At 66.7% G+C, this 457,091-nt stretch carries 437 protein-coding genes, 2 tRNA genes, 1 other RNA gene and 8 pseudogenes (1 of these 448 cut by a window edge); 258 read left to right on the top strand and 190 right to left on the bottom strand.

What is annotated here, in order from left to right; genetic code table 11:
• Window positions 1-43 precede the first annotated feature (43 nt).
• A complete protein-coding gene (locus ABDC78_RS17400; protein WP_178359909.1) occupies window positions 44-382 on the top strand; it encodes a hypothetical protein in 339 nt (112 codons plus the stop codon).
• Between the two features lie 234 nt (window positions 383-616).
• Here ABDC78_RS17400 and ABDC78_RS17395 read toward each other — a convergent pair whose 3' ends face one another.
• Window positions 617-1,669, bottom strand: a complete 1,053-nt coding sequence (locus ABDC78_RS17395; RefSeq protein ID WP_347133118.1) for a hypothetical protein — start codon at window positions 1,667-1,669, stop codon at window positions 617-619.
• Window positions 1,670-2,100: 431 nt separating this feature from the next.
• On the opposite strand from ABDC78_RS17395, the gene ABDC78_RS17390 reads away from it, so the two are divergent.
• From ABDC78_RS17390 to ABDC78_RS17365, 6 genes are all read left to right on the top strand, one after another.
• Window positions 2,101-2,319: a hypothetical protein gene (locus tag ABDC78_RS17390; RefSeq protein WP_178359910.1), complete on the top strand. Its 219-nt coding sequence runs from the start codon at window positions 2,101-2,103 to the stop codon at window positions 2,317-2,319.
• A gap of 10 nt (window positions 2,320-2,329) precedes the next feature.
• Window positions 2,330-2,926 carry a hypothetical protein gene (locus ABDC78_RS17385; RefSeq protein ID WP_178359911.1) on the top strand — a complete coding sequence of 199 codons (597 nt, stop codon included), beginning with the start codon at window positions 2,330-2,332 and terminating at the stop codon, window positions 2,924-2,926.
• 118 nt (window positions 2,927-3,044) lie between these two features.
• Window positions 3,045-5,261, top strand: coding sequence for an AAA family ATPase (locus tag ABDC78_RS17380; RefSeq protein ID WP_178359912.1), 2,217 nt, complete (start codon window positions 3,045-3,047; stop codon window positions 5,259-5,261).
• Window positions 5,262-5,605: 344 nt separating this feature from the next.
• Window positions 5,606-6,583, top strand: coding sequence for a hypothetical protein (locus tag ABDC78_RS17375; RefSeq protein ID WP_178359913.1), 978 nt, complete (start codon window positions 5,606-5,608; stop codon window positions 6,581-6,583).
• Between the two features lie 131 nt (window positions 6,584-6,714).
• Complete coding sequence (locus tag ABDC78_RS17370; protein ID WP_178359914.1) at window positions 6,715-7,317, top strand: recombinase family protein; 603 nt, start codon at window positions 6,715-6,717, stop codon at window positions 7,315-7,317.
• Entirely contained in the window at window positions 7,317-8,642 is a 1,326-nt protein-coding gene (locus tag ABDC78_RS17365; RefSeq protein WP_178359915.1) for a site-specific integrase, read from the top strand. The genes ABDC78_RS17370 and ABDC78_RS17365 overlap by 1 nt, the downstream gene beginning before the upstream one ends.
• Window positions 8,643-8,669: 27 nt before the next feature.
• Here the strand turns inward: ABDC78_RS17365 and ABDC78_RS17360 are convergent, their stop codons facing one another.
• The 4 genes from ABDC78_RS17360 to ABDC78_RS17345 all read right to left on the bottom strand — a co-directional run bounded on the left by ABDC78_RS17360 (window position 8,670) and on the right by ABDC78_RS17345 (window position 12,791).
• The gene (locus ABDC78_RS17360) at window positions 8,670-9,368 is read right to left on the bottom strand and encodes a hypothetical protein (RefSeq protein WP_178359916.1); all 699 of its coding nucleotides are present in this window, start codon (window positions 9,366-9,368) and stop codon (window positions 8,670-8,672) included.
• 23 nt (window positions 9,369-9,391) lie between these two features.
• Window positions 9,392-10,576 carry a hypothetical protein gene (locus ABDC78_RS17355; RefSeq protein ID WP_178359917.1) on the bottom strand — a complete coding sequence of 395 codons (1,185 nt, stop codon included), beginning with the start codon at window positions 10,574-10,576 and terminating at the stop codon, window positions 9,392-9,394.
• 566 nt (window positions 10,577-11,142) lie between these two features.
• Window positions 11,143-11,574, bottom strand: a complete 432-nt coding sequence (locus ABDC78_RS17350) for a nuclear transport factor 2 family protein (RefSeq protein ID WP_178359918.1) — start codon at window positions 11,572-11,574, stop codon at window positions 11,143-11,145.
• The gene (locus tag ABDC78_RS17345; protein ID WP_178359919.1) at window positions 11,571-12,791 is read right to left on the bottom strand and encodes a cytochrome P450; all 1,221 of its coding nucleotides are present in this window, start codon (window positions 12,789-12,791) and stop codon (window positions 11,571-11,573) included. The genes ABDC78_RS17350 and ABDC78_RS17345 overlap by 4 nt, the downstream gene beginning before the upstream one ends.
• A gap of 186 nt (window positions 12,792-12,977) precedes the next feature.
• Here ABDC78_RS17345 and ABDC78_RS17340 point away from each other — a divergent pair, with 186 nt between their 5' ends.
• Window positions 12,978-13,526, top strand: coding sequence for a TetR/AcrR family transcriptional regulator (locus ABDC78_RS17340; RefSeq protein ID WP_178360298.1), 549 nt, complete (start codon window positions 12,978-12,980; stop codon window positions 13,524-13,526).
• Between the two features lie 55 nt (window positions 13,527-13,581).
• Here ABDC78_RS17340 and ABDC78_RS17335 read toward each other — a convergent pair.
• A pseudogene (locus ABDC78_RS17335) lies at window positions 13,582-14,713 on the bottom strand (IS3 family transposase).
• Window positions 14,714-14,796: 83 nt separating this feature from the next.
• Here ABDC78_RS17335 and ABDC78_RS17330 point away from each other — a divergent pair.
• Window positions 14,797-14,919 carry a hypothetical protein gene (locus tag ABDC78_RS17330; protein ID WP_256736175.1) on the top strand — a complete coding sequence of 41 codons (123 nt, stop codon included), beginning with the start codon at window positions 14,797-14,799 and terminating at the stop codon, window positions 14,917-14,919.
• Here the strand turns inward: ABDC78_RS17330 and ABDC78_RS17325 are convergent.
• Together ABDC78_RS17325 and ABDC78_RS17320 are read right to left on the bottom strand one after the other, a co-directional pair.
• A complete protein-coding gene (locus ABDC78_RS17325; RefSeq protein WP_178359920.1) occupies window positions 14,916-15,350 on the bottom strand; it encodes a PPOX class F420-dependent oxidoreductase in 435 nt (144 codons plus the stop codon). The two genes, ABDC78_RS17330 and ABDC78_RS17325, sit on opposite strands and share 4 nt — an antisense overlap.
• A 171-nt stretch (window positions 15,351-15,521) precedes the next feature.
• Entirely contained in the window at window positions 15,522-17,084 is a 1,563-nt protein-coding gene (locus tag ABDC78_RS17320) for an HNH endonuclease signature motif containing protein (protein ID WP_178359921.1), read from the bottom strand.
• A gap of 367 nt (window positions 17,085-17,451) precedes the next feature.
• Here ABDC78_RS17320 and ABDC78_RS17315 point away from each other — a divergent pair, with 367 nt between their 5' ends.
• Window positions 17,452-18,627: a geranylgeranyl reductase family protein gene (locus ABDC78_RS17315; protein ID WP_178359922.1), complete on the top strand. Its 1,176-nt coding sequence runs from the start codon at window positions 17,452-17,454 to the stop codon at window positions 18,625-18,627.
• A 26-nt stretch (window positions 18,628-18,653) separates the two neighbouring features.
• Here ABDC78_RS17315 and ABDC78_RS17310 read toward each other — a convergent pair whose 3' ends face one another.
• On the bottom strand, window positions 18,654-19,058 hold the full coding sequence (locus ABDC78_RS17310) for a hypothetical protein (RefSeq protein WP_178359923.1): 405 nt from the start codon (window positions 19,056-19,058) through the stop codon (window positions 18,654-18,656).
• A gap of 141 nt (window positions 19,059-19,199) precedes the next feature.
• Complete coding sequence (locus ABDC78_RS17305; protein ID WP_178359924.1) at window positions 19,200-20,402, bottom strand: hypothetical protein; 1,203 nt, start codon at window positions 20,400-20,402, stop codon at window positions 19,200-19,202.
• Window positions 20,403-21,213: 811 nt separating this feature from the next.
• Here ABDC78_RS17305 and ABDC78_RS17300 point away from each other — a divergent pair.
• The gene (locus ABDC78_RS17300; protein WP_178359925.1) at window positions 21,214-22,209 is read left to right on the top strand and encodes a hypothetical protein; all 996 of its coding nucleotides are present in this window, start codon (window positions 21,214-21,216) and stop codon (window positions 22,207-22,209) included.
• Window positions 22,210-22,247: 38 nt separating this feature from the next.
• Here the strand turns inward: ABDC78_RS17300 and ABDC78_RS17295 are convergent, their stop codons facing one another.
• From ABDC78_RS17295 to ABDC78_RS17270, 6 genes and pseudogenes are all read right to left on the bottom strand, one after another.
• A complete protein-coding gene (locus tag ABDC78_RS17295) occupies window positions 22,248-22,739 on the bottom strand; it encodes a DUF427 domain-containing protein (RefSeq protein ID WP_178359926.1) in 492 nt (163 codons plus the stop codon).
• A gap of 78 nt (window positions 22,740-22,817) precedes the next feature.
• Window positions 22,818-22,973, bottom strand: a complete 156-nt coding sequence (locus ABDC78_RS17290; RefSeq protein WP_178359927.1) for a hypothetical protein — start codon at window positions 22,971-22,973, stop codon at window positions 22,818-22,820.
• 116 nt (window positions 22,974-23,089) lie between these two features.
• Window positions 23,090-23,901: pseudogene (locus ABDC78_RS17285) on the bottom strand (adenylate/guanylate cyclase domain-containing protein).
• A gap of 45 nt (window positions 23,902-23,946) precedes the next feature.
• Window positions 23,947-24,477, bottom strand: a complete 531-nt coding sequence (locus ABDC78_RS17280; protein ID WP_306172930.1) for an EAL domain-containing protein — start codon at window positions 24,475-24,477, stop codon at window positions 23,947-23,949.
• Between the two features lie 17 nt (window positions 24,478-24,494).
• Window positions 24,495-25,397 (bottom strand): annotated as a pseudogene (locus tag ABDC78_RS17275) (bifunctional diguanylate cyclase/phosphodiesterase); the annotation flags it as partial.
• A 1,032-nt stretch (window positions 25,398-26,429) separates the two neighbouring features.
• Window positions 26,430-27,320, bottom strand: a complete 891-nt coding sequence (locus tag ABDC78_RS17270; RefSeq protein WP_178359928.1) for an alpha/beta fold hydrolase — start codon at window positions 27,318-27,320, stop codon at window positions 26,430-26,432.
• 198 nt (window positions 27,321-27,518) lie between these two features.
• On the opposite strand from ABDC78_RS17270, the gene ABDC78_RS17265 reads away from it, so the two are divergent.
• A complete protein-coding gene (locus ABDC78_RS17265) occupies window positions 27,519-28,967 on the top strand; it encodes an oligopeptide:H+ symporter (RefSeq protein ID WP_178359929.1) in 1,449 nt (482 codons plus the stop codon).
• A gap of 9 nt (window positions 28,968-28,976) precedes the next feature.
• Here ABDC78_RS17265 and ABDC78_RS17260 read toward each other — a convergent pair whose 3' ends face one another.
• Entirely contained in the window at window positions 28,977-29,771 is a 795-nt protein-coding gene (locus ABDC78_RS17260) for an SDR family NAD(P)-dependent oxidoreductase (RefSeq protein WP_178359930.1), read from the bottom strand.
• A 118-nt stretch (window positions 29,772-29,889) separates the two neighbouring features.
• Between ABDC78_RS17260 and ABDC78_RS17255 the strand changes: the two genes are divergently transcribed.
• Window positions 29,890-32,079, top strand: coding sequence for a molybdopterin-dependent oxidoreductase (locus tag ABDC78_RS17255; RefSeq protein WP_178359931.1), 2,190 nt, complete (start codon window positions 29,890-29,892; stop codon window positions 32,077-32,079).
• Here the strand turns inward: ABDC78_RS17255 and ABDC78_RS17250 are convergent.
• Entirely contained in the window at window positions 32,069-33,691 is a 1,623-nt protein-coding gene (locus ABDC78_RS17250; protein ID WP_347133115.1) for an alkaline phosphatase D family protein, read from the bottom strand. The two genes, ABDC78_RS17255 and ABDC78_RS17250, sit on opposite strands and share 11 nt — an antisense overlap.
• Window positions 33,692-33,841: 150 nt before the next feature.
• Between ABDC78_RS17250 and ABDC78_RS17245 the strand changes: the two genes are divergently transcribed.
• From ABDC78_RS17245 to ABDC78_RS17235, 3 genes and pseudogenes are all read left to right on the top strand, one after another.
• Window positions 33,842-36,589 carry a M4 family metallopeptidase gene (locus tag ABDC78_RS17245; protein WP_178359932.1) on the top strand — a complete coding sequence of 916 codons (2,748 nt, stop codon included), beginning with the start codon at window positions 33,842-33,844 and terminating at the stop codon, window positions 36,587-36,589.
• A gap of 98 nt (window positions 36,590-36,687) precedes the next feature.
• Window positions 36,688-37,389, top strand: a complete 702-nt coding sequence (locus tag ABDC78_RS17240) for an AzlC family ABC transporter permease (RefSeq protein ID WP_347133114.1) — start codon at window positions 36,688-36,690, stop codon at window positions 37,387-37,389.
• Window positions 37,382-37,707, top strand: a pseudogene (locus ABDC78_RS17235) (AzlD domain-containing protein). The gene ABDC78_RS17240 and the pseudogene ABDC78_RS17235 overlap by 8 nt, the downstream one beginning before the upstream one ends.
• Here ABDC78_RS17235 and ABDC78_RS17230 read toward each other — a convergent pair.
• Window positions 37,708-38,343 carry a TetR/AcrR family transcriptional regulator gene (locus ABDC78_RS17230; protein WP_178359933.1) on the bottom strand — a complete coding sequence of 212 codons (636 nt, stop codon included), beginning with the start codon at window positions 38,341-38,343 and terminating at the stop codon, window positions 37,708-37,710.
• Between the two features lie 93 nt (window positions 38,344-38,436).
• Here ABDC78_RS17230 and ABDC78_RS17225 point away from each other — a divergent pair, with 93 nt between their 5' ends.
• Window positions 38,437-39,471, top strand: a complete 1,035-nt coding sequence (locus ABDC78_RS17225) for a Rieske 2Fe-2S domain-containing protein (RefSeq protein WP_178359934.1) — start codon at window positions 38,437-38,439, stop codon at window positions 39,469-39,471.
• Window positions 39,472-39,492: 21 nt separating this feature from the next.
• Window positions 39,493-40,572, top strand: coding sequence for a dihydrodipicolinate reductase (locus ABDC78_RS17220; protein WP_178359935.1), 1,080 nt, complete (start codon window positions 39,493-39,495; stop codon window positions 40,570-40,572).
• A gap of 77 nt (window positions 40,573-40,649) precedes the next feature.
• Here ABDC78_RS17220 and ABDC78_RS17215 read toward each other — a convergent pair whose 3' ends face one another.
• The 7 genes from ABDC78_RS17215 to ABDC78_RS17185 form a co-directional block, all read right to left on the bottom strand.
• Complete coding sequence (locus ABDC78_RS17215) at window positions 40,650-42,254, bottom strand: FAD-dependent oxidoreductase (protein WP_178359936.1); 1,605 nt, start codon at window positions 42,252-42,254, stop codon at window positions 40,650-40,652.
• A complete protein-coding gene (locus ABDC78_RS17210) occupies window positions 42,251-43,105 on the bottom strand; it encodes an LLM class F420-dependent oxidoreductase (protein ID WP_178360301.1) in 855 nt (284 codons plus the stop codon). The genes ABDC78_RS17215 and ABDC78_RS17210 overlap by 4 nt, the downstream gene beginning before the upstream one ends.
• A 477-nt stretch (window positions 43,106-43,582) precedes the next feature.
• A complete protein-coding gene (locus tag ABDC78_RS17205; protein ID WP_178359937.1) occupies window positions 43,583-44,323 on the bottom strand; it encodes an SDR family oxidoreductase in 741 nt (246 codons plus the stop codon).
• A 31-nt stretch (window positions 44,324-44,354) separates the two neighbouring features.
• Window positions 44,355-45,977 carry an ABC transporter ATP-binding protein gene (locus ABDC78_RS17200; protein WP_178359938.1) on the bottom strand — a complete coding sequence of 541 codons (1,623 nt, stop codon included), beginning with the start codon at window positions 45,975-45,977 and terminating at the stop codon, window positions 44,355-44,357.
• A complete protein-coding gene (locus ABDC78_RS17195; protein WP_178359939.1) occupies window positions 45,974-46,858 on the bottom strand; it encodes an ABC transporter permease in 885 nt (294 codons plus the stop codon). The genes ABDC78_RS17200 and ABDC78_RS17195 overlap by 4 nt, the downstream gene beginning before the upstream one ends.
• On the bottom strand, window positions 46,855-47,847 hold the full coding sequence (locus tag ABDC78_RS17190; RefSeq protein WP_178359940.1) for an ABC transporter permease: 993 nt from the start codon (window positions 47,845-47,847) through the stop codon (window positions 46,855-46,857). Before ABDC78_RS17190 ends, ABDC78_RS17195 begins: the two co-directional genes overlap by 4 nt.
• 2 nt (window positions 47,848-47,849) lie before the next feature.
• Entirely contained in the window at window positions 47,850-49,397 is a 1,548-nt protein-coding gene (locus ABDC78_RS17185) for an ABC transporter substrate-binding protein (RefSeq protein ID WP_178359941.1), read from the bottom strand.
• Between the two features lie 102 nt (window positions 49,398-49,499).
• On the opposite strand from ABDC78_RS17185, the gene ABDC78_RS17180 reads away from it, so the two are divergent.
• On the top strand, window positions 49,500-50,021 hold the full coding sequence (locus tag ABDC78_RS17180; RefSeq protein ID WP_178359942.1) for a hypothetical protein: 522 nt from the start codon (window positions 49,500-49,502) through the stop codon (window positions 50,019-50,021).
• A gap of 54 nt (window positions 50,022-50,075) precedes the next feature.
• Entirely contained in the window at window positions 50,076-51,167 is a 1,092-nt protein-coding gene (locus tag ABDC78_RS17175; RefSeq protein WP_178359943.1) for a dihydrodipicolinate reductase, read from the top strand.
• On the opposite strand, the gene ABDC78_RS17170 is transcribed toward ABDC78_RS17175, so the two are convergent.
• The 3 genes from ABDC78_RS17170 to ABDC78_RS17160 all read right to left on the bottom strand — a co-directional run bounded on the left by ABDC78_RS17170 (window position 51,132) and on the right by ABDC78_RS17160 (window position 54,265).
• On the bottom strand, window positions 51,132-52,373 hold the full coding sequence (locus ABDC78_RS17170; RefSeq protein ID WP_178359944.1) for a sigma-70 family RNA polymerase sigma factor: 1,242 nt from the start codon (window positions 52,371-52,373) through the stop codon (window positions 51,132-51,134). The genes ABDC78_RS17175 and ABDC78_RS17170 overlap by 36 nt on opposite strands.
• Window positions 52,370-53,089, bottom strand: a complete 720-nt coding sequence (locus tag ABDC78_RS17165) for a YciI family protein (RefSeq protein ID WP_178359945.1) — start codon at window positions 53,087-53,089, stop codon at window positions 52,370-52,372. The genes ABDC78_RS17170 and ABDC78_RS17165 overlap by 4 nt, the downstream gene beginning before the upstream one ends.
• A 90-nt stretch (window positions 53,090-53,179) precedes the next feature.
• Window positions 53,180-54,265 (bottom strand): SAM-dependent methyltransferase, encoded by a 1,086-nt coding sequence (locus tag ABDC78_RS17160; protein ID WP_178359946.1) that lies wholly within the window; start codon window positions 54,263-54,265, stop codon window positions 53,180-53,182.
• A gap of 63 nt (window positions 54,266-54,328) precedes the next feature.
• Here ABDC78_RS17160 and ABDC78_RS17155 point away from each other — a divergent pair, with 63 nt between their 5' ends.
• Window positions 54,329-55,066, top strand: a complete 738-nt coding sequence (locus tag ABDC78_RS17155) for an SHOCT domain-containing protein (protein WP_178359947.1) — start codon at window positions 54,329-54,331, stop codon at window positions 55,064-55,066.
• Window positions 55,067-55,087: 21 nt separating this feature from the next.
• Here the strand turns inward: ABDC78_RS17155 and ABDC78_RS17150 are convergent, their stop codons facing one another.
• Together ABDC78_RS17150 and ABDC78_RS17145 are read right to left on the bottom strand one after the other, a co-directional pair.
• Complete coding sequence (locus ABDC78_RS17150) at window positions 55,088-55,714, bottom strand: MBL fold metallo-hydrolase (protein WP_178359948.1); 627 nt, start codon at window positions 55,712-55,714, stop codon at window positions 55,088-55,090.
• Window positions 55,711-56,796, bottom strand: coding sequence for an S-(hydroxymethyl)mycothiol dehydrogenase (locus ABDC78_RS17145; protein ID WP_178359949.1), 1,086 nt, complete (start codon window positions 56,794-56,796; stop codon window positions 55,711-55,713). The genes ABDC78_RS17150 and ABDC78_RS17145 overlap by 4 nt, the downstream gene beginning before the upstream one ends.
• 102 nt (window positions 56,797-56,898) lie before the next feature.
• Here ABDC78_RS17145 and ABDC78_RS17140 point away from each other — a divergent pair, with 102 nt between their 5' ends.
• The 4 genes from ABDC78_RS17140 to ABDC78_RS17125 all read left to right on the top strand — a co-directional run bounded on the left by ABDC78_RS17140 (window position 56,899) and on the right by ABDC78_RS17125 (window position 60,441).
• Window positions 56,899-57,984, top strand: coding sequence for a class I SAM-dependent methyltransferase (locus tag ABDC78_RS17140; RefSeq protein ID WP_178359950.1), 1,086 nt, complete (start codon window positions 56,899-56,901; stop codon window positions 57,982-57,984).
• Between the two features lie 48 nt (window positions 57,985-58,032).
• Window positions 58,033-58,974 (top strand): mechanosensitive ion channel family protein, encoded by a 942-nt coding sequence (locus ABDC78_RS17135; protein ID WP_178359951.1) that lies wholly within the window; start codon window positions 58,033-58,035, stop codon window positions 58,972-58,974.
• A gap of 10 nt (window positions 58,975-58,984) precedes the next feature.
• Window positions 58,985-59,809 (top strand): serine hydrolase domain-containing protein, encoded by an 825-nt coding sequence (locus ABDC78_RS17130; protein WP_178359952.1) that lies wholly within the window; start codon window positions 58,985-58,987, stop codon window positions 59,807-59,809.
• Between the two features lie 119 nt (window positions 59,810-59,928).
• Complete coding sequence (locus ABDC78_RS17125) at window positions 59,929-60,441, top strand: DUF3145 domain-containing protein (protein WP_178359953.1); 513 nt, start codon at window positions 59,929-59,931, stop codon at window positions 60,439-60,441.
• Between the two features lie 8 nt (window positions 60,442-60,449).
• Here ABDC78_RS17125 and ABDC78_RS17120 read toward each other — a convergent pair whose 3' ends face one another.
• Window positions 60,450-61,361 (bottom strand): diacylglycerol kinase, encoded by a 912-nt coding sequence (locus tag ABDC78_RS17120; protein WP_178359954.1) that lies wholly within the window; start codon window positions 61,359-61,361, stop codon window positions 60,450-60,452.
• Window positions 61,358-62,938, bottom strand: coding sequence for an FAD-binding oxidoreductase (locus ABDC78_RS17115; protein ID WP_178360302.1), 1,581 nt, complete (start codon window positions 62,936-62,938; stop codon window positions 61,358-61,360). The genes ABDC78_RS17120 and ABDC78_RS17115 overlap by 4 nt, the downstream gene beginning before the upstream one ends.
• Window positions 62,939-62,991: 53 nt before the next feature.
• On the opposite strand from ABDC78_RS17115, the gene ABDC78_RS17110 reads away from it, so the two are divergent.
• Window positions 62,992-63,570, top strand: coding sequence for a TetR/AcrR family transcriptional regulator (locus ABDC78_RS17110; protein ID WP_178360303.1), 579 nt, complete (start codon window positions 62,992-62,994; stop codon window positions 63,568-63,570).
• Window positions 63,567-65,126: a glycerol-3-phosphate dehydrogenase/oxidase gene (locus ABDC78_RS17105; protein ID WP_178359955.1), complete on the top strand. Its 1,560-nt coding sequence runs from the start codon at window positions 63,567-63,569 to the stop codon at window positions 65,124-65,126. Before ABDC78_RS17110 ends, ABDC78_RS17105 begins: the two co-directional genes overlap by 4 nt.
• Window positions 65,127-65,161: 35 nt before the next feature.
• On the opposite strand, the gene ABDC78_RS17100 is transcribed toward ABDC78_RS17105, so the two are convergent.
• The 7 genes from ABDC78_RS17100 to aceE all read right to left on the bottom strand — a co-directional run bounded on the left by ABDC78_RS17100 (window position 65,162) and on the right by aceE (window position 74,749).
• Complete coding sequence (locus ABDC78_RS17100; protein ID WP_178359956.1) at window positions 65,162-66,583, bottom strand: acyl-CoA carboxylase subunit beta; 1,422 nt, start codon at window positions 66,581-66,583, stop codon at window positions 65,162-65,164.
• A 16-nt stretch (window positions 66,584-66,599) separates the two neighbouring features.
• Window positions 66,600-67,853, bottom strand: a complete 1,254-nt coding sequence (kasB, locus tag ABDC78_RS17095; protein ID WP_178359957.1) for a 3-oxoacyl-ACP synthase KasB — start codon at window positions 67,851-67,853, stop codon at window positions 66,600-66,602.
• Window positions 67,854-67,944: 91 nt separating this feature from the next.
• Window positions 67,945-69,195: a 3-oxoacyl-ACP synthase KasA gene (gene kasA / locus ABDC78_RS17090; RefSeq protein ID WP_178359958.1), complete on the bottom strand. Its 1,251-nt coding sequence runs from the start codon at window positions 69,193-69,195 to the stop codon at window positions 67,945-67,947.
• Window positions 69,192-69,491 (bottom strand): meromycolate extension acyl carrier protein AcpM, encoded by a 300-nt coding sequence (acpM, locus tag ABDC78_RS17085; RefSeq protein WP_178359959.1) that lies wholly within the window; start codon window positions 69,489-69,491, stop codon window positions 69,192-69,194. The genes kasA and acpM overlap by 4 nt, the downstream gene beginning before the upstream one ends.
• A gap of 67 nt (window positions 69,492-69,558) precedes the next feature.
• Window positions 69,559-70,476, bottom strand: coding sequence for an ACP S-malonyltransferase (locus tag ABDC78_RS17080; protein WP_178360304.1), 918 nt, complete (start codon window positions 70,474-70,476; stop codon window positions 69,559-69,561).
• A 143-nt stretch (window positions 70,477-70,619) separates the two neighbouring features.
• A complete protein-coding gene (locus tag ABDC78_RS17075; RefSeq protein ID WP_178359960.1) occupies window positions 70,620-71,909 on the bottom strand; it encodes a PucR family transcriptional regulator in 1,290 nt (429 codons plus the stop codon).
• Window positions 71,910-71,959: 50 nt separating this feature from the next.
• Window positions 71,960-74,749, bottom strand: coding sequence for a pyruvate dehydrogenase (acetyl-transferring), homodimeric type (gene aceE, locus ABDC78_RS17070; RefSeq protein WP_178359961.1), 2,790 nt, complete (start codon window positions 74,747-74,749; stop codon window positions 71,960-71,962).
• 226 nt (window positions 74,750-74,975) lie between these two features.
• Here aceE and ABDC78_RS17065 point away from each other — a divergent pair, with 226 nt between their 5' ends.
• The 4 genes from ABDC78_RS17065 (at window position 74,976) to ABDC78_RS17050 (ending at window position 76,739) form a co-directional block, all read left to right on the top strand.
• Window positions 74,976-75,554 carry a hypothetical protein gene (locus ABDC78_RS17065; RefSeq protein ID WP_178359962.1) on the top strand — a complete coding sequence of 193 codons (579 nt, stop codon included), beginning with the start codon at window positions 74,976-74,978 and terminating at the stop codon, window positions 75,552-75,554.
• 103 nt (window positions 75,555-75,657) lie between these two features.
• On the top strand, window positions 75,658-76,086 hold the full coding sequence (locus ABDC78_RS17060) for a DUF3052 domain-containing protein (RefSeq protein WP_178359963.1): 429 nt from the start codon (window positions 75,658-75,660) through the stop codon (window positions 76,084-76,086).
• 69 nt (window positions 76,087-76,155) lie between these two features.
• On the top strand, window positions 76,156-76,620 hold the full coding sequence (locus ABDC78_RS17055; RefSeq protein ID WP_178360305.1) for a peroxiredoxin: 465 nt from the start codon (window positions 76,156-76,158) through the stop codon (window positions 76,618-76,620).
• A 47-nt stretch (window positions 76,621-76,667) separates the two neighbouring features.
• Window positions 76,668-76,739: transfer RNA gene (locus ABDC78_RS17050), tRNA-Val, on the top strand.
• Window positions 76,740-76,813: 74 nt separating this feature from the next.
• Here the strand turns inward: ABDC78_RS17050 and ABDC78_RS17045 are convergent.
• Both ABDC78_RS17045 and ABDC78_RS17040 read right to left on the bottom strand, forming a co-directional pair.
• A complete protein-coding gene (locus ABDC78_RS17045; protein WP_178359964.1) occupies window positions 76,814-78,199 on the bottom strand; it encodes a site-specific integrase in 1,386 nt (461 codons plus the stop codon).
• Complete coding sequence (locus ABDC78_RS17040) at window positions 78,196-78,891, bottom strand: hypothetical protein (RefSeq protein ID WP_178359965.1); 696 nt, start codon at window positions 78,889-78,891, stop codon at window positions 78,196-78,198. The genes ABDC78_RS17045 and ABDC78_RS17040 overlap by 4 nt, the downstream gene beginning before the upstream one ends.
• Window positions 78,892-78,997: 106 nt before the next feature.
• On the opposite strand from ABDC78_RS17040, the gene ABDC78_RS17035 reads away from it, so the two are divergent.
• The 4 genes from ABDC78_RS17035 (at window position 78,998) to ABDC78_RS17020 (ending at window position 83,132) form a co-directional block, all read left to right on the top strand.
• Entirely contained in the window at window positions 78,998-79,213 is a 216-nt protein-coding gene (locus ABDC78_RS17035; RefSeq protein WP_178359966.1) for a helix-turn-helix domain-containing protein, read from the top strand.
• A 126-nt stretch (window positions 79,214-79,339) separates the two neighbouring features.
• Window positions 79,340-81,937: a bifunctional DNA primase/polymerase gene (locus tag ABDC78_RS17030; RefSeq protein WP_178359967.1), complete on the top strand. Its 2,598-nt coding sequence runs from the start codon at window positions 79,340-79,342 to the stop codon at window positions 81,935-81,937.
• Window positions 81,938-82,251: 314 nt separating this feature from the next.
• The gene (locus tag ABDC78_RS17025; RefSeq protein ID WP_178359968.1) at window positions 82,252-82,746 is read left to right on the top strand and encodes a hypothetical protein; all 495 of its coding nucleotides are present in this window, start codon (window positions 82,252-82,254) and stop codon (window positions 82,744-82,746) included.
• Window positions 82,743-83,132 (top strand): flagellar hook-length control protein, encoded by a 390-nt coding sequence (locus ABDC78_RS17020; protein WP_178359969.1) that lies wholly within the window; start codon window positions 82,743-82,745, stop codon window positions 83,130-83,132. Before ABDC78_RS17025 ends, ABDC78_RS17020 begins: the two co-directional genes overlap by 4 nt.
• Before the next feature lie 68 nt (window positions 83,133-83,200).
• Here the strand turns inward: ABDC78_RS17020 and ABDC78_RS17015 are convergent, their stop codons facing one another.
• A complete protein-coding gene (locus ABDC78_RS17015; RefSeq protein ID WP_178359970.1) occupies window positions 83,201-83,488 on the bottom strand; it encodes a hypothetical protein in 288 nt (95 codons plus the stop codon).
• 154 nt (window positions 83,489-83,642) lie between these two features.
• Between ABDC78_RS17015 and ABDC78_RS17010 the strand changes: the two genes are divergently transcribed.
• Window positions 83,643-83,846, top strand: a complete 204-nt coding sequence (locus tag ABDC78_RS17010; RefSeq protein WP_178359971.1) for a hypothetical protein — start codon at window positions 83,643-83,645, stop codon at window positions 83,844-83,846.
• Window positions 83,843-85,453 carry a terminase family protein gene (locus tag ABDC78_RS17005; RefSeq protein WP_178359972.1) on the top strand — a complete coding sequence of 537 codons (1,611 nt, stop codon included), beginning with the start codon at window positions 83,843-83,845 and terminating at the stop codon, window positions 85,451-85,453. The genes ABDC78_RS17010 and ABDC78_RS17005 overlap by 4 nt, the downstream gene beginning before the upstream one ends.
• Window positions 85,454-85,599: 146 nt before the next feature.
• On the opposite strand, the gene ABDC78_RS17000 is transcribed toward ABDC78_RS17005, so the two are convergent.
• From ABDC78_RS17000 to ABDC78_RS16990, 3 genes are read right to left on the bottom strand one after another with little or no spacing between them, the layout of a single operon-like run.
• Window positions 85,600-86,313: a recombinase family protein gene (locus tag ABDC78_RS17000; RefSeq protein WP_178359973.1), complete on the bottom strand. Its 714-nt coding sequence runs from the start codon at window positions 86,311-86,313 to the stop codon at window positions 85,600-85,602.
• The gene (locus tag ABDC78_RS16995; protein ID WP_178359974.1) at window positions 86,310-86,588 is read right to left on the bottom strand and encodes a hypothetical protein; all 279 of its coding nucleotides are present in this window, start codon (window positions 86,586-86,588) and stop codon (window positions 86,310-86,312) included. Before ABDC78_RS16995 ends, ABDC78_RS17000 begins: the two co-directional genes overlap by 4 nt.
• A complete protein-coding gene (locus ABDC78_RS16990) occupies window positions 86,585-86,953 on the bottom strand; it encodes a hypothetical protein (RefSeq protein ID WP_218620968.1) in 369 nt (122 codons plus the stop codon). Before ABDC78_RS16990 ends, ABDC78_RS16995 begins: the two co-directional genes overlap by 4 nt.
• A 219-nt stretch (window positions 86,954-87,172) precedes the next feature.
• On the opposite strand from ABDC78_RS16990, the gene ABDC78_RS16985 reads away from it, so the two are divergent.
• From ABDC78_RS16985 to ABDC78_RS16970, 4 genes are all read left to right on the top strand, one after another.
• Window positions 87,173-87,400 carry a hypothetical protein gene (locus tag ABDC78_RS16985; protein ID WP_178359975.1) on the top strand — a complete coding sequence of 76 codons (228 nt, stop codon included), beginning with the start codon at window positions 87,173-87,175 and terminating at the stop codon, window positions 87,398-87,400.
• The gene (locus tag ABDC78_RS16980) at window positions 87,397-88,134 is read left to right on the top strand and encodes a hypothetical protein (RefSeq protein ID WP_178359976.1); all 738 of its coding nucleotides are present in this window, start codon (window positions 87,397-87,399) and stop codon (window positions 88,132-88,134) included. Before ABDC78_RS16985 ends, ABDC78_RS16980 begins: the two co-directional genes overlap by 4 nt.
• 2 nt (window positions 88,135-88,136) lie before the next feature.
• A complete protein-coding gene (locus ABDC78_RS16975; protein ID WP_178359977.1) occupies window positions 88,137-88,961 on the top strand; it encodes a hypothetical protein in 825 nt (274 codons plus the stop codon).
• A 181-nt stretch (window positions 88,962-89,142) separates the two neighbouring features.
• Window positions 89,143-89,706 (top strand): M50 family metallopeptidase, encoded by a 564-nt coding sequence (locus ABDC78_RS16970; protein ID WP_178359978.1) that lies wholly within the window; start codon window positions 89,143-89,145, stop codon window positions 89,704-89,706.
• Window positions 89,707-89,709: 3 nt separating this feature from the next.
• On the opposite strand, the gene ABDC78_RS16965 is transcribed toward ABDC78_RS16970, so the two are convergent.
• Window positions 89,710-90,423: a hypothetical protein gene (locus tag ABDC78_RS16965; protein WP_178359979.1), complete on the bottom strand. Its 714-nt coding sequence runs from the start codon at window positions 90,421-90,423 to the stop codon at window positions 89,710-89,712.
• Window positions 90,424-90,440: 17 nt separating this feature from the next.
• Window positions 90,441-91,439 (bottom strand): light-mediated development protein DET1, encoded by a 999-nt coding sequence (locus tag ABDC78_RS16960; protein ID WP_178359980.1) that lies wholly within the window; start codon window positions 91,437-91,439, stop codon window positions 90,441-90,443.
• A 286-nt stretch (window positions 91,440-91,725) separates the two neighbouring features.
• On the opposite strand from ABDC78_RS16960, the gene ABDC78_RS16955 reads away from it, so the two are divergent.
• Complete coding sequence (locus tag ABDC78_RS16955) at window positions 91,726-92,202, top strand: TspO/MBR family protein (protein WP_178359981.1); 477 nt, start codon at window positions 91,726-91,728, stop codon at window positions 92,200-92,202.
• A 17-nt stretch (window positions 92,203-92,219) separates the two neighbouring features.
• Here ABDC78_RS16955 and ABDC78_RS16950 read toward each other — a convergent pair whose 3' ends face one another.
• The gene (locus tag ABDC78_RS16950) at window positions 92,220-93,929 is read right to left on the bottom strand and encodes an amidohydrolase family protein (RefSeq protein ID WP_178359982.1); all 1,710 of its coding nucleotides are present in this window, start codon (window positions 93,927-93,929) and stop codon (window positions 92,220-92,222) included.
• A gap of 121 nt (window positions 93,930-94,050) precedes the next feature.
• Here ABDC78_RS16950 and ABDC78_RS16945 point away from each other — a divergent pair, with 121 nt between their 5' ends.
• Complete coding sequence (locus tag ABDC78_RS16945; protein WP_218621029.1) at window positions 94,051-94,956, top strand: cobalamin biosynthesis protein; 906 nt, start codon at window positions 94,051-94,053, stop codon at window positions 94,954-94,956.
• Here the strand turns inward: ABDC78_RS16945 and ABDC78_RS16940 are convergent.
• From ABDC78_RS16940 to ABDC78_RS16930, 3 genes are read right to left on the bottom strand one after another with little or no spacing between them, the layout of a single operon-like run.
• On the bottom strand, window positions 94,910-95,767 hold the full coding sequence (locus ABDC78_RS16940; protein WP_178359984.1) for an SURF1 family protein: 858 nt from the start codon (window positions 95,765-95,767) through the stop codon (window positions 94,910-94,912). The genes ABDC78_RS16945 and ABDC78_RS16940 overlap by 47 nt on opposite strands.
• Window positions 95,767-96,258 (bottom strand): low molecular weight protein-tyrosine-phosphatase, encoded by a 492-nt coding sequence (locus ABDC78_RS16935; RefSeq protein ID WP_178360307.1) that lies wholly within the window; start codon window positions 96,256-96,258, stop codon window positions 95,767-95,769. The genes ABDC78_RS16940 and ABDC78_RS16935 overlap by 1 nt, the downstream gene beginning before the upstream one ends.
• A gap of 52 nt (window positions 96,259-96,310) precedes the next feature.
• The gene (locus tag ABDC78_RS16930; protein WP_347133112.1) at window positions 96,311-97,000 is read right to left on the bottom strand and encodes an HAD hydrolase-like protein; all 690 of its coding nucleotides are present in this window, start codon (window positions 96,998-97,000) and stop codon (window positions 96,311-96,313) included.
• 76 nt (window positions 97,001-97,076) lie between these two features.
• Between ABDC78_RS16930 and ABDC78_RS16925 the strand changes: the two genes are divergently transcribed.
• Genes ABDC78_RS16925 through ABDC78_RS16915 form a run of 3 tightly spaced genes read left to right on the top strand, consistent with a single transcriptional unit; the run spans window position 97,077 to window position 100,047 of the window.
• A complete protein-coding gene (locus ABDC78_RS16925) occupies window positions 97,077-98,198 on the top strand; it encodes a Nif3-like dinuclear metal center hexameric protein (protein WP_178359986.1) in 1,122 nt (373 codons plus the stop codon).
• 2 nt (window positions 98,199-98,200) lie between these two features.
• Window positions 98,201-98,938, top strand: coding sequence for a C4-type zinc ribbon domain-containing protein (locus ABDC78_RS16920; protein ID WP_178359987.1), 738 nt, complete (start codon window positions 98,201-98,203; stop codon window positions 98,936-98,938).
• The gene (locus ABDC78_RS16915; protein WP_178359988.1) at window positions 98,935-100,047 is read left to right on the top strand and encodes a bifunctional RNase H/acid phosphatase; all 1,113 of its coding nucleotides are present in this window, start codon (window positions 98,935-98,937) and stop codon (window positions 100,045-100,047) included. The genes ABDC78_RS16920 and ABDC78_RS16915 overlap by 4 nt, the downstream gene beginning before the upstream one ends.
• On the opposite strand, the gene ABDC78_RS16910 is transcribed toward ABDC78_RS16915, so the two are convergent.
• Window positions 100,048-100,626: an XRE family transcriptional regulator gene (locus ABDC78_RS16910; protein ID WP_178359989.1), complete on the bottom strand. Its 579-nt coding sequence runs from the start codon at window positions 100,624-100,626 to the stop codon at window positions 100,048-100,050.
• A gap of 46 nt (window positions 100,627-100,672) precedes the next feature.
• Here ABDC78_RS16910 and ABDC78_RS16905 point away from each other — a divergent pair, with 46 nt between their 5' ends.
• From ABDC78_RS16905 to ABDC78_RS16895, 3 genes are read left to right on the top strand one after another with little or no spacing between them, the layout of a single operon-like run.
• Complete coding sequence (locus tag ABDC78_RS16905) at window positions 100,673-101,590, top strand: NAD(P)/FAD-dependent oxidoreductase (RefSeq protein ID WP_178359990.1); 918 nt, start codon at window positions 100,673-100,675, stop codon at window positions 101,588-101,590.
• Window positions 101,587-102,219, top strand: a complete 633-nt coding sequence (locus ABDC78_RS16900) for a class I SAM-dependent methyltransferase (RefSeq protein ID WP_178359991.1) — start codon at window positions 101,587-101,589, stop codon at window positions 102,217-102,219. The genes ABDC78_RS16905 and ABDC78_RS16900 overlap by 4 nt, the downstream gene beginning before the upstream one ends.
• 36 nt (window positions 102,220-102,255) lie before the next feature.
• A complete protein-coding gene (locus tag ABDC78_RS16895; RefSeq protein ID WP_178359992.1) occupies window positions 102,256-103,539 on the top strand; it encodes a DUF222 domain-containing protein in 1,284 nt (427 codons plus the stop codon).
• Here the strand turns inward: ABDC78_RS16895 and ABDC78_RS16890 are convergent.
• Window positions 103,536-103,973, bottom strand: a complete 438-nt coding sequence (locus ABDC78_RS16890) for a VOC family protein (RefSeq protein ID WP_178359993.1) — start codon at window positions 103,971-103,973, stop codon at window positions 103,536-103,538. The genes ABDC78_RS16895 and ABDC78_RS16890 overlap by 4 nt on opposite strands.
• A 10-nt stretch (window positions 103,974-103,983) precedes the next feature.
• A complete protein-coding gene (locus ABDC78_RS16885) occupies window positions 103,984-104,439 on the bottom strand; it encodes an AraC family transcriptional regulator (protein WP_178359994.1) in 456 nt (151 codons plus the stop codon).
• A 77-nt stretch (window positions 104,440-104,516) separates the two neighbouring features.
• On the opposite strand from ABDC78_RS16885, the gene rnpB reads away from it, so the two are divergent.
• An RNA gene (rnpB, locus tag ABDC78_RS16880) (RNase P RNA component class A) lies at window positions 104,517-104,913 on the top strand.
• Window positions 104,914-104,935: 22 nt separating this feature from the next.
• Here the strand turns inward: rnpB and ABDC78_RS16875 are convergent.
• Entirely contained in the window at window positions 104,936-106,414 is a 1,479-nt protein-coding gene (locus tag ABDC78_RS16875) for a CYTH and CHAD domain-containing protein (RefSeq protein ID WP_178359995.1), read from the bottom strand.
• Window positions 106,415-106,575: 161 nt separating this feature from the next.
• Between ABDC78_RS16875 and ABDC78_RS16870 the strand changes: the two genes are divergently transcribed.
• The gene (locus tag ABDC78_RS16870; protein WP_218620970.1) at window positions 106,576-108,387 is read left to right on the top strand and encodes a fatty acyl-AMP ligase; all 1,812 of its coding nucleotides are present in this window, start codon (window positions 106,576-106,578) and stop codon (window positions 108,385-108,387) included.
• Between the two features lie 49 nt (window positions 108,388-108,436).
• A complete protein-coding gene (locus tag ABDC78_RS16865) occupies window positions 108,437-109,216 on the top strand; it encodes an enoyl-CoA hydratase-related protein (RefSeq protein ID WP_178359996.1) in 780 nt (259 codons plus the stop codon).
• A 9-nt stretch (window positions 109,217-109,225) separates the two neighbouring features.
• Here ABDC78_RS16865 and panB read toward each other — a convergent pair whose 3' ends face one another.
• On the bottom strand, window positions 109,226-110,074 hold the full coding sequence (panB, locus tag ABDC78_RS16860) for a 3-methyl-2-oxobutanoate hydroxymethyltransferase (protein WP_178359997.1): 849 nt from the start codon (window positions 110,072-110,074) through the stop codon (window positions 109,226-109,228).
• A gap of 159 nt (window positions 110,075-110,233) precedes the next feature.
• Between panB and ABDC78_RS16855 the strand changes: the two genes are divergently transcribed.
• From ABDC78_RS16855 to ABDC78_RS16820, 8 genes are all read left to right on the top strand, one after another.
• Window positions 110,234-111,625 (top strand): wax ester/triacylglycerol synthase family O-acyltransferase, encoded by a 1,392-nt coding sequence (locus ABDC78_RS16855; protein ID WP_178359998.1) that lies wholly within the window; start codon window positions 110,234-110,236, stop codon window positions 111,623-111,625.
• A 65-nt stretch (window positions 111,626-111,690) separates the two neighbouring features.
• Window positions 111,691-113,223: an alpha/beta hydrolase gene (locus tag ABDC78_RS16850; RefSeq protein WP_178359999.1), complete on the top strand. Its 1,533-nt coding sequence runs from the start codon at window positions 111,691-111,693 to the stop codon at window positions 113,221-113,223.
• The gene (locus ABDC78_RS16845) at window positions 113,217-113,672 is read left to right on the top strand and encodes a GNAT family N-acetyltransferase (protein WP_347133111.1); all 456 of its coding nucleotides are present in this window, start codon (window positions 113,217-113,219) and stop codon (window positions 113,670-113,672) included. The genes ABDC78_RS16850 and ABDC78_RS16845 overlap by 7 nt, the downstream gene beginning before the upstream one ends.
• A gap of 68 nt (window positions 113,673-113,740) precedes the next feature.
• Window positions 113,741-115,258 (top strand): alpha/beta hydrolase, encoded by a 1,518-nt coding sequence (locus tag ABDC78_RS16840; RefSeq protein ID WP_178360000.1) that lies wholly within the window; start codon window positions 113,741-113,743, stop codon window positions 115,256-115,258.
• A 45-nt stretch (window positions 115,259-115,303) separates the two neighbouring features.
• On the top strand, window positions 115,304-116,644 hold the full coding sequence (gene glnA / locus ABDC78_RS16835; protein ID WP_178360001.1) for a type I glutamate--ammonia ligase: 1,341 nt from the start codon (window positions 115,304-115,306) through the stop codon (window positions 116,642-116,644).
• A 44-nt stretch (window positions 116,645-116,688) separates the two neighbouring features.
• Window positions 116,689-119,670: a bifunctional [glutamine synthetase] adenylyltransferase/[glutamine synthetase]-adenylyl-L-tyrosine phosphorylase gene (locus ABDC78_RS16830; protein WP_178360310.1), complete on the top strand. Its 2,982-nt coding sequence runs from the start codon at window positions 116,689-116,691 to the stop codon at window positions 119,668-119,670.
• Window positions 119,671-120,300 carry a PaaI family thioesterase gene (locus ABDC78_RS16825; protein ID WP_178360002.1) on the top strand — a complete coding sequence of 210 codons (630 nt, stop codon included), beginning with the start codon at window positions 119,671-119,673 and terminating at the stop codon, window positions 120,298-120,300.
• Window positions 120,297-121,157 carry a TIGR03619 family F420-dependent LLM class oxidoreductase gene (locus ABDC78_RS16820; protein ID WP_178360003.1) on the top strand — a complete coding sequence of 287 codons (861 nt, stop codon included), beginning with the start codon at window positions 120,297-120,299 and terminating at the stop codon, window positions 121,155-121,157. The genes ABDC78_RS16825 and ABDC78_RS16820 overlap by 4 nt, the downstream gene beginning before the upstream one ends.
• Window positions 121,158-121,160: 3 nt before the next feature.
• On the opposite strand, the gene ABDC78_RS16815 is transcribed toward ABDC78_RS16820, so the two are convergent.
• From ABDC78_RS16815 to ABDC78_RS16805, 3 genes are all read right to left on the bottom strand, one after another.
• The gene (locus ABDC78_RS16815; RefSeq protein ID WP_178360004.1) at window positions 121,161-124,709 is read right to left on the bottom strand and encodes an Ig-like domain-containing protein; all 3,549 of its coding nucleotides are present in this window, start codon (window positions 124,707-124,709) and stop codon (window positions 121,161-121,163) included.
• Window positions 124,710-124,873: 164 nt separating this feature from the next.
• Window positions 124,874-125,317 carry a DoxX family protein gene (locus ABDC78_RS16810; RefSeq protein ID WP_178360005.1) on the bottom strand — a complete coding sequence of 148 codons (444 nt, stop codon included), beginning with the start codon at window positions 125,315-125,317 and terminating at the stop codon, window positions 124,874-124,876.
• Between the two features lie 56 nt (window positions 125,318-125,373).
• Complete coding sequence (locus tag ABDC78_RS16805) at window positions 125,374-125,862, bottom strand: MarR family transcriptional regulator (protein WP_178360006.1); 489 nt, start codon at window positions 125,860-125,862, stop codon at window positions 125,374-125,376.
• Window positions 125,863-125,960: 98 nt separating this feature from the next.
• On the opposite strand from ABDC78_RS16805, the gene ABDC78_RS16800 reads away from it, so the two are divergent.
• The gene (locus tag ABDC78_RS16800) at window positions 125,961-127,163 is read left to right on the top strand and encodes an FAD-dependent monooxygenase (RefSeq protein WP_178360007.1); all 1,203 of its coding nucleotides are present in this window, start codon (window positions 125,961-125,963) and stop codon (window positions 127,161-127,163) included.
• Between the two features lie 113 nt (window positions 127,164-127,276).
• Here the strand turns inward: ABDC78_RS16800 and glnA (ABDC78_RS16795) are convergent, their stop codons facing one another.
• Entirely contained in the window at window positions 127,277-128,713 is a 1,437-nt protein-coding gene (gene glnA / locus ABDC78_RS16795; protein WP_178360008.1) for a type I glutamate--ammonia ligase, read from the bottom strand.
• Window positions 128,714-128,860: 147 nt separating this feature from the next.
• On the opposite strand from glnA (ABDC78_RS16795), the gene ABDC78_RS16790 reads away from it, so the two are divergent.
• Window positions 128,861-129,328: an RDD family protein gene (locus ABDC78_RS16790; protein ID WP_178360009.1), complete on the top strand. Its 468-nt coding sequence runs from the start codon at window positions 128,861-128,863 to the stop codon at window positions 129,326-129,328.
• A gap of 6 nt (window positions 129,329-129,334) precedes the next feature.
• On the opposite strand, the gene ABDC78_RS16785 is transcribed toward ABDC78_RS16790, so the two are convergent.
• Genes ABDC78_RS16785 through sucB form a run of 5 tightly spaced genes read right to left on the bottom strand, consistent with a single transcriptional unit; the run spans window position 129,335 to window position 134,416 of the window.
• Window positions 129,335-130,087 carry a DUF4191 domain-containing protein gene (locus ABDC78_RS16785; protein WP_178360010.1) on the bottom strand — a complete coding sequence of 251 codons (753 nt, stop codon included), beginning with the start codon at window positions 130,085-130,087 and terminating at the stop codon, window positions 129,335-129,337.
• Between the two features lie 4 nt (window positions 130,088-130,091).
• Window positions 130,092-131,024, bottom strand: a complete 933-nt coding sequence (gene lipA / locus ABDC78_RS16780; RefSeq protein ID WP_178360011.1) for a lipoyl synthase — start codon at window positions 131,022-131,024, stop codon at window positions 130,092-130,094.
• A complete protein-coding gene (gene lipB, locus ABDC78_RS16775; RefSeq protein ID WP_178360012.1) occupies window positions 131,021-131,719 on the bottom strand; it encodes a lipoyl(octanoyl) transferase LipB in 699 nt (232 codons plus the stop codon). Before lipB ends, lipA begins: the two co-directional genes overlap by 4 nt.
• A gap of 18 nt (window positions 131,720-131,737) precedes the next feature.
• Window positions 131,738-132,649, bottom strand: coding sequence for a TIGR01777 family oxidoreductase (locus ABDC78_RS16770; RefSeq protein ID WP_178360013.1), 912 nt, complete (start codon window positions 132,647-132,649; stop codon window positions 131,738-131,740).
• Window positions 132,650-132,661: 12 nt separating this feature from the next.
• The gene (sucB, locus tag ABDC78_RS16765; protein WP_178360014.1) at window positions 132,662-134,416 is read right to left on the bottom strand and encodes a 2-oxoglutarate dehydrogenase, E2 component, dihydrolipoamide succinyltransferase; all 1,755 of its coding nucleotides are present in this window, start codon (window positions 134,414-134,416) and stop codon (window positions 132,662-132,664) included.
• A gap of 168 nt (window positions 134,417-134,584) precedes the next feature.
• Here sucB and ABDC78_RS16760 point away from each other — a divergent pair, with 168 nt between their 5' ends.
• Together ABDC78_RS16760 and ABDC78_RS16755 are read left to right on the top strand one after the other, a co-directional pair.
• Entirely contained in the window at window positions 134,585-134,941 is a 357-nt protein-coding gene (locus ABDC78_RS16760) for an oxidoreductase (RefSeq protein ID WP_178360015.1), read from the top strand.
• A 23-nt stretch (window positions 134,942-134,964) separates the two neighbouring features.
• The gene (locus tag ABDC78_RS16755) at window positions 134,965-136,596 is read left to right on the top strand and encodes an SDR family oxidoreductase (protein WP_178360016.1); all 1,632 of its coding nucleotides are present in this window, start codon (window positions 134,965-134,967) and stop codon (window positions 136,594-136,596) included.
• Between the two features lie 59 nt (window positions 136,597-136,655).
• Here the strand turns inward: ABDC78_RS16755 and ABDC78_RS16750 are convergent, their stop codons facing one another.
• The 3 genes from ABDC78_RS16750 to ABDC78_RS16740 form a co-directional block, all read right to left on the bottom strand.
• Window positions 136,656-138,188, bottom strand: coding sequence for a leucyl aminopeptidase (locus ABDC78_RS16750; protein WP_178360017.1), 1,533 nt, complete (start codon window positions 138,186-138,188; stop codon window positions 136,656-136,658).
• A gap of 71 nt (window positions 138,189-138,259) precedes the next feature.
• Complete coding sequence (locus ABDC78_RS16745) at window positions 138,260-139,252, bottom strand: SGNH hydrolase domain-containing protein (protein ID WP_178360018.1); 993 nt, start codon at window positions 139,250-139,252, stop codon at window positions 138,260-138,262.
• Window positions 139,253-139,275: 23 nt separating this feature from the next.
• A complete protein-coding gene (locus ABDC78_RS16740) occupies window positions 139,276-140,523 on the bottom strand; it encodes an acyltransferase (RefSeq protein ID WP_178360019.1) in 1,248 nt (415 codons plus the stop codon).
• Window positions 140,524-140,688: 165 nt separating this feature from the next.
• Here ABDC78_RS16740 and gcvT point away from each other — a divergent pair, with 165 nt between their 5' ends.
• A complete protein-coding gene (gene gcvT, locus ABDC78_RS16735) occupies window positions 140,689-141,786 on the top strand; it encodes a glycine cleavage system aminomethyltransferase GcvT (RefSeq protein WP_178360020.1) in 1,098 nt (365 codons plus the stop codon).
• A 32-nt stretch (window positions 141,787-141,818) separates the two neighbouring features.
• Window positions 141,819-142,922 (top strand): branched-chain amino acid aminotransferase, encoded by a 1,104-nt coding sequence (locus tag ABDC78_RS16730; RefSeq protein WP_178360021.1) that lies wholly within the window; start codon window positions 141,819-141,821, stop codon window positions 142,920-142,922.
• Here ABDC78_RS16730 and ABDC78_RS16725 read toward each other — a convergent pair.
• The 3 genes from ABDC78_RS16725 to ABDC78_RS16715 are packed head-to-tail and all read right to left on the bottom strand — an operon-like array spanning window position 142,915 to window position 145,373.
• The gene (locus ABDC78_RS16725; RefSeq protein ID WP_178360022.1) at window positions 142,915-143,646 is read right to left on the bottom strand and encodes an adenosylcobinamide-GDP ribazoletransferase; all 732 of its coding nucleotides are present in this window, start codon (window positions 143,644-143,646) and stop codon (window positions 142,915-142,917) included. The two genes, ABDC78_RS16730 and ABDC78_RS16725, sit on opposite strands and share 8 nt — an antisense overlap.
• Window positions 143,643-144,683: a nicotinate-nucleotide--dimethylbenzimidazole phosphoribosyltransferase gene (gene cobT / locus ABDC78_RS16720; RefSeq protein WP_178360023.1), complete on the bottom strand. Its 1,041-nt coding sequence runs from the start codon at window positions 144,681-144,683 to the stop codon at window positions 143,643-143,645. Before cobT ends, ABDC78_RS16725 begins: the two co-directional genes overlap by 4 nt.
• A 6-nt stretch (window positions 144,684-144,689) precedes the next feature.
• On the bottom strand, window positions 144,690-145,373 hold the full coding sequence (locus ABDC78_RS16715; protein ID WP_178360024.1) for a DUF3043 domain-containing protein: 684 nt from the start codon (window positions 145,371-145,373) through the stop codon (window positions 144,690-144,692).
• An 84-nt stretch (window positions 145,374-145,457) separates the two neighbouring features.
• Here ABDC78_RS16715 and ABDC78_RS16710 point away from each other — a divergent pair, with 84 nt between their 5' ends.
• Both ABDC78_RS16710 and ABDC78_RS16705 read left to right on the top strand, forming a co-directional pair.
• Complete coding sequence (locus ABDC78_RS16710) at window positions 145,458-146,522, top strand: glycerate kinase (RefSeq protein WP_178360025.1); 1,065 nt, start codon at window positions 145,458-145,460, stop codon at window positions 146,520-146,522.
• Window positions 146,523-146,654: 132 nt separating this feature from the next.
• On the top strand, window positions 146,655-147,029 hold the full coding sequence (locus ABDC78_RS16705; RefSeq protein WP_178360026.1) for an iron-sulfur cluster assembly accessory protein: 375 nt from the start codon (window positions 146,655-146,657) through the stop codon (window positions 147,027-147,029).
• Between the two features lie 18 nt (window positions 147,030-147,047).
• On the opposite strand, the gene ABDC78_RS16700 is transcribed toward ABDC78_RS16705, so the two are convergent.
• Window positions 147,048-147,722, bottom strand: a complete 675-nt coding sequence (locus tag ABDC78_RS16700) for a hypothetical protein (RefSeq protein WP_178360027.1) — start codon at window positions 147,720-147,722, stop codon at window positions 147,048-147,050.
• A 221-nt stretch (window positions 147,723-147,943) separates the two neighbouring features.
• Between ABDC78_RS16700 and ABDC78_RS16695 the strand changes: the two genes are divergently transcribed.
• Entirely contained in the window at window positions 147,944-148,918 is a 975-nt protein-coding gene (locus ABDC78_RS16695; RefSeq protein ID WP_178360028.1) for a carbohydrate kinase family protein, read from the top strand.
• On the opposite strand, the gene asnB is transcribed toward ABDC78_RS16695, so the two are convergent.
• Window positions 148,915-150,837, bottom strand: a complete 1,923-nt coding sequence (asnB, locus tag ABDC78_RS16690; RefSeq protein ID WP_347133515.1) for an asparagine synthase (glutamine-hydrolyzing) — start codon at window positions 150,835-150,837, stop codon at window positions 148,915-148,917. The genes ABDC78_RS16695 and asnB overlap by 4 nt on opposite strands.
• 186 nt (window positions 150,838-151,023) lie before the next feature.
• Between asnB and ABDC78_RS16685 the strand changes: the two genes are divergently transcribed.
• From ABDC78_RS16685 to ABDC78_RS16665, 5 genes are all read left to right on the top strand, one after another.
• Window positions 151,024-152,088, top strand: a complete 1,065-nt coding sequence (locus tag ABDC78_RS16685) for a cytochrome c oxidase subunit II (RefSeq protein ID WP_178360030.1) — start codon at window positions 151,024-151,026, stop codon at window positions 152,086-152,088.
• Between the two features lie 7 nt (window positions 152,089-152,095).
• A complete protein-coding gene (locus tag ABDC78_RS16680) occupies window positions 152,096-152,515 on the top strand; it encodes a cytochrome c oxidase subunit 4 (RefSeq protein ID WP_178360031.1) in 420 nt (139 codons plus the stop codon).
• Window positions 152,516-152,689: 174 nt separating this feature from the next.
• Window positions 152,690-153,607, top strand: coding sequence for an MmpS family transport accessory protein (locus tag ABDC78_RS16675; RefSeq protein ID WP_178360032.1), 918 nt, complete (start codon window positions 152,690-152,692; stop codon window positions 153,605-153,607).
• Window positions 153,608-153,620: 13 nt separating this feature from the next.
• Window positions 153,621-154,286 (top strand): DUF2561 family protein, encoded by a 666-nt coding sequence (locus ABDC78_RS16670; protein WP_178360033.1) that lies wholly within the window; start codon window positions 153,621-153,623, stop codon window positions 154,284-154,286.
• 108 nt (window positions 154,287-154,394) lie between these two features.
• The gene (locus ABDC78_RS16665) at window positions 154,395-155,384 is read left to right on the top strand and encodes an IS481 family transposase (protein ID WP_178360034.1); all 990 of its coding nucleotides are present in this window, start codon (window positions 154,395-154,397) and stop codon (window positions 155,382-155,384) included.
• Between the two features lie 76 nt (window positions 155,385-155,460).
• Here ABDC78_RS16665 and ABDC78_RS16660 read toward each other — a convergent pair whose 3' ends face one another.
• Genes ABDC78_RS16660 through ABDC78_RS16645 form a run of 4 tightly spaced genes read right to left on the bottom strand, consistent with a single transcriptional unit; the run spans window position 155,461 to window position 159,849 of the window.
• Window positions 155,461-157,152: a ubiquinol-cytochrome c reductase cytochrome b subunit gene (locus tag ABDC78_RS16660; protein WP_178360035.1), complete on the bottom strand. Its 1,692-nt coding sequence runs from the start codon at window positions 157,150-157,152 to the stop codon at window positions 155,461-155,463.
• Entirely contained in the window at window positions 157,149-158,366 is a 1,218-nt protein-coding gene (locus tag ABDC78_RS16655; RefSeq protein WP_178360036.1) for a ubiquinol-cytochrome c reductase iron-sulfur subunit, read from the bottom strand. Before ABDC78_RS16655 ends, ABDC78_RS16660 begins: the two co-directional genes overlap by 4 nt.
• Window positions 158,363-159,199: a cytochrome c gene (locus ABDC78_RS16650; RefSeq protein ID WP_178360037.1), complete on the bottom strand. Its 837-nt coding sequence runs from the start codon at window positions 159,197-159,199 to the stop codon at window positions 158,363-158,365. The genes ABDC78_RS16655 and ABDC78_RS16650 overlap by 4 nt, the downstream gene beginning before the upstream one ends.
• A 38-nt stretch (window positions 159,200-159,237) precedes the next feature.
• The gene (locus ABDC78_RS16645; protein ID WP_178360038.1) at window positions 159,238-159,849 is read right to left on the bottom strand and encodes a heme-copper oxidase subunit III; all 612 of its coding nucleotides are present in this window, start codon (window positions 159,847-159,849) and stop codon (window positions 159,238-159,240) included.
• Between the two features lie 68 nt (window positions 159,850-159,917).
• On the opposite strand from ABDC78_RS16645, the gene trpD reads away from it, so the two are divergent.
• Window positions 159,918-161,012, top strand: a complete 1,095-nt coding sequence (gene trpD, locus ABDC78_RS16640; protein WP_347133110.1) for an anthranilate phosphoribosyltransferase — start codon at window positions 159,918-159,920, stop codon at window positions 161,010-161,012.
• Here the strand turns inward: trpD and ABDC78_RS16635 are convergent.
• A pseudogene (locus ABDC78_RS16635) lies at window positions 160,950-162,728 on the bottom strand (DEDD exonuclease domain-containing protein); the annotation flags it as partial. The gene trpD and the pseudogene ABDC78_RS16635 sit on opposite strands and share 63 nt — an antisense overlap.
• Window positions 162,729-162,839: 111 nt before the next feature.
• Here ABDC78_RS16635 and ABDC78_RS16630 point away from each other — a divergent pair.
• The 4 genes from ABDC78_RS16630 to ABDC78_RS16615 all read left to right on the top strand — a co-directional run bounded on the left by ABDC78_RS16630 (window position 162,840) and on the right by ABDC78_RS16615 (window position 166,342).
• Window positions 162,840-163,097, top strand: coding sequence for a hypothetical protein (locus ABDC78_RS16630; RefSeq protein WP_178360040.1), 258 nt, complete (start codon window positions 162,840-162,842; stop codon window positions 163,095-163,097).
• Between the two features lie 152 nt (window positions 163,098-163,249).
• The gene (gene ripC, locus ABDC78_RS16625; RefSeq protein ID WP_178360041.1) at window positions 163,250-164,389 is read left to right on the top strand and encodes a peptidoglycan hydrolase RipC; all 1,140 of its coding nucleotides are present in this window, start codon (window positions 163,250-163,252) and stop codon (window positions 164,387-164,389) included.
• On the top strand, window positions 164,358-165,203 hold the full coding sequence (locus ABDC78_RS16620; protein WP_178360042.1) for a DUF4157 domain-containing protein: 846 nt from the start codon (window positions 164,358-164,360) through the stop codon (window positions 165,201-165,203). Before ripC ends, ABDC78_RS16620 begins: the two co-directional genes overlap by 32 nt.
• Window positions 165,200-166,342 carry a glycosyltransferase family 4 protein gene (locus ABDC78_RS16615; RefSeq protein WP_178360311.1) on the top strand — a complete coding sequence of 381 codons (1,143 nt, stop codon included), beginning with the start codon at window positions 165,200-165,202 and terminating at the stop codon, window positions 166,340-166,342. Before ABDC78_RS16620 ends, ABDC78_RS16615 begins: the two co-directional genes overlap by 4 nt.
• Here the strand turns inward: ABDC78_RS16615 and ABDC78_RS16610 are convergent.
• Window positions 166,339-168,144 carry a long-chain fatty acid--CoA ligase gene (locus ABDC78_RS16610; RefSeq protein ID WP_178360043.1) on the bottom strand — a complete coding sequence of 602 codons (1,806 nt, stop codon included), beginning with the start codon at window positions 168,142-168,144 and terminating at the stop codon, window positions 166,339-166,341. The genes ABDC78_RS16615 and ABDC78_RS16610 overlap by 4 nt on opposite strands.
• Before the next feature lie 128 nt (window positions 168,145-168,272).
• On the opposite strand from ABDC78_RS16610, the gene ABDC78_RS16605 reads away from it, so the two are divergent.
• The 5 genes from ABDC78_RS16605 (at window position 168,273) to ABDC78_RS16585 (ending at window position 171,731) form a co-directional block, all read left to right on the top strand.
• Window positions 168,273-168,671, top strand: a complete 399-nt coding sequence (locus tag ABDC78_RS16605; RefSeq protein ID WP_178360044.1) for a polyketide cyclase / dehydrase and lipid transport — start codon at window positions 168,273-168,275, stop codon at window positions 168,669-168,671.
• Between the two features lie 104 nt (window positions 168,672-168,775).
• Window positions 168,776-169,213 (top strand): SRPBCC family protein, encoded by a 438-nt coding sequence (locus ABDC78_RS16600; RefSeq protein ID WP_178360045.1) that lies wholly within the window; start codon window positions 168,776-168,778, stop codon window positions 169,211-169,213.
• A gap of 73 nt (window positions 169,214-169,286) precedes the next feature.
• Window positions 169,287-170,492, top strand: a complete 1,206-nt coding sequence (locus tag ABDC78_RS16595; RefSeq protein ID WP_347133109.1) for an ArsA family ATPase — start codon at window positions 169,287-169,289, stop codon at window positions 170,490-170,492.
• Complete coding sequence (locus ABDC78_RS16590) at window positions 170,489-170,899, top strand: hypothetical protein (protein WP_178360046.1); 411 nt, start codon at window positions 170,489-170,491, stop codon at window positions 170,897-170,899. The genes ABDC78_RS16595 and ABDC78_RS16590 overlap by 4 nt, the downstream gene beginning before the upstream one ends.
• A gap of 106 nt (window positions 170,900-171,005) precedes the next feature.
• Window positions 171,006-171,731, top strand: coding sequence for a lysophospholipid acyltransferase family protein (locus ABDC78_RS16585; protein ID WP_178360047.1), 726 nt, complete (start codon window positions 171,006-171,008; stop codon window positions 171,729-171,731).
• A gap of 3 nt (window positions 171,732-171,734) precedes the next feature.
• Here the strand turns inward: ABDC78_RS16585 and ABDC78_RS16580 are convergent, their stop codons facing one another.
• Window positions 171,735-173,027 carry a glycosyltransferase 87 family protein gene (locus ABDC78_RS16580; protein ID WP_178360048.1) on the bottom strand — a complete coding sequence of 431 codons (1,293 nt, stop codon included), beginning with the start codon at window positions 173,025-173,027 and terminating at the stop codon, window positions 171,735-171,737.
• A gap of 85 nt (window positions 173,028-173,112) precedes the next feature.
• Between ABDC78_RS16580 and ABDC78_RS16575 the strand changes: the two genes are divergently transcribed.
• Genes ABDC78_RS16575 through ABDC78_RS16565 form a run of 3 tightly spaced genes read left to right on the top strand, consistent with a single transcriptional unit; the run spans window position 173,113 to window position 175,919 of the window.
• Window positions 173,113-173,997 carry a hypothetical protein gene (locus ABDC78_RS16575; RefSeq protein ID WP_178360049.1) on the top strand — a complete coding sequence of 295 codons (885 nt, stop codon included), beginning with the start codon at window positions 173,113-173,115 and terminating at the stop codon, window positions 173,995-173,997.
• A 2-nt stretch (window positions 173,998-173,999) separates the two neighbouring features.
• Window positions 174,000-174,497, top strand: a complete 498-nt coding sequence (locus tag ABDC78_RS16570) for a polyadenylate-specific 3'-exoribonuclease AS (RefSeq protein ID WP_178360050.1) — start codon at window positions 174,000-174,002, stop codon at window positions 174,495-174,497.
• 33 nt (window positions 174,498-174,530) lie between these two features.
• On the top strand, window positions 174,531-175,919 hold the full coding sequence (locus ABDC78_RS16565) for a 3-deoxy-7-phosphoheptulonate synthase class II (RefSeq protein WP_178360051.1): 1,389 nt from the start codon (window positions 174,531-174,533) through the stop codon (window positions 175,917-175,919).
• Between the two features lies 1 nt (window position 175,920).
• Here ABDC78_RS16565 and ABDC78_RS16560 read toward each other — a convergent pair whose 3' ends face one another.
• A complete protein-coding gene (locus tag ABDC78_RS16560; RefSeq protein WP_178360052.1) occupies window positions 175,921-177,144 on the bottom strand; it encodes a protein kinase in 1,224 nt (407 codons plus the stop codon).
• Between the two features lie 59 nt (window positions 177,145-177,203).
• Between ABDC78_RS16560 and ABDC78_RS16555 the strand changes: the two genes are divergently transcribed.
• Window positions 177,204-177,608, top strand: a complete 405-nt coding sequence (locus tag ABDC78_RS16555) for an Rv2175c family DNA-binding protein (protein WP_178360053.1) — start codon at window positions 177,204-177,206, stop codon at window positions 177,606-177,608.
• Here the strand turns inward: ABDC78_RS16555 and ABDC78_RS16550 are convergent.
• The 4 genes from ABDC78_RS16550 to ABDC78_RS16535 form a co-directional block, all read right to left on the bottom strand.
• Window positions 177,529-179,139 carry an alpha-(1->6)-mannopyranosyltransferase A gene (locus ABDC78_RS16550; protein WP_178360054.1) on the bottom strand — a complete coding sequence of 537 codons (1,611 nt, stop codon included), beginning with the start codon at window positions 179,137-179,139 and terminating at the stop codon, window positions 177,529-177,531. The two genes, ABDC78_RS16555 and ABDC78_RS16550, sit on opposite strands and share 80 nt — an antisense overlap.
• 4 nt (window positions 179,140-179,143) lie before the next feature.
• Window positions 179,144-180,223 carry a bifunctional (2E,6E)-farnesyl/geranyl diphosphate synthase gene (idsA2, locus tag ABDC78_RS16545; RefSeq protein WP_178360313.1) on the bottom strand — a complete coding sequence of 360 codons (1,080 nt, stop codon included), beginning with the start codon at window positions 180,221-180,223 and terminating at the stop codon, window positions 179,144-179,146.
• A gap of 81 nt (window positions 180,224-180,304) precedes the next feature.
• Entirely contained in the window at window positions 180,305-180,994 is a 690-nt protein-coding gene (locus ABDC78_RS16540; protein ID WP_178360055.1) for a DUF3153 domain-containing protein, read from the bottom strand.
• A gap of 24 nt (window positions 180,995-181,018) precedes the next feature.
• Entirely contained in the window at window positions 181,019-181,606 is a 588-nt protein-coding gene (locus tag ABDC78_RS16535; RefSeq protein ID WP_178360056.1) for an N-acetyltransferase, read from the bottom strand.
• Window positions 181,607-181,855: 249 nt separating this feature from the next.
• On the opposite strand from ABDC78_RS16535, the gene ABDC78_RS16530 reads away from it, so the two are divergent.
• From ABDC78_RS16530 to ABDC78_RS16435, 20 genes are all read left to right on the top strand, one after another.
• Entirely contained in the window at window positions 181,856-182,257 is a 402-nt protein-coding gene (locus tag ABDC78_RS16530) for a DUF3040 domain-containing protein (RefSeq protein ID WP_178360057.1), read from the top strand.
• A 291-nt stretch (window positions 182,258-182,548) separates the two neighbouring features.
• Window positions 182,549-182,983: a division/cell wall cluster transcriptional repressor MraZ gene (locus ABDC78_RS16525; protein WP_178360058.1), complete on the top strand. Its 435-nt coding sequence runs from the start codon at window positions 182,549-182,551 to the stop codon at window positions 182,981-182,983.
• Window positions 182,958-184,094 carry a 16S rRNA (cytosine(1402)-N(4))-methyltransferase RsmH gene (gene rsmH / locus ABDC78_RS16520; RefSeq protein ID WP_178360059.1) on the top strand — a complete coding sequence of 379 codons (1,137 nt, stop codon included), beginning with the start codon at window positions 182,958-182,960 and terminating at the stop codon, window positions 184,092-184,094. Before ABDC78_RS16525 ends, rsmH begins: the two co-directional genes overlap by 26 nt.
• 2 nt (window positions 184,095-184,096) lie before the next feature.
• Window positions 184,097-185,155, top strand: a complete 1,059-nt coding sequence (locus ABDC78_RS16515) for a hypothetical protein (protein WP_178360060.1) — start codon at window positions 184,097-184,099, stop codon at window positions 185,153-185,155.
• Entirely contained in the window at window positions 185,152-187,119 is a 1,968-nt protein-coding gene (locus ABDC78_RS16510; RefSeq protein WP_178360061.1) for a penicillin-binding protein 2, read from the top strand. Before ABDC78_RS16515 ends, ABDC78_RS16510 begins: the two co-directional genes overlap by 4 nt.
• 33 nt (window positions 187,120-187,152) lie before the next feature.
• Window positions 187,153-188,673, top strand: coding sequence for a UDP-N-acetylmuramoyl-L-alanyl-D-glutamate--2,6-diaminopimelate ligase (locus ABDC78_RS16505; protein WP_178360062.1), 1,521 nt, complete (start codon window positions 187,153-187,155; stop codon window positions 188,671-188,673).
• Window positions 188,670-190,190, top strand: coding sequence for a UDP-N-acetylmuramoyl-tripeptide--D-alanyl-D-alanine ligase (gene murF / locus ABDC78_RS16500; RefSeq protein ID WP_178360063.1), 1,521 nt, complete (start codon window positions 188,670-188,672; stop codon window positions 190,188-190,190). The genes ABDC78_RS16505 and murF overlap by 4 nt, the downstream gene beginning before the upstream one ends.
• Window positions 190,187-191,266 carry a phospho-N-acetylmuramoyl-pentapeptide-transferase gene (gene mraY, locus ABDC78_RS16495; RefSeq protein ID WP_178360064.1) on the top strand — a complete coding sequence of 360 codons (1,080 nt, stop codon included), beginning with the start codon at window positions 190,187-190,189 and terminating at the stop codon, window positions 191,264-191,266. The genes murF and mraY overlap by 4 nt, the downstream gene beginning before the upstream one ends.
• Window positions 191,259-192,743 carry a UDP-N-acetylmuramoyl-L-alanine--D-glutamate ligase gene (gene murD / locus ABDC78_RS16490; protein WP_178360065.1) on the top strand — a complete coding sequence of 495 codons (1,485 nt, stop codon included), beginning with the start codon at window positions 191,259-191,261 and terminating at the stop codon, window positions 192,741-192,743. The genes mraY and murD overlap by 8 nt, the downstream gene beginning before the upstream one ends.
• A gap of 3 nt (window positions 192,744-192,746) precedes the next feature.
• Complete coding sequence (ftsW, locus tag ABDC78_RS16485; protein ID WP_178360066.1) at window positions 192,747-194,288, top strand: putative lipid II flippase FtsW; 1,542 nt, start codon at window positions 192,747-192,749, stop codon at window positions 194,286-194,288.
• A gap of 56 nt (window positions 194,289-194,344) precedes the next feature.
• The gene (murG, locus tag ABDC78_RS16480; protein WP_347133514.1) at window positions 194,345-195,409 is read left to right on the top strand and encodes an undecaprenyldiphospho-muramoylpentapeptide beta-N-acetylglucosaminyltransferase; all 1,065 of its coding nucleotides are present in this window, start codon (window positions 194,345-194,347) and stop codon (window positions 195,407-195,409) included.
• Complete coding sequence (murC, locus tag ABDC78_RS16475) at window positions 195,406-196,833, top strand: UDP-N-acetylmuramate--L-alanine ligase (RefSeq protein WP_178360068.1); 1,428 nt, start codon at window positions 195,406-195,408, stop codon at window positions 196,831-196,833. Before murG ends, murC begins: the two co-directional genes overlap by 4 nt.
• A complete protein-coding gene (locus tag ABDC78_RS16470; RefSeq protein WP_178360069.1) occupies window positions 196,830-197,756 on the top strand; it encodes a cell division protein FtsQ/DivIB in 927 nt (308 codons plus the stop codon). The genes murC and ABDC78_RS16470 overlap by 4 nt, the downstream gene beginning before the upstream one ends.
• 207 nt (window positions 197,757-197,963) lie before the next feature.
• The gene (gene ftsZ / locus ABDC78_RS16465; protein ID WP_178360070.1) at window positions 197,964-199,121 is read left to right on the top strand and encodes a cell division protein FtsZ; all 1,158 of its coding nucleotides are present in this window, start codon (window positions 197,964-197,966) and stop codon (window positions 199,119-199,121) included.
• A gap of 19 nt (window positions 199,122-199,140) precedes the next feature.
• Window positions 199,141-199,854, top strand: a complete 714-nt coding sequence (pgeF, locus tag ABDC78_RS16460; RefSeq protein ID WP_178360071.1) for a peptidoglycan editing factor PgeF — start codon at window positions 199,141-199,143, stop codon at window positions 199,852-199,854.
• On the top strand, window positions 199,851-200,690 hold the full coding sequence (locus tag ABDC78_RS16455) for a YggS family pyridoxal phosphate-dependent enzyme (RefSeq protein WP_178360072.1): 840 nt from the start codon (window positions 199,851-199,853) through the stop codon (window positions 200,688-200,690). Before pgeF ends, ABDC78_RS16455 begins: the two co-directional genes overlap by 4 nt.
• Window positions 200,687-201,322: a cell division protein SepF gene (locus ABDC78_RS16450; RefSeq protein ID WP_178360073.1), complete on the top strand. Its 636-nt coding sequence runs from the start codon at window positions 200,687-200,689 to the stop codon at window positions 201,320-201,322. The genes ABDC78_RS16455 and ABDC78_RS16450 overlap by 4 nt, the downstream gene beginning before the upstream one ends.
• Window positions 201,323-201,460: 138 nt before the next feature.
• Window positions 201,461-201,751 carry a YggT family protein gene (locus ABDC78_RS16445; protein WP_178360074.1) on the top strand — a complete coding sequence of 97 codons (291 nt, stop codon included), beginning with the start codon at window positions 201,461-201,463 and terminating at the stop codon, window positions 201,749-201,751.
• A 213-nt stretch (window positions 201,752-201,964) separates the two neighbouring features.
• Window positions 201,965-202,777 carry a DivIVA domain-containing protein gene (locus ABDC78_RS16440; RefSeq protein ID WP_178360075.1) on the top strand — a complete coding sequence of 271 codons (813 nt, stop codon included), beginning with the start codon at window positions 201,965-201,967 and terminating at the stop codon, window positions 202,775-202,777.
• Window positions 202,778-202,816: 39 nt separating this feature from the next.
• Window positions 202,817-203,209: a DUF308 domain-containing protein gene (locus tag ABDC78_RS16435; protein WP_178360076.1), complete on the top strand. Its 393-nt coding sequence runs from the start codon at window positions 202,817-202,819 to the stop codon at window positions 203,207-203,209.
• A gap of 9 nt (window positions 203,210-203,218) precedes the next feature.
• On the opposite strand, the gene ABDC78_RS16430 is transcribed toward ABDC78_RS16435, so the two are convergent.
• The gene (locus ABDC78_RS16430; RefSeq protein ID WP_178360077.1) at window positions 203,219-203,893 is read right to left on the bottom strand and encodes a phosphoribosyltransferase; all 675 of its coding nucleotides are present in this window, start codon (window positions 203,891-203,893) and stop codon (window positions 203,219-203,221) included.
• 124 nt (window positions 203,894-204,017) lie between these two features.
• On the opposite strand from ABDC78_RS16430, the gene ABDC78_RS16425 reads away from it, so the two are divergent.
• A complete protein-coding gene (locus ABDC78_RS16425; protein ID WP_178360078.1) occupies window positions 204,018-205,367 on the top strand; it encodes a TIGR01777 family oxidoreductase in 1,350 nt (449 codons plus the stop codon).
• Here ABDC78_RS16425 and ABDC78_RS16420 read toward each other — a convergent pair.
• Complete coding sequence (locus tag ABDC78_RS16420; RefSeq protein ID WP_178360079.1) at window positions 205,349-206,080, bottom strand: type 1 glutamine amidotransferase; 732 nt, start codon at window positions 206,078-206,080, stop codon at window positions 205,349-205,351. The genes ABDC78_RS16425 and ABDC78_RS16420 overlap by 19 nt on opposite strands.
• A 111-nt stretch (window positions 206,081-206,191) precedes the next feature.
• Between ABDC78_RS16420 and ABDC78_RS16415 the strand changes: the two genes are divergently transcribed.
• The gene (locus tag ABDC78_RS16415; RefSeq protein ID WP_178360080.1) at window positions 206,192-206,587 is read left to right on the top strand and encodes a DUF2784 domain-containing protein; all 396 of its coding nucleotides are present in this window, start codon (window positions 206,192-206,194) and stop codon (window positions 206,585-206,587) included.
• Here the strand turns inward: ABDC78_RS16415 and ABDC78_RS16410 are convergent.
• Window positions 206,541-207,770, bottom strand: coding sequence for a cytochrome P450 (locus ABDC78_RS16410; RefSeq protein ID WP_178360081.1), 1,230 nt, complete (start codon window positions 207,768-207,770; stop codon window positions 206,541-206,543). The genes ABDC78_RS16415 and ABDC78_RS16410 overlap by 47 nt on opposite strands.
• 152 nt (window positions 207,771-207,922) lie before the next feature.
• Here ABDC78_RS16410 and ABDC78_RS16405 point away from each other — a divergent pair, with 152 nt between their 5' ends.
• Window positions 207,923-209,206, top strand: coding sequence for a DUF222 domain-containing protein (locus tag ABDC78_RS16405; RefSeq protein WP_178360082.1), 1,284 nt, complete (start codon window positions 207,923-207,925; stop codon window positions 209,204-209,206).
• 13 nt (window positions 209,207-209,219) lie between these two features.
• Here ABDC78_RS16405 and ABDC78_RS16400 read toward each other — a convergent pair whose 3' ends face one another.
• Complete coding sequence (locus ABDC78_RS16400; protein WP_178360083.1) at window positions 209,220-209,879, bottom strand: response regulator; 660 nt, start codon at window positions 209,877-209,879, stop codon at window positions 209,220-209,222.
• Window positions 209,872-211,428, bottom strand: coding sequence for an ATP-binding protein (locus ABDC78_RS16395; RefSeq protein ID WP_256736210.1), 1,557 nt, complete (start codon window positions 211,426-211,428; stop codon window positions 209,872-209,874). Before ABDC78_RS16395 ends, ABDC78_RS16400 begins: the two co-directional genes overlap by 8 nt.
• A gap of 222 nt (window positions 211,429-211,650) precedes the next feature.
• Between ABDC78_RS16395 and ABDC78_RS16390 the strand changes: the two genes are divergently transcribed.
• The 4 genes from ABDC78_RS16390 to ABDC78_RS16375 are packed head-to-tail and all read left to right on the top strand — an operon-like array spanning window position 211,651 to window position 215,047.
• Window positions 211,651-212,598 (top strand): tripartite tricarboxylate transporter substrate-binding protein, encoded by a 948-nt coding sequence (locus ABDC78_RS16390; RefSeq protein WP_178360085.1) that lies wholly within the window; start codon window positions 211,651-211,653, stop codon window positions 212,596-212,598.
• Window positions 212,595-213,116 carry a tripartite tricarboxylate transporter TctB family protein gene (locus tag ABDC78_RS16385; protein WP_178360086.1) on the top strand — a complete coding sequence of 174 codons (522 nt, stop codon included), beginning with the start codon at window positions 212,595-212,597 and terminating at the stop codon, window positions 213,114-213,116. Before ABDC78_RS16390 ends, ABDC78_RS16385 begins: the two co-directional genes overlap by 4 nt.
• Entirely contained in the window at window positions 213,117-214,658 is a 1,542-nt protein-coding gene (locus tag ABDC78_RS16380; RefSeq protein ID WP_178360087.1) for a tripartite tricarboxylate transporter permease, read from the top strand.
• A complete protein-coding gene (locus ABDC78_RS16375; RefSeq protein WP_178360088.1) occupies window positions 214,655-215,047 on the top strand; it encodes a universal stress protein in 393 nt (130 codons plus the stop codon). The genes ABDC78_RS16380 and ABDC78_RS16375 overlap by 4 nt, the downstream gene beginning before the upstream one ends.
• 18 nt (window positions 215,048-215,065) lie before the next feature.
• Here the strand turns inward: ABDC78_RS16375 and nirD are convergent, their stop codons facing one another.
• The 3 genes from nirD to ABDC78_RS16360 all read right to left on the bottom strand — a co-directional run bounded on the left by nirD (window position 215,066) and on the right by ABDC78_RS16360 (window position 218,290).
• The gene (gene nirD / locus ABDC78_RS16370) at window positions 215,066-215,371 is read right to left on the bottom strand and encodes a nitrite reductase small subunit NirD (protein WP_178360089.1); all 306 of its coding nucleotides are present in this window, start codon (window positions 215,369-215,371) and stop codon (window positions 215,066-215,068) included.
• Window positions 215,372-215,462: 91 nt separating this feature from the next.
• Window positions 215,463-217,937, bottom strand: a complete 2,475-nt coding sequence (gene nirB / locus ABDC78_RS16365) for a nitrite reductase large subunit NirB (RefSeq protein ID WP_178360090.1) — start codon at window positions 217,935-217,937, stop codon at window positions 215,463-215,465.
• Entirely contained in the window at window positions 217,937-218,290 is a 354-nt protein-coding gene (locus ABDC78_RS16360) for a molybdopterin oxidoreductase (RefSeq protein WP_178360091.1), read from the bottom strand. Before ABDC78_RS16360 ends, nirB begins: the two co-directional genes overlap by 1 nt.
• A 275-nt stretch (window positions 218,291-218,565) precedes the next feature.
• Here ABDC78_RS16360 and ABDC78_RS16355 point away from each other — a divergent pair, with 275 nt between their 5' ends.
• Both ABDC78_RS16355 and ABDC78_RS16350 read left to right on the top strand, forming a co-directional pair.
• Window positions 218,566-219,972, top strand: coding sequence for a nitrate/nitrite transporter (locus ABDC78_RS16355; RefSeq protein ID WP_178360092.1), 1,407 nt, complete (start codon window positions 218,566-218,568; stop codon window positions 219,970-219,972).
• 17 nt (window positions 219,973-219,989) lie between these two features.
• Window positions 219,990-223,991: a bifunctional nitrate reductase/sulfite reductase flavoprotein subunit alpha gene (locus ABDC78_RS16350; protein WP_178360093.1), complete on the top strand. Its 4,002-nt coding sequence runs from the start codon at window positions 219,990-219,992 to the stop codon at window positions 223,989-223,991.
• An 11-nt stretch (window positions 223,992-224,002) separates the two neighbouring features.
• Here the strand turns inward: ABDC78_RS16350 and ABDC78_RS16345 are convergent.
• Window positions 224,003-224,088 (bottom strand) — tRNA-Leu (locus ABDC78_RS16345).
• A gap of 81 nt (window positions 224,089-224,169) precedes the next feature.
• On the opposite strand from ABDC78_RS16345, the gene ABDC78_RS16340 reads away from it, so the two are divergent.
• A complete protein-coding gene (locus ABDC78_RS16340) occupies window positions 224,170-225,504 on the top strand; it encodes a M20/M25/M40 family metallo-hydrolase (RefSeq protein ID WP_178360094.1) in 1,335 nt (444 codons plus the stop codon).
• A 45-nt stretch (window positions 225,505-225,549) separates the two neighbouring features.
• On the top strand, window positions 225,550-226,086 hold the full coding sequence (locus ABDC78_RS16335) for a YbhB/YbcL family Raf kinase inhibitor-like protein (RefSeq protein WP_178360095.1): 537 nt from the start codon (window positions 225,550-225,552) through the stop codon (window positions 226,084-226,086).
• Window positions 226,087-226,095: 9 nt separating this feature from the next.
• Here the strand turns inward: ABDC78_RS16335 and ABDC78_RS16330 are convergent, their stop codons facing one another.
• Genes ABDC78_RS16330 through ABDC78_RS16315 form a run of 4 tightly spaced genes read right to left on the bottom strand, consistent with a single transcriptional unit; the run spans window position 226,096 to window position 229,317 of the window.
• Entirely contained in the window at window positions 226,096-226,989 is an 894-nt protein-coding gene (locus tag ABDC78_RS16330; RefSeq protein WP_178360096.1) for a PhzF family phenazine biosynthesis protein, read from the bottom strand.
• Between the two features lie 16 nt (window positions 226,990-227,005).
• A complete protein-coding gene (locus tag ABDC78_RS16325; RefSeq protein ID WP_178360097.1) occupies window positions 227,006-228,073 on the bottom strand; it encodes a quinone-dependent dihydroorotate dehydrogenase in 1,068 nt (355 codons plus the stop codon).
• Window positions 228,074-228,337: a DUF5703 family protein gene (locus ABDC78_RS16320; RefSeq protein WP_178360098.1), complete on the bottom strand. Its 264-nt coding sequence runs from the start codon at window positions 228,335-228,337 to the stop codon at window positions 228,074-228,076.
• Window positions 228,334-229,317 (bottom strand): hypothetical protein, encoded by a 984-nt coding sequence (locus tag ABDC78_RS16315; RefSeq protein WP_256736178.1) that lies wholly within the window; start codon window positions 229,315-229,317, stop codon window positions 228,334-228,336. Before ABDC78_RS16315 ends, ABDC78_RS16320 begins: the two co-directional genes overlap by 4 nt.
• A 181-nt stretch (window positions 229,318-229,498) precedes the next feature.
• Here ABDC78_RS16315 and ABDC78_RS16310 point away from each other — a divergent pair, with 181 nt between their 5' ends.
• The 9 genes from ABDC78_RS16310 to ABDC78_RS16270 all read left to right on the top strand — a co-directional run bounded on the left by ABDC78_RS16310 (window position 229,499) and on the right by ABDC78_RS16270 (window position 237,440).
• Entirely contained in the window at window positions 229,499-229,810 is a 312-nt protein-coding gene (locus ABDC78_RS16310; RefSeq protein ID WP_178360100.1) for a hypothetical protein, read from the top strand.
• Between the two features lie 44 nt (window positions 229,811-229,854).
• Window positions 229,855-230,685: an undecaprenyl-diphosphate phosphatase gene (locus ABDC78_RS16305; protein ID WP_178360314.1), complete on the top strand. Its 831-nt coding sequence runs from the start codon at window positions 229,855-229,857 to the stop codon at window positions 230,683-230,685.
• Window positions 230,682-231,386, top strand: a complete 705-nt coding sequence (locus tag ABDC78_RS16300) for a histidine phosphatase family protein (RefSeq protein WP_178360101.1) — start codon at window positions 230,682-230,684, stop codon at window positions 231,384-231,386. The genes ABDC78_RS16305 and ABDC78_RS16300 overlap by 4 nt, the downstream gene beginning before the upstream one ends.
• Window positions 231,387-231,442: 56 nt before the next feature.
• A complete protein-coding gene (locus ABDC78_RS16295) occupies window positions 231,443-232,030 on the top strand; it encodes a DUF3090 domain-containing protein (RefSeq protein ID WP_178360102.1) in 588 nt (195 codons plus the stop codon).
• Complete coding sequence (locus ABDC78_RS16290) at window positions 232,014-232,829, top strand: SCO1664 family protein (protein ID WP_178360103.1); 816 nt, start codon at window positions 232,014-232,016, stop codon at window positions 232,827-232,829. Before ABDC78_RS16295 ends, ABDC78_RS16290 begins: the two co-directional genes overlap by 17 nt.
• A 17-nt stretch (window positions 232,830-232,846) precedes the next feature.
• Window positions 232,847-233,617 carry a 3'(2'),5'-bisphosphate nucleotidase CysQ gene (locus ABDC78_RS16285; RefSeq protein WP_178360104.1) on the top strand — a complete coding sequence of 257 codons (771 nt, stop codon included), beginning with the start codon at window positions 232,847-232,849 and terminating at the stop codon, window positions 233,615-233,617.
• Between the two features lie 57 nt (window positions 233,618-233,674).
• A complete protein-coding gene (gene mshC / locus ABDC78_RS16280; protein ID WP_178360105.1) occupies window positions 233,675-234,913 on the top strand; it encodes a cysteine--1-D-myo-inosityl 2-amino-2-deoxy-alpha-D-glucopyranoside ligase in 1,239 nt (412 codons plus the stop codon).
• 80 nt (window positions 234,914-234,993) lie between these two features.
• Window positions 234,994-236,436 (top strand): DUF1254 domain-containing protein, encoded by a 1,443-nt coding sequence (locus tag ABDC78_RS16275; RefSeq protein ID WP_178360315.1) that lies wholly within the window; start codon window positions 234,994-234,996, stop codon window positions 236,434-236,436.
• 2 nt (window positions 236,437-236,438) lie between these two features.
• Window positions 236,439-237,440, top strand: coding sequence for a patatin-like phospholipase family protein (locus ABDC78_RS16270; protein WP_178360106.1), 1,002 nt, complete (start codon window positions 236,439-236,441; stop codon window positions 237,438-237,440).
• A 12-nt stretch (window positions 237,441-237,452) separates the two neighbouring features.
• On the opposite strand, the gene ABDC78_RS16265 is transcribed toward ABDC78_RS16270, so the two are convergent.
• Window positions 237,453-238,343 (bottom strand): PAC2 family protein, encoded by an 891-nt coding sequence (locus ABDC78_RS16265; protein WP_178360107.1) that lies wholly within the window; start codon window positions 238,341-238,343, stop codon window positions 237,453-237,455.
• Between the two features lie 352 nt (window positions 238,344-238,695).
• Here ABDC78_RS16265 and metH point away from each other — a divergent pair, with 352 nt between their 5' ends.
• Window positions 238,696-242,475, top strand: coding sequence for a methionine synthase (gene metH, locus ABDC78_RS16260; RefSeq protein WP_178360108.1), 3,780 nt, complete (start codon window positions 238,696-238,698; stop codon window positions 242,473-242,475).
• 83 nt (window positions 242,476-242,558) lie between these two features.
• Here the strand turns inward: metH and ABDC78_RS16255 are convergent, their stop codons facing one another.
• From ABDC78_RS16255 to ABDC78_RS16230, 6 genes are read right to left on the bottom strand one after another with little or no spacing between them, the layout of a single operon-like run.
• Entirely contained in the window at window positions 242,559-245,246 is a 2,688-nt protein-coding gene (locus ABDC78_RS16255) for a molybdopterin cofactor-binding domain-containing protein (RefSeq protein WP_178360109.1), read from the bottom strand.
• Complete coding sequence (locus tag ABDC78_RS16250) at window positions 245,243-246,076, bottom strand: FAD binding domain-containing protein (RefSeq protein WP_178360110.1); 834 nt, start codon at window positions 246,074-246,076, stop codon at window positions 245,243-245,245. The genes ABDC78_RS16255 and ABDC78_RS16250 overlap by 4 nt, the downstream gene beginning before the upstream one ends.
• A gap of 7 nt (window positions 246,077-246,083) precedes the next feature.
• Window positions 246,084-247,250, bottom strand: coding sequence for an FAD-dependent urate hydroxylase HpxO (gene hpxO, locus ABDC78_RS16245; RefSeq protein ID WP_178360111.1), 1,167 nt, complete (start codon window positions 247,248-247,250; stop codon window positions 246,084-246,086).
• 16 nt (window positions 247,251-247,266) lie between these two features.
• Complete coding sequence (gene uraH / locus ABDC78_RS16240; protein ID WP_178360112.1) at window positions 247,267-247,590, bottom strand: hydroxyisourate hydrolase; 324 nt, start codon at window positions 247,588-247,590, stop codon at window positions 247,267-247,269.
• The gene (uraD, locus tag ABDC78_RS16235) at window positions 247,587-248,105 is read right to left on the bottom strand and encodes a 2-oxo-4-hydroxy-4-carboxy-5-ureidoimidazoline decarboxylase (RefSeq protein WP_178360113.1); all 519 of its coding nucleotides are present in this window, start codon (window positions 248,103-248,105) and stop codon (window positions 247,587-247,589) included. The genes uraH and uraD overlap by 4 nt, the downstream gene beginning before the upstream one ends.
• Entirely contained in the window at window positions 248,106-250,010 is a 1,905-nt protein-coding gene (locus tag ABDC78_RS16230; RefSeq protein WP_178360114.1) for a solute carrier family 23 protein, read from the bottom strand.
• Between the two features lie 82 nt (window positions 250,011-250,092).
• On the opposite strand from ABDC78_RS16230, the gene ABDC78_RS16225 reads away from it, so the two are divergent.
• The 6 genes from ABDC78_RS16225 (at window position 250,093) to ABDC78_RS16200 (ending at window position 255,546) form a co-directional block, all read left to right on the top strand.
• Entirely contained in the window at window positions 250,093-250,776 is a 684-nt protein-coding gene (locus tag ABDC78_RS16225; protein ID WP_178360115.1) for an HAD family phosphatase, read from the top strand.
• A 165-nt stretch (window positions 250,777-250,941) separates the two neighbouring features.
• Entirely contained in the window at window positions 250,942-252,417 is a 1,476-nt protein-coding gene (locus ABDC78_RS16220; RefSeq protein WP_178360116.1) for a sugar porter family MFS transporter, read from the top strand.
• Window positions 252,418-252,444: 27 nt separating this feature from the next.
• Window positions 252,445-252,726: a phosphoribosyl-ATP diphosphatase gene (locus tag ABDC78_RS16215; RefSeq protein WP_178360117.1), complete on the top strand. Its 282-nt coding sequence runs from the start codon at window positions 252,445-252,447 to the stop codon at window positions 252,724-252,726.
• Between the two features lie 2 nt (window positions 252,727-252,728).
• Window positions 252,729-253,592, top strand: coding sequence for an ATP phosphoribosyltransferase (gene hisG / locus ABDC78_RS16210; RefSeq protein WP_178360118.1), 864 nt, complete (start codon window positions 252,729-252,731; stop codon window positions 253,590-253,592).
• A gap of 64 nt (window positions 253,593-253,656) precedes the next feature.
• Entirely contained in the window at window positions 253,657-254,139 is a 483-nt protein-coding gene (locus ABDC78_RS16205) for a DUF4126 family protein (RefSeq protein ID WP_178360119.1), read from the top strand.
• 9 nt (window positions 254,140-254,148) lie between these two features.
• Window positions 254,149-255,546 carry an FAD-containing oxidoreductase gene (locus ABDC78_RS16200; protein WP_178360120.1) on the top strand — a complete coding sequence of 466 codons (1,398 nt, stop codon included), beginning with the start codon at window positions 254,149-254,151 and terminating at the stop codon, window positions 255,544-255,546.
• Here the strand turns inward: ABDC78_RS16200 and ABDC78_RS16195 are convergent.
• From ABDC78_RS16195 to ABDC78_RS16170, 6 genes are read right to left on the bottom strand one after another with little or no spacing between them, the layout of a single operon-like run.
• The gene (locus ABDC78_RS16195; protein WP_178360121.1) at window positions 255,530-256,141 is read right to left on the bottom strand and encodes a flavodoxin family protein; all 612 of its coding nucleotides are present in this window, start codon (window positions 256,139-256,141) and stop codon (window positions 255,530-255,532) included. The genes ABDC78_RS16200 and ABDC78_RS16195 overlap by 17 nt on opposite strands.
• A complete protein-coding gene (locus ABDC78_RS16190) occupies window positions 256,138-256,644 on the bottom strand; it encodes an SRPBCC family protein (protein WP_178360122.1) in 507 nt (168 codons plus the stop codon). The genes ABDC78_RS16195 and ABDC78_RS16190 overlap by 4 nt, the downstream gene beginning before the upstream one ends.
• On the bottom strand, window positions 256,637-256,957 hold the full coding sequence (locus tag ABDC78_RS16185) for a metalloregulator ArsR/SmtB family transcription factor (protein ID WP_178360123.1): 321 nt from the start codon (window positions 256,955-256,957) through the stop codon (window positions 256,637-256,639). Before ABDC78_RS16185 ends, ABDC78_RS16190 begins: the two co-directional genes overlap by 8 nt.
• A 49-nt stretch (window positions 256,958-257,006) precedes the next feature.
• Complete coding sequence (locus ABDC78_RS16180) at window positions 257,007-257,519, bottom strand: DinB family protein (RefSeq protein WP_178360124.1); 513 nt, start codon at window positions 257,517-257,519, stop codon at window positions 257,007-257,009.
• Complete coding sequence (locus tag ABDC78_RS16175; RefSeq protein WP_178360125.1) at window positions 257,516-258,343, bottom strand: thioesterase family protein; 828 nt, start codon at window positions 258,341-258,343, stop codon at window positions 257,516-257,518. The genes ABDC78_RS16180 and ABDC78_RS16175 overlap by 4 nt, the downstream gene beginning before the upstream one ends.
• A complete protein-coding gene (locus tag ABDC78_RS16170) occupies window positions 258,340-259,218 on the bottom strand; it encodes a RecB family exonuclease (RefSeq protein ID WP_178360126.1) in 879 nt (292 codons plus the stop codon). The genes ABDC78_RS16175 and ABDC78_RS16170 overlap by 4 nt, the downstream gene beginning before the upstream one ends.
• 75 nt (window positions 259,219-259,293) lie before the next feature.
• Here ABDC78_RS16170 and ABDC78_RS16165 point away from each other — a divergent pair, with 75 nt between their 5' ends.
• Entirely contained in the window at window positions 259,294-260,163 is an 870-nt protein-coding gene (locus tag ABDC78_RS16165) for a tRNA (adenine-N1)-methyltransferase (protein ID WP_178360127.1), read from the top strand.
• On the opposite strand, the gene ABDC78_RS16160 is transcribed toward ABDC78_RS16165, so the two are convergent.
• Genes ABDC78_RS16160 through ABDC78_RS16150 form a run of 3 tightly spaced genes read right to left on the bottom strand, consistent with a single transcriptional unit; the run spans window position 260,125 to window position 261,525 of the window.
• A complete protein-coding gene (locus tag ABDC78_RS16160) occupies window positions 260,125-260,421 on the bottom strand; it encodes a DUF503 family protein (protein WP_178360128.1) in 297 nt (98 codons plus the stop codon). The genes ABDC78_RS16165 and ABDC78_RS16160 overlap by 39 nt on opposite strands.
• Complete coding sequence (locus ABDC78_RS16155; RefSeq protein WP_178360129.1) at window positions 260,422-261,030, bottom strand: hypothetical protein; 609 nt, start codon at window positions 261,028-261,030, stop codon at window positions 260,422-260,424.
• Between the two features lie 24 nt (window positions 261,031-261,054).
• Window positions 261,055-261,525, bottom strand: coding sequence for a hypothetical protein (locus ABDC78_RS16150; RefSeq protein WP_178360130.1), 471 nt, complete (start codon window positions 261,523-261,525; stop codon window positions 261,055-261,057).
• 145 nt (window positions 261,526-261,670) lie between these two features.
• On the opposite strand from ABDC78_RS16150, the gene arc reads away from it, so the two are divergent.
• The 3 genes from arc to ABDC78_RS16135 all read left to right on the top strand — a co-directional run bounded on the left by arc (window position 261,671) and on the right by ABDC78_RS16135 (window position 266,914).
• Window positions 261,671-263,512: a proteasome ATPase gene (gene arc, locus ABDC78_RS16145; RefSeq protein WP_178360131.1), complete on the top strand. Its 1,842-nt coding sequence runs from the start codon at window positions 261,671-261,673 to the stop codon at window positions 263,510-263,512.
• A gap of 145 nt (window positions 263,513-263,657) precedes the next feature.
• Complete coding sequence (locus ABDC78_RS16140; RefSeq protein ID WP_347133106.1) at window positions 263,658-264,191, top strand: DUF4333 domain-containing protein; 534 nt, start codon at window positions 263,658-263,660, stop codon at window positions 264,189-264,191.
• A gap of 41 nt (window positions 264,192-264,232) precedes the next feature.
• Window positions 264,233-266,914, top strand: a complete 2,682-nt coding sequence (locus ABDC78_RS16135) for a LuxR family transcriptional regulator (RefSeq protein WP_178360133.1) — start codon at window positions 264,233-264,235, stop codon at window positions 266,912-266,914.
• On the opposite strand, the gene ABDC78_RS16130 is transcribed toward ABDC78_RS16135, so the two are convergent.
• Together ABDC78_RS16130 and ABDC78_RS16125 are read right to left on the bottom strand one after the other, a co-directional pair.
• Window positions 266,890-268,050, bottom strand: coding sequence for a hypothetical protein (locus ABDC78_RS16130; RefSeq protein WP_178360134.1), 1,161 nt, complete (start codon window positions 268,048-268,050; stop codon window positions 266,890-266,892). The genes ABDC78_RS16135 and ABDC78_RS16130 overlap by 25 nt on opposite strands.
• The gene (locus ABDC78_RS16125; RefSeq protein WP_178360316.1) at window positions 268,037-269,191 is read right to left on the bottom strand and encodes a hypothetical protein; all 1,155 of its coding nucleotides are present in this window, start codon (window positions 269,189-269,191) and stop codon (window positions 268,037-268,039) included. Before ABDC78_RS16125 ends, ABDC78_RS16130 begins: the two co-directional genes overlap by 14 nt.
• Window positions 269,192-269,331: 140 nt before the next feature.
• Between ABDC78_RS16125 and dop the strand changes: the two genes are divergently transcribed.
• The 12 genes from dop (at window position 269,332) to ABDC78_RS16065 (ending at window position 284,937) form a co-directional block, all read left to right on the top strand.
• On the top strand, window positions 269,332-270,828 hold the full coding sequence (dop, locus tag ABDC78_RS16120; RefSeq protein WP_178360135.1) for a depupylase/deamidase Dop: 1,497 nt from the start codon (window positions 269,332-269,334) through the stop codon (window positions 270,826-270,828).
• A 103-nt stretch (window positions 270,829-270,931) separates the two neighbouring features.
• On the top strand, window positions 270,932-271,126 hold the full coding sequence (locus ABDC78_RS16115) for a ubiquitin-like protein Pup (RefSeq protein ID WP_178360136.1): 195 nt from the start codon (window positions 270,932-270,934) through the stop codon (window positions 271,124-271,126).
• Window positions 271,127-271,182: 56 nt separating this feature from the next.
• Window positions 271,183-272,022 carry a proteasome subunit beta gene (gene prcB, locus ABDC78_RS16110; RefSeq protein ID WP_218620980.1) on the top strand — a complete coding sequence of 280 codons (840 nt, stop codon included), beginning with the start codon at window positions 271,183-271,185 and terminating at the stop codon, window positions 272,020-272,022.
• Entirely contained in the window at window positions 272,019-272,771 is a 753-nt protein-coding gene (prcA, locus tag ABDC78_RS16105; RefSeq protein WP_178360138.1) for a proteasome subunit alpha, read from the top strand. The genes prcB and prcA overlap by 4 nt, the downstream gene beginning before the upstream one ends.
• Window positions 272,772-272,999: 228 nt before the next feature.
• Window positions 273,000-275,444 carry an FAD-dependent oxidoreductase gene (locus ABDC78_RS16100; RefSeq protein WP_178360139.1) on the top strand — a complete coding sequence of 815 codons (2,445 nt, stop codon included), beginning with the start codon at window positions 273,000-273,002 and terminating at the stop codon, window positions 275,442-275,444.
• An 8-nt stretch (window positions 275,445-275,452) separates the two neighbouring features.
• Window positions 275,453-276,586 carry an N-methyl-L-tryptophan oxidase gene (gene solA / locus ABDC78_RS16095; protein ID WP_178360317.1) on the top strand — a complete coding sequence of 378 codons (1,134 nt, stop codon included), beginning with the start codon at window positions 275,453-275,455 and terminating at the stop codon, window positions 276,584-276,586.
• A complete protein-coding gene (locus tag ABDC78_RS16090; RefSeq protein ID WP_178360140.1) occupies window positions 276,583-277,719 on the top strand; it encodes an aromatic ring-hydroxylating dioxygenase subunit alpha in 1,137 nt (378 codons plus the stop codon). The genes solA and ABDC78_RS16090 overlap by 4 nt, the downstream gene beginning before the upstream one ends.
• A 17-nt stretch (window positions 277,720-277,736) precedes the next feature.
• Window positions 277,737-279,242, top strand: coding sequence for an aldehyde dehydrogenase family protein (locus ABDC78_RS16085; RefSeq protein WP_178360141.1), 1,506 nt, complete (start codon window positions 277,737-277,739; stop codon window positions 279,240-279,242).
• A gap of 21 nt (window positions 279,243-279,263) precedes the next feature.
• Complete coding sequence (locus ABDC78_RS16080) at window positions 279,264-280,799, top strand: amino acid permease (RefSeq protein ID WP_178360142.1); 1,536 nt, start codon at window positions 279,264-279,266, stop codon at window positions 280,797-280,799.
• Entirely contained in the window at window positions 280,792-282,324 is a 1,533-nt protein-coding gene (locus ABDC78_RS16075; RefSeq protein WP_178360143.1) for a GMC oxidoreductase, read from the top strand. Before ABDC78_RS16080 ends, ABDC78_RS16075 begins: the two co-directional genes overlap by 8 nt.
• Window positions 282,299-284,149: a putative nucleotidyltransferase substrate binding domain-containing protein gene (locus tag ABDC78_RS16070; protein ID WP_178360144.1), complete on the top strand. Its 1,851-nt coding sequence runs from the start codon at window positions 282,299-282,301 to the stop codon at window positions 284,147-284,149. The genes ABDC78_RS16075 and ABDC78_RS16070 overlap by 26 nt, the downstream gene beginning before the upstream one ends.
• A gap of 11 nt (window positions 284,150-284,160) precedes the next feature.
• Window positions 284,161-284,937, top strand: coding sequence for an IclR family transcriptional regulator (locus ABDC78_RS16065; RefSeq protein ID WP_178360145.1), 777 nt, complete (start codon window positions 284,161-284,163; stop codon window positions 284,935-284,937).
• 27 nt (window positions 284,938-284,964) lie between these two features.
• On the opposite strand, the gene ABDC78_RS16060 is transcribed toward ABDC78_RS16065, so the two are convergent.
• Complete coding sequence (locus ABDC78_RS16060) at window positions 284,965-286,584, bottom strand: alpha/beta hydrolase (RefSeq protein WP_178360146.1); 1,620 nt, start codon at window positions 286,582-286,584, stop codon at window positions 284,965-284,967.
• Window positions 286,581-286,859, bottom strand: coding sequence for a hypothetical protein (locus ABDC78_RS16055; RefSeq protein WP_178360147.1), 279 nt, complete (start codon window positions 286,857-286,859; stop codon window positions 286,581-286,583). Before ABDC78_RS16055 ends, ABDC78_RS16060 begins: the two co-directional genes overlap by 4 nt.
• A 112-nt stretch (window positions 286,860-286,971) precedes the next feature.
• Between ABDC78_RS16055 and pafA the strand changes: the two genes are divergently transcribed.
• Window positions 286,972-288,330, top strand: a complete 1,359-nt coding sequence (gene pafA / locus ABDC78_RS16050) for a Pup--protein ligase (protein WP_178360148.1) — start codon at window positions 286,972-286,974, stop codon at window positions 288,328-288,330.
• Here pafA and ABDC78_RS16045 read toward each other — a convergent pair whose 3' ends face one another.
• A complete protein-coding gene (locus tag ABDC78_RS16045) occupies window positions 288,331-288,927 on the bottom strand; it encodes a class I SAM-dependent methyltransferase (RefSeq protein ID WP_178360149.1) in 597 nt (198 codons plus the stop codon). It lies immediately after the preceding gene.
• A 71-nt stretch (window positions 288,928-288,998) separates the two neighbouring features.
• Between ABDC78_RS16045 and ABDC78_RS16040 the strand changes: the two genes are divergently transcribed.
• The 6 genes from ABDC78_RS16040 to ABDC78_RS16015 all read left to right on the top strand — a co-directional run bounded on the left by ABDC78_RS16040 (window position 288,999) and on the right by ABDC78_RS16015 (window position 296,035).
• Window positions 288,999-290,003: a YafY family protein gene (locus ABDC78_RS16040; RefSeq protein ID WP_178360150.1), complete on the top strand. Its 1,005-nt coding sequence runs from the start codon at window positions 288,999-289,001 to the stop codon at window positions 290,001-290,003.
• Window positions 290,004-290,034: 31 nt separating this feature from the next.
• Window positions 290,035-291,021: a YafY family protein gene (locus ABDC78_RS16035; RefSeq protein WP_178360151.1), complete on the top strand. Its 987-nt coding sequence runs from the start codon at window positions 290,035-290,037 to the stop codon at window positions 291,019-291,021.
• A gap of 30 nt (window positions 291,022-291,051) precedes the next feature.
• Window positions 291,052-291,309, top strand: a complete 258-nt coding sequence (gene tatA, locus ABDC78_RS16030; protein WP_178360152.1) for a Sec-independent protein translocase subunit TatA — start codon at window positions 291,052-291,054, stop codon at window positions 291,307-291,309.
• 74 nt (window positions 291,310-291,383) lie between these two features.
• A complete protein-coding gene (gene tatC / locus ABDC78_RS16025) occupies window positions 291,384-292,334 on the top strand; it encodes a twin-arginine translocase subunit TatC (protein ID WP_178360153.1) in 951 nt (316 codons plus the stop codon).
• Window positions 292,318-295,170 (top strand): RNA helicase, encoded by a 2,853-nt coding sequence (locus tag ABDC78_RS16020; RefSeq protein WP_178360154.1) that lies wholly within the window; start codon window positions 292,318-292,320, stop codon window positions 295,168-295,170. Before tatC ends, ABDC78_RS16020 begins: the two co-directional genes overlap by 17 nt.
• 55 nt (window positions 295,171-295,225) lie before the next feature.
• Complete coding sequence (locus ABDC78_RS16015) at window positions 295,226-296,035, top strand: DUF4333 domain-containing protein (protein ID WP_178360155.1); 810 nt, start codon at window positions 295,226-295,228, stop codon at window positions 296,033-296,035.
• 4 nt (window positions 296,036-296,039) lie between these two features.
• On the opposite strand, the gene ABDC78_RS16010 is transcribed toward ABDC78_RS16015, so the two are convergent.
• Window positions 296,040-296,999 (bottom strand): 5'-3' exonuclease, encoded by a 960-nt coding sequence (locus ABDC78_RS16010; RefSeq protein ID WP_178360156.1) that lies wholly within the window; start codon window positions 296,997-296,999, stop codon window positions 296,040-296,042.
• 67 nt (window positions 297,000-297,066) lie between these two features.
• Between ABDC78_RS16010 and ABDC78_RS16005 the strand changes: the two genes are divergently transcribed.
• The gene (locus tag ABDC78_RS16005; RefSeq protein WP_178360157.1) at window positions 297,067-298,203 is read left to right on the top strand and encodes a Xaa-Pro peptidase family protein; all 1,137 of its coding nucleotides are present in this window, start codon (window positions 297,067-297,069) and stop codon (window positions 298,201-298,203) included.
• Window positions 298,204-298,208: 5 nt separating this feature from the next.
• Here ABDC78_RS16005 and ABDC78_RS16000 read toward each other — a convergent pair whose 3' ends face one another.
• Window positions 298,209-298,622: a F420-dependent biliverdin reductase gene (locus ABDC78_RS16000; RefSeq protein ID WP_178360158.1), complete on the bottom strand. Its 414-nt coding sequence runs from the start codon at window positions 298,620-298,622 to the stop codon at window positions 298,209-298,211.
• Between the two features lie 119 nt (window positions 298,623-298,741).
• Here ABDC78_RS16000 and ABDC78_RS15995 point away from each other — a divergent pair, with 119 nt between their 5' ends.
• Together ABDC78_RS15995 and cbiE are read left to right on the top strand one after the other, a co-directional pair.
• A complete protein-coding gene (locus ABDC78_RS15995; protein ID WP_347133513.1) occupies window positions 298,742-299,434 on the top strand; it encodes an SDR family NAD(P)-dependent oxidoreductase in 693 nt (230 codons plus the stop codon).
• A 28-nt stretch (window positions 299,435-299,462) separates the two neighbouring features.
• Entirely contained in the window at window positions 299,463-300,653 is a 1,191-nt protein-coding gene (cbiE, locus tag ABDC78_RS15990; protein WP_178360160.1) for a precorrin-6y C5,15-methyltransferase (decarboxylating) subunit CbiE, read from the top strand.
• Here cbiE and ABDC78_RS15985 read toward each other — a convergent pair.
• The 6 genes from ABDC78_RS15985 to ABDC78_RS15960 form a co-directional block, all read right to left on the bottom strand.
• Entirely contained in the window at window positions 300,631-301,698 is a 1,068-nt protein-coding gene (locus tag ABDC78_RS15985) for an aminoglycoside phosphotransferase family protein (RefSeq protein ID WP_178360161.1), read from the bottom strand. The genes cbiE and ABDC78_RS15985 overlap by 23 nt on opposite strands.
• On the bottom strand, window positions 301,695-302,351 hold the full coding sequence (locus tag ABDC78_RS15980; RefSeq protein ID WP_178360162.1) for a TetR/AcrR family transcriptional regulator: 657 nt from the start codon (window positions 302,349-302,351) through the stop codon (window positions 301,695-301,697). The genes ABDC78_RS15985 and ABDC78_RS15980 overlap by 4 nt, the downstream gene beginning before the upstream one ends.
• 284 nt (window positions 302,352-302,635) lie before the next feature.
• A complete protein-coding gene (locus tag ABDC78_RS15975; RefSeq protein WP_178360163.1) occupies window positions 302,636-304,120 on the bottom strand; it encodes a precorrin-2 C(20)-methyltransferase in 1,485 nt (494 codons plus the stop codon).
• Window positions 304,117-304,743: a precorrin-8X methylmutase gene (locus ABDC78_RS15970; protein ID WP_178360164.1), complete on the bottom strand. Its 627-nt coding sequence runs from the start codon at window positions 304,741-304,743 to the stop codon at window positions 304,117-304,119. The genes ABDC78_RS15975 and ABDC78_RS15970 overlap by 4 nt, the downstream gene beginning before the upstream one ends.
• Window positions 304,744-304,747: 4 nt before the next feature.
• Window positions 304,748-305,902: a precorrin-3B synthase gene (cobG, locus tag ABDC78_RS15965; RefSeq protein WP_178360165.1), complete on the bottom strand. Its 1,155-nt coding sequence runs from the start codon at window positions 305,900-305,902 to the stop codon at window positions 304,748-304,750.
• Window positions 305,903-305,946: 44 nt separating this feature from the next.
• Window positions 305,947-306,867 carry a TauD/TfdA family dioxygenase gene (locus ABDC78_RS15960; RefSeq protein WP_178360166.1) on the bottom strand — a complete coding sequence of 307 codons (921 nt, stop codon included), beginning with the start codon at window positions 306,865-306,867 and terminating at the stop codon, window positions 305,947-305,949.
• A gap of 155 nt (window positions 306,868-307,022) precedes the next feature.
• Between ABDC78_RS15960 and ABDC78_RS15955 the strand changes: the two genes are divergently transcribed.
• The 8 genes from ABDC78_RS15955 (at window position 307,023) to ABDC78_RS15920 (ending at window position 317,916) form a co-directional block, all read left to right on the top strand.
• The gene (locus tag ABDC78_RS15955) at window positions 307,023-308,510 is read left to right on the top strand and encodes an NAD(P)/FAD-dependent oxidoreductase (RefSeq protein WP_178360167.1); all 1,488 of its coding nucleotides are present in this window, start codon (window positions 307,023-307,025) and stop codon (window positions 308,508-308,510) included.
• 302 nt (window positions 308,511-308,812) lie between these two features.
• On the top strand, window positions 308,813-312,424 hold the full coding sequence (cobN, locus tag ABDC78_RS15950) for a cobaltochelatase subunit CobN (protein WP_178360168.1): 3,612 nt from the start codon (window positions 308,813-308,815) through the stop codon (window positions 312,422-312,424).
• Window positions 312,425-312,517: 93 nt separating this feature from the next.
• Window positions 312,518-312,901, top strand: coding sequence for a PPOX class F420-dependent oxidoreductase (locus ABDC78_RS15945; protein ID WP_178360169.1), 384 nt, complete (start codon window positions 312,518-312,520; stop codon window positions 312,899-312,901).
• A 3-nt stretch (window positions 312,902-312,904) separates the two neighbouring features.
• Window positions 312,905-313,306, top strand: coding sequence for a PPOX class F420-dependent oxidoreductase (locus ABDC78_RS15940; RefSeq protein WP_178360170.1), 402 nt, complete (start codon window positions 312,905-312,907; stop codon window positions 313,304-313,306).
• A gap of 33 nt (window positions 313,307-313,339) precedes the next feature.
• On the top strand, window positions 313,340-313,846 hold the full coding sequence (locus ABDC78_RS15935; protein WP_178360171.1) for an FxsA family protein: 507 nt from the start codon (window positions 313,340-313,342) through the stop codon (window positions 313,844-313,846).
• Between the two features lie 47 nt (window positions 313,847-313,893).
• On the top strand, window positions 313,894-315,429 hold the full coding sequence (locus ABDC78_RS15930) for an amidohydrolase family protein (RefSeq protein WP_178360318.1): 1,536 nt from the start codon (window positions 313,894-313,896) through the stop codon (window positions 315,427-315,429).
• Window positions 315,430-315,469: 40 nt separating this feature from the next.
• A complete protein-coding gene (gene lnt, locus ABDC78_RS15925) occupies window positions 315,470-317,113 on the top strand; it encodes an apolipoprotein N-acyltransferase (RefSeq protein WP_256736218.1) in 1,644 nt (547 codons plus the stop codon).
• Complete coding sequence (locus ABDC78_RS15920; protein ID WP_178360173.1) at window positions 317,110-317,916, top strand: polyprenol monophosphomannose synthase; 807 nt, start codon at window positions 317,110-317,112, stop codon at window positions 317,914-317,916. The genes lnt and ABDC78_RS15920 overlap by 4 nt, the downstream gene beginning before the upstream one ends.
• Before the next feature lie 18 nt (window positions 317,917-317,934).
• On the opposite strand, the gene ABDC78_RS15915 is transcribed toward ABDC78_RS15920, so the two are convergent.
• Window positions 317,935-318,273, bottom strand: a complete 339-nt coding sequence (locus tag ABDC78_RS15915) for an RNA polymerase-binding protein RbpA (protein WP_178360174.1) — start codon at window positions 318,271-318,273, stop codon at window positions 317,935-317,937.
• Window positions 318,274-318,429: 156 nt separating this feature from the next.
• On the opposite strand from ABDC78_RS15915, the gene ABDC78_RS15910 reads away from it, so the two are divergent.
• The 8 genes from ABDC78_RS15910 to ABDC78_RS15875 all read left to right on the top strand — a co-directional run bounded on the left by ABDC78_RS15910 (window position 318,430) and on the right by ABDC78_RS15875 (window position 325,233).
• Window positions 318,430-318,780: a hypothetical protein gene (locus ABDC78_RS15910; RefSeq protein ID WP_178360319.1), complete on the top strand. Its 351-nt coding sequence runs from the start codon at window positions 318,430-318,432 to the stop codon at window positions 318,778-318,780.
• 53 nt (window positions 318,781-318,833) lie between these two features.
• The gene (locus ABDC78_RS15905; RefSeq protein WP_178360175.1) at window positions 318,834-320,063 is read left to right on the top strand and encodes an alpha/beta fold hydrolase; all 1,230 of its coding nucleotides are present in this window, start codon (window positions 318,834-318,836) and stop codon (window positions 320,061-320,063) included.
• Between the two features lie 75 nt (window positions 320,064-320,138).
• Window positions 320,139-320,849, top strand: a complete 711-nt coding sequence (locus ABDC78_RS15900) for a hypothetical protein (RefSeq protein WP_178360176.1) — start codon at window positions 320,139-320,141, stop codon at window positions 320,847-320,849.
• Between the two features lie 94 nt (window positions 320,850-320,943).
• A complete protein-coding gene (locus ABDC78_RS15895; protein ID WP_218621065.1) occupies window positions 320,944-321,741 on the top strand; it encodes an ABC transporter permease in 798 nt (265 codons plus the stop codon).
• Window positions 321,742-321,786: 45 nt separating this feature from the next.
• A complete protein-coding gene (locus ABDC78_RS15890; protein ID WP_347133104.1) occupies window positions 321,787-322,482 on the top strand; it encodes an ABC transporter ATP-binding protein in 696 nt (231 codons plus the stop codon).
• A 27-nt stretch (window positions 322,483-322,509) separates the two neighbouring features.
• Entirely contained in the window at window positions 322,510-323,526 is a 1,017-nt protein-coding gene (locus ABDC78_RS15885) for an ABC transporter substrate-binding protein (protein WP_178360177.1), read from the top strand.
• Window positions 323,527-323,536: 10 nt separating this feature from the next.
• Entirely contained in the window at window positions 323,537-324,628 is a 1,092-nt protein-coding gene (locus tag ABDC78_RS15880) for an LLM class flavin-dependent oxidoreductase (RefSeq protein WP_178360178.1), read from the top strand.
• Window positions 324,629-324,654: 26 nt separating this feature from the next.
• Window positions 324,655-325,233 carry a hypothetical protein gene (locus ABDC78_RS15875; RefSeq protein ID WP_178360179.1) on the top strand — a complete coding sequence of 193 codons (579 nt, stop codon included), beginning with the start codon at window positions 324,655-324,657 and terminating at the stop codon, window positions 325,231-325,233.
• Between the two features lie 8 nt (window positions 325,234-325,241).
• On the opposite strand, the gene ABDC78_RS15870 is transcribed toward ABDC78_RS15875, so the two are convergent.
• Entirely contained in the window at window positions 325,242-325,946 is a 705-nt protein-coding gene (locus ABDC78_RS15870; RefSeq protein WP_178360180.1) for a hypothetical protein, read from the bottom strand.
• Window positions 325,947-326,018: 72 nt separating this feature from the next.
• Between ABDC78_RS15870 and ABDC78_RS15865 the strand changes: the two genes are divergently transcribed.
• From ABDC78_RS15865 to ABDC78_RS15855, 3 genes are all read left to right on the top strand, one after another.
• Window positions 326,019-327,527: a carboxylesterase/lipase family protein gene (locus tag ABDC78_RS15865; RefSeq protein ID WP_178360181.1), complete on the top strand. Its 1,509-nt coding sequence runs from the start codon at window positions 326,019-326,021 to the stop codon at window positions 327,525-327,527.
• A gap of 59 nt (window positions 327,528-327,586) precedes the next feature.
• Window positions 327,587-329,587, top strand: coding sequence for a primary-amine oxidase (locus tag ABDC78_RS15860; protein WP_178360182.1), 2,001 nt, complete (start codon window positions 327,587-327,589; stop codon window positions 329,585-329,587).
• An 80-nt stretch (window positions 329,588-329,667) separates the two neighbouring features.
• Window positions 329,668-329,994 carry a YnfA family protein gene (locus tag ABDC78_RS15855; RefSeq protein ID WP_178360183.1) on the top strand — a complete coding sequence of 109 codons (327 nt, stop codon included), beginning with the start codon at window positions 329,668-329,670 and terminating at the stop codon, window positions 329,992-329,994.
• Between the two features lie 3 nt (window positions 329,995-329,997).
• Here ABDC78_RS15855 and ABDC78_RS15850 read toward each other — a convergent pair whose 3' ends face one another.
• Window positions 329,998-330,882, bottom strand: coding sequence for a hypothetical protein (locus ABDC78_RS15850; RefSeq protein ID WP_178360184.1), 885 nt, complete (start codon window positions 330,880-330,882; stop codon window positions 329,998-330,000).
• A gap of 57 nt (window positions 330,883-330,939) precedes the next feature.
• The gene (locus ABDC78_RS15845; RefSeq protein WP_178360185.1) at window positions 330,940-331,653 is read right to left on the bottom strand and encodes an FCD domain-containing protein; all 714 of its coding nucleotides are present in this window, start codon (window positions 331,651-331,653) and stop codon (window positions 330,940-330,942) included.
• 123 nt (window positions 331,654-331,776) lie between these two features.
• On the opposite strand from ABDC78_RS15845, the gene ABDC78_RS15840 reads away from it, so the two are divergent.
• Window positions 331,777-332,262, top strand: coding sequence for a gluconokinase (locus tag ABDC78_RS15840; protein ID WP_178360186.1), 486 nt, complete (start codon window positions 331,777-331,779; stop codon window positions 332,260-332,262).
• Window positions 332,263-332,281: 19 nt separating this feature from the next.
• On the opposite strand, the gene ABDC78_RS15835 is transcribed toward ABDC78_RS15840, so the two are convergent.
• The 3 genes from ABDC78_RS15835 to ABDC78_RS15825 form a co-directional block, all read right to left on the bottom strand.
• Window positions 332,282-332,785, bottom strand: a complete 504-nt coding sequence (locus ABDC78_RS15835; protein ID WP_178360187.1) for an RDD family protein — start codon at window positions 332,783-332,785, stop codon at window positions 332,282-332,284.
• A gap of 106 nt (window positions 332,786-332,891) precedes the next feature.
• Window positions 332,892-333,797: a DoxX family membrane protein gene (locus ABDC78_RS15830; RefSeq protein WP_178360188.1), complete on the bottom strand. Its 906-nt coding sequence runs from the start codon at window positions 333,795-333,797 to the stop codon at window positions 332,892-332,894.
• 123 nt (window positions 333,798-333,920) lie between these two features.
• The gene (locus ABDC78_RS15825) at window positions 333,921-334,844 is read right to left on the bottom strand and encodes a LysR family transcriptional regulator (RefSeq protein ID WP_178360189.1); all 924 of its coding nucleotides are present in this window, start codon (window positions 334,842-334,844) and stop codon (window positions 333,921-333,923) included.
• A 40-nt stretch (window positions 334,845-334,884) separates the two neighbouring features.
• On the opposite strand from ABDC78_RS15825, the gene ABDC78_RS15820 reads away from it, so the two are divergent.
• From ABDC78_RS15820 to ABDC78_RS15810, 3 genes are all read left to right on the top strand, one after another.
• Window positions 334,885-335,709, top strand: coding sequence for an enoyl-CoA hydratase-related protein (locus ABDC78_RS15820; RefSeq protein ID WP_178360190.1), 825 nt, complete (start codon window positions 334,885-334,887; stop codon window positions 335,707-335,709).
• A gap of 107 nt (window positions 335,710-335,816) precedes the next feature.
• Entirely contained in the window at window positions 335,817-336,680 is an 864-nt protein-coding gene (locus ABDC78_RS15815; RefSeq protein ID WP_178360191.1) for an EamA family transporter, read from the top strand.
• Window positions 336,681-336,706: 26 nt separating this feature from the next.
• Window positions 336,707-337,057, top strand: coding sequence for a nitroreductase/quinone reductase family protein (locus tag ABDC78_RS15810; RefSeq protein ID WP_178360192.1), 351 nt, complete (start codon window positions 336,707-336,709; stop codon window positions 337,055-337,057).
• 8 nt (window positions 337,058-337,065) lie between these two features.
• On the opposite strand, the gene ABDC78_RS15805 is transcribed toward ABDC78_RS15810, so the two are convergent.
• The 4 genes from ABDC78_RS15805 to ABDC78_RS15790 form a co-directional block, all read right to left on the bottom strand.
• Window positions 337,066-337,923: an ABC transporter permease gene (locus ABDC78_RS15805; protein WP_178360193.1), complete on the bottom strand. Its 858-nt coding sequence runs from the start codon at window positions 337,921-337,923 to the stop codon at window positions 337,066-337,068.
• Window positions 337,920-338,795, bottom strand: coding sequence for an ABC transporter permease (locus ABDC78_RS15800; protein WP_178360194.1), 876 nt, complete (start codon window positions 338,793-338,795; stop codon window positions 337,920-337,922). Before ABDC78_RS15800 ends, ABDC78_RS15805 begins: the two co-directional genes overlap by 4 nt.
• Window positions 338,796-338,798: 3 nt before the next feature.
• Window positions 338,799-339,992, bottom strand: a complete 1,194-nt coding sequence (locus tag ABDC78_RS15795; RefSeq protein ID WP_178360195.1) for a spermidine/putrescine ABC transporter substrate-binding protein — start codon at window positions 339,990-339,992, stop codon at window positions 338,799-338,801.
• A gap of 62 nt (window positions 339,993-340,054) precedes the next feature.
• The gene (locus ABDC78_RS15790) at window positions 340,055-341,176 is read right to left on the bottom strand and encodes an ABC transporter ATP-binding protein (RefSeq protein ID WP_178360196.1); all 1,122 of its coding nucleotides are present in this window, start codon (window positions 341,174-341,176) and stop codon (window positions 340,055-340,057) included.
• 373 nt (window positions 341,177-341,549) lie between these two features.
• Between ABDC78_RS15790 and ABDC78_RS15785 the strand changes: the two genes are divergently transcribed.
• Window positions 341,550-341,987: an SRPBCC family protein gene (locus tag ABDC78_RS15785; RefSeq protein WP_178360197.1), complete on the top strand. Its 438-nt coding sequence runs from the start codon at window positions 341,550-341,552 to the stop codon at window positions 341,985-341,987.
• 4 nt (window positions 341,988-341,991) lie between these two features.
• Here ABDC78_RS15785 and ABDC78_RS15780 read toward each other — a convergent pair.
• Window positions 341,992-343,418: pseudogene (locus tag ABDC78_RS15780) on the bottom strand (MFS transporter).
• Between the two features lie 91 nt (window positions 343,419-343,509).
• Entirely contained in the window at window positions 343,510-344,688 is a 1,179-nt protein-coding gene (locus ABDC78_RS15775) for a P1 family peptidase (RefSeq protein ID WP_347133103.1), read from the bottom strand.
• Window positions 344,689-344,896: 208 nt separating this feature from the next.
• Here ABDC78_RS15775 and ABDC78_RS15770 point away from each other — a divergent pair, with 208 nt between their 5' ends.
• The 5 genes from ABDC78_RS15770 to ABDC78_RS15750 all read left to right on the top strand — a co-directional run bounded on the left by ABDC78_RS15770 (window position 344,897) and on the right by ABDC78_RS15750 (window position 348,130).
• A complete protein-coding gene (locus tag ABDC78_RS15770) occupies window positions 344,897-345,379 on the top strand; it encodes a TspO/MBR family protein (protein WP_178360198.1) in 483 nt (160 codons plus the stop codon).
• A complete protein-coding gene (locus ABDC78_RS15765; RefSeq protein WP_218620984.1) occupies window positions 345,376-345,906 on the top strand; it encodes a phosphate-starvation-inducible PsiE family protein in 531 nt (176 codons plus the stop codon). The genes ABDC78_RS15770 and ABDC78_RS15765 overlap by 4 nt, the downstream gene beginning before the upstream one ends.
• Before the next feature lie 86 nt (window positions 345,907-345,992).
• Entirely contained in the window at window positions 345,993-346,574 is a 582-nt protein-coding gene (locus ABDC78_RS15760; protein ID WP_178360199.1) for a TetR/AcrR family transcriptional regulator, read from the top strand.
• A 38-nt stretch (window positions 346,575-346,612) separates the two neighbouring features.
• On the top strand, window positions 346,613-347,314 hold the full coding sequence (locus tag ABDC78_RS15755; RefSeq protein WP_178360200.1) for an SDR family NAD(P)-dependent oxidoreductase: 702 nt from the start codon (window positions 346,613-346,615) through the stop codon (window positions 347,312-347,314).
• A 45-nt stretch (window positions 347,315-347,359) separates the two neighbouring features.
• Complete coding sequence (locus tag ABDC78_RS15750; RefSeq protein ID WP_178360324.1) at window positions 347,360-348,130, top strand: acyl-CoA thioesterase domain-containing protein; 771 nt, start codon at window positions 347,360-347,362, stop codon at window positions 348,128-348,130.
• An 8-nt stretch (window positions 348,131-348,138) separates the two neighbouring features.
• Here the strand turns inward: ABDC78_RS15750 and ABDC78_RS15745 are convergent, their stop codons facing one another.
• Window positions 348,139-348,444 carry a hypothetical protein gene (locus ABDC78_RS15745; protein ID WP_178360201.1) on the bottom strand — a complete coding sequence of 102 codons (306 nt, stop codon included), beginning with the start codon at window positions 348,442-348,444 and terminating at the stop codon, window positions 348,139-348,141.
• A 107-nt stretch (window positions 348,445-348,551) separates the two neighbouring features.
• Here ABDC78_RS15745 and ABDC78_RS15740 point away from each other — a divergent pair, with 107 nt between their 5' ends.
• Complete coding sequence (locus ABDC78_RS15740; protein ID WP_178360202.1) at window positions 348,552-349,796, top strand: ankyrin repeat domain-containing protein; 1,245 nt, start codon at window positions 348,552-348,554, stop codon at window positions 349,794-349,796.
• A 16-nt stretch (window positions 349,797-349,812) separates the two neighbouring features.
• Here the strand turns inward: ABDC78_RS15740 and ABDC78_RS15735 are convergent, their stop codons facing one another.
• From ABDC78_RS15735 to ABDC78_RS15720, 4 genes are all read right to left on the bottom strand, one after another.
• Window positions 349,813-350,787 (bottom strand): SIS domain-containing protein, encoded by a 975-nt coding sequence (locus tag ABDC78_RS15735; protein WP_178360203.1) that lies wholly within the window; start codon window positions 350,785-350,787, stop codon window positions 349,813-349,815.
• The gene (locus ABDC78_RS15730) at window positions 350,784-352,013 is read right to left on the bottom strand and encodes a glucosamine kinase (RefSeq protein ID WP_178360204.1); all 1,230 of its coding nucleotides are present in this window, start codon (window positions 352,011-352,013) and stop codon (window positions 350,784-350,786) included. Before ABDC78_RS15730 ends, ABDC78_RS15735 begins: the two co-directional genes overlap by 4 nt.
• Entirely contained in the window at window positions 351,979-353,298 is a 1,320-nt protein-coding gene (locus ABDC78_RS15725) for a nucleotide disphospho-sugar-binding domain-containing protein (protein WP_178360205.1), read from the bottom strand. Before ABDC78_RS15725 ends, ABDC78_RS15730 begins: the two co-directional genes overlap by 35 nt.
• Before the next feature lie 100 nt (window positions 353,299-353,398).
• Window positions 353,399-353,797 (bottom strand): nuclear transport factor 2 family protein, encoded by a 399-nt coding sequence (locus ABDC78_RS15720; RefSeq protein ID WP_178360206.1) that lies wholly within the window; start codon window positions 353,795-353,797, stop codon window positions 353,399-353,401.
• 439 nt (window positions 353,798-354,236) lie between these two features.
• Here ABDC78_RS15720 and ABDC78_RS15715 point away from each other — a divergent pair, with 439 nt between their 5' ends.
• The 4 genes from ABDC78_RS15715 (at window position 354,237) to ABDC78_RS15700 (ending at window position 360,289) form a co-directional block, all read left to right on the top strand.
• On the top strand, window positions 354,237-355,625 hold the full coding sequence (locus ABDC78_RS15715) for a hypothetical protein (RefSeq protein WP_178360207.1): 1,389 nt from the start codon (window positions 354,237-354,239) through the stop codon (window positions 355,623-355,625).
• A gap of 281 nt (window positions 355,626-355,906) precedes the next feature.
• A complete protein-coding gene (aqpZ, locus tag ABDC78_RS15710) occupies window positions 355,907-356,692 on the top strand; it encodes an aquaporin Z (protein ID WP_178360208.1) in 786 nt (261 codons plus the stop codon).
• A 43-nt stretch (window positions 356,693-356,735) separates the two neighbouring features.
• Complete coding sequence (locus ABDC78_RS15705; RefSeq protein ID WP_347133102.1) at window positions 356,736-358,883, top strand: adenylate/guanylate cyclase domain-containing protein; 2,148 nt, start codon at window positions 356,736-356,738, stop codon at window positions 358,881-358,883.
• A gap of 5 nt (window positions 358,884-358,888) precedes the next feature.
• Window positions 358,889-360,289, top strand: a complete 1,401-nt coding sequence (locus ABDC78_RS15700) for a mechanosensitive ion channel domain-containing protein (RefSeq protein ID WP_178360210.1) — start codon at window positions 358,889-358,891, stop codon at window positions 360,287-360,289.
• Window positions 360,290-360,316: 27 nt separating this feature from the next.
• Here ABDC78_RS15700 and ABDC78_RS15695 read toward each other — a convergent pair whose 3' ends face one another.
• Complete coding sequence (locus tag ABDC78_RS15695) at window positions 360,317-360,724, bottom strand: hypothetical protein (protein ID WP_178360211.1); 408 nt, start codon at window positions 360,722-360,724, stop codon at window positions 360,317-360,319.
• 73 nt (window positions 360,725-360,797) lie between these two features.
• Window positions 360,798-362,156, bottom strand: coding sequence for a magnesium transporter (gene mgtE, locus ABDC78_RS15690; protein ID WP_178360212.1), 1,359 nt, complete (start codon window positions 362,154-362,156; stop codon window positions 360,798-360,800).
• Between the two features lie 212 nt (window positions 362,157-362,368).
• On the opposite strand from mgtE, the gene ABDC78_RS15685 reads away from it, so the two are divergent.
• From ABDC78_RS15685 to ABDC78_RS15645, 9 genes are all read left to right on the top strand, one after another.
• Window positions 362,369-363,991 (top strand): cation:proton antiporter family protein, encoded by a 1,623-nt coding sequence (locus tag ABDC78_RS15685; protein WP_178360213.1) that lies wholly within the window; start codon window positions 362,369-362,371, stop codon window positions 363,989-363,991.
• 132 nt (window positions 363,992-364,123) lie between these two features.
• Window positions 364,124-364,600 (top strand): hypothetical protein, encoded by a 477-nt coding sequence (locus ABDC78_RS15680; RefSeq protein ID WP_256736184.1) that lies wholly within the window; start codon window positions 364,124-364,126, stop codon window positions 364,598-364,600.
• Window positions 364,601-364,747: 147 nt separating this feature from the next.
• Window positions 364,748-365,470 carry a FadR/GntR family transcriptional regulator gene (locus tag ABDC78_RS15675; RefSeq protein ID WP_178360215.1) on the top strand — a complete coding sequence of 241 codons (723 nt, stop codon included), beginning with the start codon at window positions 364,748-364,750 and terminating at the stop codon, window positions 365,468-365,470.
• On the top strand, window positions 365,470-366,240 hold the full coding sequence (locus ABDC78_RS15670; RefSeq protein ID WP_178360216.1) for an SDR family NAD(P)-dependent oxidoreductase: 771 nt from the start codon (window positions 365,470-365,472) through the stop codon (window positions 366,238-366,240). The genes ABDC78_RS15675 and ABDC78_RS15670 overlap by 1 nt, the downstream gene beginning before the upstream one ends.
• Before the next feature lie 139 nt (window positions 366,241-366,379).
• Window positions 366,380-367,729, top strand: a complete 1,350-nt coding sequence (locus ABDC78_RS15665; protein ID WP_178360217.1) for a four-carbon acid sugar kinase family protein — start codon at window positions 366,380-366,382, stop codon at window positions 367,727-367,729.
• Window positions 367,730-367,769: 40 nt separating this feature from the next.
• Window positions 367,770-368,657 carry an NAD(P)-dependent oxidoreductase gene (locus tag ABDC78_RS15660; protein WP_178360218.1) on the top strand — a complete coding sequence of 296 codons (888 nt, stop codon included), beginning with the start codon at window positions 367,770-367,772 and terminating at the stop codon, window positions 368,655-368,657.
• A gap of 1,231 nt (window positions 368,658-369,888) precedes the next feature.
• On the top strand, window positions 369,889-370,848 hold the full coding sequence (locus ABDC78_RS15655; RefSeq protein ID WP_256736185.1) for a site-specific integrase: 960 nt from the start codon (window positions 369,889-369,891) through the stop codon (window positions 370,846-370,848).
• A complete protein-coding gene (locus tag ABDC78_RS15650) occupies window positions 370,845-371,183 on the top strand; it encodes a helix-turn-helix transcriptional regulator (protein WP_178360219.1) in 339 nt (112 codons plus the stop codon). Before ABDC78_RS15655 ends, ABDC78_RS15650 begins: the two co-directional genes overlap by 4 nt.
• Before the next feature lie 301 nt (window positions 371,184-371,484).
• On the top strand, window positions 371,485-372,672 hold the full coding sequence (locus tag ABDC78_RS15645) for a hypothetical protein (RefSeq protein ID WP_178360220.1): 1,188 nt from the start codon (window positions 371,485-371,487) through the stop codon (window positions 372,670-372,672).
• Between the two features lie 166 nt (window positions 372,673-372,838).
• On the opposite strand, the gene ABDC78_RS15640 is transcribed toward ABDC78_RS15645, so the two are convergent.
• Window positions 372,839-373,495: a helix-turn-helix domain-containing protein gene (locus tag ABDC78_RS15640; RefSeq protein WP_178360221.1), complete on the bottom strand. Its 657-nt coding sequence runs from the start codon at window positions 373,493-373,495 to the stop codon at window positions 372,839-372,841.
• A 60-nt stretch (window positions 373,496-373,555) separates the two neighbouring features.
• Here ABDC78_RS15640 and ABDC78_RS15635 point away from each other — a divergent pair, with 60 nt between their 5' ends.
• Together ABDC78_RS15635 and ABDC78_RS15630 are read left to right on the top strand one after the other, a co-directional pair.
• Window positions 373,556-374,434 carry an alpha/beta fold hydrolase gene (locus ABDC78_RS15635; RefSeq protein ID WP_178360222.1) on the top strand — a complete coding sequence of 293 codons (879 nt, stop codon included), beginning with the start codon at window positions 373,556-373,558 and terminating at the stop codon, window positions 374,432-374,434.
• Between the two features lie 64 nt (window positions 374,435-374,498).
• Entirely contained in the window at window positions 374,499-376,130 is a 1,632-nt protein-coding gene (locus ABDC78_RS15630) for an MFS transporter (RefSeq protein ID WP_178360223.1), read from the top strand.
• Window positions 376,131-376,357: 227 nt separating this feature from the next.
• Here ABDC78_RS15630 and ABDC78_RS15625 read toward each other — a convergent pair whose 3' ends face one another.
• From ABDC78_RS15625 to ABDC78_RS15610, 4 genes are all read right to left on the bottom strand, one after another.
• Entirely contained in the window at window positions 376,358-376,780 is a 423-nt protein-coding gene (locus ABDC78_RS15625) for a PIN domain-containing protein (protein WP_178360224.1), read from the bottom strand.
• Entirely contained in the window at window positions 376,771-376,977 is a 207-nt protein-coding gene (locus ABDC78_RS15620; RefSeq protein WP_003932508.1) for a hypothetical protein, read from the bottom strand. Before ABDC78_RS15620 ends, ABDC78_RS15625 begins: the two co-directional genes overlap by 10 nt.
• A 189-nt stretch (window positions 376,978-377,166) precedes the next feature.
• A complete protein-coding gene (locus ABDC78_RS15615) occupies window positions 377,167-377,502 on the bottom strand; it encodes a type II toxin-antitoxin system PemK/MazF family toxin (protein WP_178360225.1) in 336 nt (111 codons plus the stop codon).
• Window positions 377,499-377,732 (bottom strand): hypothetical protein, encoded by a 234-nt coding sequence (locus tag ABDC78_RS15610; protein WP_178360226.1) that lies wholly within the window; start codon window positions 377,730-377,732, stop codon window positions 377,499-377,501. The genes ABDC78_RS15615 and ABDC78_RS15610 overlap by 4 nt, the downstream gene beginning before the upstream one ends.
• Before the next feature lie 143 nt (window positions 377,733-377,875).
• Here ABDC78_RS15610 and ABDC78_RS15605 point away from each other — a divergent pair, with 143 nt between their 5' ends.
• Window positions 377,876-378,097, top strand: coding sequence for a hypothetical protein (locus tag ABDC78_RS15605; protein WP_178359821.1), 222 nt, complete (start codon window positions 377,876-377,878; stop codon window positions 378,095-378,097).
• On the opposite strand, the gene ABDC78_RS15600 is transcribed toward ABDC78_RS15605, so the two are convergent.
• The 5 genes from ABDC78_RS15600 to ABDC78_RS15580 form a co-directional block, all read right to left on the bottom strand.
• Window positions 378,017-378,328 (bottom strand): type II toxin-antitoxin system PemK/MazF family toxin, encoded by a 312-nt coding sequence (locus ABDC78_RS15600; RefSeq protein ID WP_178360227.1) that lies wholly within the window; start codon window positions 378,326-378,328, stop codon window positions 378,017-378,019. The genes ABDC78_RS15605 and ABDC78_RS15600 overlap by 81 nt on opposite strands.
• The gene (locus ABDC78_RS15595; protein ID WP_178360228.1) at window positions 378,318-378,551 is read right to left on the bottom strand and encodes a hypothetical protein; all 234 of its coding nucleotides are present in this window, start codon (window positions 378,549-378,551) and stop codon (window positions 378,318-378,320) included. The genes ABDC78_RS15600 and ABDC78_RS15595 overlap by 11 nt, the downstream gene beginning before the upstream one ends.
• 334 nt (window positions 378,552-378,885) lie before the next feature.
• Complete coding sequence (locus ABDC78_RS15590) at window positions 378,886-379,050, bottom strand: hypothetical protein (protein ID WP_347133512.1); 165 nt, start codon at window positions 379,048-379,050, stop codon at window positions 378,886-378,888.
• Between the two features lie 679 nt (window positions 379,051-379,729).
• Entirely contained in the window at window positions 379,730-380,029 is a 300-nt protein-coding gene (locus ABDC78_RS15585) for a type II toxin-antitoxin system PemK/MazF family toxin (protein ID WP_178360230.1), read from the bottom strand.
• A complete protein-coding gene (locus ABDC78_RS15580) occupies window positions 380,026-380,262 on the bottom strand; it encodes a YlcI/YnfO family protein (protein WP_178360231.1) in 237 nt (78 codons plus the stop codon). Before ABDC78_RS15580 ends, ABDC78_RS15585 begins: the two co-directional genes overlap by 4 nt.
• A gap of 141 nt (window positions 380,263-380,403) precedes the next feature.
• On the opposite strand from ABDC78_RS15580, the gene ABDC78_RS15575 reads away from it, so the two are divergent.
• The 4 genes from ABDC78_RS15575 (at window position 380,404) to ABDC78_RS15560 (ending at window position 384,228) form a co-directional block, all read left to right on the top strand.
• Window positions 380,404-382,089: a GMC family oxidoreductase N-terminal domain-containing protein gene (locus tag ABDC78_RS15575; RefSeq protein ID WP_178360326.1), complete on the top strand. Its 1,686-nt coding sequence runs from the start codon at window positions 380,404-380,406 to the stop codon at window positions 382,087-382,089.
• A gap of 93 nt (window positions 382,090-382,182) precedes the next feature.
• On the top strand, window positions 382,183-382,992 hold the full coding sequence (locus ABDC78_RS15570; RefSeq protein WP_178360232.1) for an LLM class F420-dependent oxidoreductase: 810 nt from the start codon (window positions 382,183-382,185) through the stop codon (window positions 382,990-382,992).
• Window positions 382,993-383,098: 106 nt separating this feature from the next.
• Complete coding sequence (locus tag ABDC78_RS15565) at window positions 383,099-383,569, top strand: DUF4174 domain-containing protein (RefSeq protein ID WP_178360233.1); 471 nt, start codon at window positions 383,099-383,101, stop codon at window positions 383,567-383,569.
• Between the two features lie 137 nt (window positions 383,570-383,706).
• Complete coding sequence (locus ABDC78_RS15560) at window positions 383,707-384,228, top strand: CIA30 family protein (RefSeq protein ID WP_347133101.1); 522 nt, start codon at window positions 383,707-383,709, stop codon at window positions 384,226-384,228.
• A 44-nt stretch (window positions 384,229-384,272) separates the two neighbouring features.
• Here the strand turns inward: ABDC78_RS15560 and ABDC78_RS15555 are convergent, their stop codons facing one another.
• Window positions 384,273-384,737: an SRPBCC family protein gene (locus ABDC78_RS15555; protein ID WP_178360235.1), complete on the bottom strand. Its 465-nt coding sequence runs from the start codon at window positions 384,735-384,737 to the stop codon at window positions 384,273-384,275.
• A gap of 302 nt (window positions 384,738-385,039) precedes the next feature.
• Between ABDC78_RS15555 and ABDC78_RS15550 the strand changes: the two genes are divergently transcribed.
• From ABDC78_RS15550 to ABDC78_RS15535, 4 genes are all read left to right on the top strand, one after another.
• The gene (locus ABDC78_RS15550) at window positions 385,040-386,014 is read left to right on the top strand and encodes a helix-turn-helix transcriptional regulator (RefSeq protein WP_178360236.1); all 975 of its coding nucleotides are present in this window, start codon (window positions 385,040-385,042) and stop codon (window positions 386,012-386,014) included.
• Window positions 386,015-386,088: 74 nt separating this feature from the next.
• Window positions 386,089-386,955 carry an EamA family transporter gene (locus ABDC78_RS15545; protein WP_178360237.1) on the top strand — a complete coding sequence of 289 codons (867 nt, stop codon included), beginning with the start codon at window positions 386,089-386,091 and terminating at the stop codon, window positions 386,953-386,955.
• Between the two features lie 28 nt (window positions 386,956-386,983).
• Window positions 386,984-387,643 (top strand): FKBP-type peptidyl-prolyl cis-trans isomerase, encoded by a 660-nt coding sequence (locus tag ABDC78_RS15540; RefSeq protein ID WP_178360238.1) that lies wholly within the window; start codon window positions 386,984-386,986, stop codon window positions 387,641-387,643.
• A gap of 139 nt (window positions 387,644-387,782) precedes the next feature.
• Complete coding sequence (locus tag ABDC78_RS15535) at window positions 387,783-388,607, top strand: formate/nitrite transporter family protein (RefSeq protein WP_178360239.1); 825 nt, start codon at window positions 387,783-387,785, stop codon at window positions 388,605-388,607.
• Between the two features lie 53 nt (window positions 388,608-388,660).
• On the opposite strand, the gene ABDC78_RS15530 is transcribed toward ABDC78_RS15535, so the two are convergent.
• Window positions 388,661-389,917: a GGDEF domain-containing protein gene (locus tag ABDC78_RS15530; protein ID WP_178360240.1), complete on the bottom strand. Its 1,257-nt coding sequence runs from the start codon at window positions 389,915-389,917 to the stop codon at window positions 388,661-388,663.
• 227 nt (window positions 389,918-390,144) lie between these two features.
• Here ABDC78_RS15530 and ABDC78_RS15525 point away from each other — a divergent pair.
• A pseudogene (locus tag ABDC78_RS15525) lies at window positions 390,145-390,869 on the top strand (cutinase family protein).
• Between the two features lie 4 nt (window positions 390,870-390,873).
• Here ABDC78_RS15525 and ABDC78_RS15520 read toward each other — a convergent pair.
• The 3 genes and pseudogenes from ABDC78_RS15520 to ABDC78_RS15510 form a co-directional block, all read right to left on the bottom strand.
• Window positions 390,874-392,322: a GntP family permease gene (locus tag ABDC78_RS15520; RefSeq protein ID WP_178360241.1), complete on the bottom strand. Its 1,449-nt coding sequence runs from the start codon at window positions 392,320-392,322 to the stop codon at window positions 390,874-390,876.
• 295 nt (window positions 392,323-392,617) lie between these two features.
• Complete coding sequence (locus ABDC78_RS15515; protein ID WP_178360242.1) at window positions 392,618-393,004, bottom strand: VOC family protein; 387 nt, start codon at window positions 393,002-393,004, stop codon at window positions 392,618-392,620.
• 22 nt (window positions 393,005-393,026) lie between these two features.
• Window positions 393,027-393,287: pseudogene (locus ABDC78_RS15510) on the bottom strand (metalloregulator ArsR/SmtB family transcription factor); the annotation flags it as partial.
• A gap of 95 nt (window positions 393,288-393,382) precedes the next feature.
• Between ABDC78_RS15510 and ABDC78_RS15505 the strand changes: the two are divergent.
• Entirely contained in the window at window positions 393,383-393,748 is a 366-nt protein-coding gene (locus tag ABDC78_RS15505) for an RNA-binding S4 domain-containing protein (RefSeq protein WP_178360243.1), read from the top strand.
• A gap of 261 nt (window positions 393,749-394,009) precedes the next feature.
• Entirely contained in the window at window positions 394,010-394,969 is a 960-nt protein-coding gene (locus ABDC78_RS15500; protein WP_178360244.1) for an alpha/beta hydrolase family protein, read from the top strand.
• A gap of 71 nt (window positions 394,970-395,040) precedes the next feature.
• Here ABDC78_RS15500 and ABDC78_RS15495 read toward each other — a convergent pair whose 3' ends face one another.
• Entirely contained in the window at window positions 395,041-395,340 is a 300-nt protein-coding gene (locus ABDC78_RS15495; protein WP_178360245.1) for a hypothetical protein, read from the bottom strand.
• A 72-nt stretch (window positions 395,341-395,412) separates the two neighbouring features.
• Between ABDC78_RS15495 and ABDC78_RS15490 the strand changes: the two genes are divergently transcribed.
• Window positions 395,413-395,760 (top strand): DUF3253 domain-containing protein, encoded by a 348-nt coding sequence (locus ABDC78_RS15490; protein WP_178360246.1) that lies wholly within the window; start codon window positions 395,413-395,415, stop codon window positions 395,758-395,760.
• A 26-nt stretch (window positions 395,761-395,786) separates the two neighbouring features.
• Here ABDC78_RS15490 and ABDC78_RS15485 read toward each other — a convergent pair whose 3' ends face one another.
• Window positions 395,787-397,121, bottom strand: coding sequence for an NAD(P)/FAD-dependent oxidoreductase (locus ABDC78_RS15485; protein ID WP_178360247.1), 1,335 nt, complete (start codon window positions 397,119-397,121; stop codon window positions 395,787-395,789).
• A gap of 90 nt (window positions 397,122-397,211) precedes the next feature.
• Between ABDC78_RS15485 and ABDC78_RS15480 the strand changes: the two genes are divergently transcribed.
• The 3 genes from ABDC78_RS15480 to ABDC78_RS15470 are packed head-to-tail and all read left to right on the top strand — an operon-like array spanning window position 397,212 to window position 400,337.
• A complete protein-coding gene (locus ABDC78_RS15480) occupies window positions 397,212-398,162 on the top strand; it encodes a phosphotransferase (protein WP_178360248.1) in 951 nt (316 codons plus the stop codon).
• Between the two features lie 10 nt (window positions 398,163-398,172).
• Window positions 398,173-398,727 (top strand): class I SAM-dependent methyltransferase, encoded by a 555-nt coding sequence (locus ABDC78_RS15475; protein ID WP_178360249.1) that lies wholly within the window; start codon window positions 398,173-398,175, stop codon window positions 398,725-398,727.
• A 53-nt stretch (window positions 398,728-398,780) separates the two neighbouring features.
• Window positions 398,781-400,337, top strand: coding sequence for a class I adenylate-forming enzyme family protein (locus tag ABDC78_RS15470; RefSeq protein WP_178360250.1), 1,557 nt, complete (start codon window positions 398,781-398,783; stop codon window positions 400,335-400,337).
• Here the strand turns inward: ABDC78_RS15470 and ABDC78_RS15465 are convergent, their stop codons facing one another.
• Complete coding sequence (locus tag ABDC78_RS15465) at window positions 400,338-401,219, bottom strand: TIGR03854 family LLM class F420-dependent oxidoreductase (RefSeq protein ID WP_178360251.1); 882 nt, start codon at window positions 401,217-401,219, stop codon at window positions 400,338-400,340.
• A 109-nt stretch (window positions 401,220-401,328) separates the two neighbouring features.
• Here ABDC78_RS15465 and ABDC78_RS15460 point away from each other — a divergent pair, with 109 nt between their 5' ends.
• Window positions 401,329-402,081, top strand: coding sequence for an alpha/beta hydrolase (locus tag ABDC78_RS15460; RefSeq protein WP_178360252.1), 753 nt, complete (start codon window positions 401,329-401,331; stop codon window positions 402,079-402,081).
• Window positions 402,082-402,125: 44 nt separating this feature from the next.
• Here ABDC78_RS15460 and ABDC78_RS15455 read toward each other — a convergent pair whose 3' ends face one another.
• Entirely contained in the window at window positions 402,126-402,626 is a 501-nt protein-coding gene (locus ABDC78_RS15455; protein WP_178360327.1) for a hypothetical protein, read from the bottom strand.
• Between the two features lie 122 nt (window positions 402,627-402,748).
• Between ABDC78_RS15455 and ABDC78_RS15450 the strand changes: the two genes are divergently transcribed.
• Together ABDC78_RS15450 and ABDC78_RS15445 are read left to right on the top strand one after the other, a co-directional pair.
• Window positions 402,749-403,372: a YdcF family protein gene (locus ABDC78_RS15450; RefSeq protein ID WP_178360253.1), complete on the top strand. Its 624-nt coding sequence runs from the start codon at window positions 402,749-402,751 to the stop codon at window positions 403,370-403,372.
• 19 nt (window positions 403,373-403,391) lie between these two features.
• Window positions 403,392-404,099 (top strand): type II CAAX endopeptidase family protein, encoded by a 708-nt coding sequence (locus ABDC78_RS15445; RefSeq protein WP_178360254.1) that lies wholly within the window; start codon window positions 403,392-403,394, stop codon window positions 404,097-404,099.
• 2 nt (window positions 404,100-404,101) lie between these two features.
• On the opposite strand, the gene ABDC78_RS15440 is transcribed toward ABDC78_RS15445, so the two are convergent.
• The 5 genes from ABDC78_RS15440 to ABDC78_RS15420 all read right to left on the bottom strand — a co-directional run bounded on the left by ABDC78_RS15440 (window position 404,102) and on the right by ABDC78_RS15420 (window position 409,227).
• Entirely contained in the window at window positions 404,102-405,937 is a 1,836-nt protein-coding gene (locus ABDC78_RS15440) for a fatty acyl-AMP ligase (protein WP_178360255.1), read from the bottom strand.
• Between the two features lie 127 nt (window positions 405,938-406,064).
• On the bottom strand, window positions 406,065-406,823 hold the full coding sequence (locus tag ABDC78_RS15435; protein ID WP_178360256.1) for a PE-PPE domain-containing protein: 759 nt from the start codon (window positions 406,821-406,823) through the stop codon (window positions 406,065-406,067).
• Between the two features lie 356 nt (window positions 406,824-407,179).
• Window positions 407,180-407,779 (bottom strand): NlpC/P60 family peptidoglycan-binding protein RipD, encoded by a 600-nt coding sequence (gene ripD / locus ABDC78_RS15430; protein WP_178360257.1) that lies wholly within the window; start codon window positions 407,777-407,779, stop codon window positions 407,180-407,182.
• A gap of 198 nt (window positions 407,780-407,977) precedes the next feature.
• A complete protein-coding gene (tpx, locus tag ABDC78_RS15425; RefSeq protein WP_178360258.1) occupies window positions 407,978-408,475 on the bottom strand; it encodes a thiol peroxidase in 498 nt (165 codons plus the stop codon).
• 50 nt (window positions 408,476-408,525) lie between these two features.
• Entirely contained in the window at window positions 408,526-409,227 is a 702-nt protein-coding gene (locus tag ABDC78_RS15420; RefSeq protein ID WP_178360259.1) for a DUF899 family protein, read from the bottom strand.
• An 88-nt stretch (window positions 409,228-409,315) separates the two neighbouring features.
• On the opposite strand from ABDC78_RS15420, the gene tenA reads away from it, so the two are divergent.
• From tenA to aceA, 5 genes are all read left to right on the top strand, one after another.
• Entirely contained in the window at window positions 409,316-410,026 is a 711-nt protein-coding gene (tenA, locus tag ABDC78_RS15415; protein WP_178360260.1) for a thiaminase II, read from the top strand.
• 103 nt (window positions 410,027-410,129) lie between these two features.
• Complete coding sequence (locus ABDC78_RS15410) at window positions 410,130-411,404, top strand: GTP cyclohydrolase II (protein WP_178360261.1); 1,275 nt, start codon at window positions 410,130-410,132, stop codon at window positions 411,402-411,404.
• Window positions 411,401-412,663 carry a URC4/urg3 family protein gene (locus ABDC78_RS15405; protein ID WP_178360262.1) on the top strand — a complete coding sequence of 421 codons (1,263 nt, stop codon included), beginning with the start codon at window positions 411,401-411,403 and terminating at the stop codon, window positions 412,661-412,663. The genes ABDC78_RS15410 and ABDC78_RS15405 overlap by 4 nt, the downstream gene beginning before the upstream one ends.
• Before the next feature lie 18 nt (window positions 412,664-412,681).
• Entirely contained in the window at window positions 412,682-413,326 is a 645-nt protein-coding gene (gene upp / locus ABDC78_RS15400; RefSeq protein WP_178360263.1) for a uracil phosphoribosyltransferase, read from the top strand.
• 60 nt (window positions 413,327-413,386) lie between these two features.
• Window positions 413,387-415,675, top strand: coding sequence for an isocitrate lyase ICL2 (gene aceA, locus ABDC78_RS15395; RefSeq protein WP_178360264.1), 2,289 nt, complete (start codon window positions 413,387-413,389; stop codon window positions 415,673-415,675).
• Between the two features lie 83 nt (window positions 415,676-415,758).
• On the opposite strand, the gene ABDC78_RS15390 is transcribed toward aceA, so the two are convergent.
• The gene (locus ABDC78_RS15390; RefSeq protein WP_178360265.1) at window positions 415,759-416,643 is read right to left on the bottom strand and encodes an enolase C-terminal domain-like protein; all 885 of its coding nucleotides are present in this window, start codon (window positions 416,641-416,643) and stop codon (window positions 415,759-415,761) included.
• 44 nt (window positions 416,644-416,687) lie between these two features.
• Here ABDC78_RS15390 and ABDC78_RS15385 point away from each other — a divergent pair, with 44 nt between their 5' ends.
• Window positions 416,688-417,836: an ABC transporter permease gene (locus ABDC78_RS15385; RefSeq protein ID WP_178360328.1), complete on the top strand. Its 1,149-nt coding sequence runs from the start codon at window positions 416,688-416,690 to the stop codon at window positions 417,834-417,836.
• A 26-nt stretch (window positions 417,837-417,862) separates the two neighbouring features.
• Entirely contained in the window at window positions 417,863-418,606 is a 744-nt protein-coding gene (locus ABDC78_RS15380) for a glutamine amidotransferase (protein ID WP_178360266.1), read from the top strand.
• 21 nt (window positions 418,607-418,627) lie between these two features.
• Here ABDC78_RS15380 and ABDC78_RS15375 read toward each other — a convergent pair whose 3' ends face one another.
• Window positions 418,628-418,921: a Dabb family protein gene (locus ABDC78_RS15375; RefSeq protein ID WP_178360267.1), complete on the bottom strand. Its 294-nt coding sequence runs from the start codon at window positions 418,919-418,921 to the stop codon at window positions 418,628-418,630.
• An 81-nt stretch (window positions 418,922-419,002) separates the two neighbouring features.
• Between ABDC78_RS15375 and ABDC78_RS15370 the strand changes: the two genes are divergently transcribed.
• Both ABDC78_RS15370 and katG read left to right on the top strand, forming a co-directional pair.
• Window positions 419,003-419,452, top strand: a complete 450-nt coding sequence (locus ABDC78_RS15370) for a Fur family transcriptional regulator (protein ID WP_178360268.1) — start codon at window positions 419,003-419,005, stop codon at window positions 419,450-419,452.
• A gap of 36 nt (window positions 419,453-419,488) precedes the next feature.
• The gene (gene katG, locus ABDC78_RS15365) at window positions 419,489-421,720 is read left to right on the top strand and encodes a catalase/peroxidase HPI (RefSeq protein WP_178360269.1); all 2,232 of its coding nucleotides are present in this window, start codon (window positions 419,489-419,491) and stop codon (window positions 421,718-421,720) included.
• Window positions 421,721-421,876: 156 nt separating this feature from the next.
• On the opposite strand, the gene ABDC78_RS15360 is transcribed toward katG, so the two are convergent.
• Window positions 421,877-422,560, bottom strand: coding sequence for a GDSL lipase (locus ABDC78_RS15360; protein WP_178360270.1), 684 nt, complete (start codon window positions 422,558-422,560; stop codon window positions 421,877-421,879).
• Between the two features lie 60 nt (window positions 422,561-422,620).
• On the bottom strand, window positions 422,621-423,835 hold the full coding sequence (locus tag ABDC78_RS15355; RefSeq protein WP_178360271.1) for an acyltransferase: 1,215 nt from the start codon (window positions 423,833-423,835) through the stop codon (window positions 422,621-422,623).
• 233 nt (window positions 423,836-424,068) lie between these two features.
• Here ABDC78_RS15355 and ABDC78_RS15350 point away from each other — a divergent pair, with 233 nt between their 5' ends.
• The 6 genes from ABDC78_RS15350 to yaaA all read left to right on the top strand — a co-directional run bounded on the left by ABDC78_RS15350 (window position 424,069) and on the right by yaaA (window position 430,003).
• Window positions 424,069-425,241, top strand: coding sequence for a SpoIIE family protein phosphatase (locus ABDC78_RS15350; protein WP_178360272.1), 1,173 nt, complete (start codon window positions 424,069-424,071; stop codon window positions 425,239-425,241).
• Window positions 425,238-426,836: a CHASE3 domain-containing protein gene (locus ABDC78_RS15345; protein WP_178360273.1), complete on the top strand. Its 1,599-nt coding sequence runs from the start codon at window positions 425,238-425,240 to the stop codon at window positions 426,834-426,836. Before ABDC78_RS15350 ends, ABDC78_RS15345 begins: the two co-directional genes overlap by 4 nt.
• Entirely contained in the window at window positions 426,833-427,273 is a 441-nt protein-coding gene (locus ABDC78_RS15340; protein WP_178360274.1) for a response regulator, read from the top strand. The genes ABDC78_RS15345 and ABDC78_RS15340 overlap by 4 nt, the downstream gene beginning before the upstream one ends.
• A gap of 1 nt (window position 427,274) precedes the next feature.
• Window positions 427,275-428,414 carry an alkaline phosphatase family protein gene (locus tag ABDC78_RS15335; RefSeq protein ID WP_178360275.1) on the top strand — a complete coding sequence of 380 codons (1,140 nt, stop codon included), beginning with the start codon at window positions 427,275-427,277 and terminating at the stop codon, window positions 428,412-428,414.
• 268 nt (window positions 428,415-428,682) lie between these two features.
• Window positions 428,683-429,213 carry an NlpC/P60 family protein gene (locus tag ABDC78_RS15330; protein ID WP_178360276.1) on the top strand — a complete coding sequence of 177 codons (531 nt, stop codon included), beginning with the start codon at window positions 428,683-428,685 and terminating at the stop codon, window positions 429,211-429,213.
• A 43-nt stretch (window positions 429,214-429,256) separates the two neighbouring features.
• Window positions 429,257-430,003, top strand: coding sequence for a peroxide stress protein YaaA (gene yaaA / locus ABDC78_RS15325; RefSeq protein WP_178360277.1), 747 nt, complete (start codon window positions 429,257-429,259; stop codon window positions 430,001-430,003).
• A 29-nt stretch (window positions 430,004-430,032) separates the two neighbouring features.
• On the opposite strand, the gene ABDC78_RS15320 is transcribed toward yaaA, so the two are convergent.
• The gene (locus ABDC78_RS15320) at window positions 430,033-430,515 is read right to left on the bottom strand and encodes a hypothetical protein (RefSeq protein WP_256736187.1); all 483 of its coding nucleotides are present in this window, start codon (window positions 430,513-430,515) and stop codon (window positions 430,033-430,035) included.
• Between the two features lie 161 nt (window positions 430,516-430,676).
• Here ABDC78_RS15320 and ABDC78_RS15315 point away from each other — a divergent pair, with 161 nt between their 5' ends.
• The 3 genes from ABDC78_RS15315 (at window position 430,677) to ABDC78_RS15305 (ending at window position 433,466) form a co-directional block, all read left to right on the top strand.
• Window positions 430,677-430,916, top strand: a complete 240-nt coding sequence (locus tag ABDC78_RS15315) for a hypothetical protein (protein WP_178360279.1) — start codon at window positions 430,677-430,679, stop codon at window positions 430,914-430,916.
• An 82-nt stretch (window positions 430,917-430,998) separates the two neighbouring features.
• Window positions 430,999-432,465, top strand: a complete 1,467-nt coding sequence (locus ABDC78_RS15310) for an amidase (RefSeq protein WP_178360329.1) — start codon at window positions 430,999-431,001, stop codon at window positions 432,463-432,465.
• An 83-nt stretch (window positions 432,466-432,548) separates the two neighbouring features.
• Window positions 432,549-433,466 carry an alpha/beta hydrolase gene (locus tag ABDC78_RS15305; protein WP_178360280.1) on the top strand — a complete coding sequence of 306 codons (918 nt, stop codon included), beginning with the start codon at window positions 432,549-432,551 and terminating at the stop codon, window positions 433,464-433,466.
• 6 nt (window positions 433,467-433,472) lie between these two features.
• Here the strand turns inward: ABDC78_RS15305 and ABDC78_RS15300 are convergent, their stop codons facing one another.
• The 3 genes from ABDC78_RS15300 to ABDC78_RS15290 are packed head-to-tail and all read right to left on the bottom strand — an operon-like array spanning window position 433,473 to window position 435,802.
• Window positions 433,473-433,697 (bottom strand): hypothetical protein, encoded by a 225-nt coding sequence (locus tag ABDC78_RS15300; RefSeq protein WP_178360281.1) that lies wholly within the window; start codon window positions 433,695-433,697, stop codon window positions 433,473-433,475.
• Between the two features lie 26 nt (window positions 433,698-433,723).
• Window positions 433,724-435,001, bottom strand: coding sequence for a competence/damage-inducible protein A (locus ABDC78_RS15295; RefSeq protein ID WP_178360282.1), 1,278 nt, complete (start codon window positions 434,999-435,001; stop codon window positions 433,724-433,726).
• A 54-nt stretch (window positions 435,002-435,055) separates the two neighbouring features.
• Entirely contained in the window at window positions 435,056-435,802 is a 747-nt protein-coding gene (locus ABDC78_RS15290; protein WP_178360283.1) for a glucose 1-dehydrogenase, read from the bottom strand.
• Between the two features lie 79 nt (window positions 435,803-435,881).
• Here ABDC78_RS15290 and ABDC78_RS15285 point away from each other — a divergent pair, with 79 nt between their 5' ends.
• Window positions 435,882-436,970, top strand: coding sequence for a diacylglycerol kinase (locus ABDC78_RS15285; RefSeq protein WP_178360284.1), 1,089 nt, complete (start codon window positions 435,882-435,884; stop codon window positions 436,968-436,970).
• On the opposite strand, the gene ABDC78_RS15280 is transcribed toward ABDC78_RS15285, so the two are convergent.
• Together ABDC78_RS15280 and ABDC78_RS15275 are read right to left on the bottom strand one after the other, a co-directional pair.
• Window positions 436,971-437,417: an ATP-binding protein gene (locus ABDC78_RS15280; RefSeq protein WP_178360285.1), complete on the bottom strand. Its 447-nt coding sequence runs from the start codon at window positions 437,415-437,417 to the stop codon at window positions 436,971-436,973.
• Window positions 437,418-437,462: 45 nt separating this feature from the next.
• Window positions 437,463-437,858, bottom strand: coding sequence for an STAS domain-containing protein (locus ABDC78_RS15275; protein ID WP_178360286.1), 396 nt, complete (start codon window positions 437,856-437,858; stop codon window positions 437,463-437,465).
• A 193-nt stretch (window positions 437,859-438,051) separates the two neighbouring features.
• Here ABDC78_RS15275 and ABDC78_RS15270 point away from each other — a divergent pair, with 193 nt between their 5' ends.
• Window positions 438,052-438,816 carry an HAD-IB family hydrolase gene (locus ABDC78_RS15270; protein ID WP_178360287.1) on the top strand — a complete coding sequence of 255 codons (765 nt, stop codon included), beginning with the start codon at window positions 438,052-438,054 and terminating at the stop codon, window positions 438,814-438,816.
• Window positions 438,817-438,858: 42 nt separating this feature from the next.
• Window positions 438,859-439,992, top strand: a complete 1,134-nt coding sequence (locus ABDC78_RS15265; RefSeq protein WP_178360288.1) for a nitronate monooxygenase family protein — start codon at window positions 438,859-438,861, stop codon at window positions 439,990-439,992.
• Window positions 439,993-440,048: 56 nt separating this feature from the next.
• On the opposite strand, the gene ABDC78_RS15260 is transcribed toward ABDC78_RS15265, so the two are convergent.
• Window positions 440,049-440,963, bottom strand: a complete 915-nt coding sequence (locus ABDC78_RS15260; RefSeq protein WP_178360289.1) for an MBL fold metallo-hydrolase — start codon at window positions 440,961-440,963, stop codon at window positions 440,049-440,051.
• A 255-nt stretch (window positions 440,964-441,218) separates the two neighbouring features.
• On the opposite strand from ABDC78_RS15260, the gene ABDC78_RS15255 reads away from it, so the two are divergent.
• Both ABDC78_RS15255 and ABDC78_RS15250 read left to right on the top strand, forming a co-directional pair.
• Window positions 441,219-441,809 (top strand): TetR/AcrR family transcriptional regulator, encoded by a 591-nt coding sequence (locus ABDC78_RS15255; protein ID WP_178360290.1) that lies wholly within the window; start codon window positions 441,219-441,221, stop codon window positions 441,807-441,809.
• A gap of 4 nt (window positions 441,810-441,813) precedes the next feature.
• On the top strand, window positions 441,814-444,057 hold the full coding sequence (locus ABDC78_RS15250) for a molybdopterin-dependent oxidoreductase (RefSeq protein WP_178360291.1): 2,244 nt from the start codon (window positions 441,814-441,816) through the stop codon (window positions 444,055-444,057).
• On the opposite strand, the gene ABDC78_RS15245 is transcribed toward ABDC78_RS15250, so the two are convergent.
• The gene (locus ABDC78_RS15245; RefSeq protein ID WP_178360292.1) at window positions 444,054-444,551 is read right to left on the bottom strand and encodes a hypothetical protein; all 498 of its coding nucleotides are present in this window, start codon (window positions 444,549-444,551) and stop codon (window positions 444,054-444,056) included. The two genes, ABDC78_RS15250 and ABDC78_RS15245, sit on opposite strands and share 4 nt — an antisense overlap.
• A 184-nt stretch (window positions 444,552-444,735) precedes the next feature.
• Between ABDC78_RS15245 and ABDC78_RS15240 the strand changes: the two genes are divergently transcribed.
• Entirely contained in the window at window positions 444,736-445,995 is a 1,260-nt protein-coding gene (locus tag ABDC78_RS15240; RefSeq protein WP_347133099.1) for a cytochrome P450, read from the top strand.
• Here the strand turns inward: ABDC78_RS15240 and ABDC78_RS15235 are convergent.
• Window positions 445,940-446,293 carry a hypothetical protein gene (locus tag ABDC78_RS15235; protein WP_178356822.1) on the bottom strand — a complete coding sequence of 118 codons (354 nt, stop codon included), beginning with the start codon at window positions 446,291-446,293 and terminating at the stop codon, window positions 445,940-445,942. The genes ABDC78_RS15240 and ABDC78_RS15235 overlap by 56 nt on opposite strands.
• Window positions 446,294-446,401: 108 nt before the next feature.
• Between ABDC78_RS15235 and ABDC78_RS15230 the strand changes: the two genes are divergently transcribed.
• The gene (locus tag ABDC78_RS15230; RefSeq protein ID WP_178356823.1) at window positions 446,402-447,187 is read left to right on the top strand and encodes a helix-turn-helix domain-containing protein; all 786 of its coding nucleotides are present in this window, start codon (window positions 446,402-446,404) and stop codon (window positions 447,185-447,187) included.
• A gap of 101 nt (window positions 447,188-447,288) precedes the next feature.
• The gene (locus ABDC78_RS15225) at window positions 447,289-447,717 is read left to right on the top strand and encodes a lipoprotein LpqH (RefSeq protein WP_178356824.1); all 429 of its coding nucleotides are present in this window, start codon (window positions 447,289-447,291) and stop codon (window positions 447,715-447,717) included.
• Window positions 447,718-447,724: 7 nt separating this feature from the next.
• Here the strand turns inward: ABDC78_RS15225 and ABDC78_RS15220 are convergent, their stop codons facing one another.
• The 4 genes from ABDC78_RS15220 to ABDC78_RS15205 form a co-directional block, all read right to left on the bottom strand.
• Window positions 447,725-448,525: a L,D-transpeptidase gene (locus ABDC78_RS15220; RefSeq protein ID WP_347133098.1), complete on the bottom strand. Its 801-nt coding sequence runs from the start codon at window positions 448,523-448,525 to the stop codon at window positions 447,725-447,727.
• Between the two features lie 115 nt (window positions 448,526-448,640).
• Window positions 448,641-449,264: a Pr6Pr family membrane protein gene (locus ABDC78_RS15215; RefSeq protein WP_178356825.1), complete on the bottom strand. Its 624-nt coding sequence runs from the start codon at window positions 449,262-449,264 to the stop codon at window positions 448,641-448,643.
• A gap of 46 nt (window positions 449,265-449,310) precedes the next feature.
• A complete protein-coding gene (locus tag ABDC78_RS15210) occupies window positions 449,311-450,591 on the bottom strand; it encodes a hypothetical protein (RefSeq protein ID WP_178356826.1) in 1,281 nt (426 codons plus the stop codon).
• A gap of 100 nt (window positions 450,592-450,691) precedes the next feature.
• Window positions 450,692-451,654 carry a threonine/serine dehydratase gene (locus ABDC78_RS15205; protein WP_178356827.1) on the bottom strand — a complete coding sequence of 321 codons (963 nt, stop codon included), beginning with the start codon at window positions 451,652-451,654 and terminating at the stop codon, window positions 450,692-450,694.
• A gap of 62 nt (window positions 451,655-451,716) precedes the next feature.
• On the opposite strand from ABDC78_RS15205, the gene ABDC78_RS15200 reads away from it, so the two are divergent.
• Window positions 451,717-452,139 (top strand): thioesterase family protein, encoded by a 423-nt coding sequence (locus ABDC78_RS15200; RefSeq protein ID WP_178356828.1) that lies wholly within the window; start codon window positions 451,717-451,719, stop codon window positions 452,137-452,139.
• A gap of 43 nt (window positions 452,140-452,182) precedes the next feature.
• Complete coding sequence (gene speB / locus ABDC78_RS15195) at window positions 452,183-453,241, top strand: agmatinase (RefSeq protein WP_178356829.1); 1,059 nt, start codon at window positions 452,183-452,185, stop codon at window positions 453,239-453,241.
• An 8-nt stretch (window positions 453,242-453,249) separates the two neighbouring features.
• Here speB and ABDC78_RS15190 read toward each other — a convergent pair whose 3' ends face one another.
• Window positions 453,250-454,134: a cyclopropane mycolic acid synthase family methyltransferase gene (locus ABDC78_RS15190; protein WP_178356830.1), complete on the bottom strand. Its 885-nt coding sequence runs from the start codon at window positions 454,132-454,134 to the stop codon at window positions 453,250-453,252.
• A gap of 306 nt (window positions 454,135-454,440) precedes the next feature.
• On the opposite strand from ABDC78_RS15190, the gene ABDC78_RS15185 reads away from it, so the two are divergent.
• The 5 genes in view from ABDC78_RS15185 to ABDC78_RS15165 are tightly spaced (at most 36 nt apart) and all read left to right on the top strand, a layout consistent with a single transcriptional unit that may run on beyond the window.
• Entirely contained in the window at window positions 454,441-454,656 is a 216-nt protein-coding gene (locus tag ABDC78_RS15185; RefSeq protein WP_178356831.1) for a hypothetical protein, read from the top strand.
• 11 nt (window positions 454,657-454,667) lie between these two features.
• Complete coding sequence (locus ABDC78_RS15180) at window positions 454,668-455,837, top strand: serine hydrolase domain-containing protein (RefSeq protein WP_178356832.1); 1,170 nt, start codon at window positions 454,668-454,670, stop codon at window positions 455,835-455,837.
• Window positions 455,838-455,856: 19 nt separating this feature from the next.
• On the top strand, window positions 455,857-456,318 hold the full coding sequence (locus ABDC78_RS15175; RefSeq protein WP_178356833.1) for an SRPBCC family protein: 462 nt from the start codon (window positions 455,857-455,859) through the stop codon (window positions 456,316-456,318).
• Between the two features lie 36 nt (window positions 456,319-456,354).
• Entirely contained in the window at window positions 456,355-456,750 is a 396-nt protein-coding gene (locus ABDC78_RS15170) for a hypothetical protein (RefSeq protein ID WP_178356834.1), read from the top strand.
• A gap of 17 nt (window positions 456,751-456,767) precedes the next feature.
• Window positions 456,768-457,091 carry the beginning of a cytochrome P450 gene (locus tag ABDC78_RS15165; protein WP_178356835.1) on the top strand. 963 nt of this gene lie beyond the right edge of the window, so 324 of the gene's 1,287 nt are visible here — the first part of the coding sequence; it begins with the start codon at window positions 456,768-456,770; its stop codon lies off the right edge, out of view.

Below are 457,091 nucleotides of genomic sequence, written 5' to 3'. Positions count from 1 at the left end.
TTTGGGTTCGCAGTTCAATTCTGCGACTGGCACTCTTGCGTGCTTGAATAACCCCACCGCCCGGGCGATGCTGAGTCGAACAGCACTGCCGAATAATCAGGTAGAATTGAGTGCGAGCGGCGAAAGGGTGTCTGAAATGACTTCGTGGGATGAAATACCCGAGACCACGGAAGCGAAAGCAAGGGAACGCTTCAATTTCTCGTTGAAAAACGCTGTGGAACTTGGCGAATGGCCCAGACTTTCATTGATGCTGGCACCACAAGTATTTCAGGCGGTTAGCAAAGTTGCGGAATCTTATCCTGATGTTGATGCCGAATTAGTAAAGAAAGCTACGACAACCTTTGAGACGCAGCAAGATCGGGACCGCCAACTTTACGGTTGACAGGTATGCGTTAGTGACCGCCACAAATCTGGATTCTTGGCGGTTGCGGCGGTGAGACACCCTGATACATGCCGCCTTCGCTCGGTGGTGCGTTTTCTAGCCCTGGGGGTACTAGGCCGTTTCCCCAACTCAACTCGGTTGCGTCATTTTCTTCTGCTGCCAGCCGTTGTGCAGAACCGATGGGCGGTTCATAGCTCAGCCCAACACCGCCGTCGCCGGTTCGACTTCGCCGCTTCATGACGAGTAGATATCGGGAGTGTCGAACGATCCCGACGCCTTAATCTGCATCACTGCCGCCTGGCCTCTTCGCCGCACACCGACACCGAACGCCCTGGTGTAGAACGCTGAGGTAATCGGGTACGCAGGAACCGGGCCAGGGATCACGCGGAATCCTTGGTAGTTGGGGTTGATGTGCTGACGAACGCCGATGCAGTTGCCGGGGCTGTTGTTTCCATACGTGGCTACACACGCCATATAGCCTTCGGGCACATCATCGAGGGCGATTACCCACGCGGCTCCGAAAGAACCGGCAACGCGCAGTCCTTCGAACTTGGCCGGTGCGCGTTCGCCGACGATCTCGTTTGGTGTGTAGAAGGCCGGTGCGCCCTGACTCGGCACGAAATCGTGGTTCGCAAAAATGCCGGTGGCGTTTTCGATTCCCGCCCTGAAAGATGCGATGCGGTCCAGCTGTTCGGGGTTGACCAGCAGAATAAGTTGGCTGCCGGGTTCAGAGCCGAAACCGTGTTCGCTTACCGTTTTGATGAGTTGTTCAATATCTCCCGAATCGACCTCGGCGGCTCCGCTGACCAGATAGTGAGAGTGATTGGCCGCGAACGACTTTCCGAGATATGACGGCGGTCGGTGTCCATCGTTTCCTGTATAGAGGCCGTAGACAGGAGTTGCGTTTTCGTTGGCATCTTGGGCGGGATCAAACAATCGTTGCAGGATCGTTCCGTTAACGAGTCTATTATCGGATTCAAGGGCATAGTCCATCGTCGCGCGAACCTGTTGGGCGGTCATTTCGCGGATCGCCCGCCAAGACCAGCGTGAAGCGCGGTCGTAATCATCGAAGGTGTAGCCAAGTAGCAGGTACTCACTTGGGGGCCGCAATGATTCAGGCTCTCCCAGTTCCGTTGCCTTTTCGAAACGCTCAATCGTCGTGCTTTGCGGGATCGCGTCGGCTGAGTTGGTGTGCCAGAAGCTCAGCAGAGAAGACAGTGCGGAACGATGCGCGTTCCACGTTTGGACAACTTGGCGAACCTCACCCCAGATCCGATTGAGATCCACCCCGTCAACAGTGTGGGTAACTCTTGGTAAAGCGTCGGATTCAAGCTGAATACCACCGTCCGCACCAAACGGTAGAACAGGCCAGGCTCTAGAAAACGATGACATCGGTTGCCTTTCGCGAAGTTTCAAGGAAACCGTCTGTCCGCAAACGAACCGGCAGGAAAAGGCTAGTCAAACCCACCAATTCGTCTGCGCGACGGCGGTTCTCTCCGCGCTGGGCGGCTCTGACCTCGGAGGGCGTCTTACGCAAGCTCAGAGCGCTTCTCAGCGGCTCCTATTGCTGCTCCTATGTCCATTGTGCTCTCGCCGACCGCGTGTGGTCAAGTGGTGAAGTCGTCTGATGCCGTTGTGCGCCAACATAGTTCGAGGTACGCTGGCCTGATCAGGCCGGTTTAGGCCGAATCCCAAGCAATAAGAAGGGTTATTCAGTGATGCCAGAAGCAATCGCCGAAATCGATTCGCAGGCAGACATTTTGCTGCGAAAGAAGCAAGCCGCCGAGTACTGCCAGAAGCGGTTCCCTCACATTACCGTTGACACGATCACTCACCACGTCTACAAAAAGAAAACGTTGCGCCGTCCCATCGTTCGGGATCATAAGGCGTATTGGCCAATCTCTGTGCTGGATGCATGGCTCAATGAGAACTTCTGAAGGGCAAACGATGGAACACGATCCGTTCAAGCACCACAGCCCCTATCACGATATTCACCAACGTATCAATCAGGTCAATTCGGCAATCGGTGCGCCCGCAGTGCTGGACTGGACCGAAATCGATGCCATGTCAGAAGCTATGTCCAACAATCTGTTTGCACGAATTGGACCGCTAGATTCGCACCCCGACGCACAGAATCTCGCGCGCGATCTGATCGATAGTTACCGCACGTCGGTACGGCTGCCGCAGGTTGCCGGTGAAACGATCATCGCTGAGCATCTGGGGCCGCAGTACGGGCCGCGAACGATGACACGGCTGTATGCGTTGATGGCTATCGATCACCGGGGTTTGGTCCCGCTGTCCGAAGAGTTCACCTGGCAAGACGTGGCCAAAAAGTACATGACCAATCACCGGGTCTGTGATGTCGCACTGTGGTTTGGATGCGACAAGTACGCAGCCACTATCGATCTGCCGGTGAAACTTGGTGAATTCGTGTGCCTGTTCAAGTGCTGCGCGAAGTGCCGCGAGTGGTTCGATGAGCCGAAAGAACTCCGCGACGATTACCGCAGGCACTCCGGCTGGTCAGATGAGTTCGACCGGCGCTAAGGACGAACAAGCCCCCAAAGGCGGCAGATTCCTTTGGGGGCTTGAACGCTGGGGGATGAAATGAAAGTGATCGAATAATGAAGGGAGGCAGCGTGAATGCATCCGAACGGACCGATCAGTGACCAGTGTAGGAGCAGAGCAGACGGGTCCGCAAGGCATTACCGGGCAGGAGTTCGTGACGCGGGCTCTGGCGCACATCGAACGCGGATATGGAGTCTTACCGGCTGGCAGGCGCGATGAGCGGGGCCGCTTCAAATCGCCGTGGTTGAGTGAGCTACACGGCTACAACCACAGAACGGCATCGCGCGAAGAAATCAGCGCGTGGCCAGCCTCGGTAGAACAACGTATCGGTAACGGCACGGCGGGCATACTTTCCCTTGGTTTGGTACTGCCTGCCGATGTTGTGGGAATCGATGTTGACGCCTACGACGGCAAGCGTGGTCTAGAGACACTGCAACGGTGGGCAGACGATTGGGGGCCACTACCGCCGACGTACATAGTCACGGCGCGTTTCGATGGCTCAGGTATCCGGCTGTTCCGAAAGCCTGTTGATTGGGAACCGAACGAGCAACGCGGTTCCGGCATCGACTTCATTGACCACAATCACCGTTATGTGATCGCAGCGGGTTCCTGGCATCACACCGGCCAGCGGTATCGACTGGTGACCCCAGCGGCGAAGCTCCGAAAACATGGAATTTTGCCGTCGCCGGCTGATCTGCCCGAACTACCGCCGGCCTATATCGATGGGCTGAGAAGAACCGCCAAGGCGGTTCGGGGTTCGACAGCGACCACCGCAGAGATTGGCGAGTTCGCCGCCCAGCACACCGCTAATAAGGCACCGACCTATCTTGAGCCTGTTCTACGGGACTACCGCGCTGAGCTGGCAGAAAGTCTCGACAACACCCATAGCCCGACTTTCTCCGTGCTGTGCCGTATCGCGCGTGAATCGCGGGCCGGTGCCTATTCGTTCAAGCCAGCAGTGGCCACGGTTCGCAAGCTTGCCGAACAGCACTACCAACAGCGTGACCGCACGTTTGATCGGGCTGATTTCACCCGCCTGGTCGGTGATGCCGTAGCGGCGGCCAAGGCAGAGAATCTGGCGGACCTGCGAGCACGACTCTTTCGCGACTACGGAACCGATACCCGTAAGGCAGACCCGGTGACAGGCAGCACGAACGAAGCGAATTGGTGGGACGATCTCGATGATCAGCCGAGTAGCCAACCGTGGGAAAAATACCCGCTGACCTCACCGGCTGAACTTGCCAGCGCGATCACCCCGGCCCGGTGGTTGGTCAGCGGTGTGTGGATCGAAAAATCTGCCGGTGTCATCGCAGGCAAGAAAAAAGCTTTCAAAACCTGGCAGATGCACGCGCTCGGTATGTCTGTGGCGACCGGGTGCAAGTATCTGGATGAGTTCAGCGTGGTCACCCAAGGTCCGGTGATCTACCTGTCCGGTGAAGGCGGCGAAGTTGACTTCATGAGCCGTCATCAGGCCATCGCCAAACGCTACGATTCACTAGCCGATCTGGCCGACGTACCGTTTCACTCACTGCACAAAATCGCTCCGCTAGATGATGGCGAATACCTTGATGCACTCCGGCATCACCTAGACGCGGTGCAGCCGGTTCTTGTCGTCATCGATCCGCTGTATGCCTATCATCCGCAGGGAATCGATGTGGCCAACGTGTACTCGCGCGGGCAGATGCTCGCTCAAATCCGCTCCGAGATAGAGCCGTATGCAGCACTGGTCATCGGTGACCACATCAACAAATCCGCCGACAACTCGCGCCTCGATCTTGATGACATCGGTTTCTCGGGGGTGAGCCAATGGGCTGATTCGTGGAGTCTGCAACGTCATCGGGTGCCGTTTCACACCGTCGGCGCGGACAGCTTCGCCAAGTTGGAGGTTGAATTCGGCACGCGGCGTACAGGTTCTATGCGCCACGATATCGATTGGCATCTTGTTCGGGACCGCAGTGATCCGCACGTCGTCAAATGGGATAGCTGTGACTGGTCAGTCAATCAGCGCAGCAATAGTGAGGGCAGCGCCAATCCGCAGGTGCTCAATGGTGCCTTCGAAGCGATTGCCGCACTACAAGATCACGTAGATGTGCAGCCGTACACCAATAAGACGAACACGGTCAAAGCGATGGTAGCCGTCTACGAAGGTTTCTCGCGTGGGCAGTGGCGAGAGTTGTGGGACAAGGCGATAAAGGACGGCTATCTCGTCAGTGTGAAACGAACTGAGCAACAGCCGTACCGGGATTCATCCCGGCTCGTAGAGATTGAGGCATTCAAACGGGGCCGAGAAATCGGCAAGGGTGGTGCCCGATGACTCCAGAGACGCTGCCAGCAAACAGTTTTGGCCCGATTCCCGCAGGTCAGCCGCACTGCATCCCGCACCGCATCTTTGGGCGTTGCTGCCGTAGTCTGCGGGATAGAGTGCGGTCCGCACTGCATCTCTCAAAAATGCCGCACTACCTGCGAAAAGATGCAGTGCGGGTACGGCATTCCATCTTTTCGCCGCACATAGCTCCGCACGGCTGCATTGGCAGGCCTGCCATGCAGTGCGAGTGCCTAAGGCATCGCATCTCCGCACTGCATCTCGCGAGCAAACAGACAGACGCGAAAGTGGTGTTTCGGTATCTAAAATGATTGAGAGATAGAGAGATTGGGTTAATGAATACCAGACAGATCAAAAGGAAACGAAAGCTGTTGAGCAACAAAGCGGCAGCGCTGAAGGAACTACGCGAAATCGGGGATCTGACCGAAGAGCAGTACATGAGCCAGATTGCCGAGATACAGAAACAACGGCGCTGGTTGCGGACGGTCGAAAAATACGGCGATGATGCTAGGCCCAGTGAGCCATCAGGCGAAACACCTATGGCGAACGGTTCGGCCAATCTACCAGCGGTCATCCCTAAAGAGCCTGAAACAAATTCCGGTGCAACCCGTGTCACCCGATACAGCGAGGAATGGTGGAGCCGCGCCAAACCGTCTGTGCAACAGCACCGTTGCAAAGCTCACCGAAAGACAGGTGACCGCTGTAAGCAACCTGCGATTGCCGGGGCCACAGTTTGTCGGGTTCATGGTGGCGCGGCCAAACACGTCAAGATGGCAGCCAGAGCACGAATCGAGAACGCTGCCGACCGGATGGCAAAAGAACTGCTAGGCATGGCTATTGACCCCGATATGAGTCCGCAGGTCAAGTTGGCTGCGATCCGTGATGCTCTGGACCGGGGCGGCCTGAAGCCCACAACTTCAGTGGAGATCGGCCCAACCAAGGGATTCGAAGAGATACTAGGCGATCTCGAATTTTCAACCGCAACGCGCGAAGAGTCCCGCGCAGCACGCGGTTACATCGATCCGGCTGATTCTATTGGTGGGCAATCTTTCTCAGAGCTAGACACCACACACACAGCCCCGGCGACGGCCTACAGCCCCGACCTGAGCAGCGCCGATGACGATTGCGACCGCCCAACAGCGCCACAGAGCGACCAACAACGCCCGCGCAGACAATCACGCCCGACCGCGCGGCCAATCACCGGAGAAGACGCCATGCGGGTAGCTCACATGGTCAACGGCCTACTCAGCCCCGACGCCCTGATCGACCCCGACGCCTACGGCCTGCCACCGGGCAGATCAGCAGGTCGCTAGCTGTCGCAAATCTAAAGAATTGAGAGAGGGCAATGCACGGTGTCGCAGTTCAGCGTTGTGCCAGGTCGGAATTCTCAGAAGGCGTGTCAAATCAAAAGCTAGGGTGTGGGTTTTTTGATACACTCGCGAGCATGGCAGCGACTCAGACAAAAGGCCAGGTCATCGGCTATGCGCGGGTGTCTACAGGACATCAATCACTGGATGCCCAACTAGACGCGCTATCGGGTGCCGGGGTTGATACTGAGCGGGTTTATTCGGACAAGCTCAGTGGGACTGGAAAGCGAAGCGATAGGCCAGGATTCGTGTCCCTACTCGACTACGTGAGAACCGGCGATACGGTCATCGTGACTGGAATCGACCGTTTGGGCCGCGATGCAGCCGAAGTGATGACCACGGTTAAAGAGCTGTGGGACAAGGGAATTAATATCAGGTCGCTTCGCGAGGGAATCGATACTTCGAATGCAACGGGGCGAATGATTACCGGAGTGCTAGCCAGCCTTGCAGAACTTGAGCTAGAGCTACAGCGCGAACGTAAGGCAGCTAGCCGTGCTGCCCGAAAAGCTCGCGACCTCCCGACGGGCAGACCTAGAGCCTTGACCAAAGATCAGGCCGCTTTGGTTCGCCGTATGCGCGAGGCTGGTGAGCCGGTGCCGGTCATCGCCCAGGCCGTGAACGTCAGCCGCGCGACGGTCTACCGGGTGTTGAATGAGACGGCAGACAAGGCAGTGTCCTGATGGCCTACATACGAGAACTGCCTAACGGCAAGTACCGCGTTCTGTGGCGCGAGAACGCCACCGATGAGTTTGGTTCGCCGATCAAGGGCCAGTACCGCCAGCGCTGCGAAACGGTTGCCGACGCCAAAGCTGCTGAACGTCGCAGGATCGCGATAGAAGATCAGATTGAGCGCTCGGACTCACCGGCTAGCCAAAGGGCCAAGGCTGGCACACCGTTAGGTGAGTATGCCAAGCGCTATTTTGACGGTGCCGAGTCGCGCATCGGGTCTGTGACTCTCAATGGCTACCGCAACATCTATCGCCGCCATATCGCCGATCGGTTCGGTGGCCGCCCTGTTGGATCGATCCTGCCCAGTGACGTGTCTAGTTGGTTTTCTGATCTGTTGGCGGGGGAGTCCAACCGCTACACACCAGACAGCGACCCCGAAGCGCCTGAGTTCGCGAAGCGCGATCCAAAGACGGCTAAACAGGCTCTCGGTGTCCTGCGTCGGATTTGCAACGTCGCAGTTCTCGACAGCGCGATCACTGCTAACCCCGCCCTGGTGAAGCTCACCACGTCAAGCAAGCGCAATGGGCGACGGCGGTTCAAGCACTGCCCGTTGACACCGGCCCAAATCGCGACGTTGGCCGACTACATCGCTACCGAGCAGCACAACCCGATCTATGCCCTACTGGTCACGTTTACTGGGTTCACTGGTCTACGCGCCGCAGAGGTCGCAGGGTTAGAAATCGGCGATTTGGTGCTCTCAGAGATTCCCGGTACTGCGGGCAGCGTGCGAGTGGAGCGGACCAAGACCAAGACCCGCGACAAAACCGGCCAGATGGTCTGGCCTGCCGAACCGACCAAGACAGACGAGTCAGCCCGTGTTGTGCCGGTAGAAGCGTGGCTGGCCGATGATCTGCGCGATTACCTCCGTACCCACCCCAGCACCGGCGATGCGCGAGCACCGTTGTTTCCTGGTCGGATGACGTTGACCGAAGCTAAAGCGCAGGGGCGAAACGTCAAGGATTCGGCTGACCGCTTCGATTGGTCTAAGCCAGTTGACCTGAACAATTTCTACAAGCGGTTCATGCAACCCGCCTTGGTGGCCCTGAACTTGCCCGCAGCCCGGTTCCATGACCTCCGGCATAGCTTCGCGGTCAATCTGCTCTCTGCCAGCCCGCCGGTCGATTTCAAGCGGGTATCCAAGTGGCTAGGGCACTCCACGTTCACGCTGACGTTGGACGTTTACGGCGATTACATCAATGAGGACGTTTCCAAGCCCGCAGGGATGACACGCCCAGTCGCGGCTCCGGCAAGCAACGTAATCCGATTCGCGCGTTAGGCGATGAGATAAGCGGCGCTATTAATTTTATGATGCTTCATGTGCGCCAATGACTTGGAAGAACTGTAGGACAATATCGATTACTTGTTTGTAGTTCCTGCTGTTCAATTGCAGGTTGCCATCTTCGGACACTAATGCACCGCATCCGCCGTCAATCAGCTTTTTCTTATCACTGTCTGACAGTGATGGATGTGAGTGTGAGGCTTTATTTCGTAAGACAGAGAGGGCATCGAAGAATTTATTCCAGATCTTGCGCTGTGTGGGATCTTCGATCCTTGCTTTTGTGACTGCGCCTAGATAGTCCATGAATGCCGGATTGTCCCCACCCAAGCTACGAATATCTCTCTTCTGTTTCTCCGTAAGGGAATCGCAAAGCTCGGAGATTAGCGATTCGGCCTTTCTAGATCGCGTGCTCGATACGTCAATATTGTTATCTTTGCAGAAGTCTGTAAGAGATATCTCGACGGCACTGTGGATTGAGCTATAGAACGAGCGATGGATAGCCTGCATTGCAGAAATCCAATTATCGAAATCTGAAAAGGTTATGTTTCGACTTCCCTGATCGAGACTGTTCGCCGCAGCTGTCAATAGAACGAGGGTGTTTTCGACAATTGTGCCGACGTACTGATATTGAACCGAGGCTGGAGATGAAGTTATAACCGTGAGCGGATGGAGTTCCGCAATTGCCTCTTCGATCGTTTTTAGGTGGACATGTTCTGGTCGCATACTTGTCGTCCTTTAGTCCGAACCTACTCGTTTCCCTGCCGGTGACCCTTTGGCCGTCTGCGCAAACTTGCTTGGTATTTCTCAGCGGCCACCCGACGAAATTCCTTTTCAAAATCTTTCCGGCCTTCTTCTGTTGATAACGACCCGATCCACTCACTACTGGTGAGTTCTCTCTGAAGGTCCTTGGGGTTCGGCTCGGTCTGAGAGTATGGCCAGTATGTAATTTCAACGAGTCCGATGTAACGTTTCAAGTCGAGGATAAAAAGGTGGGCAGCATCGCGCTTTATGTGATATTCAGCTGCACGATCGGCAGTAAATATATTCCCTTCGTGCGCCAACCACTGACCGAGTTCAGCGGCATCCGTCCTTGTGTATGCCGATAGCGTGTCGAGGGCATTTGCCATTGTGTCGACGTTCAGGGACATGTTAGGGGTATATCTTCGTATCTCTATTGCGTCTAGAAGATCTTGCAGGGGATTGCTTTGCCGATTCGTCCATTTGCGTAGCCCGGCATCAGGCGTCTTGTCGAACCATTCAAGGCCCTGTTCAAGTCGCTGCAACCGAACGTATTGGTCGAGGACTCGCCATGCTCCGACTATCTGCGCCCACTCATCTTCCGTCTCGAAAAAGTTTATACCTTGCCTAACTGCATTTACTGCATTTCGAAATTTTGGCTCGATTTCCTTCAAGCGTTCCAAGTGGTTCACTAAATTTATGTCGTCATAGTCAGGCTCCGAGTGTAGCCATTCATGGATCATATACTCAATAAATTCGCCCAGAGCGCTGCTGGTTTCATCATAATATTTCCTAATATCCCGCGCCTGATCGACAACTAGTTCATATCTTTTGTCGGATGCAAATGCATTTACTTGATCGCGGAAGGTGTTCCAAGCGACAAGGGTTAGCCTATTGACGCGATCGATAGTTGCCTTTTCCTCACGTTCAGCGGTAAAAGTCGCTAGCACGACCAAGGCGACAGGTGCACCGAATAGAAAGCTGGTAAAGGCTGCCAATATATTTGGAGTATACGATTTGTCGTCCCACCAGGGGTCGCCGCCAATATCGGAAACTATGAAAAGGACGGTGAGGAAGAATCCGCAGGCGACAGCTAACACAATCACTATTTGCGTGAAGCGCTTGAAACCTAAGAAAGTGCGCGCCAGACCCCATTCGCGCCAGTTCCCGAGCTTTCCGCGTAGCCGCCCCATCACGCGGATGTTAGCCCAGCGCCCCGTCGAAGTTGTCGATTGATCCCCTGCTGTGTCTGGCGCCCGAGAACCCCGTGACGGGATTCAATCCCGCAATCCGGCCAGCTAACCCGCCCCAATTCCGACCGTTACGCAGTTCTTACGCAATCGATCCGCGTACCGTCTGACCTGGGCAGTTGTTTCAACAGGCAGTGAATATCGCTTCTAATCTTCTGATCATGTTGTCTCACAGGGGATTCAATGGCGTGGCTTGGATGTCGCGCCGATTCAATCTTGCCTCTAGTCGACATGCGAAACCGCCTGGACGGCACACTCATAATCCCTTGGTCGCGGGTTCGAGCCCCGCCCGCCCCACTTCAGCTCCACAGGATTCGAGACGCAGGTGCGGCCGTGGCGGTTCAATTACGGTCACCGCGTATTCTCCTGTTGACGGCCATCTGCGGCAACGGGCAGCGGAGTTGAGGGGGACCCAATTGATGGTCCAGTCGCTGTGCGGCTTGGGTTGATGGGTCGTTGTTTACCTTAGTTCGGAGTCGCTCGGCTGACTCGCGGTATTTCGGGGGGTTTCAGGCTGTGTTTTGTTGGACGTCGGTGATCAGGTGCGTCAGTCGCGACGAGGCGAGCTTCCATCCGTCTGCTTGGCGGACCCAGCATTCGGTGTAGTGCCCGTAGCCAGTGACCGATATTCCGCTGTCGAACACGGCCCGGTCTTGCACGGCCCAGATCACCTGCGCTTCGTCGTCGCCGAGGTCGATTTCAGGGATGTGGACCTGATGGACGGTCTTCGCCCCGGCCACCAACGATTGCAGCAGTGCCAGCGTCTCGTCGCGGCCCACCGTCATAGCTGGTTCGGAGACGCCGTCACTTATCCCGAACTCGACGTTTGGGGTCATCAACGCGGCTAGGGCGTTCCAGTCCCGGGTGTCGAGGGTGCGGCAGTATGCGGCCTTGGTCCGAGTGAGTTCGTAGTAGGCGATCAACTCCGCCTGCCCGGTCATGTGACTGCCAGTTCGAGATGATCGAGGCGACGCACCAGCAGGCTGGGCAACCAGGGCCCAGTCTGGGCAGCCTCGATGAGTGTCGTGCGTTCCAGCAGGTGACGGATCACGACGGTGGCTTCTAACCGGGCCAAGGCGGCACCCACGCAGAAGTGTGCTCCTTTGCCAAAGGTGAGGTGACTTTTCCCGGCGGACCGGCCGATCCGGAACTGGTCAGGGTCCTCGAAATGCGAGGGATCGCGATTGGCGGCACCCCACATCAGCAGCAGGCGTGAACCGGCCTGCAGCGCAACGCCACCCAGTTCGGTGTCGTTGACGACGTGGCGGTAGTGCCCTCTGAACGGCGGCTCAAAGCGCAGCACCTCCTCCAAGAACGCGCCCAGCAACTCTGGTTGCTCCCGGACCTGATGTTGGATCGTGGGGTGGGTCGCCAAGATCCATGCAGCCGAGCCGATGAGCGAGGCCGTGGACTCGCCGCCGGCGCTGAACAGGGTGATCATCATTGCCAGCGCAGTGAATTGGTCCAGTTCGCCCGTAGCGCATGCCGAGGCGAGGTCGCCGAGCAGGTTGTCTTCCGGGTGGGCCGTGGCGGCCTGAAACTGATCGTTGATGTAACCGCTGAGTTCCATCACCGCGATACCGGCTGCGGTGAGCTGGTCCTGGGTGACCAGTCCTTCCACGAACTGGGTGGCGGCATATCCCCACCGGATGAGCTTGTCGGTGTCCTCGTCGGGTACACCGATGATGCGCCCGACGATCATCATGGGCAATCGGTTGGCCATCGCGCCCATCCATTCGATGTGACCGCCCTGTACACGGGTCTCCCAGATGTGAGTCGAGGTGTCGGCGACGAAGGACTCGATGGCACGTATGCGCTTGGCCGCCAGTTGCGGTATCAGCGCCTTGCGGTGCACGGCATGGGCTGGATCATCGGCGGTGGCCAGCGCTTGGGTGGCGCCGCCGAGTTCACCCATCGGAAAGGTCCCCACCGTCCCATCGGTGTTACGCATCATGGTGGCGGTGAGGTTTGAGGAAAAGTCATCACACCGCGTCACGGCCTTGTTGACGGCCTCCCAACCGGTCACCGCGTAGAAGTCCGAATCACCGATTCGGTGAACCGGCCCCTCGGCATGCATGCGTTCATAGAGCGGATAGGGATCCTGGATGAACTGATCCTCGAAGAGCGCAAGCCCCAGAGTCCCTGCCCGTTGTGTCATCCCTTCACGCTGAGGGTCCCAACGAAAGCGGTCAACAGATCGCGACGAAGTCGATACCGCCGGTCACCATGGCCAGCGGTCAGCGTCTCAGCCGCGCCCGCTGAACTGGCCAAATAGGAAACACTCGGCATATTCATGTCTCAGATCTGAGAATATGGCTTGGCGGCGATGTAAGGAGTGCTGCGGGTGGCGCGACAGGATTGGGTGGTCGGTGGGGATCGCCGGGCCGTGGCGGCCGAACGCATCTACAGCGCCGCTACCGAGCTGATGCTCCGAAACGGACTGGACGCCTTCGATATCGACTCGTTAGCCGAGCAGGTGCACTGTTCGAGAGCAACGATCTACCGCTACGCCGGCGGCAAGGCACACATTCGGGACGCCGTCCTGCTGCGCATCGCCGCAAACATCACCGACACCGTTCGCACTGAGGTCAAGGGACTGACCGGCTCGCAGCGGGTCGTCACCGCGATCCGCGTGGCGCTGCAGCAGATCAGGTCCGACCCAATACGACGACTGATGATGACGTCGAGCAAGGCGCCTGCACTAAGCGACCTGCATTCCTCGCCTGTGCTTAGTGCCCTAGCCGCTGAACTCACCGGAATCACCGATGATGACCCAGCAGCAGCCTTGTGGATCGTTCACGTGGTGCTGTCGATGGCCTATTTGCCGCTCGGGGATGAACAGATCGAGGCCGAGATCCTGCACCGGTTCATATCCCCAGCGTTCGACCGCTAACCGGTCCGCACACCGATCAGTTGGGGCACACCCGACCCGTTTGGTGGTCCAGTCGCTATGCGGGTTGGTGGATCGTGGTCCACTGTAGAGCGAACTCGGTCGGGGTGAGTGCGCCGTGGGCGGAGTGAGGCCTGTTGGCGTTGTAGTCGGCCCGCCAGTCCTCGATGATGACGCGGGCTTCCAGTAGAGAGTCGAAGCGCCACGCGTTGAGCAGTTCATCACGGAGCCTGCCGTTGAAGGACTCGATCCAGGCGTTTTGCCACGGCGAGCCAGGATCAATGAAAAGCGAACCGGCACTGTTGAATCGGCACCAATCACTCACCGCGTGGGCCACGAACTCGGGACCGTTGTCAAAGCGCACGGGTGCGGCGCTCCATGGGTGAGGGCCAGGCTTTCCAAGGTATCGACGACGCCGTCGGCGTCGATGCCACGATCGACTTCAATCGCGATGGCTTCGCGGGTGAACTCGTCGATGACGTTCAACATCTTGAGGGTGCGACCATCGGCGGTCGTGTCGAACTGAAAGTCCATCGCCCAGATCACGTTCGGGCGAATCGGTGACATCGCACCCACGGCGACACCGATCCCGACCAACCGCTTCTTCCTGCGACGCTGCGGGACCCGCAGGCCCTCCTCACGCCACAACCGGCGGATGCGTTTGTTGTTGACGCACCAGCCGACCCTACGGGCCATCTTGGCCGCCCGTCGCCACCCCCAGCGAGGCCGGTCGGTGGAGAACCGGCGCAGCCAGGCACGAAGCTCGGCCTCTTCGGTAGTGATCGGCGATGGCGTCAGACGCATCGTGGACCGGTGCAGACCCACGACTGTGCAGGCGCGGCGCTCAGACACCCCGAACCGCTCACGCAGCACCGCAACGGCGCTGCGCTTGCGGTTCGGGGTCAGAAGTTTCCCGCCGAAATCTCCTTGAGCATGTCGATGTCAAGGGCCTGGTTGGCGACCAACTTCTTGAGCCGGGCGTTCTCAGCTTCGAGCTCTTTGAGCCGTTTGGCCTCGTTGGCCTTCATCCCGCCGTACTGGGCAAGCCAGCGATGCCATGTCGACTCGGCGATCTCCAGGTGGCGACACACCTCGGCCAGTTCCTGGCCGGCTCCGAGGAGTTTGTTGCCCTCGGCGAGCTTGCGGATGATCTGGTCCGGCGTATGCCGCCGGCGCTTGTTCGATGCCATGTCGTTGTTGATTCTTCCTTGCCCGCAGACCGGGCAACAGAGTCGCACAACGACTGGACCACTACGAGGGGCTCACCTCAGTCATGTACCGCCTCAGTTCGCTCGCCGGCGAAGGCGGCGGCGTGCTCGGCAGGCAGCGCGTGCGGCTGCTGCGGATCTATTTGGGCGCAACCACTTTTCTCTTCGCGGACGCCGCGCCGCACTAGCCGCCCTTCGACTCCACCTGCTGCGGGGAGATTCTCAGCGCGACCCGCGTTTTACGGCCCCGGGCCACGACCGCCTCGATCGTCGTGATGACGACGAACTCGAAGCCGTACTTGCGGCGAATCAGCTGCTCCACCTTCGCCACCGTCTCCGGGTCGTCCTCGACGACCGCGGTGCCGAGCAGGCACGGCTCGACGGGGTCGACTTTCCCGGTGCGACCCGAGCGGATCAGCACGACGCGCGGGTCGCGGCGCAACCGTTTGACCTTCCACGCATCCGCCGGCGTCCAGGCGACAAGGTCAGCCCCGTCGCGGGCGACCCACATGGGCGCCGCCACCGCGCCTCCGTCGCGCTTGTAGGTCACAAGGGACACGAACTTCGCCTCGCCGACGCGTCGCGCCAGCTCTTCGGTGGTGGGGGACTGGCCGGGCATCCCTGTCACTATGCACCTGATCTCGCTCTCCTGCCGCGTGCGCCCACGAATCGCTCACAGGCCGGCTGTGTCTGCGTTGGACCACAGCGCGCGGCTCAGCACCATGTGTTGGCGACAAGGGGACCCGTGCCCCCATGCCGCCGGTCGTAACCCGGTGGAGGAGCCCGGTGCTCAGGCTGCTTGGTTGTCGGGGGGTGCGGGTCCGCCGGGTTCGCTGGTGTGGTCGCTCGGTTGGGGGTCGATTTGTTCGGGGGTGATGGGTTCGGGGTCGCGCTTTTCAGGGGTGACTGATGCGGGGTCGGGCGAATCAGGTTCGGCCGACTCGAGGTCGCGCGATTCGGCGAACTCAGGTGCTTGGGGTTCTTCTGGTGGGCGGAGGAGGGCTTCGGGGCGGTGGTAGTAGTTGATTCGTGTTTGGCCGGTGTCCAGTCCCGGTGGTGGGATCCATTCGACTTCGTGGCGGTCGTTCATCCGGGTGGTCCAGCCGCCGTGGGTGTTGACGAGGCGGTTGTCGGGTCCACACGCGAGGCCGAGGTCGTCGATGTTGGTGTTGCCGCCGGCCGCCCAGTCAGCGGTGACGTGATGAACCTGGGTGCCGTAGGCGCCGACGGTGCAGCACGGTTTGGTGCAGCCGCCGTCTCGGGCGATGAGCATGAGTCGCTGGGCGGGGGAGGCGATGCGTTTGGTGCGGAACAGGTCCAGCGCGGATCCGGTGGCGCCGTCGAACACTGCGAGGCTGTGGTGGGCGTGGGCGCCGAGACGGATCACGTCTTTGATCGGGATGATGGTGCCGCCGCCGGTGACACCGACCCCGGCCCTGCTCTCGAGGTCTTGGAGGGTGGTGCGGATGATGATCGATACCGGGAGCCCGTTGAGGTCGCCCAGGCCGCTCATCAACGCGATCCGCCCGATGACCACCAGCGCATCATGTTGGCGTTGGGCCAGGCTGCGGTGGTCGTTGTCGATCTGGGCCTGACTCGGTGTTCCCGACGTGCACGGCTCAGGGTCATCAGGGTTGCACATCCCGGGGGCGGCGAACTTGGCGAAGATCGCCTCCAGAGTCGCCCACGCCTCAGGGGTCAACTCCCCTCGGACGGGGATGTTGCCGTTGCGCTGTTGTTTCCCTGCCGATAGCCCGCGGGTGCGGGCGCGTTCGGTGTCATCGGGTTCGGGGCCGTCCTGGTCGAGCAGGAACAACCTCAGCGCGGCGGTCTCCTTGAGTTCCTTCGGCCCCACTCCGACCGCGACGCGGACCAGGTCGACTTCGAACTGGGCGGCGGTGGCCGCGTCGACGAAACCCGGCAACTTTGTGACCGCGGCGCGGATCACCGCGACATGCTCGCTGGTGATCAGCCCGAGGTCTTGGGCGGCCGCGGTCGCCGGCAGTGCGGCGGGGAGGGGTTCGCCGGTGATGGTGCGTCGCGGCGCCAACACCGCGGCCTCGTTGAGGCGACGATTCGCCTCAGCAGCTGAGATGCGCCAGCGGACGGTCAGGACGTCTTTCCAGGACTTGGCACCCAGCTGCTGTGGAGTGGTCTCGGTCTGCAGCCGGGCCAGCAGCCGCTGACTCACGCTGGGGAGCTGACAGGTCAGGGTCTGCAGATCGTCGAGGGGCCCGATCAACTCCGCGCGGGTCAACAGGTCGATGTCGCAGGCGGCCACGGCGTCGAAGGCGGCCCGTAACGCGGTCACCGCCTCCTGCAAACCCGCCTCCGACATGCTTCGAACATACATTCGACCACCGACAAATCCGGGCAACGGTGTGACTGCTGAAACTGAAGTGACACAACGGATCCGAGTGACCATCGGGGCTTTCGAGGCGGCAGCCAGAACTGTGTGGGTAGGGGTCGTCCGCGGGCGCCAACCTCGGACCAGCTCACCACAACCGGCGCCGAAACTTACGGTGCCGCAAACACTTCCCATTGATGACGAAACAATTGCCTCGCTGTCCGGTCGGTGCTGTAGATCAGCGTCTGCGCGCATTCTGGGTCTGGCAGAGACAGTCAGGCAGCGGCTCCTCCGGCAACGAGCTACCCGACCAGTGACGCCGTGGCACCGAACCGACATCACGACTGCCGCGGAGACCAGAGAGAAGGACCGGATGACGCAGCGATACGACGTGGTGGTCGCGGGTGGTGGGCCCGCCGGTTCAGCGGCGGCGTGGCAGGCCGTGCAAACGGGGGCGCGGGTGGTGCTTCTCGACAAAGCCGAGTTCCCCCGTGACAAACCCTGCGGAGACGGCCTGACGCCACGTGCGGTCAGCTTCATGCAGAAGATGGGTTTGGCTGACGAGGTCGACAAGTTCCATCGCCTCAACCGGGCCACGATATTCAGTCCCCGCGAATGGGAGCTGTCATTTCCGCGCCGGCCCGGGATGCCCGACCACGGCCACGGTGTCTCTCGTCGCGAGCTCGACACCCTGCTGCTCAAGCATGCCGAGTCCGCTGGCGCCGAGGTGCGTCAATCCGCAGAGGTCGTCGGCGCGGTGCTCGACGGTGACGGCCGGGTGACCGGGGTCGAGCTCAAGAGCGGTGAGAAGATCCTGGCCGACGCGGTTATCGCCGCCGATGGTGCGTACTCGCCGGTGAAGCAGGCGCTTCACCTGGACTCCCCACACACCAGTTACACAGCGATCGCCATCCGAGCCGAGATGCCGGCCAACCGCCCGGACTCCGACAGCCTCGACATCCACCTGAAACTGACGTTCAACGGCGACCAGCTGCCCGGATACGGTTGGGTTTTCCCCGTCGGCGATGGCCGAGTCAACATCGGTCTGGGGTATGTCAACAGCTACAAGAACTGGCGCCAGATCAACTCCGCTCAGCTCCTCGGCGAGTTCATGGCCACCCTGCCCGCCGAATGGGAGCTGCCTCCCGTCGCCGAACTCCAGAAGTCGAAGGCACTCCAAGGTTGGCGCCTGCCCATGGGATTCAACGTCTGGCCACCGTGGCGCCCCGGAGTTCTGTTCGCCGGTGACGCGCTCGGTGCGGCGCGGCCGGTGTCGGGCGCAGGCATTTCCAAGGCGTTGCAGTCCGGACTGGCTGCCGGGGAGAGCGCCATCGCTGCCCTGACCAACAACGGTCCCGATGACTTCACCAACTACAGCCAGATCATCGAGGCGACCTGGGGCAGGGAATACCGCCGCGGGCGGTTCTTCCACAAACTGGTCGGTGTCCCCGCGCTCACCAACACCGGGCTGAAGGTGCTCGACAGGGCAAGCCATCCCGGGTTCCGGGCGCGCCTGTTGTTCTGGGAGGGGACGATGTCGGGCAGCTGAGATCCTGCGGCACAGAGTATTTCAGGTCAGAATCCGTTGGCGATCACCGGACCGCACGCGCGGCCCGTGGCCGCGTTCTGAGAGTCGAAGTTGCCGCCGAACGGGTTTGCGGGAGCGAGGCCCACCGCGAACAACCCGTCAGAACCGACCCACTCGGGGCCGGACTCCTCGATGATCTGGTTGGGAACGCCCTGCTCGAACGTACGCACCTGCGACGTGGCCAGCGTGCCCAGGTTCGGCACACAGACCTCACCGGCTTGGATGCGTGCCGCTGGTTCTGAGCGGATCTGTCCGTCGGCAGCCACCTCGGGTAGCGCCGGATCGTTCGGATCTGCGTTGGCGACGCCTGCGCCGGAGATCAGTGCTGCTGCGGCGACTGTGCAAGGGACAACCCACAGAGCCCGGACTCGTGTTGTGCGAAGTGCGGCCATCGGCATGAATCCTTCTTTCGGAGTGAGGGCGAGGGTGATCGCCCCGTGGCCCGCCTCCTTCTGAAGCTACGACCACGCTAGCAGCGAGACCACCGAGCGAATACGGCTCTGGCGGTTACCAATTGCTGACGTCGGCCGGTCTCAGTCCTGTGAACCCGACGTGCCCGCGTCGTCGCCGTCGTTGTCGTTGTCACCAGACTGCTCGTCGGAGTCGGTGTCCGGAGCGGGACCTTCGGTGCCCTCGGTATCGGACTGCTCTTCATCGCCGGAGCCGTCATCGGGCTCGTTTTCCTCGTCGGCGATACCGTCCGGCTGGTCGGGTGCCTCGCTGCCCGTGTTGTCGCCGGATTCATCGGTCTCGTCACCGAATTCGTCGGTGTCCTCGACTGTCCTGTCGGCCTGTTCAGGTTGTTCGTCGATCGCAGTTTCGGTCTCGACGCCGCCCTCGTCCTCGGTCCTCTTCTGCGCTGGGGCTTCCGTCTCGCCGGTGCTGTCCGAGTCGACGGCCTGCTCCCCGGGCGCACCTACGAGCGATTCGTCGGTGACGGACGCGGGAACGGACTCGGTCGACAGCGGTGCGGCCGCGGCAGTCGTCGACTCCGACGCGGGTCCCAGCAGAGGCAGATCGGGCAACGGCGGCAACGGAAACGGGAACCAGCCGAAATCCAGGACGTAGTCGATCTCGGCGACGATCCCGTTGACGACCCCGGTGACCGCCGTGTTGATGATGTCGCCGATTCCGTCGAGCCACACGGCCAGGTTCAGCGGATTGTTGACCACCGGGTCGAGAAAGTCGTAGACGAAGCTGTCGACGGTGGGCAGCACGAAGTTCGGGTACCAGATGTAGATCTGGTCAGAGATCAGGTATCCGAACGGAATCCAGTTGATCAGCCAGGGGCCCAGCTCCAACGAGACGTAGTTCGCCCAGTACCTGGTGAAGGAGTACACGCCGTCGATGAGGTCTGACGCAGCGTTGAGTACGACCGGTTCCTCGAGTGTGGTGATCGCCGCGCGGCCTAGTGATGATTGTTCGGCGAGCGCCGCGAGCACCCTGTGATTGGCGAAGGGGACCGCCGGTGCAGCGGCCGCTGAATCGACAACATGCACCGTCGGGGTGTCGACTCCCGGGCCGAGTTGCCCGATCAGCGTCAGCGCAGCCTTCACATCTTCCGCCGTCGACCGCTCCGCCGCCGCGCCCGGAGCGGTGTGCGCGGCGTAGTTCACCGGTCGGACGACCTCGAGGGTGGGCATCGTTGCCGGCAGTACCGACGGCGTGAACACCAGCGCGCCACCGGTCAGTGCGGCGACACCCGTCGCAACCAGCGCGCGCCCCGGACCCTTCATCGTGATTCCCCACCTCGTTCGACCCACCGCCCCCGGTCGAACTTACGCGGTCCCGGGCAGCTTTACAGGGTTTTTCTGCTGTAGAACCCGCACATGAGCAACTGAGCGATGGGTGACCGGGTTCAAGCGCCTTCGGCATGGGGACCAGGCGAGTGTGGTCGACCGGAGCGTTGCGGTGTGTTCAACCGCGCTCACCAGAATGTCGCAAATGCGCTGAGTCGCGAGTGGACTGCTACTTCGAGCGTCGCAGCTCATCCGTCTCCGGCGCCGTCGGTGCGCACTGCAGGTGGTAGTCGGGGCCTCAGCCGTACCGAATGCCCTGTGCTTCCTGCTTTCTGGGTGCTCTGCCGAACATTCAGCCGTCATTCTGTGTGTAATCCATTGTGAATGAACAGCTCCCGTGACTGCGGCAGGCCACCAGTGTGCAGATGTGTTGAGCGATATGTCCAAGCTGGCCGGAAGCCAGGGAGACTACTCAGAGATTTAACGGATTCGTCAACCGGGCCACGGCGGTCAGCAAATCTGGCTGAACGAGGCATCTCCTCGGCAGGGCGCGAGTCAGCAAACTATCGAGGTCCTTCCGTTGGGTGGCGCGGGGTGTTACCTTGGCGAACGGGACGGGGTGTCGACAAGGGGGAGAATCATGGGAATCATCGTTCGATCAGGCGCGGTCGCAGCGGTCGCAGCGGTCACCGGAGCCACGCTCTTGGCCACACCGGAGGAGCGGCCCGCGCCGTCATCCGGTGGTGTGAACAGTTGGTCGACGTCAGTGAATCTGACGGCGTCTACACGGGCTCTGCATCCTCTGGGGGTGGTGCTCGCGCCAAACAACGCCGCGGGTCGGACTGCGGCGTCGACGACGGGCGGCACAATCCTGGCGGAGCCGGGCGATCACACCCGTGACGCCCTGAGGGCGGCAGTCGCCGGTGTCATCGCCGACGAGGCCGGCATCACCACCGATGACGAAGGCGACCGCGCCGACAACGCGCCGACCGCTGCTGTAGCCGAAGACCCCGCCGTGGTCGCGGATCAGATCGACGACGAATTCATCGCGTTCCGCAGGGCGGTCCGCACCGATTTCCACGAGTTCGCCAATCAGTTCGGCTATCTCGGCAAGCAGGTATATATCGCGTTCAACTTCGGCGAGAGCATTCTGGCGAGTGCCATCTTCAACAGCACCGACGTGATGCGCGGCGAAGGGCTGTTCGAGAATCTCGGCGAGTTCGCCTACGACGTCGCACTTTCCGCGGTGTACGTCGTCGTCGATCAGCTCTATCTCGCCATTCCGGGGCTGCCGCCGATCGTCGCCCTGCCCAACCGGCCACCGCTGGACCGGCCGCTGGACTGGCGCCGCCCACTGCCTCCACAGCCGGGTCGGGACCTCGTCGTCCCGTTCGACCCGGTGCCGGAATCTGACCAAATGCCGGAAACCTCGCAGGCGATCGCTGCAGACGAACCTGCCGACCCCGCCGACGACTCGGTCCCCGACGAGGACGCCGGTTCCGAGGACTCGGCGACGGACCTGGGGCAGAGCAAGGCTGACGAGGATAGTGAAGTCGGCCAGGAGTCCGAGAGCCAAAAGGACGAGAGCCAAAAGGACGAGAGCCAAAAGGACGAGGACGCCGCAGAAGGTGACGATTCGGGGCCCCGTGGAAATCGGGGCGACCGCCTGAGCGGCTCAGAGAAGCGGGCGAAAGGTGAGGCGCGGCAAGCCGGCAGCTCCTCCGACGAGACAGGCTCAGCGCCGTCCAAGGACTCCGACTCCGACTCCGAGAAGCCCACGAGAAAGAGCGCGGCGGACGACTGAGAGTGCGTGTGGGTCAGCGGGGATGATGGCGGGGATCGTCACCAGCCCATGGAGCCGGGCACACCCTTGAACGGTCCTGCGAGCCAACTGTTTATCCAGCCGCCGTAGAAGCCGCCCGGCTGAGGTACGACCTCTTCGCCGTTGACGGTGCACCGGTCCACCAGAGAGGGCATGACGGCGAGGGCGCCGGCGATCGCGCCGAACGTCGGTGTCGGCTCCAGATAGGTCCATGCGGCACGGGAAGCGACGGCCGCCGGGGTCACCAGATCGAAATAGCTTGCCTGCCCTTTCCATTCACACCAGGAGGATCCGGCGGTAGGGCGAAGAACTCCGGTCGCGAAGGCTGCGCGAGGGAGGTAGTAGGTGGGCGGATGGCTGGTTTCCAGGACCCGCCAGGCCCGATCTGTGCGGGCGATGGTTTGTCCGCCCAGTTCGACGGTGATCGAACCGGCGAACTCCTGGAGCAGGGGAGGCCGCGGGTAGTCCCACACCGACTCTTGGCCGGGCCGCGGCTTTTCAGGTACAGGCATGTCACCGAGTCTAGGGACGCACCCGGCGGCGGGACACGGCCGAAACCGTGAAGAACCGCCGCCGGGTGTCCCTGACGTCTAGAACCAGACTTTTCGACCACCGACGGGCTTGCCGACTGCGCCGAGGATCCACAGAACGACACCGACCACCACGAGGATTGCGCCGATCGTGTAGAGGATTGAGAGGCTGGTGAAATAGCCGATCAGCAGGAGGATGACGCCGAGCACGATCATTCGTTAATCCGATCCGTTATGTGAAGCGTGTGTAATTGTCCCGTAAGGAATTGCCCGATCCGTCGATTTCAAACTCCCGTTCGCCTGGTCGCCCGTTCCCCAAGCAAAGCGCCAGGTCAGCGAAGGGTAGGAATGCTTACCGCGTGCACGGTCTGGGTGCCGCGTAGGCCCTTCAACTCCACTTCGAGCGGTGCGTCGAACTCGACGCCGTCCGCACCGTCGAGTGCGTCGCGCAGTTCCTGGCTGACCAGGATCTCGCCGCCGCCGGCCAGGTCTGCAATCCGTGCCGCCATCGCGACATCCTACCGAACAGGTCGTCACCGCGACGGACGGATGAGCCTGCATGCGCACCGATTCGGACACGGATGTCGTCGTATCGCTCGGGGTGCTGCAGCAGAGCCTGCTGGACGGAGACGCTGCAGCGCACCGCATCACCGGGGTCGGCGAAGGCGATCATGAAGCCGTCCCCCTGGTTCTTCACGACGTAGCCGTGGTGCTCGGCCACTCGCCGCTGGATCAGCGTGTTGTGCCGTTCGAGGACTTTCACCCATGCGCTGTCGCCCAACAATTCGTTTCGCTCGGTGGAACCCTCGATGTCGGAGAAGACCAGGACGACCTGGCCGTCGGAGGTGATGCTGGCGAGATCAGGCCGCTCGATGCGTGCCCAGCCGGCCAGATCCTCGATCGACGTGCGTACCGACCCGACGATGCCCTTCCGAATGAGCGAATCCGCGCTCGCCAGCGTGTGCACCACGGTCTTCACGGCGAGCGGCGCGACACCCAGTGGACGCCTGTTGCTCTGGCGGGCCTTAGGGGCGACAGCTTCGCGACGGCGGCGGAGTTCTCTGCGCGTGCCCGCCAACTGTCGGCGCGACACGACGAGCAGCACGCCGAGTGTGACCAACCCCGCGAGCTCGAGCACCACCATGACCACCAGCGCGATCTGCACTCGCTCAGTGTGCCCTTCGTGCGGTCACCGCAGGTGCGCGGCGAAACCGACCAGGTCCGGGACTCCGGCGGCGTCGATGGGCTTGCCGAGGTAATAGCCCTGGCCGACGTCGCAGTCGCGGTCACGCAGCCAGCTCGCCGTTGCGGCATCCTCGATGCCCTCGGCGACGACGGTGATCTGCAGGTCATGGGCGAGTTCGATGACCGCGCGAACGACGGCGGCGGCGCGGATGTTGCTGGTCACCGGCGCGATGAAGTTGCGGTCCAGTTTGATCTCGTCGATCGTCAGATCGCGGAGGTAGGACAGCGCCGAATAACCGCTGCCGAAGTCGTCGATCGCGACCCGGATTCCCTCGCTACGCAACCTTCGCAGCACCTCGGTAACCAGGCCGATGTCGGTGAGAACCAGGTCTTCGGTGATTTCCACCGTGAGGCACTCGGCGGGAAGTCCGCCGCGTTCCAATGCCCGACACAGTGTGTCGGGCAACCGGGTGTCACGCGGAACGGCGCGAACAGGTTCACCGCCACCGGTATCTGCGCGCCGCGCGCCATCCATCGATTGGCATCGTTGACGACTTTGTCGAGCACCATGTCGGTCACCGGCCGCATCAGCCCGTGTTCTCTCACCAGCGACATGTACGCATCCGGACGCAACATTCCCAACTCCGGGTGCGGCCACCGCAGCAGCGCCTCGACGCCGACGACACGACCGGTCTTCAGGTCGAACTTCGGTTGGTACACCACCTTGAAGACCCCGGCGTCGATGGCGCGCCGCAGCTCTCCGAGCAGCCGCACCTGGGCCGCGCCGTCGAAGGGAGCCTGACCGAGGTCGCCGGCCGCTGATCCCGTGGCATCCGGGTCGGTCACCATGTCCGCGCTGAAGGTGTGTACCCGCGACGAACGGGATCGTTTCGCCGCGTGCATCGCCATCTCAGAGCGTGTGATCAGTGCCTCCGGCGTCAGTTCCGGCTCGTCGGCGGGGGCCACCGCGACCCCGACGCTGGGATTCATCAAGATGTTGTGCCCGTCGACGTCGAACGGCTTGTTGAACGCTTCGATCACGCGTTGCGCAACCAGATGCGAATCGTCGACCTCGCTTTCCAGCAGCAGGGAGAACTCGTCCCCGCCGAGGCGGGCCACGGTGTCACCCGGGCGCGCGCAGTCGGCAACCCGCTGGCCTGCATGCACCAGCAGGCTGTCCGCGGTCGGATGTCCGAGGCTGTCGTTGACGAGCTTGAAGTCGTCGAGGTCCAGCGACACCACCGCCACCGAGCGGTCGTCGCGCAGCTTCAGCATCATCGCGTGCGCCAGCCGATCATGGAACAACGCCTGATTGGCCAGCCCGGTCAGCGGATCCCGAAGCGCTTGATCGGCCGCCGCCAGCAGTAGCCGCCGGTTCTCCCATGCCGCAACGGCCTGTCGCACGCAGACTGCGGTGGTGATGAAAGGCACGATGATCCGTTCCAGTCCTGTCATCACCAGCGCCGGTCCCACGGTGCCTGCCAGCAGGAGCGGAACGTAGGGGACCCACAGCGACGAGTTGGACGGGACGGTGACCGGCGGCGCGACGGGGGGCGGGGTGGTGCGACTCCGTACCGCCGCCGCGGTGAAGACGACGAGGGCGGCGGCCCAGCCGATGTCGATCAGGTTGCCGGTGGCGTAGCGGTCGCCGGCGACGAGGTAGGCGAATGCGCTGTCGGTGAGCGTCGTCAGGAGCAGCGCGAGGGTGAGCAAGGACAGAACGGCGCGCTGTCGGGCGGGTGCGCGGGCGAGGACCGCCACGGCGATCGACAGCCCCAGCACATCCGCCATCGGGTAGGCCAACGCCAAGCCGAGTGCCAGCCCGTCTTCGCGATACGCGTCGTAGACGTCCTGCAACCAGATGATCCACAGCAGCAGGAACACGCACAGCGCGACCGTCGCACCGTCGAGCACGATGCGTAGTCGCGACTGACGCAGCACGGCGGGAAACTGCGCCATCGCCAGGGCGGCCAGGAGAGGGAACAGCAGGTAGAACAGATCGGCGGGCGATGGGAACGGCGAGACGTGGAGGACGTTCTCGGTCACCAGCCAGATCAGGTCGCCGACGGCCCACGCGGCCAGCCCCGCCGCCATGAACGTCCATGCCGTACGTATTCGGCCCCGGGTGGCCCGGGCGGCCAGGCCGGAGCACACCGCGGCCCAGGTCGACAGCGCGAGGACGGCGAGATCGTCGACGACGCGCACGACTGCGCTGCCCTCGTCGAGGACGAGCACCACCGCCAGCAAGGCGGCAAGCCCTGCCGGGATGATGATCGACGGCCTCGCCCGAGGCCGGTGTCCGCCGATACCCACTGCGCTCCCATGCCCTGTGACTGCTCAGTGCGCTCCCGGCAGCACAGCAACAGTTCCGCCTCGAGCGACGGTTATTGACGCTAGCTCATGAACTGGCCGTGCGCCTGCTCATTCACCTGCATTGCCGGCACGGTGGCGACCCGGTGTCGGCAAACTTGCGCCGACGGGTCCCGGTCAGTCGGCGGGATGCTCCGTGAGCGGCGAGTCGACGGCTTCGGGGGGCGGGTTCGTCGTGTCGACGAAGTCGTCGATCAGGTCTGCGACGGCAAAGGGCCGTTCCACGTGGGGGAAGTGGCCGACGCCACCGAGGACTTCGAGCCGACACCCGGGTTGCGCGTCGCGGAGAGCGTATCCGTGCTCGATCGGAATGATCCGATCCTGGTCACCCCAGATGACCATCGTCGGCATATCGGAGGTCAGATACAGCCGGTTCAGGGCGCTCACCGATTGTCCGCGGTAGTCGACGACCGAACGCAGGGTCTTGAGGAAGGCCTGGCGGGTCTGCGAATCGGCGAGGGAGGTGTAGGCGCTCCACATCTCTGCGCCGCGCGGAGATTCGATGCCTCCCGCCGAGAGCCAGGAACGCACTTTGTTGCCCGCCGTCACCACGGGCGGGGGCGCGATGACCGGCAGTAACAGCTCGGCTCCCGGGGCGGACAGCAGGCGAAGCGTCCAGCCGACGTCCGGGCCGAGGCCACCGCTGCTGATCAGAACCAGTCGCCGACAGTAGGTGCGGTGCTGGTAGGCGAATTGCATCGCCACGCCGCCGCCGAGCGATTGGCCGACGACCGTGGCTCCTGAGATGCCCAACTCGTCGAGCAGGTCCCGCAGCAACACGGCGAACGCACCCAGCGAGTAGTCGCTGCGGGGTTTGGCGGACTGACCGTGTCCCAGCAGGTCGGGTGCGATCACCCGGTACTTCTTCGACAGTTGGGGGATCACCGCACGCCAGGTCTCGGAACTACCGGCCATGCCGTGGATCAGCAACAACGCCTCGTCGCCGCTACCGGCGTCCTGGTAGGCGACCCGATCGCCGTGCAGATCCAAAAACTTCATCTCGCTCATATGCGACATCTCCTCTGGACCGCTCATCCCATGGTTGCAGACAACGACGGTCTGACCGGGCGACAGTCGGCAGGGTCACGTCGCCGACTTCAGCCTCAGCGCGTCACACGACTGCACGGTACTCCCCACAGATCGAGGCCCCGCAGAATTCCGGGTAGCCGGGTCCCATTCCGGGCCTGAAGGGGGCAGGGTATCGGCATGGCTACTCGTGAGCAGGATCATCAGCGCACGCTCTTCGGTCATCCGATCGGATTGACCAACCTCTTCGGTGTCGAATTGTGGGAACGGTTCTCGTTCTACGGGATGCTCACCATCCTGGGGTATTACCTTTATTACTCGGCGACCGACGGTGGGCTCGGGCTGCCGCAGAGCACCGCGACCGGCATCGTCGGCGCCTACGGCGGACTCGTGTACCTCTCCACCGTGCTCGGTGCGTGGGTTGCCGACCGGCTTCTCGGCATGGAACGCACGGTCTTTTATGGCGGCGTCGTCGTCATGCTCGGCCACATCGCGCTGGCGGTATTGCCGGGACTGACCGGCGTCGGCGCGGGCCTCGTCTTGGTGGCGCTGGGTTCGGGTGCGTTGAAGGCCAACGCATCGTCGCTGCTGGGCACCCTCTACGACAAGGGTGATCCGCGCGCCGACGGCGGTTTCACGCTGTTCTATCTCGGCATCAACCTGGGGGCGTTCGTCGGTCCGCTGATCACCGGCCTGTTGCAGACCCACGTCGGCTTCCACTACGGGTTCGGCGCGGCCGCCATCGGGATGGCGCTGGGTCTGGCCCAGTACGTGGTGTTCCGCCGAAACCTGGGCGAACACGGCCGTCATGTCCCGAACCCGTTGCCGCGCAGCGCTATCGGCAAGACGGTCGGGGTGTTCGTCGTCGTGCTGACGGTGGTCGCGGTGGCGATCGCGCTGAAGCTGGTGACTCTGGCGAACCTGTCGCAGGTGACCACCGGTGTCATCGTCGTCGCCTCGATCGGTTACTTCGCGATCCTGCTGAACAGTGACAAGGTCACCGCCCCGGAGCGGGTGCGGGTGCGGGCCTTCATCCCGCTTTTTGTCGCGAACGCCATCTTCTGGTCGTTGTTCCAGCAGATCTTCACCGTGCTGGCGGTCTACTCCGACGAGCGGATGAACTGGTCCATCTTCGGATGGGTCGCGCCCTCGAGTTGGATCGGGTCGATCGAACCGGTGTGGATCATCGTGCTGTCACCGCTGTTCGCGCTGATGTGGACGAGGTTGGGCAACCGGGCACCCACCACGCCGCGCAAGTTCGCCTACGGCGTCATCGGCATGGGCCTGGCTTTTCTGTGCTTCATCCCGCTGGCGGCCATCAGCGCGGTACCGGCACTGCTGGTCATGCTGATCCTCGGGGTGTTCGCGGTGTCGGAACTGCTGCTCTCACCGATCGGACTGTCGGTCACCACCAAGCTGGCCCCGGACGCGTTCCGCGCGCAGATGATGGCCCTGTACTTCTTCTCGGTCGGCATCGGCACGTCGATGTCGGGGGTGCTGTCGACCTACTACGACGCGTCGCGCGAGGTCGGCTACTTCGGCATCCTGGGCGCGGTCGCTGTGGTGGCCGGTGTGGTGGTCTTCTTCATCGCGCCGTGGATCAGCAGCCAGATGGAGGGCGTGCACTGACCGATCCGGCTACCTCGCTTGGTGGGGGACCCCGGTGAGGACGATCTCCGTTGCCCGCCGGGGCATTTCGGACAGGATCGGGAAGGCGGCGGCACGCCGGGGGATCCGCACGTGTTTGCGGCCCTTGCGCACGGCCTCGACCACCTTCTCGGACACCGTCTCGCGGGGCACCTTGACCAACATGCGTGTCCGGTACAGCCGCTCAAAGGATTTGGCGGTCGGCTCGAACGCGTCGGCCTTGGCGAGCAGATCGGTGGGGATCGGGCCGAGTTCGACCAGGGTGGTGCCGATGGGCAACCCGCGCAGGTCGGCGCGCAGACCCGCCGTGAAGTGAGACAGTGCCGCCTTCGACGCGCAGTAGGTGGCAAGCCCGGGGAACACCGAGCACCCGGCCATCGACGACACGTTGACGATATGCCCGCCGCCCCGACGAAGCATGCGCGGGACGGCCTGGCGGCACAGTTCGGCGGGGGCGAGATAGTTCACCTCGGTGACCCGGCGCAGCTCATCGTCGGGCGCATCGACAAAGCCGGCCGTGCTCTCGATCCCGGCGTTGTTGACCAGCACATCCACCGGTCCGACTTCATCCTCGATGCGCGATATCAGGCCTGCGACCTGCGTCGGATCGGCCAGGTCGGCCGCGTGCGCGGAGCCGCCCAGTTCGGCCGCGAGCGCTTCTATGGCGGATTGGGTTCGGGCGACGAGCGCCACGTTGGCACCGGCGCCTGCAAAGCCGTGCGCGAGCGCCTCGCCGATCCCTCGCGATGCCCCGGTGATCAGGACTCTTTTTCCCCGCAGTTCCATCATCGGATAGTACGCACCCGGGTGCGCACCCGAAGCGTGCACAGTGAACACTTTCGCCGATTTGTCTAGCGTTCGGGCGACGAGGGTGCGACTCTAGGAGCTGACAGAAAGGGCCTTCATGGCTGTCGAGCAACACGTCACCTATTGCCGGATCTGCGAAGCGCTGTGCGGCATGATCGCCACCGTCGAGGACGGTCGTCTGCAGTCCCTGCGACCCGACCCCGACAATCCGCTGTCGCGGGGCAGGGCGTGCCCCAAAGGTATTGCGTTCTCCGAGATCCAGAACGATCCCGACCGGGTGCTCTCTCCACTTCGCCGTCGCCCGGACGGCACCTTCGACGAGGTCAGCTGGGATGAGGCCCTCGACGACATCGCGGGCCGTCTCACGCGCATCGTCGCCGAGCACGGCGGCAGCGCAGTCGGCCAGTACTTCGGCAACCCCATCGCCTTCGGCTACGCCACCGGTCTGTGGTCGGGCATCTTCCTCACCCGACTGGGTGGCCACCACCAGTACTCGTCGGGTTCCCAGGACATCAACTCGCGTTTCGTCGCGAGCAAGTTGCTCTACGGTGCGGCGAGCCAGATCCCGTTCCCGGACCTGCCGCGCACCGACTTCCTGTTCATGCTGGGCGCCAATCCGCTGGTCTCCCACGGAAGTGCCGTGCGCACGCCACGCATCAAGGACGACCTCGCTGCCATCACGCGCCGCGGCGGGCGCGTGGTGGTGGTCGATCCGCGGCGCACCGAGACGGCCCGCGTCTACGAGCACCTGCCGGTGCGCCCGGACTCCGACGCATGGCTGCTGTTGTCCATGCTCTGCGTGATCTTCGCCGAAGACCTCGCTGACACCACCGCACTGGCCGAGCAGACGACCGGGTGGCGGGCATTGCGCGAGATCGTGTTGCGCTACCCGCCTGAAGACACCCGCAACCGCACGGGCGTCGAGGCCGACGTGGTGCGCAGCCTGGCCCGGGATTTCGCCGCGGCACCCAGCGCGGTGGCCTACGGCCGCACCGGCGCCTGTCTGGGCAGGCACGGCACGCTGGTCAGCTTCCTGCTCGACGCCCTGAGCATCGTCACCGGCAATCTCGACCGAGCCGGCGGAATGTTGTTCTCCCAGGCGGTGATTCCGTTGGAGGACATGGGGGAGAAGGCAGGCAGATTGACCTATGACACCGCACGATCGCGCGTCGGCGACCTGCCCGAGGTGATCAGCACCTACCCGGCAGCGCTGATCGCCGAAGAGATCCTCACCCCGGGGGATGGCCAGTTGCGCGCACTGTTCGTCACCGCGGGCAACCCGGTGCTCACCGTGCCCAACGGCCCGATGCTGGAGAAGGCTCTCGACGAACTCGATCTGCTGGTCTCGCTGGATCTGTATGTCAACGAAACCAACCGTCGCGCCGACTACGTGCTTCCCGCCGCGACGTTCCTCGAGCGTTACGACGTTCCGTACAGCTTCGCCAACTGCTCCCCGACGGTGTTCATCCAGGCCGCCGAGCCGGTGCTCACGCCGTACGGGCAGGCGCGAAACGAATGGGAGGTCTTCGACGAGTTGGCCCGCCGGATGGGCCTGTCGTTGTTCGCCACGGGCGCGCTGGAACGCTTCAACGGCGTGCTCAGCTGGCTGGATCGACGTGGAATCGGGCGGCTCACACCTCGGCGTGTGGTCGAACTGCTGATGAGGATCGGGCCCTACGGCGATCGATTCGGGCTGCGGCGCAAGGGCATCAATCCTCGGCGTCTGCGGGACAACCCGCATGGCATCGTCCTGGCCGAACACGCCCGCACCGGCATCCGCGCCGACGTCGTCAGACAGCCCGACGGCTTGGTCGTGCTGGCGCCGAAGGAGATCCTGCAGGAAGTGGCCGGTCTCGGCGAGCGGCATCCCGACAATCCGGACTTCCCGCTGATGGCGATCGGCATGCGTGAGATGCGTTCGCAGAACTCGTGGATGCACAACAGCCCGACGCTGATGAAGGGCGATCGCCGTCACCGCGCCAGGGTCAATCCCATCGACGCGGCAGCTGCGAACCTGTCGGACGGTGCCGCCGTGCGGATCACGTCGCCGCACGGGGCGATCGAGACCGAGGTGCGGATCACCGACGAGATGGCACCGGGCACCGTGGCCATTCCGCACGGGTGGGGGCATCAGGGTGGCTGGCAGTTGGCGAACCGCTCCGGTGGTGCCAACGTCAACGAGTTGACGTCGAACGCGCCGGCCGACCTCGAGCGCCTCGCCGGGATGTCGGTGCTCAACGGAATCGCCGTGCGGATCGAAGCGATCGAGAACGTGGTCAGTCGGTGAGTGCAATCCTGACGGCGGTGGCCAGTTCGCCGTTGTCGCGTGGCTGCTCGAACACCACACTGGCATTGCGCCCCTTGGCATTCAGGCTCGCGATGGTATTGCCGAACAGCGGCCCGCTGAGGTTGCGCCACGACATGGGCAGCGCAGGGGAGCCGTGGCGACGGGCCCAGCGGCGGGTCATCCGAGCCACCCGGGGCGACCACCCGAGCTTGAATGCGGGTTTCACGTAGCTGGGAACGTAGTTGTGCACCGGCGAGCACACCAGCTGATACACGCGGGCGGTCGGCGTGCCGGGGAAGTCGGCGCGCGCGGCGTAGCTGTGGTGCACATCGCCGGACAGCACCGACACTGTTGCAGGCCCGCGCGTGGGTTGGGTGGCTGCTTTGACGATCAAGTTGCTCAGCCGCAGGAACGAGTTCATGAACGCCGGCCAGTGCTCCAGGTCGGCTGCCTGGCGGATCTTCTCGCCGATCTTGCCCCGTGCCCCGCCTCGGTTGGCGGAGATCTCGTTGACTGTCTGCAGATCGCCGAGGACGGGAGGTAGCAACCAGGGCAGCGATGAGCCGATGACGAGGTGGTCCAGTGACTCCAGATTGTCATTGACCTGGTCTTCCAGCCAGCGGAACTCGCGGTCGCCCAGCATCTTTCGATCACCGCTGTCGAGAATCCGGGCGTTGCGCGAGTCGACCACGATGAGACGGCTGCGGCCCAGATCCCAGCGGTAACTGAACCGCAGGCCCTTGTCGCCGTCGACCTCGGTGTCGGCGCGGTCAGCCAGCTCGATCAGATGTGGCCAGCAATCGCCGTCGGTGGCCAGCACCTTCTGGTAGTCCTCGTCCTCGGCGAGCTCGTCGGGGCTCAGATTGCCGAGGTGTTGGTACACCCAGTAGGAACCGAGTCCGGCCCGAATGCGATCCCGCCACCATGGTTTGGCGTTGACCTCGGCACGCCAGGCCGCGGAGGTGTTCCAGTCGTCGCGGATGTCGTGGTCGTCGAAGATCATCGCGGTGGGCAGAGTCGACAGGATCCAGCGGATCTCCGGGTCGCCCCAGGTGTGCCGGTAGAGACCCTCGTACTCGGTGAAGGTCACGACTTCGTCGGGCGGGCGTTTGCCGGAGGAGCGGCGCCCGGCGAGGTGGCGGCGTGCCTCGGGGGTCAGTTCGTCGGCGTACACCTGATCGCCGAGCAGCAGCAGGGCGTCCGGCCACTCTTCGGCAGGCATCGCGGTCAACCGGGTGGCGTAGCAGTCGAGGGCGTCGAGTCCGAGCTTGTCGTCGATCGCGGCGTCGCCGGTCTTCGGGTAGCGGCAGGACCCGAAGATGATCCTCAGTCGGTCGGCGGTGTCGGGGCCGCGGGTTCTGATCACACTCGGAGGGAACTGCGAATCGGGTTCGGGCCAGACCTGTGTGCCGTCGACGCGGACCTGGTATTCGATCGTCGAGTCCGGCGCGAGTCCCGTCACCGGTACCAGCGCGTAGTGGTGGCCCTGCACTTCGAAGGTCCTGGTGGCGCAGTTGAGCACCTCGACCTCGGCGGGGGCGTCCGTCTGTACCCACACCATCGCGGTCGTCTCACCGACGTGGCGCAGGATGGGGCCGAGAAGAAGAGGCACCGGCCCAGAGTAGAGGTTGTGTGTCCGGCAACGGATTTCAGGCTCGACCGAGCCTCCTGTTGATCGTATCCGTCGTAGAAGCCTCGGGAGTTTGCTACGGGGTGGTAAATTTCCGTGCTACGGCGGTCTGCTCGACGTGCCGCGATCCGAATGGATCAACCATGGGGGGTCGATGTGGCCACGCGCAGGCTCTACGCCGGTGTAGTCCTGATCGGCATCGCGGTGAGCCTGGCGGTCGGTCCGGGCGTCGCGGCCGCAACTCCGTCCGATTCGTCATCGTCTTCTGACTCCCCGACTTCTGACTCCCCGTCTTCTGAGTCGTCACCGTCTTCTGACTCATCTCAGCCCTCGGTCAGCCCCAAGAGGGACGGCGCAGGGGCCTCCGCCGGCGTCGCTGACACCGACGCCACACGCGAACCCGACGACGAGGCCGGCGAGACCGACGAGACCAGCGAGACCGGTGACGTCGACGAGATCGAGCAATCCGACGAGTCCGACACAGCCGCCGTCGCGACTCCCACCGACAGCGCGGGGGCCGGGTCGACCCGCGAACCGCGGAAATCCCCGGAGCCGGTGACGTCCGACGAGCAGCCGGCCGCCGAGGAGCCCAACGGCGCCGTCGAGCACACGTGGAGCGGTCCAGCTGCGACGGGCGAGTCCCACGAGGTGGTGCCGGCTGCCCCGACGCCGCAGCCGGTCATGAGGGAACTCGCGATGCCGGCACTTGCGGACAGTGCCCCGACGCTGCGCACCCTCGTCGCCGCGCGACCGGTGACCGTCGACACCATCGTGACCGATGTACTCACCTGGGTCGGGCTCGCGCGACTGGCCGACGGTTTGCCGGTGCCCGCGACGCCGGTGTCGGCGCTCGTGCAATCCCTCTGGCTCGCGGTCCGTCAGAGCCAGTACATCCTGAACAACCAGCGGCCCACCGCTGAGGCGACGACCTCCGGGCCGGGGCCCGACGGTGTGGTCACCGGCAGCCTCAACGCCGTCGACTACGACGACACCGCACTCACCTACACCGTCGCCGCGGCGCCGGAACACGGCACCGTGGTCGTCGACGCGTTCGGTCACTTCACCTACACCCCAGATGCCGAGACCGCCCTTCGCGGCGATCGATTCACGATCGTCATCGACGACTCCGTCGGCAACCCCTTCCACGTCCACGGATTGCTCGGCCTTCTCGGCGTCACCGGCCCCACCCGGGTGACCATCGTCGTCGACGCGCCGTCACCTTCTCGGATCGACGATCTGGCGACCCTCGACCTCGTCGAGGTGCTGTCGCGCGACGGTGTGGAGGTGACCACCGACTCCCGAGGTGGGGTGGCTGTCATCAGCGGACGCTTCACCGACCGGGTGGTGACCACGGCCGCCGACGCCGCAGCGGTGATGAACGCCGTCGCCCCCACGCTGGGCGCCGCCCTGGGTTTCGTCGACGCGGCGGCCATCACCGCCACCCGCGCGGGGGTCGGAAACAGCCTCGAGAAGTTCTACCGCTTCGGCGAAAGCATCGGCGGAATCCAGGTTCTCGGCAGCGATGTCGTCCTGGTGACCGACGCCGATGGCGCTGTCACCGGTCTGTTCAACAACTACCGCGGGCTGGCCGAGGGATTCGACGTGACCCCCGCCGACACGGTTGACGAAGATTCCGAGATCCGCCTCATCGCCGGTACCGCCTACCTCGGCTCGGGTGCTTACGGCGACACCCTTGAAACCTTGCTCACTCGAAGCACATTCACCAGCGAGCTCGTCGTCCACGCTCTCGACGACCTGGTAGCGCCCAGCTTGGCGTGGCGGGTGGTGCTGCAGCTTCCGGACACCGGGGACATGACGCCGTCCGGGACGACCTACCTGATCCACGCCGACGGGATCAACGCGGGCGACGTCATCGTCTCCCTCACGAACGGGCAGGACGCCGCTGTGGTCAGTGTGGCCACCGATTGGCTCGGTGAGCAGCGCAGCATCACCGTCGAATCCAACCGGGTGTTCTTCTTCACGAATCTCACGATGTCGGACAGCACCCGGAACATCACGACCTACCGGACGTCGTACTCGTTCTTCGGTCTCGGTGGACCGGTGCTGCCCGGGACGGCGGTCAAACGCAGCTGGTTCACCTGGGACAAAGGCGCGGTGTCCGCACATGCCAACACCGCGGTCGTCTACGACTACTTCGAGGACGTGCTCGGCCGGACATCGTTCGACGGTGCGGGTGCGCTCATCGAGGTCAGCATCCGCTACAACCCGCGCACGTCGGTGGGCGGCTACGCCAACGCGTTCTGGGATCCCACCCGCCAGCAGTTCGGCTACGGGGACAGTGGATACCTGCAGGCGGCGCTCGACGTGGTCGGACACGAGTTCACGCACGCAGTGGTGAGTTACGTTGTCGGCGACGGCGGATCGGTGCTCGACTACGGCGAGCCCGGCGCGCTCAACGAAGCGTATGCCGACATCCTCGGCGCCCTGATCGAAGGAAAGGCCGGTGCCGACCGGTGGCGCTTCGGTGAGGACTCCGACTACGGGGTCGTGCGCAATCTCGCCGACCCCAGGTCGGTGACCACCGCGTACGGGCCCTACCGCGACCACTACGCCACTCGCTACACCGGGTCGGGCGACGACGGCGGCGAACACGTCAACAGCACCATCTTCGGCCACGCGGCCTATCGGATGATGACGGCCGCTGCCACCAGCGGTGTCTCCGACGAAACCTGGGCCCGGGTGTTCTACCACTCCCTGTACCGGCTGAGCCCCGGCGCGGTGTTCACCGACGGTCGCGCCGCGGTGCTCAGCGCCGCGACGGCGCTCGGGTTCACCGGCCCGCAACTCGGCGCGATCGCCGACGCGTTCGATTCCGTCGGAATCCTCGGCGCTGCAGCCTCATTCGGTATCGCAGCCTGACTGATCCACCAGCACGGAGGCATCCGGCCGGTCGCCGAAGGGCTACGCTGAAGCCATTCGTCGACGATGTCCAGTCGTGAAAAGCTAGCCTGTCGCTCGTGCCGCCCATCCCCGATCCCGAGCATTCGATGCGCCGCGTGCTGGCGCTGTCCGCTCCGATCGGGATGGCGTTCATCCCGCTGGGAATGGCGCTGGGTTTTCTTGTCGTGCACGCGGGACTGGACTGGTGGTGGGCGCCGGTGTTCGCGGCGGTCATCTACGCCGGGTCGCTGGAGTTCCTGATGGTGCATCTCGCCGCGACGGCGGCCCCGGTGGCGGGAGTCGCGCTGACGACGTTTGTCGTCAACTCCCGGCACGTGTTCTATGCGCTGTCGTTTCCGTTGCAACGCGTCAAAGGCGTGGCGGCGAAGCTGTACAGCACCTACACACTGTCCGACGAGGCGTATGCCGTCGGTGTGAGCCCGGCGGCGGCCACCTGGACCACTCGTCCGATCCTGTTCATGCAACTGTGCTTTCACCTGCTGTGGGTCACCGGCGCCGGCTTGGGCGGGCTGGTCGGCGAGGCGCTGCCGATCGAACGGCTCGAGGGCCTGGATTTTGCGCTGACCGCGCTGTTCATCGTGTTGGCGATCGATGCCTACCGGCAGCGCCCGGACCGGCTCACCGCAGTGGTCGCGGCCCTGTGTGCCGTTGCAGCGTGGCTGTTGTTCCCCGGGCAGATGCTGGTGTGTGCGTTCGCCGGATTCGCCGCGGCGCTGATGCTGCGGCTGTGGGTGCAGCGCAGGGCTGAACATGCCTGACAACGGTTACATCCTGCTGCTCGTGGTGGTGAGCGCCGCGGTGACGTGGGCGCTGAGGGCGCTGCCGTTCGCCGCGCTGGCGCCGATGCGCGACAGTGCCGTCGTCAAGTACCTCAGCGTGCACATGCCCGTCGGGGTCATGCTGATCTTGGCGATCTACACGCTGCAGACGGTGGCGGGTGAGACGGCTCGGCAGATGTGGTGGCTGGCGATCGCCGTGGGGCTGACCGCGGGCCTACACCTGTGCGGGCCAATGCGTTGCTCAGCATCCTGATCGGTACCACGTGTTATGTGACGTTGATGTCCGTGTGGGGCTGATCAACACGGTGCCTGCAGATAGGCGACCAGCGCATTGGTCAGACCTCGCCGCGCGACTTCGAGATCGGCATAGGAACCGAGCTGCCGCTCGGACACGAGGCCGCGCATCGCGCCGGGGATGAGGGCGGCGACCTCACGGACCCGTTCGGGGTCGACGTCGAGGCCGGCAAATGCGTTGCGACAGGTCTGCAGCCACGACTGACCCCACGAATAGAGTTCGGCGGCGGTCTGGGGATACAACCGCTCCAGCTCGCCGTGATCGCGGGGGAGGGCGGCGCGCAGGTTCTCGATCGCGCGCGAATCCGGCTCTGCCAGGCCGTGATACAAGACATCGATGATTCCCGCGACGCGGTCGCGAAGAGGCGCGGACTCGTCGACCGTGGAGAAGATCTCGGCGCGGCGTTCCGCGGTGCGATGCAGCACCGCGGCCCAGAAGCCGTCGGCGTCCCCGAACTGGTACTGCACCGCGCCCCAGGTGGCGCCGATGTCCTTGGCGATCCGATTGGCCGACACCGATCCGGGGTCACCGGAGGCGAGCGAGCGCAGCGCTGCTTCGAGCATGTTCTCGCGGGTCGCCTGACCGCGCCGGTTGGTGCGGCGGGCGGGCATCCCGGTCGTCGCACGTACCTCGGTCATCCCGCGAGGATAGCTTGGTTTCGTAGAACCCACTATGCTTCTTTCATTGAAGGCTCTACTATTCGAAACCGAAGCGATGCGAAGGGATTGTTGATGGCCAAGCCGCCCCTGTCGATGAAGCCGACCGGATGGTTTCAGGTCGCCTGGTCCGACGAGGTCGCCGTCGGTGACGTCCACACGATGAAGTACTTCGGTCAGGAGATGATCGCCTGGCGCGCCGAGTCGGGTGAGCTCACGGTCATGAACGCCTACTGCGAACACCTCGGCGCCCACCTCGGTTACGGCGGCACCGTCAAGGGGGAGGTGCTGCAGTGCCCGTTCCACGGATGGCAGTGGAATCACCAGGGGCGCAATGTGTGCATCCCCTACGAGGACCGACCGAATCGCGGTCGGCGCATCAAGACCTATCCGGTCGTCGAGCGCAACGAGTCGGTGTACATCTGGCACGACATCGACAATCGAGAGCCGTTCTTCGAAGCACCTGACATCTTCACCGACTTCGGTGACGCCGGCACCGCCGCGGATTACTATCCGCAACAACGACTTTTCCGACAGGGTCTCGAGATGCACCCGCAGTACGTGTTGGAGAACGGCGTGGACTTCGCCCACTTCAAGTACGTCCACGACACTCCGATCGTGCCGGTGTTCACCCGCCACGACTTCGACGACCCGGTCTCCTACGTGGATTTCACGATCACCTTCGAGGGTGACGACGGGCAGAAGATCGAAGACGTCAACAGCGGTGTCGAAGCGATCAACGGCGGTCTGGGCATCGCGGTGACCAAGAGTTGGGGGATGATCGACAACCGCACCATCTCCGCGATCACCCCCGTCGACGATGCCACCTCCGATGTGCGGTTCATGGTCTACATCGGACGGCCGACAGGACCATCGGCCACCCGCGACCCGGTGCGCGCCGAGGCCAAGGCCACGGACTTCGGCGCGGAGGTCATCCGGCAGTTCAGCCAGGACATCCACATCTGGGCCCATCAGCGCTACTCCGACCCACCGGCGCTCGCCAGTTCCGAGTTGGAGGGATTCACCGCGATCCGCAAGTGGGCGATGAAGTTCTATCCCGACGGCAAGGGCGGAAGCGCCGCCGAACTCGCTGCAGCCGAAACCAATTGAACTTTCGAAGAAAGGCATTCCATGACCGACCACATCAAGGTATTCCAGGTGGCCACCGGCAACGTCGGCTCGGAGATGATCAAACGGATCGCCACCCAACCGGACCTCGAGCTCGTCGGCGTGCACTGCTACTCGCCGGACAAGGTCGGCAGGGACACCGGCGAACTGGTCGGATTGCCGGCCAACGGCGTCATTGCCACCGGCACGATCGACGAGATCATCGCGGCTCGACCTGACGTCGTGACCTTTCATGGTGTGTTCCCCGACGAGGACCTCTACGTGCGGGTCCTCGAGGCGGGGATCAACATCGTGACCACGGCAGACTGGATCACCGGCTGGCATCGCGACCGCAACCATCCGCACCACTCCGGCAAGCCCGTGACCCAGTTGCTTCAAGAGGCCTGTGAGAAGGGCGGTTCGACGTTCTACGGGACCGGGATGAACCCCGGCGTGAACCAGATTCTGGGAGTGGTGTGCTCCGCAGACGTCGCCGACATCGAGAACATCACCACGATCGAGTCGGTTGATGTCTCCTGCCACCACTCCAAGGACACCTGGATCGAGGTGGGTTACGGCCAGCCCGTGGATGATCCGGAGATTCCGGGCAAACTGGAGAAATACACCCGGGTGTTCGCCGACAGCGTGCTGATGATGGCCGACTGCTTCGACCTCGTGCTCGACGAGGTCAAGTTCAGCTACGAACTCGGCGCGTGCACCAAGGATGTCGACCTGGGCTGGTACAAGTTGCCGAAGGGCTCGCTGGGCGGCAATTACATCAAATACCAGGGCATCGTCGACGGTGTGCCGCGCGTCGAGACCCACCTCGAGTGGCAGATGACACCGCACACTGATCCCAGCTGGGATATCAAAGGCTGCTACATCACTCAGATCAAGGGTGACCCGAATATCTACAACAAGCACATGATCTTCCCGAAGCCGGGGGTTGATCTGTCCGATCCCGCCAGTTTCGCCTCGATCGGCATGACGGTCACCGGAATGCCGGCGCTGAACTCGATCAAGTCGGTCGTGGCGGCACGGCCAGGCCTGCTTACCAGCGCCGACCTGCCCCTCCGGGGATTCGCAGGACGCTTCAATCTCTAGCCGTCGTTGACACTAGCCGTCGTTGACACTGCCCCCACGGCGGCAACGTGCGAGTAGCCGTCGCCGTGGGTGCAGTCTCAGCGTTGCGCGGCGCTGAGAAGGTCCTCGACCGCAACAAACTTCACGCGGGGTCGTGACGATGCGGTGCCGCGGTCGCGCTCGGTGGTGTCGATGGCTCGCCAGCCGCTCCAATCCACCGGTGTGATCCCGCGCCCGGCCATCAACGCGCGCAGGGACTCTCGTCCAGCGACCGTCCGCTCGAGGAGGCCCTCGTCGAAATCGGCGAGCAGCTGGGCGACCGTCTCCTCGGCGCAGGATCGATTGGTGCCGATCACGCCCTGCGGACCGCGCTTGATCCACCCGGTGACGTACACCCCCGCGAGGTGTTGTCCGGCCGCATCGGTCACCCGGCCGCGGTCGTGGGGCACCGTACCCGTGGCGTGATCGAAGGGGAGATCGGGAAGCGGCACCGCGCGATAGCCGATGGAGCGCAGCACCAACGACGTCTCGATCACCTCGGTGTCCTCGCCGCGGCGCACCGCCAGCGCAGTCACCCGGTCGCTGCCCTCGACGGCCACCGGTGAACAGTGAAAGCGGAACACCACACGCTTGTTTCCCGGTGTCGGCTCCCGTTGTGCGTACTCACGGGCGATCTCCAACTTCGTGGCCGTCTCGAAGTCGTCGTCGGGATCCGGCTGCAGGTCCGCATCAGGAGCATCGATAATGACGTCGACGCCGGGCAGGTGACCCAGGGCCAGGAACTCCCCGACGGAGAACGCCGCGGCCCGTGGGCCCCGCCGGGCGAGGATCACGATCTCCTCGATCGAGCTGTGCGACAACACTTCCAGTGCGTGTTCGGCGATGTCGGTGCCTGCCAGTTCCTCAGGCGCCATCAGGAGCATCCGTGCTACGTCGAGTGCGACGTTTCCATTGCCGACGATCACCGCGCGGCGATCGGACAGGTCGAACCGGTGCTGGGCGTGGTCGGGGTGACCGTTGTACCAGCCGACGACGTCGGACGCCGGGTGGCTGCCCGGCAGGTCCTCACCGGGGATGCCGAGGTCGCGACTGGTCGACGAACCGACCGCGTAGATGACCGCATGGTGATGGTCCAGCAGATCCTGATGGCTCAGATGGGTGCCGATCTCGACGTTGAGATGGCATCCGAATCGCTTGTCGGCCAACGCGGAACTGAAGAGATTGACCACCGATTTGGTGTGTTGATGGTCGGGTGCGACGCCGGCACGGATCAGGCCGAACGGGGTGGGCAGTCGCTCGAACAGATCGACCTCCACGCCGTCGATGGCCACGAGTTCGGCTGCGGCGTAACACGCGGCCGGGCCCGCGCCGACGACGGCCACCCGCAGTGACCCACTCGCCACCGGGGCGTGCTGCTTGGTCGGCGGTGTCGAATCCGATTCCAGCGGATGGTGTTCGAAGTAGGCGGCGTTGAGTTCCCGGAACCGCTCCAGATGCGGCGGCAGATCCTCTTCGTAGTGGATTGCGTCAACAGGACATTCGTCCATGCAGGCGCCGCAGTCGATGCATGCCTCCGGGTCGATGTAGAGCATCTCGGTACCGCTGAACTCGCCGGGGCCGCCGGCCGGCCGAATGCAGTCCACCGGGCACACCGGCACACAACTGGCGTCCTTGCAACAGTTCTGGGTGATCACGTAGGTCATGACGTGCCCTCGCGGAGGCCCAGGCCGTCGAGTTTTCCTGCGAGTCGTTCGACGTAGCGGGCGACGTCGTCGGGGTTGCGGTCGGGTAGGCCGAAGAGGACTTCGGTGACGCCGAGGTCTTTCCAGCTGAGCAGTTTGTCGGGGTCGGGTTTGAAGTCGAGCGCGACGATGGTGGGGGTGCCGTCGCGGTCGGCGGCGGCCCAGGTGTCCTGCAGGAGTTTGACGGGTTCGTCGATGGTGATGTCGCGGGGGGTGGTGATCCAGCCGTCGGCGGATTTGGCGATCCACTTGAAGTTCTTTTCGGTGCCGGCGGCGCCGACGAGGACCGGGATGTGGGTCTGGATGGGTTTGGGCCAGGCCCAGGAGGGGCCGAAGTCGACGAACTCGCCGTGGTATTCGGCTTCTTCGTGGGTCCACAGGGCGCGCATGGCTTCGAGGTATTCGCGCAGCATGGTGCGCCGCCGGGCGGGGGGCACGTTGTGGTCGGCGAGTTCGTCGGTGTTCCAGCCGTAGCCCACGCCCAGTGAGACCCGTCCGCCGGAGAGGTGGTCGAGGGTGGCGATGGATTTGGCCAGGGTGATGGGGTCGTGTTCGACGGGCAGGGCCACCGCGGTGGACAGTCGCACGCGGGTGGTGACCGCGGCGGCGGTGCCCAGCGAGACCCAGGGGTCCAGGGTGCGCATGTAGCGGTCATCGGGCAGGGTCTCGTCGCCGGTGGTGGGGTGGGCGGCGTCGCGTTTGATGGGGATGTGGGTGTGTTCGGGGACGTAGAACGTGGTGAAGCCGTGCTCGTCGGCCAGTGTGGCCGCCGCGGCCGGGGTGATCCCACGATCAGAGGTGAACAACACCAAACCAAAGTCGAGGCCGACGTGTGCGCTGTCAGAGTGTGGGCTGTCAGAGCGTGGGCTGTCAGACGCAGCGGATTGACTGGACACTAGTCCAGTTTAGGCAGACCGGCCCCGATCAGGCAATCCGGCATTGAAAGCGGTTGCTGGGAAACACTATTGGGAGTTTGGTCGAGTAATTCGGATCGGATATTGCGCCATGCGGGTGTTTTCTGACGTTGAAAGCGGGTCAATATCAAGACACGTGTCCAGTTTGATCGCGAAGAGGAAGATTCGGCATTCGCGAGTGGACCAGCGCTGAGACGCCGGTTCGATAGGGCTACCACCACCCTCTTGCCGAGATCTACATGAAGGTTGTGGTTCGCACGTCGACAAGAAATTGAGCAGCCGTCGCGTCGATCTCGCGACGAGCAGTCCGAGCAGACTTTGATCCGACTGACATAGACCGTTCGGTGCCGGCCGCGACCCTCTGAGCAGGGAGGGTCAGCCCGCGCCCTTGCCGTTGTCCACCCGGTACACCGCGCCGTGGATCGCCGCAGCGTCGTCGCTGGCCAGGAACGCGATCGTCTTGGCCACATCGACGGTTTCCATGAACCCACGCGGTGAGGCGATGCGCATGATCAGGTCCCAGTCGGCGTTCTCCGGTGCCTGGAACTCCGTGGCCTGCGCGGTCGGCATGCCCCCGGGGCAGATCGCGTTGACTCGAAGCCGCTCCTTGGTGAACTCGACGGCCAGCGCGCGGGTCAAGCCGATCAGCCCGTGCTTAGCCGCGCAGTAGCCCGCCGAGTACACCTCACCCTCGACGCCTGCGATCGACGACACGTTGACGATGTTGCCGCCGGTCTCCAGGAGGTGCGGCAGGGCCGCGCGGCACAGGTAGAACGGTCCGTTGAGGTTCACCGCGAGGTCGGTTTCCCAGTCTTCGTCCGACGTCGTCACCGTGTGCCGCATCTGGTGGAAGCCTGCGACATTGGCAAGAACGTCGAGACGCCCGAAGTGCGCGACACAATCCGCGACGGCCTGCGCGCAGGCCTGCGGTGACGAGATGTCCACCGAGGCGAAGGCTCCGCCCGGAACGTCGGCGAACACCTCTGTCATGCGCGAGGCATCCCTGGCGATGCCGAAGACCTTCGCCCCCCGCTCGGCGAACAACCGGGCCGTCGCCGCGCCCAGACCTGCTGACGCACCGGTGACCAACGCGACTTTCCCGCTCAACTGAGTCATGTCCACGACCTTCTCACGGCCGTTGCAGCGGTCAGACAGCGGCGCGGGGCGCGACCGGGGGAACCGCCGCCAACAGGTCGCGCGTGTACTGCTGCTCGGGGGCGGCGAACAGGTCGTCGGCGGGCCGGTTCTCGACGACCGCACCGTCGCGCATCACCAGCACGTCATGGCTGAGGCGGCGGATCACCGCGAGATCATGACCGATGAGCAGATAGGTCAGCCCGAGTTCTCGCTGCAGGTGTGACAGTAGCTCGAGCACCCTCGCCTGCACCGACACGTCCAGCGATGCGGTCGCCTCGTCGAGGATGAGCAGATCGGGCTCGGCGGCCAGCGCGCGGGCGATGCTCACCCGCTGACGTTGTCCACCCGAGAGTTCGTGCGGGTACCGCTGGGCGAACTCGGTTGGCAGCCCGACGAGTTCGAGCAGTTCGGCGACGCGGGCGCGACGCGCCGCGGCGCCATCGACCAGTCCGTGCACCCGCAGCGGCTCCGAGACCGAGGTCTCCACTCGGGCACGAGGATTCAGCGATGAGAACGGGTCCTGGAACACCAGGCCGATGCGTCGGCGCAGCGCCCTGCCCGCCGACCCCTTCGCGTGCAGGATGTCGGTGCCGTCCAGGGTGGCACTTCCACCGTCGGGCTTCACCAGGCCGGTCAGTGCGGCGGCGACGGTGGACTTGCCCGAACCGGATTCGCCCACCAGCCCCAGCGTCGTCGCACGGCGAATCCGGAACGACACGTCCTTGACCGCATGCACCGTCGAGCGTCCCACCGGCGTCGACACGGCGAATCGCACATCGAGTCCGTCGACCTGCAGCAGCGTCTCGGCATCGGTCACCGCGGCCGGCCCGGAGCGGTCGAGAACCGGTCGCGCGGCGAGCAACTCGCGGGTGTACTCGTCGCGCGGGTGGTCGAAGACCTCCATGATCGGGGCCTGCTCGACGGCGGCACCGTTGCGCAGCACCGTCACGTCCCGGGCCACCTGGCCGATCACCCCCAGGTCGTGGCTGATCCACACCACCGCGGTCCCGAAATCGCGCTGGAGGGCCCGCACCAGTTCGATGATCTGGGCCTGCGTCGTGACGTCCAGTGCGGTCGTCGGCTCGTCGGCGATAAGCACTTCGGGGTCACACGCCAGCGCGATCGCGATCATCACCCGCTGGCGCTGGCCGCCGGAGAGTTGGTGCGGGTACGCGTGCAGACGCATCTGGGGGTCGGGCAGGCCGACCGCCTCGAGCAGCTCCAACGCGCGGGCGTTCGCTTCCCGACGCGTCATTCGGCGATGTGTCTCAAGGGATTCGGTGATCTGACGTCCGAGGGTCAGCAGGGGGTTCAGTGAGGTCCCGGGATCCTGGAAGACGAACCCGATGCGCGCTCCGTGCACGCGGCGCAGTGTCCGCGCAGGGGCGCCCACCAACTGGACCGGTTCGCCGGTCGGGTCGTCGAGGGTGCTGGTTCCCGACACCCGCGCGCCCGGGGCGTCGAGCAGGCCGGTCGCCGCCAGGACCGTCATCGACTTGCCCGAACCCGACTCACCCACGATGCCCAGGGTCTGCTCCCGGTGGACGTCGAACGACACACCGTCGACGAGCGTGCGCGACCCGATGCGCACACCGAGGTCGCGGACACTCAGCACTGGCGGGGAACTCGTCACTCGCGCCTCCGGGCCTCGATCATGGTGCGCTGCTTGGGATCGAGCACATCGCGCAACCCGTCGCCGAACAGGTTGAATGCGAGCACGATGACAAAGATCGCGGCACCCGGGAAGACGGCCATCCACCACGCCAGCGTCACGAAACCCTGGGAGTCGAAGATCATCCGGCCCAGCGACGGCTGCGGGGGCTGGATTCCCAGACCGAGGAACGACAGTGCGGCCTCGGACAGGATGGCGAAGGCCAGTGAGAGGGAGGTCTGCACGATCAACGGACCGGCGATGTTGGGCACGATGTGGCGGCGCAGGATGTACAGGTCGCCGGCGCCCATCGCCCGCGAGACCGCCACATACGGTTCGGTGCGCACTCCCAGAGTGCTGGCCCGCGCCACCCGCGCGAAGATCGGCGTGAACACGATGCCGATCGCCAGGATGGTGGTGGGCACCCCGGGTCCGAGGATGGCGACGATGGCCAGCGCCAGCAGCAGCACCGGGAACGCGAACATCACGTCGACAACACGCATCAGCACGGTGTCGAGCCAGCCGCCGCGATATCCGGCCAGGAGGCCGATGGTCAACCCGACCACCACGGCGAACGTCACGCTCACGACGGCGATCTGCATGGACGCCTGGATGGCGACCAGCACCCGGGACAACACGTCTCGGCCCAACTCGTCGGTGCCGAACCAGTGGTCGCCACTGGGTGGTTGCAGAGCGTTGGGAACATCGATGTCGTTGACACCGAAGGGCGCGATCCAGCTCGCGGCCACCGCGATGACGGCCACCGCGGCCAACGTCAGCGCGCTGACGAGAGTGATGGGATTCCGCGCGAGCAGCCGCCATGACGCCACTCGTGTCGAACCGGTGCTCTCCGTCGTCGTCATGCCAGCCGGATCCTCGGGTCGACCACCGCGTAGAGCACATCAACGAGCAGGTTGATCAGCAGGAACAGCGCGGCGATCAGAAGCACCGCGCCCTGGATCAACGGGTAGTCCCTGGCCGCCACGGCGTTGAACACCAGCCGTCCCAGCCCAGGCCAGGCGAACACCACCTCCACGACGATGACACCGCCGAGGATCGTCGCGAGCTGGATCCCGGTGATGGTGAGTATCGGGACCAGCGCGTTGCGGACGGTGTGGCGCAGCGTGACCACGCGCGGTGACAGGCCCTTGGACCGGGCGGTGCGCACGTAGCCCATCGCGGCTACCTCGAGCACAGCCGACCGGACATAGCGGGTCATGATCGCCGCCGCCACGACGCCGACGGTGAGGGCAGGCAGGATGATGTGGCGCAACCAGCCGCCTGGGTCGCCGAACAGCGGCCGGTACCCCGAAGTAGGCAGCCAGCCCAGCGTCGTCGAGAAGAGGGCGATCAGCAGGATGCCCAGCCAGAAATCCGGCACCGAGACGCCGAATTGGCTTGTGATGCGGACGATCCCGTCGCTGATCCGGCCTTCGCGCAGCGCCGAGTAGATGCCCGCCGGCAACGCGATCAGCAACGCGATCGCCATACCGGCGAATCCCAGCGACAGCGTCGCAGGCAGTCGCTCCAGCAGTGTCACGGTGACGGGGTCGCCATTGCGGAAGCTGACCCCGAGATCGCCGGTCAGCGCCGACCCGAGGTAGCCGAAGAACTGCGAGACGATCGGGCGGTCCATCCCGCTGGCGGCGCGCAACGCGTCGTAGGACTCCGGCGTGTAGCGGGTGCCCAGGGCGATCCGGACCGGGTCCCCGGGCACCAGATGCACCAGTGCAAAAACCAGCACCAGCACGCCGAACAGCACGACAGCCGAATACATCAGCCTGCGTGCGACGAAGCGGACGATCGGATGGGTCAGCAGGGACGTAGCGGAGGAAGTGGCCGTAGCGGACATGGCTAGGCATCACCGTCCGACGTCAGTGACGCATCGCGGAACCGGACCGCGCCGTCGCGGCGCGCCTCATAACCCGTCAGCGCCGGATTCCAGGCCTGGATCACCGACGGGTTGTACAGGTAGATGTAGCTGACCTGGTCGGCGATCAGGGTGGCGGCCCTCGCATAGGAGTCGGCCCGCACGGCGCGGTCGGTCTCGACCCGGCCCGCGTCGAGCAACCGGTCGACCTCGGGGTCGGAGAACTTCTGTGCGTTGCTGGTGCCGTCGGTGTGGTGTTGGGCGTAGTAGAAGTCGTCCGGATCGATGTTGCCCAGCCATCCCATCATCAACATGTCGAAGTTGCCGGAGTTCTGCTCGTCGAGCCAGGTGGCGAAGTCGACGGTGCGGATGTCGACGGTGATGCCCAGTGGCGCAAGGTTATCGGCGATGATCTGAGCCGACGTCACGGTCTCGGGATACTCGTTGGTGACCAGCATGTCCAGATTCGTCGGCGCCGCGCCGGCCTCCTGCAGTAGTTCCCGTGCCCTGTCGATGCCGCCGTCGCGATACCGGTCGTAGGGCGTGTACCAGGGATTGCCCTGCGGGATGGCGAGTTCGTTGAGCGCGGCGGTGCCGTAACTGGTCGCCTGGACGATCGCCTGCCGGTCGACTGCGTAGGCGATCGCCTGTCGCACCCGGACGTCGTTCCACGGCGCACGGGCCTCGTTGAGAGCGAGATACCAGTAGTCGTTGCTGGGCGTGACCGCCAGCTCGATGGAATCGTCCTCGCCGAGCTGTGCGACCCGTTGCGGCGGAACGGAGTCGGTCCAGTCGATCTCACCGGCCTGAAGAGCAGACAGCGCCGTGGACGGTTCGGAGATGAACCGGAACGTCACCCCGGTGATCTCCGGTGCCCCGTCCCAGTAGTCCGGATTGGCCGCCAGCGTGATGGAGTCACCGCTGCGCTGGTCGCGGAAGCTGAACGGGCCGGTTCCGATCGGCCGGGTGGCGATCTGTCCACTCTCGACGTTCTCGCGCGACACGATCGCCATGCCCTTGAACCCGCCGAGGTTGGTGAGCATGTTCGGGGTCGGACGATCCGTCCGGATCACCACCGTCAACGGGTCGGGGGCCTCGACGGCGGTGACCGCGCTGAACTTGTCGGAGTTGGTCAACTCCTCGTCGATGATCCGGCGGTACGAGAACACCACGTCATCGGCGGTCAGCGGGGTGCCGTCGTGGAAAACGACGCCGTCACGCAGGCGAAAGGTCCAGGTGAGTTCGTCGGGACTGACCTCCCACGACTCGGCCAGAGCAGGCTGCATCTCGAGGTTCTCGTCGGGTTCGACCAGCGTGTCGAACACGTTCTCGAGAACCTCGAACGAGAAGTAGGCGGAGGTCTTGTGCGGGTCCAGTTGGTCGGGCTCACCGGCGATGGCCGCCACCAGTCCGTCGGCGCCGGCGCCGAGGTCCACCCGTTGCCCCGTCGAACAGCCGGTCAGTGCCACGACAAGGGTCAAGGCGGCTGCGGCAACGCGGAGGACAGCGGTCGACACCGCCGTTCTCGACATATGCACCACCCTGGGATTCGAGTTCTGCCTCGACCTGACTACCCATCGGTCGTGAGGACAAACGCGTGACTTTGTCCACCCACGACTGAAATACTCGACGACGTGAAGCTCCTGCGCGGCCTGGTCGCCGCTGTCGTCGTCGTCGGGACCGCAGTAGTGCTCCCGGCCCCCGCCCACGCCGCGCAGGTCATGGAAGGTGTTTTCGACTACACGCCGGCCGAGGGTGCGGCCGGCACCTGGAGTATCTACCCGTCGTGTGTGCCGGTCGTCGGCGATCTCCGCGAACCGCTCTACCTGCCCGTCGGGTGCCGGCTGAAGGTCTCCGCGTCATCGGGCCTGCCCAGCGGTGACGCCAGGCTGGTCGGGGGACGGTGGAGCTTCAGCGTGCCCCAGAAGGAAGGTATCCAGTGCGCGGACGGCACCTGGGAGCCGACCGTCGAGGAGTTCACGTTCGACGACGCCACCATGTCGGGAACCCGTAGCGTCTCCCATTCGGGAGCGTGCGGCACCGCGCCTGCCCTCATCAACACGCCGTTCACGCTGGCGTTCAAGGAACCGCTGCCGATCCCGGTCGACCAGTACCCGTTGATCTGCGAGCCGGGCGGTCTGCGACGCTGCTTCTGACGCTGGTCTCCAGCTGCCCGATCAGGACAAGGCAGACCTACGACATGAGAGGCGGTGCGTGTGCGCGGATCCGACGTCAAGCGAGTGGTGATCTGGGGAACCGGATTCGTCGGCAAGATGGTGATCGCCGAGATCGTCAAACACCCGAACTTCGAACTGGTCGGCGTCGGAGTCAGCAACCCCGACAAGGTCGGTCGTGAGGTCGGAGAGCTCTGCGGGCTCGGTCGCACCCTCGGGCTGACCGCCACCGACGACGTCGAGGCGCTGATCGCGCTGCGCCCCGACGCACTCGTGCACTACGGCCCGACAGCGGCGCACGCCGAGGCCAACATCGAACTGATCACCCGCTTCCTGCGCGCCGGTATCGACGTCTGCTCGACGGCGATGACACCGTGGATCTGGCCGACGATGAACCTCAACCCGCCGAACTGGATCGAACCCATCACGGTGGCGTGCGAGCTGGGGGAGTCGTCGTGTTTCACCACCGGCATCGACCCCGGGTTCGCCAACGACCTGTTCCCGATGACACTGATGGGGCTGTGCTCGGAAGTGCGCCGGGTCCGGGCCTCCGAACTGCTGGACTACACCAACTACGAGGGCGACTACGACCGCGAGATGGGCATCGGCAGACCGCCCGAGTACCGGCCGATGCTGGAGAACCCCGACATCCTGGTGTTCGCCTGGGGGGCAACGGTTCCGATGATCGCCGACGCGGCGGGAATCATGCTCGACGACATCACCACCACGTGGGAGAAATGGGTGACACCCGAGGCGCGCAAGACCGCCAAAGGCGTCATCGAACCGGGCAACGTGGCCGCCGTTCGGTTCACCATCAACGGGGTGTACCGCGGTGAGACGCGCATCCAGCTCGAGCACGTCAACCGCATCGGCTACGACGCGGCACCCGACTGGCCTTCGGGCAACGAGAACGACGTCTACCGCGTCGACATCGAAGGAACCCCCAGCATCTTCCAGGAGACCGCGTTCCGGTTCACCGACGGGTCGGGGCGCGATGCCGCTGCCGCCGGCTGTCTGGCCACCGGGTTGCGCGCCCTCAATGCGGTGCCCGCCGTCAACGATCTGTCGCCGGGCTGGGTCACCGCTCTCGACCTACCGCTGATCCCGGGCGCCGGCACCATCCGCTAGCAACACCTCCTCGAGCCTGCGCTGCAGAAAACGCCGGGTCTGGGTGTTCCGTACCCGGGCGACGGCGAGTCGGTACTGATCGGCGGCCTCAGACGTTCGACCCAGCCGACGCAACAGGTCCGCACGTGCCGCCGCGAGTGTATGGCCTTGCGCGACCCGGGAATCGGTTCCGACGGCGTCGAGCTCGGCGAGTCCGACCCCAAACCCACGCAGAAACCCGACTGCCACAGCACGATTCAGGCGCACCGCGGGTGAGGCCGACCAGGCCGTCAGCTCGTCATAGGCCGCGACGATCACCCGCCAGTCGGTCGTCTCCCAACTCGGCGCGCTCGCGTGCGCCGCGGCGATTCCCGCCTGCGCCAGGTAGGGCCCACGGCCGAGCGACACCGCGCGTCGCAGGTGAGACATCCCGTCGGCGATCAACGCCGCATTCCATCTGCTGCGGTCCTGCTCCTCGAGGGGAACCAACTCACCGTCCGGGCCGACACGCTGAGCGCGCCGGCTGTCGTCGAGAACCATCAACGCCAGCAGCGCATGTGCTTCGGACTCGTCGGGCATCAGCTCACACAGCAGGCGTCCGAGTCGGACCGCCTCCGTGCACAGTTCGCCACGCACGACGTGGTCACCCTCGGTTGCGAAGTAGCCCTCCGCGAAGACGAGGTAGACGGCGGCGAGCACATCGGTGACCCGGTCCGACAGCAGGTGTCGGGGCGGCACCCGCAGCGGGATACCCGCAGTGCGAATCTTGGCCTTCGCTCTGGTGATCCGTTGCGCGATGGTCTTTTCCGGCTGCATGAAGGCTCGGGCGATCTCCACCGTGCGAAGTCCGCAGACCAGCCGCAGCGTCAACGCGACGCGCCCGTCCGGCGGGAGGGCCGGATGGCAGCAGGTGAACAGCAGCCGCAGTTGGTCATCGGGCACCGGGAACACCTCCCCGTCACCCGGAGGCGGGAGCAGCGTCGACGCGTCGGTCTCCTTCGTCGCGCGCAGCGACTCGCGGCGGAGTCGATCGATGGCCCGGTTGCGGGCAGCGGTGGTGATCCAGGCGCCGGCATTCTCGGGCGGCCCGCCGCGGGGCCATGTGCGCAGCGCATCGGCGAAAGCGTCCTGCACTGCGTCCTCGGCGAGCCCGATGTCGCCCACGAGGCGAGCGACCGTTGCCACTGCCCGGCCGAACTCCTCGCGGTAGACCCGGTCGATGTTCACCCGCCCATATCGACGACCCGACGCAGCTCGATACCGCCCTTGTCGCCGACCGGGATCTGCGCGGCCAGGGTCACGGCGCCGTCGCGATCGGCGGCAGCGAGGTAGTACAGACCGTTGACCACCTCGGCCGACTCCGCGAACGGGCCGTCGGTGACCACCATCTGCCCGTCACGGACCCGAACCGTCGTTGCGGCGACCGCCGGGTGGAGCGCGCCACCGCCACGGATCACCCCGCCATGCTTCTCGCCGAACACCACATGCTCTTCGACGCCGCGGTTCCATTCGGCGGACCCCGGATCGAGTGTCATGTCGCGTGGTTCGAAGAGCAACGCCAGCCACCAATCCGCCTGCGCGCCTTCATCCTGCCGGTAGTCCACCATGGGCCACAGCTCGACCGCGCCGCCGGCGTCGCCTGCCGCCGGGATCTGAGCGGCGAGTTCGAGCGCGTCGTCGAGGTTGTCGCGGTCGAGCACCATGATTCCCCCGATCACCTCCGCCGCCTCGACGAACGGTCCGTCGGTGACGATCGGATCCGTCGCGCCGTGGCGAACCGATACCGCTTCGCCGGCCGGGTACAGGGCGGCCCCGCCGACGATCGCCGCGCCCGCCACCTCGTCGAAAGCCGCATACCGTGCCACATCCTCTGCGAACTCCGCGGTCTCGGGGTCCGCCGTCACCGGATCTTCGCGCCAGTACAGCAGGGCCAAGTAGTACATGTTCATGGATCCTTCCTGGTAGTCGTGGGGTGCGAAACCCCCTTACCAAGACGACGAAGACACTCCCGCGATCTCTACACCCGCAGGCCGTCAGCTTTTCGGACGCTTGAACAGCACGACGTGCGCCAGCGGAATCTGCATCTGCTGCGGCGCGGCGGTCAGGCGTTGCGCGACACCGGCCTCGAGTCGGTCGAAGATCTCCGCCGCCCGCGGATCCGCGTTGCCGTCGGCGAGGGCGTTCGACAGCGTCGGAAACACCGATGCCCTGGCGAACCCCGCCCAGCGAGCACCGAAAGCCGCTGCATCACTGTCTATCCGGTAGCGGCCCCAGAATCGGTCCTCGGCGTCGAAGATCTCGAGGTGTTCGATCTCGAGCCGTTCGAAGCGTCCCGACGGTGCGAACGGTGCCGCGAAGTCGGCGGCCCGACGCCCGACCGTCGGCACGCACATCCGGGTCACCTCGTCGTCGGTGAGCAGCCCATCGGTCGCCAACTCGTTGAGCCCATCCATCATCGCCGACAGCAGTGGCCGGTAACCGAACTCACCGTCCTCGCCGATGGCCATCGTCGTCACGACCAGGCGGCCGCCGGGACACAGTTCCCGGCCCCGGAACGCGATGAACTCGTGCCAGTCGTGTGCGGCCTGTTTGGCGTACGCCACACGCACGGATTCGTCGGAGCAGTAAGCCACCTGGAGGTGGTCACCGATGACGGCGGGGACCCGGCTGAGCCACTGGATCGCCCAGGAGCTCCAGCCGAGGTTCACGCTGGCCGATGGCAGGATCTGTGAGTAGAACGACCGGCCGACCGCCGACGCGAACGTCGCGCGGTCCTTGCGCAGATAGGTGTCGGGGTCCTCCTCCAGCGTCCGGAACAGCGCAGTGAAATCGTTGTCCGGCTTGTCGGTGTGGACCACCAGCACGGAGTGTTCCGGACGGGTTCGCTTGCGGAGCACTGCGATCGCGGCGTTGACGGGAAGCAGCGAGTTGTAGCCGGTGGACGCGCCGTAGTCGGCGATCACGATCGGCTGCGGTGCCGACGGGATGGGCACCTCGGTGGCAGCCTGCTCGAAGACCGCGATGGCCGACTGGAGTCCGGCCGCCTGCAGGCGCGCAGCAGCGGTGTAGGAGCTGCTGTCGGCCGGCTCCGGCTGCACGACGATGCTGGACTCGGGCACTCCTTGGACGGTAGTCCTCACGCGGCGGGCGCGCCGCGGAAGCGTTCATGACACACTTTCGCGATGGCGGGACGGGTCGGTCCACGGATCGCGATCGTCAGCGCGATCCTGACGCTGGTTGTCGGCGGGGCCGGGTTCATCATCGCGATCGTGCTGAACGTCTTCGTGTTCGACGAGTTCGACGCCTACGGCGAGGTGCCGATTCCGGGTAGTGGCCGACTCCAGTTACCCGCCGGCGAAGTCACCGTCAGCTTTCACACCCTGGTGACGGGGGGCGTCAACGGCGGGTTCCCGGTGCCACCCCTCGGGCTCGGCATCGAACCGCCCGACGGCGTGCCCGAACCGATCGTGACCGAGACCATGGGGTCGACCACGTCGATCAACAGCGATGTCCGTGTCCGGATCTGGGTCGCGCAGATTCCGCAGGACGGCCTCTACGAGATCTCGACCGACGGCGATGTCGGCGGATACATCAATCCGCAGCTGGCGTTCGGTCGCGACACCTCGCCGGGGTGGCTGCTGTGGATGTTCGGTGGCCTCGCCGCGGCAGGGGCAGCCGGACTGATGATGGCGCTGAGCTGGCGAACACGCTCGGGCAGACGGCCGCAGCCGCTGCGGGCGCCGGTCAGCCTCGACGAGCCGAGCTGGCCTGGTCCGCTCCCGCCGCCGGTCGAGAGCTACGAGCCCACAGACCGGGGCGTGCGACTGGAGCAGCTCAAAACCCTGGCGGCGCTGCGTGATTCCGGAGCGCTGACCGACGCCGAGTTCGAGGCCGAGAAGCGCCGGATCCTGGGCAGCTAGCTGCTTCAGGCGACAGGCAGCTCAGCTGCCGCGGGCCACCCACTCGTCGTAGTGCACGATCTCGTCGCCGACTGTCGTCGTGTCGCCGTGGCCGGTGTAGACGACCGTCTCGCCGGGCAGCTTTCCGAGCCGACCCGAGATCGATTCCAGGATGGTGGGGAAGTCGGAGTACGAGCGGCCGGTGGCGCCGGGCCCACCCTGGAACAGGGTGTCGCCGCTGAACACCGCACCCAATTCGGGTGCGTGCCAGCACACCGAGCCGGGGGAGTGTCCCGGCGTGTGCAGTGCGCGCAGTTCGGTGCCGGCGACGCGCAGTGTCTCGCCGTCGGCGACCGGGCGGAAGTCACTGTCGGGGTGAGTCATTCGCCAGAGGACGTCGTCGGCAGGGTGCATCAGCACCGGCGCGTCGAGTGCGGCTCCGAGCTGCGGCGCGACGGTGACGTGATCGTTGTGACCGTGTGTGCACACCACTGCGATCACGTGCCTGCCGCCGACGGCGTCGATGATCGGTTGGGCGGTGTGGGCGGCGTCGAAGACCACCACTTCCTTGTCGTCGCCGACGAGCCAGATGTTGTTGTCGACATCCCAGCTGCCGCCGTCGAGTTCGAACGTGCCGCTGGTGACCAGTCGCTGGATCGGGCCGCTCACAGGACCACCACCGAGCGCAGAACCTCACCGGCGTGCATCTTGTGGAACGCGTCCTCGATGTCGCCGAGTCCGATGCGCTCGGAGACGAACTTGTCGAGTGGGAACCGGCCTTGCAGGTACAGGCTGATCAGTGTCGGGAAGTCACGTTCAGGCAGGCAGTCGCCGTACCACGAGGACTTCAGTGACCCGCCGCGGGAGAAGAAGTCGATCATCGGCATCTCCAGTGTCATGTCCGGCGTCGGGACCCCGACCAGGACCACGGTGCCCGCGAGATCGCGGGCGTAGAACGCCTGCTTCCAGGTCTCGGGCCGACCGACCGCGTCGATCACCACGTCGGCGCCGTTGCCGTCGGTCAGATCCTGGATCGTCTTCACCGGGTCCAGCTCGCGGGCGTTGACGGTGTGGGTGGCGCCGAACTCGCGCGCCCACTCCAACTTCCGGTTGTCCGTGTCGACCGCGATGATGCGTTTGGCGCCGACCAGCCGGGCACCGGCGATCGCGGCGTCCCCGACGCCGCCGCAGCCGATCACCGCCACGGTGTCGTCGCGGTTGATGGCCCCGGTGTTGATCGCCGCGCCGAGGCCTGCCATCACACCGCAGCCGAGCAGCCCGGCTGCGGCCGGGTCGGCGGCGGGATCGACCTTGGTGCACTGGCCTTCGTGCACCAGCGTCTTGTCGGCGAACGCGCCGATTCCCAGCGCCGGGGTCAGCGGCGTGCCGTCGGTCAGCGTCATCGGCTGGGCGGCGTTGAAGGTGTCGAAACACAGATGCGGTCGACCGCGCTTGCACGCCCGGCACTGCCCGCACACCGCCCGCCAGTTGAGGACCACGAAGTCTCCCGGCTCGACGTTGGTGACCCCGGCGCCGACTGTTTCGACGATGCCCGCGGCCTCATGGCCGAGCAGGAACGGGAACTCGTCGTTGATCCCGCCGTCGCGATAGGTCAGGTCGGTGTGGCACACCCCGCACGCTTGGATGTCGACGACGACCTCACCTGGTCCCGGGTCGGGGATGACGATATCCACCACCTCGACCGGCTGAGCTTTCGTCCGGGAGATCACACCTCGCACCGTCTGAGTCATGCCTACAACCTAATGGTTCGACTACGAAGTGGAACAACGTCCAAACGCATGTCCAGTGTGGACCCATACCCTCGCGCGCTTCGACGGCCTAGCGTCGTGGACATGACGACAGCGCACGAATCATCAGCGATCCCGACCGACACCGGAGAGGCGTTCGCCGAGCGCATCGTCGGAACCATCGATGCCGCCAGCGTGGCCATCCTGCTGTCGATCGGGCATCAGACCAAGCTCTTCGACACCCTCGCCGAGCTCCCGGCGGCCACCAGCACCCAGATCGCCGATGCCGCCGGGCTGAACGAACGGTATGTGCGGGAGTGGCTCGGTGGTGTGGTCGCCGGACAGATCGTCGATTACGACCCTGCGGCGCAGACGTATTCGCTGCCCGCGCATCGGGCCGCGGTGCTCACTCGGGCGGGCGGGCCCGACAACCTCGCGCGCGTCGCGCAGTTCATCCCGCTGTTGAGCGAGGTGGAGCAGAAGGTGATCGAGTGCTTCCACCACGGCGGCGGGTTGTCCTACAGCGAGTATCCGCGCTTTCACACGCTGATGGCCGAAGAGAGCGGGCAGGTGTTCGACGCCGCGCTGATCGACGGCATCCTGCCGATGGTCGACGGCCTGCCGGACCGGCTGCGGGCCGGCGCCGATGTCGCGGACTTCGGCTGCGGCAGCGGCCACGCCGTGAACCTGATGGCGCAGGCCTTCCCGAACAGCCGGTTCGTCGGTATCGATTTCTCCCAGGAGGGCCTCGCCGCGGGCGCCGCCGAGGCCCACCACCTCGGGCTGAAGAACGTCACCTTCGAGTCGGCCGACGTCGCCGAGGACCGCCGCACCGAGGCCTTCGACGTCGTCACCGCCTTCGACGCCATCCACGACCAGGCGCACCCCGCGCAGGTGCTGGCGAACATCCATCGCGCACTGCGACCCGGAGGGGTCTTCCTGATGGTGGACATCAAGGCGTCGAGCCGCCTGGAGGACAACATCGGGGTGCCGTTCGCCTCCTATCTGTACACCGTGTCGACGATGCACTGCATGAGCGTGTCGCTGGGTCTGGACGGCGACGGCCTCGGCACCTGCTGGGGCCGCGACGTGGCCACGTCGATGCTGGCGGACGCCGGATTCGACGATGTGCAGGTTCGTGAGATCGAGTCCGATCCGCTCAACTTCTACTACATCGCAGGCAAGTCCTAGCCGGGTCAGGTCCTCGACGGACAGGTAGACACCCGTACGGTCGAGGGCATGGATCTACACACACTGGCTTTCGAATGGACGGAGACAAGTCGCTACTGGCTCGGAGAAGTTCCGCTGCGAATCACGCTGTACATCGTGGCGGTCCTGATCGCCCGCTACATGCTGCACCGGATGATCGACCGGGCGACCGGCCGATCCCGCAAGAAGCTCCGCGTGGACGACAACACGCCGACGAAGCCGCCGTTGCTGCGAGGTCTGCGTGATCGGGTGCCGGCGACAGCGAGCAGCCAGCAGTTGTCCGAACGCCGGCTGCAGCGGGCGCAGACCATCGGGTCGGTCCTCAAGTCCACGGTGTCGATCGTGCTGTTGGTGTGGGTCATCCTCGCGATCCTCAATGTCCTCGGCGTCAACATCGCGCCCTTCATCGCCTCTGCCGGGGTGATCGGACTCGCCATCGGCTTCGGCGCCCAGAATCTGGTCCGTGACTTCGTCACCGGGGTGTTCATGCTGCTGGAGGACCAGTACGGGGTGGGTGACTTCGTCGACCTCGGCGAAGCGACCGGCGAGGTGCAGAGCGTCGGGTTGCGCATCACGACGGTCCGCGACATCGACGGCACCCTCTGGTACGTCCGCAACGGTGAGATCGCACGCGTGGGCAACATGAGCCAGGAGTACGCGGTTGCCCGCATCGAGGTTCCAGTGGCGTTGACCGCTGATGTGGACAGAGCCCAACAGGTGGCCGTCGAAGCGGCAGAAGCGGCGATCGCCGACGCCGCGGTGGCGGACAAGGTCCTCGGCCGGCCGGAGATGCTCGGTGTACAGGAGTTGTCGGCGGATCAGCTCACGCTGCGGATGACGCTCAAGACGCGCCCGAATGCGCAGTGGTCGGTGCAGCGCACCCTGCGGCGGGAGATCCTGCGCGCCTACGACGACAACGGTATCGACCTGCCGTACCCCCGCGGGCGCGTGCACGCCGTGGTCGGCGACTGAGGCGCCGGTGATGGCGGCACTCGACGCGCTCGCCGACTGGCCGGTGCCCACCGTCGCTGCGGCGGTGGTGGGGCCGTCCGGGGTGGTGGAAAGCTACGGCGACACCCGGCGTCGCTTCCCGCTGGCGTCGGTGACCAAGCCGTTGGTCGCCCGTGCCGCTCAGGTGGCCATCGAGGAGGGGGCTTTCGAACTCGACACCGAAGCCGGCCCGCCCGGATCTACGGTGCGTCACCTGCTCGCCCACACTGCCGGTTACGAGATGACGTCGGCCAAGGTGATCGCGCGACCGGGCACTCGGCGGATCTACTCGAACCACGGGTTCGCGGTGCTGGCCGAAGTGCTCGAACAGCAGTCCTCGATCGCGTTCGACACATATCTGGCCGAGGCGGTCCTCGAACCCCTCGGGATGGCCGACACGGTGCTCGGCGGTGGAGCGCAGGCCGCAGGCTACGGGGCTACGTCGTCGGTCGACGATCTCGTCAGGTTCGCCGGCGATCTGCTGACCCCGGTGACGGTGTCCGCACAGATGCATGAGGAGGCCACCAGCGTGCAGTTCCCCGGGCTCGACGGGGTGCTTCCCGGCTTCGGGGCGCAGCGCCCGAACGACTGGGGGTTGGGGTTCGAGATCCGCGACGGCAAATCACCGCACTGGACGGGTCAGGCGAACTCGGGTCGCACCTTCGGTCATTTCGGCCAGTCGGGAACGTTCCTGTGGGTCGATCCGGACGCCCGGCTGGCCCTGGTCGTGCTGACCGACCGCAAATTCGGGGAGTGGGCGCACACGGTGATGCCGGCACTGTCTGATGAAGTTCTGAGAGATTCAACACCGGACTAGCGCAACATCCGTCTCACAAGGCACAATGGACTCGCACAGCACAACTACATCTTCTGTCTCTCAAGTAATCCACCAGGTCGTTGGGGAAGACGTCCCTCGTGGAGCCGAAGGAGCAGTAGATGCGTGCAGCGAACCAATTCGCCGACGCGACGACGGGCGTGGTGTACATCCATGCCTCACCCGCGGCGGTGTGCCCTCACGTCGAGTGGGCGTTGTCGTCGACCCTCTCCGCGAGGGCGAATCTGAAGTGGACCCCGCAACCCGCCATGCCCGGGCAACTGCGTGCCGTCACCAACTGGGTCGGGCCGGTCGGCACCGGAGGGCAGTTGGCGAACGCGCTGCGTTCGTGGTCGGTGCTGCGTTTCGAGGTCACCGAGGATCCCAGTAGCGGCGTGGACGGCCACCGTTGGTGCCACACCCCGCAACTCGGACTGTGGAGCGGCGCGATGAGCGCCAACGGCGACGTGATGGTCGGGGAGATGCGGTTGCGCACCCTGATGGCCTCGGGTGCCGACATGTTGGCCGCCGAACTGGACTCCGTCCTGGGTACCGCGTGGGACGAAGCGCTCGAGGCCTACCGCGACGGCGGTAGAGGCGCCGAGGTCAGCTGGCTGAATCGGGGCGTCGGCTAGGTGCGATGTCAGCCGGGCCGCAGGATCTTCAACGCGGTCGGCACCGCCGACACTTCCACCGGCAGCGGGCAGACATATTCACCGTCGGCGTAGGCCGTAATTTCCGGATGCGCGGGGCAGCTGACCGAGATCGTGCGCGCCCGCCTGGTACGGACCTCGTCGAGTTCGATGTGCTTGCCCTTGAACACGGTCGGGAACAGCCGGATCAGCCGGGTGCGTGACGCCGACGCCACCATCGTGACGTCGAGTTGGCCGTCGTGCGGGTCGGCATCCGGGCAGATCAACATCCCGCCGCCGTAGCTGCGGGTGTTGCCGAACGCCGCCAGGGTGAGATCGGTGCGGATCTCCTCGTTGCCGTCGAATGTCAGCCGGAACGGCAGCAGTCGCAGCTTGGAGATCTCGGCCACCATCGCCAGGTTGTACCGCATCCGACCGTGCGGCCAGCGCATCCGATTAGTCCTGTCGGTGACCAACGAGTCGAAGCCCGCCGCCATCACGGTGCCGAACCACTTCGTGGTGCCGTCGGCACCCACGATCCGGCCGAGGTCCACGTCGTCGACGACACCGTCGACAACGACGTCGGCCGCGGCCTCGGGATCTCTGGTCGGGATCCGGAACTCGCGTGCATGGTCGTTGCCCGTACCCGCTGGGACGATCGCCAGCGGGATGTCGGTCTGCGCGAGCACCTGCAGCGCCAGCGAGATGATGCCGTCGCCGCCGACCACCACCAACGCGTCCATTCCGCGCTCGAGGGCGCCCTCGACGAGTTGTCGCGCGTGCGCGGCGTCGCGGCCTGCCACCGCGACGACGTCCACACCACGCCGGTGCAGTTGTGTGATGGCGCGCTCGGCGGCGTGCGGCGCGCTGCCGTGCCCCGACACCGGGTTGGTCAGCACCGTGACGCGAGCGCGCTGGTTCACGGAATCAGCTTGCCCGGGTTGAGGATTCCGGCGGGATCGAGCGACGCTTTGACCGCCCGCAGGATCTGCACACCGACGTCGCCGATCTCGTCCCGCATCCACGGCCGGTGATCGGAGCCGACGGCGTGATGGTGGGTGATGGTGGCGCCGACCCGGACCATCGCATCGGATGCGGCCGCCTTGGCTGTGCGCCACTGCTCGATCGGGTTGCCGCGTTGGGCCGCCACGACCGTGAAGTAGAGCGAGGCGCCGGTGGGATACACATGCGAGATGTGGCACAGCACCAGCGCCGGGGTGCCTGAATCGGCGAGTGCGCGGGTGAGCGCCTCGGTGACCGCGCTTTTCAGCGCCGGGACATTCGACCAGTTGGTCGCCGTCTCGAGCGTCTCGCACAGCGCACCCGCAGACAGCAGGGAGTCGCGCAGATAGGGCGCATTGAACCGGCCGTGCTCCCAGGCGCGTGCGGGACCGTCGCCCAAGGAGGTGCCGCCGTGGGCCGCCAGCAGCGCCCGCGTCTCGGCATGGCGGCTCTCGACGTGCGCTTCGGTGCCCTCGAACGCGGTGATGGCCAGGCAGCCGCCGGTTATCTGCTGCTCCCCGATGTTGTCGGCGGTCGCGAGGTTCACCCCGGTCTCGGCTTCGTCGGACAACCGGATGACCGTCGGCCCGGTACCGGTCTGGATGACCGCGCGCAGGGCGTCGGCGCCGGTGGCGAAGTCCGGAAACGACCACGCCTCGTAGCGGGTGGTCTCCGGGATCGGATGGATGCGCACCCGCACCCGGGTGATGATCCCGAAGGTTCCCTCCGAACCGATGAACAGCTGGCGCAGGTCGGGTCCGGCCGCGGACTCGGGCGCACGACCCAGGTCGAGGATGCCTGCAGGGGTGACGGCCCGCAGGCCGCGCACCATGTCGTTGAACCGGCCATAACCTGCGGAGTCCTGACCGGACGAGCGGGTGGCCGCGAATCCACCGATCGTGGCGAACAGATAGCTCTGCGGAAAGTGCCCAAGTGAGAATCCGCGCTCGCCGAGGAGTCGTTCCGCGTCCGGCCCGCTCAGGCCGGCACCGAGTTCGGCCTCCCAGGAGACCTCGTCGAGGTTGTGCAGTTCGTTCAACCTGCGCAGATCCAGCGACACTACTGCCTTGAAGTCGCCGCGCACCGGATCCAACCCACCGACCACGCTGGTGCCGCCCCCGAACGGGACGACGGCGATGCTGTGGTCGGCGCAGTAGGTGAGGATCGTGGCGATCTCTGCTTCGTCGGCGGGCAGCAACACCGCGTCCGGCGCGTCCTGGACACCGAAGTCTCGGCGTCGGAGAAGGTCGAGGGTCGACTTGCCGCCGGCCCGCAGGAGTCGGCTGCGATCGTCGACGGTGAGGTTCGCGGTGCCGACGATGGCGCTCAGGCCGTCACGGTCGCCCTGCGACAGCGCCGATGGCCGGAGCCGCACCTGGTCGGCGGTGGGTTCGTCGACACCGGTCCCATCGATCCCGAGTGCCTGGTCGAGAAGGGTCCGGATTCCGGAGGAGAGGGGTTTGGCCGCAGCGGGGTCACCCCACGCGTTCCACTGCATCGGTGGCTCGATTGGGTGGGCATCGGCGTGAGTCATGAGTTACAGTATTACAGATCATGTCAATCCGTAACTCAGATAGCAGTGTAGAGAAGCGAATCCTCGACGCCGCAGCGGAGTGCATCCTCGCCTACGGGGTCGAGCGGACCACCATGACCGAGATCGCGCGGCGCGCGCGGGTCAGTCGGCCCACAATCTATCGCCGCTGGCCCGATATCCGCTGGGTGATCGCCGAACTGCTGACCATCCGCATCGCCGGCGTGCTCGAGTCGGTACCCGACCGCGGCGTCGGCCGGGAGCAGATGGTCGCCCGCGTCGTCGCCGTCGCCGAGCATCTGCGCGGCGACGACATCGTGCAGTCGGTCATCCGCAACGCGCCGAACCTGGCGATGGTCTACATCGCCGAACGACTGGGCACCAGCCAGCAGATCATGGTCGACGCTCTGGCCGAGGCCATCAAGGCGGCGCAGGACGACGGCAGCGTGCGATCCGGCGACCCTCGTCAGATGGCGGCCATGTGCCTGCTCATCACCCAGTCGACCATCCAGTCCGCGCAGATGGTCGGGGAGATCATCGACAACGTGGCACTCAACGGCGAATTGGATCTCGCACTGAACGGATATCTGAAACCATGAGCAGCTCAACGGCTCTGAACGCGTCGCGGCGGGCGGGCGAGTTGTCCGAACTGGCCGACGGCGCCACCGTCGACCTGATCGTGATCGGCGGCGGCATCACCGGAGTCGGAATCGCGCTGGATGCGGCGACCCGCGGGCTGACCGTCGCGCTGGTGGAGAAGCACGATCTGGCGTTCGGGACCAGCAGGTGGAGTTCGAAGCTGGTCCACGGCGGCCTGCGCTACCTGGCCAGCGGCAACGTCGGCATCGCCCGGCGCAGCGCGGTCGAACGCGGCATCCTGATGACCCGCAATGCGCCCCACCTGGTGCGCGCGATGCCGCAGCTTGTCCCGCTGCTGCCCGAGATGACAAGCGCGTCAAGGACTCTGGTGCGATTCGGCTTCGCCGCCGGCGACGGACTGCGCAGGCTGGCGGGCACCCCGGCCGCCACGCTGCCCCGGTCCCGCCGGATCGACGCCGACCGTGCCGTCGCACTGGCGCCCACTGTGCGCCGCAACGGCCTCGACGGGGCACTGCTGGCCTACGACGGGCAACTCATCGACGATGCCCGCCTGGTCACCGCCGTGGCGCGCACCGCCGCACAGCACGGAGCCAGAATCCTCACCCGCGTCGCGGCCTCGAATGCGACGCGCACCTCCGTGACGTTGACCGACACCCTGACCGGCGAGTCGGTGGACGTCGCAGCGCGCGCGTTGGTCAACGCCGCCGGTGTGTGGGCGGGGGAGGTCGACGACTCGATCCGGTTGCGGCCAAGTCGTGGCACCCACCTGGTGTTCGACGCCGCGGCGTTCGGCAATCCCACTGCGGCGCTGACCGTTCCGATACCCGGCGAGCTCAACAGGTTCGTGTTCGCGATGCCCGAACAACTGGGCCGGGTGTACCTGGGTCTGACCGACGAGGACGCCCCCGGGCCGATTCCCGATGTGCCAGAGCCCACTTCGGCAGAGGTCACTTTTTTGCTCGACACCGTCAACACCGCGCTGGACACGGCGCTGGGTCCCGACGACGTCGTGGGTGCCTACGCCGGCTTGAGGCCGCTGATCGACAGCGGCGACGGAAGTACCGCGGATCTGTCACGCGATCACGCGGTCGTCGAATCGCGCAGTGGAGTGATCAGCATCGTGGGCGGCAAGCTCACGGAGTACCGATACATGGCCGAGGACGCGGTGGACCGGGCGGTGGCGCTGCGCGGCCTGACCGCCGGACCCTGCCGGACCCGCAACCTGCCGCTCGTCGGGGCGCCGGCCAATGCCGTGGCATCACTTCGGTCCTCAGCTGATCTACCGGGATCGCTGGAGGCGCGCTTCGGCGCCGAAGCGCCGAACGTGATCGCCCGTGCGCACTGCGATCGGCCGACCGATCAGGTCGCAGAAGGCATCGACGTCACGCGGGCGGAGTTCGAGTACGCCGTCACCCACGAGGGTGCGCTCACCGTCGACGACATCCTCGACCGGCGAACCCGCATCGGGCTGGTCGCCGGAGACCGGGCCCGAGCCGAGGAAGCCGCCGAGGAAATGCTCGCCGAAACTGTATTCCGCGAGCGCAATCCCGAGTAGGGACCGCGTGAAATACAGTTTCGGCGAACGGGGGATTACAGCGGGATGTTCTTGTGGCGGCCGCGGCGTGCCGGTGCCTCGGCCAGAGCCTGGGTGAGCACGCTGCGGGTGTGTGACGGGTCGATCTTGGCGTCGACGACGCCGATCTCGATCGCGGAATCGACGCCGCCGGCGATCCGCTCGTGCTCGACCGCCAGCTCTTCGTGCAGCGCCTCGCGATCCTCGGGGGCGGCGGCGGCCAGCTTCTTCTTGTGCAGGATGCCGACCGCGGCCTTGGCGCCCATGACAGCGACCTCGGCGTCCGGCCACGCGAACACCTTGGTGGCGTTGAGCGACCGCGAGTTCATCGCGATGTAGGCGCCGCCGTAGATCTTGCGGGTGACCAGCGTGACCCGCGGAACGGAGGACTCGCCGAAGGCGTGCAGCAGCTTGGCGCCGCGGCGGACCACGCCGCCCCACTCCTGGTCCACGCCGGGCAGGTAGCCGGGCACGTCGACGATGACGACCAGCGGGATACCGAAGGCATCACACAGCCGCACGAAACGTGCTGCCTTCTCCGCGCTTTCGGAGTTCAGGCAGCCGCCGAGGCGCAGTGGGTTGTTGGCCAGCACGCCGACCGTCCGTCCGGACAGCCGACCCATGCCGACGACCATCGACGGAGCCCACTTGGCCTGGAACTCCTCGAACGGTGCATCGCTGTCGAGCAGTGCCTCGACAAGCGGGTGCACGTCGTAGGCGCGCCGCGACGACTCGGGCAGCAGCGCCCGCAGATCGGTGTCGCCCGCTTCGGCCTTGCTGCGATCGAAATGTCCCTGCTGGCAGAAGTATCCGACGAGGCGACGGCCGCGGTCGTAGGCGTCGAGTTCGTCGGTGGCGACGATGTGGCACACACCGGACTTCTTGTGGTGGGTGTCCGGGCCGCCGAGCGACGCCATGTCGACGTCCTCACCGGTCACGCTGCGCACGACGTCGGGGCCGGTGACGAACACCCGACCCTCCGGCGCCATGATCACGACGTCGGTGAGCGCGGGGCCGTAGGCGGCCCCACCGGCGGCGAAGCCGACGACCACCGAGATCTGCGGGATGTATCCCGACGCCCGGATCATCGCCTCGAAGACCAGGCCGACCGCGTGCAGCGCCTTGACGCCCTCGGCCAGTCGCGCGCCACCGGAATGCCAGATCCCGACGATCGGGCTCTGCTCCTCGATCGCGACGTCGTAGGCGTTGACGATATGCGCGCAGCCCTCGACGCCCATGGCGCCGCCCATGACGGTGCCGTCGGTGCAGAAGGCGATCGTCCGCACACCGTTGACGGTGCCGGCCGCGGCCAGGATGCCGGAGCGGTCCCGCTCGTGCAGCAGTTCGACCGTGCCGTCGTCGAAGAAGGTGGAAAGGCGCAGTAGCGGATCACGCGGATCCAGTGATTCGTTCACCGTTTCTGGGGCCATCGTCGTCATGTGTTCTCCTGCCGTTTCAGTACTTACCGAAGGCGAGTGCGACATTGTGCCCGCCGAATCCGAACGAATTATTGATTGCATACCGGAAATCTCCGGTACGCGGTTCCCCGGCCACCACGTCGAGATCGATCTCGGGATCGAGATTCCTCAGGTTCCGTGTGGGCGGGATGACGCCGTCGCGCAACGCCATCAGGGTCAGGATCGACTCCACCGCGCCGACCGCGCCGACCGAGTGGCCCAGCGCGGACTTCGGGGCGAACACCGCCGGACGGTGCCCGCCCATCGCGGCGTTGATCGCGTGGCCTTCGGCGACGTCGCCGACGCTGGTGCCGGTGGCGTGCGCGTTCACGTGGTCGATGTCGGAGGGCTGCAGACCCGCCAACTGCATGGCGCGGGTCATGGCGAACGCCGCACGCTCGCCGTTGGGGTCCGGAGCCACCATGTGGAAGCCGTCGGAGGTGATGCTCGAGCCCATCAGTCGAGCCAGCGGCGTGGCGCCGCGGGCCTTGGCGTGCTCCTCGGTCTCGATGACCAGGAGCGCGCCTGCCTCACCGAAGACGAAGCCGTCGCGGTCCTTGTCGAACGGGCGGCAGGCACCGGCGGGGTCGTCGTTGTTGGTGGACATCACGATTCGCATCTGGGCGAACGCGGCGATCGGCACCGCCTCGATGCGTTGCTCGACGCCGCCGCAGATCGCGATGTCGGCTTCGCCGAGCACGATGTTGCGCCACGCCTGGGCGATGCCCTCCGAACCGGAGGCGCACGCAGAGATCGGCGTCACGACGCCGGCCTTGGCTCCTCGGTCCAGCCCGACCACAGCGGATGGTCCGTTGGGCATGTACATCTGGACGGACAGCGGGGACACGCTGCGAAGGCCGCGTTCCCGGAGGCCGTCGTAGGCGAACACCAGCGCTTCGGCCCCACCGAGTCCGGTCCCGATCGACACCAGCAGTCGGTTGGTGTCGACCTCGGGGGACCCGGCGTTCTCCCAGACCCGGCGCCCCAGCACCGCAGCCATCTTCTGCACATACGACATCCGCCGGTTCTCGACCTTGGTCAGTTCCGACTCGAAGTCCTCGAGCAGATGGCCGCCGATGGTGACGGGAAGCTGGAACTGCTCGATGAAGGGATCCTCGAGCGTGCGGATACCGCTCTGGCCGTCAAGCAGCGCCTTCCATGTCGACTCGGCATCGGTGGCCACACTCGTGGTCATTGCGATGCCGGTGACGACGACGTCCGGGAGTCCGCTACCTGTTGTCGGCGAAGCCATAAGTGAGCTGCGCGTCCTTTCTCCGGCCTGATGTCGGCCGAATGCCTCTGCGGTCTGGTGTCAGCCTCCGCGGTCTGATGTCGCCCGTGTTCTAGTAGCGACCGAACGCCAGAGCCACATTGTGGCCGCCGAAACCGAACGAGTTGTTGATGGCGTACTGGTAGTCGCCATATCGAGGCTCACCCGCGACGACATCGAGATCGATCTCGGGGTCAGGTGTCTCGAAGTTCAGTGTGGGCGGGATGACGCCGTCTCGCAACGAGAGCACCGTGAGGATCGACTCCAGAGCGCCCACCGCACCGATGGAGTGGCCCAGGGCCGACTTCGGCGCGTACACCGCGGCGTGCTCCACACCGGCGGCCCGGATGGCGTTGGCCTCGGCGAGGTCGCCGATCGAGGTCGACGTGGCGTGCGCGTTGACGTGCTGGATGTCCTTGGCGGACAACCCGGCGGTCTCCATCGCCCGCTTCATCGCGTGCGCGGCCCGTAGGCCGTCGGGCGCCGGCGCCACCATGTGGTACGCGTCGGAGGAGATGCCCGCGCCCAGCAGCCTGGCCAGCGGCTTGGCGCCACGTGCCTTGGCGTGCTCTTCGGTCTCGATGACCATGAGCGCGCCGGCCTCACCGAAGACGAAGCCGTCGCGGTTCTTGTCGAACGGCCGCGACGCGCCTTCCGGATCGTCGTTGCGGGTCGACATCGCGCGCATCATCGAGAACGCTGCGATGGGCAGTGCCTCGATGCCGCCCTCGACACCACCGCAGACGGCGATGTCCGCGTCACCCATGACGATCTGCCGCCATGCGTGGGCGATGCCCTCGGACCCGGACGAGCACGCCGAGACCGGGGTGATGACCCCGGCGCGGGCGCCCAGCTCCAGGCCGACGACCGCGGCCGCGCCGTTCGGCATGATCATCTGAACAGCCAGTGGCGACACCTTGCGGGGGCCACCCTCGTTCATCGCGTCGTAGGTCTCGACGATCTTCTCGCCGCCACCGAGACCGGTGCCGATCACGACCGAGAAACGGTCGGGATCGACCTCCGGACGCCCGATGCTGTCCCACAGCTGATTGCCGAGGTACTTCGACATCCGCTGGACGTACGACATGCGCCGCAGTTCCAGTCGGGTCATGAGGGGATCGAGGGGCTCCTTGAGGTGCCCCCCGATCTTCACCGCAAGATCCCACTTCGTGACGAAGTCGTCTTCGAGGACGCGGATGCCGCTTTCGCCTGCGAGCAGACCCTTCCACGTGCTCTCGATGTCCGGTGCGATCGACGTGGTCGCCGTGACGGCGGTCACGACGACGTTGGGGAAACCGCCGTTAGCAGTGGAAGGTCTGGTCACTTGTCACCGGTGATCTGTGCCCGGATGGCCGCGGCGGCCTCGGGGTTCTCCTGCTCGAGCTTCTGGATGTAGGCGACGACGTCACCGACGGTACGCAGGCCGGCGAGGTCCTCGTCGGGGATCTTCACGCCGTACTTGTCCTCGGTCTGAACGGCGATCTCCACCATCGACAGCGAGTCGATGTCCAGGTCGTCGACGAACGACTTCTCGGGAGTCACCTCGGAGGGCTCGATGCCGGTGACCTCTTCGATGATCTCGGCGAGTCCGGTGATGATTTCGTCCTGAGTGGCGGCCACTGTGGCTCCTTCTATCTATGTGTTGTTACTTGGGTTGGTACGTACAGATGGTGAAAATGTGGTCTGGTCAGGCGCGCAGGGACTCCGCGAGCGCGTCCAGGTCGGCGGGGGATTTGACGGGATGAGTGGGTGTTCCCTTGAGTTCCCGCTTGGCGATTCCGGTCAGCGTCCCCGCCGGTGGGAACTCGACGACCGCCGAGACTTCCCGATCCCGCAGCGTCGCCATGCACAGGTCCCAGCGGACCGGCCGGGTCAACTGTGCCACGAGCTTGGCCATCGCGTCGGCGGCCGAGGTCACCGGCGCGCCGTCGGCGTTCGACAGCAGTGTGACGGTCGGCTCGGACGGGGTGATCTTGTCGGCGACTTCGGCGTACGCGTCGAGCGCCGAGGCCATGTATCGGGTGTGGAATGCGCCCGCGGTGGCGAGTCGACGAACCCGGGCCCGTGCCGGCGGATCCTCGGCGAGCTTCTCGAGCGCCGACACCGCGCCGGCGGCGACGATCTGGCCGGCCGCGTTGCGGTTGGCGGGCACGAGGTCGAGCGCTTCCAGTCGGGCGAGCACCTCGGCTTCGTCGCCACCGAGCAGCGCCGACATCCCGGTGGGTTCGATCGCGCAGGCCTTCGCCATTTCGGCCCCCCGGGTCGCGGCGAGCGACACGGCTTCATCGGCGGTGATGACACCGGCGATGGCGTAGGCGGCGATCTCGCCGACCGAATGTCCGGCCGCGATGATCTGCTGCTCGTCGAGTAGGCCGCGCTTGGTGAGTTCTTCGTGTGCGATCAGCGTCGCTGCGACGACCAGAGGCTGGGTCACCGCGGTGTCGGTGATCTCCTCGGCGGTTGCTGTGGTGCCCAGACGGGCGAGATCGAGGCCACTGATGTCCGACCACGCCGCGATCCGCGAGGCGGCTCCAGGCAGCTCCAGCCACTCGGCGAGCATGCCGGGAGTCTGGGAACCCTGTCCGGGCGCGAGGAATGCAAGCACAGTCGTCTGAGGCACGTCTCTAAGGAAACATTGAGAAGACGGTTTTGCACGGTGTAAGAGATTATGAACCTTGTCTTATGTTTTTGTAGGTAGTCCACAAAACGGCATGTGAAGCGACACCATCGAGACCGGACCGAAATCTGTTACGTGCCCGTTTGGTCCACAAGTGTGACCGGGGGCACAGTGATGACCTGCCCGGAACCCCCGCCGGCAGAGGTGGACTGCTGAGCTTGGCGCGACAACCTGCCCACTGTCGAGGCCACCCGGAGCACATACGAGTCGCGGGGGATGGTGGGGTCGCGGCCTGTGAAATCGGCGATCCGTTTGAGCCGGTATCGCACGGTGTTTGGATGAACGAACAATTTGCGGGCGCACGCCTCGATGGCGCCGCCCGAGTCGAGGTAGGCATCCAGCGTCTCCATCAACGCCGGGCCGGCATCCGAGAGCGGCCGCATCACGTCCGCTTCCAGCGCCAGCGCGGCCGTGGCGTCGCCCAGCAGGGCCCGCTCGGGGAGCAGTTCCCGCGCCGACACCGGCCGCGGTGCCCCCGCCCAACCGGCCACGGCGTTCATCCCCGCGATCGCCTCGGTGGCACTGCGGTGCGCGCCTCCCAGCGTCGGTGCGGTCGGCCCGATCACCACCGGGCCGTCGTCGAACACGCTCATCAAATCGGCGAGGAACCTGTCCGTCGGCGACAGTCCACCTGAGACGATCGTGACCAGCCAGGTGCCGTGCACGTCGCACAGCGCGGCCCGCCCATTGCGGTTCGCGACGTCGTGCACGTCGTCACTGGCGATGTCCAGCCTGCCGGGACGGGGCATCCCGACCACAACGGTTGCCGGCGCGGTCGCATCCCAGTTCAGGGCGGCGGCCTGGGATTGCAGTTCCGGCCCGAGGTCGCCGCGGACTACGGCGTCGACCAGGTTGGCTTCCATCCGGGTGTCCCAGGCGCCCCGGGCCTCTGCTTGGTCGGCGTAGGCGCTGGCGGCGGCGAAGGCCAGGTCGCGGCTGTACCGCAGGATGCCCGCGGTCAACGCGGTCAGCTGCTCCTCCGACCGGGCCAGCAGCGGTACCACTTCTTCGAAGAACTCCATCGTGACGCGAACCATCTCGACGGACTGGCGCAGCGCGATCCGCCTGCGAAGATCCTGCGGCACCACCTCGAATGCCTGGGCGGTGTAGCTGACGTTGCTCTGCGGATTGCGCATCCACTCGACGAAGTTGACCACTGCGGTCTGCACCACGAGCTGGACGCTGGCCCGCTGGGACGCCTCCAGCTCGGCGAAGAACGGCAGCCGCTCCTCCATGGCGTGGACCGCCTGGGTGGCGAGTCGACCCGAGTACTGCTTGAGTCGGCGCAGCGCCGACTCGGGCACGTTCTCCAGCACTTCGACCGTGGATCGCGGCGGAATGAACCGATTGTTGTCGGGCATTCCTAAAATCTACGCCTGCTTTTGGCCAATTCCTCCAAGCGCTGCCAACGTCAAGCGACTCCGGGGTCGGACGTCTGCTCGGGCGCGGCCATCACGTCGTCGATCTCGTACTTACGGGCCGCTTCGACTGCCACCGACATGTCGATGTTCCCGTCCCGGGCCAGCCCTTCGAGCACCGCGACGACAACCGACTCGGCGTCGGTGTTGTAGTAGCGCCGGGCGGCGGGCCGGGTATCGGAGAACCCGAACCCGTCGGTGCCGAGCGTGATGTACGTCCCCGGCACCCACGGCCGGATCTGCTCGGGCACTGCCCGCATCCAGTCCGACACCGCCACCACCGGGCCGGTGGCATCGGAAAGCGCCTTGGTGATGTACGGCGTCGCGGCCGGCCGGTCGGGGTAGCGCAACTGTTCCTTCTCGATCGCCACACCGTCGCGGTTGAGCTCACCCCAGCTGGTCACCGACCACACGTCGGCGGCCACGTCCCACTCGTCGGCCAGCAGTTCCGCCGCCTTGAGCGCCGACGGCATGCCGACGCCTGAGGTCAGGATCTGCGCGGAGTTGGTCTTCTTCTCAGGGGCCTGCTGGTAGCGGTAGATGCCGCGCAGCAATCCGTCGACGTCGATGCCCTCCGGTTCGGCCGGCTGGACGTAGGGCTCGTTGTAGATCGTCATGTAGAAGTAGATGTTCTCCGGGTTCTCCCCGAACATCCGCTGCAGACCGCTTTCGATGATGTAGGCGATCTCGAAGGCGAACGCAGGGTCGTAGGCCACCACGGCCGGGTTGGTGGCGGCCAGCAGCAGTGAGTGCCCGTCGGCGTGCTGCAGACCTTCACCGACCAGCGTGGTGCGGCCTGCGGTGGCGCCGAGGACGAAGCCGCGAGCCATCTGGTCGGCCGCGGCCCACAACCCGTCGCCGGTGCGCTGGAACCCGAACATCGAGTAGAAGATGTAGATCGGGATCATCGGCTCGTTGTGGGTGGCGTAGGACGTGCCGACCGCGGTGAACGATGCCGTCGAGCCGGCCTCGTTGATCCCCTCGTGCAGGATCTGGCCGATCTCGCTCTCCTTGTAGGCCAGCATCAACTCGGCGTCCACAGCGGTGTACAGCTGGCCGTTGCGGTTGTAGATCTTCAGGCTCGGGAACCACGAGTCCATCCCGAACGTGCGGGCCTCGTCCGGGATGATGGGAACTATTCGATGGCCGATCTCCTTGTCGCGCAGCAGTTCCTTGAACGTGCGCACGGTGGCCATGGTGGTGGCCACCTCTTGCTTGCCCGACCCTTTCTTCAGCGCCTTGTAGGCATCGCGCCCCGGCAGCTTCAGGACCTTGGCCTTGGTCCGGCGCTCGGGCAGGAACCCGCCCAACGCGCGACGACGGTCGAGCATGTAGCGGATCTCGGGAGCTTCCGGCCCGGGGTGGTAGTACGGCGGCAGGTACGGGTTCTCCTCGAGCTTCTCGTCGCTGACCGGGATCCGCTGGCTGTCGCGGAAGTCCTTGAGGTCTTGCAGCGCAAGCTTTTTCATCTGGTGCGTGGCGTTACGGCCCTCGAAGTGCTTGCCGAGGGTGTAGCCCTTGATGGTCTTGGCCAGGATCACGGTGGGCTGGCCCTTGTGCTCCATCGCAGCGTGGTACGCCGCGTAGACCTTGCGGTAGTCGTGCCCGCCGCGCTTGAGGTTCCAGATCTCACGATCGGTCATCGGCTCCACCAGAGCCTTGGTCCGCGGGTCGCGACCGAAGAAGTGGTCGCGCACGTAGCTGCCGTCGTTGGCCTTGTAGGTCTGGTAGTCACCGTCAGGGGTGGTGTTCATCAGGTTGACCAGGGCACCGTCGCGGTCGGCGTGCAGCAGGGCATCCCACTCGCGGCCCCAGACCACCTTGATGACGTTCCAGCCGGCACCGCGGAAGAACGACTCCAGTTCCTGAATGATCTTGCCGTTGCCGCGGACGGGGCCGTCGAGGCGCTGCAGGTTGCAGTTGACGACGAAGGTCAGGTTGTCCAGGCCCTCGTTGGCGGCGACCTGGATGAGGCCGCGGCTCTCCGGTTCGTCCATCTCGCCGTCGCCCAGGAATGCCCACACATGCTGGGCGGAGGTGTCCTTGATGCCGCGGTCCTGCAGGTAGTGGTTGAACCTCGCCTGGTAGATGGCGTTCATCGGGCCCAGCCCCATCGAGACCGTCGGGAACTCCCAGAAATCGGGCATCAGGCGGGGATGCGGGTAGGACGGCAGCCCGCCACCGGCGTGGCTGTGTTCCTGGCGGAACCCGTCGAGTTGATCCGAGGACAGCCGGCCCTCCAGGAACGCGCGGGCGTAGATGCCGGGGGAGGCGTGCCCCTGGATGAAGATCTGGTCACCCCCGCCGGGATGCGACTTGCCCCTGAAGAAGTGGTTGAAGCCGACCTCGTACAGGGCGGCCGACGATGCGTAGGTCGAAATATGGCCACCTACACCGACTCCCGGACGCTGTGCCCGGTGCACCATGATCGCGGCGTTCCACCGGATCCACGCGCGGTAGCGCCGTTCGACGTCCTCGTCGCCGGGGAACCAGGGCTCCAGTTCGGTGGGGATCGTGTTCACGTAATCGGTCGAGGTCAAGGCGGGGATCGCCACCCGCTGCTCGCCGGCGCGTTCCAGGAGGCGCAACATCAGGTAGCGCGCACGCGCAGGTCCGGACCGTTCTACCAGTTGGTCGAAAGACTCCAACCATTCGGCGGTCTCGTCGGAGTCGATGTCGGGCAGGTACGACGCGACACCTTCCCGGATCACCCGCACACGATCGGGTTCGCTTGTGCTGCTGGAGTTTTGGGCCAGATCCTGGCGCACGAACTCGGTGGTCAACTTTCCGCTCCTTGTTAGGCGGTGTACATGCTGACGCAATCCGCGAAGTGGGTTTTCCTCGCGTCTCGCGTGCGATGTCCCTGTCCGCTCCTCATGTGAGCGGTGGGCTCCATCCTTGTCTAATCCTGCCCCATCCGCACTGCCGGGTGTGCCAGGTTGCATTTAGTGCGGCGGACTGGCCCGATCGGCACCATGGGCGGGCAGGTGAACCGGTAACGTCTGCACCGTGCTGACGGGTTGGCTGAGCGCGCCCCGCGCGCGGTGCGCCGCCTTCTTGACCGGCATCGTGGCCGTCCTCGCGATGATCGTCGTCGGCTGCACCAACGTCACCGACGGAGACGCCGCAGTGGCGGAGGGCGAGGCACCGCTGTACCGGGCATCGGTGACGGCGTCGATCGAGGAGTCTGCGGCGAGTTCGAGCGCGCGCGAGTCCGAACGCCAGGAATCGCTGAGCGCCGAGGCGGTCGAGGCAGCCTGCGAGGCGATGAGTTCGAGCAGCGCAGACGCCATCGGCGCGGTCAACGCCTACGTCGCCGCGTCCAACTCCAACCCTGCCGACATCGGGCGCACCGCGGGCCCGGCGGTGGACGCACTGAACCTCAGCGCGGACCTGGTCGCGGGCACCATCTCCGATCGCCTGGCTCCTGAACTGCGGGACTCGCTCAACGGCTGGGTGGATGCGGCGCGGGCGGTGGCGACCGCGATCGCGGGCAATTACGGGACCGAAGAATTCAACGCCGGGATCACCCTGTTGAACGATTCCAAGACCGCCGCGTTGGACCGATGCGACGCGGCATACCGGTGAACCTGCCATCACACGTTCGCGCTTGTAGCCCGGCGTGCGACGATAGGGCGAGAACATGGCACAGCACACAGTGAGTCGAAGGTTGGCTGAAGGAGGACCGAAGGTGGTCTCGGCGGGTGACCCCCCGAACTACGCCCAAAGGTTGGGCATCGAAAAAGATCAGATCGTGCAGGAGTTGGGCTGGGACGAGGACTCCGACGACGACATCCGGTTCGCCATCGAGGACGCTTCTGGCGCCGACCTGCTCGATGAGGACTCCGACGAAGTCATCGACGTGGTGTTGCTGTGGTGGCGTGACGGGGACGGCGACCTCGTCGACACCCTGATGGACGCCATCACCCCGCTTGCCGATGACGGTGTCATCTGGGTGGTCACTCCCAAGACCGGCCACCCCGGGCACGTACAACCCGCCGACATCGCGGAGTCGGCGCCGACCGCGGGTCTGATGCAGACGTCGTCGGCCAATCTGGGGGACTGGATCGCCAGTCGCCTGGTGCAGCCGAAGGCGAAGGCAATCACCAAGCAGCGATGAGCGCTTGCGCGAAGAGCAGAAGACGGCGATGAGCGCTTGCGCGAAGAGCAGACGGCAGCGGTAAAGGGCGTGCTGGCTGTCGGTGGCAGCGCACCGGACTTCACGCTCAAGGACCAGAACAACCAGCCGGTGACGCTGAGTTCGTTTTCTGGCGCCAAGAACGTGCTGCTGGTGTTCTTCCCCCTTGCGTTCACCAGCATCTGCGCCCGCGAACTCGACGACATCCGCGATCACCCGGGCGACTTCGTCAACGACGACACCGCAACGCTGGCCATCTCGGTGGGACCGTCACCGACCCACAAGGTGTGGGCCACCCAGCGTGGCTTCACCTTCCCGGTGCTGTCCGACTTCTGGCCGCACGGTGCTGTCAGTCAGGCCTATGGCGTGTTCAACGACGACACCGGGTTCGCCAATCGGGGGACCTTCGCTGTGGACCGCTCCGGGCTGATCCGGTTCGCCGAATGCAAGCAACCCGGCGAGGTCCGTGATCAGACGGTGTGGTCGCACGCGCTCGCGGCGTTGCGGTCGGGCTGAGATGGATTTCCGGTCGCAGGTCATCGGCAGGTAACCTGCCCGGGATCGGGCGCGTAGCTCAGTGGTAGAGCTCTGGTTTTACACACCAGCGGTCGGCGGTTCGATACCGTCCGCGCCCACCGAAATAATCGCAGCTCAGGATAGGTAACGGCCGGGATTGTCCGGAAAAGGAGAACCCCCGAGTTGCCAAGAACTAGCCAAGAGATTTCGGCGTAGCGCCAAACAGCACCGCTCCCGCCGACGCCAGCGAACTATCTTGCGGATGCGCGTAGACCCGTAACGTCATCGCCGGATCATGGCCGAGCCACTTCGCCGCGGTGGCGACGTCGGTGCCGCTGCCAAGCATCACGGTCGCGGCGGTGTGTCGAACGTCGTGCAGCCGGATCGCCGGAACTCCAGCGGCTTTCGCCAGCCGGGAGAAATCCCCCGAGTAGGTCTCTGGCCGGATGGGGGAGCCGTCCGCGTTGACCGCGACCAGACCGGTGTCCGCGTACCCCTCGCCGAAGGCCAGCCGTTCTGCGGCCTGGGATGCCTTGAGCCCGCGCAGCGCGGCCATGACGTCGGTGGGCATCGGCAGTATCCGTCGGGAGCGGTGAGACTTCGGGTCTCCGGTCATGGTGCCCTCGCCAGGGACCACGACGCGGCCCTGAGCGACGGTGATGGTGGCGGCGTCGAGACTGACGTCTGCCCATCGCAGCCCGAGCACCTCGGAGCGACGCAGACCGGCCAGCGTCAACAGCCAGCAGGCGTGCAGCCGGTCGGCGCGCACATACTTGCGGAACGTTGCGGCCTGTTCAAGTGTCCACGTCGCCATCTCTCGGCGTTCCAGCTTGGGCCGGTCGACGAGGCGTGCGACGTTGCGCACGACCAGGCCACGCTTGGCGGCGTCGTCGAGCGCCGAGGAGAACACGACCAGCATCGTGACGACGGTGCGTGCGCTGACCCCACCCGCGACTTTCGGGCGTGGTTCGTCGGCGGGCCGCGCCGCCACGTAGTGCCCGCGCTTCGGGCGAAGGACATCACCGGAGGCCACTAGACGATCGAGTGCCTTGATGCCGGCATTGCCAAACGTCGCGTACAGCTCGCCATACGTAGCACCGCCCTGCTGCGCCCGCAGGTGGTCGAGCACCTCGGCCGACCTCTTGCCGCGCTTGTCTCTCTGGGCGACGGGCTGACCATTCAGGCGTAGCGTCACCAGCTCATCGACGTGGCGAGTTTCGAGGTGCTGCAACGCGGTCGACCCGAGGTGCTCGACCACGGGCTTGAGTGCGTGTCGGTACCCGGCCAGTGTCACCGGCCGGATTTTGCGACGACTGTCGAGCCATTCGGTCAGGAACTCGGCGACGGTGACCCTGTGGCGGCGCACATAGGTGCCCGAAGCAACCTCGGTCGTGATGCGTCGATACTCGCGTTGCGCCTCGGCCTTGGTCCGATAGGTGAATCGCTGACGATCGCGACTCCCATCAGGGCGGGTGCCGGTGTCCACGACGAACCAGTAACTCTTGGTCCCGTTCGTTGCCTCGTGAAGAGTGATCGGCTCGGCACGCCGGGTGCGTTTGGCTTGCGGGTCAGCGGTCATCGGTCGGCCTCCTGGTCTTCGTCGGTGGTTTCGCCCCGCAGGGCCGCAATTTCGGCGAGCAGGTCGGGCGGTGGTTCTTCGTCGCGGTCGTTCTCGGAGAGCCAAAGCTCGGCCAGGTGGCGGGCGCGCAGTGTGTCGCGCTGCCGCGGTGATGGGCGTTTGGGTATCTCGACGCCGTCGAGCAGGCCGAGGGCACGGGCCTTGGCGATCATCCGGTCAACCGTGCGCTTGCCAACATGCAGGTCTTGGGCGATGGTTTCGCGAACCGGCAGACCTTCCATCACGGCCTGCTCGATGCGCCAGTGCAACTCAGTCAGTCTCGGGTCGGCGTTCTCCGGCTGAGCGGAGTCCCTGCGGTAGTCGTCTGGCATGGCGAACGTACCGCCAGCGCGGGCGATCCACTGCCGGGCGGAGTAGGCGAGGCGACGCGCAGGCACCGACCGCAGCGCCTTGTAATCGACCGGGTGGCTGTCCGGATGGTCGGCGACGATGGTCAGTTCGGCAAGCGTGGGTTCGGACCCCCTTGCGGTGGCGACCCGCACGAGAAAATCGTACGGATAGCCGTGCAGCCGGATCTTCACCCGCTCATCGGTTTTCGGTGTTCGCTGCTTGCGTCGGCTGCCCGCCGGAGGGTCGTCGGCAAAACCGACGAAAGCAACGTCGCCGCGCTGTGATTCCGGTGTGCTGCTCACGGCTCGCGGACCTCCTTAGATACTTCGCCACCTCGTGCACAGCCTGGCAGCGACGCGGCGGCTTTATAGGTTGAACATTCGCCACGTTAACAGGCACTCTCGAAACATGGATACACAGACCGCACACGAACCGCTGACGCTCGACGCACTGCGCAGCGGGCCGCCGACTGTCAGCGTCGAGCGTGCCGGTGAATACCTCGGAGTCTCTCGGACCTATGCGTATGCGATGGCGCGAGAAGACCGCTTGCCGACGATCAAGCTTGGCCCGCGCCGCGTACGGGTTCCGAGTGCTGCGCTGCTGCGGATGCTCACGGGGGAGTAGCACGCGAATCGCCATGCGCCGCAACATGACTGACTGAAAACCCACCAGAAAAAGCGCACCGGCTCGGAAGCCTCTGCCGAGCCGGTGCTGTCACCGCAACAACACATCCCCCGCGAAAGGAATGCCATGTCCAATGTAGGCGATAGCAGAGGCACTCGCCCAGAACAGCTCACGGCGGCGTTGCACGAGGCTCCCGACAACCGCGATCACGCCGCCGTGCGCGATTACCTGCACCGACTGAGCAACCTTGGTCTCGCGGTGCTGTTCGTCTATCCGGGGACAAAGAAGCCGGCCGACATGCGGACTGCCCGTCAGCGCAACGCCGACGACAAAGCCGCCCAGAGCGAGGCAAGAGAGGCTGGACGCCCGGACTGGAAGAAGGCCCGCAGCGACTCCGGATTCGCCTTGGCGACTGGCGACGTCAGCACGCTGGACCGCTATCTCGATGAGTACGTCAGGTTGTTCTCCACGTTCGACGACAACCAGATGACCGAGCCGGCCGCGGTGAACATCGGCATCGAGGTCGGTGCCAGCGGCCTGGTCGTCATCGACGCGGACACGCCGGCTGAGGTTTCCGCGGCTCTGGCCGATGGTGTCAGCGACGCTGCCACGGTCAGCACGCCGGGGGCGCGCAACGCGGCCGGCGAGATGGTGCACTGCGACGGCGGGCACTGGTATTTCGATGTGCCCGAGGACATCGAGCTGCCCACGACCCTTGGCGCGATGAAGTCGAGCCCCGATGACGGCTACAGCGTCCTCTGGAACCGGCGCTACGTGCTCGTCCCACCGTCGACTCGGAAAGAGGGCATCTACAAGGCCGTAGGTGCGGTCGCAGAGCTGCCGGACTGGCTGCGGGGCAGGATCGTCGAGCATGGCCGTGCTCATGCTGAGCGAGCCGCGCACAGCCAGGACAGGGCCGCACATGACGGGCCCGTGGCCGCGTGGGGGTCGACGATCACCTGGGACGAGATCCTGGCCGACACCGACTGGACCAACACCGGCAAGCCGGACAGCTGCGGGTGCGACGTCTGGACCGCGCCAGGGCCGCACAGCTCGCCAAGGTCGGCGACCGCTCACGGGCCGGGCTGCGCGGTGTTCTCCGACTCACCGGACCCACCGCTGCACTTGTGGACTGACCACGGCGTCGATCCGTTCGATTGCTGCCTGGAATCTCACGGTGGGACCGGCAATGTCACTCGCCTGCAAGCTGTCGCGGCGATCCACTACGAGAACAACCTAGGAGCCGCTATGAGCGCCCTGGACCTGCACGACGAGCCGCAGAAACTCGATGCCGACCAGTGCGATGACGACCCGACCGCCATCGGTGCGGCAACCGGGTCCGCTGTCACCTATCCGCCGGAGTTCTGGGAGTCTCGGGAGTCGTTGCGACACATCCGCGATGCGGCCCTGTCCCAACGCGCAGCACCCGACGCCGCGCTGGTTTGCGTGATGGCTCGGCTGTCGTCGCGCATCCCGCCCGGCGTGCGCGTCGACACCGGCATCATGCAGTCGCTCCCGCTCAATCTGTTCGCCGCGCTCGTTTCTCGAACCGGCAAGGGCAAGACTTCGGCGGTGAGCGGATCGACGGTCATCGCCTCGTTCGAGCTGGGTTGGCCGATGGACCCAAACGACGCAGCCAAGGACAACGACGACCGCAGCCCAGTGCGGTGGGCGCTCGGTGACGACTTTCCGAAAGAGGGCAAGGTGCGCACCGGGGAGGGCATCGCGGAGATGTATTACGGCAAGGTCCAGCAGACCAATCCCGTCACAGGCAAGCCCATCAAAGCACGGGCGAGGGTGCGGACCAACGCGCTGATGACCACCGACGAAGGCGCCGGATTGGTGAAGCACATTCTCGACTCCAAGAGCACGGTCGGCGAGACGATGCGCGAGGCATGGTCCGGCTCGGCCATAGGTCAGAGCAACGCTGACGAGGAGAAGTACCGTTTCGTGCCAGCCGGAACCTACGCGCTGGGCATGATCGTCGGTTTCCACCTGACGTCAATGGCTGACCTCCTGACCGCCGAACAGTTGGAGCTGGATACTCCGCAGCGGTTCCTGTGCGCCTGGTCGCGGCCCGATCATCGCGTCGCCACCGCCGAGCACATGACCGCCTTGATTGACCCCGGCCCGTTGCGCATTGCCGTGCCGAGTGTCGGACTGCGGTTGTGCGACACGCTGCGTGGTCGTATCGACGCCGAGCACATGAACGGGTGGCTGGCCGATGATGACGACGACGCTGACGATTCGATCCAATCGCAACGAGTCGCGATGGTGGCCCGTATCGCCGCGCTGCTTGCGGTACTCGACGGTCGTTCTGAGACTGACGAGACCGACCGGCTGATCGTTACCGAGGACGACTGGCAGTTGGCTGAAACCATGTACGACACTTCGTGCGCGATCACCCGGCTGGCTCAAGCCGACCGCCGCTCCCGGCAGGCCAAGGTCAAAAGTGCCGTTCGGGCAGCCGATTTGGCGCGGTCCATCGAGGACGACGAAGCGCGCGCCACTCCAGAGGGCCGCGCAGCGGCTCGCATCGTCGCCTATCTGATCGAGCGAGGACCGGGGCCGCATCGCTGGACCGGCAAGAAGGGCATCCGCGCGAAGTTCAATTCGGAGCAGACGGCTGACGCTGATGCCGGGCTGGCGCAGCTCGTGGCAACCGGTCGCGTGCGGCGAACAGAAGGTGACAGTGGTGCTGTGTTCGTCGAGCTGGTCGGGTAAGCACAACTGATGAACCGTCGGGCAGGGTCCGACAGGGAGTCCGACGGGTCCGACGGGTGTTGAGCGCCAAGGGTCCGACTCCGACTCCGACGAACACCCGTGTCCCCAAAAGAACCATTCTATTTTTGTTTATGCAGGTCAGAGACTCTGCCGTGGGAGACGGCATTGTCTGGTTGGACCGATTCCGGCCGTAAGACCGTCGGACCCGTCGGACCCGTCGGACCCCCCGGTCGGGTGGACGGGAGCTGCGGATCGGGTGCACGAAATGCGCGCGAGCGCCCTCGCTGCATCGCTCATGGGTATTAATTACGTACATGGCCCCCGTGATGCCGCATCGAGACAGTCGAGCCCGAGCCGAGCAAGCGTTCCGGCTGCGCTCGCTCGGCTACACCTGGCGAGCACTCGCCGACCACCTCGGGTACCGCAGCGCAGGAGCCGCGCAGTCGGCCGTGAATCGGTACCTGGACCGGACGCCACCCGAGACCGTCGAAGGCGCACGGAGGTCGGCGACCGAGCGTCTACAGATCTCGTCGCAGATCCTCGCCGAACGGATCTTCGAAGCACGCGCGAGCGGTGACGACGACCGACTCGTGCCGCTGATGCGGGAGCTGCGCAACACCACCTCGGAGATGGCGAAGCTGAACGGGCTCAATGTGCCCGTCGCCCAACAGGTCGACGTGACCGTGTCTGCCTCGGCCTCGGCGATCATCGACCGAATGGAATCGGAACTGTTGGCATTGGCTGCGCGGCAACCGCAGGCACAACCGGCGCTCGGCGCTGTGATTGAGGGGGAAGTGATCGAACCATGACGACCACCGAGGACGTGATCAAGTCGGCGGCAGCCGTCGCGCGCGACGCCGCCGAGGGCCGGCTGTCGCCGGCCGAGCTGGACCAGGCCGTCGCCGACGAGTGCAAGAACCTGTTCGGAACCGTGGTCGGCGACGGCGACCCACTCTGGGATCTCCACCGGGACATCACCCGGCAGTCCATTGCCCTCGGTGCCCTGTCGGCTGACGAACTCGGAGAGTGGCAGGCGGTGATTCGACGCCGGGAACAGCAGAACGGGGCTGTGGGCGCTGTGGAGCCCTCGGAGGCTGCCAGCGGTCCCGATGGGCCTACCGACGCCAGTTCGTCAGCGAGTGGGCCACACAGCCCCTCTTCCGGCTACTCTGACGCGGAGCTCACGGCCGATTAGCGGCGAAACCTGTTGGGACTCTGCAGAGTTCGTTAGGTAGAGTCGTCGGTCGGCGATGCAAGTATGACTTATGAACCGATGTGGTACTGCGGTGCCCACGGGTACCTATCGGGGCCGGGACCCGTCTGATAGCAGTTCGACCCGCCGATGTAGCCGACACCTTGATTCCACATCGGCTGGTTATCGAAGCACCGCTGCCATGACCCGTCTGCTTGAACTGGCCCGTCGCAGTAGGACACCATTGGGCGCTGCTCGCACCCCGGGGGCGGCGGCGTCGGCCACGCGCTGGCCGGTGCGGCGACACCGATACCGGTTGCAGCCATCGCGGCAATGACAACGGCCAGTCGGACCTTCACGATTGCCTCCCCGTATTCGACGACAGTGTGCCCACAGCAAACCATAAGGTCTGTTGCTCGTCCGCGTCTCCGTTTCGTAGTTCGTCGCCGGGTCAGTGCATGCCCATGTTGTTGGATCGGACCAACTGCTCGAACATCTGATGGGAGCGAAGACATGACCGGGACACAGTTGGGCCTCGCTGACTACTGCGCTGCATGTGCTGACCGATCCGGTCGCGCACGGACGGACACGCTCACCGATCCCGAGTCGATTCAGTGGGAGGGCGGACGGGCCGTCGTCGCCTCCTACCGCTGCGTGTGCGGTCACTGCTGGATCACCGCATGGGACGCGCTGCACGCGCTCGGTGGGGTGGCATGAAAACCACGGCGTTGTCTAAAGTCATCGGCGCTCGCGCGCTGGTTTCGGCGCGGTCCCGTCGTCGGCCGGCGTCCCCGGCCGAGCTGGCGAAGCGGATGATCCCGAACTACCGGATCACTCCGACCATTGCGCTGATTAGCGATGCCATCGCCGACGCCGTCGCCAACCCTGACCGGCGGTACATCATCTCGACGCCGCCAAGGACCGGAAAGAGTGTGCTGACGTCTCAGGTCGGGACGGTGTTCGCGCTGGCGTCGAACCCGGACGCGATGATCATTTTGCGTTCGTACTCGGACTCGCTCGCGGAAGAACATTCGAGAGCAGCCCGGCGTCTGATCGAGGATCACGGGGAGCTGTTGGGGATCTCGCTATCCACCGATAAGGCCAGCGTCGGCCGCTGGCAGCTCGCCAACGCACGCGGCGGTCTGCTCGCTGGCGGAATCCTCTCCGGCGCTACCGGGTTTGGTGCCGATCTGCTGATCATCGACGACCCGATTAAGAACTCGGTCGAAGCGGATTCGGCGGCGTATCGGCGTCGACTCAGCAACGAGTTCCGTGCCTCGCTGCTGTCCCGGCTCCATCCAGGAGCTTCGGTGTTGGTCGTGGCCACCCGCTGGGCAGAGCTGGACCTTTCTGGCGAGCTGATGGCCGAGGACGGTAGCCGCTGGCAGCACATCAACGTGCCAGCGATCTCGACGGCGGGCGTGCCCGACGCCCTGGACCGCGCGCCCGGCATCGGGATGACCACCGCGCTCGGTGAGCGCACGGTCGAGGACTTCCAAGAGATCCAGCGGGCGGTGGGATCACGGGCGTGGGCGGCGCTATACCTCGGTGTCCCGTCGACTCCCGCGGGCACATTGATCCGCGCGGATTGGTTGGAGAACTGGAGGATGCCGGCCGCCCCACCGCGTCCGATCAAGACGGTGGTCGGGGTCGATCCGTCCGACTCGGGGTCGGGTGATTCGTGCGGGATCGTGGCGGCGTCGATTGCCTCGGACGGCACCGTGGCGGTCATTGCCGACCAGTCCGCGCCGATGACGTCCGAGCAGTGGGCTACCGCGGCGGTGAGTCTGGCTGTCGACACGGGTGCCAGTGAGATTGCGGTCGAGGGATTCGCAGCGCGCGAGACCTACGTGCGCGTGGTCAAGGATGCGCTGAGCCGCTACAAGATCACGCGCCCGATCACAGTGTCCAGTTGGCCGCCGAAGGGTTCCGGTCGGGGCGGTGGTGACGCGCTGGCCAGAAGCGCCGCGTTGATCCAGGGCTTAGAGGTCGGGACCGCCCGGATCGCAGGTCACCTTCCCGATCTGGAGGACGCCGCCGTGGGTTGGCAAGCCGGGCAGCATCAGCCGGATCAGGTTGCCGCCCTGGTCGTCGCGCACGACGTGTTGGTGCACTCGCTCGCGGGTCGGGTCACGTTCACCAACCCAGCCGCTCACGGCGGCCTACGCGACCGTGCCGACACCCGATCACCAATCGAAGCGCGCCTGGGACGACGGCCGGGCCTGGCCCCGGTGACGCCGATCAACAGTCGGTTGACCCGGCGTATCTCTGACGGTGGTTACGACCCGCTCGGGTACCAGCGGACGACCCGTCGCGGCTTCTGATCGAGGCTGCGTGACGGGACCGACGTTGCGCTAATGACGCGCGCGATCGGTCCCGTCGCGAAAGAAGGCCTGCCCATGTCGGCGCCCGGTGCTGATCGCCGCTTTGGGGGCTCACTGTCCAGTTGTCTAAGGTGCAGCAAGAGAAGTCAGATGGCGGCGACAGCCTCGGCCCGAAGGTGCGCGGCGTCCTGCGAATGCAGCACCGCGCGAACGGTCGACGGGTGCCACTTGGCGCCGCCTTGTGCGGTAGGCACGCCTTCGGCGACCAGGCCGCGGGCGATGGCAGGCAACGACATGCCCGACTCGCGGGCGCCGATGATGCGCTCGACTACCTCACGGGGCAGCGATGACGGCCGACCGAGGCGCACCCCCTGTGCCTTCTTCACGGCCAACGCTGCCTTGGTGCGGTCGCTGATCAGTGCGCGTTCCAGCTCGGCAACGCTGCCCATGATCTGAGTCTGAAATCTCCCCGCAGCAGAGGACGTGTCGATCGTGCCGTCGACCGAGACCACCGCCCCATCGGCGCGTTCAACCCGGTCTATGACATCGAGCAGGGTCCGCAGTCCGCGGGCGACGCGGTCGGTCTTGGCGACCATCAGCACCGAGGCATGACCGGACTCGATCAGCTCGATTGCGTAGCCGAGGCCGGGGCGTTGGTGCACGTCCTTGGCGCCGCTGATGCCCTCATCGGAGTATGTGCCCACGATGGTCCAGCCACGGCGTGCGGCCTCGGCGGTGATCGCGGCGCGCTGGGCCACAAGGCCCGCACCGGACGCGGCCTGTTCGTCAGTCGAGACCCGCAGGTAGGCCACGACGGTCCCGGCCGGGGCGGTGCGGGGTCGGCGGCGCTGGGCGGTCATCGGGCCAGCCCCGATCCGATGCGCCGGTCGGCTCGGACGCTGACATATCCACCGGACACCGGGGAGCCCTGCCATTCTTGGCGAGTCAGCCCATCGGCCTCGCAGCACGCCAGCGACCAGCAGGTGACGGTCCGTGCGGCGGCGTCCCAGAACGCACGCTCGCCCGCGGCGATTGCCGCGCCGCAGACCTTGCAGGTTCCTGCATAGCGGACGTCCATCCATCGTGAACCGCGGTTGCCGGTGCGGGCGGCGTGGCGGTACCGAGGCGCGCTCATGCCACGGTCTCCAGCGCGTAAGCCGAGCCGCCGATGCACACCTGGTCACATGCTTCGCATTCCCAGTAGCCGGCCTTGCTGACTCGGCCGGCATCGCAGAGGTACCCGACCATCTCGACAAAGGCAGAGACCCTTTCGTAATCGGCGTCAGGGTCCTGATGCAGATCGAAGGCGGAATAGTCATCGTTGACGATGGCGGGGGCGCAGGTGTCATAGACGTGATAGACGACGGACATGGCGGTGGTTCCTCTCAGTTCAGGGCCATGGCAAACAGATTGTGCGGTGGTCATCGGGACCGCTGGCGCGGCGGGCACGAACGTAATAGGCAGTCCACTAACAGCATTCGAACGATTGGTGTAAGGCATGCCCTGAAAATACCGTTCGCCTCCAGCGCGGCAGAGCTAACAGGTACGGGAGGCCAACCGTGCCCAAAATTTTCCCATTTTCGGACTCCGAATCCCAGGACTCTGCCTACTGTTCTCTGCAAATACGTTGCACCACAATGCCTTCCGATGAGGCACTAAGGACACGCCCGAAGCCAGAATGCCGAGCATCCCTGCCGCTCAGCACAGTACAGTTGTCTCATGATCGACCCATCCGACATGTCACCCGCTCGATGGCAGGCCCGGCACGCGGGGCTCAAAGCTCACGGCGTGCCCGACGATGACGATCGGATCATCGAATGTCTCGCCGCCTTGGCGTGGTGGAGAGTCCGCCGGGTCGTGGACCGCGAACGAGAGCTGCTGGCGCCCCAGCATGTCGACGCGCTGGCCGACATGCTCAAGCATGCGCACCAGGCGGTGACCGCATGAGCACCAGAACCGAACGGCGGCCGACACCGCGGCTCTCGAAAGCCCGCGCCGCGGAGAAGACCATTGCGGCAAAAGGGGCAGCGGCACCGCCACCTCTGCCTCAGGCCGAGCTCCGCACCCGGCGCCGCGCGGGTCTGCCGGTGGTCTACAACGGGGAGTTCGACCTCGCCGCTGAGATCTCCGACATCTGCATGCCGTTGGCCCGCCGCGCTGCCCGGTGCAATGGGCTGCACATGGCGTTCCCCTCGCTCGTCCGCGATCTTGTCGACGCCGTCCACGGCGAACTGGTGTCCACCGTCGTGGGATGGTTGGCCGAGATCGACGCTGCAGAGCGGATCGCACGGGAGGTTGGGCACCTGGATTCGGCGAGCCAGAAGCAGGCGGTGCGCCATCTGGTGGACCTCGCACCGCGGCCGGCGGTCCCGCAGGTCGACGCCGACGAGATCAGGACCAGGACTTGGGCAACCGATCTGGTCGAGATGGCACAGCACTACAGCACGCCGCTGGCTGACCTGCTAGCCCGCTCCCGGCGACCCGGAGACCCTGATCTGCGGGGCGCGGTGTCGCGATCAGAGAGGCTGTGTGACCTCCTGCGTGAAGTCGACACCGCCGCAAGGCAACTGGAGATCCGTATCGAGAAAGCCGAACACGCCGCAGCCCGGCGCCCGCGGCCGGCGCAGACCCGCACCCAGGCCACGCGCGCCAGCCTCCGCAAACTCGGAATCGAGGCATAGAAATGACATCAGCACTGCTGCCCGTCGAGTTCACAGCTCCGCTGACCAGACCGGTCCACCCGCTCGGTCTGGACGCGGCCACCGCGTGGATCGAGACCACCACCCCCGATGAGGCACGGCGGTGGCTTCCCGAGGGCGTGCAGTTCCGGCTAACCTCCTCGCACCACGGCCCCACCTCGGCGTTCGGCGTTTGGGGCGCGCCGTGGTGCGTAGATCCTGACGACCTGGACCCCGAGGACGACCTCAAGACCGGGCCGGCGGTCGAGGACGACGACCCCGACCCGTTCGAAGCCCAAACGGTTTGGGCCTCGAATCGACTCCAGAACTGCGGAAACCTGAGCCCATTAGACCGAGCTCAGGCAATCGAGATAGCGCAACAGACCTTCGCCCTGCGCGAGCCGCTTGCCGTCGAGACGCAGTTCGCGACCCGACTGCTCGCCGATGCACCGACGCCGACCGCCGTCGATAACCTTGTGACTGCGGTGGCGCACCTGGAGGAAGCCTTCGCGGCCACTGGCACGGTCGGGCTCGTGCACGCCCGCGTCAGCATGCTGGCCGTCGCCGAGGACCGGCGGATGATCGTGCGCGACCCGGCCACGCCGGGCGTCCTGCGCACCCCGGCAGGTCATCGGTGGGTGTTCGGTGCGGGCTACGCGACCCCGTTGGGGGACACGCTGATCGGGACCAGCCAGACCTACGGCTGGCGCGACGAGATCAAGACCCGCGAAGCGATCCAGCACACGCTGAACCAGTTCGTGGTGATCGCCGAACGCTCGGTGATCGTCGGCTACGAAGCGGTCATGGGCGCCGCGGAGATCACCCCGTGAGCTCTCACGGCAACCGCACCGTCTGCGGGAGGCTGCGGCAATCAACGAGGCCGTCGCAGTCTCCCGCAGACGGTGACGGGAGCGGCGCCGTGGTGGCGGTGGGCAGGCCGTGGACCGCGCCGCCACCACGACGACCGCCTGCCTCCCTCGGCGGTACCCGGAAACAGAGGAGTGCTGGCAGATGGCCTATCAGCTGACCAAGGCCGAGCGAGACCGCCTTGGACTGGCGGTGCACGAGGCGACGCACGCCGTCGTCGGCGTCCTCAACGGCGGCACCGTCGAGCGAGCGCGCCTGACAGACAACGGCACTGACGGGATCTGCGAGTTCACCGACACCAGTTTCGAACAGGACCGCAGCCGCTATCGCCGTGCTCTGGTCGCCGCAGCGGGACCGGCAGCGGCGGCGATCTTCGGTCACGGCGACATACCCACCGCGCGCCAGCTCGAGCGATACCTCGGCAACAGCGACCGCGAGGAACTGCGACTGGCCGCGCTGCACTCGCACGCCTCGGCCGACGAACAGCTCTGGGAGGCGCTCCCGGTCGTGCGGCGACGCTGGCGCCCGATTGGGACGCTGGCCGCGAAGATCTTCGCCGGTCACGAGATCGGTCACGACGACGTCCTAGCCGCACTCGGCATCACTGATGACGACGGCGCAACCGCAGGCGCTAAGCTCGCGATGATTGCCAGCGGCGGGACCCCGAGGCCGCGACCGTTGAAGTCGAAAGCTATGGCTACGGTGTAACTCCTACTGCTGTTCCTGCTGCTCTTCGGGTGAGCTGGGCTTGGTCGGAAAATTCAACATGGCGCGCAGCTCGTCCTGGTCGAGCCTGATGCCTGCGGTCTGCGCCGGTAGGCCCGCATAGGCGCGCGCAGCGTTGACGAACTCGACCGACGCTGTCTCGTAGGCGGCGTTGGCGGCCTTCACCAGTTCCTTGGGTCCCGGGCCGACGACCTTGCGAGCCAGCGCCGCGTAGGTGAGTCTCACCGCCTTCTGGGCGGTGTCTTCATCGGCCACCAACTGCAGTTCGTTGAGGATCGTCATCAGTCGCGTGAGATCTTCTTCGAGCGTGCCGGACATTCGCAGTAGGTTGAGCAGGAGACCAGCCTTGCCGCCCGCGCCAATGCCTGACAACGACAGGGTGCTGAGCTTGGCCCTGATCTCCTCGGGAGGGCGCCCCTGCACCGCAGCCTCGAATACCTCCCTCAAACCGCCAGCCGTCTCTTTGAGGTTCTGGCTGCTGACCGCCAGTGCGTTGGCCTCGTTGAGCAGCCGAACCGCTATCTCGCGCACCTGTTCGCGGGCGTCCCGACGATCTTGGGCCTGCTGGTTGGTCTCGGCGGTGCGCTTCGCCGAACGAAACGAGATCAAGCCACCCAATCCGGTGCCCAAGATCGTGCTCGCGGGGACGCTCCACCACGGGGCGGTGGCGTTGGTCAGGAAGTCAGAAAGTGCGCTCATTTGGGGGAATCTAGCCTTTACAGCGTGATATCCGTCGTCACCGGCGGTAGTGCTTCGCCCGCGGCAGTCTTGAGGAACTGTCGGGTTGCCGCGATGATCTGCGGCACGTCTGTTGCGAGGTCAAGCCGATGTGAGCCATACGTGATCACGCCGTCTCGGACGACACTGTCGTGAGCGAAGATGGTCAGCGCGTCCCGGTGGGGATTGCCGTGCACCTTGCCCAGTGCACGCTCCTCGATGTGCTCGTAAGCGTGACGTATCGCGGTGACCGTCGCGAAGTGCGCTGAGATCGCTGAGGGGACGGTGGCAGTGGTTCCGAGCTCGGCGCCAGCCCTTCTGGACATGTCCACAGCACGGCTCAGCGAAACCACCGCCAGCTCAACGGCGCCGACCATCTCGAAAACGGCACGTCTGACTGCAGGCGCGCCCTCGGGGTCGCTCTGTCGCAGCTCCTCAACTCGTTGAAACAAGGACTGGGCGAGGTCCAACCGCCGCGCTGCGGCGAGTAGATAACGCCGCCGCTGATCGGTGTCCGACTGAGAAGCGGCAGCCAGCCACGTGAAGAGAACCGGTGTCACTGGCACGTAACCGATATTCCCCTGCGACTCGAACTCGTCGACCGCGTCGAGTTCAAGTGTGACCTGTACCTCGACAGAATCGCCAGGAGCGACGTGCACCCGGCTTCCGTCGTCGGGCTCACTGAATCGGAGCGTTCTGGCGACGACCTTGCCTGGTTCCCTTCGCACCAAAACGATCCGCAGCGGCATCATGTACCCGTGGGTGCCTGCAGCCGACATGTGGAGGCTCACGTGAGACAGGTGCACCATCACGCAAAGCTGGTCGCCGTCAAAGAGCGGCACAGGTGCCGGATCTTGGTCCGTATCGCACGGGTCGACACACCGGACATAGACGATGTTGCCGTCGCGTTCGTGAAGCATCACCCGTTCGGGAAGGTCAGCGTCCTTGCGCATCACAGCGTTGATGTGCTGGACCGGCTTCCGGTCGTCAGTATTCACAGGACATATCTGGCCTCCGTCGTCAGCAAACCTGTTCGATCAGACCCCCCGTATTGCCAAGAACTTGCCAAGACGCGGACCAACAGGCTGATACGCAAATGTACAGGTTGGACGTTTGCCACCCTTTGATCTGCACATATGGGCACAGAGCGTCACAACACGACACGCATAGAACGCGTGTTCGGGCATTTACACACCAGCGGTCGGCGGTTCGATACCGTCCGCGCCCACGAGGGAAACGTGCGAGCGTTAGGCTCTGCTGATTGTGAGAACGCGTCCTGCGGTCGTGAGCGGCGCAGTGACTGCGGCTGCTGCCGTGTTGGGCAATGCCTTCGTGGGCAAGGAGGCGATCACCTGGTTCCGCGGGTTGACGACGCCACGCTGGCAGTTGCCGATGCCGGGATTTGTTGCAGTCGCAGCGATCTACTACCTGGTCATGGGAGTGGTCCTAGCTCGTGGCATCGACCGGCGCAGCGCCGGCACGGTGGGATGGGCGGTGACGGTGTTGGTCGGGAACGAAGCGTGGAACGGGCTGCTTTTCGGGCGTCGGAGCACGCGTGCTGCCTTCGTCGGTCTACTGGCGTTCCTGCTGCCGATCGCCGGGTTGCAGCGATCGGTCTGGAGGGACCGGCGATCCCGGTGGATACTGCTGCCCTACACCGCGTACGTGGTCCTGTACGACGTTCCGTGGGCGTATCGGCTCTGGCGGCTCAACCCGTCGGGCGGCGGCGGCCGAACAGTGGCGTCGCAGGCCGGCTCATAACGGGCGACGCGACCGATTCAGCAGCAGCCCTTGGCTTTCCGCTCCGCGAGGTGCGCGTGCTCGCTGTTGTCGCCCCCGCCCACCGCGGTGAGGAACTCGTCGAGATCCACCCGGTGACCGCCCAGCCAGGTGCCCGCCACCCTGACCGCATCGATGATCGCCGACGGTTCCACCGTCCACGGGTCGGCGGTCAGCTCTACGAAGTCGGCGAGCTTGCCCGGGGCGATCGACCCGACGAGGTTCTCGCGATGCAGGGTGCGCGCGGCGTTGATGGTCTGGGCCCGCCAGGCCTGATCCAGCGAGATCGCCTGCTCGGGTCCGTGCACCGTGCCGTTGCGGGTAAGCCGGGTGACCGCGGTGGCAATGTTGATCACCGGTGTCGGTGGCGAGACCGATCCGTCGTTGTGCAGCGACACGCACGCGCCTGAGTTGACGGCGTCGGCGAAGGCCGCCCATCGGGCACCGTGCTCGGAGTCGAACATTGCGCCGTCGAGCAGTTCGCCCCAGTAGTAGTACTGGAACGGCGCCATCGACACGTGCACCCCCAGCCGCGCCGCCCGGTCGAAATGCGCGCGGGTCCCCGCGCCGCAGTGCTCCAGGCGCCAGCGGTGGTCGGTGCCCAGCAGGGAGTATCTGTTCAGCGCGTCCTCGTAGGCATCCAATGCCAGGTCCAGCGCGAGGTCGCCGTTGGCGTGGAAGGCCATCTGCCAACCCTTGGGGGCGGCGTGGTCGAGGATCTCGTCGAGCTGCGCGCGCGAGTAGTTCATAGAGTGGGCGCCGCCCGCGACGGCCGGGTCGATGCCTGCGGTGCGGGTGGCCTCGGTGTCCAGGTAGGGGAACGAGATCGCGATGTTGCCGACCCACGGTGAGCCGTCGGTCCACAGCTTGACGCCGGCCTTGGTCAGCCAGGATTCACCGGCGCCGAAAGTGGTTGGCTCGGAGTAGGTATCGGTGATCGACATCTCCCACATGCTGACCCGGAGCGGGCATGACGGTGCGGCGGCCAGCGCCTCGTAGCCGGCGGCGAACTTGGGGTCATAGGTCATGTCGGAAGTCGAGGTGTAACCGCCCCGCGACATCAGCGCGTAGTAGTGGGCGCCCGACAGCAGTGGGTCACCCATCTGCATGATCAGTGGCATGGTCACTGCGGTGACCACCGGCAACTCGAATCCCTGGCCGTTGAGCGAACCGTCGGCGTTGCGGCCGAAGTGGGAGGCGACCGGATCTTCCGGAGGGTCGGTGTCCCAGCCGTGGAGTTTGATGAGCGCAGTGTTGAAGTACACGCCGTGTCCGGAGTTGTCGGTGATCACCGTGACGCGGTCGCCGAAGATCTCGTCGAGTTCGTCGGCGTGTGGTGTCGGGTGGCCGTGCAGGAGCGCGTCGTAGCCGGCGAACCACAGTGGCGTGGCGGGATCGGTGCGGGCGATCGCATCGGCGAACACCTTCTGCACGTCGGCCCAGGTGGGGGCGTCCCACGGTGCGATCGACCGGGCCGGGGCCTGGGTGGCGACCCCACTGATCAGCGGATGACCATGTGGCTCAACAAATCCCGGTGCAAGCGCGGCGGCGCCGGTGTCGACGATTTCCGCGCCGGGAAGCGCCGCTCGGCAGTCCTCGAGGCTGCCCACTGCCACGATCGTGTCACCGGATACCGCCACCGCCCGGGCCCGTGGAACGTCGTCGTCCATGGTGATGATGGTGTTTGCGGTCAAGATCAGATCCCCCATGGGGGACAGTCTGACACCCGATCCACCTGCCATTCGGCGAATTGATCTGTGAGACGCTGCCGTGGTGTTTTCAGCAGGCGGCCGTGCGGTCGGAATCGTCGCCGGTGTCGTGGCCGACCTCATGTTCGGTGACCCCCGGCGTGCGCATCCGGTGGCACTGTTCGGCACCGGCGCGGCGGCCGTGGAACGCCACAGCTACTCCGACAGCCGGGCCGCCGGGGTGGCTCACACCACCGGACTGCTTGTCGCCGTGGCCGCCGTTGGTGCCCTCGCGGAGGGAGTCGGCGGCCGGCGCGGTGCGCTGCGTGAGGCGGCGACCGTTGCGGCGGCGACGTTCATCGCGTTGGGCGGAACGACACTGTGCCGGACCGGCGAACAGATGGCAGGCCTCCTCGAGTCCGGAGACATCAACGGCGCCCGCCGATTGCTGCCGTCGCTGTGCGGACGCGACCCGGCCGCTCTCGATGCCACCGGACTGACCCGCGCGGCGCTGGAATCGATCGCCGAGAACACCTCCGACGCGCAGGTCAGCCCCATCGTGTGGGCGGCGGTGGGCGGCACCCCCGCAGTGCTGGTCTACCGCGCCGCCAACACCTTGGACGCGATGATCGGCAACCGATCGCCGCGGTACGCCCGCTTCGGCTGGGCGGCAGCCCGTTTCGACGATCTGGCCAATCTCGCCGGCGCCCGGCTGACAGGTGTGCTGGTCGCCCTGTGCGCGCCCGTCGTCGGCGGATCGCCGGTGGCGGCACTGCGGGCATGGCGCCGCGACGCGCACAAACATCCCAGCCCGAACGCCGGAGTGGCGGAGGCGTCCTTCGCAGGCGCTCTGGGGGTGCGTCTGGGCGGGCCCACCCAGTACGCGCACGAGTTGGAGATCCGTCCGATGCTCGGCGACGGCCGGGTCCCCGAGGTCGCCGACCTCGCGCGCGCGGTGCGGTTGTCGCGGGCCGTTCAGCTGGCCGCGGTGGTGGTGGCTGTCAGCGTCGCCGGCCGTAGCGGTCGGCGAGTTTCTCCTCGGCGGTGAGCGGCGCCGCGGGTTCCCCGGCGGCGTCACGGGCCGAGGCGGCCTCGGTGGCGGCAGTGGCGGCCGCTTTCTCGCGGCGACGCACCTGCAGTTCGGAATACACGAAGTAGCCGACGCCGATCGGAGCGATGATGCCGAACGCGATCCACTGGATTCCGTAGGACAGGAACGGTCCGGCGTCGAGGCGAGGCAGGGGGATGGCACCCAGGCCGCCGGGCTGTCCGTCGACCAGCTGCAGGTAGGAGCCCGTCAACGGGATGCCGGTCAGGTTCGAGATCTGGTCGGTGTTGATCGAGTAGACCTGCTGGATGCCGTCCGCGGAGAACGGGTCCTTACCCGGGGGCACCGGTTCGGGATCGCGGAGTCGGGCCGTGATGGTGACGGTGCCGGCCGGTGGCGGCTCGATGGCCGGCACCTGCGAACCTGCGACGGGGCGCACGTACCCGCGGTTGACGAGCACCGTCGGTCCGTCCTCGACCGCGAACGGCACGAGCACCTCGAACGCCGGATCGGCCTCGATGACCCGCAGCCTGGCCAGCACCTGGCCTTCGGGAAGGAATCGCCCGGTGGCCGTCACCTGCTGCCATTGTTCTTCGGGGGCGGCGGAATCCTGCTGCGGCAGCGCCGTCGTCACCGGGACCGGGTCGGCCTCCAGCGAGCGCGCGATCTGGGCGTTCTCCCGTGAGGTCGAGGTGTTCTTGCCCAGCTGCCAGGGGGCCAGCACGGTGAAACAGAGATACGCGAACGCGATGACGACGACGTAGAGCGCCAGCCACTGCGGTCGCAGCAGAAAACCCCATCGACGCCACATCAGCCTGCCGCCCGTTCGCCCAACCGCTCGTCGACCCAGCCGTGCAGACCGGGAAGCGCTGCCTCGATCACGGCGAACACGTCCTCGAAGTCGTCGTGGGTGCCGTAGTACGGGTCGTCGACGTCGGGGATGTGCGCGCCCGAGCGCGGGTCGAACGACCGCAGCATCCGCAGCCGCTCGGGGGGCACACCCTCGTGCTGCAGCATCCGCAGGTGGTTGCGGCCCAGCGCCACTACCAGGTCCGCGGCCAGGTGGTCGCCGTCCATCTGGGCGGCGCGGTGCTCGGCCGGATAGCCGTGGGCGCGCAGCACCTGACCGGCACGGCGGTCCGCGGGCTCACCCTCGTGCCAGTGCCCGGTGCCGGCGCTGGTCACGCGCACGACGTCGGCGAGACCACGCTCACCTATCTGGTGGGCGAACATCTTCTCCGCCATCGGACTCCGGCAGATGTTGCCCGAGCAGATGAACGTGATGTGCAGCAGGTCAGGCACCGGAGCCGGTCCGCCGGCGACATCGGGCACGGAAGCCGGTCCGCCGGCGACATCAGGCACCGAGCACCTCCCGCAGGTCGTCGACGCTGGCGACATGGGCTGCGGCGCGGGGGCTGTCGGCGGCAGTGAAGTCGTCGCGTCCGTAGCCCCAGCCCACGACGATCGTGCCGATACCGTGCGCGGCGGCGCCCTCGACGTCGTGCGAACGGTCACCCACCATCACGACCCGCTGCGGCAGCGGCGCCAGCTGTGCCAGCGCGTGGGCCAACACGTCGGCCTTGGATGCGCGGGTGCCGTCGACACTGGCCCCTGCGATCACCTCGAAGCACTCGTCGAGATCGAAGTGGGCGAGAATCCGCCTCGCGGTGGGCTCCGCCTTCGAGGTGGCGACGGCCAGTCGGACGCTGGCGGCCCTCAGGTCGGCCAGCAGCGCGGGGATCCCGGTGAACGGCCGGTTCATCGACCAGCCGCGGGTGGTGTAGTCGGCGCGGTAGGCGGCGATCGCGGCGTCGGCGTGCTCCCCGAGACCCATCTCGAGCAGGGTGACGTGCATCGGGGGGCCGACGATCCGGCTGACGAGGTCGCCGTCGGGGACCGTCGCGCCGACGGCCTGCAGTGCGTGGCGGAAGCTGGCGACGATGCCCTCGGCCGAATCGGTCAACGTGCCGTCCAGATCGAAGATCACCAGATCGCCGCGGCCTGCCCGCGCGAAGTTCCTGGTGCCCTCCAGCGTGTCAGTCACCGGTCCATTGTCCCTGACGCCGGCGGTCGGTCGCACCGCACTACTGTCGTGGGGTGGCAAGTCTCGGGGTGATGCGATGACGGTCCGGCTCGCAGACATCGTCGACGTGCTCGATGCGGCCTACCCTCCCCGGCTCGCGCAGAGCTGGGACTCGGTCGGGCTGGTGTGCGGAGACCCGTCGGAAAGTGTCGAGACGGTGACCATCGCCGTCGACGCGACACCCGCCGTGGTGGCGCAGGTGCCCGACCGCGGCCTCCTGCTGGCACACCATCCGCTGCTGCTGCGCGGGGTGGACTCGGTGTCGGCCGACACGGCGAAAGGCTCCCTGATCCACTCGATGATCCGCACCGGTCGCGCGTTGTTCACCGCACACACCAATGCCGACAGTGCCGCGCCCGGGGTGTCGGACGCGCTGGCGCTGGCCATGGGTCTCGAGGTGACCGAGGTGCTCTCCCCGGTGCCCGCGGGTCCCGAGCTCGACAAGTGGGTGGTTTTTGCACCCACCGCGGACGCCGCGGCGGTGCGCGCCGCCATGTTCTCGGCCGGCGCGGGCCACATCGGGGACTACTCGCAGTGCAGCTGGACCGTCGCGGGTACCGGACAGTTCCTGCCGCACGAGGGCGCCTCGCCTGCGATCGGCACGGTGGGCGCCGTGGAGAAGGTCGCCGAAGATCGAATCGAGATGGTGGCGCCGGCCACGCTGCGGGCCGCGGTGCTCGCCGGCCTGCGCAGTGCCCATCCGTACGAGGAGCCCGCGTTCGACATCGTCGCCCTGCAGTCGGCACCCGGCGGCGTGGGCCTGGGCCGCATCGCGACGCTGCCGACGCCAGAACCGCTGTCGGCCTTCGTTTCCCGAGTTCGGGGCGCGCTGCCGGCCACGTCGTGGGGGGTGCGCGCCTCCGGTGAGCCGACTGCTCCGGTGTCGCGGGTGGCCGTGTGCGGAGGTGCGGGCGACTCGCTGCTCGACGACGTCGCGGCCGCCGAAGTGGACGCGTACGTCACCGCTGATCTGCGTCACCACCCCGCCGACGAGCACCGGCGGGTGTCGGAGGTGGCGCTCGTCGACGTCGCGCACTGGGCAAGCGAATACCCCTGGTGCGGTCAGGCGGCGCAATTGCTGCGCGACCACTTCGGCGACTCCCTGCCGGTGACAGTGTCCGACGTGCGAACCGACCCATGGAATGTCGAAGGAAGCTGAACATGAAAGCTGATGTGGCTCAACAACGGGCGTTGCTCGAGCTGGCAGAACTCGACGCCGAGATCAGCCGCAACGAGCACCGGACGAAGACGCTGGGCGAGCAGCAGGCGTTGGAGGCGGCGCAGGCCGCGCACCGGGAGGCCAACGATCGGCTGGCGACCGTGCAGCTCGCTCTGGGCGATATCGATGCGCAGGTAACGAAGTTCGAGTCCGAGATCGACAGCGTGCGCCAACGTGAGGATCGTGACCGTGGTCTGCTCGACGGTGGAACGGTCGACGCCAAGCAGATGACCGAACTGCAGCACGAACTCGACACCCTGCAGCGGCGCCAGACGAGCCTCGAGGATTCGCTGCTCGAGGTGATGGAACGCCGTGAAGAGCTTGCCGCCGAACAGGATCGCGAGCTGGCCCACATCGACGAGCTGCAGAGCTCGCTGAGCGACGCGCAGAAGGCGTGCGACGAAGCCCGCACCCACCTGGCGCAGCTTCGGCACCAGTCGATCTCGCACCGGGAAGACCTCGTCGCACACTTGGACGAGTCGCTGGTCGCGCTGTACGAACGCCAACGGGCGCGCGCGGGAGTGGGTGCCGGACTGTTGCAGGGGCGACGCTGCGGCGCGTGCCGGATCGAGATCGACAGGGGCGAGTTGGCGCGGATCGCCGCCGCCGCCGACGACGAGGTGCTGCGCTGCCCGGAATGCGCCGCGATCCTGTTGCGGGTCAAGGCGTCTCACGCATGAAGGTACGGGTCGAGGCAGACGGGGGGTCCCGCGGCAATCCCGGCCCCGCCGGCTATGGCGCGGTGGTCTGGTCGGCAGATCGGGGATCGGTGCTCGCCGAGGCCAAGTCGGCGATCGGCCGCGCCACCAACAACGTCGCCGAGTACCGCGGACTCATCGCCGGACTCCAGGAAGCGGCCGGTATCGGCGCCACCGAGGTCGACGCCTATCTGGATTCCAAACTGGTGGTGGAGCAGATGTCGGGTCGATGGCGGGTCAAGCATCCCGATCTCGCGCCGCTGCATCGGCAGGCCACTGACCTGGCGCGCGCATTCGATCGAGTCAGCTACACCTGGATCCCGCGCGAGAAGAACAGCGACGCCGACCGATTGGCCAACGAAGCCATGGACGCGGCCGCAGAGCTCGCCGAATCCGGTGAGGTACCCACGCCCGCGGTGGCGGTCACCCCGACGAAGACGGAGGTCGTCACGAATCCGGCCGGGTGGACAGGCGCCAAGGGAGCGCCGACGCGGTTGTTCCTGCTCCGGCACGGACAGACCGAACTTTCGGTGCAGCGGCGCTACTCCGGACACGGCAACCCCGCGCTGACCGACCTCGGAAGACGGCAGGCTGCCGCAGCGGCGGAATACCTCGGCAACAAGGGCGGGATCGCCGCGGTCGTGTCGTCACCGTTGCAGCGCGCCTATGACACCGCATCGGCCGCTGCCAAGGCACTGGGACTCGACGTCCTCGTCGACGATGAACTGATCGAAACCGATTTCGGCTCCTGGGAAGGGCTTTCGTTCAGCGAGGCGGCCGAACGCGATCCCGAGCTGCACACGACCTGGCTGCGTGACACGTCGGTGCCGCCCCCCGGCGGCGAGAGTTTCGACGCCGTCGCCGCCCGGGTGGGCAACGCGCAGAAGCGGATCATCGGCGAGCACGCGGGTCAGTCGGTGTTGGTGGTGTCGCACGTGACCCCGATCAAGACGCTGCTGCGGATGGCGCTCGACGCCGGACCGGCGATCCTGTACCGGCTGCACCTCGACCTCGCGTCACTGTCCATCGCCGAGTTCTATCCCGACGGAGCCGCGTCGGTGCGGTTGGTGAACCAGACCGCGTATCTGTGATCAGGGGGTGTGCAGGTGAGCCCGCTCGCCGTGCGCCCCGAACAGTGCTATCGCTTCAACTGGGCCGTCGACGACACCGAACCAGTGCGGTGTCCATGTCGAGAACTCCACCGCCTCACCGGGTTCGATGACAAAATCGCGCTCGGCCAGGATCAGCCGCATCCGACCCGACAAGACGTACACCCAGTCGTAGCCCTCGTGTACCGGTAGCTCCGGCGGAGGTTTGCGTCTGCGGGCGCTGATTCGGATCTTGAAGGCGTGCAGACCACCAGCCGGGCCCTGCCCGGTCAACGGCCAGAACGTGATCAGGTTGTGGGTCTGTGCACCACCGCGCACCCGGGGGTCGGGCGACTCGGGAGCTCGCAGCAGTTCGTCGGCAGTCACCGACAGCGCGGCGGCCAACCGCGGCAGGTGATCCAGGGCCAGACGGCGCTTGCCGGACTCCAATCTGCTCAGTGTCGAGACGTCGATGTTCGACCGGCTCGCGACGTCTTCGAGCGTCATACCCCGCTGCAGCCGCAGTTCCCGCAGTCTGCGTCGCACCCGTAGATCCACGCCCTGTTCGTCATTTGCCTGCATGGCAAGTCAGCTTGGCATTGATGTCGCGCGCGGGCAAGCTCGAGGCATGGACATGGAATGGGAATGCCTCGTCATCGGTGGCGGTGCCGCGGGATCGAGCGCCGCGCTGGTCTTGGGCCGGGCACGCAAGCGCACGCTGGTGATCGATGCCGGCCGTCAGAGCAACCGCGCGGCCCACGGGATCGGCGGGTTGCTCGGTCACGACGGTCGTCCGCCCGCAGAGTTGTACGAACTCGGTAGGAAAGAGCTGGAACAGTATCCGAGCGTCGAGGTGCGCAGTGGTGAAGTGCGGATCGCGAAGCGGTGCGGCACCGGCTTCCAGGTCGAACTCGCCGACGGCACCCGCGAGCGAGTGAAGAGGGTGTTGCTCGCGATGGGGATGGACTACCGTCCGCCGGAATTGCCGGGGCTGGAGGAAATCTGGGGGACTTCGGTGTTCCACTGCCCGTTCTGCCACGGCTGGGAGGTTCGTGATCAACCGCTGGCGGTGCTGGCGGAAGGGGAGCGGGCGGTCCACATGGCAACGTTGATGCGCGGGTGGAGCGACGACGTGGTGCTGCTGACCGGAGGTTCGGGTGGCCTGGACGCCGAACATCGGGCTGGGTTGAGTGGCGCGGGAGTGACGGTCGACGACCGGCAGGTCGCCGGGCTGGCTTCTGAGCGAGGCGAGCTGACCGCTGTCGTGTTCGCTGACGGGTCCCGGCTGCCCAGGCGCGGGCTGCTGGTGTCCACGACGCTGCATCAGCGTACCGACCTCGCTGCGCAGTTGGGCGTGAAATTTGCTGCGGCGGGACCGGTTTCAGTAGACGCGATCGAGGTGGACGCGATGTCGCGGACATCGGTCCCCGGCGTGTTCGCCGCGGGTGACGTCTGTGCGCAGATGCCACAGGTGGCGGCCGCGGTCTCAGCGGGCTCGTTGGCTGCGGTATCGGTGGTTCAGAGTTTGATGGAGGAGGCGCGATGACGGAATCAGAGGTCAAGCAGCACTGGGAAGACCGGTACGCCGAGCGGGAGCGGATCTGGAGTGGTCGGGTGAACCCGCATCTCGCGGAGATCGCATCGCCGCTGACGTCGGGCAGCGCACTGGACCTGGGTTGCGGTGAAGGCGGCGACACCCTCTGGCTGGCCGAACACGGTTGGCAGGTGACGGGAGTAGACATCGCCGATACCGCGTTGGGTCGCGCCGCTGCCGAAGCGAAGGCGCGAGGACTGAGCGAGCGTGTGCACTTCGTGCAGACGAATCTGTCGGAGACGTTTCCTGAGGGAACCTTCGACCTGGTGTCGGCACAGTTTCTGCAGTCGATGGTGCACCTCGACCGGGAGCGGATCTTCGCCGCTGCTGCCAGCGCCGTCGCTGCGGGCGGAGTCCTGATCATCGTTGACCACGGCGCCGCGCCGCCGTGGGCGCCGGCCCACATCCAGGACCACGTGTTTCCCACCGTCGAGGAGGTATTTGCCTCGATCGATCTCGGCGAGGGACGTTGGGATCGACTGCACGTAGGAACCGTGGAGCGTGACGCAGTCGGGCCGGACGGGCAGGCGGGTGTCCTGTTGGACAACGTGATAGTGCTGCGGCGGTCAGCGGGGGAGTAGGGGATTCCTGTCAGACCCGGGGGCTAGCCTGGTTTCATGTTCGAAAGTTTGTTCGACGTGGATCCCGGGGCGGGGGAGGCGCAGTTGCGGGTGCAGGTCGAGCAGTTGGAGCACTTGAAGTCGGCTGCTGCTGCGGCTCAGGCGCGGTTGACGGCGTTGTGGGCGCAGAAGCGCCGCGCTGCGGAGCAGGCGGCGGGGGTGGCGACGGCGAAGCGGGGTAAGGGGTTGGCCTCGGAGGTGGCGTTGGCGCGCCATGAGGCTCCGGTGAAAGGGAATCAGCATCTGGGTTTCGCGAATGCGCTGGTGCGCGAGATGCCGCACACGTTGGCGGCGTTGGAGGCCGGGGTGCTCTCGGAGTGGCGGGCCACCCTGATCGTGCGCGAATCGGCGTGTCTGAGTGTGGAGGATCGCCGCCAACTGGATGCCGAGTTGTGTGCGGATATGTCGCGGTTGGTGGGGTGGGGCAACAACCGGGTGGAGGCTGAGGCCAAGAAGATCGCGCTGCGTTTGGACGCGGCGGCGGTGGTCGCGCGGTCGGCGAAGGCAGCCAAGGATCGGTGTGTGACGATCCGGCCGGCGCCGGACACCATGACCTGGGTGTCTGTGCTGCTGCCGGTCGCTCAGGGGGTGGCGGTGTATGCGGCGTGCAAGCGCGCCGCGGACACGGCGTTCGACGGGCGCTCGCGGGGGCAGGTAATGGCCGACACCGTCTACGAAAGGGTCACCGGACGCCCCGCGGACAAGCCGGTGCCGGTGGCGTTGAATCTGGTGATGGCCGATTCCACGCTGGTCGGCGATGATCAGGAATCGGCGTGGCTGGAAGGGTACGGGCCGATCCCGGCGGGGTTCGCGTGCCGGCTGATCGGGGACGCGGTGGCCGACAAGGACATCAAAGCGACGTTGCGGCGGCTGTACCGCCACCCCACCAGTGGGCAGTTGGTGGCGATGGAGTCCCGGTCCCGGATTTTCCCGAAAGGGTTGGCGGCGTTCATCGGGTTGCGCGATCAGAGGTGCCGGACCCCGTATTGTGATGCCCCGATCCGCCACCGCGATCACGCCACCCCGGTTCGGGCGGGCGGTGAGACCAGCGCCCACAACGGGCTCGGGGACTGTGCAGCCTGCAATTACGCTAAGGACGCGCCCGGCTGGACCGTCACCACCAGCGAGGACAACGGCGCCCACGTCGCGCAGGTCAGCACCCCGACCGGGGCGACGTATCAGTCCACCGCCCCACCACTACCCGGGCCGCCGATCCGACGAACGCTGAGCCTGCTCGAAGGCCGCCTCAGCATCGACCTCATCACCTTCGACGCCGCCTAGCCGGAAGTAGCTGGTACGTCAGCCAACTGGGTGAGCCGCACGCTGTTGCCGGAGGGATCCCGGAATCCGCAGTCGATGCCGTAGGGCATCTCGTGGGGTTCCTCGGTGAACTCGACGCCGCGAGAGGTGAGTTCGGCGTATGTGGCGCGACAGTCTTCGGTCGTCAGGAAGACAGTGCCGGCGAAGCCCTTGGCTGTCAGATCGAGGACCAGCTTCCTCGTGGACTCGTCCATCACCGGCTCCCCGGGTACCGCCATCAGTACGATCGAGACATCGTTCTGGCCGGGAGGTCCGACCGTCAGCCAGCGGAAAATGCCGTCCACATCTGGAAGCGAAACATCTTGACGCACTTCCATTCCGACCTTCTCAGTCCAGAATTTCAACGCTACTTCTTGGTCATGGACCCACAGATGGGTGCTTGCGATCTTCATCATGGATCCGACGTTACGGTCGCGTGGTCGAGTCCGTCTTCTCCCCGTGTGCTGTCTTGACGGCGCGACTGTCCGCCCGCGGGCGCGTGTCCCGGGCGAGGATGCAGTTCGGAATCCGGGCGTGCACTACGGCCGGTGGTAGTGACGCCCGGTAGGCGGCCGGCGGCAGGCCGTAGGCGCGAGCGAAGCTGGTGGTGAAAGAGCCGACGCTCTGCAGCCCGACCATCACGCAGATGTCGGCCACCGACCGGTCGGTGTGGCGCAACAGCGCCGCGGCGCGTTCCAAACGCCGAGTCTGCAGATATGCCCGCGGAGACTCGCCGAAGGTCCGGGTGAACATCCGGCTGAAGTGTGCCCGCGACAATCCGGCCGCATCCGCAAGGTCGTCGATGGTGATCGGCTCGGAGTAGTGGGCGTCGACCAGATCCTTGGCCCGCATCAGGTAGCGGGCCGGGGGCGCCTGCGTCATGGTTCAAGTATGGCTCCACCCCGAGTGGGCCGCTGTTACCCGATTTGGCACACGAACCATTACGTTGTTAGAGCGGATGAGCTGGCTGGGCGGCCGCGGGACCCGGGGTGACCTGGGTGTCGAGGAAAGTCCGGACTTCACAGAGCAGGGTGATTGCTAACGGCAATCCGAGGTGACTCGCGGGAAAGTGCCACAGAAAACAGACCGCCACCCTCGCGGTGGTAAGGGTGAAACGGTGCGGTAAGAGCGCACCAGCGTTCCGGGTGACCGGAGCGGCTAGGCAAACCCCACCCGAAGCAAGGCCAAGAATGTCGCGCCGGGAGGTGCGGCAGCGCAGGCGTTCGAGGGCTGCTCGCCCGAGCCTGCGGGTAGGCCGCTCGAGGCACCCGGTGACGGTGTGTCCAGATGGATGGTCGCCGCCCCGCCGCCGATGGCAGCGGGGAACAGAATCCGGCTTACAGGCCAGCTCATCCGCCCTCCGGGGTCTCCCGGCGCATCAGGCCTTACGGACGGCCTTGTCCAACGCCTTGAGGGCGTCCTCGATCTGCTCTTCGCATCGCAGCGCGAGGTCGTTCTCCTGCTGGTAGAGCAGTCCGTAGGTGAAGGTGTCCTCGCCGGCGGCGTGCGCCAACTCGGCCTGCCGACTCAGGTGGGAACGGCTGACGACGCTGTCCTGGTGATCGCCCAGCAGGCTCTGGATCGTCTTGGCCCGGTCGGCCACCTTGGACGCGCCGGTCGCCGCTGCGGTGTAGCGGAGTTGCTTGGCGCGCTTCCGGATCCGGTGAAGCGCCTCGTCGCTGTCGACCTCGGGATCGTCGACCGCGGCGCGCGCAGCCTTGGCGGCCTTCCGGATCCGCTTGTAGGCCGAGTCGAGCGTCGTCTGCGCTGCGTCGTCGCCGGCCGGCGGTGGCGGAGGTTCAGCGGCCACCAGCCCCTCGAGTGCATCGAGCAACCGGAAGTACCGGGGTGAGCGCACCGCGGTCAGCGACCGCCGCCACCCGTTCTGGTAGCGCTTCTTGGCGCCTTCGACCAGGCGCTCCCGCACCGGGCCCCGGATGTTGGACTCCGGCAGGTTGTCGAGCGCGTTCTCGTAGCGCTCGGCGAGCACCTCGGCGTCTCGTGCCACGCCCAGTACGCCGGCGAGCTCGCGCAGTTCCGCCAGGATCCACTCGTCGTCGGTGATTCCGAACGACCCCTCCGCAGATTGCAGGAGGCTGCGGATCTTTCGGGTCGTCACCCGCATCTGATGGACCGAGTCGTAAACATCCGACCTCATGGCGCGGTCCCACTCGAGCAGTTCCCCGACCTGCTCGGCCACCGCGCGGTGCAGGGGATCGGCAGAGACCTCGGGGACGGCGGCGGCGGGTTCGCTCGATGCCAGAACCCGGGCGAGTTTCGACCCGTGCCCGGCCGGCAGCGCGCCGGCGTCCAGCAGACGATTGGTCAGCCGATCGAGAAGCCCGGTGTCGCCTCCCTCGACCAGCTCCAATTCCCATTCGCGCCAACTCTGCTCGTCGCCACCCTCCGCGCTGGCGGTGACCTGGTCGTCGCAGAACTCGGCGACGGCGGAGCCCTCCGGTCCGTAGAGCATCTCCACGGTCCTGGACGTGCTGATCCGCGCCACCGGGGCGAGTGGGTTGTCACGCACGATCGCGAGCACCACGTCGCGCAGGCTCTCCGGTACGTCGTCCTGCAACGGCGCGCGCACCTCGGTGCGGGTGTCGGGCCCGGCAGGCAGCTTCAGGTGCCACCCCTCGTCCGGTCCGCCGGTGCGCCGCCGCAACGTGATCCGGTGCCGCGCAAGATCGCGGCCCGGTGTGTCGAAGTAGACAGCGTCGAGCTGTTGTGACGGAGACCGCTCGGCGCGGGAGATGGACGACAGGCCGTCGAACGAGGGTGTCACGGTGGATTCGACCACCTCGAACTTGCGCTCGGTCTCCGTGTACCTGGAGGTTTCGGGCGTTTTGGCGGCCATGGTCCCCTTGTCTGGGCAGTGGAGCGATTGGCTGGGAAAGCCAAGAGTGCCATATCCACGTGAACCGGCAGTCGGGGTCGGGCCGGTCGGCTCGGAACACGTGAGGGCACCTCGCGGCGGGGCGTTCACGGTTTTGGGGCACATGCTCTTAAGATCGTCTTATGAACCGGGAAATGGGCCTGGTAGCCGATGGCCCGGCACGACTGAGGGTCGACGATTATCTCGACCGTGACGGCAACATCGCGATCCCTGCGGGCGTCACACTGACGTCGTTTCTGGACCGCAATGTCGCCGAGCTGGGTGACACCCCGGCCTACCGATATCTCGACTTCGATCGTGACAACACCATCGAGCTGTCCTGGCGGCAGTTGGGAGCACGGTTGCGTGCGGTCGGTGCCCGCTTGAAGCAGGTCACCCATGCCGGTGACCGCGTGGCGATCCTGGCTCCCCAGGGGGTCGATTACGTCGTCGGCTTCTTCGCCGCAATCCAGGCCGGCGCCATCGCGGTACCGCTGTTCGCGCCCGAACTACCCGGCCACAACGAGCGGCTGGAAGCAGTGCTGGCCGACGCCCGGCCCACGGTGGTCCTGACAACGACCGCCGCCGCCAAGTCTGTCGGCGACTTCCTGCGGACCCTTCCGCGGGATCGTCGCCCACGCATGATCGCCATCGACGCGGTGCCCGAGGCTGTCGGCACCGGCTTCGTTCCGGCACCGCTGCAGACCGATGCCATCGCCTACCTGCAGTACACCTCCGGGTCGACCCGTGCTCCCGCAGGCGTGGAGATCACTCACCGGTCGGCGTGCACCAACGTCGTTCAGATGATCCTGTCGGTCGGACTGGACCAGAACATCCGAAGCGTCAGCTGGTTGCCGTTGTTCCACGACATGGGCCTGCTGATGATCATGTTCCCGGCACTCGCGGGCGGATACATCACCCTGATGTCGCCGCTGGCCTTCGTGCGCCGCCCCAACCGGTGGATGCGCGAACTGGGGTCGTCCGATCTGCCGACGTTCGCCGCGGCACCCAACTTCGCGTTCGAACTCGCGGCCCAGCGCGGTCTGCCGCGCCCCGGTGAAGAGCTCGACCTGAGCAACGTCGCGGGTCTGATCAACGGTTCGGAGCCGGTGAGCATCTCCTCGATCGAGAAGTTCGCCACCGCCTTCGGGCCCTACGGGTTGAACCCCGCGGCCATCAAACCGTCCTACGGGATGGCCGAGGCGACACTGTTCATCTCCACCACCGCGCACGACACCCGCCCGACGGCGATCTATCTCGACCGCGACGAGCTCAGTGAGGGACGTGCGGTTCAGGTGGCCCCCGACCATCCGAACGCGGCGGCGCAGGTGTCCTGCGGCAAGGTCGCACGAAGCCAATGGGCCGTGATCGTCGACCCCGCCAGCGACAGCGAGCTCGCCGACGGCCGGGTCGGTGAGATCTGGTTGCATGGCGACAACGTCGGCCGCGGCTACTGGGGTCGCCCGCACGACACCGAGCTGACCTTCCGGAACAAGGTCCAGTCGCGTCTGCCGCGTGGCAGTCACGCCGAAGGCTGCGACGAGAGCGCGCTGTGGATGCGCACCGGTGACCTCGGCGTCTACCTCGATGACGAGCTGTACATCACCGGCAGGATCAAGGACCTCATCATCGTCGACGGCCGCAATCACTACCCGCAGGACGTGGAGGCGACCGTGGCCCGGGCGTCCCAGGCCGTGCGGACGGGTTTCGTCGCCGCATTCTCGGTTCCCGGCAAGGGGCGTGAGGAAGTGGCCATCGTCGCCGAACGCGCGGTCGGCGCGGGTCGCGCCGAGGCGGCCCCGATTCAGGAGGCCATCCGCGCCGCGGTGTCACGGGTCCACGCTCTGCCGGTGGCTGAGGTGAAACTTGTTGCCGCAGGGGTCATTCCCCGAACCACGAGCGGAAAGCTGGCGCGCGGGGCGTGCCGGACGAAGTATCTCGACGGCGCGCTCTGAACCCCGTCGGTCACTGCCGGCTCGGGTGACGCCGATACAGTCACCGACTGTGACCGAATACCAGACCATCACCTTCGAGCAGGCCGGTGCTGTCGCCCGGATCGTGCTGAACCGGCCCGACGCCGCAAACGGCATTAACGACACGATGACTCGGGAACTCGCCGACGCCGCGGCGCGCTGCGACACCGCAGCGATCAAGGTCGTGGTGCTCACCGGCGCCGGACGGTTCTTCTGTGCAGGCGGTGACCTCAAGGACTTCGCGGCGGCACCGCACCGGGGACGCCACCTCAAGGGGGTGGCCGACGATCTGCACCGCGCGATCTCGACGTTCGCGCGGATGGACGCCGTCGTGATCGCCGCGGTCAACGGCACCGCAGCCGGAGCGGGGTTCTCCCTTGCGGTCTCCGCCGACCTGATACTGGCCGCGCAGTCGGCGTCGTTCACGATGGCCTACACCCGGGTCGGACTCAGCCCCGACGGCAGCGCAACGTACTTCCTTCCCCGGTTGATCGGGATCGCCAAGACCAAGGAACTGATGCTGACCAACCGCGTCCTCTCCGCGGACGAAGCGTCGCGATGGGGGCTGGTCACCGAGGTCGTCGCCGACGATCAACTCGCCACGCGTGCCGACCAACTGGCCGCACAGATGGCTTCGACGTCCGGCGGGTCCAACGGCGGGGTGAAGGCACTCCTGCTGGGCACCTTCGCCAGCGGTCTGGAGGAGCAGATGGAGGCGGAGGGACGACTCATCGCCGCGCGCGCCGAAACCGACGACGGACGCGAAGGTGTCGACGCGTTCCTGGCCAAACGCAAGCCGGACTTCGCCTGACCGGAGTCGCTAGAAGGACTGCTCCTCGGCAGGGAAGGCGCCGGTGGCGACTTCCTGGGCGTACTGCGTCGCGGCGCGGTGCAGTTCTTCGCCTACGGCACCAAAACGCTTGACGAACTTCGCGGTCCTACCCGACGTGAGGCCGGCCATGTCCTGCCAGACGAGAACCTGCGCGTCGCAGTTCGGACCCGCCCCGATACCGACGGTGGGGATCGTCAGCTTGCCGGTGATCTGGGTGGCGAGTTCGGCGGGGACCATCTCCATCACCATCGCGAACGCGCCCGCTTCCTGAACCGCGATGGCGTCGTGGACAGTCTGCTCTGCGGCGTCGCCGCGGCCCTGAACGCGGAAGCCGCCGAGTCCGTTCACGCTCTGGGGGGTGAAGCCGATGTGCGCCATCACCGGGATGCCGGCCGCGCTGAGGACGGCGATCTGCTCGGCCACCCGTTCGCCACCCTCGAGCTTCACGGCATGTGCGCCGGCCTCCTTGAGGAAGCGCGTCGCGGAGGCGAGTGCCTGGGTCGGTCCGGCCTCGTAGCTGCCGAACGGCATGTCGGCGACGACCAGGGCATGCGGCGCGCCGCGCACTACGCCACGGACCAGCGGAATCAATTCGTCGATGGTCACCGGCACGGTGGTGTCGTAGCCGTACACCACGTTGGCGGCGGAATCGCCCACCAGGAGCACCGGGATCTCGGCCGCGTCGAACACCGCGGCGGTGGAGTAGTCGTAGGCCGTCAGCATGGCCCACTTGTGGCCCTCGGCCTTCCACTTGTGCAGATGGTGAGTGCGGACCTTCACACGCGGCTTGGCGGTCTCGGAATCGGCGACAGCACCATAAACGGTCTGCTCGGACATCATTGTCCCCTCATCGGGTGGGTCGGTTCGAATCCTCGAGGCCGAAAATGGTCCCCGGGTTTCGCTGACACGCCAAGTGTGCCACTCCGTCACCGGAAGTTGAACGCCGCGTTAAGTGGATTTGCTCACACCCGCGCTCACCACGCCTAACATCGGCTCATGCAAAGGCTCAGCGGTCTCGATGCCAGTTTCCTCTACCTCGAAACCGCCGCGCAGCCGCTGCACGTGTGCTCCATCCTGGAGCTCGACACCTCGACGATGCCCGGCGGCTACACCTTCGACAAGCTCCGTGACGGGCTGGGGCTGCGGATCAGGGCGATGCCCGAATTCCGGGAGAAGCTGGCCGACAACAGGTTCAACCTCGACCATCCGGTCTGGGTGGACGACCCGGACTTCGACGTCGACCGCCACCTACACCGCATCGGGTTGCCGTCACCGGGTGGGCGCAACGAACTGTCCGAGATCTGCGGACACCTCGCGTCCCTGCCGCTGGACCGCACCCGCCCGCTGTGGGAGATGTGGGTCATCGAGAACGTTGCCGGCACCGATGCCCACGACGGCGGCCGGATCGCGGTGATGACCAAGGTGCACCACGCCAGCGTCGACGGTGTGACCGGCGCGAACCTGATGTCGCAGTTGTGTTCGACCGAGCCCGACGCGCCGCCACCGGATCCGGTCGACGGGCCCGGAGGGGTGAACCACATGGAGATCGCGGTCGGTGGCGCGGTGAAGTTCGCCATGCGGCCGTTGAAGTTCGCCAATGTGCTGCCGATGACCGTCTCCACCGTCATCGACACTGCCAAGCGTGCCCGCAACGGGAACTCGATGGCGCCGCCGTTCGCCGCTCCGCAGACAGCTTTCAACGCCAACGTCACCGGCCGTCGCAACATCGCGTTCGCCCAACTCGACCTCGACGACATCAAGAAGGTGAAGAGCCACTTCGGGGTGAAGGTGAACGACGTCGTGATGGCGCTGGTCGCCGGGGTGCTGCGCAAGTTCCTGCTCGACCGGGGGGAACTGCCGGAGAACTCCCTTGTCGCCATGGTGCCGGTGTCGGTGCACGACAAGTCCGACCGGCCCGGCCGCAACCAGGTCTCGGGCATGTTCTCCCGGCTGGAGACCAGCATCGAGGATCCCGCTGAGCGGCTCAAAGCCATTGCGGATGCGAACTCTGTTGCCAAACAACATAGTTCGGCAATAGGCGCCACGCTGCTGCAGGACTGGACGCAGTTCGCCGCACCCGCGGTTTTCGGGGTGGCGATGCGGGTCTACGCGAGCAGCAGGCTCAGCGGCGCCCGACCCGTGCACAACCTGGTGCTGTCGAATGTCCCCGGCCCGCAGATGCCGCTGTACATGCTGGGCTGCGAGGTGGAGGCGATGTATCCGCTCGGGCCGATCTTCCACGGCTCCGGCCTGAACATCACCGTGATGTCGCTCAACGGCACCCTCGATGTAGGCATCGTGTCGTGCCCGGAGTTACTGCCTGATCTGTGGGACATGGCCGACGATTTCCAGCCGGCCCTCGACGAACTGCTGAGCGCGACGCGCTGACGGGAACAGGCTCGCGATAGCCGCCTCGCCAGCAACGATGCGGCCTCATGGCAGCATGTGGAGCCATGAAGCTCAACACGGGGGTCATGCGACCCGCCGTACTCCTCACGTCCGCGATGTTGTTGGTCTCCGGTTGTAGCAACGTGGTGGAGGGTCGGGCCCTGATCTCGGTGCCCCGGCCCGGTGCGCCCATCCAGTGGGTGTCCTGTGAGGGCGGGGCGTCGGAGCAGCCGCGGCCGCTCGCCGGCGCCGAATGCGGGATGCTGTCGGTGCCGGTGAATTGGGACAACGCCGACAGCCCGGACAGTGAAATCGCCCAGATCGCGATGATCCGGTTCAAGGCCACCGGCGACAAGATCGGCTCGCTCGTCATCAATCCCGGCGGACCGGGCGAGTCGGGGGTCCAGGCCGCCGCGTCGATGGCGACCACGCTGCCCGAATCGGTACGGCAGCGGTTCGATCTCGTCGGCTTCGACCCGCGCGGGGTGGCGAACTCGACGCCGACGCTGTGGTGCAACAGCGACGCGGACAACGACCGGCTGCGGGCCGACAACGTCGTGGAGTACACGCCCGAAGGTGTGGCCCACATCGAGAACCAGACCAAGGAGTTCGTCCAGCGCTGTGTGGACAAGATGGGCAAGGAGTTCCTGGCCAATATCGGAACCGCCAGTGTGGTCAAGGATCTCGACGCGATGCGCGTCGCACTCGGTGACGACAAGCTGACCTATCTCGGCTACTCCTACGGCACCCGTATCGGTACGAGCTACGCGGAGGCCTACCCCGAGCACGTCCGCGCGATGATCCTCGACGGGGCGATCGATCCCAACGCCGATCCGGTCGAGGCTGACGTCCGCCAGGCTGCCGCGTTCCAGCAGGCCTTCGACGACTATGCCGCCGACTGCGCCACCGACCCGAACTGTCCGCTGGGAACCGACCCGGACAAAGCCGTCGACGTGTACCGCTCGTTGGTGAACCCGCTGGTGGAGACGCCCCTGGAGACCAACGACCCACGCGGGCTGAGCTACAACGACGCGATCGTCGGAACGATCCTGCCGCTGTACTCGCCCAACCTGTGGCGCCACCTGACGCAGGCGCTCACCGAGATCACCGAGGGTTCGGGCGACACCATGCTCTCGCTCGCCGACCTGTACATGGGCCGCAACCCCGAAGGTCAGTACAACAACTCGACGGACGCGCGGGTCGCCATCAACTGCGTCGACAAGCCGCCGATCACCGACCGCGCGACGCTGGTCGAGCAGGACCGCCGCCTGCGTGAGGCCGCCCCGTTCATGAGTTACGGCGAGTTCACCGGATTCGCGCCGATGTCGACGTGCGGGTTCTGGCCGGTGCCCCCGACCAGCGGTCCCCGCGAGATCACGGCATCCGGGCTCCCGCCGGTACTGGTGATCTCGACGACCAACGACCCGGCCACGCCGTACCAGGCGGGCGTGGATCTGGCCCGCCAACTCGGCGGCACCCTGCTGACCTACGAGGGAACCCAGCACACCGTGGCCTTCAACGGCGATGCGTGCGTCGACGACATCGCCGCGCGGTACCTGATCGACGTGGAAGTCCCACCCCCGGGCACCCGGTGCTGAGCATCTCCGTGGTCGGAGAGGCCGACCTGACCGAGTTGATGCCGATGATGCGCAGCTACTGCGACTTCTATCGGGTGGACCCGTCCGACGAGAAACTCGCGGTCCTGTCGCGCGCGTTGATCGCGAACCCCGACGAGGGGCTTCAGTTGATCGCCCGGGACGACGAGGCAACCCCTGGTCGTCCGGTGGGATTCGCCACGATCTACTGGACCTGGCAGACGTTGTACGCGGCCCGCGTCGGCGTGCTCAACGACCTGTATGTGACCCCGGAGTCGCGGGGCAGCGGGGCCGGCCGTCACCTCATCGCGCGTTGTCTGCAGCTGTGTCACGACCGCGGCGCGGAGAAGTTGGTCTGGGAGACGGCGCCGGACAACGAGACGGCACAACGGCTTTACGACGGCATCGGTGCCGAGAAGTCGACCTGGATCACCTACGAACTCGACGCCTGATAACAGCCCGGTCACCTTTGGGTTCCCGGGGCAGACCCACGCCTGGGTCCCGTGCAACCATTGCAGCCATGCGGCGGCTGGGACGACTGGGTGCAGCACTGCTGTCGATTGCCACCCTCTCGACCACGCTGTGCTCCGTCGCGGCCGCGCAACCGCAGAACCCGGCGGACACGTACTCCACTGCGCCGGTGTGGAGTTCGTGCGCGGCCTTCGTCGACGACGTGTCGCGGTTGCCTACTGCGCAGTGCGGCACGGTGGCTGTGCCCGTCGACTACACGAAACCACAAGGCGCGCAAACGCAGTTGGCGATCATCAAGGTTCCCGCCACCGGCCCGCGAATCGGAGTGCTGATCGTCAACCCCGGCGGGCCGGGGGCATCGGGGGTCGACACCGTTGCCGGGATGGGAGCCGCGCTCGCCGGTACCGAGATCCTGAACCGTTTCGACCTGGTCGGCATCGACCCGCGCGGTGTCGGACACTCGACGCCGCAGCTCCGGTGCCGCACCGACGCCGAGTTCGACGCCTACCGCGCCGAGCCGTTGGCCGACTACAGCCCGGCGGGCGTCGCCCACATCGAGGAGCTGCAGCGTGAGTTCGCCGCGCAGTGCCTCGATCGGATGGGCGCCGACTTCCTGGCGAACATGGGGACCGCGGCAGCGGCCCGCGACATGGACGTGGTGCGGGCCGCGCTCGGTGAGGACCAGATCAACTACCTCGGCTTCTCCTACGGCACCCAGCTCGGCTCCGAGTACGCCGAGCGCTACCCCGAACGGGTGCGGGCCATGGTCCTCGACGGCGCGGTGAACCCGAGCCTCGATCCGATCACCGAGAGCATCAACCAGATCGAGGGATTCCAGCGGGCATTCGAGCGGTACGCCGCCGACTGTGCGCAGTCGCCGGACTGCCCGCTGGGCACCGACCCGGCGCAGTTCGTCAACCGCTACCACCAGCTCGTCGATCCGCTGGTCGCCCAACCCGCCGCGACGTCCGACCCGCGCGGGTTGAGCTATCAGGATGCGATCACCGGCACCGGCAGAGCGCTCTACTCGCCGCGCTACTGGACCTACCTGACCAGCGGCCTGTTGGGCCTGCAGCGTGGCACCGACCCCGTCGATCTGCTGCTGCTCGCCGACGACTACCAGCAGCGTGACAGCTCGGGACGGTACAAGAACCGCCAGGAGGCGTTCACTGCCATCCGGTGCCTCGACGCGGATTATCCGACCGACCCGGCGGTATGGGTCGAGGCCGACCGACGCGCGCGCGAGGTGGCGCCCTTCCAGGCCTACGGTGCGTTCACCGGGTACGCCCCGCGCAACGTCTGCGCCATGTGGCCGGTTCCGCCGACGCCCCTGACCGGTCCCGCGACGTCGCCGGGGCCGGGCAAGGTCGTCGTCGTCTCGACGACCGGAGATCCGGCGACGCCGTACCAGGCCGGTGTCGATCTGGCCCGACAGATGGACGCTTCGCTGATCACCTTCGAGGGCAGCCAGCACACCGTCGTCTTCAACGGGGACGCGTGCGTCGACACCACCGTCGTCGACTTCCTCGTCGACGGCGTCGTTCCCCCGGCCGGATTGCGCTGCTAGCAGCGCCGTAACACGGAATTAACACCCGGAACCTAGGCTTCCGGCATGGATCGGCAGAAGGAATTTGTGCTGCGCACGCTGGAAGAACGGGATATCCGCTTCGTCCGGCTGTGGTTCACCGACGTCCTCGGATACCTCAAGTCGGTGGCCATCGCGCCCGCCGAATTGGAAGGTGCATTCGAAGAGGGCATCGGCTTCGACGGATCTTCCATCGAGGGCTTTGCCCGAGTGTCGGAAGCCGACATGGTCGCGCGGCCCGATCCGTCGACGTTCCAGGTGCTGCCGTGGACGACCAGCGGCGGCGACCACCATTCGGCCCGGATGTTCTGTGACATCACGATGCCCGACGGCTCTCCGTCGTGGGCCGACTCGCGCCACGTGCTGCGCCGGCAACTCTCGAAGGCCAGCGATCTGGGCTTCTCCTGCTACGTCCATCCCGAGATCGAGTTCTTCCTGCTCAAGCCGGGCCCCTACGACGGGAGTGAGCCCGTCCCTGCTGACAACGGTGGCTACTTCGACCAGGCCGTGCACGACTCGGCGCCGAACTTCCGCCGCCACGCCATCGATGCGCTGGAGCAGATGGGCATCTCGGTGGAGTTCAGCCACCACGAAGGCGCACCAGGCCAGCAGGAGATCGACCTGCGTTACGCCGACGCCCTCTCCATGGCCGACAACGTGATGACGTTCCGCTACGTGGTCAAAGAGGTGGCACTCGGCGACGGGGTGCGCGCGTCGTTCATGCCGAAACCGTTCTCCGAGCATCCCGGCTCGGCGATGCACACCCACATGAGCCTGTTCGAGGGCGAGAACAACGCGTTCCACAGCGCAGACGACCCGCAGCAGCTCTCCGATGTCGGGAAGTCGTTCATCGCAGGCATTCTCGAGCACGCCACCGAGATCAGCGCCGTCACCAACCAGTGGGTCAACTCCTACAAGCGACTGGTGCACGGTGGCGAAGCGCCGACGGCGGCGTCCTGGGGTGCGGCCAACCGCTCGGCGCTGGTCCGGGTCCCGATGTACACGCCGCACAAGTCGTCGTCCCGGCGGGTGGAGGTGCGCAGCCCCGACTCGGCCTGCAACCCGTACCTGACGTTCGCGGTGCTGCTCGCCGCCGGCCTGCGCGGCATCGAGAAGGGCTACGTGCTCGGCCCGCAGGCAGAGGACAACGTGTGGAGCCTGACGCCGGAGGAACGACGCGCCATGGGCTACAAAGAGCTGCCCGGCAGTCTCGGCGTCGCACTGGGGGAGATGGAAGGTTCGGAGCTGGTCGCCGAAGCGCTCGGCGAGCACGTCTTCGACTTCTTCCTGCGCAACAAGCGCGCCGAATGGGAGAACTACCGCAGCCACGTCACCCCCTTCGAGCTGAAGACCTACCTGTCTCTGTGAGCAAGGGCCGCGATTCGGGCTGAGCCGGTGGCTGCACTACATTTCTGGATGTGGCCAAACCAGCGACGCAGCGTCCCAAGCTGCCCGGTGTGGGTCGGCTCGGACTGGTCGAACCGCAGGCGCACGCTGACCTGAACGGGCTCGGATGGAACACCGACGCCCATGTCGAGCTGTTGTGGTCGCTGTCGCGTGCACCCGACGCCGACACCGCCCTGCGCGCGATCGTGCGCCTCTCCGAAGCGCTGGGCGACGACTGGCACGAACTCGACCACGCTCTGCTCAAGGACCGCAGTCTGCGGGGCCGACTGTTCGCGGTACTGGGGTCGTCGCTCGCGCTCGGTGACCACCTGATCGCCAACCCGGACTCATGGCACCTACTGGCCGGCAACATCGTGTTGCCGTCGCCCGCGGAGCTGCAGACGATGTTCGCCGAGCGAACCGTCGACGTCGCGGGAGCGGCCGCCGCCGTTCCGGCACTGCGGACCCTGTACCGCGACCGTCTGCTGGTGCTGGGCGCACTCGATGTGGCCTCGACGGTCGAGAACGAGCCGGTGCTGCCGTTCACCGTTGTCGGTGAACATCTTTCCGACCTCGCCGACGCGGCCTTGGGCGCGGCGCTGGACGTGGTCTCGCGGTCGGTGTGCGGTGACGCCACGCCTCCCGCGCTGGCGGTGATCGCGATGGGCAAGTGCGGAGCCAGGGAACTCAACTACGTCAGCGACGTCGACGTCATCTTCGTCACCGACGACGGCTCGCACAGCAGCCTGGGTCTGGCCACCAGGATCGCCGGCGAGATGATGAGACTCGGCGCCGACGCGTTCTTCGAAGTCGACGCGGCGCTGCGGCCGGAAGGCAAGCAGGGCCAACTGGTCCGCACCCTGGATTCACATGTCGCGTACTACGAACGGTGGGCCAAGACGTGGGAGTTCCAGGCGCTGATGAAGGCGCGGCCGGCGGCCGGTGACATGGACCTGGGCCGCCGCTACATCGAGGCGCTGATGCCGATGGTGTGGACGGCCTGCGAGCGGGAGGACTTCGTTCCCGAGGTGCAGGCGATGCGCCGGCGGGTTGAGGAACTGGTGCCCGCCGGGGTTCGGACACGTGAGCTCAAGCTCGGCAGCGGAGGTCTGCGTGATGTCGAGTTCGCGGTTCAGCTCCTGCAATTGGTGCACGGCCGCAACGATGACGAACTGCACGTGGCGTCGACGGTCAACGCACTGGCGGCGCTGGGAACGGGCGGGTACGTCGGCCGGGACGACGCCGCGAACCTGACGGCGTCCTACGAGTTCCTGCGGCTGCTGGAGCACCGGCTGCAGATGCAGCGCCTCAAACGCACGCACATGCTGCCCGAAGCCGACGACGAGGAAGCGATGCGGTGGCTGGCCCGGGCAGCCCACATGCGTCCCGACGGTCGCCACGACGCGCTCGGAGTGCTGCGTGAGGAACTCAAACGGCACAGCCGTCGGGTGTCGCGGCTGCACGCAAAGCTGTTCTACCAACCGCTTCTGGAATCGGTCGCTCAAGCCTCGCTGGGACTTTCAGACGGCATGAGCGCCGAATCGGCCGAACGTCAGCTCGCCGCACTCGGTTACGAAGGACCGCAGAGCGCACTGACCCACCTGGCCGCGCTGACCGGCGGGACCGCGCGGCGCGGCCGTGTGCAGCAGGTGCTGCTGCCGACCCTGCTGGACTGGCTGTCGGACACCCCCGATCCGGACGCCGGCCTGCTGGCCTACCGCAGGCTGAGCGACGAGCTCTCCGACCAGCGATGGTTCCTGGCGACCCTGCGGGACGAGGGTGCTGTGGCCAAGCGGTTGATGCACGTGCTGGGCACTTCGGCCTACGTGCCCGAACTGCTGATGCGTGCCCCCGAGGTGATCCAGCTCTACGCTGACGGACCCAACGGGCCCAAGTTGTGTGACGTCGACACCGAAGGCGCGGCACGGTCTTTGGTGGCCTCGGCGGCCCGCCACACCGACCCACTGCGGGCGATCGCCGCGGCACGGTCGTTGCGCCGCAGGGAACTCGCCAGGATCGCCTCGGCCGACCTGCTCGGCATGCTCGAGGTCACCGACGTGTGCCGGCAGCTCACGTCGGTATGGGTGGCGGTCCTGCAGGCCGCGCTGGAAGCGGTGATCCGCGCGAACACCCCCGAGGCGGGACCACCGGCCCGCATCGCCGTCATCGGGATGGGCCGCCTCGGCGGAGGCGAACTCGGCTACGGCTCGGACGCCGATGTGATGTTCGTCTGCGAACCCCACGACGGTGTCGAGGAGTCCGTCGCGGTGAAGTGGGCGGGCACCGTGGCCGAACAGGTCCGGACACGACTGGGTACGCCCAGTGGTGATCCGCCCCTGGAGGTCGATGCGAACCTGCGGCCTGAGGGCCGCAGCGGCCCCCTGGTGCGGACACTGGCGTCGTATGCCGCCTACTACGAGCAGTGGTCCCAGTCGTGGGAGACCCAGGCGTTGCTGCGCGCACATCGGGTCGCCGGGGATCTCGAACTGGGCGAGCGCTTCCTGCTGATGGCGGACAAGACGCGCTACCCGGCGGGCGGCGTGTCGGCGGAGACCGTGCAGGAGATCCGCCGGATAAAAGCACGCATGGACGCCGAGCGACTGCCCCGCGGTGCCGATCCGAAAACCCACACCAAGCTGGGCCGCGGCGGGCTGGCCGACATCGAGTGGACCGTGCAGTTGTTGCAGTTGCGCTACGCGCACAAGATGCCCGCGCTGCACACCACCTCGACCTTGGACACGCTCAACGCCATCGGCGCGGCAGAGTTGATCGCCGAAGGCGACATCGAACTACTGCGTGACGCGTGGCTGACGGCGACACGTGCCCGCAACGCGCTGGTGCTGGTGCGTGGCAAGCCCACCGATCAGCTGCCCGGCCCGGGCCGGTTGCTCAATGCCGTGGCGGTGGCCGCCGGCTGGCGCGACGGGGACGGCGGCGAGTTCCTGGACAACTACCTCAGGATCACCCGACGGGCAAAAGCTGTGGTACTGCGAATTTTCGGAGGATAAGTGGAGTTCCCGTTCGACCTCATCAGTGCCGAGGATTACGCGCGGCAGCGGGCGAGTTATGTGCCGCTGACCGACGCGTTGCGCAAGCTCATCGATGTCGGGATCCACACGGCGGTCGACGAGGCCACGGTGCAGGAGGCGCTCGAGCACCTCGAGGCGGCATCGAAGCTGCTGGAAGGCGAGCAGCGGCACGCGACCTCGACACTGCGACATGCCGACACGGGCCGACCACTGGCATGGGCGAATCCCGCTGTGGGCCTGCGTAATGCGATAGCGCCGCCGATGATCATCGAACACGAGGCTGACGGAACCTGCTGGAGCGAGTTCACGCTGGGCCCGGCCTATGAAGGCCCGCCGGGATGGGTGCACGGCGGGATCTGCGCGCTGCTGCTCGACCACATCCTCGGCGAGGTGGCCAGCGAAGGGCTCAACCTGCCGAAGTTCACCGGCACCATCAGCGTGAAGTATCTGCGCGGAACACATCTGGGACCGGTGCGCGCGGAGGCATTTGTGGAGCGGTCCGAAGGATTCAAGACTTTCGCGCGAGGATATCTGCGCGACGCCGAGGGCATCACCGTGGAGGCCGAGGGCGTGTTCATCATGCCCGCGTGGGCACGTGACGCCGGATGAAGTTCTACGTCTCGACCGCCTTCCTCGACACCCGCGAAGCTGTGGAGATCGCCAAGGCGGCAGATGATCTCGGCTACCACGGCATGGCGATCCCCGACCACGTCATCAACCTCGAGACGCTGCAGACCCCGTATCCCTACACCAAGGACGGCAGCAGGCGGTGGGAGGCGTTCACCGACTGGCCGGACCCCTGGGTGATGATCGGGGCGATCGCGTTGGCGACCACGCGGCTGCGCTTCGTGACGACGGTGTACCTGCCGGCGATGCGTGATCCGTACTCGGCGGCGAAATCAATTGGTACGGCAGCAGTTCTGGCTGACGGCCGGTTGGAACTCGGCATCGGTGTCGGCTGGTGCCGCGAGGAATTCGAGTTACTCGGCCAGCAGTTCGAACGGCGAGGCAAGCGCACCGACGAGATGCTCGACTTGATGAAGGCGTTGTGGTCGCCGGGATGGACGGAGTTCTCCGGCGAGTTCTACACCGCCCCGCGCATGGAGATGGAGCCGACGCCGCCGCGCATCCCGGTCTACGTCGGCGGGTTGTCGGACATCGCGCTGCGCCGCGCCGCGCGCCACGACGGCTGGATCGGGGATCTCATCACGACCGACAAAGCGTTGGAGCGCATTTCCGTGTTGCGGGAGTTGCGGTCCGAAAAGGGGCTCTCCATGGACGGTTTCGAGGTCATCACCCCGCTGACCGATGCTTTCACCCCCGAGCACTACGCGCGGGCCGAGGCAGGCGGGATCACCGGCATCATCACGATGCCGTGGATGTTCTACAGCGGACCCGACGGATCCCTCGACGACAAGGTCGACGGGATGCGGCGGTTCCGCAAGGATCTGGGTTTGGAGGACTGAGCGCTACAGCCCGAGCCCTGCGCTCGCACCCACGACCGGCACGGTGACCGGGATCGCCAGAGTGCCGCCGTGACCGTCCTTGACGAAGACAGTGAAGTTGTCCTGCCTGTCCGCAAGGGGAGCGCCGAGGGCCGCGGCGGCCAGGCGGGCGGCCTCGGTCGGCGTGTACTCGAAGCCACCGTCGGTGTCGACGACGACGCTGCCCTTGGAGGTCGTGGTGCTGCCGGTGAAGGTCAGGGGGTCGTTGTTGGCGTCGGTCGCGGTCGCGCCGCCGATCACCACGCCGGTGACCAGGTTGGCCGCCGCAGTGTATGACCCATTGGTGGGCGGCCGGTTCAACGATGGCCCGATTTCGACGGTCACCGGCACGGCCAGCGCGCCGCCGTTTCCGTCGAGCACGGTGACGGTGAACTCGTCGACTTTGTCCGCCGGGGTCGCATCGTCGGCGTTCGCCCGGTGCCGGGCCGCATCGCTGGGTGTGTACACGAATGTGCCGAGGGCGTTGACGATCACACTGCCCTTGCTCGTCAGACCTGAACCTGTGTAGGTCAGCGGATCTCGCTCGGTGTCGATCGCGGTCACCACGCCTGTCACCTTACCGCTGGCCCACTGCGGTTGACTGGCAACAGAATTCCCATTGGTCGGCGCTTGATTCTGATGTCCCAGCGGTGCGATGTCGACCCGGACAGTCAGGGTTCTGATGCCCCCGTGACCGTCCTTGATGGTGACGCGGAAGCTGTCTGTCCTGTCCCACGGGGGCGCGAATCGCCTACTGGCCGCGGCCCTGGCGTCGTCGGTGGGGGTGTAGGCGAAGGTTCCGTCGCTGTCGATCGTGACCTGGCCCTTGTTTGTGACCGATGCGGTGTCATAACGCAATTCGTCGTCGTCGGCATCGGTCGTGGTGATCCTGCCGGTCACCAGACCGCTGTTCGGGTTGGTGAAAACATCGGTGACCGAGGCGCGCGCCGGAGCGGAGTTGACGGGCTTGACCTTCACGGTGACCGTGACGGTGGTGATGCCGCCGTGGCCGTCGTCGACGGTGACGTCGAATGTGTCCTGCGTGGCGTCCTCGGTGGCATCGTCCGCTGCGGCGGCGTGCCGGGCTGCTGCGGTCGGGGTGTAGGTGAATCGGCCGCGCGTACCTGCCACCACGGTTCCGCCCAGTGCGGTCGCCGACGCGGTGTAGGTCAGCGCATCCTTGTCGGTGTCCTTGCTCGTGACGGTGACAAAAACCTTGTCGCTGAACCACGATGAGCTGGCTCTTGCCGTCGCGGTGGGTGCCGCATTGCCGGGTTTGATCTGCACCGTCACCGTGAGGGGCGTAACGCCGCCGTGGCCGTCGTCGACAGTGACCACGAAGGTGTCCTGCTTGTCGGCCTCGGTGGCATTGCTGTTCGCCGCCGCATGCCGTGCGGCCGCGGTGGGGGTGTAGGTGAAGGTGCCTTTTCCGTTGGTCACCACGGTGCCGCCCTTGGCGGTGGTCGACGCGGTGTAGGTCAGCGCGTCCTTGTCGGCGTCTTTACCGGTGACGGTGACGATGACGTTGGCGCTGAACCACGATGAGAGGGCTCTGGCAGTGGCGGTCGGTGACGTGTTGGCAGGCGCGATCACCACGGTGACCGGCACCGTGACGACACCGCGGTAACCGTCGCTGACCGTCAGCGTGAAGGTGTCCTGTGTGGCGCCGTCCGGAGCGTTGGTCGCCGCGGCCGCGTGGCGTGCTGCGGCGGTGGGGGTGTAGGTGAACGAGAACACTCCGTTGCTCTGGGTGACGGTCACACTGCCCTTGCCCGGTGTACTCACGGTGTGTGTCAGCGGGTCGCCATCAGGATCGACCACCACCACCGATCCGGTGACCACACCGGAAGCGTCGGGGGCGTTGACCACCGGCGCTGCGGCGATCGGGTCGACGTTCGGCGCTATCAGTGAGATCACGTGGATGCGGTCGGAGCTGAAGTCCGTCCAATACAGCTGTGCCCCATCCGAACTCAAAGCGATTGCCGGAGGCCCCCCGATGAGGTAGGGATTCGCGACGATCGTCGTCAATTCGGCTCTGGTGGCGATGTCGTAGACCGACAGTTTCCCGTCGTCGCTCCTGGCGACGAACAACGTCGTACCGTCAGCGCTGACCGCCACGTCGTACGGCACGCCCACAGCGACCGGGATACTGTCGATGACCTGACGGGAGGTCGAGTCGATGATCCGGATGCTGCCCGTCGGGTCCGCCACGAAGACACGCGATCCGTCGGCGTTGAAGGCCAATCCCAGCGATCCGGGTGTGACGCCGGAGATGGTGCCCGCCGACAGTGAATACGGCGAGAAGTACGACACGTCGCCGGTGGCGTTGCTCGTGGTGTAGATCCTGGAGCCGTCGGCGCTGATCGCGATCGACGAGACCCCCGTGCCCACTCCGTAGACCGTGCCGACGATCCAGTTGAGTGCTGTGCTGATCTTCGACACCGTGCCGTCGCCGCTGTTGACGACGTAGACCCTGGTGCCGTCGGGATCGACCGCGATACCGGTGGGAGTGTCGCCGACATTGATGGTCCTGATCACCGAGAACGTGGCCGTGTCGATCACCGACACGGTGCCGGCCTCCGCACTGGTGGCGTAGACACGGTCCCCGTCGGGGGTGATCGCCAGCATGGTCGGCGCGGACTTCAGCGAAATCGTCTGCAGCACGGTGCCGTTGAGGGTGTCGAGGACGCTGATCGAATTGCTGCCGGAGTCGGCGACGTAGGCGCGGGTATCGGTGGCCACCACGTCGGTCGGGTTCTCGCCGACCACGATGTCGCCCGCTCGGGTGATGACCGCGGCCTGTTCTGGTGTCAGCAGCGCGGTCGTGACCGCACCCCCGGTCGGTGTGGTGAGCGTGGCGGGATCGGTCTGGCCGATCTGACGGCGGGCGGCAGCCATCAGGACCCACAGGGCAGGCGAGTCAACCGGCATCTCCGCCGGTCCGCCGGTGGCACCCAGTAGCGGCGCCACAACGGAGGGCAGGGCGACGGCGGCCGACGCTGCGCTGGGCGCTACGAGCGGAGCCTGGCCCGAGGCGGTCCCCGCAGGTTCGGCTGGTGGTGCGCTCACTTCCAGCGGAGCCGGGGCAGCCTTGGCGGGCGCTGGATTCTGCACGGGTGCTTCGGGTTCGGGCGCATCAACGGGCTCATCGTCGTCGTGCTGGGGTGTGGCCTCGGGTGAGAGGGCCGCTGACCGCTTTCTCCGTGGCCCGTCATGGTCGTCGTCCGACTGTGGCGGCTCCTGCGATTCGGCGACCTCGTCGACGGTGTCGGTGTCCTCGTCATCACCGGCAGTGGTGCCGTCCCCGGAGTCGTCGGAATCCGCGTCCGTCGTGTCCGTCGCGTTCTTTGTGTCCGCCGCGGGTGCACGCTTGGAAGTGGCCGCGGCACTCGGCGACGATTCTCCGGCCGACGAATCCGCAGCGCCCCCGGTGTCGTCGGCTAACGCAACCCCGGGCGCGGTTCCCAGGCCGAGTCCCACCCCCAAGGCGACCGCCAACGCACCGATCCGTCCGACATTTCGTGCATACCCCATGGCCAGCCCCCGATAATTATCCTCACGGTCAATTAAGGGGTCATCCTATGCAGGCTGCGAGCCACGGTACTGGTGCTTTGCCGATATTGGATCGCGGCCGGCCTGCAAACCCGGACGCCATCGGCAGCTCTCGAGCCGGGAGCATGCAGCAGCAAAATGCTATTTCAGAATCGGGTGGCTACCGACCCCCGACGCCGCCCGTCGACCGACCACGCGCCCGCCCCTGTTGTTGCCAGCAGCAGGAAGCCGAAGCAAAACAGGATGGCCGTCTCGCCGCCGTTGCCACCGTTGGGGAACGGCCAGAAGCTTGCCGGCTCGCCGCCGAGGATTGCCCAGTGCTGCCAGAAGTAGGCCACCGCCATCTGTCCGGCGGCGAGCAACGCGGCGATCCGGGTGAAGAACCCGACGGTGATCAGCACGCCGGTGACCAACTCGATCACGCCGGCCCACCAGTACGGCCAGGTGCCGACCGGGACGGCCTCGCCGAGCGGCCAGCCGAACAGCTTCATGGTGCCGTGCAGCGCGAACAACAACCCGAGCACGACGCGGAAGATGCTCAACACGGGGGAGGAGACGCCGGCCAGTCGAGCGTCCAGTTTCTGTGTCATGGCTGGGAGCCTACCGCTGCGGACCGCGGTCCGTATGTCCCTGCGGCGAAAGTTCTTCAGTCCGTCACGGCAGGGTTGGATTCGGTGGCGCTGCGTTCGACGACGGCGGTGATCTGGTCCAGAAAAAGGCAGACGGCCCGCTGTTGTGTCGGCGAGAGGCTGTGCCCGACATCGTCGATGGCACGCACGATCGGCGCCCAGGTGTCGAAGAGCAGATCGACCGCGTGTGGCAGGACGCGCACGCTGACACGTCGCCGGTCGTGATCGCTGCGGATGCGCTCGATGAATCCCTCCGCCGCAAGGCGATCCAGCAGCACCGTGACCGAAGCGGATCGCAGGTCCAGGCGGCGGGCCAACTCGCTGGGCCCCAACGGACCGTGGAGGTCGAGTAGTCGCAGGGCCTGCATGTCGGTGGCGTTGAGCCCCATCCGCCGTGCCTGCCGTCGCTGCAACTCGTCGTGGGCGGTGAGGAATCCCCGCATGGACAACATGGGGTCACTGAGTCCGGCCAGCCAGTGCCCGGACGCGTCGCGCGGGTGATCCACCGTGAACTCCCTGTGCAGATGTTTCGAATAACGTGTATTTCGGTAATCTAGTTAGACACTATAAATCAGACTCGAACTCCAGGACGGGATCAACCTTCGTGACTCGCCACGCCGTCATCTCCGGGGCCGGCATCGCCGGCCCCGCAGTGGCCCATCAACTCGCCGCCCGTGGATGGCGGACCACCGTCATCGAGCGCTTCCCTGAGCGACGTGATGAAGGACAGAACATCGATGTGCGCGGAGCGGCGCGGGAGGTCGCCCGCCGAATGGGCATCGAGGACGATCTCCTCGCAGCCAACACCGGGGAAGTGGGAATGCGCTTCCTGCGGGCAGACGGCTCGCCGGCAGCGTCGTTCCCCGTGAGTGCGCCCGGTGAAATCGACGGTCCCACAGCGGAAGTCGAGATCCTACGCGGAGAGCTGTCCCGCATCCTGATCGAGCACACTTGCAACAGCACCGAATATCGCTTCGACACCCAGATCGTCGATCTGACCGATCGGGGCGACGTGACAACGGTCACTGTGAGTGACGGCACGACGATCGACGCCGACCTCGTGGTCATCGCCGAGGGATTGCGTTCCCGGTCGCGCAGGTTCGTCACGTCGGCCGACGTCAACGACCTGGGCATGTACTTCGCCTACGTCACCCTGGCCCGCGACGACACCGACGGCCAGTGGTGGAACTGGCAGCACGCCACCGGTTCGCGCGCCGTGCACCTGCGACCGGACAACCTCGGCACCACCCGCGCGATCCTGACCTTCATCTCCGAGGTGCGCGGTCTCGAGGACCTGGAGTCGACCGACCAGATCGCCATCCTCAAACGAACCTTCGCCGATGTCGGCGGCGCGGCGCCGCGGGTGCTCGCCGAACTCGACGAAGGCGCCCCGATGTACTTCTCTGCGGTCGGCCAGGTGCGCGCCGGCGAATGGAGCAGGGGCCGCGTCACGCTGCTCGGCGACGCCGCGTTCTGCAACGCCACCTTCGGAGGGGGCGGCACCAGCCTGGCTCTCATCGGGGCCTACGTCCTGGCCGGAGAACTGGCCCGCACCGACGATCTGCGCGTCGGCCTCGATCGCTACGAAGCATTCATGCGTCGACAGGCCGACGCCACCCCACCCGTTCGGATGAGTGTGCTGCGGCGGGCGAATCCGCAGTCCCGCAGAGGCATCGGCGCTCTGCACGCGGGGGCGCGGATCGTCGCGAGCCCCGCCGGTCGAGCCGTGATGAATCTGCTCGGCAAGCGACTCGTCCACGTCGCGGCCGACGGCACGCGGCTACCCGACTACCCACCGGCACGCTGAAACGCCGACGAGCCCACCTCTTCGGCGGTGATCGCCGAAGGGATGGGCTCGTCGTGGTGCCGACTAAACGTCGCGTCGGCGGTGCCGACTAGACGTCGCGTCGGCGGTGCCGACTAAACGTCGTAGTACAGGCTGAACTCGTACGGGTGAGGCCGGATCTGGATCGGCATGATCTCGTTCTCCCGCTTGAACGAGATCCACGTCTCGATCAGGTCGTTGGTGAACACGCCTCCCTCGGTGAGGTATTCGTGGTCCTCCTCGAGCTTGTCGATCACCGCCGAGAGCGACGTCGGCGCCTGCGGAATGTTGGCGGCCTCCTCGGGCGGCAACTCGTAGAGATCCTTGTCGACCGGAGCCAACGGTTCGATCTTCTTCTTGATGCCGTCGATGCCGGCCATCAGCATGGCCGCGAACGCCAGGTACGGGTTGCCCGAACTGTCGGGGCAACGGAACTCGAGACGCTTGGCCTTCGGGTTGTTGCCCGTGATCGGGATACGCACACACGCCGAGCGGTTGCGCTGGCTGTACACCAGGTTGATCGGCGCCTCATAGCCCGGCACCAGGCGCTTGTAGGAGTTCACCGTCGGATTGGTGAACGCCAGCAGCGACGGCGCGTGGTGCAGGATGCCGCCGATGTAGTGGCGCGCCATGTCCGACAGACCGGCGTAGCCCGACTCGTCGTGGAACAGCGGCTTGCCGTCCTTCCACAGCGACTGGTGGGCGTGCATGCCCGAACCGTTGTCGCCGAACAGCGGCTTCGGCATGAACGTGACGGTCTTGCCGTTGGCCCACGCGGTGTTCTTGATGATGTATTTGAACAGCAACACGTCATCGGCCGCGTGCAGCAGCGTGTTGAACTTGTAGTTGATCTCGGCCTGGCCGGCGGTGCCGACCTCGTGATGGCCACGCTCGAGCACAAAGCCCGCGTTGATCAGGTTGGTGGCCATCTCGTCGCGCAGGTCGACGTAGTGGTCGTACGGGGCGACGGGGAAGTAGCCGCCCTTGGGGCGCACCTTGTAGCCGCGGTTGGGGCTTCCGTCGGCCTCGAACGGCTCGCCGGAATTCCACCAACCCGACTCCGAATCGACCTCGTAGAAGGTGCCGTTCATCTTCGAGTCGAAGGCCACCGAGTCGAAGATGTAGAACTCGGCCTCGGCGCCGAAGAAGCAGGTGTCCGCGATGCCCGTGCTGGCCAGGTAGTTCTCGGCCTTGCGGGCGACGTTGCGCGGGTCACGCGAGTACGCCTCGCGGGTGAACGGATCGTGGACGAAGAAATTGAGGTTGAGCGTCTTCGCGGCACGGAACGGATCGATCTGTGCGGTCTCGGGATCGGGCAGCAACATCATGTCCGACTCGTGAATGGACTGGAACCCACGCACCGACGAACCGTCGAATGCGAGGCCGTCCTCGAACACGCTCTCGTCGAACGCCGAAGCCGGGATCGAGAAGTGCTGGACGACGCCAGGCAGGTCGCAGAACCGGATGTCGACGTACTCGACCTTCTCGTCCTTGATCTGCTTGATGATGTCGTCGGCAGTCTTTTCAGCCACTGATTGGTCTCCTTATTTGTGGTAGGCCCGCGTCGACGCTATGGAGTCGATGTTGCACTGCTGTCAACCATATGTTGCGCCGACGTTACGCATGGCCTTCTCCGTACCTCTGCCTGCGCACTTCTGGCAGACACTTATCCTGGCTGGATGGCCCGCGCAACTGGTTCCGGTTTGGGTTCGTGGCTGTCGGGTCCCAGCACCCCCGAGCCTGGGGCGTACCCGGGTGAGCGCCTCGGGCTGCCGCAGACGGGGTCCGACTCCATCGCCCGGTTCGGCCGCCGCATCGGCGCGCTGTGTGTCGACTGGCTGGTCTGCTACGGGCTGGCCGCGCTGGCGATGACAGCCGGCCTGGTGAGCCTGTCGATGCTTTCTACTGCCGTGCTGGTCGTCTGGTTGGTGCTGAGCGTCATCTCGGTGCGACTGTTCGGCTTCACCCCGGGTCAGCTGGCGCTGGGCTTGAAGGTGGTGTCGGTCGACAACCGCGCGCATGTGGGCTCCGGACGGGCGCTGGGCCGGGGGCTATTGCTCACGCTCGTCATCCCGGCCCTGTTCACCGACTCCGATCTGCGTGGCCTGCACGACCTGGCGACCAAGACCGCCGTCGTCAGGCGCTGACGGTCGTCACTTGCGCCGGACGGTGCGCTGGACGCCGCGCATCTTGGCCTGCGCAGGCAGTGGCCCCTTCGGCATCGCCGCCGGGCCGATCTTGCTCCCGAGCGCCACGAGCTTGGACTCGAGCGAATCCATCTGCTTGACGGTGATGTTGGACGGCAGCTTCGTCAGGTGCCGTTCGAGCTTGGACAGCGGCACCTCACCCTCGCCGTTGCCGATCACGATGTCGTAGATCGGGACGTCGCCGACGAGTCGGGCGGTGCGCTTCTTCTCCTGGGCGAGCAAGGGCTTGACGCGGGAGGCGGAACCCTCACCGACGAAGATCACGCCCGGCCGGCCGATCACGCGGTGCACGGCGTCGAAGTGACCGGTGGCCGCGACTCCAGGGGTGACCCGCCACTTGCCGCGCAGGTTCTCCAGCGCCCACGCCGCGGCCCCGGTCTGTCCCTCGGCCTTGCGGTACACCGCCTTCTGGGCGCGGCGGCCGAAGATGATGAACGCCACCAGGCCCCCGAGGAGCACGCCGAGCGGGATCATCATGAACATCGTGAACCCACCGGCGAAGAGCCCGACAGCCACTGACGCGCCGACGATCAGCACAAATGCACCGATCATGTACGGCAGTAGCCGCTTGTCCTCTTTGCGCTGAATCTGGAACGCCTGCCACAGCTGGCTGCGGCGCTGCTTGGAGGCCGCCTTGCGGGTGGCCTTCGCTTCGGCCTTGGCCGCCTTCACCTCAGCGGGGTTACGCGTTTTCGCCATTCGTTCAGGATACGGCGGGCCGGGACGCCGCTGTCTGCGCATACAACTTGCCGGCCCGATACGAGGATCGGACCAGTGGGCCGGCCAGCACGCCGGCGAAGCCGATGCCCGCCGCGAACTGCTCGTGCTCGACGAACTCGTCCGGGTGCACCCACCGCTCGACCGGATGGTGACGGGCCGACGGCCGCAGGTACTGCGTGATGGTGACGATGTCGCAACCCGCATCGTGCAGGTCACGCAGCGCGTCGCGAACCTCCTCGGGTGTCTCGCCCATGCCGAGGATGAGGTTGCTCTTGGTCACCAACCCGTCATCGCGGGCCATCGTGATCACCGAGAGGCTGCGGTCGTAGCGGAAGCCCGGTCGGATCCGCTTGAAGATCCGCGGGACCGTCTCGACGTTGTGTGCCAACACTTCCGGGCGTGATTCGAAGACCTGCGCGAGCAGTGCGGGGTCGGCGTTGAAGTCCGGGATCAGTAGTTCCACGCCGGTGTTGGGGTTCAGCGCCTTGATCTGCCGGACCGTCTCGGCGTACAGCCAGGCGCCGCCGTCGGGCAGGTCGTCACGGGCGACGCCGGTCACGGTGGAGTAGCGCAGCCCCATGGCCTGCACGCTCTCGGCGACCCGGCGGGGCTCGTCGCGGTCGAGGTCAGCGGGTTTGCCGGTGTCGATCTGGCAGAAGTCGCAGCGTCGGGTGCACTGCTCGCCGCCGATGAGGAAGGTGGCCTCGCGGTCTTCCCAGCACTCGAAGATGTTGGGGCAGCCGGCTTCCTCGCAGACCGTGTGCAAACCCTCGCGCTTCACCAGGTTCTTGAGCTCTTTGTACTCCGGACCCATCTTGGCCCTGGTCTTGATCCACGGGGGTTTGCGCTCGATCGGCGTCTGCGCATTACGCACTTCGAGACGCAGTAGCTTCCGGCCGTCAGGAGCGATAGTCACTGTGCCGATTCTACGCGCGCACCCGGGCCGGCACCGACCGCGATGCGGCCGTCGAGCGCGTCCAGCACCGCATCGGCCACCCGGTCCATGACGTCCGCGACGCCGACCGGGTGGCTGAGTTCGGCGGTCAGCGATGTCACGCCCGCGTCGGCGATGCCGCACGGCACGATCGATCCGAACGCGCCGAGGTCGCAGTCACAGTTCAGCGCGAAGCCGTGCAGCGTGGTCGCCCGTGCCACCCGGATGCCGATGGCCCCGACCTTTCGCGCCGGACGCACGTCGTCGCCCGCCACCCACACCCCGGACCTTCCCTCGACGCGACTCGTCGGCAGACCCAGATCGGCACACACGGTGATCAACGACTCTTCAAGCCGCCGAACGAAATTCACGACATCGAGCGGCTCGGCCAGTCCGATGATCGGGTATCCGACCAATTGCCCGGGGCCGTGCCAGGTGATCTTGCCGCCCCGGTCGGTATCGACGACGGGGGTGCCGTCGGCGGGGCGCTCCTCGGCCAGGGTGCGCCGACCGGCGGTGTACACCGGGGGATGCTGAAGCAGCAGCAGGGTGTCCGGACCGCCCGCGACGCGAGCGTCTGCCAGTTCGCGTTGCAGGTCCCACGCCGTCTGGTAGTCGACGGTGCCGAGCCGCCTGACCTCAACGGGTCCGTTGCCGGACCGGATCGATGCCGCCATGGATGTCGACGGTACTCCTCAGTCGCCTTTGGGGGCGGTGGCGAACGCCAGGGCTTCGCCGATGGTGTTGTGGTGGAACTGGAAGCCGGCGCGCTCCAGTTCCGCAGGAATGGCCCGCTGACCGCCGAGCAGGCCTTCGTCGGCGAACTCGCCGAACACCGTTCGCAGCGCGAATCCGGGAACCGCCAGCAGCGTGGGACGGTTGGCGGTGCGCCCGAGTGCGGTGGTGAATTCGGCGTTGGTGACCGGCGCAGGTCCGGTGAAGTTGACCGGGCCGGCCAGTTCGTCGTGGCTGATGGCGAACAGCAGGGCGCGCACCTGGTCCTCGAGGCTGATCCAGGGCAGGTACTGACGCCCGTTCCCGAGTCGCGCGCCCAGACCCAGCGAGAACAGCGGTTTGAGTCGGCCCAGCATGCCTCCCGACGGAGCCATCACCAGGCCGGTGCGGGCCAGCACCACCCGCACCCCGGCGCGCGCCGCCGAAGCGGTCGCGGCCTCCCAGTCGACAGTGAGCCTGGCGAGGAAGTTGCGTCCGGGAGGCGCCGTCTCGTCGACCGGATGGCTGCCGGCGTCGCCGTAGTAACCCACCGCGCTCGCATTGACCAGCACGGGTACTCCGGCGTCGACGACGGCGCTCGAGAGCACCTCGGTGGGGCCGATGCGACTGTCTCGCAGACTCTGCTTGAACGCCCCGGACCATCGCTTCTGGCCGACGTTCACCCCGCACATGTTGACGACGGCACCCACCCCGCGCAGCGCCCCCGGATCGAACTCGCCGCTGGCGGGATCCCAGTACACCTCGTCGGCGTTCGACGGTGCCCGTCGCACGATGCGCAGTACCCGGCGGTCGGTGGCGCGGAGCGCGTAGACCAACGCCGTACCGATCAGACCCGAGGATCCCGCGATGGCGACGATCGAATCCGATGGCATCGACACAGCGCGCTACAGACCCAGATCTGCCTCGAACGCACCCTCTTCGAGACGCCGTTTGATCGTGGTGACGAAGCGACCGGCATCGGCGCCGTCGATGAGGCGGTGGTCGTAGGTCAGCGGCAGGTAGCACACCGACCGCACACCGATCGACTCGTTGCCGAACTCGTCGACGATCACCCGCGGCCGCTTGACGATCGCCCCGGTGCCCAGCATCGCCGCTTGCGGCGGAACCAGGATCGGTGTGTCGAACAGCGCACCCTGGCTGCCGATGTTGGTGATGGTGAAGGTGCCGCCGGACAGTTCGTCGGGTTTGAGATCACCCGAGCGAGCCCGTGCCGCGATGTCGGCGATGGCCCGCGCCAGCCCGCCCAGGGAAAGGTCACCGGCGTTCTTGATCACCGGCGAGAGCAGACCCTGCTCGGTGTCGACCGCGAAGCCGAGATGCTCGGCGTCGTAGTAGGTGAGCTCCTTGGCGTCCTCGTCGTAGCTCGCATTGACGTTCGGGTGGATCTTCAACGCGTCGATCACCGCTCGGGCGATGAACGGCAGGTACGTCAGATTGACACCCTCGCGCTCGGCGAACTTCGCTTTCGCCTTCGACCGCAGCGACACGATCTTCGTCATGTCGACCTCGTGGGTCTGCGTCAACTGCGCTGTCGTCTGCAGCGATTCGCGCGTCTTCTTCGCGGTGATCTGACGGATCCGGTTGGCCTTCTGCTTGGTTCCGCGCAGATGGGCCAGCGCCGCCTCCGGAGGAGGTGCGGCCGAGGAAGCCTTGGCGGGAGCTTCGGTGGCAGGCTCCGCTTTGGGCGTGTCCTTTGCGGCTTTCTTCTCGTCGGCTGCCGCAAGAACGTCCTGCTTGCGAATCCGGCCCCCCACGCCGGTGCCCTTGACGGAGGTGAGTTCGACACCGTGCTCGTTGGCCAGCTTGCGGACCAACGGGGTGACGTACGGACCGCTGTCGCCGCTGGACGAGCTTTCGGCCGCAGCAGGCGCGGGCTCGGACTTGGGTTCCGGCTTGGGCTCGGGCTTGGGTTCCGGCTTGGGCTCGGATTTCGGTTCCGGCTTGGCTTCCGGCTCCGGCTCCGGTTCGGGCTCTGGTTCGGGTTCCGGCTCCTCAGCGCTCGAAGCATCGGCGTCGCCGATCTTGCCCAGCTCGCCGCCCACCTCGACGGTGTCATCCTCTTCGGCGGTGATGGAGACCAAGGTGCCGGCCACCGGAGACGGGATCTCGGTATCGACCTTGTCGGTGGAGACCTCGACAAGCGGCTCGTCGACCTCGACGCTGTCTCCGACCTTCTTCAGCCAGCGGGTCACCGTTCCCTCGGTGACCGACTCGCCCAGTTCAGGCATGTTCACCGGGGTGGCCGAACCTGACGAGCTGGATTTCTTCGCGGCGGGCTTGGACTCCGGCTCGGGCTCCGACTCGGGTTCTGCCTCAGCCTCGGCTTCAGGCTCCTCGGGTTCGGCTTCAGGCTCCTCGGCGGGGGCAGCGTCATCACCGTCACCGCTGTCGCCGTCGTCGTCGGCATCACCGATCACCGCCAGCTCGCCACCGACCTCGACGGTGTCGTCCTCCTGGGCCACGATCTTCTTCAACACACCGGCGGCCGGTGACGGGATCTCTGTGTCGACCTTGTCGGTCGACACTTCCAGCAGCGGCTCGTCCTCCGCGACCGTGTCTCCCTCTTGCTTGAGCCAGCGGGTCACTGTCCCCTCGGTAACGCTCTCACCGAGTGCGGGCATCTGGACGGAGATGGCCATTGTGTCGTGGCTCCCTTGCACGGTCTGAGGTGATCGAAGTGTCGGTTCCCATCCTGTCACGTCCGCTCTCACGTTTCGTCGCGGACGGGGGTACTGGCTGCTCTGGCACTATCGAAAAGAATGCAATGAAAGCACTGAGCGCGGGTAAGCCGGAAGGAGCCAACCCAGGTGGGACTGTTCGACAAGCTTCGACGCCGACGCGGCGGGAGCGGCGCCGCATCCGGCGGTCCGGCTTCCGATCTCCGCTATCTGCAGCAGTGGGTCGCGGAGCACAACGGCGTCGAGGCGTTCATCGAACCGAAGACGACGGTCACCGAGGTCACCGTCGTGCTGGTTGCTGCCGACGGTGAATGGACTCGGCGCAAGGCCGGGGGCGACCGCGGAGCGCGTCGGCTGAGCGACCGCTTGAAGATCCCGGTGTACGACGTCCAGAAGGTCGGTTACCCGCAGCGCATGCGCGACTACGACGCCCGTGCGCGGATTCAGCGAAAGCGTGCCCTGCGCGAGGAGCTCGACGACCGCTAGTAGTGTCCGCTCGCGGAGGTGTCATGACCCAGCGGTGTGTCGAGAGCAGCGACGGCGTCCAGATCGCCGTGTACGAAGAGGGCAACCCTGACGGACCCACGCTGGTGATGGTCCACGGTCACCCCGACTCCCATGTGCTCTGGGATGCGGTGGTGCCGCTACTGGCGGACAAGTTCCGGATCGTGCGCTACGACAACCGTGGAGCGGGTGGTTCCACTGCGCCCAAACGTACTTCGGCATATCGCATGGCGCGCTTCGCCGACGACTTCGCCGCTGTCGTCGACGCCGTGTCCGACGAGCACGCCGTGCACGTGCTCGCCCACGACTGGGGATCAACAGGAGTCTGGGAGTTCCTCGCCCGCCCCGAGGCCGCCGAGCGCGTCGCCTCGTTCACCTCGGTTTCGGGACCGAGCCACGATCACGTCAATCGCTACATCGTCGACACGTTGAGCCGGCCGTACCGTCCCCGGCGATTCCTGAAGGGGCTCAGCCAAGCCGGGCGGTTGGTGTTGATGGTGCCCCGTTCGGTTCCGGTGAAGATGTACCGCGCCAACTTCGTCACCACGCTCAACAGAGCCCGGCCCGACCACCGGGTGGACGTGCCGGTACAGCTCATCGTCGGTGAGAACGATCCCTACCTGCGACCGCACTTCTACGACGCCATCACGGCGTGGGCGCCACGGTTGTGGCGCCGCGACATCGTTGCCGGACACCGTGCGCCCGATACGCACCCGCAGGTACTGGCGCGTTCGGTCAGCCAACTCGTCGAGCACCTCGAAGGCGCTCCGGCCAGTCGGGAACTGTTGCGCGCCAAGGTGGGTCGCCAACGTAAAGCCTTCGGCGACACTCTGGTGTCGGTGACCGGCGCCGGTAGTGGCATCGGTCGCGAAACGGCGGTGGCATTCGCCCGGGAGGGGGCCGACGTGGTGATCAGCGACGTCGACCGGGCCGGGCTCGACGAGACCGCACGTCTGGTCGCCGCCACCGGTGCGGCGGCGCACAGCTACACCCTCGACGTCTCCGATCCGGTCGCCGTCGAATCGTTCGCCGAACGGGTGTGTGCCGAGCACGGAGTTCCCGACGTGGTGGTGAACAACGCGGGCGTCGGCCATGCGGGCTTCTTCCTCGACACCCCGGCCGAAGAATTCGATCGGGTTCTCGACATCAACTTCGGCGGTGTCGTCAACGGCTGCCGGTCGTTCGCCAAACGTCTCGTCGAACGGGGGACCGGAGGACACATCGTCAATGTCGCGTCGATGGCCTCCTATGTGCCGGTGAACGTCATGAACGCCTATTGCACGTCCAAGGCGGCGGTCTACATGTTCTCGGATTGCCTACGTGCGGAACTGGATACGGCCGGCATCGGGCTGACGACGATCTGTCCCGGCGTCGTCGGCACCAACATCGTGGAGACCACCCGCTTCTCGCTGCCCGACGCCCGCAGCAACGACGCCGAAACGGTTCGCCGACGGGCGCGCAAGGGGTTCGGGGCACGACGCTACGGACCTGAGAAGGTCGCCAAGGCGATCGTCGCCGCGGTGACGGCGAACAAGGCAATCCGGCCGGTGACCCCCGAGGCGTACTTCGTCTACGGCGCCGCTCACGCGCTGCCGCCTGCGATGCGGAGCGCCGCACGCGGCGGAAGCGTGATGTGAGGCCGCTCGGCTGCTAGCCGTTCTCGGCTCTGCCCATCAGCCGTTCTCGGCTGTGCCCATCAGCCGTTCTCGGCGATGTCCTCCAGGACCGCGAACATCGTCCGCGTCGGCACCCCGGTGCCGCCCTTGGGTGTGTAACCCCAGGGCCCGCCGGAGTTGTACGCAGGGGCCGCGACGTCGATGTGGGCCCACTGCACACCGTCGGCGACGAACTCACGCAGGTAGGTTCCCGCGACCAGCATGCCCGCGTACCGAGAGCCGCTGACGTTGGCCAGGTCGGCAACCGTCGACTTGAGGTCGTCCTTGAGTTCCTCGGGCAGCGGCATCGCCCAGCCGTTCTCGCCGACACCCTGGCTGATCTCGGCGACCCGGTCGCGGAACTCCTCGCTGCCCATGACGCCCGGGGTGCGGGCTCCCAGTGCCACCGTCTGCGCGCCGGTCAGCGTCGAGGTCTCGATCAGGTAGTCGGGCTCGTCCTCGCACGCCCGCACGATGGCATCGGCCAGGACCAACCGGCCCTCGGCGTCGGTGTTCAGCACCTCCACGGTGATGCCGCCGTACTGGGTCAGTACATCGCCGGGGCGCTGCGCGGTGGCCGACGGCATGTTCTCGGCCATCGGAACGGTCGCGATGACATCGATCGGCAACTGCTGCCTGGCAGCCAGCGCCACCGTCGCGATGACGGCTGCGGCGCCACCCATGTCGGAGGTCATGTGATGCATGTTGGCGGCAGGCTTGATCGAGATACCGCCGGTGTCGAACGTGATCCCCTTACCGACCAGCGCCACCTTCTTCGATTTCTTGTTCCTGGCGCCCTTGTGCGTCAGCCGTACCAGTCGCGGCGGGCGCGACGACCCCTTGCCGACACCGACGACGCCGCCGTAGCCGTCCTTGGCGAGGGTCTTGTCGTCGAGCACCTCCACCTCGAGGCCCGTCGCATCACCCAAAGCCTTTGCGCGTTTGGCGAATTCCGCGGGATACAGGTGGCTCGGCGGAGTGTTCACAAAATCCCGGGCGGTCGCGACCGCGGTGGCGATCGCCTCCGCGCGGGCTGCCGCCTCCTTCGTTGCCGACTTCGTGTCGGCGGTGAGCGCGGTGATCTTGCGCAGTCCCGCGTCCTTGGGGGCGGTCTTCTCGCTGCGGAAGTCGGTGAACCGGTAGGCGCCCAGGATCAAGCCTTCGATCGCCGCCTGCAGGTCGAGGTCCGACAGGGTGGTGAAGACGGTCTCGACGCCGGTCAGCGACCGCGCGGCCGCGCCGGCGGCCCGGCGGATCGTCTCGGCCGGCCACTCGTCGCGTTCCTTGCCCAAACCGACCGCCAGCACGCTTCGCACCGGCAGCGACGGTGCCACCACCCGGGTCAACTGTTCCGAACCGCCCTTGGCGCCCAACGCGTTGAGGGCGGCCTCGATCTCGCCGACCGCCTCGGCATCGAGGTAGGGGTTGGCGACGACCTTGGCCGCCGCGTCAGTGCCATTTTGGTCGCCGCTGGCGACGACGGGCACGATGAGCACCGAAGAGGCGACGTTGCGCTTCGGCAACGCGCTCGCGACGGTGACGGCGGGGGACTGGTAACCGGCAGGAGTGCTCACGGTGGTTCACCCTATCCACTGGGTCACGGCACCGCTGCCGCGTGTCGTGGGACGCCCGAGCGCCGGGTGAGTCACAGCGGCGCATTCAGTGCCGGTGCCATGATCTCCTCGATGGATCCCGACAGATAACCGGCGTACTGAGCGGTGACGTGGTACCTGCCGGCGTAGACGAGTTGGTCGGCGATCACTGCCGGGCAGACCTCGGTGCAGAACCACGGGTCGACATGGACGTAGGTCTGGCCGGTGAGTTCTGCGGCACCCGACCAGCCCGCCTGGGTCGGCACAGCCTCGGCCGCCGGCGCCGCGCACCGGGTGAGATCGGTGGGGTTCTCGGCCGCACACTCAGACGGACCTTCCGATGGACGCGGAATGCTGCCGAGAATGAAGGCCTTTGTGCCCTCGGGTAGTTCGTTGACGGTCTTCACGAGTGCGTCGCGCCAGATCTCCGGGGTCGTATCACGACCGGGTCCCTGATTGCCGCCGTCGTACCATCCGGTCATCACGACGATCTCGGCCTTCTCCTGATCGATGATCCTCATCCGCCAGTCCTGCCAGTCGTCGCATTCGGTGTAGGCGCGCCCCAGCTGCCACTGGTAGTAGGTCAGCGACGCGGGGCCGCAGTTGCTCTTGGCCAACGTGATCAGCCGCCATCCAGTGCGCTTGCCGATGAGATCGAGCGCTCTGTGCCACATCGATGCGGCGGAGTCGCCGATCAACACCATGGTCCGGTCGCTGGTGGTGTCACCGAAGGTGCAAGGGCCGATGTCGTCGAGCCGACTCACCTCCAGCGCGGGCTCGCAGCCCTCGATCGACCACTGGGCGGTGTAGTCGCCACTCGCGGCCAGCAGCTCGTCGTTGTCGATGTCCGCGGGAAGGTCACGCAATGTGGTCGCGGCCTGCACTGCCCTCAGTACCTCGGTTTGTGGGATCGCCGCCGGCACGGGTGCTGATCCGGTTTGTGCGACCGGATTCGGCTCATCGGGGACGGCCCGGCATCCGACCGACATCAACGCGGCGCACATCGCGACGGCCGCAACGGTTTTGGCGGTGAAGCGCTGAGGCATCAGGAAATCCTTTCGCAGAACGTTCAGAACAACTGCTGGACAAGGGGAACCGGCAGGGCCCAGCGGTAACGCTCGAAGGCCGCGACCGCAAAAACGACGGCGATGCCTGCCGGCACGATGGCCAGGCTCAGCCAGGGGCGCGCCGCCAGCGCACGGGACCGACGGATCGGGTCCTCGAATGCGTGGTACATGGCTGCCGCGCCCGCGAAAGTCACACCGATCAGGAGCACCTGTGCCGGCCAGGAGAAATCCTCACCGATCCGGGCAGCGGTGATGGTGAATACGGGCCAGTGCACAAGGTAGAGCGAATAGGAGATGTCGCCGATGTAGGTGAATACCCGGTTGCCCAGCACGGTGGTCGGGACCGTGCGCTGCACGCGCAAACCGGAGACGAGGATCATCGCGGTGCCGAGCACCGGGACCGCGGCGACCCAACCCGGGAAACGGCTGGTGTCATCGAGGAAGATGACCGACCAGGTGATCGCCGTGGTACCGGACCAGGACAATGCGCCGGCGATGATCGGCCTCGTTACGACCCTGGCGGCCAACCACGGTTGGGCCACGGCGATCAGGCAACCGATCGCCAACTCCCACGCGCGGGTCAGGGGAGAGAAGAATGCTTCGACTCCGTTGGCGGACGTCACCACGATCGAGTACAGGTAGCTTGCCGCCACGATTGCGACCAGAAGCGCGAACAACACCTGTCGCAGCGTGGCCCGGCGCCAACGGGCGGCGACGGCGATCGCCAGGAGCATCAGCAGCGGCCACACCAGGTAGAACTGCTCCTCCACGGCCAGTGACCAATAGTGCTGCAGCGGAGAAGGATCACCGCCGAGGCGGGCATAGTCGGAGCCGGTCTCGATGAAGTGGAAGTTGGCGAGGAACAACGACGCTGCCGTCGCGTCCGGCAGCACCCGGGCGCCGCGCAGGAAGTTGGTCAATTCGAACGTCGCGATGACCGTGAGGGCGACCACCAGAGTGGCGGCTGGGACGATCCGACGGGCACGTTTGGCGTAGAAGTCCAGAAACCACGCGCGACCGGGTTGCGTGGAGGTGTGCAGCAGCATCCGGGTGATCACGTAACCGGAGATCACGAAGAAGACATCGACACCGACGAATCCCCCGGGGAACCCGGGCATGCCGACGTGGTCGAGGATGACGACCAGCACCGCGACCGCGCGCAGGCCCTGAATGTCGGCGCGGCGGTTCCCGTGTGGCGGGGCCGCAGTGTGGGGCTGTTCGCCGTGGGCGGCCCCGACTGCAACCGCCACCCCACCCTGCCTTCGCGCCATCGGTGAGCTACCCGCGTAACTCTTGCGGGGCAATATAGCACTCAGGTTAGGCTAACCTTCTGTCGCTCCTGGCGGTCGAGGTGACGTCGGGTAGCCACCGATGTGTGCCCACCCTCGGCGCCATACGGTTTAAGCTGGTTCGTCGTGACTGACAACCTGTTGGCTGGCCCTCTGGAGAACCGTCACCGCGACCTCGGCGCAAGCTTCGCCGAGTTCGGCGGTTGGCTCATGCCGGTGTCCTATGTCGGCACCGTCGCCGAACACACCGCGACTCGCACCTCGGTGGGTCTGTTCGACGTCAGCCACCTGGGAAAGGCTTTGGTGAAAGGTCCGGGGGCGGCTGAGTTCGTCAACTCCGCCCTCACCAACGACCTGGGCCGCATCGGTCCGGGCAAAGCGCAGTACACGCTGTGCTGCACGGAATCAGGCGGCGTCATCGACGACCTGATCGCCTACTACGTCTCCGACGACGAGATCTTCCTGGTACCCAACGCCGCCAACACCGCGGCCGTCGTCGCCGCGTTGAGCGAGCATGCCCCCGACGGGCTGACCATCACCGACGAGCACCGATCGCGCGCCGTGCTGGCGGTACAGGGACCAAAGTCGGCCGAGGTCGTCGGCGGGCTGGGTCTGCCGACAGACATGGACTACATGGGTTACGCCGATGCGGTGTTCGGTGGTGTCGAGGTCCGGGTGTGCCGCACCGGTTACACCGGAGAGCACGGCTACGAGTTGCTGCCCGTCTGGGATGAGGCGGCGGTGGTGTTCGACGCGCTGGTCGACGCTGTCGCCGCGGCCGGTGGGGAACCCGCGGGCCTCGGCGCGCGCGACACCCTGCGCACCGAGATGGGTTATCCGCTGCACGGACACGAACTGTCGCTGGACATCTCACCGCTGCAGGCCCGTTGCGGTTGGGCGGTCGGCTGGAAGAAGCAGGCGTTCTGGGGTCGCGAGGCATTGCTCGCGGAGAAGGAAGCCGGGCCGCGACGGACGCTGCGCGGATTGCGGGCGGTGGGCCGCGGGGTGTTGAGAGGAGATCTCACCGTGCTCGACGGCGATACTCCGATCGGCGTCACCACGTCGGGCACGTTCTCCCCGACGCTGAAAGTCGGGATCGCACTGGCGCTGATCGACACTGCGGCCGGCATCGCCGACGGTCAGCAGGTTGCCGTCGACGTCCGCGGACGCATGATCGAATGCGAGGTCGTCAAGCCACCGTTCGTGGACACGCGCACCCGCTAAATCGCTAGCCTGCCGGTTATACAATCGCTTTCATGACTGCAGGCCTCGAGTTCACCGTCGATCGCAACGCGAATCCGGCGAGCGACGGGGTACGGGCCGAGATCCTCGCGAACCCCGGCTTCGGCAAGTTCCACACCGACCACATGGTCTCTATCGACTACACCGCCGGACGGGGATGGCACGACGCAAAGGTCCTTCCCTACGGCCCGATCGAGCTCGACCCGTCGGCGATCGTCCTGCACTATGCGCAGGAGGTTTTTGAGGGTCTGAAGGCCTACCGCTGGTCCGATGGCTCGATCGTGTCGTTCCGTCCCGACGCCAACGCGGCCCGGTTGTGCAGATCGGCGCGGCGGTTGGCGATCCCCGAACTGCCTCCCGAATTGTTCCTCGAGTCGCTGCGGCAGCTGATCGCCGTCGACGAGCCCTGGGTGCCGCCGGCCGGTGGTGAGGAGTCGCTGTATCTGCGGCCGTTCATCTTCGCCACCGAACCCGGCCTGGGTGTGCGCCCCGCCAACGAATACCGGTACCTCGTCATCGGCTCACCCGCAGGCGCCTACTTCCCGCGGGGCATCAAACCGGTCAGCGTGTGGTTGTCCACCGAGTATGTGCGGGCCAGTCCCGGTGGTACCGGCGCCGCCAAGTTCGGTGGCAACTATGCGGCGTCGCTGCTGGCGCAGGCCGAGGCCGCCGAGCAGGGCTGTGATCAAGTGGTGTGGCTGGATGCGACCGAACGCCGTTATGTCGAGGAAATGGGCGGCATGAACCTGTTCTTCGTGTTCGGCAGCGGTGGCACCGCCCGCCTGGTGACCCCGGAGCTGTCCGGTTCGCTGCTGCCGGGCATCACCCGGGATTCGTTGTTGCAGTTGGCGACCGATGCAGGATTTGCGGTCGAGGAACGCAAGATCGACGTCGACGAATGGCAGAAGAAGGCCGCTGCGGGTGAGATCACCGAGGTGTTCGCCTGCGGCACCGCCGCCGTCATCACACCGGTGTCGCACGTCAAGCACGGTGACGGTGAGTTCACCATCGCCGACGGCGAGCCCGGTGAGATCACCATGGCGCTGCGCGACACGTTGACCGGAATCCAGCGCGGCACCTTCGCCGACACCCACGGCTGGATGGCCCGGCTCAGCTGATCGCCATCCCGACCGCGGCAACGGTCGTCGTCACCTCGACCGCCGCACCCAGCACGTCTCCGGTGATGCCGCCGAACCGGCGCACACAGTGCGACACCAGGGCTGCGCTGCACAGCAGGGCGACGAGCACCGCCAGCGGACCCTGCCAGAAGTGCGCACCCGCCGGGATCGCCACTGCTGCGACCCCGAGCATCCACGCTGCCACCACCCAGAGGGGCTGGGTGCCCGCGACGGCGCCGCCGAGCGCGCTTCCTGCGGCCGCCGGAACAGACCGCCGGCATGCGGCGACCGCGGCTACCCGCCCCGCCGCCACCGCCACCAGGACCGCGATCCAGTTCGTCTCCGCGAAGGCGAGGGTCTGTACCAGGACGACGACCACCACTGCGGCGGCGCCGAACGGACCCGCTGAACCGTCACGCATCACGGCCAGCGCACGCTCCGGTGGGCCGTAGCAGCCCAGCGCGTCGGTGGTGTCCGACAGTCCGTCGATGTGCAGACCGCGGGTGGCCGCCAGCAGCACGGCCACCGCAAGGGCACCTGCCAGTGCACTGCCCTCGTCGAACGCATGAGTTCCGGCCCACAGCACCGCAGCGGCCAACGCGCCCAGCGCCACGCCGACAACGGGAAGCGCGGTCATCGCGCCGCGACCGATGTTCACCGCGCGGCCGGCCGGCACCGGCAGAACCGTCGCGAACGCGAAAGCGCCTGCGACAGAACGGATCATGTGTTGATGCCGGCCTGCTCGAACGTGGCCATCGACGCGAGCGTGCCGACTGCGGCCCGCAGAACCGGCAGGGCCACCAGGGCGCCGGTGCCTTCGCCCAGTCGCATTCCGAGATCGATGAGGGGAACCAGTTCGAGGTGCTGCAGCGCCAGTGAATGCGCCGGTTCGGTGGAGCGGTGGCCGGCCTGCCACCACTGCTTCGCGCCGGGGGCGAGCCGTTCGGCCGCCAGTGCGGCAGCCGTCACCACAACGCCGTCGAGTAGTACCGGGGTGCGCCGGACCGCGGCCTGAGCACAGAATCCCGTCATCGCTGCCAAGTCGGCGCCGCCGCAGATCCGCAGCAGTGCAATGGGATCCGCGGTGATCCTGCGAGTCCGGTACAGCGCGTCACGTACTGCGGCAGTTTTGCGGGCCCAGCCGGCGTCGTCGATGCCGGTGCCCCTGCCCACCGCGGCGACCGGCTCGGTGTCGGTCAACGCGGCGATCAGGGTGGTCGCCGGCGTGGTGTTCCCGATACCCATGTCGCCGGCGATCAGCAGATCTGCGCCGGCATCGACCTCTTCGTCGGCGATCCGACGGCCCGCCTCGATCGCCTCGACCACCTCCTCGGGGGTCAGTGCATCCTCGGTGGCGATGTTGCCGCTCGAGCGGCGGACCTTGTGTGCACCGATCGACGGTGATTGCGGCGCTGCGACGTCGACCGCGAGATCGGCGACCCGGACCCCGGCGCCCGCCAATGCGGCCAGCACGTTGACCGCCGCGCCGCCGGCATCGATGTTGGCCACCATCGCGGCGGTCACCTCGGCGGGATACGCGGACACCCCGGCGGCGGCCACCCCGTGGTCACCGGCAAAAACCACCACCCGGGCGCGCGTGAACTGTTCGGGGGGACAGACACCCTGGCAGGCGGCCACCCACACCGAGAGTTCTTCGAGGCGACCCAGAGCGCCCGGCGGCTTGGTGAGAACGGTCTGCCGCTGCCGTGCCGCGGATGCCGCTGCGGTATCAGGCGCGGCGATGGCAGGAAAGTAGGCCACCCGACGTCACACGACGGGGGTGCCGCGCTCGACCTGCGGTCTCGGCGCGCGCATCCTGCGCAGTTGCGAGGCGCGGCTCGAGGCGTAGAAGCCGAGCTTCCAACCGGTTTCGGTGTTGTCGGGGAACTTCTGATCCGCCAGACGGTTCACCTTGCGACCGAGGATGAACCCGTCGACGACCATGACCAGCACCAGAACCAGCATCGCGGGGGACAACATCTGCTGCACCTGGACCGAGGGCACCGCGAGCATGACGAAGATCAGGCCGAGCGCCGCCGGCATGAACAGACCGAGCAGATTGCGTCGCGAATCGACCACGTCACGGACATAGCGGCGCACCGGACCCTGATCGCGAGGCAGCAGGTAGGCGTCCTCGCCGGCCATCATCCTCTCGCGGCGCTTCGACATGTCCGAGCGGCGCTCGGCGCGCTGGGCCTTCTTCTCCTCGCGCGACAGCTTGGGTCCACCGAGCTCCTTGCGGCGCTTACGGGCCTCCGCACTGGTCAACGGCGCGGGTGCCACCGGCCCGCGTCTGCGACTCGCCTCGCTGCGCTTCGGCGTCGGCTTGCCCTTCGGGGCCGTGGTCACCCGCTGGCCGGCAGAGCCGGCGGGCGCCACGTCGGCGCTGTCGTCGGAGTTGTCGGGGTCAGCGTCCCCGGAATCGTCTCTGTTGCGGCCCAGCAATTTCACCCTGCCAGGTTACGTCTCGGCTGACCGCCGGGGCACCGGAGTCCCGGACATGCGTCGGTCCGGGGGAGGCCATAGTCTGCCGGGATGGCGCGCATCAATGTGCTGATCGCCCCGGACTGCTTCGGCGACAGCTTGACCGCAGTGCAGGCGGCGCAGTCCATCGCAGACGGTTGGGGCCGGTCCCGGCCCGACGACGGGCTGGCGCTGGCTCCGCAGTCCGACGGTGGACCCGGGTTCGTGGAAGTGCTCGCCAGTCGACTCGGCGAGGTACGCACCGAACGGGTGAGCGGTCCGCTGTCCAGTGACGTCGACGCGCAGTGGGTGCTCGATACGGATCCGCCGGTCACCGCGTACATCGAATGCGCGCAGGCGTGCGGCCTCGCCCTGCTGGGCGGGCCGCCGTCGGTGAGCACCGCGCTCGAGGCGCACAGCAGGGGAGTCGGGCAGCTCATCGCCGCCGCGAGGGCGGCCGGCGCGGGTCGGATCGTCATCGGGCTCGGAGGCAGCGGCTGCACCGACGGCGGCCGGGGCATGGTGGAGGCGCTGGGCGGCGTGGCGGCCGCACAGGAGTTGCTCGACGGCGTCGAGCTCATCGCCGCCAGCGACGTCGAACACCCACTTCTCGGCCCGCGGGGCGCCGCGGCGGTGTTCGGTCCGCAGAAGGGTGCCGATCCGGCCACCGTCGCGATCCTGGAGGACCGCCTGACCGTATGGGCGGAGGAGCTGAACGCGGCCGCGGGCCGCACGGTCAGCGGCGACGCCGGCGCCGGCGCCGCCGGTGGAATCGGTGCGGCCCTGATCGCTCTGGGCGGCCGGCGGGAGTCGGGCGCGGCGATCATCGCAGAACACACCGGCCTCGCCGCCGACGTCGCCGCCGTCGACCTGGTGATCACCGGAGAGGGCCGCTTCGACGACCAGTCCCTGCACGGCAAGGTCGTCAGCGCGCTGGCCGCCGGCGCCCGTGATCGGCAGATCCCGGTGCTCGTGCTGGCGGGCCAGGTGACGCTGGAGCAATCCGCGCTCGAAGCCGCCGGGATCGCCTCGGCCCATTCCATCACCGACCACGCGGGCTCGGTGCAGCGCGCGATCGAGGATGCGGCCAACCAGCTCACCGGCCTGGCGTCGGCGGTTGCGGCCACCTATCGGTGAGTCGTCGCAGGTGGTGACGCGACCTGGGGATAGATGGGGAATACGGGCCGAACAAGGTACCGTTGACCAAGTGGAGCTGTCCCCGTTCCGGGGGCGAGGCCTCCACCCACGTACATCCACACAGGAGATTCCATGACTGTTCAGCACGAGTCGGCCGTGCAGCCGGGCCAAGCTACCGAAACCCATGGCGCGACCCTGACCGATGCCGCGGCGAGCAAGGCCAAAGCGCTGCTGGATCAGGAAGGTCGCGATGATCTGGCGCTGCGCATCGCCGTGCAGCCGGGCGGATGTGCCGGGCTCCGATACAACCTGTTCTTCGACGACCGCACCCTCGACGGCGACCTCGTCGTCGAGTTCGGCGGAGTGAACCTGACGGTCGACCGGATGAGCGCCCCCTACATCCAGGGCGCCACCATCGATTTTGTCGACACCATCGAGAAGCAGGGCTTCACCATCGACAATCCGAACGCCACCGGGTCGTGCGCATGCGGCGATTCGTTCAACTGAGTCGGCGCTGATACCCGCTCAGTACTGACCGGCGGTCCGCGGCAGGAACGAACACACCAGGACCTCGTTGTCGATCGACAGCAACTGGGCGATGGCCTGCTCTTCACCGTCTTGGGGCTGCGTGCCGCGGGAGTTTCGCGCCGGCTCGACCCGCATCGTGAACAGCACCTGGGCCTGCGAGGGTGACCACGTCACCATCTTGTCCACCGAGGCCACCTCGGCGCTCCTGTACTGCTTGCGGAACGCATCGCTGGACAATCCGGCCAGCGCGAGGTCTGCACGGCGTTCCTTGGCGGCGTCGAACAGCCCACATAGAGTGTGGCGGGCCACGGTCTCGTCATCACCATTCGACAGTGCGTCGAGGTAGTCCTGGATCGCGCCCTGCGCGGAGGCCTCGGTCAATTGTCCGCCGGTGGTCTGTTCGTCCCGCCCGCCGCTGAGGGCCACCACAGCGGCCACGGCGACGATCGCGGCGACGGCCAGCACCGCCACGGCCGCGATGATCCATTTGCGGCCTTTGCGGGGCGGATACTGAACCGGTGGCGGCAGCATTCCCGGGTACGTCGCGTCGATGCCGCTGTCGGGGTAGGGCTGTGCCGGAGGATACGGCTGGCCAAAGGAATCCGGGTATCCCGGTTGTTGCTGCGGGCCGACCGGTCCAGCGCCGTATTGGGGCGGGTACGGACCAGTCATGTATTTGCTCCCGGAGAGGTCGGTCGAATCGTGCGCATCTAGAGTGGCCCGGCGGGCACCCATACGCAGGTTAGCGCAACTGACCGGGGTGCCTCCGGGGCCGAGAACGCGACCACAGGGCCGACACAGGGCCCGACCTGTGGTCGACACTAGGGTGAACGACGTTCGACTGTTCGGATCGTCGAGCACATGATGCGTGAACTGATGAAGGGTGAAACTGCGTGACCATTGCGGTGTCCGGATCGATCGCAACCGATCATCTGATGCGTTTTCCGGGTCGGTTCTCCGAGCAACTCCTCGCCGACCACCTGCAGAAGGTGTCGCTGAGTTTCCTGGTCGACGACCTGGTGGTGCATCGCGGTGGTGTCGCGGGCAACATGGCCTTTGCGATGGGTGTGTTGGGCGGCAGTCCGACCCTGGTGGGGGCCGTCGGAAAGGACTTCGACGAATACCGGCAGTGGCTGACCTCCCACGGAGTCAACTGCGACGGCGTGTTGGTCTCGGAGTCTGCCTACACGGCCAGATTCGTGTGCACCACCGACGAAGACATGGCCCAGATCGCCTCCTTCTATCCGGGCGCGATGTCGGAGGCCCGCGACATCAAACTGGCGGACGTCATCGAGCGGACCGGATCACCGAGCCTGACGATCATCGGCGCCAACGACCCGGAAGCGATGTTCCTCTACACCGAGGAATGCCGGTCCCTGGGGCTGGCGTTCGCCGCGGACCCCAGCCAGCAGTTGGCCCGCCTGTCCGGCGAGGAGATCCGCCGGTTGATCGACGGCGCCACCTACCTGTTCACCAACGACTACGAGTGGGATCTGCTGCTGCAGAAGTCCGGATGGTCGGAGGCCGAGGTGATGAGGCAGATCGAGCTTCGTATCACCACGCTGGGTGAGAAGGGTGTGGACCTGGTCGGCAAGGACGGCACGTTCATCCATGTCGATGTGGTGCCGGAGACGCACAAAGAGGATCCGACCGGTATCGGTGACGCTTTCCGGGCCGGATTCCTCACCGGGCGTGATGCCGGGTTGTCGCTGGAGCGTGCAGCTCAACTGGCCTCGCTGGTCGCGACGTTGGTGCTCGAGGCGCCGGGGCCCCAGGAGTGGTCGTGGGACCGCGACTCGGCAGTCCAGCGGCTCAGTGATGCCTACGGCGCCGACGCGGGCCGGGAGATAGCCGAGGCGCTCGCCTAGAGCTGCACCGGGTAGGTCGGCTCGCTGATCGCAGGCGTGACGCTTCCTTCGACGAAGATCGCGTGCCAGAGCATGAAGATCAGCACGGTCCACAGCCTGCGGCTGTGATCGGTTGTGCCTCTTCGGTGTTCGTCCAGCATCAACCGGACCGCGGCCAGGTCTATCAGGTCGCCGGCGCCGGACGCGCCGACCATGTCCTGGGCCCAGTCCAGCAGCTCGCCTGAGCGCAGCCAGTGCCGGATCGGCACGGGGAAACCCAGTTTCGGCCGGTTGAGGACATGGGCGGGAACGATGGGCTCCAGCGCGCGCCGCAGCGCGTACTTCGTGGTGGCCCTGGTGATCTTCTGATCGAACGGCAGTCGTGAGGCCACGGCGAACACCTCGGGGTCCAGGAACGGCACCCGCAGTTCCAGGGAGTTGGCCATCGTCATCTTGTCGGCCTTGACCAGGATGTCACCGCGTAACCAGGTGAACAGGTCGATGTGCTGCATGCGGGCCACCGGGTCCCAGCCCTGCGACTTCGCGTAAACCGGGGAGGTGACGTCGGTGTGGATCCAGTCGTCGCGGAATCTGGGCAACACCGCTCGCAACTGTTCGTCGGAGAAGCTCCGTGCGTTGCCGTAGTAACGCTCCTCGAGGGTGAGCGACCCCCGGTGCAGCAGGCTCTTACCGCGCATGCCCTCCGGCAGAGGTCGGGCCGCCTTTCCGACCGACTTGCGCAGGCCGCGCGGCAGAAAGTCAAAAGGCTTGAGCGACAATGGTTCCCGATAGATCGTGTAGCCACCGAACAGCTCGTCGGCGCCCTCGCCGGAGAGCACGACCTTGACGTGCTTGCGTGCCTCTCTGGCGATGAAGTAGAGCGGCACCAGCGCAGGATCGGCAACGGGTTCGTCGAGATACCAGACGATCTCGGGGAGTGCCGCCACGAACTCGGCCTGACTCACGACCTTGGTGACATGCCGGGCGCCGATGGCTTCGGCTGAGGCGACGGCGACGTCGACCTCCGAGAACCCCTCGCGTTCGAAGCCTGTGGTGAAGGTGATCAACCTCGGGTTGTGCCTCATGGCCAGTGCCGCGATGGCCGTCGAGTCGATGCCGCCGGAGAGGAACGCGCCGACCGTCACGTCGGCGCGCATGTGCTTGGCCACCGAGTCCTCGAGCACCGCGGTGATCTCGTCGTAGCGGCGTTGGTCGTCACCTGACGGCGATCCGGTGAACGGCACCGCATCAAAATGTGGGGTGAAATACCGGGTGACCTGCGGCGCTGCGCCCGGCCGAACCCGCGCGTAACTGCCCGACTCGAGCCTGCGGACGCCCCGGTGCAGTGTCTCGGGTTCGGGAACGTACTGCAGCACCGTGTAGTGCTGGACCGCACGCTCGTCGATGGCGAGATCGATGCCCAGTTCGTCGGCCAGGTCGAGCAGGCATTTCTTCTCGCTGCCGACCACGGTGCCGCCGGGCCCGGTCGCCATGAACAGCGGCTTGATGCCGAAAGGGTCCCGCGCGCAGAACAACTCCTGCTCGACGCTGTCCCAGAGCGCAAAAGCGAACATGCCGCGCAGCCGTGTCAGAGCCTCGGTGCCCCAATGGTGGTAGGCGGCCAGGATCGCCTCACCGTCACCGTCGGTGTGGAAGACGGCGCCGAACTCGGACCGGAGCGCCTCACGCAGTTCCAGGTAGTTGTAGATCTCGCCGTTGAACACCAGTACGTATCGGTCCGGTGCGTCGCCGGGCCCCCACCGCAGCGGTTGGTGACTGTGGGCGATGTCGATGATGGAGAGCCGGTTGAAGCCCAGCACCACCTGGCCGTCGTTCCAGGTTCCGGGCTCGTCGGGGCCGCGATGGCGCATCAGCGACGAGGCGCCGGAAACCGCGTCGACGATGGTGGGGGAGACCTCAGAGGAAGGGTCGGTGACCAACGCCAGCAGTCCGCACACCGCGCCAGTATGCCTAATGGGAGCGATGGGCAGAGACCGACACCAGACACATTTCCCGGTCGCTTGGCTCCACCGCCACAGGGTGGTCTACGCTGCGTAGTATTCAGTGCAGCCGTCGAACCGCCCGGCGGTTCGTCGACTGCTAGATGACTTCAAGGAGGCGCCAACGTGTCCGCTCGCGGCCTGAAGTTGGTGGCATTGTCCGTGCTCTTGGGCGGAACAACAGTCCTACTCAGCGGGTGTAGCTGGTCTGAGGTTCTCGGCCTGGGATGGCCCGAGGGCATCACTCCGGAGGCGCACCTCAACCGCGAACTGTGGATCGGGTCGCTGATCGCCGCGCTCGTCGTCGGCGCCATCGTCTACTTCCTGTTGTTCTGGACCATTGCCTTCCATCGGAAGAAGAAGGACGACACCGAACTTCCCCGCCAGTTCGGCTACAACATGCCGCTCGAGCTGGCTCTCACCGTGACGCCGTTCCTGATCATCTCGGTGCTCTTCTACTTCACCGTCGTGGTCCAGGAGCGGATGCTGGACAAGCAGCCGAACCCCGAGGTCGTCATCGACGTCACCGCGTTCCAGTGGAACTGGAAGTTCGGATACCAGAAGGTCGACTTCACCGACGGCACCTTCACCTACGACGGCGTCGACAACGCGGCCAAAGAAGCGATGGCTTCGGCGCCTGAGGTCTCCGAGTCCGAAACGACCGAGTCCGAGGGCGAGGGCCATGGTGGTGGTGAGGAGGTCGGCGCGATCGCCGGCCTCAACCCCGAGGACCGCACCTACCTGAACTACAACGAGATCGAGACGCTCGGCTCGTCCACGGAGATCCCGGTGCTGGTGGTCCCGTCCGGCAAGCGGATCGAGTTCCAGATCGCCTCGGCCGACGTGATCCACGGCTTCTGGGTGCCGGAGTTCTTGTTCAAGCGCGACGTGCTGCCCAACCCGGCGGAGAACAACTCCGACAACATCTTCCAGGTCAGCGAGATCTATGAAACCGGTGCCTTCGTGGGCCGGTGCACGGAGATGTGCGGCACCTACCACTCGATGATGAACTTCGAACTCCGCGTGGTGGAGCCCAACGACTTCAAGGCCTACCTCGATCAGCGTCAGGCCGGAATGACCAACGCCGAGGCGTTGGAGGCGATCAACCAGCCTCCACTGGCGGTCACCACCAAACCGTTCGACACCCGCCGCGGAGAGCAGGCACCGCAGATCCCCCAGGCGAGCAGGTAGGACAGCAATGCACATCGAAGCCCGGTTGTTCGAGTTCCTGACGGCGTTCTTCGCACTGTCGTCGGTCGTGTACGGCGTTCTGACGGCGATGTTCGCCCAGGGCGGCATCGAATGGGCGGGTACCACCGCTCTGGTGCTGACCACCGGCCTGACGCTGATCACCGGTACGTTCTTCCGCTTCGTCGCACGCCGCCTCGACACCCGGCCCGAGGACTACGAGGATGCCGAGATCGCCGACGGCGCCGGCGAGCTGGGTTTCTACCCGCCGCACAGCTGGTGGCCGATTCTCATCGCGCTGTCGGGTTCGGTCACCGCGGTCGGTATGGCCATGTGGCTTCCGTGGCTCATCGTCGGCGGTGTCTGCTTCATCCTGGCCTCGGTGGCCGGTCTGGTCTTCGAATACCACACGGGAGCCGAGAAGCACTGAGCCGCTGTCGGTGTGGTCTGCACGTGTCGAACAAGGTCACAATCAGGGCATGAGTTCGCCCGCAAACCGCACTGGGCGTCCTGTTCGGGTGTCTCCGTTGGGTAGTGTTGCCCAAGCGTCGTGGTCCGCTGACGGCGCGACCGACGGAGCAGCAGTCGAGAAGGACAGACGTAGATGAGCGGGCCGAATCCCCCCGAACGGGACTCTGGTGGCTCGGAACTTCCAGGTGACGAGCCGGGCAACAAGCCCTCCTCGGGCGAACCCACCCCAGATGCCTCGGGCACTCCACCCGGCAGCGGAGTCGGTGGCGACTTCCCCGACACCGCGCAGACAGACCACTATTCGCAGGCGTACTCCGCGCCCGAGTCCGAACAGTTCGTCAGCAGCCCCTACGTCCCCTCCGACGCATCGCTGTACGACTACGACAGCTACGAGTCCGCTCCTGATGCCGGCGAGCCACAAGCCCCTCCTCGATGGCCGTGGGTGGTCGGCGTCGTGGCGATCGTCGCCGCGATCGCTCTCGTGGTGTCGGTGTCGGTGCTGGTGACCCGGACGGACACCGACAACACCGCGAACCCCGAGACGACCACGACGTCGGTGCCGCCGCCGGTTCAGGACGAGATCACCACCACGACACCGCCACCACCCCCGCCGCCTCCGCCGCCGCCGCCCGAGGAGCCGCCACCACCGCCGCCGGAGACCGTGACGGTCACCGAGGAGCCGCCGCCCCCGCCGCCGGTCGTTCCGGCCGAACCGCCGCCGCCTCCGGTCACCGAGGAGCCGCCGCCGCCCCCGCCGCCGACGACGACGACGCGCGCCGGCCCACGGCAGGTGACCTACTCCGTCACCGGAACCAAGGCGCCCGGCGACATCATCAGCGTGACCTACATCGACGCGTCGGGTCGCAGTCGCACCCAGCGGAACGTGTACATCCCGTGGTCGCTGACCGTCACCCCGATCTCGCAGTCCGAGGTCGGTTCGGTGCAGGCGTCCAGTCTCTTCCTGGTGAGTCGACTGAACTGCTCGATCACCACAAGCGACGGCACGGTGCTGTCGGCGAACACCAACAATGCTGCACAGACCAGTTGCTAGGCAGACACCTCTGATGACATACCTCACCGATACCCCGGCCCGCTCACGACAGAGCCCGGCGTTCGACTTCTCTGCGCTGGACCGCGTCGATCGTCTGCTGTTGGGCGGCTGCGTGGCCGCCTGGCTGGCCGCTCTGGGGGCGGGCGTCGCCGCGACGGTGGCGCTGGTCGACCTGTCCCGCGGACCGACTGCGTCGAGCAGCGAGTCGGGCACCCCGTGGTTCCTGTACACCGTCATCGGGGTGTCCGCCGTGGTGATCGTGGCCGCGGTGCCGCTGCTCCTGCGCGCCCGGCGTGCGTCCGTCGGGGATCCCGCCCCCGGGCAACCAGCACAGTCAGCCGCGCCGCCACCCCAGGCCCCGGCGCGCGGCGCGGAGGCGCCGACGGAGAAGTTCAGGGCTCCTGCGGTGACCGTTGAGCCCAGTGGCCCCATCCCGCGCATGCGTGAACAGACAACCGCCGAGGCGGCGGCTGTCGGGCAGGTGTGGCTGCGGTGCGCTGCGGGCATCGGGTGCGCGATGGGTGTCGCGACGTTGCTGACCGCGGTCTCGACCTACCTGATGGCGGTCGACAGTGACACCGTCGCGTGGGTCCTGCTGGGAGTCGCGGCTGTCTTCACCGTGGCCATGGTCGCAATCCCGTGGTACTCCCTGCGCGAATTACGCGCTATCGCGGACTAGCTGTACTGACCACGGACGTTGGTGACGGCGTGGTGAGGTGACAAGACGAAGACCTCCGAGTGAAGTGCGAACTGCCTAGGAACGCACCAACTCACCTCGGAGGTCTTCGTGTCTCACCGTAATGCCCCTTTGTCCGAAACCGGTCGCCTGCGGCTGGCTCGTTGCGTCGTCGATGATGGCTGGTCTTTGCGACGGGCTGCCGAACGTTTCCAGCTGTCGGTATCCACGGCCTCGCGGTGGGCGGGCCGCTATCGCGAGCAGGGTCAGTCGGGGATGGCCGACCGCAGCTCACGACCACACCACAGCCCCAATCGCACACCTACACGCACTGAGCGGCGCATCATTGGCGTGCGCGTCACCCGGCGGTGGGGGCCAGCCCGTATCGGCTACCTGCTCGGGATTCATCCCTCGACGGTGCATCGGGTGTTGAGCCGCTACCGGATCGCCAAGCTGCGCTGGCTCGACCGCGCGACCGGACGCGTCGTTCGCCGAATGGAGTCCGCAGGCTGCGGCGACCTGGTGCACGTCGATGTCAAGAAACTCGGCAAGATCCCCGCCGGCGGCGGCTGGCGCATGGTGGGCCGTACGAAGGGCAACCGCAACGCCAGGGCCGACAAGAGCAGCGGGGTGACCAACAAGTACGGCAACCCGGTCCGCGGCTACCACTTCATCCACACCGCCATCGACGCGCATTCGCGGCTGGCCTACTCCGAATTACTCGCCGACGAGGGCAAGGACACCGCCGCCGACTTCTGGCGGCGTGCCAACGCGTGGTTCACCGACTGCGGCATCACCGTTCGAAAGGTGTTGACCGACAACGGGAACTGTTATCGATCACACGTCTTCCGCGATGCCCTCGGCGATATCGGCCATCGTCGCACTCGGCCCTACCGGCCGCAGACCAACGGCAAGGTGGAGCGCTTCCATCGCACACTGGCCGACGAGTGGGCCTATGCGCGGCTCTACACCAGCGACGCGCAACGCTGCGACGAATACCCGCGCTGGTTGCACACCTACAATCACCACCGCGGCCACACAGCACTCGGCGGTCAAGCACCAGCCAGCCGTGTACCTAACCTCTCAGGTCAGTACAACTAGCCACCGGCGCCGAGACCCAAAAAAGATCCGTCCCAGCCGATTCGGCCGGGACGGATCCTTGTTGTTCCGCTGACTCCTAGTGGTGCCCGTTGCCGTTGCCGTCGGAACCGTGGCCGTTCGAGCCGTGGCCGTTGGAGCCGTGGCCGTTGCCGTTGGTGCCGTCCTGATGCTCACGCAGCGCGGTCAGCGCCCTGCGCTCGGCAGCGTGCGCTGCCTCGGTGATCGCCTCGTGCTCCGACACCGGATCCGCGTTGAAGAAGCTGCCGGTGCCTGGCGCGCCGCTCAACCCCAGCTTGTTCATCCGCTTGGGCAGAGCCGCACCCTGGTACTCGAGCGGAATCGCGTGCCCGTGCTCGTCGACGGGTCCCAGCGGCTGGTGCAGTTCGACGTAGGCGCCGTGCGGGAGGCGTTTGATGATGCCCGTCTCGATCCCGTGCTCGAGCACCGCCCGGTCGCTGCGCTGCAGCGCCACCGCCCACCGGTAGGTGACGAAGTAGACGATTGCGGGCAGCACCACCATTCCGACGCGGCCGATCCACGTCGTCGCGTTGAGCGAGATGTGGAACTTCAGCGCGATGATGTCGTTCATGCAGGCGAACGTCAGCAGGATGTAGAAGGAGATCGCTGCCGCACCCACCGCGGTCCGCGTCGGTGCGTCCCGGGGGCGCTGCAGCAGGTTGTGGTGGGCGTCGTCCTTGGAGAACTTCTTCTCCAGGAACGGGTAGGCGATCAGCAGCCCGAAGATCAGGCCCATCCCGACCGCGACCCACACGCCCTGCGGGATGGTGTGACCGAACGGGTAGAACTCCCACGCCGGCCACAGGCGGATCAGGCCGTCGGTCCACATCATGTAGAAGTCGGGCTGGCTGCCCGCGGAGATCTGGGACGGCTTGTACGGGCCGAGCACCCAGATCGGGTTGATCTGCAACAGCCCGCCCATCAGGCCGAGGATGCCGAGCGTGACCGCGAAGAACGCGCCGGACTTCACCGCGAAGACCGGCATGACCCGCACGCCCACCACGTTGGTCTCAGTGCGACCCGGCCCGGGGAACTGGGTGTGCTTCTGGAACCACACCAGGGCGAGGTGCACCCCGATGAGCGCCAGGATGATGCCGGGAAGAACCAGGATGTGCAACGCGTACAACCGCGGGATGATGATCTCGCCGGGGAAGTCGCCGCCGAACAGCGCCCAGTGCATCCAGGTGCCGACCACCGGAATGCCCATCGTGATACCGGAGAACGCGGCGCGGAGGCCGGTGCCCGAGAGCAGGTCGTCGGGCAGCGAGTAGCCGAAGAAGCCCTCGAACATCGCGAGGATCAGTAGCAGCGAGCCGATGACCCAGTTGGCTTCGCGTGGCCGGCGGAATGCGCCGGTGAAGAAGATACGGGCCAGATGCACCATGATCGACGCGGCGAACAGCAGCGCCGCCCAGTGGTGGACCTGGCGCACGAACAGCCCGCCGCGGATCTCGAAGCTGATGTCCAGGGCCGTCTCGTAGGCGCGGGACATCTGCACGCCGCGAAGCGGCTGATAGACCCCGTCGTAGGTGACGTGGGCCATCGACGGGTCGAAGAACAGCGTCAGCCAGATGCCGGTGATGAGAAGCACGATGAAGCTGTACAGCGCGATCTCACCGAGCAGGAACGACCAGTGTGTCGGGAAGACCTTGTTGAGCTGCCGGCGTACCGCTGCCGACGGGTGGTACCGCGAGTCGATCGCTTCGCCTTGTTTGGCGGCGATCTCGGCCATATTCGGTCGTGGGCTCATGACGTGCGCTCCCAGAATGCCGGTCCGACGGGCTCGATGAAGTCGCCGTTGGCGACAAGGTAACCGTCCTGATCAATGGTAATCGGCAGCTGAGCCAAGGCGCGGGCCGCTGGACCGAAGATGGGCCTCGCGAAGTGCAACGCGTCGAACTGCGACTGGTGGCACGGGCAGAGGATGCGGTAGGTCTGCTGCTCGTACAGAGAGGACGGGCAACCCAGATGCGAGCACACTTTGGTGTAGGCGAACAGCTCGCCGAAATTGAAGCTCTCCTGGCCTTGACGCTTGACCACCCTGTTCATGTCACCCGGACGGATGCGGATCAGCATGACGGGGTTGCGGACACCGTAGGAGATCTCGGTGAGATGGTGCTCGGACTCGACGGTTGTGCCGTCGCCATCGGACTCGCGCCACGGGAAGACCGTTTCCATGCCGCCCGCGTCGATGTCCTCCGGGCGCATCTTGATGAACGGCGACTCGCCCGGATTGCCGGTGGCACGGGCCAGGAAGATCGTCTCGCCCTCGAACCTGGGGGTCCACCCCGAGGTCCACAGCACGGCCTTCATGCCCTCGGCGGTCGGCACCACGGGCTTCCACGGGTTCTTGATCAGCCCGCCCATGAACGCGACGAGCGTGCCCAGACCGAACGCGCCGAACCCGATGCCCAGCGACAACCCGATGAGCTTGCGGCGCTTAAGGGTTGAGCTCTCCAGCGCATCACCCAGGTTGGCGGCGACGGTCCTGCGGTGCAGCTCGGGGGAGCTGCCGTCGTGACGATCCTGGATGGAGATCTCTTCGGGAATGAACTTCTTCTGGAAGAGCACCGCGCCGACGCCGATCGCCAGGATCGAGAGCCCGAACGTCAGACCGTACAGCGGGGTCGTCAGCGTGTAGATGAACTCACCCGGCGACCCGTACGGCTGGTACTCCCAGGGCCAGAACAGGAATATCAGCAGCAGAGCCAGACCCGAGAAGCCTGCGAGCAGCAGCCAGTACGCCACCGTGCGCTCGGCGCGCTTCTCGGCCTTGGTGCCGGGGACCGGCCACCGTTCTTCCTTGTAGACGATCTCGACGCCGTCGATCTTGCCGCCGAGTTCGAGCAGCTGCTCTCGGGACATCTCGGCGAGCTGCGCATCGGTGGGCTGACCGGGTTCACCGGTCTGACCGGGAGTGTCGGACCCCTTGAGGTCGTCGTGACCGTCGCGGCCGTCGCTCATGCCCGTGCTCCGATCCAGAGTGCGGCCGCGATGACGGCCACCATTCCAACGATCCAGGCGACCATGCCCTCGGACGTGGGGCCGAAGCCGCCGAGCCCAAGACCACCGGGGGTCGGGGTGGCGGACGCCTCGCGCACGTAGGCCACGATGTCGCGCTTCTCTTCCGGCGTCAGCTGCCGATCGGAGAACTTCGGCATGTTCTGCGGACCGGTCAGCATCGCGGTGTAGATCTCCGACTCGGTGGCGGTGCCGAGATCGGGGGCGTACTTGCCCGACGACAGCGCGCCACCCTTGCCGGTGAAGTTGTGGCAGGAGGCGCAGTTGAGGCGGAACAGGTCGCCGCCCCTGGCAACGTTGTCGCCGATCAGGGATTGGGAGGCGACGCTGCCGTCCTCGTCCCGGGGCACGACGGGACCGCCGCCGTTGGCCTGGACGTAGGCGCCGAGCGCATCGGTCTGTGCTTCGTCGAACTGCGCCGGCTTCTGCGGGGCCTGCGCCTCGCCGCGCATCGCAGGCATCCGGCCGGTGGACACCTGGAAGTACACGGCGGCTTCGCCGACGCCGATCAGGCTCGGGCCACGATCGGCGACACCCTGCAGGTTGACCCCGTGGCAGGACACACACGACGTCTCGTAGAGCTGCTCACCCAGACGCAGCATCGCCGAAGCCGACTCGTCGGCAACAGCGACCTGCGGTGTCGGCGTGAGCGTGGCCGCCAGGCCTCCGGCGACGGTCAGCCCGGTCAGCAGCAGCACCGCTGCTGACAGGCGGCGGCGCAACCGACGGCGCTTGATCGTCGCCGGCTGCCCGGCTCCGCGGGCCTTGGTGGTCATCGAACCCCTTCTCATCGGCTGTGTCTGAGGTTGTTCGGTCATCGAACGAAGTAGATGACGGCGAACAGGGCGATCCACACGATGTCGACGAAGTGCCAGTAGTAGGACACGACGATCGCGGCGGTGGCTTGTGCAGGGGTGAACTTACTCATCCGGGTGCGGATCAGCAGGAAGACGAACGCAATGAGTCCACCGATGACGTGCAGGCCGTGGAAGCCGGTGGCGAGGTAGAAGACCGTGCCGTACGCGCTGCCCGCGATGGTGGTGCCGGTCTCGACCAGATGCAGGTACTCGTAGGCCTGGCCGAGGACGAAGAACGTTCCCATCGCCAGGGTGATCGTGTACCAGCGCCGCAGCCCGAAAACGTCGCCACGCTCAGCGGCGAAGACGCCCATCTGACAGGTGAACGACGAGGCGATCAGCACCAGGGTGACCGGAACTGCGAGCGCCAGATTCAGCTCGGTCGGCTCCGGCGGCCAGTCACCGCCGGCCTGGGCGCGCGCGGTGAAGTACATCGCGAACAGCCCGGCAAAGAACATCAATTCGCTGGAAAGCCAGACTATGGTGCCGACACTGACCATGTTCGGGCGGTTCAGCGAATGAACGCGCGACGTGATAGCCGTTCCCGAGGTCCCTACAGCGCTCGTCACAGAAGCAAGTATGACGCTTTGTAGTTGTTGAACTCCACCCGGGTGGAGCAATTCGTCATAATCTTTCCGTGACGTCTTCTCCGCCCACGCTTCCCACACCGCACAACGCATCGGCCGCGGCGCCGACATGGCCCCTGGTCCTCGGCAGATTGACCACCGGTCAGGCGCTCGCGCCGGGCCAGGCGGCCTGGGCGATGGACCAGATCATGACGGGCACCGCGACCCCCGCCCAGATCGCCGCGTTCGGCGTGTCGATGAAGATGAAGCGACCCACCTCGGCGGAGGTGACCGAACTGGCCGACATCATGCTCAAGCATGCGCGGCGGGTGCCGACGGACACGATCGGCACTGCGACAGTGGATGTGGTGGGGACCGGTGGCGACGGTGCCAACACCGTCAACCTGTCCACCATGGCCTCCATCGTGGTGGCCGCGGCGGGGGTCCCGGTGGTCAAGCACGGCAACCGCGCCGCGTCGTCGCTGTCGGGCGGCGCCGACACCCTCGAGGCCCTCGGTGTGCGCATCGATCTGGGCCCCGACGAGGTCGCCCGCAGCGTTGCCGAGGTCGGCATCGGTTTCGCGTTCGCTCCGCAGTTCCACCCCTCCTATCGACACGCAGGGGCGGTACGGCGCGAGATCGGAGTGCCCACGGTGTTCAATCTGCTTGGGCCGCTGACGAATCCGGCGACCCCGCGAGCGGGTCTGATCGGCTGCGCATGGGGCGATCTGGCCGAGGTGATGGCCGGTGTGTTCGCCACCCGCGGGTCGAGCGTCCTGGTGGTGCACGGTGACGACGGCCTCGACGAACTGACGACCACGACGACGAGCACGATCTGGCGGGTGCAGGCGGGCACTGTCGAGCGCCTGACGTTCGACCCGGCAGCCTTCGGATTCGAGCGCGCCGAGATCTCCGCGCTGGTGGGCGGCGATGCCGAGGCCAACGCGGCGGAGGCCAGAGCGGTGCTCGGTGGCGCAACGGGGCCGGTGCGGGACGCGGTCGTACTCAATGCCGCGGGTGCCCTCGTGGCTCACGCCGGGTTATCCAGCGACGCCAAGTGGGTTCCGGCCTGGGAGTCCGGCCTGGCCCGCGCCGCCGAGGCGATCGACTCCGGGGCGGCCGAACAGCTGCTCGCGCGTTGGGTGCGGTTCACTCAGCAGCTCTGAGGCGGCGAGTTGTTCGGCGGCCAGTCGCGCCGAGCGGGCCGAGGCAGCCCAGTGAGACCAGCGCCCGGCCGCGCCGACGGGGGAGCAGTACCCCGGGTCGGCGCGGACGATCCGGACGCCGGGCTGAGCGAGCCAACGGGCCAGCAGTGCGGTCTCCTCGACCAGCGCGCCGCCCAGAGGTGCCGCGGTGGGCAGGACGGTCTGCGCGCCGGCGCTGAGGGCCTCCACGACGGGCATCGGCGGCACGCCGCGGCGGGCCACGCCGGCCGCCGCCAGTTGGCCGTGACGGATCACCGCGAGGTGCCAGCCGCGGTCACCGTCGGGTCTGGCCGCCACCAACTCCGGGACCGACGCCAGCGCCCTCAGCCGCTGGCCGCGCCACAGCACGTCGATGGTGGCCGCGGCATGGTCGCGCAGCCGCGCCGCCGTCTCGTAGCGGTTGCGCTCCGCCAGGTCGGCGATGTGAGACAGGACCGCCTCCAGCGGACGACTGCTGCGGCCCTCGATGAGGTCGAGGGCCTCCTGTGTCGCGGCGGCGTATCCCGCGGCGCCGACACCGCGGGGGGCCGGGCAGGGGGAGACCTCGAGTTCGGGACAGGCCGGTCCGTGCAGCGCGGCGCGTCCGAGCCGCTTGGTGCAGGTGCGTACCGCGGTGAACCGTGCCATCAGAGCGGCAGCCTCCAGCGCGTCGGCGCGGGCCCGGAACGGCCCGACGGCGCTGTCACTGCGTGGTGTGCGCACCACGGAGAATCGAGGGAAGGCCTCGTCGGTCAGCGTCACCCACCACCACCGCTGGGGGAACTTGGACCGGCGGTTGTACGGCGGTGCGTGGGCGGCCAGCAACCGCAGCTCACGGACACCGGCCTCCAGGTCGTGGGCGCACGCGACATGGTCGACCGCGGTGGCCAGCGACGCCATCTCCTTCATCCGGGTCCGCGGGTCGGAACCGTTGAAGTACTGCGTCACCCGCCGTCGCAGGTCGACGGCGGTGCCGACGTAGAGCACCTCGTCGGAGGGTCCGCGGAACAGGTACACACCGGGGGCCCGCGGCAGGGCATGTGCGAGATGGCGTTTTCTCCGCTGCGCCGGCGTCACGTCCGGTAGATACGAGACCAGCTCGGCGTAGGTGTGCACGCCCTGGTTCCCGACCCGTTCGATCAGTGCGTGAAGAACGTCGACGGTGGCGCGGGCGTCGTCGAGGGCGCGGTGGGTGGGGGTGGTCGAGGCGCCGAACAGCTGCGCCAGCGCGGACAGTCGCACGCTGGGCGCCTCGTCCCGGGTGAGCGCCCGGCGCGCCAACCGGACCGTGCACAGCACCGGGGGATTGGGCCACCGCAAGTGATTACGTTCGGCCGCTGCGCGCAGGAAGCCGATGTCGAACCCGGCGTTGTGGGCGACCATGACCGCACCCCGGGAGAATTCGAGAAACGAGGGCAGGACCGCCTCGATGCGCGGTGCGTCGTACACCATCGCCGAGGTGATACCCGTGAGCGCGACGATCTGGGGAGGGATGCTCCGACCGGGGTCCACCAGGGTGGCGAATTCGCCGAGCACCTCGCCGCCGCGGACCTTCACCGCGCCGATCTCGGTGATCGCGTCGTGTCGGTCGCCGGACGGTCTGCCGCCCGTGGTCTCGAGGTCGACGACGACGAACGTGGTCTCCCGCAGGGTCGGGTCAGCCAGCGGATCGACGTCCGCGAAGCTCAGCTGACCCATGCGCTGAACGTAACCGTCACCGGTGACAAACCCCGTCACCTCCCGCCGGCCCCGCGGGGATGTCGGTGCCCGCCGTTAGCGTGCGGACGACTCCGATCGAGAGGACATGTGATGCCAGAGGATCAGTGGTCGCCGGGTGCAGGGGGCGACCCCCCGGTGCCCGGGGCCGGGACGGTGACGATCGACTGCGACGACTGCGCTGTCCGCGGGGTCGGATGCCAGGACTGTGTCGTGAGCGTTTTGCTCGGTGTGCCGGAAACTTTGCTCGTTGACGAGCGACGCGCACTGGAGGTGCTTGCCGAAGTGGGTCTGGCTCCCCGATTGCGGCTCGTGCCGATCCATCGCCAAGGTGGCGCCGGGGTTGCCTGACGACACGCGGCGCCATCGGCGTTGTGCTCATTGCCGTTGCGACTGTTAAATTTGCGTCTTCCGTTGGACAAGGCCGATGCCGTTTCGTAACCTATCTGAGACCTAATAGAGTTCGAGACGGCTCGTTACGGCAGTTGAAGGACGCAGAAATCTTGAGGTTCACTCGCGCGCACCGGAGCACCCGTCGACCTTGGCGACCCGTCATCAGCGCGATTGCTGGATTGGCAGTTCTGGGTTCGATCCTGACCGGGCAGGCGCTGGCCGATCCGGCCGACGACGCGCTGGCAAAGCTCAACGAGTTGTCCCGGCAGGCCGAGCAGACGACCGAGGCCATGCACTCGGCCCAGCTGGATCTGAACAACAAGCTGGCCGCGCAGCAGGCGGCAGAGGCCAAGCACGTGAGCGACATCGAGGCCGTCGAGTCGGCGAAGGCGCAGCTCGCAACCTTCCAGAAGTCGGTCGACACGTTGGCCGCCGCGCAGTACATGGGTGGCCGCACCTCCGGATTCGACGCGATGCTGACCGCCAAATCCCCCCAGGGGCTGATCGACCAACTCGCTGTGCAGCGCGTGATGGCACACGAGATGCAGGCCCAGATGGCCGGCTACCGCGAGCTCGGCGCGCAGACGCAGCTCGCCGAGCAGGCGTCGGCAGCCTCTGCCGCCGAGTCCAAGACAGCCGCCGAGCAGGCCGCGGCGGTGCGCGCCGACCTGCAGTCCAAGCAGAGTCAGCTGCAGGTGCAGATCGCCATCGTCAAGTCTCAGTACGATGCGCTGACCCCGAACCAGCGTGAGGTGCTCGCCGCGATGCCGCCTCCGCCGCCCGCGCCACCGGCCGCAGCGCCGCCCGGACAGGATCCGGCAATCCTCGCCGCCCCGCCCGCGCCTGAACCTCTGCCCGACGTTCCCGCAGCGATCCCGCCGGGTGACGTCGCAGCCCCCGGATCGCCTGTCTCGACCACGGTGATCCAGGCCGCGTTGAGCCGGATCGGTTCCCCGTACTCGTGGGGTGGTTCCGGTCCGGGTGCGTTCGACTGCTCGGGCCTGGTGATGTGGTCCTTCCAGCAGGCAGGCATCTCGCTGCCGCATTCCAGCCAGGCACTGGCCCGGGGCGGGCAACCGGTGTCGTCCGATCAGATGCAGCCGGGTGACCTGGTCACCTATTACTCCGACGCGTCGCATGTCGGCATCTACATCGGCGACGGAATGATGGTGCACGCGTCCACGTACGGCACACCGGTGCGGGTCGCGCCGGTGAACAATGCGCCGATCTACAACGTCCGGCGTTACTGACAGGGCCCGCGCGGTTGACCGACGCCGTCTCGGCGCGGTCCTCGGCGCCGAACTGATCTGCGCGGTTCTCCTGGTCGGCGGCCCGCAGCCCGCGCCCGCTGGTCCTGCCGTGGCAGCTCCTGTGTCTTCGGTTGCACCCAGCGCGCCGACGCGCTCCGTGACCACCCCGGATGGGCGAAGCGCGACGTTGTTCGACCTCGGCGCTGCCGGCGGCGAAGCACTGCTCGACCGCATTTCCGCCGAACTGCCCGGTGCCAACGACGCTGTCACGGCATTCTGGGGTCCGCAGTGGCCACGGGACATCCTCATCGTCGTCGCCGGGTCGCAGGAGCAGTTCGCGACGCTGGCAGGTGGCAGCAGCGACGTCGCCGCCACGACCACCGCAGACCGGATCATGTTCGCTCCGGGCGCGGTCGCCATGACCGATGCCGACCTTCGCCTGGTGCTGCGACACGAACTCTTTCACTATGCGGCGCGGCTCGACACCGCCGCGGACGCGCCGACCTGGGTCACCGAAGGCGTCGCCGACTATGTCGCCCGCCCGGTGTCCCGATCCGCGCCGGCCGCGCTGTCGGGGCGACTCCCGACAGACGCCGAGCTCGCCACCGAAGGCCCCGGCCGCTCTGCGGCCTACGACCGTGCGTGGTCGTTCGCCTCGTACATCGCCGACGCCTTCGGGGTCGACGGACTGCGGGCGCTGTATCTCGCGACCTGCGGGCACGGCCATCCCGACATCGAGACCGCCGTGCGTGACACACTCGGCGTCGAGCTGCCGACGGCGCTCGCCGGCTGGCAGCGGTGGGGCAGCAGTTGAGCCGGGTCCTGTTGGTCACCAACGATTTTCCCCCTCGCCGGGGCGGGATCCAGTCCTACCTCGAAGCGCTCGTGACCCACCTGACGGGCTCCGGTGCCTCCGGCGGACACACCCTGACTGTGTATGCGCCGAAGTGGAAGGGCGCCGAGGACTACGACAGAGACGCCGTGACCGGATACGAGGTCGTGCGTCATCCCGGAACCCTGATGCTGCCCGAGCCGACCGTGGCGCTGCGGATGCGCCGGCTCATCACGACACACAACGTGGACACGGTGTGGTTCGGTGCAGCCGCCCCCCTGGCGCTGATGAGTCCGCTGGCCCGCGCCGCGGGAGCGCAGCGCATCATCGCGAGCACACACGGACACGAAGTCGGTTGGTCGATGCTGCCGCTTGCCCGATCGGCACTGCGCCGCATCGGTGACAACACCGACGTGGTGACCTACATCAGCTCCTACACCCGCCGCCGGTTCGCCTCGGCCTTCGGCCCGCAGGCCGCACTGGAGCGGGTCCCGCCCGGAGTCGACACCGAGCGGTTCACCCCTGACGAGGTCGCGCGCGCCGAACTACGGGCCCGCTACCGACTCGGCGGCCGCCCGGTGGTGCTGTGCCTGTCCCGCCTGGTGCCGCGCAAGGGGCAGGACATGCTGATCCGCGCGCTGCCGGCGATCCGGGAACGGGTGCCCGGCACCGCGCTGGTGATCGTCGGTGGTGGGCCGTACCGGACCTCGCTGCACCGCCTCGCCCAGACCTTCGGGGTCGCCGAGCATGTGGTGTTCACCGGCGGCGTACCGGGCGACGAGTTGCCTGCACATCACGCGATGGCGGATGTGTTCGCGATGCCGTGCCGGACCCGCGGCGCCGGCCTCGACGTCGAGGGTCTCGGCATCGTCTATCTGGAGGCGTCGGCATCCGGGGTGCCCGTGGTGGCGGGGCGATCGGGCGGTGCGCCGGAGACGGTGCTCGACGGGGAGACGGGCGTGGTCGTGGACGGCTGGGATGTCGGTGCCATCACCACGGCGGTCGGTGACCTGCTGGCCGACCCGCGCCGTGCGGCGGCGATGGGTGCGGCCGGTCGCCGATGGGTCGTCGAGAACTGGCAGTGGCACATGCAGGCCGAGAAGCTGGCCCGACTGCTCTAGCCTTCCTTGGCGTACAGCGCATCGATGTCGGCCGCGAACTTCTCGGCGACGATCTTGCGCTTGACCTTCAGCGTCGGTGTCAGCTCACCGGTGTCTTCGGTGAAGTCGACCGGCAGGATGCGGAACTTGCGGATCTGTTCGGCCTTGGACACGGCCTGATTGGCCTCCTTGACCGCGAGCTCGACCTCTGAGCGCAGATCGGGATCGGTGGCCAGGTCGGCGACCGTGGCGCCGCCGTCCTTGCCGTTGCGTTCCTTCCACCCGGGAAAGGCCTCCGGGTCGATGGTGATCAACGCGGCGATGAACGGCTGAGCGTCGCCGACCGCCATCGCCTGACTGATCAGCGGATGGGCCCGCAACCGATCCTCGAGCAACGCGGGTGCGACGTTCTTGCCGCCCGCGGTCACGATGATCTCCTTCTTGCGGCCGACGATGGTCAGGAAGCCGTTGTCGTCGATCGCGCCGAGGTCACCGGTGTGGAACCACTCACCGGAGAACACCGCGTCGGTCTCCGTCTCGTTGCCCCAGTAGCCGCTGAACACCACTCCGCCCTTGACCAGCAGCTCCCCGTCCTCGCCCAGCTTCATGCTGTTGCCGGGCAACAGCTTGCCGACCGAACCGACCCGTAGGTCGCCCACCCGGTTGACCGTGATCGCCGCGCTGGTCTCGGTCAGGCCGTAACCCTCGTAGATGCTCAAACCCACACCGCGGTAGAAGTGGCCCAGCCGTGCGCCCAGCGGAGCGCCGCCGGAGATCGCTGCGTGGCACTCGCCGCCGAGTGCGGCTCGCAGCTTGCCGTAGACGAGCTTGTCGAACACCGCGTGCTTGAGCTTGAGCACAAGCCCTGCCCCGCCGGTCTCCTGAGCCTTGCTCCATTCAATTGCCGTGTCGGCCGCTGCGGCGAAGATCTTGCCCTTGCCGCCGTTCTCGGCGTTCAGTTCGGCGGTGTTGTACACCTTCTCGAACACCCGCGGCACCGACACCACCAACGTCGGCTTGAACACCGCCAGCATCGGCACCAGGTTCTTGATGTCGCTGGTGAATCCGAGGGTCACCCCGTTGGCGAACGCGCCGATGGTCAGTGCACGGGCGAGGACGTGCGCCAGAGGGAGGAACACCAGGAGCTTCTCGCCCTTGGCCAGGTGATCGGGGAAGCACTCCTTGGCGCCGCGGATCTCATAGAGCAGATTGGAATGGGTCAGCTGGCAGCCCTTGGGCCGCCCCGTCGTGCCGGATGTGTAGATCAGGGTGGCCGGGTCGCTGGACCTGGTGCCCGCCAGCCGTTCCTCGACGACTGCGGCGTCGACCGTCCGGCCCGCCTCGGTCAGCTCATCGACGGCAGCCCTGCCCGAGCCCTCGATGCGGTAGACCTTGCGCAGCTGCGGCAGCGAGTCCCGCTGCGCCTCGATCCGGCCGGCGTGGTCGTCGGTCTCCGCGAAGGCTGCGACCGCGCCGGAATCGGCGAGTACGAACTGGACCTGCTCGGCCGAGCTGGTCTCGTAGATCGGCACGGTGACGGCACCGATCGACAGGATCGCGAAGTCCAGGATCGGCCATTCGTAACGCGTCGCGGACAGAATCGCGACCCGATCACCCGGCTGGATTCCGTCGGCGATCAAACCCTGTGCCACTGAACGGATTTCACCAGCGGCCTGGCTGCATGTCACGTCCACCCAGGTGCCGTCGACCAGGCGCTGGAGGATCACGTGGTCGGGGTTGTCTCGCTCGTGGGAGTAGACAGAGCTGGCGATGCTGTCGTACTCGTTGACGGTGAATGACGCCGGGACGGTGAACTCGCGCACTGTGGAGGCCCTCTCGTGATTCTCAGGCGGCTCGACAAACAGGTGAGCCGTGTCCAGCGTAGTCGTCAGCATCTTCCAAGCCGGCCGACACGGGCCGATGCCCCCGACATATGTGAAGCTTGTCTGTCATGAACAGCTTCCAGATCGCCGACGAGACGTTCATCGCGGCTGACCCGGTCGCTGTCGGCAACGCTGTCGCGGATCCGGCGAGCTGGCGGCGATGGTGGCCGGACCTGCACCTGACGGTGGTCGAGGACCGCGGCGAGGTCGGGCAGCGCTGGACGGTGACCGGGGCGCTGACGGGGACCATGGAGATCTGGCTGGAGAAGGTGCCCACCGGTCCCGACGGGGTGATCCTGCACTACTTCCTGCACGCCGAACCGTCCGGGATCGCCGCCTGGCAATTGGCGAAGATGAACCTCGGCAAGCTGAATCACCGGCGCCGGGTGGCCGGCAAGGACATGGCGTTCGAGGTGAAACGCACATTGGAAGCCGGGCGTCCGGTGGGAGTGCCGCGACCGGCCTGACCCAGCGGCCCCGGTTCGGTTCTCAATCCCGAGTACGGGGGCCATACCCAACGGGGGAGAGTAGATTTTTGGCCAGTGACCAGACCGAGCAGGGAATGATCTAAGTGGCGGACAAGACGGCGCAGACCATCTACATCGATGCCGATCCTTCGACGGTGATGGACGTCATCGCCGACATCGGCTCGTACCCGGACTGGGTCGCCGAATACAAGGAGGCCGAGGTTCTCGAGGCCGACGACGCCGGCTATCCGAAGGTGGCCCGGCTGGTGCTGGATGCGTCGGTGCTCAAGGATGCGATGGTGCTGGCCTACGAGTGGCCCGCCGACCGGAACTCGGTGACGTGGTCGCTGGTGTCGAGCACGCTGCTCAAGTCTCTCGACGGTGCATATCGGCTGAAACCCAAGGGATCTGGCACCGACGTCACCTACGAACTGTCGGTGGATCTGGTCATCCCGATGATCGGCCTTCTCAAGAGGAAGGCCGAACGGCGTCTGACGGATACCGCACTGAAGGACCTGAAGAAACGAGCCGAGTCTGACTGAGAGCAGGCAGGCCGCGGACGCGCCGCAGCCGCCCGGGCGGTCCCGGATCAGCCTGTTCGTCGGCAAGGGCGGCGTGGGTAAGTCGACGCTGGCCACGGCCACGGCAGTGCGCGCCGCGCGGGCCGGGATGCGGGTCCTGATCGTGTCCACCGACCAGGCGCATTCCACCGGCGACGTCCTGGGGACGACCATCACTCCCACGGGTCGGCGTGAGCCCACCCGTGTGCTGGCCGACCTCGACACCTCGGCGTCGGGGGGAGGGTCGCTGGACGCTCTTGCGCTCGACACCCTGGCGCTGCTGGCGGAGCGGTGGCGCGAGATCGCCGGCCCGCTGTCAGAGAGATTCTCCGAATCCGACATCGGAGACATTGCGCCAGAGGAACTTTCCGCGCTCCCCGGCGTGCAGGAAGTGCTCGGCCTGCACGAGGTCGGCGAACTCGCCGACTCCGGGCACTGGGATCTCGTGGTGGTCGACTGTGCATCAACCGCGGACGCGATGCGGATGCTGACGTTGCCCGCGACCTTCGCTCTCTACCTGGAGCGGGCCTGGCCCAGGCACCGACGGTTGTCCAGTGCCGACGATCCACGCTCGGTCGCGGTGATCGCACTGCTCGAGCGAATCGGCGCGGGCACCGACCGTCTGAGCGCCATGCTCACCGACGGATCGCTGGTCACCGCACACCTGGTGATGACGGCCGAGCGGGTGGTCGCCGCCGAGGCGGTGCGCACGCTCGGGTCGCTGGCGCTGATGGGCATTCAGGTCGGCGAGCTCATCGTCAATCAGATTCTGATCGAGGATGATTCGTTCGAGTACCGCAACCTGCCCGAGCATCCGGCGTTCGACTGGTATTCCGAACGGATCGCCGAGCAGCGCGCGGTACTCGGCGATCTCGACCGCGTGATCGGCGACGTCCAACTGGTGATGGTGCCCCATCTGGCGGGCGAACCGATCGGGGCCAAGGCACTCGGCGAACTGCTCGACGGTGCGCGCAGACGCGATGGTGCTCCGCCGCCGGGACCGTTGCGGCCTGTCGTCGACCGGGAGTCCGGCAGCGGGTTGGACGCGGTGTACCGCTTGCGGGTGGAGTTGCCGCAGGTGGATTCGTCTGCGTTGTCGTTGGGTAGGGTCGACGACGACCTGATCATCGGCGTCGGCGGGATGCGGCGCCGGGTACGGCTGGCGTCGGTGCTGCGGCGATGCATCGTCTCCGATGCCGCGCTCCGCGGCAGCGAGCTGACAGTGCGTTTTCGACCGAACCCGGAGGTGTGGCCGGCTTGAGCGAGTTCCACTCCGAGGCCGGAGCCGCTGGCCGGGGACATTCGACCGTGGCTCCCGAACTGCGGCAACTCGCGCAGTCGATCCTGGATCGACTCGACCCCGCGATACGCCTTGCCGCCGCCCGGGCGCAGGCCGGCGGCCCCGGCAAATGTGAGCAGGTGTGGTGCCCGGTGTGCGCACTGGCGGCGCTGATCTCAGGTGAGCAACATCCGCTGCTCAGTGTGGTCGCCGAGCACAGCGTCGGACTGCTGGCGCTGGTCAAGGCGATGTTGGCCGACCTCGACGGCGCGGATCCGCGGCCACCGGAGCCCGACGGTCCGTCGCCGGACGACCCGACGCCACCGCGGCCGACCACGCCGTCGGACCCGGGGCGTTATCAGCACATCACCGTGATCGTCGAGGAGTGAGCGCAGCTGTGGTCCCACGCACACGGCGTGGGTAAGGTTGTCCCAGTGCACCGTGCCTGCGGTTGGCCAGACTGACCGCAGCGCGGTCAGGTGATGCGGAGGGTCCATGTGGTATTGGCTGTTCAAGTTCGTCTTCATGGGGCCGTTGCTGAGTCTGCTCGGACGTCCGAAAGTCGAAGGGCTGGAGAATGTTCCGCAGTCCGGGGCAGTGATCCTGGCGAGTAACCACCTGGCCGTCGCCGACAGCTTCTACAAGTGCCTGGTGGTGAATCGGCGCATCACCTATCTGGCCAAGGCCGAGTACTTCACCGGCACCGGCATCAAAGGTCGGCTGACCCGTTGGTTCTACACCTCCGCCGGCCAGGTGCCGATCGACCGCTCCGACGCCGACGCCGCCCAGGGCGCTCTGACCACCGCGGAACGGATTCTCGGTCAGGGCAAGGTGCTGGGGATGTACCCCGAGGGCACCCGGTCGCCGGACGGCAGGCTCTACAAGGGAAAGACCGGGCTCGCCCGTCTGGCCCTGCAGTCGCAGGTCCCGGTCATCCCGGTGGCGATGATCGGCACCGACGTCGTCAATCCCCCCGGCAGCAAGATGTGGCGGTTCGGCCGGGTCCAGGTCAAGTTCGGCAAGCCGATGGACTTCAGCCGGTTCGAGGGGCTGGCGGGCAACCGCTTCATCGAACGGGCCGTGATCGACGAGGTCATGTACGAGCTGATGCAGATGTCGGGTCAGGAATACGTCGACCTCTACGCCGCGGACGTCAAAGAGGGAAAAGCTGAGGGAGCCCTGAAACCGCCGACGCGGCTCCCCGAAGCAGCCGCGGGCTAGCCTTCACAGCGGGCGCGGGGCCTTCTCAGCCGGTGCGGGCGACACATCAACGGTCGGGTTGTCCTGGCCGGCACGCCGGGCGGACACGGTTCCCGCCACGACGATCAGCGCGAGCGCCCACCAGAGATAGGACCCCCCGGCGAGCTGGCGCCACAGTGAGGCCGCGGTCTCGCGATGCGCCGGCAGCAAGGTGATCGGGTTCCACACCATCAGCGCGAGTCCGGCCGCGGAGACGATCCCGAGCGCGACGTGACGCAGCCGAATCGCCAGCACCCCGGTGACCAGGACTGCGGGCAGCGCCCAGACCCAGTGGTGCGACCACGACACCGGCGACACCACCAGCCCGAACATCGCGACGCAGATCAGGGCCAGCACCGGTTGGGCGGCCCGCAACGCCCGGCGGGCAGCCCAGACCGTCAGGCCGAGTACCGCGAAACAGGCCACCGTCCACAGGACGAACCGCTCGCCTTCGCCCAGGCCGAGTCGGGCCAGCGCGCCGGTGATGTTCTGGTTGGTGTTCAGCGTCGCGTTGCCGATGCGGTCGGTGTTGCGCACGGTCGAGGTCCAGTACTCCCACGAGTCCCGCCATGCGAGCGCGACACCGATCAGCGTCGCGCCGATCAGCGACGCCCCGGTGACCAGTAGTGCCCTGGTGTCGCGGCGAAGCAGGAAGTACAGCAGGAAGACCGCCGGTGTGAGCTTCAGCGCGATCGCGACCCCGAGCAGCAGACCCCTCGGCCACGGCGTTCTGCGCGGCACACAGTCGGCGATGACCAGCGCCATCAGCACCACGTTGATCTGACCGAACTCTAGGTTCGAGCGGATCGGTTCCAGGTAGATCACCGCGGGTGCCACGATCGCCGCGGCCAGCCAGCACCGCCTGGCCAGGGCCGACTCCCCGGTGATGCGGGTGGTGGGCCACACGTCGAGCCGGGTGAGAAGGATGACCGTCGACACCAGCAGCAGGAGCAGCGTGATCGCCGTGATGGCCATGCTCGCGCCGTTGAGAGTCAACAACGCGAAGGGCGAGAACAGCGCCGCCGCCAGCGGGGGATAGGTGAACGGCAGTTCGAGGTCACCCTGGGTCTGGAACATCGCTCCGTCGGCGTAGAGCGGCCGACCGTCGAGCCAGGCCTGTCCGCCCATGCGGTACACGTCGACATCGATCCGATAGGGGTTGTCCCCGAGCAGGCGCCACGCCGCCCACGCCAACGCCACCGCGGTCATCAGCTGAAACAGCCGCCAGGTGAGCGTCGGTCCCCAACCAGCCCCTGTGGGCGACTGCCAAGTCCTCATGTCGCAGACCAGACTATCGGTGCCCACCGGCGCGTCGGCGGGTATCCCGGCGTGGACACGCGCAGGTCGGCGTAAGTTTTCTCCGGTGCGCCCAACCTTGGATCTGGACGTGGGTTTGTCGATCCCGCATTCGCGGCTGCCGCTGGTGTGCTGCCTGGTCGCGTTCATCCTGACCTTCTTCGTGACCCGCACGATCGTGCGGTACATCCGCAGCCAGGCCGGCAGCGACGCCCCCCGAAAGTGGTGGCAGCCGCGCAACATCTCCGCCGGCGGGGGCATGCACATCCACCATGTGGTCATCGGCGTGGTGTTGGTGCTGGTCTCCGGAGTCACCATGGTGACCCTGGCGGTCGACGGGGGAGTGCCCGAGTTCACTGCAGCGTCAATCTTTTTCGGCGTCGGTGCCGCACTGGTGCTGGACGAGTTCGCCCTGATCCTGCATCTGTCCGACGTGTACTGGGCCGAGGACGGGCGGACGTCGGTGGATGCGGTGTTCGTCGCAGTCGCGGTGGCCGGACTGCTGATCCTGGGCTTCAGCCCGCTGTCGTTCTTCGACGTCGACATCTGGCGCAGTGACCAGTCCGTCGTGGCGCGCACCATCGTGGTCGCCGCGGCGCTGCTGACGTTGGGACTCGCTGTGATCGTGCTGCTCAAGGGCAAGGTGTGGACCGGCCTGGTGGGCATGTTCATCACTCCACTGCTGGTGGTCGGCGCGGTCAGGCTGTCGCGGCCCCACGCACCGTGGGCACGCTGGCGGTACACGAATCGTCCGCGCAAGATGCACCGGGCGCTCGAGCGTGAACGCTGGCTGCGTCGGCCGGTCGTCCAGGCGAAGCTCTGGCTGCAGGATGCCATCGCCGGGATGCCGAAGTTCCCCGACGATGCCAAGGTCGACGAACAGCTCGACCGAGAGATCCATGCGGCCCCCGCGCCCCCCGACCGCGACCCCGTCACGCAGGAAGTCAGATAACTGTGCGGTACTTCTACGACACGGAATTCATCGACAACGGCTACACCATCGAGTTGATCTCGATCGGTGTGGCCGCCGAGGACGGCCGTGAATACTATGCGATCTCAACAGAGTTCAATCCCGAGCGGGCGGGCAGCTGGGTGCGTAAGCATGTGCTGCCGAAACTGCCGTCGCCGGCCTCGCAGCTGTGGCGCTCGCGCCGACAGATACGGGCCGACCTCGAGGACTTCTTCGGAATCGACGGGGACGAATCGATCGAGCTGTGGGCGTGGGTGGGGGCCTACGACCACGTGGTCCTCTGTCAACTGTGGGGTCCGATGACCGATCTACCGCCGGCGATACCCCGTTTCACCCGCGAGTTGCGTCAGTTCTGGGAGGAGCGCGGAAGCCCTCGAATGCCCCCGCGGCCCCGCGATGCCCACGACGCCCTCGTCGACGCGAAGCACAACCTGCATCGATTCCGCCTGATGACGACGGGGGAGGCGCCCCTGCACGGGTGAAAACCACTCGTGTGTGCCCGTTACCATGGACGGGTGAACTGGACCGTCGACGTACCCATCGACCAGCTGCCGGATCTTCCGCCGCTGCCCGAGGATCTGCGGCAACGGCTGGACGCGGCGCTCGCCCGGCCGGCTCTGCAGCAGCCGGGTTGGCCCGCTGATCAGGCGAAGGCGATGCGGACGGTGCTGGAGAGCGTTCCGCCTGTCACGGTGCCGTCGGAGATCGAGCGGCTCAAGTCGCAACTCGCCGACGTCGCGCAGGGTAAGGCGTTCCTGCTGCAGGGCGGCGACTGCGCCGAGACGTTCGTCGACAACACCGAACCCCACATCCGCGCCAACATCCGCACGCTGCTTCAGATGGCGGTGGTGTTGACCTACGGCGCCAGCATGCCGGTGGTCAAGGTGGCGCGGATCGCCGGCCAGTACGCCAAGCCCCGTTCGGCCGACATCGACGCGCTGGGTCTGAAGTCCTACCGCGGCGACATGATCAACGGGTTCGCGCCCGACGCCTCGGTGCGCGATCACGATGCGTCCCGACTGGTTCGCGCCTACGCCAACGCCAGTGCCGCCATGAACCTGGTGCGCGCGCTGACCTCGTCGGGGATGGCGTCGCTGCAGAAGGTGCACGACTGGAACCGGGAGTTCGTCAGGACATCGCCGGCGGGGGCACGGTACGAGGCGCTGGCCGGAGAGATCGACCGCGGGCTGCGATTCATGAGCGCCTGCGGTGTCGATGACCGCAACCTGCAGACCGCCGAGATCTACGCCAGCCACGAGGCGCTGGTCCTCGACTACGAGCGCGCGATGCTGAGGATGGATGCTGAGGCGGAGGGCGGCCCGAAGCTCTACGACCTGTCGGCGCACTACGTGTGGATCGGCGAGCGCACCCGTCAACTCGATGGCGCGCACGTGGCGTTCGCCGAGGTGATCGCCAACCCGATCGGGGTGAAGATCGGCCCGACGACCTCGCCGGAGTTGGCGGTCGAGTACGTGGAGCGACTCGACCCCCACCACGTGCCCGGCCGGCTCACGCTGGTCAGTCGGATGGGTAACGGCAAGGTGCGCGACGTGCTGCCGCCCATCATCGAGAAGGTCCAGGCCTCCGGGCATCAGGTCATCTGGCAGTGCGACCCGATGCACGGCAACACCCATGAGTCCTCCACCGGATACAAGACCCGGCACTTCGACCGCATCGTCGACGAAGTCCAGGGGTTCTTCGAGGTGCACCATGCGCTGGGCACCCACCCCGGCGGCATCCACGTCGAGATCACCGGCGAGAACGTCACGGAGTGTCTCGGTGGCGCGCAGGACATCTCGGACACCGACCTGGCGGGTCGCTACGAGACGGCCTGCGATCCGCGGCTGAACACCCAGCAGTCGTTGGAGTTGGCGTTCCTGGTCGCGGAGATGCTGCGCGACTGATCTACAGCAGCACGCTCAAGTTGGTGCCGACCGTCCACGCCCCCGCGGCGGCCAGGCCGGCCAGCGTGATCACCGCGACCACCCAGAAGAACAGCACCCGTCTGGCCCGCTGCCGCGCCCAGTCGAACTCCGCCAGCTCGATACCGGCGAATCGCTCTGCGGGGGGCTGGTATTCGTCGTCGGGGTCGAGCTCGTCGGCCGGCAGCTCGTCACGGGTGAACGCCCGGGTCTGGCGGCTCACAGGCGCGGCGCCGCGGGGCTTGCCGAGGTGTTCGGTGGCGTCAGCGGAGCTGTGGGATTCCACGGGCGCCATCGCGGAGTCGTGCGCCGCGGAGTTGCGTGGGGCAGGGACCCGGAAGTGCGGCAGGCCGAGTTCCCGCGCGATCACCTCGAGTTGGTCGAGCATCTCGGCGGCGTCGGCGAACCGCTGTGCCGGATCCCGCGCGGTCGCGCGACTCACGAGTTCGTCGAACTGCCTTGGCACGCCGCCGATCACGGAGCTGGGCGGTGCGACGTCGTGGTCCATTCGCTGGTACGCCACCGCCAACGTGGTGTCCCCGGCGAACGGCGTGACGCCGGTCAGCAGCTCGTAGACCAGGACGCCGACCGAGTACACGTCGCCGCGCGAGTCCGTGTCGCCCGTGCTCACCTGTTCAGGTGAGAGGTACGCCGCGGTGCCCAGAATCACACTGGTCGAGGTGATCTTGGCTTCGGCGACCGCGCGAACCAGTCCGAAGTCGGCGATCTTGACCTCGCCGACATCACTGATCAGAACGTTCTCGGGCTTGATGTCGCGATGTACCAGCCCCGCCTCGTGCGCCACGGCCAGGCCGCCGAGCACCGGCCGCAGCACCGCGGCCACGGCATGCGGGGGCATCGGGCCGCGTTCGCGGAGCAACTCCCGCAGCGTGCCTCCCTCGATCAGCTCCATCACCAGAAACGGATGCCGACCATCGATGCCCTGGTCGTACACCGCGACCAGCCCGGGATCCTTCAGCCGGGCCACCGCCCGCGCTTCACGCTGGAAGCGGGTCAGGAAGTGTTCGTCGCCGGCGTAGCGGGAGTCCATGACCTTCAGCGCCACCGGGCGGTCCAACCGCAGATCCAGTCCGCGGTACACCCCGGACATGCCGCCGGTGGCGATCAACGTGTCCACCCGGTACCGGCCGTCCAGCACGGCACCCGTGAGCGGGTCTGAGTGCTGGCTGGTCTCCATCGCACACATGTTACGAGCCGCGGTCCCATCGGCCGTCGGACCCGTCCGGTGGAACTAGACTCACTGCGGTGAGCAGCATTCCGACTGCCGATGACGTCCTTGACCCCGACGAGTCCGTGTACGACCTGCCCACAGTGGCGGGTCTGCTCGGTGTTCCGGTGACCAAGGTGCATCAGCAATTACGAGACCGACACCTTCTCGCGGTTCGCCGGGCCGGCACCGTGGTGATACCCAAGGTGTTCTTCGACGAGTCCGGGCACGTGATCAAGAGTCTGCCCGGCCTACTGGTCGTTCTCCACGACGGCGGGTACGAGGACACCGAGATCGTCCGGTGGCTCTTCACCCCGGATCCGTCGCTGACGATCACCCGCGACGGGTCCACCGAGCAGCAGGCTAATGCCCGCCCGGTTGATGCGCTGCGTTCGCATCAGGCCCGTGAGGTGGTTCGTCGCGCTCAGGCGATGGCCTACTGACGTCCGTCTCGGTCGCCGGGTCGGTTCTGGTGACCCAGTACCACGCTCCTGCGGCACACGCCAGAGCCATCAGCACGCGGACCCACGAGTACATTCCGTGTGCCCCGTCGGGGTTCCAGATCACCATGATCCACGTCGACAGCGCGGCGATCAGCGCAATCGCGCGCCGCGACTGTGCCAGTGCGGCGACCACCGCGAGCGGCCAGGTGTAGTACCAGGGCAGTGCTGCGGGCACGAAGAGCACCACCACCCCCATCAGCAGTGCGATCCCCATCAGCGCGTCCCGGTCGGTGCGCCGAAACCGCCACCACAGCAACGGTGCCGAGATCGCGATGGTGAGGATCCCGATGATGCGGGTGGTCTCGAGCACCGCATAGAAGTTCACCGGTACGAACAGGCCGACGACTGCGTTGATCAGGTTCGCCGTCGCGGTGGGCACCGTCAGCCAGTTGATGATCTTGACCGACCCGGCGAGTGCGGTGAGCCAGCCCAGGCCGACCCCGGCCGCCAGGGACAAGATCGCGAACACCGCGACGAAGATCAGTGTCGACCCGGCCGTGGCCAGTACGAATGCCTTGACCGATGAGTGGCCACGGCGATCCCGCAGTCTGCGGGCCCACACCCACACCATGAACGGAAGGGCCAGACCCGCCGTCGCTTTCACCGCCACCGCGACAGCGATCAGGGCGATGCCCGATACCGGGTGACCGCGGAAGCACAGGGCGATGCCGGCCATCATCAAGCCGACCATCAGCATCTCGTTGTGCACGCCGCCCATCAGGTGGATGAGCACCAGCGGGTTCAACACGCAGATCCACAGCGCGGCCGCTCCGTTCGCGCCGACGTGGCGGGCCACCTTGGGGGCCGCCCAGATCAGCAGCGCCAGGCCCGGGAGCATGCACAGCCGCAGCAGCATCGTCCCGGCGACGACGTCGTTGCCGACCAGCATCGTGACGAACTTCGCGACCAGGATGAACGCCGGGCCGTATGGCGCGGTGGTCGTCGTCCAGATCGGACTCACGTTGTCCAGCAACGAGTTCGGATTGTCGATCGGCCCGACGACGTAAGGGTCGAACCCGTCGCGCAGCAATGCGCCCTGAGCCAGATACGAATAGGTGTCGCGGCTGAACACCGGAACGCTCAGCAGCAGCGGGGTCAGCCAGAAGCCGGTGGTGGCGACCATCGTGTATTCGGTGGCGGTGCGGTCGATGACCCGGCGCCCCAACCACAGCCAGGCCACCAGCATCAGCGCCACGCCGCCCCACAGCAGCAGCGACGACAGCACGAGTCCGTGTCCGAACCGCAGCCAGGACATGTGCATCGACTCGAGGAGCGGATCGTGCAGACGGGTGCTGCCCGCACCGAGTCCGCCGACGGTGATCAGCACCGCGCCGAGTGCTCCCACCAGTGCGGGTCGGGCGTCCGACGACAGGGTGAAGTCCCTGAAACGGGTGAACCGCGGTACTACGCGTTGCGAAAAACGTTCTGACAGGCCGATTCTCGGGACCTGGGCCGGCGCTGGCGTCGTCATGCTCCTAGGCGGTCCGGTTCGCGGCCAATCTTGCGAGTTCGGCAAGTCCCGCCTTGGCCTGGAGATCGACCGGTGCGGCGTCGAGGATGTCGAGCGCCCGGCGGGTCAGCGTGTCGATCCTGCCCTCGACGGCGGCGAGCGCGCCCACCGACTCGATCACCTGGCAGAGGTCCTTGACCTGTGCATCGGTCAGATCGGTGCCGACGGAGGTGCGAAGCAGCCGGGCCCCGTCCGGGTCGTGCTTCTCGGCGAGCTCGATGGCCTCGGCCAGGAGCACGGTGCGTTTGCCGGATCGCAGGTCATCGCCGGAGGGTTTGCCGGTCACGGCGGGGTCGCCGAACACCCCCAGGACGTCGTCGCGCAGCTGGAACGCCACTCCCAGGCCGGTACCGAGTTCGTGGAAGGCCTCGAGGATCTCGGGGCAGTCTGCGGCGGCGGCGGCGCCGAGCTGCAGTGGGCGCGAGATCGTGTAGGAAGCGGTCTTGTAGATGTTGACGGTCAGGGCCGATGCGACCGTCTCCGCACCGCTGGACTCGGCGACGATGTCTAGGTACTGCCCGCCGAGAACCTCGGTGCGGATGGCCGCCCACACCCGTTGCACCCGCCGGTGGGCGTCGGCGTCGATCGCGGCCGAGGCGATGATGTCGTCGGCCCAGACCAGTGCCAGGTCGCCCAGGAGTATTGCCGAGGACAGGCCGAACTGCTCCGGCGAGCCCTGCCAGTTGTTGCTACGGTGCCGTTCGCTGAAGATCCGGTGCACGGTCGGCAGCCCGCGCCTGGTGGCGGAGGCGTCGATGACGTCGTCGTGCACGAGCGCACACGCGTGCAGCAGTTCCAGCGCCGAGAACAGCTTGAGCACCTCGGGGCCCGGCTCGGTGCCCGCTACCGCGCGCCAGCCCCAGTAGGCGAAGGCCGGGCGGAGGCGTTTCCCGCCGCGAAGGACAAATTCTTCGACGGCCTCGGTCAGCACCGCGTAGTCCGCACCGATGTACGCGGCATCGCGGCGGCGCTCGCGGAGATAGTCCCGCAGCTGTTCATTGACGGCCGCAGCCAGCTCGACGGCCGACGGTGCCGCTGCATCCACGCTCAGCGGGAGCCCCTTTCTACTTCGTCGCACGTCCGTCTCACCATGGCCCCCGAGTGTCTCAGAGTAGAGCCTGCGCGACTACTGCGGCTGATCCTGCGGTTCACCGAGTCGCGGGGAGCGATCCCGGCTCGTGTAGGCGAGTGCGCCGATGATGGCTGCGACCAGGAACGATCCCACCCCCAGCCAGATAGCCGCACCGGCGAACGACCGCGCGCTGGGATCGGTGTAGCGCGCCTGGGCGTTCATCGTGCTGACCACACCCGGCCGGAGTGTCCACTCGACGATCTCGGTGGAGATCTGATCTCCGTTGGTCGAGGTCACCTCACCGGGAAACGAGACGCTCAGCGACACGTCGGCCTCGGGGTCGCTGAGCGAGGTCAGGTCCGCGCGGCCTTCGAGGATGACCAGGTCGCCGGCGCGCCGCAACGAGATGTCGACACCGGCCGCGTCCCGGTTCATGCTCGCCAGTTGGGGCAGTTCGGCGAAGGTGAGGTCGGAGAACACCGCCTGGGTGCCCACGTAGTCGTCGCGGCTGTACTCGGAGACGGCGACTTTCTGCGCGAACGGCAGGCTGTTGAGCAGTTGCGGACCCTTGTCGTCGGCGTCGCGGGGGATTGCCGCGGCGACGATCTGACCCGATACCCGGTCGTCGGTGGAGACGGTCAGTGACGTCCTGATCCGTACGCAGCCGATCAGTGATGGCGCCACCACCAACAGCAGCAACACCAGTGCGAGGAGGCGCTTGCGGGTGCGGTGACGGGTCGGCACCAGGTCATCGTGCCAGACGGTCCACTACAACGGGAGAGAGCGACCCAGGATCGCGAACGCCCGGGGATCGCCCGCGAAGTGGTAGCCGCGGATGATGTCGGTGAAGCCGAGGCGCCGGTACAGCCGCCACGCTCGGTTCGCCTCTCCGTTGATCTCGGGGGTGGACAGCAGGACGTGCTGTTCTCCGCGGTCGCCGAGCAGTCGCCGCGCCAGGGCTTCACCCAGTCCGCGGCCCTGCGCGCTCGGGAGGATGTGGAGTTCGGTCAGTTCGAAGTAGTTGTTCATCAGGTTCGCGATACGGTCCTGACCTGCACCGCTGCGCCGCAGACCGGCCACCACCTGCTGCTGCCACCATTGATCGGGGGCACCGCAGTAGCCGTAGGCGACGCCGAGCAACGGGGCCGTGGCCATCGACGTCTCGCCGTTTCCCTCCGTGCAGTCGAGGGCGGCGACGGCTTTCCAGCCGCGTCGGCGGGTGTGCTCGAGCCACATCGACGCACGCTGATCCTCGGTTCCGCGCGGGTACCGCATGGCGTCGACATACACCGCCAGCGCATCGCTGAGCCGGTGCGCCATATCGCTTGGCGACAGTTCGATCAGAGTCGTCGCCAAGGATCTGTTCCTCCCGGTGGTCCGTCGTGGCCGCCGCCCATTATCCGTCGAAACGGGGCGTTGAGTGTCGGGCGGGCGTCGAGTACGAGAGGTGCCCGATCCCCTTGGCGATGTTCGTCATAGAATCGTGCGTCGAACAAGGTGGTCCCGCTCAGATTGACCTCGTATCATTACTGTTAAGTGCACGTACACGCGGGCACACTCCGACTTTGAACGACTGCGACGCCCCACGGCAAGAGGGAGGGACGAATGCCACTCTCCGAACACGAGCAGCGCATGCTCGACCAGATCGAGAGCGCGCTCTACGCCGAGGACCCCAAGTTCGCGTCCAGCGTTCGTGGCGGAACTCTGCGAGCACCGTCAACACGGCGCCGGCTACAGGGTGCTGCCCTGTTCGTGCTGGGGCTGGCGATGCTGATCTCCGGTGTGGCGTTCAAGGCCACCATGATCGGGAGTTTCCCCATCCTGTCCGTCATCGGCTTCATCGTGATGTTCGGTGCGGTGGTGTACGCGATCACCGGGCCCAGGGGCGGCGGAAAAGGGGAAGCGCCTGCCGACACTGCGGCGCCGCGGCAGAAGCGGACCAAGGGCGGCGGCGGCTCGTTCACCAGCCGCATGGAAGATCGCTTCCGCAAGCGTTTCGACGAGTAGCCGGTTTCCGGTAGCAGGGGCAGTCCGCAAGGGCTGCCCCTCTTTTTTGCCCCACTGCGCCCCACAGGGCGTGTCCTGCCGGTTCAGCTGGTGCTGAACTGGCATTTTGTGTCCCGGTGAGGCACATCAGGGGTGGGAGCTCCTCCGCAGTCGAGTGCATCCGACCTCGTGGGTGGGGGTGCCGACGAAACGCCACCCATTATTTGGAGCAAAGTGGGGGATTGTGGGGTAAAGTGGCGGACAACGGAGCGACCGGGGTTCCGTGGGGCGAAACGCGAGCGAGGTGGCGAGATGTTCTTCGGCACCTACACGCCAAAGCTCGATGACAAAGGGCGACTCACATTGCCCGCCAAATTCCGCGAAGCGCTGGCAGGAGGGTTGATGGTCACCAAGAGCCAAGATCACAGCCTGGCTGTTCATCCGCGGGCGGAGTTCGAGGAGATGGTTGCCGACATCTCGGCCAAGGCCAAACGCGGCAACCCACAGGCCCGCGCCTACCTTCGCAACCTGGCGGCCAGCACCGACGAGCAGTACCCGGACGCTCAAGGACGCATCACTCTCTCCGCTGAGCATCGTCGCTACGCGAATCTCACCAAGGAGTGTGTGGTGACGGGTTCGATCGGCTTCCTCGAGATCTGGGACGCCCAGGCGTGGAACGACTACCAGGAGCTACACGAAGAGAACTTCTCCGCGGCCAGCGATGAAGCACTCGGCGACATTCTTTGATCTGGCCACTGGCCCGCAGGCCCGTGCAGTGTGGCCTCTGCCCGAACCGGCCCTGACGTACTTCCCCGACGTCAGGTCCGCGCACTCGGGCAGGGACCTCACTGCAGGGGCCGCCACAATCCCTCGGGGTGCTGCAATGGTGGATGACGAGCCACATGTCCCGGTCCTGCTCGACCGTTGCGTCGAGTTGCTCGCCCCGGCGCTGACCCAGCGCGACTCCGCCGGGACGGGGGCAGTCCTCGTGGACGGCACCCTCGGTGCCGGTGGCCACGCTCAGCGTTTCCTGACCCGGTTCGAGGGCTTACGACTGATCGGCCTGGACCGCGACCCCGATGCGTTGCGGATCGCCGGTGAGCGTCTGGCGCCGTTCGGCGACCGCGTCACGCTGGTGCGCACCCGCTACGACGGCATCGCAGAGGCACTGGCCGAAAATGGGTTCCCCGCAGGGCATGTCGACGCAATCCTGCTCGATCTCGGGGTGTCGTCGATGCAACTCGACCGTCCCGAACGTGGCTTCTCCTACTCGACGGACGCCCCGCTGGACATGCGGATGGACTCAGAAGCGGACCTGACCGCGGCGGAGATCCTCAACACCTTCGACGAGAAAGCGCTGACGCGTCTGCTCCGCGAGTTCGGTGAGGAGCGCTTCGCCAGCCGGATCGCCCGCTACATCGTGCGCCGCCGCGCCGATGCGCCGTTCTCGACGACCGGTGAGCTGGTCGAGTTGCTCTACCAGGCGATCCCGGCACCCGCGCGCCGCACCGGCGGGCACCCGGCCAAACGCACATTCCAGGCACTGCGCATCGCGGTCAACGCCGAGTTGGAGTCGCTGCGGGACGCGGTTCCGGCGGCTCTGGCGGCGTTGCGTCCCGGCGGCCGGATCGTCGTTATGGCCTATCAGTCGCTGGAGGACCGGATCGTCAAGGGTGCCTTCGCCGCGGCGACCGCATCCCGGACGCCACCGGGCCTTCCGGTCGAACTGCCCGGGCTGGGGCCGGAATTCACCGCGCTGACCCGCGGTGCGGAACGTGCAGGGTCTGACGAGATCGAACGTAATCCACGAAGCGCCCCGGTTCGGCTGCGCGCACTGCAACGAGTTGGGGGAGAGTAGCGATGAAGGCAAAGCGGCCCGCACGCGGCGGTAACGCATCGAAGAAGAAGTCGCAGACGCGCGGCGGGCGCGTGAGCGCACGCGAAACGAAGCGGATGGTCGATGCGCCGCCGCGCCGGCGCAAGCCGACGCGCGATGCGCGCCCGCAGCGGTCGGCGCCGCAGACCAGCCCGATCCGTCGGCCGATGGACGTCCCGGCGCGGCCGAAGAGTGCCAGCCAGGCCAAGGCCCGCTCGAAGGCGCGCAAGGCCAAGGCGCCCAAGGTGGTACGTCCTCCACTTCGGCAGCGGATCCTGGTCAGGATCGCCTCCCTCGAGCTCAATCCGCGCACGCTCGTCGCCCGGGTGCCGTTCGTCGTCCTGATCATCGCAGCGCTGGGCACCGGCCTGGGCGTGACGTTGTGGCTGTCCACCGATGCCGCCGAACGGTCCTACCAGCTCGGCAACGCCCGCCAGGTCAATCAGACTCTGATGCAACAGAAGGAAGGCCTCGAGCGCGATGTGCTCGAGGCTCAGGCTGCGCCGGCGCTCGCGGAGGCCGCCCGGAATCTCGGCATGATCCCGTCGCGTGACACCGCACACCTCGTGCAGGATGCCGCAGGCAACTGGATCGTGGTCGGTACTCCCAAACCCGCCGAAGGCGTTCCGCCGCCGCCGTTGAACGCGCCGCTGCCGGACCCCGTGCCTGCCGCGCCGCCGGCCCCGCGGGTGGTGGAACCGCGCGAGGTGCCGGTGAGGCTGCCGCCGGTCACCGGTGAGCTCGTCCTACCGGGTGCGGTCCCGTCGGCACCTTCGGTTCCGCTCGGTGTCGCGCCGGGTGCGGTCCCGTCGGCACCCCTCGGGGTAGCGCCGGGGGGCGAGGTGCCGCATGCGGTTTCGGGCCAGTCGCCGACTCCGGGGCCCGTCCCGATGCTGCCCCCGGAAGCTCCGGGAGCGGTCGTCGCCCCGCCGGTCGTCGCCCCGCCGGCCGATCAGGCCGTTGCCCCGCCGGCCCTCGCCCCGCCCCCGGGGCCTGACGAATTCGCGCCGGCGGCGCTGCCGGTTCCGGGCGCGCCGGCATGAGCCGCGACGCAGGCCGCCGCAAGCCCGCGGCGACGCCGGAAAAGTCGGCGAAGTCGGCGAGAGTCGCGAAGACGGCGAAGAGCACCCCGGGCACGGAGCGCTCGGCCCGGTCCCGGCGCACCCGCCAGGCGGCACCCCAAAGCGGTTTGCGGAGCGCGTCATTCGTGTTCCGGCACCGCGCAGGCAATGCGGCGGTGTTCCTGCTTCTGGTGGTGGCTGCTGCCCAGCTGTTCACCCTGCAGGTGCCACGCGCTGAAGGTTTGCGCGCCGAGGCGGCCAGCCAGTTGAAGGTGACCGACATCGACGCCGCACTGCGCGGCGCGATCGTCGACCGCAACAGCGACAAGCTGGCCTTCACCATCGAGGCCCGCGCGTTGACGTTCCAACCTGTCAAGGTGCGTAAGGAACTGCAGGAGGCGTACGAGAAGAACGAGGTGACCGCGTCCGAGGCCCCCGACCCGGACCGTCGGCTGCGTGACATCGCGACCGAGGTGGCCACCCGTCTCGGCAACAAGCCCGACAGCGCGACGGTGCTCAAGAAGCTGCGCAGCAACGAGACCTTCGTGTACCTCGCGCGTGCCGTCGACCCGACCATCGCCGACGCCATCACCGCCGAGTTCCCCGAGGTCGGCTCGGAGCGCCAGGACCTGCGCCAGTACCCCGGCGGAGTGCTCGCCGCCAACATCGTCGGTGGCATCGACTGGGACGGCCACGGACTGCTCGGCCTCGAGGATTCGATGGATTCGGTGCTGGCCGGAACCGACGGTTCGGTCACCTACGACCGCGGTTCGGACGGCGTGGTCATCCCGGGCAGCTATCGCAATCGCCACGACGCGGTGAACGGCTCGTCGGTGATGCTCACCATCGACGACGACATCCAGTTCTATGTGCAGCAGCAGGTGCAGATGGCCAAGGACGCCTCCGGGGCGAAGAACGCGTCCGCTGTTGTGCTCGACGCCAAGACCGGTGAGGTGTTGGCGATGTCGAACGACAACACGTTCGACCCGTCGCAGGATCTCAGCCGTCAGGACAATCGCGAGATGGGCAACCTGGCGGTGTCGTCACCGTTCGAACCGGGATCGGTGAACAAGATCGTCACCGCCGCATCGGTCATCGAGTACGGGCTGTCCAACCCCGACGAGGTGCTGCAGGTGCCGGGCTCGATCAACATGGGTGGTGTCACGGTCGGCGACGCGTGGAAGCACGGAGTGATGCCCTACACCACCACAGGGGTGTTCGGGAAGTCGTCGAATGTCGGAACGCTGATGCTCGCACAGCGCGTCGGTGAACAGCGCTACGCCGAGATGCTGCGCAAGTTCGGACTCGGGCAGCGCACCGGTGTCGGGCTGCCCGGCGAGAGTGCCGGGCTGGTTCCGCCGATCGACCAGTGGTCCGGCAGCACGTTCTCCAACCTGCCCATCGGACAGGGACTTTCGATGACCCTGCTGCAGATGGCCGGGATGTACCAGGTGATCGCGAACGACGGTGTCCGCGTCCCGCCGCGCATCGTGAAGGCGACGATCGCCGCCGATGGCACGCGCACCGAGGAACCCCGGCCCGAAGGCGTGCGCGTGGTGTCGCCGGAGACGGCACGCACCGTGCGCAACATGTTCCGCTCGGTGGTGCAGCGCGACCCGATGGGCGTGCAGCAGGGCACCGGCCCACAGGCGGCGGTCGAGGGATATCAGATCGCGGGCAAGACGGGCACCGCCCAGCAGATCAACCCGGCGTGCGGCTGCTACTACAGCGACGTCTACTGGATCACCTTCGCGGGGATGGCTCCGTCCGACGACCCCCGCTACGTCGTCGGGGTGATGCTGGACGCGCCGCATCGTGCCGCTGACGGCTCACCCGGATCGTCGGGCGCACCGCTGTTCCACAACATCGCGTCCTGGCTGCTGCAGCGGGAGAACGTGCCGCTGTCGGCGGATCCGGGTGCGCCGCTGACACTTCAGGCCGGCTGAGCTGATCTTGCGGGCCGGTACTGTGTCTAGGCCATGAGTCTGCGCCCCTCCCATCCCGCCGGTCTGCCACTCGCCGCTGTTGCCGACCTGCTCGCCGGGCTTTCTGTCGAGCCGGCCACCGGGCTCACCGCGCCGGAAATCCGGGTCACGGGTGTGACACTGCGCGGCCAGGACGCCGAAGCCGGCGATCTGTTCGCGGCGCTGCCTGGCTCGAGCGCGCACGGTGCCCGCTACGCCGCCGACGCCGTCGAGCGTGGTGCGGTCGCCGTGCTGACCGACCGCGACGGCGTGTCGGAGATCGGCGGCGGGCTCGGGGTGCCCGTGCTGGTGCATCCCGCGCCGCGGGCAGTGCTGGGAGAAGTGGCCGCCGCCGTGTACGGCAATCCGTCGGAGCGGGTACGGGTCATCGGCGTGACCGGCACCTCCGGAAAGACGACGACGACCTATCTGATCGAGGCCGGACTGCGCGCGGCGGGCCGGGTGGCCGGGTTGATCGGCACCGTCGGCGTCCGCATCGACGGACGCGACCAGCCCAGCGGCCTGACCACACCGGAAGCCCCTCAGTTGCAGGCGCTGCTGGCCGTGATGGTCGAACAGGGCGTGGACACCGTCGTCATGGAGGTGTCCAGCCACGCGCTCACCCTCGGTCGGGTCGACGGGGTGGCGTTCGCAGTCGGCGGATTCACGAATCTGTCCCGTGACCACCTGGACTTCCACGAGTCGATGGAGGAGTACTTCGAGGCCAAGGCGCGACTGTTCGACCCCGAATCGCCGACACATGCCGCGCAGTCGGTGGTGTGCGTCGACGACGAATGGGGTCGCGCGATGGCCGCGCGGGCGCATCGGGCGGTGACGGTGAGCGCGACCGGAACCGCCGACTGGACGGTCGAGAACGTCACCACCGGCGCGGCCGGCCTCCAGGAGTTCTACGCCGTGGATCCCGCCGGTGTTCACCACGGCCTGGGAATCGGTCTGCCGGGTGGCTACAACGTGGCGAACTGCCTGCTGGCGGCGGCGCTGCTGGATGCGGTGGGGGTGTCACCCGAGCAGGCCGCCCCGGGGTTGCGCGACGCCAGGGTGCCCGGCCGGCTGGAGTCGATCGACCGGGGGCAACCGTTCCTCGCGCTCGTCGACTATGCGCACAAGCCCGGAGCACTGCGCGCGGTTCTCGAATCGCTGCGAGAGCAGAGCGCCGGCCGAATCGCGGTGGTGTTCGGCGCCGGCGGCAACCGCGACGCGGGGAAGCGGGGGCCGATGGGGCAGGTGGCTGCCGAACTCGCCGACCTGGTCGTGGTGACCGACGACAACCCACGTGACGAGGACCCGGCGGCCATCCGCGCCGCGATCGTGACCGCGGCGACCGGCGGGGATGCCGACCTGGTCGAGATCGCCGACCGGCGCGCCGCGATCGACCACGCCGTGTCCTGGGCCTGCGCCGGGGACATCGTGCTGATCGCAGGCAAGGGGCACGAGGGCGGCCAGACCATTGGGGGCCGGACCCGGCCGTTCGACGATCGCGACGAACTGGCCGATGCACTGGAGTCGCTCCGGTGATCGAACTGTCGCTGGCGCGGATCGCCGAGATCGTCGGCGGCCGCTTGACGGACGTCTCCGCCGAGCAGGCCGCCGCCACCGTGGTCACCGGAACCGTCGAGTTCGACTCCCGGGCGGTGACGCCTGGTGGGCTGTTCCTGGCGCTGCCCGGCGCGCGATCCGACGGCCACGACTTCGCAGCGACTGCCGTCGCTGCCGGAGCAGCGGCGGTGTTGGCCGCCCGTCCGGTCGGGGTGCCCGCGATCGTCGTTGATCCGGTGCATACGGGCGAGGCTGGCGGCGCTGGCACGGGCGTCGCGGGTGTCCTCGAACACGACACCGACGGTTCGGGCGCCGCGGTGCTCGCGGCCCTGGCGAAACTGGCCGCCGCCGTGGCCGCCGAACTCGTGGCCGACGGTCTGACGGTCGTCGGCATCACCGGTTCATCGGGCAAGACGTCGACCAAGGATCTGATCGCCGCGGTGCTGTCGCCCCTCGGCGAGGTGATCGCCCCGCCGGGCTCGTTCAACAACGAACTCGGACACCCGTGGACGGTGTTGCGGGCCACCCGATCCACCGACTACCTCGTGCTGGAGATGTCGGCACGCCATCCGGGCAACATCGCGGCGCTGGCCGCGATCGCCCCGCCATCGATCGCCGTCGTCCTCAACGTCGGAACCGCGCACCTCGGTGAATTCGGGTCCCGTGAGGCGATTGCTGCGACGAAATCGGAGTTGCCGCAAGCGGTTCCGGCGTCCGGGGTGGTGATCCTCAATGTCGACGACCCGGTGGTGGCGGGGATGGCCGAGAAGACGGCGGCCCGGATCGTGCGTGTCGGGCGCACCTCCGATGCCTCGGTCGCCGACGTGCGTGCCGACAACATCGTCCTCGACCCGCTGGCGCGCGCCGAGTTCACGCTGCATGCCGGCGGTGCGCAGGCCGCCGTGACGCTCGCGGTGCACGGTGACCACCAGGTGTCCAATGCGCTGTGCGCTGCGGCCGTCGCGCTGGAGTGTGGTGCCGACCTGAGCCAGGTGTCGGCAGCGTTGGGCGCGGCCGGCTCGGTGTCGGGGCAGCGCATGCAGGTCCACACCCGCGAGGATGGCGTGACGATCATCAACGACGCCTACAACGCCAACCCGGACTCGATGCGTGCCGGGCTCAAGGCGCTGGCTTGGATGAGCCGGGGTGGGGCGTCCAAACGCCGAAGCTGGGCCGTTCTGGGGGAGATGGCCGAGCTCGGTGACGACGCGATATCCGAGCATGACCGCATCGGCAGACTGGCGGTGCGCTTAGATGTCTCTCGACTCATCGTCATCGGAACCGGGAGGCCTATGAGCGCCATGCTCCACGGGGCGGTCATGGAGGGATCGTGGGGCTCGGAGGCCACCGCGGTCGCCGATGCCGACGCCGCACTGGATCTGTTGCGCGCTGAGCTCCGGGCCGGGGACGTCGTGCTCGTCAAGGCGTCGAACTCCGCCGGGCTCGGCACGCTGGCCGATGCGCTGACCGCCGACACGTCGGGGGACGGTGGATGAGGCAGATACTCATCGCCGTCGCGATCGCGCTGACGGTGTCCATCCTGCTGACCCCGGCGCTGATCAAGCTGTTCACCCGCCAGGGTTTCGGTCACGAGATCCGGGCAGACGGTCCGCCGAGCCACCACAAGAAGCGTGGCACCCCCTCGATGGGTGGGGTGGCCATCGTGGCGGGGATCTGGGCCAGCTACCTGGGCACCCACCTGGTCGGGGTGTTGATCGACGGAAAAGGGCCGTCGGCCTCCGGCCTGCTGGTGCTGGGGCTGGTGACGGCGCTGGGCGCCGTCGGGTTCGCCGACGACATGATCAAGATCCGGCGGGCACGCAACCTCGGACTGAACAAGACCGCCAAGACCGTCGGCATCCTCGTCGCCGCCGTGCTGTTCGGCGTCCTGGCGCTGCAGTTCCGCAACGCCGACGGGTTGACCCCCGGCAGTGCCGAGCTGTCGTACGTGCGGGAGATCGCCACGGTGACATTGGCGCCCGCCGTCTTCGTGCTGTTCTGCGTGGTGATCGTCAGCGCTTGGTCGAACGCGGTGAACTTCACCGATGGCCTCGACGGGCTGGCCGCGGGCGCGATGGCGATGGTGTGCGCCGCCTACGTGCTCATCACGTTCTGGCAGTTCCGCAACGCGTGCGCGACGAGCCCCGGCGTCGGTTGTTACAACGTGCGTGACCCCCTTGATCTCGCGATCATCGCGGCGGCGACCGCGGGGGCGTGCATCGGGTTCCTGTGGTGGAACGCCGCGCCCGCCAAGATCTTCATGGGTGACACCGGATCGCTTGCCCTCGGTGGTGTGATCGCGGGTCTTTCGGTCACCAGCCGGACCGAGATGCTCGCCGTGGTGCTCGGCGCGCTGTTCGTCGCCGAGGTGACGTCGGTGGTCGTGCAGATCCTCGCGTTCCGCACCACCGGCCGTCGGGTGTTCCGGATGGCGCCCTTCCATCACCACTTCGAGCTGGTGGGCTGGGCAGAGACCACGGTGATCATCAGGTTCTGGCTGCTGACGGCCATCGCGTGCGGGCTGGGTGTGGCGCTCTTCTACAGCGAGTGGCTGACCACCGTCGGTGCCTGACATGGACGGCTCGGAACTGCCGGGCTTGGAACGCGGTGCCGATGTCCTGGTGACGGGCGCAGGCATCACCGGCCGGGCGATACTCGCCGCGCTGGTCCCGCTCGGGGTCCGCGCGACACTCACCGACGACAGTCCCACGGCGTTGACGTCGCTGGCGCAGCAGGGAGTGGCCGTCGTCGATCCCGCCAACGCTGTCGAGCGGATCGCCGACTTCGCACTCGTCGTCACCAGCCCGGGATTTCCGCCCACCGCGCCGGTCCTGGCAGCCGCTGCCGCGGCGGGTGTCCCGATCTGGGGTGATGTCGAACTGGCGTGGCGGCTGGACCAGTCCGGGCGTTTCGGTCCGCCACGGCAGTGGCTGGTGGTCACCGGGACCAACGGCAAGACCACGACGACGTCGATGCTCTACGCGATGCTCGAGGCGGCGGGACGACGGGCGGTGCTGTGCGGCAACATCGGCGATCCGGTCCTCGACCTGCTCGACCAGCCCGCCGAGGTGTTCGCCGTCGAGTTGTCGAGCTTCCAGCTGCATTGGGCGCCGTCACTGCGCCCCGAAGCGGGTGTGGTGCTCAATGTCGCCGAGGACCACCTCGACTGGCACGGCTCGATGCAGGCGTACGCGCAGGCCAAAGCGCGGGCTCTGACCGGCCGCGTGGCCGTCGGGGGACTCGACGACCCCGCGGCCGCCCGATTGCTGGAGGCGGCTCCGGCGCCGGTGAAGGTGGGGTTCCGGTCGGGTGCACCTGCACCCGGGGAGTTCGGGGTCCGCGACGGGCGGCTCGTCGACAACGCTTTCGATCGCGACCTGACCCTCGCCGAGGCGGCCTCGATCTCGGTGGCCGGTCCGGTCGGTGTGCTCGACGCGCTCGCTGCGGCGTGCCTGGCCCGCGCAATCGACGTGCCCGCGGAGGCGATCGCCCGTGCGCTCGCGACGTTCCGGGTCGGCAGGCACCGCGCGGAGATCGTCGCGATCGCCGACGGGGTCACCTACGTCGACGACTCCAAGGCCACCAACCCGCACGCCGCCCAGGCCTCCATCAGCGCGTATCCCCGGGTGGTGTGGGTGGCCGGCGGACTGCTCAAGGGTGCTTCGGCCGATGACATGGTCGCCGCGATCGCGAACCGGCTGGTCGGTGCGGTGCTGATCGGTCAGGACCGGTCGGTGATCGGCGAGGCGTTATCGCGACACGCACCGGATGTCCCCGTCGTTGAGCTTGTGACAGGGGAGGATTCTGGGGTGCGTGAGAGAGATGTGCCAGTTGAGTCAGGTGTTACTCGTGTGACTCGGCACGTGGACAGTCGGGAACGCCCGATGGCCGATGCCGTGATGACGGCCGTCGTCTCCGCCGCCCGTGACCTGGCCCGACCGGGTGACACCGTGCTTCTCGCCCCGGCGGGTGCATCGTTCGACCAGTTCAGCGGCTACGGACACCGCGGAGACACGTTCGCCGCGGCCGTGCGCGCCGCCACCGGGTAGACCGTGAGCAGCATCCTCACCCGGCTGCGGAGCCGTCGCGCCAACCCGGCAGCCGCCGACCCCGCCCAGGCGGTCGCCGCCACCGACGCGTCGCTGCACATGCCGCGGACCCGGTTCGGAGCCTGGCTCGGCCGGCCCATGACCTCGTTTCACCTCATCATCGCGGTCGCGGCGCTGCTGACCACGATGGGTCTGACGATGGTGCTGTCGGCCTCGGGCGTGTACTCCTACGACCAGGACGGCTCGCCGTGGGTGGTCTTCGCCAAGCAGCTGCTGTGGACAGTGATCGGCCTGGTCGCGTTCTACATCGCGCTGCGCATGAAGGTGCAGCTGATGCGCAAGTTGGCCTTTGCCGGGTTCGCGGTCAGCGTCGTGCTGCTGATCCTGGTGTTGATCCCGGGAATCGGCAAGGTGGCCAACGGATCCCGTGGTTGGTTCGTCTTCGCCGGGTTCTCCATGCAGCCGTCGGAGTTGGCCAAGATCGCCCTGGCCATCTGGGGTGCGCACCTTCTTGCCGCGCGCCGCATGGAGCAGGCTTCGCTGCGCGAGATGCTGGTTCCGCTGGTGCCCGCCGCAGTGATCGCGCTGGGGCTCATCGTGTCCCAGCCCGACCTCGGTCAGACGCTGTCGATGGGTGTGATCCTGCTGGGCCTGCTCTGGTACGCCGGCCTGCCGCTGCGGGTCTTCCTGAGCTCACTGGGTGCGGTTCTGGTCTCGGGCGCCGTGCTCGCGATGTCGGCGGGCTATCGCTCGGCGCGCGTGCAGTCCTGGCTCAACCCCGCCGCCGACGCGCAGGGTTCCGGCTACCAGGCTCGCCAGGCCCGGTTCGCACTGGCCAACGGCGGTATCTTCGGCGACGGGCTGGGGCAGGGCACGGCGAAGTGGAACTACCTGCCCAACGCCCACAACGACTTCATCTTCGCGATCATCGGCGAGGAACTCGGCTTCGTCGGCGCCGCCGGCTTGCTCTGCCTGTTCGGGTTGTTCGCCTACACCGGCATGAGGATCGCGCGTCGTTCGGCCGATCCCTTCCTGCGGTTGCTGACCGCCACGGCCACCCTGTGGATCATGAGTCAGGTGTTCATCAACGTCGGTTACGTGGTCGGGTTGCTGCCGGTCACGGGGTTGCAGCTGCCGCTGATCTCCGCCGGTGGCACCTCGACCGCGACCACGCTGATGATGATCGGCATCATGGCCAACGCCGCGCGTCATGAACCCGAGGCGGTCGCCGCGCTCCGGGCCGGCCGCGACGACCGGGTCAACCGGCTGCTGCGGCTGCCGCTGCCCGCCCCGTATGTGCCGACCCGCACCGAGGCGCTGCGGGACCGACTTCGGTCCCGACCCGGCCGCCCGTCGTCCCCGCCCCAGCAGAAGCCGCCGAGGAACCGGACCCGGCCATCGCAGGATGACCGACCGGCTCGCCGGTCCGGACGAGCTCGCGGCGAGCAGCCGGTTGGGGCCGGGCGGGCGTCGGTCGGTTATGGTGCTGGCCAGCGCAAGCAGGGTCGACAGGCCCGCACAATGGAAGGTCAGCGTTACGGGTGACGGGGATTTCCGTGGTTCTTGCCGGCGGCGGCACGGCGGGCCACGTCGAACCGGCGATGGCGGTCGCCGACGCCCTCACCGCGCTCGAGCCCGGGGTGCGGATCACCGCTCTGGGCACTGAGCGTGGCCTCGAGACCCGGCTCGTCCCGCAGCGCGGTTATCACCTCGAGCTGATCACGCCGGTGCCGCTGCCGCGGAAGCCCTCGTCCGATCTCGTCAGGTTGCCGGGGCGGGTGCGTCGCGCGGTCAAGCAGACCCGCGCCGTGCTCGACGCCGTGGAGGCCGATGTCGTGATCGGTTTCGGCGGATACGTCGCGCTGCCCGCCTACGTCGCAGCGTGGAGTCCCCGGGCGGGCCGCCGGGTGCCGGTGGTCGTTCACGAGGCCAACGCCAGCGCCGGCCTGGCCAACAAAGTCGGCGCCAGGACCGCGCAGCGGGTGCTCTCGGCGGTGGCCGACCCCGGCCTGGGCCGCGTCGAGGTCGTCGGGGTCCCGGTGCGGGCGACGATCACCTCGTTGGACCGGATGGCGCTTCGTGCCGAGGCCCGCGCACATTTCGGTTTCGCCGACGGTGCCCGGGTGTTGTTGGTCTTCGGCGGCTCGCAGGGCGCCCAATCCCTAAACCGCGCCGTCTCAGGTGCTGCGGAAAGTCTTGCGAGAGAGGGCATCTCCGTTCTGCACGCGCACGGCCCGAAGAACACGCTCGAGCTGCCGACACCGGCTGCGGGGGATCCGCCCTACGTCGCGGTGCCCTACCTGGACCGGATGGACCTGGCCTATGCGGCGGCCGATCTGGCGATCTGCCGAGCGGGGGCGATGACCGTCGCCGAGGTCACCGCGGTCGGGCTGCCGGCGGTGTACGTACCGCTGCCGATCGGAAACGGCGAACAGCGGCTCAACGCCCTACCTGTGGTCGGCGCGGGGGGCGGCATCATCGTCGACGACAGGGAGCTCACTGCGGACTTCGTCGCCGACACCGTGACCACGCTGCTCACCGACGGGGCCCGGTTGACGACGATGACGGCCGCCGCCGCGCTCGCCGGGCACCCTGATGCGGCACGGCGGGTGGCCGAGGTGGCACTCGAGGTGGCGCGGGCCGCCCGGGACGGACGACGGCGATGACGACCGACGACCTGCCCGAGGAACTGCAGCGGGTGCACATGGTCGGCATCGGCGGCGCCGGCATGTCGGGCATCGCGCGCATCCTGTTGGACCGCGGAGGTCTGGTGTCGGGGTCCGACGCCAAGGAATCGCGCGGGGTGATCGCCCTGCGGGCCCGCGGCGCCACGATCCGAATCGGCCACGATGCCTCGTCGCTCGACATGCTGCCCGGCGGCCCGACGGTGGTGGTCACCACCCACGCCGCGATCCCGAAGACGAACCCGGAACTGGTCGAGGCGCGCAGGCGGGGGATCCCGGTGATCCTGCGGCCGGCCGTGCTGGCCAAGCTGATGGCCGGGCACACCACGTTGATGGTGACCGGAACAGCCGGTAAGACGACGACGACATCGATGGTCATCGTGGCGTTGCAGCACTGTGGTTTCGACCCGTCGTTCGCGGTCGGCGGCGATCTGGGCGAGCCGGGCACCAACGCGCACAACGGGAGTGGCGCCTATTTCGTCGCCGAGGCCGACGAGAGTGACGGATCGCTGGTGCAGTACCGGCCCGACGTCGCGGTGGTCACCAACATCGAAGCCGACCATCTCGACTTCTTCGGCAGCGAGCAGGCTTACATCGACGTGTTCGACGCGTTCATGGAGCGCCTGCAACCAGGTGGCGTGGTCGTGGTGTGTGTCGACGATCCGGGGGCCGCAGCATTCGCCGAACGCACTGCTGCACTGGGGATTCGGGTGGTGCGCTACGGGAGTGGCGATCGACCCGATCTGGCGGGCGCACTGCTGGACTGGCAGCAGCGGGGTACCAGTGCGGTCGCCACGGTGCAGTTGGCCGGGGAGAGCGGGCCGCGGACCATGCGACTTGCGGTGCCCGGCCGGCACATGGCACTGAACGCACTCGCCGCGTTACTGGCGTCGATCCACGTCGGCGCGGCACCCGACGACGTGCTCGAGGCGCTCGCCGGTTTCGAGGGAGTCCGCCGCCGGTTCGAGTTGGTCGGCACCGCGAACGGGGTGCGGGTCTTCGACGACTACGCACACCATCCGACCAAGGTCACGGCCGCACTGACGGCAGTACAGGCGCTCGTCAGGGAATCGGGCGGGCGCTCGATCGTCGTGTTCCAACCGCACTTGTACTCGCGCACAGAGGCTTTCGCATCAGAGTTCGCGCAGGCACTTGACACCGCCGACGAGGTCTTCATGCTCGACGTCTATGCGGCGCGCGAGCAGCCGATCGCCGGGGTCAGCGGTGCCACGATCGCCGACCAGATGACCGCACCGGTCACCTACGTCCCCGACTTCTCCGCGGTGCCCGCACGGGTGGCCGCGGCCGCCTCGCCCGGCGACGTGATCGTCACCATGGGTGCGGGCGACGTGACCATGCTGGGCAAGGAGATCCTGACAGCGCTGCAGGCGGGGTCTGACCGATGACCGGCCCCACCGACGAACCCGACGTCGAACCGCCCCGCCCCGATCCCGAGGCGAACCCGCCCGTGGACACCGATGGAACACCCCCATCCGCCGAAGACGTCGAGGACGTGGAGGGGCCGCGCCGCCGCGCCCGGCGGGAACGCGAGGAGCGCCGGGCAGCGCAGGCGAGGGCCACCGCCATCGAGGAGGCGCGTCGTGACGCGAAGCGTCGTGCGTTGGGACGCCCGGCGCAGGAGGCGCACACTCTCGGACGAGGTGCCGACCGCGGATTGAAGCTGTTGTTGTGGACCGCGGTGATCGCAGTGCTGGTCGTCGGTCTCGGGCTGTTGTTGTACTTCACCCCGGTGATGTCGGTCCGCAACGTTGTCGTGACCGGTCTGGGTGCGGTCACCCAGGAAGAGGTGGTCGCCGCGGCGGGGGTGGCGCCGGAGACACCGCTGCTGCAGGTGAACACCGACACGGTGGCCGAGAGAGTGGCTGAGATCCGGCGTGTCGCCACCGTGCGCGTGCAACGGCAGTACCCGTCGACGCTGCGAGTCACGGTCGTCGAGCGGATTCCGGTCGTGGTCAAGGACTATCCCGACGGCGTGCACCTGTTCGACCGGGACGGCGTGGACTTCGCCACCGCGCCGCCCCCGCCGGGGGTGCCCTACCTCGACGTGGAGAACCCGGGTCCGACCGATCCGGCGACCCAGGCGGCGCTGCAGGTGATGACCTCGTTGCGGCCCGAAGTCGCCAGCCAGGTGGGCCGGGTCTCGGCGCCGTCGGTCGCTGCGATCACGCTGACGCTGGTCGACGGTCGAGTCGTGGTGTGGGGGACCACCGACCGCACCGAGGAGAAGGCACTGAAACTGGGAGCGCTGCTGACCCAGCCCGGTCAGACCTACGACGTCTCCAGCCCGGACCTGCCGACTGTCAAGTAGAGGCCGGTCCGACTCGGTGCGGACACGCCCGAGAAATTTGTTGGTGAAAATGTCGGCGCGCCTGCAGGGCTCCCGTGCGCGGCCGTCCTACCGTTCTGTTTGCGCGGAACAACTTGACATAACTCTAAGCCTATGGTTGAGGTTGAGAGTTTGCTTGAGGGGTTATTCCAGCGTGACGACAGGCAACCAGGCAGGAAGGGCGACCCGATGACCCCCCCGCATAACTACCTCGCTGTGATCAAGGTGGTCGGCATTGGCGGCGGCGGCGTCAACGCCGTCAACCGGATGATCGAACAGGGTCTGAAGGGCGTCGAGTTCATCGCGATCAACACCGACGCTCAGGCGCTGTTGATGAGTGATGCCGACGTCAAACTCGACGTCGGTCGGGAATCGACGCGCGGGCTCGGCGCCGGCGCCGATCCCGAGGTCGGCCGGAAGGCCGCAGAAGACGCCAAGGACGACATCGAGGAGCTGCTGCGCGGCGCCGACATGGTGTTCGTCACCGCCGGCGAGGGCGGCGGCACCGGTACCGGCGGCGCGCCCGTGGTGGCGACCATCGCCCGCAAGCTCGGTGCGCTGACCGTCGGCGTGGTGACGCGACCGTTCTCGTTCGAGGGCAAGCGGCGTAGCAATCAGGCCGGGGACGGCATCGCCGCGCTGCGGGAGAGTTGCGACACGCTGATCGTGATCCCCAACGACCGGCTCCTGCAGATGGGTGACGCCGCGGTGTCGCTGATGGACGCGTTCCGCAGCGCCGACGAGGTGCTGCTCAACGGTGTGCAGGGCATCACCGACCTGATCACCACGCCCGGACTGATCAACGTCGACTTCGCCGACGTCAAGGGCGTGATGAGCGGCGCAGGTACCGCGCTGATGGGCATCGGCTCGGCCCGCGGGGACGGACGTGCACTCAAGGCCGCCGAGATCGCCATCAACTCCCCACTGCTGGAAGCATCGATGGAGGGCGCGCAGGGCGTGCTGCTCTCGGTCGCCGGTGGCAGCGACCTGGGACTCTTCGAGATCAACGAGGCCGCCTCGTTGGTCCAGGAGTCGGCACATCCCGAAGCCAACATCATCTTCGGCACCGTCATCGACGACTCCCTCGGTGACGAGGTCAGGGTGACCGTGATCGCGGCGGGCTTCGACGCGGCGGGTCCCGGACGCAAGCCGGTGACCGGTGAGAACGCCGCAGGCGCCACACCGATCGCGCCGGGCAAGGCAGGCCGGGTGACCTCGACACTGTTCGAGCCGTCGGATGCCGCCAGCGTGCCGGTGCACACCAATGGCGCGACTGTCCGTATCGGCGGTGACGACGGCGGCATCTCCGACGATGACGTCGACGTGCCACCGTTCATGCGTCACTGACGCGTACTACGGTCGCGCCGTGACGTTTCGTGTACGCCGCGTGACCACCACCCGCGCCGGTGGTGTGTCCAAGCCGCCGTTTGCGACGTTCAATCTCGGCGACCACGTCGGCGACGACCCGGTCGCCGTGGCAGCCAACCGACGGCGGCTCGCCGCCACCGTCGGCCTGCGTCCGGACGGCATCGTGTGGATGAACCAGGTGCACAGCTCTCACGTCGAGGTCGTTGACGGCCCCCGTGAAATCGTCGACGACACAGATGGTTTGGTCACCGCGACGCCGCTGTTGGCGCTGGCGGTGGTGACGGCCGACTGTGTGCCCGTGCTGATGGCCGACGCGCGGGCGGCGGTGATCGCCGCCGTGCACGCCGGTCGTGTCGGCGCGCAGAACGGAATCGTCGCGCGCGCAGTGGAGACGATGGTCGACGCCGGGGCCCACGTCGAGGATGTCTCCGTGCTGCTCGGGCCTGCGGTGAGCGGCCGGAACTACGAGGTGCCCGCGCAGATGGCCGCCGAGGTCGAGTCGATGCTGCCGGGCAGTCGGACCACCACCCGCCGCGGCACGCCCGGCCTGGACCTGCGAGCCGGGATCGCCGCGCAGCTGCGCTCTCTGGGCGTCAGATCGATCGACGTGGATCCCCGGTGCACGGTCGAGGACAAGAATCTGTTCAGCCACCGGCGCGACGCTCCGACCGGGCGGCTGGCGTCACTGGTGTGGTTGGAGCCAGGCCCGTGACTTCGGCCCGCGAACAGGAACTGAGCGAGGCGCTGGCGTCGGTCCGTGAGCGACTGGCGCGCGCGGCCGAGGCCGCCGGGCGCGACGTCGGCGAGATCGAACTTCTCCCCGTCACGAAGTTCTTCCCGGCCAGTGACGTGATGGCGCTGCGCCGGCTGGGATGCCTGGCGTTCGGCGAGTCCCGCGATCAGGAAGCTGTGCAGAAAGTCGCCGAACTCGGCGAGGTCCAGGGGTGTGAGGACATCCGCTGGCACATGGTGGGTCGCATCCAGCGCAACAAGGCACGATCGGTCGCCCAGTGGGCCTACGCCGCGCACTCTGTGGACAGCGTCAAGCTGATCACCGCGCTCGACCGGGCGTGCGTGGACGCGCTCGACCAGGGCCATCGTGTCGAGCCGCTTCGGATCTACCTGCAGATCAGTATCGACGGCGACGAGACCAGGGGCGGCGTGGACGTCGCGGCCACCGGGCGGATCGACGAGATGTGCTCCGCGGCCGATGAATCCCGCGGGTTGCGGTTCGTCGGCCTGATGTCCATTCCGCCGTTGGGGGCTGATCCCGGTGCGGCTTTTGCGCGTTTACAGGAGGAGCGTGAGCGGGTACAGCACCGCTACCAGCAGCGTCTCGAGCTGTCCGCGGGGATGTCCGGCGACCTCGAGACGGCGGTCGAACATGGTTCGACATGTGTGCGTGTCGGTACCGCGCTTATGGGATCGCGACCGCTAACGTCACCCGAAGTAGTCACTCCAGTCACATCTTCATCACAGACAACAGATTCCGCTGAAAATCCGGATGCTTCGAATACCTCGACACCGCGAGAAGGGTCCTCACGATGAGCACACTGCACAAGGTCAAGGCCTACTTCGGTATGGCGCCGATGGATGACTACGAGGACGACTACTACGAGGACGACGACCGCGGCCCCGCGCGCGGCTACCGGCGCCCCCGCGAAGACCGCTTCGAGGACGAAGGCGGCTATTCGCGTGGTTACGACGACCGCGGGCGGGACTATGACGAGCCCGCCCCCTACCGCGGCGGGTTGGACGACGCCCGGTTCGAGGCCAGGTTGCGCACGCCGCGTGAATTCGACCGCACACCACCACGATTCGGCGCCATGCGGGGCTCCACCCGAGGTGCGCTGGCGATGGATCCGCGCGGGATGGCCGAACTGTTCGAAGCCGGCAGCCCGATGGCCAAGATCACCACGCTTCGTCCCAAGGACTACAGCGAGGCCCGCACCATCGGCGAGCGGTTCCGCGACGGGACGCCGGTGATCATGGATCTGGTGTCGATGGACAACGCCGACGCCAAGCGCCTCGTCGACTTCGCGGCGGGACTGGCGTTCGCGCTTCGCGGTTCCTTCGACAAGGTCGCCACCAAGGTGTTCCTGCTGTCGCCTGCCGACGTCGATGTCACCGCCGAGCAGCGCCGCCGCATCGCTGAGGCCGGCTTCTACGCCTACCAGTAGCTTTTCCCGCTTCCGCTCGGGTCGGAGCACTTCCGGTTCGGCGGGTAGGCTGGGGACGTCGTGCAAGCGCCATCGGCTCTGAGCGGCACTCGCTTGTATCGCATGTCACACATCTGCCTGTAGTGAGGACGGCTGTCGTTGTCACTGTTCTTTGAAATTCTTGGTTTTGCGCTGTTCGTGTTCTGGCTGCTGCTGATCGCCCGGGTGGTGGTCGAGTTCATCCGCTCGTTCAGCCGTGACTGGCAACCCCGCGGCGTGACGGTGGTGATTCTCGAGGTCATCATGACGCTCACCGATCCGCCCGTGAAATTGCTCCGGCGGATAATTCCGCAGCTCACGATCGGTGCCATCAGGTTCGATCTGTCGATCATGGTGTTGCTGCTGGCGGCGTTCATCGGCATGCAGTTGGCGTTCGGCGCGGCGGCCTGAGGTCCAGGTCCGGCAGCCGGATCGGCGTTCACGGATCGGAAAATTTGGGTCGAAAGCCGGTCGACAACATCTCGGTATTGTTGAGTTTCCCCCTTAATTACCGCCTCGCCTGCAACCGCCGGGTCTGGTGTGACAGGATGGACGCCAGTTACTCTCCAGCAAGGCTCTACACTTTGAGATCGTTTGACGGTCCAGACTTCAAGGGGGCAGACAATGCCGCTCACACCCGCTGACGTGCATAACGTCGCGTTCAGTAAGCCACCAATCGGTAAGCGCGGCTACAACGAGGACGAGGTAGACGCGTTCCTCGACCTCGTCGAGAACGAGCTGTCCCGCCTCATCGAGGAGAACAGCGACCTGCGCCAGCGGGTTTCCGAGCTCGATCAGGAGCTCGCCTCTTCGCGTTCGGGCGGTGGCGCCCAGCCGACGCAGACGATTCCAGCCTACGAGCCGGAGCCCGAACCCGCACCCCCGCCGCCGCAGCCGGTGTACGAGGCTCCGCCGGCGCAGCAGGCCGCGGCGCCTTCGGAAGATCAGCACCTGCGTGCCGCGAAGATCCTGGGCCTTGCCCAGGACACCGCCGACAGGCTCACCGGAACCGCGAAGGCGGAATCCGACAAGATGCTCGCCGACGCACGCGCCGAAGCAGACGCGATGGTCTCCGAAGCCCGGCAGACCGCCGAGACCACCGTTGCCGAGGCCCGTCAGCGCGCCGACGCCATGCTGGCCGACGCGCAGACCCGCTCCGAAACGCAACTGCGGCAGGCCCAGGAGAAGGCCGATGCCCTGCAGGCAGACGCCGAGCGCAAGCACTCCGAGATCATGGGCACCATCAACCAGCAGCGCACGGTGCTCGAAGGCCGTCTCGAACAACTGCGGACCTTCGAGCGTGAGTACCGCACGCGTTTGAAGACCTACCTGGAGTCTCAGCTAGAGGAACTGGGTCAGCGCGGCTCGGCCGCACCTGTTGACTCCGGCGCCAACAACGAGGGCGGCTTCAACCAGTTCAACCGGGGCAACAACTAGTCACGTGCACCTCCGACTCACACCTTGCGGGGTAGGCCCATGCTGATCGTCGCGTTAGTCCTGGCAGTCGTCGGCCTCGCGGCGCTGGTGACGGCCGTCGTGACGAGCAACGAGCTCATCGCGTGGGTGTGCATCGCCGCCAGTGTGATCGGCGTGGTGCTGCTGATCGTCGATGCACTGAGGGACCGGTCCAAAGGCGACGACGGTGGCGAGGGCGTCGACGACGCTGCGGGTGACGAGACCGAAGTCATCTACGACGAGGACTACCCCGAGGAAGCCCCTGTCGCTGCCGACTACGAGGAGATCCCCGCAGAGGACTCACCGGCAGACGTCGAACCGGTTCCTCATGATCGCGAAGAAGACACCACCGTGTTCACCCCGGAAAACGAGGCATACGGGAAACCGGCGGACGGCGACACCACCAGGAGTTGATCCTGCGGGTCACCCGTCGGTGGTGGCGCGATCGACGGTAGGTGTGGCGAGCAGGTCACGCACCTCGTCGTCGCTGACCTGGTGAAAGTCCTCGTACACCTGTCCGACCGCGCGGAAATCGCGCGGCGTCGTCGAACACACCACGTCATCGGCGTCGGCGCGCAGCCGTCGGCACACCGATGCGGGCCCTACCGGCACCGCGACGACGATGTAGGCCGGGCCGGTGCTGCGCACCGACCGGACGGCGGCTGTCATGCTGGCTCCGGTCGCGATTCCGTCGTCGACCAGGATCACCGTGCGTCCGGCCAGCAGCAGTGCCCCTCGGCCGGCGCGGTACACCTGTTCGCGGCGGTGCAGCTCGGCGGTCTCGCGGGTCAGGGTGTCGCGGATCTGTTCGTCGCTGATGTCCAGACTTCCCAGGAGGTCGTCGTTGAGGACCACGCCGCCCGCGGTGGCCACCGCTCCCATCGCCAGCTCCGGCCACTGCGGAACCCCGAGCTTGCGCACCAGGCACGCGTCCAGCGGAGCCCGCAGGAACGAGGCGACCTCCCAGCCGACGGGCACGCCGCCACGGGCCAGACCCAACACCTGGAGATCGTCACGCCCGCGGTAGTGGGCAAGCTTCTCCGCCAGGAACCTGCCTGCCTCGCGGCGGTCCCGAAACGTTCGTCGGGTGGCACTCATACGTCAGTCTTCGTTCGGTGATCACAGTCTCGTCCGTCGACGTGATACCCGGGGTGCATCCGGGCAATCCCCTGTCAGGACGGCGACGAATGACTACCAACGACGGAAGAGCAGGGGCTGCTGCATGGGCATCGAGTACGAAAGCGTCATCGACCATCCGCGCGACCAGGTGTGGGAATGGCACACCCGGCCCGGGGCGATGCGTCGGCTGGTGCCGCCCTGGCAGCCCATGACAGTCGTGGAAGAGGCGGACTCACTGGCCGATGGGGTCGCGGTGCTCGGCCTACCCGCCGGGTTGCGATGGATTGCCCGTCACGACCCGACGGCGTACATCCCGGGCAGCCGCTTCGCCGACGAGCTGGCATCGAATGGTCCCTCGTCCTGGCCTCCCCGGGTCATCGGTGGCTGGCGACACACGCACACCTTCAGTGATGACGGCGCGGGCACCCGGATCTGCGACGAGGTGGAGACCGTTGTTCCGGCTGCCGGTCTGAAGGCGACCTTCGTCTACCGGCAGCGCCAACTCATCGACGATCTGGTCGCGCACCGCGAGGCTCGCGAGGCGGGCAGCACGCCGATGGTGATCGCCATGACCGGTGCTTCCGGCTTGGTCGGGTCCGCGCTGAGCGCGTTTCTGACCACGGGTGGTCACCGGGTGATCAAGCTGGTCCGGCAGTCCGCGCACGGCGACGACGAACGGCTGTGGAATCCGCAGGCTCCGGCGAAGGGTCTGCTCGACGGCGTCGACGCGGTGGTGCACCTGGCCGGAGCGTCGATAGCGGGCCGCTTCACCGACGCGCATCGTGCCGCGATCAGGGACAGCCGGATCGAACCGACGCGACTCCTCGCGGAGGCGGCCGCGACGGCCGAGGACGGGCCACGCACCTTCGTCTGCGCGTCAGCGGTCGGTTTCTACGGATTCGACCGCGGGGACACCCAACTGACCGAGGACAGCACCCGCGGCGACGGGTTTCTCGCCGACGTGGTCGCGGACTGGGAGGCAGCCACGACGCCTGCCGCCGACGCCGGACTCAGGGTGGTGAAGGTGCGCACCGGGATCGTGCAGGCCGCCGCGGGTGGAACGCTCCGTCTGCTGCGCCCGCTGTTCGCGGCCGGCCTCGGGGGCCGGGTGGGTAGCGGCAGACAATGGCTGTCCTGGATCGGTCTGGACGACATGCTCGACATCTACTATCGGGCGCTCTACGACGATCGGCTCAGCGGGCCGGTCAACGCGGTCGGTCCCGACCCCGTGCGCAACTCCGAATACACCAGCGAACTGGCCCGGGTGCTGCACCGGCCGGCGATCCTGCCCGTCCCGTCGATCGGGCCGCGGGTGCTGCTGGGGGAGCAGGGCGCCCGCGAGCTTGCCGAGGCGAGTCAGCGGGTCGTGCCGTCCAAGTTGTTCGCGCTCGGCCACCGCTTCCGGCATCCGGACGTCGGCGACGCACTGTCCCATCAACTGGGTCGGGGCTGACTGTTCACATAGGTCAGGAAGCCGCGCACCAGCCTGCGGATTCGAACCCCGGCGTCGTCGGCGAGTTCGGCTGTGCGGGTGAGCACTTCGTCGTGGGTCAGGCCCGCGGCGGCGACATCACCGTGATGGTCGGCGGCCAGCCAGACCGCGAGTAACTCCGTATCGACCTCCGGGTGGAACTGCAGTGCCATCGCCCGGCCGAGCACAAACGCCTGTGACGCGTGCGCGGTCCTTGCGATCTCCGTCGACCCGGGCGGCAGCGTCCAGCGGTCGAAATGCCACTGGAACCACGGTCCGCCGGGCACGAGGTCGGGCCGGTCGCTGGCCACGTCGTACCAGCCGATCTCCGGGTGCGGCGAGCGCGCCACCGTGCCGCCGAAGGTCTGCGCCAGCAACTGGCCGCCGAAACACACTCCGAGCAATGCCGCGCCCCCTTCGGCCGCGTCGCGCATCATCTGCATCTCGCCACCGACCCAGGTGCGGCGCAGTTCCTCGTTGTACACCGGCCAGGTTGCGCCGAGGGGGACGATCACGTCGTATCCGGCCGGGTCGGGGAACTCGACGTGTCCGGCCGGATCATCGATCCGTTCGGCGGGGACCACCTCGAACGTCTCGACGTCGAAACCCTCCTCGTCGAACGCCTCGCCGAGCAGTGCCTCGGTCGCCATGTGCTCATTGCGCAGAAACAGAACCCTGGGTGCCACGGGGACCATTATCTGGTTGGCGGCATCGGCAGCGCATCGTCGGGTGCCCTCTCGGCGCCGATCGTGCGCAACAACGTCTCGGGATTCGGCAGCCGATCGTCGTTACCATGGCAGGCAGTCATGGATTCGTTTGGCGCACTTCCCTACACGATCGTGGTGATCCTGACGGTCGCGCTGCACTCGGTGTTCCTCTGCTATCTGGTCGTCGGCGGTTTCCTGGCGTGGCGGTGGCCGGTCACCATCGGTTTGCACATCGCCGCCGTGGTGTGGGGTGCGGCGAGTCTGACCGTCGGCCTGCCGTGCCCGTTGACCGATCTCGAGCGCTACGCCCGCGCGGGTGCCGGGCTGGGGGAGTTGCCGCCGGCGGGCTTCATCGACCACTACCTCACCGGAGTGCTCTACCCGGCCGAGTGGGCGACAGCGATCCAGGTGCTCGCCTTCGCGGCGGTCGTGGTGTCCTGGGTCGGCCTCAGTATCCGCAGTCGAAGGCGATCGGCAGCGTTGCCGGCCCGCTGATGCCGGTGATCGCCTTCCACCGTGCCGGGCCGCTGCGCCGGATCGTCGGCATGCGGCGGGACATGAGGGTCAGCGCCTCGATGAGCTCGATACGCGCGAGGTGCGAGCCGAGACAGTAGTGGACGCCGCCGCCGAAAGTGAGCATCGCGGGTGCATCCGCGCGGGTGATGTCGAATCGGTCGGGGTTCGGGTAGACCTCCGGATCGCGGTTCGCCGCCGCAGTGTTGGCGATCACCAGAGTCCCTGCAGGCACGGTGTGACCGGCGAGCTCGACATCGTCGACGGCGATCCGCAGCGTGCTGAAGATGACCGGCGCGTACCTCATCACTTCTTCGACGGCTTGCGGTGCCAGCTCGGGGTTTTCGGCCAGCAGTGTCCACTGGTCAGGGTGATCGCAGAACACCTCCACCGCGGCGGCCAACTGGTTTCGCGTGGTGTCGGTTCCGGCCATCAGCAATGTCGCGGCGAGTGTCAAGAGTTCCTGGTGGCTGAGCCGGTCGCCGTCGATCTCGGCGCGCATCATGTCCGACAACAGGTCGTCGGTGAGCTCATCTCGTCGGCTCGCGACCATGGTGTCGAGATGGGATTCCAGTGCCCGCCAGGCCCGCACGATGTCGGGTCCGTCCTCGGCGACGTTCCAGTCGAACACCTTGAAGATGTCGTCTGCCCACTCGGAGAACAGATTCCAGTCTTCCCGTCGGGTGCCGAGTAGCTCGCAGATGATCGGGATCGGATACTGCCTGGCGATGTCGGAGACGACGTCACAGCGGCCGTCCTCGGATACCCGGTAGATCAGTTCGGCGATGATGTCGGCGCACGTGTTGCGCAGGCGGCTGGCGGCTCTGGGCGTGAATGCCTTGGCGACGAGCTTGCGTTGGCGGTGATGCGTCGGCCCGTTGAGGCTGAGCAGTCCGGAGACGACGATGTCCCACAGTTCCCCGGAGGTGATGCCCTGCGCGGGAAGTGCGCCGCCTACGGGCATCAGAAATCTGTCGTCGCGCAGAACGGTTCTGACGAGTTCGTAGGTGAGCACCTCGGGGCCGTGTGGTCCGATGGCGATCGGCCCCTGTTGTCGGGCCGCACCGATCAGGCGGTGCGCCTCCTCGGCGCTTTCAGCGTGTTCGTAGGCAATGGTCGGCAGGTCGGCGTCGAAGACGGTCCCCCGGATCTGGTCGACAGACATGTGATCTCCCCCTGCGGTGGACGGTGCCGTTGACGACGAGCCTGTACCGGGTGTCGGGCAGTACCCGCAGTAGACGGCTACTGGCTTTTGAGTCGGCCAGTACTGGTTTCTGGGCGGATTCTTGTCGGAGGGGCGGCGTAGCGTCTGGATTTATGTTCGAAAATTTGTTCGACGTGGATCCCGGGGCGGGTGAGGCTGTCTTGCGGGCGCAGGTCGAGCACTTCGAGCACTTGAAGTCGGCTGCTGCTGCGGCTCAAGCGCGGGCGACGGCGTTGTGGGCGCAGAAGCGCCGCGCCGCGGAGCAGGCGGCGGGGGTGGCGACGGCGAAGCGGGGTAAGGGGTTGGCTTCGGAGGTGGCGTTGGCGCGCCATGAGGCTCCGGTGAAAGGGAATCAGCATCTGGGGTTCGCGAATGCGCTGGTGCATGAGATGCCGCACACGTTGGCGGCGTTGGCGGCCGGGGTGCTTTCGGAGTGGCGGGCGACGTTGATCGTGCGCGAATCGGCGTGTCTGCGTGTGGAGCATCGCCGGGTGTTGGATGCCGAGTTGTGTGCGGATCTGTCGCGCCTGGTGGGGTGGGGCAACAACCGGGTCGAGGCCGAGGCCAAGAAGATCGCGCTGCGTTTGGACGCGGCGGCGGTGGTCGCGCGGTCGGCGAAGGCAGCCAAGGATCGGTGTGTGACGATCCGGCCGGCGCCGGACACCATGACCTGGGTGTCTGCGCTGCTGCCGGTCGCTCAGGGGGTGGCGGTGTATGCGGCGTGCAAGCGCGCCGCGGACACGACGTTCGACGGGCGCACGCGCGGTCAGGTGATGGCCGACACCGTCTACGAAAGGGTCACCGGACGCTCGGCGGCCACACCGGTGCCGGTGGCACTGAATCTGGTGATGGCTGATTCCACGCTGGCCGGTGACGATGAGGAACCGGCGTGGCTCGATGGGTACGGGCCGGTCCCGGCGGGGTTCGCGTGCCGGCTGATCGGGGACGCGGTGGCCGACAAGGACATCAAAGCGACGCTGCGCCGGCTGTACCGCCACCCCGCCAGTGGGCAGTTGGTGGCGATGGAGTCGCGATCCCGGATCTTCCCGAAAGGGTTGGCGGTGTTCATCGGGTTGCGTGATCAGAGGTGCCGGACCCCGTATTGTGATGCCCCGATCCGCCACCGCGATCATGCCACCCCGGTTCGGGCGGGCGGTGAGACCAGCGCGTGCAACGGGTTGGGGGATTGTGCAGCCTGCAATTACGCCAAGGACGCGCCCGGCTGGACCGTCACCACCAGCGAGGACAACGGCGCCCACACCGCGACGTTGCGCACCCCGACTGGGGCGACGTATCAGTCCACCGCCCCACCACTACCCGGCCCGCCGATCCGACGAACGCTGAGCCTGCTCGAAGGCCGCCTCAGCATCGACCTCATCACCTTCGACGCCGCCTAGTGTCGCGGCACACCTAGTTTGCGATGCTGTAGCGGCGCTCGGGTCGGCCGATTCCGTACTGCAGCCGCAACTCGACCGTCCCGGTGCTGAGGAAATGCTCGAGATATCGGCGTGCGCTGACACGCGAAATGCCGACCAGGTCAGCGCATTCGGCAGCCGATACCTCTCCGGCGTTGCGAACCGCGGCGATCACGAGTTCGCCGGTCTCCGCACCGAGGCCTTTAGGTAACACCTTCGACACCGACGGGCCGCCGAACAGCGAGTCGATCAACGACTGGTCGGCGCCACCCGCTGTTTCCAAGGCATCCGCGCGCGTCGCGAACGCCTGTAGCTTGGCCTGCAACTGGGGAAACTCGAAGGGCTTGATCAGGTAGTCGGCCGCACCACCGTCGAGTGCCCCGCTCACAGTGTCCAGCTCCCGAGCTGCGGTGATCATGATGACACCTACACGATCTCCGGTAGATCGCAAGCGCTGCAACACATCCAGGCCTGTCATGTCCGGAAGGTAGACATCCAGCAGAATCAACTGGGGCTGCAGTTCTCGCGCCGCGGTCAGTGCTTCGGCGCCGGTGCGCGCCACACCGACGGTCCGGAATCCATCAACGTGGTCGACGAACCGGCGGTGGATCTCGGCGACCATGAAGTCGTCGTCGACAACGAGGACGTCACGCATGACTGTGCACCGACGGAGTGAGTCGCACCAGGAACAGCGCGCCGCCTTCAGGGGCGTCACACACGTCGACGGTCCCGCCGTGCTGGGCGGTGACCAGACGAACCAGCGCCAGCCCGATGCCCCGACCGCCCGGGACATCCGGCTTGGAGGTGACGCCGCGGGCGAAGATCGCCTCGCGCAGATGCTCCGGGACACCCGGTCCCGAATCGAGCACCGAGATCGCCAGCCCGTCGAGATCGTCGATCGCCACCGTGACGCGTGCATCCGGTGAACCCACCGACACCTCCACCGCATTGTCGATGAGGTTGCCCAACAACGTGATCACGTCGGTGGCCAACGCAGGGTCAAGCGGCGTGAGATGCGAGGCCGGATCCAGCGTCAGCGCCACTCCGCTCTCGGCAGCCAGCGAGGTCTTCGCGATCAACAGCGCAGCCACCGCGGGATCGGAAATCCGTTGTGTCACGGCGTCACTGATCTCCGCACGCCGACGCGTCAAGGTGCCCACCAGATCACGCACCGCATCATACTCACCGAGCTGAACCAGCCCTGAGATCGTGTGCAGCTGGTTGGCGAACTCGTGTGTCTGCGCCCGCAGGGTGTCGGTCACGCTCTTGTGCGACGACAGCTGTCCTTGCAGCGCGGCGAGTTCGGTGCTGTCCCGCATCGTCGTCACCGTCCCGATCCGCTGCCCCTGGCTCGTCGCCGCCCGCCTGCTCAATGCCAGCACCTTCGTCCGTGTCGCGATGACCGTGTCCTGGGCGGGCCCGCCACCGCGGCCGTCCTCGTCGGATACGAGGAACGACACCACTGCGGGGTCGATGCCGGCGGTGCTCACCGGGTGACCGACCGCCTCGCCGGTCACTCCGAGAAGGTCCTGCGCGCTGTCGTTGAGCACGGTGATGTCACCGTCATTGCTCACCCCGATCACGCCCTCACGGATGCTGTGTAACAGGGCCTCCCGGTGATCGGCGAGGCTCGCGATCTCGGTCACCTCCAACCCGCGGGTGTGCCTCTTGATCCGTCGTGACAGCAGCCACGACGCCACCAGTCCCAGCGCCGCACCCAGTCCCAGATAGACCAGCAGTCGTTCACCGGCCCCGCCGAGCAGGGTCCAGGCGGACGGGTAGCCCTCGCTGACCGACGCGATGGCGAGAACGTCGCCTTCGCTCGAGAGGACCGGCACCTGGCCGACCAGACTGTGGATTCCGTCGATATCGGCATCGCCGAACCAGGCTCTGCCTTCGTCCGCCCGACTCGGTCCGAGATCCATCTGCGCGCCGACACGTGTCGGCACCGACGAGGCCCGCACGGTTCCGTCAGGCCCCAGTATCTCGGCGAGGCTGGCTCCCGAGAGCGCGACCGCGCGGTCCACGTCGGCGGCGAGGGTTCGCGCTGCGAACGGATCGGCGTAGCGGTCCCGCACGATCGGTGCGGAGGCCATGTTCTCGGCGACCGCGATCATCCGCTGCCCGCGGACCTCGCGGAACTCGCTGGTCGATTGGGCGACCGATACCGCGGCGACGGCGATCAGCACGACTGCGACGACCATCAGCTGGAACGCCAGGAACTGCCCGGCCAAGCTGCGCCCCCGCAGCAGCCCCACCACTGCGGATCGCGCCGACGAGATGTTCTTAATGTCCAATACTTCCTTTGCGTCCATATCAGTGACCTGAGTCACTCCAAGGGTCCAGTATTGCCGAGCATCACAAATAAGCGATTGGGGACGACATTGTTCGCAACAGGCCGACGCCACGTGTTCGCCGGCGTCATCATGGCCATCATCGCCGCGCTGTGCCTTTCTGCCTGCGGGGTGACCCGCGGTGAGGAGACCGGACTGCACCGGCTTCGAATGATGGTTCCAAACAGCCCGGGCGGTGGCTACGACCTCACGGCGCGTACCGCCGTCAAGATCATGGAAGACCAGGACATCACCGGGCGCGTCGAGGTCTTCAACGTGATCGGCGCCGGCGGCACCGTCGCCATGGCGCGGCTGATGAACGAACGCGGCAACGGCGACCTGATGATGATGATGGGCCTGGGCGTCGTCGGTGCCACGTATACCAATGGGTCGACCGCCCGCGCCTCCGATGCCACCGCGCTGGCGAAGATCGTCGAGGAGCAGGAAGGCATCCTGGTTCCGGCCGACTCGCCGTTCCAGACCGTGCAGGACTTTGTCGACGCGTGGAAGGCCGACCCGACGAAGGTGACGATCGGCGGGGGCTCGAGTCCCGGCGGCCCCGACCATCTGTTTCCGATGGAGACGGCCAAGGTCGTCGGCGTGGACCCCACCAAGGTCAACTTCGTCTCCTATGACGGTGGTGGCGACCTGCTGACCGCGCTGCTGGGCAACAAGATTGCGGCAGGCACCTCAGGGCTCGGCGAATATGTCGACCAGATCGAGTCGGGTCAGGTCCGGGTGCTGGCGGTCTCCGGAAAGGAGCGCGTCGAGGGCATCGACGCCCCCACCCTCACCGAGGCCGGTATCGATCTCACGTTCACCAACTGGCGGGGAGTCCTTGCACCGCCGGGCATTTCGGACGAGGACCGGCAGGCGATGGTCACGATCTTGGAAGAACTGCACGCCACAGACGCATGGAAGGAGGCGCTGGTGAAAAACGGTTGGAGTGATGCCTTCATGACCGGCCAGCCATTCGAGGATTTCCTCACCGAGCAGGACGAGCGCGTCGAGACGACGCTGACCGATCTGGGGCTGGTATGAGCACCGACATGAACGACGCCCCCGACACCCGGGAGCGGCCCGATTACGCGCAGTACATCGTCTGTGCGGTGATGGTCGCGGTGGGCGCATTCCTCGTCTACGACGGGCTGTCGATGCCCGGTGGCTACGCCGAGGTGGATCCCGTTGGGCCGCGCTTCTTTCCGATCACCATCGGTATCGGCCTGCTCGCCATGTCGGTCGTCCTGGCGATCGCGATCCCGCGCGGATACAAGGGCGAGGCGGACGCGGGCGAAGACATCGATCCCGACATGCCGAGTGATTGGCGCACGGTCGGGTTGCTCGTCGGCCTGTTTGTTGCGCTCATCGTGCTCGTGGAGCCGCTGGGTTGGGTGATCGCCAGCGCGCTGTTCTTCGCCGGCTGCGCCACCGTCCTGGGCAGCAACCACTACGTGCGCAACATCGCGATCGGCACCGTGCTGGCGCTCGCCAGCTTCTACGCGTTCTACTCTGGGCTCGGAATCCCGCTGCCCGCAGGCATCTTGGATGGGATTCTGTAAATGGAGAACTTCGACTGGCTCATGCAGGGGTTCGCCGAGGCGGCCACCCCGATGAACCTGCTCTATGCGGTGATCGGCGTTCTGCTGGGGACCGCGGTCGGCGTGCTACCCGGCATCGGCCCGGCCATGACGGTGGCGCTGCTGCTGCCGATCACCTACAACGTCAGCCCCAGCGCGGCGTTCATCATGTTCGCCGGCATCTTCTACGGCGGTATGTACGGCGGCTCGACCACCTCGATCCTGCTCAACACACCGGGCGAATCATCGTCGGTGATCACCGCCCTCGAGGGCAACAAGATGGCGAAGGCCGGACGAGCCGCTCAGGCGCTGGCCACCGCGGCGATCGGGTCATTCGTCGCCGGCGCGATCGGCACCGCGCTACTGGCGGCTTTTGCGCCCGCGGTGTCCCGATTCGCCGTCACGCTGGGTGCGCCGTCCTATCTCGCGATCATGTTGTTCGCGCTCGTCGCGGTGACCGCGGTGCTGGGCTCTTCGAAGATGCGCGGCGTGATCTCCCTGCTGCTCGGACTCGCGATCGGCATCGTCGGGATCGACTCGCTGACCGGTCAACCGCGGGCCACGTTCGGCATGCCGCTGCTGTCCGACGGGATCGACATCGTGGTGATCGCGGTGGCCGTCTTCGCGCTCGGTGAGGCGTTGTGGGTGGCCGCGCATCTGCGGCGACGACCGGCGGAGGTCATCCCCGTCGGCCGGCCCTGGATGGGCAAAGAGGACTGGAAACGTTCCTGGAAGCCCTGGCTGCGGGGCACCGCCTACGGGTTCCCGTTCGGTGCGTTGCCGGCCGGCGGTGCGGAGCTTCCGACGTTCCTGAGCTACATCACCGAGAAGAAGCTGACGAAGCATCCCGAGGAGTTCGGCAAGGGTGCCATCGAGGGCGTCGCGGGACCGGAGGCGGCCAACAATGCCTCGGCGGCAGGCACTTTGGTGCCGATGCTGTCGCTGGGGCTGCCCACCAACGCGACCGCGGCGGTGATGCTGACAGCCTTCGTGTCGTACGGCATCCAGCCCGGCCCGACGCTGTTCGACAAGGAACCGCTGCTGATCTGGACGTTGATCGCGAGCCTGTTCATCGGCAACTTCCTGCTGCTGGCCCTGAACCTGCCGTTGGCGCCACTGTGGGCCAAGCTGCTCCGAACCCCGCGCCCTTATCTGTATGCAGGGATCCTGTTCTTCGCGACTCTCGGCGCCTTCGCGGTGAACCTGCAGCCGCTGGATCTGGTGCTGCTGTTGGTCTTCGGGTTGATGGGTCTGATGATGCGCAGATTCGGCCTTCCGGTGCTGCCGTTGATCATCGGCGTCATCCTCGGCCCGCGTGTCGAACGGCAACTGCGGCAGAGCCTGCAACTCGGCGGCGGTGACTGGATGTCGCTGTTCAGGGAACCGGTGGCCATCGGCACCTACATCATCATGGCGCTGCTTCTGTTGGCTCCGCTGATCCTGAAATTGATGAACCGCAGTGAGGAGAGTCTGTTGATCGTCGAGGACGACAAAGACCAGAAGCAGAAGGCAGGACGCGCGTGATCGTCATCGGTTACACCGCAGACAGATACGGCCACGCCGCCCTCGAACACGGCATCGCCGAGGCCAAGCTGCGGGACACCAATCTGTACGTCATCAACGCCACATCAGGTGAGTCGTATGTCGACTCACGGTTCGCCGGGGGAGCCGAGGTGCACGATGTCGAAGCCCGGCTGGCCGAATGCGGGGTGGAGTTCGAGCTCGTCCAGCCGGTCGGCGTCGACGCCGTCGACGAACTGTTGGCCGCGATGGCCCGCGACACTGCGCAGCTTCTGGTCGTCGGCATCCGTCACCGCAGCCCGGTCGGCAAGTTGCTGCTCGGCAGCGTGGCGCAGAAGTTGATCCTGGAATGCCCCAAGCCCGTTCTGGCGGTCAAACCCGACGAGGACTGACTCGGTGTCCGGTCGGTCTCACGTGCTGACGTGGATGGTGCCGTCCACCACCTCAACCGGATAACTGCGCACCGACATCGCAGCCCCGGAAACCTCGCTGCCCGTGCACATGTCGAAGGTATGTCCGTGCAGCGGGCAGACGATCACCCGGTCGTCGGCCAAACCGTCGGCCAGCGGTCCGCCCTTGTGTGGGCACACGGCGTCGACGGCCCGCAGCGATCCGTCGCGCAGCCGGAAGACCGCGATCTGGTCGTCGCCGACCGCGAAGGTCCGGCCCTCTCCGACCGGAATCTCGTCGACGTGCCCGACCTCGACGCCGCTCACCTGCACTCCCTCGGGTGTTGAGACTGCGCCCACGGCGGTGTTTTCACCACAATCACCACCGTGGGTGCAGTCTCAACGGAAGACACCCCGCTCATCGCACCGGCACCAGGGGGAGCGGTAGCAACGGCAGTGACGAGCGAAACTGTCCTTCCGAAGCCGGTTCCCGGCCGTCCTGCCATGGATCGCGGTAAGCGTCCACCGACTTCTGCATCCGCTCGTCCAGGCCTGCCGCCAGGCCGTCGGAGTCGTCGACCAGGACGGCGCGCAGGTGCTCGATGCCCACGCGGGGGACGAACTTGTAGGTGCGCTCCAGCCAGTTGGCGCTCTCGCGGTAGTACTGCATGAACCGGCCGGCCAGCGTGATCACCGTCTGGGCGTCCTCGACGGTGGCGAGCAGGTCGCCCTTGCGGATGTGGGCGCCCGCTGCACCCCCGACGTAGATCTCCCATCGGCCGCCGTCCACCGCGACCACCCCGAGGTCCTTGCAGAGCGCCTCGGCGCAGTTGCGGGGGCAGCCGGTGACAGCCAGTTTCAGCTTCGCCGGGCTGGCCAGTCCCTGGTAGCGCTCCTCGATCGCGATGCCCAGCGCGGTCGAATCGCCGACCCCGTAACGGCAGAAGTCGCTGCCCACACAGGTTTTCACGGTCCGGAAACTCTTGCCGTAGGCGTATCCCGACGGCATGTCGAGGTCGGCCCACACCTTCGGCAGATCCTCCTTGCGAACACCGAGCAGGTCGATACGCTGACCGCCGGTCAGCTTGATCATCGGGATCTCGTACTTCTCCGCGACGTCGGCGATCTTGCGCAACTGGGTGACGTCGGTGACCCCGCCCTTCATCTGCGGCACCACCGAGAACGTGCCGTCGCGCTGGATGTTGGCGTGCACGCGGTCGTTGATGAACCGGGCGTCACGTTCGTCGACGAATTCGTCGGCCCACATCGTCTCGAGCAGCGATGCCAGGGCCATCTTGGAGCCTGCGTCCTCCTGGCCGTCCGGTGCGAGGGCCGCGAACACCGACGACACCGAATGCAGTCCGAGCTCGCGGATGTGGTGCATCAAGGTCGCCTTGTCGTAGGGAACCGCGGGCACGTACCACGACGCCGACGGATCCTCGTTGACCGCTCCGCCGGCCGCCCACTCGACAACCTGGCAGACGAGTTCTTTGCAGGAGCCGCAGCCCTTTCCGGCCTTGGTCTTCGCCATCACGCCGGACACCGACGACTCACCGTCGCGCACGCAGGCCACCAGCGCGCCCTTGGATACGCCGTTGCAGTTGCACACCTGTGCATCGTCGGCGAGTTCGGCCACACCGACACCGACCTCGGGAGTGCCGATGTCGAACATCAGCGCAACCCGCTCGTCGGGCAGTGGCAGACCGCTGTCGAATGCCTGGGTCAGGAACGCCACCTTCGACACGTCGCCGACCAGAGTGGCGCCCACCAGTTTTCCGTCGCGGATGACCACCGTCTTGTAGACGCCGTGCTTGGGTTCGGAATACTGGACGAACTCGTCGTCGGGGTGTTCGGGGCCTTTGACGCCCATCGAGGCGACGTCGACGCCCGCGACCTTCAGCTTCGTGGCGACCCGGGAACCGTGATAGGCCGCGCTCCTGTCGGCACCGGTCAGGTGATCGGCCAGCACCTTCGCCTGTTCCCACAGCGGCGCCACCAGGCCGTAGACCTGGCCGCGGTGCTGGGCACACTCGCCCACGACGTAGACGTCGTCGTCGTCGATCGAGCGCATGTGGTCATCGGTGACGATGGCGCGTTCGACGGTCAGCCCGGCCCGTTGCGCCAGGCCGACGTTGGGCCGGATACCGGTGGCGATCACCAGCATGTCGCAGTCGAGCAGCGTGCCGTCGGAGAAGGTGATGCCGGTGAGCCGACCGTCGTCGACGATCACCTCGGTCGTGCGTTTCTCGGTGTGCACCCCGATTCCCAACGATTCCAGCGACTTGCGCAGGATCGAGCCGGCCGGATCGTCGAGTTGAGCGTTCATCAAGGTCGGACCCGCGTGCACGACGTCGACGGTGAGTCCCCGACTCTGCAGTCCCCGTGCCGCTTCGAGGCCCAGGAGGCCGCCGCCGATGACGACGGCCTTGGTGCGGTTTGCGGCTTCGGCGATCATCGTCGAGGTGTCGTCGAGGGTCCGGAAGCCGAAGATGCCGTCGGCCAGAGTCTTGTCGTCGGCCCACAGTCCGGCCATCGGCGGGAAGAACGAACGGCTTCCGGTGGCGAGGATCAGCTTGTCGTAACGCAGCGAGGTCCCGTCGTCGGCGTGCACCAGATGCGCGTAGGTGTCGATGCGAACGACGCGGACCCCGGCGCGGAGGTCGATGTTGTTGTCGGAGTACCAGTCCAGCGTGTTCAGGTAGATCTCGGCCGGATCATCGAGTCCGGCAAGCACGTTCGACAACAGGATCCTGTTGTAGTTGCCATACGGTTCGTCACCGAAGACAGTGATCTGGAAAGTCTCGGCACTGATTCCGCTGGCCTGTCTTGCGAGGACCTCCTCGATGGCGCGGATTCCGGCCATCCCGTTGCCGACCACCACCAGGCGCTGCATCAGACCTCCACGAGTCCCAGGTCGATGACCACCGTGCCGCGCACCCCGTCGGGTGCCGCGACGTACAGCTCGAGCACGGTGTCGGCGAGCAGATCCTCGACCACCCGCAGCGCCACGTGGGTGGCCCCCTTGGCGGCGATGGGGAAGTAGCGCATCGGGATTCCGTCACGGAACAGCACCACGGTGACCATCTGCTTCGTCGAGTTGCCCCCGCGGAAGTAGACGGGCTGGGTGGTGGCGCCGGCGGGCACCACATAACGCAGCGAGTCGTCGAGCGGCAGTGGTTTGTCGTAGCCGCTGCCCTCGAAGTCGAACGCGCCTTGCAGGAACCGGGGACTACTTCCGTCGGACATGGCTCGAAGCTAGAAGCCGCGTGTTTCCAGTCGGTTTCGTCCGCAAGTCGCCCGTGCATCCCCCTGATCACCCGCCGGCGGTCTCACGGTGAGCTGACCTGCGGTGTGAGGTCGTGTTTTCCTTGCGGTCACCCAGGTGCAACGGATGCGGAATGCCCAGGCAGTACACCTTGGGGCAAGCCCGAAAGCACCGTCGCAGCTCGGGCCCGATGCGCCGGCACCGCGGCCGGCAACGGCATCGATCACCTCGGACTGAATCCACCACAGGAGTCATCATGACCGTTACGGACAGCGATTCGACCGGGGCTGTCGCGTCGGCGGAACCGGGCGCGCCGGGACAGCATCGCGGCAAACACTGGATCGACGATTGGCGCCCGGAGGACCCCGAATTCTGGTCCAGCGTCGGCAAACCCGTTGCACGCCGAAATCTGATCTACTCCATCTTCGCCGAGCACATCGGATTCTCGGTGTGGCTGCTGTGGAGCATCGTGGTCGTACAGATGACGGCGGGCGCCGATGGATCCGCTGCCGCGTCAGGCTGGGCCTTGACGACGTCACAGGCGCTGTGGCTGGTTGCGGTGCCGAGCGGCGTGGGAGCGTTTCTGCGGCTTCCGTACACTTTTGCGGTCCCGGTGTTCGGGGGGCGGAACTGGACCGTGATCTCAGCGCTGCTGCTGCTGATCCCGTGTCTCGGATTGGCCTGGGTGGTAGGCGATCCGAGCACCCCGTTCTGGCTGCTGCTGCTCGTTGCCGGTACCGCAGGCTTCGGTGGCGGCAACTTCGCATCGTCGATGGCCAACATCTCGTTCTTCTACCCGGAGAACGAGAAGGGTTGGGCACTCGGACTCAACGCCGCGGGCGGCAACATCGGTGTCGCGGTGGCGCAGAAAGTGATTCCCCTCATCGTCACCATTGGGGCCGGAGTCACCCTGTCGCTCGCGGGGCTCTTCTACGTGCCGTTCGCGGTGGCCGCGGCTGTGTGCGCATTCCTGTTCATGAACAACCTGACCGAGGCCAAAGCCGACGTCAAACCGGTGTGGCAGTCACTGCGCCACCCCGACACCTGGGTGATGTCCCTGCTCTACATCGGCACCTTCGGCTCGTTCATCGGATATTCGGCTGCGTTTCCGACCCTGCTCAAAGCAGTGTTCGATCGTGGCGATATCGCGCTGACCTGGGCGTTTCTCGGCGCGCTGATCGGGTCGATCGCACGTCCGCTCGGCGGGAAGCTGTCGGATCGGCACGGCGGCGCGCGGATCACCGCGCTGAGCTTCATCATGCTGGCGGTCGGCGCTGCCGGAGCACTCTGGTCCGTGCAGGCCAAGAGCATGCCGGTGTTCTTCATCGCGTTCATGTTCCTGTTCATCGCCACCGGTATCGGCAACGGCTCCACCTATCGGATGATCTCGAAGATCTTCCGGGTCAAGGGCGAAGACGCCGGCGGCGATCCGTTGACCATGCTGCACATGCGGCGGCAGGCTGCGGGCGCACTGGGTGTCATCTCGTCGATCGGCGCGTTCGGCGGGTTCATCGTCCCGCTCGCTTACGCCTGGGCGAAATCCCAGTTCGGCAACATCGAACCGGCCCTGCAGTTCTACGTCGGGTTCTTCCTCGTGCTGCTTGTCGTGACCTGGTACTTCTACCTTCGCAAAGGTAGCCGGATGGCGCAGGCCGGCGTCTGAAGGTCCGCAGCGAAGGCATGACGACACGCACCGCCTGTTCGTACTGCGGGGTCGGGTGCGGGATCTCCGTGGAGACCCGCGCCGACCCCGCATCGGGCGTGCCGGTGATCGCGAAGGTGTCCGGCGACAAGCTGCACCCCACCAACTCCGGCCGGCTCTGCACCAAGGGCGCCACCCACGCGGAGATGATGGCTGCGACCGACGGTCGGTTGACCACGGCGATGCTGCGCCCGGCCCGCGACGCCGACCCGGTGGCCGCCGACGTGGATGACGCGTTGGCTGAAGCGGGTCGCCGGCTGCGTGCGATCGTCGACGAACACGGTCCCGACGCGGTGGCGCTGTACGTCTCAGGTCAGATGTCGATCGAATCCCAGTATCTGGCCACCAAACTGGCCAAGGGATTCCTGCGCACCGTGCACATCGAGTCGAACTCGCGGTTGTGTATGGCCAGCGCCGGTACCGGATTCAAACAGTCGCTGGGATCAGACGGCCCGCCGGGCTCCTACACCGACTTCGACTGCACGGACCTGTTCTTCGTGATCGGCTCCAACATGGCCGACTGCCATCCGATCCTGTTCCTGCGGATGGCCGACCGTCTCAAGGCCGGCGCCAAACTGATCGTCGTGGATCCGCGCCGGACCACCACCGCCGACAAGGCCGACCTGTTCCTGCAGATCCGTCCCGGCACCGATCTCGCACTGCTGAACGGGATCCTGCATCTGCTGGTGGTGGATGGGGCCATCGCAGCGGATTTCATCGCCGAGCACACCCAGGGCTGGGAGGCGATGCCGGACTTCCTGGCCGACTATCCGCCGGATCGGGTTGCCGCGACCACCGGTCTGGACGAGGCGGACATCCGCACTGCGGCTGCGATGATCGCTGAGGCAGGGGAGTGGATGACCTGCTGGACGATGGGCCTCAACCAGAGCACCCACGGCACCTGGAACACCAACGCCATCTGCAATCTGCATCTGGCCACCGGTGCCATCTGTCGGCCCGGTAGCGGCCCGATGTCGCTCACGGGTCAGCCCAACGCGATGGGCGGTCGCGAGATGGGCTACATGGGACCGGGTCTGCCGGGCCAACGGGCGGTGTTTTCCGCGGACGACCGGGCGTTCGTCGAAGGGCAGTGGGACCTCGCACCTGGCACAATCCGGACCGACGTCGGTCCCGGCACCATCGAGATGTTCCGGCAACTGCGCAGCGGTCAGATCAAAGCTGTGTGGGTGATCTGCACCAATCCCGTTGCCTCTGTAGCCAATCGGGAGACGGTCATCGAAGGGCTGTCGGCGGCAGAGCTGGTCATCACCCAGGATGCCTACGTTGACACCGCCACCAATCGCTACGCGGACATCATGCTGCCGGCGACGCTGTGGGCAGAGTCCGACGCGGTGATGGTCAACTCCGATCGCAACCTGACTCTGATGCAGCAGGCCATCCCGCCCGAGGGAGATGCGCGACCGGACTGGGAGCTGATCTGCGGTGTGGCCGAACACCTCGGGTTCGGGGACGACTTCGGCTACAAATCCAGTGAGCAGATCTTCGACGAGATCCGCGGGTTCCACAATCCCGGCACCGGATACGACCTGCGCGGTATCAGCTACGAGAGGCTGCGCGAAACCCCTGTGCAATGGCCCTGCCCGCCTGAGGATCTGGCGGATCGCCACCCGATCCGGTACCTCAACGACGGAATCTCGCAGGAGCTGTTCCTCGACGCGGCCGGGCATCGGCCGCGTCTGGCTTTCGCCACGCCGTCGCGGCGTGCGGTATTTCATCCGCGCCCGCATATGGACGCCGCCGAACTCCCCGATGACGACTACCCGATGATCCTCAATACCGGCCGGTTGCAGCACCAGTGGCACACCATGACCAAGACCGGAAAGGTGGCCAAGCTCAACAAGCTCAACAAGGCCCCGTCGGTGGAGGTCCATCCCGACGATGCTGCCGCACTGGGTGTTTCCGATGGCCGTGAGGTCGAGGTGATCTCACGACGCGGCCGCGCGGTGTTACCCGCTGTCGTCACCGACCGGGTCCTGCCGGGCAACACCTGGGTGCCGTTCCACTGGAACGACGAACACGGTGAGAACCTGACCATCAACGCCGTCACCAACGACGCCGTCGACCCGGTCTCGTTGCAGCCCGAGTTCAAGGTGTGTGCGGTGCGGCTCGCCCCGGTTCCGGTGACCGCCGCGGCACCCATGCCTGCGGAGGCACCCGCGCTCACCGAAAGCGAAACACTCTATCTGTCAGGGTTCTTCGCAGGTGTGGAACAGGGCGTTCCCGGCGTGCCGGTGCTGCCCGTGGACGCACCGATCGGGGTGTCCGCCCGACTGTGGGTCGACGGATTGCTGGCGGGCAGGTTCTCTCGGCTCGGTATGGGCTCATCCGTCGCCGGCGACGCGGTTCGGACGGGACCGCTCGTGCTCTGGGCGTCGCAGACCGGAAACGCCGAGGAGTTCGCGGGCAGACTGGGCGACCGCTTCCGCGGTGCCCGCGTGGCGGCGATGGATGACGTCGCGCTGTCCGATCTCGCAGCGGCGGGCGAGGTCGCCGTCGTCACCAGCACGTTCGGCGACGGTGGGCCCCCGGACAACGGCGCCGACTTCTGGGAACGCCTGGAGTCACCGCAGGCGCCGTCACTGGCCGGCGTGCGATTCATGGTGCTCGGTATCGGTGATCGGTCCTATGACAACTTCTGTGGGCACGCGAAAGCGCTCGACGCCCGGTTGGCGGATCTGGGTGCCACCAGGGTCCTCGAACGCACCGAATGTGAAGCGTACGAGGACCAACCGCTGGCCCGATGGGCGGACTCGGTGGTCGAGGTGATCACCGCGCCGTCGGACCGCCCCGTTACCACGACCGAGACCACGCCCGAGTCGGCCCCGCCGTCCGCCGTGCCTGTGCCGTTCACCCGTGCGTACCCGGTGGCAGCGCCGTTGTGCCGCAACACCCGGCTGACCCCGGCCGGAGCGGCCAAGGACGTGCGGCAGTTCGGGTTCGACATCAGCGGCCAGGACGTCACCTACTCCGCGGGCGACTCACTGGGCGTCTACATTCGCAATTCGGATCTGGTGGTCGAGACATGGCTCACGGCAACCGGATTGACCGGCGACGAATCTGTTGTCGTCGACGGTGCCGCCATCCCGCTGCGGCACGCCCTTGCGTCGCACTACGACGTGTGCAAGGTGACGTCGAACCTGGTCGGATTCGTCACCGAGCGCTGCGCGGACCCCCAAGCGGCCAAGCGCCTTCGCAAGGATCGTGGTGAGCTCGACAAGTGGTTGGTCAACCGCAACGGACTCGACCTGGTCCGCGAGTTCGCGGTGCGTGCAAACCCGGAACTCTGGCAGGAGGTGCTGGTGAGGTTGACGCCGCGGCAGTACTCGATCTCCTCGAGTCCGCTCGTCAGTCCTCACGAAGTCCAGTTGACGGTGTCGGTGGTGCGGTACCGGGGTCCCGACGGCGGTCCGCGCGGCGGTGTCGCGTCGACATATCTGGCGGACCTGCCGGACTGCACCCCGGTGCCGGTTTTCCTCCAGCGCTCGCCCCACTTCCGCCCCCCGCAGGACTCCCAGACCCCGATGATCATGGTGGGACCCGGCACGGGGATCGCGCCGTTCCGCGGATTCCTCCAGGAACGCCGCGCACTCGGTCACACCGGGCCCAACTGGTTGTTCTTCGGCGATCAGCACCGCGCACAGAATTTCTACTACCGTGACGATCTGATGGACATGGTCGATGACGGGTTCCTGAACCGACTGGATCTCGCGTTCTCCCGCGATCAGGCCCAGCGCGTCTACGTGCAGCACAAGATGCTCGACTACGGCGCCGATGTGTGGCGCTGGCTCGAGGACGGCGCGCACTTCTACGTCTGCGGAGACGCCGAGAGGATGGCGAAGGACGTCGACGACGCGCTGACCGAGATCATCCGGACGCACGGGGGCATGAGCGCGGACGCCGCCCGCGACCACAAGCGTGAACTCGTCGCCGCCAAGCGCTACGTGCGCGATGTGTACTGAGTCGAAAATTGTGTCCGAGGGGGGACTTGAACCCCCACGCCCGTTAATAGGGCACTAGCACCTCAAGCTAGCGCGTCTGCCATTCCGCCACTCGGACCGGTTCGAAGGCAGCTTAGGTTATCGGATCAGCGGCCCCGGGCCAAAACCCGGACGACCCACGAGTGGTAGGAAAGGGACTGTGAGTGCTCCCCTGACCCCCAGCGATGAGGTCGTCGACCTGGTGAGCTCGCTCATCCGTTTCGACACCTCCAACACCGGTGACCTGGCCACCACCAAAGGTGAGGCCGAATGTGCCCGCTGGGTGGCCGAGCAACTCGAGGAAGTCGGACTGCAGACCGAGTACATCGAGGCCGGTGCGCCGGGCCGCGGGAATGTGTTCGCCCGACTCAAGGGCGCTGATCCGACACGCGGTGCGCTGATGTTGCACGGTCACCTCGACGTGGTGCCTGCGGAGGCGTCCGACTGGAGCGTGCACCCGTTCTCCGGGGCAGTCGAGAACGGCTATGTGTGGGGCCGCGGCGCGGTCGACATGAAGGACATGGTCGGGATGATCATCGCGGTCGCCCGTCATTTCATGCGGTCGGGAACCGTGCCCCCGCGTGATCTGGTTTTTGCGTTCGTCTCCGATGAGGAGGCCGGTGGCAACTACGGGTGCAAGTGGCTTGTCGAGAATCGGCCCGACCTGTTCGACGGCGTCACCGAGGCGGTCGGTGAGGTCGGCGGATTCTCCCTGACGGTGCCGCGTCGTGAAGGCGGCGAGCGCCGCCTCTACCTCATCGAGACCGCCGAAAAGGGAATGCTGTGGATGCGGCTCACCGCTCGGGGCCGCGCCGGCCACGGGTCGATGGTGCACGATGAGAACGCGGTCACCGCTGTCGCCGAGGCCGTCGCCCGGCTGGGACGCCACCAGTTCCCGATCGTGCTGACCGAATCGGTCGAACAGTTCCTGGCTGCGGTGACCGAAGAGACGGGATACACCTTCGATCCGGCCTCGCCCGACATCGACGGTGCGGTCGCCAAACTCGGCTCGATCGCCAAGATCGTGGGCGCTACGCTGCGCGACACCGCCAACCCGACGATGCTCAAGGCCGGCTACAAGGCCAACGTCATCCCCGCAACAGCCGAGGCCGTCGTCGACTGCCGCGTGCTGCCGGGCCGGATGGCCGACTTCGAACGCGAGATCGACGAGCTCATCGGCCCCGACGTGTCCCGCGAGTGGATCACCGAACTGCCCTCCTACGAGACTCCTTTCGACGGCGAGCTTCTCGAGGCGATGAACGCCGCGATCCTGTCCGCCGACCCCGAGGCGCGCACCGTGCCCTACATGCTGTCCGGGGGGACCGATGCAAAACATTTCGCCCGCTTGGGTATTCGCTGCTTCGGCTTCGCGCCGCTGAGGTTGCCGCCCGACCTGGATTTCGCCGCGTTGTTCCACGGCGTCGACGAGCGGGTACCCGTCGACGCGTTGACCTTCGGCGCGCAGGTTCTGGAGCATTTCCTCCTGCACTGCTGAGTCCACCGCCCGACCATCAACCGACTCTGGAAAGGACTGGCTTTCATGGCCTTTGACTACAATCCCTACGATTTCCTCCCTGATCTGCCCACGTTCACCGTGACCTCCGAATCGTTCACCGACGGCCAACCGTGGGGCAACGACCAGGTCAGCGGCATCATGGGGGCCGGCGGGTCGGACATCTCGCCGCAGCTGAGCTGGTCGGGCTTCCCCGAGGAGACCCGCAGTTTCGCCGTCACCGTGTACGACCCGGATGCTCCGACCGGGTCGGGGTTCTGGCACTGGGCGGTGTTCAACCTGCCTGCGACGGTCACGGAGTTGCCCGCCGGCGTCGGCGACGGCAGCAGCAAGGGCTTTCCCGGCGACGCAGTCACTTTGGTCAATGACGCCGGCCTGACGCGGTTCATCGGCGCGGCCCCGCCGGCCGGGCACGGGGTGCACCGCTACATCGTCGCCGTGCACGCCGTCGACGTCGAGAAGCTCGACGTTCCCGCCGAGGGCACGCCGGCCTACCTCGGCTTCAACCTCTTCGGCCACGCCATCGCCCGCGCCCTGATCACGGGTACCTACGAGCAGAACTGAGGCTCGTACTCAGAGGTGCAGACGTCCCGATGCGACGACCACTCCGGCTCCGCTCAGCACGACGGTCTCACCGCTCAAGGTGACCTGCAGCCTGCTGGGGCGCCCGAGTCGGTGTCCTTGCTCGATGATCGCCGCTGTCCCGGCGTCGTGGCGGCCGTCCCGTACGAGGCGCGCTGCGAGTGGTCCCGCCGCCGTGCCGGTGGCGGGATCCTCACTGATTCCGGCGGTCGGGTTGAAGAACCGGGCATACGCGATCGAGCCGCCGGCCGCATCGACCGGGTCGAGACTGTAGAGGTAGCAGCCTTCTTCGGTGACGGTCCGCAGCACCGATGACAGCCGCTGCCCGTCAGGATCCGCGCGATCGACAGCCTCCCGGGAACGCAGGGGTACGAGCAGGTGTGCTGCCCCGGTGGACACCACCTCGGCAGGTTCGTCGCTGAGGTCGGCGACGTTGATGTTCAGCGCGGCCGCCAGTTGGCGGCGGTCGGTCAGTTCGGGACCGAACACCGGTGCCGACTGCTCCATCCTGACCACAGTCCGCCCGTCGGCGTCCTCGGCGACCTCCACCGGGAGCAGACGGTCACCGATCTGCTGGATCAATCGCGTGGGGGACGTGCTGCGCGGTAACCGCTGAGCATGCGCGAGCCACAGCCACGCCCCGAGGGCGTTGTGCCCGGCCCCGAGTACCTCGACGCCGGTCGGGGTGAAAGAACGCAGCCGCCAGTGTGCGGCGGAGGTGGGTTGCACCAGAAACGTGGTCTCGGATTGGTTGAATTCGCGGGCGATCGCCCGCATCGTGGCGACGTCAAGATGATCGGCGTCCGGAACAAGCGTCAGCGGGTTGCCCTCGAGGGGGCGTCGGGCGAACACGTCGATGAAATGGAACTCGGTCTCAGTGGCCACGCAAATCTCGTCTCTTCTAACGCTGCGCCGACCCGACAGCCTCGCTGAGGCTGGTGAAACCGTTGTCTCGCAGGCGCTGTGCGAGACCGTCGTGAATCGTCTTGGCCCACAGCCCGCCTCCGTAGACGAAACCGGTGTAGCCCTGCAGCAACGAGGCGCCGCTGACGATGCGCTCCCACGCGTCGTCGGCGGTCTCGATGCCGCCTGCGCTGATCAGCACCAGACGGTCGCCCACCCGCCGGTAGAGCCGGCGTAGCACCTCCGCGGAGCGCCGGGCCACCGGAGGTCCGGAGATGCCGCCGGGCCCCAGGTCCTCGACCCCCGGGGTCGCCAGCCCGGCGCGGGACACGGTGGTGTTGGTCGCGACGATCCCGGCGAGGCCCAGTTCGACTGCCAGGTCGGCGATTTCGTCGATATCACGATCGGCGAGGTCGGGTGCGATCTTGACCAGAACCGGTGTCGAGGTCTCGGCGAGGACTGCGGTCAGGATGGGGCGCAGCGATTCGACCGACTGCAGGTCACGCAGACCGGGGGTGTTCGGCGAGCTCACGTTCACCACCAGATACGCCGCCAGCGGTCCGAGGAGCCGGGCGCTCTCGGCGTAGTCCTCGGCCGCCGATTCGGCCGGCGTGACCTTGGTCTTGCCGATGTTGACCCCGATCGGCACGTCGGCGCTGCGGCGGGTGAGCTGCACCGCAAGTGCCCCGGCGCCATGGTTGTTGAATCCCATCCGGTTCAGCAGCGCACGGTCGGCCGGCAGCCGGAACATCCGCGGTGCCGGGTTGCCGGGCTGTGGCTTCGCGGTCACGGTGCCCATCTCCGCGTATCCGAACCCCAGCGCACCCCAGGTGTGCACGCCGAGCCCGTCCTTGTCGAAGCCGGCCGCCAGCCCCATCGGACCCGGGAATCGCACCCCGAACACGGTGCTGGCAAGCGCCGGATCGGCCGGACTCAACCGGCGTCGCAGCCGGCGCCGCACCGGTGCCGGGCCGGTGGCGGTGCGCAGGCCGGCGAACACCCAGCCGTGGATCCGTTCCGGGGGCACCAGGAACAGTGCCCGCCGAAGTCCGCTGTAGACGCCCATCTACAGCGCCGGTTGATCGGGGGTGTGCGGGGTGTCGGCCCGTTTCCTGCGTCGCAGCAGTACCCGTCTGCTGCCGTCGGTGTAGAGCCGGACCCGGGTCAGCTCCCAGCCCCGGTACTCGGCCTCGATCGACAACCGGATGGAGGCGTTCACCCGGGTCACGTCAGGCGGCAACCGCAGCGGGATCCATTCGTACTCCCCGGAGCCCTCTGACACCGCCTGGTCCCAGGTCGCCGGCAGCCGTCCCCGTGAGCCCGTGCTCATTCCGCCTTCCCCGCGGAGGTGATCACCTGGAGGCCGTCGCCCGAGCCGGAGACCACGTAGAGGGTGTCCGTCGCGTCGTCGACTGCCAGCGAGTTCGGTTGCCGCACTGTTTGATGTCGCACCTTCTCGACGGGGATGCCGGTCGAGAGATCGTAACCAACGACGGTGTTCGTCGCCGTCTGTGCAACCCACGTCAGCCCGTCGTCGGTGCTCGAGGAGGTCAGACCGTAGGGGGAGTCCGGCACCGGGTAGCGCTGTCGCAGGATCAGCGGGTCGACCCCGTACACCAGCAGTTCGCCACCGCGGGTGTCGGCGACCACAACCCTGCCTGCCGTATCGGCGGCCATCGTCGTTGCGCCCGCACCCGCCCGCAGCGCGTGTGCCGATTTTGTTCCTTCGGCGTCGAGGCTGGTGATGGAGGTCTGTGCCCGATCCAGCACGATCGCGGTATTGCCTTGCGTCACAATGGCGTCCACTCGCGCGAACATCTTCAGCCGCGCCCCGACCTCGGTGTCCGAAGCCAGCGTGTAGACCGCGCCGTCGGCGCTTCCCAGCACCACCTTGCCGTCCGCGCGCCGCGCGATCGCGGTGAAGTCCACCCCGTCCTGACCCTGCACGCCGATCCTCGTCGCATCACCCGAGGTGATGTCGAAGCGGAAGTAACCGCCCTCGGTCGACAGGATCAGTCCACCCTCGCCGTCTGCGGCCATCGCCGTCGCGGCACCATCGAGCTCAGTGGGTGACGGTGCGCCCCCCGCCGGGAACACCGTGACGACCGACCGGTTCTCGCGACCGGCACCGAGGACCACCAGCGAGTCTGTTTGCGAGTCGAACACCGCCGCCTGCGCGGGCCCGGCCAGGGGTAGCAGCGTTCCCGGTGGGGTGCCGGTGACGGGGGGCGAGTCGGCGGCCTGCGCCGGTTCGATCGTCGGCGGGGGGCTGTCCACCGGGTTCGACGAGCAGCCGGCAATCAGTGCCATTGCCAGCGCTGCAGCGCCGAAACGAATCAGCTGAGCTGGTGGGTTGATGCGACGCGGCAATGGGTAGCTCTCGGATTGTGTGTATGGAACCTGATCGAACAGCCAGTGTATGCACCCCGGGAGGCCAGTATTCGTCGCGTCCGCCACGCCCGTCGACGGTCGTGGCGGTATGGTACGGACCATGACCCTTTCCATGGACAGGGACGTGACCGATCACCGATTTGCTGTCGAGGACATCACCACCGGGGTGCACGCCAGCGGGTTCGGCCAGGTGGGAGACGGACGCAGCTTCTCATTCCGCACCGAGCGCCAGGCGCTGGTCGTCGAGATCTATCGGCCACGACTGCGTGGCCCGGTGCCGCAGTCCGAGGACATCGTCGCCCTCGCCACCCGCAAGCTCACCGACATCGACCTTTTCGACGAGCGCAGCCTCGCTGCGGTCGTGCGTGACGCCGTCGCCGACGCGCAGCCGGTGCCTCGCAACGGCCGCTGAACCCACTTCACGGTACGGTCGTCGTCGTGACGGACGTGGCCGCGATGTCCTGGTTGCAGGTCGTCGTCCTCTCGGTGCTGCAGGGACTCACCGAGTTTCTGCCGGTGTCCTCCTCGGGGCACCTGGCCATCGCATCCCGGGTGTTCTTCGATGAGGACGCCGGCGCGTCGTTCACCGCGGTGAGCCAGCTGGGCACCGAAGCGGCCGTCCTGGTCTACTTCGCACGCGACATCGTCCGGATCGTGAAGGCGTGGTTCGCCGGCCTTTTTGAGGCTGCGCATCGCAACGCCGACTACTGGTTGGGCTGGTGGGTGATCATCGGGTCGATCCCGATCGGGGTGATCGGTCTGCTGTTCAAGGACGAAATTCGCACCGGCGCACGCAATCTGTGGCTGGTGGCGAGTGCGCTGATCGTGTTTTCGCTGGTCATCGCGGCGGCTGAGTACTACGGCAGGCAGACACGCCGCGTCGAGGATCTGACCTGGCGCGACAGCGTCATCGTCGGCCTCGCACAGTGTCTGGCGCTGATACCGGGCGTGTCGCGGTCGGGCGCCACGATCAGTGCGGGCCTGTATCTGGGGCTCGACCGGGAACTGGCAGCCCGGTTCGGTTTCCTGCTGGCGATCCCGGCGGTGTTCGCCTCGGGCATGTTCTCGCTCCCGGATGCGTTTGACCCGGTCGGCGAGGGCATGAGCGCCACCGGTGCGCAACTGCTGGTGTCCACCGTGATCGCGTTTGTCGTCGGCTTCGCCGCGGTGTCGTGGTTCCTGCGATTCCTGGCCCGGCACAGCATGTACTGGTTCGTCGGCTACCGCATCGTGCTCGGGTGTGTCGTGTTGATCCTGCTCGGGACAGGGGTGGTGGCAGCCACATGACGGTTCTGCTGTTGCGTCACGGCCGGTCGACGTCGAACACCGCCCACACCCTGGCGGGTCGGTCGGAGGGTGTGGACCTCGACGACCGCGGCCGCGAACAGGCCGAGGCACTCGTGGAGCGACTCGGGTCGCTGCCGATCCGCGCGATCGTCCGGTCGCCGCTGCTGCGCTGTCAGCGAACGGTCGAACCGCTGGCGTCGGCACTGGGTCTGCAGCCGGTGGTCGAGCACCGGATCGTCGAGGTCGACTACGGCTCCTGGACCGGCCGCAAGATCGGTGAGCTGGTCAAAGAGCCGTTGTGGGCGGTGGTCCAGCAGCAACCCAGCGCCGCGGTGTTCCCGGACGGGGAGGGGCTCGCCGCCGTCCAGGCCCGCGCGGTGGCCGCGGTGCGTGAGCACGACCGCATGCTGGCCGAGGAGCACAGCGGCGACGTGCTGTGGATCGCCTGCACACACGGTGACGTGATCAAAGCGGTGCTCGCAGATGCCCTGGGCTCGCACCTGGACAGCTTCCAGCGCATCAACGCCGACCCCGCATCGGTCAGTGTGATCCGCTATACGACGCTGCGGCCCTTTGTGATCCACGTCAACCACACCGGCTCAGCACTGAACTCCGCGTTGACCGCTGTGCCGGCCGACGGCAAGGCCGAGGACGGCGCGGTTCCCGCCGGCGAAGCGGTGGTCGGCGGATCGACCGAATGAGCGCCGCGCCGCACAATTACGGCTGACGTGCCGTAGCCGGTATTTTGGAAGCTGCCATGTCCCGCGAAATCCATGTCTTCCGCACACCCGACCGATTCGTGGCCGGGACCGTCGGCCAACCCGGAAATCGCACGTTCTACCTGCAAGCGGTCCACGACAAGCGGGTGATCTCGGTGATCTTGGAAAAACAGCAGGTGGCGGTACTCGCCGAACGGATCGACGCGTTGCTGCTGGAGATCAACAAGCGCTTCGGCACGCCGGTTCCCCCCGACACCGGCGAGGTCGAGGACCTCAGCCCGTTGATCACCCCGGTGGACGCCGAGTTCCGGGTCGGCACCATGGGGCTGGGCTGGGACTCCGACGCGCAGACCGTCGTCGTCGAACTCCTCGCCGTCTCGGAGGCCGAGTTCGATGCCTCGGTGGTCCTCGACGACGCCGAGGAGGGCCCCGACGCGGTGCGCGTGTTCCTGACCCCGGAGTCGGCGCGGGAGTTCGCGACGCGATCCAACCGGGTCATCTCGGCGGGACGCCCACCCTGTCCGCTGTGTGACGAGCCGCTGGATCCCGAAGGGCACATCTGCGTCCGAACCAACGGCTACCGGCGCGGCGCGCTGGGTGGATCCGACGATGTCGACGACATCTGACGTCGGGGTGCTGCAGAACGGCGAGTTGACCGTCATCGGGCGGATCCGCTCGGCGAGCAACGCGACCTTCCTGTGCGAGGCCACGCTCGGTGAGCTCACCCAGCACTGTGTGTACAAACCGATCCGCGGTGAGGCACCGCTGTGGGATTTCCCCGACGGGACGCTGGCGGGCCGCGAGTTCGGTGCGTACCTGGTGTCGGCGGCACTCGGGTGGAACATCGTGCCCCACACCATCATTCGTGACGGACCTGCGGGTCCCGGGATGCTGCAGCGCTGGGTCGAGCAGCCCAGCGACACCGAGGACGACGAGGCAGGCGATGCCGGTCCGGACCTCATCGATCTGGTGCCGTCGGGCAGGATCCCTCCCGGTTTCCTGCCGGTCCTGGAGGCCTACGACCACGCCGGCGACGAAGTCACGCTGGTGCACTCCGACGACGACAGGCTGCGGCGGATCGCCGTGTTCGACGTGTTGATCAACAATGCCGATCGCAAGGGCGGCCATGTGCTCCACGGGGTGGACGGGCAGGTCTACGGCGTGGACCACGGCGTCAGCCTGCATGTCGAGGACAAGCTGCGCACCGTTCTGTGGGGTTGGGCGGGCAAACCCGTCGACGACGACACCCTCGAGGCCGTGGCCGCTTTCGGTGATGCCCTCTCAGGCGACCTCGGTGCGGAGTTGTGCTGTCACATCACCCCTCGCGAGGTCGCCGCGTTGCGAGCCAGAGTTGTTGCCCTGCTGAGAAACCCGGTGATGCCCGGCCCTGATCGACGCCGACCGATACCGTGGCCGGCTTTCTGACGTGATCTACTTGCCCGGTGACCCTCACCGATGCAGCGCTGGCCGCCGAGGTGGCCGCCGAAGCCGGTGAGCTGCTGCTGGCGATGCGAGAGCAGATCGGCTTTTACGATCCGTACGACCTCGGCGACGCCGGCGACAAGCGCGCCAACACGCTGATCCTGGACCGGCTGCACCGGGAGCGACCGCACGATTCGGTGCTGTCCGAGGAGGCCGTGGACGACGTATCCCGGGTGGACGCCGACCGGGTGTGGATCGTCGACCCCGTCGACGGCACGCACGAGTACTCGATGCCCGGACGCGCGGACTGGGCCGTGCACATCGCGTTGTGGCAGCGCTCTTCCGGGCCTCACGGCGGCGGTCTCACCGACGCCGCGGTCGCGCTGCCGGCGCGCGGTGAGGTGTACCGCACCGACACCGTGACCGCTCCGCCGCCGCGCGCCGACGGACCGATCCGCATCACCGCCAGTTCCAACAGGCCTCCTGCTGTGCTGTGGTGGCTGCGCGATCACCTCGACATCCAACTGGTCCGGATCGGATCGGCGGGAGCCAAGGCGATGGCCGTGGTCCGCGGCGACGTCGACGCCTACGTGCATGCCGGAGGCCAGTGGGAGTGGGATTCGGCCGCGCCGGCCGGGGTGTTGTGGGCCGCCGGGATGCATGCGTCGCGGATCGACGGCTCGCCGCTGATCTACAACCGCCGCGATCCCTACCTGCCGGATCTGCTGATGTGCCGGCCGGAGCTGGCCGAGGTGTTGCTGGACACGATCCTGTCGGCCCGCCGGCGATGACGGGGAATGAAACGGCCGTCGGTGTTGTCCCAGACGGCGATGTCTAAGGTCGTATCTATGCAATCGTGGTCGGCGCCGAGTGTTCCGGTGCTGCCTGGGCGGGGTCCGCAGTTGCGCCTCTACGACAGTGCGGACCGCCAGGTGCGCCCGGTCAGCCCAGGTGACACCGCCGCCATGTACGTCTGCGGGATCACCCCGTACGACGCCACCCATCTCGGTCACGCCGCCACCTACCTGACGTTCGACCTCGTCTACCGGCTGTGGCTCGACGCCGGTCTGGACGTCCACTACGTGCAGAACATCACCGACGTCGACGATCCGTTGTTCGAGCGTGCGCTGCGCGACGGCATCGGTTGGCGCGAGCTCGCCGACCGGGAGACCGACCTGTTCCGCGAGGACATGGCGGCACTGCGGGTGCTGCCACCGCACGATTACGTGGCCGCCACCGAGGCGGTGGCCGAGGTGATCGAGGTCGTCGAGAAACTGCTGGCCTCAGGGGCCGCCTACACCGTCGACGATGCGCAGTACCCCGACGTGTACTTCCACGCCGGCGCGACGGTCCAGTTCGGCTACGAATCGGGTTACGACCGCGACACGATGCTGACCCTGTTCGCCGAACGCGGGGGAGACCCGGAGCGGGCCGGCAAGAGCGACCCCCTCGACGCTCTGTTGTGGCGTGCGGAGCGACCGGATGAACCCAGCTGGCCGTCGCCGTTCGGGCCGGGCCGGCCCGGCTGGCACGTCGAGTGCGCGGCGATCGCGCTGAGCCGCATCGGTACCGACCTCGACATCCAGGGCGGCGGCAGCGATCTGATCTTCCCGCACCACGAGTTCTCCGCCGCGCACGCCGAATCCGTCACCGGCGAGCGCCGTTTCGCGCGTCACTACGTGCACGCAGGCATGATCGGCTGGGACGGGCACAAGATGTCCAAGAGTCGCGGCAACCTGGTTCTCGTGTCGGGACTGCGCCGCGAGGGCGTCGATCCCTCCGTCATCCGGCTCGGTCTGTTCGCCGGGCACTATCGTGATGACCGGTTCTGGAGCCAGGCGGTGCTCGAGGAGGCGCAGGGCCGGCTGCACCGGTGGCGCAGTGCCGCGACCCTGGCGCAGGCACCGGACGCCGCCGATGTCGTGGCTCGTGTTCGCCGCTACCTCGCAGATGATCTGGACACTCCGAAAGCGATTGCTGCTGTTGATGGTTGGGCCACCGACGCGCTGTCCTACGGTGGTCACGACAGTTCAGCGGGACGAACCGTCGCGACGGCGGTAGACGCGCTGCTCGGCGTTGAGCTGTAAAGCACCTGCCGTGGAGTAGGTTTCCGCCCATGGGACCGGTGGCCGGAATGGCAGTTCTGCATGCAAGGGGTGGCGCGGACGTGATCCGCCGTCTGGTCGTCGGACTGGCCGCCCTGGCACTTCTGGCCGGGTGCACGTCGGCCACCGAGGAGGCGCAGACCTCCGAGACGTCCACACCCACCGAGACTCCGGCCGCTGCCGTCAGTCCTGTCGAGGCGCGCGCCATCGCCAAGGAGGCCTACATCTACGGCTTCCCGATGGTCGACAACTATCGGGTGCAGTACGCCTACTTCGTCGACAACCAGGATCCCGAGTACAAGGGCGGCTGGAACGAGATCCACAACACCGCGCGGGTGTACACCCCCGAGGACACCGCCATCCAGACACCCAACTCGGACACGCCCTATTCGGCCGTCGGCGCCGACCTTCGCGCCGAACCGCTGGTGCTGACCGTGCCGCCGATCCAGCAGGACCGCTACTACTCGCTGCAGTTCGTCGACGGATACACCTCCAACGTCGCCTACGTCGGTAGCCGCACCACGGGCAACGGTGGCGGGACGTTTCTGCTCGCCGGGCCGAACTGGCAGGGCGAGAAACCCGAAGGCGTCGACGAGGTGATCCGGTCGGACACCGACCTGGCGTTCGTGCTGTACCGCACCCAGCTGTTCGGGCCGTCCGACATCGCTGAGGTCGAGAAGATCCAGGCGGGTTATCAGGTCGCGCCGCTGTCGGTGTTCCTGAACCAGCCACCGCCCGAACCCGTACCGGCCATCGACTTCGCACCGCCACTGACAGCGGACCAGCAGCGTGCGTCGCCGCAGTTCTTCGAGGTCCTCGACTTCGTGTTGCGCTTCGCTCCGACCCTGCCCGGTGAAGAAGGGCTGCGGGAGAGGTTCGCGAGCATCGGCATCGGATCCCAGGAGTCTTTCGACGCCGATGCGCTGAGCCCCGAGATGCGCGCCGCGATCGAAGGCGGGATGGCCGACGCCTGGGCGGAATTCGACGCGTTCAAGAAGGCCGACATCGACACCGGTCGGGTGACCTCGTCGCAGCTCTTCGGCACCAGGGAGGATCTCAACGGCAACTACCTGTACCGGATGGCCGGCGCGGTCCTCGGGATCTACGGCAACACCGCCGCCGAGGCCATCTATCCGAGCTTCGTCAACGACGCCGCCGGTGCTCCGCTCACCGGGGCGAACAACTACACATTCCGGTTCCCGTCCGGTGGGTTGCCCCCGGTGAACGCATTCTGGTCGCTGACCATGTACGAACTGCCTGCCAGTCGTCTGGTCGCCAATCCGATGAGGCGATACCTGATCAACTCGGAGATGCTGCCCAGCCTGGTGCCCGATCCCGATGGCGGGTACACCTTCTTCGTCCAGAACCCGTCACCGGGCATCGACAGGGAGGCCAACTGGCTGCCCGCACCCGAGGGGCCGTTCATGCTCGTCCTGCGGCTGTACTGGCCCAAGCCCGACGCTCTGAACGGCACCTGGACGGCACCACCGCCCGAAAAGGCCTGACCGTGACGGATTCCGGCCACGCTGACCTGGTGCTCTCGGGCGGGGGCGTCAAAGGTGTCGCGCTTGTCGGCGCCGTCGCATCGCTTGTGCGCGCAGGCTATGTGCCACAACGTGTCTCGGGTACCTCCGCGGGGGCACTGGTGGGTGCCGTCCTGGCTGCCGCCACGCAGAGCGGCGACCTGTCCGCGGCACAGCTGGAATCGCTGGCGATGGACATCGACTACCGGACGTTCCTCGACCCGGGCCCGATCGAACGGGTGCCGGTGCTGGGACCCGCCTGGGGGGTGCTGACCGGCGGCGGCATCTACCGCGGCGACGCCCTGCGCAACTGGGTGGCGGCGCAACTGGCCGATTTCGGGGTGACGACGTTCGCCGACCTCGCGATCAGCGATTCCAGCCTGCCGCCCGAGCAGCGGTACCGCCTCGTCGTCACCGTGGCCGACGTCTCCCTGGGCCAGCTGATCCGGCTGCCGTGGGACTACCAGCGGATCTACGGGCTCGATCCCGACGTGCAGCTCGTGGCGGATGCCGTCCGCGCGTCGACGGCCATCCCGTTCTTCTACCGTCCCGCATCGTTGACCAGTGCTGACGGCAGGGTGTCCACGCTGGTGGACGGCGGTCTGCTGTCGAACTTCCCGATCGATTCCCTCGACCGCACAGACGACGAGGATCCGCGCTGGCCGACGTTCGGGGTGACGCTGCTGCCCACGCTCCCGGCCGAGAACGAGCAGGTGATCCCGGCGTTGCGACCGCTGCGCCGGCTGGGTTCGCCGATGTTGCTCGAGCAGGTCGTGACGACCACCCTCGTCGGCCGCGACCAGGCATATCTCAACCAGCCCCGGGTGAGCGCCCGGACCATCCGAATCGACACCAGCGATGTCGGGGTTCTCGACTTCGACCTCTCCGAGCAGGACAAACGATCGCTGTACCAGAGCGGGCAGCGCGCCGGGGAGGACTTCCTGTCGACCTGGGACTGGTCGAGCTACACGAAGCGATTCCGCTGACGCCGACGCAGTTCAGCTGCGGTAACCGGGCCCTCGGCGCCGCAGGTAGCGCTCGAACTCCGCTGCCAGCGCATCCCCGTCGATCTTGGCGACCGCCTCGTTCATATCGACCTCGGCGTCGCCGCGTTCCTCCAGGGACTGCACGTACTCGGCGATCTCGTCGTCCTCGGAGGTCATCTCGGTGACCGCCTGCTCCCACTCCTCGGCCTGTGCGGGTAGATCTGCCAGCGGCACCTCGATGTCGAGCACGTCCTCGACGCGCCGCAGCAGCGCGACCGTCGCCTTGGGGCTCGGTGGCTGCGAGACGTAGTGCGGCACCGCCGCCCAGAACGTGACCGCCGGTATCCCGGCCTGCACGCAGGCGTCCTGGAACACGCCGGCGATGCCGGTCGGACCCTCGTACCGGGTTTCCTCCAGCCCGAACGTCTGCGCCGAGTCGGGGGAGTAGGCCGCTCCCGACACCGGTACCGGCCTGGTGTGGGGCGTGTCGGCCAGTAATGCGCCCAGGATCACAACCGTCTGGACGCCCAGTTTGTCCGCGATGGCCAGCAACTCCGCGCAGAAGGTGCGCCATCGCATGTTGGGTTCCACGCCGTGCATCAGCACGATGTCGCGGTCGGCGCCCGGCGGGCGGCAGTGCGAGATCCGCATCGACGGCCAGACCAGTTCGCGGGTCACGCCGTCGACCTGCCGAATCACCGGCCGGTTGACCTGATAGTCGTAGTAGGCCTCGTCATCGATCTCGACGAGTGTCTCGGCCTCCCAGATGGCATCCAGGTGCTCGAGCGCATCGCTGGCTGCGTCACCGGCGTCATTCCAGCCCTCGAACGCCGCGACGATGATCGTGTCGCTGAGATCGGGCAGGTCGGATCGCTTCGGACCGCTGAAATCCGAGGGGGTCACCACGTCAGCGTAAGCCCTGCGCGGGCCCGATGGCGGGCATCGACTCGCGACCCGATTCGCGGCTGTCGGACCACCCCGCTGCGAGGGCCGCCGATCTGCGGGCGAAATACCCTCGGCGGCAATCTGGTTAACTCTGGTGGCTTCGACTTTTCCGACGGGATTCGCGAGGTGCCGCTCGTGGGCGCCGCGATCGCCGAGCGGGTCGAGGTCGTAGCGACGAGATGGGTGTCCAGACGTCGATCAGGTGAGGACGTAGACTCGTCGAGGTCGAGAGGCGTTGCAACGGTTACGTTGGGGTCCGGTCCCCACTCGGTATCCGCCACGCTCGGCAGAGTTAAGGACGCCTTCCGTTATGGAAGGAGCGCACGTGAACGCCGCTGAACCCGATGTCTCGGCGCCGACAACCCTTGTGCCGAACATCCGCCCTGACTGCACCGATGAACTGACGGCTGCGTTACGCCAGCGGATCATGGTGATCGACGGAGCCATGGGAACGGCGATCCAGCGGGACCGGCCGGATGAGGCCGGATACCGCGGTGAGCGCTTCAAGGACTGGCCGAGCGATCTCCAGGGCAACAACGACCTGCTCAACCTGACGCAGCCGCAGATCATCGAGGGAATCCACCGCGAGTACCTCGAGGCCGGCGCCGACATCCTGGAGACCAATACGTTCAACGCGAACGCGGTCTCGCTGTCCGACTACGACATGGCGGCGCTCAGCTACGAGCTGAACTACGCCGGCGCTGCCCTGGCGCGGGCTGCCTGCGACGAGTTCAGCACCCCGGACAAGCCCCGCTACGTCGCCGGGGCGCTGGGGCCGACGACACGGACCGCGTCGATCTCACCGGACGTCAATGATCCCGGAGCCCGCAACGTCAGCTACGACCAACTGGTCGCGGCCTACCTCGAAGCTGCCAACGGCTTGGTCGACGGTGGGTCCGACCTCATCATCATCGAGACGATCTTCGACTCGCTGAACTCCAAGGCGGCGGTGTTCGCCCTCGAGACGCTGTTCGAGGACCGCGGACGCCGCTGGCCGGTGATCATCTCGGGCACCATCACCGACGCGTCCGGGCGGACTCTGTCCGGCCAGGTCACCGAGGCATTCTGGAACGCCATCCGGCACGCGAAGCCGCTCGCGGTCGGCCTGAACTGCGCGCTGGGCGCACCGGAGATGAGGCCCTACATCGCCGAGGTGGCGCGCATCGCGGACACCTTCGTCTCCTGCTACCCGAACGCCGGCCTGCCCAACGCTTTCGGTGAGTACGACGAGTCCCCGGAAGCCCAGGCCGGTTACATCGCCGAGTTCGCCGAGGCCGGCTTGGTGAACCTGGTCGGTGGGTGCTGCGGGACGACGCCGGAGCACATTGCCGAGATCGCCAGGGTGGTCGACGGCAAGCCGCAGCGACAGCTCCCGGAGATCCCGGTGGCCACCCGGCTCTCGGGCCTGGAGCCCCTCAATATCGGTGACGACTCGCTGTTCGTGAACATCGGTGAGCGCACCAACATCACCGGCTCCGCCCGGTTCCGCAACCTCATCAAGGCCGAGGACTACGACTCCGCCCTGTCGGTCGCTTTGCAGCAGGTCGAGGTCGGTGCGCAGGTCATCGACATCAACATGGACGAGGGCATGATCGACGGCGTCGCCGCGATGGACCGGTTCACCAAGCTGATCGCAGCGGAGCCGGACATCAGTCGAGTTCCGGTGATGATCGACTCCTCCAAGTGGGAGGTCATCGAGGCCGGCCTGAAGAACGTGCAGGGCAAGCCGATCGTGAACTCGATCTCCATGAAGGAGGGCGAGGAGAAGTTCGTCCGCGAGGCCCGGCTGTGCCGCAAGTACGGCGCCGCCGTCGTCGTGATGGCGTTCGACGAGCAGGGCCAGGCCGACAACCTGGAGCGACGCAAGGAGATCTGCGGGCGCGCCTACCGGATCCTGACCGAAGAGGTCGGTTTCCCGCCCGAGGACATCATCTTCGACCCGAACTGCTTCGCGCTGGCCACCGGTATCGAGGAGCACGCGACGTACGGGATCGACTTCATCGAGGCGTGCGCCTGGATCAAGGAGAACCTGCCCGGAGTGCACATCTCCGGCGGCATCTCGAACGTGTCGTTCTCCTTCCGGGGCAACAACCCCGTCCGCGAGGCGATCCACGCGGTGTTCCTGTTCCACGCCATCAAGGCCGGCCTGGACATGGGCATCGTCAACGCTGGCGCCCTGGTGCCCTACGACTCGATCGAGCCCGAGTTGCGGGACCGGATCGAGGATGTCGTGCTCAACCGCCGCGAGGACGCGGCCGAACGGCTCCTGGAGATTGCCGAACGGTACAACAAGTCGGAAAAGGCAGACGATCCGAAAGCGGCGGAGTGGCGCAGCCTGCCGGTCCGCGAGCGCATCACCCACGCCCTGGTCAAGGGCATCGACGCCGACGTCGACGCGGACACCGAGGAACTGCGGGCCGAGATCGCCGCCGCCGGTGGTCGCCCGATCGAGGTGATCGAGGGACCGTTGATGGACGGCATGAACGTCGTTGGTGACCTCTTCGGCGCGGGCAAGATGTTCCTTCCGCAGGTCGTGAAGTCGGCCCGGGTGATGAAGAAGGCCGTGGCGTACCTGCTGCCGTTCATCGAGGAGGAGAAGGTCACCTCCGGAGCCGCGGCGTCGAAGGACACCAACGGCACAATCATCATGGCGACCGTCAAAGGCGACGTCCACGACATCGGCAAGAACATCGTCGGGGTCGTCCTGCAGTGCAACAACTACGAGGTGATCGACCTCGGTGTGATGGTTCCCGCCCAGAAGATCCTGGACGCGGCCAAGGAGCACGACGCCGACATCATCGGGCTGTCCGGCCTGATCACTCCGTCACTGGACGAGATGGTCAACTTCGCTGTCGAGATGGAGCGCCAGGGTCTCGAGATCCCACTGCTGATCGGCGGTGCGACCACCTCGCGTGCGCACACGGCGGTGAAGGTGGCGCCGCGTCGCAGCGGTCCGGTGGTCTGGGTCAAGGATGCGTCCCGCTCGGTGCCGGTCGCCGCCGCGTTGCTCGACGACAAGCAGCGTCCGGCCCTGCTCGAGGCGACCGAGACCGATTATGCGGCCCTGCGTGAACGGCACGCCCAGAAGAGCGAGCGGCCGATGCTGACGCTGGAGAAGGCCCGGGCGAACCGCACGCCGATCGAGTGGGACGACTACACGCCGCCGGTGCCCGCGCAAGGCCTCGGAGTGCGTGAGTTTCTCGACTACGACGTCGCCGAACTGCGCGAATACATCGACTGGCAGCCGTTTTTCAACGCCTGGGAGATGAAGGGCAAGTTCCCCGACATCCTCAACAACCCGGTCTCGGGCGAGACGGCCCGCAAGCTGTACGACGACGCTCAGGAGATGCTCGACACCCTGATCAAGGAGAAGTGGCTCACTGCCAACGGGGTGATCGGATTCTTCCCCGCGAACGCCGTCGGCGACGACTTCGAGGTCTACACCGACGAAACCCGGACCGAGGTGCTGACGACGTTGCACAACCTGCGTCAGCAGGGCGAGCACCGGGCAGGCATCCCGAACCGGTCGCTGGGCGACTTCATCGCCCCCAAGGAAACGGGCCTCCGGGATTACGTCGGGGCATTCGCCGTCACCACGGGTCTGGGTAGCGGAGCCAAGATCGAGGAATTCAAGGCAGCCAACGACGACTACAACGCCATCCTGCTGGAGTCGCTCGCCGACCGGCTGGCAGAGGCGTTCGCCGAACGGATGCACCAACGAGTCCGCAAGGAGTTCTGGGGATTTCAGCCCGACGAGCAACTGGACAACGAGGCGCTCATCGGTGAGAAGTACGTCGGAATCCGGCCGGCGCCGGGCTACCCGGCCTGCCCGGAGCACACCGAGAAGGCGACGCTCTGGGAGTTGATGGACGTCCGGGAGCGGACCGGCATCGAGCTGACCGAGTCGATGGCGATGTGGCCCGGAGCTGCGGTCAGCGGCTGGTACTTCTCGCATCCGCAGTCGCAGTACTTCGTGGTCGGCCGGATCGCCCAGGATCAGGTCGCCGACTACGCGAAGCGCAAGGGCTGGACGCTGAAGGAGGCCGAGCGCTGGCTCGCCCCCAACCTCGGCTACAACCCGGAGGACTGAGCGAGTACGGCGGCGCGAAAGTACGGTTTGTGACGAATTTCGGCCGGTTCTCGTCACAAACCGTGCACTCGGCGCCGAAATCGCTAGCTAGACAGCGTGCGCCACACCCGCGCCGGGGTCATCGGCAGTTCGCGCACCCGGGCGCCGCAGGCCCGCGCGATCGCGTTCGCCAGCGCGGGCGCCACCGGGTTGTAGGGCGATTCGCTCATGGATTTTGCTCCGAGCGGACCGAACTGGTCATAGGTGTCGGCGAAAAGCACGTCGGTGACCGGAACGTCGGCCAATTGTGGGATGTGATAGTTGCGTAGTGCGTCGGTGAGCACGGCGCCGTCGGGTCCGATCAGGATCTGCTCGTAGAGCGCGGAGCCGATCGCCTGGGCCACACCGCCTTCCACCTGCCCGCGGCACTGCTGGGGGTTGATCACCACGCCTGCGTCGGCAGCCTGGATCGACTTCAGGATGCGCACCTCACCCGTGGCCGGGTTCACCGCGACCCGGAAGCCCTGCACATTGAACGCCACCGAGCGCGGTGTGCCGTCGTGGCGCCCGTGGCCGACCAGTGAGGTGGGCAGATCGGCGAACTCGACCAGTCGGGTGCCGCACTGAACTCCGTGGGGAGTCAGCGCGCAGGTGTGCGGGCCCGCCCCGGCCAGCTCGGCGGCGGCGCTCACCATCATCGTCCGCAGCTCTCGGCACGCGGCCATCACCGCCTGACCGGCCACCACGGTTCCCGCCGAGCCGAACGCGCCGGTATCGTAACCCGTTGTCTGCGTGTCGGATTGACGGATCGTGATCCGGTCGGGTGTGGTGTTCAGCTCGGTGGCGGCCAGCTGCGTGTGCACAGTGGTGGTGCCGTTGCCGAACTCCGCGGTGCCGACCGACAGCAGGTAATCCCCATCGGGGGTGACGGTGACCGAGGCCTCGGCGAAGTGGCCGCGTGGCGGGATCGTCGCGATCATCGCGATGGCCATCCCCTCGCCGACGGGCCACCCCTCCGGAGCGGCCGAGCCGGTGCCGTCGGCGAGGGCCTGCTGTGTCAGGTCGAGGCACTGATCCAGGCCGTAACTGCCGAAGGCGAGATCGTCGTCGCCGACGTGGGCGTCGACGAAGTCGTCACCGGGCACCACCACACTGCGCCGCCGAAGCTCGAACGGGTTCATGTCGAGCCGGTGCGCCAGCTCGTCGATCGCGGACTCGACGGCAAAGATCATCTGGCTCAGCCCGTAGCCGCGGAATGCGCCGGAGGGCAGGTTGTTGGTGTAGACCGCTTGCGCGTCAACACGTTTGTTCGCGCACCGGTACACCGACACCGATTCCGCGCAGCCGTGGAACATCACGCCGGTGCTGTGGTTGCCGTACGCCCCGGCGTCGATGAGCACATCCACGGCGAGCGCGGTCAGCACCCCGTCGGCCCCGGCGGCTGCGGTGACGTCGATCCGGTACGGGTGGCGACAGGGCGCCATCGTGAACTGATCCGATCGGCTGAACTCGTAGCGCACCGGGCGCCCCAGTCGCAGCACCGCCAGCGTCACGATGTCCTCGGTGAGCATCTCCTGTTTGCCGCCGAAGCCGCCGCCGATCCGACGGGTGAAGACCCGCACATCGTCTGGCTCGAGACCGAATACGTGGCACAGCTCGTCGCGAATCAGGAACGGCACCTGCGAACTCGTCCGCAGCGCCAACCGGCCGTCCTCATCCCGCCATCCGGTGCAGCCGTGGGTCTCCAGGTGTGCGTGCTGGACACGCTGGGTGGTGAATCGCTCCCGCACGACCGCGCCGCCGGCCGCCACCGCCGCACTGATACCCGCCTCGATGTCTCCGACGCCGCCGTGCACTTCGGCGACGAGGTTTCTGGACGCATCGGCGATCCGGGTGTCCGCACCCTTCTCGCCGTGCAGCAGAGGCGCATCCGACGACCGGGCCGCCTCGGGGTCGAACACCGACGGCAGCTCCTGGTACGTGACAGAGATTGCCCGGCAGGCCTTTTCGGCGATGGCCACCGAGTCGGCGACGACGGCGGCAACCCGTTGGCCCCGGAAGCGCACCGTAGCGTCGAGCACCACCGTGTCGTCGGGATCGTCGTGGCGGTTCTCGTGGCGGGCGGTGGAGAACGGAACACCGGGACTGTCATGGTGTGTCAGCACGAGGTGCACCCCGTCGATCTCCTCGGCCGCGGTGGTGTCGATGGCGACGATCCGGGCGTGGGCGACCGGGCTGGTCAGCACCGCCAGATGCAGCAGCCCGGGCGGGGCGAAGTCCATGGTGTACTGCTCGGTCCCCGTCACCACTCGCGTCGCGGCGGGGGCTCCGATGGAACAGCCCACCCCGCCGGACTTCTCGATGTTGATCTCGCCGTCGAGCGCGTCGGTGATGGCGCGATACCCGGTGCAGCGGCAGAGGTTTCCCTTCAGCGCCTGGGGGAGGTCGGCGAGCTGCTGCTCGGACAGGGACGACGCCGTAGTGATCATCCCCGCCGTGCAGAAGCCGCACTGGAAGCCGCCGGCATCGACGAATCGGCGCTGCAGCGGATGCAGGTCGGTCGGCGTGCCCAGTCCCGCGACGGTGGTGACCTCGTGTCCCTCGGCGCGGAACGCCGGGTACACACACGAATGCACCGCGCGACCGTCGATCAGAACCGAACACGCCCCGCAGTCGCCTGAGTCACAACCTTTTTTGACCTCGAAATGCCCGTGCTCTCGCAGGTAGGTGCGCAGGCACTGGCCTGCCCGCGGAACGGCCTGTGTCTCTTGCCCGTTCACGCGGATGTTCACGCGAGTTCCTCACAGATCTGCTCGGCCAGCACCAGCGTCACCGCTCGCCGCCAGTCGGGATCGCCGTGCGCATCCCGGGTCCAGGAATCCTCTGAGATGCAGGCATGCGCGGCCGCGAGTTCCACCGGGCTGGGAACAGTCGGGAAGGTGAACACGTACGGACGCACGGTGGCCGCGGTCACCGACAGCACGACGCGTCCGCCGTCGACAGGGGTGTCACGTCTGCCGATGACAACCACCCCGGAGCGGCCCAGCGGCGACGGCGCGAGCTTGCGAAACACTGTGCGTCCTCGCAGGGCGGCGGCGGGCAACGACACCGACCGAAGCACCTCGCCGGCGCCGAGAGCGTTGCTCGCCGAACCGGTGACGAACTCCGTGATGGGCAGCCGATAGTCGCTGCCGTCGGCGCGCCAGATCGTCAGCTCCGCGTCGAGTGCCGAGGCCAGCGAGATCATCGACCCCGCCGGGAAACACAGGCAGATGTTGCCGCCCACAGTGGCCGTCGCCCAGATCTTGAACGACGCCAGCAGGGCGGTGCAGCACTGATGAAACAGCGGCGCTGCCGACCACTCGGGACGGTCGCCTGGCAGTTGAGACGACAGCTGGGACACCTCGGCCAGCGTGCACGTCGCGGACAGCTCGATCCCGTTGTCGGTCAGGGTTATCGGCCGCCAGCCCAGAGCAGTGATGTCGACGAGCCGGCGGATGTGTGGTTGCGGTTCGGAGAACAGCCAGGTTCCGCCGGCCAGGATGGCATCCCCGGGTTCCAGCGGCCACACCGCGTCGCGGTGGGTCGGGATGCTGGTCGTCTCGACGGTGTTGATGTCCATGGCGGGGTCAGCTGACCGGAGTCACTGGTCCACCCATGATGTTGCCGACGATGCCGCGAATGATGTTGGTGCCGTCCTCGTTGCGCAACTCGTCGTACCATTCCTCGGTCTTCTCGGGGTCCTTGGCATGGGTGACGTCGCAGCGCTTACGGGCGCGCAGCACCAGGTCCGCTGCGCGTTCGGCGCGCGCCTGCTGATAGGTGGTCAGTGCTGCGTGCGCGTCCCCGGGGCGATCCTTGAATGCCCACTGCAGCGCGACCGCGTCCTCCATCGCCGAGCATCCGCCCTGTCCGATGTCGGGTGTGGTGTTGTGGGCCGCGTCGCCGAGTACGGCAACGCGGCCTTTGACCCACGTGTAGAACGGATCCAGGTCGAGGATCTCGACGCGGTTGGTGCTCATCGGGTCCAGTCTGTCGATCAGCGCCTGCACCCCGGGCGCCCAGCCTGCGAAGTGTGTCCGCAGAACCTCACGCGCGCTGCCCTTCTCGTAGGGCAGACCTTCTTCTTCGACCACATCGAAGAAGAAGTAGAACCGTCCGCCGGCGACGGGCATCACCGAGACTCGCTTACCGTCACCGACGTAGGTGGTCCACTCGGTGGCCGGGCCGATGGTGTCGTCGGTCTCGACGAGACCGTTGAAGTTCACATATCCGGCGTAGCGCCGCGTCACCGGCGCACCGAGCACGTACTCGCGGGTCAGGGAGCCGGCACCGTCGGCGCCGATGATGAAGTCCGCTGTCGCGGTGGTGCCGTCGGCGAATGTCGCGGTCGCCGCGTCCGGTCCGTCGGCCACGCTGACCATCCGGTGGCCGAAGTGGATCTCGTCGAGCCCGTATGCCTCCATCAGCATCATCTGCAACTCGGCGCGAGCGATGGGGTAGGGGCGTTGTCCGACCTCGTCGATCAACGGTTGCATCGAGAACCGGCACATGGTGTCGCCGGTGTGTGCGTCGAGGTAGCTCATCGTCTCGACGATCCCGCCGAGCTTGGCCGTCTGTTCTTCCAGACCAAGGTAATTGAGGCACTTGACGCCGTTGGACCACACCGAGATGGCGGCGCCCACCGGCTTGTTCTCGGTCACGCGTTCGTAGACCGCGGTCTCGATCCCGATCTGCCGCAGCGCGATCGCCGCGCTCATACCGCCCATCCCGGCGCCGATGATGATCGCTTTCACGTGTGGACTCCCCTCGTCAACTGCCGCGGTAGGTGGAATAGGCGAACGGCGACAGCAGCAGTGGCACGTGGAAGTGCTTGTCCTCGCCGACCACATCGAAGGCGATCACCACTTCGGGATAGAAGGCGTCGACATTCTTTGTGGCGAAGTAACTCCCGGTATCGAAGTGCAGGCGGTACCTGCCAGCGGCCAGATCGTCGGACAGCGTCTTGACGCGGCCGTCGTCGTCGGTCTGCGCAGCAGCCATCGACCCGCCGGCAGTGTCGGTCAGCGTAACGGTGACGCCTACCGCGGGAGTGCCCGTCACGGCGTCGAGAACATGGGTGCTCAGCGTGTTCATACTGTCTCCTTCGACAGCAGGCGGGACAGTCTCAGCCGATTGATCTTGGCCAGCTCCGAACGCATCACCCGGCGTTCGGTGTCGGGATCGTTGTCGAGCCGGTCGTTGAGGATCGCGAGCAGTTCCTCGGCCGTGCGACCGCTCGCGCACACCAGGTAGACGTACCCGAAGGCGTCCTCGTAGCGCCGGTTCTTTTCCGCGAGTTCGGCTTTCACTGCCGCGTCGGCGTCAGCGACTCGCGCCTGCTCCTGCGCCGAGGACGGACTGTGGGCCGACGACACCGAGGCCCCGATCCGCGGATGACCGTCGAGCGCGGCGTCGACTTCGGCATCGGGTAGCTCTGCGAGCACCCGGTCGGCGCGGTCGAGCAGTGCGTCATCGTCACGAAACGGACCGCCGGCGAGCACCCGGCGAGCCCAGATCGGCGACGAGCACACATCGAACAGCAGGTGCATCCGCTGCCGCTCGGAGAGGTGGTTGAAACCTTCGATGCCCAAAGGTCCGTTCGTGGCCATCTACTGGAGTTCGTTGAGGCGGCTGAACCGCGCAGCGGCGATCGGGTTCGCGTCGGCCACCAGGTCGGTGAACCGGTAGTTGGCGATCTTGGCGACCTCGATCAACGCGAACGCCTTTTCGGCGCCGGGGGAGTTGTCCATGCGTGACCATCCGTTCTTGAGCACCCGGTCGAAGTGCTCGGTCTCCCGTGCGCAGATGACAAGCGGGAAGCCGAAATGCTCACGGTACGCGCCGGCCAGCTGCACGACGTCGTTGTGATCGTCCTCGTCGAGGTTGGACAGGGCGACGTGGTCGACTGCGAGCGCGGTTCCGGTCTCGTCCTCGGCGCCGAGATCGTGGAACGCGTTGAGCAACTCGACCTGCTGATCGGAGGATCCGGTCAGCACCGCGTCCTGAAACGCCTCCCGCAGCGACTTGGTGTCGGTGAACGGTCGCTGCTCGTAGGCCCGCTCGACGGCCCACGGAACGTCCTGCACCACGTGGCCGAAGACCTCGGTGAAGCGGTCCCTGGTCATCGAGTTCACCTGGTCGAGGGTGATGGCGCCGCCGCCGGCCACCCGCGGTCCGCGGGAGCCGGTGTGGAAGAACACGATGTTGAGCACGATTGCGGTGATGGCGCCAGTGCTGATGCCGCTGCCGAAGAGCAGGTCGAGCCCGGACGGCAACGCCGACGAGATCTCCGGGTAGGACGTCACCAACAACGCCAGCGCCAGGCTGGTGGTGACGATGATGACGTTGCGGTGGTCGGTGAAGTCGACCTTGCCCAGGGTCTGGATGCCGACGACGGCGACGGTGGCGAACAGCGTGAGCGCCGCACCGCCCAGCACCGGGTTCGGGATCGACGCCACTACCGCAGCCACCTTGGGCAGGAAGCCCAGGACGATCATGAAGACGCCCGCGGCCGCTACCACCCAGCGGCTCTTGACACCGGTCAGGCGTACCAGGCCGACGTTCTCGGAGAACGCGGTGTAGGGAAAGGAGTTGAAGATGCCGCCGATCGTGGTGGCCACTCCGTCGGCGCGGAGCACGTTGCCGATGTCCGACGGCCTGACCCGCTTGCCGACGATCTCGCCGGTGGCGATCGTGCTGCCGGTCGACTCCACGGCGATGATCAGCATCACGATGATCATCGTCAGGCACGCGACGAAGTCGAGCTTCGGCATGCCGAACGCGAACGGGGGAGTGAACCCGAACATGGAGGCTTCGCCCACCCGGTCGAAGTTCATGTCGCCGAGGACGTAGGCCACCACGCAACCGATCACCAGGCCCAGCAGCACCGCGATGGTGGACATGAAACCCCGGAACAGTCGCTGGATCGCCACGATGACCGCGATCGTGCCCAGGGCGTAGAGAACCCAGCGAAGGTTGGTCGGATCGGGCTCGTGGGTCGCGGGGTTGGTGACGGCGTCCAACCCGCCGATCGGCACCAGGCACAACCCGATGATCGTGATGAGGGTGCCGGTGACCACGGGTGGGAGGAACCTGAGGATCTTCACGAACGCCGGCGCGATGAGGAAGGTGAAGACACCGGCGACGATCACCGCTCCGTAGACGTAGAGCAGACCGGCCGTGCCGCCACCGTGAGCCATCGCGATCGCGATGATCGGGGCGACCCCGGCGAATGTCACGCCTTGCAGCAGCGGTAACCGGACCCCGACCTTCCAGAAGCCGACGGCCTGGATGATCGACGCGATTCCGCAGGTGAACAGGTCTGCCGTGATGAGCATCACGAGTTCTTCGTCCGACAGCCCGATCGCGCCCGCGATCAGGATCGGCACCAGTACGGCACCTGCGTAGAACGCCACTACGTGCTGGAAGCCGTATGTCGCGAGTTGTGGGATGGGCAGCACCTCGTCGACCGGGTGCACACGCTTGCCCTTTTTTGTCGTGATCGGAGCCGCCATCGTCCAAGAATCCGGCAGAACTCACTACTTCGCATGTCGAGCGGGTTCGCGCAGCACCCCGACCGCGTGCCAGAATGGCCGGGTGCGGGCAGTGTTGTGGGACATGGACGGCACGCTCGTCGATTCCGAGAAGCTGTGGGACGTGTCACTTTCCGCGTTCTACGAGTCGCACGGCGGCGCGATGAGCCGCGAGACCAGGACAGCTCTGGTCGGGGCGTCGGCCGAAGAGACCATGGTGATCGCCTACGCGGAACTGGGCCTGGAGCCCGATCCCGACGCGATGGCGGAATCGATCGTCAGACTGCACGACCACACCGCCGAACTGTTCGACGACGGATTGCCGTGGTGCGACGGGGCCCGCGAGATGCTGGAAGCGCTTGTGGCCGAAGGCACTCCGATGGCCCTGGTGACGAACACCCAGCGTGCCCTGGCCGAGCGCGCACTCAATAGCATTGGTCGCCACTATTTCTCGGTCTCGGTGTGCGGTGACGAGGTCCCAAACGGCAAGCCCGCCCCCGACCCGTATCTGCGGGCGGCGGAACTGCTCGGCCTCGACCCGGCCGACTGCCTGGCCGTCGAGGACTCGGTGACCGGCACCGCAGCAGCCGAGGGCGCGGGGTGCGCCGTGCTGGTCGTTCCCAACGACGTCCCCGTCCCTGGCGGTCTGCGGCGGCGGCATGCCGATTCGCTGGCCGAACTCGAGGTCGCGGACCTGCGTAGGATCCACGGCGAAATCGACCGGGAGCTGCGGGAACACACCGCCTGATTCGTCGGCGTTCCCACTTGTTCAGTTGCTCGGGAGCGACGGCACATCACCGGCGTCGGCCGCGGCGTCCCACATCTGCCGCGACCTGAACGAAACCACCCGAGGTCGTCCCGCGAGTGCTTGAATGTGACTCGCATCACGCAACGCTGCGAAAGGACGGGTCTCATGGCTGGTCAGGGTCCCCCTGTGGACGATTCCGCCTCGGCGATCACCGATGACGACTTCTCCTCCGGCCGCACTGCGGTCCGCATCGCCGGGGTGGCCGCCCTCGGCGGCCTGCTCTTCGGCTACGACAGCGCGGTGATCAACGGCGCGGTCGACTCGATCCAGGAGGACTTCGGCATCGGAAACGCCGAACTGGGCTTCGCGGTAGCCTCGGCGTTGCTCGGCGCCGCAGCGGGCGCGATGACCGCGGGCCGGATCGCCGACCGGATCGGCCGCATCGCGGTCATGAAGATCGCCGCGTTGCTCTTCCTGATAAGCGCCTTCGGTACCGGACTCGCGCCCGACGTGGTGTGGGTCGTCGTATTCCGCATCGTCGGTGGCATCGGTGTCGGTGTCGCGTCGGTGATCGCGCCGGCCTACATCGCCGAAACCTCGCCGCCGCGCATCCGCGGCCGGCTGGGGTCGCTGCAGCAGTTGGCCATCGTGTCCGGCATCTTCCTGTCGTTCGTGGTGAACTGGCTGCTCCAGTGGACAGCAGGTGGACCCAACGAGCCGCTGTGGCTCGGCCTGGACGCCTGGCGATGGATGTTCCTGGCGATGGCGGCACCGGCCGTGCTGTACGGGGCGTTGGCCTTCACGATCCCGGAGTCGCCGCGGTATCTTGTTGCCAGCCATCAGATTCCAGAGGCGCGCCGGGTGCTCAACATGCTGCTCGGTGAGAAGAACCTGGAGATCACTATCACCCGCATCCAGGACACCCTGGAGCGGGAGGACAAGCCGTCGTGGCGGGACTTGAAGAAACCTTCCGGTGGCCTCTACGGCATCGTCTGGGTCGGCCTCGGGCTGTCGATCTTCCAGCAGTTCGTCGGCATCAACGTGATCTTCTACTACTCCAACGTGCTGTGGCAGGCGGTCGGATTCAGCGCCGACGAGTCCGCGATCTACACCGTCATCACGTCGGTGATCAACGTGCTGACCACCCTGATCGCGATCGCACTGATCGACAAGATCGGGCGCAAACCACTGCTGCTCATCGGATCGTCCGGCATGGCCGTCACGCTGATCACGATGGCGGTGATCTTCGCCAACGCCACCGTGGGTCCCGACGGCAATCCCAGCCTGCCCGGCGCTTCGGGCGTGATCGCTCTGATCGCCGCGAACCTGTTCGTGGTGGCGTTCGGCATGTCGTGGGGGCCGGTGGTCTGGGTGCTGCTCGGAGAGATGTTCCCCAACCGCATCCGTGCCGCCGCGCTGGGACTGGCCGCGGCCGGCCAGTGGGCGGCCAACTGGTTGATCACCGTCACCTTCCCCGGGCTTCGTGAACAACTGGGGCTGGCGTACGGCTTCTACGGTCTGTGCGCGATCCTGTCGGGACTCTTCGTATGGCGGTGGGTGATGGAGACCAAGGGTGTGTCGCTGGAGGACATGCACGGCGAGGTCCTGCACGGAAAGAAGTCGCCGAACGCAACCTCGTGAAACCGCCGTGACTCCGCCCGCGGCGGCGTGGGACAATCGCGACCCGTGAAGACCTTCGATGCACTGTTCGCCGAGTTGAGCGAACGGGCGCGCACCCGCCCTGCAGGCAGCGGCACCGTGGCAGCACTCGACGCCGGTGTGCACGGCATCGGGAAGAAGATCCTCGAAGAGGCCGGCGAAGTGTGGCTGGCGGCCGAACACGAGAGCGACGAGGCGTTGGCCGAGGAGGTCAGCCAGCTGCTCTACTGGACACAGGTGTTGCTGCTCTCGCGCGGGTTGTCGCTCGACGACGTGTACCGGAAGCTGTGAGGATGCTCAGAGTCGCAGTGCCCAACAAGGGCACCTTGAGCGAGTCGGCTGCCGAGATCCTCTCCGAGGCCGGATATCGCCGACGAACCGACACCAAGGATCTGACCGTCGTCGATCCGGCCAACCAGGTCGAGTTCTTCTTCCTGCGGCCCAAGGACATCGCGATCTACGTCGGTTCGGGCCAACTCGACCTTGGTATCACCGGGCGCGATCTGGCTCAGGAATCCGTTGCGCCGGTGCGTGAGCGGCTGGCACTGGGCTTCGGATCGTCGACGTTCCGTTATGCGGCGCCCGCCGGTCGGCAGTGGCGGGTCGAAGACCTCGAGGGCAAGCGCATCGCCACCGCGTTTCCCAATCTGGTGGGCAAGCATCTTGCCGCCCGCGGCATCACGGCGACGGTGATCCGGCTCGACGGCGCCGTGGAGATCTCGGTGCAACTCGGTGTGGCCGACGCCATCGCCGACGTTGTCGGATCCGGTCGCACCCTGGGGCTGCACAACCTGGTCGCCTTCGGCGAATCCCTGTGTGATTCCGAGGCGGTGCTGATCGAACGCGACGACTCCGGCGACGAGGGCGGCGGAGAGAAGGCCGCTGCCCGCGACCAGTTGGCTGCCCGCGTCCAGGGTGTGGTGTTCGGCCAGCAGTACCTGATGCTCGATTACGACTGTCCCCGTTCGCTGCTCGAGCAAGCCACTGCCGTGACTCCCGGGCTGGAGTCCCCGACGATCGCGCCGTTGGCAGATCCGGACTGGGTCGCGGTGCGGGCGTTGGTACCCCGGCGCGACGTGAACGCGATCATGGATGAGATCGCGGCGATCGGCGCGAAGGCGATCCTGGCCTCCGATATCAGGTTCTGCCGCTTCTGATCTTGACGCGTAAGTCGGCCACCCGTGTTAGCGTCCGGAGGTCCGTCCACCGCTCGGAGGTCCGATGACACAGGTTCTCGTTCTGCTTCTGGCGCTGATGATCGGTGTCATCGCAGGCTTGCGCGCAATGACCGCGCCCGCCGTCGTGGCCTGGGGCGCGATGCTCGGCTGGATCGATGTCAGCGACAAGTGGTCGGAATGGGTCTCACATCCCATCACGGTGACGGTCTTGACGATCTTCCTTCTCGTCGAATTGGTCACCGATCAGTTGCCCAAGACGCCGAGTCGGAAGGTCCCGCCTCAGTTCATCGCTCGCCTGATCACGGGAGGGTTCGCCGGCGCAGTGATCGGTAGCGCCTTCTTCCACACGTTCAGCGCCACCGGCGCCGGTGTCATCGGCGCCGTTCTCGGCACTCTGGGTGGTGCCGCGCTGCGCAGCAGAGTGGCCGCCGCCAAGGGAGGAAACGACCGACCCGGCGCGTTCGGTGAGGATGCGCTCGCCGTCGGCGGGGGGTTCTTGGTCGCGTTCCTCGTGAGCCTGCTGTAGAACAGCGAGATGGCACAGACGTCTGAAGGCTCCTCGGGTGCGCAGCGATTCGACGCGATCATCATCGGCGCCGGCCAGGCCGGCCCGCCGCTGGCGGGACGGTTGACGGCCGCCGGGCAGACAGTCGCGGTGATCGAGCGCAAGCTCGTCGGCGGCACATGCGTGAACTACGGTTGCATCCCCACCAAGACGCTGGTGGCCAGTGCGCACGCGGCGCACGTCGCCCGGCGCGGTGGCGAGTTCGGAATCGACACAGGCGATATCACCGTCGACATGGCGAAGGTCAAGGCACGCAAGGATCGCATCAGCATCGGCGACCGCGAAGGCGTCGAGTCCTGGCTGGAAGGCATGAAGGGCTGCAGCCTGATTCGCGGCCACGCCCGCTTCGAGAGTCCGCACATCATCCGCGTCGACGACCAACTCCTCGAAGCCGACCGGATCTTCCTCAACGTCGGCGGGCGCGCAGTGGTGCCGGACATGCCGGGCCTGGCCGACATCGACTACCTGACCAACGTGGGTGTCCTCGACCTCGACGTCGTCCCCGAACACCTCGTGGTCATCGGCGGCAGCTACATCGCGCTGGAGTTCGCCCAGATGCACCGCCGGTTCGGCGCTCAGGTCACCGTCGTCGAGCGCGGACCGCGGCTGACGGCGAGGGAGGACGAGGACGTCTCCGCCGCCATCAAGGACATTCTCGAGAACGAGGGCATCAACGTGGTGCTCGACGCCGACGCGATCAGCTTCGCCAAGCAGGACAACGGATTCACCGTCACCCCGCGCGCCGGAGCCGAACCGATCGCCGGCACTCATCTGCTCGTTGCGGTCGGGCGCCAACCCAACACCGACGATCTCGGACTCGAGGCGGCGGGTGTCGAGACCGACGGCCGCGGCCACGTCGTGGTCGACGATCAGCTGCGAACCAGCGTCGACCACATCTGGGCGATGGGCGACTGCAACGGCCGTGGCGCGTTCACCCATACGTCGTACAACGACTTCGAGATCGTCGCGGCGAACCTGCTCGACAACGATCCCCGCAAGGTCAGTGACCGGGTCACCACCTACGCGCTCTACATCGACCCTCCGCTGGGCCGGGCCGGAATGACGGCCGAGGAGGTCCGCCGGTCCGGCCGGAAAGCGTTGGTGGGCAAGCGTGCGATGACCCGGGTCGGCCGGGCCGTTGAGAAGGGTGAGACGCAGGGCTTCATGAAGGTGGTTGTCGACGCCGAGACCGAGGAGATCCTCGGGGCGTCGATTCTCGGGGTCGGCGGCGACGAAGTCGTGCAGGACATCCTCGATGTGATGACCGCCAAACTGCCCTACACGGCGATATCGCGCACGATGCACATCCATCCGACCGTCAGCGAGCTGGTCCCGACGATGTTGCAGGACCTCAAGCCGCTTCAGTAGCCGCCCGCCCGGCGATCAGTTGCCGGGTCACTTCGGCCACCCGCCGTCCGAGATGTCGGCAGGTCGCCTCGTCGGCAGGGTGGACCTGATCGCGGTTCGCGTCGACATCGGTCGCTGCGCCGGCGCCGAGCCAGAAGCCCAGGCGGTTGAGATCCTGCTCGCTAGCGGTCGAACTGTTCCACCCGGGACCCAAACCCAGGTTGACCCAGTGCATGTGGTGCTGGGCGGCGAACACCGCGAGCGAAACCAGGGCCGCGACTTTGTCACCGCTCTTGGCGCCGGAGTTGGTGAACCCGGCCGCGATCTTGTCGCGCCAGGTCCCGTTGATACAGCGCCGGGCCGTCTTTTCGGCGAACGCCTGGAATCCCGCGGACACGTTGCCCATGTAGGTCGCGCTTCCGAAGACGATGGCGTCGGCTCCGTCGAGGGCCTGCCAGTCACGGTCGGTGATCTCGTCGACGGCGATCAGGCTGACCCGCGCACCGCCGTCGCGGGCGCCCTCGGCCACCGCCCCGGCAAGCACCGCGGTGTGGCCGAAGCCCGAATGATAGGCGATCGCGACCAGCGGGACCTCCGGTGATGTGTTGTCTGTCACTGTGATTCGCCTCCGTTGTGGGATCGGTCGATCTGCTGGCGACGGATGAGCCAGTCAGGGATGGGCTCGCCGGCGAGAAAGCACTCGAGGCGGTCGAGGTAGGCGTGGGTACCGCCGCGGAACCCGCCGCCGGTGCGAACCCCGAGCCCGCGATGGCTGAAGCGCAGCAGGGTGCCGGGTCCGTCCGGGCGCAGCTCGTAGCGCACCACACCGTCTTCGGCGATCGGCTGCTTCCATTCGTGTTCGAAGACGTGTGGTGGATCCCAGACGAGGATCCGGCCGGTCATCCGCTTTCCGTCCGGCGGCAGGGGAGGGCCGTCGGGAACCATGTCGATGACGCCGCCCTCGCGGGCGTCGATCGTGGTCTCCCCGAACCACTGCCGGCGCTGGGCAGGATCGGTGATCGCCGCCCACACCGCGTCGATCGGAAAGGGCAGTCGGCGTTCGAAGTTCAGGACCGCACGATCGCCGTTGATCGTCAGCCGCCCGGCGCCGTCACTCATCGATGCCACCCTGGTTGTCCTCGAGATGGCGTTCGAGGGCGTCGAGGTGACCGGTCCAGTACCGCCGATAGCGCTCGATCCAGTCGTCGATGGCAACCAGGCCGTCGGCGCGCAGAGCGTAGATGCGGCGCTGCGCCTGTGGCCGGACCTCGACAAGCCCCACCTCCCGCAACACCCGCAGGTGCCGCGACACCGTCGGTTGAGTGAGCCCGGGCAACGTCGCCACCAGCTCGCCGGCAGTGCGCTCGCCCTCGGCCAACACGTCCATCAGAGCTCGCCGGTTCGGCTCGGCCACGGCGTCGAAGACGTCCACGTTCTCAAATATTACCCGGCATCTATATAGATGCAAGTAGATATTTGCTTCAGCGTCCCGCCGCCCGGATCAGTCGCAGTTGTCCGATCTCGGAGACGTTCTTCGTCAACTCGACGGTCACCCACAGCACGGTGTCGGCGACCGTGCGCTCGGTGTCCGCGCCCCACGGGAACGTCGCGGCCGCCGCCAGATCCCGTTCGCTGATGTCCGCCAACACATTTCGCCAGCCCGCGGCCAGAGCGCGAAGCCGCGCCACTGCCGCCGGGCCATCGCCGGCCCAGGCGACCTCGGACCAGTCGCGGCCCATCCGGTCGGACAGCGCTGCGATCGCCGCGCTCCACCAGTAGTCGATGTGCCAGCTCAACCACGCGATCGTCGGCACCGGTATCGGGTCGGGTTCCGTCTCGGCCCAGTCCGGACGCCACACCCCGGCTTCGTCTTGCCGAACCGTCCAACACAGACTCGCCGGCTCCCAGAGGAAATCCTCGTCGACAAGCGCTGCGAGGTGCAGTTCGGCCAACGACCACGCCAGCTCGAACTGCCGACGCGCCTCGACGATCATGCGCGGCGCTGCACCAGCAGGGTCTGCGCGCAGGTGCCGATGAAGCCCTGTCGGTCGAAGATCTCCGCGGTGGTCACCCCGACGCCATCCGGGCCGATCGATCCCCGGGCCCGTAACCCGAAATCGGCGCCCGTGGGCAACCGGTGCAGATGCACGACGGTGTCGGTGTTCATGAAGACGAACAGCTGCGGATCCAACGCGGCACCGATGCCGTTGGCAGAGTCGACCACCATCGCCAGCCGTTGCAGAGGCGTTGTCGGCTCCGAATCCACCAGCGGTACAAGCGGGCTCAGCCACACCTCGGCGGCAGCACCGCCGGGGTCCGCCTGCTTGCGCCAATCCACCGTCTCCAGATAGCCCGGCGCGCCCTCCCAGGCGTGGGCCTTCTCGGTGGCAACCCCTTCGACGAGCGGCGGATACCGGTCGGTGGCGGCGTCTCGGGTGTCGCTGGGTGCCAGCAGCCAGGCGGTGACGCGCGCGACCGGTCGCCGGGTACCGTCGGCGCGGTCGGTCACCATCTCGGCGACCATCATCGAAATCCGGCTGCCTGGCCGGTCGACCCAGGCGCGGACCCGCACGGTCGTCACCGGGATGGCGCCGAGGATGTCGAGTGTGAGTCGCCCGATCCGCAGACCCGATCCCGCCGCGAGATTCTCGATGGCCCTGGTGAGCAGCGCCAACGGCGGCGAGCCGTGCTGGATCTCGGGATCCCAGTTGCTGCGGGTGCCGTCGGTGGATTCGAAGACCTCGTACTCACCGCCGGCATTGTCACCGTCGGCGCAGTCAGCGTCGACGCGTCGCCGACGGAAGAGACAATCGATCACGCCGCAGGCTCCGCCGCCCGCAGCACCGCATCGGGATCACCGTCGTCGAACACCTCGGGCCAGCCGGGGTAGGGCGGGGGAGTGCCGCCGAACTCCGGACAGTGGGCCTGGTGGGCGCACCAGTTGCACAACCGGGACGGGCGTGGCCGGAAATCTCCTGTGACACCGGCAGACTGGATCGCCCGCCAGATCGCCATCAACGTCTTCTCGAAGCGCAACAGCTCGTCGAGATCGGGTGTGTAGTCGAGCACCTGGCTGTCGGCAAGGTAGAGCAGCCGAAGCCGGGCGGGCAGCACGCCCCGCGACCGCAACAGGGCGACCGCATAGAACTTCATCTGGAACATCGCCTTGAACTCGGCCAGCGCCCATGCTTCCGAGGGCGCCTTGCCGGTCTTGTAGTCGACCACCCTGAGCTCGCCGGTGGCCGCGACGTCGATGCGGTCGACGAACCCCCGCAGCAGTGTGCCGTCCTCCAGCTCGACCTCGACACGCTGTTCGCAGCTCTGAGGATCGAAGCGGGTGGGATCCTCCAACCGGTAGTAACCCGACAGCAGGCGGCCGGCCTCTTCGAGGAGCTCGTTCCGCAGGGTCGGATCGATGTCGTCGGCGACCGAGGGCTGCTCGGCGACGACCCGCTCCCAGGCGGGCATGACCAGAGACAGCGCCGTGTCCGGGCCACGTTCGGCCGCCGGAAGGGTGTAGAGCTGTTCGAGTGCGGCGTGCACGACCGAGCCGCGAACCTGTGCGGTGGACGACGGCTCCGGCAACCTGTCGATGGCCCGGAACCGGTACAGCAACGGACACTGCTTGAAGTCGCTGGCCCGCGACGGGGACAGCGCCGGTCGCCGCACCGGCCGCCCCGTCGCCTCACTCATGACCCAAGCCTATGACCGGGGTGAGACAAACCCCGGGCACCCGGACCGGCGCGTCTACTGGCAGGCTGAACAGCTGTGCCCAGAACCGGTCCGTTCGCCGTCGGTGATCGCGTGCAGCTCACCGACACGAAAGGCAGGCGCTACACGATGCTGCTCAAGCCGGGCGGGGAGTTCCACACACACCGCGGCATCATCTCCCTCGACGAGGTCGTCGGTCTGCCCGAAGGCAGTGTGGTGCGATCGACCAACGGCGATCAGTTTCTGGTGCTGCGTCCGTTGCTGGTCGACTACGTGATGTCGATGCCGCGCGGCGCGCAGGTGGTCTACCCCAAGGACGCCGCTCAGATCGTGCATGAGGGCGATATCTTCCCCGGGGCGCGGGTGCTCGAGGCGGGCGCCGGGTCCGGGGCGTTGACCTGCTCGCTGCTGCGCGCCGTCGGGCCCGAGGGGCACGTGAGTTCCTACGAGGTGCGCGACGATCACGCCGAGCACGCGATTCGCAACGTCGAGACGTTTTTCGGTGACCGACCGCCGAACTGGGAGCTGGTGATCGCCGACGTCGTCGACTACGCCGGACCCGAGGTCGACCGAGTGGTCCTGGACATGCTGGCGCCGTGGGATGTGCTCGACGCGGTCGGCACCGCGATGGTCCCCGGTGGGGTGCTGATGATCTACGTCGCCACCGTGACGCAGTTGTCCAGGACCGTGGAGGCACTGCGCGAACAACAGTGCTGGACCGAACCCCGGGCCTGGGAGAGCATGCAGCGGGGGTGGCACGTGGTCGGGCTGGCGGTGCGCCCCGAGCACACGATGCGTGGGCACACGGCGTTCCTGGTGAGTGCGCGCAAACTCGCCCCGGGAACGGTCGCGCCGATTCCGTTGCGCAAGAAGAATCGTGGGCGCGAGTCAGTCGTCGGTACTCCGGCGGAGTCCCCGCCTGGCTGACAGCAGCTCGATCTCGGGCCGGGCGGCGACCAGCCGCTCCGCGGAGTCGAGCACAGAGACCACATGACTGCGGTCGGCGGCGACCACGGCCACTCCCACACCTGCGCGTCGATGAAGGTCCAGTGATCCGGTCTCGGCGGCCGACACCGAGAACCGGCGCGCCAGTTCGGTGATCAACGGCCTGACGACGGAGCGCTTCTGCTTCAGCGATTGCACATCACCGAGCAGGATGTCGAACTCCAGCCAGCCGATCCACATCTAGCGAGGCGGAGTCGGCGGGGCTGGAGGAGCCGGGGGAGGAGGCGGCGCACCGGCGGAGGGGGCCGGCGGAGCCGGTGTCTCCCCGTCATCCAGTTGCAGCATCAGCTCGGCGGTCCGCCGCGTCAGCTGCCACGAGCCGTCCACCCGGACGAACTCCATCGGGTAGGTGAACTCACCGTCCTGGGGGTTGGCCGTCCTGATCACGACCGTCGCGACGACGTTGCCCGGATCCGCCTGGGACCAGGCCAGGTCCCGCGCCTCGAAGGACAGGGGCAGCGACCGGTTGTCACGCAGCGCAACGCCGAAACGGTCCAGGTCGGCCGCTTCGTCGACCGTGGCGCCCTCGATCAGATCGACCTTCTGGTCCCCCGGGATCGCCGGGTCGGAAAGCCTGGCCATGACGTCGATCAACGCCGCGTCCGGTGGCAGCGGCGGCCCTCCGGGCGCCGGAGCGGCCGGTGCGGGCATGCCCACCGACGGAGCCGGGGAGGTCTCCACCGACGGTGACTCCACCGGAGCGGCCGGCTGGCTGCACGCGCTGAGCCCGAACGCCGCCACGATTGTGGCGGCGCCCAGGCTCAGAGCGGTGCGACGCACCAGCGTCATAGACCGGTAATGCTTACCGACAGATCAGCCGAACAGGCTCAGGGCGCTCACCGCTGACGCGCGGGAGAGCACCCAGCCGTAGCGACCGCCCGGAACGAACACAGCGTTGAGGCTCTGGCCGTTGGCGGACAGCGTCGTGCTGGCAGAAGGTCCGTTGCAGACCGGGTCGGCGACCGAGAAGTTCACGGGCAGCGATCCCCGCGCGTACGCGCCGTTGATGGCCCGGTCTGCCAGCGCGCCGTCGCTGAAGCCGAGGCCACCCTGGACGAGATCGCTTTTCCCTGTTCGGGCGGGTACGCCGGGCGCGAGCAGACCGTCGATCACAGACCGCAGCTGCGCGGCGGTCGCCGCGCACGGTGCGGGCTGCGCCGGGATGCTGAACGAACCGGGTGCTGCCGACGCGACAGTGGAAGCTGAAATGGAGGTCACACCGAGTGCCGCGCCGCCGATCGCGACTGCTGCGGCGGCGCCGGTAACTAGGCTTTTCAGGGTCACGCCTGTCCTTTCGAAGGGCCGAACTCTCTCAGAGGCTAACAGTGTTGCTGGTGTGTCGAATTCCTACAGCGCACACAAAGACTGAATCGCCGGTAGCGTTGAAGTTGTTACCGCACCAACATCCGGTGTGGGAAAGGAGCTCCCCATGAGTGAGTCCGAGCGTTCTGAGGCCTCTGAAGTCTTTGGGACAACCCCTGATAACCACCTGTCCGCAGAGGACGCTGCAGAACTCGAACAACTCCGCCGTGAGGCTGCGATCCTGCGGGAGCAGCTGGAGAACGCGGTAGGCCCCCAGAGCGGATTGCGCAGCGCGCGTGACGTGCATCAGCTCGAGGCGCGCATCGACTCGTTGGCCGCCCGCAACGCCAAGCTGATGGACACCCTCAAGGAAGCGCGCCAGCAGTTGCTGGCGTTGCGTGAAGAGGTCGACCGTCTCGGGCAGCCGCCCAGCGGCTACGGCGTGCTGCTGGCCGTGCAGGAAGACGACACCGTCGACGTGTTCACCTCAGGTCGCAAGATGCGGCTGACCTGCTCGCCGAACATCGACACCAAAGAGCTCAAGCAGGGCCAGACCGTTCGCCTCAACGAAGCGCTGACCGTGGTCGAGGCGGGCCATTACGAATCGGTCGGTGAGATCAGCACGCTGCGTGAGATCCTCTCCGACGGGCATCGCGCCCTGGTGGTCGGCCACGCCGACGAGGAACGGATCGTCTGGCTGGCCGAGCCGCTGGTGTCCTCGGAGCACCTACCCGACAGCTACGAGGACGAGCAGCCCGGCGACGACCGGCCGCGCAAGCTGCGTCCCGGCGACTCGCTGCTGGTCGACACCAAGGCCGGTTACGCCTTCGAACGCATTCCCAAGGCCGAGGTCGAGGATCTCGTGCTGGAAGAGGTGCCCGATGTCAGCTACAACGACATCGGTGGCCTCGGTCGTCAGATCGAACAGATCCGCGACGCCGTGGAGCTGCCGTTCCTGCACAAGGAGCTGTACCGCGAGTACTCGCTGCGGCCGCCCAAGGGTGTGCTGCTCTACGGCCCGCCCGGCTGCGGGAAGACGCTGATCGCCAAGGCCGTGGCCAACTCGCTGGCCAAGAAGATGGCAGAGGTGCGTGGTGACGACGCGCGCGAGGCGAAGTCCTACTTCCTCAACATCAAAGGCCCCGAGCTGCTGAACAAATTCGTCGGTGAGACCGAGCGTCACATCCGGCTGATCTTCCAGCGGGCCCGCGAGAAGGCGTCCGAAGGCACCCCCGTGATCGTGTTCTTCGACGAGATGGACTCCATCTTCCGTACCCGCGGCACCGGGGTCAGCTCCGATGTCGAAACCACCGTCGTTCCGCAGCTCCTCAGCGAGATCGACGGCGTGGAGGGTCTGGAGAACGTCATCGTGATCGGCGCCTCCAACCGCGAGGACATGATCGACCCGGCGATCCTGCGGCCCGGCCGCCTGGACGTCAAGATCAAGATCGAGCGGCCGGATGCCGAGTCGGCGCAGGACATCTTCAGCAAGTACCTGACCGAGGAACTCCCGATCAATGACGACGATCTCTCCGAGTTCAGCGGCGATCGTTCGCTGACCATCAAGGCGATGATCGAGAAGGTCGTCGACCGGATGTACGCCGAGATCGACGACAACCGGTTCCTGGAGGTCACCTATGCCAACGGTGATAAGGAAGTCATGTACTTCAAGGACTTCAACTCCGGCGCCATGATCCAGAACGTCGTGGATCGGGCGAAGAAGAATGCGATCAAGGCGGTGCTCGAGAGCGGCCAGCGAGGATTGCGGATCCAGCACCTTCTCGACTCGATCGTCGACGAGTTCGCCGAGAACGAGGATCTGCCCAACACCACCAATCCCGACGACTGGGCCAGGATCTCGGGCAAGAAGGGTGAGCGGATCGTCTACATCCGCACGCTGGTCACCGGCAAGAGCAGCAGCGCCAGCCGTGCCATTGATACCGAGTCCAACCTGGGGCAGTACCTCTAGACCGGCACCGGAACCCGCGAGTAGCTGTTGGTCAGGTCGTCCCGGAGAACAGGGGCGGCCTGGTCGGTGGTGTCGATTCGCAGTGGGGCGAAGTTGAGCATTATTTCCCATGGTCGTCGCCCGGGCTGAGCAGTACCTTGAGAGCGTGACATCGCCGAGATCGCTGCTGGCCCTGTTGTTGCTTGCACCCGTGGCAGCGGGTTGCCAGTTCTCCTTCTCGTCCGGAGGTCCGGACTACGAGAAGCTCGAGTCCGCGATCAGCGACGAGCTCAACAAGCAGTACTCCTCGATGGCTGTGGCGCGCGAGGTGTCGGCGGTCGAATGCCCCCGGCCCGAGGATTCGCCGAAAGCGGGTTCCAGCTTCAACTGCATCGCCGATCTCGAAGGCAACGACGTGAGGGTCGAGGTGAAGTTCACCGACGACGACTACAACGTCGACTTCTCCACCCTCGACGTGGTCTTCGATCTGGCCGAAACCGGACAGGGCCTGTCCGAGGACGTCTCCAAGGACTACGGATTCGAGGTCGTCGTCAGCTGCGGCGAAGGGCTCAAAGTGGTTGCCGTCGGTGAGTCGTTCGAATGCGAGGCCGCGGATCGGCGTGGCGACACCCGCCCGGTGAAGGTCACCGCAGGAGGACCGGACGCTCAGGACACCTGGGAAGTGGTCGGCGCGAACTAGCGGAAGCGCTCAGCCCGACTTCTGGGATAACCTGCCAGCAAATGGCAGGTTTGGCGTGGCGGACCGAACTCGGCGACCGGTTGACGCACGCGTGGGCTCAGACCCGCCTCGGCGGGGGCCGGGTGCATGTCCTTCTGGGTGACCCCGGGATGGGCAAATCCAGCACCCTGACGTGGCTCGCCGATCAGATCGGAACCGCGGCGCGCATCGTCACCTGCCGATCCGGTGAGCTCGGAACGCCGATGTCCACCGCGGCCGAGGTCGCGGCGGTGTTGCCGATTCCGGCGGCCACCACATGGGATTCGACCGATCCCGACCCGATGGCCGCCGCCGACGTGCTCCGTTCCGGACTGGAGAACGCGGCCGATCTCGCGCTTCTCATCGACGACATCCACGACGCCGACCCGTCGAGTCGGACGGCGGTGAATCTGGCGCTGCGGCGTGCGGTGCTCGGTGGGGTGCTCGTCGTCGTCAGTGGGCGTCGGGTCCGCACCACACTGGCTTTCGCCGAGGGCTTCTGCACTCATGAACTCCGCGGGTTGACCCCCGGCCAGGCGCTGGAGGTGATCGGGTCCGCCACCGATTCGCCGATCCATTCCTCGGTCGCCCAGCGTCTTGTCGGCGACGCGTCGGGTAATCCCCTTGCGCTCCTGGAGCTCCCGCAGGCGCTGTCGCGCGACCAACTGGCCGGCGCGCAGCCACTGCCGCTGGAGATTCCGCTCGTCGGCAACCTCGCCGCTGTCTTCACCCGCCAACTCCCGCCACCCGGCAGCCCGGCGCGAGAGCTGCTCGACCGCGTCGCGGTGTCCTCCGACGGTGCCTGGGCAACCCTCGTCGACACCGAAACACTGGATGCCGCTGCGGCACTCGGCGATCTCGAGGCCCTCGGGTTGGTCAACCTGGCCGACGGCCGCCTGCGGCTGCGTCATCCGCTGCTGCGAAGCGCGGTTCTCGCAGGGATGCCCGAGCAGCGGCGTCGTCAGCTCAACATCGAGTTCGCGGACAACCCGACGGTGCCCGAGGAAATCCGGCTGGCACATCGCGCGCAGGGCACCATCGGACCCGACGACGCTCTGACCGACGCGCTCGTCGACGCCGCCAAGGGGATGCGGGCCGGCCGTGGGATCGAGGCGGCGGCGCGGATGTTGGACCTCGCCGCCGGAATGACGGGCAGCGATACCCGCCGCGGCCGATTGCGACTGGAGGCGGCCGAACTGCTCGGGGCGGCCGGCGAAGCCGGGACTGCGCGGCACCGACTCGAGGCGGTACTCGCAGATCCGTCGTCGGGAGACCTGCACGTGGCAGCGACGTTGACGCTGGCGACACTCGAGGCGATGGACGGCGCCCCCGCGGCGGCGCATCAGCGACTGACGGAGTGTCTGACCGTGGCGACGCCAGAGCAGGTCGGTGTCGTGCGCGCCCGGATGGCGGTTCCCCTCGGAATGCTCGGGCTCGTCGCGCAGATCGTCGAGACCGCGGAAGCTGCGGTGGCGCAGACCAAGTCCGGATCGGTCGAATCGGACGTGGCCACGGTGGTTCTCGCGCACGCCGCGAGCGCATGGGATGAGGGCCGCGCAGACGACCTGGTCGGCACGCTCGACACACTCGACCTGATGGCCGCGATCCGCCACGACCCGTTGGTCGGGTTGCACGTCGGCCGGGCGATGTCCATCGCGGAGAGATACGGGCAGGGTGTGTCCGCGCTGACGGGTCTGATCGGTGCGCTGCGATCGGAAGGAGCGCGGGCGTCACTGGCGATGGCGTACGGAGCGCTGGGCGAAACCCACCTGCGCGCTTCCCGATTCGACGATGCACTGGTCTGCCTCGACGAAGCCGTCGCACTGTGTCTGGCCACCGGACAGCGGGCGTTCGCGCCGTTCTGGCTGTCGCTGCGGGCGCGGGTGGCGGCGATCAGAGGCGACGATCAGGCCGCAGCGGCAGATCTGACGCTGGGCTTCGCGATCTCCGACGAGCAGTCGACGTTCGGTGCCCGCTACTTCCTGCTCGCCAACGCCGGCCTGGTCGCCCTCACCGAGTGTCGGTACGACGAGGTGATCGGTCACCTGGGCGAGTGCTGGGCCTTCGAGCAGGTGGCGGGGCTGCTGGCACCTCAACTGGCGCGGTGGCACATCGACCTGATCGAGGCGTATGTCACCCACGGGCGACCCGGTGACGCGGAACCGATCGCCGCTCATCTCACCGGTGTCGCCGCCCGCCCCGGAGCCAGTCGGTGGACCCGGGCGACCGCACTCCGAGCACAGGCTCTGTTGTGTGCGGCGCGCGATCCGCGGTATGCGCAACGTCTGCTCGGCGACGCGGTCACCCTCTACGACAACAACATCGACGCGTTCGACCGTGCCCGGACTCTGATGGACCTGGCCAGGGTGGCCACCGAGCAGACCGCGCGTGACCATGCCCGCACCGAGGCTCTGTACGGATTCCGCAGAATCGGTGCCTCCGCGTGGGCCGCACGGGTGCAGCCGTCGACACACTCTCCGCAGATCGGCAGGTTGACCGACGCCGAGCGTCGAATCCTCGAAGAGGTCGCACGGGGCCTGACGAATCAACAGATCGCCAAGCGGCTTCACCTGAGTGCCAAGACGGTGGCCAACCATCTCTACCGCGCCTACCGCAAACTCGGGGTGTCCTCACGCACCGAGGCGACCCGCCACATGCTGCTGCGCGACGATCCCCGGGATCAGGAACGTTCGAGTTCGAGATAGGCGTCGCGGCCGGCGAGGCTCACCGCCACGTCGGCGATCAGCGGTTCGAAGAACCGCTGCCGGTAGAGCGGATCGACGCTGGTGCTGACGGTGAAGTACAAGCCGGACAGCACCGCGACGAACAGCGAGGTGTGTACGACGGTCTGTGGTATCGGGATGTGGATGCCGAACCAGGTTCCGGCGCAAGGTGGTTGGCCGACTGCGCAGGCCTGCTCGCTGGACCACAACACCGTCACGTCATCGGGGATCGCGATGATGCCGAGTGCGAGGAAGAACGCGAACAGTCCCGCGGTGAAGAGCACGACCTGAATGGCCTGCGCGACGACCATGACGGCCACCACGTTCACCAGTTCGGCCAGTGACAGCGGAGTCTTGGCGGGGTGGGCGTCGGCCTTTCCGGCCAGCGGTGTGCCGGCGAGCAGCGCTGCGGGATCGGACGGCCCGGATCGGTCCTCGCGCAACGCGCTGACCTCGTCGCGGATGGTGGCGATCATGAACACGACCGCGACCACACTGAAGAATCCGATGGTCTGCCAGAGCCTTTCCCGGCTCATCCGGGCGGCCAACTGCCACAGCTCACCGGTGAAGTACACGACCACGGTCAACATCAGCAACGGCAGTGCCCGGCTCATCAGCGTTCCGAGGGCGCCCAGCTGAACCCAGGCGAACCGGAACGCCCACAACAGGATCGAGCCGAAACCGAGGTAGGTCAACCAGATCGCCAACAGGGACACCGCCAGGAAGGCGGGCGCCTCGGCCAGTGCGGAAGCCGACCAACCGGACGCGATCACCGGCATCAGGAGCACGAAGATCGCCATCACCGCCAGCGCGGCCGTGCGTCTGCCGGCTTCCGATGCCGTCGTGTCGCGACGGTGCAGCACGTCGAGCACAAACGGCGCGGCCGCCAGGATCGCGGCGATGACCGCCAGTCGGACGATGTAGCCGTAGTCGGGATCGTCACCCGTCCAGTCGGCGAGCAGCATGGTGAGCGCGGTGAGTGCGCCCAGACCGGCGACCACCGGTGCCGACCGCGAGATCAACGCCCGCGACCGAACCCGTCGAGTCAGCACCAGCGGCAGCCCACGGTGCAGGAACCACTCGTGGATCTGCGGCAGACTCGCTTCAGAGGTGCTCATCGACCGCCGTCGCGGTGCGGTAGCGGTCACGGGCCACCAGCGTGAGCCGCAGGTCGTCGATCAGTGGGTCGAGGAACTGGCCTCGATATTCCTTGTCTCCGACTGCGCGGGCGGCCAGGTACATGAAGGTCAACGCGGTGAGGAACATCGTGACCTGCATCAGCGCGTCGGGTATCGGCAGCGTCATGCCCAGGAACTGCCCGTCGCTGGGCCCGTCGCCGGTCAGCGCGGCCAACAGTTCGGGACTCACCAGGATCAACCCCAGTGCGAGGAACAACAGACCCGTCACCACCGCCACCGTCAACACCTGGGCGATCTGCGACAGGCTCACCACGAACACCACGTTGGCCCGTTCGTAGGTGGACAGTCGCACCCGACGCGGCCGATCGGGCATCGTCTCGAACGGTGTCCCGACGAGATTCTGCGCGTCCGCGGGTTGTTTGGCGCCCGGATCCAGGATGGGCCGGACGCGACTCAGCGTGCTGGACACCATGAAGGCCGCGGCGATGGTGAACAGGAAGATCAGTGCGGTCCAGAGCCGGCCACGGCTGACGGTGGACGCCATCGTCCAGACCGGTCCGTTGAAGAACACCAGCACGGTCAGCAGCATGATCGGAAGCGCGCGGAGCAGCATGCTGCCCACCGAGGCGAGGTTGCCGATCGTCATCCGCGCGGCCCAGCCCAGGATCGAGCCGATTCCCGTTGCGGTGCAGAGCAATATCGCCGCGATGACAACGACCTCGACGATCACGTCGACCAGGATGAAGGCGGTCGGGCCCCCGAAAACGGTGCTCAGCGCCGCTACCGCGACCGACACCGCCGAGATCACGATGCGGATGCGCACATCGTCGACACGCGATGCCAGCCAGCCGACCACCGCCGCGACCGGAAGCACCAACACGACGATCGCCAGGATGAACCACTCGGTTCTGGTGGGGGTGCCGTCGATGTCGATGGTGTGCCTACCGGTGACGGTGACGGTCACGATCGAAAACGCCATCGTCGTCGCGAAAGCCGCCAGGGCAGGCACCGACCTGATCCACACCCGTCGCACCAGGGTGCCCGGACGCAGCACGGCCGGGAGCCCGTGCCGGAGGAACCAACGTTCGGCAGCCAGGCGCTGCTCGGAGGTCGGGCTCACCGAGCACTGCACCCGCGGTGCCGCCGACAGCTGTGACGCATTGTCATCGTCGGCCAATCTCATCACGAGGTGCGCCTCCATGCCCGCATTCCGCGCAGCCCATGAGCCTGCCCGTGTGGTTGACCTCTACGCTGGCCTGTATGCAACGGATCATCGGAACGGAGGTCGAGTACGGCATCTCGTCGCCGTCTGACCCGACCGCGAACCCGATCCTGACGTCGACCCAGGCAGTGTTGGCATATGCGGCGGCCGCAGGTATCCAGCGAGCGAAGCGCACGCGCTGGGACTACGAGGTGGAATCCCCGCTGCGCGACGCCCGCGGGTTCGACCTGAGTCGCGCTTCGGGCCCGCCGCCGGTGGTGGACGCCGACGAGGTCGGCGCCGCCAACATGATCCTGACCAACGGCGCCCGGCTCTACGTCGACCACGCCCATCCCGAGTACTCGGCGCCGGAGTGCGCAGACCCCATGGACGCAGTGATCTGGGACAAGGCAGGCGAGCGGGTGATGGAGGCCGCGGCCCGCCACGTCGCGAGCGTCCCCGGCGCGGCGAAGCTGCAGCTCTACAAGAACAATGTCGATGGCAAGGGTGCGTCCTACGGATCGCACGAGAACTACCTGATGTCGCGCCAGACGCCGTTCTCGGCTGTCATCGCCGGTCTGACGCCTTTCCTGGTGTCCCGGCAGGTGGTCACCGGTTCGGGTCGCGTCGGCATCGGTGCCTCAGGCGACGAACCCGGCTTCCAGCTGTGTCAGCGCGCCGACTACATCGAGGTCGAGGTCGGCCTCGAGACCACCCTCAAGCGCGGGATCATCAACACCCGCGACGAACCCCACGCCGATGCCGACAAGTACCGGCGGCTGCACGTCATCATCGGTGACGCCAATCTGGCCGAGACTTCCACCTATCTCAAGGTCGGGGCGACGGCGCTGGTGCTCGACCTGATCGAGGAGGGGTTCGACCTCAGCGATCTGGCGCTGGCCCGGCCGGTGCACGCCGTGCACGTCGTCAGCCGCGACCCGTCACTGCGTGCCACCGTTGCGCTGGCCGACGGTCGCGAACTGACCGCCCTTGCGCTGCAGCGGATCTACCTGGACCGCGTCGCCAAGCTGGTGGACAGCCGCGACCCCGACCCGCGGGCCTCCCACGTCGTCGAGACCTGGGCCAACGTCCTGGACCTGCTCGAGCGCGATCCGATGGAATGCGCCGACCTGCTCGACTGGCCGGCCAAGCTACGGCTGCTCAATGGATTCCGGCACCGCGAGAACCTCAGTTGGTCCGCGCCGCGGCTGCACCTGGTCGACCTGCAGTACTCGGATGTGCGCCTGGACAAGGGCCTCTACAACCGGCTCGTCGCCCGGGGGTCGATGAAGCGTCTGGTCACCGAGCAGCAGGTGCTCGACGCCGTGGACAGCCCGCCGACCGACACCCGCGCATACTTCCGCGGCGAGTGCCTTCGGCGGTTCGGCGCGGACATCGCGGCCGCCAGCTGGGATTCGGTGATCTTCGACCTGGGCGGTGATTCGCTGGTGCGGATCCCGACGCTCGAGCCGCTGCGCGGCAGCAAGGCGCACGTCGGGGCTCTGCTGGACTCCGTCGACAGCGCCGCGGACCTCGTTGAGCAGCTGACAAACTGATCGAGCTATCCCCAGCAATCTCGCTGCCGACCGGTAGTGTGGAAGAACCGGCGGGCAGGGACAACACAGTTGAGCCCGCCGAAGACATACGCAGGAGGCAGCGGTGGCTCAGGAGCAGACCAAGCGAGGCGGGGGCGGCGGCGACGACGACGATCCCACCGGCAGCACGGCCGGCGGCCAGGAGCGCCGGGAGAAGCTGACCGAGGAGACCGACGACCTCCTCGATGAGATCGACGACGTCCTGGAGGAGAACGCCGAGGACTTCGTGCGCGCCTACGTCCAGAAGGGCGGCCAGTGACCTGGCCGCACCGCGAACAGTCCTTTCCGCCCTCTCTACCCGGAGCACTCAGCCCCTTGTCTCAAGGTCTTTCGCAAGGCGGCGTGAATTTGTCGTCGTTCTCTGACTATCTCCGGCATCAGGCACCCCACCTGCTGCCCGGCGCCGGGCCGGTGCCCACCGACGCGGTGCCCCACGGCACCACGATCGTCGCGCTGAAGTACCCCGGTGGTGTGGTGATGGCGGGTGACCGGCGGGCCACCCAGGGTCACATGATCGCCAGCCGCGATGTGCAGAAGGTGTACATCACCGACGACTACACCGTGACTGGCATCGCGGGCACCGCCGCCATCGCCGTCGAGTTCGCTCGTCTCTATGCCGTGGAACTCGAGCACTACGAGAAGATCGAAGGGGTGGCGCTGACCTTCCCCGGCAAGGTCAACCGGTTGGCGACCATGGTCCGCGGCAACCTGGGCGCCGCGCTCCAGGGGTTTGTGGCGCTGCCGTTGCTGGCCGGCTACGACCTCGATGACCCGAACGCCGAGGGTGCGGGCCGGATCGTGTCGTTCGACGCCGCCGGCGGATGGAACATCGAAGAAGAGGGCTACCAGTCGGTCGGCTCCGGATCGATCTTCGCGAAGTCGTCGATGAAGAAGCTCTACTCACAGGTCACCGACGCCGATTCCGCGCTGCGTGTCGCGATCGAGGCGCTCTACGATGCCGCCGACGACGACTCGGCGACCGGCGGTCCCGACCTGGTACGAGGGATCTACCCGACCGCCGTGGTGATCGGCGCCGACGGCGCAGCAGACATCCCCGAGCAGCAGATCGCCGCGATGTGTCGTGCGATCATCGAGAGTCGTTCGCGGGCAGACACATTCGGCCCCGACGCCGAGCCTCGAGGTGAGGATTCGTGAGTTTTCCCTATTTCATCTCGCCTGAGCAGGCGATGCGTGAGCGTTCGGAACTGGCGCGTAAGGGCATCGCCAGAGGTCGTAGCGTGGTCGTGCTGGCCTACGCCGACGGTGTGCTCTTCGTCGCGGAGAACCCGTCGCGGTCACTGCAGAAGGTCAGCGAACTCTACGACCGCGTGGGCTTCGCCGCGGTGGGCCGTTTCAACGAGTTCAACAATCTGCGCAGTGGCGGTATCCGGTTCGCCGACACGCAGGGGTATGCCTACTCCCGCCGGGACGTGACCGGCCGCCAGCTGGCCAACGTCTACGCACAGACGCTGGGCACGATCTTCACCGAGCAGGCCAAGCCCTACGAGGTGGAGCTGTGTGTGGCCGAGGTCGCCCACTACGGCGAGACCAAAGCTCCCGAGCTGTACCGCATCACCTACGACGGGTCGATCGCCGACGAGCCGAGCTTCGTCGTGATGGGCGGGACCACCGAGCCCATCGCCACGGCGCTCAACAACACCTACACCGAGAACGCGAGTCTGGCCGACGCGGTGTCCATCGCCGTGGGGGCGCTGAGTGCCGGCGGCACCGGAACCGAACCGCGCACGCTGGGACCGGCCACCCTCGAGGTCGCGATCCTCGACTCCAACCGGCGTCGGCGGGCGTTCCGCCGAATCACCGGCACTGCTCTGGAAGAGCTGCTGCCGCAAGGTGATCCGATTATCGCCGACGAGGTCGGCGTCGCCCCGGACGGCGATTCCTAGCCTCACCCCTCTCAACGCCGCGAGCGTGCAGTCCCGGTAGTCCCGCCCTTCGGGCGCCTACCCCGGCTGCACGCTCGCGGCATTTGGTGATTCACCGGCGAGTCCGTCTTGCGTGAACGGGTTCGAGGATGGATGATTTGTTGCGTATGACGCACAGCGTTGCGTAATACACAACATATTCACAGCTTGTCCTCAAGAATCTCACTGCTGAATCGGAGCGGTCCCGCCATGCCCAGAGTCGTCGTGATCGGTGCAGGCATCGTCGGCACCTCCCTTGCCGACGAGCTGACCGAGCGCGGCTGGACCGACGTCACGGTCGTCGACCGGGGGCCGCTGTTCGCCACCGGCGGCTCCACGTCGCATGCCCCCGGGCTGGTGTTCCAGACCAACCCCTCGAAGACCATGACCGCCTTCGCCAAGTACACCGTCGAGAAGTTCGGCGCACTCCGGCACCCCGACGGGTGGGCGTTCAATGCGGTCGGCGGGCTCGAGGTCGCCACCACGCCCGAACGCTGGGCGGATCTTCATCGCAAGGCCGGCTGGGCGCAGGCGTGGGGGATCGAGGGCAACCTGGTCACCCCGGCCGAGTGTGCGGCGATGCATCCGCTGATCGACAGCGACCGCATCCTGGGCGGTTTCCACACCCCGGCCGACGGCCTGGCCAAAGCGCTGCGCGCCGCAGAGGCGCAGGGCCGTCGAGCCGAGGCCAGGGGAGCGACCCTACGTCCCTACACCGAGGTGCTCGGCATCGTCGACGACGGGTCCCGGGTCACCGGGGTGCGCACCGCCGACGGTGTCATCGATGCCGACGTCGTCGTCTGCGCGGCCGGGTTCTGGGGCGCGCAGATCGCCAAGCAGGTCGGCCTGGTGCTCCCACTGGTCCCGATGGCGCACCAGTACGGCCGCACCGGTCGGATCGAGGCGCTCGTCGGGCGCAACACCGAGTCGGCAGAAGCCGGCCTGCCCATCCTGCGCCACCAGGACCAGGACCTGTACTTCCGCGAACATGTCGACCGTCTGGGCATCGGCTCCTACAGCCACAAGCCGATGCCGGTCGACATGTCCACCCTGCTGTCCGACACCGCAGGCGAACCGATGCCGTCGATGATGCCGTTCACCGAGGAGGACTTCGCTCCTGCATGGAAAGCGGCGGCAGAACTGATTCCGGCGCTTGATGATTCGAAGTTGGAAGAGGCGTTCAACGGGATCTTCTCGTTCACCCCGGACGGATTCTCCCTCATCGGGGAGCATCGCGAGCTGGCCGGCTTCTGGGTCGCCGAGGCCGTCTGGGTGACCCATTCCGCGGGGGTCGCCCGGGCCACGGCCGAGTGGATCATCGACGGCACGCCGTCGATCGACACCCACGAATGCGACCTGTACCGCTTCGAGGACATCGCGCGCAGCCCGTCGTTCATCATGCAGACCAGCTCGCAGGCATTCGTCGAGGTCTACGACGTCATCCACCCGCACCAGTACCGCACCGCCCTGCGCGGTCTGCGTACCAGCCCGTTCCACGCGCGTCAGGTCGAATCGGGCGCGTATTTCTACGAAGGTGGCGGATGGGAACGCCCCGCATGGTACGAAGCCAATGCCGAACTCACCCAACGCCTCTGCGCCGAAGGTCTGGCATTGCCCGAGCGTGACGACTGGGCGTCGAAGTTCTGGTCACCGATCTCGGTCGCCGAAGCGCAGTGGACCCGCGAGAACGTCGCGATGTACGACATGACGCCGCTGACGCGCTATGAGGTCAGCGGCGCAGGTGCCGCGGCCTTCCTGCAGCAGATGACCACCAACAACGTCGACAAGAGTGTCGGGTCGGTCACCTACACGCTGCTGCTCGACGAAACCGGCGGCATCCGAAGCGATCTCACGGTGGCGCGCCTGGGACCGCAGACCTTCCAGGTCGGTGCCAACTCGCCGATGGATTTCGACTGGCTCAGCCGCCGTCTACCCGGTGACGTCGTACTGCGCGACATCACCGGCGGAACCTGTTGCCTCGGAGTGTGGGGTCCGGCCGCCCGCGACGTGGTGGCGCCGCTGTGTCCAGACGACCTGTCGCATCAGGGCTTCCGGTACTTCCGGGCGATCAGCACCTACCTCGATGCCATCCCGGTGACCATGATGCGGGTGTCCTACGTCGGTGAACTCGGCTGGGAGATCTACGCCGGCGCCGAATACGGTGCAGCGCTGTGGGGTCTGCTCGCCCGGGCAGGAGAACCGCACGGCATCATCCCTGCGGGCCGAATCGCGTTCAACAGCCTGCGGATCGAGAAGGGCTACCGCAGCTGGGGTACCGACATGACCGCCGAACACCTCCCGGCTGCCGCCGGGATCGATTTTGCGGTGCGGATGGCCAAGGCGTCCGATTTTGTCGGCAGGGCGGCGTTGAAGAGGGCGTCGGCTCCGGCGTCGATGCTGCGCAGCATCGTGTTCGACGACCCGAATGCCGCAGTGCTGGGCAAGGAACCGGTATCCGTCGACGGTGCCTGCGTCGGCTATGTGACCAGCGCCGGCTACTCACCAACCATGGGGCGCACCATCGCCTACGCGTGGCTGCCCGCGCAGTTGGGCGTCGGCGAGGCGGTCACCGTCGCCTACCGAGGCTCGGAATTCGCTGCTGTCGTCCATGCGGAACCGGTGGTCGACCCCGAGATGGCCCGGATCAAGAGGTGACGGTAGCGATGGGATACGACGTCATCGTCATCGGCCTCGGTGGCATGGGATCCTCGGCCGCCTACCATCTCGCGTCGCGCGGGCAGCGGGTTCTCGGGCTGGAGAAGTTCACCCCGGCCCATGACCGTGGTTCCAGCCACGGCGGCTCCCGCATCATTCGGCAGTCCTACTTCGAGGACCCCGCCTATGTGCCACTGCTGCTGCGCGCCTACGAGCTGTGGGACAGGCTCGCCGCCGACTCGCAGCGCGAGGTGTACCGGGTCACCGGTGGCCTGTTCATCGGCCATCCGGACAGCCTCACGGTGGCAGGCAGCCTCGCGGCCAGCAGGCAGTGGGATCTGCCGCACGAGGTGCTCGACGCCGACGAGATCCGGGCCCGCTTCCCGAACTTCACCCCCGAACCGGGTGACATCGCGCTGTACGAGGACATGGCCGGCTTCGCGCGACCGGAACTGACCGTCCAGGCCCACCTGAGCCTGGCCGAACGCGCGGGGGCGACCCTGCAGTTCGGCGAGGAGGTCCTCGAATGGGCCGACACCGCAGCAGGTGTCGTCGTCCGGACCGACCGCGGCACCTACACCGCCGGGCAACTGGTGGTCTGTCCCGGCGCATGGGCACCACAACTGCTGGCCGAGTTCGGGATTCCGATCACCGTAGAGCGTCAGGTGCTCTACTGGCTGGACCCGGTCGCCGGAACCGAATCGTTTGTCGATCACCCGATCTTCATCGACGAGAGTGCCGACGGCATGCAGATCTACGGGTTCCCGGCGATCGACGGCGCGCGCGGCGGCGTCAAGGTCGCCTTCTTCCGCAAGGGCGTCGCCTGTACGCCGGAGACCATCGACCGCACCGTGCACGGCGACGAGATTCGCGAGATGCGTGACCGGTCGGCGCAACTGCTGCCCGCGCTGAACGGACCGTGCCTGCACACAGCGACATGCATGTACTCCAACACCCCGGATCAGCATTTTGTGATAGCCCGGCACCCCGACAGCGCATACGTCACGGTGGCGTGCGGATTCTCCGGGCACGGATTCAAGTTCGTCCCGGTGGTCGGCGAGATCCTCGCCGATCTCGCCATCGACGGCGCCACCGGCCACCCGATCTCGTTGTTCGACCCGAAGCGACTGGTGACGTCATGACCACCGTTGAGCCACCCTCGGCCCCCGCGCTGCGCGCCACGCTGGGCGGGAACTACTACACCAGCGCGGCCGTGTTCACCACCGAGCAGGAACACATCTTCGAGAACATGTGGTTCTGCGCCGTCCGGTCCTCGGATCTGGCGTTGGCAGGCAAGTTCAAGAAGGTTCAGATCGGCCGCGAGAGCGTGCTGCTCGTGCGGGGACGGGACGGCCTGCTGCGGGCGTTCCTGAACGTGTGCCGGCACCGCGGCGCCCAGTTGTGCACCGAAGCAGAGGGCGAGGTGAAGCGCAGCCTGCGCTGCCCGTACCACTCCTGGACCTACGGGCTGGACGGCAAACTGATGGCCGCCCCGAACATCGGGATTCTGACCGACGACGCCGGCGCCCCGATCGACCGCAGCCGATTCGGTCTCGTACCGGTCGCGCTGACCGAATGGCTCGGCTACGCCTGGGTGTGCCTGTCGGACACCCCGCCGCCGTTCGACGACGTGATGGCCGAGGCGACCAGAACGCTCGGGGACCCGGATGCGATCAACCGGTACGGCATCGGTGGACTCGACGTCGGCCATCGGGTGGTCTACGACGTCGCGGCGAACTGGAAGCTGATCGTCGAGAACTTCATGGAGTGCTACCACTGCAGCTCGATCCACCCCGAGTTGGTCGGCGTCGTCCCCGAGTTCGCGCGCGGCGTGGCAGCGCAGGCGAACATCGGCCGGGGTGCCGAATTCGGTTCCCAGGTAGCCGGATTCACGATCGACGGTGCGGCGGGATTCGACCGGTTGCCGGGGATCACCGACGAGCAGGACCGGCGCTATTTCGCGATCACCGTCAAACCGACGGTGTTCATCAACCTGGTGCCCGACCACGTCATCTTCCACCGGATGTATCCGATGGCGGCCGATCGCACGGTGGTCGAGTGCGACTGGCTCTACACCGGGGAGGTGGTCGGATCCGACCACGACGTGTCTCGGTCGGTCGAACTGTTCCACCGTGTCAACGAGCAGGACTTCGCCGCCTGCGAGCGAACACAGCCGGCGATGTCGTCGCGCGCCTACCGCCACGGCGGAGTACTCGTCCCCGCCGAACACCACATCGCGGAGTTCCATGAGTGGGTAGTGTCCCGTGTCGGTTGACGCGGACGGGAGATCGAATGGACGGCGAGCCTGACCTCTACATCGCAGGGGTATGGCGTCATGCCCGCGATCGGGGAACCCGCGACATCGTCAACCCGGCCGACGGGAGTGTCGCCGCCGTTGTCGACGAAGCCACCCCGGACGATGCCCGTGAGGCGATCGCCGCCGCCCGCCGCGCCTTTGACGACGGTGCCTGGCGCGCCACACCGGCGACGGCGCGGGCCGCTCTGCTCGATCGGGTGGCCGATCTGCTGCAGCGCGACAAAGAGGACCTGGCTCTGCTCGAAACCCGCGACACGGGTAAGACGCTGGCCGAGAGCCGCATCGACATCGACGACGTCACGTCGGTGTTCCGCTACTACGCCAAGCTCGTCGGCGTCCAGTCCGACCGGGTCGTCGACGTCGGTGACCCGGCGGTCATCAGCCGGGTGGTCACCGAACCCATCGGGGTGTGCGTGTTGATCGCCCCGTGGAACTATCCGCTGCTGCAGATGTCGTGGAAGATCGCACCGGCGCTGGGCGCCGGGTGCACGATGGTCGCCAAACCCAGCGAGGTGACCCCGCTGTCCACGATCGCCTTCGTGCATCTGCTCGAGGAGGCTTTCCAGGAACACTCGGTGCCGACCGGCGTCGTCAACCTGGTGCAGGGCAGCGGCGCCGTTCTCGGTGAAGCGCTGACCGCCGGGGCGGACGTCGACTTCATCTCGTTCACCGGCGGACTCGCGACCGGGCAGACCATCACGAGGGCGGCTGCCGCGAACGTCACCAAGGTGGCGGTGGAACTCGGCGGCAAGAACCCGCACATCGTGTTCGCCGACATCACCGACGATCCGAACGGTTTTGATGCCGGCGTCGACCACGTCCTGACGGGGGTGTTCCTGCACTCGGGGCAGGTGTGCTCGGCAGGCACCCGGCTGATCGTCGAAGACTCGATCGCCGACGAATTCGTCGCCGCGGTGGCGGCCCGCGCCGCCGGCATCACGATGGGCGACGGCTGCGACCCCACCAGCGAAACCGGCCCGCTGGTCTCCGAGCAGCACCGATCCAAGGTGGAAGCCTATGTGCAGTTGGGGATTTCGGAGGGAGCCGAGCTGATCACCGGTGGCGCACGGCCGTCGGATCCGGCGTTGGCGAACGGCAGCTTCTACCTTCCGACGATCTTCGACAAGTGTCATCGGTCGATGCGGATCGTGCAGGAGGAGACGTTCGGTCCGATCCTCACGGTCGAACGGTTCACCACCGAAGCCGAGGCGATCGCACTGGGCAACGACACCGAGTACGGTCTCGCCGCCGGGGTGCGGACATCGGACGCCGCGCGAGGCGAACGGGTGGCGCGTGCGCTGCGGCACGGCACGGTGTGGCTCAACGATTTCGGGTACTACACCGCCGCCGCGGAATGGGGCGGGTTCGGCAAGTCGGGCAACGGCCGCGAACTCGGCCCGACAGGTCTTGCGGAATACCAAGAGCTCAAGCACATCTGGCACAACACCACTCCCACCGTCGCGGGCTGGTTCAAGCACTGACGGGTTCGGAAAGGACCGCACATGGTTGTCAAGGAGCCGCACGCCGACAGTGGCATGGAGGACTTCGGATACAAGGAGTCGCTGGATCGCAGCATCGGCAAGTTCGCCAGCTTCGCGGCCGGGGTCAGCTACATCTCGATCCTGACCGGCACGTTCCAGCTCTTCTATTTCGGCTTCGGCACCGCCGGGCCCGCCTACCTGTGGTCGTGGCCGCTCGTGTTCGTCGGCCAGATGGCCGTGGCGTTGTGCTTCATGGAGTTGGCCGCCAAATACCCCGTCGCCGGCTCGGTCTACAACTGGAGCAAGAAGCTCGCCAGCCGACTGGTCGGCTGGACATCGGGATGGCTCATGCTGACCGCGTCGATCGTGACCATCTCCGCGGTGGCGCTGGCCTATCAGCTCAACCTGCCGCGAGTGTGGAGCGGATTCCAGATCATCGGCGACGGCAGCGGTGACTACGACTACGCCGCCAACGCGGTGCTGCTCGGCAGCGTGCTCATCGCATTCACCACGCTCGTCAACGCACTGGGGGTGCGTCTGATGGCGAGGATCAACAGCTCCGGGGTGTTCATCGAGCTGATCGCCGCGGTTCTCATCGCCTTCCTGCTCGCCATCAACATCAACCGCGGGCCCGATATCTTCTTCTCCACCAACGGTTACGGCACCGACGAGAGCATGGGATTCCTCGGCGCGTTCCTGATCGCGTCGCTGGCGTCCGGCTACGTGATGTACGGGTTCGACACGGCGAGCTCGCTGGGTGAGGAGACGGTGGAGCCCCGGCGCACCGCGCCCAAGGCGATCGCGCGGGCGATCCTGGCATCCTTCGTGATCGGCGGCGCGATCCTGGTGTTCGCGGTGATGGCCGCACCCAACCTGCAGGATCCTCAGATCGGGGAGAGCAGCGGTGGCCTGCAGTACATCGTCGAGCAGGTGATGTGGGGTCCTTTGGGAACCGTCTTCCTGGTCTGCATCGTGATCGCGGTGACCGTGTGCTGCCTGGCGGTGCACACCGCGGCGATCCGGCTGACCTTCGCGATGGCCCGGGACAACGCGCTGCCGTTCGGCGAGAAACTGGCCACCGTCAATCCCAGGACCCAGACGCCGATCGTCCCGGCGGTCACGATCGGCATCATCGCGATCGTCATCCTGGTCATCAACATCGGTCAGCCCAAGATCTTCACGGTGCTGACGTCGATCGCCATCATCATGATCTACCTCGCTTACCTGATGGTGACCGGACCGCTGCTCAAGAAGCGCTTGCAGGGGCAGTGGCCGCCGCCGGATCTCAAAGAGGGCGGCTACTTCACGATGGGCAAGTGGGGGATGCCGGTCAACATCGTGGCCGTCGTCTGGGGCATCGCGATGGCCACCAACCTCGCGTGGCCCCGCGCCGCGGTCTACGGCGAGGGCTGGTACTACGAGTGGGGGGCGTTCATCTACATCGGCATCATCCTGGGTGCCGGCCTGCTGTGGTATTTCGTCAAGGGCCGCAACCACATCGGTACGTTGAAGTCGCACGCGGCGGAGTCCGTTCCGGGAGTTCGCACGGATGGCTGACGCCGGGACCTTCGACTACGTGATCGCGGGCGGCGGCACCGCGGGCTGCGTGCTGGCCGCACGGTTGTCCGAGGACCCCGATGTCACGGTGTGCCTGGTCGAGGCCGGGCCGTCCGACGTCGGCGACGACGCCATCCTCGCGCTGTCCGAGTGGATGCACCTGCTCGACTCCGGTTACGACTGGGACTATCCCGTCGAACCCCAGGAACGTGGAAACTCGTTCATGCGCCACGCCAGAGCCAAGGTGCTCGGCGGGTGTTCGTCGCACAACTCGTGCATCGCGTTCCACCCTCCCGCCGAATGTCTGGACGACTGGGTGCAGATGGGCGCGTCGGGCTGGGGTGCAGCGGAGATACTGCCGCTGGTCGAGCGGCTCACCCAGACCGTGCTGCTGCAGGATGTCCCGCCCGCAGACCCCTGCGGCGCAGCGGTGTTGGAGGCCGCAGCGATGGTGGGCCTGCCCACCGTGAAGTTCAACCGGGGTGAGACGGTGCGCAACGGCGCCGGGTGGTTCCAGATCAACGCCGCGCTGGAGGGCGCCCGACTTACTCGGATGTCGTCGTCGCACGCTTTCCTCCATCCGATCCTCGGCACCCGCAGGAATCTGGAGATCCGCACAGGGTGCTGGGTTTCGGAGATTCTCTTCGACGAGTCCCTGCGGGCCGGTGGGATTCGCTACCAGCGGCCGGACCTGACCGGGTACGACACCGTGGTCGCCCGCCGCGAGGTGATCCTCACCGCCGGTGCCGTCGACACGCCGAAGCTGTTGATGCTCTCCGGCATCGGCCCCACCGCACATCTGCGCGAGATCGGCATCCCGGTGCGTGTCGATTCACCTGGAGTGGGGGCGAACCTCGACGACCACGTGGAGGGCCTGGTGTTCTGGGAGGCCGCCAGGCCGATGGTGACCGAGTCGACCCAGTGGTGGGAGATCGGGCTGTTCACCACAGTGGACGAGGGACTCACCCAGCCGGACCTGATGATGCACTACGGCAGCGTGCCCTTCGACATGAACACCCTGCGTCGTGGGTACCCCACGACGGACAACGGATTCTGTCTGACGCCCAACGTCACTCAGGGCCGATCACGCGGCACGGTGCGGTTGCGGTCCCGCGACTTCCGCGACCGCGCGCGGGTTGATCCGCGGTACTTCACCGACCCCGACGGCTACGACGAGCGGATCATGCTCGCCGGGGTGAAGCTGGCCCGACGCATCGCCGAGCAGCCGCCGCTTGCCGCCTGGGTGGGCGCAGAGCTGGCACCGGGTCCGGAGGCGACCTCCGATGACGAGCTGCTCGACTACATCCACAAATGCCACAACACCGTTTATCACCCTGCGGCGACCGCGCGAATGGGTGCGGTGAACGATCCGATGGCGGTGCTCGATCCGCAGCTTCGGGTCAAGGGCGTCTCGGGTCTGCGCGTGGTGGACGCCTCGGCCATGCCGAAGCTCCCATCGGTCAACCCCAACATCACGGTGATGACGATGGCGGAGAAGTGTGCCGACCTCATCAGAACGTCCTGACCGTTCCGATCTGCCGGCGTTCCTGGCCGGGCACACGCCGTTCCAGGGATCGACGGAGTCAGAGCTCGCCGACCTCGCCGACGGGGCCTCGGTAGAAGGGTTTCCGGCCGACGCCGTCGTCGCGGATTACGCGACGCGGGTACCCGACGAGATCTGGATGGTCCGCGACGGGGCGGTGGCGTTGCGCGCCAGCGGGGACGGTTCGCTGATCGACACCGTCGGCCCCGGCGGGATCTTCGGCTACCTGCCGCTGCTGACCGGGGCGGGAATGGACTTCGAGGCGCGCACGAGCGCACCGAGCACGTTGATCCGGCTTCCCGGCGCGCTGGTGCGAGCACAGTTCGCCAAGCCCGCCGGTCTGGCGTTCCTGGCGTCGTCGGGCTGGAGCGGCGCAACCGCGGAGCGCCCCACGATCGCGCCGACCATCGATAGCCGGCCCGTCGCCGAACTCGTCCACGGCGAGGTGCTGATGGCCGAGCCGTCGAATTCGGTGCGTGATGTCGTCATCGAGATGACCGCGCGTCACGTGTCGTATGCGCTGATCCGATTGCCCGACGGCCGCCTCGGCATCTTCACCGATCGTGACCTCCGCACCCGGGTGGTGGCCGCGGGTCTGTCGGTGGAGGTGCCCATCGCCGAGGTGATGAGCGCGCCCGCCCGAACGGTGACCGCCGACCTGACAGCGGACAGCGTCCTGATGGAGATGCTGGAGTGCGGTCTGCGGCACATGCCGGTGCTGACCCCGCGCGGAGAGGTGCTCGGTGTTCTCGAGGACGCCGACCTGCTGGCCGCGTCGGCGCGGCAGAGCTTCATGCTCCGCCGCTCGATCGCGCAGGCCGACGACCCAGCCGCACTGCAGCAGGTGGGCCGACGTGTCACCGGTATCGCCGTCGACCTGTTCCGCAACGGCACCAAGGCCACTGCGACGAGCGCGATCCTGTCTGTCGTCATCGACAGCCTGGTGCGGCGGGCACTGGAACTTGTTCTGGCACAGCCGGTCAACGCAGGGCTGGACGGCTTCGCCTGGCTGACGCTCGGCAGCGTGGCGCGTCGCGAGGCGATGCCGTCCTCCGACGTCGACAGCGCGCTGTCCTGGCGTGACGACCACGCCGATCAGGCCCCGCGGCTGCGTGCTGTGGCCGCCGAGGTGCACACCCTGCTCGACGGCTGCGGACTGCCGTCGGATCGCAACGGCGCGATCGCCGCCACGGCGCGGTTCTCCCGGTCGGAAGCGGACTGGCGGCATGCCGCGCAGGGATGGTTACAGGACCCGCTGCGCGATCGCGGGCTGATCTTCTCGTCCCTGCTCCTCGACGGAAGGGTCGTCTGGGGTGACCCGCGCCTGCACAGCGTGGCGGCCGCGTATCAGCGGGTCCGCGAAGAACATCCGAATGCGTTGCGGCTGCAGCTCCTCAACGCGTTGTCGGGCAGGGTGAGGACGAGGTCGCTGCGCGATGTGCTGTCGCGGCGCGGCGGCACCTTCGACCTGAAGAGCCACGCGCTGACACCGATCGTGAACCTCGCCCGCTGGGGCGGGCTGACCGCCGGACTGACCTCGGCGAGCACGCCGACCCGGCTGGAGGCCGGCGCGCAGGCCGGCGCCTTCAGCGAGCGCGACGCGCGCACGCTGGGTGATGTGTTCGCCATGCTGCAGCGGTTGCGGTTGGCCCACCAGGTCGAACAGGTCGCCGCGGGACACCCGCCGGGCGACGTCATCACCATGTCGGAGCTGTCGCCGCTCAACCGCAGCCTGCTCGGCGACGGCCTGCGCGAGATCGCGGCGGTGCGGCGCCGGGTCGGCAATGTCGGGATTCACGGCGTATAGGGTCGTGGGCAATGGTCAGCCGCGATACCTCACCCGCCGTACAGTCCGTCGACCGAGCGCTTCAGGTCCTGGAGATCCTGGCCGAGATGAGCCAGGCGGGGGTCACCGAGATCGCCGACCGGCTCGGTGTGCACAAATCGACGGTGTCACGGCTGATCGCGGCGTTGGAGGCCCGCGGGTTCGTCGATCAGGTCTCCGAGCGGGGTAAGTACCAGCTGGGATTCGCCGTCACCCGGCTCGCACGTGCCGCAAGCGCCCAGCTGGACATGGTCAAGGTCAGTCAGGACATCTGCGACGAGCTCAGTGTCGAGGTGGGGGAGACTGCCAACCTGGCGGTGCTCGACGCCGATCGCATCGTCAACGTCGTCGAGGCCATCGGCCCGTCGGAGATCACGCTGCGCACCTGGGTCGGTCAGAGCTGCCCGGCGTATGCGACCTCCAGCGGCAAGGTGTTGCTGTCCGGATTGGACCCCGCCGAGGTGCGCAACCGGCTGGGGTCTGCGCTGGAATCGTTCACCGACGGCACGGTTTCCAGTCCCGACGACCTCGAGCGGGACTTGACCGCGGTACGCGAACGCGGGTGGGCGAGTGTGACCGAAGAACTCGAGGTCGGGCTGAACGCGGTCGCCGCGCCGGTCTACGACGCCCACTCCCAAGTGATTGCGGCGCTGAGTGTTTCGGGGCCCTCCTACCGCCTGGGAGTGGAGCGGTTCGAAGAGGTCGCGAAGCTGACCATCGCCGCTGCGGACGCGATCAGCCGGCGACTGGGCTGGATCGCTCGCGACTGAGCGCACCGCCAACGGCCGCTCCTTGCCTCAACGTGGCGCGCCGGCCGTTGCGCGGCGCAGGGTCTGTGAATCCCCGGTGATGACCGCCAGGATCGTGCGCCACGAATCGGACGGGCGGTTGAGCATGCCGGTGTGTGCTTCCCAGCCCGACACCGGCCGCCCATCGTCGTAATGTCCAGTGCGCAAAGGGATCACACTGTCGACGCGGTCCGGATCCGCTCCGTGCGGACCGCCGGGGATGCCCTGCACGAGCTCGATGAAATCCCCGGGTGGGGTCATCGAGAACCTCAGCACGTGAGGATTTCGGTTGTGCCAGTCGTCGGGGTCGTCGACGCCGACGCCGGCGCCCGCAGCAGCCAGGAACAGCGTGCGGTCCGACGTCAGGCCGAGCGACTCGGCAGTCCCCACGATCGAGCCGCCGTAGGAATGCCCGATCACCGTCACGGGGACGCCGTCGGGCACCACACGTTCGACGTCCTCGGTGAACGCCACCAGTCGGGGCGCCATGTCGAGGGCATAGCGCGGATCGGCGGCGTTGAGAAGTACGCCTGCGGGATCACGAACCTGCGGGAAAGGTCCACCGAGATAGGTGATCACGGCGACCTCGCCTCCGGTGCCTGAGACGAATCTGCGGGCGGTGGCGGTGTTGGCCGCCGATGCCTCGATCGTGGTGTTCACTCCGGGAACCAGCACTGCAACGCTGTGTGCCGCCGCAAGATCACCGTTGAGTTCGACCAGCGACGCGCGGTGCGGGTCGAACGCGAGGATCTGACGCCGGATCCGGCCACCGGCCCCGGCCGGGTCGTCGATCTCACCGAGCAGGCTGCGGTAGACCATGATCCGGCGCTGGGACGCCGCGTCGTGTCCGGACTCGGCGACGATCGCCTCGGCGATGTTGATCCGGTTGGCGGCGACCCTCATGGCCCAGGGAACGCCGTCGGTATTGCCTACCTGCCGGGGGAACGCGGTGGTCAGGTGCGCGCGCTGCACCGGCGTCATCGCGGCGATCTGTGCGGCGATCCGGTCCTGGCTCATCGAGGGCCAACCGTCGACCACTTCGGCGGCCTGCACCGGCCACGCTCCGGCGGGAACCGTCGCTGCGGGCGGCGTCGCGCGGTGCCCGCCGAATGCGTCGGCGATGTCGCTCGCGGCGTCGGCATCGGCCGTGCTCAGCCGGTCGAGCGCCCCGGTGAGCCGCGCGCTCAGTTCCGCGGCACGGGCTTGCATCAACTCGTCGGCCACCGCCTCGCTCCCGCCGGCGAGGTGCACGAGCAGCGTCGACGGATCCGAGCCGACCGTGACCGTCCCGTCGTCGGCGACGGAGTAGCCGTCGGCGCGGGCTTCGCCGGTCCAGCCCAGCACCTCGGAGCGCGCCGCCGCCAGTTGGTCGGCGCCGTCGCGGGCGGCCACCGCCGCGGTCACCAGGCGGCGCGCCGCCGCGGTCGAACCGGCGGCGATGTGCTGGGCGTGCCGGCGCGCGGCGTCACCGGCGGCCCCGGTCCAGAACTCGCGGCTGCCCTCGATGGCAGCAGTGACACCGTCGACATGGTCGGACAGTCGGCGGGCGACGCTGTCCCAGGCATCGGCGAGCCGAAGTAGGGCTTCAGGTCGCCACGCCTCGGCCTGCGAGACGGTGGGCCGGGTCACCTGAGCGGAAACCGATCACCGTTGGCGGCGTCGGCGCGTTCGAACGCGTCAGCCGATGCCCGTGCGGCGGTGGCCCATTGGTGAAGGTTCTCCGCGACGCCATCGATCTCGCCGGCGATCGGGGCGGCTTCGACACTCGTGCGCACCGACGATCCGGGCAGCCCGTCGAGGTCCCAGCGCGCGCCGCGGATTTCGGCGACCTCATCGGCGGCGGCGGAGATGCGGCCCGCCAGGTGCCGCAATCGGTCGAGGTCGATGTGTGTGCTTTCCCCCATGGCTCATGCTGGCAGATTCGGCCTGACGCCTGCTGTGGTTATCCACAGGCACCGCGGCGCGCTGGGCGTGGTCAGGCCACCGTCGCGCCGAGCAGCAAGTAGTCTCGATGAGGTGCAGCGACGAATCATGGGGATCGAGACCGAATTCGGCGTGACCTGCACGTTCCATGGCCACCGCCGGCTCAGTCCCGACGAAGTCGCCCGCTATCTGTTCCGGCGGGTCGTGTCCTGGGGCCGTAGCAGCAACGTCTTCCTCCGTAACGGTGCGCGTCTGTACCTCGACGTGGGCAGCCACCCCGAGTACGCGACCGCCGAATGTGACAGCCTCATCCAGTTGGTGACCCACGACCGCGCGGGCGAACGGGTGCTCGAAGACCTGTTGATCGACGCCGAGCAGCGCCTCGCCGACGAAGGTATCGGCGGTGACATCTACCTGTTCAAGAACAACACCGACTCTGCGGGCAACTCGTACGGCTGCCACGAGAACTATCTGATCGTGCGCGCCGGGGAGTTCTCGCGTATCTCCGATGTGCTGCTCCCATTCCTGGTCACCCGCCAGCTCATCTGCGGCGCGGGAAAGGTGCTGCAGACCCCGAAGGCGGCGACGTTCTGCCTGTCCCAGCGGGCCGAGCACATCTGGGAGGGCGTGTCGAGCGCGACCACCCGCTCGCGGCCGATCATCAACACCCGCGACGAGCCGCACGCCGACGCCGAGAAGTACCGGCGCCTGCACGTCATCGTCGGCGACTCCAACATGAGCGAGTCCACCACGATGCTCAAGGTGGGGTCGGCGTCTCTGGTGCTGGAGATGATCGAGGCCGGCGTCGCGTTCCGTGACTTCTCGCTGGACAACCCGATCCGCGCGATCCGCGAGGTCAGCCACGATCTGACAGGACGGCGTCCGGTGCGGTTGGCCGGGGGCCGGCAGGCCAGCGCGCTGGACATCCAGCGTGAGTACTACTCCCGCGCGGTCGACTACCTGCAGACCCGGGAGGCGAACGCGCAGATCTCCCAGGTCGTCGAGCTGTGGGGTCGGCAACTCGACGCGGTGGAGAGCCAGGACTTCGCCAAGGTCGACACCGAGATCGACTGGGTGATCAAGCGCAAGCTGTTCCAGCGTTATCAGGACCGCTACAACATGGAGCTGTCCGACCCGAAGATCAGCCAGCTCGACTTGGCCTACCACGACATCAAGCGTGGTCGCGGCGTGTTCGACCTGCTGCAGCGCAAGGGCCTGGCGGCGCGGATCACCACCGACGAGGAGATCGACGCTGCGGTGAACACACCGCCGCAGACCACCAGGGCCAAGCTGCGCGGCGAGTTCATCAGCGCCGCGCAGGAAGCCGGCCGCGACTTCACCGTCGACTGGGTGCACCTCAAGCTCAACGATCAGGCGCAGCGGACCGTGTTGTGCAAGGACCCGTTCCGGTCGGTCGACGAACGGGTGAAGCGGCTCATCGCCAGCATGTGATCAGCCGGTGGTGCCCGCGCGGTGCACCGACACCGCGTAGTCGCCACCGGTGAACGGCTCGCGGTCCCAGGTGGCCCAACGGTCCACCAGCGTCAGGCCCGCGGCCGCGGTCAGTTCGTCGTAGCGATCCACCGTCAGCCGGCCGGTACGCAGCTGGAAACCTGCGACCAGGAGCCCGTCGGGCGCCAGCAGGGCCGCGAGCTCGTCGACCACCCGACCTTCGGTTCCCCGTTCGACGAAGATCATCACGTTGCCCGGCAGCGCCACCATGTCGAACGTCCCGTCCAGGTGCGAACCGGCATCGGCGAGGTCGGCCTCGATCCAGGTCAGCTCAGGTGCCTTGGCGCGGGCGGTGTCCAGCATCGTCGGGTCCAGATCGAGCCCGACCACCGAGAAACCGCGGGCGGCCAGTTCGATCGCGACCCTGCCCGTCCCGCATCCGGCATCGAGTACCCGGTTGCCGCCGGACTCGCGGAGCAGGGATTCGATGAGGTCGGCCTCGCCGTGGACGCCGGCACCGGACTCGGCGAGGCGTTTCCAGCGGGCGTCGTAGTCCTGCCCGCGGGGCACGTCGGACTGCTGCCATCGACTACTCATCGCGCGATCCTGTCAGACGCACGGGCATCGGCCGTCGGATGGGATGCCCGACGCACCCTAAGCTCTATCCCGTGGGGATCTCCAAAGTCGAACGGCTGATGAACCTTGTCATCGCGCTGCTGTCCACGCGGGCGTTCATCACCGCCGACCGGATACGCGAAACCGTCTACGGATACTCCGGTGACGCCAGCGACGAGGCGTTCTCGCGGATGTTCGAGCGCGACAAGAACGAACTGCGTGATCTCGGCATCCCGCTGGAGACCGGGCGGGTGTCGCAGACCGACCCGACCGAGGGCTACCGCATCAGCCGCGAGGCCTACGCGCTGCCCGCCGTGGAGCTGACCGCCGACGAAGCGGCCGCGGTGGCGGTGGCGACACAGCTGTGGGAATCGCCGGAACTCATCACCGCGACGCAGGGTGCGCTGCTGAAGCTGCGGGCGGCCGGAGTCGACGTGTACGCGCCCGATGGCGACGTCACGATCACCTCCACCGCCGCGCTCCCCGGGCTGCGGGGCTCCGAGGAGGTCCTCGGAATCCTGTTGTCCGCCATCGACTCCGGCCATGTGGTGCAGTTTCCGCACCGCTCGTCGCGCACCGAGCCGTACGCCACCCGCACGGTGGAGCCCTGGGGCGTGGTCACCGACAGAGGTCGCTGGTACCTGGTCGGCCACGATCGTGATCGTGGCGCCGTTCGCACCTTCCGGCTCTCGCGGATCGGTGCGGAGGTGACGCCGATCGGTGAGCCGGGCGCGGTGAGCAGGCCGCCCGGACTGAACCTGCGCGAGATCGTGGACCGGGTCGTCGGTGACTGGCCGACGGCCGGGCAGGCCAAGGTCTGGGTCGCCGAGGGCCGGGCCACCGCGTTGCGCCGGCGGGCCACCGTGGTGGGGTCGTACACCCTGGGCGGTCGCGCAGGGGAGGAGATCACCCTCGACATCGACATGTTCGACCGGGCGGCACGCGAGATCGCCAGCTACGGAGCCGATGCGGTGGCGTTGGAGCCGCCCTCGCTGCGTGAGGAGGTCGTGGCGCGGTTGCAGGCGCAGGCGGCGGTGGGCAGCGAGGCTCGCGCGTGACCGGCGAGCGAGTAGCGAAGGCGGATCGCGCATGACCGCAGTCAGTACGCGGCTGGTGCGGCTGCTGAACATGGTTCCGTACTTCCAGGCGAACCCGAGAATCACCTACGCCGAGGCGGCGATCGACCTCGGCGTCAGCGTCGACCAACTCCGCGACGACCTCAACCAGCTGTGGATGTGCGGTCTGCCCGGGTACGGGCCCGGCGACCTGATCGACTTCGAGTTCTCAGGTGACACCATCGAGGTCACGTTCACCGCGGGCATGGACCATCCGCTCCGGTTGACCTCGCCGGAGGCCACCGGGGTGCTGGTCGCGTTGCGTGCGCTGCTGGACGTGCCGGGAATGGTGGATCCCGAAGCGGCGCGCAGCGCGATCGCCAAGATCGAATCCGCGGCCGGCCAGGTCGGTCACGGTGTCGAAGGCGGCGCGGTCGACGAACCCGCACCGGCCGAGAGTGAGGCCGCCGCGGCGGTGCGGACCGCGGTGCGCGCCGATCAGGCGCTGGCGATCGACTACTACTCGGCATCGCACGACGAGCTGTCCAGTCGGGTGGTGGACCCGATACGTGTCGTCCTGATCGCCGATCACAGTTATCTCGAGGCGTGGTGCCGCTCGGCCGAGGGCGTTCGACTGTTCCGGCTCGATCGGATCGTCGATGCCAGGGTGCTCGACGAGCCGTCGGCGCCGCCGCCCCCCGCAGTGCAGGCCGGCCCGGACACCTCACTCTTCGACCCGGACACCGCGGACCCGAGCCTGCCCACGGCGACACTTCTTGTCGAACCGTCGGCGGCGTGGATGTTCGACTACTACCCGCTGCGGGTGGTGCGGGAGTTCCCCGACGGTTCGTGCGAAGCGACGATGACCTACGCCTCCGATCAGTGGATGGCCCGCTTCATCCTGGGATTCGGCTCGGCGGTGCGGGTGCGCGAGCCCCAGCAGCTCGTCGAGCGCGTCCGCAAGTCCGCCGTCGCTGCGCTCGAGGCCTATCGGGTCGGTACCGAGTCCTCGGGCGGGTAGACTCGGCGCAGACGTCTGGAGGTAACCAAATTGGGTGGTCTACAACCGTGGCACTGGGTCATCGTCATCGCAGTGTTCGTGCTGCTCTTCGGTGCGAAGAAGCTCCCCGACGCGGCGCGATCCCTGGGTAAATCGATGCGCATCTTCAAGTCCGAGATCAAGGAGATGCAGGCCGACTCCAAGACGGAGACGCCGACGCAGATCTCCTCGGAGCGGGTCGTCGACCCGGCCGACGCGCCCACCACACAGGCGGCCACCGAGCCGTCGTCGGACAAGCGCCCGGCCTGACCAGTCATCTCGGTTCGCGGGCACGACGCCCGCGACCTGACCTTGCGCCTGTGAGAAGCACTTAGGCAACCTCCGTGCAGATACCTGGCTTACTCAAGAAACTCGACCCCCGTCGGCGACGTTCACAGGCCAATCCCGACGGCACGATGTCGTTGACCGAACATCTCACCGAACTGCGCGGCCGGCTGCTCATGGCAGCGTTCGCGGTGGTGCTGACCACGATCCTCGGATTCCTCTGGTACACCCACGGCGTGTTCGGGATGCCGAGCCTCGGCGACTGGCTGCGTGGTCCCTACTGCGCGCTACCGGAGTCCGCGCGGGCCACCATCGCCCCCGACGGTCAGTGCCGACTGCTCGCCACCGGGCCTTTCGACCAGTTCATGCTCAGGCTGAAGGTGGCGCTGACGGCGGGTCTGGTGATGGCCTGCCCGGTGTGGCTGTACCACCTGTGGGCGTTCATCACCCCGGGTCTCTATCGCAACGAGCGCCGGTTCGGCGCGGTGTTCGTCGTGATCGGCGCAGCACTGTTCATCGCGGGCGCGATCCTGGCTTACGTGGTGCTGTCGACGGCCTTGGACTTCCTGCTGACCGTCGGCAGCGACGTCCAGGTGACGGCGCTGTCCGGCGATCAGTACTTCGGCTTCCTGATCAACCTGCTCCTGGTCTTCGGCATCAGTTTCGAGTTCCCGTTGCTGATCGTGATGCTCAACCTGGTGGGAGTGCTCCCCTACGAGAAGCTCAAGGCGTGGCGCCGGGGATTGATCATGGCGCTGTTCATCTTCGCGGCGTTCTTCACCCCCGGTTCGGACCCGTTCTCGATGCTGGCGCTGGCGTTGGCGTTGACCCTGCTGCTGGAATTGGCCATCCAGATCTCGCGGTTCAACGACATCCGCAAGGCGCGACGCGCCCGCCTGACCGAGGTGGCCGACGACGAAGCGGCGCCGATCGGTGCCGCCGAGAGAATCGAAGCACCGTCGGCTGTGCCCGCACCGTCACGGCTCGTGGTCGATGACGACGCCACCTGAGGCGCCGGGCCCGGCCCTCGACGACGTCACCGCATTCGCCTCGCAGCTTCCGTTCACCATGGACGGTTTCCAGCGTCGCGCCTGTGATGCGCTGGCACAGGGTCACGGGGTCCTGGTGTGTGCGCCGACCGGAGCGGGCAAGACGGTAGTCGGTGAGTTCGCCGTGCACCTGGCGCTGGCCGCAGGCCGAAAGTGCTTCTACACCACCCCTATCAAGGCGCTGAGCAACCAGAAGCACAACGACCTGGTGCGCCGCTACGGACCTGAACGCATCGGTCTGCTCACCGGTGACCAGGCCATCAACGGTGACGCCGACGTCGTGGTCATGACCACCGAAGTGCTGCGCAACATGCTGTACGCGGATTCACCCGCGCTGCACGGCTTGTCGCATGTCGTGATGGACGAAGTGCACTTCCTGGCCGACCGGATGCGCGGGGCGGTCTGGGAAGAGGTGATCCTGCACCTGTCCGACGACGTCCGACTGGTGAGCCTGTCCGCGACCGTGAGCAACGCCGAAGAGTTCGGCGGCTGGATCCAGACCGTGCGCGGCGACACCACCGTCGTGGTCGACGAGCACCGCCCTGTGCCGCTGTGGCAGCACGTGCTGGTCGGCAAGCGCCTGCTCGATCTGTTCGACTACCGCGCGTCCGGCCCGGCCAAACCGGGACGCGACCTGCTGGTCGACCCGGAGTTGCTGCGCCACATCACACATCGGCGCGAAGCCGACCGGCTGGCCGATTGGCAACCGCGGGGCCGGAACCGCTCCGGTCGGCCGAGCCTGTTTCGCACGCCCGGTCGACCCGACGTGATCAGCGTGCTCGAGCATGCCGGCCTGCTGCCGGCCATCACGTTCATCTTCTCGCGGGCGGGATGTGACGCCGCGGTCAAGCAGTGCCTGCGATCGTCGCTGCGACTGACCACCGACGAGGAGCGGCGCCGGATCGCCGAGATCGTGGACCGCCGCACCGCCGACCTCAACGACTCCGATCTGATCGTGCTGGACTTCCACGAGTGGCGCGAGGGGCTGCTGCGCGGTCTTGCCGCGCACCACGCAGGCATGTTGCCGACCTTCCGCCACACCGTGGAGGAGTTGTTCACCGCCGGTCTGGTCAAGGCCGTATTCGCCACCGAGACACTGGCTCTGGGAATCAACATGCCCGCCCGTACGGTGGTGCTGGAGCGGCTGGTCAAATTCAACGGCGAGCAGCACATGCCGTTGACCGCGGGGGAGTACACCCAGCTGACCGGCCGTGCGGGGCGACGCGGCATCGACGTCGAGGGCCACGCGGTGGTGCTGTGGAATCCTGATGTCGACCCTGCCGAGGTCGCGGGCCTGGCCTCTACCCGGACTTTCCCGCTGCGCAGTTCGTTCGCCCCGACCTACAACATGACGATCAACCTGGTGCACCAGATGGGCCCCGAGCAGGCGCACCGGCTTCTGGAGAGCTCCTTCGCGCAGTACCAGGCCGATCGGTCGGTGGTCGGACTGGTGCGCGGGGTCGAGCGCGGCGAGCGGCTCCTGACGGAGTTGGCAGCCGAACTCGGCGGGCGGGACGCCGCGATCCTCGACTACGTCCGGTTGCGCGCCCAGATCGCCGAGCGGGAACGCGCGCAGTCGCGGGCGTCGCGGCTGCAACGCCGCCAGGCGAACAACGACGCGCTGGCCGCGCTGCGCCGGGGCGACATCATCACACTGACCCACGGTCGGCACAGTGGCCTGGCCGTCGTGCTCGAACCCGCACGTGACGACGACGATCCGCGACCGTTGGTGCTGTCCGAACACCGTTGGGCGGGCCGTATCTCGTCGGCGGACTATTCCGGTGGGGCCGCCCCGTTGGGCACGATGACTCTGCCGAAGAGGGTCGAGCATCGCAACCCCAAGGCGCGGCGCGACCTGGCGTCGGCGTTGCGGTCGGCGGCCGCGGGCCGCGATGTCCCCTCGGCACGTGGGCGCAGGAGCGGCCCGCCCCCCGAGCACGACATCGACCCGGAACTGGCCGCCCTGCGCAGCCGGATGCGGGCCCATCGTGCCCACCACCTGCCCGACAGGGAGGACAGAGCCCGGGTCGCCGAGCGCTACCTCAAGATCGAGCGCGACAACGATCAACTCCGGAAGAAGATCGCCGCGGCGACGAATTCGTTGGCACTGACCTTCGATCGGATCGTGGTGCTGCTGACCGAGCGCGGATTCATCGCCGTCGACGGAGTCGACCAATCCACCGCCGTCGACGGAGTCGACCAATCCACCGCCGTCGACGACACGCCGGAATCCGACGGGAGTTCTGCGCACCCCGTGGTGACCGACGACGGCAGGCTGCTGGCACGTATCTACAGCGAAAGCGATCTGCTGGTCGCCGAGTGCCTGCGCGCCGGCGTGTGGGAGGGGTTGGACGCGGCCGAACTCGCTGCGGCGTTGTCGTCGGTGCTCTACGAATCGCGGCGCGACGGGTACGGCGCCGGGGACGGCTCGGATGTTCCGACCGGCCGGTTGCGTCGCGCGCTGAATCAGACCCGCAGACTGTGGACCGAGTTGCGGGCCGACGAGCAGCGGCATCGGATCACCCAGAGCCGCGAACCCGACGACGGTTTCGTCGCCGCGATCCACCGATGGGCGAGTACCGGAGACCTGGCGTCGGCGCTGGCCGTCGCCGGGTCCGCAGCATCGTCCAACAGCGGATCCTCGATGTCTGCAGGCGATTTCGTGAGATGGTGCCGTCAGGTGCTCGACCTTGCCGACCAGGTACGTAACGCCGCTCCGTCGCCCGCATTGCGTGCGACCGCGAAACGCACAATCAGCGACGTTCGGCGCGGCGTTGTAGCTGTTGATGCGGGGTAGGGTGTGGCAGCAGGCCAGAAACCGGCACATCAGCCGCGGACGACCAAGGAGAGAAATGAGCGGACCGCAGGGATCTGACCCGTCGCAGTCGTGGCAGGGACAGCAGCCCGGACAGGGCGGAGACCAGCCGGCGGCCGAATCGACCGGGAACCAGGGATGGCAGCCACCCTCCGGGGCAGAGCAGCCGCAGGCCCCCGGCGGCGGCGAGCAGCCGGCGTGGCAGCCGCCCGCCTACACGCCGCAGCAGTACCCGCAGTATCAGCAGCCCACCCAGCCGCCGACGTATTCGCCGCAGCAGTATCCCCAGGGTGAGCAGTACGGCCAGCAGCCGACCGAATACACCCCCGCCGGCTACCCGCCGCCGGGTCAGTACGGACAGCCCGGCCAGGGCTACGGCCAGCAGTACGGCCAGCCGCCGGGTTACGGCCAGCAGCCAGGCCAGCCCGGTCAGTACGGCCAGCAGCCGGGGCAGTACGGGCAGTACCCGCCCGGCGGTTATCCGGCACCCGCCCCGGAAGAGGGTTCGAAGCGCTCGATGGCCGTCATCGGCGGCGTCGTCGGCCTGCTCGCCGCGGTCATCGTTGCCGTGGTGCTGGTGCTCGGGTTCTGGAAGCCGGGCTTCTTCGTCACCACGAAACTCGACATCGCCGCAGCCCAGAGCGGGGTTCAGCAGATCCTCACCGACGACACCAACGGTTACGGCGCCGACAACGTCAGCGACGTCCAGTGCAACGACGGGGTTTCTCCCACGGTCCGCCAAGGTGAGACGTTCGACTGCGAGGTCAGCATCGACGGCACCAAGCGCCAGGTGACGGTGACGTTCCAGGACAACGACGGAACCTACGAGGTCGGGCGGCCGAGGTAGCGGCTCACCCGGGGAGGTCGTCGAGGGCCTTCTGCAACCGCCCGATCGACGACGACACGCCGTAGCGCTGCGCCAGTTCGGCGACCTTCTTCGGCTGAACTGCGGCCAGCGGCAGCGTGTCGGTCTCGGTGGACATCGTCACCTCGGCGTCGGTGGCGACCCTTACGACCGGTTCAGCGTTGACGATGTAGTCCGCCGCAGCCAGCAGTTTGGCGCGGTGTGCCTTGGACAGCCTGGAGGCCGGGTCCCGGCTGGCGATCAGGATCTGTTCCAGTGATCCGTGCTGGGCCAGAAGTGTTGCCGCGGTCTTCTCTCCGACACCCGCCACGCCGGGGAGGCCGTCGGAGGGGTCTCCGCGCAGCAGCGCCAGTTCGGCGTAGGCCGACCCGGCCCGCTCGAGCGGCACCCCGTAGGTTTCGGCGACCTCGACAGGGCCGTACTTCGTGGCCTTGGCCAGTCCGCGGCCGAGGTAGAGCACCCGTACCGGCACCGGTTCGTCGCGCACCACCTGAAGCAGGTCACGGTCCCCGCTGACGACCACCACCGGATCGTGACGCTCCCGGTCGGCCAGTGTGCCCAGCACATCGTCGGCTTCGGCCTCCGGAGCCCCCGCCGTGGCGATCCCGAACGCGTCGAGGATCTCCATGATCATGTCGACCTGCGGGGTCAGCTCATCGGGCACCTCCTCGATGTCAGGGTCGTCTCCCGGGTGCTGCTCGGCGACACGGTGCAACTTGTACGACGGGACCAGGTCGACGCGCCACTGCGGACGCCAGTCGTCGTCACGGCACACCACCAGTCGGTGAGGTCGTTCGCGGGTGATCAGCGTGGCCACGGCGTCCAGGAAGCCCCGCAGTGCGTTGACCGGCCGTCCGTCGGGTGCGGTGATCGACGAGGGAACCCCGAAGTACGACCGGAACCACATGCTGGCACCGTCGAGGAGGAGCACGGGCGCATTGCTCATGCGGTCATCCTGCCAGGCGCCACTCCTGCCCGGCCCCCGCAACTGCGCCGGGATTAGCCTGAACACCATGACGGGACATCGTTTCAGCACCGAGGTGTACGCCGGGAGACTGGCCGCCGCAGCCCGCGCCGCCGCCGATGCCGGGCTCGCGGGCCTGATCATCACCCCCGGCTACGATCTTCGCTATCTCGTCGGGGCGCGGGCCCAGACCTTCGAACGGCTGACCGCGCTGGTGCTGCCCGCAGACGGTGACCCGACGATCGTGCTGCCACGTCTGGAGCTCGCGTCGCTCAAGGAGTCCGCCGTGCTCGAACTCGGTGTCTCCGTGCGCGACTGGGTGGACGGTGAGGATCCGTACGCGATGGTGGCGCAGGCTCTGGGCGGACCTGACAGCGGACGTCTCGCCGTCGCGGTCACCGACTCGATGCCCGCCCTGCACCTGTTGCCGCTCGCGGAGGTCCTGGGCGTGGTTCCGGTGCTGGCCACCGACGTGCTGCGCACGCTGCGCATGGTCAAGGATCCCGCCGAGGTCGACGCGCTTCGCAAGGCGGGCGAGGCGATCGACAGGGTGCATGCGCGGGTGCCGGAGCTGCTGGTTCCGGGGCGCACCGAAGCCGACGTCGCCGCCGACATCGCCGAAGCCATTGTGGCCGAGGGACATTCAGAGGTCGCCTTCATCATCGTCGGGTCGGGCCCACACGGCGCGGATCCGCACCATGAGTGCTCGGATCGGGTACTGCAGGCGGGCGACATCGTCGTCGTCGACATCGGCGGCCCCTACGAACCCGGCTACAACTCCGACTCCACCCGCACCTACAGCCTCGGCGAGCCTGCGCCGGACATCGCCCGCCGCTACGCCGTGCTGCAGCGGGCGCAGCGTGCCGCGGTCGATTCGGTGCGGCCCGGCGTCACCGCCGAGCAGGTTGATGCAGCCGCGCGCGACGTGCTCGCGGCAGAGGGGCTCGCAGAGGCGTTTGTGCACCGGACCGGACATGGCATCGGCCTGTCGGTGCACGAGGAGCCCTACATCGTTGCCGGTAACTCCCTGCCCCTGCAGGAGGGGATGGCGTTCTCGGTGGAACCGGGCATCTACTTCCCCGGGCAGTGGGGTGCGCGCATCGAGGACATCGTCATCGTCACCTCCGACGGGGCGCTGTCGGTGAACAACCGTCCTCACGACCTCGTCGTGGTGCCGGTCGGCTGACCGGGTCAGTCCTCGCCGCGGTCCAGCAGACTCGACGACCCCAGCACCCGCTCGACGCGCACCTCGATGACCACCCGTCTCGGGTTGGGGCGCGGGGTGCGGTAGCGCTGCGCGTAGCGCAGTTCGGCGTCGCGGACGGCCTCGATGTCGGTGTGAACCGTGGCCTTTCCCTCCAGCGACAGCCACCGGGCGCCGTCGACCTGGCTGAGCACCGCTACACCACGCTGGTCGGCGTTGACCGCCTTCTGCGAACCCCCGGTGGTGATCACCCGGGCGAGGTGGGTCTTGGGATCGAAGGTGAACCCGACCGCCACCACGTGAGGGGATTGGTCTGACCGCAGCGTCGTCAGCATGGCCAGGTGGCGTTCGGTCAGGAACGCCAATGCGTCGTTGGTCAGTCGGGTCGTTGTCTTCGCCATCGGTGACCACGCTAGCGCAGGACATAATCACTGACGTGGAGGACACGAACGGCGGGAGCCGTCGATCAGACGCAGTCGCAGGGCCGGTTGTCGTCTTCGGCGGGCGCAGCGAGATCGGGATGGAATTGGCGCAGCGGTTGGCGCCGGGCTCCACGGTGGTGCTGGCGGCGCGCCGACCCGATGATCTGCGGGCGCAGATCGCCGTGCTGGAGCACGCCGGCGCCGCTGCGGTGTACCCGGTGCACTTCGATGCCGACGACCTGGGGTCGCACCGCGACATCGTCGACCGCATCGTCGCCGAGCACGGCAGCATCGGCACCGCGGTGCTGGCATTCGGCATCCTCGGTGATCAGGCGCGCGCAGAGAAGGACCCCGGGCATGCGGCAGCGATCGCACACACGGACTATGTGGCCCAGGTCAGTCTGCTGACGGTGCTGGCCGACACGATGCGTTCGGCGGGTACCGGCACGCTGGTGGTGTTCTCGTCGGTGGCGGGCGTTCGGGTGCGTCGGGCGAACTACGTGTACGGGTCGGCCAAAGCCGGCCTGGACGGATTCTGCAGCGGCCTCGCCGACGCGCTTCACGGTTCGGGTGTGCGACTGCTGCTGGTCCGGCCCGGATTTGTGATCGGACGGATGACCGACGGCATGAGCCCCGCGCCGTTGTCGACCACGCCGGGCGAAGTGGCCGACGCCACCGTGCGGGCACTGCGCAAGGGCAGTGGGGTGGTATGGATTCCTGCCCCACTGGCGTTGTTGGCGTTCGCATTTCGCATCATGCCGCGGGCCGTGTGGCGCAGGTTGCCGCGATGAGCGCTCGCGCGAAGAGCAGAGGGCAGCGATGATCGTCGTGGTGGGCGTCGGCGCCGACGGGATGGCCGGGCTGGGGCAGACCTCGCGCGCCGAACTGGCCAGGGCGACCGTCGTCTGGGGTTCGCAGCGCCAACTCGATCTGCTCGACGAGAACGTGTCCGCGGTCAGGCGGCCGTGGCCGTCGCCGATGCTGCCCGCGCTGCGCACGCTGCTCGACGACACCGACGCCGATGTGCACGTGGTGGCCAGCGGGGACCCGCTGCTGCACGGAGTCGGCAGCTCGCTGCTGCGGCTCTACGGATCGGATCGGGTTGCGGTGCTGCCGCATGTGTCGTCGGTGACGCTGGCCTGTTCGCGGGTCGGCTGGGCGGTGCAGGACACCGAGATCATCAGCCTGGTGAGTGAGGACCCGTTCAGCGCTGTGCGGCGCGGCGGACAGGCGATCGTGTTGTCCCGTGACCGTTCGAGTCCGTCGGCTCTGGCCCGGCTGCTGACCGATACGGGCCGCGGCGACTCCGAATTGACCGTGCTCGAACAACTCGGGGGACCGAGGGAACTGCGCCGGTCGTCGACCGCGCGGGAGTGGGCGGGCCGGCCGCCCGGTGACGTGGACGATCTCAACGTGATGGCCGTGCGGTACCTCCCCGACGACCGCCGGGGGGGCACGCTGCCCGATGCGGCGTTCGCACACGACGGGCAGATCACCAAACAGGCCATGCGGGCGGTCACCCTGGCGGCGCTTGCTCCGCGCCCGGGTGAACATCTGTGGGATGTCGGGTCCGGGTCGGGAAGCGTTGCGATCGAGTGGTGCCGCAGCGGAACTGACTGCCGCGCTACCGCATTCGAACGCGACGAGGACCGTCGCGCGCGGATCGTGCAGAATGCGATCGCCTTCGGCGTGCATGTCGAGGTCACGTTCGACGCACCGGAGTCGTTCGACTCCGCGCCGCCACCCGCGGCGATCTTCGTCGGCGGCGGTGTCAGCCAACCCGGCCTGATGGAGGCGTGCTGGGACAAGCTCCCCGCCGGCGGTCGGCTGGTCGTCAACGCGGTGACTGTGGAGTCAGAAGCTGTTGTCGCGCAATGGTACTCACGTCACGGCGGGGAGCTCAGGAAGTACCAGCACTATCGTGGCGAACCGGTCGGGTCGTTCACCGGCTGGCGGGCTGCGATGCCGGTGACCCAGTGGGTTGCGGTCAAGCCGACGGGTAGGACCTGACCAGATCGATTGCCTCGAGGTCGCGGATGGCGCGACATCCGCGGTGCAGCATTGTCAGGATCATCTCGTCGCCGCGTTCGGTGGATGCGGCGAACGCGTACCCCAGGGTGGTGAGCAACGGCGCTTGCAGGACGCCGAGGCGGTAGTCTTTCCAACAGGTTTCGGCGTCGTAATCGGTGACACCGTAGCCGAGGAGTGTCTTGTGGTAGCGCTCGACCAGGTCGCGCTCGACCGTCGGGCGGATCTCGGGCAGCAGGCTCGTCGCGGTGAAGTACGCCAGATCGCGGGTCGGCAGACCGAGGCCCACGGTCTGCCAGTCGACGACGGTGACGCGGGTGCGATCCGGATCGAAGAGCAGGTTGTCGAGGCGGTAGTCGCCGTGCATCAGCGAGAAGCGGTCCGGTTCGGCGAGCAACCACGGTGTCACCAGGCTCATCGCCGCGGTCAGGGTGTCGCGATCCTCGTCGCTGACCGATCCGCCCAGTTTATCGAGGGTGATGTCGGCGGCCATGACCGCTACATCGCCCATTCCCTTGGCGGCCTCCGCGTCACCCGGCTTGGGCATGACGATCGACGGCAGGTCGAACCAGCGCCGGTCGCCCCAGCTGGGCCCGTGCAATCCGGCGAGTGCCTCCACGGCCAGTGCCGCCTCGTCGGGGCTGCATCCGGCGATCTGATCTCCCTGGACGGCGGGAGCCAGATCGGCCAGCAGCAACACGAAATCGGTTCCGTCAGAGGAGATCTCGCTGTGGAAGCAGCCTGGCACGGGAATGGCCACGTTGTCGGTGATCGCGGAGTAGAACTCCACCTCGGAGAGGTAGCCGAGGGCCACCCGCTCGCGGACCGCGTCGTCCTGGGCGGGCAGTTTGACGGCGAAGCTCGACGGGGCGGTCTCCTGCCCGGACGGGTAGGTCGGGGTCACCCGGTAGGTGGCGCCGGTCTGTCCGGTGCCGATGGCCGCGACATCGACGTCGCTGACGTCGGTGCCGAGCACCGAGGCGAGCCATGCCGGGGTGATGTCTGCCGGATTGCGGGGGATCGTCACGATGTCGCCCTTTTCTCGTCGGAAGTCCGGTCCTGCCGCGCCACATCGACGCTGCCGTAGATCGTGCGCAGCCAGATCGCCTCTGCGCCTTCACTGAGCTGTTGGCGGTTCAGCGTGCCGCCGATGGTGTAGCGCTCGAGCAGTCGGTCGTTGAATTCCAGCAGCATGCCGGCGAGCACCTCTGTCGGTGGGCCGTCGGGTGCGCGCCCGCTGTCGCGTTCGGCGGCGATCATGGCCGCCACGCCGGGTACGAAGGACTCCCGCGCGTCATCCCAGACCTGGCGGATGGCGGGGTTGGCCGCCCTGGCGTCGAGCATCGCCTCGAGAAGGTAGCGATGGTGCTCGACGGTGTCGAGCAGGGCCTCGACCATCGCGCGGATCCGCCAGTGCGGCGGGTCGGCGGTGCTGGTCAGGATGTCGCTGGCGATGAACCCGTCGTCGTACATCGGTTCCAGCAGCGCTGCCACGGCCGCTGCCTTGTTCTCGAAGTAGAAGTAGAAGGCCGACCGCGTGACTCCGGCACGCTTGGTGACGTCGGCGATGTTGATGCCGTCGAAACCCGTTTCGCGCAGGTGGTGATCCAGCGATTCGAGGATTGCGCTGCGCCGCAGATCGCTCTTCTGCGGTTGGCGCCGGTCGGTCGCGGACCGCACCGGTAGTCCTCGCTGCACGCAGCGCCTTCCGTTCGAGAGCGGGTGACGCGCGACATTAACCTGCAGATCTGACGACTGTCAACGAAGTGCGACAGGTGTCAACGCAGTGTGGTACCGGCGACCCCGAGACCCACCTGGAGAACTACCCTGCCGGCGCCCGCCATCTTGCCGTCGGTCACTGACAGATCCACTTTTTGCACAGGAAGTACGAGTGAGGGTGTGCAAAAGGTGGATCCGTCAGGCAGATCAGGCCGTCGCGAGTCGGGGGGCCCCGGTGACGCCGATCAATCCTGCGGGTACCGGCGGGGCGTGAACACCCGGTCGGGGCCGCCGTCGCCGGCGGAGTGCCACTGTGTCTGCGAGGAACCCACGATGAGCAGACACCGCATGTCGACGTCACGCTGATCCAGGTCGGCGAGTCGGACAACGGTGACCGATTCGTTCGGTCCCGAGACGTCCCTGCCGATGACCACCGGTGTGCCGGGTTCGCGGTGTTCGAGCAGGAGATCGCGCATCGCGCCGACCTGCCAGGTCCGGGTCTTGGATGCGGGGTTGTAGATGGCGAGCACCATGTCGGCTGCGGCCGCCGCGCTCAATCGGGCAGCGATCACCTCCCACGGCTTGAGGCGGTCCGAGAGCGAGATGACGGCGTAGTCGTGGCCCAGTGGAGCGCCGACGCGGCTTGCCACCGCCTGGGCGGCGGTCATCGCCGGGATCACCCGCACGCTGACACCGGGCCACTGTTTGGCCTCCTCGAGGACAGCGGTGGCCATTGCGAAGATCCCCGGATCACCCGAAGACACGACCGCAACCGTGCGCCCCTGTTCGGCCAGCGTGCATGCCAGGCGTGCCCGTGCGGGTTCATCGGTGTTGTCGCTGGGATGCCTTCGCTGTTCCTCGCGCGCCCCCACACGATCGAGGTACGGGCCGTAGCCGATCAGGTCGGTGGCCGCGGCCAACTCGCGCCGACTCTGCGGGGTCATCCAGTCGAGGTCGCCGGGGCCCAACCCCACCACCGCGACGCTCCCGGTGGTCGCCGGAACCCGTTGCCGGCCGGCAAGCATCGCAATCGCGAAGTAGGGCACCGACGCGTCATCCACATCGGCAGCGGGGAGCACCCGTTGCCGGGGTGTGCTCGCGCGCTCGACGTAGAACGTTTCGTCCAGCCGTCCGGATGCTGAAAGCGCCTTGCGCACAGCCGGATACGAGCGTCCCAGCTTCATGATGATCGCGGCGTCGGTGTCGGCCAGCCGGCGTTCGAGTTCGTCGGCCGGCAGCGTCCCGGGGAGAATGGTGAGGACCTGTTCGCCCTGGACCAACGGTGTGGCCACCGCAGCCGAGGCCGCGCTGACCGACGTCACGCCGGGCACGATCACGGCGTCGAAGCGATGGGTGAGCCGGGTGTGCATGTGCATGTACGAGCTGTAGAACAGCGGATCACCCTCCGCCAGCAGGGCCACATCGCGGCCGGCCGTCAGGTGTGCGGCGATGCGCTCGGCGGCTTCGCGGTAGAAATCCTCCATCGCGCCCGCATATCCGCCGGGATGATCCGAGGTCTCGGTGGTCACCGGGTAGACGAGGTGCTCCTCGATCTGCCCGTCACGCAGGTACGGCTCGGCGATCGACCGTGCGATGCTGCGTCCGTGGCGTGCGCTGTGGTAGGCGACGACGTCGGCGGATCCGATGATCCGGGCCGCCTTCACCGTGACCAGCTCGGGGTCGCCCGGCCCGAGCCCGACACCCCAGAGCGTTCCTCTCTGATCGCTCATTCAGCTTCGGCCGCAATCGAATTGACGGCCGCCGCTGCCATCGCACTTCCGCCTCGCCGGCCGGTGACGACGAGATAGGACATGCCGCGGGGGGAGTCGATCAACTCCTGCTTGGACTGCGCCGAGCCGACGAATCCGACGGGTCCGCCGAGCACCGCCGCCGGAACAGGGGCGCCCTCGTCGATGAGTTCGAGCAGCCGGAACAACGCGGTGGGGGCGTTTCCGATCGCGAGCACCGCGCCGTCGAGGCGATCGACCCACAGGTCCACCCCGGCCGCTGACCGGGTGCTCCCCAGGCGGGTGGCCAACTCCGGCGCCCTGGGATCGGCGACCAGGGACACCACCTCGTTGTCGGCGGGCAGTCGCGAACGGGTGATGCCGGCGGCCACCATCGACGAGTCGCACAGGATCGGCGCACCCCCGGCCAGGGCGGCGTGCGTCCGCGTGACGACATCATCGGTGAAGGCGACGTGGTCGGCCACATCGACCTGACCGCAGGTGTGGATCAACCGCACGACCACGCGGGACACGCCGTCGGGGAATCTGGAGAGGTCGGTTTCGTCGCGGATCATCGCGAACGATTGCCGGTAGATCTCCGCAGCGTCGCGGATGTAGTCGAGCACTCGATCACCCTACGGGTGGGTATTGGGGCGAGCGAAGCGACGGGGGATCTGCGATGCGCGGCCGGTAGCCGTCTCCGGTCGCGACGAGCACCTCGCCGTGCCCCGGACTGCCGCAGGCCCGCTCGCAGCCGACGAAGTGCCGGTGACCGGTGACCGGATCGCCGGCGGCCGCCGCGGCATCGGCGCGGACGTCTGCCGCGGAGCGCTCGCAGCCCGGGCTTCCGGTGCAGGCCGACAACAGCAGCCAGGGAGAGTTGTCGTCGAAGATCAACCCTCGGGGGGCCAGCACACGAAGCGCGACGTCGGCGATGTCGGGGTCGAGGTCGAAGAGCAGGATCGACCGCCACGGGGTGATGGACATCGTGGTGTCGACCGCTGCCAGGAAGCGCGCCGTCTCGGCGTCGAGCACCCCGAGGGGGACGGCGGCTCCCAGTGTCACCGGGCCGTCGGTCTGCTCGATCCAGCCGACGGGCGGCCGGGTGTGCGCGGGCCACGTCGTGCCCGGGGTCGCCGTCGGCGTCAGCGATCCGAGCAACAGCAGTGGATCATCGAGTTCAGCCGTCCGCCAGGCTTTTCCGCGGATATCGAGGAACCGGTTCGCGATCGCCAACAGGGTGGCGACGACGTCGGCGAGATCGAGGCGGACTCCGGTGTCGCGTCCGGCCAGCAGGAGAGCCGCGGAGTTCTCATCCAGGGCATGGATACCTGCGTCGGCCCCCAGACCGGAGATGTCGCCTCGTCCGTCGTCGATTCCGAACAGGAACCGGCCCGGCAACTGCGCGATCCGGTGATCGTGCTGCAACGCCGAGTCCAGGGCGACGACGATCCCGCGTACGTCGCACACCCCTCCGCTGCGGCCCGACAGTGGCGAGGCGACGATGTTGCGCACCCGCTCATGGGTGGGGGAGGGCAGCAACCCCGCGGAGGCCAGGAGGCCGGCGACGGAATCGGTGTCACGCACCCCGCGGATCTGCAGATTGCCGCGCGAGGTCAACTCCAGCGTCGACGATCCGAAATCAGTGGCGGCCAGCGCCACCGACTCCAGTTGCGCGGCGGTGATCATTCCGCCCGGCAACCGGATACGGGCCAACTCGCCGTCCGCGGCGCGGTGCGTCTGCAGTGCGCCCGGGCAGGCGTCGACCTCCCGTGCCCTCTCCACGGGTTTCACGCTACCCGGCCGGCGCGTGTGCCATGGGCGAGCTCTCAGCCCGCGAGCCGCTCGGGATCGACGACGGTGGAGTAGTGGGACGCATCGCCGGCCACCACCCGGCTGAGTTGACCGTCGACGGAGGTCGGGATGTCCCCGGCGAGCGTCACCCGGCTGAGGCGGCGGAAGTGGTCGTCGTAGTCGGCCACCGCATAGTGCTGGGTGGCCCTGTTGTCCCAGATCGCGAGATCGCCGAGCTCCCAGTTCCAGCGAATCGTGTTCTCGAGTCGTGTTATCCGTGACTGGAACAGTTGGAAGAGGGCGGTCGACTCGGCCTGGCCGAGCCCGACGAACTGCTTGACGAAGTGGCCGAGAAGCAGCACGCGTCTGCCCGTCTCGGGATGAACCCGCACCACGGGATGCTCGGTTTCATAGTGGTCGGAGACGAACTCCTCGCGGTATTGGCGTTCGGTGTCGGCCGGCTGATGCAGCCGGGTGTCGACGTCGGCCGCGTAGTCGTAGGCATTGGTGTGGATCGCCCACAGCTTCTCCGCGAGAGCCCGCAGCGGGACGGGCAGCCGATCGTAGGCTGCCTCCGTGGAGGCCCAGGTGGTGGTGCCACCGTAGGGCGGCAGTGTGACGGCGCGCAGCAGAGACGCTTTGGGGATGCGATCGACGAACGTGACGTCGGTGTGCCAGCTGTTGGCCTTGTCATAACGCGAGTCGATCGGCAGCACCCTGACCCCGCGTGACGTCACCGTGGGGTGCGCGCGCGTCGGTGTGCCCAGGGTGCGGGCGAAAACCAACTGCGATTCGTCGTCGAGCGAATGCTGGCCGCGGAAGAAGATCACCTTGTGCTCGAGCAGCGCGGCGTTGATCAGGGCCGCGGTGTCGGCGTGCACCCCGTCGGCGATGTCGACCCCGTCGATGCGTGCGCCGATGACGGCGCCGAGCTTGACCACCCGTACTGATGACATTGGTTCCTCCTGCGAGCCCTTCGGATGGTCACTGTGGCTCGTTTCCGCGATGCCGCCCACCTTTGAACTCAACACGATTGGAACCGACGCCGAGATCTGCTGGTCGCCGGAGTGCGCTTGGAGTACCGTATTCGCAGTTCAAGGGTGGTCAGATCATGGCATCACAGAACGGCGGGCGCACCTCGACACAGCGCCCCATCAGCGTCGCCATCATCGGAGCGGGCATGTCCGGCCTGTGCATGGCGGCGAAGTTGCAGGACGCGGGCATCAACGATTTCACGATCTTCGAGGCGGCCGATGAGGTCGGTGGCACCTGGCGCGACAACACCTATCCCGGTCTGACGTGCGACATCCCGTCGCGGTACTACAGCTACTCGTTCCGGCCCAACCCCGAGTGGTCCCACATGCTGCCGCCGGGGCCGGAGATTCAACAGTACTTCCGGCAGGTTGCCACCGAGCGCGGCATCAGGAGCCGTATTCGATTCGGCACCGACGTGACCGAGGCCGCCTACCGGGACGGCGGATGGGTCGTGACCACGCCCGCGGGCGTCGAATCGTTTGATGTGCTGGTCACCGCGACAGGTGTGCTGCGGATACCCCGGTATCCCGACATCGAGGGCCTTGCCACATTCGAGGGGCCGATGTTCCACACCTCGCGCTGGGATCACTCGGTGTCGCTGCCCGACAAGCGGATCGGGGTCATCGGGACCGGCTCGACGGGTGTGCAGATCACCGCCGAACTCGGCGGCAATGTCAACGAACTCAAGGTCTTCCAGCGCACCGCGCAGTGGATCTGCCCGTGGCCGAACCTCTCGGTCTCGGCGGGGACGAAGGCTGCGCTGCGCCGCTGGCCGCTGCTCAACAGCTTCGGTTACTGGTTCTGGGGCAACTTCGTACGGCTGCTGTTCGGGGTGGCGCCCATCCGTCCCGGATGGCAGCGGTGGCTCTACCAGACGCAGTGCCGATGGAACCTGCGACTTTCGGTCCGCAACCGGACGCTGCGGGCCAAGCTGACTCCGCAGGACCAGCCGATGTGCAAACGGATGATCTTCGCGGGGCACTACTATCGTGCGGTTCAGAAGCCGGGGGTCGACATCGTCACCGACGCGATCGCCCGTGTCGAAGCAGGCGGTGTCGTCACCGTCGACGGCACGCTGCACGAACTCGACCTGTTGGTGTTGGCGACGGGGTTCGACGCGCACGCCTACGTGCGGCCGCTGACGATCACCGGCGAGGGCGGCCTGACCCTCGACGAGGCATGGGCCGACGGCCCGACCGCGTACCGATCCGTTGCGGTACCGGGCTTTCCGAACATGTTCATGCTCATGGGTCCCCATTCGCCCGTCGGCAACAACTCGCTCATCCAGATCGCCGAGGACCAGGCCGCCTACGTGATGTGGTGGATCGAGCAGCTGCGGACACGTCGCATCGTCTCTGCGGCGCCTACCGAGACGGCGACAAAGACGTACAACGAGGACATGAAAGCCGCCATGCCGCAGACGGTCTGGATGACCGGGTGCAGCAGTTGGTATCTGGGCAAGGACGGACTGCCCGAATTGTTCCCGTGGACGCCGCAGCGCTACACCGAGCTGATGCGCTCACCGCGGGTCTCCGATTTCGACGTCCACACGGCACGATTGTGACGAGGGTCACATCGTGGCGTGATCCGTCTCGTCACGCACACCGCGATCTTTTTCATCGTTACCGGCGGTACCGTCCTGCTTACTGAACCCGTGTCAAACAACGGGATGAGTGAAAGGAACGGCGATGTTCGCACTCTTGGTTTTCTCGGCCGTCATCTTCCTGCTCGTGGCGGCGATCGGCATGCCCTACCGGCAGACGTGGTACGGCCGCTGGCACGGCTGAGTTCCACGCCGCTCCAGCAGGTGGGGCGGGATAGGTTCCGGCCAGGCTTTGCCAGGTGAGGTGAGTTCCACAGGACTCCATGCGGTACGAATGGAGCGTGGCCGAATCCCCGAGTTCCCCGACCATCCTGCTGCTGTCGACCTCGGACACCGACCTCATCGCGGCCAGGGCCAGCGGGGCCGCCTACCGCTGGGCCAACCCGTCGCGGCTGGTGGACGGTGAGTTGGCCGAACTGCTCGACGGTGTGCAGGCCGTGGTGGTCCGGATTCTCGGTGGGTACCGCGCCTGGGAGGACGGCATCGATCAGGTGGCCGCGGCGGGCATCCCTGCCGTGGTCATCAGTGGCGAGCAGGCCCCCGACGCCGATCTGATGAGTCACTCGACGGTGCCGGCCGGTGTCGCGCTGGAGACGCACGTCTACTTCGCGCAGGGCGGTGTCGAGAACCTGGCGAACCTTCACGCCTTCCTCTCCGACACGGTGCTCATGACCGGCTTCGGGTTCGAGCCGCCGGTCGACATCCCCACGTGGGGCGTGCTGGACTGCCCGGCCGGCTACGAAGCCAGCGGCGACGGCCCGACGATCGCGGTGCTCTTCTACCGTGCGCAGCAGTTGGCCGGCAACACCGAGTACATCGGATCGCTGTGCCATGCGATACATGCGGCGGGCGGTCGTCCTCTGGCGATCTACTGCGCTTCGCTGCGCAACCCGGAATCGGAACTGCTCGAACTGCTCGGCACCGCGGACGCCTTGATCACGACGGTCTTGGCGGCCGGCGGCGCGATCCCGGCCACGGTGGGTGCCGGTGGCATCGACGACCAGTGGAACGTCGCGCATCTGGCGGCGCTCGACGTGCCCATCCTGCAGGGGCTGTGCCTGACGTCTTCGCGGAAGCAGTGGATCGACAACGACGACGGGATGAGCCCGCTCGACGTCGCGACGCAGGTCGCGGTCCCGGAGTTCGACGGCCGCATCGTGACGGTTCCGTTCTCGTTCAAGGAGATCGACGAGGACGGCCTGATCTCCTACGTACCCGACCCGGAGCGCTGCGCGCGGGTCGCCGGGCTCGCCGTGCGGCACGCCAGGCTGCGCCGGATCGCGTCCGCCGACAAGCGGGTGGCGCTGGTGTTCTCCGCGTACCCCACCAAGCACGCGCGGATCGGCAACGCCGTCGGATTGGACACCCCCGCAAGTGCTGTCGCACTGCTGCGGGCCATGCGGGAGTCCGGCTACGACATCGGTGAGGTGCCCGGCGTCGAAGCCGAAGATGGCGATGCGCTGGTCCATGCGTTGATCGAACGCGGCGGCCAGGATCAGAACTGGCTGACCGAGGGTCAACTGGTGGGCAATCCGATTCGATTGTCCGCCAAGGACTATCGCGAGTGGTTCGCGACGCTGCCGACCGAACTGACCGACGCCATGGTCGAACACTGGGGGCCGCCACCGGGTGAGCTGTTCGTCGACCGCAGCCGGGACCCCGACGGTGAGATCGTCATCGCGGCAATGATGTCCGGCAACGTGGTGATCCTCGTGCAACCCCCGCGCGGCTTCGGCGAGAACCCGGTCGCGATCTACCACGATCCGGATCTGCCGCCCAGTCACCACTATCTCGCCGCATATCGATGGCTGGACAAGGGTTTCGGCGCCGACGCCGTCGTCCACCTCGGTAAGCACGGCAACCTCGAGTGGCTGCCGGGCAAGACGCTGGGCATGTCCGCGGCCTGCGGATCCGATGCCGCCCTGGGCGACCTGCCGCTGATCTATCCCTTCCTTGTCAATGACCCCGGTGAGGGCACGCAGGCCAAACGCCGCGCGCATGCCGTCCTGGTGGACCATCTCATCCCGCCGATGGCACGCGCCGAGAGTTACGGCGACATCGCCCGGCTCGAACAGCTGCTCGACGAGCACTCGAACATCTCCACGCTGGACCCGGCCAAGCTGCCCGCGATCCGCCAGCAGATCTGGACGCTGATGCGAGCGGCGAAGATGGATCACGACCTCGGGCTGGAGGACCGCCCCGACGAGGACGTCTTCGACGACATGCTGCTGCACGTCGACGGCTGGCTGTGCGAGATCAAGGACGTGCAGATCCGCGACGGCCTGCACGTGCTGGGCCAGGCGCCGGACGGTGCTGTCGAACTCGATCTGGTGCTGGCGATGCTGCGGGCCCGCCAGCTGTTCGGTGGCGAGCAGTCGGTACCCGGCCTTCGCCAGGCGTTGGGCCTCGCCGAGGACGGCTCGGACACCCGTGGCGCAGTCGACGTCGCCGAAGAGCAGGCTCGCGGTCTGGTGGGCGCCCTGCAGGAGTCCGGTTGGGATGCCTCGGCCGTCGGGCGGATCACCGACAACACCGACGTCGCGGCAGTGCTTCGCTTCGCGGCCGAGGAAGTCGTGCCACGCCTGCGGGGGACCGAGGGTGAGATCACTCAGATCCTGCGGGCACTCGACGGCCGATTCATCGAGGCGGGGCCGTCCGGCTCACCGCTGCGCGGTCTGGTCAACGTGCTGCCGACCGGGCGCAACTTCTACTCCGTCGACCCCAAAGCGGTGCCGTCGCGACTGGCGTGGGAAACGGGTGTGGCGCTGGCGGATTCGCTGCTGGAGCGGTACCACGCCGATCACGGGCAGTGGCCCCAGTCGGTCGGACTCTCGGTGTGGGGCACCTCGGCCATGCGCACGTCGGGCGACGACATCGCGGAAGTCCTTGCACTACTGGGGGTCCGGCCGGTGTGGGATGAGGCCTCACGTCGTGTCGTCGACCTCGAGGCCATGTCCCTGACCGAGCTCGGCCGGCCACGCATCGACGTCACCGTCCGCATCTCGGGTTTCTTCCGCGATGCGTTCCCGCACGTCGTCACGATGCTCGACGACGCGGTTGCCCTGGTTGCGGGTCTCGACGAGACGGCCGACCAGAACTACGTGCGCGCCCACAGCGAAGTCGACCTGGCCGAACACGGCGACCGCCGGCGCGCCACCACCCGGATCTTCGGCTCCAAACCCGGTACCTACGGCGCCGGGTTGCTGCAGCTGATGGACAGCCGCAACTGGCGCGATGACGCCGACCTCGCGCAGGTGTACACCGCCTGGGGCGGGTTCGCCTACGGCCGCGGACTGGACGGCGCCCCGGCCACCGACGACATGAACAGGGCCTACCGTCGAATCGCCGTGGCTGCCAAGAACACCGACACCCGCGAGCACGACATCGCCGACTCCGACGACTACTTCCAGTACCACGGCGGCATGATCGCCACCGTGCGGGCGCTCACCGGCAAGGACCCGGTCGCCTACATCGGCGACAACACCCGGCCCGAGTCGGTGCGCACCCGGACGCTGTCGGAGGAGACCACGCGGGTCTTCCGGGCCCGCGTCGTCAACCCGCGTTGGATGAACGCGATGCGCAGACACGGCTACAAGGGCGCATTCGAGATGGCGGCGACCGTCGACTATCTGTTCGGGTACGACGCCACCGCAGGGGTGATGGCCGACTGGATGTACGAGCGACTCGCCGGCGAATACGTCCTCGACGACGAGAACCGCAAGTTCATGGCCGAATCCAACCCATGGGCACTGCACGGAATGGCCGAGCGCCTGCTGGAAGCCGCCGGACGGGGAATGTGGGCCGAGCCGGAAGCGGCGACCCTCGACGGGCTGCGCCAGGTGCTGCTGGAGACCGAGGGCGACCTCGAAGGCTGACGGGAGATGGGTTCGGCGGGTAGGAGCGGAGCGACTCGGGGAGATGGGTTCGGCGGGTAGGAGCGGAGCGACTCGGGGAGATAAGTTGGGCGGATGCCCGTGACCTTCTCCGACGTAGCCGGATCCGAGTACATCCTGCTGACCACCTTCACCAAGGATGGCCGGCCGAAGCCGACGGCGATCTGGGCCGTCGGCGACGGCGACCGTCTGACCGCGATCACCCAGGAGAAGTCCTGGAAGGTCAAGCGCATCCGCAACACCCCGCGGGTGACCATCGCCGAGTGCGACCGCGGCGGCAAGCCCAAGGGCGAGGCGGTCGAGGCCACCGCTGCGATCCTCGACAAGTCGGTCAACGGCGCCACCTACGACGCCATCGGCAAGCGCTACGGCCTGCTCGGCAAGACCTTCAACCTCTTCTCGAAACTGCGTGGCGGGATGGACAAGAACGTCACGATCGAACTGAAGCCGGTGAACTGACCCATGGCGCCTCAGTTCAAGGACGTCTACGGCGAGAAGTACCTGCTGCTGACCACGTTCACCAAGGACGGCCGGCCCAAGCCGACGGCGGTGTGGGGGGTACCCGAGGGGGACAAGCTGCTGATCATCACCGATGACGGCTCATGGAAGACCAAGCGGATCAACAACACTCCGCGGGTCACCATCCAGAAGTGCGGCGTGCTCGGCAAGGTGAAGGGCGAGCCGGTCGAGGCGGAGGCGCGGATGCTGCCCAAATCCGAGACCCGGCGGGTGTTCGATCTGATCATCAAGAGGTACTGGAACCACGCGTGGTACTTCATCCCGCAGGCGCTTCTGCGCGGCGGGATCGACAAGGTGCACGCCGCGATCGAAGTGCAGGCCCCCGGTGTCCCGCCGAGTGCGTAGGAACCTGCGGGCGCTCCCGGGCGTTGGCAGAGCATGGCGATGAGGCTGTTTCTGATCTACGCGGTCATCGAGCTGGCCGTCCTGGTGGCGCTGGCGTCGACGATCGGCTTCGGCTGGACTGTGCTGCTGGTGGCGGGCACGTTCGTGGTCGGTCTCGCCCTGGCGGGGTCCCAGGTGCGGCGCCACATCCAGCGGCTGCAGTCCGGCGGGCTGACCGCCGCCAACGCCCAGGGAGCTGTCACCGACAGCGCGCTCGTCGCGCTCGGCACGGTGCTTGTCGTGGTTCCGGGCGTGGCCAGCTCGGTTCTCGGTGCCCTGCTGCTGCTGCCGCCGACCAGGGCGGCCGCGCGGCCACTGGTCACCGCCCTGGCCGCTCGACGCGCACCGTTGATCGTCGGTGTCGGCACCGTGGGTAGCGCCGCGGCGGGCGCTCGGTCACACCGTCCGACCCAGCCGGGGCGTGGCGACTACATCGACGGGGAGGTCATCGACGTCAGCGACGTGACCGACGTCGAAGCGCCCCGCCGACTGCCGGAGTGACGACCACCACCACCCTCCTGCTCAACGGGCATGTGCACAGTCCCGTCATGCCCGACGCGACAGCGATGGCCGTACGCGACGGCGTCGTCGCCTGGCTGGGCAGCGACGACGTCGGTCGCGCGCAGTTCCCCGACGCTGCGGTGACCGACCTGGGCGGCGCATTCGTCGCCCCGGCCTTCGTGGACAGCCACGTGCACACCACCGCGACCGGCCTGACGCTGACCGGAGTCGACCTGCGCCAGGCGACGTCGTTGCGGCACTGTCTCGACCTGCTCGGCGGGTACGCGCGGTCTCATCCCGACGGCGTGATCTGGGCACACGGCTGGGATGAATCGCAGTGGCCGGAACGCGCCGCGCCGAGCACCGCCGACGTGGACACCGCGGTCGGCGACCGGCCCGCGTACCTGTCCCGGGTCGACGTGCACTCGGCGGCCGCGTCGACGGCGCTGCGACGGGCCGCCGGTGTCGGCGACTCGACACCGCTCAAGGCGGACGCGCACCACCTGGTGCGTCGGGCAGCCCGCGACGGGCTCACCGGAGATCAGCGCACCGCTGCCCGGCGAGCAGCGCTCGACGCCGCCGCGGCCGTCGGCATCGTGGCTGTCCACGAGTGCGCGGGCCCGGAGATCGGGGGCCTCGACGACTGGCACGAACTGCGCGCTTTCGGCCACGGTGTCGAGATCGTCGGCTACTGGGGTGAACAGGTCAGCACCGCCGAGCAGGCACGTGAGCTGATCGGGACGACCAACGCCATCGGGCTCGCGGGCGACCTCTTCGTCGACGGCGCGCTCGGTTCGCGCACCGCGTGGTTGCACGAGCCCTACACCGACGCCGGGGACTGTTGCCCGGCGCCCAACGGCAACTGCTATCTGGACGGCGACGCGCTCGTCGCGCACCTCTCGGCCTGTACCGAAGCCGGCATCACCGCCGGGTTCCACGTGATCGGCGACGCGGCCGTCTCGGCCGTCGTCGCAGCGTTGGAGGCCGTCGTCGAGCGATTCGGTCGGGCCGCAGTGGCGCGGGCGGGCCACCGTCTCGAGCACCTCGAGATGGTCACCGACGAGCAGGCGACCAAGCTCGGCAGCTGGGGCGTGATCGCCAGCATGCAGCCGGGCTTCGATGCGCTGTGGGGCGGCGAAGCCGGAATGTACGCCCAGCGACTCGGCGTCGAGCGGGCCCGGCGGTTGAACCCGTTCGCGCTGTTAGCATCCCAAGGCGTGCCACTCGCCTTCGGCTCCGACAGCCCGGTGACCGTCCTGAACCCATGGGCCGCGATCCGTGCGGCGACGACCCATCACACCCCCGGAAGCGCCATCTCCGCGCGGGCCGCGTTTGCGGCGGCGACCCGCGGCGCGTGGCGGGCCGGGGGGATCCGCGACGGGGTGATGGGCACGTTGGTACCCGGCGCCCCGGCCTCCTACGCGATCTGGGACGCCGACGATTTTGATGTCAGCGCACCCGCCGACGCGGTGCAGCGGTGGTCCACCGATCCGCGCTCGCGGGTGCCGGTGCTCCCACGTCTCGACGAACGTCTACCGCGATGCCGGCAGACGGTGCATCGGGGCTCGGTCATTCATGGCTGACGTCGACGAAGTCCACACCGTCGATCCCGCGTCCGAACCGATGTCGCGGAGCAGACGTTTCGGTCACGCTCTGGTGGACCGCTTGCCCGCGCTGAGCGTCACGATCGCCGCGGGACTGGCGCTGTGTGTCAGTTTCCCGCCGTTCGGCTGGTGGTACCTAGCGATCCTGGCGTTCGCGCTGTTGGCGTGGGTGTTGACCCGGCCGTCGACCACGGCTGCCGGCGGCTTCGGGTACGGACTGCTGTTCGGCCTGGCCTTCTACCTGCCGTTGCTGCCGTGGATCAGCGGCCTGGTCGGAGCCCTGCCCTGGGTCATGCTCAGCCTGGTTCAGGCCCTTTTCCCGGCCCTGTTCGGACTGTTCGCTGTGCTGGTCCGGAAGGTGCCCGGCTGGCCGCTGTGGTTCGCGGGGCTGTGGTCGGCCCAGGAATGGCTCAAGTCGACGATCCCTTTCGGCGGGTTCCCGTGGGGCGTGGTCGGGTTCTCCCAGACCGAGAGCCCGGTGCTTCCGCTGGCGTATGTCGGCGGTGCGCCGCTGGTGTCGTTCGCGGTGGTGCTCCTCGGCTTCAGCGTGGCGGCGATGACGCTGGAGGTCATCCGCTGGTGGCGAAGTGACGGCGCGGACCGCGCCGCCGCGCCGCCCGCGGTCGTGATCCCCGGGTTGTGCATCAGCCTGGTGCTTTTGGCGACCGCACTTGCGTGGCCCCACGTCCGCACGTCCGGCGCAGGCGCGGGCGACGACCCGCCCGTCACGATTGCCGCGGTTCAGGGCAACGTGCCGCGCCTCGGCCTGGAGTTCAACGCCCAGCGCCGTGCGGTCCTCGACAACCACGTCCGCGAAACGCTGCGGCTCGCCGACGACGTCCGCGCGGGCAGAGCGCCGCGACCGATGCTGGTGATCTGGCCGGAGAACTCCTCGGACATCGATCCGCTGGCCAACCCGGACGCCAGGGCGCAGATCTCGACCGCCGCGGCCGCGATCGACGCGCCCATCCTGGTCGGGGGCGTCGTCGCGGCTCCCGGCTACTCGCGGGACAACCCGGTGTCGACGAACTCGGTCATCGTGTGGAACCCGGCGACGGGTCCCGCGGCCCGCCACGACAAGCAGATCGTCCAACCGTTCGGTGAGTATCTGCCGTGGCGCAGCTTCTTCAGCCTCCTGTCGCCGTACGCCGAACGTGCGGGCTACTTCATCCCGGGCGAGGGCACCGGTGTCGTTCAGGCCGCCGGTGTACCCGTCGGGGTGACCACGTGCTGGGAGGTCATCTTCGACCGGGCAGCTCGGGAGTCGGTACGCAACGGCGCCCAGGTGCTCGCGGTGCCCACCAACAACGCGACCTTCGACCAGGCGATGAGCGAGCAGCACCTGGCATTCAGCCGGCTGCGCGCCGTCGAGCACAACCGGTACGCCGTCGTCGCCGGAACCGTCGGTATCAGCGCCGTCATCGCGCCCGACGGTCGCGAGCTGGCCCGCACCGGGTTCTTCGAACCGGCCTACCTCGACCAGCAGATCCGGTTGAAGACCTCGCTGACACCGGCCACCCGCTTCGGCCCGATCGTGGAGGCGGTGCTGATCGCCATCGGCGTTGCGGGAGTTCTCGGCGCGATATTGCACAATGGATCGTTCGTGCCCGCAAGAATGAGGGGTCGGCGTTCGACGACCGATGACGGTGAAGGAGCCACATGAGCGTCCCCGGTGGCATTCCCGGTGACTCTGCCGACCAGTCGGGAGACGATCCGGCCCCGCGCCCCAGCCGGCGCACACTGGTCATCATCCCCACCTACAACGAGCGGCAGAATCTGCCACTGATCGTCGCGCGGGTGATCAGCGCTGCGCCCGACGTCCACGTCCTCATCGTCGACGACGGCAGCCCGGACGGAACGGGGGAACTCGCCGACGAACTCGCCCTTGCCGACCCGGATCGGGTTCATGTCATGCACCGCGAGTCCAAGGACGGTCTCGGCGCGGCTTACCTCGCCGGATTCGCGTGGGGCCTGAGCCGCCAGTACTCGGTGCTCGTCGAGATGGACGCCGACGGAAGCCACGCTCCCGAGGAGCTCTACCGGCTCCTCGACGAAATCGATGCGGGCGCCGACCTGGTGATCGGGTCGCGTTATGTCGACGGCGGCGAGGTGCGCAACTGGCCGCGGCGACGGCTCGTGCTGTCCCGGACCGCGAACGGCTACTCGCGGATCCTGCTCGGAGTCGACATCCATGACATCACCGCCGGCTACCGCGCGTACCGGCGCGAGGTCCTGGAGAAGATCGATCTCGCGGCCGTCGACTCGAAGGGCTACGGATTCCAGGTGGATCTGACGTGGCGCTCGATCAACGCGGGATTCACCGTCGTCGAGGTGCCGATCACCTTCACCGAACGTGAGCACGGCGTGTCCAAGATGGACGGCTCGACCATCAGGGAGGCGATCCTCAAGGTCGCCCAGTGGGGTATGCGGGCCCGGATCGACCGGGCCCGCGGGGCTGCCCGCTGATTCGCGGCGGCTGACTGCTCAGCTGCCCCGGCGACGGGTCTTGATGATGTCCATGCGCTCTTTGAGCAGTTCGTCGAGTTCCTCGACTGAGCGGCGCTCCAGCAGCATGTCCCAATGGGTGCGCGGCGGCTTGACCTTCTTCGGCTCAGGAACGTCCCCCTCGATCAGGGTTCCCTCCATACCGTTGCGGCACAGCCAGGTGCCGGGGATCTCGGCGTCGTCGGCGAACGGGACGTCGAACTCCTCGCCGTTGTCCGTGCGGTACCGGGCTACCTGACGCGGCGCCAAGTCGTGGTTGCGGTCCGTCTCGTAGCTCACAGCTCCGAGGCGACTGCCTCTCAAAACACGATCAGCCATCGTCAACTCCTCAATAAATACAATTCGTCCGGGCTTCGCCGGAGGCGAATGTGGACCGATGTTCAACGCAGAGGTCCCTCGTAGAGTTCCCGACGCGACCCCGAATGATACCGGGATCGGTGCAGCTCGCGGTTTACAGTCGGGCTCGTGACTTCTGTGACGGCTCAGGCGCCCCTCAGCACGACCCGCAGACGTCCCCAGAGCTGCCGGTGGTGCGGCCGGGAGGTCGCCGACAGCGGACTGGGTCGACGGCGGCAGTACTGCAGGCAGTCCTGTCGCCAGCGCGCCTACGAGCAGCGCGCCCAGATCAAAGGCACCTCGGTGCCCGCCGACTCGGTGGTGCTCACCGCAGAGGAAGCCGCCGAACTGTCCGATCGGGTGTATCAGGTGAGGTGCGCCGCCGAGGACATGGCGACCGCGATCGACGAGGGAGCCGACCGCGATGAACTGCTGCAGCTCTGCGGTGCGCTGATGCAGGTGGCCCGGGCGGCCGACGGCTGGCGGTAACGCGTTTCGGCGGTACGCTTAGCGCGATCTGTCCACCTGGCGATGGGGTGTCGGTGACCGTGTCCAGCGCTGCGTCATCCTCGTCCGCTGCACACCCGCGATCGTGGCGCTGGGACGACTTCGTGCTCGATACCGGTCGGTACGAGCTGCGCCGCGGCGACACGGTCATCCGGGTCGAACCCCAGGTTTTCGACGTGCTCACCCAGTTGTTGAGCAATCACGAGCGCTTCGTCAGCAAGGAAGAGTTGTTCGACGCCGTGTGGGGCGGCCGGTTCGTCGGCGAGGCAGCGCTGACCAGCCGCATCAAAGCGGTCCGGCGCGCGCTCGGCGACGACGGGGAGTCCCAGCGCTACATCCGCACGGTGCGGGGTCGCGGCTACCAGTTCGTCGGCACGTTGCAGATCGAGCCCGCGGAGGCGCCGTCTCCGGAACCCGAGCCTGAGCTTCCGCGCCAGCACATCGCCTTCTGCCGTGCCGGCGACGGGGTGCGCCTGGCCTACGCGGTGTCGGGGGAGGGGCCACCGCTGGTGCGGGCCGCGAACTGGATGACACACCTCGGTTACGACATCGAGAGTCCGGTGTGGCGGCACTGGGTTCGCGACATGTCGCGACGGCACAGATTCATCCGCTACGACGAGCGTGGCTGTGGCCTGTCCGACTGGGATGCGAAGGATTTCACGTTCGACGATTGGGTTGCCGACCTCGAATCGGTGGTCGAGGCACTCGGGGTGGAGCGATTCCCGCTGCTGGGGGTCTCCCAGGGCGGGGCCGTCGCCGTTGCCTACGCGGCGCGCCATCCGGAGCGGGTGACCCGGCTGGTGCTGTCCGGTGCCTACGCTCGGGGACGCGCTGTGCGGGCGTTGACCGACGACGAAAAGCGAGCTGCTGCACTTGATCTCGATCTCGCCCGGGTCGGCTGGGGGCGTGACGACCCGGCGTTCCGTCAGGTGTTCGCCGCCCAGTTCATCCCCGACGGCACCCGCGCGGACTGGGCCGCATTCGACCAGCTGCAGCGGCGCACCACCTCCCCGGAGAACGCGGTCCGATTCCTGGAAGAGTTCGCGCGCATCGACATTCGTGATCAGGCAGGCAGGGTTGCATGCCCGACGCTGATCCTGCATTCGCGCGACGACCATCGTGTTCCGATGCGCTACGGCGAGGAGTTGGCGGCCCTGATCCCGGACTCGCATCTGGTCGCGCTGTCGAGCAACAACCATCTGCTCACAGCCACCGAACCCGCCTGGCGGGTGTTCTGCGACGAAGTCGAGGCGTTCCTGGCCTGAGCCGACTGACGGTTCTCCACACAATCTCCACACAATCTCCATGCGCGACTCCCGGCACGCGTTCATGCTGCTCACATGAGAAAACACACACGCTCACTGCTGGTCGGCATCAGCGCGTTCGCCGCGTTGGGCACTCTGTCGGGCTGCTCGGGCGGCTCATCGACTGAAACCACGTCACCTGCCGAACCCGCGCCCGCGACCTCGACCGAGGCGCCGTTCCCGGCCTCGGCGCGCTACATGGCCGACATGACCTCCGCTGACGGCCGGACCATGACGATCGGCATCAGCGTGGACGGCGCCGAGATCGCCGCGTACGCCTGCAATGGAACCGACGACGAAGCCTGGTTCTTCGGCAATCAGACCGACGGCCGGGTCGACGTCAAGTCCCGATTCCGTGACAACCTCCAGGCTGAGTTCGACGGTACCGCGGTGACCGGTGAGGTCACGATGAACGAGGTCGAATACGACTTCACTGCCAACGCCGTATCCGGTCTGGCGGGCATGTACACCGCCGAGTCCGACGGTGTCCGGGCCTCCTGGGTCGTACGCCCCGACGGGTCGGCGACGGGGGTGCAGTTCGGCGGATTCACCCAGGGTGACCGAAACTTCGACCCGTTCAATCTGGATGAGTTCAGCGACTTCGATGTCCGCAACGACGTGCGCCCCAGACGCAACCTGACACCGGCGGGACCGATCGAGTTCCCCCAGGGCGGCGCACCGCAGTCGAGCATCAACGGCACGCCCGTGTCTCCGACGCTGGTGACCGGTACGTTCCGCTTGGGCTGAGGAGCGGGGGCGGTCTTCGCCTCATCCAGAGTCAAACGCTTCACCGGTCGGGTCGGGGGCCGTAGCGTCCCTCACTGTGACGAGCTCCGCCGACCTGGCCGCACCGCCGCCGCGACACCTCTCTGTGACGAGTGGCATTTGGGCGCACCAGAAATGGGGACTGATCCGGCTGGCGTCACCGTTTGTGATCCTGGCGCTGTGGCAGACCGGTAGTGCTTTCGGCCTCATCCCGCAGGACGTGCTGCCTGCACCGTCGCTCATCGCCGAAGCCGGAATCGAACTCATCAGGAACGGCCAGCTCGTTGATGCGCTCGCGGTGTCGGGGATCAGGGTTCTCGAGGGATTGTTGCTCGGAGGTGTGATCGGTGTCGCGCTGGGAACCGCGGTGGGCCTGTCGAAATGGTGCGAGGCCACGATCGATCCGCCGATGCAGATGGTGCGGGCGCTGCCGCACCTCGGGCTGATCCCGCTGTTCATCGTCTGGTTCGGTATCGGGGAGCTGCCCAAGGTCTTACTGGTTGCCCTCGGAGTCAGCTTCCCGCTCTATCTCAACACCTTCTCGGCGATCCGCCAGGTCGACCCCAAGCTCTTCGAAACCGCTCAGGTTCTGGGGTTCTCGTTCTGGCAGCGGTTCCGGTCGATCATCGTGCCCAGTGCGGCGCCGCAGGTGCTCGTAGGTGTCCGGCAGTCCCTGGCGATCGCGTGGCTGAGCCTGATCGTGGCCGAACAGATCAACGCGGACAAGGGGGTCGGCTACCTGATCATGAATGCGCGGGATTTTCTCCGCATCGACATCATCATCTTCGGGCTGATCATCTACGCGCTGTTGGGAATCGGCACCGACGCCGTCGTGCGCGCTCTCGAACAGCGGGCGTTGAGGTACCGCGCATGACCGTCGCCTCCGAACACCGTTCCGATTCAACGACGTTGGCCGCGGGTGAAATTGCGCAGCGTCAACAAGTGGTACGGCGAACGTCATGTTCTCGTCGACGTGTCTCTGAGGGTCGGACGCGGCGAGATCGTCGCGCTCATCGGGCGCAGTGGCTCCGGCAAGTCCACCGTGCTGCGCGTACTGGCGGGACTGTCCACCGATCACACCGGCGACCGGCACGTCGCGGGTGCGCCGGCGCTGGCCTTCCAGGAACCGCGACTGTTTCCCTGGCGCGACGTGCGCACCAACGTGGCCTTCGGACTGACCCGCAGTCGGCTACCGAAATCCGAAGCAGTGCCGCGCGCCGAACGGGCACTCGCAGCTGTCGGCCTGGGTGACCGAGCGGGCGCGTGGCCACTGACATTGTCCGGCGGTCAGGCGCAGCGGGTGTCGCTGGCTCGCGCACTGGTGGCCGAACCCGAGTTGCTGCTGCTCGACGAACCCTTCGGAGCGCTGGATGCGTTGACACGACTATCGATGCGAAAGCTGCTGCTCGACCTGTGGAGACAACACCATTGCGGCGTCCTGCTGGTAACCCACGATGTCGACGAAGCGGTCGGCCTGGCCGATCGGGTGCTGGTACTGGAGGGCGGCGAGGTCGTTCATACGCTCGACATCAACCATCCCAGGCGGCTCCCCGGTGACCCCGGCGCAGCCGCCGACCGAGCCGAGTTGCTCGACAAACTCGGCGTGCAGATCTGAGAAGCCATCCACAAAAAGGGGATAACCATGTCCAGAGTCGTCGCCGTCATCACGTTGGTGAGCCTGCTGCTCACCGGCTGTGTGTCACGCGAGGACGTCTCGGGTGCACGGGAGGCTCCCGAAACGGTTCCGTTGTCGGAGCTGGCCGACCTCACCCTGCAGGTCGGTGACCAGAAAGGCGGTACCGAATCACTGCTGCGCGCTGCCGGGGCTCTCGACGATCTGCCCTACCAGGTCGCCTTCTCGACGTTCACTTCCGGGCCGCCGCAGGTCGAGGCCGCCACCGCGGGCAAGATCGACTTCGCGATCACCGGCAACACGCCGCCGATCTTCGGAGCGGCCTCCAATGCCAGGATCAAGGTGGTCTCGGCATACGACGGTGGCGGCATCGGTGACCAGATCCTGGTGCTCGCCGATTCACCGATCACCTCCATCGATCAGCTCCGCGGCAAGAGCATTGCGGTCGGCAAGGGCAGCTCAGCGCACGGCCACGTCCTCGCGCAGCTCGACAACGCCGGCTTGACTCCCGAAGACGTGAAACTGGTGTTCCTTCAGCCCGCCGACGCGCTGGGCGCGTTCACCCAGCGCCAGGCCGACGCGTGGGCGATCTGGGACCCGTACACCGCACAGACCGCCGAGCAACTGCCCGTCCGCAGCATCGGCCAGGCCCGCGACGTCACCAACGGGTACTGGTTCGGCGTGGCCTCCGACCAGGCGCTGGCTGATCCGAAGCGCAACACCGCCCTGGCGGATCTGCTGGTGCGGTACGAAAAAGCTGCACGATGGGCCAGGGACAACCCCCGGCAGTGGGCCGAGAGCTACGCCAACGCCGTGGGACTGGACCTCGAGGTGGCGGAGGTGTCGCAGTCGCGGAGCGTGCGATTGCCCACCGAGCTCGACGACGAGGTCGTGGCCTCCGAGCAGGAGATCGCCGACCTGTTCGCCGAGTCAGGTCAGATCGCCTCTCCGGCACCAGAATTCGAAAACTGGGTTGATCGCCGATTCAACGAGACGCTGCGCCCTCTGCTGCTGTCCGACGATTAGGAGCAATGTGATGACCGCAAAATTCTTCTGGTTCCTTCCCACCAACGGCGACAGCCGTTCGATCGTCGGCGCGTCGCACGCGTCGTCGCATCACACGGTCCCGGCGAACTACCGCGCACCGACCCGCAGGTACCTGTCGGAGGTGGCACGCGCCGCGGACCGCCTGGGCTACGAGGGCGTCCTGACCCCGACCGGTACCTGGTGTGAGGACGCCTGGCTCACCGCGTCGGCGCTGCTCGCCGAGACAGAGCGGCTGAAATTCCTGGTCGCGTTCCGGCCGGGCCTGGTGCCCCCGACCCTGGCCGCACAGCAGGCCGCCACCCTGCAACGGTTTTCGGAAGGCAGGGTGCTCCTCAACATCGTCAGCGGCGGCGACGACCTCGAGCAGCGCAGGTTCGGAGACTGGGTCGGCCACGACGAGCGTTATGCACGCACCGGCGAGTTCCTGCACATCGTCAACTCGATCTGGCGTCAGGAAGCCGTGGACTTCAAAGGCCATTTCTACGATGTGGCCGACGCCCGGGTGTCCGCTGCACCGGATCCGTTGCCGCAGATCTACTTCGGCGGATCATCGGCGGCGGCGCTGCCGATCGCCGCCGAGTACGTCGACGTTTATCTCACGTGGGGTGAGCCGCCGCAAGCTGCGGCGGCCAAGATCGCCGAGGTCCGCCGGCTCGCCGAACAGCGCGGCCGTCAGGTGCGCTTCGGCATCAGGCTGCACACCATCAGCCGCGACACCTCCGAAGCGGCGTGGGCGGTGGCAGCCGACATGCTCTCCGAGCTCACCCCCGAACAGATCGCCAAGGCCACCGATCTGCACGCGCGCTCGGAATCCGAGGGACAGCGGCGCATGACCGCGCTGCACGGCGGCCGCATCGACAGCCTGGAGATCTACCCCAACCTCTGGGCGGGCGTCGGGCTGGTGCGTGGCGGCGCCGGCACCGCGCTCGTCGGGAGCCACGACGAGGTCGCCACCCTCATCGCGGAATACCACTCGGTGGGGTTCGACGAATTCATCCTGTCCGGCTACCCACATCTGGAGGAGGCGTACTGGTTCGCCGAAGGGGTGCTGCCCATCCTGAAGCGCAAAGGTCTCGCCTGACCGCTGCATCGGGTAAAAGGTGAGACGTGGACGAATGGTTCGAACGCAGCCCGGTCATCGGATTCATCCCCTGGATCGTCTACTGGGTCGTCGCCGACGGTCCCAGTACGTGGATGTTCGGCGCGATCTGCGCGGTGCTGGCGGCGTTGATCATGGGGGTGTCGGCGGGTTTCGGTGGTCTGCGACTTCTGGACATCGTCACCGTCGTGTTCTTCACCGGCGTGACCGTGGCCGGCATGGTCATCGGCGCGGCCGACCGCGACTGGATGGACACCCACGCGACGACGCTGTCCAGTGGGGTGCTGGCGATCATGGCCCTGGGATCGCTGGCGTTCGAGCCCTTCACTGCGCAGTATGCGCCGGAGTCCGCGCCGCGCCACGAATGGGAGCAGACCGCCTTCCGCCGCACCAACCAGGTGCTGACGCTGATGTGGGCGCTGGTGTTCGCGCTCATCGCGGTACTGGGGTTTGTCGCCGTCGCCTCGCCGTCGACGGTGCACTGGACCAAGGCCGTCATCCCGGTGGTGGTGATCATCGGCGCAGTCGGCATGACCCAGATCTATCCCGAACGGGCCAGGGACAAGGCTCGCACCGAAACACCGTGATCCCGGTGTCAGCAGCGGAAGGCCGCCCCCGTCTGAGGCGGTGGCGGCGTGACAGGCCGTAGGCATCCGAAGGGCACAAGGCCGCCGGCGCTGATCTGGACAGCAGAGCGATGTGCGTAGTTCACGCAGAACAGCCCCGACGCGTCGCTGCGGCACCGGTTGTCGGCGAAGGTCAGTGACTGGCCCTCGGCCAACTGTGGGCCGACGCCCTTGACGAACGGGCCGGGATCCCCGTGCAGGGATCCGATCTGCACGCTCGTCCCCGGATAGTCGATCCACCCGGCCTTCCACATGCCCTCCCCGTCGGCGGGGCGCGGTGATGGGGACTCGAGCTCGACGAGGCACGTCAGCGCGCCGCCGTTGTAGGTCGAATCGGTCATGCACTGTGTCGTGTCATTGGACGCGCCCGACGGGGCGGTGAACGCGATGTCGTCGCCCAGCTGTGTCGTGACCCCGTCGCGAAACGCCACATGGTGGGCACCCGGATCGGCGGGCGTGCCCGCCTCGATCCAGGCGATGACCTGTTCGATCTCTGCGCTCCGGCCGGGCGCCTGACCGGCGGCTCCCGGCGCTGGAGCGGTGCCCGTCGTGGTCGTCGGAGCGCTGCTCAGCGGCGCCGACGGGGATGGGCTCGATGGTTCGGCATCTCCGCCCACCGACTGAGAACAGGCCGCAACCAGCGCAGTGGCCGCTATCAGGCCTGCAATTCGCATTCCGCCAGGCTAGCGGCCCGACACGCACATGCCGGCCAGGCGGGCGGGCGAGAGTTCGCTACCGTCGAGAGAATGCACCAGCAAACCGTCCGGGTGAAGATCGCCTCGGGCACGATCGAGGGCTTCACGCGGGACGGCGTGAACAGGTGGCGGTCGATTCCCTACGCCAAGGCACCGGTGGGACCGTTGCGCTACCGGGCACCCCAGCCGGTACAGCCGTGGCCGGGAGTCCGGTACTGCCACGGGTTCGGCCATTGCGCACCCCAGCAGCGGATGTACACCCTCCTCGCGCCCGGGAAGTACCAGCCGATGAGCGAGGACTGCCTCACGCTCAACGTCGTCCAACCGGAAGAACCGCAGCAGGACCCGCTTCCCGTGATGGTGTTCATCCACGGCGGTGGCTACATGTTGGGCAGCTCGGCGACACCGATCTACGACGGTGCGTCCCTGGCTCGCAGGGGCTGCGTCTACGTTTCGGTCAACTACCGTCTCGGGGCCCTGGGATGCCTGGAGCTGTCCTCGCTGTCCACCCCCGAGATCACCATCGACGACAATCTGTTCCTGCGCGATCTTGTGATGGCACTGCGCTGGGTCCGGGAGAACATCGCGGTCTTCGGCGGTGATCCGGACAATGTGACGATCTTCGGTGAGAGTGCCGGCGCCCATGCCGTGGCCACCCTGCTCGCCACTCCGGCAGCCAAAGGCCTTTTTGCCCAAGCGATCTCAGAGAGCCCGCCCACCGGAATGGTCCGCAGCGCCGACGTGGCCGCGGAGTACGCCACCAGGTTCGCCCGACAACTCGACGCGAGCGAGCAGGACGCCGCGCACACACTCCTGGCGGCGCGACCCGCGGATCTGGTGAACGCTCTCGAGCGGCTCATCATCGAAGGGCAGCGGGATATGCTGGGCGCATTCGCGATCGGGCCCACGTCCCAGACCGACTATCTGCCAATGGATCCCGTCGACGCGATGCGCAGCGGCAAGGCGCATCCGGTGCCGCTCATCGTGGGGACCAACGCCGATGAGGGCCGGCTGTTCACGCGCTTCCTCAAGCTGCTTCCCACCAACGAACCGGCCATCGAACGCCTGCTGGCGCACGCCGATCCCGCCGACCGCGAGCGGATCACCGCCGCCTATCCCGGCTACCCGGCGGCTGCGGCATGCGTGCGGCTCGGGGCGGACTTCATCTTCGGTTCGGCCGTCTGGCAGATCGCCCAGGCCCACAGCAGGCATGCGCCGACCCACGTCTACCGCTTCGACTTCGCGACCAGGGCACTGCAGATCGCGGGCATGGGCGCCACCCACGCCACCGAGTTGCTGGCGGTTTTCGACGTCTACCGCTCCCGGTTCGGGATGCTGCTGACCGCAGGGGTGGACTCGAGGGCCGCGCGCAAGGTCAGCGACGATGTCCAGTCCCGTTGGCTGGCGTTCGCCGACGGCGGCGTACCCGGCGCGGACTGGCCGCAGTACACCAGCGACGAGCGTGCGGTGATGGTCTTGGACCGGCGGCGTCGGGTGGAGTTCGACCCGCACTCCCATCGGCGACTGGCGTGGGAAGGGTTCTCTCTGGCCTCCCGGTGAGGCCGTCGAACTTGCGGAATAATCGTGCCGTCCGGCCGTGGATGTGGTTGCGTTAGGACGTGTCGCAGCCCGATGATTCGCAGTCCGTCGACTTCCCCCTCGACCCGCTCAGTGCCGACGAGTTCCGAGCGGTTGCTGCGATGCTGCAGCGTGAGTACGGCGTCCGCGCCGCCCCCTCGTCAGGCGCCGATCTGGGTTGGCGTTATGCGTCGATCGAACTCATCGAACCCTCCAAGGCGGAATTGGCCGCGTTCGAGGGCGGGGGGGCCAGGCCACCCCGCCGCGCAGAGGCCATCTGCTTCAACCGCACCGACAACGCCACCTACAAGAGCGTGCTGTCGCTGACCGACGACCGCGTCGAAGCCTTCGAGCACATCCCCGGAGTGCAGGCGAACTTCACCGTCGACGAGTTCCTCGAGTGTGATCAACTGCTGAGGTCACATCCAGACGTCCTCGCAGCGTTGCGCAGTCGTGGAATCACCGACATCGACATGGTGTTCTTCGACACCTGGACCTACGGCGATGCTGTCGCGCCACCGGAGTTTCGGGACCGCCGCATCGGCTGGTCGGACAGTTGGGTGAAGGCGGCACCTGGAGCCAACCCCTATGCCCGACTGGTCAGCGGCCTGCACTGCGTCGTCGACGTGAACGCGATGGAGTTGTTGCGAATCGAGGACGGTGGCCCGTTCGCCACGGGGGAGGCGACGGTTCCCGAGGTGATGGGGGAGTACGTTCCCGGCCACATCCCCGAGCGGATTCGCGCGGCGACTGATCGCGAACCCCTCAAACCTCTGCACATCACCCAACCCGATGGTCCCTCGTTCACCGTCGAGGGCAACCTGGTGCGCTGGCAGAACTGGTCGCTGCGTGTCGGGTTCAACCATCGCGAAGGCATGACGCTGCACTCGGTGCGCTACCGCGACGGCGACCGCGACCGGTCGATCGCGCACCGGATGTCGTTCGCGGAGATGATCGTTCCCTACCGCGACCCGTCACCGGACCACTACCGGCGCACCGCCTTCGACATCGGAGAGTGGGGGTTGGGGTTCATGACGACCTCCCTGGCGTTGGGCTGCGACTGTCTGGGGGAGATCCGCTATCTCGACGCGGTCCTGCACAACAGCAAGGGTGAGCCGTACACCATCACCAATGCCATCTGCATTCACGAGGAAGACAACGCCGTGCTGTGGAAGCACGTCGACCACGACATCGGCGCCGAGGTGCGCAGGATGCGTCGCCTCACGCTGTCGTTCCACGTCACCGTCGCCAACTACGAATACCTGGTCTATTGGCGGCTCTACCAGGACGGCAACATCGAGTGTGAGGTCCGTGCGACGGGCATCATGGTGACCACTCCGCTGCCTGCGGGCGCGCCCAACCCCAACGGCACCCTGGTCGACGAACGCACCTACGCGCCGTTCCATCAGCACTTCCTCGTCGCCCGGCTGGACATGGACATCGACGGCAGCGACAACACCGTGGTCATGTCCGAGTCCTATGCCGAGCCGATCGGCCCCGACAACCCGCACGGGCTGTCGCTGGTGGTGGCCAACACTCCGTTGCGCACCGAGGGCGAGGCCAAGCAGGACGTGAACTTCGCGACACAGCGGGCCTGGAAGGTGGTCAACCCCAATGTGGTGACCGGCATCGGCGCCCATCCGGCGTACAAGCTCGTCCCCAGTGGTGCCATCCCGCCGATGTTCGAACCCGGCTCGCCGGTGCTCGAACGCGCCAGTGTCATCGGCCACACACTCTGGGTCACTCCGAATGAGCCCGACGAGCGTTGGCCTGCAGGGGAATTCGTCAACCAGTCATCCCGGGACACCGGGTTGGCGCGGTGGACGTCTGCCGACCGCGCGATCGAGAACACCGATGTCGTGATGTGGTACGTGTTCGGAATCCACCACATCACCAGGCCAGAGGACTGGCCGGTGATGCCCGTCGATGTGGTGTCGTTCTGGCTCAAACCGTTCGGGTTCTTCGACCGCAACCCTGCACTGGACGTGATGGGCGCACCGCCGGACGCCTGCCACACCCCGAGCACCAGCGCTCACCACTGACCCCATCCCCAGCGGTGCGGCTGCGGACGACACGCGGTCCCGACCGAGGATTCTTCGCACGCCCACGGCACGATGGAGCCGTGGTGGTCAGATCGATCGTGTTGTTCGTCCTCGCCGCGCTCCTCGAAATCGGTGGCGCCTGGCTGGTGTGGCAGGGGGTGCGCGAGCACCGTGGGTGGTTGTGGATGGGCGCAGGGGTGATCGCGCTGGGCGCCTACGGGTTCGTCGCGGCCTTCCAGCCGGATGCGAACTTCGGCCGGGTACTGGCGGCCTACGGCGGAGTGTTCATCGCCGGGTCGCTGATCTGGGGCGTGGTGGCGGACGGTTTCCGGCCCGACCGCTGGGACGTCCTGGGCGCTGCGATCTCGCTGATCGGCGTGGCGCTGATCATGTACGGCCCGCGGTGATCCTCAGACCAGTTGGGAACTGTCGTCTTCGAGATCGTCGCGACTCAGTCCCATCGGCGAGCCCGCAGGGATGTCGCCGCCGGCGACCGTCAGCCTGGTGATCGGTGTGAGCGCGCGGAACAGGGTCTCGACCTCGCTGTCGTCCAGCACGTCGAGCGTGGGCAGTGCAAGGGCGTCGGTGGAGTCCTCGATGTGTTGCTTGAGCGCGCGGCCGCTGGGGGTGAGTTCGCCGGCAGCGTCGAGCAGTCCGCGTCGCTCCAGGGCTTCGCGGTGTGACTCCCACTGCTCGTCGTCGTAGTCGCGACTGCGCTTGATCATCTCCTCGGGAACCCGACCCGCCGCGGCGTGGAGGACATTGCACTCCCGTCCGGACACGCCTTCTGCGGTGAGCACTGCGACGTGACCGTCACCGCGGTGCTCTCTCAGCAGGGTGGCCGCATGCCAGAGCCGAGCCAGGGGTTCGTCCGGCCAGCCCAGGGACCGGTTGGCGGCGTAGACAGGGCGGCCGCCGATGTCGCTGTGCGCCGCGGCTTTCGCAGCCAGATCGGCCGCATCGGCGGCCCCGTCGTCGGTCACCCCGTACCGGCGCAACGCCGCCACGGCCGACCGCTGCCGGGCCTGCAGGGCTTCGTCCGGTGCGGCGATGTCCCATGCTGCAGGAAGTGCTTTGGCCACCCGGTGTGGAGCGAAGTTGTAGAACGCCGCCGTGACGACCTCCGCGGGCACCACCCCGAAGGGCGCCGAGCGAGCCGCGAAGTACCCCATCCAGAACCCGCGATAACCCAGACCGTCGAGTTCGGATCTGGCTTCGGGGGCGAAGTACGTGACGGCGTGGACCGGTTCGATGCGATCGAACAGGCGACGGGCCAGGATGGGTTCTCTGTCCACTCCGGCAGTCAATCATGCGTGACGCCGAGATCGCCCGGGGGACAGGATCGACCGCTGCTAGGACTGCGGGGCTTCCTCGGCAACGGCCGAGGCCGCTTCGTCGATGATGGCCCGCATCGCCTTCTCCGCGGCGGACTCGTCCTTCATCCGAATGGCCCGCGCGACCTCGTCGTGGAGTTCGATGGCTACGGGATTCGGTGTTTCGGGCATCATTCCGTGGTGGGTACGGCCGCTGAGGACCTCCGACACCACGCCGTTGAGCGCGCGGAACATCTCGTTGCCGCTCGCCTCCAGAAGGGTCCGGTGGAAGATCTTGTCGGCGAGCAGATACGCCTCGAGGTCTCCCGAGCGGCCGTGCACGACCATGTCCGACACCGCGGCGGCCATGGTCCGACACTGGTGCGGGTCGGCGCGCCGGGCCGCCAGCGCGGCGGCAGCCGGCTCGAATCCCTTGCGGAGTTCGGATAGGGACAGCAGTTGAACTGCGCGGTCTCCGGATTCCAGCCGCCAGCGAATCAGCCTGGGGTCGAACACATTCCATTTGTGGGACGGCTGGATGGTGATGCCCACCCGCCGGCGGGACTCGATCATGCCCATCGACTCGAGCACCCGAATCGCTTCGCGGGCGACACTGCGCGACATTTTGTGCTCAGCGCTGACACTGTCGAGTGTGATGACCTGCCCAGGTGGGTAGACCCCGGACACGATGGCGGTGCCCAGTGCGGTCAGCAGGCTGTTGTGCAAAGCGCTGCCGTGAGGTTCCGGATGCACGCTTACATGTTGTCATAGCGTTTGCTGCGCGAAATAAGACAGATGATTTCGTGATCTGCTTGCAATAATCTGACTTTTGCGGCACTCTGTGTGATGTCAGACACAATAGAGTAGGTGGTGAAAGTGGCGTCACCCATCGTGGTCATGGGAGTCTCCGGCTCAGGAAAGTCAACCGTGGGCGCAGCCCTCGCGCAGCGGTTGCGGGTCCCGTTCGCCGATGCCGACGACTTCCACCCGCCGGCCAACATCGAGAAGATGACGGCTGGGCACGCGCTCAACGACGACGACCGATATCCGTGGCTCGAAGCGATCGGCCACTGGCTCGCCGAAAGGTGCGTCGACGGAGGAGTGATGAGCTGCTCGGCACTCAAGCGTGCCTATCGGGAGCAACTGCGCCGTCACTGCCCGGAAGTCGAGTTTCTCCACCTCGAGGGGACACCCGAGGTCATCGGGCGACGGCAGGCCAGCCGCCCCGGGCATTTCATGCCCGCATCCCTGCTCGTCTCGCAGTTCGAGACCCTCGAACCGCTGGGGGATGACGAGCGCGGTGTGCGCATCGACGTCGACCAGAGCATCGATGCCATCGTGGCTGCCTACGTCGAGGGCTGATCACTACGTCGAGGGCTGATCAGCCTTTGACCACCTGGGTGCCGCCGGCGAGTTCGTCGTGTTTGCCCTGCTTGGTCGGGCTGCCGTTGATCGTCACCGCGATCAGGACGATGGCTACGACACCGAGCAGGCCGCCGATGATCGGGATGATCGGCAACAGAGTCCACGAGTTGCGGATCGCAGACTGCTTGACGTCCGGCTTCGCCGCTCCCGCCGGGCCGCGAACGCTCAGGCCGAGCAGCTTCTTACCGGGCGTCCAACCCTGCGACACCTCGAACGCCACGTAGTACGCGAAGGACAGCACGCCGGTGAACAAGCCGGTGACCATGATGTTGTCCGCCGTGCCCATCGCGAACACGATGATGCCCCCGACGATGCCGACGATCAGACCGTCGATGATGCGTGCGGCGAACCGCAGGCCGAGACCGCCTGGTTGGAAGCCTCCGCCGGGCGGCGGATACGAACCCGGATACCCGTACTGACCGGGCTGATGCGGAGGTGGGGGTGGGTAATCGCTCGTCATGGTGGGTCCGCTCTCTGTGCGAAGTCGGCGATGCGACCTCACCGTACCGAGCGGCCCGCCGTCGCGGGGGTGATATCAGCGGCAACCAGCGAAACCCCGCCGGGGTTCAGCGCCGGCGGTGCTTCTTCTTGACCTCGGTCTCCGCGGTGTCTGCGAGAGCGGCGGCGCGTTCACGTGCCAACTCGGCGCGATCGCGGGCCAACTCGGCCCACTCGGCGCTGCGACCGCGGGCGGCGTCGGCCAGTTCGGGGGCGCGTTCGCGGGCGACCTCGGCCAGCTCGGCGCCGCGGCCACGTGCGACCTCGGCCAACTCAACGCCACGCCCGCGGGCGACCTCGGCCAGCTCGCCGCCGCGTTCGCGAGCGACCTCGGCCAACTCGCCGCCGCGTTCGCGGGCGACCTCGGCCAATTCACCGCCGCGCTCGCGGGCCACGTGCGCCAGCTTGCTGCCACGTTCCGCACCGACATGCAGCCCGTGGCCCACTTTCTCGGCAAGCGGGCTGTCGGCCAGCGAACCGCCGGCGGCAGCTCCGACCGGCAGTGCGGAGGTGACCGCGGCCGACACCTTGCGCGCTGCGCGCCGTCCACGCCAACCGAGCGAAGGTTTGCCCTCGGTGTCCAGCGCAGCGATGATCAAGCCGCCGATCAAGCTGACGTCGGTGACGAACGCGCGTCGTTCGTCGGCCTTGCGCTGCGGGTCGACCTCGTTCCAGAAAGCGTGTCCGCCAAGTGAACCCGGCACCACGCTCAGCGCGAGGGCCGCGGACGCGACGCGGGGCAGTTTGCCTGTGGCGAGCAGCAGTCCGCCACCGATCTGTACGGCGGCGTTGACCCGTGCCACCGTCTCGGCATTCGACGGAACATTGGTGCCCACCGGGTCGGGCAGCTTGCTGAGTCCCTCGAGGGTGTGGCGGGTCGCGTCGGCCGCCGGTTTCGGGCTTCGCAGGGCATCCACCCCGCGCGAGATGAAGACTGCGGACAGCATGGGGCGCGCAACGCGTCGGATCAACATGGCGCCAGTGTTCCCCGAGTGATCACGCCGCAAACCCGGCATATCGCGGCGACGTGACGCCGTCGTCGAACTGCCTAGGCGCCGGGCCGCCGGCGATCGAGGGGACCTCCCCGGACGCCCTCGTCACCGGCGGGCAGCTTCCGGGCGGGGCCACCGCGGGCGGCGCAATTCTTCGACCCGCGATGGGCGCATGTGGTCGAGGATCGCGCGCAGCGGCGGCCAGTCGGTGCGACCGCGCCGCGTCACGGCATATGCGGTCAGAATCACCTCGGGTTCCCGCAGGGGCAGCACCGTGACACCGGGGCCGGTGGGCCGACCCAGGGGCAGGAGGCCGACCCCGAAACCCGCGACGATGAGGTCCTCGACCAGGTCGAGGCTGTCGATCTGATGCGCGATCGTCGGGGTGAAACCCGCCAGCGATGCCAGCGTACGAACGGCCTTCTCGTCAGCAGTGTTGCGCGAGTTGACGATCCAGGTCGAATCGGCGAACGCGGTGATGTCGCTGCCCGGGTGCGCGGCTCCGGCCGGGACACCGAGTCCCCACCCGATCGACCACAGGGGTACCGCCTCGAGGGCGGCGCTCGGAGACGCCGGCGCCAGGTTGTAGTCGTAGGTGAGTGCGAGGTCCAGGTCGTCACCGCTGAGGAGGGTGAACGCCTCGATCGGTTCGTACTCGCTGATGATGAGATGCACGGCCGGATGCCGTGCCTCGAGTTCGGCGACGATCGGCAGCAGCGACACCCGGATCCCGGTGGCGAACCCGCCGATGCGCACCGTGCCCGCAGGTTCGGCGTCCGGGTCCAGAGCCAGGCGTGCGCTGTCGACGGCAGCCAGGATCGTGACGGCGTGATCGGCGAGTCGCAGCCCTGCCGGGGTGAGCCGTACGCGACGGCCTTCGGGCTCGATCAACGCGGAGCCGGTCTCGCGGGCCAGCGCCGCGATCTGCTGGGAGACCGTCGAGGTGGTGAGGTGATGTGCTTCGGCCACTGCCCGCATCGAGCCGAGTCGGGAGAGCGCCAGCAGCAGTTCCAGCCGTCGAGTGTCCACCTGTGGATTCTGCCCACAAGTGCGCCGGTAGGTTCGCGACATGACCGACCTCGCTGTCACCAAGGCCGACGGCGTCGCGTTGCTGACCCTCAACCGGCCCGAGCGGCGCAACGCCTATACCTCGACGATGGGTGACGAACTCGGCCGTGCCTACCGGCGATGTGACGACGACGACGAGATCCGCGCGATCGTCCTCACCGGGGCGGGCGAGGCGTTCTGTGTCGGCGCGGACTTCGCCGCATCGGCGAACCCGTTCGAAAAAGACTCCGACGGAGCCGGTTTCACGGCGTCACCGATCAATCCTGCTGCCTTCGAACTGCGGACGCCGGTCATCGCGGCGGTGAACGGACACGCAATCGGCATCGGGTTGACGATGGCGCTGCAGGCCGACATCCGGATCATGGCCACCGACGCCAGATACGCGGTCGCACAGGTCCGCCGCGGTGTCATCGGTGATTGCATGTCGCACTGGACACTGCCCCATCTGGTCGGCGGCACAGTGGCCGCGGACCTGCTGCTGACAGGGCGGACCTTCGACGGCGCCGAAGCGGCCACGATGGGCATCGCCACCCGGGCGGTGCCGGCATCCGACGTGCTGGATCAGGCGATGGCGGTCGCACGCGACATCGCTGTCAACGTGGCGCCGATGTCGGCAGCGCTGAGCAAGAGACTGCTGTGGGACACCATGGCGAAGGGGTATCAGCCGCGCGACGTGGCGCGCCTCGAGACCGAACTGCACGAACGGGTGATGGGTACGCCCGATGCCCGCGAGGGGGTGACGGCGTTTCTGGAGCGGCGGGCACCGCGATGGACGCTGTCGGTGTCTCGGGAGTGGGCGTCACTGCCTGACATTCGGTCGGATTGACCGGACCCCAGAATCGTTGGCTGCGGACATACCGTTCGGTGATTCCGAACGGTATGTCCGCAGAAATCACGTGGACCTGAACGGTCCTGGTCCCGTTCAATGCAGGGGTGACCACCGACCAGGCCCGCACCGGCGCCTTCATGGCGCTGGGATCCATGGTGTGCGTGCAATTCGGCCTCGCGATCGCCGTCTCGCTGATCGACGACATTGGTGTCGAGGGTGCGGCGTGGCTGAGGCTCGCGTGGGCGGGGGTCCTGCTGCTGGTCATCGTGCGTCCGCGCCGGGCGGCCTTCACCCGCAACAGCTTTCTGATGTGCGTGCTCCTGGGCGTCGTCACCGCGGCGATCACCCTGCTGTTCATGGCCGCGCTGGACCGCATACCGCTGGGCACCGCTAGTGCGCTGGAATTTCTCGGTCCTCTGGGTGTGGCCGTCGCCCGCGGCCGCGGCCAGGCACGCTTCCTGTGGCCCGGTGTGGCGGCGATCGGGGTTCTGCTGCTGACCCAGCCGTGGAGCGGCACCGTCGACCTCGTGGGTGTCGGGTACGCGCTCGCCGCCGCTGTGTGCTGGGCGGGTTACATCCTGCTGACCCAGCGGGTGGGTGACGAGGTTGCGGGGATCAACGGTCTGGCTGTGTCGATGCCCGTCGCCGGACTGGTGGCGACACTCACCGTCGGCCCCGCCGTCTTCGACCGGATGTCTCCGGAGATCCTGTTGATCGGAGTCGGCCTGGCGATTCTGCTGCCGGTGGTGCCCTTCGCGCTGGAACTGCTGGCGCTTCGGCGGCTCACCGCGGCTGCCTTCGGCACCCTGATGAGTCTCGAACCGGCATTGGCGATGGTGATCGGGCTGACCGTGCTCGGCCAGGTTCCGAGCGCCCTGGCGGTCGTCGGCATCGTCTTCGTGGTCGCGGCCGGTGTCGGCGCGGCGCGCACCGGCGCCAGGACCGTCGTGCCGCTCGAAGTCAGCTGAACCCGAACGTCGCTAGCCTGGTCTCCATGCCCCGTGGAATCTTCAACTCGCCCGTCGTCGGTGTCGTCAACTCCGGTGCGGAGCGGTTGATCGACGCGCCCGTGATCGGTCGATTCGTGCGCCGCAGCATGGTGCTGATCCGCTACACCGGGAGGCGTTCAGGCAAGTTGTTCGAGACGCCGGTCAACTACCGGCGGTCGGACGGCGGAGTGATCATCCGGGTCATGACGCCTGACTCGAAGACCTGGTGGCGCAATTTCACCGGCGACGGCGGGCCCATCACCCTGGTCGATTTCGACGGCGCCGACCGCGAGGCACACGCCGTGGCCCACCGTGATGAGCGCGGACGGGTGAAGGTGACGGTCAGCGGGGTGTAGCGAGCAGCTCAGCCCTGGAACTTCTTGCGCCGCCACAAGGTTCCCAATGCCAGCAGAAGCAGACTCACCACCAGGATCGCAGTCGCCAGCACGTTGATCTGCGGTGGCACCGCGGCCTTGACCGCCGCATTGACGTACAGCGGATAGGTCACGGCCGGGCCGCTGACGAAGTAGGTGATGATGAAGTCGTCGAGCGACAACGCGAACGACAGCATCGCGGCGGCGACGATGCCGGGCACGATCAGTGGCAGCGTGACCTTGAAGAACGTCCGCGCCGGGCCGGCGCCCAGGTCCAGCGATGCGTCCTCGAGCGTCCAATCGAAACCACGGACCCGGGCGCGCACGGTCATCGCGATGAAGCTGACCTCGAAAGCGATGTGCGCGATCAGGATGGTGGTGTAACCGGCGGGCCAGCTCAGGTCCAGGAACAGGGTCAGCAACGCCGCGCCCATCACGACTTCAGGCGCCGTCAGCGGCAGGATCAGGAATGTGTCGACCGCACGCTGCCCGCGCCATCGCTGGCGCACCAGCGCGATCGCCACCAGGGTGCCGAGCACCAGGGCAACCGCGGTGGACACCGCGGCCACGTTGAGGCTGAGTTGCAGCGCCTCGGTCAGCGGCGGGTACTTGAACGGATCGGCCCAGTTCTCGAATGTGAAACCCTGCCAGGTGTAGTTGAACCTGCCGACGGGCTTGTTGAACGAGAACAAGATGATCACGAAGATCGGCAGGAACAGATACACCAGTACCAGCGCGGCGACGATGCGCAACAGCAGATCACCCCAATTGCGCCGGGATCTGACCTTTTTGGCCGGGGGCGGCTGCTCGGCCGCGGTGGCGATGGCGGCACCTGCTTGAGTCGTCATACGAGGTCCTCGGTGCCGAGCGCGCGGGCGTAGAGAAGTACCCCGGCGAGAATGGTGAGCATCAACCCGAGGCTGAGCGCGGCGGCTGCGGGGTAGTCCTTGACGACGAGGAACTGTTTCTGGATAACGTTGCCGATCATCGTCGTCTGCGTACTGCCGAGGTAGTCGGCGTTGATGAAGTCACCCACGGACGGGATGAACACCAGCAGGCTGCCCGCGAGGACGCCGGGCAGCGCCAGCGGCAGGATCACTTTCCGAAAGCTCCGTGGAGCGGTGGAGTACAGATCCTTGGACGCCTCGAGCAGTCGCGGATCGATCTTCTCCAGGCTGACGTACAGCGGCAGGATCATGAAGATGATCCAGTTGTAGGTCAGGCCGCCGATCACCGCCCAACTCGTGGACAGCAGCCGCCCCTCGTCGGGTAGCAGGCCGACGGTACCCAGTGCGGTCACCACCCAGCCCTCGTCGGCGAGGATGGTTTTCCACGCGATCGTGCGGATCAGGAACGTCACGAAGAACGGCAGGATCACCAGACCGAGGATCAGGTTCTTGAAGCGTCCAGCTTTGAACGCGATGACATAAGCCAGCGGGAAGGCCAGCAACAGACACAACACCGTGGCGGCGAACGCGTAGCCGAACGACCGGATGATCTGTTCCTGGTAAAGGACGACCGCGTCGGTGAAGTTGCCGAAGTCCCAGGCGAACGTCAACGTCGGCATGAACACCGACCCGCCCGTCTCCGACAACGACGTCCGCGCCAGCGAGAAGAACGGCACCACGAAGAAGATCCCGAGGTACGCGAGTGCCGGCAGGACCATCAGGTACGGGGCGATTTTGCTCCGTTGCCGACTGCTGGTGGCGACACCGGCCATGTCTCAGCCGCCGGTGACGGCGGCGTACGCGGTGTTGTACTCCTGCGTCTGCTCGTCGGTCAGTGCCGCCCAACCCTTCGACCTCGCAAGGACATCCGCGGGCGGGTTGATCAGCGGGTTGTTGGCCGCCTCCGGATCGATCTTCGCCAGTTCCTCCGTCATGTCCGAGAGCACCGGCACGTACTGCACGTACGCCACCAGCTTCGCGTAGTTCGCCCTGTCGTAGACGTAGTTGATCCACGCCTCGGCGGCCTTCTGGTTCTGCGTCGTGTACGGGATCACCATGGTGTCGACGAACGTGGTTGCGCCTGACTCGGGAACGATGAACTGCAGGTCCGGGTTGTCGGCCTGGAGCTGCACTACGTCACCCGAATAGGCCTGTGCCACAGCGATATTGCCCGCAGCGAGGTCGTCGGCGTAGTCGTTGCCGGTGAAGCGGCGGATCTGGCCCATGTCGTTCTGCTCACGGACCAGGTCGATGGCCTGCTGCACACTCTCGGTGGTCGGATCCTCCGGCGAGTTGCCCTGCGACATCATGATCATGCCGAGGCCGTCCTGCGCATCGGAGAACAGGCTGACCCGACCGCGGAAGGCGGGATCCCAGAGGTCGTCGATCGTCGAGATGTCGCGCCCGGTGGCGGCGCGGTTGTAGGCGAGACCGACCAGACCCGACATGTACGGCGCGCTGAACACCCGTCCGGGATCGACGCTGGCCTCGAGAAGGTCGGGGCGGATGTTCTTCTTGTTCGGCACACCCTCGTCGCTGATGTCGTTGAGCCAGCCGAGTTGGTGCAGACGCACCGCGAGGAAGGACGTCGGGATCGCCAGATCCGCACCGATGTCCTGTTTGCGTGACAGCGGCTCCCTGACCTTGGCGAACCACTGCTCGTTGTCGTTGAGGTCTTCCTTGTAGTCGACCGTGATCCCGGACGCCGTCTGGAACTCGGCGATGAAGCCGTCGGCCATGTACAGCGGCCAGTTCGAGATGCGCAGCGTCCCGCTGGCGGGACCGCCGTCATCGGTGGGGGCACTCGAGGTGCCGCTGTCGGATCCGCAGGCGGCCAGGAACGACGAGCCGAGCGTCAGGCCGGCCGCGGCCGCGGCACTGCCTCCGATGAAGCGGCGCCGGGACGTCCGGTTCCCGGTCAGTCGGGCCATCAGCTGACGGTCGATGGGGGAGGGAAGATCACGGGACATGGCGACTGTGCCTTTCGTCGGCTCCAGAGATGGGGGGATCGGGCTCGGCAATCGGTGAGACGTCAGGAGTCGTCGAGCATCTCCTCGAGATCTTCGGTGGTCGGGATGTCGGCGCCGGGCAGGACCAGCGATGCGTCGGGGGCCCAGCTCACGAAGACCTCGTCTCCGGGTCGCAGCATCGGCAGATCCTGCTCGGGTCCCACGTGCGCGATGATCGTCGAGTCGTCCGGCGCCGCGAGCGACAGTCGCACGACCGGCCCCTGGAAGGTCAGGTCGGACACCGTTGCGCGGACGCCCGCCACGTCGCCGGTCGGGGAGTCCATGGTCACCCGCACGCGTTCCGGGCGCACCATCAGCGTGGCCTGGCCGCCGGGTTCGATCGTGGTGTCGCCCGGCCGTGCTTTCAGCGTCGATCCGAGGACATCGACCTCGACGAACTCGCGGTTGGCCCGGCCGGTCTGGCGGCCTGCCCACAGGTTGGCCTGGCCGATGAAGCTCGCGACGAACACGGTGGCGGGGCGGTCGTAGATCTCAGTGGGGCTACCGATCTGGTCGACGTTGCCTGCGTTCATGACCGCGATGCGGTCGCTCATCGTGAGCGCTTCCTCCTGGTCGTGGGTCACGTAGATGAACGTGATCCCGACCTCGCGCTGAATCCGCTTGAGTTCGAACTGCATGGCGTGACGCAGTTTCAGATCCAGCGCCCCCAGCGGTTCGTCCAGCAGCAGTGCGCTGGGGTAGTTCACCAGCGCCCGCGCCAAGGCCACCCGCTGCTGCTGGCCGCCGGACAGTTGGGCTGGCCTGCGCTCGGCGAAATCGCTCAGTCGCACGATCTCGAGCAGGTCGTCGACGCGTTTGCGGACCTCTTGCTTGTCCTTCTTGGCGCTGCGCGGGCCGTAGGCGACGTTGTCCCACACGGACATGTGCGGGAACAGTGCATAGTGCTGGAACACGGTGTTGACGTTGCGCTTGTTCGGGGGTGTCCGCGAGACGTCCGCGCCCTCGAGGCGGATGGCACCCTCGGTCGGAGTCTCGAACCCCGCGATCATCCGAAGCGTGGTCGTCTTGCCGCATCCCGACGGGCCGAGCATCGAGAAGAACTCGCCCTGCGCGATGGAGAAGTCCGCATCGGCAACCGCGACGTAGTCGCCGAAGCGCTTGGTGACATGGTCGATCTCGATCACGGGACCGCCCTTGGCGCGGGTGGTCTCGGATCCCGCCGTGTGGTCTACAGCGGTGGTGTGTGTGCCGGTCAGAGCAGGTCCTCCTCAGGAGCAGCCGTCAGGGGCTGTGGATAAACCTTCGCGGATAGCGCGGCCCTTCGCAAGCGATTCCGCAACGAATTTACATATCCACAATGGAATCCCGCACTCATTTCGGCCGAAAACGTAGGAATCAGCGCAGCGCAGTGCATGGGGAGTTGGCCGACGCAGACGTCCGTCGGCACTGTGATCTTGACCGCTCCAGTCTCGCAGTGATGGTCAGGCGATGCGCCGGAATGGCCCCGCTGATCGCGTAGCCGTTTACCCGGGCGTTGATCTGGGGTAGGGAGGACGGATGGCATCGGTCGACGTGGCGGTAACTTCTGAGCTCAGTCCGGAACACGCCTGGGAGCTGGCCTCGGATCTGCGGCGCTTCGGGGAGTGGCTCACGATTTTCGGCGGCTGGAAGAGCGAGGTGCCTTCGGTCATCGACGTCGACACCCAGGTGGCGTCGTTGATCAAGGTCAAGGGGTTTCGCAACGTCATCAACTGGCGGGTGACCCGCTACGACGAGCCGAAGGAGATCGAGCTTGTCGGTACCGGCCGCGGCGGGGTGCAGATCACGCTGACGATGCAGGTCGAACCCGCTGCGGGCGGCAAGGACGAGTCCAGGTTCCGGGTGCTGGCCGAACTGTCGGGCGGATTGCTCAACACCCCGATAGGCGGTGTCGTCGCCAGGGTCATCCAGGGTGACGTCCGCCGCTCGGTGCGCAATCTGGCAGCGCTGCGCTGATTCGTCAGCCCCATTCGTGATTCATCGCGCGTGACTCGAAGCGTGCCTCCGCCGAGTCGACGCGCGAGGTCGGCTGCTTGGACAGCGCGATGAGCACCATCGCCAACGCTGCGGTGGCCGCGCCGCCGAGGAAGATCGCGACGAAGCTGCTCTCGCTCGGGGTGCCCGCCAGGGTGGTGTGGCTCAGCAGCACCGCGACCAACGCGGCGGCGGTGGAGCTTCCCACGGTGCGGGCAATGCCGTTCATGCTCGTCGCAACCCCGGTTTCACCTGCGGCGACCTCGCCAACCACCAGGGTAGGCAGCGCTCCGTAGCCGAGCGCGATGTAGGCGTTGGCCAGGATGCTCGCGGTGATCACCTGCCACGGGGACGTGTGCGCGAACGCGATGAACAGGAAGCCGGCATCCCCGCGAAGGCAGCGACCATCAGTACCGGCCGCGCGCCGAACCGGTCGATGAAGCGGCCGCTGATCAGCGCGACGACAAAACCGGTGAGCGCACCGGGCAGCAGATAGATCACGCTCGCCTCGAGCACGGTCGCCCCGAACCCGTACCCGGCCACGTCGCGGGGGATCTGGACGAACTGCGTCAGGCCGAGGAAGGCGAAATACAGGCCCATGCCCACGAAGATGGTCGCGAGGTTGGTGAACAGCATGGTGCGCCGGGACAACATCCGGATCGAGACCAGCGGCCGGGGGACCCGCTTCTCCCACGCCCACCAACCGATCAGCACGACGACCCCGCCCGCGGCGCAGGCGAGGGTCCGGGGAGAACCCCAACCCCACGAGTTGCCCTGGGTGATGGCGAGCAGGACCGCCGACAGCCCGACGGCCAGACCCACCGCACCGACCCAGTCGATGGTCCCGGTGGTGCTCCGCGGCCGGTCGGGGACCAGAACCACGACGATGGCCAGGACCAGGACCGTGAACGCCGTGGTGAGCCAGAAGACGCGGTGATATCCGGCGTCGCCGCTCATCAGCAGCCCGACCACCACCAGTCCGATGCCACCGCCGAACCCCAGGGTGCCCGACAGCACCGCCATCGCCGACCCCATTCGGTCGGGTCGCAGTTCCTCGCGCAGAATGGCGATGCTGATGGGATACAGCGCAAACGACGCCGCCTGCAGCACCCGGGCGACGATCAACAGCGCCAGCGATGACGTCGTCGCGGCCAGCAGTGAGCCGACCAGCACGACTGCGAGCACCACGAGCAGCACCCGCTTCTTGCGGTGCAGGTCGGCCAGGCGTCCGATCAACGGCGTCGCCGCGGCGGCCGCCAGGAGGTTGGCCGTCACAGCCCAGCTGACCGCGACCATCGACGCGCCGAGCTGGTCGGCGATCACGCCGAGCACGGGGACCACCGCGGTCTGCAGCACCGCGACGGTGAGCACCACCACACTGAGCCCGACGACCAGCAGACGCGGGCGCTTCACCGGCGGATCGACCGGCGCGCCGGACGTTCCGGTGAAGGTCTCGTGCACAGCCGCTCCGATCGTTAGCTCGTCTCGAGTTCTCCTCCGAGTATCACGCCTGACCGAGCAGGGCCGTCAATCGGTCGAGGGGAAGGCGCGGTGAGCGGTGGCCGTCGCGACCCACCATCTCGGTGTTGACCACCAGCGCGTTGAGGACTGCTTCCTCCACGCTCTGCACGACCGCGGCGTACAGCGCGTCCATCCGTCCCCACGGCAGGAACGTGATGGTGCCGAGCCCGTCAGCCGGGCCCGGGCCGACCGGTTCCATCGGGAAGGCGCTGGCGAGCCCTGGCACGTCGGCGGTGGAGAACGCCAGGAAGATGTCGCCGGAGAAGTGACTGCCGGTGGTCCCGGTCCGCGCCAATCCCAACGGAACACGACGGGCCAACGCCTTGCACTGGCCGGGGAGCAGCGGAGCGTCGGTCGCCACGATCGCGATGACCGAACCCGCTCCCGGAGGAGGCGCGCCGGCGAGATCTCGCTCGAACCAGTCGTCGTCCAGCGGGTTGTCGCCGAGCAGCTGAGGCCCGACGTGGCGGCCCGAGACGGTCAGTTCGGCGCGTGAGCCGAAATTCGCCTGCACGAACGCGGCGACCGTGAACGTGCGTGAGCCGTAGGGGACCAGCCGTGACGCCGTTCCGTTGCCGCCCTTGAAGTCATAGCAGTTCATGCCGGTGCCGCCGCCTGCCGATCCTTCGTCGACCGGCCCACCGGTCGCCGCGTCCAGGGCCGCCTCGACGTGTACGGGGCGCACATGGTCACCGTTGATGTCGTTGAGGTAGCCGTCCCACGTCTCGGTGCACACCGGCAACACCCACTGCCTGGCCAGTCGCGGAGCGACCCGATTGGTCCAGCGCACCACGCCGGTGTGACAGGCGCCGACAGCGTGGGTATTCGACAGCACCACAGGCAGATTGAACGATCCCGCCTCGTCGATCCAGGTGGTTCCGGTCATCTCGCCGTTGCCGTTCAGTGAGAACCACCCGGCAGCGCACGGCTCTCCGACACCGGTGCGGCCGCGTGGCAGGATCGCGGTCACCCCGGTGCGCACCGGGCCCTGCCCGACGACCATCGGACCGTCACCCGCGATCAACGTCGTCATGCCGATCTCCACCCCGCCGACGTCGGTGAGCGCGTTGAGCGGTCCAGGGGTGCCCCCCAGTGAGATGCCCAGGCCACGCGCCCGGGGTCGCCCGTCTGGGGTGTGGGTGGCGAGTTCTGTGTCGGTCACGTGATGATCATCGTCATGCGGGGCGCGGGGGTCGACCCCGGGACACGGTGGCCGGGTCGACCCGCCGCACTTCGGGCGAATCGGCCGTTTTCGGCGCGTCGTGTGGTGCGCTGAGGCCATGCTCACCCCACGCCGATTCACTTCGCCGGGATCGGGGTAGTGATCCCATGCCGCACCCGTGGCATGTCGCCTGTCGAAAGGAATCTTCATGCGCCCGTTGACCCTTGCCAAGACCGCGGGTGCCTCGTTCGCCGCGGCGGCCGCCGGCGCGCTGGCCACCCGCCCCGCGGTGGAGTCGCCCTGGTTCGACAGGTTGAAGAAGCCGGGTTTCCAACCGCCCCGGGTGGCGTTCCCCATCGCATGGAACATCCTGTACAGCGACATCGCCGTGGTCTCGGCGTCGACGATCGCTACGCTGAACGACCGCGGCGACGCCGAGCAGGCACGCGCCTACACCCGGGCGTTGGCCGCCAATCTGGTCATCAATGCCGGCTGGAGTTGGGTCTTCTTCAATCGCAAACGTCTGGGCGTCGCGGCGGTGGGTGCCGGGTTGCTGACCGCGAGCAGCGCGGATCTGGCGCGGCGGGCGGCGGCGGTGAACGCTCCCGCGGGCGCGGCGCTGGCCGCGTATCCCGTGTGGTGTGCGTTCGCGACGGTTCTGTCGACCCGGATCTGGCAGCTGAATCGTTGAGTAAGAGTCAGGTGGCCACCTCGGACGAAGGCCAGGAAGAGGAGCGGCAGCGCCTGGCCGACCGTGTCCTCAGCGTGGTCGAGGACACGATCTACTGGGCGATCGCGGTGATGCTGATCGCCGGTTCCGGCGCCCTGCTGGTCAGCCAGTTCAACACGATGCTGCGATTGCGCAACACACCGGTCAACACCGTGATGCTCGAGGTTCTCGACGGACTGCTACTCGTGTTCATCTTCGTCGAACTGCTGTATGCGGTCCGCACGTCGCTGCGATCGCACGAGATCGCGGTCGAACCGTTCCTGATCGTCGGCATCCTCGCCGGAATCAAGGAGATCGTCGTGTTGTCGGTCGAAGCTGCCACTCTGCTCGACAACGGGCCGAACTTCGCACGGGCTGTGGTGGAGATCGGCGTGCTCGCCGGGGTGGTGCTGATCCTGGCCGTTTCCGCGGTCATCCTGCGCGGGCGACGCGGTGGGCGGGGCGCTGCGGAACCCGTCATGGACGAGGAGACATCCCCCTCGGAGTGACGGACCCGGTGACCGTCGCAACTTGCTTTACGATCGGCTAGTGCCGTACTTTACGATCGTAAAGGTATCTGGCGAGGGGAGTAGCTGTGCAGTCAGCCGCGGCCACCGACCATCGGGCGACGGACACACGGGCCCGGCTGATCGACGTCGCCGTGCGACTGTTCACCCGCAACAGCTACGCCGGCACCTCGCTGCAGATGATCGCCGACGACATCGGTTTCACCAAAGCGGCCATCTACCACCACTTTCGGAGCCGCGACCAGCTCTTGCTGGCAGTGCTGGAACCCCTGCTGGAAGAGCTTGCGACGGTTGTCGACGCGGCGGAGCACAAGCGGTCCGCCTCCGCCAGGGCAGACGAGATGCTGACCGGATATGCCGCTCTAGCGGTACGCAACCGCGGCCTGGTGGGGGTGCTCGCCGCCGATCCCAGCGTCGCCGCCGCGCTGGAGCAGCGCGGCGATTGGACGCAACTCATCGCGCGTCAGTTGTCGCTTCTCGCCGATGTTGATCCGGGGCCGGCCGGAAAGATCAAGGCGGCCATGGTGTTTGCCGGCATGGCCGCGGCGGCCGGCCCGATATCGGCGAAGGTCGGCGACGAGGAACTTCTGTCCCACCTCATCGAGGCGGGTCGACGAACTCTGGGTGTGCGGGTGCCACGACGCCCGTGACGAGCATCACCGGCATGGTGCCGGGAAAGGAATCTGGAATGAAGAATGCGGTAGTGATCGGAGGCGGGTCGGGCATCGGGCGCGCGGTGGTCGAGCGGCTGCGGGCAGATGGCCACCATGTGGCGACCATCGATCTCAATCCCTCGGATGACGAGTTGGCCCACGTCGCCGATGTGACCGATCGAGCACAGATCGAAGCGGCCTTCGCTGCGATCACTGCGCAGTCGGGGCCCGTCACGATTCTGGTGAATGCCGCCGGACTGGACGGGTTCAAGCGCTTCACCGACATCACCTTCGCCGAGTGGCAGCGCGTGGTCGACGTGAACCTCAACGGCGTCTTCCACTGCGTGCAATCGGTGTTGCCCGGCATGATCGACGCGGGCTGGGGCCGCATCGTCAACATCTCGTCGTCGAGCACCCATTCGGGGACGCCGTACATGGCGCACTATGTGGCAGCCAAGTCCGCGGTCAACGGGCTGACGAAGTCGCTCGCGCTGGAGTACGGCCCCGCCGGAATCACCGTCAACGCCGTGCCACCGGGATTCATCGACACCCCGATGCTGCGCGGTGCCGAGTCGCGAGGTCTACTGGGTGACGTGCAGGCGACAATCGATGCGACGCCGGTGCGCCGGATCGGACGGCCCGAGGACATCGCCGCGGCGTGCGCGTTCCTGGTCTCCGAGGAGGCCGGCTACATCACCGGACAGATTCTCGGGGTCAACGGCGGCAGGAACACCTGAGTGGCGGAGCACCCGGGCCACTTCACCCCTGCCGGCGACGGATTCATGCCGACGAATTTTGCGCAGAGTCACTGGGGAGACGACCACCTCAATGGCCCGGCGATCGTCGGACTGATTGCCCGCGGACTCGAAAAGCATTGCGGCTCAGCTGAATTTCGTCCCGCGCGGTTGGCAGTGGACCTGTTCCGCGCAGCACGCAACGCGCTCACGACGCTGGACATCAGGGTGCTTCGCGACGGCCGCCGGGTCCGTGTCGCAGAAGGCGACGTCGTGCAGGACGGACGTGTGGTGGCACGGGCGACGCTGGTGCAGTACCGGCCGTCGGCGCCGGTACCGGGGGAGCTGTGGACGTCGGAAGCCCGCTTCCCGGAACCGCCGTCACCCGACGGCGCGATCTCGCCGTACGTCGGCAGCGACGAGGCCGGGTGGACACGGTCGCCGGCTGAGCACCAGAACGGCTCGCGGAAACGTTTCTACAACGACGGCATCGGAGTCGTCACCGGCGAGAGGCTCTCTCCGTTCGTCCGGGCGGCGACCGTGGCGGAGGCGACGAGCCTGGTGACCAACCTGGGCAGTGCCGGGGTGGGCTACATCAACGGCGACCTGACCGTCGCGCTGTCGCGCCTTCCGGTCGACGAGTGGATCGGTATCCAGGCGGACTCGCACCAGGCCGCCGACGGCATCGCCGTCGGGACCGCGACACTGTTCGACAGCCTCGGGGCGTTCGGAGCCGGGACGACCACTGCCATCGCCAACCCTGCTGCGCAGATCGACTTCTCGACGCGGGAGTTCCGCATGGGCATCAACTACGAGTAGGCGTCCGGCTACACACAACCGCTGACGGTGATGCGGCGACCGAAGTTCCCGCAGACGCTGATGTCCGGCGGAGGGGGCGGTGGCGGCGGGGGTGGTGCGGCTTCGTAATCCTCCGGCAGCGGCACATACTCGGACGGCGGTGGCACCCACGGTGCGATGGCGTCAGCGATGCTGCCGCACGCGTTCACCGACACATGGCGTCCTCCGACCGAACCGCAGACATCGGCGGTGGCCTCCATCGGCTGCGGTAGGGCCGACAGCCCGAAGGTCACCACACACAACCCGACGGATCCCACCACTCGCAATGCCCACACGACCGGGATCGTACCGCCGGGCCTGCCGCCGTTTCGGTGAATGGGGGCGCAGACCGCACAACGCATACACTCGCAGCTGAATCCGCAGACGTCCGCCGAGGAGGACCGTGGCCAGCTCGCTGCCCGACAACCCCTCGTTGAGTGACCTTCGCGACCAGGCTCACGGGCTGCAGCGACGAGTGCTCGATGCCGATCCCGACGGCATCGAGTTGGTTCGTCGACACCATCCGAGGTCCGCAGAGGTATTGCCGCAGAAGGGCGGTGATTTCGCACTGCCCGACGCGCAGCTGACGATTGCCGGTCGGTACGGCTTCACCGGGTGGTCCGCGCTCACCCACTACCTTGCTGTCGCCGATGACCTCGGCGTCGACCCGCGCCGAATCGACGAGGACGTCCTGTGCGAGGCGGACCGGTTCTGCGCGTTGTCGGTGCTGCGCTACACCGCCGACGACGCGCCACCTCGGCGCGCAGCGGCTGCCGAAATATACGCTGCAGCAGCTGATCTGGGCGACCAGCATATTTGGGCGGCCGCCGCGGCCGCTGATCCGACAGCGCTGGGCCGCCATCTCACCGACCAGCGTGATCTCTCGACGACGCACGGTGGCCCGTTCGGGTGGGAGCCGTTGATGTACCTGTGCTACTCCCGTGTCGACCTCGGTCGAACGCGGGAACAGGTGATCGCTGCCGCGACACTGTTGCTTGAAGCCGGTGCCGATCCCGACTCCGGGTACCTGTGGTGTGGGTTGTCCACACCCTTCACCGCCCTGACAGGAGTGTTCGGCGAGGGTGAACAGGGTCCGGGCCGCCAACCTCGGCATCCGCACGCACCCGACCTGGCGAGGCTGCTGCTCGAGTGGGGTGCCCACCCAGTCGACCAGCAGGCGCTCTACAACCGGATGTTTCGACCCGACGACTCGCACCTGGAGTTGCTCTTCGAGTACGGCTTGGCCGATGCGGGTCAGAGCCCGTGGGAACGCCGGCTCGGCGAGGCGATCCCGACCCGAAGTCAGATGTGGCGAGACCAGGTCGTCTGGGCCGCTGATCACGGCTTCGCCGACAGGCTCGATCTTCTGGCGCGCCACGGCGTGGATGTGTCCGGTGTCGAGTTGGTGATGCCGTCGGTTCCCGACGAGCCGAACTCCCGCGACGAACACGGCGCGACCGCGCTCCACCATGCTGCCTGGGGCGGCGACCTACCCGAGATCCAGCGGCTGCTGGAGGCTGGGGCCGACCCGTCCGCCATCGACTCCCGGTTCGAATCGACACCTCAGGGTTGGGCCGAATACGCATTCCAGGGCGAGGCCGCCGAACTCCTTCGGTCGGCCACTGCCGGGCGTTCACCGCAGCGATGAACACGGCGGGCGATGTTCAGCGCAGACCGGCGGAGCCCAGCCACGCCCGAGCCGCGACGAGTTCGGGTACCAGCGTCTCGGTGAGCAGCGCGACGTCGTCCTCGGAGTCTGCGGGGTAGCGCACGGTGTACCGGGCCCCGGGAACCTCGCCGCCCACCCCCACCACGGTGGTGCCGCGGGCGGTGGTCCACTCGGCCAGTTGCGGTTCCCACGGCGAACCGCTGAACACGAGCAGTCGGTAGTCGGTGGTCTTGGTCAGGTAGACATCGACATGGCTCCAGTCGCCGGTCTCGCACCCGACCGCGCTCCGCCGGGGTCCCTCCCGAAGCATCAGCGCGCCCTGCTGCGCCGAGCACAGCCGATGCGCCGGCGCGGCGAGGTGGCTGCCGGTGGGTCCGAGGAGCAGCTCGGAAACATCAGGACCCCAGTCTGATTCGGATTCGAGCAGGTGTGCGCTCGCCGTGGCGGCCGAATCGAGCGTCGCCACCAACGCGGTGGTGTCGGTTCCCGTCAGGTGACATTCCAGGGCGATCAGCAAGGCGAGGGTGTGCTGATAACTGCGGCACGCGACGCCCCCGACCTCGGGGTCCGCGTCCAACGTGACCACGCCGTCGCATCGTGAGGTGACGGCCGAGCCCGGGGTATTGGTGAGAGCGACTGTGGTCACCGTGTCGGGAAGCCGGCTCAGGGCGTCGAGCGTTTCGACCGAACCTCCGCCGGCCGATGTCGCCACCACCAGCGTCCCCGGGCCCCAGGAGGGGAGTAGTCGCGACGATGCCAGCTCCGATGTCGCCATCAGGCCCCGTGCCCGCATCCGGGCGGCGGCCACCGCTCCGGCGTAGGCCGAAGATCCCATTCCGACCAGGACCACCCGCGAGGTGCCGGGCGGCACCACCGCAGCCCAAGGGTTCTCTGCTGCCAGTGATCTCGCGAGTCGCTGCAGCACCTCGGGCTTGCGACGCAGATCGGCGGCGTACCCCTCGGGCTTCACGAGTCTGTGTCCGCGTCGAGGAGGGCAGGAAGCGCTGCGTCGGGGACATACATCCATCTCGGTAGATGCCTGGCCGCATAGATCATCTCGCGCATCGCCTGCTGTATCCGCAAGGCCCGCAGTGCCTGCGCGTCATAGAGATCGGTGTGGCCGAGATCGGCGAGGCGCCGAGCATAGGCATCCAGGAAGTTGCCGCGGGCCGATTCGTCCGCATCGGCGAGCGCCCGGGCGTCAAGGGGGGTGTGCCGGCGCGCGACGACCGCGACGTGGGCCAGCGACTGAGCCATGCCGGCCACATCGACCGCCGCGGGAATCGGCAGGATCCGCTCGGACGCGGGCAGCACCGGGTTGCCGTCGAAATCGGTGACCACGAATCGGCCCGCGCTGTGCAACACCTGACCGACATGGAGGTCGCCATGGCCGTCGATCACCACGGTGCCCGCCAGCGTCCCCAGTATCTCCAGTTCGAAGGACACCTGTTCGCGGCGGTCCCGCAGTATCGTGCTACTCGGGAAATCGCCGAGGGCGCAGGCGATATCGAGTACCTTGAGAGCGTCGTCGCGCCACCGGGCCGCGTCGTTCTCGGATGCGATGGACGCCGTCGGTGAGAGCGCGGCGTGCATGTCGGCGACCAGCGCGCCGACCTCCGACGCAGCGTTGCTCAGTGCTGCCGTGTCGTGGCCGAGGGCAGCGGAGGTCACCATGTCGACCGCCCAGGTCCAGCCGTCGACCGCCCCGGGCAGGTACTCGTCGGCATAGGCGACGAGAGTCTCCGCGCCCTCCGGGGGCTGCCAGGTGACCAGGCCCCACGGCACGGGCATCCCGGTGAATCCGGCGTCGCGCAGTGCGCTGATTCGCTGCGGTGCCGGATGCGGCCCCTGCTGTAGATGAGTCGCCCACTTGACGACTGCGGAGTCGCCGACGATCACCGACTCGTTGGTCTGGTCCACGCCGACCGGTTGTTCGCCGGTGGCCGTGATCTCGGTCCACGACCGTACGGTGAACCGTCCCAGCTGCCTCGTAACAGACACTCCTGCAACAAGATCGAGTAGCGCCTCGGCGGCACCGTCTCCCGGCTGAGCCTTCCGCCACCGTCTGTCGGCCATCTCGACCTGGGGCGCCGCGGACAGCGTGCCGGCATCGCTCACGATCGCCAACCGGGCATGGGCCAGTTCGAGCGCGTCGACGATGTCAGCCAACGGATGCTCGATGCTCGATGCCGACACGTTCGATGACGTCGGCTCCGACACGGAGTCCGTCTCGCGCGCGCACGGCTGCGCCGAGGCGGTCCAGGCGCGTCCGGAGCTCGGCGTCGGCGAACAATCGGTCGACAGCGTCGGTCAGATCGCTGTCGGTGAAGCCGTAGGTGTCCAGGCGTAAGCCGAACCCGAGCTCGTTGATGCGTTGCGCATTCTCGTACTGGTCCCAGAACAACGGTAGGACGATCAGTGGCTTGCCGAAGTGCAGCGCTTCGGTGACGGTGTTGTTGCCGCCGTGCGAGATCACCAGGTCGACCTGCGGGATGACCTTGGTCTGGGGCAGCATCTGGGCACCGACCATGTTGTCAGGCAACGTGATTCGATCGGCCTGCGGGCCCTTGCTGACGATGAAGCGATGCCGTGAGGTGCCCAGCACGTCCACGAGACGCTGCATGAGACCCACATCGGCGCCGCCGAGCGAGCCCAGCGACAGGTAGACCAGGGCGCTGCCGTCCGGCCGATTCGCCAGTTCGGCCGGGACAACGTAGTCCTCATCGGTTTCGCGCACACTGGAATCCATCCTCGTCCAGCTGTCGTCCAGTGGACGTGCGTCGAGGTAGTCCGCTTCGGCGGGGTAGACGTAGAGGTTGGCGGCGTTGACGCGCGGCATGAACTCCAGGTCGGGCAGTGGCGCTGCGCCCTGCTCTCGGACCCAGGCGTCGAAATCGGCCCACATGGATCTGTGGGTGCGATCGAACTCGGCCCGGTAGGCGTCCCAGTCGCCACGGTCGGCGCTGGGCAGCCCGGAGAACGGCGGCGGAACGTCCTCACCCGGCAACTCCAACGGACTGCACGAGACGATTCGCACGAACGGTGCACCGGCAGTGACGAGCGCGGGGAACAGCACCACGTTGTCCTCGACGATGACGTCCGGCCGGTGCTCGGCGACGATCTGCCGAAGCCGCGGCTCACAGTATCTCGCGCCGTCGATGAGGGCCTGATACGTCGGCTGGATGAACGAGCCGAGCTGCTCGATGGTGGGCTTGCGAAACTCGGGCGACGTCTCGGCGATGAAGTCGGTCCAGAACTTCCCCGGGTCCTCGTCGGCAGCGCCGTCGGCCGGTTCTGCGAGATCAACGAGTTCCTCGATGAATCCCAGTGGTTCGAGCTTTCCCGCCCACGAACTCTCGGCTGCGAACACGATGGTGTGGCCCCGGTCGCGCAGTATCGAGGCCAGTCCGATGCACTGATTGGTCGGTCCGTAGGCCGATTCGGGCCAGAACATGATCGTCAATGGGGTCTGCGCAGCCATCACCCGAACGTACAGCGGCGCCGGCAGCGGTGACAGGACAGCGATGTCCGCCGACGTAACTCTCAAGGTGGACAAGGGGTTCCGCAGCTGGTGCCCGCCGTCACCGGCTCGCCTCGAGCGCCTCCCTCTGGATGCGTTCGAACTGGGCGCCCATCGCTTCGGCCAACACTTTCGCCCCCGACAGCGGGCGCACCATCACCATGAAGTCGTCGATCAGGCCGTCGTCATCAACATGGAGGAAGTCGCATCCGGTGATCTTCTTACCGTCCACGGTCGCCTCGAAGACCAGGGCATGGTCCCGGCCGTTCTCGTCGGCGATCTCACGGACATACCGGAAATCCTCGAAGACGCGCATCACGGCGCGCAGTATGGCGGCGGTGAGGGGCTTGCCCGGGTAGGGCTTGAAGGCCACGGGGCTGGTGAATACGACACCGTCGGCCAACGACGCTTCGATCGCAGCGTCGTCGCGTGCTTCGACAGCGGCACGGAAAGGATGCATCGCACACCTCTTGTCTGGTCCGGGGTCCGGCTCGCGCAGACCCGTGCCGAGACGTTATCGCGAGCGATCCGATGGTCTGCCGTCTCCCTCGGATCCACACGCCTCGCACTGAGTCATCCCCGCAAGAACACCGACGCATCGCGCGGCGTCGCGATTTCGACTTGTCGGCTTCGCAATGTGGATTTGCGGCAAACCCGGCGCGATATTCGGGCTCGACGTTCGATGATGTGATTCAAGGACATTGCGTTGCAGGTAGAAGCGGTACTCGCGGGGTCAGCGCGGACGAAGTCGACTCCGATGTTCCGACAATTCACTTTGCTCAAACTGTGTGAATCGGACCTGTTCCCACATTGGCCCTCGTTGTCATCCCGTTATGCGACAATTGCTGTTCACAGTTCGGCGAGGCATACCAGTCCGGTGCGTATGGGGAGGTCCAGTGATGCGGCGCGTAAGCGGTGCCACCGGCGCGGTCGTGCTCTCGACTGCTCTTCTCATCAGCGGTGCGGGTGGTGCGGTCGCGGTGGCCGACACCGGCACCGGGGATTCGTCTTCGAGCAGTTCGGGTGCCTCGGACACCGCCGGCGAGGGGTCGGCCTCGACGGACAGGGATTCTGACGCGAGCGATCGCGAATCCATCCGGACCACCCTGCGTGACGTCGTACGCAGCGCCACGAGCGCCTTCGACTCGCGGCCGGACCGTGTTTTCGGTCCGTCCGGGGAAGACGACCGCGCCGCAGACGAGGTCAGCGACGATGTGTCCGACGACCTCATCGACGACGCGTCCGATCTCATCGACGAGGTCGGCGACGATGTCGCCGTCGGTGACATCGAGGCCGAAGACCCGGTGGCACCGGAGACTCCCGCAGAGTCGGATGTGCCGGAAGTGCCTGAAGCCGAGACACCGGTGGACCCCGAATCGGACGCATCCGAGGCCGGCGGCGCCGGCGGTTCGGCCGGCGGCAGTGATTCACCGGAGAGCACGGGGTCCGGTTCAGCCACCCCGTACGGGCCAGTCAGCCAGGAGCAGACGGTGGCCTCGTCGCCGGCAGTTCGCCAGGTGACGCCGATATTCCACGTGGTCCGGACCATGACCTCGGTGGTCGTGACCCTGGGAAGCGCGGCGGCATCGATTCCGCCGGTGGTTTTTGCGCTGCCGTTCTCGCAGACGCCGGTGTCCGATGTGGTCGCGCTGCTGGAGGCGCTGCTGACCTCGGTGGGAGAATCTGCCACCGCCATCGCGAATCTGCCCTCAGATCTCGTCGCCATGCTCGGCACCGGGGCCACCGTTCCTCACCCGATCGTGGTGGGTTCTCATTCCGACTATCGGATGGCGCCCCTGAGCGTGGGCAGCACCCCGATCGCAGGTCCGCAGCCGACGTCGCCGCTTCTACCGATCACCTCCGATCTGCTGAGTGGCAACACCGGCGATCTCCCGGGCTTCGGAACATTCACACCCACGGTGCTCATGGCCCACTCGGCGCCACCCCCGATGGTTCCCGCGGCACTGTCGGCTCGACTGGGCGAGCATCAGTCGCTGGTCGATCGGGCGTTCGGTGCGATGCTGCTGCCGTTGTCGCTGTGGGCACTGGCCACCGGCGCCCTTCCGGGTCTCGCCGGCTTGCTTGTCGTCTTCGGCGCCGGGATCCGCGTTGGTTACCGGCAGGCGAAGGCGGGCTTTGCGGTCAAGGTCGCCGGAATCGCACGGTTCGCACGACCGGGGCCCATGGGTGTGGTCCGGGCGGGCTCTCTGGTCGCGCTTCATCAGCGGGCTCTTCGTCCCGAAGGCCCGCGGACCCTCCGCCTGGTCCGCGGCGACCACGCAGCCTGAACAATCTCCTCCGCCCTTCTTGCGCGCTGATCATGCTGCAGGACAGGGCATCTGGTGGCCGGCAATGTGTCTGCGTAGATGACCGACATGGATTTCGAGCGCCGCTCTGTTGCCGTCATTTCTACTGAATTGTGGTGCCGCCGATTGAATCGGTCCCCCCGAATTTTTTCAGATTGCTGATCTCGGTGACATCACACCTGCGGTAAATCTCGGTAAAAGCAGTAGACGAAACGTAAATGCGTGTCACAGTTTGCGGGGATTCATCACCGCAAGGAGGCATGATGCCGGTTCCGACAATGCTCCACCGGATTGCAGCCGAACTGTTCGGCACCTTTTGGTTGGTTCTCGGCGGTTGTGGGAGCGCGGTATTCGCGGCGTCTTTTGTCACCGCGGATGCGGTTTCACTCGGCATCGGATTCCTCGGCGTCGCACTGGCCTTCGGCCTGACCGTGCTCACCGCCGTGTATGCCTTCGGAACGGTGTCGGGCGGACACTTCAACCCCGCAGTCACCCTCGGCGCTGCCATTGCCGGTCGCATCGAGTGGAAAGCGGTGTTGCCGTACTGGCTTTCGCAAGTCGTCGGCGGTCTTCTGGGCGGTTTGACCATTTTTGTCATCGCCAGCGGCCGGCCCGATTTTGATCCGGTCGGCAATATGGCCGCGAATGGATTCGGCGACCTTTCTCCCGGTGGCTTTTCGCTGTGGTCGGTCATCATCGCCGAGGTGGTTTTGACCGCGGTATTCCTCTGGGTCATTCTCGGTGCCACCGAAGACCGTGCGCCCAAAGGCTTCGCGGGATTGGCGATCGGTTTATGCCTCACGCTCATTCACCTGGTGAGCATTCCCATCTCGAACACCTCGGTCAACCCTGCACGTTCCACCGGTGTCGCATTCTTCAACGCCGACGGAGCACCCGCCCAGTTGTGGGTGTTCTGGCTCGCGCCGCTGATCGGCGCAGCTATCGCTGGAGTGTTGTACCCGTTGGTATTCGGCCGCCGCGAGGCCCTCGCCGAACGTCCCGTCCGCGAAGACGCTCTCGACACCGCAGAGCCCGCCACAGACATCTGACGGCGGCCACCGCTGCGCGTTCTGACCAGGGGAGGGGCCCTCGGTGTCATCTCAGTTGAACAGTTCTGTGCGGCGTTCGCGGCGCGCTCTCGGAATTCAGTCCAAGCTGCTCATCATCCTGCTGGTTGTCAGCGTCGTCTCGGTCCTGGTGGCAGGGTCGATCGGTTATGCGTCGGGCACCGAGTCCCTGACCAATGCGGAGTTCAAGAGGATGACGCAGCTACGGGAATCACGCGCCCGCGAGATCACCGCCTACTACCGGACGGTCACTGACGCCGCCTCGATCGTGACCCACGGAACCACCACGGTGAACGCGGCCCGCGATTTCAGTGCCGCCTTCGCAGAACTCGACGCCACGCCACCGCCGCCCGAGGCCCGCGCGGCGGTCACCGACTATTACGAAGATGTTTTTGCGCCGCTGTTGAGTGAGCGGAGCGGCCAGCCCGCGGACCCCACGCTGTTCGAGCCGACCGGAAACGCCGCTACTTACCTGCAGAACGCCTACACCGTTCCCGCAGACGGTGACTTCGATGCCGCGCTGACCATGCAGGCCGCCGGTGACCCCAGCGCCTGGTCTGCCGTGAATGCCCGATACCAAGGATTTTTCGCCGATCTCACCACCCGGTTCGGCTTCGAGGATTCACTCATCCTCGACACCAACGGCAACGTCGTCTACACCGCCTACAAGGGCGCGGATCTCGGCACGAACCTGTTCACCGGCCCGTACCGAACGTCTCTGCTGGCCGATGCCTACCGACAGACCCTCCAGGCGACGTCGGTGGATCAGACGATCGTCACCGATTTCGAGCGTTACCCGCCGTCGTACGACAAGCCCACACCCTGGGTGCTGTCGCCGATCGGCAGCGGCGGCAGCATCGTCGGGGTGTTGGCCCTGCAGTTGCCACTCGACGGCATCAACAACGTGATGACCGGTGACAGAGGCTGGGAGGAAGACGGCCTCGGCGCAACCGGTGAAACGTATCTCGCCGGTCCCGACAAGCTGATGCGGTCCGTGTCACGGGAACTGCTCACCAATCCCGACGCCTACGCGGCCGGCGTCATCGCCAACGGCACCCCCACAGAGGTGGCCGAACGCGAGGTCGAGGTCGGGGGCAGTGTGCTGCTTCAGCCCGTCGACACGGTCGCGGTCAACCGGGCGCGGTCGGGGGAGTCGGGGGTGACCACCGACAAGGACTACATCGGTCCGACGTCGTTGGTCGCCTTCATGCCCTTGGACATCCCGGGATTGGACTGGGTGCTGGTCGCCAAGATCGACGAGGACGAAGCCCTGGCGCCGGTCAACACCTTCGCCCGCAACATCGCCCTGTCGATCGCCGGCATCGTGCTGGTGGTGTGCATTCTGGCGCTCATCCTGAGCCGCCTCCTGACACGCCCCCTGACCCGGCTGGCCGCCGCTGTCCGCCGGGTCACCAGCGGTGATCTCGGCGTCACCGTCCCCGTCACCACCCGGGACGAATACGGCGACCTGGCAGCGGAATTCAACGACATGAGCGCCAGCCTGCAGACAAAGCAGGAGTTGATCGAGGAACAGCGTCGCGAGAACGACGAACTGCTCGCCTCGCTGATGCCCGAATCCGTCGCCCGCCGGGTCCGCGACGGCGAGACCACCATCAGCGGCGATCACCGGGATGTGTCCGTCGTCTACGCCGAACTGCTGAACTTCAAAGAGTTCGCGCGATCCCTGTCATCAGAGGAATCCGTTCGGCTGCTCAACATCCTCATCGAGGCATTCGACGCAGCTGCCGAACACCACGGGATCGAGCGGGTACGCAGCTTGCACAACGGATTCCTGGCCACCTGCGGTCTGGTCACCCCGCGCGTGGACCACGCCGGTCGCACCGTGGCCTTCGCCATCGAACTGGTCGAGATCATCGACCTGTTCAACGATCAACACGGCGCCGAACTGGCGGTCCGGGTAGGGATCGACAGCGGTTCTGTCTCCAGCGGACTCATCGGTCAACGGTCGAGAATCTACGATCTGTGGGGGGAAGCGGTCGATCTGGCGCACCGTGTCCACGCCGCCAGCAGCCGTCCCGGCGTTTTCGTCAGCGATCGGGTGCACGACAGTCTCACCGCGTTTCACAGCTTCACCGACGCGGGAACGATGCCCGGCAACGACGGCGTCGAACCGGTGTGGTCCCTGCAGCTGCCCGGGCGGGTAAGCTCGTGACCTCCATGACGTCGCAATCATGGTTCTGGCCCACGGTGGCAGTCGTTGTTGCACTGCCGATCTCACTGCTGATCCTCACCGAAGTCCATCAGTGGCTGTTGCGGCGAGGCAGCAGCTATGCGCGGCCGGTCCTGCTGCTGCGCAACGCCGTCCTGCCCGCGCTGGGTCTGCTGATCCTGGTGGATCAACTCAACGACGCCGACGTCGAGGCGACCTGGCCGCGGATAGCCGCCACGGTGTTCGGATTCCTGCTGATCCTGTTTGCGCTTTCGGGTGCCAACGCGGCGCTGTTCGGCCGCGCTCGGGCCGGCAGCTGGCGGGAGCGCCTGCCGAGCATCTTCATCGACCTCGGCCGGCTCCTGGTGATCGTCATCGGCCTGGGGCTGCTGTTCTCCTGGGTCTGGGGAACCAATATCGGTGGGCTCTTCGCCGCGGTCGGGGTCACCTCGATCGTCATCGGCCTCGCCGTGCAGACGGCGGTCGGGCCTGTGATCGCCGGGTTGTTCCTCCTCTTCGAGCAACCCTTCCGGATCGGGGACTGGCTCGACACCGGGTCGGTCAAAGGTCGCGTGCTCGAAGTGAATTGGCGATCCATTCACATCGACACCGGCAACGGTATCCAGATCGTGCCCAACGCCGCGCTGGCCGGATCGTCGTTCACGAACCTCAGCCGCGTCGCCGGCCCGGCCTTCTACAGCAGTGCGACGCTGACGTTCTGCGGTGACGACCGGCCCGGAACCGTCGTGCGGACATTGAAGGCCGTGGCCGACGCCCTGCCACAGAAGCTACCGGGAATGGACGTCCGAGTGACCGCTCTCGGTGCCGCCGAGTACAAGGTGTCGGTGCCGGTTGCCTCACCCGCCGACGAGGGGGCGGCACGGAACCTCCTGCTACACCGCGTCTGGTACGCCGCGTGGCGCGCCGGGTTGCACCTCGATGAGGCGGACGGTGTCATCGACGACCATCGGGCCGAAGACCTTGCGGTGCAGTCGCGCCGGATCGCCGCGGCACTGGCCTTGGACAGGGAGACCGTGGACGAGATGCTTGTCGCGGGTCGCCGATTGATCTACAGCGAAGGCGAGACCGTGCAGGCGGTCGGCTCTGTTCCCGAGGGCATCGGATTCATCGCCGAAGGTGAATTGGCGCTGACGGTTTCGAACGACAACGGCGAACAACTCACGGTCGGGCATCTCGACGTCGGCAACTACATCGGCGCCACCGCACTCACCCGGCAGCCGGTTCTCACCGGTGCGACGGCCCTGCGGGACACCACGCTGATCGTGATCCCGCGCGACACCATGGCAGCTGTGGTGCAACACAATCCGCAGCTCGCCCGGTTGCTGGGCGACACTATCGAACACCGCAGACGGGCCGCGGAGGAATGGCGCACCGCGGCTACCGGGTAAGGCCGCCCGGAGGATTCGGCCGACTTCCTAGGGTTTCGGAGTGGACCGTCCCCGAGGAGGTTTGCCCTTGGGCGGTGGCTCCGAACCGCCGCGGGTGGCGAATCTCCCCAGCGTGGAGACGCCCGGGACCGATGACACAGCCCGGTACACGTCGTTGCCGGTAGCAACCAGTGCCTCGAGTTGGGGCAGCATCGCATCCATGGTCCTGATCATCGGATCGGCCAGTGCGAGGTAGCGCTCGGCCCGGTCGATCGCGGTGTTGAGTCGTTCCGTCGCGGTGGCCAGGTTCTCGATGAGATCCGGCAACTCGGCGGCGAGTTGGAGCGACGCGGGCGGGATGCGCAGCGCCCCGGAGGCGACGGATTGGGCTGTCTCTGCCGCTGCCTGGGCGGCGGCTTTGATGTCTTTGGGGCTCGGGACCTTCTGGCTCGCCATGGGTCAACGATGACGCACGCCGGCCGACTGCGGGCAGATTGGCGCAAAATCGCAGAGTCGGGCACCCGGTAGGTCAGATGCCGAGGACTGCCTTGGCGATGAGGAAGTAGATCAGCAAGCCTGTCGCGTCGACGAACGTGGTGATGAAGGGGTTGGAGAAGACCGCCGGGTCGGCGCGAACCGTCCGTGCCAACAGCGGCATCGCGCCGCCCACGGTCGCCGCCATGGTGCACACACTGAGCAGCGTCAAGCCGATGACCGCGCCCAGTTGACGGTCGTAGATGACGCTGGTCGCCACGAACGCGACCCCACCGAGGAGCAGACCGAGAGACAGGCCGACCCGGAACTCCCGGAACAGCACCTTGAGCAGATCGGCCGGCTCGACGTCACCGAGAGCGAGCGCGCGGGTCACCGTCGTCGCGGCCTGGTTGCCGGTGTTGCCGCCCGTGCCGATCAGCAGGGGCACGAACAGCGCCAGCGCAACCACTTCCGCCAAGGTTGCTTCGAAGACCTCCAGCACCTGAACGGTCAGCGTGGCACCGATGGCCAGCACCAACAGCCACACCACCCGCGAGCGGACCAAGCTGACCACCGACGCCGTCAGGTAGGGGCGGCGCAGGGGTTCCGCGCCGCCGATGCGGGCCTGATCCTCGGACTCGGCGTCCTCGAGGATCTGCAGCGCATCGTCGACGGTGAGGATTCCGACCAGGCGGGTCTCGTCATCGACGACCGGCAGCGCGAGGACCTTGAGATCGGCGCAGCGTCGTGCGGCGGCTTCGGCATCGTCAGTGGCGTGCACCCACTGCGCGGGCCGCATCACCTCGGCAATGGTGGTGCCCGGTGCTGCCCGTAACAGGTCTCGAAGCGCGACGACGCCGACCAGCGTGCGTTGCGCGTCAGCGACCGGAAGTGTGTACACCGTTTCGGCGTCGTCGAGGTGGCGTGTCACCCGTGTCAAGGCTTCGGCCGTCGTCAGTTCGGGTCGGACCGCGATGAACTCCGGGCTCATCTGTCGACCGATGGAACCGTGCGGATACCCGAGGATCACGGCCGTCTTGTCGCGCTCGTCCGGCGGGAGGCCTTTCATCAGCCGACGGGCGACGGTGGCCGGCAACTCGTCGAGCAGTTCCACCCGGTCATCGGGATCCAGATCTGCGAACAGTGCCGACACCGCATCGTCCTGCAGGGCGCCCACCAGATCGCCTTGCAGACTCGGATCCAGTCTCTCGAACACCTCCAGCGCCTGCCCCTTCGGCAGCACCCGGTAGAGCACAGCCTGGTGTTCGCGGTTGCAGCGCTCGAGAATGTCGACGACATCGGCGGACGAGAGCGACCTGGCAAGAGCTGTCAGTGGCGCCACATCCCGGTCGTCGATCGCGCGATCCACAGCGCGGCGAACAGCATCGCGACGTTGCACGTCGGACACCGTCATCGGTCGAACCGCGAGGTCACCGGCGATGCAAGACCCTGCCTGCGCAACATAGGAGTCATTGAACACGACGCGTGGCGGCCGTCAGCGAGTTGCCGTAGGCGCGGGGCGCTGAGGAATTCGGCGTTTGTCGGGATACTTGTCAGACTCCAGCACCACAAGGGGTCGTCGACAACGTTGCCGACTGTTCACGCCGTATCAACAAGGGGCCGCGCATGACAGTTGTCGCCATCTATCTGGTCATCACATTCGGTCTCGGGGGCCTTGCGCTGGCACTGCGGCTCCCGCCTCTGGTCGGTTTCCTGGCGGCAGGGTTCGTCATCAACGCCCTCGACGTCGGGGAGTTTCCGGAACTGGATGTGTTGGCGGACCTGGGCGTCACACTGTTGCTCTTCGCGATCGGTCTCAAGCTCGACGTCCGGATCCTGCTGCGCCGCGAGGTGTGGCTGACGACCTCTGTGCACATGGTGGTCAGCGTCGTCCTCGGTGGCATCGCCCTGTGGCTGGCCGCTGTGGCCGGTATGGCGATGCTGGCAGGGCAGAGCATGCAGACCATCGCCCTGCTCGCCTTCGCGCTGTCGTTCTCCAGCACGGTCTTCGTGGTCAAGGTCCTCGAGGAGCGGGGCGAATCGCACGCGCTCTACGGGCGGGTGGCCATCGGCATCCTGGTGATGCAGGACATCATCGCCGTCGTCTTCTTGACAGCGACCAGTGGTTATCTGCCCAGCCCGTGGGCGTTGGCGCTGGTGGGTCTGTGGCCCCTCACCCGGGTCCTGCGCAGGATCTGGAGCCGGTTGGGCCACGGCGAGATGCAGTCGTTGTTCGGCATCGTGATGGCGTTGGTGCCCGGGTACGCGTTGTTCACCGCGCTCGGTCTCAAGGGCGATCTCGGTGCCCTGATCATCGGGGTGCTGCTGGCGTCGCACCCGGCGTCCTCCGAGCTCGCACGGTCGCTGTTCCACATCAAGGAACTGCTGCTCGTCGGCTTCTTCGTGTCGATCGGCCTGACCGGTCTTCCGGATCTGCCCACCATCGGCGTAGCGCTGCTGATGTTGCTGCTCCTGCCGTTCAAAGCGGCCTGGTACGTGCTGCTGTTGTCCCGCCTGAAGCTTCGGTTCCGTACTGCTCTGCTCGCCGGACTGGGCCTGATGAACTATTCCGAGTTCGGATTGATCGTGGTCTCGGTGGGGGTGTCAGCCGGGATGCTGGCCGAGGCCTGGCTGGTCGAGATGTCGATCGCCGTGGCGCTGAGCTTTGTGGTGTCAGCCTTGTTCAACCGGCGCGGGCATCTGATGGTGGAGAAGATCGCGGCGCGCTTGCCGGCCCAGGACGAACAGAATCTGCATCCGGAGGAACGATCCGGCGACGCCAGCGACGCCGAGGTCGTGGTGATCGGGATGGGCCGGGTGGGGTTCGCCGCGTATCAACGATTGACCGACCATTACCAGCACCGGGTAGTCGGCGTCGACTATGACGGCCCCCGAATCGAGCGACTCAAAGCCCAAGGACTGCGGGTCATCGAAGGCGACGCCACCGACCTGTACTTCTGGAACCAACTCAAACGCTCCGACTCGGTGCGCATCGCCGTGCTGGCCATGCCGCGCCACGGCGCCAACGTCACCGCGCTCGAGTGCCTGCGGGAGTCGGGGTTCAGTGGCAAGGTCGCCGCAGTCGCCCGCTACGACGACGAGGTGCAGTGGGCCAAGGACCACGGCGTCGGCATCGCCTTCAACGTGTATTCGGGCGCTGGGCTGGAACTGGCCGATCAGGTGGCCCATGACGCGGAACCACGGTCCATGGACCTCGAGCCCGAGGACGGTCCCAGCGGAGCGTCGTAGCGGGGGAGACGGCGGTGTACTGAGTATAGTCATGTATACTTAGGTGTTGTCCGCACTATGGAAGGTGTTCGAATGCGTGGGTCGACATCCAGTACCGAACACTTGTCCCGGCGCCTCGTCGTTGTGTTGCCTATGTCGTACGACGATGCGCGGGCTCGGTATGAGGCGATCGTGCCGACCTACGACGCGTCGGCCTTCGCCCACGCAAAGTCCTGGAATGACACCCTCGACATCGCGGGTGTGCAAGCGCCACATGGGTTCATGCTCTACGCGCGCTTCGATGCTGCTCCGATGATGGTCGGTTCGCCGTCACGGGGACGCGCCACCGAGTACCTCATGGGCAACCACACAATCGCCGAGACGATGTTCCGGCACGACCCGGGCGTCCTACTGCACGCGCCGTTGCGCACGTTGATCTCCGCGGGCGATGACGATGTCACGCGGTTTTCCGTGGATCAGCCCAGCTTGCAGTTCGCGTCTTTCGGCCAGCCTGAGATCGCCGCAGTCGGACATCGGCTCGATGCTCTGCTGGCCGGCGTCATCGCGCTACTCGGTGGTGACGTGCCAGAGCAACTCGAGTCTCCAGCTGATCGGGTAGATCCGTCGTAATCCGCTGGGCGGGCGCCGGATCGGTGCTGACCAAATCGCCGGAAGCAGCGTAGTCCCCAGATCGCTCTTGACACCCGATGTGTTCTGAATCACCATAGAGACATCAGACGTCTGATGTCATGACCCGGGGCGGGAGAGGAGTGGACCGTGGCCCTTCCCGAAGAACTCGCGGACATGCTTCTCGGGTCGATCGTCGACGGGCAGTTTCCGAGCGAGTCGGTCCTTCCCTCGGAGGGGGAGTTGGCGCTGAAGTACGGGATGAGCCGGCTGACCGTCCGCGAGGCGGTGCGCATCCTGCGGTCGCAGAACATCGTGTCCATCCGTCGTGGTCGCGGCACCTTCATCAACCCGCCGAAAGCGTGGACGTCTCTGGCTGCCGTCGTCCGCATCGAGGAACGCCGGTCGTCCTCGGGCGGAGTGTCCGGTCGGCTGATCGAAGCGCGGCGGATGGTCGAGATCGGCGCCGCGCAATTGGCTGCCGTCAACCGGTCGAAGGAGGATCTCGACGCCCTGGCCGCCAGCATCGAAGAAATGCGGATGGCCAACAGACTCAACCGAGTCGAACTGTTCGTCGAGGCGGACATCGCCTTTCACGACGTGATCATGCATGCGACCGCAAACATGTTCATCCCGTTCATGTTCGAACCGTTCGGGAGTCTTCTGATCGAGGCCCGCACGGAGACATCGGCGATCCCGGAGATCCAGGTGAACGCCATCGCCATGCACGAAGCGATCCTCGAGGCACTCACCGCTGGAGACCCCGGGAGGAGTCGCGACGCGATGGAGGCGCACATGGACCAAACCGAAAACGACTTGCGTCGATACGTCATCGATGCCAACCAGACTGCAGCACGAAAGGCGAGCCTCTGATGAGTCCTTCACTACCTGCCGAACGTACCGCCGTCATCACCGGCGGGGCATCGCCGCGGGGCATCGGCCGCGCGACCGCCGACCGGCTGGCCCGCGACGGATGGTCGGTGGCGATCCTGGACATCGACGAAGACGCCGCCAAATCCACGGCCGGCGAAGTGACAGAACAGTACTCGGTTTCCGCCCTCGGTGTCGGAGCCGATGTCTCAGAGGAGGACTCGGTACACGCGGCCGTGGCGCAGATCGAGTCGGTCCTGCCGCCCGTCATCGGACTCGCCAACATCGCCGGGGTCAGTTCGCCGACGGAGTTCCTGGACGTGACACCGGCGGAGTGGGATCGAGTGTTCAACGTCAACATGCGAGGTACGTTCCTCGTGACCCGACGGGTGTTGCCCGCGATGATCGCCGCCGGGGTCGGCCGGATCGTCAGCGTCTCGTCAATCTCGGCGCAGCGTGGCGGCGGGACGTACTCGAAGGTCCCGTACAGCGCGTCCAAGGCGGCAGTCATCGGGTTCTCGCGTGCCCTGGCGCGGGAGATGGGCCCGCACAACATCACGGTGAATTCCGTTGCGCCCGGACCGATCGACACCGACATCATGGGCGGCACCCTGACCGACGAGCGCAAGGCGCAGATGAGCGCCGACATCCCGCTGGGGCGGATAGGCACCGTCGACGAGGTCGCCGCCTTGATGGCCTTCTTGATGAGCGGAGACGCCGGGTTCATCACCGCGGCCACCTACGACGTCAACGGCGGACTGCAGATCTCGTGACGCCGTTCACCAAATTCGAGGAGTTCGGATCATCGCAAAAAGTACAGACACCCACGGCCTCTCAGTCGAGCAGATCCTCGCCGATGCCCCACCTCTGAGGCAGGAAACCGCTGCGCGAGAACGCATCCGGGCAGCCAACGTGGCTGCCGGCCGCCGTATCGCGGTGCTCGACGACGATCCCACCGGATCGCAGACGGTGCACGACGTCAGTGTCGTCACCGTCTTCGAAACCGACGAGTACGCCGCTGGTCTGGCAGCGCCGGGATCTACCTGCTTCATCCTGACCAACACCCGCAGTCTCGCTGAGAGCGCCGCCATCGAAGTCAACACCGACGTGTCGGCAAATCTGTTCGCGCTGGGCCAGAGTTTCGGCGGCCCCATGGAAGTCGTAAGCCGTGGTGATTCCACGCTGCGCGGCCACATCCTCGCCGAGATCCGGGCCATCGATGCCACCCGTCGTCGTGTGACCGGCGCCGGGTTCGACGGCGTCCTGTTGATACCCGCTTATTTCGAGGCGGGCCGGTTCACCGCGGGTGACATCCATTGGGCCACCGTGGCTGGGACTCCCACCCCGGTAGGGGACACGGAGTTCGCCCGAGATGCGACGTTCGGATACACGTCTTCGAACTTGCGGGACTTCGTCGCTGAGAAGAGTGTAGGCACCATCACGGCAGACGAGGTGCACAGCATCACCCTGGACGACATCCGGATCGGCGGGCCAAGCAGGGTTGCCGAGATTCTGGGCGAGGTCACCGGCGGGGCGTTCGTGGTGGTCAACGCTACCGATTACGCCGACCTGGAGATCGTCGTTCTCGGGTTGCTGGAGGTCCAGCAACAGGGACGCAGTTTCGGGTACCGTACCGGGCCGTCGTTCGTCAGGGCCTTGGCGGGTCTGGAACCACAGGAACCGCCTTCCGCGCAACAGATTTGGCCCGAAGGCAATCCCGGCGGCCACGGCCTGGTGGTCGTCGGTTCACATGTGGGTCTGACGAGTAGGCAAGTGGTCAAAGCGCAAGAGCGCGGCGGGATGGTCGAAGCCGAACTGCACGTGCCCGCCCTGATCGACTCCGACCGTCGGGACGCCCACGTCGCCGAGGTCGGGCGAGTTGTCATCGAGGCGCTCGCCACCTCTGATGTTCTGCTGTTCACCAGTCGGACCCTGATGCGCGGCGGTGACGCTGACGACAGTCTGGCCATCGCCCGGACTGTTTCGACCGCGGTCATCGACGTCGTCCGCGCCTCACTCGCCGCACACCCGGCATGGGTTGTCGCCAAGGGGGGCATCACCTCCCACGATGTCGCCGTCCGCGGCCTCGGGATCCGGCGCGCCGAGGTCATCGGCCAACTGTTCCCCGGCATCGTGTCGGTGTTTCGTCCCATCGAGGCGACGCCCGAAGCGGTCGGCATCCCGTACGTGGTATTCGCCGGGAACGTCGGCGACGACGAGACTCTCGCCGATGTCGTCGACCTGTTCGCCGGACGGCGATGAAACCCCAAGTGGTCCAATATAATACAAGAAGGAACCAGACATGACCAACGTCGGATGGATTGGCCTGGGAGCCATGGGATCACCGATGGCATCGTTCGTAGCCAGAGCCGGGCACTTGGTGACCGCTTTCGATATCGACCCGCAGAAGGCTGCGGCTTTGGCGGGCGACGGCGTGAAAGCCGCCGCCACCGTTCGTGACGCCGCGGTCGACGCCGATGTTCTCGTGCTCATGGTCGCGACCGCTGACCAAGCCGAATCGGTGCTGTACGGCGAGGGGAAGGCCGCTGCGGCGCTCCGCCCGGGCAGCGTGGTGCTGCTGATGGCCACCGTCGGGCCGGATGCCGTCGAAGCCTGGGCCCGGCGCCTGGCCGAAACTGACGTGCAGATCGTCGATGCTCCCGTGTCGGGTGGTGTTGCCAGGGCGGGCCAGGGCGATCTGCTGATCATGGTCAGCGGTTCGGAAGCCGCTCTGGCGACAGTGCAGCCCTTACTGGATGTGATGGCCCGCAATGCTCCCGTCGTCGGGACCGAACCAGGGGAGGGGCAGAAGGTCAAACTCGTCAACCAGTTGCTGTGCGGAGTGCATATCGCGGTCGCCGCGGAAGCCCTCGCCTATGCCGAGGCACTCGGACTGGATGCCGGTGCCACCTGGGAAGTGCTGCGGCACGGCGCGGCGGCCTCTTTCATGCTCGACGACCGCGGCGCACGGATGATCGACAATTCGAACGGCGACATTCGTTCCACCACTGATATTTTCGTCAAGGACATGGGTCTGGTCACTGCGGCGGCCCGCGCCAAGTCGTACCCCACACCGCTGGCCTCCGCAGCCGAGCAGATCTACCTCGCCGGCCGCCGCGCCGGCCTCGGACGCGCCGACGACTCGTCTGTCATCGAGATTCTTCGCGGCACCGTGACTGCGTCGAACTAACCGGGGGTTGAAGGAGGCGACTGCGAGCGGTCGGCGATTGCATCCGGCTCTGGGTGACGTGGTCGCTCCGCTCGGTCTCGTTGTGGTAAAGCTGGAGAACGGGGACGGCGCTGTAGTCGCTTGGTGGTCTGCCGAGCGGCTGCGCAACTTGCGCAGGCTCGGTACTGCGAGCGGGATTAACTGACCAGCGGAGGTGGCGGGCGCAAGTGATCGAATGTCGCAAGTGCACCGCTGGCGGATGCAACCACGGAGCGCAGTGTCCAATGTTGATTCGCTGGTACGACGACCCGTGGGACGGCACGTTCTGGCAGCGTTGCGAGTGCACTGCCTGGATCGACGCGAGGCCGCATCCCGTATCGGTCAGCCGTGTCGCGGATCGGCAGTCTACTGCCGGACCTAGTCGCGCCTGACGATTCACGAATACCGCTTCTCCGGGCTGAAAATCTCTGCGCTGGAGGGTAATTCGACTACCTGGATTCGCTTCTACCCACCCAGCCCCACGCCACAATTTCGTCACTGTGACGAAAACGTGGACGACGCGTGTGTAGTCGGAGCAGGAGGCAGCATCCAATCTGGGGTCGCATGCCGAATGCTGTCGGGTCGTCGTGGATTGCGCCGTTCCGGTGGGCAAGAGTGCGCCGAGAACTTGGCCATGAACCCCGAACAACTGACGGCATCAGCTTGCCCGGCTTACTGCCAACAGGTTCCGGATCGTCGCACAGATGTACCTGGCGAACGCAGCACCCGCACAGATGTACCCGGCGAACGCAGTGCCCGTCCATAAATCCTGTACAACAAAGTGCCGATAAGCCACATTATGTCAAGTTGTAAGTTGGTTATTCGCGTGGCGTGCGAATACCGCCAATCCTGATACTCCCCACCCGTCGCCTGAACGGTGCTGTCTTGCAGTGCGATTGACCCGTCCGCGCCATGTCAGAGGCCGAACGCACACCGTTCTTCACGGCTCGCCTGGGTCCTGCCCAGCGCCAGGCTTGACCTGCGTCTTTACCATCGGCGGTTGCAGAATCTGCGTCTAGAATGCAAAATATGCAGCCTAAGGAGGTGCCCGTTGGAGGGTTCGATGGGACGTTTGGTCTATCTGCCTGCTGGGGTCGCAGGACCCGATCCGGATGCGTTCCTCAACGACGTGCTCACCGGATGGCGCCGGGCACATCTGGCCCAGAACTTCTCGGCGGAGACCGTTCGCCGGCGAATCGCGTCGGTCCACCGGATGGCCGATTTCGTCGGCTCGTACCCCTGGCAATGGACTGCCGCCGATGCAGATGACTTCTTCTCCCACCTCCGGGGAGTTCGCAACCTCGCCCACACCACAGTGCGGGCCTACCAGACCGACGTGAAGCTCTTCCTCGACTACGCCACCGATCCGGCGTACGACTGGAACGAGCATTGTGGGCGTCTCTTCGGCACCGTATTCGGCCAAGTTATAACCGAATTCAACAGAGCCAAGCATGTGCAGGCCAACGACGCCCGGCCACTCAAGCGGCCATTCACCCTCGTCGAACTACAACAGTTCTTCGACCTGGCCGATCTCGAACCAGAACGGATCCTCAATGCTGGTCGCAAAGGCGCGCTGGCGGCATGGCGTGACGCGGTCGCTTTCAAGTCCCTTTACGCCTGGGGGTTGCGGCGCAACGAAGTGCGGCACCTGCAGTGCGTTGACTTCTCCCGCAACATTCGTGCGCCGCATTTCGGTGATTGGGGCCTGGTTCGCATACGCCACGGCAAGGGAACCCGAGGAAGCGCGGCGAAACAGCGCACGGTGCTCACAATCTTCGACTGGGCGGCTGAAGGTGTCGCTGACTGGGTGGAGCGCGGCCTCCCCCGCTATGGGGAACCCGTCAACGACCTGTTCCCCACCGAGAAAGGCGGACTCATGCCCAACCGCAATCTGTGGCAACGAATGCGCAGTCTCGTCGATGAACTCGGCTTCCCTCCGGGCCTGGACCTTCACTCGTTCCGCCGCTCGTACGCCACCCACCTGCAGATCGAGCATGGATATGACGTCAGCTTCGTCCAACTCCAGTTAGGCCACGAACATGCCTCCACCACATCGATCTACACGCTCGCATCCCCCGACTACCGGGCCCGCGAACTTGAGCGCGTCCTCAACGCAACCGTGGCCCGCAGCAACGCCGGTCTAGCCGATCCGACCACCGAGGAGTCGTCATGAAACGCGACATTCAATACCACTGGCGAGTCCGCGAATTCATGGCCCGGGCAGGCATGAAGAGCAGCCGAGACCTCGTCGGGCCGCTACGCGAGCGAGGCATCACCCTGTCTGAATCTCAGATCTACCGCATCGTCGGACAGGAACCCGACCGCATCGCATTCAAAGTCCTTGTTGCACTGTGTGACATCTTCGGAATCGAAGCCGGAGACCTCATTACCTACACCGCCGCCGACGCCCGCCAATCCCGCGATAAAGCAGTGAATTCGGCCAAGGATGTCCCCCTCCTCAACGCTTACCGGCCTGTGAAAGCGAGGATCGTTTCAGACGATGACTAGTCCCCGCAAACGAGGCCGGCCCCGCAGTACCGGCCCGCTCGAATGCGACCGTTGCCACCATATGGTGCCGAAGATCCGGGCACGCTGGCCGGATGGCGGGATCTGTCAGCCATGCTTCACCGCAGCCGTCAGAAGCTATGGACGCTGTTCATTCTGCGGCGCCGACCGGCTCCTGCCAGGACGCTCAGCCGCTGGCCACGACATTTGCAGAGACTGCGCTGGGATCACCACATGCCTGAACTGCGACAACTGCGGCCGAGAAGCGGAGAGGCTCCGCGGCGGCAACTGCGCCCGATGCCTGGTGACCCAACAACTCGAGCAGCTACTGAAGCCCCACTCACCGCCCGACATGCGCATCAAACGCCTGATCGTCGAGCTAGCGGCCGTACCCCGTCCCGAAAGCATCCTGACCTGGATGCGCAATGCCGATACCGCGAATCTGCTGGCTCAGGTAGGCGCCCGCGAACTGCAGCTCAGTCACGACGCGTTCGACGCACTGCCCCCATCGCGCAATGTCGAGCATCTCCGCGAGATGCTCGTCCACCATCGGATGATGCCAAGTCGCGGTGATCCGATTATGGTTCGCTTCGAAGCCTGGGTCGATCAGCGACTCAAATCCCTTGATAACACACCGGTTATCCACGCACCGATCGAACAGTACGCGCGTTGGCACCACCTCCGCAGGCTCCGTGAACCCAGCCAACGCCCGCGGAACATGGCTAACGCCACAGGATTCGCCAAGCAGCAGATCACGGAAGCGACAAAATTCCTACGCTGGCTACTCGATGAACACGGAACCGTCGTCGACGACCTTCGTCAGGACCAGATCGATTCTTATCTCTCTGAAGGCCCGACAACACGTGCAGCCGTCCGAAACTTCGTCAGGTGGCGCGCAGCCGCGGGCATCGCCGGACGCTTCGAAACTCGCTACCGGACCGCCGAACACACGCCCCTGATGACTTCTGCTCGGCGACTTGCTCTCATCAAGACCATGATCGAGGCCGACCACATTGTCCCATCTGCCAGAATTGCCGGCCTGATCCTCCTGCTCTACGGTGTCCCCGTCAGTCGGATCGCTGAACTCACAGTCGACGATATCGAGGCCGGCGCAGATGGAACATCGATCAAGGTCGGTGCTCTCGCTGCGCCCATCCCGAGAGCGTTGCTGCCGCTTCTTCACGACTATCTCAACGCGCGTAAACGGGGCACTATGAATCACGGATGCCGTTGGTTGTTCCCAGGTCTCAACGCAGGGCAGCACACGACCGAACAAACGCTGATGCAGCAATTGCGCGGGCTCGGGATAGACATCAAGGCGGCGAGAAACGGCGCTCTGCACGATCTCATCAAGGAAATCGACCCTGCGTCGTTGGCAGATCTGCTCGGCTACACAGCGAACACGCTGAACATCCACGCCGCGCGCGCTGCGGTCCCAATGGCCACCTACCCTGCCATTGGTTCGCTCCGAAGCGGCAGTCGCGAGCAGTAGCTCGAAACATCTAGCAGTAGAGCCTATTTCGCCAACAAACCCGCGGTGAGAGGTTGATTTCATGCCCAGCGCAATGGGTGCACAATCGACAACTGATCGCCGGCAACAGGACTTGCGCAACGAAACTTTACGGTGAGTTGTATCGGCGTGGTGCGGCCGCGGTCGATTATGGTGATGGCTTCTCATCGGCTCCTTGATGGGGTGCTTCGAGGAAGGTTCGTACGGCGGATTCGTCACCGTCGATGTCTACGAGCGCAGCGACGTCATTCAGTGACAAGACGCCCGCTGCGAGTCCCAGAACAAGCGGTGCTTCGGCGGTAAGGACCGCGTCAAGCTCGCATCCATCGGGTTTACCGACGTCGATACCGGACTCGGTGGCTCGCAGTTGGGCCATGCCGCCGTCGACGACGATTCCCACGGTTACTGATTGGTCAGTGGGCGCACGACCCTCGAACAAGGCCGGAAGTGCCACCAGAAGCCATTCAGGGCGGAATTCATCGCCCGCAGGTCCGCGGATCATCAGCGGGGTAGACCAGCGGACGAGCGCATTGATGGGCTCGCGCAACTGTGTACCCCACGGGGTGAGGGCGTAAGTAATCGCGCCGGCGTCGTCGGACAGTTTTCGCTCAATCACACCAGCGGTTTCGAGGCCGCGGAGCCGGTCGGTCAGCAGATTCGTCGCGATGCCGGACAGTCCTTCGCGGAGCTCTCCGTAACGAGCGGGTCCCATCAGGAGCTGGCGGACGATCAACAAATTCCACCGGTCGCCCACCACATCCAGGGACCGGGCAAGTCCGCAGTACTGGCCGTAGTCTCGACTCATCGCCTTCTACTTGCTATTTTAAAGTTCACTTGATTATATCCGATCATTGGAGGGGGCGGAATGGCAATCGCAGAGAGACCCGCTTGGGTCGATGACGAGTTGTTCCCGTTCGAGAGCCGTTTCATCGATATCGACGGGCACCGCGTGCACTACGTGGACGAAGGGTCGGGACCCACGTTGTTGTTCCTGCACGGCAACCCAACCTGGTCGTTCGACTACAGCAAGGTGATCGAATCCCTACGAGCGGAATTCCGTTGCATCGCAGTGGACTACCCCGGTTTCGGACTGTCGTCGGCGGCACCGGGATACCGGTATCTACCCACTGAACACGCGGAGGTGATCGACCGGTTCGTGGAGGCACTCGAATTGAGCGGCGTCACGCTGGTGGGCCACGACTGGGGCGGCCCGATCGGACTAGCAATGGTGCAACGTCGGCCCGAGGCCTTCGACAAGCTGGTGCTAACCAACACGTGGGCATGGCCGGTCGGCGACCCGGTCGTGCAGACGATGTCCCACGTGATGGGCAGTCCAGTCGGGCGGCTGCTGATCCGGCAGCTCAACCTGTTCGTCAACGTGATGATCCCGGTCGGGCACCGGCTGACCAAACCCACCAGTGAGCAGATGGACCACTACAAGAAGGCTCTCGACAGCCCATCGCGGCGGGAAGCTTCCGCGGTTTTCCCCCGCGAGATCACCGCCAGCCGTGCGTTTCTCGCCGACATCGAATCGGGACTGAACGCCATCGCGGCACTACCCACGTTGATCATCTGGGGCGACGCCGACTTTGCATTCGGGCAGAACGAACTGGAACGGTGGGAGAACGCTTTCACGGATCACGAGACGGTAATCGTCAAAGGCGCCGGTCATTTCGTCCCCTCCGACGCTCCTGAGCAATTCGCCGCGGCGATCCGCAGCTGGCACACCCGATCGGGATCGTAGTGGCCTACGATCCGTTCTTCTCTTGCGTAACAGCTTCCGCAACAGCCATTTTCGAGGCATCACCGTGAATCGCAAGGCGGGCATCCTGGCCGCTGTCTACATCGCGGTCCTCGCTATCAACCTCGACGTCACGATCGTCAACGTCGCCTTACCCAGCATCGCAACCGAACTCCACGCCGACACCCGCGACCTGCAGTGGGTCGTCGACGGCTACAACCTCACGTTCGCCGCACTCGTCCTGGCGGCAGGCAGCCTGTCGGACCGCTACGGGCGGCGCCCAGCGCTCCTGATCGGACTACTCGGGTTCGCCGCCACCAGCGCCCTCGGGGCCCTGGCCGCCAGCACTGGGGCCCTGGTCGCCGCGCGTTTCAGCATGGGAATCTTCGCCGCGCTGATCTTTCCCACCACACTGTCAATCATCACCAACACCTTCTCCGATCGACGCCAACGCGCCATCGCGCTCGGAGGATGGGGCGCCGTCGTTGGCGTCGGGGTAGCGGCCGGGCCGGTCACTGGTGGCTTTCTGCTCGAACACTTCGCATGGAGCAGCGTCTTCTGGGCGCTCATACCGCTCGCAGTGCTGGCGGCGGTGCTAGCTTCCCTGCTGGTGCCGGAATCACGGGACCCTGGCGTGCCCGCGCTCGACATCCGGGGCCTGACAACCTCGATCGCCTTGCTTGGGACTCTGGTCTACACGATCATCGAGGCCCCGGTTCGGGGCTGGCACAGCCAAGCCACGGTGTTTGGTTTCATCGCCACGGTAGCTCTGGCACTGGCGTTCGTGACGATCGAACAGGCAGCCGAACACCCCATGCTCGACATCAGGCTCTTCACCGATCGCCGGTTCAGCGCCGCCAGCGCATCGGTGACCGTCACCTTCTTCTCCCTGTCAGGCTTCATCTTCCTCATCACCCAGTACTTCCAGGTTCTGCGCGGGTTCAGCCCCCTCGACACCGGTCTTCGCATCCTGCCAGTCGCGCTCTCGATCGCCGTCGGCTCCGTCATCGGCGGACTGCTCGCACCACGCATCGGCACCCGCACCGTCGTCGTCAGCGGACTGATCTCCTTCGGAACCGCGATGGCCTGGATCGCCGGCAGCATCGACACCGACACCCAGTACTGGACGATCATCGTTCCGCAGATGCTACTCATGGGACTCGGTATCGGGTTAGTATCAACTCCTGCAACGGAATCCATCATGCTGGTGCTCCCGCCGGCGCGGGCTGGCGTCGGCTCGGCGGTCAACGACGCCACCCGCGAGTTGGGCTCGACACTCGGGGTCGCCGTCGTCGGATCCTTGTTCTCATCGATCTTCGGTGCCCACCTCGCCGACAGCGCATTCGCGGCGGCCGGCAAAGTAGGTGAAGCCGCGGACTCTGTGCAAGTCGCCTTCGGATTCGCTACCGACAACCCGACGCTCCTCATCGCCGCACAACATTCGTTTCTCGCTGGCCTCACAACGGCCTGCGCAGTCATCGCCGGACTGTGCTTTACCGCTGCCGTCGTCGGCATCGGTGCGCTACCCGGCCGACGGTTCCAACCCCCGGTCGCAACGGCTGCGTCTTTAACAGTCGGTAGTTCCCCGGCAAACGGATGCCCACTTGCCCCAGATTCAATGAGAAGCGGGACGCACAAGAACTCTTGTCCAGTCTGGCAGCACAATACGACCAAACTTGATACTGCCGGTATCCAGTAAAGTACGCCGTGTTCATCAGATGAATCACGCTACGCCCGTAGCCGTTCCGGCGACACGCTGACCTGTGACCCCACTTGCCGAGGCAGCTGCGAAGGCCTGTTCCCAGGATGGTCGACTACGTCGCTCCCAGCACACGCCGAGACAATACGGCGAAATCGAATATGGCGGGTTACCAGCAAAGGACTGCATATTGCGTTGTTGCCCATAGTTTTTGGAACATCAAACAGTCAGACTGTTCCCCGTTCCAGAACCCATTGATGCCGGAACGGGAGTACCTCTGCGGCAATCTCAAAGTCGGCGTCATAGTGAATCAGCGTCACATCATGGGCCCCTGCGATGGTGGCGATCAGGAGGTCGGCCATGCCGACCGCGCGGTGGCGACCAGTGCTGGCGAGCTGCCGTTGCGCGCCGAGTGCCATCTTCCAGTGCTCGTCATCGGTTGGCAGGTACTCATAGGCCAGACGGCGGTCTGACCGGAGTTGTTCGTAGTCGTTAGGGCTGCGGGCGCTGTAGAGCGCCTCGGTGTCGAGCTGAGCGGTGGTTGCGACCAATCCGGCCTCAATGAGCGGGGCCAGCCTGGCGGCAACCTCGGGGTGCTTCATCCGTGCTGCCGCGCTGGTATCGATGAGGTGCCGAGCGATCAGCGCCACACGTCACCACGTTGATCGGGGTCCGCCATCTCCCCTAGGCCGCCGGCTTGCAGCCAAGCGATCTGGCGTGCACGAGCAGACGAGGCTGCTGCCTGCTGCAATGCGATGCGCACGGTGTCCGATACGCCGGACGTCTTGAGCTCCTTTTGCGCGGCGGCCAGCAGGTCATCGTCGAGATCGATCAGTCGCTTCGTCATCCAATAAGCCTCCCACCGTATATACCAAATTAAGGATAAGTATATACAAAGTTCGGGTTCGCGCCGGGGCTCGTAGACCGAGATCGAATATGCAGGAATCGAATATGCAGCTTTACCAGCAAAGTACACCGTATCGCCTTGCATCCCAATTGTTTTCATCCGACGACGGCGACGCCGGGAGCTGGACCTTCACAGATCTAGGACGAAGCGCAGCGCTTGGTCAATGGCTTGCATCTGTTCTGGACCAATGATTCCCTGGTGGGATGACAGTCGTTCGGTGGAGACCACTCGCAGTTGGTCGCAGCGAGCGTAGGAAATATGGTCCAGACCGCTTTTCGCTGGCTCAAGTTCGACGTGGCTTCGCAGGCCGTACCCAACGGTCGTGATCGGCACGACGACCACCAGGTCGCCCGGTCCGTTGTTGAGAATGTCGATCGACACCACCACCGCCGGGCGGTGAAAGGCTGGCTCGTGTCCTAATGGCTGGCCGAGATCGACGTGGTAGACCTCCCCTCGCCAGATCAAGCCAGTGGATCCCACTCGTGACGTTCGGCCAGGTATTGCTCCCACAGTTCGGGGTCGTTGCGCAGGCGCTGGTAATCCCCGTTTAGCCCCCGCAAGAATTCCTGCCTTTCCAAGGCGTCGATTGCTGCGTGCACGACGTCGACGACGGCGGTTTGGCGAGCCTTCGCTAAAGATTGCAGCCGTTCAGAATCGGGACGGCGGACCCGGACGGTTGTGGTTTCTGCTGCCATGGAACCAGTGTAGACGAATTGTAGACACAGGTAGCGGCGTGTCGTCCGAAGTATTCAGCAAACCAACGCCGGTACAAACTTCGAGCGTCGGCGGGTCCTTGTGTCATGCGTTGAGCGGGACGGCTCCCAGGGTCTACATCTAAGTGCCGGTGGCGATCAGCCGGCCCCGCCCCGGAAAGGAATACGGCGGGATCGAATATGGCGGATTATCAGTAAACCCGCGCCGTATCACGTTTTCTACCAATTGCTTTCGTCCTGATGATGTGTGGTGTTTCACGCAGCGCTCAGAGCTCGAGAACGACACGCAGGGCCGCATCAACGCGGCGCAAGTCGTCGAAGCTGAGGAACCCGACGCTACCGCCTAGCCGGCCTGGATCTATCGCTGCAGTCTGCTCAGCAAGCACTCGGGTCTTCACGCCGCAAACTTCGACCTCGGGTCGGAAGCTGGCAGCACGAGCCGACGTGGATGTCGGCGCAACCAGCCAGGTCGACAGCGGCAGTTGATCCGACTGGACGACTACGGCGTATCGGGAACCGGACTGCTCGTGACCGCGACTCCCCCTCGCGGCATGCAACCGAAAGACCTCACCACGCACGCAGCGTCTCCATATCGCGCAGCACCTGCATGGCCTCAGCGCGATCGGACGCGTCTCCGGCGAGCCTTTCCGCCTCGGCGCGAATCGCCGCGCCAGCCTTCCGTCGTGCGGCATCGATAAGGGCAGACCGAACGGCTGCCGACACAGCCGTACCGTCTTTGGTCAAGACCTCCAGCGCCTTCGTTGTGTCTTCGTCGGGCCGGAAGGTAATCGTGTCAGCCATAGCAACAGTGTAGGACGTTTTGTAAGACGATCACCGGTTCCACGTGAGCGCTGTTTTCATATCGCTGCCGCGGCCCCCAGCAGCGGCTTTTGCAGCCAGCGCATCGAAAGGCAAGATCCTGTCCCGGAAATCCTCCGCCAGCAGTCCTTCGACCTTTGCACCAGCTCACGTCTGCGACGCCCGTTCGGTAATCGGGCGACGCTGCACGTCAATTCGGCCGCCGTCACCGCAGTCGGCAGTATGTCAAACACATCGAAACTGTCGATCCAACTAGTGACACCAGGTTCCGGTGCTGGGCGCATCAACTCCGAGACGACGTTGGTATCCAAGACGATCATTCGTCAAGGACCGCAGCACATGGACGTTCGGTCCGGCTGGGCAGGTCAAGCTCTACACCCCCGGTTCCCGACAAGCGCTGCCGAATCCGCGTCGCCATCCCCGGACCACCCGTAGGGCGTTCCAATGCAGTGCGCAAGATCTCGCGCACCTCCGATTCCATCGACCGGCCGTGCTCTGCTGCGCGAACACGAAGTGCCGCTTTGAGGTCGTCGTCAAAATCGCGAATCGTCAAGGTCGCCATCGGTCACTCCTCACAAAATGCTGCATGCACGCACTCGGTACTCGGTTCCCTGTCTGCCGATGTCTCAGCACCTGTGCCGGCGGGAATGGTGTCCTACCGAAAGGGTGTGGCAAAGCACTTGGTCGGGCAAAATACGCCTATGTCAAATCACCGATTGCGCCGTTCGGCCATCGCCATTCTTGCGGCCGCTCCAATTGCTGCCGGGTCACTGTTCGGCGCTGGGATGGGTTCGGCTCAGCCCCCAAATTGCGTCAACGGACAATTCTGGGATCCGATCACCAACACCTGCCAGACGCCGCGTCCGGCGGAGAGCTGCGCGCCCGGTCAGTACTGGAACGCCTTGTCCAATGTCTGCCGACCCCTGGGGCAACTTTAGTCCGCTTCGCTGCCCTGGGCGGCGAGGACTATGACGGCCTCGACGAACGGGACGCCGACTCCGTCGAGGTCCATCGCGGCCGAGAACACGCCGTATTTCACCACTTTCCCAAGAGCTTTCGAAGCGGACCACCTCTTCGCCGCCGCAGTCGCGTTCTCTGCTGGAAGGTCACTGATCCTTGCGGGCGGCGTCGCATCCCTGCACAGAAAACGTCCCTGCCTGTCAGTCGAGATCGAAGGCGTGCTGAATCGCCGTTGTCAGTGATTCCTCTTGATCAGGAAGAAAGAACCCGATCTGGCGCCCCAGCGCCGCGACCGGGATCGTGACAATGTTGTCGATGCTGACGGCGGAATCTTTCTCGAGCCCGTTTCGCACACCCACTGGAACCTCGGTCGACAGGCCGCGAACTGTTCCGGTGATTGGTGCGACCGTGACTCTGGTCAGGTGAGGCCGCACGAGTTCCCGGGTCAGGATCAGAACGGGCCGAGCCTTGTCGAGTTGGGCCACATGAATTGGTCTCAATCGATATCCAATTCGAGGGTAGACGTATGTGCAGCGAGCGCATCGAAGTCATCGTCGTCGGTGGTCTGCTCGGCCAGAATAGCCGCGTCGCGCGCAGCGATCAGCCGGCGTCGCTCACGTTGGAGCGCTTGGAGTACAAATGATGCGCGGCTCTCGACGTGCCGCTGGTCTACTTGCCTGTCGATGAAATCGACGACCTCGTCCGGAAGCCGTACGGCGATCTGTTTGCTCATGGCGCGATGGTACCGATATGGGATGCGAAATGCTACCAGCGAAAGCCGTTCGTGCACAGATCGGCATAGATCGGGACGATCATGCGTCCTTTTTCGCGACCATTGGTTGCTCCGAAGCTTTACTCTCCCCCGGTGCCGGAAATGAACCCCGTCGTCGACTTCGACTTCATCATCGTGGGAGCGGGCAGTGCGGGTTGCCTGCTCGCCAACCGGCTGAGCGCCGACCCTGCTCACCGTGTGCTCTTGGTTGAGGCCGGCGGCAACGACAACTGGTTCTGGATCAAGATCCCGGTGGGCTACCTGTACACCATTGCCAGCCCCCGCACCGACTGGTGCTTCACCACCGAGCCCGACCCAGGTCTGGCCGACCGCAGCATTCATTACGCGCGGGGCCGAGTGATCGGCGGTTCCTCGTCGATCAACGCCATGATCCATATGCGTGGCCAAGCCAGCGACTACGACCTGTGGGCGCAGGCCACCGGTGACGATCGCTGGCTCTGGGGTGGCGCGGACGGTGCCGGCGAGACCCTGGCGATCTACAAAGAACTGGAAGACTACTTCGGCGGTGCCGACGAGTGGCACGGTGCCGGTGGTGAGATCGCCGTCGAACGGCCGCGGGTGCGCTGGAAGATCTTGGATGCCTGGCAGGCCGCCGCTGCCGAGGTGGGCATAGCCCCGATCGACGAGTTCAACCGCGGAGACAACGCCGGAAGTGCGTATTTTCACGTCAACCAACGGCGCGGCCGTCGCTGGTCAATGGCCGATGCGTTCCTGCATCCCGTCGCCCACCGACCCAATCTCACCGTCTATACCGACACCCAGGCCCTGCAGCTGCTGATGGACGACCAGGTCCGCGACGACCAGCGTCGCGGTGCCTGGACCACAGCTGCGCACCGCGCTACCGGTGTGCGGCTGCTCAAGGACGGTCGCACCATCGACGTCCGGGCCCGGCGGGAGGTGATCCTGAGCGCCGGAGCGATCGGGTCGCCGCAGCTCATGCAGGTTTCGGGTCTGGGCCCGGCCGGGCTACTCACCCAGCAGCACGTGCCGGTGGCCGTCGATCTGCCCGGAGTGGGTGAGAACCTCCAGGACCACTTGCAGCTGCGAACGGTCTACCAGGTGCGGGGCGCCCGTACCGTCAACACCCTGTACCGCAATTGGATCACCCGTGCAGGCATGGGACTTCAATACCTGCTGATGCGATCAGGACCCATGACCATGCCGCCCTCCACGCTGGGCGCTTTCGCCAAAAGCGAACCCGCACTGGCCAGTCCCGATCTCGAGTGGCATGTGCAGCCCTTGTCGCTGGCCAAGTTCGGCCAACCTCTGCATTCTTTCGGAGCGATCACACCCTCGGTGTGCAATCTCCGACCCAGCTCGCGTGGCCACGTGCGCATAGCAGGTGCAGATCCGCTGACCTACCCGACGATCTCCTGCAACTACCTGTCCACTGACGCCGATCGCGACACCGCCGTGCGGGGCTTGAGGATGACCCGGCAGATCATGGCAGCGCCATCCCTGGCCCGCTACTGCCCCGAAGAGTTGTTTCCCGGAACGCAATTGGTGAGCGACGAAGATCTCCAGCGGGCGGCCAGTGAACTCGGTACCACGATCTTCCATCCGGTGGGCACCTGCACGATGGGAGCCTTTGACCCGCGCGGTGTGCCACGCTCGGCCACTACGGTGCTCGACACGGACTGTCGCGTGTACCGGGTCGCCGGCCTTCGAGTGGTTGACGCATCGGCGATGCCCACCATCACGTCCGGGAACACCAACGCGCCGGTGATGCTGATCGCCGAGCGCGCAGCTCGGGCGATCCTGGGATGACCCGGTCGATGCCGAGACGTGCCGATCCGGAATAAACCCCGTACCGGTGAACTTGGCTCAAGAGTCGCCTCTCCCCCCGACTCAGGAGCTTCCATGACCCGTCCCATCCGCGTCGCCGTACAGATCCAGCCCGGCGGCGCGCCCGATTACCGCACGTGGCGCGATGCCGTACTGGCCGCCGACGATCTCGGCGTCGACGTGATCTTCGGCTACGACCACTTCCACCGCCCGGCGATGGAGGGCATTGTCGACGGCAAGCCCGTGATGTTCGACGACCAGCCCGACGTCGCCAACTTCGAGGGGTGGACCGCGCTCGCGTCCTGGGGCGAGATCACCTCACACGCCGAGATCGGGCTCCTCGTCACCGGAGTCGGCTACCGCAATCCGGACCTGCTCGCCGACATGGCGCGCACCGTCGACCACATCAGCGGCGGCCGGCTCATCCTCGGACTCGGTGCGGGTTGGTACGAAAAAGACTACACCACTTACGGTTACGACTTCGGTACCTTCGGTTCCCGCTTCGATCTGTTCGACGAAAGCCTGATTCGCATCGAGAACCGGCTCGCAGCACTGATTCCGCCGCCCGTGCGCAAGCTACCGATCCTCATCGGAGGCACGGGGCCCAAGCGCTCTCTTCCCGCCGTTGCCCGGCACGCCGACATCTGGCACGCGTTTCAAGATCTAGACGCCTTCCGCAGGTCCAGCGACCTCGTCGATGAGCTGGCAGAAACGTTCGGCCGCAACGGCTCCGATATCGAACGCTCGACGCTCTGGGAGAATGCCGACAGCGCCGACGCCTTCCGCGAGGTCGGAGTGACGTTGTTCCAGACCGAACTCACCGCCGACAACGGTTACGACGTCACGTCGCTCAAGCAGGTGCTCACGTGGCGAGACAACGGGTGACCACGATCAAGCCGGTGGACGGGAGCAAGGACGCGGGTGCTCATGCCGCCGATCTCAACTTCGGGTCGGAAGCTGGCGGCACAAGTCGGTAGAGTAGAGAATTACGATGCCAACGACGCGCAGGGCTTACCGATCGGTGCTCATGCTGATTGTTCTGTTGGCGAGCGCTGCGTTCGGGTCGGCTACCGCCGTGGCTGCCGAACTCAGTGACCACCTCTGGGAACATCGTCCCTTACTCGTATTCGCGCCTGCGGACCGCGATCCAAGGCTTGTCGAAACGCTGAGCCGAATCGAGGCCAGCCGATGCGAGTTCGTCGATCGCGACATGGTGATCGGCCTCGTGGTGACGGAGGGCACGAGCACACTCGACGGCCAGGTCATCAACGCCGACGAGTCACAACGGTTGGCGAACCAGTATGCGATCAGTGAAAACGCTTTCAGCGTGCTGTTGATCGGAAAAGACGGTGGCGAGAAACTGCGTGTCAACGAAGTGCCGGATCTTCGAACGATTTATGCGGTGGTCGACGGCATGCCGATGCGAAGCGGCGAGATGAGTACCAATCCGAGCGGCTGTTGATGGCAGGACAAGCACGACGCCGATACATTTACCGGCGCAGGCGATTCGGCATCCTGCTGGCATGCTCGGCGCTCCTGGTTGTGTCGTGCGGCAGCGCGGGGCGATCCGCCAACGCAGACGAGACGACGAACACTCCGGTGACTCCTCGCTCGCCGGCAGTCGTTCTCGTCGACCTCGACGTCGCCGGCGAGGTGGCCACCTGGAGCACGGTCAATGACCCCGTCATGGGCGGTCTGTCCACCTCGAACGTCACGCTCGGTGACGGTGGCCTCGTGTTCGCGGGTGACATCTCGCTGGAGAACAACGGAGGGTTCGCCTCGGCCCGCGGTCCGCAGAACCCCGATCTCGGGCGGAGAGCGACAGGCGCGAAGTCGCTCCGCGTGCACGCTCTGGGCGACGGCAAGACCTACGTGTTGAAGGTGGGGTCTGAGGGGCAGCCATGGTCCTACATCCAGCGTTTCCCCACTCAGGCTGCCGTCCAGCGGATCTACGATCTACCCATCGAGGGCTTCCAGCCTGTAGGTATGCGCCTCGATCCCGCACCTGACGCTCCGCAGACCCTGGACCCCTCACGCATCAACCAGGTTTCGATCTACATCCTCGACCAACAGCAGGGCCCCTTCGAAATCACTGTCAGCGCCATCGACGCCACAGTCTGAGGGCGCTGGGCCCTGCGCGCGACCGCGCTCCGACAATGAGTACGTCAGGCAGAAGTCGCGGTCGCCAGGCGCGCGAGGGTATCGGACAACTCATCCTTGCTGACCAGAGGAAACTTCACCTTCTCGAGCAGCTTCTTGTCGGTGACCTTCGACCAATCGTAGGTGTGGCGGACCAACGTCTCGTTGGGTCCCTGAGATTCCAACTCCCACAGCCACTCCCATCCGGGAGGCTCAGTGCCTGCGGGCGCGGTCTTCCAGGCGAGCAGCTTGTCCTTTGCAAACCCGGACACGTGGTTGTCGGTCTTGTACTCGCCACCCATGTGTTCACCCTGCATGTTCATCGTGAACACCTCCCCCACCTTCTGGATGCGATCGGCGTGGTCGACGCTGCGGATGAATCCGGAGCCGTCAAGCTCCTGGTGCCGCTGGGGATTGGAGAGGATCTCAAATACCGCGTCGACTGGCGCGTCGATGGTTCGTTCGACAGTGATCTTTGTGTTGTCGCTCATCCCCTCACAGTGCCCCACATGACGAGGGTGTTAAACCAAAGCGCGGAGTCTCGACCCATGGGTCGTCGCCACCTGGGATTACTGACCGTCACCGCCTGTTCCCGGGCGCCGTCCGGGGTGACTGCGCTACGTGGTTGCTCGTGCTGCGGGTCATTTGTGAGACGAGTGCCGTCATCGGCTGTCTAGCAGAGATCTTGATCGGCGGCGCGGACGCGCCGGGGATGTCGCGGTAGTTGCCGGCTTCCTGCGTCTGTGGTCGTAGAGTGGCTCCCTGGCAGGCAGTTCAACCCGGTAGGTGACTCATGCAGGACACGCCGAAGCCCCTGGCCGGTGGCTTTTTGATCGATGCGGATGAAGTCGGGCAGGTCGAAGAGCAGATCGGTGCCGCCTTCGGGGCGATCCGCATCCAGAAGTCGGATGCCAATGCGCCCACCCGCACGCGTGTATGGCGGAGCAATATCGGAGCGCTCAACGTCGACGACGCGGAGTACAGCTACGACATGAGCTACCAGATGGAGGCACCCGAACACATTCTGTTGTGCCGGGTGCACTCCGGTGTGCTCGAGGAGACTCCGCTTCGCGACCCCGCACGACGTCACGGAACCGGCGCAGTCGTTGCGTTCGGTGCCGTCGAGGGCCGCCCCCTGCGGGGACGGCTGCAACAAGCGCGCTACCACATGCTCAACGTGCCGCGTCGTGCGCTGGCGGAGGTCGCCGGTGACGACTCCGACGGCGAGCCCGTTCGATTGAGCAGTTCCACACCGGTGTCCCCGGCGGCCAACCAGCATCTGGTCGATGTGATCGACCACATCCGCCACGGCCTGCTGGGCAACCTCTTCGCCGCTCAACAACCTCTCGTCTACAGCGGCGTCACCCGGTATCTGGCCTCCAGCATGCTCGCGGCGTTCCCTCACACGACGGTTGCTGCGCCGTCGCCGGGCGGCGACGTCGACAATCACGAAGCGCTTCGCCGAGCCACGGCGTTCATCGAGGACAACGCCCACAGAGACATTTCGCCGGCCGACATCGCGCAGGCGGCGCGCATCTCCACGCGGGCGTTGGAGACCGCGTTCCGCAGACACCGGGACTGCACCGCCACGCGTCACCTCCAACGAGTGCGGTTGACCTACGTGCACCAGGATCTTTCGAAGGCCGCTCCCGACGAGTGCACCGTGGCCGAAATCGCCAACGAGTGGGGCTTCTGGAATCTTCGCCGATTCCGATCCGCCTACTACAAGGCCTATGGGTTCACGCCCGAAAGCACACTGAATCAATAGGTGTCGGCGGCGCTCTGGTGTCATTCCGTGCCATTCGGCAGACATGACCGGCCACCATCCCGTCAAATGCACGAGTGAGTGCAGAGCAGGCGCGCGGGGGCGTCACGATGGCCATCGCCGCGCAGGTGTCAGTCCAGATGGGCATGGTCGTGGCCATCGGCCTCATCGACCAGATCGGATCCGATGGCACAGCATGGCTTCGACTGGCCTGGGCGGGAGCACTGCTCCTCGTGGTGGTGCGGCCGCGGCCCTCGGCATTCACCTGGCAGACCTTCGGCATGTGCGTGGCCCTGGGATGCGTCACGGCGGCGATCTCGCTGCTGTTCATGGCTTCGCTGGACCGTCTTGCTCTCGGTACCGCCACGGCACTGGAGTTCTTGGGTCCGCTGGCCATCGCGGTGCTGCACGGCAAAGGGCCTCGCCGGTTCTTGTGGCCGGGGCTCGCGGCGCTCGGCGTGGTGTTGTTGAGTCAGCCGTTCAGCGGCGGCATCGATCCCAAGGGCGCGTTTCTGGCGGTATCAGCCGGAATCTGCTGGGCTGTCTACATACTGCTCACGCAGCGCGTTGGGGATGAGGTGGCGGGAGTCAACGGGCTTGCGGTGTCGATGCCGATCGCGGGTGTGGTCTCCAGCTTCTTCGTGAGCACGGCGGTGTTCGAGCGGATCACTCCCCAGGTGCTGCTCTTCGGCCTGGGGATGGCGATCCTGCTGCCTGTGGTGCCATATGTGTTGGAGCTCTTGGCATTACGCAGGTTGACCACCGCGGCGTTCGGCACGCTGATGAGCCTGGAGCCCGCCTTCGCGCTCCTTGTCGGTTTCCTGCTGCTCGATCAGGCTCCGGGGATCGCCGGCATACTCGGCATCGCGGCGGTGGTGGCGGCCGGCATCGGCGCGGCGCGAGGCGGTGGTCGGGAGATGGCAGTGCCGCTCGAGGTGGGCTGAGCTCGAAGGGGGCTGCGGTCACTGTAGCGTGGCGAGCGTGGCATCTTCTCGCGTACGTGCTCCCTTGACTCTGGTGGCCTGTGCCGCCTCCGTCGTCCTGGCCGTTTCGGCCTGCGGCTCGGACACCGACACCGAGGCTGCATCCGACGGCGCCACGTCGTCATCCGAGGCCCTCGAATTCTTCCCTCCCGAAAGCGACATGGCGCCGACCGCGCCCGCCGCGCCCAGCCCGTGCCCGACCGAAAGGCCTTCCACCGAGGGCGCAGCGGAATGGACGCTGCCCGGCGCTACCGGCAGCGTGTCGGTCACCGGACCCACCGACACCGCCTCGCCGCGGGTCGACGTGGAGGCCCCCTTCAGCGTGACCGCCACCGAGGTGCACACGTTGCAGGCCGGTGACGGGCCGGTCGTCGCGGACAACGCCACGGTTCTGGTCTGCTACATGGGCGTCAACGGACGTGACGGCACAGTCTTCGACAGCACCTACGACCAAGGCGCCCCGATCGACTTCCCGTTAGACGGGGTCATCGCGGGATTCCAGAAAGCCATTGCGGGACAGACGGTGGGGTCCGAGGTCGCCGTGGCGATGACCTCCGCCGACGGCTACGCCGAGGGTCAGCCCAGTGCGGGCATCGAACAGGGCGACACCCTCGTTTTTGCGATCAAGATTCTCGACGCTTCGACCTGACACCAGCTGCCCGCTGAGATCTCCTGCATTTCACACAGCGGCGCCGTGCGAGATCAATCACGCAGGTGGCATCGGCTTCGACTGACGGAGGGCGGGTACTCCCCCAGGTCCACCCGTTGTCGGCAGTTGAGGATTCGACGTGAGCAAGACCAGTCAGCGCCAACTCGGCGAGTCCGACAGCCCGATCGAAGACGAGCTCGAGGAGACCTTCAACAGGACCGTCACCGAGGGCGCCCAACGTCTGCACCGGAGCTGGCACGAGGTGCTTGTCACCGGCTTCTTCGGCGGTACCGAGGTGGCGATGGGCGTGCTCGCCTACCTCTCCGTGCTGCATGCCACCGGCAATCAACTGCTTGCCGGCTTGGCGTTCTCGATCGGCTTCCTCGCGCTCCTTCTGGGCCGCAGCGAATTGTTCACCGAAGGCTTTCTGGTGCCGGTGACCGCGGTGGCCGCCAAGCGAGCCAGCTTCGGCCAGCTGCTCAAGCTGTGGAGCGGCACCCTCGCCGCCAACCTCGCGGGCGGCTGGGTCATCATGTGGCTGATCATGGGGGCCTTCCCGAAGCTGCGCGAGCAGACCGTCGAGTCGGCATCACACTTCGCCGCAGCCCCTGTGTCAGTGGAAACGATGTCGCTGGCACTGCTCGGCGGCATGGTGATCACGCTGATGACCCGCATGCAGCACGGCACCGACTCCGTGCCCGGCAAGATCGCCGCAGCCGTAGCCGGAGCGTTCCTGCTCGCCGGGCTGCAGATGTTCCATTCGATCCTGGACTCGCTGTTGATCTTCGGCGCGTTGTTCACCGGTGACGCGCCGTTCGGATATGTCGATTGGCTGGGTTGGTTCGGCTACACCCTGGCGGGCAACATCGCCGGCGGGTTGATCCTGGTGACACTCCTGCGCCTGGTGCGCTCGAAAGATCGTCTGCAGGAAGAGCGCAGCGACGCCGAAGCCGAGGGGGCGTGACACCGCAAGTCGGCGTGAAATGGATTGTGGCACAGCGCTGAAAGCGCCCGCGGTCACGGGATCGACTGGCGGTGCTGTGTTCGTAGGCTCTTGCGGTGATACATCTTGGCGTCGGCTCCGCGAAGCAGTTCGTCGAAGTCGTTCATCGGCCCGTGGGTCCATCCGACGGACGCGGTCAGCGACACCTGCACCGAGTCGCCGTAGCGACCCGTCAGTGCGCGGGTGATGGTCTCCGCCAGTTCGGCGAGATTGGACGCATCGGGATCCGGCACGAGCACGATGAACTCGTCACCACCGAGGCGATAGGTCGTGCTCGGTGCGTCGACGACGCGGCTCAGGCTCCGCGCGGCTTCGGCGAGGATGGCATCACCGGTCGCATGTCCGTGGGTGTCGTTGATGATCTTGAATTCGTCGAGGTCGACGTAGATGATCCCGATCGACCCCGTGGGGCGGCTGCCGCGTTGTCTGCTGATCCAGTCATCGAAGGCGCGACGGTTGTGCAGGCCGGTGAGTGGATCGGTGATCGCCATGCGGGCGAGTTCGGCCGCGGTGTGCCGGCGGGTGGTGATGTCGTCGTACTGCGCGACCACCATGTCCTCTGCGCCGCCCGCCCCGCGGACGAGTACGGCGGTGCAGAGCATCCAGACGAAGGATCCGTCGACGCGCATGTACCGGCGCTCCGCGGACACCTTCGTCTGCGCGCCGCTGACCAACAGCTCGAAGTCGGCCTCCGACTCACAGATGTCGTCGGGATGGACCAGCCGGCGGTAATTCTCCCCGACCACATGCTCGGCTGGGTGGCCGAGTGCTGTGCACAAGGCCGGATTGACATGCAATAGAACACCATTGGTGTCAAGCATGGCCTTGCCGAAAGGCGCATTGGCCACCATGGCCTCGAACCTGCGGAGGGCCTCGGCGCCGGTCTGCTCTGCTTCGACCCGTGCTGTCACATCGGTGACCACGGCGTAGAAGCCGTCGATACGACCGTTGACCGAGTTCGGAATGTAGGTCACCTGCGCATGACGTGTCGCCCCCTTGCTGTCGATCAGGGTTCGGCTGAACGACTGCTCCCGACCCGCTAAGGCGGCACGAATGTAGGAGACGTTGAGTTCGTAGATGTCCTCGCCGAGAACGTCGCGCATGTGGCGGCCCGCGACTTGCTCAGGGGTCGTTCCCCAGTACTCGATGTAGGCGTCGTTGGCGAATACGTTGCGCTGTTCGCGATCCCAGTAACCGATAAGGCTGGGCAGTCGATCCAACAGCGAACGCGACCACTGAACGTCCTCTGCGGGTTGATCACCTGACGCCACTGCCACACCCCCAGTTCCGCCATCCGGTCAACCGAGCCTACAGTCGATGATCGTCGTCGTTCGACGCCAATCACCGCCTCGATCATCGCCTCTGAGCCCTACCTGCTAGCCGGTACATGTCATTGGCCGCCAGCGTCGATGTGATGCGGCGCCGGCCACGGGATTCTGATGGCACCCGCTCATCCCTCTTCGCTCAGGAGCACACGACCATGGACGCCAGCACCACGATGCAGAGTACCCACCGATCGCGGCTGCCAGGTCGTATCGCCGCCACGGTCGTTTGTGCCGCTGCGGTGCTGGGACCGCAGGCGGCGGGGGTGGCCTCGGCCGCCCCTGACCCGTCGTGCTCACCTGTCGCAGTGGTGTTCGCGCGCGGCACCAATGAGGCACCCGGTATCGGCGCGACGGGGCAGGCCTTCGTCGACGCGCTCAACACCCGTCTGGAAGGCGACCCCGTCGCCGTCGATCCGGTCGAGTATCCCGCGTCGCTGGACTTTCAAGCCGCCACCGGCGGGATCGTGGACGCGGGCAACAAGATCGAGTCGATCGCGGCGTCCTGCCCGGACACCAAGATCGTGCTGGGCGGCTACTCGCAGGGTGCTGCGGTGGCCGCCTACACCACGTTCGACGCAGTTCCCCCCGGTCTCGCGCTGCCTGCCGGACTCGGGCCGTTGCCGCCGTCGATCGCCCCCCACGTCGCGGCGGTGGCGCTGTTCGGTACTCCCGACAACTGGTTCCTGAATCTGGTCGACCACAACGCGCCACCGGTCACGGTGGGACAGCTCTACTCGGCCAAGACGATTCAGTTGTGTGCTCCCGGGGACCCGGTCTGCTTCCTGGTGGCTTCGACCGTGCCGCCCACAGCGCCTACAAGGACAACGGGATGGCCGACCAGGCCGCCGCTTTCACGGTCGACGCTGTGACGTCAGCCGCCGCGCACACCACCGACTGACCGGTCACACCACCATCCACAAGGCCAGCGAGATGAGGAACGCGGTGACACCGAGCGTGGTCTCCATGACCGTCCAGGTCTTCAGGGTCGTCTTCACATCCATGCCGAAGAAGCGGCTGACGAGCCAGAATCCCGAGTCGTTGACGTGGGAGAGGACGGTCGCGCCTGCGGCGATCGCGAACACCAGCAGCGAGAGCTGAATGCTGCTGAGGTCAGCCTCGAGAGCGGCGGCGCTGATCAGACCCGCGGTCGTGGTGATCGCCACGGTGGCGGAGCCCTGCGCGACACGAAGCAACGTGGCGATGAGGAAGGCCTGCACGATCAGCGACATGCCCAGTCCTGACAGGGAATCGCTCAGTGCGCCGCCGATGCCGCTCAAACGCAGTACCCCGCCGAACATTCCGCCGGCGCCGGTGATCAGGATGACCGAGCAGACCGGGCCGAGCGCCTTGTCGAAGATGGTGCTCACGTCGGCCATCGAGTGCTCCCGCAGCCCCAGCACGAGCGTGGCCACGATCACCGTGATGAGCAGTGCGACACTGGTGTTTCCGAGCAGCATCAGGTATTCCGCCCACGTCGCGCCTTCGGCGATGACACCGGCGGTGGTGAGCGTGCTGAGCACGGTGTTGAACGAGATCAACACGAACGGCAGCAGCAGCACGCCGAGCACGGTCGAAAACGCCGGTGCCGAACGGGTCAGGGTGCTTCCCGCTGCGGAGTCCTGATCAGTAGTGCCCCCTGTGGCGGAGTCGTCGGCACGGGTGATCTCGCGGCCACCGTTCATCTCACCGAACAACGCCTCGGGGACGTCGACGTGCACTCGCCGGCCGATGTACTGCGAGACGAGCAGCACGCCGACGTACCAGGACAGCACCGCGACCGGGACGCCGATGAGCAGCGTCAGCCCGATGTTCGCGCCGAATGCTTCGGCTGCGGCGACAGGTCCGGGATGGGGCGGCACGATCGCGTGCATGGCCGCGAAGGCGCCGGCGGCCGGCAGTCCGTACAGCAGCAGCGATCCGCCGAAGCGCCGTGCGACCGTCATGATGATCGGCAGGAACACGACAAGCCCGGCATCGAAGAAGATCGGGAAGCCGAAGAGCAGCGCGGCCACGCCGAGCGCGAGGGGTGCGCGTTTCTCGCCGAATCTGCTGATCAGTGTGTCGGCAAGTACCTGGGCGCCGCCGGTGAGTTCGAGGAGGCGGCCGATCATCACACCGAAGCCCACCAACAGCGCCACAGAGCCGATCGTGTTCGAGAAGCCGAAGGATATGGCGCTGGGCACGTCGGCGACGGGGATGCCGGCGGCCAGTGCCGTCAGCACGCTCACCAGCACCAGCGCGACAAAGGCGTGCATGTTCACTTTGATGATGAGGAACAGCAACACGGCGACCGCCGCGGCGGCGATCAAGAGCAGGGTGGTGGTCCCGTATGCCGGATCAATTGCTTCCACGAGGGCTCCAAACTGTCAGTGCCCGGCCAGTTCCGGACGTTTCACGACCCTGAAGTAGGCGGTTCTGACGGTTCATCAGTCCCCCGTTCGATCGCGATGTGATCGACAACGGCGCTGATATATCCGTGGCGACGATGGGTGACGCCGTTCCCTGTACCTGCTCCATTGTGCTTGGTGTCACATAGAATGACCTAAAAAGCATACGAATACAAGGTCTAGGGGCAAAAAGCAGGTCTTATCTGGCCGAAGTGGCAGGTAAGGCACGATGAATGACGCGAGTGCCGGTCGCGGGGACCTACGTGACCTGTTGGATCTGGATGAGATTGCCACATGTGTCGTCTAGAACCGCGGTGGACACCGGGCCCATTGCCGTGGGCTCCTGGGTGAAGGCCACCCCGAGATCGCGCAGTCGCTGGTACTCGGCATGGACGTCGGAGACCGTGAATGCGGTGGCGGGAATCCCGTCGGCCACCAGAGCCTCCTTGAAGGGTCTGGCGGCTGGGTGTTCGTCGGGCTCGAGGACGAGTTCGGTGCCCTCCGGATCCTCCGGCGACACCACCGTGATCCACCGATGCTCACCCACCGGAACGTCATGCTTCGGCAGGAAACCCAGTACCTCCGTGTAGAACTGCAGCGCCCTGTCCTGGTTGTCGACGAACACACTGGTCAGATTGATTCTCACGGTGGTTCTCCCCCGGATCTTTGAGCCACCTCCGAACGATCGGCACGAGTGGCGCGGTGTTGACGTAGTGGAATTTGTATCGACCCTCACGGCGGGTCTCGACGAGGCCGGCGGCTTCGAGGACATCGAGGTGCTGCGAGACCGCCTGTCGCGACGACCCGAGGCCGTGTTTGGTCGCCAGGCGCGCGCAGATCTCGAACAGCGTCTGCCCGCTGCGCTCGGTCAGTTCGTCGAGGATGGTGCGACGGGTGGGATCGGCCAAGGCCTTGAAGACGTCTCCCACGCGATGACATTAGGCAAGTGGCTACTTGCCTGTCAAGGATTCCGGCCGCGGTGGACCCAGTGTCGGGAGGCCGACCGCCGGTCCATGATGGGTGCATGGAGTCGACCCGCGTGGATCGGTGGCTGTGGGCGGTACGGCTGACAAAAACCAGGCCCGACGCGGCATCCGCGTGCCGGGGTGGTCACGTGCGGGTCAACGATCGCCCGGCGAAACCGGCGACGACGGTCTCCCCCGGCGACGAGGTGCGTGCCCGGGTGGGTGAGGTGACACGGATCGTCCAGGTCGTCCGGGTGATCCACAAGCGGGTGGGCGCCGCCGATGCCGTCACCTGCTATCTGGATCGCACCCCCGCGCCTCCACCGACCTCGTCCGTTCCGGTGGCCGCACGAGATCGGGGCGCGGGCAGGCCGACCAAGCGTGATCGGCGGGTCCTGGACAAATGGCGTGCAGCGCAGCGGTGAACTCCGCGACCGCGCAGCGACCAATCGGGGCCGCAGAACTTCTTACGAAGATGTGACCGAGGTGCCCGTACGCGGTGCCGACCGTAACGGCGAATCGTCACATGACGAACTAACCGACGTGGCACCGCTGCGGCGGTGGACCGCTCGCGTTGCGGTGGATGCGAAGCAGTTGCATCCGATCCAGTGAACGACCTGCTGGGCCGCATACCTTTTCGTGAGAAACGGCGCCTCCTTACGCGTCCAGAGAGAACGGCAGAATCAATGAAATTCGTGCACAGTGTGGGGCGTCGGCTGCAAGCCGGCGCCTTGGCGGCCCTGCTGCTGGCGGGCTTGATCACCGTCGGCGGCGGATCGGCGACCGCCGGGGCGTACTCGCGGCCGGGCCTGCCGGTGGAGACGCTGATGGTGCCCTCGGCGGCGATGGGCCGTGACGTCATGGTCAGATTCCAGGGTGGTGGGCCGAAGGCGGTGTACCTGCTCGACGGTCTGCGGGCCCGTGATGACAACAGCGGCTGGGACATCGAGACCACGGCGTTCGAGGACTATTTCGAGTCCGGCCTGTCGGTCGTGATGCCCGTCGGCGGCATGTCGAGCTTCTACACCAACTGGCAGAACCCCGCGGTCGGCAACGGCCGCACTCAGAGCTACCAGTGGGAGACGTTCCTGACCTCTGAACTGCCGGCGTACCTGGCGGCCAACAAGGGAATCTCGACCAGCGGCAACGCGGTCGTAGGTCTGTCGATGGCAGGTAGTGCCGCGCTGATCCTGGCCGCCTATCACCCCGGGCTGTTCAGCTATGCGGGATCGCTGTCGGGGTTCTTGAACCTGTCCGAGGGCATCTGGCCGACGCTGGTCGGCTTCGCGATGCGGGACGCAGGTGGCTTCGATGCGTCCGCGATGTGGGGTCCCGGCGGCGGTCCGGCATGGCAGCGCAACGATCCGACTCTGCAGGCAGGCCGACTGGTGGCCAATGGCACCCGTATCTGGGTGTACACCGGTAACGGCAGGCCCGGCGATCTCGGCGGTGGCGGCGATCTTCCCGGTCAGATCCTCGAAAGCATCACTCAGGACAGCAACCGAGCGTTCCAGGACGCCTACCTGGCTGACGGTGGGAGCAACGCCACGTTCAACTTCCCGCCCAACGGCACCCACGGGTGGGGTTACTGGGGGTCGCAGCTCAACGCCATGAAGCCGGACATCCAGCGCACGCTGGGCGTCTGATCCACAGGTGACAGGGCCGGAGCGCGGGGAACCTCCGCGCTCCGGTCCGCTTGGTTGTGACCGCCCCCGGCTCAGGTCCCGTCCGGCGCGGCGACATGGGTCTGCCACCGGGCCCGACGCTGCGCAGCAGTCTGCTCCCACCACGGAGGCTGGCCGCGCTCGCCCAGTGCGACCTTGGCAGCATCCACCCCGGCGCGAGCAGTCGACTCGCCGTCGGTCCCCTTGGTACGACGCACTTCTCGGCGCCACGCCATCAGGATTCGGGTGAGTTCAGCTCGCCGGTCTTCGGGTATCGACGGGTCGGTGGCCCGCCAGCGGCGCCCGTCGATGACCACGTGATGTCCGTCTTCGGTGGTCGGCAACTCGCCCATTGGGCAGAGCTTAGTTCTGGGACGCGCCGCCATCGCGGCCCGTTTGGGTCGTCGATGCCTTTGACTGGGCAGATGGGTCAGCAAGTGCGCAACGAACTGAGTCGGATCGTCGACGCCGCCGGCGCCGGGGCCGCCGATGCCCGCCTCGCCCTGGGCGACGGTCCGATCGGGCAGAGACTGGCGGCGGCCGTTCGCGCGCTGGCGATACATCGTGGTCCGGGCAGCAGCACCTGCCCGTCGGATGCGGCGCGGATCGTCGGCGGTGAGAACTGGCGCGAGTTGATGGACAGTGCCCGGGAGGTGGCACGGGAGTTGGCCAGGTCCGGCGAGGTCGAGATCACGCAGGGCGGCCGCGCTGTAGATCCTGACGGCGAGTGGCGCGGCCCGATCCGGATCCGCGTCACCCGCCGCGCGCGCTGACACCCGGTGGCAGGTCCACCAACCCGCTAGGACGGTTCCTCGGTGCACGTCGACCAGGTGTAGCGCTGATCGGAGGTGGCATGACTGTCACCGAGCATGAACGCGCGGTGGTAACGGCTCGAACGGCCGATGGTCGCCATCCAGGTGGCGACGGTGCTGGCACGGTTGCGTACCCCGGTGAGCGCGGCGATGTGAATGAAGCCCCACCCCAGCCATCCCGGGAAGCCGGCGATCCGGATCGGGCCGACCTGCAACAGTGCGTTGCCCCGCGAGATGTAGGCCGCGGAACCCAGATCGCGGTAGCGGTACCGCCGGCGGGGTTTCCCGGTGAGTTCGCGGCGGATGCACGACGCGACATGCAACCCGCCCTGCATCGCGTTCTCGGCGACACCCGGTAGATCGTCGCGCCCGACGAGATCGCCGATCACGAAGATCTCAGGGTGGCCGGCGACCGAGAGGTCGGGTTCGACCTCGATCCGGCCGGACCTGTCCGATGGGGCCCCGACAACCTCGGCCAGGTGCCGGGCAAAGGGTACGGCTTCGACCCCTGCAGTCCAGAGCACCGTGCGTGCAGCGTACTGCTCCTCCGGGCCGCCGGCCTTGGGCGTGACGGTCACGCCTTCCCGGCGTACATCGGTGACGTGCACACCGAGTCGCAACTCCACCCCCAGCCGCTGCAGGGTCCCGGCAGCTCGATCCGCCAACTCCGGCGCGAAGCTCTTCAACACGCGGTCCCCGCCGTCGAACAGCAACACCCTGGCATCCTCGGGTTCGATGCTGTGGAACTCGTTGGCCAACGTCCGCGTCGCCATCTCCCGGATCTGGCCGGCCAGTTCGACTCCGGTGGGACCGCCGCCGGCGACGGCGAAGGTGAGCCAGGCATCGCGGTCGGGACCGGATGGCAGCGTCTCGGCGATCTCGAATGCCGTGAACAGGCGCTGGCGAATGTTCAGTGCGTCGTCGAGGGTCTTCATCCCGGGTGCCCACTGCTCGAACTGCGGATTGCGGAAATAGGACTGCCGCATCCCTGCTGCCACCACGAGCACGTCATAGTCGACCGTGAACGTGGATTCGTCGGGTCGGCGCGCGGTCACCCGCCGCGAGTCTGGGTCGAGTTCGAGCGCTTCGCCGAGCAGGGTGGTGATGTTGCGGTGGCCGGCGAACTCCTCCCGCAGCGGCCGGCTGATGTGTCCGATGCTGAGTGTGCCTGTGGCGCACTGGTAGAGCAGCGGCTGGAACAGGTGGCCGGCCGAGCGATCGATCAGGGTGACGTCGACGTCAGCGCCCCCCAACCCTTTCGCACAGAACAAGCCACCGAAGCCGCCTCCGATGATCAGCACCCTGGTGCGGTGGTCGGTCATGAGACTCGACGGTAGTCGCCGACGCACCGGGCGGTGGCTGCGGCCAAAATCTGCTCGACGGATCATCTGCCGCCGTCGATACTCGTGCTGATGCTGACCTCTGACCAGATCGCGCAGCGAACAGCCCGCGCCGTGGACGCCGCAGCGGCCGCGGGCCGCCATCTCGGGCTACGCGTGACACACCCACGGGTGCTCTACGACGTGTTCTCGGTGATCGTCCACCTGGCCCCCGCACCCGTGGTGGTGCGGGTGCCGACCGTGCTCCCCCGCTCCTACTCCGCATCGCCCGCACGGCAGGTGGCTCAGCAGCGTGCGGAGCTCTCGGTGGCGGGATGGCTTGCTGATCGCGGCCATCCTGTGGTGGCACCCAGTCCGCTGGTGCCACGCGAACCCGTTCGGCACGAGGGTTTTTCGATGACGTTCTGGAACTATGTGGAGGAGGATCCGGACGTCGAACTCAGCGTGGGACGCCGCTTCGAGACGACAGCGCGGCTGCACGCCGCGCTCTGCGACTTCGACGACACCCGACTGGGATTCTGGACGCCGTTCAACGACTACATCCCCGACGGTCTGCGCGATCTCGAAGAGCGCCCGGATCTGCTGAGCGCTGTCGATTACGAACGGGCACAACAGGAATGGTTGGTGCTCGCTCCCCTGCTCGCGTCGCGCAGAAGTTTCACCGAGGCGTTCCCCGGGGCAGGCGTCCAGACGATCCATGGCGATGCCCCGTTCTACAACCTCATCTGCACCGCAGAAGGCGAGGTGTGGTCCGATTTCGAACTCGTCACAGCGGGTCCGGCCGAGTCGGACCTCGCGATGGCAGGTGACGACGGAATCGCCGCGTACGGCGAGGCCGCGGTGCGGCTCGGGTTGCGCCCACTGGACCCGCAACTGCTGCGGGTCACCGAGGCAGCCGGCATGTTGGCGGCGCTCGCCTGTCTGGCGTTGGCGCCGCAGCTGCCGATGTTGGAGGAGGCGTTGAAGCCGGTCGTCGACCAGTGGCGGGCCGCGCCGTCGATCGCGGAGAGAATCCGGGCCTAGCCTGGACGCCGTGTCCGACGAGGATCGTGTCCGCTGGGATCGGCGCTACGCAGACCGCGACGTGGGGTCCACCGATGACGTCGCACTGCCCAGCGCGTTTCAGCCGTACTGTGACAAGTTCCCCGACGCTGGGCGCGCACTGGATCTCGGGTGTGGGTCCGGCGGGGTCGCGGTGTGGTTGGCTCAGCGTGGACTGGAGGTCCGGGGATACGACGTGTCCGCGGTGGCGATCACGCAGGCCCGGGAACTCTCAGAGCGATGCGGGGTGGCTTCGCTCTGCCGCTTCGAGCGGGTTGATCTCGATGACGGTCTCCCCGCAGGACCTCGGGTGGACGTGGTGATCTGCAACAGATTTCGAGATCGTCGCCTGGACCGGGCCATCGTCGCGCGGCTCATCGACGGCGGGCTCCTCGCGATCAGCGCCCTCAGCGAAGTCGGTGCTGCACCAGGACGTTTCCGCGCGAAGGCGGGTGAGTTGAGGCGGGCATTCAATGACCTGGACATGATCGCGGAGCGGGAAGGCAACGGTGAGGCGTGGCTGCTGGCCCGCCGCCTGGGTCCGTGATGGCTCAACCCTCACGGAGGACCCTCGCACCGGCGATCAGGCAAGATCGTTCTGTGTCTGCACCGCCTCTGACTCTGCCGGCGCTCCTCGCGCACAGTGTGCGGGAGTTCGGCGAGCGCACCTATCTGGTGTCCCCCGACGATCGGCTCTCGTATTCGCAAGCTGACACCCGCTCCGGTGAACTCGCGCGATGGTTGCTCGCTCAGGGAGTCGGGAAGGGGACCCGCGTCGGGGTGTTCTTCGCCAACGGCGCCGAGTGGGTGACCTGGTGGCTCGCTGTGTCCCGGATCGGCGCGGTCGCGGTCCCCCTGAGCACGCTGTATCGCCCCGCCGAGATCGCCAAGGTCGTCAGGCTGGCCGACATCGCAGTCCTGGTGGCACCCAGCCGGGTGTTGGACATCGAGGTGGCAGAACGGCTCGAAGCGGCCTTCCCCGAGTTGTCCGGGCACACCGCTGAGCGGTTGGTGTTGTCCGCGGCGCCGTTCCTGCGCTGCATAGTCCTCTGTGGCGACGGTCTGCCGATGTGGGCGAGCCGTCACAGTGCCGACGACGCAGACTGCGTACCCGCCGGCATCCTGGCCTCCGCGGAAGCCGAAGTCTCGCCCGCCGATCTCGCGATCATGGTGCACACCTCGGGATCGACCGCCGATCCCAAAGGTGTCCTGCACACCCACGGCACCCTGGTCCGGCAGACGTCGACGTGGCCCGGGGCGATTCGAGCCATCACCGGTTCGCAGGCGATGCCGGTGATCCTGTGCGCGATGCCGTTCTTCTGGATCGGCGGCGTGCTGGCCGCCACGGGTGCGTTGCACGAACCCGTCACCCTGCTCACGATGCCCAAAATGGATGCCGGAACCGCGCTCGCACTCGCAGAATCCGAGCGGGCCACCGGGATCGTGGGATGGCCTGCGTTGACTCAGCGGATGCGCGAGCACCCGAGCTTCGCCGACCGCGACCTGTCCAGCGCACCGATGTTGCGCGACGGGCCGCTGGATCTCGCCATGACCGATGTGCCCGACGGGTTTCCCATCCACCGCACCATGTCGGAGACGGCGGGGGGCTTCGCCTTCACGGAGATGAAGATCGTCGACGACAGCGGTGTCCCGGTCGACGACGGCACCGTCGGTGAGCTTCTGGTCCGCGGCATCGGCGTGATGGCGGGATACAACAAGCGCGAACGCAGCGACACCTTTGATTCCGACGGGTGGTACCACACCGCAGACCGGGTGTATCGCCGAGTCGGCGACCCGCGGCTGTTCTACGTGGGCCGTACCGGCGATCTCATCAAGACCTCGGGAGCCAACGTCTCACCGCTGGAGGTGGAGGCGGTGATCGAGGGCTTCGACGACGTGGCGCAGTGTGTGGTGGTCGGCATCGATCATCCCGAGCGCGGCGAGGAGGTCTGCGCTGTGTTGGTCCCCGCGATCGAGGACGTCGATGTGGATTCGGTCGCCCGCCGAACGCGTGATGCGCTGTCGTCCTACAAGGTGCCGACTCGTTGGGTGCTCGTGACCAGTGCGCAGATCCCGATCCTGGCCAGCGGCAAACTCGACCGAAAAGCAGTGCGCTCGTGGGTCATCGACGCGCGGGCGGGTGACCACACGTCATGATCAATTCTGTCGAGGGAGCAGTTCCTCCACGAAAGACTCGAGGAAGGCCGTGCTGCTGACCCCGCCCGCCGGCCGGATCACGAACTTCGTCAGTCCCGCGTCGATGTAGTCGTCGAGCTGGCGGTGCAGCTGCGGCCAGTTGCCGGCCACGAGTTCTGCCGGGTCGAGATCGGGTCGCCGCCGCCGAATGGCGGCGAGCACCGGCTCAGGCAGGTCGCCGTCACCGACAGCCAGATTGATTCCGAAATGATCCGCCGGCACCGTGCGACCTTGCGCCTCTGCAGCGGCGCCGATCTCGAGTCGCGCCTGCCCGGCCTCGGCGGGAGTCAGGAAGCTGCCCAGCCAGCCGTCGCCGTACGCACCGATGCGCCGGAACCCGGCCGAGGTCGCACCCCCGAGCCAGATATCCAGTGGCGCTGCTGTTTTTGGGAGGATCTCAACATCGCGGACCGTGAAGAACGGGCCTTCGTAGGTCACCTTGTCGTCCCGCAGAACGGTGCGCAGCAGTTTCAGTGATTCGTCGAACACCGCCGCGGGCTGCCCGTCGGGAACCTCGAAGAGGTCGCGTTCGGCGGGCATGGCCGAACGTAACCCGAAAACCGGAAGGACCCTCTTCGGTGCGAGCGCCGCGAGGGAAGCCAGCTGTTTGGCGACCAGCACCGGGTGGCGGCCGGGCAGCACCGCCACCGAGGTGCCGACCTTCAGCTTCGTGGTCCGCGCCAACGCATAGGCCATGCCGACGAAGGGATCGACCGCCGGCGAGTAGACGAGTTCGGAGAACCACAGCGAGTCGATGCCGGTGCTCTCCAGGTGATCGACCACCCCGGGCAGCGCGTCGGGGGCGACGTCCGCACCGAGGCTGACTCCGAACCGAATCTTCACGTCTGTCTCCTGATCTGGCCTCTGCCTCTGGCCAACGCCCACCGGACGCCTTTTGTGCCCTGCGCCCGCCGTCCGGCCGTCTGCGCCCGGCGGTGAAAGGATGTCGCACGTGGCAGAGCGCATCACGTTCCCCAGCAGCAGTGGTCCGGCACTGGCGGGTCTGGTCGATCCTCCCGAGGGCGACGTCCGTGGATGGGGGGTGTTCGCCCACGGGTTCACCCTCGGCAAGGACTGCCCCGCCGCGAGCAGGATGTGCAAGCAACTCGCCGTCGACGGTATCGGCATGCTGCGTTTCGACAACCTGGGACTGGGCCAGTCCGCAGGTGACTGGGGTGACGGGTCGTTCTCCCACAAGGTGGCCGACACCGCGCGCGCCGTGCAGTTCATGAACGATTCGGGCCGTGAGGTCCGTCTTCTCGTCGGGCACTCCTTCGGCGGCGCCGCGGTGATCGCCGCCGCGCACGACTGCCCGACGGTGGCCGCGGTCGCCAGCGTCGGCGCACCCTATGAACCCGCCCACGTGGAACACACCTACGACGCTCTCCTGCACCGGATCGAAGCGGAGGGCGAGGCGCAGTTCATGATCGGCGGCAAGGCCCTCACGCTGCGACGACACTTCATCGAGGATGTCCGGGCTGCCGACCTGCGTGAGCGGATCAAGACCCTGCGCCGCGCCCTGCTCGTCATGCATTCGCCCACCGACAACACCGTCGGCATCGCCAACGCCAGCGAGATCTTCCGGGCTGCCAGGCACCCCCGCAGCTTCGTGTCGCTCGAGGGTGCCGACCACCTGCTCACCGAGAAGAATCAGGCGGCACGGGCGGCCCGGATCATCAGCGCCTGGGCCGACCCGTACCTCTGACTCTGTCGATCAGTCGTCGCTGCCGGAGTCCGAACCCGAGTCGCTCAGCTGCCGCCTTCCTCCGCCGGCAGTGGCGGAGGCAAGGGCGTCGTCGGGGTCGGGGTCGCGGCGGGCGCCCGGCTCGGCGTCGCGGTACCACCCGATCGGTGGAAGTCGGTCATCGTCTCGTCGCGGATCACGCGCTCTCCGGCACTGATCACCAGAGCCGTCGACGTCACCATGTAGTCGATTCCGTCGTTGGTGGCGGTGAAGGCACCGTCCGAGGACCGTGTTGCGGGTCTGATGAGCCTGGCGCCATCGCGCACCCGGACGCCCCGGTACTGGAGATCACCGTCTGAGCTCTGGCAGATCGCCACCCGCGAGCTCTCCGTGCTGCCGAACACGACCACTGTGTCCGGCGACGTGCATCGCGCAGTCGAGTCGAGGTATCCCTGACTGTCGAAGGGGGGCGCCGATGTCGCCGACGGTGCCGAGACGACGAGGAGCGCGGAACAGACGACGGTGGTCACAGCGGCGCGGCGAGGGATCTTGCGGGAGGTGGACATCACCTTCCACCAGACCACGTCCGGGCTGATCACGGGTACTCCGACGATCGATGAACACTGCATCGTTCACGCTTCGAGACCGGACCGTAATGACTTGACGGGTTGTGGCGATGAAATTGACGATGACTGAAACTTCTCTGCGGCGGCGCGGTGTCGCAGCCTCGTGCCGTGCGGTTGTCGCCGCCCTGCTGACGGCGCTGACGCTGACCACAGCTCTGGTCCTCGGCGGTGCTTCGGCGGGCACCGCCCAGGCCGCGCCACCGCAACTGGTGGCCAAAGATTTCTCCAAGCCGGCGATCGTCATCCTCGGCTACGGACTCAAACCGGACGGCACGATGCGCCTGATCCTGCACACCCGGGTTCTCGCGGGTCTGGCTGTCGCGCAGATGTTCCCGCAGGCGCCGATCATCGTGACCGGCGGCAACCCCCGCAACGGAAACACCGAAGCCGAGCAGATGGGCAAGATGCTGCGGCTCTACGGAACTCCTCGCGAGCGGATCATCCTTGAGGAGCGGGCGAACAGCACCGTGCAGAACGCCGCCTTCTCGGTGCCGCTGGCCAAGCAGGCGGATACCTCGGGGATCATCCTGGTGACCTCGTCGTCGCATCAGGACCGTGCCGACGGGAACTTCGCCGATGCCGGAGGCAATGTGCTGGCGACGGTGAGCTTTCCGGACCAGAATCCCTCGATCAACATCGCCCAGTTCGTCCGGGACGTGATCAGCCCGTTCGTCGCGATCAGCTAGTGGGCTAGCGTCGGCGGGTGTGGACGCTGAACTGCAGTCGCGCCCGCACCGGTGGGGACTGGGAGCCTTCCTGGTCGTCGAACTGGTGTACCTGCTGTCGGCGCTGTCGCTGGCGTTCCTGCTGGGCGGTCGCGGGTCTCCGCAGATTCTGACGGTGGTCGTGGCCGTCGCAGTGCCCACACTCCTGGCGGCCGCGTTGGCGATCCTGATCACCATGATCCGGGGTAATGGTCCGCGCTGCGACCTGAGGCTCCAATGGTCCTGGCGTAGCGCGGGATCGGGTCTGCTCTTCGGAATCGGCGGCCTGTTCCTGACGTTGCCCGCATCGTTGCTCTGGGTGGCTGTCGTAGGCGAGGACGCGAACTCCGCGGCGGGTGAGGTGTTCGGCGGAGTCCGCGTTACCTGGGCGTGGGCCGTCGTCGTGTTCATCGTCATCGTGATCGTCGCCCCGTTCTGCGAGGAGATCCTCTACCGCGGCTTGCTGTGGGGTGCGGTGGAGCGGCGCTGGGGGCGTTGGGTGGCGCTGGGCGTCACCACCGTGGTGTTCGCGATCGCGCACCTCGAATGGACCCGAGCCCCGCTGCTGCTCGTGGTGGCGCTCCCGATCGGGCTGGCCCGGCTCTACACCGGCAATCTGACGGCGAGCATCGTCGCCCATCAAGTCACCAACCTGCTCCCCGGGCTGGTGCTGATGTTCACGGTCGCCGGCGCTGTGCCCACGGGGTGACCTCAGTCGAACGCGCCGCCGAGATAGTCGCTGCGGCAGGCTCGTCGGGCCAGCTTGCCGCTGGTCGTCCGTGGGATCGATCCCGCGGGGACGATGCGCACGTCGCTGACCGGCAGTCCGTGGCGGTGCAGCACCGCAGCCTTGATCGAGTCGACCGCTGATGCCCGGTCGATGCGTGCGGTTCCGGCGGCGCGCTCGGCGACCACCACGATGCTGTCACCGGCCTCCCCCGGCACTGTGAACGCCGCGGCATAACCACGCCGGATGATCGGCGAGGCCTCGGCAGCGCTGGTCTCGATGTCCTGTGGGTAGTGGCTGAGCCCCGCCACGGTCAGCATGTCGGCGATGCGACCGGTGACGAAGAGCTCACCGTCCAGATAGCAGCCGAGATCTCCGGTGCGCAACCATGTTCCAGCCGATCGAGCGCCCATTGCGTGGCTGCCCGTCGCCAAGGTCGAGGTGAGGTGGGCACCGAAGATGCGGTCGGTGTCCTCCGGTCTGCCCCAGTAGCCTCGGCCGATGTTCGCTCCCTGTAACCAGATCTCGCCGACCCGGCCATCGGGAATCTCGGCGGACGTCTGCGGATCGACGATCACACCCCACTGACTCCGGGCGATGGTGCCGCACGACACCTGCGCCACGGCCCGCGGATGCTCGGAGTTTACTGTGACGGCGTGGCCGGCGGCGAGCCGTTCACGATCGAGGTGCACCACAGTGGCCTCGGCGGCGGGCTCGATGGTCGAAACGAACAAGGTCGCTTCGGCCAGCCCGTAGGACGGCTTGAACGCGGTGCGGGGCAGGCCGAACGGTGCGAACGCGGCGTTGAACATCCTGATCACGTCGATGTTCACGGGCTCGGAACCCACGATCATCACGACGTTCTTCAGGTCGATCCCCGACCCTTCGGCGGGCAGGCCGCGCTGAACTGTCCACTCGTAGGCGAAGTTCGGCGCGGCGGTCACGACCCGGCCGATCTGCGAGCCCGCCGACAATGCCTCGATCCAGCGCAGCGGACGGCGTACGAAGGCCGTGGGTGACATCAGGGTGGAATGACCGCCGTAGACCGCGGGGAAACCGATCATCGACAAACCCATGTCGTGATACAGCGGTAACCAACTGACGCCGTGGGTGTTTCGGTCGAGCAGGTCGATCGACAGGATCATCTGCAGGAGATTTGTTCCCACCGCCCGGTGGGTGATCTCGACGCCTACCGGCGGGCGCGTGGCCCCGCCGGTGTACTGAAGGTGGGAGACGTCGTCGACGTTGACTGCGGCCGCCACATAGTCTCCGGCAGCGGAGTCGGGGATGTCGTCGATCACGATGACATCCGGGCGCAGTGTCGGGGCAACCCTGGCGCCCAGGAAGTCGTCGATGCCGTTTCGTGTGGCCGAGGTGGTCAGCACGGCGGTGGGTTGTGCATCGTGCAGGGCGGTGTCGAGACGCTCTGCGTGACCTGGCAACTCCGGCACGAACAGCGGTACCGCGATGGTGCCGGCCTTGATCGCGGCGAAGAAGGCGGCCACGTAGTCGAGACCCTGGGGTGCCAGAATCGCGACCCGGTCTCCCCGTCCGGCCACTCGTTGGATGCGTGCCGCGATCGCACGCATCCGGACGCCGAGCTCGTTCCACGTCATCTCGAGGGCGTGGCCGCCTCCGGGTCCGGTGAAATCCAGATAGCGGTACGCGATCGATTCACCGACGTTGGCGATGTTGCGGTCGATCAGGGAGATCAAGTTCACGCCGGGTGGCAACACGATGCCGCCCCCGGCATCCAGGCAATCGCCGATCTGCAGCAGTCCGTCACCGATCGCGGTGCTGCGCGGGCCGCTGCGACTCATGCCTCGCAGTCTAGGCGTCGCCAGAATCTCGCCGGTCGTGATGCTCCGCACTCATCGGATTGCTGCGGGTTCCGCCACAGTACAAAAGCGTTGTGTTGCAGCATATTCTATGCAAATACACCACCGGCTAGTCGGCAGACGACTCCGAGTCGGAGTCCGACGAACCAGAGTCGGCACGGTCTGAATCCGAAGAATCGTCGGTGGAGCGGGCGGGCTTGTCGTCTTCGGAGGATTGTTCATCGGTTCCTGAACCGGCCTCGTCCTCGTCCTCGTCTGCGTCAGAATCGTCGAGGTCGGAGTCGTCCTTGGCGACATCGTCGGCAGTGTCGCCCTCGTCGGCAGTGTCGCCCTCGTCCTGCCCTGACTGCGGATCTTCGGAGGCGGTGTAGTCGTTCGAGTCGTCCGAGTCGTCATCTGCGGACGGATCAGCCTCGAGATCGGAGATCGAGGGGTCGTCCGGATCGGTGTCAGTGCTGGTATCGACCGCGGTGTCAGCCGGCGGGGCGTCGATCACCACAGTGCTGACGTCGTCGTCGGTTGCATCGTCTGACTGCGTGTCGCGTTCGGCCATCAACGACGAGAAGATCGGGGTGTCGGCGGAATCGATGATCGCCGTGAGCGGGTCGTTGAGCCTTTCGGCCAGTTCGTTCAGACCGAGGATCCGCAGGGGCTCCAGTAGTGGGATGTTCTGGCTCCGGATCAGGACGTAGGTCGTGTCGCCGAGGTCGTACACCGGGCGTACGCCGCCGTACTTGCGCAGCGGATTGGCGACGAGAACGAAGGACAGATCCTCCGGGGCGGGAGCGCCGGCCTTTCCGGCGCTGTCCTCCAACCACGCACTCGAGATGAGTGCCCCTTGGGAGGGCAACCAGAGATCAAGCGACACCGGTCAAGTCCGCAATCGGAGAGGATGATTCAAAGGTCGGCCCGTTCAGGCCGGTGCAATCGCAGTTCGCAACAGCATCGACCTTCTGTGGTGTCCGGCACCCGGACCCCCGAGTCCGGGTGACCACATTCGCCGATGGCCGGTGATCTCGGCTCGCCGGTGAGACATCTCGCGTGAACGCTGGGATTTGGTTTGCTGATGGGTGCAGCGAGCCGCCCGGAACCTGTCTGTCCAAGCTTTGCTGCACCCCGCGGTTGATGGTGTACAGACTTCAGCGGGCCGCGGGGTGAGCGTCAAAGTAGCTGCTGGTCAACATGTTTGACTACATCGAGTGCGTCCGCTCGGCCCGGGCGGGTTCACGCGATGATGCGCACCAGATACGGAGTCATGTCCTTGGTGCGGACCGGTGAGACGGCCACCCCGGAGTCGGTGGTCTCGACCATCTGGCCATTGCCGATGAAGAGCGCGACGCTCTGAGTTCCCTCGGGGCCGTAGAACAGAAGGTCGCCCGGTAGCGCGAGGTTCGGCGTGACCTTCTGGCCGACCTTGTACTGCTCGCCCGAGGATCTCGGCAGCTTCACCCCGGCACCGGCGTAGGCGTACACCATGAGTCCGGACGCATCAAAACCCACTGCCTCGATCCGTCGTGGCTCGGGGGCGGGTGCCGGGACGCCGAGACCCGGCGTGACGGTAGGCAGGTTCAGTCCTGGCGCCAGGTCGAGCGCCCCGGCATCGGTCGCCGCCTGATCTGGTTCGGGCACAGAGACGGTGCCCTTGCTCGGCCCCGAGGCGCCGCCGCCGCCGTAGGCGAACGGGACGCCGCGCTGCGAGAGGGCCCGCGCGATCACCAGGTCCACGGCCTTCTGGTTGGTGGCCGAGCGCGGGCTGGCGGTCGCGAGGCCTGGCGTCGCCACCAAAAGGGCAAAACCGATTACGAGGACCAGAACGCGTCGCATGGCACTTCCACCGCTTTCCCGATGCCGGCACCCCTGTGGCGCCGGACTGTCAGTGATTCACAACAGTCACTATGACCACTTCTACACCACGTGTCGGCGTGAATTGACGTTGTCGCAGCAGGGCAGAGCAAGGAGATGCAGGACTGGAATCGAACGGTGATCTACGGCGGCGCGCCGCCGTTTAGGGTGTGTGCCGGCTCACGCCTTGAGCGCCGCCAGGGCCGCGTCATAATCGGGCTCCTGCCCGATCTCGGGCACCAACTCGGTATACGTCACGGCGCCGTCCGCACCGATCACCACAACAGCGCGGGCCAGCAGACCTGCCATCGGACCGTCGGTGATGGTGACCCCGTAGTCCTCACCGAAGCCGGTGCGGAACGCCGAGGCGATCTCCACATTCTCGATGTCCTCGGCGCCGCAGAACCGCTTCTGCGCGAACGGCAGATCCTTGGACACACACAGCACCGACACCCCGTCCGCGGCCGCGCGTTCGTTGAATGTGCGGACGCTGGCAGAACAGACCGGGGTGTCCACCGACGGGAAGATGTTGAGCAGCAGAGGCTTGTTGGCGAAGCCGTCGGCCTTGACCTCGCCGAGATCGGTGCCGGTGAGGGTGAAGCCGGGCGCCGGCGATCCGACAGCGGGCAGTTCTCCGATGGTGTTGATCGCATTTCCCCGCAGGGTTATCTGTGCCATGCGACCAGTCTGCCAAGCGCCACCCACGGCGTCGCGTCTGGGTGTGGACCTCAGGCAGTCGACGGTGCGGGTCTGCCGTACATCTTCGCGATATCAGGCGAGTCCAACCAGCCCGAGTACGTCGGCCGCTTGGGCCAGCCCTCGGGCGAATCCTGCCATTCCTCCTGCCGGCCGTACGGCAGTACATCGATGAGCGGAAAGGTCTGGCTGAGCTGCTCGGTGCCCCGGCCGTTGGTATGCCAGGTCCGGTATACGGTGTCACCGTCGCGCAGGAACACATTGACCGCGAACCCCGTGCCGGGCGCCGCGTCGACATCGGAGGCGAACGGACTGTCCGACGACGAGTACCAGTCCATCGCGTTGCCGACCCTGTCGCGGTAGGCCAGCGCCTCGTCGATCGGTCCCGCGGTCACGATCACAAACCGCGCGTCGTAGCTGTCGAGGAAGTCCAGCCGGGTGAATTGTGATGTGTAGCCGGTGCATCCGCCGCACTGCCATTCGGCGCCGTCACTCCACATGTGGTTGTAGACGATGAGCTGCGAGCGTCCGCAGAAGATGTCGGCGAACCGGATCGGCCCGTCCGCCCCGATCAACGTGTAGTCCGGCATCTCGACCATCGGCAGTCGGCGCCGTTGCGCGGCGATCGAGTCGAGTTCGCGGGTGGCGGCCTTCTCCCGCTCCCGTAGCTTGTCGAGTTCCTCGCGCCAGGTCTGGGCATCCGCCACGGGCGGCAGGGCATTGGTCTCGGTCATGGAAGTCACTCTCCGGCAGTTCGGTCGGTGTGGTCATCGGTATTGACCAACAGCGAGCCGTTTACTCATCGCTGACAGGATGATCGTCATGACCCAGACCAACAACGCATCGCCGAGGATCGGCCCGGCTGACCCTGATTCGTGGTCCACCCGACTGTGGACGGAGATCGGTCCGGTCTACGCGTCGATCACAGCGCACCCGTTCATCACCGGCCTCACCGACGGCAGCCTCGACCCCGAGTCCTTCGCGCACTATGTCGCCCAGGACGTCCACTACCTGCGTGCCTACGCTCGCGCACTGGCGGTGGTGGCGGCGAAGGCGCCCACGCTGGCCGATACGGCCGTGTTCGCCCGGCATGCCGCCGAGGTCTTCGACGTGGAACTGGCGCTGCACGGTGAGCTGCTGCCCGCGCTCGGGCTGAGTCAGGACGCCGTCGAAGCGGCTCCGGTGTCTCCCACCACGCAGGCCTACAACAGCTATCTGCTGGCCACCGTCTACAGCGGCAGCTTCGCGGACGGGTTGGCCGCGGTGCTCCCCTGCTACTGGATCTACGCAGAGGTCGGAGCCGAGCTGATGCAGCGGGGCTCGACCGACGCCCGCTATCAACGCTGGATCGACAGCTACGGAGGCGAGGAGTTCGCCACGACCGTCACCGAGGTCCTGCGTCTGGCCGATCGGACCGGTCCGGGCCTCACTCCGGTGGACGAGTCGGGTGCGCGCGCACACTTCGTCACGACGTCGCGCTACGAGTGGATGTTCTTCGACGCGGCCCACCGGCAAGAGGTCTGGCCGGTCTGAACCCGGGAGCCGGCCGGACGGCGGGCGCCGTTCGTCCACAGTGGCTATGCTGGCGGCTTTCCTCACGACCGCGCAGACGACGCCGAGGAGGCCGAGGAAAGTAATGCCCGCCGATGCCGCCGCACCGCCTCCCCCGAAGCCCGCGGGCGGACACATCCGGCTGACCTCACACAGCGGCGGCGCCGGCGCCCCGGCCATCGTCTGGGGTGCTCCCACGGCGGCGCTGCGTGGTCCGGTCGTCGGAACCACGGCCACCCGGGCCCATCGAAATGTCGTCGGAACCCACAGTGGCGCCTACGGCGTCTACCGCGCGTTGGCCGTCGCGGCGGGGTCGCTGTCGCGTGACCACCGTGCGGATCTGACCAACACCTCGCCGACGGATATCGTCGGCCCCCACCCGCAATGGGGCGACGCCGCGTCGATCGTCAGCCTGGATCCGTGGGGCGCGATGGTGGCCGAGGTCTTCGCCGACGAACTCGCCGCCGGACTCGACATCCGTCCCACGATCGCGGTCACCAAGGCGCAGGTGATCCTGCCCGAGATCGGGGAGGCGATCGTCAAGGGCCGCCTCATCCCGGACGAACGGGTACTGCTGTCGACCGGGGCGGCGCAGGTGACCAAGGCCGCGATCGAACCGGTGTGGCATCTACCCGGTGTGGCCCGGCGCTTCGGCTGCAGTGAAACCGATTTGCGGCGAGCGCTTTTCGAAGAGACCGGCGGTATGTACCCGGAGCTGGTGACACGGTCGGATCTCGAGGTGTTCCTACCGCCCATCGGCGGCCAGACGATCTACATCTTCGGCGACCCCCGTGGCCTCGCCGACCCGAGCGTGGAACTGACAGCCCGGGTGCACGACGAGTGCAACGGTTCGGACGTGTTCGGGTCTGACATCTGCACCTGCCGGCCCTATCTCACCCACGCGATCGAAGAGTGCATCCTGGGGGCGCAGCGCGGCGGGGTCGGCCTGGTGGCCTACTCGCGCAAAGAGGGGCGCGCACTCGGTGAGGTGACGAAGTTCCTCGTCTACAACGCACGCAAACGCCAGATCGGCGGCGACACCGCCGACCAGTACTTCGCCCGCACCGAATGTGTTGCGGGTGTGCAGGACATGCGGTTCCAGGAGCTCATGCCCGACGTCCTGCACTGGCTCGGCATCAGCAAGATCCACCGACTGGTGTCCATGAGCAACATGAAGTACGACGCGATCACCGGATCCGGAATCGAGGTCGGTGAGCGGGTGTCGATCCCCGACGAGCTCATTCCCGCCGACGCGCAGGTCGAGATCGACGCGAAGACGGCGGCCGGCTACTACACCCCCGGGACGGCACCGGACGCCACCGAACTCAGAAAGGTCAAGGGCAGGGGCCTGGACGCATGAACGCGCGCAGCGGTGCGAGCGCCGATCTGCGCGCGACGCTGCCGGCTGATGCCGCCGCGATACTGCGTACCACCGATGCGGTGCGCACCCGGTCCGTGCAACTGCTCGACCGGGCCCGCGCGGGTGACTCACGCTGGTTCACGGTGCGCGACGACGCGTTGCACTCCGCTGCCGACGAGGTCACCTCCGTCACCTCGGCCCGCTACCCGGACCTGGTGATCCCGTACCACAGCCGGTGGCGTCATTTCGAGGCCGGCGGAGTGGACCGACGTGCCGAACTCGATCGTCTGCTCGACTCGTCGGGGCGCCACGAACGGGCGCGGGCCCTGATCGATGTCGCGGTGGTCAGTGTGCTGCTCGACGCCGGCGCCGGAGCCGACTGGAGCTTCGCCGAGCACGGGGGCGAGACCATCCGTCGGTTCACCCGGTCGGAGGGTCTGGCCGTCGCGAGCTGGCACGGGTTCGTCGCCGGGATGTTCTCCAGCGATCCGGCGCAGCCGCTGAGGGTGGACGCGGCCGGACTGCGAGCGTTGACCGAGGACCGCCTGGCCCGGATGCTCCAGGTGGGGCCCGACAACCCGCTGGTCGGTCTGTCAGGGCGAGTGCAGCTGATGCGTCGCCTGGGCGACGCGCTGGCCGCCCACCCTGACGTGTTCGGCACCCAGGGCAGGCCCGGCGGGCTGTTCGATGCGCTCGCCGAAGACGGCGATGAAGTCGACGCCAGGGACATCCTGACGCATCTGCTCACGTCCCTGTCGCCGATCTGGCTGTCGGACAACACCATCGGCGCCGAGGCGCTGGGCGACTGCTGGCGCCACCACGCGGTGACAGGTCCCGGCCTGACAGCCGGATGGCTGCCGCTGCACAAACTGTCGCAGTGGCTGACCTACTCGCTGATCGAGCCGTTCACCTGGGCCGGGGTGACGGTGACCGGAGTGGACGCCCTGACCGGTCTGCCCGAGTACCGCAACGGCGGGTTGCTTCTCGACACCGGGGTGCTCCGGATGCGTGAGCACGAATACGCCACACGCACCTGGACTCCCGCCGATGAACTCGTCGTCGAGTGGCGGGCGCTGACGGTGGCGCTGCTCGACGAACTCGCGCCGCTGGTGTCTTCCCGATTGGGGATGACCGCCGCGCAGATGCCGCTGGCCTGCGTGCTCGAGGGCGGCACATGGGCAGCGGGCCGCGCGATGGCGCAACGCCTGCGTGACGGTCTACCGCCACTGGTCATCGCCAGCGACGGCACGGTTTTCTGAAAGGGGCCAAGAGGCTACATGAGCAGCATCAGCGCAGGCGGAGTGCATCTTGTCGAGCACCCCTTGATCCAGCACAAGATCACCCTGCTGCGCCGAAAGGACATTTCCACCAACAGCTTCCGCCGGCTGGTGCAGGAGGTGTCGGTCCTGATGGCCTACGAGGTGCTGCGCGAGATCGCCACGCACGAGGTCGAGATCGAAACTCCGATGGAGCGCACTACCGGCCGGATGATCGACGGCAAGAAGCTGGTATTCGTGTCGATCCTGCGGGCGGGGACCGGGATTCTCGACGGCATGCTCGAGGTGGTCCCGTCGGCCCGAGTGGGCCATATCGGCCTCTACCGCGACCCTAAAACCCTTGTGGCGGTTGAATATTACTTCAAGATGCCCGGTGATCTGCACGAACGCGACGTCGTCGTCGTCGATCCGATGCTGGCCACCGGCCACTCGGCGGTGGCTGCGGTGGATCGACTGCGCGAGCACGAGCCGAAGTCGATCAAGTTCGTCTGCCTACTGACCTGTCCCGAAGGTATCGCCGCAATGGCCGACGCCCATCCCGCCGTGCCGATCTACACCGCCGCGATCGACCGGCAACTCGATGAGCACGGCTATATCCTGCCGGGACTCGGCGACGCAGGTGACCGCATCTTCGGCACCAAATAACCCCCACCCAACCAACCCGAAGTGGCTCCCACCGCGGTGGTGTGCGCCGTACTGTGAGTTATGGCCATCATCGAAGCTGACCTCCAACCGCAGACGCCGTTCGAGCGGGATGTCGCCGAAACGCAGAGCTACTTCGACAGTCCCCGGTTCGAGGGGATCATCCGTCTCTTCACCGCCCGGCAGGTCGCTGAGCAGCGCGGCACGATCCCCTCCGACTACGCAGTCGCCCGAGAGGCCGCCACGGCGTTCTATCCGCACCTACGTCGGCTCTACGAGCAGGGCAAGAGCATCACCACCTTCGGCCCCTACTCCCCCGGCCAGGCCGTGGTGATGAAACGGATGGGCATCGAGGGCATCTATCTCGGCGGCTGGGCCACCTCCGCCAAGGGCTCCATCAGCGAGGATCCCGGGCCCGACCTCGCGAGCTATCCGCTGAGCCAGGTGCCGGAGGAAGCTGCGGGCCTTGTCCGGGCGCTATTGACCGCAGACCGCAATCAGCAGTACCTGAGGTTGCGGATGACCGACGACCAACGCAAGACGACGCCCGCCTACGACTACCGGCCGTTCATCATCGCCGACGCCGACACCGGCCACGGTGGTGATCCGCACGTGCGCAACCTGATCCGCCGCTTCGTCGAGGCGGGAGTGCCGGGCTACCACATCGAGGACCAGCGTCCGGGAACGAAGAAGTGCGGCCATCAGGGCGGCAAGGTGCTGGTGCCGTCGGACGAACAGATCAAGCGGCTCAACACCGCCCGGTTCCAGCTCGACATCATGCGGGTGCCGGGGATCATCGTCGCCCGCACCGACGCCGAGGCGGCGAACCTGATCGACAGCCGCGCCGACGAGCGGGACCAGCCGTTCCTGCTGGGCGCCACCAATCTGAAGATCCCGCCCTACAAGTCGTGCTTCCTGGCGATGATGCGGCGCTTCCACGACCAGGGCGTGACCGAGTTGAACGGCCATCTGCTCTACGCACTGCCCGACGCGGAGTACGCGACCGCCGAGGCATGGCTCGAGCGGGTCGGCCTGCTGACGGTGATCGACGAGACCGCCGCCGCCTGGCAGGACGGCACCGAGCCGTCCGTCGACGCCGCCTTCGACACTGTGGAGTCGCGCTTCGTAGACGCCTGGCAGGAGGAGGCCGGTCTCAACACCTACGGCGACGCGGTGGCCGAGCTTCTGGAGTTCCGCGACCGAGAAGGTGAGCCGTCGGACATGAGCGTCGCGGAGTGGAGAGAGTTCGCCGAACGGGCACCGCTGAATTCGGCCCGGGACAAGGCCAGGGCGTTGGGAGCCGACGTCGCCTGGGATTGTGAGCGGGTCAAGACGCCCGAGGGCTACTACCAGGTGCGCGGCGGAATCCCGTACGCGATCGCCAAGTCGCTGGCCGCGGCGCCGTTCGCCGACATCCTCTGGATGGAGACCAAGACCGCCGACCTGGCCGACGCCAAGCAGTTCGCCGATGCGGTGCACGCCGTCTACCCCGATCAGATGCTCGCCTACAACCTGTCGCCGTCGTTCAACTGGGACACCACCGGCATGACCGACGAGGAGATGCGGGCGTTCCCCGAGGAACTGGGCAAGATGGGGTTCGTCTTCAACTTCATCACCTACGGCGGCCATCAGGTCGACGGTGTCGCCTCCGAGGAGTTCGCGACCTCTCTCCGGCAGGAGGGCATGTTGGCGTTGGCGCGGCTTCAGCGCAAGATGCGACTGGTCGAATCGCCCTATCGCACACCACAAACCCTCGTCGGAGGACCGCGCAGCGACGCCGCGCTGGCCGCGTCGTCCGGCCGGACGGCGACGACCAAATCGATGGGCAAGGGTTCGACCCAGCATCAGCACCTGGTGCAGACCGAGGTGCCCAAGAAGCTGTTGGAGGAATGGCTGGCACTGTGGAGCGAGCACAACAAGCTTTCCGAGAAGCTCAGTGTGCAGCTGCGGCCCAGGCGCGCCGGCTCCGATGTGCTCGACCTGGGTATCTACGGCGACGGCGACGAGCCGTTGGCCAACGTCGTCGTCGACCCGATCAAGGACCGGCACGGCCGCAGCATATTGACCGTGCGCGACCAGAACACCTTCGCCGAGCACCTCCGCCAGAAGCGGCTGATGGACGTGATCCATCTCTGGCTGATCCATCGGTTCAAGGCCGAGATCGTCTACTACGTCACGCCCACCGAGGACAACATCTACCAAACCGAGAAGATGAAGTCCCACGGGATCTTCAGCGACGTCTACCAGGAGGTGGGCGAGATCATCGTCGCCGACGTGAACAAGGCGCGGATCGAGGAGTTGCTCGCACCCGACCGTGAGGCCCTGACCCGCTTGATCAACAAGCAGGACTAGCCCCAACACTCGCCGAAACGGTATTCCACGCGCGGGTATTCGTGTTTTCGCCGCGTGGAATACCGTTTCGGCGGGAGGTGGGGTCAGAGGAGTTCGGCGGTGCGGCGGAGCAATCCGCGCCAGCGGTCGACCGTGTCGTGATCGGTGATGGTGAACCGGGCGAGCTGAGCGGGATCGGGTCCCGCAGGCATGGGTGCCGCGGGCAGGTACCCCTCGGCGGGGATCAGCGAACGGGCTTCGGCGACGATGTCGCCGTCGGCCAGTCGCCTGTCGGCCGGCCCGCAGGCGAATGGCAGGTCGGGCAGCACCGCGGCAAGTGCAACGTCGCCGGCCTGGCCGATGCTCGTCTGCCCGGTCAGGTTCACCACGCACGGCAACCCGAGCGCCTCCGCGCGGCGCATCGCGCGGCGGACTCCCCCGAGTGGCCCACACCGCAGCACGGCGATATCGGCGGCTCCGGCATGTCGTCCGGCCTCGGTCAGCAGTGCCGCGTCCACCGCAAGCGGCACGTCGACGCGGCGCCTCACGGCGATCGCATCGTCGAGGCTGCCGCAGGTCAGCTCCACGAGCTCCAAACCGCCTGCGACACCGTTCAATCGTGTGATCAGCGCGGCCGTGTCCACAGGGTCGCCGACTTCGACCACACAACGCACCGACGCGCCGCCTTCCAGGCTGTCGCGCATCGCCGCCAGCCGGGCGGCGCCCTCGTCGGAAGCCCGTGGTCCGGCGCCGATGGAAATCCGCGCGGCGGTCACCGGCACGCGACCCCGCACTGCATCGGGCCACCCGACGGTGCTCGGCTCCATCGCCGCCGTGAGCCAACGCGCGGCCAGCGCGGCGTCACAGTCGGCGGGCGGGCTGAACTCACCCCAGCCCTGAGGACCCTCCACCAACACGCCCACCCGGACACCACCGGCGACCGGGAAGCCGAACACCGGAGCGTCGTCGAAGTCGATGAGTGTTCTCACTGACCGCAAAGCTATCCCCTGCCGGAGATGGTTGAGTGAGCGCCATGCCGATCGACGAGCTGCGCCATCTCGCCGAATACCTGCGTGATGTGGATGCCGCGGCTGCCGCGGCGGACTGGGACCACGACGGCGCACTGATGCGCGCGGAGGCCAGGGCCCGCAACGAGCTCGCCGCCGGCGGTGTCGGTGCTGACATCGCGGCAGCGGGAGCGGACCCGTTCTGGCTGGCGCGCGCTCGCGAGCAGGCGCGGGCCGTCTCGACGTCTCCGCGATCCCCGGCCCCGGGCGCGCAAGCCGACGCGAACGCCGTTGTCGCGGTGGGGCTGGCCAGGGCTGCGGTCGCCGAAGCCGTCCTCGCCGTCGCCGCGTCCCGTCGGACCGCGTCGGCGACGGCGGTCACCCAGGTGCGTGGAGCCGGAGTCGGAAGGTTCGCAGGCCGGATGCGGGCCCTGGGGGTCAGCGTGCTGGCGGAGGTGCGCCACCTGCTGGCTGACAAGCCGCGCTCGGTCCTGGCCCGCGTCGTCATCACGTTGGCGATCGCGCTGTCGCTGGTCAGCTTCTATCACTTCACCGGGCTGACCCGCTACGACGACGCCGGTCGGCTGACCCTGTACCTGTTCGCCGCGGTGGTGGGCAGCGTGATCTGCACCAATGCGTTGTGTTTCGAGGCCGAGCGGGTCCGCGTGATGCTGCAGAGCGGCGATCGGCTGTGGCGGATCCTGGTGTCGAAGAACCTCGCGATGGCCGCGTTGGTCACTCTTGCGGGTCTGCCGGTCATCGTGTTCCTGTCGATGACCGCGGACGTCAACCCGGTGGCGATGGTCGATCAGCTGGTGACCATGGTGTTCATCTGGTTGGGCGTCGGCAACGTCCTCTCGGTCGTCGCCCCGCTGCGCCACGAACCCGTCTCCGCGCGGTGGACCGACGGCACCTGGAAGCCGTATCTGCTGTCGTTCGGGGTGTCCTACGGCGTCGGGCTGACCGTGAACCTGATGATCTACTGGCGCCTGTGGGCCAAGCAGAAGGCGTCCGCAGAGCTGGCCGGAGGTACCTGGGCGGCATTCGCCCTGGTACTGGCCAGTGCGGTACTGAGCTGGTTGCTGCTCACCGTGTTCGCGGTGGCGTGCAGCCGCGACACCGGGCTACGGCGGCGGTTGTCCCGCGAGATGGTGGTCTACCGGAAGGCGTCCTGAGCGCAGCCGCGGTTACCCTTTACGCCGTGGCCGACGCCCCGTTCCTGTTGTTGTCGATCCGCGGCGAGGACGAGGCCGCCGACGACGAATACCGCGCGATGATGCGGTTCGCGGCACTCGACGAGCACGGTATGCACCGCATTCGGCTGACCCGACAGCCGCTGGGCGACATCGATCTGTCGCGGTGGTCGGGCATCGTCCTGGGCGGCGGTCCGTACAACGTCAGCGATGAACCCGAAACGAAGTCGCCGACCCAGCGCCGGGTCGAGGCGGAATTGGGCGAGCTGCTCGCCACGGTCATCGCCCACGATTTCCCTTTCCTCGGATGTTGTTACGGGGTAGGCACGTTGGGAACGGCTGTCGGCGCCGTGGTGGACCGCGCCCACAGCGAACCGGTCGGCGGTCTCACGGTGGAGCTCACTGCGGACGGCCACGCCGACCCGCTGTTCGCCGGCTTGCCCGACGCCTTCGACGCATTCGGCGGCCACAAGGAGGCGGCCTCCTCGTTGCCGGAAGGCGTCGTCTGTCTGGCGACCTCGCCCGACTGCCCGGTCCAGGCGTTCCGAGTCGGCGCGAACGTGTACGCCACCCAGTTTCACCCCGAACTCGACGTGGACGGCGTCTGCATGCGGATCGACGTCTACAAGGACTACGGGTACTTCGCGCCGGAGACCGCTGATTCTCTCAAAGACGCTGCGCGACAACGGGTGGTCGAGCATCCGATGGTCATCCTGCGGAGGTTTGCGCAGCGGTACGCCCGGACGCGCTGAGACAGCCACGCGGCCGCTCGGTCAGGTCCCGGGTACCTCGAACTGCGCGCGTGCCACCTGCTCGATGAGCTTCGCCAGGCGGGCACGCCAGCGGTTGTGCTCGCCATCCTCGTCGTATCCGCGGTAGGCGGCGTCATCGGCGAAGTCCGCCACGATCACCAGGTCCCAGTTGCCTTCTCGCAGGCCGGCATCGAGTCCGATCGTGTAACTCAGCGTTCCGGGACACTTCAGATTCTGCAGACCGTCCTGGATCTGGGCGAGCTCGCCGGCGTCGTAACCGGCTCTCAGCTTGGCGAGAACCACACTTCGGATCATCTGGGCACCCTAACAGCGCAGCTAGACGCTCCGGAAAAGAGATACTTGACTCAGTCCAAAAAAGGCCGTAGAACTTTTGAGGTGACCTCGGATTACGCGGATGTGTTGCGCGACGCAGAATTGCGCGTGACGCGGCCGAGGATAGCCGTTCTGCAGGCCGTGGAGGGTCATCCACACGCCGACACCGACACGATTTTCGGCGCGGTTCGGGCCGTTCTGCCCGAGGTCTCCCGTCAGGCCGTCTACGACGTGCTGGCCGCGTTGACGGCCGTCGGCCTGGTGCGCAAGATCCAGCCTTCGGGTTCGGTCGCCCGCTACGAATCCCGGGTCGGCGACAATCACCATCACCTCGTGTGCCGATCCTGTGGCACCATCGCCGACGTCGATTGTGCTGTCGGCGAAGCCCCCTGCCTGACGCCGTCCGATCCGACGGGGGACCTGGACGGCTTCGTCGTCGACGAAGCCGAGGTCGTCTACTGGGGTCTGTGCCCGGACTGTTCGCTCACCGAAACGTCGCGATCACACCAGTGATCACAGCCCAATTCACCACTCCCGGAAGGAAATGTTGTGCCTGAGGATCGTCCTATCGAAGACAGCCCGCCGATTGGAGAGGCCCAGACCGACCAGACCGAAGGTGGCTGCCCCGCCGGATTCGGTCGTGTCACTGCTCCTGTGGAAGGTGGCGGCAACCGTGACTGGTGGCCCAACCAGCTCAACCTGAAGATCCTTCAGAAGAACCCCGACGTCATCAACCCACTCGATGGGGACTTCGACTACACCACCGCGGTGCAGTCTCTCGATGTGGACGCGGTGCGCGCCGACATCGTCGAGGTGATGCACACCTCGCAGGACTGGTGGCCTGCGGACTTCGGGCACTACGGCCCGTTCTTCATCCGGATGTCGTGGCACGCCGCAGGCACCTACCGCGTCAAGGACGGCCGTGGCGGTGCCGGTGCCGGCATGCAGCGGTTCGCCCCGCTGAACAGCTGGCCGGACAATGCCAGCCTGGACAAGGCTCGTCGTCTGCTCTGGCCGGTCAAGAAGAAGTACGGCAAGAACCTGTCCTGGGCAGACCTGATGGTCTACGCCGGCAACGTCGCACTGGAGGACATGGGCTTCCGCACGGCGGGCTTCGCCTTCGGTCGGGAGGATCGCTGGGAGCCCGAGGAGGACGTCTACTGGGGTCCCGAGCTCGAGTGGCTGGACGACAAGCGCTACACCGGCAAACGGGATCTGGAGAATCCGCTCGCCGCAGTGCAGATGGGGCTGATCTACGTCAATCCCGAAGGCCCCAACGGCAATCCGGATCCGCTCGCATCGGCTATCGACATCCGCGAGACCTTCGGCCGGATGGCGATGAACGATGTGGAGACCGCGGCTCTCATCGTCGGCGGCCACACCTTCGGCAAGACCCACGGCAACGGCGACGCCGAACTGGTCGGTCCGGAACCGGAGGCCGCTCCGCTGGAACTGCAGGGCCTGGGTTGGGCCAATCCGCAGGGCACCGGTGTGGGGCCGGACGCCATCACCAGTGGTCTCGAGGTGATCTGGACGCACACCCCCACCAAGTGGGACAACAGCTACCTGGAGATCCTGTACGGCAACGAGTGGGAGCTGTTCAAGAGCCCCGCAGGGGCGAACCAGTGGCGGCCGAAGGACGGCGGCTGGGCGAATTCGGTGCCCGAGGCGTTCGGTGCCGGCAAGACGCACCCCTCGATGCTGACGTCCGACCTGGCGCTGCGGGAGGATCCGATCTACGAGCGGATCACCCGCCGGTGGCTCGACCATCCCGAGGAACTCGCCGAGGAGTTCGCGAAGGCCTGGTTCAAGTTGCTGCACCGCGACATGGGTCCGGTGGTCCGCTACCTCGGACCCGAGGTGCCGCAGCAGACCTGGGTGTGGCAGGACCCCGTGCCGGCAGGCGCCGAACTGTCCGCCGAGGACGTGGCCGCACTCAAGACCGCCATCGCCGACTCGGGTCTGACTGTGTCGCAGCTGGTTTCGACCGCATGGAAGGCCGCGTCATCGTTCCGTGTCAGTGACAAGCGCGGTGGCGCCAACGGCGGCCGTATCCGGTTGCAGCCCCAGCTCGGCTGGGAGGTCAACGAGCCCGACGAACTGGCACAGGTGATCCGCAAGCTCGAAGAGATCCAGCAGTCGTCCGGCACAGGCGTGTCGTTCGCCGATCTGGTGGTGCTCGGCGGTGTGGTCGGTGTCGAGAAGGCGGCCAAGGATGCCGGCTTCGACGTCGAGGTGCCCTTCACCTCCGGACGCGGGGACGCCACCCAGGAGCAGACCGACGTCGAGTCGTTCTCCTACCTGGAGCCCGAGTCCGACGGCTTCCGCAACTACCTGGGCAAGGGCGGCCAGCTTCCCGCCGAGTTCCGCCTCGTCGACCGGGCGAACCTGCTCGGCCTGTCGGCTCCGGAGATGACGGTCCTCGTCGGCGGTCTACGTGTGTTGGGCACCAACTTCGGTGACACCACGCACGGTGTCCTCACCGACAAGGCGGGCGCGTTGACCAACGACTTCTTCGTCAACCTGCTCGACATGGGCACGGAGTGGAAGCCGTCGCCGGCCGACGACGGAACCTACGTGGGTACCGACCGCGCCACCGGTGCGCAGAAGTGGACCGGCACCCGCGTCGATCTGCTCTTCGGATCGAACTCGCAACTGCGGGCAGTGGCCGAGGTGTACGCCGAGGACGACGCCAAGGAGAAGTTCGTCAAGGACTTCGCCGCTGCGTGGTCGAAGGTCCTCGACGCCGATCGCTACGACGCCGGCAAGGGACTCGAGTAACAGCTCTGCTCGGAAAGGGGCGCCCAGCTGCGGTTTTTGCAGCTGGGCGCCTCTTTTTGGTCGGGGCTGGCGCCCCTCTGGCATCGAGACTGCATTCAGGGCGAGAAAGTTGGAGTAACCCCCGCCCGGGGTGCAGTCTCAACGCCCCCCGAGAGCTCAGTACGGGCTGAGTTGCGCGCCGATCAGCGGGGCCATCTTCGCCGCCATGTAGGTGTGGCCGGCGTCGGTGGGGTGCACCCCGTCAGCGCCGATCAACTCGGGCCTTCCGACGAACCATCGACCGGCGATCGGGTCCACGAAGGTCGCTCCCGCCAACTCCGCCTGATAGCCCAGAACATCGCGGATCCGCTGGATCGACGACGGCGGGTCGGCGGTCGGCCACGGCGGCCCGACCACGAGGAACTTCGCCGATCGGGCGATCTGGCGGGCCATCTGCAGCGTCCCGTACATCGCGATCGACAGCCGAGTCGGGTCGACGTCCATGTCATTGCGCGACCCGAACACCACGACGAGCGCATCGGTGGGTTTGACCGCTCGGACGGTGAGGTCCTCGAAAACACTGCCCCGGTTGCCGCGGGTGCAGTACCCGGCCCCGCCCTCGGCGGCGACCGTCGGTGTGACGGCGATGCCGTGTTGGGCGAGTGCCTGCCACACCTGGCTCGTCCACCCCTTGCTGCCGGTGCCGCCCTCCTGACCCCCGGTCGTGTACGAATCGCCGATCACCGAGATCCGGTTGACGGCGAAGTCCGTCAGACGCACATCGTGCTCTCGAATCGCGGGCGCGCCGAGGACGCCAAAAAAGACAGCGAGAGAGACCATCACAGCCACCAGGCGACTCACTGGACCAGCCTAGAGTCGGCTGTGGCGCGAACCGCGATGACTCGCCGCAGGTGCGAACCGTTATCCGGCGCGCACGGCGACCGATTGCAGCCGACTGTGAGGCGGGTCCGCGGCACGGACCGCCGGTGGCCCCTTCTTGTCGACCATGCGGCGCATCCACTTCCGCGCCGGCTCCTCGACCGAGTGGTACAGCAGTGCCGCTCCGACAGTGGCCAGCAGGATCAGGCTCAGGACCACCAGCTTCGCCGACCAGCTGGGCGTCAACGTGATCTCGAACTGCATGACCGTCCAGATCCACGCGGTGTGGACGATCTCATGGAGCATGTACAGGCTGAACGAGATATGGCCGAGGTACACCATGACACCGGTGGACAGCAGCGCCGGTAGCGTGCCGACTCCGATGGCCAGCGTGACGACCAGCGGGACGAACAGCACGTCGACCAGGCCGCCCGCGTCGTACAACGAACCGGGCGGGTGCGCGTCCAGCAGATACAGCCCGCCGATGATCACCGCCCCCAACAGCACCGATGCCACCCCGGCGGCCTGCCTCGACCGGTCGGACAGCCGGAGTTTGTGTACCGCCGCGCACGCCAGGGCGCCCGCGATGAACTGCATCACGATCCTGGGCAGCCAGCTCCACGGGGTATAGAACACACCGCTGGCCAACAGCAGCAGCACCGGCGGCAGCGAGGCGGCGATCGCCAGACAGATCAGGCCGCGCGCCCGGGTGGCGGACGCGATCCGGAAGACCACCAACGCCAGGCCGCCGAACAGCAGGTAGGCCAGCCACTCGGCGCTGATGGACCATGCCGGCCCGTTCCAGCTCGATCCGTCGAAATACGGCTGGAACCACAACTGCATCAGCAGGACCTGCCGCACCCAGCTGGTCGCATTCAGCGAGTCCACCACCGGCGGTTCGGGCGGCACGTGGCCGACATAGAGGGTGAACACGATCCACGCCGCGGCGAGGTGCATCGTCACCAGATAGACCGGCCACACCCTGGCCAACCGCAGCCACAGGAAGCGCAGAGTCTCCCGGGTCGACCAGGCGTCGCCCATCCGGTCGAGGTAGTTCCACGTCAGGACGAAGCCGCTGAGGATGAAGAACAGGTCGACTCCCTGCGCACCGGCGTTGAGCACCGGCGCCAGAGCCGTACTCGCAGACGGCGCCGCCTCGGCCAGCATCGGCCGGAAATGGAACAGGACCACCCACAGTGCGGCGACGATACGCAGGCCGGATAGGGCCCTGATCTCTCCGGAACGCACACGGCTCATTTCGTCAGGATTCTGCGGTGTCTTCGACGTCGTCAGTCGAGAATCGGCGCGGGGCCGCCTCCCCGATCACGCCGGCGACCGGTCGCAGGTTACCAGCGGCGGTGCCCGTTGGGCGGCCCGCAACGCCGCGCCACGCGTCGCCCGTCAGGTGCACCCCACAAGGTAGTGTCGGGTCATTGTCAATCGAGGGGAACGGCGCGCGCACTCGGCCGCCGTGGGAGATTCTGGGGCACATGCGCGTGCCGAATGACGGCGAGGAACTGTCGCTGCTCCTCGTGGAAGACGACCGCGCAGACGCCATCCTCGTCGAAGAGTTGATCGCCGACGCCAAACTGGACGCCGTCGTGGTCTGGGCCGAGTCGATGGCCAAGGCCGAGCATCAGATTCCGCTCGCCCGTCCCGACTGCATCCTGCTGGATCTGCATCTCCACGACGCCGACGGGATCGAGGGGTTGGCCCGGATCGCCAGGCAGGATGCGACGATCCCGATCGTTGTCCTCACCGGCCTCAACGACGAGCACGTCGGGATCTCGGCGGTGGCTTCGGGAGCGCAGGACTATCTGGTCAAAGGTCGGGTGGACCCTGAGGTGCTGCGGCGGGCAGTGCGCTACGCCATCGAACGCAAGCGCGCCGAGCTGACCGCGGTCGACCTGCACGCCAGCCAGCTGCGTGCCCGGGAGAACGCCCGGCTCGAACGTGGCCTGCTGCCCTCTCCCCTGCTGTTGGACAGCCCTGGCGTCGAGATCGTCACCTCGTATCGGCCCAGCCGGGAGAACGCCTTGCTCGGCGGCGACTTCTACGATTTTGTGCAGACGCCCGACCGCACCGTGCACGTGATGATCGGCGACGTGGCAGGCCACGGCCCCGACGAGGCTGCGCTGGGGGTGGCACTGCGCATCGCCTGGCGCGCTTTGACTTTCGCCGGGTTGCGCGGATCGGATCGGATGCGTCAGCTCGAGCGGATCCTCCGTGCCGAACGGGCGGGCAAGGGAATCTTCGCGACGGTGCTCAGCCTGGCCATTCCCCAGGAGGGCCCGGTCACCGCGGTGCGGGCCGGTCACCCCGGCATGCTGCTACACGGCGGCGGCACGGTGGAGTGGGTGGAACCCGCGGGAGGCCCGGCGCTGGGCCTGCACGCCGGCGACTGGGAGCCCCTGCAGATCGACCTCCCCGCGGGCAAAGGTCTGGTGCTGCTCACAGACGGTCTGTTCGAAGGTCACATCGGGCAGGGCAATGAGCGGCTCGGCGAGGCGGGGCTGTTGGAACTGGCCCGCACGTTCGCCGAACTGCCCGGGCGCGCGTTCGTTGATGCGCTCATCGACGCCGTCGAGGAGCAGGCGCAGAGCCAGGGCGGGATCGGCGACGACATCGCCGTCGTGCGGGTGGAGCGGGTGGCACTGCCATGAGCGAATCCTCGCAACGTCGGGCGCGGGCGGCTCAACTGACCGTGCGGGGCTGGCAGAATCTTGTGCTGTCGGTGATGGGCATCGTCGTCCTGGTGGGCGCAATCACCGTGGCGATCCTGCTGAGCCGGACCGATCGGGTCTCCGACCACCTCGTCGAGAACATCCAGCCTGCCCGCGTCGCGGCGTACCAGTTGCAGGCGTCGCTGCGCGACCAGGAGACCGCCGTCCGCGGATATCTGATCACCGCGGATTCGCAGTTCCTGGACCCCTACAACGAGGGCCGGGAGCTCGAGAGCCAGTCGTCTGCGCAGATCCGCATCCTCGAACAGGACCGACCCGAACTGCTCGACGATCTGGACGCGATCGAGCGGGCCGCCGGGAGTTGGCGGTCTTCGTATGCCGAGCCTCTGATAGCCGGCGTTCGATCCGGTGACGCAACCGTGGTCGCCGAGGAGTCCAGTGCTCTCGGCAAGGCCGAATTCGATCGTCTGCGTGTGCTTTTCGACGAGCAGAACGAACACCTTGCACAGGCACGCAACAACGCCATGGCCGAGCTCGAGGACATCCGGTCGTGGCGAAACGGAGTGCTGGTGGCGATGCTCGTCACATTCGCGGTGACGATGCTGCTGCTGGCCGGACTGCTGCAGCGGGCCCTGGTGCGTCCGCTGGCGCTGTTGGCGGCCTCCTGCCGGAGCATCGCACAGGGCAACTTCGGCGAGCGCATCACACCGAAGGGGCCCAAGGACATCCGCGGGATCGCCATCGACGTCGAGAACATGCGGCAGCGGCTCGCCGCTGAACTCGAGACCTCACAAGAGGCCGCCGCGACGCTCGACGCCCAGGCCGAAGAGCTCCGCCGTTCGAACGCCGAGCTGGAGCAGTTCGCCTACGTCGCATCCCATGACCTGCAGGAACCGCTGCGCAAGGTCGCATCGTTCTGCCAACTGCTGGAAAAGCGCTACGGCGACGAACTCGACGAGCGCGGCATCGAGTACATCAACTTCGCCGTCGACGGAGCCAAGCGGATGCAGGTGCTCATCAACGACCTGCTGACCTTCTCCAGGGTCGGCCGGCTCAACGCCACCGAGGCCGACGTCGATCTCGACGGCGCCCTGGACGCCGCCCTGGCCAATCTCGCGACCGCTGTCGAGGAGTCGGGCTTGGTCATCGAACGTCCGCCGGACGGACTGCCCACGATCAAGGGTGACCCGACGCTGCTGACGATGCTGTGGCAGAACCTCGTCGGCAACGCCGTGAAATTCCGTCGCGAAGAGGTGGCGCCGCGCATCGTCATCGAGTGCAGCCCGGGCACCGGCGAGCATGAATCGGACTGGTCTTTTTCGCTGTCGGACAACGGGATCGGGATCGCGTCGGAATTCACCGACAAAGTGTTCGTCATCTTCCAGCGCCTGCACGGACGCGACGCCTACAGCGGCACGGGTATCGGGCTGGCGCTGTGCAAGAAGATCGTGGAACACCACGGCGGGTCCATCTGGATCGACACCTCCTACTCTGAGGGCACCCGCTTCCGATTCACCCTGCCCATCGCCGTCAACGACACCGAGACCCCTGTCCTGGAAGGATCAACCACATGACACCGGCTGAACGCGCCATCGACGTCCTGCTCATCGAGGACGACCCGGGAGATGAACTGATCACGCGGGAAGCCTTCGAGCACAACAAGATCAAGAACAACCTGCACGTCGCGCACGACGGCGAGGAAGGTCTGGACTTCCTGTACCGCCGCGGCGCCTACGAGGGTGCGCCGCGCCCCGACCTGGTTCTGCTCGACCTGAATCTGCCGAAGTACGACGGGCGGCAGTTGCTCGAGACCATCAAATCCGACCCGGAGCTCAGCCACATCCCGGTGGTGGTGCTGACGACCTCGTCGGCCGAAGAGGACATCCTGCGCAGCTACAAACTGCACGCCAACGCCTACGTCACCAAACCGGTCGACCTCGACCAGTTCATGAACGCGGTGCGTCAGATCGACGAGTTCTTCGTCCAAGTGGTCCGGCTGCCCCAGTTCTGAGATGGACCTGCCGCGCCCCGATCCTGCGGTCCCCCATCTGGCTGATGTGGCGCCGTCGGTGCTTGCCGCCATGGGAATCGCCGGTTTCGAGCCGCGGATCCCTCTCGCGCACGATGTCGCCGGGGCCTGCGTCCTTTTGATCGACGGCTTGGGCGCCGAACTGTTGGACACCTACGCCGAGGATGCTCCTGTGCTCGCGGGTCTGCGGGGACAGACCCTGCAGGTCGGGTTCCCCTCGACGACCGCGGCCGGATTGGCCGCGGTGGGCACGGGGTGCCCGTCCGGCGAGCACGGAATGGTCGGGATGTCGTTTCGGCTGCCGGATGTCGGGGTCATCAACGCGCTGCGGTGGCGTCCGCACCCCTGGGGTGAGGACCTGCGGGACAGCAGCGCGGCACCCGAAGCGGTGCAGCCGATACCGACGGTCTTCGAGCGGGCCGCGTCGACCGGGGTGGCCGTCAGCGTGATCTCCGGCGCCCAGTTCAGCGGATCGGGCCTCACCCGGGCAGTGCTGCGCGGCGGGGAGTACGTCGGCGTGCACTCGCTGGGTGATCTGGCCGCCGCAGTGAGCACCGCGATGGCCGCCGGTGGATTCTGCTACGGATATCACGCCGATCTCGACCTGGTGGGCCATCTGTACGGGCCCGGGTCGGCGGCCTGGCGGCTGCAACTCCGGCAGGTGGACACGCTGGTGGAATCCATCGTGGAGAGAATGCCGATGGGCAGCCTGCTCGCGGTCGTCGCCGATCACGGCATGGTGACGCTGAATGCGGCCGACGTTGTCGACATCGACGCCACCGAGGCGCTGCACGACGGTGTCGACGCCATCGGCGGAGAGGCGCGTGCCCGTCACGTCTACACCCGGGTCGGGGCACTCGAGGATGTGCTGGCCGGCTGGCGCGACATCCTCGGAGACCGGGCGTGGGTGGTGAGCCGCGACGAAGCCATCGGGGCGGGATGGTTCGGTGGTCGGGTCACCGACGACGTCCGGCCGCGGATCGGCGATGTGGTGGCTGCGGCGCGGGGCTCGTCGGGGCTGCTTCGCAAGGCGGTCGAGCCGATCGAATCTTCGCTGGTAGGTCAGCACGGGTCACTGACCGAGGCTGAGTTGAGGGTTCCACTTCTCTTGGCCCGGCGCTGACCCTGCCCTTCGGCGTGTTGCCGCAGCCGCTGTGCGCGGTCTCGATTCTGGGATCTGACTACAGCATGGCGCCGGTATCCGACGTTGCATTGCCTGTTAAATGATTGGCATGCAGTGCATTTCGACGAATTGACGACCCAGTGGCGGTACCCGGCCAATCATGTCCGGACGCAACGGATTTCGTGAGTCAGCCGTCACTCTGCAGCGGGTTGTGAACGCCATCACAGATTTTGGTCGTATTAGAGACCCCCTGTTAGTGTCCGTTCGCATGTTTGCTCTCGCTACGCTCTTGACGCTTGTCAACCAAGTGTCGGGCACGCCGTACGTCACCGGTGGCGACTCGCCCTCGGGTACGGACTGCTCCGGCCTGGTGTCGTGGGTGACCAACGCCGCGACCGGCAGGCCCATCTACGGCGACCGCTTCCACACCGGCAACATCGAAAGCGCGCTGCTCGATCGAGGCTTCCAGCACGGTGCCGAGCCCGGCGCGCTGGTGGTCGGCTGGAACGGTGGTCATACCGCCGTGACGCTTCCCGACGGAACACCGGTGTCCTCCGGCGAAGGCGGTGGCGTGAAGGTCGGTGGTGGCGGCGCCTACCAGGATCAGTTCACCAACCACATGTTCCTGCCGATGCCCGCGAACACACCGCCCGCACCCGACCCGTTGATGGCGCCGCCCATGGCGCCTCCGATGCCACCTCCGCCACCCATGGCGCCTCCGATGCCACCGCCGCCGCCGGCAGGCCCTGTTGTCCAGATGGGGCAGGACGTCCCACCGCCTCCGGCCCCGCCGATCTGACGGGCCCGCAAGGTCAGAACCGACGCGCGCTAGCGTCTGTGCCGTGATCGTGCTGCTGCCACCGTCGGAGACGAAGCGATCCGGCGGTGACGGGCCGGCTCTGACGATGGATGCGCTCGGTTCACCTGATCTGCACCCCTTGCGAACAGTGTTGGTCGATGAGTTGATCGGCTTGGCGGCTGATCCGGCGGCCAGTAGGCGCGCCTTGGGGATCTCGGCCTCCCAGGACGCAGAGATCGACCGCAACGCGGCGCTGTGGACAGCGCCGACGATGCCGGCTATTCACCGCTATACCGGTGTGCTCTACGACGCTCTGGACATCACCTCGCTGCGCGGCGCGGCGGCCGTGCGTGCGAGGTCGCGGCTGGCCGTCGGATCTGCATTGTTCGGGTTGCTGCGCGCCGACGACCCGATTCCCGCCTATCGGCTGTCGGCTACCTCCCGGCTGCCGGGCCACCCGACGCTGGCTGCCTTCTGGCGGCCGACGCTCGAACCTGTGCTGGCGGCGGTCGCGCACCACGAGTTGGTCGTCGATCTGCGCTCGGGTTCCTACGCCGCGCTGGCGAAAGTGCCCGGTGCGGTCTCGGTGGACGTGGTCGCCGAACACGCCGACGGACGGCGAACCGTGGTCAGCCACTTCAACAAAGCGCACAAGGGTCGGCTGGCGCGGGCGCTGTCGAGCAGCCGCTCAGAGCCGACGGACGCGGCCGGAGTGGCGACTGTCGCCCGGCGCGCGGACATGAGGGTGGAACGTCGCGGCGATCATCTGACCGTCGTCGTCACGGCTTGACACCGATGGTGAAAATTACTGCAGGACAATCAGAGCGCGGCGATGAAGTCAGACGTGTAGAACTCTTTCGGAACCTGCGAGTGAGCGCTGGGGATGGTGATGAACAACCACGCTCCCGTGGCGCCGGATACGACGGGACCTCGCACGGACACCGCGCCGGCGCCTGCGCCATCGGTGAACAGCGCGGTTCCCGCGACGCCCGGTTCTCCACCGTTGCAGCTCACCGCCGACGAGCGCGGCGCCTGGATCAGTCGGACGTCATAGCGCGTGTTGGGCACTCCGGTGTTGAGTTGGATGTCGGCGATGACCTCGGAACCGTCGGTCCACACCTGAGCGGTCGGCCGGGCGTAGCCCGTGCCGCCGACGTACTTGATGTCGCTGAAGTCGCAACGGCGCAGTACCTGGCCGAACGGCACGAAGGTCGCATCCTGTTCGGCGTAGGCCACTGCGACTCCCGCCGTCAGCGGTGCCAGCGCCATCATCAGCGCAGCGGCCGCTTGTGCGGTACGCATGGTTCGGCGCATGTCCTGTGAGTCCTGTTCGTCGGGCGGAATCCGTCGTCCCTATTGACGGACCCGACAAGGTTAGTCTGTCTCACCAAGTTCTGCCCACTCGGGACAGTCCTGCGACTCGGCGTTGACGGGCCGATCCTCCCGCGGGAGACTTTCGCCTGATGTCCACCCTGCGGCTGTACCTCCGGTTCCAGGGGATGATGTTCATGTTCGGCGGACTGGTCGGGCCGATCTTCCTGGTCGTCTACTTCGCCGCTCAGCCTGAGCCCTCGCTGCGGTGGATGTACTGGTGGGGTCTGTTCATCACCGCAGCCGACGTCCTGATCGCCCTCGAGCTCACCGATTCGGCGGTCCGCAGGGACCGGGAGAAATCGGGGATGGCCATCACCGTCGACGCCTGAGCGAATAGCCGAATACAACTGCAGGTCAACAGGTTTGATGGCCGAGTTGCCGACTTCGGCCGGGCGCAGGATGATCCGCATCATGGACACCGGGACGGCCTTCGAACTCGCCGGCATCGACGCGGTCGGTCAGGCCTCTCTGGCCGCTGCGGGCCAGGTTTCCGCCACCGAGTTGCTCGAGGCGGCGATCATCCGACTCGAGGCGGGCCGAGCGCTCAACGCCGTCATCGCCGACCTGTTCGAGCGCGGCCGCGACCAAGCCGCCACCCTCGACCACTCCGGGGTGCTGCGCGCCGGTGGAGCCGGCCCACTGGCGGGGGTTCCGTTCCTGCTCAAAGATCTCGGCGCATCTCTGGCCGGTGCTCCCGAGGCGATGGGGTCACGGGCGCTCCGTAGCCACGTCGCCGGTGAGTCTGCCTGGATCGTCGAGCGGTACCTCGCCGCAGGTCTGGTGGTCTTCGGCAAGACCAACACCCCCGAGTGGGGCAACCACTGCACGACCGAGCCGTCGTTGTTCGGCCCCACCGCCAACCCGTGGTCGCCACAGGTCACTCCCGGCGGCTCCAGTGGCGGATCGGCCGCGGCGGTCGCCGCCGGCGTCGTCCCGGCGGCGTCGGGCGGGGATGGAACCGGGTCGATCCGCGTGCCGGCGGCCTGCTGCGGACTCGTGGGGCTCAAACCGCGTCGCGCCCGCACATCGTCGGGACCCGGTGCCGGGCACGGCCTCGAAGGCCTGGTCAACGAACACGCGCTGACCCGCACGGTCCGCGACAGCGCCGCCCTGCTGGACGCGGTCGCCGGAGCCGGCCTCGGCGACCCGTATTCGGCTCCGGTTCCGGATCAGACCTTCCTGCAGGCGATCTCGTCGCCGACGGCGCCGCAGCGCATCCTGATGTCGAACGCCTCGCCGTTCCCCGGTCCGGCCACCGACCCCGAGGTGGCCGCGGCCGTCGAGCAGACCGGCGCCGTGCTCGAGGGCCTGGGACACGCGGTCGACCGCGGCGCGCCGACCATCGACGCGGACGCCGTCGCCGATGCCATCGCGGTATTGCACACCGTGAGCAACGCGCAACTCCACGATCTGGCCCGCGATCACCTCGGACGGGAACCACGCGAGGACGAGTTCGAGCCCAGCACCTGGGTGATGGTGCGCGAAGGGTTCACCACGACGGGCGTCCAGTACTCTGCCGCGATCGCGGCCGTGCACGCCCAGACGCGGCGCTTCGCCGCGCAGATGGCCGGCCACGACGTCCTTCTGGTGCCCACGCTGCTCAGCGCTCCCCCGCCGTATCAGCTGCTCGATCAGCCGCGCGGGACCACCCGGGCGTTCTTCGACGTCGAGTTCGCCACCACCGGTTGGACATCGCTGGCCAATGTCACCGGCTGGGCGGCGATTTCGCTGCCCCTCGGGACCACCGCCGCCGGACTGCCCATCGGGGTCCAGTTGATGGCACCCGACGAGACCGTCCTGCTGAAGCTGGCCGCGCAGTTGGAGGCGGCGGTACCGTGGGCCGGCCGCCGGCCACCGGGATGGGTCAGCAGCGCGTGACCGAAGGGGCGCGGATGCTCCGGAGACCGGCGTTTCTCGCGGGAGTGATCGGGCGCACAAAGGGGTCGTGGGACACTTTGCCCATGTCTGTCGAGATCGCCCGTCCCAAGCTTGAAGGCAATGTCGCCGTCGGCACCGACCGCCGCATCGGGTTCGCCGAGTTCGGCGATCCACAGGGGCGGGCGATTTTCTGGCTGCACGGAACGCCCGGTGGCCGCCGCCAGATCCCCGTCGAGGCGAGGCTGTGGGCCGAGGACAACCACATCCGGCTCATCGGAGTGGACCGTCCCGGTATCGGCTCCTCGACGCCCTACGAATACCCGAAGATCATCGATTTCGCCGAGGATCTACGGACGATCGCCGACACCCTGGGAATCGACAGGATGGAGATCATCGGCCTCTCGGGTGGCGGCCCGTACACACTGGGATGCGCGGCGGCGATGCCCGATCGGGTGGTCGCCGTCGGGGTGCTCGGCGGCGTCGCCCCGACGCGCGGTGCCGACGGCATCGGCGGCGGGGTCATGGGCAAGGTGGGGCTGCCGGTGGCGCCTCTGCTCGAGTACGTCGGCACCCCGCTAAGCATGGTCGCCGCAGGCTTGATCCGCCTCATCAAGCCGGTCGCCGAGCCGGCTCTCTACCTGTACGCGAGCGTCTCGCCCGAGGGCGACCGTCGACTGCTGGTGCGTCCCGAGTTCAAGGCGATGTTCCTCGACGACCTGCTCAACGGCAGCCGCAAACAACTGGCGGCGCCCTTCGCCGACGTTGTCGTCTTCGCCCGCGACTGGGGCTTCCGGCTCGACGAGGTCAAGGTTCCGGTCCGCTGGTGGCACGGGGACTGCGACCACATCGTGCCCTTCGCCCACGGGGAGCACGTGGTGGCGATGCTGCCGGACGCCGAACTCTTCACGCTGGCGGGCGAGAGCCACCTCGGCGGGCTCGGCGAAGCCGAGGCCATCATGCAGGCGATGAGCGACCTGTGGGACGCCGCCGAGAAGCGTTGAGCGACCTCAGCGCTTGAGCCAGCCCCGCACCGTCGGGAGATCTCTGCTGTAGGTCTGCAGGAAGTCATCGTGGTACAGCGTGCCGCCGCTGATCGCGGTATCACCACGCCAGACGATGTGCACCCGGACAACACCCTTGTTGAAGTAGTCGCTGCGCTCGGCGACACGGTGATTCCAACCCGCCGCCTCGGCGACCGCTGAGACTTCTTGCCGCTCGTCGGTGTCAACCATCGATAAACCCTCCTGTCGGGGCCACCCTATCCTCCGCCGACGAGGATCCGCCGCAGCAGATGCATCGCGATCGTCGTCGAGCGTTCCCGTACGTCCGACCTGTTGCCGGGCATCGTCATGGTTCGGGTGACCGTCGAGCTCTCGGCGCCCTCAGCCAGCGCCACCGAAAAGCACACGGTACCCACCGGTTTGGTCGCCGTGCCGCCGCCCGGCCCGGCGATGCCGGTGATCGCCACCGCGGTGTCGGAGCCGAAACGGTCCAGCGCACCGCGCGCCATCGCGTCGGCCACCGGCTCGGACACCGCCCCGTGCTGGGCGATCAGCGCAGGATCGACGCCGAGCAGTTCGACCTTGGCGGCGTCGGAGTAGGTCACCACACCACCGACGACGTAGGCCGACGAGCCGGGCCGCTCGGTGAGCCTTGCCGCCAACAGCCCACCGGTACACGATTCGGCGGTGGCGATGCGGCGCCCCTCCAGCAGGCCCGCGATCTGATCGTCGACCAGCGCCCCGTCCTCGGAGAAGATCTCGCGCGGGTGCCGGTCGCGCAGCGCGGTCATCAGATCGGTGTACACGCCGGCGTACCGCGGCTCATATCGTGTGACGATCTCCAACTCCCCGCGCCGCAGGCACGTGGTGATCTCCAGGTGCTCGAAGCCGTCGACGCTGCTCTCGGCGGCACGCAGGGTGTCGGCGAGGCCCGATTCGGGGAGACCGAACATCCGCACGGTCTGTTGCTCGAACGGTGTGCGGTCGGCGATGGCCGCCTGGACGGCGTCGGTGGTGACGGCGGCGTCCCACATCGGCTGGAGCTCACGCGGCGGACCGGGCAGAACGACGACGGTGGGCGAGCCCGGCACGACGACGCCGGGCGCGGTGCCCACCGGGTCGAGTACGACTGCGCCGGCCGGCACCAGTGCCTGCTTGCGGTTGGCCGCGCGCACCGCATCAAGATCCACGCCGGGGAATCTGGTCATCAGTCCGGTGACGATGTCCCCGATCTTGACCTCGAGCGCGTCGTCGAGCACCAGCTCGCGCTCGCAGAACCGGGCGACCACCTCCACCGTCATGTCGTCGGCGGTCGGGCCGAGGCCACCGCTGGTGATGATGAGGTCCACACCCTCATCGGCGAGGAACCGCAATTGCGCCTCGATGTCGGCGGGACGGTCACCGCACAGCGTGATGTGGCGTAGTTCCACACCCAACTCGAGCAGTTGATCAGCGAGCCAGGGGCCGTTGCGGTCCTGGACGCGTCCAGTGAGGACTTCGGTCCCCGTCACCACGATTCCGGCCCGTACGCTCACGGAGAACGACACTACGCATCAGTCGGGGCCTGCTTCGCCCCGGGCGGGGGCGCTCTACTTGTGGGGCACGTCGTTGACCAGGCCACCGTCCATGACGAACTCGGCGCCTGTGGCGTAGCGCGATTCGTCGCTGGCCAGGAACACCACGAAGGTCGCCACCTCTTCGGGCTGACCCGGGCGGCCCAGCGGAATGCGCAACATGTTGTCGGGGAAATGCTTGGTCATCGGCGTCCGGATGAAGCCGGGGTGCACCGAGTTCACCCGGATGTTGTGCGCCCCCAATTCGAGCGCCGCGGACTTCGTCAGGCCGCGAACCGCCCACTTGGACGCGACGTACGGGTGCACCATGACGGCGCCGCGCAGACCCTCGATGGAGGAGATGTTGATGATCGATCCGCCGCCGGCAGCTTTCATCGCCTCGACCGAAGCCTGCATGCCGAGGAAGGTGCCGGTGAGATTGACGTCGATGACCTTCTGCCACTTGGCCATGTCGAACTGACCGATCAGGCCCAGCGCGACCGTGCCCGCGTTGTTGACGAGGACGTTCAGTTTGCCGAAGTCGTTGACCGCGGTAGCGACCGCAGCGTCCCACTCGTCGGCCTGGGTGACGTCGAGGTGCACGTAGCGCGCGGAATCCGGTGTGGTCGCGTTGATCTCCTCGGCCAGGTCCTTGCCTTTGTCGTCGAGGATGTCACCGATGACGACCTTGGCGCCTTCAGCTACCAGCGCCCGGGCATCCTCGGCGCCCATCCCCTGCGCGCCGCCGCTGATGAGTGCCACTTTTCCGTCCACGCGTCCCATGGGGCGACAGGTTACCGCACGGCGATCGGGAAACTAGAACCTGTTCCAATTTTGTCACACACCTTGCATACTGCTCGCCATGGCTATTCGTGTGGCGCTCATCGGTACCGGCAACTGCGGCAGCCTGGCACTGCGGCAACTCATCGAAGATGCCCGCTTCGACCTGACCGGAGTGTGGGTGTCCTCGGAGGCCAAGGTCGGCAAGGATGCCGGCGAGTTGGCGCGCCTCGACGTGACGACGGGCGTCGTGGCCGTCAACGACATGGATGCGATCATCGGCGCCGCGCCGGACTGCGTCGTCTACTGCGCGATGGGCGACGTACGTCCGCGTGAAGCGCTGGCCGACGTCCGTGGGCTGCTCGAGGCGGGCATCAACGTCGTCGGCTCCTCGCCCGGGTTTCTCGAGTACCCGTGGGGCGTCATCCCCGACAGAACCGTCGAACGGGTGGAAACCGCTGCGCAACAAGGGAATGCAAGCCTCTTCATCACCGGTGTCGATCCCGGTTTCGTCACCGACCTGCTGCCACTCGCGCTGGCGAGCACCTGTCAGAGCATCGAACAGATCCGCATGATGGAGATCGCCGACTACGCCACCTACGACGGAGCCACGGTGATGTTCGACGTGATGGGTTTCGGCAAGCCTGTCGCACAGGAGGTAGCCGACCTGCCTTTCCTCTACCAGCCCGGCATGCTGAGCTCCGCGTGGGGCGTCGGAATCCGTCAGCTCGCCGCCGGTCTCGGCGTCGAACTCGACGAGATCCGCGACTCCGTGGAGCAGGAGCCCGCTCCGGAGGACTTCGACGTCGCCGTCGGCACCATCAAGAAGGGAACGGTCGCGGCGGTGCGGTTCCTGATCGAGGGAGTGGTCGGAGGCAGGCCCGCCCTCGTGGTGGAACACGTCACCCGGCTGCGCGGTGACCTCCGGCCCGACTGGGCTCAGCCGGCACAGGAAGGCGGGTCCTACCGGGTGGAGATCACCGGGGAGCCGTCCTACGTCATGGACATTTCACCGACGAGTCGCAACGGCGATCACAACTACGCGGCGATCTTGGCCGCAGCGGGCCGGATCGTCAACGCCATCCCCGAGGTCGTCGCGTCGGCCCCGGGAATCCGGTCGACGCTCGACCTGCCGCTGGTGAAGGGTATGGGGATAGCCCACCCGTCGTGATCAGAGAGCGTTGATCCCGTTCCATTCGAGCCGCACCCGGGTCCCCGTCGGCGAGGTCTCGATCGTCGCCCGGTCCGACAGTGCCTCCATCAACGGGATGCCGCGGCCCCTGGTCCGCGGCGCGGGGTCGGTCTGGCGTTCACGCCAGGTTCCGCGGTCGCAGATGTGCACCGTCAGGTTCTGCTCGGCGGGACGGTAGCTCGCCTGGACGTCGAACGTGCCGGGTTGGTCGGCCAGCAGGTAGGCGAACTCCGCGGCGTTGGCCAATGCCTCGTTGAGGGCCAGCACCACATCGCTCGACTTGATGGGATCCAGGTCGAAGAACTGCCGCAGCCACTGCGCGAAGTCCTGGCGGGTCCGGGAGACCGTCTCGGCCTCGGCACGGAGGCCGAAGCGCTCGAAGCGCGTTGCGTTGGCCGTTTCAGCCGGCGGCATGGGATCGATCATGGCAGTCGGTGGCTACCCCGGGAAGCACGTTCCTACGCGACTTTTTTACGCCGTGTGAGCTGCGAGAGCTTCGTCGAGGTTCGGATAGAGGCTGAGGATGTCGGCGATGCCCACCAGTTTCAGCGGACGACTGGTCGCCGGTCCGTCGGCGACGACGCTGATGCTCACGTCGGATCCGGCCTTGTCGTGCGCGGCGACGAGCACGCCCATCCCGGCGGACGCGAGGAACTCGACGTCGGTGAAGTCGACGACAACCCCGGCCGGCCCCTGCTCGAGAGCGCCGTTGATCGCGGTTTCGAGCTGGGGTGAGGTGAGCATGTCGACCACGCCGGCCACCGATACGACCGCGACCCGGTCGACCCATCGCTCGGTGACGACACAGGTCGACGACGACGCCGCCCCCGATGAGGCGCTGGTGCCTTCGGCTGCTTGCTCGTTCAAGGTTCACCTTCCATGTCGGGCCGTCACGCATACGGCAAGTGCACTGACCAGTGCTACTTGCGCAGGCTGCATCCTGAACCCGGCAAGACCAAACTACCGTGGTCGTCTGCTTCGACCCGGCCACAGATTAAACCAGCAGTGCACATGGCGTCCGTACCATGGTGGGTCAACCCTTCGTGAGCACAGGAGCGGAATGACCGCGGACGCCGCAGACCGCACGGATCCGATAGCGCAGATCGCGGCTAGTCCAGCCGGGCCCCAGGTCGGGGCGTTCTTTGATCTCGACGGCACGCTCGTCGATGGATTCACCGCGACCGCCCACGCCGGGGACCGGATCCGCCGACGTCAGGCCCGCATCGGTGAGGTGCTGGGGGTGATCGAGGCCTCGATGCGGTACCGATTCGGGCGACTGCACTTCGAGCGGCTCCTGACCCGCGCCGCCGGATACCTGCGGGGTGAGTCCCTGGCCGATCTCGACGCCATCGGCGACCGGCTGTTCAGCGAACGGGTCCGGTCGCGGGTGTATCCCGCGATGCGCGAGATCGTCCTGGCCCATCAGCGGCGCGGCCACACCGTGGTGATGTGCTCCTCGGCGCTGACGATCCACGCCGAACCGGTCGCGCGGTATCTCGTCATCGACCACGTGCTGTGTAACCACTTCGATCTCGACGACGCGGGGCGGCTGACTGGGTTCATCGCCAAGCCGGTGATCTGGGGCAAACAGAAAGCCGCGGCTGTCGAGCGATTCGCCGAGGCCAACGTCGTCGATTTGGCGAGCAGCTACTTCTACGCCGACGGCGACGAGGACGCCGCGCTGATGGCCAAGGTCGGTCAACCGAGGCCGGTGAACCCGCGTAGGGGCCTCGCGGCGATGGCTGCCGAACAGGGTTGGCCGGTGCTGCGGATGCAGAACCCGGGTAAGGGCTCTCGTGGTGGGCTCCGTGGTGTACTAAAGTAGAACACGTTTCAGTTTTGCTTGAATGCCCACCAGGAGCGGACTATGCATACTCCCCTGTGCGACCAACTCGACATCGATCTCCCGATCTTCGCGTTCACCCATTGCCGCGACGTCGTGGTCGCGGTGAGCAAGGCAGGCGGCTTCGGCGTGCTGGGTGCGGTGGGGTTCACCCCCGAGCAACTCGAGATCGAGCTGAACTGGATCGACGAGCACATCGGTGACCACACCTACGGCGTCGACATCGTCATCCCGAACAAGTACGAGGGGATGGACTCGAATCTGTCCGCCGACGAACTCGCCAAGATGCTGCAGGACATGGTTCCGCAGGAACACCTCGATTTCGCCAAGAAGATCTTGACCGACCATGGCGTACCGCTCACCGCCGAGGACAACGAGAGCACCCTGCAGCTGCTCGGTTGGACCGAGGCGACTGCCACACCCCAGGTCGAGGTCGCGCTGAAGCACCCGAAGATGACGCTGATCGCCAACGCGCTGGGCACCCCGCCGAAGGACATGATCGACCACATCCACGCCGAGGGCCGTAAGGTCGCCGCGCTGTGCGGCTCGCCCAGCCAGGCGCGCAAACACGCTGATGCGGGCGTCGACATCATCATCGCCCAGGGCGGCGAGGCCGGCGGACACAGTGGTGAGGTCGGCTCGATCGTGCTGTGGCCGCAGGTCGTCAAGGAGGTTGCCCCGGTGCCGGTTCTGGCCGCGGGCGGGATCGGCAGCGGCCAGCAGATCGCCGCGGCGCTTGCGCTGGGCGCGCAGGGCGCCTGGACCGGATCGCAGTGGCTGATGGTCGAGGAGGCCGAGAACACCCCGGTGCAGCAGGCGGCCTACGTTAAGGCCGGTAGCCGCGACACCGTCCGCAGCCGTTCGTTCACCGGCAAACCGGCCCGGATGCTGCGTAATGACTGGACCGATGCCTGGGAGAGCCCGGACAATCCGAAGCCGCTCGGAATGCCCTTGCAGTTCATGGTCTCCGGACTCGCCGTCGCCGCGACGCACAAGTACCCCGACGAGACCATCGATGTCGCCTTCAATCCGGTCGGCCAGGTGGTCGGACAGTTCCAGAAGGTGGAGAAGACGTCGGCGGTCATCGAGCGGTGGGTTCAGGAGTATCTGGAGGCGACGGCCACGCTCAACGAGCTGAACGAGGCCGCCAGCGTGTGACGTCGGTGTAGTTGGTCATGCCGAGCACGACCAACTACACCGAAGCCACGGAGGTGTCAGTAGTCCCAGACGGTCGCGACGAAGCGGAAAGCATTGCCCGCGAACGCCACTCGGCACACCGACGGGAATGGCAGATGAGTGGCCACCAGTTGCTCGCCGCTCGCTGCCAGCTCCGTCAACAGGTTGACCCGCACTCGGGCGGACTCCTCGGGGTCGTGTTCGAAGCCGTTCTGCCACTCGGGGTTGTCGAACCCAGGCTGGAACACCGCGTCACCGGCGAATGTCAAGGCCTCGCCTCGTGATTCGAGGCGAACGATGCTGTGCCCGGGGGTGTGACCGCCGGTGCGTCGGATCACCACCCCGGGTGCCACCTCGTACTCCTTCTCGAAGGTCTGTAACTGGTTGCGATACACCTCCAGGAACTGCGTGGCGGTCGCCCGAAGCACGTCCGGAATCGGCGCAGGCATGACGGTGCGCGAGAAATCGGGTGCCTCCCAGAACTCGGCCTCGGCCGTCGCCACATGCACGCGGACGTCGGGCCGCAGCCGGCCGCGCAGCCCGTCGACGAGCAGTCCGCCGATGTGGTCCATGTGCAGGTGGGTGAGCACGACGTCGGTCACCGACGACGGGGCGATGCCGGCGGCGTCCAGCCGCATGGCCAGTTGGCCGGCGCGCGGGAAGCCGGGGAACTCCGTGCCGAGCCCGGAGTCGATGAGGATCGTCTTGTCGCCGCTGTGCACCACGGCCACGTTCAGCGGCCAGTCGAGCACCTCCGGCGGCAGGTACATGTCCTTGAGCCAGGCCGACAAGTCGGCCGGGGCCACGTTGGTGGCCATCGTGACGGCGGTGATCGGAAGTACCCCGTCGCTGATCACCATCACGTCGATGTCGCCGACCTTCAGCGCGTAGCGCGACGGAACCAACTCGTCGAGCCCTGCCCGACCGAGCAGCGGAATGCTGTCCAAGCTCATGTTCTTCTCCTTCTGAACGCGTTACCGGAAGACAAGGTGGGCATCACCCGTCTTTGCCGTGGAACTCGCGCCGGCCACGGGATTCATCCCCGGTGGTCTTCTGTGACCAGGATGAATCGGCGGGCGTCCAGCCGTTCTGGCCATCGGAGTGCGGCCCAACGCGCCGCAACGGTCAGCAGCCGCTGATCCCATCGCCTGAGCGCGATAATTATGTAGAGTCACATACATAAAACCAGGGAAGGCGGTCCGGCACCGGTGACAAGTCCTCGTGAACGCATGGTGATCTCCGCGGCGCTGCTGATCCGGGAACGGGGTGCGCACCCGACCGCCATCGCCGACGTCCTCGAGCACAGCGGCGCGCCCAGGGGGTCGGCTTACCACTACTTTCCCGGCGGCCGAACGCAGCTGCTCTGTGAAGCGGTCGATTATGCGGGCGAGTTCATGGCAGCCAGGCTCGGCGTCGCCACCTCGACACTCGAGGCGCTCGACGCTCTCTTCGACGACTACCGCAAACAGCTGCAGCGCAGCGACTTTCGGGCAGGATGCCCGGTCGTCGCAGTCGCTGTCGAAGCGGGCGATCCGGCCAAGCCCGACCAGGCGCAACCCGTGATCGAGCGGGCTGCCGCGGCCTTCGCCCGATGGCGCAGCGTGATCGAGCAGCGGTTGATCGCCGACGGCGTCCCCGTGCACCGCACCGGCGCTCTGGCGATGCTGATCCTCTCGTCCTTCGAGGGCGCGATCGTCATCGCGCGGGCGTCACGCGACCTCGAACCACTCGACACAGTCCATGTCCAGCTCCGGTCGTTGCTCGGTGCCGAGATCCGACCCCGGGAAGAAAGCGAATGACGCGATGACCGACTGGCAGCCCACGGCGTGCATCTTGTGCGAATGCAATTGCGGCATCGTGGTGCAGGTAGCCGACCGCACCCTGGCCCGCATCCGCGGCGACAAGGACCACCCCGCGTCGCAGGGGTACACCTGCAACAAGGCGTTGCGCCTGGACCACTACCAGAACAATCGAAGCCGCCTGACGTCTCCCATGAGGCGAACGCCGGACGGAACCTACGAGGAAGTCGACTGGGACACTGCGATTTCCGAGATCGCTGCTGGATTCCAGGCGGTCGCCGACACTCACGGCGGCGACAAGATCCTCTACTACGGCGGTGGCGGCCAGGGCAATCATCTCGGTGGCGCTTACAGTGGCGCATTCCTCAAGGCCCTCGGTTCCCACCACCGCTCCAATGCGCTCGCTCAGGAGAAGACCGGCGAGCACTGGGTCGACGCCCACCTCTACGGAAATCACACCCGCGGCGAGTTCGAGCACGCCGAGGTCTCGGTGTTCATCGGCAAGAACCCGTGGATGTCTCAGAGCTTTCCCCGGGCCCGGGTGGTCCTCCACGAGATCGCCAACGATCCGGACCGGTCGATGGTGGTCATCGATCCGGTGGTCACCGACACCGCCAAGATGGCCGACTTCCACCTGCGGGTCCGACCGGGCGCCGACGCGTGGTGTCTGGCCGCCCTTGCCGCCGTGCTGGTCCAGGAAGAACTCTGTGATGAGGAGTTCCTCGCCGAGCATGTCACCGGTGTCGCGGCGGTGCGTGAGGTCCTCGACGAGGTGCCGGTCGGTGAGTACGCACGGCGTTGTGGGGTCGAGGAGGATCTGCTGCGGGCCGCCGCCCGGCGTATCGGGACGGCGGGCAGCGTGGCGGTGTTCGAGGACCTCGGTGTGCAGCAGTCACCCAACAGCACGTTGTGTTCGTACTTGAACAAGATGCTGTGGATTCTGACCGGAAACTTCGCCAAACGTGGTGGCCAGCACCTGCATTCGTCGTTCGCCCCGCTGTTCCGTCCCGGCGGGGTCGGCCGGACGCCGGTGACGGGTGCGCCGATCATCGGTGGGTTGATGCCCAGCAACGTGGTGCCCGAGGAGATCCTGACCGACCACCCAGACCGGTTTCGCGCGATGATCGTGGAGAGCAGCAACCCGGCGCACTCTGTCGCGGACTCGCACGCGGTGTCGGAAGCGTTCACCGCGCTCGAACTGCTCGTGGTCATCGACGTCGCGATGACCGAGACGGCCCGGTTGGCGCACTATGTGCTCCCCGCCGCCACCCAGTTCGAGAAGGTCGAAGCGACCTTCTTCAACCTCGAATTCCCCCACAACACATTCCATCTTCGGCACCCGCTGTTGGAACCCCTACCCGGCACACTGCCCGAGCCCGAGATCTGGGCGCGTCTGGTGCGTGCCCTCGAGGTCGTCGACGAGGCCGAGCTGGTTCCTCTGCGCGACGCTGCCGTGCGGGGCCGCGCAGATTTCACCGAAGCCTTCCTCGTGGCGGTCGGCGCCAACCCTGGGTTGGGCAAGGTGCTGCCGTTTGTGTTGTACGAGACGTTGGGTCCGACACTGCCCGTGGGGCTTTCCGGGGCGGCCGCGTTGTGGGGGCTGGCGCAGAAGGCGGCGATGACCTACCCGGAGGCGGTCCGCCGTGCCGGGCACGCCGACGGCAACGCGCTGTTCGACGCAATTCTGCAGAGCCGTTCGGGCGTCACGTTCACCGTCCACGAGTACGGCGACGATTTTGCGCTGATCTCGCATCCGGATCACAAGATCGCCCTGGAGATACCCGAGATGCTCGCCGACATGAAGGGATTGGCCGCCCCGCCCAGGGAACTGACCTCACCGGAGTTCCCGATCGTGCTGTCGGCCGGCGAGCGTCGCGCGTACACCGCCAACGACATCATCCGCGACCCCTCCTGGCGTAAGCGGGACGCGGACGGAGCGCTCCGGGTGAGTGCTCAGGACGCGGACGCACTCGGGCTCACCGACGGTGGCCGGGCGCGGATCACGACAGCGGCGGGTGCGGCAGAGGCGACCGTCGAGATCAGCGAGTCGATGCTGCCCGGCCATGTGTCACTGCCCAATGGCTATGGTCTCGATTTTGTCGATGGTGACGGCAGTGGGCAGGTTCCCGGGGTGGCGCCGAATTCACTCACCTCGAGCGGCTGGCGGGACGCCTACGCCGGAACGCCCTGGCACAAACATGTTCCGGCACGAATCCAACCCGCAGTGGCGTCGGCGGCTGCCGACTAAGGAGTGACGGGCGCGGGTTCGGTGCCGGGCGGCAACGGCGCGGGCGGCAACGGTGCCTGTGGCCCCACCGGTAGTCCCGGCGGTGGCGCGGCGTCGGCGACCATCGGCCGCTGCGTCAGCAGCAGCAGCGCGTCGCCGCCGCTGACCTCCTGCGTCTGCATGGCGTGCCACAGATCCCGCAGATATGTCAGTCGCGGCTGGCTCGGCGCCACCGGGGCGTCGCTGGTGCCGGGGGGCAGGTTGTCCAGGCTCGGCAGATGGGGAACGCCCTCGGCCGCGGCTTCGGCTGGGCCGGTCGTGACGGCCTGGGGCGCGATCTCGGCCCCCAGCGGTGCCGCCGGCGCGGCGACGGGTGCCGGCGCGGCGACGGGTGCCGGCACCGGCGCGGGCGGCGGCACCGGTTCAGCCGCCGCGGGCGCGGCCGCGACCATCAGCGAGGCGAACGCGGCAGCGCCGACCAGGGAAATGCTCTTCGTGTCTAATCCGAACTTCACCGATGCCCCCTCCGGGTGTGGCGGTTGGTACTGGATGCATCTGCTGCGGCACTGAAATCGTTACACCGCTCGCCGGCTGAGTCCAGTGGTGAAACCTGGTGGACACTTCTCCCAAGTTGTCTCGCCGGGGCCCGACTTCGTGTTGCAATGCGGTACGGCCACTTGACGGTTTAGGAGCCAACGTATGCCGACTCCCACCCTCCCGCCCGGATTCGACTTCACCGATCCTGACCTCAACTGCGAGCGGTTACCGGTGGAGGAGCTGGCGGAGTTGCGTCGAACCGCGCCGATCTGGTGGAACGAGCAGACCGAAGGCGGTTCCGGGCCGTTCGGTGACGGTGGCTACTGGGTGGTCACCAAACACAAGGACGTCAAAGAGATCTCCAAACGCAGCGACGTGTTCTCCAGCCTCGAGAAGACCGCACTCCCCCGCTATCCGGCAGGCTCCACCGGCGAGCAGATCGAGACGGGCAAGTTCGTCCTGCTCAACATGGACGCGCCGCACCACACCCACCTGCGCAAGATCATCTCGCGGGGCTTCACACCGCGGGCTGTCGAACGCCTGCGCGCCGACCTCGGCGAGCGGGCCCAGAACATCGCCAAGAACGCCGCAGCCTCGGGCGCGGGCGACTTCGTCGAACAGGTCTCCTGCGAACTGCCGCTGCAGGCGATCGCCGGGCTGATCGGCATCCCGCTGGAAGATCGCAAGAAGATCTTCGACTGGTCCAACGAGATGGTCGCCGACGACGATCCGGAGTTCGCGCACCACGACGGACGCAACGCCGCCACCGAACTGATCATGTACGCGATGCAACTGGCCGCGATCCGGGCCGAGGAGCCCGGCGAGGACATCGTCACCAAGCTGATCGAGGCCGACGTCGACGGCCACAAGCTCTCCGACGACGAATTCGGCTTCTTCATGGTGCTGCTGGCAGTGGCCGGCAACGAGACGACCCGCAACTCGATCACCCACGGCATGATCGCGTTCGCCGACCACCCCGACCAGTGGGAGCTGTACAAACGCGAACGTCCGTTCAGCGCGGTGGACGAGATCGTGCGGTGGGCCACGCCCGTCACATCGTTCCAGCGCACCGCGCTGCAGGACTACGAGCTGTCAGGGGTTCCCATCAAGAAGGGACAGCGCGTCGTCATGTCCTACCGGTCGGCGAACTTCGATGAGGAGGTCTTCGACGATCCGTTCTCGTTCAACATCCTGCGTGACCCCAACCCGCACGTCGGCTTCGGCGGGACCGGTGCCCACTACTGCGTCGGGGCGAACCTGGCCAGGATGACGATCGAGCTGATGTTCAACGCGATCGCGGACCACATGCCCGATCTGACATCCGTGGGCACGCCCGAACGGCTCAGGTCGGGCTGGCTGAACGGCATCAAACACTGGCAGGTCGACTACTCCGGACAGTCGGCCTGCCCGGTGAAGCACTGACGGCGCTCGGGTAGTCGAGGATGGAACGCCAGTAGTCCTCGGGGATCTCGGCATTCGACCGCAGCACCATCGCCAGACCGGTGGCCATGGCGACGCCGAGCAGGCCCAGCCAGAGGCCGCTCAGCCCGATGACCACCCAGAGCACGGTGGTGAGCACCGGCCACGGCGACAGTATCGCCAGCACCGGGGCGAAGAAGAAGCCTGCACCGATGTACCACGACGAACCGGCCCGGTCGCAGATCAGCACGAAGCGCAACCATCGCGGGATGTTCGGCAGCGATTCGATGGGTGATGTCATGGCCCTGCCTCTCCTGTGTCTTCCCTTCACCGTGCCTGCTGGAGGTAGGCGGCACAATTACCTCGGAGGTAGTGGTCAGACGCGCATCAGGCGACCACACTCGTCGTCATGACGGCTGCGGATCTTGCCCCCGGAGCATCCGGGTCGGTCGGTACGATGCTGCGTCGCTGGCGTCTGCGGCGTCGGCTCAGTCAGCTCGATCTCGCACTCGCAGCGGAGGTCTCCGCGCGTCACGTCAGCTTCATCGAAACCGGGCGGGCGCGCCCCAGTAGGACGATGGTGCTGCGATTGGCCGCGGTCCTCGAGGTGCCCCGGCGCGAACAGAATGCTCTGCTGCTGGCTGCAGGACTGGCCCCGGTCTACGGCGAGCGGTCACTCGACGCGGCGGACATGGCTGCCGTGCGACTCGGGGTCCGACGGGTCCTGGACGCGTTCGATCCCTACCCCTGTGTCGCGGTGGACCGGGGTTGGTGGATCCTGGAGGCCAACTCGGGGGCCGCGGTGTTGCTCGAGGGTGTCGCACCGCATCTGCTCGAGCGGCCCAATGCGCTGCGCATCGCGTTGCATCCCGACGGCCTGGCGCCGCGGATCGCCAATCTCGCGCAGTGGCGCGCGCACCTGATCGAGCGGGTGCGCCGCGAGGTCGAGGCAGGCGATTCCGAACAGCTACGCGCATTGCTCACCGAGATCGATTCGTACCCTGGAGGTTTGGAGCGGGCGGCGGATCTGGGCGGAGTGGCGGTACCGCTCGAACTGGAGACTACGGACGGACGGCTGCTGCGCTTCGTGAGTATGGTCACGACGTTCGGCACCGCGCTGGATCTCACCGCCGCAGAACTCAGCATCGAGGCCTTCCTGCCCGCTGACGACGCCACCGCACAAGCCTTGCGTTAGCCGCGGACGTCGGCGGAACCCGGCCCGGGAGACAAATCCGATCCGTCATACCCGGGCATTTCGGCCGGAGAACCGCGCCGCAGCGAATAGAGTCGAGCGCCATGGAGACCCGACACCTCGTGGCAGCGGTCACGATCGGCAGCGCTGCAATCCTCGGCGCAGCCGGTTGCTCGACACCGGAACCGGCGCTCGGCGGCACCACCGCGAGGGTGAGCATCGACGGCACCGACACCGGCGGGGCGCATGCCGTCCGCTGCCATCAATCAGGCTGGTCCTGGTACATCGAGACCCCCGAGAAGGACGACGGCTTCACCGCCGTACTGGAGACAGGGGGGTCGGTCACTCCGATGTCAGTGGACTTCCGCGGGTTCGGCGGTTTCACCGGTACCTACTGGGCCGACAACATCGGTGAGGCAGAGGTGACCGGTGTCGACGGCAAATACACGATCACCGGCTCGGCGGCCGGCAACTTCGTCGACGACCCGATGAACGAGGTGACGGCGAAGTTCAGGATCGAGGCCGACTGCTGAGCTTGCCTCAGGCCTGGACGATGATCGGGTCGCCGACCCGAACGTTGTCGAAGTACCAGGCGGCGTTGTCCGGGCTGAGGTTGATGCACCCGTGGCTGACGTTCGCGTAGCCCTGCGAACCCACCGACCACGGCGCGGAGTGCACGTACACGCCACCCCACGTCACCCGGATCCCGTACTCACCCTTGATCAGGTAGCCCTCCGGGTCGTCGAGCGGTATGCCGATGGTCCTCGAGTCGAAGGTGACGTTGCGCTCTTTGCTCAGCGCGGTGAACCGTCCGACCGGCGTGGGGAACTTGGCCTTGCCCATCGAGGCCGGCATCTGCCTCGCGGTCACGCCGTCGATGCTCACGGTGAACGAGTAGTCGCTGATGTCGGCAACGCCGACCACCGACGAACCGGTCTGGAAGCTGGTGGAGAACCCTCCGACGGACACATTGATCGGTGTGTGCGCCGGGAAGAATTCGGCGGGGGTCCACTCGACGACGTGGTCGTCGAGCCACACGAACGACCCGGATGCGGTTTCCGGTGCCCCGGCGGGAGTGACCGCGATCGACCCTTCGGCCGCGGCCCGGTTGTTGATCGCGCCGGTGAACGTCACGGTCACCGGGTGGGCGACACCGACGGTTTGGCCTGACACGGGTGTCACGCCGGCAACCGCTGAGGGAACGGCCGATCCGGCCCACCCCGACGGTAGCGGTCCGGCCACCGACAGCCCGCTGACCAGCAGGGCGGAACCGATCACCGCGACGATGCGCCGGGTGATCCTGCCCCCGGGTCGAGTTCGCTGCACACGAGCGCTCAGCACGTTGCCATCCTAGTTCGTCGTCCGAGTTCGGCGCGGGCGAAAGCGTTGCCCGGCGACTTGGTGGGTGGATTCTTCTTGCTTCTGATCGCTTATCGAATTCGCACGTCGGAACGTTTCACGGCGTGTCGACGATCGCAGTGGCGGCGGCGCGGTGGGCTGCCAGCAACGCGTAACCGACAGCCAGCACACACCCGGCCAGCGCACCGACGTTGATCGCCACCGCGGCGGCGCCGACGGTAGCGGGATCCAGGAAGAAATAGGGCGCCCGTCGGCCGAACCTGTTGAGCACCAGCAGTGCCAGCGCGAGATATGCGGCGGGGTAGACCAACCAGGCGAGCGGTTGCCACCACGAAACCCTCGCCATCCCACGGCCGACGAGCAACCAGTCGGTCAGTGCGAGAACCGGCACCACGACGTGCAGCAGCAGGTTTGCGGGTGTGTATCCCATGCTGTGGTCTGTCAGGAACAGGTTCCAGACGACGCCGGCCAGCACCACGTAGAGCACGATCGCGCCGCGCACCCCGACCCGGGAGTCCGCACGTGGCGACACCAGCGTCCACAGGTAGTACCCGGCGGCGAGCAGGTTGGCCTGGTAGGTGAAGGTGATCAGCCGCCACCACACGCCCCGTTCCGAGGTCACCGCCACTATCGCCACCGCTGCCACCACGGACAGGATGATCGCGACACGCAGTGCGGTGCGCAGGATCGCTGTTCCGGGCGGTGCGACAGGCTGGCTCACCCCCGCGAGCGTAAACGTTGCGACGCCGTCGCGCCCGCGGGCACTCCTACTGTGGTGGCGGCGGCAAGGGTGCGACAGGCGGCGGAGGTGGCGGTACGGCGGCAGGTTCGGGTTGGCCGTCGCCCACACCGGAGAGTCTCTCGCGGATCCGATCCAGGATGCCCGGCCGCTCCTCGGGGACCGGCGGCGGGGCCACGCCCGGTGGCGGCATCCCCGGCGGGGCCGCTTCGAGCGGGGGCGGTGCCACCGGGATGCCGTCCTGCGGCGGCACGGCCTCCAGAACCGGGGCGTCTTCGGCGATCGGGGCGACCTCGGGGATCGGCTCGGCCTCGACGATGGGCGGCGTCTCGGGCGCGGGTGGGGGCGCCGCCTCGACGACCGGCGCGGGCGGCGGCGGCCGCATCGGCGCGGGCGCGCGGACCGCGGCAGGCGTCTGCGTGGACGCGTCGACTGCTGGACGTGACGGGGAAGCCGACTGCTCGGGGGCCGCAAGCAAGGCCAGCGCCGCGGACGCGGACGCCACAAAGGTGACAACACCTGCGGCCAGTGCCGCGGCCGGCCCCGACTGTGCGAAGCGCCCGAATCCGCGCCGGGCGGCAACCGGTCCGGCACTGTCGGCGGGGGCACCCGCGTATTCGCCGTCGAACCGGAACTCGCTGCTCTGCGCACACGCCAGGGCTGCCCCGCGCGCCAGTGCCAACTGGGCCTCGGCGGGTGTGAACACGGGCACCGCCAGCGCATCCTCGAGGACGGGCAGCAAACCGTCGAGGTCCTCGGCGGAGCCGACGAGCACAAGGGCCTCGGGCTGCCAGTCCGCCTTGGTGAACACCGCGCTCAGCCAGCCGACTAGGTCTTCTTCGGTCACGACGGTGTGGTTGACCGCGGTCTGCACCGCGCCTTCGTCGGTCTGCACGACCAACGCAATCAGGTGTTCGGGCTCGATGACGCAGACCGCAGTGGTCTGGTAGCCCGTCACCTCGGCGATGCCGCGGGCCAGTGCGTCGGTGGCCTCCGACAGCCGCACCGGCACGATGTTGTCGAAACCGGAGTCGCTCAGCGACTTCAACAGCAGTGATGCCTCGGTATCCGCGTCGTCGCTCCAGGTCACGCCGATGGAGTGCACGCGGTGACCGCGGTCCGCGGCGAGCGCCTCGGTGCGCAGCACCGCGGCGGCAGCCTGCTCCGAGGTCCGGAGCGCGCTCGATGCCCCGCCGGCGAGCACCTCGAAGCCGTCCCCGTCCATCGTCACGCCGTCGGCGTCCTGCCCCTCCACCAGGACCAGTCCGACGGCAGACGGTGTCACCGACAAGCCGAGTACCGCGTCCACAAAACACTCCTTCGCGCGTCCACGATCCTTTCGACAGATCGTGTGACGGAATCCCGGGTGACCCTACCTGCTGACCACCCGACATTGCACACCTGTCAAATCAGCCGGGCGATCGCTCGGCGAGGATCTGCTGCAGCAGTGCCGGTTCGATGTTGCCGCCGGACAGGATCACCACGGTGGCACCCGGCGGGGTGGCACCCTGTCGGTAGGCGGCCAGCGCCACCGCTCCGCTGGGCTCGCTGACGAGGTGGGCGCGGTACGCCAAATCGCCTACCGCAGAACGGATTTCATCTTCCGAAACGGTGATCATCCCGTCGAGCACCTGCTGCAGATGCGTGAACGTCAGATCCGACGGCTGTGAGCGCAGGCCGTCGGCGATCGTGCGGTTGCGGTCCTCGATGGACCAGTCCACGCGGTGCCCGAGGGCCATCGCCTCGGTGGTGTCGGCGGCCAATTCGGGCTCCACCCCGAAGATCTTCGCCGCCGGGCACAGCGCCCTGACCGCGACGCCGATGCCCGACGCCAGCCCACCGCCGCTGACCGGAATCAGCACGTTGTGCACCGCCGGCAGGTCAGCGGCGATCTCGAGGCCGATCGTGCCCTGCCCGGCGATCACATCGGGATGGTCGAACGGTGGGATCAGCACCCCGCCGGTGTCGGCCACGACCCTGGCCGCTTCGGCCTCCCGCTCCCCCGCCGCACACAGCACCACATTGGCCCCGTACTCCCGAGTTGCCCGGACCTTGACGCTCGGAGTTTCCTCGGGCATCACGATGTGTGCCGGCAGACCGTAGGTGGCCGCGGCGTAGGCCACCGCCTGCGCATGGTTGCCGCTCGAGTAGGCCACCACGGCCGGCGGCCTCGCGCCGGTGCTGGTCATCGCGGCGATGGCGTTGAAGGCGCCGCGGACCTTGAATGCGCCGATGGGCTGCAGGTTCTCGGGTTTGACCCACAGTGGCCGGTCGTCGTCTCCCCACCGCGCCGCCAGCAGCGGAGTCCGCACGACGTGGGGCCGGATACGGTCGGCGGCTGCGCGGATGTCATCGATCGTCACGAGCGTCATGGGTCGAGTCTCGTCCAGTCGCTCGGCATGTTCACCCGGGGTCCGTCGCTAAGGTGACGCGAGTGAGCGCATTCTCGCTGCCGATCGTGCCCCGCTACGCCGAGGTGGACCAACAGGGTGTGGTGTTCAACGGCCACTACCTGACCTGGTTCGACGAGGCGTGCACCGGTCTCCTGGAGGATCTTGGTCTCGCGTACCCGGACCTGATGGCCACCGGGTACGACTTCCAGGTGGTGCACAGCGAGATCGACTACCGGGCATCGGTCCGGTGGCGGGATTCGGTGCGGGTCACCGCGGATTGTGTGCGGATCGGCTCGACGAGTTTCACCATCGCCTTCGGCGTGCATCGCAGCAGTGAAGGGGCCGAGGAGCAGTTGGCGGTCGAAGGGCACAACGTGTACGTGCTGGTGTCGACCGAGGACTGGACGAAGCGGCCGATTCCCCCTTCGCTGCGGGATGCGCTGAGCGGTACGGCCACTCGATGACTTCGGGCCGTTCAGCGGCCCGATGAGCGGTACGGTCATGCGCATGGGCCACGATCACGACCACCATCGCGAGATTCCGCCGGGAATGGCCGAGCAACTCGACCTGGCCTACGCCGGTCTCGTGTCGTTCGGGCACCGGCCGTTCTTGACCGAGGTCGAGCAGCTCGATGCGTGGAAACCGGATGCGGCCATCGTCGGTGCGCCGTTCGACATCGGGACCACCAACCGGCCCGGGGCGCGTTTCGGTCCACGGGCCATCCGCGCCACGGCCTATGAGCCCGGCTCGTACCACATGGATCTCGGACTGGAGATCTTCGACTGGCTGGAGGTCGTCGATTTCGGCGACGCCTATTGCCCGCACGGGCAGACTGAGGTGTCGCACAACAACATTCGCGAACGCGTCCGCACCCTGGCCGAGCGCGGGATCGTGCCGGTCATCCTCGGCGGTGACCATTCGATCACGTGGCCCGCAGCCACGGCGGTGGCCGACGTCCACGGGTACGGCAACGTCGGCATCGTTCACTTCGATGCGCACGCCGACACCGCCGACGAGATCGAGGGCAACCTCGCCAGCCACGGCACCCCGATGCGTCGGCTGATCGAGTCCGGCGCAGTGCCCGGAACCCATTTCGTGCAGGTCGGACTGCGCGGTTACTGGCCGCCGCAGGACACCTTCGAGTGGATGCTCGAGCAAGGCATGACCTGGCACACCATGCAGGAGATCTGGGAGCGCGGCTTCAAGGAGGTCATGCGCGACGCGGTGAGCGAGGCGCTCGCCAAAGCCGACAAGCTCTACGTCTCGGTCGACATCGACGTGCTCGACCCCGCGCACGCGCCGGGCACCGGCACCCCGGAGCCTGGTGGCATCACCAGCGCGGACCTTCTGAGGATGGTGCGCCAACTCTGCTACGAGCACGACGTCGCCGGGGTGGACGTGGTCGAGGTGGCACCTGCCTACGACCACGCCGAACTGACGGTCAACGCTGCGCACCGGGTGGTGTTCGAGGCTCTCGCCGGCATGGCCGCGCGGCGCCGGGACGCGGCCGATGCCGAACCGGGGCAGCCGGCGCGCTCGTACCGCGACGCCGGGCCCGCTCGCTGACTACCGGTTCAGCCCTTCTGAAGGGTGAACTGACAGATGTCGGTGTAGCCATCGCGGAACAGATCCGCGCAGCCCGTGAGGTACTTCATGTAGCGGTCGTAGACCTCGCGGGACTGGATGGCGACAGCGTCGTCCTCCCGTGACCGCAATGCATCTGCCCAGATGTCGAGGGTCTTCGCGTAATGGAGTCGCAGCCGCTGCTCGCGCGTGAGCCGGAACCCCGCCTTGGACGCGTGCTCCTCGACCGTGGTGGGCTTGGGCAGGTCTCCGCCCGGGAAGATCTGGTCCATGATGAACTTCGAGAACCGCACGATGCTCATCGTCAGCTTCAGCCCGCGATCGGTGAACTCCTCGTCGGTGGGCTTGATGATGGTGTGCAGCATCATCACGCCGTCGGAGGGCAGCACCCGGTAGGCCATCTTGAAGAACTCGTCGTAGCGATCTCGCCCGAAGTGCTCGAAAGCGCCGATCGAGACGATGCGGTCGACGGGCTCGTCGAATTGCTCCCACCCCTGGAGCAGAACCTTCTTCGACCGCGGGCTGTCCTGCTTGTCGAGAAGCTGCTGGACGTGGGCCTGCTGGTTGCGGCTCAACGTGAGTCCGACCACGTTCACGTCGTACTTCTCGATCGCACGCAGCAAAGTGGCACCCCAGCCGCAACCGATGTCGAGCAACGTCATCCCGGGCTCCAGCCCGAGCTTTCCGAGGGACAGGTCGATCTTGGCTATCTGCGCCTCTTCGAGCGTCATGTCGTCGCGCTCGAAGTACGCGCAGCTGTACGTCTGCGTCGGGTCGAGGAACAACCGGTAGAAGTCGTCCGACAGGTCGTAATGCGACTGCACGTCTTCGAAGTGAGGCTTCAGGTTCTGAACGCCTTCGGTGATTTCTGGCAAATTACACGCCTTTGAGATTCGGGATGTTGGTCGATGGTCGATGGTCGGCCCCGCCCGGTCTGAGGGCCTGTCTCATCGTCTGCGCAATTCACGCACACTACCCGAGGGTCAGTGACACCAGTGAATCACCAGGTGGCGTCGCGCAGCAACGGTCAGCGGTGACAAAAAACGAACGGTTGGCCGCGTCCCGGCGATGCGGCGACTCTCACACTGGTGCGCGCGTGGCCGTAGCCCAAACGGGTATCCGCGACCACGGATCGTGCTCACGATGCCGTCCGTACGTCACCGCAAGCAGGAGGAGTGCCCATGACGACACCAGACCCCAGCCCGCTCGGTGACGCCGCCGAAGCCGACGTGGCCGACCTGGCCGATCAACATCGCCCCATCGACGACGTCGACTCGGATGCCTGGCCCGACGCGCAACGGGTTTCGTCGGATCGCGACTGGCAGGCCAGCGAAGCCGATCTGATCGAACAGGCGATCGAGGTGCCTTTGGACGAATCCGAGCCCGATCGCGAATAGTGTGAAGGGCGATGATTGCTCGGGTCTGTTCCCTGGTCCTGGTGCTGATGTTGGCTGCGACAGGATGCGCCGGGTCCCCTGGTGAAACGCGCCAGGAGGAACCGCCGGCCGCGGATTCAGTACCGGCGACGACGATGGACGCCGATGTCACCGCGCGACTGAACGGCGTCGTCAGCCGGGCCATGGACCACGCAGAGATCCCCGGCGCGATCGTGGGGATCTGGGGGCCCGAGGGTGACTACGTGCGCGCTTTCGGAGTTGCCGACAAGAAGACGCGGGCTCCGATGAAGGCCGATCTCTACAGCCGGATTGGGAGCCAGACCAAGACCTTCACCGTCACAGCGGCCCTGATCCTTGCCGACGAGGGCAAGATCGGGCTGGATGACCGTATCGGCGAGTACGTGACCGGAGTTCCCCGCGGCGGTGAGATCACGGTGCGCCAACTCGCCCGGATGCAGAGCGGCCTGGCCAACTACTCGGCGAGCCCAGCGTTCCAGCAGGCACTGTTCGACGATCCGCAGCGCTCCTTCACGCCTCAGGATCTGCTCGGGTTCGCGTTCGCCGAACCCGCGACCTTCGCACCCGGCGAGGGCTTCGAGTACTCCAACACCAACACGGTCCTGTTGGGCCTGCTGGTGGAGAGAGTCACCGGGCAGGCACTTGCCGAATACATCAAAGGCCACATCCTCGGGCCGCTGGGCATGAGCCAGACCCATTTTCCCGCCGACTCCTACTTCCCCGAGGCGCACGCCGAGGGTTACACCACACAGACCGCCGACGGCGGGGAAACCACCGCCACCGACTGGAACCCTTCCTGGGCGTGGGCGGCGGGAGCGATGATCTCCACGCTCCATGACATGCGGGTCTGGGCACCGGCGCTGGCCACGGGAACGCTTCTGACTCCGCAGATGCAGGCGCAGCGCCTCGAGACCGTCGCGGCCCCGGGGCTGCCGCCGCAGGACGGCTACGGCATGGGGCTGTTCACCCTCGGCGGGTGGATCGGGCACAACGGCAGCCTGCCCGGATACCAGACCGTTTCGGTCTACCTGCCCGAAAACCGCACTGCGTTGGTCATTCTCATCAACACCGACATCCCGTTCGGTGACGCAGAACCAGGGACCGTGCTGGCCACAGCGATCACCCGGGCGCTGACCCCCGACCACGTGTACACGCTCAACTGAGGTGACGAGGAGTCCGACGATGCAAGGTTCGGTGACGGTGTCGATGGAGGCGCCGGCGGAGCGGATCTGGGAACTGATCGCCGACGTCCGCAACACCGGGAAGTTCTCGCCCGAGGTGTTCGAGGCGGAATGGCTCGACGGCGCCGCGGGCCCGGCGCTGGGGGCCCGCTTCCGGGGGCACGTGCGCCGCAATGAGATCGGCCCCGTCTATTGGACGACATGCCGGGTGACCGCCTGCGATCCCGGCAGGGAGTTCGGATTCGAGGTGCTCGTCGGCGACCGGGCGGTCAACAACTGGCACTATCGGCTGACGCCCTCTGGGTCGGTCACCGAGGTCACGGAGTCGTTCCGGCTCGACGAGAATCCGCTGATGTCATTGTTCTCGCTCATGGGCGGCCAACTCCGTCGGCGCCGCAACATCAGGGACATGCGAAAGACCCTCGAGCGCATCAAGGCGGTGGTGGAAGCGGAGTCGGACTGACGGTTGTCGGCCGCAGCAAGCGGGTATCTCGCCCCGATGAGTGATGCGAGCGATGAGACCGTCGAAGGCGTCGGCAAGGTGACCGAGGCACTGGAGTACGTCGAACGCGCCAGAGGGCATCTGTACTCGTTCCACCAACTGATGGGCCACGCCGACTTGTTGCTCGGCGAGGCGTGCGACGCGTTGCGCCGGTCCGGCGACGACGCCGTCGCCGAACGGCTGGAGACCGATCTGGTCGGCCGCAACGTGATCGAGGGCCGGTGGACCTTCCAGGTCGTCGAGGAGTTCGACGACACCTACTGGTCGCGGTTTCGCGAACACGAGCGGCAGGCGCGTGAGGAACTCCTCGAGGGCGCCCGCCACCTCCACGAGAAACGCATGAAGGAACGACGCCGCACTCATGGCCGATCGGGTCACGAAGCAGAGCCGTGAGGCTACGCTCGGCGGGCATGGACTTGAGATCGCGCGTCATTCGAACCAACGGGATCGCGCCGCCCGAGGTCCCGCTCTCCGATGTCGATCTCGGCTCCTGGGATTTCTGGGGACTCGACGACGACATCCGCGACGGTGCCTTCGCCACTCTTCGTCGGGAAGCTCCGATCAGCTTCCACGAGTCCTTTGTCGTCGACGACGGCGCCGAGGTGGCGGGGCACTGGGCGGTCACCCGCCACGACGACGTGTTCTACGCCAGTCGACATCCCGAGCTGTTCAGCTCGGCGCTCGGAATCACGATCGGCGACCAGACCCCTGAGCTCAACGAGTACTTCGGCTCG

The organism is Mycobacterium sp. DL (assembly GCF_039729195.1).
Lineage (GTDB): Bacteria > Actinomycetota > Actinomycetes > Mycobacteriales > Mycobacteriaceae > Mycobacterium > Mycobacterium hippocampi_A.
The sequence above is the reverse complement of the archived record's forward strand: the minus strand, read 5'-3'. Positions and strand labels throughout refer to the sequence as shown.

Bases quoted from the DNA above. Each gene is read 5' to 3' on its own strand.
- ABDC78_RS17390 (WP_178359910.1), top strand. From the start codon at position 2,101: ATGCCAGAAGCAATCGCCGAAATCGATTCGCAGGCAGACATTTTGCTG.
- ABDC78_RS17385 (WP_178359911.1), top strand. From the start codon at position 2,330: ATGGAACACGATCCGTTCAAGCACCACAGCCCCTATCACGATATTCAC.
- ABDC78_RS17375 (WP_178359913.1), top strand. From the start codon at position 5,606: ATGAATACCAGACAGATCAAAAGGAAACGAAAGCTGTTGAGCAACAAA.
- ABDC78_RS17370 (WP_178359914.1), top strand. From the start codon at position 6,715: ATGGCAGCGACTCAGACAAAAGGCCAGGTCATCGGCTATGCGCGGGTG.
- ABDC78_RS17365 (WP_178359915.1), top strand. From the start codon at position 7,317: ATGGCCTACATACGAGAACTGCCTAACGGCAAGTACCGCGTTCTGTGG.
- ABDC78_RS17360 (WP_178359916.1), bottom strand. From the start codon at position 9,368: ATGCGACCAGAACATGTCCACCTAAAAACGATCGAAGAGGCAATTGCG.
- ABDC78_RS17355 (WP_178359917.1), bottom strand. From the start codon at position 10,576: ATGGGGCGGCTACGCGGAAAGCTCGGGAACTGGCGCGAATGGGGTCTG.
- ABDC78_RS17350 (WP_178359918.1), bottom strand. From the start codon at position 11,574: ATGACCGGGCAGGCGGAGTTGATCGCCTACTACGAACTCACTCGGACC.
- ABDC78_RS17345 (WP_178359919.1), bottom strand. From the start codon at position 12,791: ATGACACAACGGGCAGGGACTCTGGGGCTTGCGCTCTTCGAGGATCAG.
- ABDC78_RS17330 (WP_256736175.1), top strand. From the start codon at position 14,797: ATGTACCGCCTCAGTTCGCTCGCCGGCGAAGGCGGCGGCGTGCTCGGC.
- ABDC78_RS17325 (WP_178359920.1), bottom strand. From the start codon at position 15,350: ATGCCCGGCCAGTCCCCCACCACCGAAGAGCTGGCGCGACGCGTCGGC.
- ABDC78_RS17320 (WP_178359921.1), bottom strand. From the start codon at position 17,084: ATGTATGTTCGAAGCATGTCGGAGGCGGGTTTGCAGGAGGCGGTGACC.
- ABDC78_RS17315 (WP_178359922.1), top strand. From the start codon at position 17,452: ATGACGCAGCGATACGACGTGGTGGTCGCGGGTGGTGGGCCCGCCGGT.
- ABDC78_RS17310 (WP_178359923.1), bottom strand. From the start codon at position 19,058: ATGGCCGCACTTCGCACAACACGAGTCCGGGCTCTGTGGGTTGTCCCT.
- ABDC78_RS17305 (WP_178359924.1), bottom strand. From the start codon at position 20,402: ATGAAGGGTCCGGGGCGCGCGCTGGTTGCGACGGGTGTCGCCGCACTG.
- ABDC78_RS17295 (WP_178359926.1), bottom strand. From the start codon at position 22,739: ATGCCTGTACCTGAAAAGCCGCGGCCCGGCCAAGAGTCGGTGTGGGAC.
- ABDC78_RS17290 (WP_178359927.1), bottom strand. From the start codon at position 22,973: ATGATCGTGCTCGGCGTCATCCTCCTGCTGATCGGCTATTTCACCAGC.
- ABDC78_RS17280 (WP_306172930.1), bottom strand. From the start codon at position 24,477: ATGGATGGCGCGCGGCGCGCAGATACCGGTGGCGGTGAACCTGTTCGC.
- ABDC78_RS17270 (WP_178359928.1), bottom strand. From the start codon at position 27,320: ATGAGCGAGATGAAGTTTTTGGATCTGCACGGCGATCGGGTCGCCTAC.
- ABDC78_RS17265 (WP_178359929.1), top strand. From the start codon at position 27,519: ATGGCTACTCGTGAGCAGGATCATCAGCGCACGCTCTTCGGTCATCCG.
- ABDC78_RS17260 (WP_178359930.1), bottom strand. From the start codon at position 29,771: ATGGAACTGCGGGGAAAAAGAGTCCTGATCACCGGGGCATCGCGAGGG.
- ABDC78_RS17255 (WP_178359931.1), top strand. From the start codon at position 29,890: ATGGCTGTCGAGCAACACGTCACCTATTGCCGGATCTGCGAAGCGCTG.
- ABDC78_RS17245 (WP_178359932.1), top strand. From the start codon at position 33,842: ATGGATCAACCATGGGGGGTCGATGTGGCCACGCGCAGGCTCTACGCC.
- ABDC78_RS17230 (WP_178359933.1), bottom strand. From the start codon at position 38,343: ATGACCGAGGTACGTGCGACGACCGGGATGCCCGCCCGCCGCACCAAC.
- ABDC78_RS17225 (WP_178359934.1), top strand. From the start codon at position 38,437: ATGGCCAAGCCGCCCCTGTCGATGAAGCCGACCGGATGGTTTCAGGTC.
- ABDC78_RS17220 (WP_178359935.1), top strand. From the start codon at position 39,493: ATGACCGACCACATCAAGGTATTCCAGGTGGCCACCGGCAACGTCGGC.
- ABDC78_RS17215 (WP_178359936.1), bottom strand. From the start codon at position 42,254: ATGACCTACGTGATCACCCAGAACTGTTGCAAGGACGCCAGTTGTGTG.
- ABDC78_RS17205 (WP_178359937.1), bottom strand. From the start codon at position 44,323: ATGACTCAGTTGAGCGGGAAAGTCGCGTTGGTCACCGGTGCGTCAGCA.
- ABDC78_RS17195 (WP_178359939.1), bottom strand. From the start codon at position 46,858: ATGACGACGACGGAGAGCACCGGTTCGACACGAGTGGCGTCATGGCGG.
- ABDC78_RS17190 (WP_178359940.1), bottom strand. From the start codon at position 47,847: ATGTCCGCTACGGCCACTTCCTCCGCTACGTCCCTGCTGACCCATCCG.
- ABDC78_RS17185 (WP_178359941.1), bottom strand. From the start codon at position 49,397: ATGTCGAGAACGGCGGTGTCGACCGCTGTCCTCCGCGTTGCCGCAGCC.
- ABDC78_RS17165 (WP_178359945.1), bottom strand. From the start codon at position 53,089: ATGTACTACTTGGCCCTGCTGTACTGGCGCGAAGATCCGGTGACGGCG.
- ABDC78_RS17155 (WP_178359947.1), top strand. From the start codon at position 54,329: ATGGCGGGACGGGTCGGTCCACGGATCGCGATCGTCAGCGCGATCCTG.
- ABDC78_RS17145 (WP_178359949.1), bottom strand. From the start codon at position 56,796: ATGACTCAGACGGTGCGAGGTGTGATCTCCCGGACGAAAGCTCAGCCG.
- ABDC78_RS17140 (WP_178359950.1), top strand. From the start codon at position 56,899: ATGACGACAGCGCACGAATCATCAGCGATCCCGACCGACACCGGAGAG.
- ABDC78_RS17135 (WP_178359951.1), top strand. From the start codon at position 58,033: ATGGATCTACACACACTGGCTTTCGAATGGACGGAGACAAGTCGCTAC.
- ABDC78_RS17130 (WP_178359952.1), top strand. From the start codon at position 58,985: ATGGCGGCACTCGACGCGCTCGCCGACTGGCCGGTGCCCACCGTCGCT.
- ABDC78_RS17125 (WP_178359953.1), top strand. From the start codon at position 59,929: ATGCGTGCAGCGAACCAATTCGCCGACGCGACGACGGGCGTGGTGTAC.
- ABDC78_RS17115 (WP_178360302.1), bottom strand. From the start codon at position 62,938: ATGCAGTGGAACGCGTGGGGTGACCCCGCTGCGGCCAAACCCCTCTCC.
- ABDC78_RS17105 (WP_178359955.1), top strand. From the start codon at position 63,567: ATGAGCAGCTCAACGGCTCTGAACGCGTCGCGGCGGGCGGGCGAGTTG.
- ABDC78_RS17100 (WP_178359956.1), bottom strand. From the start codon at position 66,583: ATGACGACGATGGCCCCAGAAACGGTGAACGAATCACTGGATCCGCGT.
- kasB (WP_178359957.1), bottom strand. From the start codon at position 67,853: ATGGCTTCGCCGACAACAGGTAGCGGACTCCCGGACGTCGTCGTCACC.
- ABDC78_RS17075 (WP_178359960.1), bottom strand. From the start codon at position 71,909: ATGCCCGACAACAATCGGTTCATTCCGCCGCGATCCACGGTCGAAGTG.
- ABDC78_RS17045 (WP_178359964.1), bottom strand. From the start codon at position 78,199: ATGACCGCTGACCCGCAAGCCAAACGCACCCGGCGTGCCGAGCCGATC.
- ABDC78_RS17035 (WP_178359966.1), top strand. From the start codon at position 78,998: ATGGATACACAGACCGCACACGAACCGCTGACGCTCGACGCACTGCGC.
- ABDC78_RS17030 (WP_178359967.1), top strand. From the start codon at position 79,340: ATGTCCAATGTAGGCGATAGCAGAGGCACTCGCCCAGAACAGCTCACG.
- ABDC78_RS17025 (WP_178359968.1), top strand. From the start codon at position 82,252: ATGGCCCCCGTGATGCCGCATCGAGACAGTCGAGCCCGAGCCGAGCAA.
- ABDC78_RS17020 (WP_178359969.1), top strand. From the start codon at position 82,743: ATGACGACCACCGAGGACGTGATCAAGTCGGCGGCAGCCGTCGCGCGC.
- ABDC78_RS17010 (WP_178359971.1), top strand. From the start codon at position 83,643: ATGACCGGGACACAGTTGGGCCTCGCTGACTACTGCGCTGCATGTGCT.
- ABDC78_RS17005 (WP_178359972.1), top strand. From the start codon at position 83,843: ATGAAAACCACGGCGTTGTCTAAAGTCATCGGCGCTCGCGCGCTGGTT.
- ABDC78_RS17000 (WP_178359973.1), bottom strand. From the start codon at position 86,313: ATGACCGCCCAGCGCCGCCGACCCCGCACCGCCCCGGCCGGGACCGTC.
- ABDC78_RS16995 (WP_178359974.1), bottom strand. From the start codon at position 86,588: ATGAGCGCGCCTCGGTACCGCCACGCCGCCCGCACCGGCAACCGCGGT.
- ABDC78_RS16990 (WP_218620968.1), bottom strand. From the start codon at position 86,953: ATGCCTTACACCAATCGTTCGAATGCTGTTAGTGGACTGCCTATTACG.
- ABDC78_RS16985 (WP_178359975.1), top strand. From the start codon at position 87,173: ATGATCGACCCATCCGACATGTCACCCGCTCGATGGCAGGCCCGGCAC.
- ABDC78_RS16980 (WP_178359976.1), top strand. From the start codon at position 87,397: ATGAGCACCAGAACCGAACGGCGGCCGACACCGCGGCTCTCGAAAGCC.
- ABDC78_RS16975 (WP_178359977.1), top strand. From the start codon at position 88,137: ATGACATCAGCACTGCTGCCCGTCGAGTTCACAGCTCCGCTGACCAGA.
- ABDC78_RS16970 (WP_178359978.1), top strand. From the start codon at position 89,143: ATGGCCTATCAGCTGACCAAGGCCGAGCGAGACCGCCTTGGACTGGCG.
- ABDC78_RS16965 (WP_178359979.1), bottom strand. From the start codon at position 90,423: ATGAGCGCACTTTCTGACTTCCTGACCAACGCCACCGCCCCGTGGTGG.
- ABDC78_RS16950 (WP_178359982.1), bottom strand. From the start codon at position 93,929: ATGGGGGATCTGATCTTGACCGCAAACACCATCATCACCATGGACGAC.
- ABDC78_RS16945 (WP_218621029.1), top strand. From the start codon at position 94,051: ATGTTCGGTGACCCCCGGCGTGCGCATCCGGTGGCACTGTTCGGCACC.
- ABDC78_RS16940 (WP_178359984.1), bottom strand. From the start codon at position 95,767: ATGTGGCGTCGATGGGGTTTTCTGCTGCGACCGCAGTGGCTGGCGCTC.
- ABDC78_RS16925 (WP_178359986.1), top strand. From the start codon at position 97,077: ATGACGGTCCGGCTCGCAGACATCGTCGACGTGCTCGATGCGGCCTAC.
- ABDC78_RS16920 (WP_178359987.1), top strand. From the start codon at position 98,201: ATGAAAGCTGATGTGGCTCAACAACGGGCGTTGCTCGAGCTGGCAGAA.
- ABDC78_RS16915 (WP_178359988.1), top strand. From the start codon at position 98,935: ATGAAGGTACGGGTCGAGGCAGACGGGGGGTCCCGCGGCAATCCCGGC.
- ABDC78_RS16910 (WP_178359989.1), bottom strand. From the start codon at position 100,626: ATGCAGGCAAATGACGAACAGGGCGTGGATCTACGGGTGCGACGCAGA.
- ABDC78_RS16905 (WP_178359990.1), top strand. From the start codon at position 100,673: ATGGACATGGAATGGGAATGCCTCGTCATCGGTGGCGGTGCCGCGGGA.
- ABDC78_RS16900 (WP_178359991.1), top strand. From the start codon at position 101,587: ATGACGGAATCAGAGGTCAAGCAGCACTGGGAAGACCGGTACGCCGAG.
- ABDC78_RS16895 (WP_178359992.1), top strand. From the start codon at position 102,256: ATGTTCGAAAGTTTGTTCGACGTGGATCCCGGGGCGGGGGAGGCGCAG.
- ABDC78_RS16890 (WP_178359993.1), bottom strand. From the start codon at position 103,973: ATGATGAAGATCGCAAGCACCCATCTGTGGGTCCATGACCAAGAAGTA.
- ABDC78_RS16885 (WP_178359994.1), bottom strand. From the start codon at position 104,439: ATGACGCAGGCGCCCCCGGCCCGCTACCTGATGCGGGCCAAGGATCTG.
- ABDC78_RS16875 (WP_178359995.1), bottom strand. From the start codon at position 106,414: ATGGCCGCCAAAACGCCCGAAACCTCCAGGTACACGGAGACCGAGCGC.
- ABDC78_RS16870 (WP_218620970.1), top strand. From the start codon at position 106,576: ATGAACCGGGAAATGGGCCTGGTAGCCGATGGCCCGGCACGACTGAGG.
- panB (WP_178359997.1), bottom strand. From the start codon at position 110,074: ATGTCCGAGCAGACCGTTTATGGTGCTGTCGCCGATTCCGAGACCGCC.
- ABDC78_RS16855 (WP_178359998.1), top strand. From the start codon at position 110,234: ATGCAAAGGCTCAGCGGTCTCGATGCCAGTTTCCTCTACCTCGAAACC.
- ABDC78_RS16850 (WP_178359999.1), top strand. From the start codon at position 111,691: ATGAAGCTCAACACGGGGGTCATGCGACCCGCCGTACTCCTCACGTCC.
- ABDC78_RS16840 (WP_178360000.1), top strand. From the start codon at position 113,741: ATGCGGCGGCTGGGACGACTGGGTGCAGCACTGCTGTCGATTGCCACC.
- glnA (WP_178360001.1), top strand. From the start codon at position 115,304: ATGGATCGGCAGAAGGAATTTGTGCTGCGCACGCTGGAAGAACGGGAT.
- ABDC78_RS16820 (WP_178360003.1), top strand. From the start codon at position 120,297: ATGAAGTTCTACGTCTCGACCGCCTTCCTCGACACCCGCGAAGCTGTG.
- ABDC78_RS16815 (WP_178360004.1), bottom strand. From the start codon at position 124,709: ATGGGGTATGCACGAAATGTCGGACGGATCGGTGCGTTGGCGGTCGCC.
- ABDC78_RS16810 (WP_178360005.1), bottom strand. From the start codon at position 125,317: ATGACACAGAAACTGGACGCTCGACTGGCCGGCGTCTCCTCCCCCGTG.
- ABDC78_RS16790 (WP_178360009.1), top strand. From the start codon at position 128,861: ATGGCCCGCGCAACTGGTTCCGGTTTGGGTTCGTGGCTGTCGGGTCCC.
- ABDC78_RS16785 (WP_178360010.1), bottom strand. From the start codon at position 130,087: ATGGCGAAAACGCGTAACCCCGCTGAGGTGAAGGCGGCCAAGGCCGAA.
- lipB (WP_178360012.1), bottom strand. From the start codon at position 131,719: ATGGCGGCATCGATCCGGTCCGGCAACGGACCCGTTGAGGTCAGGCGG.
- ABDC78_RS16770 (WP_178360013.1), bottom strand. From the start codon at position 132,649: ATGCCATCGGATTCGATCGTCGCCATCGCGGGATCCTCGGGTCTGATC.
- sucB (WP_178360014.1), bottom strand. From the start codon at position 134,416: ATGGCCATCTCCGTCCAGATGCCCGCACTCGGTGAGAGCGTTACCGAG.
- ABDC78_RS16755 (WP_178360016.1), top strand. From the start codon at position 134,965: ATGACCCAGCGGTGTGTCGAGAGCAGCGACGGCGTCCAGATCGCCGTG.
- ABDC78_RS16745 (WP_178360018.1), bottom strand. From the start codon at position 139,252: ATGCCTCAGCGCTTCACCGCCAAAACCGTTGCGGCCGTCGCGATGTGC.
- ABDC78_RS16730 (WP_178360021.1), top strand. From the start codon at position 141,819: ATGACTGCAGGCCTCGAGTTCACCGTCGATCGCAACGCGAATCCGGCG.
- ABDC78_RS16725 (WP_178360022.1), bottom strand. From the start codon at position 143,646: ATGATCCGTTCTGTCGCAGGCGCTTTCGCGTTCGCGACGGTTCTGCCG.
- ABDC78_RS16710 (WP_178360025.1), top strand. From the start codon at position 145,458: ATGGCGCGCATCAATGTGCTGATCGCCCCGGACTGCTTCGGCGACAGC.
- ABDC78_RS16705 (WP_178360026.1), top strand. From the start codon at position 146,655: ATGACTGTTCAGCACGAGTCGGCCGTGCAGCCGGGCCAAGCTACCGAA.
- ABDC78_RS16700 (WP_178360027.1), bottom strand. From the start codon at position 147,722: ATGACTGGTCCGTACCCGCCCCAATACGGCGCTGGACCGGTCGGCCCG.
- ABDC78_RS16680 (WP_178360031.1), top strand. From the start codon at position 152,096: ATGCACATCGAAGCCCGGTTGTTCGAGTTCCTGACGGCGTTCTTCGCA.
- ABDC78_RS16675 (WP_178360032.1), top strand. From the start codon at position 152,690: ATGAGCGGGCCGAATCCCCCCGAACGGGACTCTGGTGGCTCGGAACTT.
- ABDC78_RS16670 (WP_178360033.1), top strand. From the start codon at position 153,621: ATGACATACCTCACCGATACCCCGGCCCGCTCACGACAGAGCCCGGCG.
- ABDC78_RS16660 (WP_178360035.1), bottom strand. From the start codon at position 157,152: ATGAGCCCACGACCGAATATGGCCGAGATCGCCGCCAAACAAGGCGAA.
- ABDC78_RS16655 (WP_178360036.1), bottom strand. From the start codon at position 158,366: ATGAGCGACGGCCGCGACGGTCACGACGACCTCAAGGGGTCCGACACT.
- ABDC78_RS16650 (WP_178360037.1), bottom strand. From the start codon at position 159,199: ATGACCACCAAGGCCCGCGGAGCCGGGCAGCCGGCGACGATCAAGCGC.
- ABDC78_RS16630 (WP_178360040.1), top strand. From the start codon at position 162,840: ATGCCAGAGGATCAGTGGTCGCCGGGTGCAGGGGGCGACCCCCCGGTG.
- ABDC78_RS16620 (WP_178360042.1), top strand. From the start codon at position 164,358: ATGCGCCGATCTACAACGTCCGGCGTTACTGACAGGGCCCGCGCGGTT.
- ABDC78_RS16605 (WP_178360044.1), top strand. From the start codon at position 168,273: ATGAACAGCTTCCAGATCGCCGACGAGACGTTCATCGCGGCTGACCCG.
- ABDC78_RS16585 (WP_178360047.1), top strand. From the start codon at position 171,006: ATGTGGTATTGGCTGTTCAAGTTCGTCTTCATGGGGCCGTTGCTGAGT.
- ABDC78_RS16580 (WP_178360048.1), bottom strand. From the start codon at position 173,027: ATGAGGACTTGGCAGTCGCCCACAGGGGCTGGTTGGGGACCGACGCTC.
- ABDC78_RS16560 (WP_178360052.1), bottom strand. From the start codon at position 177,144: ATGTGTGCGATGGAGACCAGCCAGCACTCAGACCCGCTCACGGGTGCC.
- ABDC78_RS16550 (WP_178360054.1), bottom strand. From the start codon at position 179,139: ATGACGACGCCAGCGCCGGCCCAGGTCCCGAGAATCGGCCTGTCAGAA.
- ABDC78_RS16530 (WP_178360057.1), top strand. From the start codon at position 181,856: ATGCCACTCTCCGAACACGAGCAGCGCATGCTCGACCAGATCGAGAGC.
- ABDC78_RS16525 (WP_178360058.1), top strand. From the start codon at position 182,549: ATGTTCTTCGGCACCTACACGCCAAAGCTCGATGACAAAGGGCGACTC.
- rsmH (WP_178360059.1), top strand. From the start codon at position 182,958: ATGAAGCACTCGGCGACATTCTTTGATCTGGCCACTGGCCCGCAGGCC.
- ABDC78_RS16515 (WP_178360060.1), top strand. From the start codon at position 184,097: ATGAAGGCAAAGCGGCCCGCACGCGGCGGTAACGCATCGAAGAAGAAG.
- ABDC78_RS16510 (WP_178360061.1), top strand. From the start codon at position 185,152: ATGAGCCGCGACGCAGGCCGCCGCAAGCCCGCGGCGACGCCGGAAAAG.
- ABDC78_RS16505 (WP_178360062.1), top strand. From the start codon at position 187,153: ATGAGTCTGCGCCCCTCCCATCCCGCCGGTCTGCCACTCGCCGCTGTT.
- mraY (WP_178360064.1), top strand. From the start codon at position 190,187: ATGAGGCAGATACTCATCGCCGTCGCGATCGCGCTGACGGTGTCCATC.
- murG (WP_347133514.1), top strand. From the start codon at position 194,345: ATGGCGGTCGCCGACGCCCTCACCGCGCTCGAGCCCGGGGTGCGGATC.
- murC (WP_178360068.1), top strand. From the start codon at position 195,406: ATGACGACCGACGACCTGCCCGAGGAACTGCAGCGGGTGCACATGGTC.
- ABDC78_RS16470 (WP_178360069.1), top strand. From the start codon at position 196,830: ATGACCGGCCCCACCGACGAACCCGACGTCGAACCGCCCCGCCCCGAT.
- ftsZ (WP_178360070.1), top strand. From the start codon at position 197,964: ATGACCCCCCCGCATAACTACCTCGCTGTGATCAAGGTGGTCGGCATT.
- ABDC78_RS16450 (WP_178360073.1), top strand. From the start codon at position 200,687: ATGAGCACACTGCACAAGGTCAAGGCCTACTTCGGTATGGCGCCGATG.
- ABDC78_RS16440 (WP_178360075.1), top strand. From the start codon at position 201,965: ATGCCGCTCACACCCGCTGACGTGCATAACGTCGCGTTCAGTAAGCCA.
- ABDC78_RS16435 (WP_178360076.1), top strand. From the start codon at position 202,817: ATGCTGATCGTCGCGTTAGTCCTGGCAGTCGTCGGCCTCGCGGCGCTG.
- ABDC78_RS16430 (WP_178360077.1), bottom strand. From the start codon at position 203,893: ATGAGTGCCACCCGACGAACGTTTCGGGACCGCCGCGAGGCAGGCAGG.
- ABDC78_RS16425 (WP_178360078.1), top strand. From the start codon at position 204,018: ATGGGCATCGAGTACGAAAGCGTCATCGACCATCCGCGCGACCAGGTG.
- ABDC78_RS16420 (WP_178360079.1), bottom strand. From the start codon at position 206,080: ATGGTCCCCGTGGCACCCAGGGTTCTGTTTCTGCGCAATGAGCACATG.
- ABDC78_RS16415 (WP_178360080.1), top strand. From the start codon at position 206,192: ATGGATTCGTTTGGCGCACTTCCCTACACGATCGTGGTGATCCTGACG.
- ABDC78_RS16410 (WP_178360081.1), bottom strand. From the start codon at position 207,770: ATGTCTGTCGACCAGATCCGGGGGACCGTCTTCGACGCCGACCTGCCG.
- ABDC78_RS16405 (WP_178360082.1), top strand. From the start codon at position 207,923: ATGTTCGAAAATTTGTTCGACGTGGATCCCGGGGCGGGTGAGGCTGTC.
- ABDC78_RS16400 (WP_178360083.1), bottom strand. From the start codon at position 209,879: ATGCGTGACGTCCTCGTTGTCGACGACGACTTCATGGTCGCCGAGATC.
- ABDC78_RS16395 (WP_256736210.1), bottom strand. From the start codon at position 211,428: ATGGTCGTCGCAGTCGTGCTGATCGCCGTCGCCGCGGTATCGGTCGCC.
- ABDC78_RS16390 (WP_178360085.1), top strand. From the start codon at position 211,651: ATGGCCATCATCGCCGCGCTGTGCCTTTCTGCCTGCGGGGTGACCCGC.
- ABDC78_RS16385 (WP_178360086.1), top strand. From the start codon at position 212,595: ATGAGCACCGACATGAACGACGCCCCCGACACCCGGGAGCGGCCCGAT.
- ABDC78_RS16380 (WP_178360087.1), top strand. From the start codon at position 213,117: ATGGAGAACTTCGACTGGCTCATGCAGGGGTTCGCCGAGGCGGCCACC.
- nirB (WP_178360090.1), bottom strand. From the start codon at position 217,937: ATGCAGCGCCTGGTGGTGGTCGGCAACGGGATGGCCGGAATCCGCGCC.
- ABDC78_RS16360 (WP_178360091.1), bottom strand. From the start codon at position 218,290: ATGTCCGACGGAAGTAGTCCCCGGTTCCTGCAAGGCGCGTTCGACTTC.
- ABDC78_RS16355 (WP_178360092.1), top strand. From the start codon at position 218,566: ATGACCGTTACGGACAGCGATTCGACCGGGGCTGTCGCGTCGGCGGAA.
- ABDC78_RS16350 (WP_178360093.1), top strand. From the start codon at position 219,990: ATGACGACACGCACCGCCTGTTCGTACTGCGGGGTCGGGTGCGGGATC.
- ABDC78_RS16335 (WP_178360095.1), top strand. From the start codon at position 225,550: ATGGCCTTTGACTACAATCCCTACGATTTCCTCCCTGATCTGCCCACG.
- ABDC78_RS16325 (WP_178360097.1), bottom strand. From the start codon at position 228,073: ATGGGCGTCTACAGCGGACTTCGGCGGGCACTGTTCCTGGTGCCCCCG.
- ABDC78_RS16320 (WP_178360098.1), bottom strand. From the start codon at position 228,337: ATGAGCACGGGCTCACGGGGACGGCTGCCGGCGACCTGGGACCAGGCG.
- ABDC78_RS16315 (WP_256736178.1), bottom strand. From the start codon at position 229,317: ATGGCACTGATTGCCGGCTGCTCGTCGAACCCGGTGGACAGCCCCCCG.
- ABDC78_RS16310 (WP_178360100.1), top strand. From the start codon at position 229,499: ATGACCCTTTCCATGGACAGGGACGTGACCGATCACCGATTTGCTGTC.
- ABDC78_RS16305 (WP_178360314.1), top strand. From the start codon at position 229,855: ATGTCCTGGTTGCAGGTCGTCGTCCTCTCGGTGCTGCAGGGACTCACC.
- ABDC78_RS16300 (WP_178360101.1), top strand. From the start codon at position 230,682: ATGACGGTTCTGCTGTTGCGTCACGGCCGGTCGACGTCGAACACCGCC.
- ABDC78_RS16295 (WP_178360102.1), top strand. From the start codon at position 231,443: ATGTCCCGCGAAATCCATGTCTTCCGCACACCCGACCGATTCGTGGCC.
- ABDC78_RS16290 (WP_178360103.1), top strand. From the start codon at position 232,014: ATGTCGACGACATCTGACGTCGGGGTGCTGCAGAACGGCGAGTTGACC.
- mshC (WP_178360105.1), top strand. From the start codon at position 233,675: ATGCAATCGTGGTCGGCGCCGAGTGTTCCGGTGCTGCCTGGGCGGGGT.
- metH (WP_178360108.1), top strand. From the start codon at position 238,696: ATGGAAGGAGCGCACGTGAACGCCGCTGAACCCGATGTCTCGGCGCCG.
- ABDC78_RS16250 (WP_178360110.1), bottom strand. From the start codon at position 246,076: ATGGACATCAACACCGTCGAGACGACCAGCATCCCGACCCACCGCGAC.
- uraH (WP_178360112.1), bottom strand. From the start codon at position 247,590: ATGAACACGCTGAGCACCCATGTTCTCGACGCCGTGACGGGCACTCCC.
- uraD (WP_178360113.1), bottom strand. From the start codon at position 248,105: ATGGCCACGAACGGACCTTTGGGCATCGAAGGTTTCAACCACCTCTCC.
- ABDC78_RS16230 (WP_178360114.1), bottom strand. From the start codon at position 250,010: ATGGCGGCTCCGATCACGACAAAAAAGGGCAAGCGTGTGCACCCGGTC.
- ABDC78_RS16220 (WP_178360116.1), top strand. From the start codon at position 250,942: ATGGCTGGTCAGGGTCCCCCTGTGGACGATTCCGCCTCGGCGATCACC.
- hisG (WP_178360118.1), top strand. From the start codon at position 252,729: ATGCTCAGAGTCGCAGTGCCCAACAAGGGCACCTTGAGCGAGTCGGCT.
- ABDC78_RS16205 (WP_178360119.1), top strand. From the start codon at position 253,657: ATGACACAGGTTCTCGTTCTGCTTCTGGCGCTGATGATCGGTGTCATC.
- ABDC78_RS16200 (WP_178360120.1), top strand. From the start codon at position 254,149: ATGGCACAGACGTCTGAAGGCTCCTCGGGTGCGCAGCGATTCGACGCG.
- ABDC78_RS16190 (WP_178360122.1), bottom strand. From the start codon at position 256,644: ATGAGTGACGGCGCCGGGCGGCTGACGATCAACGGCGATCGTGCGGTC.
- ABDC78_RS16180 (WP_178360124.1), bottom strand. From the start codon at position 257,519: ATGATCGTCGAGGCGCGTCGGCAGTTCGAGCTGGCGTGGTCGTTGGCC.
- ABDC78_RS16170 (WP_178360126.1), bottom strand. From the start codon at position 259,218: ATGAGTGAGGCGACGGGGCGGCCGGTGCGGCGACCGGCGCTGTCCCCG.
- ABDC78_RS16160 (WP_178360128.1), bottom strand. From the start codon at position 260,421: ATGTGGATCGGCTGGCTGGAGTTCGACATCCTGCTCGGTGATGTGCAA.
- ABDC78_RS16155 (WP_178360129.1), bottom strand. From the start codon at position 261,030: ATGACGCTGGTGCGTCGCACCGCTCTGAGCCTGGGCGCCGCCACAATC.
- arc (WP_178360131.1), top strand. From the start codon at position 261,671: ATGAGTGAGTCCGAGCGTTCTGAGGCCTCTGAAGTCTTTGGGACAACC.
- ABDC78_RS16135 (WP_178360133.1), top strand. From the start codon at position 264,233: ATGGCAGGTTTGGCGTGGCGGACCGAACTCGGCGACCGGTTGACGCAC.
- ABDC78_RS16130 (WP_178360134.1), bottom strand. From the start codon at position 268,050: ATGAGCACCTCTGAAGCGAGTCTGCCGCAGATCCACGAGTGGTTCCTG.
- dop (WP_178360135.1), top strand. From the start codon at position 269,332: ATGCAACGGATCATCGGAACGGAGGTCGAGTACGGCATCTCGTCGCCG.
- ABDC78_RS16100 (WP_178360139.1), top strand. From the start codon at position 273,000: ATGCCCAGAGTCGTCGTGATCGGTGCAGGCATCGTCGGCACCTCCCTT.
- solA (WP_178360317.1), top strand. From the start codon at position 275,453: ATGGGATACGACGTCATCGTCATCGGCCTCGGTGGCATGGGATCCTCG.
- ABDC78_RS16090 (WP_178360140.1), top strand. From the start codon at position 276,583: ATGACCACCGTTGAGCCACCCTCGGCCCCCGCGCTGCGCGCCACGCTG.
- ABDC78_RS16085 (WP_178360141.1), top strand. From the start codon at position 277,737: ATGGACGGCGAGCCTGACCTCTACATCGCAGGGGTATGGCGTCATGCC.
- ABDC78_RS16080 (WP_178360142.1), top strand. From the start codon at position 279,264: ATGGTTGTCAAGGAGCCGCACGCCGACAGTGGCATGGAGGACTTCGGA.
- ABDC78_RS16075 (WP_178360143.1), top strand. From the start codon at position 280,792: ATGGCTGACGCCGGGACCTTCGACTACGTGATCGCGGGCGGCGGCACC.
- ABDC78_RS16065 (WP_178360145.1), top strand. From the start codon at position 284,161: ATGGTCAGCCGCGATACCTCACCCGCCGTACAGTCCGTCGACCGAGCG.
- ABDC78_RS16055 (WP_178360147.1), bottom strand. From the start codon at position 286,859: ATGGGGGAAAGCACACACATCGACCTCGACCGATTGCGGCACCTGGCG.
- ABDC78_RS16045 (WP_178360149.1), bottom strand. From the start codon at position 288,927: ATGAGTAGTCGATGGCAGCAGTCCGACGTGCCCCGCGGGCAGGACTAC.
- ABDC78_RS16035 (WP_178360151.1), top strand. From the start codon at position 290,035: ATGACCGCAGTCAGTACGCGGCTGGTGCGGCTGCTGAACATGGTTCCG.
- ABDC78_RS16020 (WP_178360154.1), top strand. From the start codon at position 292,318: ATGACGACGCCACCTGAGGCGCCGGGCCCGGCCCTCGACGACGTCACC.
- ABDC78_RS16015 (WP_178360155.1), top strand. From the start codon at position 295,226: ATGAGCGGACCGCAGGGATCTGACCCGTCGCAGTCGTGGCAGGGACAG.
- ABDC78_RS16010 (WP_178360156.1), bottom strand. From the start codon at position 296,999: ATGAGCAATGCGCCCGTGCTCCTCCTCGACGGTGCCAGCATGTGGTTC.
- ABDC78_RS16005 (WP_178360157.1), top strand. From the start codon at position 297,067: ATGACGGGACATCGTTTCAGCACCGAGGTGTACGCCGGGAGACTGGCC.
- ABDC78_RS16000 (WP_178360158.1), bottom strand. From the start codon at position 298,622: ATGGCGAAGACAACGACCCGACTGACCAACGACGCATTGGCGTTCCTG.
- ABDC78_RS15995 (WP_347133513.1), top strand. From the start codon at position 298,742: ATGGAATTGGCGCAGCGGTTGGCGCCGGGCTCCACGGTGGTGCTGGCG.
- cbiE (WP_178360160.1), top strand. From the start codon at position 299,463: ATGATCGTCGTGGTGGGCGTCGGCGCCGACGGGATGGCCGGGCTGGGG.
- ABDC78_RS15975 (WP_178360163.1), bottom strand. From the start codon at position 304,120: ATGAGCGATCAGAGAGGAACGCTCTGGGGTGTCGGGCTCGGGCCGGGC.
- ABDC78_RS15960 (WP_178360166.1), bottom strand. From the start codon at position 306,867: ATGTCATCAGTACGGGTGGTCAAGCTCGGCGCCGTCATCGGCGCACGC.
- ABDC78_RS15955 (WP_178360167.1), top strand. From the start codon at position 307,023: ATGGCATCACAGAACGGCGGGCGCACCTCGACACAGCGCCCCATCAGC.
- cobN (WP_178360168.1), top strand. From the start codon at position 308,813: ATGCGGTACGAATGGAGCGTGGCCGAATCCCCGAGTTCCCCGACCATC.
- ABDC78_RS15945 (WP_178360169.1), top strand. From the start codon at position 312,518: ATGCCCGTGACCTTCTCCGACGTAGCCGGATCCGAGTACATCCTGCTG.
- ABDC78_RS15940 (WP_178360170.1), top strand. From the start codon at position 312,905: ATGGCGCCTCAGTTCAAGGACGTCTACGGCGAGAAGTACCTGCTGCTG.
- ABDC78_RS15935 (WP_178360171.1), top strand. From the start codon at position 313,340: ATGGCGATGAGGCTGTTTCTGATCTACGCGGTCATCGAGCTGGCCGTC.
- ABDC78_RS15930 (WP_178360318.1), top strand. From the start codon at position 313,894: ATGCCCGACGCGACAGCGATGGCCGTACGCGACGGCGTCGTCGCCTGG.
- lnt (WP_256736218.1), top strand. From the start codon at position 315,470: ATGTCGCGGAGCAGACGTTTCGGTCACGCTCTGGTGGACCGCTTGCCC.
- ABDC78_RS15920 (WP_178360173.1), top strand. From the start codon at position 317,110: ATGAGCGTCCCCGGTGGCATTCCCGGTGACTCTGCCGACCAGTCGGGA.
- ABDC78_RS15915 (WP_178360174.1), bottom strand. From the start codon at position 318,273: ATGGCTGATCGTGTTTTGAGAGGCAGTCGCCTCGGAGCTGTGAGCTAC.
- ABDC78_RS15900 (WP_178360176.1), top strand. From the start codon at position 320,139: ATGAGAAAACACACACGCTCACTGCTGGTCGGCATCAGCGCGTTCGCC.
- ABDC78_RS15885 (WP_178360177.1), top strand. From the start codon at position 322,510: ATGTCCAGAGTCGTCGCCGTCATCACGTTGGTGAGCCTGCTGCTCACC.
- ABDC78_RS15880 (WP_178360178.1), top strand. From the start codon at position 323,537: ATGACCGCAAAATTCTTCTGGTTCCTTCCCACCAACGGCGACAGCCGT.
- ABDC78_RS15870 (WP_178360180.1), bottom strand. From the start codon at position 325,946: ATGCGAATTGCAGGCCTGATAGCGGCCACTGCGCTGGTTGCGGCCTGT.
- ABDC78_RS15865 (WP_178360181.1), top strand. From the start codon at position 326,019: ATGCACCAGCAAACCGTCCGGGTGAAGATCGCCTCGGGCACGATCGAG.
- ABDC78_RS15835 (WP_178360187.1), bottom strand. From the start codon at position 332,785: ATGACGAGCGATTACCCACCCCCACCTCCGCATCAGCCCGGTCAGTAC.
- ABDC78_RS15830 (WP_178360188.1), bottom strand. From the start codon at position 333,797: ATGTTGATCCGACGCGTTGCGCGCCCCATGCTGTCCGCAGTCTTCATC.
- ABDC78_RS15820 (WP_178360190.1), top strand. From the start codon at position 334,885: ATGACCGACCTCGCTGTCACCAAGGCCGACGGCGTCGCGTTGCTGACC.
- ABDC78_RS15810 (WP_178360192.1), top strand. From the start codon at position 336,707: ATGCCCCGTGGAATCTTCAACTCGCCCGTCGTCGGTGTCGTCAACTCC.
- ABDC78_RS15805 (WP_178360193.1), bottom strand. From the start codon at position 337,923: ATGACGACTCAAGCAGGTGCCGCCATCGCCACCGCGGCCGAGCAGCCG.
- ABDC78_RS15800 (WP_178360194.1), bottom strand. From the start codon at position 338,795: ATGGCCGGTGTCGCCACCAGCAGTCGGCAACGGAGCAAAATCGCCCCG.
- ABDC78_RS15795 (WP_178360195.1), bottom strand. From the start codon at position 339,992: ATGTCCCGTGATCTTCCCTCCCCCATCGACCGTCAGCTGATGGCCCGA.
- ABDC78_RS15785 (WP_178360197.1), top strand. From the start codon at position 341,550: ATGGCATCGGTCGACGTGGCGGTAACTTCTGAGCTCAGTCCGGAACAC.
- ABDC78_RS15770 (WP_178360198.1), top strand. From the start codon at position 344,897: ATGCGCCCGTTGACCCTTGCCAAGACCGCGGGTGCCTCGTTCGCCGCG.
- ABDC78_RS15755 (WP_178360200.1), top strand. From the start codon at position 346,613: ATGAAGAATGCGGTAGTGATCGGAGGCGGGTCGGGCATCGGGCGCGCG.
- ABDC78_RS15750 (WP_178360324.1), top strand. From the start codon at position 347,360: ATGCCGACGAATTTTGCGCAGAGTCACTGGGGAGACGACCACCTCAAT.
- ABDC78_RS15725 (WP_178360205.1), bottom strand. From the start codon at position 353,298: ATGGCTGCGCAGACCCCATTGACGATCATGTTCTGGCCCGAATCGGCC.
- ABDC78_RS15720 (WP_178360206.1), bottom strand. From the start codon at position 353,797: ATGCATCCTTTCCGTGCCGCTGTCGAAGCACGCGACGACGCTGCGATC.
- ABDC78_RS15715 (WP_178360207.1), top strand. From the start codon at position 354,237: ATGCGGCGCGTAAGCGGTGCCACCGGCGCGGTCGTGCTCTCGACTGCT.
- aqpZ (WP_178360208.1), top strand. From the start codon at position 355,907: ATGCCGGTTCCGACAATGCTCCACCGGATTGCAGCCGAACTGTTCGGC.
- ABDC78_RS15700 (WP_178360210.1), top strand. From the start codon at position 358,889: ATGACGTCGCAATCATGGTTCTGGCCCACGGTGGCAGTCGTTGTTGCA.
- ABDC78_RS15695 (WP_178360211.1), bottom strand. From the start codon at position 360,724: ATGGCGAGCCAGAAGGTCCCGAGCCCCAAAGACATCAAAGCCGCCGCC.
- mgtE (WP_178360212.1), bottom strand. From the start codon at position 362,156: ATGACGGTGTCCGACGTGCAACGTCGCGATGCTGTTCGCCGCGCTGTG.
- ABDC78_RS15685 (WP_178360213.1), top strand. From the start codon at position 362,369: ATGACAGTTGTCGCCATCTATCTGGTCATCACATTCGGTCTCGGGGGC.
- ABDC78_RS15680 (WP_256736184.1), top strand. From the start codon at position 364,124: ATGTCGTACGACGATGCGCGGGCTCGGTATGAGGCGATCGTGCCGACC.
- ABDC78_RS15670 (WP_178360216.1), top strand. From the start codon at position 365,470: ATGAGTCCTTCACTACCTGCCGAACGTACCGCCGTCATCACCGGCGGG.
- ABDC78_RS15660 (WP_178360218.1), top strand. From the start codon at position 367,770: ATGACCAACGTCGGATGGATTGGCCTGGGAGCCATGGGATCACCGATG.
- ABDC78_RS15655 (WP_256736185.1), top strand. From the start codon at position 369,889: ATGGCCGATTTCGTCGGCTCGTACCCCTGGCAATGGACTGCCGCCGAT.
- ABDC78_RS15650 (WP_178360219.1), top strand. From the start codon at position 370,845: ATGAAACGCGACATTCAATACCACTGGCGAGTCCGCGAATTCATGGCC.
- ABDC78_RS15640 (WP_178360221.1), bottom strand. From the start codon at position 373,495: ATGAGTCGAGACTACGGCCAGTACTGCGGACTTGCCCGGTCCCTGGAT.
- ABDC78_RS15635 (WP_178360222.1), top strand. From the start codon at position 373,556: ATGGCAATCGCAGAGAGACCCGCTTGGGTCGATGACGAGTTGTTCCCG.
- ABDC78_RS15620 (WP_003932508.1), bottom strand. From the start codon at position 376,977: ATGACGAAGCGACTGATCGATCTCGACGATGACCTGCTGGCCGCCGCG.
- ABDC78_RS15610 (WP_178360226.1), bottom strand. From the start codon at position 377,732: ATGGCAGCAGAAACCACAACCGTCCGGGTCCGCCGTCCCGATTCTGAA.
- ABDC78_RS15595 (WP_178360228.1), bottom strand. From the start codon at position 378,551: ATGGCTGACACGATTACCTTCCGGCCCGACGAAGACACAACGAAGGCG.
- ABDC78_RS15590 (WP_347133512.1), bottom strand. From the start codon at position 379,050: ATGGAATCGGAGGTGCGCGAGATCTTGCGCACTGCATTGGAACGCCCT.
- ABDC78_RS15580 (WP_178360231.1), bottom strand. From the start codon at position 380,262: ATGAGCAAACAGATCGCCGTACGGCTTCCGGACGAGGTCGTCGATTTC.
- ABDC78_RS15575 (WP_178360326.1), top strand. From the start codon at position 380,404: ATGAACCCCGTCGTCGACTTCGACTTCATCATCGTGGGAGCGGGCAGT.
- ABDC78_RS15570 (WP_178360232.1), top strand. From the start codon at position 382,183: ATGACCCGTCCCATCCGCGTCGCCGTACAGATCCAGCCCGGCGGCGCG.
- ABDC78_RS15565 (WP_178360233.1), top strand. From the start codon at position 383,099: ATGCCAACGACGCGCAGGGCTTACCGATCGGTGCTCATGCTGATTGTT.
- ABDC78_RS15555 (WP_178360235.1), bottom strand. From the start codon at position 384,737: ATGAGCGACAACACAAAGATCACTGTCGAACGAACCATCGACGCGCCA.
- ABDC78_RS15550 (WP_178360236.1), top strand. From the start codon at position 385,040: ATGCAGGACACGCCGAAGCCCCTGGCCGGTGGCTTTTTGATCGATGCG.
- ABDC78_RS15505 (WP_178360243.1), top strand. From the start codon at position 393,383: ATGGAGTCGACCCGCGTGGATCGGTGGCTGTGGGCGGTACGGCTGACA.
- ABDC78_RS15500 (WP_178360244.1), top strand. From the start codon at position 394,010: ATGAAATTCGTGCACAGTGTGGGGCGTCGGCTGCAAGCCGGCGCCTTG.
- ABDC78_RS15495 (WP_178360245.1), bottom strand. From the start codon at position 395,340: ATGGGCGAGTTGCCGACCACCGAAGACGGACATCACGTGGTCATCGAC.
- ABDC78_RS15490 (WP_178360246.1), top strand. From the start codon at position 395,413: ATGGGTCAGCAAGTGCGCAACGAACTGAGTCGGATCGTCGACGCCGCC.
- ABDC78_RS15485 (WP_178360247.1), bottom strand. From the start codon at position 397,121: ATGACCGACCACCGCACCAGGGTGCTGATCATCGGAGGCGGCTTCGGT.
- ABDC78_RS15480 (WP_178360248.1), top strand. From the start codon at position 397,212: ATGCTGACCTCTGACCAGATCGCGCAGCGAACAGCCCGCGCCGTGGAC.
- ABDC78_RS15455 (WP_178360327.1), bottom strand. From the start codon at position 402,626: ATGTCCACCTCCCGCAAGATCCCTCGCCGCGCCGCTGTGACCACCGTC.
- ABDC78_RS15450 (WP_178360253.1), top strand. From the start codon at position 402,749: ATGACTGAAACTTCTCTGCGGCGGCGCGGTGTCGCAGCCTCGTGCCGT.
- ABDC78_RS15440 (WP_178360255.1), bottom strand. From the start codon at position 405,937: ATGAGTCGCAGCGGCCCGCGCAGCACCGCGATCGGTGACGGACTGCTG.
- ripD (WP_178360257.1), bottom strand. From the start codon at position 407,779: ATGCGACGCGTTCTGGTCCTCGTAATCGGTTTTGCCCTTTTGGTGGCG.
- tpx (WP_178360258.1), bottom strand. From the start codon at position 408,475: ATGGCACAGATAACCCTGCGGGGAAATGCGATCAACACCATCGGAGAA.
- ABDC78_RS15420 (WP_178360259.1), bottom strand. From the start codon at position 409,227: ATGACCGAGACCAATGCCCTGCCGCCCGTGGCGGATGCCCAGACCTGG.
- tenA (WP_178360260.1), top strand. From the start codon at position 409,316: ATGACCCAGACCAACAACGCATCGCCGAGGATCGGCCCGGCTGACCCT.
- ABDC78_RS15410 (WP_178360261.1), top strand. From the start codon at position 410,130: ATGCCCGCCGATGCCGCCGCACCGCCTCCCCCGAAGCCCGCGGGCGGA.
- ABDC78_RS15405 (WP_178360262.1), top strand. From the start codon at position 411,401: ATGAACGCGCGCAGCGGTGCGAGCGCCGATCTGCGCGCGACGCTGCCG.
- upp (WP_178360263.1), top strand. From the start codon at position 412,682: ATGAGCAGCATCAGCGCAGGCGGAGTGCATCTTGTCGAGCACCCCTTG.
- aceA (WP_178360264.1), top strand. From the start codon at position 413,387: ATGGCCATCATCGAAGCTGACCTCCAACCGCAGACGCCGTTCGAGCGG.
- ABDC78_RS15385 (WP_178360328.1), top strand. From the start codon at position 416,688: ATGCCGATCGACGAGCTGCGCCATCTCGCCGAATACCTGCGTGATGTG.
- ABDC78_RS15375 (WP_178360267.1), bottom strand. From the start codon at position 418,921: ATGATCCGAAGTGTGGTTCTCGCCAAGCTGAGAGCCGGTTACGACGCC.
- ABDC78_RS15355 (WP_178360271.1), bottom strand. From the start codon at position 423,835: ATGAGCCGTGTGCGTTCCGGAGAGATCAGGGCCCTATCCGGCCTGCGT.
- ABDC78_RS15350 (WP_178360272.1), top strand. From the start codon at position 424,069: ATGCGCGTGCCGAATGACGGCGAGGAACTGTCGCTGCTCCTCGTGGAA.
- ABDC78_RS15345 (WP_178360273.1), top strand. From the start codon at position 425,238: ATGAGCGAATCCTCGCAACGTCGGGCGCGGGCGGCTCAACTGACCGTG.
- ABDC78_RS15340 (WP_178360274.1), top strand. From the start codon at position 426,833: ATGACACCGGCTGAACGCGCCATCGACGTCCTGCTCATCGAGGACGAC.
- ABDC78_RS15335 (WP_178360275.1), top strand. From the start codon at position 427,275: ATGGACCTGCCGCGCCCCGATCCTGCGGTCCCCCATCTGGCTGATGTG.
- ABDC78_RS15330 (WP_178360276.1), top strand. From the start codon at position 428,683: ATGTTTGCTCTCGCTACGCTCTTGACGCTTGTCAACCAAGTGTCGGGC.
- ABDC78_RS15320 (WP_256736187.1), bottom strand. From the start codon at position 430,515: ATGCGTACCGCACAAGCGGCCGCTGCGCTGATGATGGCGCTGGCACCG.
- ABDC78_RS15315 (WP_178360279.1), top strand. From the start codon at position 430,677: ATGTCCACCCTGCGGCTGTACCTCCGGTTCCAGGGGATGATGTTCATG.
- ABDC78_RS15310 (WP_178360329.1), top strand. From the start codon at position 430,999: ATGGACACCGGGACGGCCTTCGAACTCGCCGGCATCGACGCGGTCGGT.
- ABDC78_RS15305 (WP_178360280.1), top strand. From the start codon at position 432,549: ATGTCTGTCGAGATCGCCCGTCCCAAGCTTGAAGGCAATGTCGCCGTC.
- ABDC78_RS15300 (WP_178360281.1), bottom strand. From the start codon at position 433,697: ATGGTTGACACCGACGAGCGGCAAGAAGTCTCAGCGGTCGCCGAGGCG.
- ABDC78_RS15290 (WP_178360283.1), bottom strand. From the start codon at position 435,802: ATGGGACGCGTGGACGGAAAAGTGGCACTCATCAGCGGCGGCGCGCAG.
- ABDC78_RS15285 (WP_178360284.1), top strand. From the start codon at position 435,882: ATGGCTATTCGTGTGGCGCTCATCGGTACCGGCAACTGCGGCAGCCTG.
- ABDC78_RS15280 (WP_178360285.1), bottom strand. From the start codon at position 437,417: ATGATCGATCCCATGCCGCCGGCTGAAACGGCCAACGCAACGCGCTTC.
- ABDC78_RS15270 (WP_178360287.1), top strand. From the start codon at position 438,052: ATGACCGCGGACGCCGCAGACCGCACGGATCCGATAGCGCAGATCGCG.
- ABDC78_RS15265 (WP_178360288.1), top strand. From the start codon at position 438,859: ATGCATACTCCCCTGTGCGACCAACTCGACATCGATCTCCCGATCTTC.
- ABDC78_RS15260 (WP_178360289.1), bottom strand. From the start codon at position 440,963: ATGAGCTTGGACAGCATTCCGCTGCTCGGTCGGGCAGGGCTCGACGAG.
- ABDC78_RS15250 (WP_178360291.1), top strand. From the start codon at position 441,814: ATGACCGACTGGCAGCCCACGGCGTGCATCTTGTGCGAATGCAATTGC.
- ABDC78_RS15240 (WP_347133099.1), top strand. From the start codon at position 444,736: ATGCCGACTCCCACCCTCCCGCCCGGATTCGACTTCACCGATCCTGAC.
- ABDC78_RS15235 (WP_178356822.1), bottom strand. From the start codon at position 446,293: ATGACATCACCCATCGAATCGCTGCCGAACATCCCGCGATGGTTGCGC.
- ABDC78_RS15230 (WP_178356823.1), top strand. From the start codon at position 446,402: ATGACGGCTGCGGATCTTGCCCCCGGAGCATCCGGGTCGGTCGGTACG.
- ABDC78_RS15225 (WP_178356824.1), top strand. From the start codon at position 447,289: ATGGAGACCCGACACCTCGTGGCAGCGGTCACGATCGGCAGCGCTGCA.
- ABDC78_RS15205 (WP_178356827.1), bottom strand. From the start codon at position 451,654: ATGACGCTCGTGACGATCGATGACATCCGCGCAGCCGCCGACCGTATC.
- speB (WP_178356829.1), top strand. From the start codon at position 452,183: ATGGGCCACGATCACGACCACCATCGCGAGATTCCGCCGGGAATGGCC.
- ABDC78_RS15185 (WP_178356831.1), top strand. From the start codon at position 454,441: ATGACGACACCAGACCCCAGCCCGCTCGGTGACGCCGCCGAAGCCGAC.
- ABDC78_RS15180 (WP_178356832.1), top strand. From the start codon at position 454,668: ATGATTGCTCGGGTCTGTTCCCTGGTCCTGGTGCTGATGTTGGCTGCG.
- ABDC78_RS15175 (WP_178356833.1), top strand. From the start codon at position 455,857: ATGCAAGGTTCGGTGACGGTGTCGATGGAGGCGCCGGCGGAGCGGATC.
- ABDC78_RS15170 (WP_178356834.1), top strand. From the start codon at position 456,355: ATGAGTGATGCGAGCGATGAGACCGTCGAAGGCGTCGGCAAGGTGACC.